Annotated in this window: 392 protein-coding genes, 5 tRNA genes and 3 riboswitches (1 of these 400 cut by a window edge); of the genes, 212 read left to right on the forward strand and 185 right to left on the reverse strand. The window is 34.6% G+C overall.

The annotated features are described in order from the left end of the window. Positions 1 to 767: the 5' portion of a methionine adenosyltransferase gene (gene metK / locus GXM17_RS03790; protein ID WP_163397965.1), read on the reverse strand. 484 nt of this gene lie to the left of the window's left edge; the window shows 767 of its 1,251 coding nt (coding positions 1-767); it begins with the start codon at positions 765 to 767; its stop codon lies off the left edge, out of view. Positions 768 to 1,525: 758 nt separating this feature from the next. On the opposite strand from metK, the gene GXM17_RS03795 reads away from it, so the two are divergent. The 10 genes from GXM17_RS03795 (at position 1,526) to GXM17_RS03840 (ending at position 10,764) form a co-directional block, all read left to right on the forward strand. Continuing rightward, a complete protein-coding gene (locus GXM17_RS03795) occupies positions 1,526 to 1,696 on the forward strand; it encodes a hypothetical protein (RefSeq protein ID WP_163397966.1) in 171 nt (56 codons plus the stop codon). A 79-nt stretch (positions 1,697 to 1,775) separates the two neighbouring features. Then, entirely contained in the window at positions 1,776 to 3,083 is a 1,308-nt protein-coding gene (locus GXM17_RS03800; RefSeq protein WP_163397967.1) for an O-acetylhomoserine aminocarboxypropyltransferase/cysteine synthase family protein, read from the forward strand. 687 nt (positions 3,084 to 3,770) lie between these two features. After that, positions 3,771 to 3,971, forward strand: a complete 201-nt coding sequence (locus GXM17_RS03805; protein ID WP_163397968.1) for a hypothetical protein — start codon at positions 3,771 to 3,773, stop codon at positions 3,969 to 3,971. Between the two features lie 186 nt (positions 3,972 to 4,157). Then, positions 4,158 to 4,265, forward strand: a riboswitch (SAM riboswitch). A 75-nt stretch (positions 4,266 to 4,340) separates the two neighbouring features. Beyond that, positions 4,341 to 5,303 (forward strand): alpha/beta fold hydrolase, encoded by a 963-nt coding sequence (locus GXM17_RS03810; RefSeq protein ID WP_244307335.1) that lies wholly within the window; start codon positions 4,341 to 4,343, stop codon positions 5,301 to 5,303. A gap of 20 nt (positions 5,304 to 5,323) precedes the next feature. Beyond that, on the forward strand, positions 5,324 to 7,738 hold the full coding sequence (thrA, locus tag GXM17_RS03815) for a bifunctional aspartate kinase/homoserine dehydrogenase I (RefSeq protein WP_163397970.1): 2,415 nt from the start codon (positions 5,324 to 5,326) through the stop codon (positions 7,736 to 7,738). 124 nt (positions 7,739 to 7,862) lie between these two features. Then, positions 7,863 to 8,303: an OsmC family protein gene (locus GXM17_RS03820; protein ID WP_163397971.1), complete on the forward strand. Its 441-nt coding sequence runs from the start codon at positions 7,863 to 7,865 to the stop codon at positions 8,301 to 8,303. Positions 8,304 to 8,419: 116 nt separating this feature from the next. Beyond that, positions 8,420 to 9,592: a trans-sulfuration enzyme family protein gene (locus GXM17_RS03825; protein ID WP_163397972.1), complete on the forward strand. Its 1,173-nt coding sequence runs from the start codon at positions 8,420 to 8,422 to the stop codon at positions 9,590 to 9,592. Between the two features lie 134 nt (positions 9,593 to 9,726). Beyond that, the gene (locus GXM17_RS03830) at positions 9,727 to 9,999 is read left to right on the forward strand and encodes a hypothetical protein (RefSeq protein ID WP_163397973.1); all 273 of its coding nucleotides are present in this window, start codon (positions 9,727 to 9,729) and stop codon (positions 9,997 to 9,999) included. Continuing rightward, positions 9,972 to 10,229, forward strand: coding sequence for an RDD family protein (locus tag GXM17_RS03835; protein ID WP_163397974.1), 258 nt, complete (start codon positions 9,972 to 9,974; stop codon positions 10,227 to 10,229). Before GXM17_RS03830 ends, GXM17_RS03835 begins: the two co-directional genes overlap by 28 nt. Before the next feature lie 124 nt (positions 10,230 to 10,353). After that, positions 10,354 to 10,764, forward strand: a complete 411-nt coding sequence (locus GXM17_RS03840) for an RrF2 family transcriptional regulator (RefSeq protein WP_163397975.1) — start codon at positions 10,354 to 10,356, stop codon at positions 10,762 to 10,764. A gap of 72 nt (positions 10,765 to 10,836) precedes the next feature. On the opposite strand, the gene GXM17_RS03845 is transcribed toward GXM17_RS03840, so the two are convergent. Continuing rightward, entirely contained in the window at positions 10,837 to 11,619 is a 783-nt protein-coding gene (locus tag GXM17_RS03845; RefSeq protein ID WP_163397976.1) for a sulfite exporter TauE/SafE family protein, read from the reverse strand. 307 nt (positions 11,620 to 11,926) lie between these two features. On the opposite strand from GXM17_RS03845, the gene GXM17_RS03850 reads away from it, so the two are divergent. The 17 genes from GXM17_RS03850 (at position 11,927) to GXM17_RS03925 (ending at position 32,644) form a co-directional block, all read left to right on the forward strand. Then, positions 11,927 to 12,817, forward strand: a complete 891-nt coding sequence (locus GXM17_RS03850) for a sulfite exporter TauE/SafE family protein (RefSeq protein WP_163397977.1) — start codon at positions 11,927 to 11,929, stop codon at positions 12,815 to 12,817. A 25-nt stretch (positions 12,818 to 12,842) separates the two neighbouring features. Next, positions 12,843 to 13,553 carry a phosphoadenylyl-sulfate reductase gene (locus GXM17_RS03855; protein WP_163397978.1) on the forward strand — a complete coding sequence of 237 codons (711 nt, stop codon included), beginning with the start codon at positions 12,843 to 12,845 and terminating at the stop codon, positions 13,551 to 13,553. A 111-nt stretch (positions 13,554 to 13,664) separates the two neighbouring features. Next, positions 13,665 to 14,564: a sulfate adenylyltransferase subunit CysD gene (gene cysD, locus GXM17_RS03860; RefSeq protein WP_163397979.1), complete on the forward strand. Its 900-nt coding sequence runs from the start codon at positions 13,665 to 13,667 to the stop codon at positions 14,562 to 14,564. A 133-nt stretch (positions 14,565 to 14,697) separates the two neighbouring features. Beyond that, positions 14,698 to 15,942, forward strand: coding sequence for a sulfate adenylyltransferase subunit 1 (locus tag GXM17_RS03865; protein ID WP_163397980.1), 1,245 nt, complete (start codon positions 14,698 to 14,700; stop codon positions 15,940 to 15,942). Between the two features lie 79 nt (positions 15,943 to 16,021). Beyond that, complete coding sequence (locus GXM17_RS03870) at positions 16,022 to 18,112, forward strand: HEPN domain-containing protein (protein ID WP_163397981.1); 2,091 nt, start codon at positions 16,022 to 16,024, stop codon at positions 18,110 to 18,112. Then, complete coding sequence (gene cobA / locus GXM17_RS03875) at positions 18,105 to 18,869, forward strand: uroporphyrinogen-III C-methyltransferase (protein ID WP_163397982.1); 765 nt, start codon at positions 18,105 to 18,107, stop codon at positions 18,867 to 18,869. Before GXM17_RS03870 ends, cobA begins: the two co-directional genes overlap by 8 nt. A 157-nt stretch (positions 18,870 to 19,026) precedes the next feature. After that, positions 19,027 to 19,608, forward strand: coding sequence for a precorrin-2 dehydrogenase/sirohydrochlorin ferrochelatase family protein (locus GXM17_RS03880; RefSeq protein ID WP_163397983.1), 582 nt, complete (start codon positions 19,027 to 19,029; stop codon positions 19,606 to 19,608). 193 nt (positions 19,609 to 19,801) lie between these two features. Next, entirely contained in the window at positions 19,802 to 20,854 is a 1,053-nt protein-coding gene (locus GXM17_RS03885) for an NAD(P)/FAD-dependent oxidoreductase (protein WP_163397984.1), read from the forward strand. Positions 20,855 to 20,977: 123 nt separating this feature from the next. Continuing rightward, positions 20,978 to 21,205 (forward strand): hypothetical protein, encoded by a 228-nt coding sequence (locus tag GXM17_RS03890; protein WP_163397985.1) that lies wholly within the window; start codon positions 20,978 to 20,980, stop codon positions 21,203 to 21,205. 467 nt (positions 21,206 to 21,672) lie between these two features. Beyond that, a complete protein-coding gene (locus GXM17_RS21885; protein ID WP_280115293.1) occupies positions 21,673 to 21,801 on the forward strand; it encodes a hypothetical protein in 129 nt (42 codons plus the stop codon). A 211-nt stretch (positions 21,802 to 22,012) separates the two neighbouring features. Continuing rightward, positions 22,013 to 22,121: riboswitch (SAM riboswitch) on the forward strand. Positions 22,122 to 22,455: 334 nt separating this feature from the next. After that, positions 22,456 to 23,460 (forward strand): homocysteine S-methyltransferase family protein, encoded by a 1,005-nt coding sequence (locus GXM17_RS03895; RefSeq protein ID WP_163397986.1) that lies wholly within the window; start codon positions 22,456 to 22,458, stop codon positions 23,458 to 23,460. Positions 23,461 to 24,166: 706 nt separating this feature from the next. After that, complete coding sequence (locus tag GXM17_RS03900; protein ID WP_163397987.1) at positions 24,167 to 25,165, forward strand: PDDEXK nuclease domain-containing protein; 999 nt, start codon at positions 24,167 to 24,169, stop codon at positions 25,163 to 25,165. Between the two features lie 241 nt (positions 25,166 to 25,406). Beyond that, positions 25,407 to 28,082, forward strand: a complete 2,676-nt coding sequence (metH, locus tag GXM17_RS03905; RefSeq protein WP_163397988.1) for a methionine synthase — start codon at positions 25,407 to 25,409, stop codon at positions 28,080 to 28,082. Positions 28,083 to 28,201: 119 nt separating this feature from the next. Then, positions 28,202 to 29,158, forward strand: a complete 957-nt coding sequence (gene metF, locus GXM17_RS03910; RefSeq protein ID WP_163397989.1) for a methylenetetrahydrofolate reductase [NAD(P)H] — start codon at positions 28,202 to 28,204, stop codon at positions 29,156 to 29,158. A gap of 184 nt (positions 29,159 to 29,342) precedes the next feature. After that, a complete protein-coding gene (locus GXM17_RS03915) occupies positions 29,343 to 29,996 on the forward strand; it encodes a class I SAM-dependent methyltransferase (RefSeq protein WP_163397990.1) in 654 nt (217 codons plus the stop codon). 75 nt (positions 29,997 to 30,071) lie between these two features. After that, positions 30,072 to 31,475, forward strand: a complete 1,404-nt coding sequence (locus GXM17_RS03920) for a pyridoxal phosphate-dependent decarboxylase family protein (protein WP_163397991.1) — start codon at positions 30,072 to 30,074, stop codon at positions 31,473 to 31,475. A gap of 317 nt (positions 31,476 to 31,792) precedes the next feature. Continuing rightward, on the forward strand, positions 31,793 to 32,644 hold the full coding sequence (locus tag GXM17_RS03925; protein WP_163397992.1) for an alpha/beta hydrolase: 852 nt from the start codon (positions 31,793 to 31,795) through the stop codon (positions 32,642 to 32,644). A 65-nt stretch (positions 32,645 to 32,709) separates the two neighbouring features. Here the strand turns inward: GXM17_RS03925 and gldA are convergent, their stop codons facing one another. After that, positions 32,710 to 33,606, reverse strand: a complete 897-nt coding sequence (gene gldA, locus GXM17_RS03930; protein WP_163397993.1) for a gliding motility-associated ABC transporter ATP-binding subunit GldA — start codon at positions 33,604 to 33,606, stop codon at positions 32,710 to 32,712. A 136-nt stretch (positions 33,607 to 33,742) separates the two neighbouring features. Here gldA and GXM17_RS03935 point away from each other — a divergent pair, with 136 nt between their 5' ends. Both GXM17_RS03935 and GXM17_RS03940 read left to right on the forward strand, forming a co-directional pair. Beyond that, positions 33,743 to 34,327, forward strand: coding sequence for an outer membrane beta-barrel protein (locus tag GXM17_RS03935; protein ID WP_163397994.1), 585 nt, complete (start codon positions 33,743 to 33,745; stop codon positions 34,325 to 34,327). A 346-nt stretch (positions 34,328 to 34,673) separates the two neighbouring features. Continuing rightward, positions 34,674 to 36,020 carry a deoxyguanosinetriphosphate triphosphohydrolase gene (locus tag GXM17_RS03940; protein WP_163397995.1) on the forward strand — a complete coding sequence of 449 codons (1,347 nt, stop codon included), beginning with the start codon at positions 34,674 to 34,676 and terminating at the stop codon, positions 36,018 to 36,020. Between the two features lie 4 nt (positions 36,021 to 36,024). Here the strand turns inward: GXM17_RS03940 and GXM17_RS03945 are convergent, their stop codons facing one another. From GXM17_RS03945 to GXM17_RS21640, 3 genes are read right to left on the reverse strand one after another with little or no spacing between them, the layout of a single operon-like run. After that, positions 36,025 to 37,023, reverse strand: coding sequence for a DUF3078 domain-containing protein (locus GXM17_RS03945; protein WP_163397996.1), 999 nt, complete (start codon positions 37,021 to 37,023; stop codon positions 36,025 to 36,027). 37 nt (positions 37,024 to 37,060) lie between these two features. Then, complete coding sequence (locus tag GXM17_RS03950; protein WP_163397997.1) at positions 37,061 to 38,851, reverse strand: 1-deoxy-D-xylulose-5-phosphate synthase; 1,791 nt, start codon at positions 38,849 to 38,851, stop codon at positions 37,061 to 37,063. Between the two features lie 54 nt (positions 38,852 to 38,905). Continuing rightward, positions 38,906 to 39,508, reverse strand: coding sequence for a hypothetical protein (locus GXM17_RS21640; RefSeq protein ID WP_208796411.1), 603 nt, complete (start codon positions 39,506 to 39,508; stop codon positions 38,906 to 38,908). Between the two features lie 219 nt (positions 39,509 to 39,727). On the opposite strand from GXM17_RS21640, the gene GXM17_RS03960 reads away from it, so the two are divergent. From GXM17_RS03960 to pbpC, 4 genes are all read left to right on the forward strand, one after another. Continuing rightward, positions 39,728 to 40,867, forward strand: coding sequence for a Fic family protein (locus GXM17_RS03960; RefSeq protein ID WP_244307336.1), 1,140 nt, complete (start codon positions 39,728 to 39,730; stop codon positions 40,865 to 40,867). A gap of 70 nt (positions 40,868 to 40,937) precedes the next feature. Next, positions 40,938 to 41,381 carry a nucleoside deaminase gene (locus GXM17_RS03965; protein WP_163397998.1) on the forward strand — a complete coding sequence of 148 codons (444 nt, stop codon included), beginning with the start codon at positions 40,938 to 40,940 and terminating at the stop codon, positions 41,379 to 41,381. A 279-nt stretch (positions 41,382 to 41,660) separates the two neighbouring features. Further along, positions 41,661 to 47,348, forward strand: a complete 5,688-nt coding sequence (locus GXM17_RS03970) for an alpha-2-macroglobulin family protein (protein ID WP_163397999.1) — start codon at positions 41,661 to 41,663, stop codon at positions 47,346 to 47,348. A gap of 234 nt (positions 47,349 to 47,582) precedes the next feature. After that, a complete protein-coding gene (gene pbpC / locus GXM17_RS03975; RefSeq protein WP_163398000.1) occupies positions 47,583 to 49,958 on the forward strand; it encodes a penicillin-binding protein 1C in 2,376 nt (791 codons plus the stop codon). Between the two features lie 352 nt (positions 49,959 to 50,310). Here pbpC and GXM17_RS03980 read toward each other — a convergent pair whose 3' ends face one another. Together GXM17_RS03980 and GXM17_RS03985 are read right to left on the reverse strand one after the other, a co-directional pair. After that, complete coding sequence (locus GXM17_RS03980; protein WP_163398001.1) at positions 50,311 to 51,855, reverse strand: Rne/Rng family ribonuclease; 1,545 nt, start codon at positions 51,853 to 51,855, stop codon at positions 50,311 to 50,313. Between the two features lie 385 nt (positions 51,856 to 52,240). Beyond that, the gene (locus GXM17_RS03985; protein ID WP_269237889.1) at positions 52,241 to 52,549 is read right to left on the reverse strand and encodes an HU family DNA-binding protein; all 309 of its coding nucleotides are present in this window, start codon (positions 52,547 to 52,549) and stop codon (positions 52,241 to 52,243) included. A 123-nt stretch (positions 52,550 to 52,672) separates the two neighbouring features. Between GXM17_RS03985 and mutY the strand changes: the two genes are divergently transcribed. From mutY to gldD, 4 genes are read left to right on the forward strand one after another with little or no spacing between them, the layout of a single operon-like run. Then, on the forward strand, positions 52,673 to 53,719 hold the full coding sequence (gene mutY, locus GXM17_RS03990; RefSeq protein ID WP_163398002.1) for an A/G-specific adenine glycosylase: 1,047 nt from the start codon (positions 52,673 to 52,675) through the stop codon (positions 53,717 to 53,719). Between the two features lie 38 nt (positions 53,720 to 53,757). After that, positions 53,758 to 54,195 carry a single-stranded DNA-binding protein gene (locus GXM17_RS03995; RefSeq protein ID WP_163398003.1) on the forward strand — a complete coding sequence of 146 codons (438 nt, stop codon included), beginning with the start codon at positions 53,758 to 53,760 and terminating at the stop codon, positions 54,193 to 54,195. 23 nt (positions 54,196 to 54,218) lie between these two features. Continuing rightward, positions 54,219 to 55,511, forward strand: a complete 1,293-nt coding sequence (locus GXM17_RS04000; protein ID WP_163398004.1) for a gliding motility-associated protein GldE — start codon at positions 54,219 to 54,221, stop codon at positions 55,509 to 55,511. A 1-nt stretch (position 55,512) separates the two neighbouring features. Further along, positions 55,513 to 56,073 carry a gliding motility lipoprotein GldD gene (gene gldD / locus GXM17_RS04005; protein WP_163398005.1) on the forward strand — a complete coding sequence of 187 codons (561 nt, stop codon included), beginning with the start codon at positions 55,513 to 55,515 and terminating at the stop codon, positions 56,071 to 56,073. A gap of 61 nt (positions 56,074 to 56,134) precedes the next feature. Here the strand turns inward: gldD and GXM17_RS04010 are convergent, their stop codons facing one another. Next, positions 56,135 to 56,515 (reverse strand): heavy-metal-associated domain-containing protein, encoded by a 381-nt coding sequence (locus tag GXM17_RS04010; RefSeq protein ID WP_163398006.1) that lies wholly within the window; start codon positions 56,513 to 56,515, stop codon positions 56,135 to 56,137. Positions 56,516 to 56,615: 100 nt separating this feature from the next. On the opposite strand from GXM17_RS04010, the gene GXM17_RS04015 reads away from it, so the two are divergent. Continuing rightward, positions 56,616 to 57,482 (forward strand): DMT family transporter, encoded by an 867-nt coding sequence (locus GXM17_RS04015; RefSeq protein WP_163398007.1) that lies wholly within the window; start codon positions 56,616 to 56,618, stop codon positions 57,480 to 57,482. Positions 57,483 to 57,693: 211 nt separating this feature from the next. Here GXM17_RS04015 and GXM17_RS04020 read toward each other — a convergent pair whose 3' ends face one another. Further along, positions 57,694 to 59,742, reverse strand: a complete 2,049-nt coding sequence (locus GXM17_RS04020; protein WP_208796412.1) for an insulinase family protein — start codon at positions 59,740 to 59,742, stop codon at positions 57,694 to 57,696. A 10-nt stretch (positions 59,743 to 59,752) separates the two neighbouring features. After that, positions 59,753 to 61,075, reverse strand: a complete 1,323-nt coding sequence (locus GXM17_RS04025) for a M16 family metallopeptidase (RefSeq protein ID WP_163398008.1) — start codon at positions 61,073 to 61,075, stop codon at positions 59,753 to 59,755. 278 nt (positions 61,076 to 61,353) lie between these two features. On the opposite strand from GXM17_RS04025, the gene rplU reads away from it, so the two are divergent. Further along, on the forward strand, positions 61,354 to 61,797 hold the full coding sequence (gene rplU, locus GXM17_RS04030; RefSeq protein WP_025539466.1) for a 50S ribosomal protein L21: 444 nt from the start codon (positions 61,354 to 61,356) through the stop codon (positions 61,795 to 61,797). Positions 61,798 to 61,821: 24 nt separating this feature from the next. After that, positions 61,822 to 62,082: a 50S ribosomal protein L27 gene (gene rpmA, locus GXM17_RS04035; RefSeq protein WP_025539465.1), complete on the forward strand. Its 261-nt coding sequence runs from the start codon at positions 61,822 to 61,824 to the stop codon at positions 62,080 to 62,082. Positions 62,083 to 62,374: 292 nt separating this feature from the next. Here the strand turns inward: rpmA and GXM17_RS04040 are convergent, their stop codons facing one another. Beyond that, a complete protein-coding gene (locus tag GXM17_RS04040) occupies positions 62,375 to 65,134 on the reverse strand; it encodes an AsmA-like C-terminal region-containing protein (protein WP_163398009.1) in 2,760 nt (919 codons plus the stop codon). Between the two features lie 45 nt (positions 65,135 to 65,179). Then, the gene (locus GXM17_RS04045; protein WP_163398010.1) at positions 65,180 to 65,761 is read right to left on the reverse strand and encodes a MiaE family protein; all 582 of its coding nucleotides are present in this window, start codon (positions 65,759 to 65,761) and stop codon (positions 65,180 to 65,182) included. Between the two features lie 112 nt (positions 65,762 to 65,873). Here GXM17_RS04045 and GXM17_RS04050 point away from each other — a divergent pair, with 112 nt between their 5' ends. Next, a complete protein-coding gene (locus GXM17_RS04050) occupies positions 65,874 to 67,118 on the forward strand; it encodes a glycosyltransferase family 4 protein (protein WP_163398332.1) in 1,245 nt (414 codons plus the stop codon). Positions 67,119 to 67,888: 770 nt separating this feature from the next. Here the strand turns inward: GXM17_RS04050 and GXM17_RS04055 are convergent. From GXM17_RS04055 to porU, 5 genes are all read right to left on the reverse strand, one after another. Further along, the gene (locus tag GXM17_RS04055) at positions 67,889 to 69,532 is read right to left on the reverse strand and encodes a pyruvate dehydrogenase complex dihydrolipoamide acetyltransferase (protein WP_163398011.1); all 1,644 of its coding nucleotides are present in this window, start codon (positions 69,530 to 69,532) and stop codon (positions 67,889 to 67,891) included. 6 nt (positions 69,533 to 69,538) lie between these two features. Then, the gene (gene pdhA / locus GXM17_RS04060) at positions 69,539 to 70,537 is read right to left on the reverse strand and encodes a pyruvate dehydrogenase (acetyl-transferring) E1 component subunit alpha (protein WP_163398012.1); all 999 of its coding nucleotides are present in this window, start codon (positions 70,535 to 70,537) and stop codon (positions 69,539 to 69,541) included. A gap of 161 nt (positions 70,538 to 70,698) precedes the next feature. Next, positions 70,699 to 71,181 carry a cytidine deaminase gene (gene cdd, locus GXM17_RS04065; RefSeq protein ID WP_163398013.1) on the reverse strand — a complete coding sequence of 161 codons (483 nt, stop codon included), beginning with the start codon at positions 71,179 to 71,181 and terminating at the stop codon, positions 70,699 to 70,701. A gap of 76 nt (positions 71,182 to 71,257) precedes the next feature. Further along, positions 71,258 to 72,448: a type IX secretion system outer membrane channel protein PorV gene (gene porV / locus GXM17_RS04070; RefSeq protein WP_163398014.1), complete on the reverse strand. Its 1,191-nt coding sequence runs from the start codon at positions 72,446 to 72,448 to the stop codon at positions 71,258 to 71,260. A 45-nt stretch (positions 72,449 to 72,493) separates the two neighbouring features. Next, entirely contained in the window at positions 72,494 to 76,330 is a 3,837-nt protein-coding gene (porU, locus tag GXM17_RS04075) for a type IX secretion system sortase PorU (protein ID WP_163398015.1), read from the reverse strand. A 212-nt stretch (positions 76,331 to 76,542) separates the two neighbouring features. Between porU and gldJ the strand changes: the two genes are divergently transcribed. The 3 genes from gldJ (at position 76,543) to GXM17_RS04090 (ending at position 79,968) form a co-directional block, all read left to right on the forward strand. Then, positions 76,543 to 78,228: a gliding motility lipoprotein GldJ gene (gene gldJ / locus GXM17_RS04080; RefSeq protein WP_163398333.1), complete on the forward strand. Its 1,686-nt coding sequence runs from the start codon at positions 76,543 to 76,545 to the stop codon at positions 78,226 to 78,228. Between the two features lie 113 nt (positions 78,229 to 78,341). Continuing rightward, positions 78,342 to 79,628 carry a UDP-N-acetylmuramoyl-tripeptide--D-alanyl-D-alanine ligase gene (locus GXM17_RS04085; RefSeq protein ID WP_163398016.1) on the forward strand — a complete coding sequence of 429 codons (1,287 nt, stop codon included), beginning with the start codon at positions 78,342 to 78,344 and terminating at the stop codon, positions 79,626 to 79,628. A gap of 58 nt (positions 79,629 to 79,686) precedes the next feature. Further along, a complete protein-coding gene (locus GXM17_RS04090) occupies positions 79,687 to 79,968 on the forward strand; it encodes an MmcQ/YjbR family DNA-binding protein (RefSeq protein ID WP_244307337.1) in 282 nt (93 codons plus the stop codon). Between the two features lie 45 nt (positions 79,969 to 80,013). On the opposite strand, the gene GXM17_RS04095 is transcribed toward GXM17_RS04090, so the two are convergent. The 7 genes from GXM17_RS04095 to ahcY form a co-directional block, all read right to left on the reverse strand. Beyond that, on the reverse strand, positions 80,014 to 80,853 hold the full coding sequence (locus GXM17_RS04095) for an alpha-ketoglutarate-dependent dioxygenase AlkB (protein ID WP_167522107.1): 840 nt from the start codon (positions 80,851 to 80,853) through the stop codon (positions 80,014 to 80,016). Between the two features lie 236 nt (positions 80,854 to 81,089). Beyond that, positions 81,090 to 81,794, reverse strand: a complete 705-nt coding sequence (locus tag GXM17_RS04100; RefSeq protein ID WP_163398018.1) for a 2OG-Fe(II) oxygenase — start codon at positions 81,792 to 81,794, stop codon at positions 81,090 to 81,092. Further along, positions 81,791 to 82,546 carry an SDR family oxidoreductase gene (locus tag GXM17_RS04105; RefSeq protein ID WP_163398019.1) on the reverse strand — a complete coding sequence of 252 codons (756 nt, stop codon included), beginning with the start codon at positions 82,544 to 82,546 and terminating at the stop codon, positions 81,791 to 81,793. The genes GXM17_RS04100 and GXM17_RS04105 overlap by 4 nt, the downstream gene beginning before the upstream one ends. 73 nt (positions 82,547 to 82,619) lie before the next feature. Next, positions 82,620 to 83,471, reverse strand: a complete 852-nt coding sequence (locus tag GXM17_RS04110) for a bifunctional helix-turn-helix domain-containing protein/methylated-DNA--[protein]-cysteine S-methyltransferase (protein ID WP_163398020.1) — start codon at positions 83,469 to 83,471, stop codon at positions 82,620 to 82,622. 130 nt (positions 83,472 to 83,601) lie between these two features. Continuing rightward, positions 83,602 to 84,072, reverse strand: a complete 471-nt coding sequence (locus tag GXM17_RS04115) for a GNAT family N-acetyltransferase (RefSeq protein WP_163398021.1) — start codon at positions 84,070 to 84,072, stop codon at positions 83,602 to 83,604. Between the two features lie 37 nt (positions 84,073 to 84,109). Next, the gene (locus GXM17_RS04120) at positions 84,110 to 85,186 is read right to left on the reverse strand and encodes a WG repeat-containing protein (RefSeq protein ID WP_208796413.1); all 1,077 of its coding nucleotides are present in this window, start codon (positions 85,184 to 85,186) and stop codon (positions 84,110 to 84,112) included. Positions 85,187 to 85,448: 262 nt separating this feature from the next. Beyond that, positions 85,449 to 86,765, reverse strand: coding sequence for an adenosylhomocysteinase (gene ahcY, locus GXM17_RS04125; protein ID WP_163398022.1), 1,317 nt, complete (start codon positions 86,763 to 86,765; stop codon positions 85,449 to 85,451). A gap of 314 nt (positions 86,766 to 87,079) precedes the next feature. Here ahcY and GXM17_RS04130 point away from each other — a divergent pair, with 314 nt between their 5' ends. Next, entirely contained in the window at positions 87,080 to 87,730 is a 651-nt protein-coding gene (locus GXM17_RS04130; RefSeq protein WP_163398023.1) for a 4'-phosphopantetheinyl transferase family protein, read from the forward strand. 84 nt (positions 87,731 to 87,814) lie between these two features. Here the strand turns inward: GXM17_RS04130 and GXM17_RS04135 are convergent, their stop codons facing one another. The 3 genes from GXM17_RS04135 to GXM17_RS04145 form a co-directional block, all read right to left on the reverse strand. Then, positions 87,815 to 88,213, reverse strand: a complete 399-nt coding sequence (locus GXM17_RS04135) for a group III truncated hemoglobin (protein WP_163398024.1) — start codon at positions 88,211 to 88,213, stop codon at positions 87,815 to 87,817. After that, positions 88,210 to 88,497, reverse strand: coding sequence for a hypothetical protein (locus tag GXM17_RS04140; protein WP_163398025.1), 288 nt, complete (start codon positions 88,495 to 88,497; stop codon positions 88,210 to 88,212). The genes GXM17_RS04135 and GXM17_RS04140 overlap by 4 nt, the downstream gene beginning before the upstream one ends. Before the next feature lie 82 nt (positions 88,498 to 88,579). Next, positions 88,580 to 89,176 (reverse strand): Crp/Fnr family transcriptional regulator, encoded by a 597-nt coding sequence (locus GXM17_RS04145; protein WP_163398026.1) that lies wholly within the window; start codon positions 89,174 to 89,176, stop codon positions 88,580 to 88,582. Between the two features lie 66 nt (positions 89,177 to 89,242). Here GXM17_RS04145 and GXM17_RS04150 point away from each other — a divergent pair, with 66 nt between their 5' ends. The 5 genes from GXM17_RS04150 (at position 89,243) to GXM17_RS04170 (ending at position 95,640) form a co-directional block, all read left to right on the forward strand. Continuing rightward, positions 89,243 to 90,025: a phosphoglycerol geranylgeranyltransferase gene (locus GXM17_RS04150; RefSeq protein ID WP_425280018.1), complete on the forward strand. Its 783-nt coding sequence runs from the start codon at positions 89,243 to 89,245 to the stop codon at positions 90,023 to 90,025. Beyond that, positions 90,018 to 90,641, forward strand: coding sequence for a nicotinamide riboside transporter PnuC (gene pnuC / locus GXM17_RS04155; RefSeq protein ID WP_163398027.1), 624 nt, complete (start codon positions 90,018 to 90,020; stop codon positions 90,639 to 90,641). The genes GXM17_RS04150 and pnuC overlap by 8 nt, the downstream gene beginning before the upstream one ends. Next, on the forward strand, positions 90,602 to 92,719 hold the full coding sequence (locus GXM17_RS04160; RefSeq protein WP_163398028.1) for a DUF4301 family protein: 2,118 nt from the start codon (positions 90,602 to 90,604) through the stop codon (positions 92,717 to 92,719). The genes pnuC and GXM17_RS04160 overlap by 40 nt, the downstream gene beginning before the upstream one ends. Then, on the forward strand, positions 92,719 to 93,123 hold the full coding sequence (arfB, locus tag GXM17_RS04165) for an alternative ribosome rescue aminoacyl-tRNA hydrolase ArfB (protein ID WP_163398029.1): 405 nt from the start codon (positions 92,719 to 92,721) through the stop codon (positions 93,121 to 93,123). Before GXM17_RS04160 ends, arfB begins: the two co-directional genes overlap by 1 nt. A gap of 363 nt (positions 93,124 to 93,486) precedes the next feature. Continuing rightward, positions 93,487 to 95,640, forward strand: a complete 2,154-nt coding sequence (locus GXM17_RS04170) for a TonB-dependent receptor (protein ID WP_163398030.1) — start codon at positions 93,487 to 93,489, stop codon at positions 95,638 to 95,640. Between the two features lie 38 nt (positions 95,641 to 95,678). On the opposite strand, the gene GXM17_RS04175 is transcribed toward GXM17_RS04170, so the two are convergent. Beyond that, positions 95,679 to 96,101 carry a Rieske (2Fe-2S) protein gene (locus GXM17_RS04175; RefSeq protein WP_163398031.1) on the reverse strand — a complete coding sequence of 141 codons (423 nt, stop codon included), beginning with the start codon at positions 96,099 to 96,101 and terminating at the stop codon, positions 95,679 to 95,681. Between the two features lie 158 nt (positions 96,102 to 96,259). On the opposite strand from GXM17_RS04175, the gene greA reads away from it, so the two are divergent. Continuing rightward, positions 96,260 to 96,736 (forward strand): transcription elongation factor GreA, encoded by a 477-nt coding sequence (greA, locus tag GXM17_RS04180; protein ID WP_163398032.1) that lies wholly within the window; start codon positions 96,260 to 96,262, stop codon positions 96,734 to 96,736. 11 nt (positions 96,737 to 96,747) lie between these two features. Further along, entirely contained in the window at positions 96,748 to 97,137 is a 390-nt protein-coding gene (locus tag GXM17_RS04185; protein ID WP_163398033.1) for an HIT family protein, read from the forward strand. A gap of 102 nt (positions 97,138 to 97,239) precedes the next feature. Here GXM17_RS04185 and GXM17_RS04190 read toward each other — a convergent pair whose 3' ends face one another. Continuing rightward, complete coding sequence (locus GXM17_RS04190) at positions 97,240 to 98,391, reverse strand: sensor histidine kinase (protein ID WP_163398034.1); 1,152 nt, start codon at positions 98,389 to 98,391, stop codon at positions 97,240 to 97,242. A 159-nt stretch (positions 98,392 to 98,550) separates the two neighbouring features. Between GXM17_RS04190 and GXM17_RS04195 the strand changes: the two genes are divergently transcribed. The 4 genes from GXM17_RS04195 (at position 98,551) to GXM17_RS04210 (ending at position 101,431) form a co-directional block, all read left to right on the forward strand. Then, on the forward strand, positions 98,551 to 99,426 hold the full coding sequence (locus GXM17_RS04195; RefSeq protein WP_163398035.1) for a flavin reductase family protein: 876 nt from the start codon (positions 98,551 to 98,553) through the stop codon (positions 99,424 to 99,426). A 31-nt stretch (positions 99,427 to 99,457) separates the two neighbouring features. Then, on the forward strand, positions 99,458 to 99,829 hold the full coding sequence (locus tag GXM17_RS04200) for a DUF3127 domain-containing protein (RefSeq protein WP_163398036.1): 372 nt from the start codon (positions 99,458 to 99,460) through the stop codon (positions 99,827 to 99,829). 168 nt (positions 99,830 to 99,997) lie between these two features. After that, positions 99,998 to 100,636, forward strand: a complete 639-nt coding sequence (aat, locus tag GXM17_RS04205; RefSeq protein ID WP_163398037.1) for a leucyl/phenylalanyl-tRNA--protein transferase — start codon at positions 99,998 to 100,000, stop codon at positions 100,634 to 100,636. After that, positions 100,637 to 101,431 carry an MOSC domain-containing protein gene (locus tag GXM17_RS04210; RefSeq protein ID WP_163398038.1) on the forward strand — a complete coding sequence of 265 codons (795 nt, stop codon included), beginning with the start codon at positions 100,637 to 100,639 and terminating at the stop codon, positions 101,429 to 101,431. Here GXM17_RS04210 and GXM17_RS04215 read toward each other — a convergent pair. The 13 genes from GXM17_RS04215 to GXM17_RS04275 all read right to left on the reverse strand — a co-directional run bounded on the left by GXM17_RS04215 (position 101,428) and on the right by GXM17_RS04275 (position 111,727). Then, positions 101,428 to 102,138 carry a HesA/MoeB/ThiF family protein gene (locus tag GXM17_RS04215; RefSeq protein ID WP_163398039.1) on the reverse strand — a complete coding sequence of 237 codons (711 nt, stop codon included), beginning with the start codon at positions 102,136 to 102,138 and terminating at the stop codon, positions 101,428 to 101,430. The genes GXM17_RS04210 and GXM17_RS04215 overlap by 4 nt on opposite strands. A 21-nt stretch (positions 102,139 to 102,159) precedes the next feature. Next, complete coding sequence (gene thiH, locus GXM17_RS04220) at positions 102,160 to 103,281, reverse strand: 2-iminoacetate synthase ThiH (RefSeq protein ID WP_163398040.1); 1,122 nt, start codon at positions 103,279 to 103,281, stop codon at positions 102,160 to 102,162. Positions 103,282 to 103,323: 42 nt separating this feature from the next. Further along, positions 103,324 to 103,701, reverse strand: a complete 378-nt coding sequence (locus tag GXM17_RS04225) for a GxxExxY protein (protein WP_163398041.1) — start codon at positions 103,699 to 103,701, stop codon at positions 103,324 to 103,326. A gap of 108 nt (positions 103,702 to 103,809) precedes the next feature. Further along, the gene (locus tag GXM17_RS04230) at positions 103,810 to 104,586 is read right to left on the reverse strand and encodes a thiazole synthase (protein ID WP_163398042.1); all 777 of its coding nucleotides are present in this window, start codon (positions 104,584 to 104,586) and stop codon (positions 103,810 to 103,812) included. Further along, positions 104,567 to 105,205, reverse strand: a complete 639-nt coding sequence (locus tag GXM17_RS04235) for a thiamine phosphate synthase (protein ID WP_163398043.1) — start codon at positions 105,203 to 105,205, stop codon at positions 104,567 to 104,569. Before GXM17_RS04235 ends, GXM17_RS04230 begins: the two co-directional genes overlap by 20 nt. After that, complete coding sequence (locus GXM17_RS04240; RefSeq protein WP_163398044.1) at positions 105,198 to 105,950, reverse strand: hydroxymethylpyrimidine/phosphomethylpyrimidine kinase; 753 nt, start codon at positions 105,948 to 105,950, stop codon at positions 105,198 to 105,200. Before GXM17_RS04240 ends, GXM17_RS04235 begins: the two co-directional genes overlap by 8 nt. Continuing rightward, entirely contained in the window at positions 105,917 to 106,510 is a 594-nt protein-coding gene (locus GXM17_RS04245; protein WP_163398045.1) for a thiamine phosphate synthase, read from the reverse strand. The genes GXM17_RS04240 and GXM17_RS04245 overlap by 34 nt, the downstream gene beginning before the upstream one ends. Before the next feature lie 76 nt (positions 106,511 to 106,586). Next, positions 106,587 to 108,410 carry a phosphomethylpyrimidine synthase ThiC gene (gene thiC / locus GXM17_RS04250; RefSeq protein ID WP_163398046.1) on the reverse strand — a complete coding sequence of 608 codons (1,824 nt, stop codon included), beginning with the start codon at positions 108,408 to 108,410 and terminating at the stop codon, positions 106,587 to 106,589. Between the two features lie 212 nt (positions 108,411 to 108,622). Then, complete coding sequence (thiS, locus tag GXM17_RS04255; protein WP_163398047.1) at positions 108,623 to 108,829, reverse strand: sulfur carrier protein ThiS; 207 nt, start codon at positions 108,827 to 108,829, stop codon at positions 108,623 to 108,625. Between the two features lie 87 nt (positions 108,830 to 108,916). Then, positions 108,917 to 109,013: riboswitch (TPP riboswitch) on the reverse strand. Positions 109,014 to 109,150: 137 nt separating this feature from the next. Next, positions 109,151 to 109,711: a DNA-3-methyladenine glycosylase I gene (locus tag GXM17_RS04260; protein ID WP_163398048.1), complete on the reverse strand. Its 561-nt coding sequence runs from the start codon at positions 109,709 to 109,711 to the stop codon at positions 109,151 to 109,153. A gap of 72 nt (positions 109,712 to 109,783) precedes the next feature. After that, the gene (locus tag GXM17_RS04265; RefSeq protein WP_163398049.1) at positions 109,784 to 110,206 is read right to left on the reverse strand and encodes a lipocalin-like domain-containing protein; all 423 of its coding nucleotides are present in this window, start codon (positions 110,204 to 110,206) and stop codon (positions 109,784 to 109,786) included. Between the two features lie 156 nt (positions 110,207 to 110,362). After that, entirely contained in the window at positions 110,363 to 111,052 is a 690-nt protein-coding gene (locus GXM17_RS04270) for a hypothetical protein (protein ID WP_163398050.1), read from the reverse strand. A gap of 12 nt (positions 111,053 to 111,064) precedes the next feature. Further along, complete coding sequence (locus GXM17_RS04275; protein ID WP_163398336.1) at positions 111,065 to 111,727, reverse strand: queuosine precursor transporter; 663 nt, start codon at positions 111,725 to 111,727, stop codon at positions 111,065 to 111,067. A 158-nt stretch (positions 111,728 to 111,885) separates the two neighbouring features. Between GXM17_RS04275 and GXM17_RS04280 the strand changes: the two genes are divergently transcribed. Next, positions 111,886 to 114,003 carry a M3 family metallopeptidase gene (locus GXM17_RS04280; protein ID WP_163398051.1) on the forward strand — a complete coding sequence of 706 codons (2,118 nt, stop codon included), beginning with the start codon at positions 111,886 to 111,888 and terminating at the stop codon, positions 114,001 to 114,003. A gap of 67 nt (positions 114,004 to 114,070) precedes the next feature. Here the strand turns inward: GXM17_RS04280 and tsf are convergent, their stop codons facing one another. From tsf to rplM, 4 genes are all read right to left on the reverse strand, one after another. After that, a complete protein-coding gene (tsf, locus tag GXM17_RS04285; RefSeq protein WP_163398052.1) occupies positions 114,071 to 115,033 on the reverse strand; it encodes a translation elongation factor Ts in 963 nt (320 codons plus the stop codon). Between the two features lie 139 nt (positions 115,034 to 115,172). After that, a complete protein-coding gene (gene rpsB, locus GXM17_RS04290; protein WP_163392394.1) occupies positions 115,173 to 115,946 on the reverse strand; it encodes a 30S ribosomal protein S2 in 774 nt (257 codons plus the stop codon). A 175-nt stretch (positions 115,947 to 116,121) separates the two neighbouring features. Next, on the reverse strand, positions 116,122 to 116,508 hold the full coding sequence (gene rpsI / locus GXM17_RS04295; protein ID WP_163398053.1) for a 30S ribosomal protein S9: 387 nt from the start codon (positions 116,506 to 116,508) through the stop codon (positions 116,122 to 116,124). Further along, complete coding sequence (gene rplM / locus GXM17_RS04300) at positions 116,508 to 116,963, reverse strand: 50S ribosomal protein L13 (RefSeq protein WP_163392396.1); 456 nt, start codon at positions 116,961 to 116,963, stop codon at positions 116,508 to 116,510. The genes rpsI and rplM overlap by 1 nt, the downstream gene beginning before the upstream one ends. 365 nt (positions 116,964 to 117,328) lie before the next feature. On the opposite strand from rplM, the gene GXM17_RS04305 reads away from it, so the two are divergent. Continuing rightward, positions 117,329 to 118,357 carry a LacI family DNA-binding transcriptional regulator gene (locus GXM17_RS04305; protein ID WP_163398054.1) on the forward strand — a complete coding sequence of 343 codons (1,029 nt, stop codon included), beginning with the start codon at positions 117,329 to 117,331 and terminating at the stop codon, positions 118,355 to 118,357. 24 nt (positions 118,358 to 118,381) lie between these two features. Here GXM17_RS04305 and GXM17_RS04310 read toward each other — a convergent pair whose 3' ends face one another. Continuing rightward, positions 118,382 to 118,711, reverse strand: a complete 330-nt coding sequence (locus tag GXM17_RS04310) for a hypothetical protein (protein WP_163398055.1) — start codon at positions 118,709 to 118,711, stop codon at positions 118,382 to 118,384. Positions 118,712 to 119,309: 598 nt separating this feature from the next. Here GXM17_RS04310 and rimP point away from each other — a divergent pair. The 3 genes from rimP to infB are packed head-to-tail and all read left to right on the forward strand — an operon-like array spanning position 119,310 to position 123,957. Further along, positions 119,310 to 119,774: a ribosome assembly cofactor RimP gene (gene rimP, locus GXM17_RS04315; protein WP_167522108.1), complete on the forward strand. Its 465-nt coding sequence runs from the start codon at positions 119,310 to 119,312 to the stop codon at positions 119,772 to 119,774. A gap of 14 nt (positions 119,775 to 119,788) precedes the next feature. Next, positions 119,789 to 121,042, forward strand: coding sequence for a transcription termination factor NusA (nusA, locus tag GXM17_RS04320; protein WP_163398057.1), 1,254 nt, complete (start codon positions 119,789 to 119,791; stop codon positions 121,040 to 121,042). 56 nt (positions 121,043 to 121,098) lie between these two features. Next, the gene (gene infB, locus GXM17_RS04325; RefSeq protein WP_163398058.1) at positions 121,099 to 123,957 is read left to right on the forward strand and encodes a translation initiation factor IF-2; all 2,859 of its coding nucleotides are present in this window, start codon (positions 121,099 to 121,101) and stop codon (positions 123,955 to 123,957) included. Between the two features lie 212 nt (positions 123,958 to 124,169). Here the strand turns inward: infB and GXM17_RS04330 are convergent, their stop codons facing one another. Then, positions 124,170 to 124,559: an SPOR domain-containing protein gene (locus GXM17_RS04330; protein WP_163398059.1), complete on the reverse strand. Its 390-nt coding sequence runs from the start codon at positions 124,557 to 124,559 to the stop codon at positions 124,170 to 124,172. A gap of 220 nt (positions 124,560 to 124,779) precedes the next feature. Between GXM17_RS04330 and GXM17_RS04335 the strand changes: the two genes are divergently transcribed. From GXM17_RS04335 to GXM17_RS04465, 27 genes are all read left to right on the forward strand, one after another. Continuing rightward, positions 124,780 to 126,120 (forward strand): c-type cytochrome, encoded by a 1,341-nt coding sequence (locus GXM17_RS04335; protein ID WP_163398060.1) that lies wholly within the window; start codon positions 124,780 to 124,782, stop codon positions 126,118 to 126,120. A gap of 32 nt (positions 126,121 to 126,152) precedes the next feature. Beyond that, positions 126,153 to 129,212 carry a TAT-variant-translocated molybdopterin oxidoreductase gene (locus GXM17_RS04340; protein WP_163398061.1) on the forward strand — a complete coding sequence of 1,020 codons (3,060 nt, stop codon included), beginning with the start codon at positions 126,153 to 126,155 and terminating at the stop codon, positions 129,210 to 129,212. Between the two features lie 37 nt (positions 129,213 to 129,249). Beyond that, positions 129,250 to 130,653: an NrfD/PsrC family molybdoenzyme membrane anchor subunit gene (nrfD, locus tag GXM17_RS04345; RefSeq protein ID WP_025572652.1), complete on the forward strand. Its 1,404-nt coding sequence runs from the start codon at positions 129,250 to 129,252 to the stop codon at positions 130,651 to 130,653. Beyond that, positions 130,646 to 131,170, forward strand: a complete 525-nt coding sequence (locus GXM17_RS04350) for a DUF3341 domain-containing protein (protein WP_163398062.1) — start codon at positions 130,646 to 130,648, stop codon at positions 131,168 to 131,170. The genes nrfD and GXM17_RS04350 overlap by 8 nt, the downstream gene beginning before the upstream one ends. Positions 131,171 to 131,178: 8 nt before the next feature. Continuing rightward, a complete protein-coding gene (locus GXM17_RS04355; protein WP_163398063.1) occupies positions 131,179 to 131,724 on the forward strand; it encodes a cytochrome c in 546 nt (181 codons plus the stop codon). 27 nt (positions 131,725 to 131,751) lie between these two features. Continuing rightward, a complete protein-coding gene (locus tag GXM17_RS04360) occupies positions 131,752 to 133,275 on the forward strand; it encodes a quinol:cytochrome C oxidoreductase (protein WP_163398064.1) in 1,524 nt (507 codons plus the stop codon). Positions 133,276 to 133,294: 19 nt separating this feature from the next. Further along, complete coding sequence (locus GXM17_RS04365; RefSeq protein ID WP_163398065.1) at positions 133,295 to 134,485, forward strand: cytochrome c oxidase subunit II; 1,191 nt, start codon at positions 133,295 to 133,297, stop codon at positions 134,483 to 134,485. A 30-nt stretch (positions 134,486 to 134,515) separates the two neighbouring features. Beyond that, positions 134,516 to 136,318 carry a cytochrome c oxidase subunit I gene (locus GXM17_RS04370; RefSeq protein ID WP_163398066.1) on the forward strand — a complete coding sequence of 601 codons (1,803 nt, stop codon included), beginning with the start codon at positions 134,516 to 134,518 and terminating at the stop codon, positions 136,316 to 136,318. Between the two features lie 106 nt (positions 136,319 to 136,424). Next, positions 136,425 to 137,447 carry a Holliday junction branch migration DNA helicase RuvB gene (ruvB, locus tag GXM17_RS04375; RefSeq protein WP_163398067.1) on the forward strand — a complete coding sequence of 341 codons (1,023 nt, stop codon included), beginning with the start codon at positions 136,425 to 136,427 and terminating at the stop codon, positions 137,445 to 137,447. 12 nt (positions 137,448 to 137,459) lie between these two features. Next, positions 137,460 to 138,806, forward strand: a complete 1,347-nt coding sequence (locus GXM17_RS04380; protein WP_163398068.1) for a cytochrome P450 — start codon at positions 137,460 to 137,462, stop codon at positions 138,804 to 138,806. Next, positions 138,803 to 139,729, forward strand: coding sequence for a tRNA epoxyqueuosine(34) reductase QueG (queG, locus tag GXM17_RS04385; protein ID WP_163398069.1), 927 nt, complete (start codon positions 138,803 to 138,805; stop codon positions 139,727 to 139,729). The genes GXM17_RS04380 and queG overlap by 4 nt, the downstream gene beginning before the upstream one ends. 259 nt (positions 139,730 to 139,988) lie before the next feature. Then, on the forward strand, positions 139,989 to 140,414 hold the full coding sequence (locus GXM17_RS04390; RefSeq protein WP_163398070.1) for a CBS domain-containing protein: 426 nt from the start codon (positions 139,989 to 139,991) through the stop codon (positions 140,412 to 140,414). A gap of 151 nt (positions 140,415 to 140,565) precedes the next feature. Next, positions 140,566 to 142,857 carry an NADP-dependent malic enzyme gene (locus GXM17_RS04395; RefSeq protein WP_163398071.1) on the forward strand — a complete coding sequence of 764 codons (2,292 nt, stop codon included), beginning with the start codon at positions 140,566 to 140,568 and terminating at the stop codon, positions 142,855 to 142,857. Between the two features lie 62 nt (positions 142,858 to 142,919). After that, on the forward strand, positions 142,920 to 143,501 hold the full coding sequence (ruvA, locus tag GXM17_RS04400) for a Holliday junction branch migration protein RuvA (protein WP_163398072.1): 582 nt from the start codon (positions 142,920 to 142,922) through the stop codon (positions 143,499 to 143,501). 22 nt (positions 143,502 to 143,523) lie between these two features. After that, on the forward strand, positions 143,524 to 150,804 hold the full coding sequence (gene sov / locus GXM17_RS04405) for a T9SS outer membrane translocon Sov/SprA (protein WP_163398073.1): 7,281 nt from the start codon (positions 143,524 to 143,526) through the stop codon (positions 150,802 to 150,804). A gap of 83 nt (positions 150,805 to 150,887) precedes the next feature. Next, on the forward strand, positions 150,888 to 151,268 hold the full coding sequence (gene gcvH / locus GXM17_RS04410) for a glycine cleavage system protein GcvH (RefSeq protein WP_163398074.1): 381 nt from the start codon (positions 150,888 to 150,890) through the stop codon (positions 151,266 to 151,268). Next, positions 151,261 to 151,644, forward strand: coding sequence for a VanZ family protein (locus GXM17_RS04415; RefSeq protein ID WP_163398075.1), 384 nt, complete (start codon positions 151,261 to 151,263; stop codon positions 151,642 to 151,644). The genes gcvH and GXM17_RS04415 overlap by 8 nt, the downstream gene beginning before the upstream one ends. Before the next feature lie 82 nt (positions 151,645 to 151,726). Beyond that, positions 151,727 to 152,470, forward strand: a complete 744-nt coding sequence (deoC, locus tag GXM17_RS04420; protein ID WP_163398076.1) for a deoxyribose-phosphate aldolase — start codon at positions 151,727 to 151,729, stop codon at positions 152,468 to 152,470. Then, positions 152,470 to 154,611, forward strand: coding sequence for an energy transducer TonB (locus GXM17_RS04425; protein WP_163398077.1), 2,142 nt, complete (start codon positions 152,470 to 152,472; stop codon positions 154,609 to 154,611). Before deoC ends, GXM17_RS04425 begins: the two co-directional genes overlap by 1 nt. A 156-nt stretch (positions 154,612 to 154,767) precedes the next feature. After that, the gene (cyoE, locus tag GXM17_RS04430; RefSeq protein WP_208796414.1) at positions 154,768 to 155,670 is read left to right on the forward strand and encodes a heme o synthase; all 903 of its coding nucleotides are present in this window, start codon (positions 154,768 to 154,770) and stop codon (positions 155,668 to 155,670) included. 2 nt (positions 155,671 to 155,672) lie between these two features. Next, complete coding sequence (locus GXM17_RS04435) at positions 155,673 to 156,260, forward strand: cytochrome c oxidase subunit 3 (RefSeq protein ID WP_163398078.1); 588 nt, start codon at positions 155,673 to 155,675, stop codon at positions 156,258 to 156,260. A 42-nt stretch (positions 156,261 to 156,302) separates the two neighbouring features. Next, positions 156,303 to 157,289, forward strand: coding sequence for a cytochrome c oxidase subunit 3 (locus tag GXM17_RS04440; protein WP_163398079.1), 987 nt, complete (start codon positions 156,303 to 156,305; stop codon positions 157,287 to 157,289). An 18-nt stretch (positions 157,290 to 157,307) separates the two neighbouring features. After that, positions 157,308 to 157,658 (forward strand): cytochrome C oxidase subunit IV family protein, encoded by a 351-nt coding sequence (locus GXM17_RS04445; protein WP_163398080.1) that lies wholly within the window; start codon positions 157,308 to 157,310, stop codon positions 157,656 to 157,658. A 78-nt stretch (positions 157,659 to 157,736) separates the two neighbouring features. After that, a complete protein-coding gene (locus GXM17_RS04450) occupies positions 157,737 to 158,378 on the forward strand; it encodes a hypothetical protein (protein WP_163398081.1) in 642 nt (213 codons plus the stop codon). A 12-nt stretch (positions 158,379 to 158,390) separates the two neighbouring features. Next, positions 158,391 to 159,080 carry an SCO family protein gene (locus GXM17_RS04455; RefSeq protein WP_163398082.1) on the forward strand — a complete coding sequence of 230 codons (690 nt, stop codon included), beginning with the start codon at positions 158,391 to 158,393 and terminating at the stop codon, positions 159,078 to 159,080. 2 nt (positions 159,081 to 159,082) lie between these two features. Then, complete coding sequence (locus tag GXM17_RS04460) at positions 159,083 to 159,625, forward strand: DUF420 domain-containing protein (RefSeq protein WP_163398083.1); 543 nt, start codon at positions 159,083 to 159,085, stop codon at positions 159,623 to 159,625. Next, complete coding sequence (locus tag GXM17_RS04465) at positions 159,615 to 159,881, forward strand: hypothetical protein (RefSeq protein ID WP_163398084.1); 267 nt, start codon at positions 159,615 to 159,617, stop codon at positions 159,879 to 159,881. The genes GXM17_RS04460 and GXM17_RS04465 overlap by 11 nt, the downstream gene beginning before the upstream one ends. Positions 159,882 to 159,895: 14 nt before the next feature. Here the strand turns inward: GXM17_RS04465 and GXM17_RS04470 are convergent, their stop codons facing one another. Next, complete coding sequence (locus tag GXM17_RS04470) at positions 159,896 to 161,305, reverse strand: DUF4403 family protein (protein WP_163398085.1); 1,410 nt, start codon at positions 161,303 to 161,305, stop codon at positions 159,896 to 159,898. 174 nt (positions 161,306 to 161,479) lie between these two features. On the opposite strand from GXM17_RS04470, the gene GXM17_RS04475 reads away from it, so the two are divergent. From GXM17_RS04475 to tsaB, 7 genes are all read left to right on the forward strand, one after another. After that, complete coding sequence (locus tag GXM17_RS04475; protein ID WP_163398086.1) at positions 161,480 to 162,181, forward strand: ABC transporter ATP-binding protein; 702 nt, start codon at positions 161,480 to 161,482, stop codon at positions 162,179 to 162,181. Next, on the forward strand, positions 162,174 to 163,418 hold the full coding sequence (locus GXM17_RS04480) for an ABC transporter permease (protein WP_163398087.1): 1,245 nt from the start codon (positions 162,174 to 162,176) through the stop codon (positions 163,416 to 163,418). The genes GXM17_RS04475 and GXM17_RS04480 overlap by 8 nt, the downstream gene beginning before the upstream one ends. 2 nt (positions 163,419 to 163,420) lie before the next feature. Beyond that, complete coding sequence (locus GXM17_RS04485; RefSeq protein ID WP_163398088.1) at positions 163,421 to 164,686, forward strand: ABC transporter permease; 1,266 nt, start codon at positions 163,421 to 163,423, stop codon at positions 164,684 to 164,686. Between the two features lie 42 nt (positions 164,687 to 164,728). Then, positions 164,729 to 165,850: an efflux RND transporter periplasmic adaptor subunit gene (locus GXM17_RS04490; RefSeq protein ID WP_163398089.1), complete on the forward strand. Its 1,122-nt coding sequence runs from the start codon at positions 164,729 to 164,731 to the stop codon at positions 165,848 to 165,850. 79 nt (positions 165,851 to 165,929) lie between these two features. Beyond that, on the forward strand, positions 165,930 to 167,318 hold the full coding sequence (locus GXM17_RS04495; protein ID WP_163398090.1) for a TolC family protein: 1,389 nt from the start codon (positions 165,930 to 165,932) through the stop codon (positions 167,316 to 167,318). 6 nt (positions 167,319 to 167,324) lie between these two features. Further along, entirely contained in the window at positions 167,325 to 168,617 is a 1,293-nt protein-coding gene (locus tag GXM17_RS04500; protein WP_163398091.1) for an efflux RND transporter periplasmic adaptor subunit, read from the forward strand. Positions 168,618 to 168,649: 32 nt separating this feature from the next. Continuing rightward, positions 168,650 to 169,321, forward strand: a complete 672-nt coding sequence (gene tsaB / locus GXM17_RS04505) for a tRNA (adenosine(37)-N6)-threonylcarbamoyltransferase complex dimerization subunit type 1 TsaB (RefSeq protein ID WP_163398092.1) — start codon at positions 168,650 to 168,652, stop codon at positions 169,319 to 169,321. Positions 169,322 to 169,329: 8 nt separating this feature from the next. On the opposite strand, the gene GXM17_RS04510 is transcribed toward tsaB, so the two are convergent. The 3 genes from GXM17_RS04510 to GXM17_RS04520 all read right to left on the reverse strand — a co-directional run bounded on the left by GXM17_RS04510 (position 169,330) and on the right by GXM17_RS04520 (position 171,601). Continuing rightward, on the reverse strand, positions 169,330 to 170,142 hold the full coding sequence (locus GXM17_RS04510) for a mechanosensitive ion channel family protein (protein ID WP_163398093.1): 813 nt from the start codon (positions 170,140 to 170,142) through the stop codon (positions 169,330 to 169,332). An 83-nt stretch (positions 170,143 to 170,225) separates the two neighbouring features. Further along, positions 170,226 to 170,555 carry a YtxH domain-containing protein gene (locus tag GXM17_RS04515; RefSeq protein WP_163398094.1) on the reverse strand — a complete coding sequence of 110 codons (330 nt, stop codon included), beginning with the start codon at positions 170,553 to 170,555 and terminating at the stop codon, positions 170,226 to 170,228. A 146-nt stretch (positions 170,556 to 170,701) separates the two neighbouring features. Beyond that, on the reverse strand, positions 170,702 to 171,601 hold the full coding sequence (locus GXM17_RS04520; protein ID WP_163398095.1) for a NifU family protein: 900 nt from the start codon (positions 171,599 to 171,601) through the stop codon (positions 170,702 to 170,704). 135 nt (positions 171,602 to 171,736) lie between these two features. On the opposite strand from GXM17_RS04520, the gene GXM17_RS04525 reads away from it, so the two are divergent. Together GXM17_RS04525 and GXM17_RS04530 are read left to right on the forward strand one after the other, a co-directional pair. Continuing rightward, entirely contained in the window at positions 171,737 to 172,726 is a 990-nt protein-coding gene (locus GXM17_RS04525; protein ID WP_163398096.1) for a PorP/SprF family type IX secretion system membrane protein, read from the forward strand. An 18-nt stretch (positions 172,727 to 172,744) separates the two neighbouring features. Continuing rightward, on the forward strand, positions 172,745 to 173,257 hold the full coding sequence (locus tag GXM17_RS04530) for a gamma carbonic anhydrase family protein (protein WP_163398097.1): 513 nt from the start codon (positions 172,745 to 172,747) through the stop codon (positions 173,255 to 173,257). An 89-nt stretch (positions 173,258 to 173,346) separates the two neighbouring features. Here the strand turns inward: GXM17_RS04530 and GXM17_RS04535 are convergent, their stop codons facing one another. From GXM17_RS04535 to GXM17_RS04555, 5 genes are all read right to left on the reverse strand, one after another. Further along, on the reverse strand, positions 173,347 to 174,066 hold the full coding sequence (locus tag GXM17_RS04535) for a LytR/AlgR family response regulator transcription factor (protein WP_163398098.1): 720 nt from the start codon (positions 174,064 to 174,066) through the stop codon (positions 173,347 to 173,349). A gap of 115 nt (positions 174,067 to 174,181) precedes the next feature. After that, complete coding sequence (locus GXM17_RS04540) at positions 174,182 to 175,294, reverse strand: sensor histidine kinase (RefSeq protein ID WP_163398099.1); 1,113 nt, start codon at positions 175,292 to 175,294, stop codon at positions 174,182 to 174,184. Next, entirely contained in the window at positions 175,295 to 175,636 is a 342-nt protein-coding gene (locus GXM17_RS04545) for a DUF4907 domain-containing protein (protein WP_244307338.1), read from the reverse strand. Continuing rightward, positions 175,620 to 176,627 carry a Kelch repeat-containing protein gene (locus tag GXM17_RS04550; protein WP_163398100.1) on the reverse strand — a complete coding sequence of 336 codons (1,008 nt, stop codon included), beginning with the start codon at positions 176,625 to 176,627 and terminating at the stop codon, positions 175,620 to 175,622. Before GXM17_RS04550 ends, GXM17_RS04545 begins: the two co-directional genes overlap by 17 nt. Before the next feature lie 14 nt (positions 176,628 to 176,641). Next, on the reverse strand, positions 176,642 to 177,430 hold the full coding sequence (locus GXM17_RS04555) for a DUF6268 family outer membrane beta-barrel protein (protein ID WP_244307339.1): 789 nt from the start codon (positions 177,428 to 177,430) through the stop codon (positions 176,642 to 176,644). Positions 177,431 to 177,713: 283 nt separating this feature from the next. On the opposite strand from GXM17_RS04555, the gene GXM17_RS04560 reads away from it, so the two are divergent. Together GXM17_RS04560 and bamG are read left to right on the forward strand one after the other, a co-directional pair. Further along, the gene (locus GXM17_RS04560) at positions 177,714 to 179,033 is read left to right on the forward strand and encodes a DUF4270 family protein (protein ID WP_167522109.1); all 1,320 of its coding nucleotides are present in this window, start codon (positions 177,714 to 177,716) and stop codon (positions 179,031 to 179,033) included. Beyond that, positions 179,034 to 180,269 (forward strand): BamG family beta-barrel-assembly machinery protein, encoded by a 1,236-nt coding sequence (gene bamG, locus GXM17_RS04565; protein ID WP_163398102.1) that lies wholly within the window; start codon positions 179,034 to 179,036, stop codon positions 180,267 to 180,269. Between the two features lie 3 nt (positions 180,270 to 180,272). Here bamG and murI read toward each other — a convergent pair whose 3' ends face one another. Beyond that, positions 180,273 to 181,049, reverse strand: coding sequence for a glutamate racemase (murI, locus tag GXM17_RS04570; RefSeq protein WP_163398103.1), 777 nt, complete (start codon positions 181,047 to 181,049; stop codon positions 180,273 to 180,275). 135 nt (positions 181,050 to 181,184) lie between these two features. Between murI and GXM17_RS04575 the strand changes: the two genes are divergently transcribed. Both GXM17_RS04575 and GXM17_RS04580 read left to right on the forward strand, forming a co-directional pair. Then, the gene (locus GXM17_RS04575; protein ID WP_163398104.1) at positions 181,185 to 181,514 is read left to right on the forward strand and encodes a DUF6660 family protein; all 330 of its coding nucleotides are present in this window, start codon (positions 181,185 to 181,187) and stop codon (positions 181,512 to 181,514) included. Positions 181,515 to 181,580: 66 nt separating this feature from the next. Further along, positions 181,581 to 183,761 (forward strand): TonB-dependent receptor, encoded by a 2,181-nt coding sequence (locus GXM17_RS04580; RefSeq protein WP_163398105.1) that lies wholly within the window; start codon positions 181,581 to 181,583, stop codon positions 183,759 to 183,761. A gap of 58 nt (positions 183,762 to 183,819) precedes the next feature. On the opposite strand, the gene GXM17_RS04585 is transcribed toward GXM17_RS04580, so the two are convergent. The 7 genes from GXM17_RS04585 to GXM17_RS04615 form a co-directional block, all read right to left on the reverse strand. After that, positions 183,820 to 184,323, reverse strand: coding sequence for an OmpH/Skp family outer membrane protein (locus GXM17_RS04585; protein WP_208796415.1), 504 nt, complete (start codon positions 184,321 to 184,323; stop codon positions 183,820 to 183,822). Between the two features lie 13 nt (positions 184,324 to 184,336). Then, a complete protein-coding gene (locus GXM17_RS04590) occupies positions 184,337 to 185,350 on the reverse strand; it encodes an OmpH/Skp family outer membrane protein (protein ID WP_163398106.1) in 1,014 nt (337 codons plus the stop codon). A gap of 41 nt (positions 185,351 to 185,391) precedes the next feature. Beyond that, positions 185,392 to 188,142, reverse strand: coding sequence for a BamA/OMP85 family outer membrane protein (locus tag GXM17_RS04595; protein WP_163398107.1), 2,751 nt, complete (start codon positions 188,140 to 188,142; stop codon positions 185,392 to 185,394). Further along, a complete protein-coding gene (locus GXM17_RS04600) occupies positions 188,075 to 188,815 on the reverse strand; it encodes an isoprenyl transferase (RefSeq protein WP_163398108.1) in 741 nt (246 codons plus the stop codon). Before GXM17_RS04600 ends, GXM17_RS04595 begins: the two co-directional genes overlap by 68 nt. A 1-nt stretch (position 188,816) precedes the next feature. Continuing rightward, on the reverse strand, positions 188,817 to 189,500 hold the full coding sequence (porG, locus tag GXM17_RS04605; RefSeq protein ID WP_163398109.1) for a type IX secretion system protein PorG: 684 nt from the start codon (positions 189,498 to 189,500) through the stop codon (positions 188,817 to 188,819). Positions 189,501 to 189,672: 172 nt separating this feature from the next. After that, complete coding sequence (locus GXM17_RS04610; protein ID WP_163398110.1) at positions 189,673 to 190,560, reverse strand: NAD kinase; 888 nt, start codon at positions 190,558 to 190,560, stop codon at positions 189,673 to 189,675. Between the two features lie 88 nt (positions 190,561 to 190,648). Beyond that, positions 190,649 to 191,308, reverse strand: coding sequence for a CBS domain-containing protein (locus GXM17_RS04615; RefSeq protein ID WP_163398111.1), 660 nt, complete (start codon positions 191,306 to 191,308; stop codon positions 190,649 to 190,651). Positions 191,309 to 191,424: 116 nt separating this feature from the next. On the opposite strand from GXM17_RS04615, the gene GXM17_RS04620 reads away from it, so the two are divergent. The 6 genes from GXM17_RS04620 (at position 191,425) to clpX (ending at position 197,310) form a co-directional block, all read left to right on the forward strand. Beyond that, on the forward strand, positions 191,425 to 192,138 hold the full coding sequence (locus GXM17_RS04620; RefSeq protein ID WP_163398112.1) for a pyridoxine 5'-phosphate synthase: 714 nt from the start codon (positions 191,425 to 191,427) through the stop codon (positions 192,136 to 192,138). Between the two features lie 132 nt (positions 192,139 to 192,270). Beyond that, positions 192,271 to 193,035, forward strand: a complete 765-nt coding sequence (locus GXM17_RS04625) for an alpha/beta fold hydrolase (RefSeq protein ID WP_163398113.1) — start codon at positions 192,271 to 192,273, stop codon at positions 193,033 to 193,035. A 45-nt stretch (positions 193,036 to 193,080) separates the two neighbouring features. Beyond that, complete coding sequence (locus GXM17_RS04630) at positions 193,081 to 193,428, forward strand: phage holin family protein (RefSeq protein WP_163398114.1); 348 nt, start codon at positions 193,081 to 193,083, stop codon at positions 193,426 to 193,428. A gap of 110 nt (positions 193,429 to 193,538) precedes the next feature. Next, complete coding sequence (locus GXM17_RS04635; RefSeq protein ID WP_163398115.1) at positions 193,539 to 194,864, forward strand: trigger factor; 1,326 nt, start codon at positions 193,539 to 193,541, stop codon at positions 194,862 to 194,864. 360 nt (positions 194,865 to 195,224) lie between these two features. Continuing rightward, positions 195,225 to 195,899 (forward strand): ATP-dependent Clp endopeptidase proteolytic subunit ClpP, encoded by a 675-nt coding sequence (clpP, locus tag GXM17_RS04640; protein WP_163398116.1) that lies wholly within the window; start codon positions 195,225 to 195,227, stop codon positions 195,897 to 195,899. Between the two features lie 178 nt (positions 195,900 to 196,077). Then, positions 196,078 to 197,310 (forward strand): ATP-dependent Clp protease ATP-binding subunit ClpX, encoded by a 1,233-nt coding sequence (gene clpX, locus GXM17_RS04645; RefSeq protein WP_163398117.1) that lies wholly within the window; start codon positions 196,078 to 196,080, stop codon positions 197,308 to 197,310. Between the two features lie 380 nt (positions 197,311 to 197,690). Here the strand turns inward: clpX and GXM17_RS04650 are convergent, their stop codons facing one another. After that, on the reverse strand, positions 197,691 to 198,656 hold the full coding sequence (locus tag GXM17_RS04650; protein WP_163398118.1) for a GlxA family transcriptional regulator: 966 nt from the start codon (positions 198,654 to 198,656) through the stop codon (positions 197,691 to 197,693). 129 nt (positions 198,657 to 198,785) lie between these two features. On the opposite strand from GXM17_RS04650, the gene GXM17_RS04655 reads away from it, so the two are divergent. From GXM17_RS04655 to serB, 9 genes are all read left to right on the forward strand, one after another. Further along, positions 198,786 to 199,196 (forward strand): VOC family protein, encoded by a 411-nt coding sequence (locus GXM17_RS04655; protein ID WP_163398119.1) that lies wholly within the window; start codon positions 198,786 to 198,788, stop codon positions 199,194 to 199,196. Positions 199,197 to 199,252: 56 nt separating this feature from the next. Continuing rightward, the gene (locus GXM17_RS04660; RefSeq protein ID WP_163398120.1) at positions 199,253 to 199,399 is read left to right on the forward strand and encodes an SRPBCC family protein; all 147 of its coding nucleotides are present in this window, start codon (positions 199,253 to 199,255) and stop codon (positions 199,397 to 199,399) included. Continuing rightward, entirely contained in the window at positions 199,380 to 199,544 is a 165-nt protein-coding gene (locus GXM17_RS04665) for an SRPBCC family protein (RefSeq protein ID WP_163398121.1), read from the forward strand. The genes GXM17_RS04660 and GXM17_RS04665 overlap by 20 nt, the downstream gene beginning before the upstream one ends. Positions 199,545 to 199,611: 67 nt before the next feature. Next, positions 199,612 to 200,019 (forward strand): DUF1801 domain-containing protein, encoded by a 408-nt coding sequence (locus GXM17_RS04670; RefSeq protein WP_163398122.1) that lies wholly within the window; start codon positions 199,612 to 199,614, stop codon positions 200,017 to 200,019. A 21-nt stretch (positions 200,020 to 200,040) separates the two neighbouring features. After that, positions 200,041 to 200,445 (forward strand): SRPBCC family protein, encoded by a 405-nt coding sequence (locus GXM17_RS04675; protein ID WP_163398123.1) that lies wholly within the window; start codon positions 200,041 to 200,043, stop codon positions 200,443 to 200,445. 89 nt (positions 200,446 to 200,534) lie between these two features. Further along, positions 200,535 to 200,942, forward strand: a complete 408-nt coding sequence (locus GXM17_RS04680) for a VOC family protein (protein WP_163398124.1) — start codon at positions 200,535 to 200,537, stop codon at positions 200,940 to 200,942. Between the two features lie 2 nt (positions 200,943 to 200,944). Next, a complete protein-coding gene (locus GXM17_RS04685) occupies positions 200,945 to 201,382 on the forward strand; it encodes an SRPBCC domain-containing protein (protein ID WP_163398125.1) in 438 nt (145 codons plus the stop codon). Positions 201,383 to 201,462: 80 nt separating this feature from the next. Further along, positions 201,463 to 201,909, forward strand: a complete 447-nt coding sequence (locus tag GXM17_RS04690; protein ID WP_163398126.1) for a VOC family protein — start codon at positions 201,463 to 201,465, stop codon at positions 201,907 to 201,909. A gap of 148 nt (positions 201,910 to 202,057) precedes the next feature. Beyond that, complete coding sequence (gene serB / locus GXM17_RS04695; RefSeq protein WP_163398127.1) at positions 202,058 to 203,287, forward strand: phosphoserine phosphatase SerB; 1,230 nt, start codon at positions 202,058 to 202,060, stop codon at positions 203,285 to 203,287. 487 nt (positions 203,288 to 203,774) lie between these two features. Here the strand turns inward: serB and GXM17_RS04700 are convergent, their stop codons facing one another. Then, positions 203,775 to 204,671, reverse strand: coding sequence for a restriction endonuclease (locus tag GXM17_RS04700; RefSeq protein ID WP_163398128.1), 897 nt, complete (start codon positions 204,669 to 204,671; stop codon positions 203,775 to 203,777). Between the two features lie 61 nt (positions 204,672 to 204,732). Continuing rightward, entirely contained in the window at positions 204,733 to 206,241 is a 1,509-nt protein-coding gene (locus GXM17_RS04705; RefSeq protein WP_163398129.1) for a GH3 auxin-responsive promoter family protein, read from the reverse strand. 217 nt (positions 206,242 to 206,458) lie between these two features. Here GXM17_RS04705 and GXM17_RS04710 point away from each other — a divergent pair, with 217 nt between their 5' ends. Both GXM17_RS04710 and GXM17_RS04715 read left to right on the forward strand, forming a co-directional pair. Further along, complete coding sequence (locus GXM17_RS04710; protein WP_163398130.1) at positions 206,459 to 207,253, forward strand: DUF2797 domain-containing protein; 795 nt, start codon at positions 206,459 to 206,461, stop codon at positions 207,251 to 207,253. 167 nt (positions 207,254 to 207,420) lie between these two features. Continuing rightward, entirely contained in the window at positions 207,421 to 208,545 is a 1,125-nt protein-coding gene (locus GXM17_RS04715; RefSeq protein ID WP_341872900.1) for a glycosyltransferase family 9 protein, read from the forward strand. A gap of 50 nt (positions 208,546 to 208,595) precedes the next feature. On the opposite strand, the gene GXM17_RS04720 is transcribed toward GXM17_RS04715, so the two are convergent. The 3 genes from GXM17_RS04720 to sppA all read right to left on the reverse strand — a co-directional run bounded on the left by GXM17_RS04720 (position 208,596) and on the right by sppA (position 214,098). After that, positions 208,596 to 211,223 carry an AsmA-like C-terminal region-containing protein gene (locus GXM17_RS04720; RefSeq protein ID WP_163398131.1) on the reverse strand — a complete coding sequence of 876 codons (2,628 nt, stop codon included), beginning with the start codon at positions 211,221 to 211,223 and terminating at the stop codon, positions 208,596 to 208,598. A gap of 160 nt (positions 211,224 to 211,383) precedes the next feature. Continuing rightward, positions 211,384 to 212,331, reverse strand: a complete 948-nt coding sequence (locus tag GXM17_RS04725; RefSeq protein ID WP_163398132.1) for an alpha/beta hydrolase family protein — start codon at positions 212,329 to 212,331, stop codon at positions 211,384 to 211,386. A gap of 9 nt (positions 212,332 to 212,340) precedes the next feature. Next, positions 212,341 to 214,098, reverse strand: coding sequence for a signal peptide peptidase SppA (gene sppA, locus GXM17_RS04730; RefSeq protein ID WP_163398133.1), 1,758 nt, complete (start codon positions 214,096 to 214,098; stop codon positions 212,341 to 212,343). Between the two features lie 135 nt (positions 214,099 to 214,233). Here sppA and folK point away from each other — a divergent pair, with 135 nt between their 5' ends. After that, on the forward strand, positions 214,234 to 215,367 hold the full coding sequence (folK, locus tag GXM17_RS04735; protein ID WP_163398134.1) for a 2-amino-4-hydroxy-6-hydroxymethyldihydropteridine diphosphokinase: 1,134 nt from the start codon (positions 214,234 to 214,236) through the stop codon (positions 215,365 to 215,367). Positions 215,368 to 215,395: 28 nt separating this feature from the next. Here folK and GXM17_RS04740 read toward each other — a convergent pair whose 3' ends face one another. Further along, complete coding sequence (locus GXM17_RS04740) at positions 215,396 to 215,926, reverse strand: RNA methyltransferase (protein WP_163398135.1); 531 nt, start codon at positions 215,924 to 215,926, stop codon at positions 215,396 to 215,398. 73 nt (positions 215,927 to 215,999) lie between these two features. Continuing rightward, positions 216,000 to 216,425: a DUF1573 domain-containing protein gene (locus GXM17_RS04745; RefSeq protein ID WP_163398136.1), complete on the reverse strand. Its 426-nt coding sequence runs from the start codon at positions 216,423 to 216,425 to the stop codon at positions 216,000 to 216,002. Positions 216,426 to 216,610: 185 nt separating this feature from the next. Between GXM17_RS04745 and mutS the strand changes: the two genes are divergently transcribed. The 4 genes from mutS to GXM17_RS04765 all read left to right on the forward strand — a co-directional run bounded on the left by mutS (position 216,611) and on the right by GXM17_RS04765 (position 220,994). Next, positions 216,611 to 219,217 carry a DNA mismatch repair protein MutS gene (gene mutS / locus GXM17_RS04750; protein ID WP_163398137.1) on the forward strand — a complete coding sequence of 869 codons (2,607 nt, stop codon included), beginning with the start codon at positions 216,611 to 216,613 and terminating at the stop codon, positions 219,215 to 219,217. 144 nt (positions 219,218 to 219,361) lie between these two features. Next, a tRNA-Gly gene (locus GXM17_RS04755) sits at positions 219,362 to 219,434 on the forward strand. 83 nt (positions 219,435 to 219,517) lie between these two features. Continuing rightward, a tRNA-Leu gene (locus tag GXM17_RS04760) sits at positions 219,518 to 219,603 on the forward strand. Between the two features lie 53 nt (positions 219,604 to 219,656). After that, positions 219,657 to 220,994, forward strand: coding sequence for a tyrosine-type recombinase/integrase (locus GXM17_RS04765; RefSeq protein ID WP_163398138.1), 1,338 nt, complete (start codon positions 219,657 to 219,659; stop codon positions 220,992 to 220,994). A gap of 100 nt (positions 220,995 to 221,094) precedes the next feature. On the opposite strand, the gene GXM17_RS04770 is transcribed toward GXM17_RS04765, so the two are convergent. From GXM17_RS04770 to GXM17_RS04890, 25 genes are all read right to left on the reverse strand, one after another. Further along, complete coding sequence (locus GXM17_RS04770; RefSeq protein ID WP_163398139.1) at positions 221,095 to 221,403, reverse strand: hypothetical protein; 309 nt, start codon at positions 221,401 to 221,403, stop codon at positions 221,095 to 221,097. A 55-nt stretch (positions 221,404 to 221,458) separates the two neighbouring features. Further along, the gene (locus GXM17_RS04775) at positions 221,459 to 221,674 is read right to left on the reverse strand and encodes a hypothetical protein (protein ID WP_163398140.1); all 216 of its coding nucleotides are present in this window, start codon (positions 221,672 to 221,674) and stop codon (positions 221,459 to 221,461) included. A gap of 2 nt (positions 221,675 to 221,676) precedes the next feature. Then, a complete protein-coding gene (locus tag GXM17_RS04780) occupies positions 221,677 to 221,865 on the reverse strand; it encodes a hypothetical protein (protein ID WP_163397877.1) in 189 nt (62 codons plus the stop codon). Between the two features lie 32 nt (positions 221,866 to 221,897). Continuing rightward, on the reverse strand, positions 221,898 to 224,516 hold the full coding sequence (locus GXM17_RS04785) for a zincin-like metallopeptidase domain-containing protein (RefSeq protein ID WP_163398141.1): 2,619 nt from the start codon (positions 224,514 to 224,516) through the stop codon (positions 221,898 to 221,900). A gap of 34 nt (positions 224,517 to 224,550) precedes the next feature. Beyond that, on the reverse strand, positions 224,551 to 225,024 hold the full coding sequence (locus GXM17_RS04790) for a hypothetical protein (RefSeq protein ID WP_163398142.1): 474 nt from the start codon (positions 225,022 to 225,024) through the stop codon (positions 224,551 to 224,553). A 30-nt stretch (positions 225,025 to 225,054) separates the two neighbouring features. Further along, a complete protein-coding gene (locus GXM17_RS04795; RefSeq protein ID WP_163398143.1) occupies positions 225,055 to 225,588 on the reverse strand; it encodes a hypothetical protein in 534 nt (177 codons plus the stop codon). Beyond that, entirely contained in the window at positions 225,585 to 225,773 is a 189-nt protein-coding gene (locus GXM17_RS04800; protein ID WP_163398144.1) for a hypothetical protein, read from the reverse strand. The genes GXM17_RS04795 and GXM17_RS04800 overlap by 4 nt, the downstream gene beginning before the upstream one ends. 2 nt (positions 225,774 to 225,775) lie before the next feature. After that, positions 225,776 to 226,003: a hypothetical protein gene (locus tag GXM17_RS04805; protein ID WP_163398145.1), complete on the reverse strand. Its 228-nt coding sequence runs from the start codon at positions 226,001 to 226,003 to the stop codon at positions 225,776 to 225,778. 4 nt (positions 226,004 to 226,007) lie between these two features. Continuing rightward, a complete protein-coding gene (locus tag GXM17_RS04810) occupies positions 226,008 to 226,604 on the reverse strand; it encodes a hypothetical protein (protein WP_163398146.1) in 597 nt (198 codons plus the stop codon). Continuing rightward, on the reverse strand, positions 226,591 to 227,193 hold the full coding sequence (locus GXM17_RS04815) for a hypothetical protein (RefSeq protein WP_163398147.1): 603 nt from the start codon (positions 227,191 to 227,193) through the stop codon (positions 226,591 to 226,593). Before GXM17_RS04815 ends, GXM17_RS04810 begins: the two co-directional genes overlap by 14 nt. Further along, entirely contained in the window at positions 227,193 to 227,501 is a 309-nt protein-coding gene (locus GXM17_RS04820) for a hypothetical protein (RefSeq protein ID WP_163398148.1), read from the reverse strand. The genes GXM17_RS04815 and GXM17_RS04820 overlap by 1 nt, the downstream gene beginning before the upstream one ends. 10 nt (positions 227,502 to 227,511) lie before the next feature. Next, positions 227,512 to 228,378, reverse strand: coding sequence for a hypothetical protein (locus GXM17_RS04825; protein ID WP_163398149.1), 867 nt, complete (start codon positions 228,376 to 228,378; stop codon positions 227,512 to 227,514). Positions 228,379 to 228,394: 16 nt separating this feature from the next. Then, positions 228,395 to 230,344 carry a hypothetical protein gene (locus GXM17_RS04830; RefSeq protein ID WP_163398150.1) on the reverse strand — a complete coding sequence of 650 codons (1,950 nt, stop codon included), beginning with the start codon at positions 230,342 to 230,344 and terminating at the stop codon, positions 228,395 to 228,397. A 67-nt stretch (positions 230,345 to 230,411) separates the two neighbouring features. Then, positions 230,412 to 230,951 carry a glycoside hydrolase family 108 protein gene (locus tag GXM17_RS04835; RefSeq protein ID WP_163398151.1) on the reverse strand — a complete coding sequence of 180 codons (540 nt, stop codon included), beginning with the start codon at positions 230,949 to 230,951 and terminating at the stop codon, positions 230,412 to 230,414. An 83-nt stretch (positions 230,952 to 231,034) separates the two neighbouring features. Next, positions 231,035 to 231,406 carry an LPXTG cell wall anchor domain-containing protein gene (locus GXM17_RS04840; RefSeq protein ID WP_163398152.1) on the reverse strand — a complete coding sequence of 124 codons (372 nt, stop codon included), beginning with the start codon at positions 231,404 to 231,406 and terminating at the stop codon, positions 231,035 to 231,037. Between the two features lie 4 nt (positions 231,407 to 231,410). Beyond that, a complete protein-coding gene (locus tag GXM17_RS04845) occupies positions 231,411 to 231,761 on the reverse strand; it encodes a hypothetical protein (RefSeq protein WP_163398153.1) in 351 nt (116 codons plus the stop codon). Positions 231,762 to 231,763: 2 nt separating this feature from the next. Next, complete coding sequence (locus tag GXM17_RS04850) at positions 231,764 to 232,180, reverse strand: annexin (RefSeq protein WP_163398154.1); 417 nt, start codon at positions 232,178 to 232,180, stop codon at positions 231,764 to 231,766. A gap of 13 nt (positions 232,181 to 232,193) precedes the next feature. Then, positions 232,194 to 232,649, reverse strand: a complete 456-nt coding sequence (locus GXM17_RS04855) for a hypothetical protein (protein ID WP_163398155.1) — start codon at positions 232,647 to 232,649, stop codon at positions 232,194 to 232,196. Then, the gene (locus GXM17_RS04860; RefSeq protein WP_163398156.1) at positions 232,650 to 232,841 is read right to left on the reverse strand and encodes a hypothetical protein; all 192 of its coding nucleotides are present in this window, start codon (positions 232,839 to 232,841) and stop codon (positions 232,650 to 232,652) included. After that, positions 232,828 to 233,688: a hypothetical protein gene (locus GXM17_RS04865; protein WP_163398157.1), complete on the reverse strand. Its 861-nt coding sequence runs from the start codon at positions 233,686 to 233,688 to the stop codon at positions 232,828 to 232,830. The genes GXM17_RS04860 and GXM17_RS04865 overlap by 14 nt, the downstream gene beginning before the upstream one ends. 20 nt (positions 233,689 to 233,708) lie before the next feature. Beyond that, positions 233,709 to 233,972: a hypothetical protein gene (locus GXM17_RS04870; protein WP_163398158.1), complete on the reverse strand. Its 264-nt coding sequence runs from the start codon at positions 233,970 to 233,972 to the stop codon at positions 233,709 to 233,711. 4 nt (positions 233,973 to 233,976) lie between these two features. Then, positions 233,977 to 234,345, reverse strand: coding sequence for a hypothetical protein (locus GXM17_RS04875; RefSeq protein WP_163398159.1), 369 nt, complete (start codon positions 234,343 to 234,345; stop codon positions 233,977 to 233,979). Between the two features lie 78 nt (positions 234,346 to 234,423). Continuing rightward, on the reverse strand, positions 234,424 to 235,011 hold the full coding sequence (locus GXM17_RS04880; protein WP_163398160.1) for a hypothetical protein: 588 nt from the start codon (positions 235,009 to 235,011) through the stop codon (positions 234,424 to 234,426). Between the two features lie 61 nt (positions 235,012 to 235,072). Beyond that, entirely contained in the window at positions 235,073 to 235,537 is a 465-nt protein-coding gene (locus tag GXM17_RS04885) for a hypothetical protein (RefSeq protein ID WP_163398161.1), read from the reverse strand. 50 nt (positions 235,538 to 235,587) lie between these two features. Further along, positions 235,588 to 237,297, reverse strand: coding sequence for a transglutaminase domain-containing protein (locus tag GXM17_RS04890; protein ID WP_163398162.1), 1,710 nt, complete (start codon positions 237,295 to 237,297; stop codon positions 235,588 to 235,590). 331 nt (positions 237,298 to 237,628) lie between these two features. Here GXM17_RS04890 and GXM17_RS04895 point away from each other — a divergent pair, with 331 nt between their 5' ends. Further along, entirely contained in the window at positions 237,629 to 237,838 is a 210-nt protein-coding gene (locus GXM17_RS04895) for a hypothetical protein (protein WP_163398163.1), read from the forward strand. Positions 237,839 to 237,886: 48 nt separating this feature from the next. Here GXM17_RS04895 and GXM17_RS04900 read toward each other — a convergent pair whose 3' ends face one another. The 20 genes from GXM17_RS04900 to GXM17_RS04990 all read right to left on the reverse strand — a co-directional run bounded on the left by GXM17_RS04900 (position 237,887) and on the right by GXM17_RS04990 (position 246,864). Continuing rightward, entirely contained in the window at positions 237,887 to 238,366 is a 480-nt protein-coding gene (locus tag GXM17_RS04900) for a hypothetical protein (protein ID WP_163398164.1), read from the reverse strand. A 19-nt stretch (positions 238,367 to 238,385) separates the two neighbouring features. Next, on the reverse strand, positions 238,386 to 238,640 hold the full coding sequence (locus GXM17_RS04905) for a hypothetical protein (protein ID WP_163398165.1): 255 nt from the start codon (positions 238,638 to 238,640) through the stop codon (positions 238,386 to 238,388). A gap of 27 nt (positions 238,641 to 238,667) precedes the next feature. Further along, the gene (locus tag GXM17_RS04910; RefSeq protein ID WP_163398166.1) at positions 238,668 to 238,907 is read right to left on the reverse strand and encodes a hypothetical protein; all 240 of its coding nucleotides are present in this window, start codon (positions 238,905 to 238,907) and stop codon (positions 238,668 to 238,670) included. Continuing rightward, the gene (locus tag GXM17_RS04915; protein ID WP_163398167.1) at positions 238,891 to 239,178 is read right to left on the reverse strand and encodes a hypothetical protein; all 288 of its coding nucleotides are present in this window, start codon (positions 239,176 to 239,178) and stop codon (positions 238,891 to 238,893) included. The genes GXM17_RS04910 and GXM17_RS04915 overlap by 17 nt, the downstream gene beginning before the upstream one ends. A 10-nt stretch (positions 239,179 to 239,188) precedes the next feature. After that, positions 239,189 to 239,701 (reverse strand): hypothetical protein, encoded by a 513-nt coding sequence (locus tag GXM17_RS04920; protein ID WP_163398168.1) that lies wholly within the window; start codon positions 239,699 to 239,701, stop codon positions 239,189 to 239,191. Between the two features lie 373 nt (positions 239,702 to 240,074). After that, positions 240,075 to 240,263, reverse strand: a complete 189-nt coding sequence (locus GXM17_RS04925) for a hypothetical protein (RefSeq protein WP_163398169.1) — start codon at positions 240,261 to 240,263, stop codon at positions 240,075 to 240,077. A gap of 45 nt (positions 240,264 to 240,308) precedes the next feature. Next, the gene (locus tag GXM17_RS04930; RefSeq protein ID WP_163398170.1) at positions 240,309 to 240,542 is read right to left on the reverse strand and encodes a hypothetical protein; all 234 of its coding nucleotides are present in this window, start codon (positions 240,540 to 240,542) and stop codon (positions 240,309 to 240,311) included. Positions 240,543 to 240,651: 109 nt separating this feature from the next. Then, complete coding sequence (locus GXM17_RS04935) at positions 240,652 to 241,074, reverse strand: hypothetical protein (RefSeq protein ID WP_163398171.1); 423 nt, start codon at positions 241,072 to 241,074, stop codon at positions 240,652 to 240,654. Positions 241,075 to 241,156: 82 nt separating this feature from the next. Then, positions 241,157 to 241,456, reverse strand: a complete 300-nt coding sequence (locus GXM17_RS04940; protein ID WP_163398172.1) for a hypothetical protein — start codon at positions 241,454 to 241,456, stop codon at positions 241,157 to 241,159. Positions 241,457 to 241,551: 95 nt separating this feature from the next. Then, positions 241,552 to 242,271, reverse strand: coding sequence for a DUF2786 domain-containing protein (locus GXM17_RS04945; protein ID WP_163398173.1), 720 nt, complete (start codon positions 242,269 to 242,271; stop codon positions 241,552 to 241,554). A 54-nt stretch (positions 242,272 to 242,325) separates the two neighbouring features. Further along, the gene (locus GXM17_RS04950) at positions 242,326 to 242,661 is read right to left on the reverse strand and encodes a hypothetical protein (RefSeq protein ID WP_163398174.1); all 336 of its coding nucleotides are present in this window, start codon (positions 242,659 to 242,661) and stop codon (positions 242,326 to 242,328) included. Then, positions 242,658 to 242,885, reverse strand: coding sequence for a hypothetical protein (locus tag GXM17_RS04955; protein WP_163398175.1), 228 nt, complete (start codon positions 242,883 to 242,885; stop codon positions 242,658 to 242,660). The genes GXM17_RS04950 and GXM17_RS04955 overlap by 4 nt, the downstream gene beginning before the upstream one ends. A gap of 2 nt (positions 242,886 to 242,887) precedes the next feature. Further along, the gene (locus GXM17_RS04960) at positions 242,888 to 243,187 is read right to left on the reverse strand and encodes a hypothetical protein (RefSeq protein ID WP_163398176.1); all 300 of its coding nucleotides are present in this window, start codon (positions 243,185 to 243,187) and stop codon (positions 242,888 to 242,890) included. 33 nt (positions 243,188 to 243,220) lie between these two features. Continuing rightward, entirely contained in the window at positions 243,221 to 244,999 is a 1,779-nt protein-coding gene (locus GXM17_RS04965; protein WP_163398177.1) for a hypothetical protein, read from the reverse strand. A 23-nt stretch (positions 245,000 to 245,022) separates the two neighbouring features. Next, positions 245,023 to 245,412: a hypothetical protein gene (locus tag GXM17_RS04970; protein ID WP_163398178.1), complete on the reverse strand. Its 390-nt coding sequence runs from the start codon at positions 245,410 to 245,412 to the stop codon at positions 245,023 to 245,025. Then, on the reverse strand, positions 245,412 to 245,666 hold the full coding sequence (locus GXM17_RS04975; RefSeq protein ID WP_163398179.1) for a hypothetical protein: 255 nt from the start codon (positions 245,664 to 245,666) through the stop codon (positions 245,412 to 245,414). Before GXM17_RS04975 ends, GXM17_RS04970 begins: the two co-directional genes overlap by 1 nt. 26 nt (positions 245,667 to 245,692) lie before the next feature. Further along, positions 245,693 to 245,890 (reverse strand): hypothetical protein, encoded by a 198-nt coding sequence (locus GXM17_RS04980; protein WP_163398180.1) that lies wholly within the window; start codon positions 245,888 to 245,890, stop codon positions 245,693 to 245,695. 104 nt (positions 245,891 to 245,994) lie between these two features. Further along, complete coding sequence (locus tag GXM17_RS04985; RefSeq protein WP_163398181.1) at positions 245,995 to 246,267, reverse strand: hypothetical protein; 273 nt, start codon at positions 246,265 to 246,267, stop codon at positions 245,995 to 245,997. A 147-nt stretch (positions 246,268 to 246,414) separates the two neighbouring features. Continuing rightward, positions 246,415 to 246,663 (reverse strand): hypothetical protein, encoded by a 249-nt coding sequence (locus GXM17_RS21650; protein ID WP_208796416.1) that lies wholly within the window; start codon positions 246,661 to 246,663, stop codon positions 246,415 to 246,417. 12 nt (positions 246,664 to 246,675) lie between these two features. Further along, positions 246,676 to 246,864: a hypothetical protein gene (locus GXM17_RS04990; protein ID WP_163398182.1), complete on the reverse strand. Its 189-nt coding sequence runs from the start codon at positions 246,862 to 246,864 to the stop codon at positions 246,676 to 246,678. Between the two features lie 105 nt (positions 246,865 to 246,969). Between GXM17_RS04990 and GXM17_RS04995 the strand changes: the two genes are divergently transcribed. From GXM17_RS04995 to GXM17_RS05005, 3 genes are all read left to right on the forward strand, one after another. After that, the gene (locus tag GXM17_RS04995; protein WP_163398183.1) at positions 246,970 to 247,365 is read left to right on the forward strand and encodes a helix-turn-helix domain-containing protein; all 396 of its coding nucleotides are present in this window, start codon (positions 246,970 to 246,972) and stop codon (positions 247,363 to 247,365) included. Between the two features lie 60 nt (positions 247,366 to 247,425). Next, a complete protein-coding gene (locus GXM17_RS05000; protein WP_163398184.1) occupies positions 247,426 to 247,917 on the forward strand; it encodes a hypothetical protein in 492 nt (163 codons plus the stop codon). Positions 247,918 to 248,215: 298 nt separating this feature from the next. Then, the gene (locus GXM17_RS05005; protein WP_163398185.1) at positions 248,216 to 248,590 is read left to right on the forward strand and encodes a DUF1508 domain-containing protein; all 375 of its coding nucleotides are present in this window, start codon (positions 248,216 to 248,218) and stop codon (positions 248,588 to 248,590) included. 140 nt (positions 248,591 to 248,730) lie between these two features. Here the strand turns inward: GXM17_RS05005 and GXM17_RS05010 are convergent, their stop codons facing one another. Next, positions 248,731 to 248,943, reverse strand: coding sequence for a PG1828 family lipoprotein (locus tag GXM17_RS05010; protein ID WP_163398186.1), 213 nt, complete (start codon positions 248,941 to 248,943; stop codon positions 248,731 to 248,733). Between the two features lie 350 nt (positions 248,944 to 249,293). After that, the gene (locus GXM17_RS05015) at positions 249,294 to 250,523 is read right to left on the reverse strand and encodes a 3-deoxy-D-manno-octulosonic acid transferase (protein WP_163398187.1); all 1,230 of its coding nucleotides are present in this window, start codon (positions 250,521 to 250,523) and stop codon (positions 249,294 to 249,296) included. A gap of 132 nt (positions 250,524 to 250,655) precedes the next feature. Here GXM17_RS05015 and GXM17_RS05020 point away from each other — a divergent pair, with 132 nt between their 5' ends. Then, positions 250,656 to 251,789, forward strand: a complete 1,134-nt coding sequence (locus GXM17_RS05020; RefSeq protein WP_163398188.1) for a DegT/DnrJ/EryC1/StrS family aminotransferase — start codon at positions 250,656 to 250,658, stop codon at positions 251,787 to 251,789. Between the two features lie 65 nt (positions 251,790 to 251,854). On the opposite strand, the gene GXM17_RS05025 is transcribed toward GXM17_RS05020, so the two are convergent. Further along, positions 251,855 to 252,628 (reverse strand): META domain-containing protein, encoded by a 774-nt coding sequence (locus GXM17_RS05025; protein ID WP_163398189.1) that lies wholly within the window; start codon positions 252,626 to 252,628, stop codon positions 251,855 to 251,857. 256 nt (positions 252,629 to 252,884) lie between these two features. On the opposite strand from GXM17_RS05025, the gene nirB reads away from it, so the two are divergent. The 9 genes from nirB (at position 252,885) to GXM17_RS05070 (ending at position 263,831) form a co-directional block, all read left to right on the forward strand. Then, positions 252,885 to 255,395 carry a nitrite reductase large subunit NirB gene (gene nirB / locus GXM17_RS05030; RefSeq protein ID WP_163398190.1) on the forward strand — a complete coding sequence of 837 codons (2,511 nt, stop codon included), beginning with the start codon at positions 252,885 to 252,887 and terminating at the stop codon, positions 255,393 to 255,395. A gap of 259 nt (positions 255,396 to 255,654) precedes the next feature. Next, positions 255,655 to 256,032: a nitrite reductase small subunit NirD gene (nirD, locus tag GXM17_RS05035; protein ID WP_163398191.1), complete on the forward strand. Its 378-nt coding sequence runs from the start codon at positions 255,655 to 255,657 to the stop codon at positions 256,030 to 256,032. 33 nt (positions 256,033 to 256,065) lie between these two features. Continuing rightward, positions 256,066 to 256,650 (forward strand): DUF4202 domain-containing protein, encoded by a 585-nt coding sequence (locus GXM17_RS05040; protein WP_163398192.1) that lies wholly within the window; start codon positions 256,066 to 256,068, stop codon positions 256,648 to 256,650. Between the two features lie 59 nt (positions 256,651 to 256,709). After that, positions 256,710 to 258,530 carry a sensor histidine kinase gene (locus tag GXM17_RS05045; RefSeq protein WP_163398193.1) on the forward strand — a complete coding sequence of 607 codons (1,821 nt, stop codon included), beginning with the start codon at positions 256,710 to 256,712 and terminating at the stop codon, positions 258,528 to 258,530. A gap of 646 nt (positions 258,531 to 259,176) precedes the next feature. Next, positions 259,177 to 260,337: a formate-dependent phosphoribosylglycinamide formyltransferase gene (purT, locus tag GXM17_RS05050; protein WP_163398194.1), complete on the forward strand. Its 1,161-nt coding sequence runs from the start codon at positions 259,177 to 259,179 to the stop codon at positions 260,335 to 260,337. A gap of 3 nt (positions 260,338 to 260,340) precedes the next feature. After that, entirely contained in the window at positions 260,341 to 260,916 is a 576-nt protein-coding gene (locus tag GXM17_RS05055; RefSeq protein ID WP_163398195.1) for a Crp/Fnr family transcriptional regulator, read from the forward strand. A 119-nt stretch (positions 260,917 to 261,035) separates the two neighbouring features. After that, positions 261,036 to 261,926 (forward strand): hypothetical protein, encoded by an 891-nt coding sequence (locus GXM17_RS05060; RefSeq protein WP_163398196.1) that lies wholly within the window; start codon positions 261,036 to 261,038, stop codon positions 261,924 to 261,926. A 427-nt stretch (positions 261,927 to 262,353) separates the two neighbouring features. Next, a complete protein-coding gene (locus tag GXM17_RS05065) occupies positions 262,354 to 263,070 on the forward strand; it encodes a pirin family protein (protein WP_163398197.1) in 717 nt (238 codons plus the stop codon). 227 nt (positions 263,071 to 263,297) lie between these two features. Next, the gene (locus GXM17_RS05070) at positions 263,298 to 263,831 is read left to right on the forward strand and encodes a YceI family protein (protein ID WP_163398198.1); all 534 of its coding nucleotides are present in this window, start codon (positions 263,298 to 263,300) and stop codon (positions 263,829 to 263,831) included. A 304-nt stretch (positions 263,832 to 264,135) separates the two neighbouring features. Here GXM17_RS05070 and fabD read toward each other — a convergent pair whose 3' ends face one another. Further along, positions 264,136 to 265,011 (reverse strand): ACP S-malonyltransferase, encoded by an 876-nt coding sequence (fabD, locus tag GXM17_RS05075; RefSeq protein ID WP_163398199.1) that lies wholly within the window; start codon positions 265,009 to 265,011, stop codon positions 264,136 to 264,138. Between the two features lie 72 nt (positions 265,012 to 265,083). Next, entirely contained in the window at positions 265,084 to 265,446 is a 363-nt protein-coding gene (locus tag GXM17_RS05080; RefSeq protein WP_163398200.1) for a DUF983 domain-containing protein, read from the reverse strand. Between the two features lie 221 nt (positions 265,447 to 265,667). On the opposite strand from GXM17_RS05080, the gene GXM17_RS05085 reads away from it, so the two are divergent. Beyond that, complete coding sequence (locus GXM17_RS05085) at positions 265,668 to 266,531, forward strand: AraC family transcriptional regulator (RefSeq protein ID WP_163398201.1); 864 nt, start codon at positions 265,668 to 265,670, stop codon at positions 266,529 to 266,531. A 229-nt stretch (positions 266,532 to 266,760) separates the two neighbouring features. On the opposite strand, the gene GXM17_RS05090 is transcribed toward GXM17_RS05085, so the two are convergent. Further along, entirely contained in the window at positions 266,761 to 268,194 is a 1,434-nt protein-coding gene (locus GXM17_RS05090; protein WP_163398202.1) for a rubredoxin, read from the reverse strand. Positions 268,195 to 268,280: 86 nt separating this feature from the next. Further along, entirely contained in the window at positions 268,281 to 271,799 is a 3,519-nt protein-coding gene (locus GXM17_RS05095; RefSeq protein WP_163398203.1) for a nitrate reductase, read from the reverse strand. Positions 271,800 to 272,058: 259 nt separating this feature from the next. Between GXM17_RS05095 and GXM17_RS05100 the strand changes: the two genes are divergently transcribed. The 5 genes from GXM17_RS05100 (at position 272,059) to GXM17_RS05120 (ending at position 277,796) form a co-directional block, all read left to right on the forward strand. Beyond that, a complete protein-coding gene (locus GXM17_RS05100) occupies positions 272,059 to 272,763 on the forward strand; it encodes a Crp/Fnr family transcriptional regulator (protein WP_163398204.1) in 705 nt (234 codons plus the stop codon). A gap of 379 nt (positions 272,764 to 273,142) precedes the next feature. Further along, entirely contained in the window at positions 273,143 to 274,594 is a 1,452-nt protein-coding gene (locus tag GXM17_RS05105; RefSeq protein ID WP_163398205.1) for an alginate export family protein, read from the forward strand. A 27-nt stretch (positions 274,595 to 274,621) separates the two neighbouring features. Continuing rightward, positions 274,622 to 275,836, forward strand: coding sequence for a CmpA/NrtA family ABC transporter substrate-binding protein (locus GXM17_RS05110; RefSeq protein ID WP_163398206.1), 1,215 nt, complete (start codon positions 274,622 to 274,624; stop codon positions 275,834 to 275,836). A gap of 167 nt (positions 275,837 to 276,003) precedes the next feature. Then, positions 276,004 to 276,891, forward strand: coding sequence for a nitrate ABC transporter permease (gene ntrB / locus GXM17_RS05115; protein ID WP_163398207.1), 888 nt, complete (start codon positions 276,004 to 276,006; stop codon positions 276,889 to 276,891). Positions 276,892 to 276,989: 98 nt separating this feature from the next. Further along, positions 276,990 to 277,796 (forward strand): ABC transporter ATP-binding protein, encoded by an 807-nt coding sequence (locus GXM17_RS05120; RefSeq protein WP_163398208.1) that lies wholly within the window; start codon positions 276,990 to 276,992, stop codon positions 277,794 to 277,796. 57 nt (positions 277,797 to 277,853) lie between these two features. On the opposite strand, the gene GXM17_RS05125 is transcribed toward GXM17_RS05120, so the two are convergent. The 12 genes from GXM17_RS05125 to GXM17_RS05180 form a co-directional block, all read right to left on the reverse strand. Then, complete coding sequence (locus tag GXM17_RS05125; RefSeq protein WP_163398209.1) at positions 277,854 to 278,624, reverse strand: alpha/beta hydrolase; 771 nt, start codon at positions 278,622 to 278,624, stop codon at positions 277,854 to 277,856. Positions 278,625 to 278,762: 138 nt separating this feature from the next. Next, entirely contained in the window at positions 278,763 to 279,392 is a 630-nt protein-coding gene (locus GXM17_RS05130; protein ID WP_163398210.1) for a class I SAM-dependent methyltransferase, read from the reverse strand. Positions 279,393 to 279,688: 296 nt separating this feature from the next. After that, positions 279,689 to 280,054, reverse strand: a complete 366-nt coding sequence (locus GXM17_RS05135) for a hypothetical protein (protein WP_163398211.1) — start codon at positions 280,052 to 280,054, stop codon at positions 279,689 to 279,691. A 185-nt stretch (positions 280,055 to 280,239) separates the two neighbouring features. Further along, on the reverse strand, positions 280,240 to 281,628 hold the full coding sequence (locus GXM17_RS05140; RefSeq protein ID WP_163398212.1) for a CmpA/NrtA family ABC transporter substrate-binding protein: 1,389 nt from the start codon (positions 281,626 to 281,628) through the stop codon (positions 280,240 to 280,242). Positions 281,629 to 281,894: 266 nt separating this feature from the next. Next, positions 281,895 to 283,373: an MFS transporter gene (locus tag GXM17_RS05145; protein WP_163398213.1), complete on the reverse strand. Its 1,479-nt coding sequence runs from the start codon at positions 283,371 to 283,373 to the stop codon at positions 281,895 to 281,897. Positions 283,374 to 283,474: 101 nt separating this feature from the next. Next, complete coding sequence (locus GXM17_RS05150) at positions 283,475 to 284,134, reverse strand: response regulator transcription factor (RefSeq protein ID WP_163398214.1); 660 nt, start codon at positions 284,132 to 284,134, stop codon at positions 283,475 to 283,477. 146 nt (positions 284,135 to 284,280) lie between these two features. Then, positions 284,281 to 286,149, reverse strand: a complete 1,869-nt coding sequence (locus GXM17_RS05155) for a peptidase U32 family protein (protein WP_163398215.1) — start codon at positions 286,147 to 286,149, stop codon at positions 284,281 to 284,283. 127 nt (positions 286,150 to 286,276) lie between these two features. Beyond that, entirely contained in the window at positions 286,277 to 287,539 is a 1,263-nt protein-coding gene (locus tag GXM17_RS05160) for a hypothetical protein (protein ID WP_163398216.1), read from the reverse strand. Positions 287,540 to 287,545: 6 nt separating this feature from the next. Next, positions 287,546 to 287,803: a hypothetical protein gene (locus GXM17_RS05165; RefSeq protein ID WP_163398217.1), complete on the reverse strand. Its 258-nt coding sequence runs from the start codon at positions 287,801 to 287,803 to the stop codon at positions 287,546 to 287,548. Positions 287,804 to 288,009: 206 nt separating this feature from the next. Continuing rightward, positions 288,010 to 288,465 carry a ferritin-like domain-containing protein gene (locus GXM17_RS05170; RefSeq protein ID WP_163398218.1) on the reverse strand — a complete coding sequence of 152 codons (456 nt, stop codon included), beginning with the start codon at positions 288,463 to 288,465 and terminating at the stop codon, positions 288,010 to 288,012. 362 nt (positions 288,466 to 288,827) lie between these two features. Beyond that, complete coding sequence (locus GXM17_RS05175; RefSeq protein ID WP_163398219.1) at positions 288,828 to 290,018, reverse strand: pyridoxal phosphate-dependent aminotransferase; 1,191 nt, start codon at positions 290,016 to 290,018, stop codon at positions 288,828 to 288,830. A gap of 70 nt (positions 290,019 to 290,088) precedes the next feature. Continuing rightward, positions 290,089 to 291,186, reverse strand: coding sequence for a fatty acid desaturase family protein (locus tag GXM17_RS05180; RefSeq protein WP_163398220.1), 1,098 nt, complete (start codon positions 291,184 to 291,186; stop codon positions 290,089 to 290,091). Positions 291,187 to 291,293: 107 nt separating this feature from the next. On the opposite strand from GXM17_RS05180, the gene rsmG reads away from it, so the two are divergent. Beyond that, positions 291,294 to 291,929 (forward strand): 16S rRNA (guanine(527)-N(7))-methyltransferase RsmG, encoded by a 636-nt coding sequence (gene rsmG / locus GXM17_RS05185; protein ID WP_163398221.1) that lies wholly within the window; start codon positions 291,294 to 291,296, stop codon positions 291,927 to 291,929. Between the two features lie 153 nt (positions 291,930 to 292,082). On the opposite strand, the gene pruA is transcribed toward rsmG, so the two are convergent. Beyond that, positions 292,083 to 293,708, reverse strand: coding sequence for an L-glutamate gamma-semialdehyde dehydrogenase (gene pruA, locus GXM17_RS05190; RefSeq protein ID WP_163398222.1), 1,626 nt, complete (start codon positions 293,706 to 293,708; stop codon positions 292,083 to 292,085). 187 nt (positions 293,709 to 293,895) lie between these two features. Here pruA and GXM17_RS05195 point away from each other — a divergent pair, with 187 nt between their 5' ends. From GXM17_RS05195 to pdeM, 4 genes are all read left to right on the forward strand, one after another. Next, on the forward strand, positions 293,896 to 294,951 hold the full coding sequence (locus GXM17_RS05195) for a ligase-associated DNA damage response exonuclease (protein WP_163398223.1): 1,056 nt from the start codon (positions 293,896 to 293,898) through the stop codon (positions 294,949 to 294,951). A 183-nt stretch (positions 294,952 to 295,134) separates the two neighbouring features. Then, complete coding sequence (locus tag GXM17_RS05200) at positions 295,135 to 296,736, forward strand: ATP-dependent DNA ligase (RefSeq protein WP_163398224.1); 1,602 nt, start codon at positions 295,135 to 295,137, stop codon at positions 296,734 to 296,736. 174 nt (positions 296,737 to 296,910) lie between these two features. After that, on the forward strand, positions 296,911 to 299,370 hold the full coding sequence (locus GXM17_RS05205) for a ligase-associated DNA damage response DEXH box helicase (RefSeq protein ID WP_163398225.1): 2,460 nt from the start codon (positions 296,911 to 296,913) through the stop codon (positions 299,368 to 299,370). Positions 299,371 to 299,376: 6 nt separating this feature from the next. Continuing rightward, the gene (gene pdeM / locus GXM17_RS05210; RefSeq protein WP_163398226.1) at positions 299,377 to 300,009 is read left to right on the forward strand and encodes a ligase-associated DNA damage response endonuclease PdeM; all 633 of its coding nucleotides are present in this window, start codon (positions 299,377 to 299,379) and stop codon (positions 300,007 to 300,009) included. Here pdeM and apaG read toward each other — a convergent pair whose 3' ends face one another. The 5 genes from apaG to map form a co-directional block, all read right to left on the reverse strand. After that, positions 300,010 to 300,396 (reverse strand): Co2+/Mg2+ efflux protein ApaG, encoded by a 387-nt coding sequence (gene apaG, locus GXM17_RS05215; RefSeq protein WP_163398227.1) that lies wholly within the window; start codon positions 300,394 to 300,396, stop codon positions 300,010 to 300,012. An 81-nt stretch (positions 300,397 to 300,477) separates the two neighbouring features. After that, positions 300,478 to 301,731 (reverse strand): type IX secretion system plug protein, encoded by a 1,254-nt coding sequence (locus tag GXM17_RS05220; RefSeq protein WP_163398228.1) that lies wholly within the window; start codon positions 301,729 to 301,731, stop codon positions 300,478 to 300,480. 74 nt (positions 301,732 to 301,805) lie between these two features. Further along, the gene (locus tag GXM17_RS05225) at positions 301,806 to 304,706 is read right to left on the reverse strand and encodes a DEAD/DEAH box helicase (RefSeq protein ID WP_163398229.1); all 2,901 of its coding nucleotides are present in this window, start codon (positions 304,704 to 304,706) and stop codon (positions 301,806 to 301,808) included. A 117-nt stretch (positions 304,707 to 304,823) separates the two neighbouring features. Beyond that, positions 304,824 to 305,597 (reverse strand): class I SAM-dependent methyltransferase, encoded by a 774-nt coding sequence (locus GXM17_RS05230; protein WP_163398230.1) that lies wholly within the window; start codon positions 305,595 to 305,597, stop codon positions 304,824 to 304,826. A 142-nt stretch (positions 305,598 to 305,739) separates the two neighbouring features. Further along, positions 305,740 to 306,558: a type I methionyl aminopeptidase gene (map, locus tag GXM17_RS05235; protein ID WP_163398231.1), complete on the reverse strand. Its 819-nt coding sequence runs from the start codon at positions 306,556 to 306,558 to the stop codon at positions 305,740 to 305,742. 187 nt (positions 306,559 to 306,745) lie between these two features. Between map and GXM17_RS05240 the strand changes: the two genes are divergently transcribed. Beyond that, the gene (locus GXM17_RS05240; protein WP_163398232.1) at positions 306,746 to 307,999 is read left to right on the forward strand and encodes a DUF445 domain-containing protein; all 1,254 of its coding nucleotides are present in this window, start codon (positions 306,746 to 306,748) and stop codon (positions 307,997 to 307,999) included. Between the two features lie 86 nt (positions 308,000 to 308,085). Here the strand turns inward: GXM17_RS05240 and gpmI are convergent, their stop codons facing one another. Then, complete coding sequence (gene gpmI, locus GXM17_RS05245) at positions 308,086 to 309,603, reverse strand: 2,3-bisphosphoglycerate-independent phosphoglycerate mutase (RefSeq protein ID WP_163398233.1); 1,518 nt, start codon at positions 309,601 to 309,603, stop codon at positions 308,086 to 308,088. A gap of 453 nt (positions 309,604 to 310,056) precedes the next feature. Between gpmI and GXM17_RS05250 the strand changes: the two genes are divergently transcribed. Continuing rightward, positions 310,057 to 310,779: a murein L,D-transpeptidase catalytic domain family protein gene (locus GXM17_RS05250; protein ID WP_163398234.1), complete on the forward strand. Its 723-nt coding sequence runs from the start codon at positions 310,057 to 310,059 to the stop codon at positions 310,777 to 310,779. On the opposite strand, the gene GXM17_RS05255 is transcribed toward GXM17_RS05250, so the two are convergent. Beyond that, positions 310,768 to 312,348 (reverse strand): L,D-transpeptidase family protein, encoded by a 1,581-nt coding sequence (locus GXM17_RS05255; RefSeq protein WP_163398235.1) that lies wholly within the window; start codon positions 312,346 to 312,348, stop codon positions 310,768 to 310,770. The two genes, GXM17_RS05250 and GXM17_RS05255, sit on opposite strands and share 12 nt — an antisense overlap. Beyond that, the gene (locus tag GXM17_RS05260; RefSeq protein ID WP_163398236.1) at positions 312,341 to 312,787 is read right to left on the reverse strand and encodes a GNAT family N-acetyltransferase; all 447 of its coding nucleotides are present in this window, start codon (positions 312,785 to 312,787) and stop codon (positions 312,341 to 312,343) included. Before GXM17_RS05260 ends, GXM17_RS05255 begins: the two co-directional genes overlap by 8 nt. A gap of 136 nt (positions 312,788 to 312,923) precedes the next feature. Here GXM17_RS05260 and GXM17_RS05265 point away from each other — a divergent pair. Then, positions 312,924 to 312,996 (forward strand) — tRNA-Gly (locus GXM17_RS05265). Between the two features lie 93 nt (positions 312,997 to 313,089). Further along, positions 313,090 to 313,162: transfer RNA gene (locus tag GXM17_RS05270), tRNA-Gly, on the forward strand. Positions 313,163 to 313,209: 47 nt separating this feature from the next. On the opposite strand, the gene pepE is transcribed toward GXM17_RS05270, so the two are convergent. Beyond that, positions 313,210 to 313,917 (reverse strand): dipeptidase PepE, encoded by a 708-nt coding sequence (gene pepE / locus GXM17_RS05275; RefSeq protein ID WP_163398237.1) that lies wholly within the window; start codon positions 313,915 to 313,917, stop codon positions 313,210 to 313,212. A 162-nt stretch (positions 313,918 to 314,079) separates the two neighbouring features. Between pepE and GXM17_RS05280 the strand changes: the two genes are divergently transcribed. The 8 genes from GXM17_RS05280 (at position 314,080) to GXM17_RS05315 (ending at position 320,982) form a co-directional block, all read left to right on the forward strand. Then, positions 314,080 to 314,850, forward strand: a complete 771-nt coding sequence (locus GXM17_RS05280; RefSeq protein ID WP_163398238.1) for a carboxypeptidase-like regulatory domain-containing protein — start codon at positions 314,080 to 314,082, stop codon at positions 314,848 to 314,850. Next, positions 314,837 to 315,604, forward strand: coding sequence for a carboxypeptidase-like regulatory domain-containing protein (locus GXM17_RS05285; RefSeq protein WP_244307340.1), 768 nt, complete (start codon positions 314,837 to 314,839; stop codon positions 315,602 to 315,604). The genes GXM17_RS05280 and GXM17_RS05285 overlap by 14 nt, the downstream gene beginning before the upstream one ends. After that, positions 315,591 to 316,316 carry a carboxypeptidase-like regulatory domain-containing protein gene (locus GXM17_RS05290; RefSeq protein WP_163398239.1) on the forward strand — a complete coding sequence of 242 codons (726 nt, stop codon included), beginning with the start codon at positions 315,591 to 315,593 and terminating at the stop codon, positions 316,314 to 316,316. The genes GXM17_RS05285 and GXM17_RS05290 overlap by 14 nt, the downstream gene beginning before the upstream one ends. Continuing rightward, a complete protein-coding gene (gene bamP / locus GXM17_RS05295; protein ID WP_163398240.1) occupies positions 316,306 to 317,061 on the forward strand; it encodes a BamP family beta-barrel-assembly machinery protein in 756 nt (251 codons plus the stop codon). Before GXM17_RS05290 ends, bamP begins: the two co-directional genes overlap by 11 nt. Beyond that, the gene (locus GXM17_RS05300) at positions 317,058 to 317,564 is read left to right on the forward strand and encodes a DUF6702 family protein (protein ID WP_163398241.1); all 507 of its coding nucleotides are present in this window, start codon (positions 317,058 to 317,060) and stop codon (positions 317,562 to 317,564) included. Before bamP ends, GXM17_RS05300 begins: the two co-directional genes overlap by 4 nt. 156 nt (positions 317,565 to 317,720) lie before the next feature. Continuing rightward, a complete protein-coding gene (locus GXM17_RS05305; protein WP_163398242.1) occupies positions 317,721 to 319,964 on the forward strand; it encodes a M1 family metallopeptidase in 2,244 nt (747 codons plus the stop codon). Between the two features lie 105 nt (positions 319,965 to 320,069). Continuing rightward, the gene (locus tag GXM17_RS05310; RefSeq protein WP_163398243.1) at positions 320,070 to 320,417 is read left to right on the forward strand and encodes a Sec-independent protein translocase subunit TatA/TatB; all 348 of its coding nucleotides are present in this window, start codon (positions 320,070 to 320,072) and stop codon (positions 320,415 to 320,417) included. A gap of 1 nt (position 320,418) precedes the next feature. Then, positions 320,419 to 320,982 (forward strand): phosphatase PAP2 family protein, encoded by a 564-nt coding sequence (locus GXM17_RS05315; RefSeq protein ID WP_163398244.1) that lies wholly within the window; start codon positions 320,419 to 320,421, stop codon positions 320,980 to 320,982. A gap of 133 nt (positions 320,983 to 321,115) precedes the next feature. Here GXM17_RS05315 and GXM17_RS05320 read toward each other — a convergent pair whose 3' ends face one another. The 3 genes from GXM17_RS05320 to GXM17_RS05330 form a co-directional block, all read right to left on the reverse strand. Then, on the reverse strand, positions 321,116 to 321,838 hold the full coding sequence (locus tag GXM17_RS05320) for a phytanoyl-CoA dioxygenase family protein (RefSeq protein WP_163398245.1): 723 nt from the start codon (positions 321,836 to 321,838) through the stop codon (positions 321,116 to 321,118). Between the two features lie 163 nt (positions 321,839 to 322,001). Beyond that, entirely contained in the window at positions 322,002 to 322,643 is a 642-nt protein-coding gene (locus GXM17_RS05325) for an O-methyltransferase (RefSeq protein ID WP_163398246.1), read from the reverse strand. 112 nt (positions 322,644 to 322,755) lie between these two features. Continuing rightward, positions 322,756 to 323,109, reverse strand: a complete 354-nt coding sequence (locus tag GXM17_RS05330; RefSeq protein WP_163398247.1) for a hypothetical protein — start codon at positions 323,107 to 323,109, stop codon at positions 322,756 to 322,758. Between the two features lie 206 nt (positions 323,110 to 323,315). Here GXM17_RS05330 and rlmN point away from each other — a divergent pair, with 206 nt between their 5' ends. After that, the gene (gene rlmN / locus GXM17_RS05335) at positions 323,316 to 324,359 is read left to right on the forward strand and encodes a dual-specificity RNA methyltransferase RlmN (RefSeq protein WP_163398248.1); all 1,044 of its coding nucleotides are present in this window, start codon (positions 323,316 to 323,318) and stop codon (positions 324,357 to 324,359) included. Positions 324,360 to 324,435: 76 nt separating this feature from the next. Here the strand turns inward: rlmN and GXM17_RS05340 are convergent, their stop codons facing one another. Beyond that, positions 324,436 to 325,296, reverse strand: coding sequence for a hypothetical protein (locus tag GXM17_RS05340; RefSeq protein ID WP_163398249.1), 861 nt, complete (start codon positions 325,294 to 325,296; stop codon positions 324,436 to 324,438). A 161-nt stretch (positions 325,297 to 325,457) separates the two neighbouring features. Here GXM17_RS05340 and GXM17_RS05345 point away from each other — a divergent pair, with 161 nt between their 5' ends. The 5 genes from GXM17_RS05345 to dnaG all read left to right on the forward strand — a co-directional run bounded on the left by GXM17_RS05345 (position 325,458) and on the right by dnaG (position 331,216). After that, entirely contained in the window at positions 325,458 to 326,435 is a 978-nt protein-coding gene (locus tag GXM17_RS05345; RefSeq protein ID WP_163398250.1) for a polyprenyl synthetase family protein, read from the forward strand. 190 nt (positions 326,436 to 326,625) lie between these two features. Beyond that, positions 326,626 to 327,186, forward strand: coding sequence for an RNA polymerase sigma factor (locus GXM17_RS05350; RefSeq protein WP_163398251.1), 561 nt, complete (start codon positions 326,626 to 326,628; stop codon positions 327,184 to 327,186). Further along, a complete protein-coding gene (locus tag GXM17_RS05355; RefSeq protein ID WP_163398252.1) occupies positions 327,173 to 327,886 on the forward strand; it encodes a hypothetical protein in 714 nt (237 codons plus the stop codon). The genes GXM17_RS05350 and GXM17_RS05355 overlap by 14 nt, the downstream gene beginning before the upstream one ends. Positions 327,887 to 327,975: 89 nt before the next feature. Continuing rightward, positions 327,976 to 329,031, forward strand: coding sequence for a hypothetical protein (locus GXM17_RS05360; RefSeq protein ID WP_163398253.1), 1,056 nt, complete (start codon positions 327,976 to 327,978; stop codon positions 329,029 to 329,031). Between the two features lie 127 nt (positions 329,032 to 329,158). Further along, positions 329,159 to 331,216 (forward strand): DNA primase, encoded by a 2,058-nt coding sequence (gene dnaG / locus GXM17_RS05365; protein ID WP_163398254.1) that lies wholly within the window; start codon positions 329,159 to 329,161, stop codon positions 331,214 to 331,216. Here the strand turns inward: dnaG and GXM17_RS05370 are convergent. Both GXM17_RS05370 and nadE read right to left on the reverse strand, forming a co-directional pair. Next, on the reverse strand, positions 331,213 to 331,842 hold the full coding sequence (locus GXM17_RS05370; RefSeq protein WP_163398255.1) for a response regulator transcription factor: 630 nt from the start codon (positions 331,840 to 331,842) through the stop codon (positions 331,213 to 331,215). The genes dnaG and GXM17_RS05370 overlap by 4 nt on opposite strands. Before the next feature lie 82 nt (positions 331,843 to 331,924). Beyond that, positions 331,925 to 332,740: an NAD(+) synthase gene (gene nadE / locus GXM17_RS05375; RefSeq protein ID WP_163398256.1), complete on the reverse strand. Its 816-nt coding sequence runs from the start codon at positions 332,738 to 332,740 to the stop codon at positions 331,925 to 331,927. 98 nt (positions 332,741 to 332,838) lie between these two features. Between nadE and gldB the strand changes: the two genes are divergently transcribed. Continuing rightward, positions 332,839 to 333,795 carry a gliding motility lipoprotein GldB gene (gene gldB / locus GXM17_RS05380; RefSeq protein ID WP_163398257.1) on the forward strand — a complete coding sequence of 319 codons (957 nt, stop codon included), beginning with the start codon at positions 332,839 to 332,841 and terminating at the stop codon, positions 333,793 to 333,795. Then, complete coding sequence (gldC, locus tag GXM17_RS05385) at positions 333,795 to 334,130, forward strand: gliding motility protein GldC (RefSeq protein WP_163398258.1); 336 nt, start codon at positions 333,795 to 333,797, stop codon at positions 334,128 to 334,130. The genes gldB and gldC overlap by 1 nt, the downstream gene beginning before the upstream one ends. Before the next feature lie 49 nt (positions 334,131 to 334,179). Here gldC and GXM17_RS05390 read toward each other — a convergent pair whose 3' ends face one another. The 3 genes from GXM17_RS05390 to GXM17_RS05400 all read right to left on the reverse strand — a co-directional run bounded on the left by GXM17_RS05390 (position 334,180) and on the right by GXM17_RS05400 (position 336,411). After that, complete coding sequence (locus tag GXM17_RS05390) at positions 334,180 to 334,806, reverse strand: hypothetical protein (RefSeq protein WP_163398259.1); 627 nt, start codon at positions 334,804 to 334,806, stop codon at positions 334,180 to 334,182. 176 nt (positions 334,807 to 334,982) lie between these two features. Further along, the gene (gene yihA, locus GXM17_RS05395; RefSeq protein WP_163398260.1) at positions 334,983 to 335,603 is read right to left on the reverse strand and encodes a ribosome biogenesis GTP-binding protein YihA/YsxC; all 621 of its coding nucleotides are present in this window, start codon (positions 335,601 to 335,603) and stop codon (positions 334,983 to 334,985) included. 43 nt (positions 335,604 to 335,646) lie between these two features. Next, a complete protein-coding gene (locus GXM17_RS05400; protein WP_163398261.1) occupies positions 335,647 to 336,411 on the reverse strand; it encodes an alpha/beta fold hydrolase in 765 nt (254 codons plus the stop codon). A gap of 376 nt (positions 336,412 to 336,787) precedes the next feature. On the opposite strand from GXM17_RS05400, the gene mraZ reads away from it, so the two are divergent. From mraZ to GXM17_RS05480, 16 genes are all read left to right on the forward strand, one after another. Further along, positions 336,788 to 337,261, forward strand: a complete 474-nt coding sequence (mraZ, locus tag GXM17_RS05405; protein WP_163398262.1) for a division/cell wall cluster transcriptional repressor MraZ — start codon at positions 336,788 to 336,790, stop codon at positions 337,259 to 337,261. Further along, positions 337,236 to 338,144 carry a 16S rRNA (cytosine(1402)-N(4))-methyltransferase RsmH gene (rsmH, locus tag GXM17_RS05410; RefSeq protein ID WP_208796417.1) on the forward strand — a complete coding sequence of 303 codons (909 nt, stop codon included), beginning with the start codon at positions 337,236 to 337,238 and terminating at the stop codon, positions 338,142 to 338,144. Before mraZ ends, rsmH begins: the two co-directional genes overlap by 26 nt. Before the next feature lie 12 nt (positions 338,145 to 338,156). Then, positions 338,157 to 338,504 carry an FtsL-like putative cell division protein gene (locus GXM17_RS05415; RefSeq protein WP_163398264.1) on the forward strand — a complete coding sequence of 116 codons (348 nt, stop codon included), beginning with the start codon at positions 338,157 to 338,159 and terminating at the stop codon, positions 338,502 to 338,504. Beyond that, entirely contained in the window at positions 338,495 to 340,504 is a 2,010-nt protein-coding gene (locus GXM17_RS05420) for a penicillin-binding protein (RefSeq protein ID WP_163398265.1), read from the forward strand. The genes GXM17_RS05415 and GXM17_RS05420 overlap by 10 nt, the downstream gene beginning before the upstream one ends. Further along, positions 340,501 to 341,964 (forward strand): UDP-N-acetylmuramoyl-L-alanyl-D-glutamate--2,6-diaminopimelate ligase, encoded by a 1,464-nt coding sequence (locus tag GXM17_RS05425; RefSeq protein WP_163398266.1) that lies wholly within the window; start codon positions 340,501 to 340,503, stop codon positions 341,962 to 341,964. Before GXM17_RS05420 ends, GXM17_RS05425 begins: the two co-directional genes overlap by 4 nt. A 69-nt stretch (positions 341,965 to 342,033) precedes the next feature. Continuing rightward, positions 342,034 to 343,263, forward strand: a complete 1,230-nt coding sequence (gene mraY / locus GXM17_RS05430; RefSeq protein WP_163398267.1) for a phospho-N-acetylmuramoyl-pentapeptide-transferase — start codon at positions 342,034 to 342,036, stop codon at positions 343,261 to 343,263. Then, positions 343,264 to 344,595: a UDP-N-acetylmuramoyl-L-alanine--D-glutamate ligase gene (gene murD, locus GXM17_RS05435; protein ID WP_163398268.1), complete on the forward strand. Its 1,332-nt coding sequence runs from the start codon at positions 343,264 to 343,266 to the stop codon at positions 344,593 to 344,595. A gap of 77 nt (positions 344,596 to 344,672) precedes the next feature. Further along, positions 344,673 to 345,983 (forward strand): FtsW/RodA/SpoVE family cell cycle protein, encoded by a 1,311-nt coding sequence (locus GXM17_RS05440; RefSeq protein WP_163398269.1) that lies wholly within the window; start codon positions 344,673 to 344,675, stop codon positions 345,981 to 345,983. A 40-nt stretch (positions 345,984 to 346,023) separates the two neighbouring features. Next, a complete protein-coding gene (gene murG, locus GXM17_RS05445; protein ID WP_163398270.1) occupies positions 346,024 to 347,109 on the forward strand; it encodes an undecaprenyldiphospho-muramoylpentapeptide beta-N-acetylglucosaminyltransferase in 1,086 nt (361 codons plus the stop codon). Positions 347,110 to 347,252: 143 nt separating this feature from the next. Further along, the gene (gene murC / locus GXM17_RS05450; RefSeq protein WP_163398271.1) at positions 347,253 to 348,602 is read left to right on the forward strand and encodes a UDP-N-acetylmuramate--L-alanine ligase; all 1,350 of its coding nucleotides are present in this window, start codon (positions 347,253 to 347,255) and stop codon (positions 348,600 to 348,602) included. After that, on the forward strand, positions 348,589 to 349,311 hold the full coding sequence (locus tag GXM17_RS05455) for a cell division protein FtsQ/DivIB (RefSeq protein WP_163398272.1): 723 nt from the start codon (positions 348,589 to 348,591) through the stop codon (positions 349,309 to 349,311). Before murC ends, GXM17_RS05455 begins: the two co-directional genes overlap by 14 nt. Positions 349,312 to 349,317: 6 nt before the next feature. Next, the gene (ftsA, locus tag GXM17_RS05460) at positions 349,318 to 350,727 is read left to right on the forward strand and encodes a cell division protein FtsA (RefSeq protein WP_163398273.1); all 1,410 of its coding nucleotides are present in this window, start codon (positions 349,318 to 349,320) and stop codon (positions 350,725 to 350,727) included. 74 nt (positions 350,728 to 350,801) lie between these two features. Further along, positions 350,802 to 352,778 (forward strand): cell division protein FtsZ, encoded by a 1,977-nt coding sequence (gene ftsZ / locus GXM17_RS05465; protein WP_163398274.1) that lies wholly within the window; start codon positions 350,802 to 350,804, stop codon positions 352,776 to 352,778. A 199-nt stretch (positions 352,779 to 352,977) separates the two neighbouring features. Further along, complete coding sequence (locus GXM17_RS05470) at positions 352,978 to 353,427, forward strand: GatB/YqeY domain-containing protein (protein ID WP_163398275.1); 450 nt, start codon at positions 352,978 to 352,980, stop codon at positions 353,425 to 353,427. Positions 353,428 to 353,475: 48 nt separating this feature from the next. Further along, positions 353,476 to 353,549, forward strand: a tRNA-Arg gene (locus GXM17_RS05475). A gap of 723 nt (positions 353,550 to 354,272) precedes the next feature. After that, positions 354,273 to 355,112 (forward strand): alpha/beta fold hydrolase, encoded by an 840-nt coding sequence (locus GXM17_RS05480; RefSeq protein WP_163398276.1) that lies wholly within the window; start codon positions 354,273 to 354,275, stop codon positions 355,110 to 355,112. Between the two features lie 52 nt (positions 355,113 to 355,164). Here GXM17_RS05480 and GXM17_RS05485 read toward each other — a convergent pair whose 3' ends face one another. After that, the gene (locus GXM17_RS05485) at positions 355,165 to 355,629 is read right to left on the reverse strand and encodes an Mpo1 family 2-hydroxy fatty acid dioxygenase (RefSeq protein WP_163398277.1); all 465 of its coding nucleotides are present in this window, start codon (positions 355,627 to 355,629) and stop codon (positions 355,165 to 355,167) included. Positions 355,630 to 355,793: 164 nt separating this feature from the next. On the opposite strand from GXM17_RS05485, the gene GXM17_RS05490 reads away from it, so the two are divergent. After that, positions 355,794 to 356,339, forward strand: coding sequence for a DUF4494 domain-containing protein (locus GXM17_RS05490; RefSeq protein ID WP_163398278.1), 546 nt, complete (start codon positions 355,794 to 355,796; stop codon positions 356,337 to 356,339). A gap of 526 nt (positions 356,340 to 356,865) precedes the next feature. On the opposite strand, the gene GXM17_RS05495 is transcribed toward GXM17_RS05490, so the two are convergent. From GXM17_RS05495 to GXM17_RS05510, 4 genes are all read right to left on the reverse strand, one after another. Then, complete coding sequence (locus tag GXM17_RS05495; protein ID WP_163398279.1) at positions 356,866 to 358,098, reverse strand: TMEM143 family protein; 1,233 nt, start codon at positions 358,096 to 358,098, stop codon at positions 356,866 to 356,868. A 91-nt stretch (positions 358,099 to 358,189) separates the two neighbouring features. Beyond that, a complete protein-coding gene (locus tag GXM17_RS05500; RefSeq protein ID WP_163398280.1) occupies positions 358,190 to 358,825 on the reverse strand; it encodes a hypothetical protein in 636 nt (211 codons plus the stop codon). A gap of 691 nt (positions 358,826 to 359,516) precedes the next feature. Further along, complete coding sequence (locus GXM17_RS05505; RefSeq protein ID WP_163398281.1) at positions 359,517 to 360,773, reverse strand: hypothetical protein; 1,257 nt, start codon at positions 360,771 to 360,773, stop codon at positions 359,517 to 359,519. A gap of 32 nt (positions 360,774 to 360,805) precedes the next feature. Continuing rightward, on the reverse strand, positions 360,806 to 361,213 hold the full coding sequence (locus GXM17_RS05510) for a hypothetical protein (protein ID WP_163398282.1): 408 nt from the start codon (positions 361,211 to 361,213) through the stop codon (positions 360,806 to 360,808). Between the two features lie 275 nt (positions 361,214 to 361,488). Between GXM17_RS05510 and GXM17_RS05515 the strand changes: the two genes are divergently transcribed. Continuing rightward, entirely contained in the window at positions 361,489 to 361,908 is a 420-nt protein-coding gene (locus GXM17_RS05515) for a DoxX family protein (protein WP_163398283.1), read from the forward strand. Positions 361,909 to 362,002: 94 nt separating this feature from the next. Further along, entirely contained in the window at positions 362,003 to 363,532 is a 1,530-nt protein-coding gene (locus tag GXM17_RS05520) for a SulP family inorganic anion transporter (RefSeq protein ID WP_163398284.1), read from the forward strand. A 130-nt stretch (positions 363,533 to 363,662) separates the two neighbouring features. Here GXM17_RS05520 and groL read toward each other — a convergent pair whose 3' ends face one another. The 8 genes from groL to miaB form a co-directional block, all read right to left on the reverse strand. After that, on the reverse strand, positions 363,663 to 365,294 hold the full coding sequence (gene groL / locus GXM17_RS05525) for a chaperonin GroEL (RefSeq protein WP_163398285.1): 1,632 nt from the start codon (positions 365,292 to 365,294) through the stop codon (positions 363,663 to 363,665). Positions 365,295 to 365,379: 85 nt separating this feature from the next. After that, a complete protein-coding gene (locus GXM17_RS05530) occupies positions 365,380 to 365,655 on the reverse strand; it encodes a co-chaperone GroES (RefSeq protein WP_012023920.1) in 276 nt (91 codons plus the stop codon). 143 nt (positions 365,656 to 365,798) lie between these two features. Next, positions 365,799 to 366,128, reverse strand: coding sequence for a preprotein translocase subunit SecG (secG, locus tag GXM17_RS05535; RefSeq protein WP_163398286.1), 330 nt, complete (start codon positions 366,126 to 366,128; stop codon positions 365,799 to 365,801). Positions 366,129 to 366,132: 4 nt separating this feature from the next. Next, complete coding sequence (locus tag GXM17_RS05540; protein ID WP_163398287.1) at positions 366,133 to 367,515, reverse strand: tetratricopeptide repeat protein; 1,383 nt, start codon at positions 367,513 to 367,515, stop codon at positions 366,133 to 366,135. A gap of 52 nt (positions 367,516 to 367,567) precedes the next feature. Beyond that, positions 367,568 to 368,086, reverse strand: a complete 519-nt coding sequence (locus tag GXM17_RS05545) for an LptE family protein (RefSeq protein ID WP_163398288.1) — start codon at positions 368,084 to 368,086, stop codon at positions 367,568 to 367,570. 92 nt (positions 368,087 to 368,178) lie between these two features. After that, positions 368,179 to 369,438, reverse strand: coding sequence for a sigma-54 interaction domain-containing protein (locus GXM17_RS05550; protein WP_163398289.1), 1,260 nt, complete (start codon positions 369,436 to 369,438; stop codon positions 368,179 to 368,181). Between the two features lie 59 nt (positions 369,439 to 369,497). Beyond that, the gene (locus tag GXM17_RS05555) at positions 369,498 to 369,869 is read right to left on the reverse strand and encodes a GxxExxY protein (protein WP_163398290.1); all 372 of its coding nucleotides are present in this window, start codon (positions 369,867 to 369,869) and stop codon (positions 369,498 to 369,500) included. A gap of 81 nt (positions 369,870 to 369,950) precedes the next feature. Continuing rightward, complete coding sequence (gene miaB, locus GXM17_RS05560) at positions 369,951 to 371,396, reverse strand: tRNA (N6-isopentenyl adenosine(37)-C2)-methylthiotransferase MiaB (RefSeq protein WP_163398291.1); 1,446 nt, start codon at positions 371,394 to 371,396, stop codon at positions 369,951 to 369,953. Between the two features lie 389 nt (positions 371,397 to 371,785). Here miaB and GXM17_RS05565 point away from each other — a divergent pair, with 389 nt between their 5' ends. The 8 genes from GXM17_RS05565 (at position 371,786) to GXM17_RS05600 (ending at position 382,572) form a co-directional block, all read left to right on the forward strand. Next, on the forward strand, positions 371,786 to 372,580 hold the full coding sequence (locus tag GXM17_RS05565) for a hypothetical protein (RefSeq protein ID WP_163398292.1): 795 nt from the start codon (positions 371,786 to 371,788) through the stop codon (positions 372,578 to 372,580). 171 nt (positions 372,581 to 372,751) lie between these two features. Beyond that, positions 372,752 to 375,268, forward strand: a complete 2,517-nt coding sequence (gene topA / locus GXM17_RS05570; RefSeq protein WP_163398293.1) for a type I DNA topoisomerase — start codon at positions 372,752 to 372,754, stop codon at positions 375,266 to 375,268. 3 nt (positions 375,269 to 375,271) lie between these two features. Next, positions 375,272 to 376,423, forward strand: a complete 1,152-nt coding sequence (locus GXM17_RS05575; RefSeq protein ID WP_163398294.1) for a formimidoylglutamase — start codon at positions 375,272 to 375,274, stop codon at positions 376,421 to 376,423. 262 nt (positions 376,424 to 376,685) lie between these two features. Continuing rightward, on the forward strand, positions 376,686 to 378,083 hold the full coding sequence (porK, locus tag GXM17_RS05580; RefSeq protein ID WP_163398295.1) for a T9SS ring complex lipoprotein PorK/GldK: 1,398 nt from the start codon (positions 376,686 to 376,688) through the stop codon (positions 378,081 to 378,083). A gap of 63 nt (positions 378,084 to 378,146) precedes the next feature. Next, on the forward strand, positions 378,147 to 378,794 hold the full coding sequence (gene porL / locus GXM17_RS05585; protein WP_163398296.1) for a type IX secretion system motor protein PorL/GldL: 648 nt from the start codon (positions 378,147 to 378,149) through the stop codon (positions 378,792 to 378,794). Positions 378,795 to 378,844: 50 nt separating this feature from the next. Further along, positions 378,845 to 380,386 (forward strand): type IX secretion system motor protein PorM/GldM, encoded by a 1,542-nt coding sequence (porM, locus tag GXM17_RS05590; RefSeq protein ID WP_163398297.1) that lies wholly within the window; start codon positions 378,845 to 378,847, stop codon positions 380,384 to 380,386. Positions 380,387 to 380,431: 45 nt separating this feature from the next. Then, entirely contained in the window at positions 380,432 to 381,421 is a 990-nt protein-coding gene (gene porN, locus GXM17_RS05595; protein WP_163398343.1) for a type IX secretion system ring subunit PorN/GldN, read from the forward strand. Between the two features lie 77 nt (positions 381,422 to 381,498). Next, positions 381,499 to 382,572 carry an NAD(P)/FAD-dependent oxidoreductase gene (locus GXM17_RS05600; RefSeq protein ID WP_163398298.1) on the forward strand — a complete coding sequence of 358 codons (1,074 nt, stop codon included), beginning with the start codon at positions 381,499 to 381,501 and terminating at the stop codon, positions 382,570 to 382,572. Here the strand turns inward: GXM17_RS05600 and GXM17_RS05605 are convergent. After that, positions 382,553 to 382,936, reverse strand: a complete 384-nt coding sequence (locus GXM17_RS05605) for a DUF983 domain-containing protein (protein ID WP_163398299.1) — start codon at positions 382,934 to 382,936, stop codon at positions 382,553 to 382,555. The two genes, GXM17_RS05600 and GXM17_RS05605, sit on opposite strands and share 20 nt — an antisense overlap. A 65-nt stretch (positions 382,937 to 383,001) precedes the next feature. Between GXM17_RS05605 and GXM17_RS05610 the strand changes: the two genes are divergently transcribed. After that, entirely contained in the window at positions 383,002 to 384,918 is a 1,917-nt protein-coding gene (locus tag GXM17_RS05610; RefSeq protein ID WP_163398300.1) for an ABC-F family ATP-binding cassette domain-containing protein, read from the forward strand. 239 nt (positions 384,919 to 385,157) lie between these two features. Here the strand turns inward: GXM17_RS05610 and GXM17_RS05615 are convergent, their stop codons facing one another. Then, on the reverse strand, positions 385,158 to 386,120 hold the full coding sequence (locus tag GXM17_RS05615; RefSeq protein WP_163398301.1) for an App1 family protein: 963 nt from the start codon (positions 386,118 to 386,120) through the stop codon (positions 385,158 to 385,160). A 62-nt stretch (positions 386,121 to 386,182) separates the two neighbouring features. On the opposite strand from GXM17_RS05615, the gene GXM17_RS05620 reads away from it, so the two are divergent. Further along, positions 386,183 to 387,052 (forward strand): diacylglycerol/lipid kinase family protein, encoded by an 870-nt coding sequence (locus GXM17_RS05620; protein ID WP_163398302.1) that lies wholly within the window; start codon positions 386,183 to 386,185, stop codon positions 387,050 to 387,052. Positions 387,053 to 387,060: 8 nt separating this feature from the next. Here the strand turns inward: GXM17_RS05620 and GXM17_RS05625 are convergent, their stop codons facing one another. Together GXM17_RS05625 and GXM17_RS05630 are read right to left on the reverse strand one after the other, a co-directional pair. Continuing rightward, the gene (locus tag GXM17_RS05625; RefSeq protein WP_163398303.1) at positions 387,061 to 388,206 is read right to left on the reverse strand and encodes a GNAT family N-acetyltransferase; all 1,146 of its coding nucleotides are present in this window, start codon (positions 388,204 to 388,206) and stop codon (positions 387,061 to 387,063) included. 120 nt (positions 388,207 to 388,326) lie between these two features. Then, on the reverse strand, positions 388,327 to 388,815 hold the full coding sequence (locus GXM17_RS05630) for a DUF1761 domain-containing protein (protein ID WP_163398304.1): 489 nt from the start codon (positions 388,813 to 388,815) through the stop codon (positions 388,327 to 388,329). 200 nt (positions 388,816 to 389,015) lie between these two features. Here GXM17_RS05630 and GXM17_RS05635 point away from each other — a divergent pair, with 200 nt between their 5' ends. Together GXM17_RS05635 and GXM17_RS05640 are read left to right on the forward strand one after the other, a co-directional pair. Then, on the forward strand, positions 389,016 to 389,627 hold the full coding sequence (locus GXM17_RS05635) for a leucine-rich repeat domain-containing protein (RefSeq protein WP_244307341.1): 612 nt from the start codon (positions 389,016 to 389,018) through the stop codon (positions 389,625 to 389,627). Positions 389,628 to 389,846: 219 nt separating this feature from the next. Continuing rightward, complete coding sequence (locus GXM17_RS05640) at positions 389,847 to 390,152, forward strand: hypothetical protein (RefSeq protein WP_163398306.1); 306 nt, start codon at positions 389,847 to 389,849, stop codon at positions 390,150 to 390,152. A gap of 69 nt (positions 390,153 to 390,221) precedes the next feature. Here the strand turns inward: GXM17_RS05640 and GXM17_RS05645 are convergent, their stop codons facing one another. After that, positions 390,222 to 390,413: a hypothetical protein gene (locus GXM17_RS05645; RefSeq protein ID WP_163398307.1), complete on the reverse strand. Its 192-nt coding sequence runs from the start codon at positions 390,411 to 390,413 to the stop codon at positions 390,222 to 390,224. A gap of 74 nt (positions 390,414 to 390,487) precedes the next feature. After that, the gene (locus tag GXM17_RS05650; protein ID WP_163398308.1) at positions 390,488 to 391,096 is read right to left on the reverse strand and encodes an RNA polymerase sigma factor; all 609 of its coding nucleotides are present in this window, start codon (positions 391,094 to 391,096) and stop codon (positions 390,488 to 390,490) included. Positions 391,097 to 391,375: 279 nt separating this feature from the next. On the opposite strand from GXM17_RS05650, the gene GXM17_RS05655 reads away from it, so the two are divergent. The 9 genes from GXM17_RS05655 to GXM17_RS05695 all read left to right on the forward strand — a co-directional run bounded on the left by GXM17_RS05655 (position 391,376) and on the right by GXM17_RS05695 (position 408,064). Beyond that, on the forward strand, positions 391,376 to 392,527 hold the full coding sequence (locus GXM17_RS05655) for a FecR family protein (protein WP_163398309.1): 1,152 nt from the start codon (positions 391,376 to 391,378) through the stop codon (positions 392,525 to 392,527). Positions 392,528 to 392,754: 227 nt separating this feature from the next. Next, positions 392,755 to 396,339, forward strand: a complete 3,585-nt coding sequence (locus GXM17_RS05660; RefSeq protein ID WP_163398310.1) for a SusC/RagA family TonB-linked outer membrane protein — start codon at positions 392,755 to 392,757, stop codon at positions 396,337 to 396,339. Between the two features lie 17 nt (positions 396,340 to 396,356). After that, positions 396,357 to 397,763 (forward strand): RagB/SusD family nutrient uptake outer membrane protein, encoded by a 1,407-nt coding sequence (locus tag GXM17_RS05665; RefSeq protein ID WP_163398311.1) that lies wholly within the window; start codon positions 396,357 to 396,359, stop codon positions 397,761 to 397,763. Between the two features lie 76 nt (positions 397,764 to 397,839). Further along, on the forward strand, positions 397,840 to 399,039 hold the full coding sequence (locus GXM17_RS05670; RefSeq protein ID WP_163398312.1) for a TlpA disulfide reductase family protein: 1,200 nt from the start codon (positions 397,840 to 397,842) through the stop codon (positions 399,037 to 399,039). Positions 399,040 to 399,070: 31 nt separating this feature from the next. Continuing rightward, on the forward strand, positions 399,071 to 400,201 hold the full coding sequence (locus GXM17_RS05675) for a TlpA disulfide reductase family protein (RefSeq protein WP_163398313.1): 1,131 nt from the start codon (positions 399,071 to 399,073) through the stop codon (positions 400,199 to 400,201). A 210-nt stretch (positions 400,202 to 400,411) separates the two neighbouring features. Continuing rightward, positions 400,412 to 403,204: a M16 family metallopeptidase gene (locus tag GXM17_RS05680; RefSeq protein ID WP_163398314.1), complete on the forward strand. Its 2,793-nt coding sequence runs from the start codon at positions 400,412 to 400,414 to the stop codon at positions 403,202 to 403,204. 280 nt (positions 403,205 to 403,484) lie between these two features. Next, positions 403,485 to 405,485: a protein-disulfide reductase DsbD family protein gene (locus tag GXM17_RS05685; RefSeq protein WP_163398315.1), complete on the forward strand. Its 2,001-nt coding sequence runs from the start codon at positions 403,485 to 403,487 to the stop codon at positions 405,483 to 405,485. Between the two features lie 239 nt (positions 405,486 to 405,724). Then, positions 405,725 to 407,215, forward strand: coding sequence for an aminotransferase class V-fold PLP-dependent enzyme (locus GXM17_RS05690; RefSeq protein ID WP_163398316.1), 1,491 nt, complete (start codon positions 405,725 to 405,727; stop codon positions 407,213 to 407,215). Between the two features lie 207 nt (positions 407,216 to 407,422). Next, entirely contained in the window at positions 407,423 to 408,064 is a 642-nt protein-coding gene (locus GXM17_RS05695) for an NrtR DNA-binding winged helix domain-containing protein (RefSeq protein ID WP_244307342.1), read from the forward strand. A gap of 219 nt (positions 408,065 to 408,283) precedes the next feature. On the opposite strand, the gene GXM17_RS05700 is transcribed toward GXM17_RS05695, so the two are convergent. The 7 genes from GXM17_RS05700 to GXM17_RS05730 are packed head-to-tail and all read right to left on the reverse strand — an operon-like array spanning position 408,284 to position 423,491. Then, entirely contained in the window at positions 408,284 to 410,026 is a 1,743-nt protein-coding gene (locus GXM17_RS05700) for a RagB/SusD family nutrient uptake outer membrane protein (RefSeq protein WP_208796418.1), read from the reverse strand. Between the two features lie 29 nt (positions 410,027 to 410,055). Then, on the reverse strand, positions 410,056 to 413,238 hold the full coding sequence (locus tag GXM17_RS05705) for a SusC/RagA family TonB-linked outer membrane protein (protein ID WP_163398317.1): 3,183 nt from the start codon (positions 413,236 to 413,238) through the stop codon (positions 410,056 to 410,058). Between the two features lie 20 nt (positions 413,239 to 413,258). Continuing rightward, a complete protein-coding gene (locus GXM17_RS05710) occupies positions 413,259 to 414,719 on the reverse strand; it encodes a fasciclin domain-containing protein (protein WP_163398318.1) in 1,461 nt (486 codons plus the stop codon). Between the two features lie 47 nt (positions 414,720 to 414,766). Further along, the gene (locus GXM17_RS05715; RefSeq protein ID WP_163398319.1) at positions 414,767 to 416,467 is read right to left on the reverse strand and encodes a fasciclin domain-containing protein; all 1,701 of its coding nucleotides are present in this window, start codon (positions 416,465 to 416,467) and stop codon (positions 414,767 to 414,769) included. 11 nt (positions 416,468 to 416,478) lie between these two features. Next, entirely contained in the window at positions 416,479 to 417,978 is a 1,500-nt protein-coding gene (locus GXM17_RS05720; RefSeq protein ID WP_163398320.1) for a RagB/SusD family nutrient uptake outer membrane protein, read from the reverse strand. 16 nt (positions 417,979 to 417,994) lie between these two features. Then, complete coding sequence (locus tag GXM17_RS05725) at positions 417,995 to 421,282, reverse strand: SusC/RagA family TonB-linked outer membrane protein (protein WP_163398321.1); 3,288 nt, start codon at positions 421,280 to 421,282, stop codon at positions 417,995 to 417,997. A gap of 1 nt (position 421,283) precedes the next feature. Continuing rightward, the gene (locus GXM17_RS05730) at positions 421,284 to 423,491 is read right to left on the reverse strand and encodes a fasciclin domain-containing protein (protein ID WP_163398322.1); all 2,208 of its coding nucleotides are present in this window, start codon (positions 423,489 to 423,491) and stop codon (positions 421,284 to 421,286) included. A 480-nt stretch (positions 423,492 to 423,971) separates the two neighbouring features. On the opposite strand from GXM17_RS05730, the gene GXM17_RS05735 reads away from it, so the two are divergent. Further along, the gene (locus tag GXM17_RS05735; RefSeq protein WP_163398323.1) at positions 423,972 to 424,727 is read left to right on the forward strand and encodes a LuxR C-terminal-related transcriptional regulator; all 756 of its coding nucleotides are present in this window, start codon (positions 423,972 to 423,974) and stop codon (positions 424,725 to 424,727) included. 483 nt (positions 424,728 to 425,210) lie between these two features. Here GXM17_RS05735 and GXM17_RS05740 read toward each other — a convergent pair whose 3' ends face one another. Continuing rightward, positions 425,211 to 425,579 (reverse strand): hypothetical protein, encoded by a 369-nt coding sequence (locus GXM17_RS05740; RefSeq protein ID WP_163398324.1) that lies wholly within the window; start codon positions 425,577 to 425,579, stop codon positions 425,211 to 425,213. 547 nt (positions 425,580 to 426,126) lie between these two features. On the opposite strand from GXM17_RS05740, the gene GXM17_RS05745 reads away from it, so the two are divergent. After that, the gene (locus tag GXM17_RS05745) at positions 426,127 to 426,375 is read left to right on the forward strand and encodes a hypothetical protein (protein WP_163398325.1); all 249 of its coding nucleotides are present in this window, start codon (positions 426,127 to 426,129) and stop codon (positions 426,373 to 426,375) included. 64 nt (positions 426,376 to 426,439) lie between these two features. On the opposite strand, the gene GXM17_RS05750 is transcribed toward GXM17_RS05745, so the two are convergent. Further along, positions 426,440 to 431,305, reverse strand: a complete 4,866-nt coding sequence (locus tag GXM17_RS05750) for a RecQ family ATP-dependent DNA helicase (protein WP_163398346.1) — start codon at positions 431,303 to 431,305, stop codon at positions 426,440 to 426,442. 793 nt (positions 431,306 to 432,098) lie between these two features. On the opposite strand from GXM17_RS05750, the gene GXM17_RS05755 reads away from it, so the two are divergent. Continuing rightward, complete coding sequence (locus GXM17_RS05755; RefSeq protein ID WP_163398326.1) at positions 432,099 to 432,701, forward strand: bacteriocin fulvocin C-related protein; 603 nt, start codon at positions 432,099 to 432,101, stop codon at positions 432,699 to 432,701. Positions 432,702 to 432,757: 56 nt separating this feature from the next. After that, positions 432,758 to 433,153 (forward strand): DUF1573 domain-containing protein, encoded by a 396-nt coding sequence (locus GXM17_RS05760; RefSeq protein ID WP_163398327.1) that lies wholly within the window; start codon positions 432,758 to 432,760, stop codon positions 433,151 to 433,153. The last annotated feature ends 184 nt before the right edge of the window (positions 433,154 to 433,337 follow it).

The following is a 433,337-nucleotide window of genomic DNA, read 5'->3' on the forward strand; positions in this document are numbered from 1 at the left end:
TTTCTTCCTGTCAGACCGGTATCTCCATGAGGTCCTCCTATAACGAATTTCCCTGTTGGGTTAATATGGTAGTTGATTTTATCATTGAATAAGTGAGCGTGTTCCGGATTTTTAGCGATAATTCTCGGAATCAAAATTTCGATAATATCCTTTTTGATTTTAGCCAACATAGCAGCTTCTTCATCAAAATCATCGTGCTGCGTTGAGATAACAATTGCATCAATACGGGTTGGTTTGTTATCATCACTGTATTCTAAAGTTACCTGAGATTTAGCGTCCGGACGTAAATAATTGATTGCTGCATTTTCACGTCTTAAGATAGCTAATTCCTGCAATAATTTATGAGATAAATCAAGTGCCAATGGCATGAAGTTTTCAGTTTCGTTAGTTGCATAACCAAACATCATTCCCTGGTCACCTGCACCTTGTTCTTCTGGCTTAGCTCGGTCAACACCCTGATTGATATCAGCAGATTGTTCGTGAATAGCAGATAAAATTCCACAGGAATTCGCCTCAAACATATATTCACTTTTAGTATATCCAATTTTACGGATTACTTCACGGGCAATTTGCTGTACATCAAGATAAGTATTCGATTTTACCTCACCGGCCAAAATTACCTGCCCGGTTGTAACTAAAGTTTCGCATGCAACTTTTGAATCAGCATCAAATGCTAAGAAGTTATCAATTAATGCATCCGAAATTTGATCTGCAACTTTGTCCGGATGCCCTTCACTAACAGATTCTGACGTAAATAAATAAGCCATAATAATGTATTAAATTAAAATTAAGCGAGGAAATAATTGCTGAAAATGGCTAAAGGAGAGTTCCTGCTTTAGCATTTTTTACTACTGAAATCGTGTTTCTCAGTATTCATAACGAACCGTTTCATTATGAAGAGGTTGCAATCAGTTCAAATTTTTCCTCTGTATTCGGGTGCAAAAGTACAAAACCATTTTGATTTGCAAATTAAAGTTAAACTTTATTTTATTTTTTGACGAGAAATTTAACATTAGTATATTAAATTGATAGGGTAATTGAAATTAATTCGTTTTTTCTTTGGTAGTTTGAAAAAAACTTCTCAAATTTGCCTTACAAAAGAAAAGTAAAATGAATTTAATTGCTAAAAATATGTGCTGTATCATGTCGGAAACTTCCGCAGAGTTCACTATTGTTTAGAATTAAAACTAAATATAAATGAAACCTCTGCAATCGCGGAGGTTTTTTTTTGATTTAAATTGAATTGAAAAAAAATCATACATAGAGATACATAGCCAGTAAAGATACATAGTGGTAGAGATGCACAGCAGTGCATCTAAAACTACAGAAAGTGAAAAACAAAATAAATAAAATGAGTAATACAGCAGTAAATAAAATGATGATGTGTTGTAAGATGCCAATTTGTATCCCGTCTTGCTGTTGCCAAAAGTGAAAGATAAAATCTTTGTTATAGTTTCTTACTATTAGCCCTTTTGGTAGCCATCCGAAAGGGCTTTTTTTATTTCATTACTTAAAATTAAAAATCATGAAAATCATATATAGAATATTAAGATCAATTAACCGTAAAAATATTTTCGGTAGAGTACAAAATCAAAAATCAAATTTAAGTCTGCAAAAAGGCAAGTTGTATTCTAACGAAGCTAATTCGCTGCTTGCACACATGTATTCTGCAGAAAATGAGAATCTTTTTATTTAAAGATTAGTCTTAAAAAATCGATTGCAATAGAATAATAATAAAAATACGAATAGTAAAAATCAAAAAAAATTAAGAAATCATGAGCACACAAAAATTTTCAACAAATGCATTACACGCAGGACATGACGTAACTAAAAACGGCGGAACCAGAGCAGTACCAATTTATCACTCATCATCGTATGTCTTTAATAATTCTGATCATGCTGCTAATTTATTTGGTTTGGTAGAGGCAGGATTTATTTACACCCGGCTAAATAACCCGACAAATGATGTTTTAGAACAACGACTGGCATCACTTGAAGGTGGAATTGGAGCAGTTGTAACAGCTTCCGGCGCTGCGGCCATCTCTACAACATTGCTGACTTTGCTGAAGTCGGGAGATCATATTGTAGCGTCAAATAGTTTGTATGGAGGTACTTATAATCTTTTAAAAGTCACTTTGCCGCGTTTAGGAATTACAACCACTTTTGTAGATCCTTCAAATGCAGAAAACTTTACAAAAGCAGCAAAAGAAAATACAAGAGCCTTTTTTGTGGAATCTCTAGGGAATCCAAAATTAGATGTTTTGGATTTAAAAGCAATCTCGGCAGAAGCTAAAAACTTCAAAGTACCGTTCATTGTAGATAATACAGTTGCCACTCCTTATTTGTTAAACCCAATTGAGCATGGAGCTAATATCGTAATTCATTCTCTCACCAAATATCTTTCAGGTAATGGTACTTCATTAGGAGGTGTTATTATCGACGCCGGAAATTTTGACTGGTCTAACGGAAAATTTCCTGAATTTACAGAACCTTCAGCAGGATATCATGGCTTGGTTTACCACGAAGCTTTCGGAAATGCAGCCTTTCTCGCTAAAGCAAGAATTGAAGGATTGCGTGATTTTGGTTCAGCTTTGAGTCCGTTTAATGCTTTTCAGATTATTCAGGGACTCGAAACTTTGCCAATCCGTATCAAAAAGCACAGCGAGAATGCTTTGGCTTTAGCAGAATGGTTAGAGGAACAAGATCAGGTGGTCTGGGTAAACTATCCGGGACTAAAATCGAGTAAATATTATGACTTAGCTCAGGAATATTTGCCAGAAGGTCAAAGTGGAATTATAACTTTTGGTCTGCAGGGTGGTTACGAAGCAGCGAAACAAGTGGTTGATGAAACAAAGTTGTTCTCGCTTCTGGCAAATATTGGTGATACCAAATCGCTTATTATTCATCCGGCCAGTACTACTCATCAGCAATTAACAGATCAAGAGCAGCTTGAAACAGGAGTTTCAAAAGATTTAATTCGCCTTTCAGTAGGTATTGAAGATATAGAAGACTTAATTGGGGATTTGAAAGCCGTTTTTGAAAGTGTTGCCAAATCGCACAATACAGTCTTTAATAAAAATTAAAGTTTTTTTGTTTTTTGTTTGAAAAATTGCCTCTGGTATTCATTTACCAAAGGTGATTTTTTTTTGAATTTACTTTTTAAGCATAATTTAAAAAGACATTCATTTAAAAAATGTTCTTTGAATGACTGATTTATGGAGAAGAGACGATCAGTCATCAATAATTTGTAAGTTTTAACGTGGATTTCAAACGATGTAATTTTTGTAAGATGTTTTTAACGTTAAAAAATTGTTTTTCTATGGAATTTGTGCGTAAATATTTGGTAAATAAAAAAAACTTTCGCATATTTGTTAAACCCAAAAACTACTAAAAATATGTTTAATTCCTATAAAATGTTTTGCGCCATTTCGAAAGAAACCGTTGGGGTGTCTATTGCTTAAATTGTAAGAACAATATCATTATAGCAAAAGCCTCCCAAAATATTTTGAGAGGCTTTTTTAATTACACGACAAAATGCTAGAATTTTTTAAAATAACAAATAAATCACAGATGAATAAGTCCCAACAGATGAACAAGATGTTCAATGTCGCAGCTATTTGCGTATGCGTCTGTTGATTCCAAAAGTATAGTAAGTTAAACAACTTAACCCTTTTGGCATCTGAATCCAAAAGGGTTTTTTGTTTTAAAGGACTTAATAAAAAGAGAAAATAATTCGATATAAATAAACAAACAAACTAAACACTAATATCATGAGCACTTTGAACTACTTAACAAAAACGTTTTCTACATTAAGAAACATAAGGACAAAAAGAAACAGCACTCCGCCAAAAAATGAATTGATTCATCCAAGATTCGGAATTACTGAAACTGATCCTAAAGCACAGAAGAAAAATCCTGACTCTTTATTGTTTTTAATGTATTCAAAAGAAAATGAGACGCTTTTTATCTAAACTAAAAAGTTTTTCAAATAGGTAAGTACCTGCTTAATTTTACTGGGCATTTTGTTCGGTAATTTTTTGCGTACAATAGTTTTTGTTTGTGAATTATTAAGGAAGAAAAAGAATATGCTCAGATAAATTTGTTTGTTAAAAAAATTAGTAGTTAATTTGCACCGTTAAGTTCAGAAACGTATTGAAATGTTATAAAGAAAGGACGAGGGATTAGACCCGATGAATCCTTAGCAACCCTTCGGTAAAGCGAAGAAGGTGCTGCATTCTACCACGCCCAACGTGGAAAGATAACAAAAAAAAGTTTTACAGTCGTTCCAGACTTTCTTTCTAATATTTCCATATACAAATCAAAAAATAAAAGATTTGAAATTGGAAAATATACCAAGCCCTATCATATTACAGAATTTCACTACCGAAAGTGGTGCCACATATAATTCATTGCCTTTAAGTTTTGCGCTTTTTGGTTTGCCATTGCACAGTGCTCCTGTTGTTCTGGTAAATCATGCTTTAACCGGAAATGCGCAGGTAACCGGTGAAAACGGCTGGTGGAGTGATTTGATTGGAGAAGGAAAAACAATCGACACAAATAAATATTCAGTTTTGGCTTTTAATGTTCCGGGTAACGGAAACGATTCTTTTAGTATTGAAAATTATCAGGATTTTACGGCGAGAGATGTTGCCCGAATTTTTTTGAAAGGAATCGAAGCTTTAAAAATTGAACAGCTTTATGCCATTATCGGAGGTTCGGTAGGCGGAGGAATTGCCTGGGAAATGCTGGCATTGGCTCCAGACATCACTAAACATTTAATTCCGATTGCAACCGACTGGAAATCGACCGACTGGATGATTGCGAATTGTTTTTTACAGGAACAAATCCTCAACAATTCGTCAAAACCAATTGAAGATGCCCGAATTCATGCTATGCTGTGCTATCGTTCTCCGGAATCATTCAAAGAAAAATTTCAGCGAACGATCAATCAGGATCTTTTGATTTTTAACATAGAAAGCTGGCTGGCACATCATGGGAAGAAACTGCAGCAGCGCTATCAGCTGTCATCTTATAAATTAATGAATCAATTACTTAAAACTATAGATATTACAAGAAACAGTGAAGATTTCGAAACGTTGCTTTCTAAAACAGCAGCAGCGATTCACATCATTGCAATCGATTCGGATTTGTTTTTTACACCAAAAGAAAATCTGGAAACCTATAATGAATTAAAAAAGTTCAGGGACAATGTTTCTTACAGCGAAATAAATTCGGTACACGGACATGATGCTTTTTTAATCGAGTACAAACAATTAGATAATTTACTGGCTGCTATTTTCTAGCAGAAATAATAAAAAATACAATGAAAATATTAAAATTTGGAGGTAAATCATTATCAAACGGAGAAGGACTGAATAAAGTGGTCTCTATCATTGCTGAGAAAGTTAGCCAGGGTGAAAAAATTGCTGTAGTAGTTTCTGCAAGAGGAAATGCTACAGATGAATTAGAATATATTTTAAAAATTGCTGCTAAAAACGGCGATTACAAACGATTATTGGAAAATTTCAAAACCTACCAGATTTCGGATTATCCTCAGGTTGATTTGTCTGAAGAGTTTGCTATTCTGGATAAACTTTTCGAAGGCGTAAGCCTGATCGGGGATTACAGCAATAAAATCAAAGATCAGATTCTATCTAAAGGTGAATTGCTTTCGGCGAAATTATTAACGGCAATTTTGATCGAAAAAGGAATTCCTGCAAATTTTACTGATACAAGAGATTTGCTGAAAACAGATTCTAAATTTGGTGATGCGCAGCCTTTGGAACAGCTTTCCAAAAAAAATGTTGTCAATTATTTTAAAGAGCATAATGGTTCAACGGTTAATATCATAACTGGTTTTATCGGTTCTAACAATAACAATGACACTACAACTTTAGGAAGAAACGGCAGTAATTATACTGCTTCGTTAATTGCAAATTATTTAAATGCGGAAGAATTACAGAACTTTACACATGTTGACGGAATTTATACTGCAAATCCTGATTTGGTAGAAGATGCTAAAAAAATCGAATTTTTATCATTCAATGAGGCCAATGAATTAGCCAATTTTGGAGCTACAATCCTGCATGCCAAAACGATTATTCCTTTACTGGAAAAAAATATTCCGCTTCGAATTCTAAATACATTCAATCATGAAAATCGCGGAACGTTAATCACTTCTGATTCGGCTAAAGAAGGAATAAAAACGCTTTCTGTTCTTGAAAATGTTTCTCTTTTGAATCTTGAAGGACGCGGGTTACTTGGAAAAGCCGGAGTTGATGCCCGAATTTTCAAGGTAATGGGCGATAACAATATTAGTGTAAGTATTATTTCACAGGGTTCTTCAGAAAGAGGAATTGGATTGGTTGTGGCAACAGATAAAGCGACAACAGCAATGGTAGAACTGGAGAAAGAATTCGAAAACGACTTTTATTCTAAAGATGTAAACCAGATTACAGTAACAGATAATGTTTCGGTTATTTCCATCATTGGCCAAGATTTGAGTACGTTTCATAAACCATATACAGCATTAATCAAAAATAAAATAGTTCCGATATTGTTCAACAACACGGTTACGGGTAAAAACGTGAGTTTAGTGGTTAAAAAATCAGAACTGAATAAAGCGTTAAACGTAATTCACGGGGAGATTTTCGGAGTTTCCAAGAAAATCAATATCGCTGTATTTGGGCACGGATTAGTGGGCGGAACTTTGATCAACCAAATTTTGGAATCGGCTTCGGCTATTGAAAAACGTAAAGATATTAAACTGAATGTTTTTGCGATTGCAAATTCTAAAAAACTGATTTTAAATAAAAACGGTGTCACTGCTGACTGGAAAAATGAAATTCAGAGCAAAGGACTTGATTATACGATTCAGGATATTATTGATTACGCAGACAAATACCATTTAGAGAATTTAATCGCAATTGATAATACGGCAAGTGCTGCTTTCGTTGAGAATTATATTAAACTTGCAGAAAGCAGTTTCGATTTGATTTCTTCGAATAAAGTGGCCAATACACTGAGTTATGGTTTTTATAAAGAGTTAAGAAAAGTTCTGGCCGAAAATCAAAAGAATTACTTGTATGAAACCAATGTTGGTGCAGGTTTGCCCTTAATTGATACGATAAAATTACTGCATCTTTCAGGCGAGAATATCACTAAAATAAAAGGGGTTTTCTCTGGAACGTTGAGTTATTTATTCAATAATTTCTCTGCGAAAGATGTTCCGTTTAGCGAAATTTTACAAGAGGCAATTGATAACGGATATACAGAACCGGACCCACGCGAAGATCTATGCGGAAATGATGTGGGAAGAAAATTATTGATTTTGGCAAGAGAATTAGATTTGCAAAATGAATTTGAAGAAATCTCCATTCAGAATTTAATTCCGGAACATTTACGCGAAGGAAATGTTGCTGATTTCTTAACCAAATTAAAAGAATTCGACCCAATTTACGACAAAATAAAAGCCGATCAAAAGCCAAATCACGTTTTACGATACATCGGTGAATTGTCAGGTGATTTGCAGAATGACAAAGGAAATCTTGAAGTAAAATTAGTTTCAGTACCATCAGACACAGCCCTTGGCGGATTAAAAGGTTCAGATTCTTTCTTCGAAATATACACAGAATCTTATGGTGACAGGCCAATTGTAATTCAGGGAGCCGGAGCAGGTTCAGCGGTTACGGCAAGAGGAGTTTTTGGAGATATTTTGAGGTTGTCTGATAAAGGGTAGTTTAGTTTGTCATTGCGAGGAACGAAGCAATCACATTTGCAAAATCAAGCTTTGTGTAATTGTTAGAGGGATTGCTTCGTTCCTCGCAATAACAAGAATAAAAAAAATAAAAAACAACAACACAATGAAAATAACATTAGACAGAGTAAACGAAAACTTCCACTTTCAATTAAAAAATGAACGTGGACATATAGTAAATGTTGATGCCAGACCAGATTTTGGTGGAAACGATATGGGACCAAGCCCAATGGAGCTTGTTTTGATGGGAGTAGCAGGCTGTAGCGGAATCGATATGATTTCGATTCTAAAAAAACAGCGTCAGGAAATCACTTCTTTCAAAGCTGAGGTGGAGGGAGAAAGAGTTCAGGTGGGAGAAGCAAAACCATTCAAAAATATTTACGTGGTTTTTTCTTTAGAAGGAAATATCAAAGAAGACAAAGCTGCAAAAGCTGCACAATTGTCTTTTGATAAATATTGCTCGGTTTCTAAAACTGTAGAGCCTACAGCAACCATTCATTACAAAGTGATTTTGAACGGGGTAGAATTAAATAAATTAGAAAATTAATCAATTAGAAAATCAGATAATTTTTAATTGGCTATTAATAATTAAAGGTGTTTTGCGAAACTCTGTGTTCACTTTTGTGAATCTCTGCGAAATATCTTTTTTTAAACAAAAACAAAATGAACGAACAAGAATTAGGGTTTGAAACCCAGGCAATACGAAATCATTTAGAAAAAACACAATTTCAGGAACATTCAACTCCTTTGTACTTATCATCAAGTTTTGTATTTGAAGATGCCGAGGATATGAGAGCTTCTTTTACAGAAGAAAAAGTACGTAATATTTATTCCCGTTTTAGCAATCCAAATACAACCGAGTTTGTCGATAAAGTTTGTGCAATGGAAGGAGCTGAGGCCGGATATGCTTTTGCAACCGGAATGGCAGCTATTTATTCTAGTTTTGCAGCATTGTTGCACTCAGGTGATCACATTGTTTCTGCCGGAAGTGTTTTCGGGTCAACACATGCGTTGTTTATGACTTATTTCCCAAAATGGAATATTGAAACAACCTATTTCGATATCAATAAGCCTGAAACTATTGAAAGCGTAATTAAATCGAATACCAAAATTTTATATGTTGAAACCCCTACAAATCCGGGTGTTGATGTGATTGATTTGGAGTTGTTAGGACAAATTGCCAAAAAACACAATCTGATTTTTATTGTAGATAATTGCTTTGCTACGCCATATATTCAGCAGCCTATAAAATACGGGGCGCATATCGTAGTGCATTCGGCTACTAAATTGATGGATGGACAAGGACGAGTTTTAGGAGGAATTGCAGTAGGTAATGCCGATTTGATTCGACAAATTTATTTGTTCTCCAGAAATACCGGACCGGCAATGTCGCCTTTTAATGCCTGGGTATTGTCAAAAAGTTTAGAGACTTTGGCAGTTCGTGTGGACAGACATTGCGAAAATGCTTTGAAGGTGGCTGAGTTTTTAGAAAGTCACCCAAATGTAAACAGTGTGAAATATCCTTTCTTAAAATCGCATCCAAAGTATGAAATAGCTAAAAAGCAAATGCTTTTAGGAGGTAACATTATTGCGTTTGAAATTAAAGGCGGAATCGAAGCAGGACGTAAATTTTTGGATAAAATTAAATTATGCTCACTTTCAGCTAATATTGGCGACGTAAAAACAATTGTAACACATCCTGCGTCAACAACACACAGTAAATTAACCGTAGAAGAAAAATTAGCAGTTGGAATAACAGAAGGTCTGGTACGTGTTTCTGTAGGACTGGAAACGGTAAAAGATGTAATTGCCGACTTAGAGCAGGCGCTTTCTTAATTAGAGATTTCTAAATTATCTATAATGGCGATTTCTGACAGTAATTACTTTTACTGTTAAAAATCGTCATTCTTTTTACTGGTGTTTCAGTAAAAATCTATTTTTGTTAAAATCCTAATTAAACTAAGTCAATAATGAGCAATACAGTTTACATTCTTAATGAAAAATTGCTTTCTTCAGAAAGAAAACGATTCATTGGTATTATTGTTGACTTTTTCTTTGTTTATGTCACAGTGTTTCTTTCTGGTTTAATAATGGTAATAATTGGAAATGTTTTTAATTTGGATATATTTTCAGTTTGGGAAGAATTTGTCATAGGTTATACTTTTTTGGCATTCTTTACATTTTTAATCATTAATTATTTCATTATGGAGTTTTTTTGGGAAGAACTGCAGGCAAATTCGTAACAGGTACAATTGTAGTTAATCAAAACGGTAAAAAGCCAAATTTAATTGCTATTATTATACGAACTTTATCTCGTTTAATCCCTTTTGATGCATTTTCTTTTTTAGGGAAATCTGGAAAAATCTGGCATGATTCTATTTCGAAAAACTACGTAGTAGATAAACAAAACTTGATAAAGGATATGGAGATTTTTTATTCTCCCGAATTAATTGGAGTAAATAATGAAACTTAACAACCAACAATATCTAAACATATTTTTCATATAAAAAGCTTATTTTTGCTGCGGAATAAAAAAGGAGCTGTATGTTGATTAGTTTGATAGCTTCAGAACTAAATTTACAACCTAAACCATAAAAATGCTTTCAAAGAAAACAAAATACGGAATTAAAGCTTTGACTTACTTGGCCAGACGTGAAAACAATGAGCCTGTTCAAATTGCTGAGATAGCCAAAAATGAACATATTTCGATTAAATTTCTGGAAAGTATTTTATTACTACTGAGAAACTCTGGTTTTCTGGGTGCCAAAAAAGGAAAAGGAGGCGGATATTATCTGATAAAAGAACCAAAAGATATCAGTATGGCCAAAGTCTATCGGATACTCGAAGGACCTATTGCATTGTTACCTTGTGCCTCGCATAATTTCTATGAAAAATGCGATGATTGTGATGATGAAGCTACCTGTGCGGCAAGACGTTTAATGACAGAGGTTAGGGATAATACACTTAAAATACTGGAAAGTAATTCTTTGGCTGACATTGCTTTTTAATTAAATTCTTTTGAATAAAAAATGACCATTTCTGATTTTGAAATGGTCATTTTTTTAGGGTTATATTTTTATCTAAAAAATTAATTTATACCCTGCCAGAAAAAGCATAACAGCAATAGCATTTCGAAGAAACTGGTCCGGAACTTTTCCGCTCAGCATACTCCCTATAAAAATTCCCGGAAGTGACCCTAATAATAATTGCCCTAATAATATAAAATCCAGATTTCCCATTGAAGCATGTCCAACACCGGCAACCAATGTTAACGGAACAGCATGGGCAATTTCAGTTCCCACTAAACGGGGTGTTGGCAACAAAGGATAGAGAAAGAATAACGTAACGGTTCCCAATGCACCGGCACCAATAGAAGTCAAAGTTACGGTTGCACCTAATAAAACACCAATAGCTATAGTTAGCATATTTTGAGTGGTGCTTTCGCTGTGAAATTTATCCCCGGCGTGTTTCTGTGAAAATCTTAATATGTTTTGTTTAAATATGATTGCTACAGAAGTAAAAAGTAATGCCCATCCTAAACTTTTCTTAATAACCTGATTTACAGTGTCTATGTCGGTTTTGATATTGTTTAGAATCCATAAAGTCAGTAAAGCTGCTGGAACACTTCCTAAGGTGAGCCATCCTGTAATTGACCAGTTTATATTGCTTTTTTTATGATGAACAAATACGCCTCCCATTTTGGTAAAAGCAGCATATAACAGGTCTGTACCAACTGCCTTTGCGGGAGGAATGCCAAAATATAATAAAATGGGAGTCATTAAAGAACCGCCTCCGACACCTGTCAGACCAACTACAAAACCAACTGCTAAACCAGCAATAACAAGACCTATCTGAAAATCCATTACCTAAAATTTTGCCAAAAATAGCAACTTATTTACAATAATCCTATCGACTTGATAGACTATGTTGAAATAATTTATAAGGCCAGCTTTTAAGTATTTGTTTATTAGTGTTTTAACGTTGTTGATATTTTTCCGGCAGCTAAATCTGTATTAATTTGTAAGTTTTATTTTAAAGGTTTGGGATTCAGTAGTTTTTTGATATAAAAAATCGGAATATTGTTTTGTAATTTATAAATAAATATTACTTTTGCACAGTAATCTACTAAGCCGATAGGGTAATAGATTAAAAGAGAATATTTCAGAAAATATGGCAAAAGAAATAGAAGTAAATTCGGCTGAAGTGTCTTTGAAAGAAAGATTGTGGGTTATAATTCCTGTGGTGTTATTGTCAGGTTTATTAGCGACACTTGTTTATAACCATTATTCAGAGTTTTCCTGGAGTGGATTTGTAGGAGGTTTTAATGGTGAGTTTTTAGTTTTTTTTGCTATTGGTGTTTTTGCGCAATTAGTAGATGGTACTTTAGGAATGGGTTATGGAGCAACTTCAACTTCGTTTTTGCTGGCTTATGGTGTTCCGCCTGTAGTGAGTAGTACGGGTGTTCACGTAGCAGAGATGTTTACTACCGGTGCTTCTGCAATATCACATCATAAATTTGGAAATATCAATAAAAAACTGGTTAAGACCTTAGTGATTCCGGGTGTTTTAGGATCGATAACCGGAGCTTATTTACTTTCTGATGTGATTGATGGAGATGTTATTAAACCTTTTATCGCTGTTTATATGATTGTTTTGGCTTTAATTATCATCAAAAAAGCCTTAAGAAAAAGCATTGTTAAAAAGAAAACAAAAAAATTAGGAGTTCTTGCCGCTTTTGGAGGTTTTATGGATTCTGTTGGAGGAGGAGGCTGGGGGCCAATTGTAACGTCAACATTATTAGGAAGAGGAAGAAATCCGAGATATACGATTGGTTCTGTAAATGCAGCTGAGTTTGCGATTTCATTTGCAAGTGGAATCACTTTCATGCTTTTTGGAGGAATCCACGGCTGGCAGGTAATCATAGGGCTGATTTTAGGAGGTGTTCTTTCAGCGCCATTAGCAGCTTATCTGGTAAATAAAATCAAAAGAAAGCCAATGATGGTTGCAGTTGGGCTTCTGATTATAGTATTGAGTTTAAAAACATTATCTAAATTATTGTAAAAGATAATTTTAGGAGGAAGAAATTATGAGTGCGAGTATTGTACAAGAATTATTAGAAAAAACTGCAGCTTTTTCGCTTGAAGAAACGCTGGTTTTTTTAGCAGGCGAGTTTCCGGGAAAAGTAATTTTTTCTACTTCTTTTGGTCAGGAAGATCAGGTAATTACTGATTTTATTGCAAAAAGTAATACAGATATTACGATTTTTACTTTAGATACCGGAAGATTATTTCAGGAAACTTACGATGTTTTTCATAAAACATTAAAAAAATACAAAAGGCCGATTGAAGTGTTTTTTCCAGAGGCTGCATCTGTAGAAAATCTTTTGAAAACAAAAGGTCCAAACAGCTTTTACGATTCGGTTGAAAACAGAAAAGAATGCTGTTTTATACGAAAAGTAGTTCCCTTGCGAAAAGCTTTGACTGGAAACGCAGTCTGGATTACGGGTTTAAGAGCAGAACAATCTGAGAACAGACAAGATTTAAGTTTGTTCGAATATGATGGAGGTTTTGATATCATCAAATTCAATCCATTATTAAAATGGACGTTGCAGGAAGTTGAGGATTATTTGAAGGAAAACAATGTACCTCAAAATGCATTGCACAAGAAAGGCTTTGTGAGTATCGGGTGTGCACCTTGTACAAGAGCCATTTTTCCTGGAGAAGACATCAGGGCAGGCAGATGGTATTGGGAGTCAAGCCATAAAGAATGTGGTTTGCATAGCGCGAAAAAAGAGTAGCAGAAAAACAAGCAAGAGAATAGAATAAAGAGAATAGAATAAAAGTTGAAAGTATTAGGTTAAAAAACTTGAAACCTAAAACGACAATAAAATATCAAATAAATATCAAAAATGAGTTCAGTATTAAAAACAAATGCTTTAGAAAGTGAAGCGATATACATTTTTAGAGAAGTTGTTTCTCAGTTTGACAAACCGGTTTTACTTTTCTCAGGTGGAAAAGATTCAATTACATTAGTGCGTTTGGCGCAAAAAGCATTTTTCCCTGCTAAGATTCCGTTTCCTTTATTACACGTTGATACGGGACACAATTTCCCTGAAACTATTGCTTTCAGAGATAAATTGGTTGAGGAGTTAGGTTTAGAGTTGATCGTTCGTAATGTTCAGGATGCCATTGATGAAGGAAAAGTAGTTGAAGAAACCGGAAAATATTCAAGCCGCAACAGCCTGCAGACGACAACACTTTTAGATGCAATTGAAGAATTCAAATTTGATGCTTGTATTGGTGGTGCGCGTCGTGACGAAGAAAAAGCGAGAGCTAAAGAACGTATTTTCTCAGTTCGTGATGATTTCGGACAATGGGACGAGAAAAATCAAAGACCTGAATTGTTTGATATTTTGAATGGTAAAATCGAAAATGGACAAAATGTTCGTGTTTTCCCAATTTCAAACTGGACAGAATTGGACGTTTGGAGTTATATCGAAAAAGAAAATATCGAAATTCCGTCCATCTATTTTTCACATAAAAGAAAAGTTTTTTTGAGAGACGGTTTAATCTGGTCGCATTCTCCTTTTGTGTATCAGGAAGAAGACGAGCAAATCGAAGAGCGAATTGTTCGTTTCAGAACCGTTGGGGATATGAGCTGTACAGCTGCTGTTGAATCTTATGCAGCAACAATAGCAGAAGTAGTGGGTGAAATCAGAGAATCCACTATTTCTGAAAGAGGAGCCAGAATTGATGACAAACGTTCTGAAGCTGCAATGGAGAAAAGAAAACAACAAGGATATTTTTAATTGGATAATTAATAATTGACAATTTATAATTAAAAAACAGAATCAAAAAAACATAAAGATTTAGATTTTAAATATAGTTTCTCAAAACTTGAAACCTGAAACAAAATTTAAACCTGAAACAAAATATTACACAATGGACGTTTTAAAAATAGCAACAGCAGGAAGTGTAGATGACGGGAAAAGTACTTTGATCGGAAGGTTATTGTACGATACAAAATCATTGACAACGGATAAAATAGAAGCAATCGAAAAAAGCAGTAAACAAAAAGGATACGATTACCTTGATTTTTCGTTAGCAACAGACGGTTTGGTGGCAGAAAGAGAGCAGGGAATCACAATTGACGTTGCCCATATTTATTTTTCAACTGCAAAAAAAAGTTACATCATTGCCGATACTCCGGGTCACGTAGAATATACAAGAAACATGGTTACAGGAGCTTCAACTTCTCAGCTTTCGATTATTTTGATTGATGCCAGAAAAGGAGTTATCGAGCAAACTTACCGTCACTTTTTCATCAATAATTTATTGAGGGTAAAAGAGGTAATCGTTGCCATAAACAAAATGGATTTAGTGGATTATTCAGAAGAAGTTTTCAATAAAATCAAAGCCGATTTTGAGGCATTAAACGCAAAAAGTACTTTCAAAGAGCAAAACGTAAGCTATATTCCGTTAAGTGCTTTGACAGGAGATAATGTTGTAGATAAATTAGATGGAATGCCCTGGTACAAAGGACAGACTATTTTAGAACATTTGGAAGGTTTACATTCTTCGGATGTTTTTGAAAGCGGAAAAGCGCGTTTCCCGGTTCAGACTGTAATTCGTCCAAAGACGGAAGAATACCATGATTTTAGAGGTTACGCCGGAAAATTATACGGAAATTCAATTAAAGTAGGGGATGCTGTAACGGTTCTTCCTTCTTTAACAGAATCAAAAGTGACTAATATTCACTTTTTCGATAAACAATTTGATGAGGCAGTTGCTGGTTCTTCAATTACAATCGAATTAGAAAATGATATCAATGTAACAAGAGGCGATATGATCGTAAAATCGTCAGAGCTTCCAAAAATTGAAAAAGATATTGAAACGACTATCTGCTGGATGGACAGCAAAAAATTGGTTCCGGGAACTAAATATTTTGTTCAGCACAATACAAACAGGGTTTTAGCGAAAATAGAAAGCGTTAAAAATACTATTGCGACTGATTATTCAGGCACTACACCTGCTTCACAATTAGCAATTAACGAAATAGGAGAAGTAAATATCAAATTAAGCAAAGCATTGTATTTTGATTCTTATAACGAGAATAAATCAAACGGAGCTTTTATTTTAATTGATTCCGTAACCAATACAACAGCAGGAGTAGGATTTATAAAATAGTTGATAGTTGATGGTTTTTGGTTGATAGTTATCTGCCAACAACCATAAACAACCAACCATAAACTATAAACTAAAAAGAATGGAAAGTTTTAGAACAGAAATAGAAAACCCGATAGTTCAGAAAGAGATTATCGATTTAGAAAAAAAGATTCACTTATTCCGTGGAGGAAAAATTGATGATGAGCGTTTTCGCAGTCTTCGTTTAGCGCGAGGAATCTACGGACAGCGTCAGGAAGGTGTACAAATGATTCGTATCAAATTGCCTTACGGTAAAGTGACCAGCGAGCAATTAGTACGTATCACAAAAGTTTCTGATGAATATTCTACAGGACGTCTGCATATTACTACACGTCAGGATATTCAGATTCATTATGTGAGTTTAGACAGAACTCCTGAACTGTGGGCAAACCTTGCCAAAGACGATATTACATTAAGAGAAGCTTGTGGTAACACAGTTAGAAATATTACAGGAAGTGAACTGGCTGGGGTTGACGTAAACGAGCCTTTTGACGTTACGCCTTATGCACACGCAATGTTCCAATATTTATTAAGAAACCCAATCTGTCAGGAAATGGGGCGTAAATTCAAAATTTCGTTCTCTTCTTCAGATGAAGATACAGCGTTGAGTTATCTACACGATTTAGGATTTATTCCGAAAATTAAAGACGGACAAAAAGGATTTAAAGTTGTTTTTGGAGGAGGTTTAGGATCTCAGCCGGCACACGCCGAATTGCTTTCAGAGTTTATTCCGGTTAACCAAATCATTCCAACAGCAGAAGGAATCATCCGTATTTTCGACAGATATGGTGAGCGTGCTAAAAGAATGAAAGCTCGTATGAAATTCTTAATCAAAGAAATCGGAAAAGATGTTTTCCTTGATTTGGTTGAAAAAGAGAAAAAAGCAATCGCTTTTGAAACATACGAAATAGATACAACTGCCTTTGAAGGACCAATTACGGAACCTTTATTGGAAGTTCCGCAGGTAACTATTGATGATACAGCTGCTTATGAAGCATGGAAAGCATCAAATGTAATTGCTCAGAAACAAGCGGGTTATTTCGCTATCGGAATCAAAGTTTTATTGGGTGATTTTTATACGGATAAAGCAAGATTATTAGCCGATTTGATTAAAAATTACGGAGCCAATGAATTGCGTTTTTCATTAAGACAAAATATTGTTATCCGTAATATCAAAGAAGAAAATTTACCTTTCTTCTATCAGGAATTAGCCAAACTAGACATGGTGGCTTTAGGGTACAATACTATTGGTGATATCACTGCCTGCCCGGGTACGGATACTTGTAATTTGGGGATTGCGAGCAGTACGGGAATTGCAGAAGAATTAGAAAAAGTAATCAAAGCGGAATATCCACAATACAGCAATAACAGCGAAATTGAAATCAAAATTTCCGGCTGTATGAATGCCTGCGGACAGCATAATATGTCTGCAATAGGATTTCAGGGAATGTCTATCAACTCAGGAAAACTGGTAGCTCCGGCTTTACAGGTTTTATTAGGAGGAGGACGTTTAGGAAACGGTGAAGGTCGTTTTGCTGATAAAGTAATCAAAATTCCAAGCCGTAGAGGTCCGGATGCATTGCGTACCATCTTAAATGATTTTGATGCTAACGGAAACGGAGAAAAATTCTTAAGTTATTATGATTCAAAAGGAGAAAAATATTTCTACGAAATCTTAAAACCTTTCGCAGACGTAACCAATTTAACCGAAGCTGACTTTATTGACTGGGGTAATGCAGACAACTATGTAAAAGCAGTTGGGGTTGGAGAATGTGCCGGAGTAGTGATTGATTTAGTGGCAACTTTATTATTAGAGGCCAAAGACAAGTTGACTTTTGCACAGGAATCTTTTGATGAAGGAAAATGGGCTGATGCAATTTATCACGCGTATTCAGCATTTGTAAACGGAGCAAAAGCGTTGTTGCTTTCAGAAAACCAAAAAACTAACAATCACGCCGGAATCGTAGATTTATTTGATACTGTTTTTGTTGAAAGCACTAAAATTGTATTGCCTGCAACATTCAAAGAACTGGTTTATCAAATCAATAAAAATGAACCAACGGAAGCATTCGCAAAGCAATATATCGAAGAAGGAATTGCATTTTTTGCAATTATTGAAAAATACAGGGCACAGGAATTAGCAAATGCATAATACTAAAAAACCAAAAGTAACTTTAGTCGGCGCAGGTCCCGGCGATCCGGATTTGCTTACGCTGAAAGCCGTAAAAGCACTTGCTGAAGCGAATGTGGTTTTGTACGATGCATTGGCAAATGATGAAATTTTAGGTCATGCTCCTAAAAATGCCATCAGGATTTTTGTTGGAAAAAAAATAGGAAATCATGCTTACACGCAGGATCAGATCAATCAATTGATTGTGGATAATGCGCTCACGTATGGAAATGTAGTTCGGCTTAAAGGCGGTGATCCGTTTATTTTTGGAAGAGGAAGTGAGGAAATTGAATTTGCAGAAAGTTTCGGAATTCAGACAATTGTTATTCCGGGTATTTCTTCTGTAGTAGCTGTTCCGGCAAGTCAGGGGATATCTGTTACTAAAAGAAGAGTTTCTGAAAGCTTTTGGGCAATTACAGGAACAACATCCAACAGGGAATTATCGGCAGATGTAGCTTTAGCAGCGCAATCTTCGGCAACTGTTGTGATTTTGATGGGAATGCACAAATTACCTCAAATTGTTGAACTTTTTCAGAAAGAAAGCAAAGGAGATCTGCCGGTTGCAATTATTCAGAATGGGACAACTCCTAACGAAAAGACAGGAATAGGAACAATAGATACAATTGAAGAAGTGGTTGCTGAAAACAAACTAACATCGCCTGCTTTAATTGTAATTGGCGAGGTAGTTAAAGAAAGCAATAAATTAAAATGTTTATACGAGGAATTTTTGGTTTCGTAGAGACGGGTTTTAAACCCATCTGTACAGGCGCAAGAAAGAAATAGTTGGTATAAAAGTTCCTTAGGAACGGCAAATATTATAGCGTCGGGTTTTGCCTGATAATAAATAAAAATTGTAACGTCAGATTTTAGTAATTTCGACGAAACAAAAAATAAAAATGGAACAAAACGAATTATATCCGATTTTTTTAAAGCTTCACAACCTGAATGTACTGATTGTGGGCGGAGGAAATGTAGGTCTGGAAAAGCTTTCTTTTTTACTGAAATCGAGTCCGAATGCCAACGTTGAGGTGGTAGCAAAAGATTTTCATCTTGAAATAAAACTTCTGGCAGAAAATCATCCTTCAATAAAATTGACGGAAGCGAAGTTCAAAAAGAAAATGCTCAAAAAGCGTCACATGGTAATTGCGTGTACAGATGATTTAGAAGTAAATAAAAGAGTGTATGATCTGGCCAGAAAGCGTTATCTGATTTGCAATATTGCCGATACGCCTGATTTGTGCGATTATTATCTGGGCGGAATCGTAACCAAAGGAAATGTAAAAATTGCCATATCCACCAATGGAAAATCGCCAACAACAGCCAAAAGGCTAAGAGAGTTTTTTGAAGAAGTGATTCCTGAGGACATCAACAAAATGGTTGAAAACCTCAATGAATACCGAAAAACTTTGAAAGGAGATTTTGAAGATAAGGTAAAGAAGATGAATGAAATCACCGCTTCTTTGAAAAATAAAGAATAAAAAAAGTTCCGGAGCACGACCAATTTTGTAGTGTCGTGTTAACCCGATGGAAAAGAATGAACGAAATTACGGCTTCGTTAAAAAAAATAAAGAGTAAAAAGTTTAGCAAAGAAATGAATGGTAAAAACCATTGAAATTAGAATAAATTATTCGTTTCTTTGTATTATTAAGAATGATTATAAACAACACCATAATGATTAAAACAGATATACTTATAATTGGAGCAGGACCAACAGGTTTATTTGCCGTTTTCGAGGCAGGATTATTAAAATTAAAATGCCATATTTTGGATGCTTTGCCACAACCGGGTGGACAGCTTTCTGAGTTGTATCCAAAAAAGCCTATTTATGATATTCCAGGTTTTCCGGAAGTTTTGGCAGGAGATTTAGTTGATGGTTTAATGGAACAGATTAAGCAGTTTGAACCAGGTTTTACCTTAGGTGAGCGTGCTGAAACTATCGAAAAACAAGAAGACGGAAGTTTTATTGTTACTTCAAGTAAAGGAAAAAAATTCCATGCGCCAGTAATCGCAATTGCAGGAGGTTTAGGAAGTTTTGAACCACGCAAGCCTCTTATTGAAGATATCGAGTTTTATGAAGATAAAGGAGTAAAATACTTCATTAAGAATCCTGAAAAATTCAGAGATAAAAGAGTAGTTATTGCCGGAGGAGGAGATTCAGCGTTAGACTGGAGTATCTTCTTGGCAAATGTAGCTTCAGAAGTAACTTTGATTCACCGTAGAAACGAATTTAGAGGTGCTTTAGACTCTGTAGAAAAAGTACAGGAATTAAAATCTGCGGGGAAAATCAAATTAATTACTCCTGCAGAAGTAGTTGGAATCAACGGTGCTGAGCATGTAGAATCTTTGGATATCGAAGAAAACGGAGCACACCGTAAAATCGAAACCGATTATTTCATTCCGCTTTTCGGACTGACTCCAAAATTAGGACCAATCGCTGACTGGGGGTTAGAAATTGAAAAAAATGCGATCAAAGTAAACAATGCATTAGATTACCAGACAAATATTCCCGGAATCTTCGCTATTGGAGATGTGAATACATACCCTGGAAAATTAAAATTAATTCTTTGTGGTTTCCATGAAGCAACTTTAATGTGTCAGGCAGCTTACCAAATCGTTAACCCTGGTAAAAAATATGTTTTAAAATACACTACGGTTTCAGGTGTAGACGGTTTTGACGGAACTCGTAAAGAAGCTCCAAAAGCAGTTGTTAAAGCCATAGTATAAACTGGCATAAAATCTGGAATTTAATAATAATCGAAAGCTCAAACTTTTTTAGTTTGGGCTTTTTTCAGTTTAGTCGCTTAAACCTAAAAAAACGTATCTTTGTTTATATAAATTTGGAGTGTCATGAATTTAGAGGCTAGAAAATATCAGTTTATCCAAGAGTTAGTTAAGGTGGATGATGAGCGTGTTTTAGAAAAACTCGAATTGGTTTTAAAAGCAAATCAAAACGATTGGTATGATGATTTATCTGAGTCTGAAATAGAAGAAATCCAAAGTGGATTAGACCAAGCTGAAAAAGGTGAATTTTCAAGCCATGAAGAAGTTATGAAAAGATTTTTGAAATGGCATTAAAATTCATCTGGACAGCACAAGCCGTAAAAGGTTTAATAAAGTTGTTGATTACCTTGAAGAGAAATGGACAAAGAAAGAAATCTTAAACTCGGAAAAATAAGCAAGTAATAAATCAAATAAAAATTAACCCAGGCCAATTTCCTAAATCAACCCGAAATTCTAATTTGCATAAAGCTGTTGTAGATAAAAACAATTATTTAGTTTATAGAATAAATAAAGAAGCTAATAGTATTGAAATTATTAATTTCCGGGGAACTAAACAGAATCCTAAACATTAAAACTAAAAATAAAAGTAAATCCCAAGCTATAAAGTTTGGGATTTTTATTGAAGCAAGGTTTTAAGTTGTTTATTAATGTTAGCTTAATCTTAGTCCCTTGCAAGCTTAGTAACTTTGTGTCTTAAAATAAATTTTGAATTACCAATAAAAAATGCTAACTTTAAGAAAGCATTAAAAAAATTATCTATTATGAACAATGATGAACAACTACTAGAAGAAAATTCCAAAGTCGGAAGTGAAATGAGAATGACAGATAATGAATTAACAGATCATCAGGAAGTCATGGATACATTTCTAAAATGGGACAGAAGTTTTTAAAGAAGTCCTTTTTGACATTAAATAAGTCCGTACTTTGGACTTATAGACTAAGATTTTAAAATCGAAAGCCCAAACAGTTTCTGTAGTTTGGGCTTTTTTATTTATAAATTTTACACTTAGAGCCTCAAAATCGTAGCGTTTTAGAATCGTAAAAAAAACTTGCAAGTCGAAAGGCTATTTTGTACCTTTGCGCCGTTCCTAATTTTATTGAAAGTTATCACGAAAGGCGGAGGGAAAGACCCAATGAAACCTTAGCAACCCTTTGCCATAAAGAAGGTGCTACATTCTACTTAATACTTCGGTATTGAGATAGATAACGCAAAATACATCACGTATTTCTCAAAACTTTTCCTGACAACATTACAACATAATTTTACTGAATTAATTTTTAGTGAGATGAGCGAATAACTGGTGCATTTATGCGGTCATGGATTCCCGCTGTACGCAATGTCTTTTATTCTCAACCCCAGAATAAAAGGATATTTGCTCCCATCGGGGCTAAACAGCCATCATTAGTGAACTTTTGGAAATAAACAGAATCAGAAAATATCTGAACCAAACCTAAGAAGTTTTAAAAATCTGTCAGGTTTAGTTTCGAATTATAATAATTAAAAAAGCTTGACGCCTTTGCGTCTTTGCGAGAAAAGGAAAAACATGTCGATAACAATTCAGGAAGCAATCAAAAAAAAGATCCTAATCCTTGACGGGGCAATGGGAACCATGTTACAGCGCTACAATTTCTCAGAAGAAGATTTTCGTGGCGAACGTTTCAAAGATTTTCCGCATCCGTTAAAAGGAAACAACGATTTATTATCCCTGACACAGCCACAGGCCATTCGTGATGTTCATGCTGCGTATTATGAGGCAGGTGCTGATATCGTAGAAACGAATACGTTTTCCGGAACTACAATCGGTATGGCCGATTATCACATGGAAGATCTGGTTTACGAGTTAAACTACGAATCGGCTAAACTTGCACGCCAGGTTGCCGATGAGTTTACCGCAAAAAATCCCGAAAAACCACGTTTCGTAGCCGGTTCAATCGGACCGACAAACCGTACCGCAAGCATGTCACCGGATGTAAACGATCCGGGTTACAGAGCCGTTACGTTTGACGATTTAAGAATTGCGTACAAAGAACAGGTAGAAGCATTAATGGACGGTGGTTGTGATTTGCTTTTAGTAGAAACGATTTTCGACACACTAAACGCAAAAGCAGCACTTTTTGCGATTGAAGAAGTAAAAGAAGAACGCAATATAGATATTCCGATTATGGTTTCAGGAACGATTACAGACGCATCAGGAAGAACACTTTCCGGGCAGACAGTTGAAGCGTTTTTGATATCCGTTTCGCATATTCCGTTATTAAGTGTAGGTTTCAATTGCGCTTTAGGAGCCGATTTGCTAAAACCGTATTTAAAAACATTAGCAAACAACACTAGCTTTAATGTTTCAGCGCATCCAAACGCAGGATTGCCAAACGCTTTCGGACAATACGATGAAACACCAGAACAGACTCAGGCTTTCATCAAAGAATATTTAGAAGACAATTTAATTAATATCATTGGAGGTTGTTGCGGAACAACGCCAGATCATATCCGATTAATGGCTGAGGTGGCTAAGGATTATAAGCCTAGAGTGGCGCCGGTTATTGCGTGAGAATTTCCGTTTCCTGCAAGGTTTTCAAAACCTTGTAGGTATAAATATACTTCGTTGTGTGGACGGATTAAAATCCATCCCTACAAAATAGTTCGAGCCGATGGCTCTTTAAAATGTTGAAAACAAATATATTTAGTTCTATCAGAATCAAATTTAAAAGGTAATAATTATGATAAATACAAGTATTGAAAAGCTCCCTCTGCTAGCGCGAGCTTCGAGCTCGTGCCTACAAAGAAAATTATTATAAGATTTTAAAATTTAAAATTGGAGTTTGCATAAGTGTGACGCTCGCGCCCAATGTCATTAAGTTAAAGGATATTGACGTCAGTTCGAGTGTTTTCTTTAAAAATGCGATAGCTTTTTTTAAAGAAAATGTATCGAGAACCTTAGTATTAGAAAGCTTCTCGATACAATTTTTAATAATAAAGCTATCGCATTATGATTAAAAATCACTCGAAGTGACGTTAACTTAATGGCATTGCGCTCGCGCCAGCAAAAGAAAAAATACAATTAAAATCCCATAGGATCATAAATTTTTTATGAAACCGAGTTTGTGTGAGGGATAGAAGTGAAAAGCCCGCAGACCAATGCAGTGATAACGAAATTGGTCGAGGACTTGTAACTGATAGCCCGGCCGAGGGACACGCCAAAAATAAAATTGTAAAAGTCAAAAAAGTAAAACTTTGCAAAATAAAGAATAGCAAATATGAACTTGGAAAAGAAAACATATAGCGAACTTATCGATAAAATTGGCACCTTGTTGCAAAATGGCAGACAGCAAGCTGTGCAATCGGTTAATACTATTATGGTGCAGACTTATTGGTACGTAGGTCAGCACATTGTAGAGTTTGAGCAAAAAGGAAATGAAAAAGCTGAATATGGAAGTCAATTATTTGAAAGGCTTTCAAAGGATTTGGTACTAGCCTATGGTAAAGGGTTTAGTAGATCTAATCTTTTATACATGCGTAAGTTATATCTATCGTTTCCAATAAGTGAGACACTGTCTCACGTATTGACTTGGAGTCATTATTTTGAAATTTTAAAAGCTAACTCGGACTTAGAAATTAGTTTTTATGTTAAACAATGCCAGAATGAACGTTGGAGTGTAAGAGAATTAAAACGTCAAATGAAGAGTTCATTGTTTGAAAGGTTAGCTTTGAGCAAAGACAAAGAAGGCGTTTTGAGATTGGCTAAAGAAGGTCATATTGTAGAAAATGCAGAAGATTTGATTAAAGACCCATTTGTGCTGGACTTTTTAAATATTCCGGAACAATATCAATATTTAGAAAATGAACTGGAAGAGAAAATTATTTCAAATTTACAGCAGTTCATTATGGAAATGGGAAAAGGTTTTGCTTTTATAGGCAGACAATATCGAATGAGTATTGGAGGAAAACATTTTTATCTGGATTTGCTTTTTTATCACCGAATATTAAAATGTTTTGTTTTGGTTGATTTGAAAAGAGGCGAAATTGATCACCAGGATATTGGTCAGATGAATTTGTATTTGAATTATTTTAAAAAAGAAGAAGCAACAGAAGGAGATAATGAACCGATTGGAATTGTTTTAGGTGCTCATAAAAATCATATTTTGGTTGAATATGCAACAGATAGTATTACAAATAAAGTTTTGCTGAGTAAATATCAATTGTATTTGCCGGATAAAAAAACGCTTCAAAATCAATTGGATAAATTGTTAGAATAAGAAAAAGTAATTTTATTTTGAAACCAAGTTTGCGTGAGGGATAGAAGTGAAAAGCCCACAGACCAATGCAGTGATAACGAAATTGGTCGAGGACTTGTAACGGATAGCCCGACCCGGAGGGACACGCCCAAAATATTAAACATAAATAACTACAAGGTTTTTAAAATCTTGCAGGAAAGAAATAAGAATAAAAAAAACTCAGAATCTAAGCATCTTAGAATCTCAGTAACTTTAAAAAGAAATGACAGAAAAAAGAAGAGACCTTGTATTATCAGGATTAGAACCTTTGATTATTACGCCGGAAAGTGTTTTTGTAAACGTTGGTGAGCGTACGAATGTAACGGGTTCGCGAAAATTCCTTCGATTAATCAAGGAAGAGAAATATGATGAGGCACTTGATATTGCAAGACAGCAGGTAGAAGGAGGAGCGCAAATCATCGATATCAATATGGATGAAGGAATGTTGGATGGCGTAAATGCCATGACCAAATTCTTAAACTTGATTGCTGCAGAACCGGATATTTCGAGAGTGCCAATTATGATCGACAGTTCGAAATGGGAAATCATCGAAGCAGGTCTTAAAGTAGTACAAGGAAAAAGCGTTGTAAACTCGATTTCGTTAAAAGAAGGAGAAGAAGCTTTTATTCAACATGCTAAACTTATCAAGCGTTACGGAGCGGCGGCAATTGTAATGGCTTTTGACGAAGTGGGTCAGGCGGATAATTACGATCGTCGTGTGGAAATTTGTGCGCGTTCGTACGATATTTTGGTAAACAAAGTAGGTTTTCCTCCGCAGGATATTATCTTCGATTTGAATATTTTCCCGGTTGCAACAGGAATGGAGGAACACCGTCTGAATGCATTGGACTTTTTTAGAGGAACAAGATGGGTTCGTGAGAACTTGCCACACGCACATATTAGCGGTGGTGTAAGTAACGTTTCGTTTTCTTTTAGAGGAAATGACGTTGTTCGTGAAGCGATGCACTCGGTATTTTTATACCATGCCATTAAAGAAGGAATGACGATGGGAATCGTGAATCCGGAGATGCTGACGATTTATGATGATATCCCGAAAGATTTATTAGAACACGTTGAAGACGTAATTTTAGATAGAAGAGACGACGCAACAGAAAGACTTTTAGATTTTGCCGAAAGTGTAAAAGGCGAAGCAAAAAGCGATGAAAAAGCCGTTCAGGAATGGCGTTTAGGATCGGTTCAGGATCGTATTACACATTCGTTGGTAAAAGGAATAGATGCTTTTATCGAAGAAGATGTTGAAGAAGCACGTTTGGCGGCAACAAAACCAATTGAAGTTATCGAAATCAATTTGATGGCCGGAATGAATGTGGTTGGAGATTTGTTCGGAAGCGGAAAAATGTTCCTGCCGCAGGTTGTAAAATCGGCTCGTGTAATGAAAAAAGCGGTTGCGTATTTATTGCCTTTTATCGAAGCAAGTAAACAAGCCGGAGATAAACAAGGTAACGGAAAAATCCTGATGGCGACTGTAAAAGGCGACGTTCACGATATTGGAAAAAATATCGTTTCGGTAGTTTTGGCCTGTAATAATTATGAGATTGTAGATTTAGGAGTAATGGTTCCTCCGGAAAAAATTATTGCGGCGGCTATCGAACATAATGTCGACATTATTGGTTTAAGCGGACTGATCACGCCTTCGCTTGACGAAATGGTATATTTGGCCAAGGAATTAGACAAACAAGATATTAAAATCCCGATTATGATTGGTGGAGCAACAACTTCGCGTGCGCATACTGCCGTGAAAATTGCACCTCAGTACAGAGAAACTGTAATTCACGTAAACGATGCTTCGAGAGCCGTTACCGTTGCCGGAAATCTGTTAGATCATAATAGAAAAATATATGCTGCCGATATTCGTGCAGAATATGATTCGTTTAGAGAAACGTTCTTGAACCGTTCAAGAGATAAAAATTTCTTAACGATTGAAGATGCCCGTAAAAACAAATTACCATTGGATTGGAGCGAATACACTCCGGTAAAACCAAAGGTAATTGGCGCACAAACCATCGAAGTAGAACTGGATGTTTTGGTTCCGTATATCGACTGGACACCATTCTTCCAAACTTGGGAATTGTATGGAAAATACCCGAAAATTTTAACGGATGAGGTTGTGGGTGAACAGGCAACTTCTGTATTTAATGATGCTCAGGCAATGCTGAAAGTAATTTTGGAAGAGAAAAAACTTCAGGCTAAAGGTATTTACGGAATTTTCCCTGCGAATCAGGTAAATGACGATGATATCGAATTGCGCGATGAAAACGGAAAAGTTTTAGAGAAATTCTTAACGCTTCGTCAGCAGTCACAAAAAACGAAAGGTGCGCCAAATATCGCTTTAGCCGATTTCATTCTGCCAAAAGACAGCGGAATCGACGATTATATGGGAGCTTTCTGCGTAACAACCGGTTTTGGTGTTGACGAATGGGCAGCGCAATACGAAAAGGATTTAGACGATTATAATTCGATTATGGTAAAAGCGCTTGCGGATCGTTTTGCAGAAGCTTTTGCCGAATATCTTCACGAAAGAGTGCGTAAAGATTTCTGGGGCTACGATTCGGAAGAATCTTTAACAAACGAAGAATTAATTAAAGAAAATTATAAAGGAATCCGTCCAGCGCCGGGATATCCTGCCTGTCCGGATCACTTGGAAAAACCAACAATCTGGAAACTTTTAGATGTTGAAAAACAAATAGGGGTAACACTGACAGAAAGTATGGCGATGTGGCCGGCTTCATCAGTTTCAGGATATTATTTCGGGAATCCAAAAAGTAGATATTTCGGACTCGGAAAAATAAAAGAAGATCAGGTAACAGATTACGCCAAACGCCGAAATGTACCGCTTGATTACGCAATGAAATGGTTAAACCCTAATATAGCAGACTAACAAAAGTTATTTTAGTTTCATGTTTAAAGTTTCAAGTTGCTGTAGACAACCTGAAACCTGAAACCTGACACGAGGCTTTAGCCGAATCGGCGAAGCAAACTTGAAACAAAAAACAAATAATGAAAGTAACAGAACATATAGAAAACGCCAAAGGAAAAACATTATTCTCATTTGAAATTATTCCTCCTCAAAAAGGGAAAAGCATTCAGGAATTATACGACAATATTGATCCGTTGATGGAATTTAAACCGCCATTTATTGATGTAACAACCTCTCGTGAAGAGTACATTTACATTGATAGAGGTAACGGACTTTTAGACAAAAAAATGACCCGTATGCGTCCGGGAACGCTTGGAATCTGCGCTTCTATAAAGCATAAATACAATGTAGATACTGTGCCGCATTTACTTTGCGGAGGATTTACTAAGGAAGAAACGGAATATGTGTTAGTGGATTGTCACTATCTGGGAATTAATAATGTGATGGCGCTTCGTGGAGATGCTATGAAACACGAACAGTCCTTCGTCCCTAAAGAAGGCGGTAATCATTATGCTGTTGATCTGGTTAGACAAATAAATGATCTGAACTGCGGAAAATATCTTCATGAAGTAATGGATGTCGACAACAGAGCTGATTTTTGTATTGGTGTTGCAGGTTATCCGGAGAAACATCTGGAGTCTCCTTCTTTGCAGTCTGATTTGCGACGACTAAAAGAAAAAGTAGATGCCGGGGCTGATTACGTAGTTACACAAATGTTTTTTGACAATGCTAAATATTTTGCTTTTGTAGAAAAAGCAAGGGAAATGGGCATTACAGTACCAATTATTCCAGGAATTAAACCCATTGCTGTTCAAAAACACATGCAGATTCTGCCTCAGATTTTCCGTATCGATTTACCGGAAGACTTGATTCACGAAGTAGATAAATGCAAAAATAATGCTGAAATCAAACAGGTAGGAGTCGAATGGGCAATCCAGCAGTCAAAAGAATTAAAAGCCGCAGGAGTTCCTTTTTTACACTATTATTCAATGGGTAAATCTGAAAATATTCGTCAGATTGCCAGCCAGGTTTTTTAATTTCAACCATTAGGTATTAAGTAAATAAAGTTACTTTTTCTGGTAAAGAATAAAAAGCTTCAGGAGCTATTTCCAGCTGTTCCTTCCAATCTTTTGTGCCGAACCCCGGCACAAAAGGATTTTCCCTCCCATCTGGGCTAGGGCATTTGGCATTTTAATTTCAATTTGTAATAATTAAAAAATTATGGAAAAAGAAGAACTACAGGCAATAGCATCCCAATTAAAACATCCATCCGGAGAAAAAGGAATCGAAATGGCAAATATGATGAACGAAACGAACATCAATATGACCAGACATTCCATTCAAAATCTAAATATTTTAAAAGAAAATAAAATTCTGGAATTAGGTCACGGAAATGCTGGCCATATTGAATTCCTTTTTGAACAGGGAGAAAACCTGAACTATTACGGACTTGAAATGTCGGAACTGATGTTTCAGGAAGCACGCAAGATCAACCGAAATTTTGTCTCTCAAAAACAAGCTTTCTTTTCGGTTTATGATGGAAATATGATTCCGTTTGAAAATGATTTTTTTGATAAAATATTTACTGTAAATACTATTTATTTTTGGCAGAAGCCTGAAGAATTGCTTTCAGAAATTTACAGGGTTTTAAAACCAAATGGAAATTTCTGTCTGACATTTGCTGAGGAAAGTTTTATGAAAACGCTTCCGTTTACACAATTTGAATTTGAGCTTTACAGTACAGAAAAAGCACTAAAACTAATTGAAAAAACTGTTTTTAAAATTGTTTATACTGAAAGCCAGACTGAAAAGGTAAAAAGCAAAACAGGCGAATTGGTTGACCGGGCTTTTACTACAATTGTTTTAGAGAAGTAAAATTTTTATCAGTTTTAATCATTCTGTTTTATTGCTTACTATTTTATACGTCAAATTTTTTAAAATTACTTAATAATGAATTCAGTACTTCAACACGATTTAAATAATTTTGAAAATATTTTAGAAAAAACAAAACAGCAGGGAATCGACTTTTTGAATAATCTCGAAAATATTCCGACTTCTAACAAAAATTCAATCGATCACAGCAGAGAATTAAACGAATTAGGTTTAGGTTCTCTTGCGGCTTTAGAAGAGTTTAATGAAAGACTTGCACCGTTAATGGTTGCTTCTTCGGGACCAAGATATTGGGGTTTTGTAACCGGTGGTTCAACACCGGCATCTATTGTTGGCGACTGGCTGACTTCAATTTACGACCAAAACACACAAGCTGTAAAAGCGCAGGGAGGCGTATCGGCATTAATCGAATTTGAAACAATTAATCTGCTTTTGCAATTATTAGAGCTGCCAAAATCATTTTTAGGAGGATTTGTAACCGGCGCAACAATGTCAAATTTTACTTGTTTAGGAGTTGCGAGACAATGGTTTGGAAAACAATCGGGTAAAGATTTTGCTAAAAACGGAATAACAGAAACCATAAATATTTTTTCTGCTACACCACATTCTTCTTCCATAAAAACATTATCGATGTTGGGAATTGGAAGCCAGAATTATACCGTGATTCAAACCATGGCAGGAAATCGTGAAGCAATTAATGTAACTGATTTAGAGGAAAATATAAAAAACCTGAGCGGGAAACCTTTTATTTTAATTTCGAGTGCTGCAACAGTAAATACAGCCGATTTTGATGATTTTGTGGCTATTTCAAAACTAAGAGAAAAGTACAAATTCTGGTGGCATATTGATGCTGCTTTTGGAGGTTTTGCAGCAGTTTCAGATAAATATAAACATCTGGTAAAAGGCTGGGAAGGCGCAGACAGTATTACAATTGATTGTCATAAATGGCTGAATGTACCTTATGAAAGTGCTTTTTATTTGATAAAAGAGCAGCATACAGCTTTGCAGATTGAAACTTTTCAAAACTCAAATGCACCATATTTAGGAAACCCATTAGAGAATTTTAATTATCTGAATGTACTTCCTGAAAATTCAAGGCGTTTAAGGGCTCTGCCTGTTTGGTTTTCACTATTGGCATACGGAAAAGAAGGTTTCCGGGATATAGTTGAAAATAACATTACATTGGCTCTGCACTTCGGAAATGCTCTTATTGAGGATGAATCTTTTGAGCTTCTGGCGCCAATTCGCTTGAACAATGTATGTTTTACATTAAAAGGCGACTATAATCAGGAAAAAGTAGCTCAGTTTTTGTCTGAACTTAATGACACCGGAAAAGTATTCATGACACCAACTGTTTATCAAAATAAAAAAGGAATCCGGGCTTCATTTGTAAATTGGAGAACAACGGAAGAAGACATAATCATTGTTATAAAAGAAATGAAAGAAGTTTTTTCTAATGTTTAATCATCTTAAACCAATTATAATAAAAGAAAGATCTGCAAAAAAACAGATCCTTTTCTATTCAAAAAAAAAATAAAAAACAAAAAAAGTAACTAAAGACATCGGTTTCAAAGAATGTCAAAACCATTTATAATTACAAATATAAAACTATTTATAATAAATCTAAATAAAAATAGAAAAATATTTAATTTTTATAGTATATGTTACAAACTAGAAGGATAAAAAGGATAATGCATTTTAAATCAGTAAATGACAAATTTGTATGGGGCGAATTGTTTTGATTGCCTTATATTTAGCATTTATTTGTAAATGAATCGAGAATGAAAATTGTAAAAAAGAATTTCTGTTTGTGTCTTCTGATTTTTTCAAATGTTATTTTATCACAAAACAAAGATCTTCAGATTCCATTATGGGAAAATGGTGCTCCGGGTTTTGAAAATCTTAAGAATGAACCGGAGCAGGCTCAGGACTGGTGGGTCAGAAACATTCATAATCCATCAATAACGGCATATTTCCCAGAGAAACCAAATGGTATGGCTGTGCTTATTTGTCCGGGAGGTGGACATGAAAACCTCGTTTTTAATTCGGAAGGAAAAGATGCGGCTGTGTTTTTAAACAGTATAGGAATAACGGCCTTTGTTTTAAAATATCGTTTAGCCAGAACAAAAGATTCGCCATATAAATTAGAAACACATGTCAAGCAGGACGCCGAAAGAGCGATGAGAGTCATAAGAAGCAAAGCAGCCGAATTCAAAATTGATGCTAACCGGATTGGTGCGATGGGATTTTCAGCAGGCGGTGAAGTTGTCGCAATGATTGCTTATAATTCTAATAATGTTTTAAAAAACACTTCGGATGCAATAGACAAATTAGACGCACAGCCCAATTTTCAAATATTAGTTTATCCCGGACCCTTGTTTATTCCGAAAGAGATTAAGGCAGATGCTCCGCCCGCTTTTTTAGTAGCGGCAAATGATGATTCCTGCTGTTCGGCACCGATAGTTGAGCTGCTTAATGGATACCGAAAAGCAGATGTGCCTGTAGAAATGCATTTGTACTCAAAAGGTGGTCATGCTTTTAATATGGGAAAAAGATCCAAAACAAATTCCTTAAAAACCTGGTCCCAACGATTAGCGGACTGGTTTGAAGATAATAATTATTTTGTGAAGTGATTTTATAAAAGAAAGCCCGTTTAAAATTTTAAAACGGGCTTTTTTTTATCTTAAATCGAAAAATCTTATTTAGTAATTTCCCTAAATACAGCTTCCAGATTTTTATTTTTCTGGTTGAGCTGTAATGTTTTTAAACCATTATCGTGTGCAAAATCAAAAACTGCGGGACGCATGTCCTTGTCAGACAAGAAAGTCAGTTCCCATAAACAATCGTGGATGTTTTTGTATGATTTTAAATGCGGAATAGCAGCAATTGCCTGTTCTTCAATTTTATAATCAAATTCAACTTCAATTACCTGTTCTTTGTCTGCTGAAATTAAGTTGTCCAGCTTTTTGTCTGCCACAATTTTCCCTTTGTCAATGATTATGACACGATCGCAAATGGCTTCGACTTCCTGCATGATGTGTGTTGATAAAAAAACAGTTTTATCTTTACCCACATTTTTAATTACATTACGGATTTCGATTAACTGATTCGGATCCAGTCCGGTAGTTGGTTCATCCAGAATTAATACATCAGGATTGTGTAATAAGGCGTTGGCAAGTCCTACACGCTGACGGTATCCTTTAGATAACTGATTTATTTTTTTATGGCTTTCCGCTGTCAGTCCTGTCAGTTGAATTACTTCTTCGATTCTGGATTTATTCACTTTATAGACATCAGCGTTAAAAGCCAAATATTCACGAACATACAAATCCAAATATAACGGATTGTGTTCAGGCAGATAGCCAATGGAACGCTGCACCTCTTTGGTGTTTGTCATGACATCATGACTATTTACAAGGGCTGATCCACTATCTGCAAGTAAATATGTCGTCAAAATTTTCATTAAAGTAGATTTTCCGGCACCGTTTGGTCCCAGAAATCCTACGATTTCCCCTTTCTCAATTTTAAAAGAAATTTCATCTAAAGCTTTTTGCTCTCCGTAACTTTTTGATATGCTGTTTACTTCTATCGACATGACTTTTTATTTGTTACAAAAGTAAACAGAAATAGTCTTGTTTGCTACATTTTGTCTTTTAAAAGAAATTAAAAGTGATGCTTACAACGGCATTGTTTTTGTCTAAAGGATTGAAAATTTAAATAAAACCCAAATCATGAAAAAAATTTTAGTGATGGCAGCTTTGGCTATCTGCAGTTTTGCAAACGCTCAAAAAGGAACAATTTTAGTAGGTGGAAACATCTCTTACGAGTCTGAGAAATATGAATATCAGTTTGGCGAAGAGAAAACGAATGAATTTAGTTTTTCTCCTAGAGTTGGTTACCAGTTTAATGACAACTGGACTGTTGGAGGTGAGTTTACTGTTGGTTCTTCAAAAGAGGATTTTGGCGGTGGAGATGAAACTAAATTCAACAATTTTAAATTAGGGGCATTTTTACGTTACACAGTGCCTTTGAATCAGACATTCTCTGCTTTTGCTGATTTCGGTCTTGGTTTCCAGAACCAAAAAGAAAAAGAGTACAATAATGGAAATCTTACTTCAAAGTATAAAGCAGACGGTATGTACGTAGGTGTAACTCCTGCTCTTTTCATCAACATGAAAAAAGGTTTCGGCTTAAACTTTAATATTGGAGGTTTAGGGTACGAAACATTAAGTTACGATAATAATGGTCCTGATTACAGTAGATTTTACTTCAATTTTGGACAAACAATTAATATTGGAGTTTCTAAAAACTTCTAATCGTAGTTTTATATATTCAATTTCAGAAAGCACTCCGGTTGGGGTGCTTTTTTTTTGTCCGAAACCTTATGAAATCTACTATTTCATGTTAGCCCCGATAGAAATGGCATCCTGTTGTGGCGGGGTTCGCCACAAGAGATAGAATGGATAGCGGGACAAAAGGCTGTTTTGAAAACAATCGTTTCTGCTTCTAAGAAAAATAATGCCAGATAAGCGAAACAGGCAATCACAACTATAGAATTTTATATTTCGTCAGCTGATATAAGGTGAAAAAATGTAAAATAACGTATTTTTGAATTTTAGATCTTCAGTCTAAAATCAATAACCTACAATCTAAAATAGAAAAATGAACTGGGAACAACTTTTATCTCTTAAGAAACAAGGCGACACAAACAAAAGATTACGTATAGAACAAGATGACACACGTTTAGGTTTTGAGGTCGATTATGACCGAATCATCTTTTCGTCGGCATTTCGGTCTTTGCAGGATAAAACCCAGGTGATTCCGCTTTCTAAAACAGATTTTGTGCACACACGTTTAACACACAGTCTGGAAGTTTCCGTCGTAGGAAGATCTTTAGGGCGTTTAGTTGGGAAAAAAATCATTGAAAAATACCCTTATCTAAAAGAGGTTCACGGTTATCACATGAATGATTTCGGCGCTATTGTGGCTGCGGCTTCATTGGCGCATGATATCGGAAATCCGCCTTTTGGGCACTCTGGTGAAAAAGCCATTGGTGAATATTTTTCGAGCGGAAAAGGATTAAAATACAAAGACAAACTTACGGCTAAACAATGGCAGGATCTGATTGATTTTGAGGGAAATGCCAATGGTTTTTCTGTTTTAACAGGAAGCCGTCCCGGAATCGACGGAGGATTAAGAATATCTTACGCAACTTTGGGCGCTTTTATGAAATACCCGAAAGAAAGCCTTCCTAAAAAGCCAACAAACAATATTGCGGATAAAAAATACGGTTTCTTTCAGTCGGATAAGTTATTTTTTCAGGAAATTGCTCACGATATGGGTATGATTCCTAATAAAGAAAATGGCGATATTGGTTTTGAAAGACATCCTTTAGCTTATCTGGTTGAAGCTGCAGATGATATTTGCTATACCATAATCGACTTTGAAGACGGTATTAATTTAGGTTTGGTTTCTGAAGATTACGCTTTAGAATATCTGATCAAACTGGTAAAAGATAATATTGGTGTAGCGAAATACAAATTACTGGAAACAAAAGAAGACCGAATCAGTTATCTGCGTGCTCTCGCGATTGGCGCTTTGATCAATGACGCTGTAGATGTTTTTATAGAAAATGAAGAAGCAATTCTGGCAGGGAATTTCCCTTTTGCCTTAACAGATAAAAGCAAATACAAGGCACAGATGGATGATATTATCAAACTGAGTGTTGAAAAAATCTATCAGAGCCGTGAAGTTATCGAAAAAGAAATTGTAGGATATCAAATAATCCAGACGTTACTGGATAAATTTATAACCGCTTTTAACAACAAATACGAAGGTACTGCTTCAAATTACGATAAACTGATTCTGAAAATGCTTCCTGAAAAACACCATTTGGAAAAAGGCAATTTATACGAGCGTCTGCTTCATATTTGTCACTACGTTTCTCTTTTAACAGATGGCAATGCGTTAGAATTATATGAAATGATTAATGGCAGAAAAAACAATTAATGAGTTAAAAAGCATACACAAGACCAACGCCCAGAACTTGTCTTAGCTGGGTTCTTGGTCCGTCATCTACCTGTGATTTTGAACCTGAAACAGGATCAACAACTTCTTTTTTTGTTTTGATATCATCATCATAAATAATGTGAACACCAATGTTTGCTTTTACATAAGCGTTCACTACAAGATCCAGACGGGTATCGTAATCCACATCTACATTTCCAAACCTATTTAAATAATCTGTATATAAAGTTAGTCGGTTTTCATAAAAAATGTTTTTGTAAATCTCATTTTTCATGTATCCGGTAAAAAGGATACCAAATTCAGCCTTTACTTTTTGACCGTCTTCAATTAAAATTTCGTTCTCAGGATCAAGAGGGTCAGTAGCATAAACTGCTTTTTTAACACCAAAAGCTCCCTGATTCGCTAAATCCTGATCTAATACCAAAGTCGTTTTTAAGGTGATTGGAGAGAAATAAAAAGTTCTGTTTTTTTTCTTGTCTGAATTCTCAGCTCCGGCTCCCAGGAAGATATAAGCGGGAGCAAAAGGTTTAGAGATAGCAACATCCCTGTTTGGATATTTATAACCGTTGGTAAATTGGGTATTGAAATTGAATTTTGCAGAGTAGAACCAATTAGAAAGCGTATCTCTTCTATAACCATAAGTGGAGTTAAACTGAATAGCATCATCTGTTTTTCTCAATTCGGTACCGTCCTGTTTATTCATACCGTATTTTACAATCAGTTCATTAAACCATTTATGATTGTTTTTATTATATGTTCTGGTAAATTCACCCTTAAAAAGTCCTGAAATTGAACTGGTTCCCCCTGCACTCCAATTGACAAAAGCTATTTCTGAAATATCAAAACCAAGTTTGTTTTTTTTAGCCCAGTTTGAAGGAACAGGCGGCGCTTGTTTAGGGTCTAAGGTTGTCTGGATAATCTGGGCAAAACTGTTTGTTGCAAATATAAAAAGGAATAAAAACAGGGTCGGTCGTAATAATTTCATCAGATAAACTTTTGATTTTTTTCGGCGCTGCAAAATACTATTTTTCAATGTTTGAAAAAAGATTTACTAAGCTTTTAACGTCAATTTTGGAAAATTGTTGTTGCTCAATTACTGTGCCATGTTCAATAAAAGTATCCTGAACACCTAAAATTTCTATTTTTGCTGAAAAATTATTTGCTGTTGCATATTCTAAAACAGCACTTCCAAAACCACCAATTTTTGAGGCGTCTTCGATGGTGATGATATGGCCGAAAGAGGTTAAGATTTTGTTTAACAAATCATTGTCTAAAGGTTTTATGAAAGGGAAATCGTAATGAGCAATGGTTTTAGGATTTTTTAATTCATTTAAAGCAGCAATTACATTATTTCCAATCGAGCCGGTAGATAAAACTGCTGTTTTTGTCCCGGGTTTTAAGCAATTTCCCTTTCCGAACATTATCTTTTCATAATTCCGGTAATTTTCTGATTGCCATTTTGGTAAAACGCCACGGCCACGAGGGTATCGAATGGCAATGGGATGTTTCAGAGAACCTAATTGCACAGTATATAAAATATTCTGAAGCGCAATTTCATTGATTGGTGCATAAAGAATCATATTTGGAACAGTGCGCAGGTATGCAATATCAAAGACACCATGATGCGTTGCACCATCTTCACCAACCAGACCGGCTCTGTCCAGACAAAAAATAACCGGTAAATTTTGCAAAGCCACGTCATGAATTACCTGGTCATAAGCGCGCTGCAAAAAAGTCGAATAAATATTGCAATAGACAATCATGCCCTGAGTTGCCATTCCTGCTGCGAGCGTAACGGCATGCTGTTCTGCAATTCCAACGTCAAAGGCACGTTCCGGAATTTCATCCATCATAAACTTTAAAGAACTTCCGGATGGCATTGCCGGAGTTATTCCAATGATTTTTTCGTTGTTTCTGGCTAAATCTAAAATAGTCAATCCAAAAACATCCTGATATTTTGGAGGCAGATTTTCTTCCGACTTTAAATGAATTTCACCGGTTGAAGGATCAAATTTTCCGGGAGCATGGTATTTTACCTGATTTTGTTCAGCCTGCTGCAGCCCTTTTCCTTTTGTGGTAACAATATGAAGAAACTTTGGCCCTTTTATCTTTTTCAGGCGATTTAATTCTTTGATTAATAATTGGATATCATGCCCGTCGATTGGACCTGAGTAGTCAAAATTTAAAGATTTAATGATATTATTCTGCTTCGGATTTTTCCCGTTTTTAACCGCTGTCAAATATTTTTTTAAAGCGCCTACGCTTGGGTCGATTCCGATGGCATTATCGTTAAGGATTACCAGAATATTAGCATCGGTAACGCCGGCATGGTTTAAGCCTTCAAACGCCATTCCGCTTGCTATGGAAGCATCTCCAATAACGGCAATGTGTTCTTTGTCAAAATCACCTTTTAGTTTAGAAGCAATCGCCATTCCAAGCACCGCTGAGATTGAAGTTGAGGAGTGCCCAACACCAAACGCATCATAAATACTCTCGTCTCTTTTTGGAAAACCTGAAACGCCTCCAAGTTGTCTGTTGGTGTGAAAGTTTTCTCTTCTTTCGGTCAAAATCTTATGTCCGTAGGCCTGATGGCCCACATCCCAAACTAATAAATCTTCGGGGGTATTAAAAACATAATGCAATGCAATCGTTAATTCGACCACGCCCAGACTGGCACCAAGATGTCCTTCTTTTACAGAAACCACATCTATAATAAACTGACGTAATTCATGAGCGACCTGAGCAAGCTGTTCTTCTTTTAAAAGACGTAAATCGGAGGGATTGTATATGTTCGAAAGTAAATCGCTTTTCATTGTAAAGGTAAAAAGCAAATTTACGGTTTTAAATTTAATTTTTTTGGGAGAGTCTTATTTCAATAAAACAGGAACCGAATATTGCATTCTGATTTTTTTGCCGTTCGATTCGCCGGGCTGCCATTTCGGACACAAATTCAAAACCCTGATGATTTCCTTTTCAAGAGGCTCTTCAACTGCCGGCGAACATTCAAGAAATGAAACTGTGCCGTTTTTTTCTACAGCAAATGCAAGTGTGAAATTAAGTTTCCAGTAACTTACACCTTCCGGTTTTTTATATTCTTTCATAAAAAAGCTATGAAACTGATCAATACCGCCTGGGAATTCTGCATTTTTGTTGAGAGGAACTTCGGGTTTGACTACATTCTCCTTTTTTGAAGCACTGCTTTTTATGTCTTTTTCAGGATTAGTAATGTTTTCTTCTTGTTTTACAGATTCTATCTGAATTGCTTTTTTTGGTGATGAAATAACTTTTTCATTAGTGATTTCGATATTTTTTTCAGTATGTTCCTGGTTATCTTCTTCTGATAATTGAGAAGAGTGAGGAGTCTGTTCTGATGTGTTGATTTTATCTTTTTCTGTATCAGCAATTTCAATTTCGTTATTTTGTTTTTTATTAGTCTCTTTATCTGTACAACTAAATAAAGTTCTTCCCATGAAAAGAAATAAAACGAATAAACATACTTTACATTTATGTAAATACTTGTACAAAATGCGATTTGGGAATTGAATAGTAATCGTCAAGGTTTTAATATTAATGTTATTTCCTGCCTGAATTTCAGGATTTAAAAATAGTAAAAAATAATTAGTAAAACTTTTTCTAAAAAATGAGGTAAATATTTTCATTAATTGCCTCAGAAAATCAGTATATTTGAGTTGATTAATTTTATTAATTGCCTCATGAAATATAATTGGCAACTAAAAGACTGGCAAAATTTTGTATATGATGATTCAGTTATAGATTCATTGTGTATTGATTTTGCATTTGAAACAGGAGAGGTAAAAGGTCTTGTTGATTCCTTACCCAATATAATTAAACAAGAAGCTATTTTACAATTTATGATTTCAGAAGCTATCAAAACTTCTGAAATTGAAGGGGAATATTATAGTCGGCAAGATATAATGTCATCTATTAAGAAAAACTTAGGTATTGGTAACAATTTTGACTATATAAGAGATAAAAATGCTCAAAGTGTTGGAAAGTTGATGGTAACAGTTCGTAACTCTTATTCAGAACAATTGACTGAAATAATGATAAAGCAATGGCACGATATTCTTATGGAATATTCAAAAAGGGTTAATTCAGGCCAATATAGAGTGGGAGATGAACCAATGCAAATTGTTTCAGGTTCCTATGGTAAAGAAATTATTCATTTTGAAGCACCGCCATCAAATCAGGTTTCAGTTGAAATGAAAAAATTTATTAAATGGTACCATGATTTCGAGGTACAAACAAACGATGTAAAAAAAGCACTTATTAAAACTTCTATTTCTCATTTGTATTTTGAGAGTATTCATCCTTTTGAAGATGGGAATGGAAGAATTGGAAGAGCAATTGCAGAGAAATGTCTTGCTGAATCTTTAAATCGACCAGTTTTAATGAGTATTTCAAGTACTATAGAACAGAACAAAAAAAAATACTATCAATCTTTAAAACAAGCCCAGAAAACCCTTGAAATTACAGATTGGATTTTTTACTTCTCTACTTTGATTTTAGAATCTCAAAGAAAAGCTAAACAAACTGTCCTTTTTACATTAAACAAAACTAGATTTATTGATCGGTTTAAGAACCAAATGAATCAAAGACAAATAAAGGCGGTTTTGAAAATGTTCGAAAATGGTGTTTCGGGTTTTGAAGGAGGAATGACTGCCATAAAATATGTTTCAATTACTAAAACATCAAGAGCAACCGCTACAAGAGATTTGCAGGATTTGACAGGAAAGAAGATTTTAAAACCTAAAGGAGAGGGCAGAAACAGATCTTATGAACTGAACTTAGTTGAAGAAACTATGTAAAGTTGAGGGTTTGTTATCCTTCGCACCATTAACTAATAAAATATTATTTCAAAAATGTATTTTTGTAGTTATGATAAATCCCTTCACCGACGAATATTTTATGAAGAAAGCTTTACAGGAAGCTGAAATAGCTTATAATAAAGGCGAAATTCCTGTTGGTGCTGTTATTGTCGTGGCTGATAAAGTCATCGCAAGCAGTCATAATTTAACCGAATTGTTAAATGATGTCACAGCTCATGCCGAAATGCAGTCGATAACCGCAGCTGCAAATTTTCTGGGTGGAAAATATTTAAAAGACTGCACGCTGTATGTTACTTTAGAACCGTGTCAGATGTGTGCCGGTGCTTTGTACTGGAGCCAGATTTCGAAAATTGTTTTTGGCGCCCGTGACGAACAACGCGGATTTATGAATATGGGAACCAAACTGCATCCCAAAACTACAGTTGTTTCCGGAGTTATGGCCCATGAAGCGGCTGATTTAATGAAGCGTTTTTTTCTGGAGAGGCGTAAATAGCTTATGAAAACCGGAGCACTAGCCCAGATGGAAGCGGCATCCTTTTTCTTGCTTCTTTAGCAGGAAAAAGATATAGCGGACAGCTGGAAACAGCTCCTGATGCCTCTACAGAAGCTTATAAGCCTCTAAAATTTAAATAATTATATTAGAGAATTTTCTTCTTAAACAATTCAAAAAATATTTTACTTTTAACATAATTAAAATTACTTTTTACTGTTATGCATTTTAATAGTGAAATCTGTTAATTTTAGTTGCCTAACCCATTAACTCCAAATAAAAGTGAAAACAAAAGGATTAGTTCTCGTGCTTTGTGTGTTTTATATTTTTCAATCCTGCGGGCGAAAATCAGCTGCAGATTTTAATTCTGATTTTTCATTATTTAAAGAGTATATCACCAGTTTTACGGGCGGAATTGTTTCTTCGGATTCTGATATCCGAGTGGTTTTGGCTTTTGATAAAAACGACTGGAAACCGAATCAGGAATTAGATGACGACTTATTTGATATTTCGCCAGGTGTAAGCGGAAAAGTCGTAGCGCTTTCTACAAATACCTTAGCTTTTATTCCGGAGAAAAAACTCAAACCGGGAACAGAATACCAGGTTACTTTAAACTTAGATAAATTAACTGCCATTCCGAAAGAGAAAGAAAAGGAACTTTCAAAATTCAATTTTACAGTTAAGACTATTAAACAGGATTTTACCATAAATACGGGAGATATTCAATCGTACAGTAAAGAGTATCAGTATCTAAACTGCACTTTAAAAACAGCAGATAATATTGATCTGGAAACGGCTAAAAAATTAGTTGAAGCCAAACAAAAAGGTAATAATCTTAAAATTAAGTTTGAGAAAAATCCGGCTTCGGGTAAAGAATTTCATTTTATAATAGACAGTATTCAGCGTTATTCTGAAGCTACAAATCTGGAAATTATTTATGACGGAGATGATTTTGATATCGATCAGAAAGGACAAATCGATTTTCCGATTACAGGTATTAACGAATTTAAAGTTATAAAAGTTGAGGTTCCGGACGGAAACAATCAGCAGGTGTTAATCAATTTTTCTGAACCTCTTGAAAAAGGGCAGGATTTTGCGGGACTGGTTTCAATTCAGAATACTAATAATCTGAAGTTTTCAGCACAGGGAAATTTACTGAAAGTTTATTTTACCAATCAAAATACTCCTAAAAAAGATGAACCTGCCGCGGTCGTTATAGAAGAGGAGCCTGTTGAAGTAACTGTAGATTCAGCTGCTGTTGTAGTTGATTCGGCCGCTACTGTAGTTGATTCAGCCGCTGCTGTTGTAGAGGAAGCCGTTGAATATGTTCCGGATGAGGAGCCTGAACAAGTAATTACTGGCGAGTTATTACTGGAAGTGTTTCAGGGAATAGAAAGCCAATATGGCAAAAAACTGGAAAATAATTATAGCGAAAAAATCTCTTTTGACCAGATAAAACCAAATGTCCGTTTTATTAAAAACGGAACGATTTTGCCTAGTTCGAATAATTTAAAATTAAATTTTGAAGCTGTAAATTTAAGTGCTGTTGATGTAAAAGTGTATAAAATTTACAAGAATAATATTCTGCAGTTTCTTCAGTATAATGAGTTAAACGGAGCGCAAAATCTCAAGAAAGTGGCTCAGCCAATTGCCAGGACCACACTTAACTTAAAAGAAAGTACCCTTGTAAATTTAACCAAATGGAATACTTATGCTTTAGATTTATCTAAAATTATCAAGCCTGAACCAGGGGCGATATACAGAGTGGAGTTTGAATACAAAAGAAAATATTCGTTATACAAATGTGAAACTTCAGACGAAGATTCATACCAGGAAGAGGAAGAAGAGGTTGATGAAAATGATGTGAATTATAGCGGAAACTCGTATGATGATTACTATTATGATGATTATGACTGGCGAGAAAGTCAGGATCCTTGCTCGGGTTCGTATTATTATAATGCTAAAATAGCAACTAATATTCTGGCGACTGATTTGGGCGTAATCGCTAAAAGAGGAGAAAACAAATCCTATTTATTTGCTGTAAATAATATTGTAACAACTGAGCCGGTTTCGAATGCGAGAGTAGATTTGTATAATTTTCAACAGCAGAAAATTGCAACACAAGCAACAAGCAGTGAAGGTTTAGCAACTTTTCAACTGGATAAATTTGCCTATTTTGCTATTGTTACTTTAGGAGACCAATCGACTTATGTGAAACTGGATGACGGGCTTTCGCTGTCAGTCAGTAATTTTGATGTTGCGGGAGAAACACTTCAAAAAGGATTAAAAGGGTTTATTTACGGAGAGCGCGGAGTCTGGCGTCCGGGAGATAATTTGTATCTGTCCTTTATTTTGAATGATGCTTCGAATAAATTGCCAAAATCACATCCAATAAAATTCAGACTGAATGATCCGAATGGGAAAACTGTTTATCAAACGGTTCAAAAAACGAATGAACTAAATCATTATGCGTTTACGGTTCCTACAAATGCAGATGTTCCAACAGGAAACTGGGAAGCGATGGTGAGTGTGGGTGGTGCTAAATTTTACAAAAGCATCAAAATTGAAACGATCAAACCGAATCGTTTAAAAATCAAAAATACGTTTAGCAGAAAAACACTTTCAGCATCCTATCCAAATACAGATAATCTGGAAGTGACATGGCTGCACGGTGCAATTGCTAAAAATCTGAATGTAGAAATGCAGGCAAAATTTTCGCAGCAAACCACGACTTTTAAAGGATATGAAAAATATACTTTTGATGATTTAGTGCGCCAGTTCAGTACAGAAGAAATCAATGTCTTCTCCGGAAAAATAAACGAGAGCGGAAAAGCATCAGTTAACATTCAGCCAAGATTGCAAGGTCAGGCACCGGGAATGTTACGTGCTTCGTTCATTACAAAAGTATATGAAGAAGGCGGGGATTTTAGTACTGATGTGATGTCGACAACTTATTCGCCTTATAAAACCTATGTCGGAATTAAATCGCCGGAACCTAATAAATATGGTATGCTGGAAACCAGAACCAATAATCGTTTTGAAGTTGTTACGGTTGATGAAAACGGAAGGCCAAAACCGGTTCGAAATCTTGAAGTGAGAATCTATAAAGTTGAATGGAGATGGTGGTGGGATTCTTCGAGTGATAATTTATCGAATTATAATGCTGCGAATGCTACAACATCTTATAAATCAACTATAATAAATACTGATTCCAGCGGAAGAGGAAGTTTTCAGTTTGCTTTGACAGATGAAGAATGGGGGCGTTATTTGATTCGTGTGGAAGATCCTCAAGAAGGTCACGCTACTTCTTTAACCGTAAATATTGACTGGCCGATCTGGTCCGGGAAAACGCGAAACAGAGACGCTTCTAATGCAAATATGTTAGTGTTTTCTACCGATAAAAAGAACTATGCAGTTGGAGAAAAAGCACAGCTTTCTTTTCCTTCAAGTGAAGGCGGAAGAGCTTTAATTTCAATCGAAAACGGATCGAAAGTAGTGCAGACTATTTGGGCTGAAACCAAAAAAGGAGAAACTAAAGTTGAGGTTCCAATTACAGGTGCAATGGCGCCAAATGTGTATTTTAACATCACCTTATTACAGCCTCACGCTTCTACCAAAAATGATTCGCCTATTCGTATGTACGGAATTGTTCCAATTGAAGTCGTAGATAAAAATACCATTCTGGCTCCAACACTTTCAATGCCTGATGTTCTGAAACCAGAGCAAAATTTTATGGTAAAAGTGGGTGAAAAAACCGGAAAAGAAATGACCTATACAATTGCAGTTGTTGATGAAGGACTTTTAGATTTAACCCGTTTTAAAACACCGAATGCCTGGGATAGTTTCTACGTTCGTGAAGCTTTAGGAGTAAAAACCTGGGATATTTATGATGATGTAATTGGGGCTTATGGCGGAAAAATAAACCAGATTTTCAGTATTGGTGGTGACCAGGACTTGGGAGGCGGAAAAGCGAAGAAAGCAAACCGTTTTAAACCTGTTGTCTTGTATTACGGACCATTTAAATTAGGAAAAGGAGAAACTAAATCACATCAATTAAAATTACCAAAATACATTGGCTCAGTGCGAACAATGGTTGTGGCAGGAGATGCCAATACAAGTGTTTACGGAAGTGTAGAAAAAGCAACTCCGGTGAAGAGTCCGCTGATGGTTTTGGCTTCATTGCCAAGAAAGATTTCGCCATCAGAGAAAGTAACTCTTCCTGTAACTGTTTTTGCAACTGAAAACAAAATCAAAAATGTCTCAGTTCAGGTAAAAACAAGCAACGGATTGAAAGTTGTCGGAAGTGCGGTTCAGAGGTTAAACTTCAAACAACCGGATGAAAAAATGGCTTACTTTAATTTAGTTGTCGGTTCTGCAACCGGAATTGCGAAAGTTCAGGTTATTGCAACTTCAGGAAGTGAAAAATCAGTTTATGATGTCGAAATTGATATGACAAATCCTAATCCGGTTACGAGTACTTTTACCGATGTTGTTTTGTCGCCCAACAGTTCTAAAACAATTTCATGGAAAACCTTTGGAATTGCCGGAAGTAATAAAGCAAGACTGGAAGTTTCATCAATGCCGTCGATGAATTTGAACGGAAGATTACAATTTTTAATTCAGTATCCGCATGGATGTGTAGAGCAAACGACTTCATCTGTTTTTCCTCAATTGTATTTAGGAGATATGGCGGATGTTGATACGAAACGCAAAGATCTGATTCAGAAAAATATTGCAGCCGGAATTGCGAGATTGGGCAATTTCCAATTGTCAAACGGAGGAATGCCGTATTGGCAAGGAAATGCAATTGCAGATGACTGGGGAACTTCTTACGCCGGACATTTCTTAATTGAAGCAGAGAAAAAAGGATATGTTTTGCCGATTAATTTCAAATCAAAATGGCTGGGATATCAGCAACGCGAAGCAAAACAATGGCGTTTTGAGCCTAAATACGGAAATGATTTAGCTCAGGCATATCGTTTATATACTTTGGCTTTAGCCGGAAATGCCGATTTATCAGCGATGAACCGATTGAGAGAGACAAAAGGCATTTCGAATGAAAGTATGCTTCGTCTGGCAGCAGCTTATGTTTTAGCAGGGCAAAAATCTGCCGGACAAAGTTTGTTTTTACGCACAAGTATCGACGGAAGTTCAGACGGCTACAGCTATTACTATTATGGTTCAAATGAAAGAAACAGAGCAATGGCGCTGGAAACAATGCTTCTTTTAGGACAGAAGCAAAAAGCTTTTACAACAGCCGTAAAACTAGCCAAAGAAATGTCGGCTAATCAATGGATGAGTACGCAGACAACGGCTTATTGCCTGTATGCAATGTCGAAATTTGCGATAAGCAATGGTCCGAAAGGAATCAATGTTCAGTTTAGTAAAAACGGAAAGGTGCAGACAATAAACACAAGTAAATCAGTTGCAGATCGCAGTTTGTCTGTTGCTTCAGGAGCAAATAGTATTACGATTAAAAATAATAAAGCGAATACAGTTTATGTTCGTATACTGAACACAGGAATTCTGCCAATCGGAAAAGAAAATGCGGTTCAAAGTGATGTTACGGCTTCTATTGTTTTCAAAAACAGAAAAGGAAGTCTAATCAATGTTTCCAGAATTAGTCAGGGAACCGAATTTGTTGCTGAGGTTACGATTAAAAATCAAAGAGGAGAAAGTGTTCAAAATGTTGCATTGTCGCAGATTTTGCCTTCAGGATTCGAAATTGTAAATACGCGTTTTACAGATTATGGAGATGCTGTAAACAATATCGCAGATTATATTGATATCCGCGACGACAGAACGAATTTCTATTTCGGAATGAAATCCAGAGAAACTAAAGTTTTCCGTATTCTGTTAAACGCATCATATCTAGGGAATTATTATCTGCCGGGATTACAATGCGAAGCGATGTACGATAATACATTCTTAGCAAGAACAAAAGGATTCTGGGTTGAGGTGGTGAAATAGAATTATTAGCCACAGATTATAAAGATTAATCTCTCGCAGATTTTGCAGATCAAGCAGATAAAATAAATCTTTAAAATCTGCGTAATCTGCGAGAGAAAAAATATAGGGCACTTTAATATAGCCAAAGATTAATTGATTAAAATAATTTTTAGAAATCTGTGCTAATCTGCGAGCAAAAAAACTTTGCGAACTTTGCGAATAACTTTGCGCCTTTGCGGTTAAATAATTACTACGTTGGAAAATAAACTAATAGCGTTCTCAAAACGCATTATAACCTGGAGCAAAAAAAACAAAATCAAATCAGCAATTGTATTTCTGCTCTTGCTGATTTACTATTTTTCGATACCCCGAACTTTATTCAAAGAACCGTATTCAACAGTTATAGAAAGCAAAGAAGGAGAATTGCTCGGCGCTAAAATTGCCAGAGACGGACAATGGCGTTTTCCAGCGCAGGACAGCGTGCCGGATAAGTTCAAGAAATGCATTGTGTATTTTGAAGATGAATATTTTTATAAACATCCGGGATTTAATCCCGCAGCGATGATAAATGCTTTTAAGCAAAATAGAAAAGCAGGAAAAGTGGTTCGAGGCGGAAGTACATTAACACAACAGGTTATTCGCTTATCCCGAAAAGGAAAAAACAGAACTTATTTAGAAAAAATAATAGAAATTATTCTCGCTACCATATTACAACTAGGCTATTCTAAAAATGAAATTCTCGAAATGTACGCAGCGCACGCACCGTTTGGTGGAAATGTTGTGGGACTGGAAATGGCTTCATGGCGTTATTTTGGTGTTCAGTCAAATCAATTGTCATGGGCAGAAAATGCAGTTTTAGCCGTTTTACCAAATGCGCCAAGTTTAATTTATCCGGGAAAAAATCAAATAAAGTTATTAAATAAAAGAAACCGACTTTTGTTAAAACTGCATCAGGAAGGCATAATTGACAAGCAGACTTACGAACTTTCAATACAAGAACCTTTGCCTCAAAAACCTTATGATCTTCCGCAAATTGCACCTCATTTATTACAGAGAGTTGCTAAAAACGAAGAAGGAATGCGAGTACAAACTACTATTGATTATGCTTTGCAAAACAGGGTCAATCAAATTGCGAGATATTATTACAATCAGTACAAACAGAATGAAGTTCATAATCTGGCGATTTTGGTAATTGATGTTCAAAGCAGAAATGTAATGAGTTATGTTGGAAATGCTCCAACAGATAAAGATCATCAAAAAGATGTGGATATTATTGATGCGCCAAGAAGTACAGGAAGTATCCTGAAACCGCTTTTGTATGCCGCAATGCTTGATGATGGTGAATTATTGCCTAATACTTTAATTGCTGATATTCCAACGCAGATTTCCGGTTATACACCTCAAAATTTCAATTTAACTTTTGACGGAGCTGTTCCGGCACATCGGGCATTGTCACGATCTTTGAATATTCCGTCGGTTTTAATGTTGCAGGATTTTGGTGTTAACAAGTTTTACGAAGAACTGCAGAAATTCAAATTAAGGAACATCAATAAAACGCCGGATCATTACGGTTTATCCCTTATTCTTGGTGGTGCGGAAAGTAATTTGTGGGATTTATGCCGAACGTATGTTAATCTTTCATCTACAGTCAATTATTATACAAAAAATAAAGGGCAATATAGAACTAATGAATTTACTGAACTCAATTATAAAAACGATTTTAAACCTGATTTTGGCTCAGATACCAATCAGAAAAATATTTTGGGTGCAGGGTCAATTTGGCTGACTTACAACGCAATGGAAGAAGTAAACAGGCCGGAAGGAGATGAAGCCTGGAAGTTTTATGACAGTTCGCTTAAAATTGCATGGAAAACAGGAACCAGCTTCGGAAATCGTGATGCCTGGGCTATTGGAACAAATTCCAGATATGTTGTTGGAGTTTGGGTTGGAAATGCAACAGGTGAGGGAAGACCAACTTTGACGGGCGTTACAAGCGCAGCACCAATTTTATTCGATGTGTTTAATTTACTGCCAAGACAAAAATGGTTTGATACGCCGTATAATGATTTGGCTGAAGTTGAGGTTTGTCGTCTGAGCGGTTATCTGGCAAAAGATAATTGCCCTAAAATCAGACAATGGGTTGCTAAAAAAGGAAAATCGACTAAAGTTTGTCCGTATCATAAAACGGTACATTTAGATAAAACAGAACAATTTCAGGTAAACAGCAGTTGTGAAAGCGTAGATAATATAGTGACAAAAAACTGGTTTGTATTGCCTCCGGTTATGGCGTGGTATTACAAAAGCCAGCATATTGAATATCTGCCATTGCCTCCATTTAAAGAAGGTTGCGAAGGAACGCAAAACAGAACTATGGATTTTATTTATCCGAAAGCAAACAGTAAAATTTATTTGACGAAAGATTTTAACAGTAATGTACAGCCTGTAATTTTGAAAGTAGCTTATTCTGAAAGAGATAAAGAATTATTCTGGTATGTTGATGATGTATATAAAGCCACAACAAAAACCTTTCATGAATTGCCAATCACGCCAACAACAGGAATACATTACATTACAGTTGTGGATGCTTCGGGGAATGAAATCAGAAGAAAAATTGAGATTGTGAGGGAATAAAGAAGAAATCCCAATTTTTTTAAAATCCCAAATTCTAATACTGTAAATAAAAATTATAAGGATTTTCCTGAGTGGAGTCGAAGTCCTATTGGATAAAAAGTCTTCGACTCGGGCCAGGGTGACATTATGGCCGTGATGCTTTTTAATATAAATGTATTATGAAAATGAGTGCCTAGCCCAGATAGGAGCGGTATCCTTTTTCTGGCTTCTTTAGCCGGGAAAAGATACAAGCGGATAGCGGGAAATTGCTTCTAATAAAATAAATTCCAAATCGAAAATACAAGTTTGATTGCCTTTGTCCCTCGCAATGACGCATAAAAAAACCGCCAGTCTTTCGAGAGGCGGTTTTGTTTTATTCTGAAATAACATTTCCTTTACTGTCGTAGAAATGGTATTCTAAGTACGTGTAAGCGTCACGAGGTATGATTTTCACCCATTTCTTATGTTCAAAAAACCATTTCGAACGTAAGGATGGAAAACCTTTACTGAGGTAAGCAGCCACAAACGGATGTACGTTCAGTACAACTTTTTTGTGGGTTTTTAGAAGTCGGTCTAAATCAGAAGAGATTTTATCGATAATTAAGATAGGGGCTTCAATTTCACCATTTACTTTATTAGGATCTTCTTCTCTGGTTTTTATGTTAACTTCGGGTCTTACGCGCTGTCTTGTAATCTGGACCAGACCAAATTTACTCGGCGGTAATATTTTATGTTTTGCTTTATCGTCGCTCATTTCTTCTCGCAAGAAGTCGAACAGGACTTTCCTGTTTTCAGGATTAGACATATCGATAAAATCAACAACTATGATACCGCCCATATCACGCAGACGAAGTTGTCTTGCGATTTCTGCGGCAGCAATCATATTAACTTCCATGGCAGTGTCTTCCTGATTGGTTGACTTATTAGAACGGTTTCCGCTGTTTACGTCTATAACGTGCAGTGCTTCAGTGTGTTCAATGATGAGATAAGCGCCTTTGCTCATCGAAACCGTTCTTCCGAAAGAAGTTTTGATTTGTCTCTCTATATTGTATTTCTCAAAAATCGGAGTATCGTTTGATTGATAAAACTTGACGATTGATTGTTTTGAAGGTGCAATTTCCTGCAGATAATCCTTCGTTTGATGATACAACTCTTCATCATCTATCTGAATACCGCTAAAGGTATCATTGAATACATCCCTCAGTATGGAAGAAGCTCTGTTTAGCTCTCCTAATACTTTGGATGGATGATGAGCAGTTGGTAATTTTTTACACATTGCAGTCCATCTGCCAAGCAGGTTCTGCAAATCTTTTTCTAATTCGGCTGTATTTTTGCCTTCGGCTACTGTTCGAACAATAACACCAAATCCTTTAGGTTTGATCGATAGAACAAGTTTTTTTAGACGGTCCTTTTCTTTTTTGTCCTCTATTTTTTGCGAAATAGAAACACGGTCAGAAAACGGAACCAGAACAATAAATCTTCCTGCCAGTGACAGCTCAGCGCTTATCCTTGGGCCTTTGGTCGATATAGGTTCTTTTACAACTTGGACTAAGACAGATTGATTGGCACTTAAAATATCAGTAATGATGCCATCTTTGTCAATCTCTTTTTCAAACTGAAAGGTTTTTAGGGAGAAATCTTTTAATTTACCTGCGCTTACAAGTTTTATGAATTTCAGTTGGGAAGCTAAGTTTGGACCCAGATCGTGATAATGTAAAAAAGCATCTTTTTCGAAGCCTACATTTACAAAAGCTGCATTGAGTCCTGCAACCGGTTTTCGTATTTTAGCAATAAAAATATCGCCAACCTGAAAGTTGCTTGTCTCTTGTTCTTTATGTAATTCAATTAGTTTTCCATCTTTTAATAAGGCAAAATCTACGGCTTCAGAACTAGATCTAATGATCAATTCTTTATTCACTTTGTAAATTTTTATCCAGACTTTTAGTTTCAGGTTTTTGGTTTCAAATTTTAAGTTTTACAACTCATCACTCGTAACTTATAACTCATAACTGAATTGTAAGGATGGATTAAACAATATTTTTTAACAGGTATTAACCCGGAGAAAATTAGCTGACAGTTTGCAGTTGCAAGTAATCAGTAGACTGAATACTAAATACTGATGACTGAATACTAATTTTCAATTTCAATGAACGTTTAAAAAGAAAAAAGTAGTTTAAAACTACTTTTTCTTTTTGTGACGGTTAGCTCTCGCTCTTTTCTTTCTTTTGTGAGTAGCTACCTTATGTCTCTTTCTTTTTTTACCACTTGGCATATCGTATCGATTTTATGATTAATTAATAGTATTATTTTGCTTCGTTGTTTGTTTTAACTCCCTCTACAAAAACTTTTGCAGGTTTAAAAGCAGGAATATTGTGTGCAGGAATTTTGATTGTGGTATTTTTAGAAATATTTCTTCCTGTCTTTTCAGCTCTTGTTTTTACGATGAAACTTCCAAAACCTCTTAGGTAAACGTTATCACCAGTTTCTAATGAAGTTTTCACTTCTTCCATAAAAGTCTCAACTGTTGCCTGAACGTCTCCTTTTTCAAGACCTAGTTTCTCTGAAATCTTTGCTACGATATCTGCTTTCGTCATTTTCTTTCCTGTTTTTATTTTATAAATGATGTACTATTTTTTTGAGGTTGCAAATATAGGAATTAAAAAAATAATTAATCAAGCTAATTCGTTAAATTTTAATTACATAAACATTTACTTTTGCAATCTAAGTATTTCCTAATGAAATTTCATAACCTGCTGATAAAATGGTATTTACAAAACAAACGTGATTTGCCGTGGCGAAATACTGTGAATCCGTACCACATTTGGCTCTCAGAAATTATGCTTCAGCAAACAAGAGTCGCGCAGGGAATGCCTTATTTTTTTTCTTTTACCGAGGAATTTCCTACTGTTTTTGATTTGGCTAATGCTGATGAAGAAAAAGTTCTAAAACTCTGGCAGGGATTAGGATATTATTCGAGAGCCAGAAATCTGCATAAGACAGCTCAGCATATTGCAAATGATTTAAATGGCGCTTTTCCGGCTTCTTATAACGATTTATTGAAATTAAAAGGTGTTGGCGAATATACTGCTGCTGCAATTGCCTCTTTTTCTTATAATGAAGCCGTTCCGGTTGTCGATGGCAATGTGTTCAGGGTTCTTTCGCGCTATTTTGATATCGAATCAGATATAGCCTTGCCTGCGACTAAAAAAGAGTTTACTGAGCTTGCGTATGAACTGATGCAAAAAAAAAGTCCTGCTATATTCAATCAGGCCATAATGGAATTTGGCGCTTTGCAGTGTGTGCCTAAAAGTCCAAATTGTTCTGTTTGTGTGTTTAATGAGAGCTGCCTGGCTCTGCAAAAAAATAAGGTTGATGTTTTGCCTGTAAAATCAAAAAAACTGAAAATTACAAACCGCTTTTTTAATTATCTGGTATTAGAAGATATTGAGGGAAAAACTTTAATCCAAAAAAGAACTGCAAAAGGAATTTGGCATAATCTCTATGAATTTCCATTAATAGAAACTGAAGAAATTATAGGTTTTGATTTTATTTCAAAAGCTGTTCAGCAGGACATTTTGCAATCTTATTCTATTACTGCCATAGAGGAATGCTCGCACGCCACTGTTATCCATAAACTTTCGCATCAGCATTTGCATATACAGTTCTGGAAAATTAAAATAAATAATATTTTGGTTAAAGGATTGAATTTTAGTGATTTAAAATTATATCCTTTCCCTATTGCTATCTATAATTTTATTGAAAAGGAAGAAATAAGTCGTTAAAAAAAATTACCTTTGATACAAAACACAAATGCTATATCATGAACGGAACATTAAACAAAGTGATGTTGATAGGCCATTTGGGCGACGATGTTAAAATGCATTATTTTGAAGGAGGTAACTGCATCGGCCGCTTTCAGCTGGCAACAAATGAAGTATATATCAATAAAACGACAAATGAAAAAATTACCTCGACAGAATGGCATAATTTAGTTGTGCGCAATAAAGCCGCTGAAATCTGTGAAAAATACTTGTCTAAAGGTGATAAAATTTACGTTGAAGGGCGCATCAAGTCAAGGCAATGGCAGGCTGAAGACGGAACTACAAAATATACAACCGAAATTCAGGTAACCGAATTTACTTTTTTGACAACCAAAAAAGAAGCAGAGCATAAACATCATCAGGCTGCTGAATTGCCAAAAAATACTAACTTTGAAAATCCTAATGAAGGCTTGCCGGTCAACGATTTGCCTTTTTAATTGTTTAACTAATCTTTTTTAATTTGGACCCGGAGCCCAGTTTATTTTTTGTATCGGCAAACTCGAATTTAATTATTGGTTTTGTCGGAATATTTATTTTGCTTTTTTTATCAGCGATTGTTTCTGGTGCGGAAGTTGCCTTTTTTTCCTTGTCTCAAAAAGAAATTGAAGACGTACTGCAGGAAAATAATCCTAAAGGAAAAATAATTTCCAACCTTTTGGACAGACCCAAAAAACTCTTAGCCACATTATTAGTTGCCAATAATTTTTTGAACATTGGGGTTGTTATTTTGTTTTCATTTATAGGAAGGGATATTTTTGCAGCTATTAATTCGGCTGTATTAAAATTTATATTAGAAGTAAGTGTGGTTACTTTTTTAATTTTGCTTTTTGCCGAAGTCCTTCCTAAAGTTTACGCCAGCCGAAACAATATAAAATTTGCAAAACGGGTAGCTTATCCAATTGCTTTTTTAGATAAATTACTTTCACCTGTAAGCTTGCCCATGCGCGCACTTAGTTTATATTTGCATCAAAAATTAGGAAAACAAAAAACTAATTTCTCAGTAGATCAGCTTTCGCAGGCATTAGAGCTTACTGATTCTGAAGGAACATCAAGTGAAGAACAGAAAATTTTAGAAGGAATTGTTTCTTTCGGAAATACAGATACTAAACAGGTAATGAGTCCCAGGATTGATGTTTTTGCACTGGAAATATCAGAAACATTTGAGGAGATTTATCCTAAAATAATTGAAACCGGTTTTTCAAGAATTCCGGTTTATCGGGATAATATTGACCAGATCGAAGGCGTTTTATTTGTTAAGGATTTATTGCCGCATATTGATAATGCCGGATTCGACTGGACCACTTTAATCAGGGAAGCTTTTTTTGTTCCTGAAAATAAAAAGCTGGATGATCTGCTTAAGGATTTTCAGAGCCTGAAAAGCCATTTAGCCATTGTTGTCGATGAGTACGGAGGAACTTCAGGTTTGGTATCTTTAGAAGATGTAATTGAAGAAATAGTAGGAGATATAAGTGATGAGTTCGATGATGAACATTTGAATTTCTCCCAAATTGATGAAAAGAATTTTCTTTTCGAAGGAAAAATCAACCTGAAGGATTTTTACAGGATTATCGACGTTAATGAAGATATTTTTGAGTCTCACAAAGGAGAGGCAGAAACATTAGCTGGTTTTATACTTGAAATACTGGGCAATTTTCCTAAAAAAAATCAAAAAATAGCGTTTGAGAACTGTGTTTTTGTTATAGAAGCGGTTGATAATAAACGTATTAAGCAAATAAAAGTAACAATAGAATAAGATGTTAAAAAAAACAATTTGGATAATAGTAATTTTACTGAGCCTGACTGTTATAAGCTGTAAAGATGATGTTTTGCCAAAACCAGCGGCTTTTTTGCGTCTGGATTATCCAATGGCCAAATATGTAAACTTTGAAAACACATGTCCTTTTTCGTTTCAAATGAATGAAGATGCTGTAATTAAGGGTGAAAAGGAATGTGGATTTGCAATTACATATCCAAAAATGAAAGCGACTATTTATCTGACTTATAAACCTGTAAACAATAATATCGACAAACTGTTGAGAGATGCTCAAAAATTAACTTATGAGCATGTAATCAAAGCTGATGATATATTAGAGCAGCCTTATTTAAATCCAGAGAAAAAAGTTTACGGGATGTTCTATCAGGTGAATGGAAATGCGGCAACAAACTCACAATTTTACGTGACAGACAGTACAAAGCATTTCATTACGGGATCAGTTTATTTTTACAGCAAACCCAATTTTGATTCGGTTATGCCGGCAGCAAGTTATATCAAAAATGATATGCAGCGGCTGATGGAAACTTTGAAGTGGCAGTGAAAATATAATAAAAAAATGGCGCTCAGTATGAACGCCATTTTTGTTTTGACAAAGTCTGAATTTACGATTTCATATTAGAAACCTTATATGTTTTTCCGTCTCCTGTTTCCTGAACTACTTTCGTTAAAGATTCAGGATTTTGAACTGTTTTGTCAAAAGTTACGGTTGCAGTTTTTTTGTCGAAATCAACAGTTGCTTTTTCAACACCGTCAAGATTTGCTAATTCTTCTTCAATAGTCTTTGCACATCCAACAGCGCAGGTCATTCCGTCGATTGTGAAACTTGCCGTCTGTACATTTTCTGCAGCGATTGGTTTGTGTTCTTTCGGAGCTTCTGTTTTTTCGCCTTTTACGACGGCTAAACTTTTGTCTTCTTCTTTTTTACAGCTTACCAGTACCAAACCAGCAATGGCTAACGATGCTATTATTTTTGTAAATTTCATTATATATAATTTTAGTTTGTCAATATGTTTGTTGCAAAATTAATAAAAAAGCAAAGGTCAGTTCCTAAAATTATTACAAATTTGTAGTAAAATACGATTTATGGATGCAAAACAATTAAAGTGGTTTTATTTATTGCTGCTTTCACTAGTTTGGGGAAGTTCTTTTATTCTAATCAAAAGGGGATTAGTGGGGTTAACGGCTATTCAGGTAGGTTCGCTCCGAATCATTTTTGCAGGTTTGTTTTTGCTTGTAGTCGGATTTTCGAGTTTGAAGAAAATTTCGGTACGCCAATGGAAATTTGTTGCCCTGACTTCGTTCTTCGGAACATTCATTCCGGCTTTCTTTTTTGCTATTGCAGAAACTCAGGTGGATAGCTCGATTGTGGCAATTTTGAATTCATTGACACCTTTAAATACATTGGTTTTAGGAATTATATTTTTTGGAATTCAGTTTCAAAAACGTCAGGTTTTAGGTGTTTTTATTGGGCTTATTGGCTGTTTGTTGTTGGTTTTGAATGGCGCTTCGGGTCATTCAGGTCAAAACTATTATTATCTGATTTTAGTCGTAATCGCAACGCTGTGTTATGCTATTAACGTCAATCTGATTAAGAAATATTTGTCTGATTTGAATTCACTGAGTATTACAACAGGGAATTTTGCAGTTTTGTTTTTACCCGCTTTACTTATTTTGAGCACTACAGATTTTACACAAAAAATACATCTGGAAACAACACAACATTCTGTTTTGTTTGTAATGATTTTGGGTGTTTTGGGAACCGGAATTGCAAATGTATTATTCTTTAAACTGATACAAATGTCTTCGCCGGTATTTGCAACTTCAGTAACGTATTTGATTCCGATTGTTGCTTTTTTCTGGGGTTTGCTGGATAACGAGATGCTGACTCCAATTCAGTTTTTTGGTGCATTTGTTATTTTGATTGGGGTTTATTTGTCGGCGAAGAAGTAAATTTTGGTTGTGAAATGGTTTTTGTGAGTTGTGAAATGTTGATGTTGTGTCACCCTGAGCGGAGTCGAAGGGCGTACCAATTGGAACATGGCTTCGACTCCGCTCAGCAAAAGAATATCAATAAAACAGAAAGGCTGTCAATTACGACAGCCTTTCTGTTTTTTAAAAATCTTAGAATCTTAGAATCTCAGCATCTTAGAAACTTAGGGTCTTAAAGAAAATCTTTCTCAGAAACTCCTTCGTTGATTTTGATATCAGACATTTTAATATCTAATTCAAAACCTGCATTTTGGATTAAGTTAAAAGGGACTTTTACACCTTTTACTTCTTTGTAATCATTAAAGTAAGTTGTTTGTGTTGTTGATTGCCCGCTTTGTTCTTTTACTTTGGTTTCGGCTACCTTTAAACCTGATTTTACATCATAAAAGTAAATTGTTTTGCCGTCTTTTATAGAGTATGCTTCATTTCCATTGATAGATTCTATTCCGTCAACTTTCAGGTCGGTTCTCTTGCTTAATTGCAATTCTTCAAAAGGAGCTGCATTGGCTTTCATTTCTTCTAAATCTGCACCTTCCAGGTTTTTGCGCTGTCCCTGCTGCTCCACATAAGCGCCTTTTTCGTTTACAACCTGTTTCATCAAAGCCATACTTCCCATAGACAGAGAAACCATCATTTTTCCTTTCGAATCTAATTTTGAAACGAAAGTTAGCGGAGAAGGAGCTTGCGGAATTGTTGTGGTTCCGTGCATGTATAATGTTTTTACAGAAGAAACACCTTTCTCTCCTCCAATTGCTTTGATGTAATTGTCAAAAATACTTTTTGCCGTAATTCCTGCCGGAGCTTCTTTTTTGGTTACAGGCTTGTCAACAGGATTTCCGTATTTATCAAAATAGGAAATCGGAATCTGGAGTTTTTCTAATCCCGGAAGTACTTCTGATCCTTTACCGACAATTACAATCCTCATATTATCGATTTGAAAATATTTGTTCGATACACGATTAATATCATCAATAGTAACATTATTGATGGTCTGAATGTATTTTTCGTAGAAATCTGCAGGAAGTTTTTCTGTTTCAATGTTTAAAGCATAACGAGCAACAGTCTGAGGCTTTTCAACCTGCATTACAAATCTTCCGATGTAACCTGCTTTTACGTTTTTTAATACGTCTTCAGAAACTTTTTCAGTTCTGATTCGTTTAATTTCCTTTACAAATTGTACAACTGCACTATCGGTAACAGCATTTCGAACAGCAGATGACGCTTTGAATTTGGTTACATATTTCCCGCTTCCAATATTTGAACTCGCCCCGTATGTCCAGGCATGCTGTTCGCGTAAATTCATATTCAGATAACTGTTGAAATCACCTCCTAAAATTTGATTTGCAATTACAGCTGGAAAAAAATCAGGATCACTCATTTTTAAATTTACTGTATTTACCAACGAAATCTCCGACTGTACCGCATTTGCAACATCTACAAAATTGATTTGAAGCTTCGATACGTTTTCCGGATTTGGATAGCTATTTTTTGGTGCAGTCTGTTTTTTCCATCCTCCAAACAGTTTCTCTACGGCTGCTTTTGTTTCTTTAAATTTAATGTCTCCAATTACAACTAAATAAGCGTTTTCAGGTACAAAATAAGTGTTATAGTTTGCCTGAACATCTGACAGAGTAACATTTTTCACCGTTTCTTCTGATAAATATTCGCCTGAGGGATGGTTCTTTCCAAAAGCCAAAACATCAACAACTCGGTTAGAAATGGCCGGAACACTTTTTTCATCAGCTTTGAGACCTTCCAGTAATTTTGCTTTTTCCTTATCAAATTCTGTTTGAGTGAAATTAGGTTGTAAAGCACCTTCAGCCAGTAATTCTAAAATACGTCCTGAATATTTTGAAAGAGCATTTGCGTAAGCACCAGATGATGTGAAATTTATACTGGCTCCGTAAAAGTCAATTTCTTCATTAAACGCTTCTTTTGTTGTTTTTTTGGTTCCGTTTCCAATTAAACTGCTTGTTAATTCATCAACGCCTTTTTTGTTTCCTTCGGTAAAAGGTGCATTGTCCAGTGTAAGATTAAAGCTTACGCGTGGTAATTTATGATTTTCAACTACTAAAACTTTCATGCCGTTTGCCAAAACAAAAGTCTGCGGTTTTTTGATGTTGACTACTGGTGAGTTTCCTGGTTTGGGTTGTGGACGATCTTGTGCTTGCATAATTCCGGTAAGGAATAAAAGGATTAAAACTGTATGTATTTTTTTCATGATTCGGGGCTTAGTTTTGAACTTTTTTTGAAGGAACATAATCTAAAATTAAACGCTGATTAGGGTTTAAATACTTCTTGGCGACTTCCCTGATTTCTTCTCTGGTAATTGAGTGGTAGATATCTATCTCAGTATTAATAAGATTGACGTCTCCGTAAAGTAAATAGTAGGAAGCTAAATTTTCTGCAATTCCTTCGACGCTTGCATTAGCATTGACAAAATTATTGTCGAATTTATTTTGTAATTTTTGATAGTCTTTCTCAGAAATCAAATCGGTTTGGATTTTTACAATTTCTTCATCCATTTCTTTTAAGATGTCAGCTGTAGTGTAAGCTCCCATCGGTAAACCATACAAAATATACATTCCGTAATCTTCCTGACTAAAACCAACAGCTCCAATTTGAAGGGCCATTTTTTTGTCATCTACTATTTTTTTATACAATTTGGAGCTTTTTCCGTCACTCAAATAAGAAGAAATCAAATCTAAAACCCTTGCATCTCTGGTTTTCATTGACGGGGTTCGGTATGAAGCAACTACCATCGGAATCTGAATATTCGGATCTTCATAAGAAGCTTTTATGGTTTGTGTGATCGGTTCTTCTGTGTAAGTTTGTTTTTTCAAAACTTCTCCTTTCGGAATTGGTCCAAAATATTTCTGAATCCATTCTTTGGTTTTGGTTTTGTCAAAATCCCCGGCCACAACCAAAACCGCATTATTCGGTGTGTAGAATTTTTTGTTGAAAGCCTGAAATTCTTCCAGAGTAGCGGCGTCAAGATCTTGCATGGAGCCAATGGTTGTCCATCGGTACGGATGATTCTTGAACATGTGTTTTTTAACCTCAGGCAAAATATTTCCGTAAGGCTGATTGTCGTAACGCATTCTTTTTTCCTCTTTTACAACTTCATTTTGAGTGTCAACGCCAATCTTATTGATAATAGGATGCATCAAACGTTCTGACTCCATCCATAAGCCAAGTTCAAGGCTGTTAGAAGGAAAAACCTCATAATAATAGGTTCTGTCGTCAGAAGTATTGGCATTGTTTACACCGCCATTTGCGGTAACGATTTTCATCCACTCACCGCGTTTTATATTTTGGGTTCCTTCAAATAATAAATGTTCAAAGAAATGTGCAAAACCCGTACGGTCAGGGCGTTCGTCTTTTGATCCTACGTGATACATTACAGAAGTAATAACAACAGGAGCAGAGGGATCGTTGTGCAAAATAACATGCATGCCATTGTCTAAATTGTATTCTTCGAAAGCTACTTTTTGGGCATGAGCTACTCCGCCGAGCATTATTGCAGCACTTAACATCATTATTGAATTTTTCATAAAGATTAATAATTTTATATACCTATTTTTATATATAGTAGGTAGCCAGGGATTTATTTTAGTTACATCAAAAATAAGTTTTTTTAGTTACTATTTAGTAAGGGGTATTTATTTTGGTGTTATTTAACAACATTTTACATCTGAATCCTTTTGGAAATATGTTGGAAAGCCTTGAAAAGCAGACTTTAAAGCCTGAAAAATATTTTTGAAATAAGGGATTGCATAGTAAAATATTAATTGTATATTTGCAACCTTAAAAATCAATAAATCAATTTGGTATGTATGCAATCGTAGAGATAGCAGGGCAACAATTTAAAGTAAGCAAAGACTTAAAGGTTTATGTTCACCGTTTAGCTAATGAAGAAGGTTCAAAAGTTTCTTTTGACAAAGTTCTTTTATTAGACGATAACGGAAGCGTAACTTTAGGCGCCCCAGCTATAGAAGGTGCTTCAGTAGAAGCTAAAGTGTTACAACACTTAAAAGGTGATAAAGTTATCGTTTTCAAAAAGAAAAGAAGAAAAGGATACAAAAAGAGAAATGGTCACAGACAATATCTTACACAAATTGTAATTGAAGGTATTACTGCAGCGGGCGGAACTAAAAAAGCAGCAGCTAAAAAAGCAGTTGTAGCAGAAGAAGCTCCGGCTACTGAAGCTGAAGCAGCTCCAAAAGCAAAAAAGGCAGCAGCTCCAAAAGCAAAAAAAGAAGCTAAAGAAGAATAATAACAATATTTAAACTCATACGTCATGGCTCACAAGAAAGGTGTCGGTAGTTCGAAGAATGGTAGAGAATCAGAATCAAAACGTCTAGGCGTTAAGATTTTTGGTGGACAGGCTGCTATTGCTGGGAACATCATCGTTAGACAAAGAGGTTCAAAACATAATCCAGGTGAAAACGTTTACATCAGTAAAGATCACACTTTACATGCTAAAGTTGATGGAGTTGTTAAGTTCCAAAAGAAAAGAGATAACAAATCTTATGTATCTATCCTTCCATTCGAAGCATAATCATTAGATAAATTATTATAGAAAACCCGTTCTGAAGAGAGCGGGTTTTTTGTTTTTTAATAAAACAGCAAAGTTTGTTTTTTTAAACCATGTAAATAATATAAGTTCATTTAAATAAGATGTGTCCGTTTTTTCTACGTTTGTAATCTATGATAAACAACATGCATGTCGATAAAAGGATTACGCTTTGTGAAAGAAAAAACCTTTGTCTAAGTTTTAAACTTACACACTTTTTTGGGATAGTGTCATTTCCAAAATTGAAATTTGATATTACTACTGAATTTTGATATTGTTATTCCTCAGTATCTTGTGTTTCTTCCAGATCTTCAGTATTTCGCCCTAATTTTACTTTTGGGTTATCCTGTGTTCCGGTAACGGTCAGCGGAATTCCAAATATTCCCAACGGAGGCAGTCCTAAACGCATTTTTAAATTCAGTTTTCCGTCCAGACTTGTTGTTCCTTCAATTCTTGGTCTGAATCCGGCAAATTTAAATTTAAAACGTTCAACAGTCATGATATTGTTTTTGACTGTAGTTTTAATATCTACTTGAGAAACATCAGGGTTTTTCATAGATTCGGAGTTTGTTTTCTTGCTCACGGCATTAAACATTTTTAATCCCCTTACTTTTACATCTTTTACAGAAAGTGTTCCGCCACCTGCTAAAGAAGGATAAACCGGCTCCATATTACCATTTAAACGGCCTTTTAATTTGTAGTCTAAAGAAACAATTCCCTGCGCTTTTTCAGCGGCACTGGCCATTTTTCTAAACACTTCAATTTCATTGTATGCTCTTTTAATATCAAAATCCGAAGCTTTGATGTCATAATCGAAACTGGCTTTTTGTGGTGTACTTGCCTGATAATTACCATCCATGCTTACATTACAGCCAATTAAATTAAATCCTGTATTTCGCATGGTAAGCTTGCCATTTTTCATGCTTAAATTTCCTTTTGCATTTTGAAGGTTAAGCTTGTCAAAATACACTTTTTGAGCATTGGTCATTAACTTTAGATTCAGATTCGCCGGAATTATGATAACTCCGGTCTGGTGTGTTGTACCGGATTTAGTTTCTGATTGTGGAGCAGGATTTTTTGCTGCAGATGTGTTGGCATCTGTAGTTGACATAAACTCATCTACATTAATATATCTGGACGAAACGGCAAAAGAACCTTTTAGAATTCCGGTATTAGTGGCGTAATTAAAAACATTTTGCAGGTAACCATTCATTTTAAAATCAGATTGGCCATATGCCGCCAAAAAGTTATTAAAAGACATTTTGTCCTGATTGATTTTAAATATTCCTTCTTTAATAATGAATTTTTTAGGAAGATATTCTGATGCAATTCCGATATTTCGTAATTCAAGCGTTCCCTTATTGTTAAGTTTGCTGTAATTTCCTTTTGTGGCATCGCTTTGTTTTCCTTTTAAAGACAGGTCGGCTTTTATGAAACCATCCAGATCAAGTCCTTTTTGAGAGAAAACTTTATAGATTTTGTTAACATCAAGTTCGCCTTTCGCCTTTACATCATAATTTAAATCGTCAAAATTGCTCAGGTCAGCTGTTACAAAAACAGGTTTACCTTCAAAAGTAAATTGAGCAGGTTTTAAGACTACTTTTAAATCACCGAAAGTTCCTTTTTGGTTGTCAATTCTGGAGTTAATTGTAATGTTAGTAATCGGATTTGGGTAATATTTAGTTTTGATATATCCGTTATTCAGGTCAATAAAGCCTTTTGTAGTTGGAAAAAGCCTGTTTTTTTGATCAAACTTTCCATTAGTTTTAATGTCTCCCGTTAATGATCCTTTTAAAGTAATATCCGGAAGTCCCAGGGCTTTACTTAATTTACCAAGATCAATTTTGGCTTTAAGATCCCCTTTTATATCAGGACTGTTTTTTCCTTTCAAGTAGAATTTTGATTTTAGATAATCCTTATTAATGGTTAAAGATAAATTTCTGGCATCAACAATTAAAAAATCCGGATTAAGAGACGGAACTTTTGTTGTGATTTCCAAATTCAAATTAGAAACCGGAAATGCACTTTTGTCATAATTTACAAATCCGTTATCTATTTTTACATCTAAATTCAAATCCGGGGCGATGTTTTGAGAAGCAATGTAATTTCCTTTTAGAGTAAAAAGCAAATTGGTATTTCCTTTCAATTCGGTTTTAGAAAGCCATGTGATGTACTTTGGGGGAAAAGCCGTAAACACATCATGTAGGTCGCTATTGTTAGATTTTATAATAAAATCCATTTTATACCCATCTTTCAAAATATCAAATTTCCCTTTGAAGTCAACCAATAGCTGATTGATTTTTAAGTTATTTTGCTGAAAATAAAAAGACAAAGAGTTTACATTAACTTTTGTGATTAGATCAGCATCTATTTTTTTGTTCATTAAATACGGTTCATCTTCATAAACTATATTTAATTTTTCAATTTTAGCTTTTGAATATAAATCGAAAACGGCTTTGTTTAAATCCCCTTTTCCTAAGTAGTTAAAACCCAAAGCATCAAAATGGATATTAGTTGACTGGTCGTTGTAAATGATTTTACTGTTTAAAATTTCAATTCTCTCCAGTTTTAAAGCAGTATCTGTGGTGTCTTTTGATTTTTGCTTTTGTGACGAAGATTTGTAAATATTATAGTTAGCCTCTCCTTTTGGATTGACTTTGACATTAATAAATGAATCAGACAAATAAATCTGATCGATTTTTACAGTTTCGCTAAATACTAGGCTTGCAACATTAATTCCAAAAGATACCTCTTTGGCTGTAATAAATTTTTCATTTGTGTAGGGAGCGGAACCATTCAGGTGTAAATCATTTAAAGTCAGCGTCAGTGAAGGGAAATGATGAAAAAATGATAAGGAAACATCTGAGTAATTCAATTCTGCACTTAATTTTTCATTTGCGGTTTTTTTAATCTGTTCCTTGATTTTGTCTGCAAATACAACAGGTGTCAAAAAAAGTAGCCCCAAAACAACGACCAACGTTATTCCGGAATATTTGGCAATTTTTAATAAGATAGATTTAGATTTGTTTTTTGACATAAATAATATTGAGTAGTTGTTTGAGCATAATGATTAAAACGATGATTATCCGTGAACAGTTTCGTTTTTTCCGTAATTGGTAATAATAGAACCTTCGTATTCAATCCATTCTTTCCATCGTTTGTCAACATCTACATTGTCAGCATATTTTCTGGCAAATCCCAAAAATGTAGTGTAATGTCCTGCCTCCGAAATCATCAGATCACGGTAAAATTTGGCTAATTCCTCATCTTTTATATTTTCAGAAAGCACTTTAAAACGCTCGCAGCTTCTGGCTTCGATCATTGCAGAGAATAATAAGCGATCGCAAAGGGCATCTTTACGGCTGCCATCTTTTTTCATAAATTTAAAAAGCTCATTTACATAATGGTCTTTTCTTTCACGTCCTAAAGTCAGTCCTCTTTTTTTGATTACATTGTGAACCATTTGCAGATGTTCCAGTTCCTCTCGGGCTATTATGAGCATTTCGGTTACTAATTCTTCTAATTCAGAATTGTAAGTAACCAGACTAATTGCATTTGAAGCAGCTTTTTGCTCGCACCAGGCATGATCCGTTAAAATTTCTTCAATATTTGATTCGACTATGTTTACCCAGCGAGGGTCTGTGGCTAATTTTAATCCTAACATGACAGCGTAATTTAGATGATGCAAAATTAGTCTTTTTTTAAAACCAAAAGTTGGTAAAAATGGTGCAAAAACGTTCAAAAAACCATTATTTTGTAAAATGAAACCAATTAAAATGGAACAGCTGAAAAAACTTTTAATCATTGGCTTTGTATGGCCTGAACCAAATTCGTCTGCGGCTGGCGGAAGAATGATGCAGTTGATTTCGAATTTTCGTGAAAACGGATTCGCAATTACATTTGCCAGCGCTGCACAGGATAGTGATTTTATGGTTGATTTGTCTGAATCTGGTGTTGAAAAAAAGCCGATTGAACTGAATAATTCCAGTTTTGATGATTTTGTTTTGAAATTGAATCCGGATGTGGTTTTGTTTGATCGTTTTATGATTGAAGAACAATTTGGCTGGCGTGTTGCGGAAAACTGCCCAAAAGCTCTTAGATTATTAGATACTGAAGATTTGCATTGTTTAAGGACAGCTAGGCAAAAAGCCTTCAAAGAAAATAGAATCTTCGAACTGCACGATTTGTTATCTGAAGAAGTGGCAAAACGCGAAATTGCGAGTATTCTGAGATGCGATTTATCGTATATTATTTCTCAATTTGAAATGAAGGTTTTGAAGGAGGTTTTTAAAATTGATTCTGATTTAGTGCAATATCTGCCTTTTTTAGTTGAAGAAATGTCAGAGAAAGATTTGTTGAAATTGCCTTCTTTTGAAGATCGCAAGAATTTTGTTTTCATCGGAAATTTTCTTCATGAACCTAATTGGAATACAATTCAATATGTAAAAGAAGCGATTTGGCCTTGTATCAAAAAAGATTTTCCGGAAGCTGTTTTGGAAGTTTACGGAGCATACCCTTCTCAAAAAGTATTGCAATTGCATCAGCCTAAAAATGGATTTTTTATCATGGGGAGAGCAGAAGATGCTAATGAAGTAGTGAAAAAATCGAGAGTTGTTCTGGCACCAATCCGTTTTGGAGCAGGTTTAAAAGGGAAATTATTGGAGGCGATGCAATGCGGAACGCCAAGCGTAACGTCAACCATTGGCTCAGAAGGGATGCATGCAAATTTACCGTGGAATGGTTTCATTGAAGATAATCCGCAAGAGTTTGCTAAAAAAGCAATTTCGCTTTATCAGGATGAAAATCTTTGGATGCAATCTCAAAAAAACGGAATTGCTATTGTGAATGAATGTTATTTAAAAGATAAATATTCAGAAAAATTGATTAATAGAGTTAATGCATTATTGAATGATGCTGAATCCCATCGTCTTCATAATTTTATGGGAAGCCTGCTGCAGCATCATACCTTAAAAAGCACTAAATATATGGCAAAATGGATTGAGGCTAAAAATAAAAATTAAGCCTGCATTTTTCCAAATCCAACTCTCTCCCGATAAATCTGTGGAGAAACATCAGCATTGGTTTTAAAGAAACGACTGAAATAATGCTCATTATCATACCTAACTCATAGGCAATTTCTTTGGCTGTTTTATTGGTCATATAATTCTCTCTTAGCTTCAATAATAATTCTTTCACGCTATATATATGATGGACAATTTTCCCTGTCTTTATTTTCAGGAGCTGATCCAGTTTTCCGCTACAAGTCCTCACTCAAAAACCTGATTTTTCTAAACCATAAAACGGGCTTCCGCTGGTCGCTGTTTTCTGGCAAGAAAATCAGGTTTTTGAGCTCCGGGCTTTCCACTTCAATCTGGGCTAGGGCACACGTTTTCATAAGAGTGTTTTTGTTCAGTTTGTCATCCTGACGGAGAAAGGATCTCCGCAAGCAGCTCTGCAAAGATTGTCGATTTTGATTACGGAGTTTCTTGCGGAGATTCCTCGTTCCTCGGAATGACAAATATTGCGCATAAAAAAGAGGTTGCTTTTTAGACAACCTCTTTTGGATTATTTTATGAAATTTATTTCAGAATCCTTTCAACAGCCTGAATAGTTGTAGCATAATAACCTGATTTAGCCTTTTTAAAAATTTGTTTTGTTTAAATGTTAGAAGTAAAGTTAAAAGTAGAGGCTTTTTAAAATGGTGGGAAGTAGTTCTGAGGATAAAAATTAAACAAAAATCCCGTCCCGAAAAACTTCGGGGCGGGATTTTAAATATAAAATTGACAAAGAATTACGCCAGCATGGTAACCGGGCTTTCAATGTATTGTTTTAATGTTTGTAAGAACTGAGCTCCGGTAGCACCATCAATTGTTCTGTGGTCACAAGCCAATGATAGCATCATGGTGTTCCCAACTACAATCTGACCGTTTTTAACTACTGGTTTCTCAACAATTGCACCTACAGAAAGGATTGCAGAGTTTGGTTGATTAATGATTGAATTAAATTCAGTAATACCAAACATTCCCAGATTAGAAACGGTAAAAGTACTTCCTTCCATTTCCTGAGGTCCCAATTTTTTGTTTTTTGCTCTTCCGGCAAGATCTCTAACTGAACCACCAATTTGAGACAAACTCATAGCGTCTGTAAATTTCAACACAGGAACTACTAATCCGTCTTCAACAGCTACGGCAACACCAATATTTACGTGGTGGTTGATGATGATAGCGTCTTCTTTCCAGGTAGAGTTAATTTTTGGGTGTTTTTTCAATGCTAACGCACAAGCTTTGATTACCATATCGTTGAAAGACACTTTTGTATCCGGAACGCTGTTGATAGCAGCTCTTGCCTGCATAGCTTCGTCCATACTAACCTCGATTACTAAGTTGTAGTGAGGAGCAGTGAATAATGACTCAGATAAACGTTTTGCAATGATTTTACGCATTTGAGAGTTTTTGATCTCTTCTGTGTAAACTTCTCCGGCAGGAACAAATACTTTTGGAGCGGCAGGAGCAGACGCTTCTTGTTTTGCAGCTGGTGAAGAGGCAGCAGTTTGCGCTTGAGCAGATGGAGTGAAGTTTTCGATATCGCTTTTTACGATACGTCCGTTTTCTCCGGAACCTTTAACCTGAGATAATTGGATTCCTTTGTCAGAAGCAATTTTCTTGGCTAATGGTGAAGCTAAAACTCTTCCGTTTGAATTGTCAGTTACAGCTTCCGGTGCTTTTTCAGCAGCAGGAGCAGCTTTTGTTTCTTCAGCAGCAGGAGCACTTGCAGCAGGTGCAGCGCCTCCGGCAGTATAATTTTCAGCAATTCCGGAAATATCAGTTCCTGCAGGTCCGATGATAGCTAATAAGCTGTCAACAGGCGCAGTACTTCCTTCCTGAATTCCGATGTATAATAATGTTCCGGCATTGAAAGACTCAAATTCCATAGTAGCTTTGTCTGTTTCAATTTCTGCCAAAATATCACCTTCAGATACTGAGTCACCCACTTTTTTCAACCAGGTTGCAACTGTACCTTCAGTCATGGTGTCGCTCAAACGTGGCATAGTTACCACTAAAACACCTTTTGGTAATTCAGTTGCAGCTTTTGCAGGAGCAGCAGTTTCGGTTTTTGCTTCGGCAGCAGGAGCATCCGCTTTTGGAGCTTCGGCAGCAGGAGCGTCACCACCAGCTAAAAGAGCAGAAATATCTTCTCCTTCTTTACCAATGATTGCTAATAATGAATCAACCGGAGCAGTTTCTCCGGCCTGAATTCCAATATGTAAAAGAGTTCCTTCATTGAAAGATTCGAACTCCATTGTTGCTTTATCTGTTTCAATTTCAGCAAGGATATCTCCTTCGCTAATTTTGTCGCCTACTTTTTTTAACCAAGTCGCTACCGTTCCTTCCGTCATAGTATCGCTTAAACGAGGCATTGTTACTTTAATAGCCATGATATGTTATAGTTTATGAGGTGTAAATGGATAGTCTTCTTGTGCGTATACTACATCGTATAATTGTTGCAAGTCCGGATATGGAGATTCTTCAGCGAATTTCACACATTCGTCAACCAGATCTTTAACTCTTTGGTCGATTACATCAATTTCTTCCTGAGTAGCATATTTTTGATCCATAATTACATCAAGCACCTGGGTAATCGGATCGATTTTTTTGTATTCTTCAACCTCGTCTTTAGAACGGTATAATTGTGCATCAGACATTGAGTGTCCTCTGTAACGGTACGTTTTCATTTCAAGGAAAGTTGGTCCGTCTCCTCGACGTGCTCTTTCGATAGCTTCGTGCATTGCTTCGGCAACTTTTACCGGATTCATTCCGTCAACTGGTCCGCAAGGCATTTCGTAACCTAAACCTAATTTCCAGATGTCAGTGTGGTTAGCAGTTCTTTCTACAGAAGTTCCCATTGCGTAACCATTGTTTTCAACGATAAACACAACTGGTAATTTCCACAACATAGCCATGTTGAAGGCTTCGTGTAAAGAACCTTGTCTGGCAGCACCATCACCAAAATAAGTCATAGTTACTCCACCTGTTTCAAAATATTTATCAGCGAAAGCCAAACCAGCTCCTACCGGTATTTGTCCGCCTACGATTCCGTGACCTCCGTAAAAGCGGTGTTCTTTTGAGAAAATATGCATAGAACCTCCCATACCTTTAGAAGTTCCTGTTGCTTTCCCTAAAAGTTCAGCCATAACACGTCTTGGGTCAACTCCCATACCAATTGGCTGAACGTGATTTCTGTATGCAGTAATCATTTTGTCTTTAGTCAGGTCCATAGCATGTAAAGCTCCTGCTAATACTGCTTCCTGACCATTGTAGAGGTGAAGAAATCCTCTGACTTTTTGTTGGATGTATAATGCTGCAAGTTTGTCTTCAAACTTTCTCCAAAGCAGCATGTCTTCATACCACTTTAAGTAAACCTCTTTTGTAACTTCTTTCATCTGAATTCTTTCTTTTGCTAAAGTTGTTTTTTTGTGTTATCAATTATCACCTATAACGCAAAAATAGTTTCCTCCCACAAATTTGCGCCCGAAGGGTCGGGATGCAAAAATAAGACATTACATTTAAGAACTAAAATTTAAAAGCTGTTTTTTGGCTTTTTTTACAAGAACTTTTTATCAAACATCAAAGGGAGCAGGTTTTTGAGGGATGCAGATTGATAAATTGCACCAATTTCTCCCATAAAATAGATTTCTATAGGGGTGTCTTGCTTTATTTCGTATTCTGCAATTGATTGCCGGCATGCCCCGCAGGGTGGAATGGGTACTTGTGTTTGGTTGGTGTCAGAAGCGGCAGTAATTGCCATTTTTAAAATTTTAGCTTCCGGATAAATGCTTCCTGCCTGGAAAATACCCACGCGTTCTGCGCATAATCCTGAAGGGTAAGCTGCATTTTCCTGATTTGATCCTAAAATAATTTTTCCGTTATCCAGTAATAATGCTGCACCAACTTTAAATTGAGAATAAGGTGCATACGCTTTTTTACGGATCTCAACAGCCTGGCTCATTAAATTCTGAATTTCATTTGGCAATTCTTCTAAGGTATCGAAAATCGAAAATGATGATGTTATGGTTATTTTTTTCATTGTTTTTAAGGGAAAAAAAATCCAAATTCCTTTTATAGAAATTTGGATTTGATATTGCTTTTTATTTCTGATCAGATTAATACTCTTCGTATTTCTCTCCAAAATTAAATGTTAATGAGAAGCGAAGTGTATTTTCTAACGGATTTTTAACTTTTGAAGCGGAGAATAAGTACGAAACATCCACTTTTACAATGTTGTATTTGAATCCTGCTCCTAATGAGAAAAATTGTACGGCACCTTTTTCAGGACTTTGGTGGTAATATCCTGCACGCATCGAAAAGGAATCCTGATAGGTATATTCTCCTGATAAACTATAGGTAATTTCTTTTAATTCTTCACTAAAACCATCCGGTGCATCACCAAAAGATTTAAAAATGCCCGGTACCCAGCCGATAGAATTATATTCGTTATTAGCTTCCTGAACGCCATCGCTTTCTCCTGCATCTTCAGTATCTCCATCATTATTTAAATCAATAGGTACAGGAATTTGGGGAGTAGGGACAAGTAGTTTGGTGAATTCCAGACCAACTGCTACCTTGTTATAATCATCTAATATAAAATCAAAACCTCCACCTATTCTTAAATTAGCAGGAAGGAAATTTGAGCCATTATCAGAATCACTTAAATCATAATTAATTTTTGGTCCAAGATTCTGAAAGTTAAAACCGGCTCTCCATCTACCGTTAAAATCTCTATAGGCAACTTCTTCAGACTGGTAAAATCCGGCAACATCAAACGCAAAAGATCTTGCCGCAGATAAACTTTGCCCTTCAGTTGTGATTCCTAAATTTGAACTAATGAACCTTGCCCCTACCGCCATAGAGAACATTTCACTTAATTTCAATGAATAGGATCCGTCAATAGCATATTCTGAAGGCTTGACAGTATTGATATTTGTTCCGTCAGTTGTTAAATCGATATCTCCAATACTAAAATAACGGACACTTCCGGCAAAAGCACTTCGTTCGTTAATTTTATTGTAATAGGTTACCTGACTTAGTGAAATGTCATTAACTAAATCAGTTAAATAAGGAGTGTAGCTGACAGAAAATCCTTGCTTGTCAATTGAAAATGCATATTTCGCAGGATTCCATTGTTGGGAGAATACATCTGCAGATGTTGCAACTCCCTGATCGCCAAGACCGGCAGCTCTTGCATCAGCTGCAACTTGTAAAAATGGAACTCCTGTGGTAATTGGTCTGTCTTGTGCTTTAGCAAACGATATAATAATAAAATAAAATAATAATAAAGGGGATATTTTTTTCATTATATTAAGTAAGGTGTTAGTTATGTTGTTAGTTGTGCAAATATATTATAGAATAACAAGTTTTTCATACTTTTCTGCTTTTTTGTTTGTTAAATTAGATTTAACAGTGAGTTTGTAAATGTAAACACCTTTTCCAATTCTGTCTCCGAAATCATCCTTGCCATCCCATGAAATATCCCTTGATAAAAAACCTTCTGTAGTAACAATCTGGTTTTTTGTCCAGACTACCTTTCCTGTTATTGTCATAACCTGCACCTGAACATCTAAAGGTTCGTAAGGTTTGTTATGAGAAAACCAAAACTGTGTATAGGTAGAAAACGGATTTGGATAGTTAAGAACGTGAGTCAATGTGAGAGAATCGTCACCAACTACCATAAATTGTATTTCACTTGTTACCGGATTGTTGTAAACATCCCAGGCAGTAAAACTTATAGTATGCATTCCTGCGCTTAAATTACGTAATGGGAAACGTAAATTACCATTTGTATAATCATCTAATTTTGTTTGATAATAATCGTTTAAAATATAAGGATTGCTTACATCTCCATCTAAGACAGCGATTATATCATGACCAATTCCACTTGCTGTGTTAATTCCGTTTTCGTCTTCCAGAAGCGCTAAAAGGAAAGGAGAATCATTTGTAATTCCTCCTGATACAAACGTTTCATCGTTCATATATAACTGTACTTTTGGACTAATATTGTCCTGAGGCGCATTTTCATTAATTCCGCCAATTTTTATGATGTCGTTAAATCCTGATTGATTTTCTAAAATTTCATTCTTTTTAGAATAAAAGCTGATTCTCCCGTTGTTTACAGGAATTCGGATATCTCTTGGAACTACAAAACTAAATTCAAACTGACCATTTGTTACTGAAGCATTTCCTCTAAAAATAGTTTCGCCTAGTGTTTTAAATTGCATTGGAGGACTATTACCGTCATTGTTTAATGTAGTAGTGGTGATTGATTTGTCAAAAATAGCAGTAGATAGTTCTCCATTATAATTACTCAGCACATTGTTATTTTCATCGGTAACTTCTCCTGATATTTTGATTTTTGCCAAAGATTTAAAATCTTCTATTGTTCCTGAGACAGGTATGTCATTTACTTTTGTTAAGTTAATTCTGGGTTTAGGAATTGCGAGCATTATCGCCGGGTCGCCTAAATAAAAAATAACATTACTGGACGAGCTTGGATTTTCATTTTTTGAAATTCGGAGTGCTTCCGCAATAGTTGTGTATTGATAAGATCCGAAAGACAGCAGGTTTTTAGTTAAGATATCATTAAAGTTTTCGGCATTATATTGTCCGATGGAACGAATAGTACTCAGCATTGCTATAGCTCCTCCTTTTGGATTCCAAAAAGTATATTCTCCGGCGGTTGGATGTGTTGGGTCGTCAAAACGGGAAAATTCGCAGGTTATGGTTATAAATAATGGGTATCTGTATTGATTATTTAAGTTTTGTCCATCTGATTTTTCCCAAAGCCTCTCGCCTGACAGGCCGTCTTCACCTCCATGACCTAAGTAGTTAAAGACTAAGGCGCCTTTTTCAAAAGCCTCAAAAAGGTCTGTTCTTGCTTTTGGATATCTTGCACCTCCTGCTGATGCTTCTTGTGTGTAAGAGTCCATAAGAACTTTTTCAACATTTAAGAATGGTTTTTCAGCAGCAATTTTATCGGCTAAAGTATTTTGACGAGATTGTAGAGTGGCATCTGAAGCTTTATCAGAATCATCGCTAATTAAAACAACATTGTTTCGCCAGTTCCCGTAAGATTTGATGTTATGGTATTCTAAAACTTTATTGACCATTTCTTCTGCTTGTGCATTGTCAGAAACTAACATTCTGCCTGTTGCAATGTCAATTCCTCCAAAAAAAGATATTACATTTCCTTCATTGTCATCCATTAATCCGTAGAAATCATCAGATGAGTAACAAGATTCTCCAATAGTGTTGCTGTTTAAAGAATGGTAGATAGGTACAATATTTGTGTTGTTGGAAATTCGGTTTTTGTAGTCGAATGAGGCGTCGCCAAAGAGATTCAGGTATTTTATTCTTTTTTCCGGAGAAGAAGCATTTTTATATACATATTTTACACAGTTTCTGATTGCTGCAATATCCTGTTTTCCTGAAGAAAACTCCTGATAGATATTTTCAAGAGCAACAACTTTTACACTTAAATTGGAATAAGTCTTGTGAAAGTTAGCCAGTTTTTCTGCCTGTGAGAGTAAAATCTTCGGAGTAATGATCAGGTAATCGATGTCCTGAAAGTTATTTTGAGCATTTTTAAAAAGTGTTCCTTTTAAGTTTTGATTAGCAATTTTGGATTGATTGTCTTTTAAAGGCGTGTAATAATCTGCCGGGTCAATGGCTACATATTTTCGAATTTCACCTAAAGTGGACTTGAAGCTTAAATTATCCAAATTACTATTATCAATTTTTGATACATTATATAGATCTGTAATATCCCATATTTGCGAAATCCCGGAAGCATTAGAGATAGTGTAATTGACTATTCCGGTAGTTGAACCGGCAAGGTCATACTGGAAATGAAATTGTTTTCCTGTGCCTTTTAACTTTCTTTTTGCTGTTAAATTAATGTAATCCAGATATCCTTTTGAACCTGGTACTCCATTATTATTATAGGTAAGTTTTATTTTTAGGTTTTCTGTGCCTGTGAAGCTGGTGTTGCCGGGTAAGTTTCCTGTGTAAAATTTTGCGTCGGAACTAGTGCTGATTTGGCTAAAAAAAATATTTCCGATAAGCTGTCCGTTAGAAGAAACACCAAAAGAAGTGTTGGTGAATGCTGCTGAAGCTGCAACAACTTCTATTTTTATCGGAACCGCAACTTCTAAGTTAGGGAAATTAAAGTCGAATTCCTGCTCCTGATTAATCTCAAAAGATTCTCCAAACCATTGACGACCCGTATGTGCAATATTGATTAGGTCAGTTTCATGAAATTGATGGTCGTCAAAAGTTGTTAGTTCTAATGTGCTGTTTCCTGTAGGTTGGTTTAAGTTAGAAATCCTTTTCCCGTCGATCCCCTGAGCGGTAATGTAATAATATGATTTTGTAGCATACAAGTTAATATTGGTTTTGCTTTCAGTATTCCAGTTGTTAATTCCTTCTGCGTAGAACAGGATGTAGTCTTCATTATTGAAACTGCCGTCATTTTCGCCAATAACCTGAATTGCATTTTCAGTTAAATCTTCCGGATAGTAAGTGCTATTGGCTAAGGGAAGCATTCTTCCGCCATTACCGTAAATTTTAATTTTTCTGGGATCGCTTTTAGTGACATCAAAGCCCAGACTTTGTAAAAAAGACTTTGAGATTTTATAAACACCGGATTTTTCCACATAAAAACGATACCAGTCTCCAGAAGATAAAACCGAATTTGAAATACTATTTGATTTTGAAGTCGAAGCAGAGCTGTTGTTTCTTGAACGGGTGTTGTTTATTGAATAAGAAAAAGATTTGATTTTTTTGAAGCTGCTTCCTTCAGATACGATTGGCGATAAAGAGACAAAACCTTGTTTTTGATCTCTTGAAACAGCTATCTGAAGTGTTTCATTTGGTTGTTTAGGTATGTTTGTTAAGGATAAATCTCCCAAATCTTCTGCTGAAACAGTTTCGTAAATAATATTGGTAATTTGTACTTCAGAGCCGGTAAAATTACCCGGATAATTAGCCTTAAATAACAGGGTTATGGTTTTTTTAGCAGTGTCAAATCGAAAATTATCACCTGTAAAGTATGGAATACGCAGTTTTAATTCGCCAAAATTCATTTCTTTTTTGTTTTGCCAGTTTATTGTGAAGTGCCCATTTTCCTGGGAATACAAAAGAAAAGGTGTTAAAAAAAAATATAAAAGTATGGCTTGTTTCATAGTTAAAGAAAACGAAATTAATTTCAAAATATTTTAGTAAGTAAAAATATAGTATTTAATGTAATAGTAATAATAAAAAGTATATTTTTGCGTTCGAAACTATAGGTTATTTTCTGGTAAAAAACAGCTTAATAAAATTATGAGAACAGATGTTGCTAATTAAATGTTAATTGTTATATTGCAGCACCTAAATTTATCACCTAAGAATGAGTATGAAAGTAAACAAAATTGTAGCCTTGCAAGTAATGATGTCAATAGTATTGATGTTGGGCACGGCTAGTTGTAGCAAAAAATCAAGTTCTAGCCGCGGCTCAAGAGCAACAGGTTGGGATGTTGATAGTCAGAACGGAACAGCTGCTAGAAATGCAGGAAAAAAACAACAGGCCGGCCCTGGTTTAGTTTTTGTTGAAGGAGGTACATTTACTATGGGTAAAGTACAGGATGATGTTATGCATGATTGGAATAACACACCAACTCAACAACATGTTCAGTCGTTTTATATGGATGAAACGGAAGTTACTAATGGTATGTATTTGGAATACCTGGAATGGTTGAAAAAAGTTTTCCCACCTACAGAAGAAAGTTATAAAAACATCTATGCAGGGGCTTCCCCTGATACCTTAGTATGGAGAAATCGTTTAGGATACAACGAAACGATGACAAATAATTATTTAAGACATCCCGCATATGCTGAATATCCGGTAGTTGGTGTTAACTGGATTCAGGCCGTTGAATTTAGCAAATGGAGAACAGACCGTGTTAATGAAGCAGTTTTAGAAAAAGAAAGATATATTAAAAGAGGTGCTAAGACACAGGATGTTAGTGCTGAAAGCTTGTTTAATACTGAAGCGTATCTGGCATCTCCATCTACTTCTTATGGAGGTAATGAAGAGATTGTTCTAAAAAAGAGTCCTGATGGCAGACGTCCTAAAAAAGGTAAAGACGGTACTGTAGAAGAACAGAAAAATGTTTATGCTCAACGTTCTTCAGGTATTATTTTACCAGAATACAGGCTGCCTACAGAAGCTGAGTGGGAGTACGCTGCAGCAGCTGATGTTGGACAAAGAGAATATAATATCTACAAAGGACAAAAGAAATACCCTTGGTCGGGAGATTATACTCGTTCAGCAAAACGTAAAAACAGAGGTGATCAATTGGCTAACTTTAAACAAGGAAATGGAGATTACGGTGGAATCGCTGGTTGGTCAGATGATGGTGCCGATATTACAAATAAGATAAAAAGTTATCCTGCTAACGATTTTGGATTATATGATATGGCAGGTAACGTAGCAGAATGGGTTGCTGATGTTTACAGACCAATAATAGATAACGAAGCAAATGATTTTAACTATTACAGAGGAAATCAATATGCTAAAAATAAAATTGGTAAAGATGGTAAGCTGGAAATTATCACAAAAGATAATATTAAATATACCACTTTAAGTAACGGTAAAGTAGTTGCTACAAATTTACCTGGAGAAATAGCTCGTGTTCCTGTAGATGAGAATGAAACATATTTGAGACAAAATTTCAGCAAAAGCGACAATATCAATTACAGAGATGGTGATAAACAATCTTCAAGATATTATGACTTTGGAGATTCTGAATCAGGTGACAGCACTAAAGTAGCCATGTATAATTCTCCGGTACATAATGTTACTACTGATAGTTTGGGTAATATGGTGAGAAAATATGACAGCTCAAGCAAAAGAACAACTTTAATAAACGACAATGCAAGAGTTTATAAAGGAGGTTCCTGGAGAGACAGAGCTTATTGGTTAGATCCTGCACAAAGAAGATACTTCCCTCAGGATATGGCTACTGACTACATCGGATTTAGATGTGCAATGTCCAGAGTAGGTGCTAAAACTGAAAGAAGAAAATCACCAAGGAATTAAATTTTAGAAATTCCAAAGTAAAAAATTCCAAATTCCAAAACTGAGTTCAGTAAGGGATTTGGAATTTTTTTATTGTTTTTCCTATTTTTATAATCTAAATAAATGCTTATAAAATGAATATTAAAGAAATTCATGACTTGTTTTTAAAATGTAAATCGCTTTCAATTGATACACGTAAAATTGAAAATGATTCTATGTTTTTTGCTATTAAGGGTGAAAATTTTGATGCTAATACTTTTGCTCAGGAAGCCTTGGAACTTGGGGCTTTATTTGTAGTAATTGATAATCCGTCTTATCTGATTGATGAAAGGACGATTTTGGTACAAAACAGCTTAGAAACATTACAGGAGTTAGCAAAGTTTCATAGGCAATATTTGGGAATACCAATTGTTGCTCTGACAGGAAGTAATGGAAAAACAACAACAAAAGAACTTATAAATGTTGTTTTAGCGCAAAAATATAACACTAAAGCAACTGTCGGGAACTTAAATAACCATATTGGAGTCCCGTTGACCTTATTATCTTTTAGCAATGAAACCGAGATTGGAATTGTAGAAATGGGGGCTAATCATAAAAAAGAAATTGAGTTTTTATGTTCAATAGCGCAGCCTGATTATGGATATATTACTAATTTCGGGAAAGCACATTTAGAAGGTTTTGGAGGTGTTGAAGGTGTGATTGAAGGAAAAAGTGAGATGTACAAATACTTACTTGAAAACGATAAATTGGCTTTTGTTAATTTAGATGATACTATTCAGGTTGAAAAATCAAAAAAAATAAAATCATATACCTTTGGATTGCACAATAGCCTTGCAGATATTAACGTTCAGAAGATAGAAGCAAATCCGTTTGTTGTGATTAACTATGATGATTTTTTTGTAAAATCTAATTTAATCGGACTTTATAATGCCAACAATATTAATGCTGCAATTGCTATTGGAAGCCATTTTAAAGTTGCTAATAATGATATTAAAAACGCAATAGAAAATTATATTCCAACCAATAATCGATCTCAGTTATTAAAAAAAGATTCTTTTGAAATTATTCTGGATGCCTATAATGCTAACCCAAGCAGCATGGCAGTGGCAATAACTAATTTTTTACAATTAGACAATCAAAATAAAGTAATGATTTTAGGCGATATGTTTGAGCTTGGAAACGAAAGCCGGGAGGAACATAAAATTATTGTTGATTCTTTAAAAAATCAGGATAAATCTGTTTGTTATTTAATTGGAAAAGCGTTTTATGAAAATCGTATTTCTAATCAAAATCTTCATTTTTTTGAAACTTTCGATGATTTTTCGGAATATTTAAAAAATAATAAATTCCAGGCAAAAAGCACTATATTGATTAAGGGATCACGTGGTATGGCGCTAGAAAGAACTTTGGATTTTCTGTAATAGAGGCTTTTAAATGATTAGATTAAGGCCTTAGATTAGAATTTAAAATTAAAGTATTATGGTCTTAATCGAAACATTTAGAAAATTAGCTTTGTCTTTTCCTAATGCTGTTGAAGAACCTCATTTTGAAAAAATCTCTTTTCGTATAAATAAAAAAATATTCGCCACTTTTGATGAAAAGAATACTCGGGCTGTATTAAAATTAAGCGAAATTGATCAATCCGTTTTTTGTGCTTCGAGTGAAATGATTTTTTATCCAGTTCCGAATAAATGGGGAATACAAGGCTGGACAATTGTAGAACTTTCAAAAGTAAGACCCGAATGTTTGAAGATGCTTTAATACGGTCGTATGAAAATGTTATAACCAAAAAGAAATAAATTATACTTAACCAACAATCGTTCGAAAAGTCAGATTCACCCTTGGTTTTGAAGTAGTTTTTGTTGGAGGCAGACGATGCAGCCAATGTGTTTGAGTTTCATCTTTCATAACCAATAAACTGCCGTGTTCTAAAATTAAAGATACGGTTTCTTTAGTTTGTTTATGTTTAAAAGCAAACTTACGCTCTGCCCCAAAACTTACTGAGCCAATCGCGCCATTTTTTTTTAAGTCTTTTTCAGCATCACTGTGCCACGCCATTCCTTCCTCGCCTGAATGATATAAATTTAACAGGCAGGAGTTGAAAGTTTCGCCTGTTTTTTCTTCAATGATTTTCTTTAGTTCCAAAAGTTCCTTTGTCCACGGAAGTGCTTTTTTTGTTGTATTTGAATAGGTATATTCAAAACCCGAATCTCCGTACCAGGCTACTTTTCGCTTAGTCAGAATTAATTTTCCAAAGATAATGGCTTCATCATTTTTCCATTCAATAGTATTTAAAAGTATATCCAGATACTGATTGGAATCTTCTCTTGAAAACAATTTTCCGTAATAATTGACTGTTCCTTCTTTTGGAAGCAGGTTTGTATTTTCGTCTGTATGCGGATTAAATAAGTCCATTTTCCAGTTTTGATATTCGGTTTTTATGCAATGTCCGCAAGGTCTGAAGCCATTTTGCTTTGCTTCCTTTTCAGATAAAAAGAAAACTCTATTTTGACGTTTCATTCTTTTTCCTGAAGAACATTTTAACATTCCGTAGATTTTTAGTTTCCTGTTCCCCCCGAAACAAATTTCCGCATTTTTAATTTTATTTCGTAAATCTGAGTCTGTTATTTTAGAATGGTCAATCATTATTTTTATCACATTTTTGTTGAATTTTTATCCGTAGAGCGCACGCAGCGCGTATATAATGATTAGATTTTGACAAGGATTTAAATTGATTTTTACACGCAGATTTTGCAGATTAAAGCAGATTTTAATTGAATATATAGTTTAAAATAAATCATCAGCACACATCTGCTTAAATCTTTTTAAAAATCTGCGTGAAATTAAGTCGTCTGTACCTTGAAGCCCTGCAACTTTGTACCTTAAGAAAGCGCATCATGAAAAATAATTCCCAATGTATGTCTTTCACCGGAATGAATTTCACTGACGCCATGTTTCATGTTCACTCTATAATAACCTTTAATTCCTTTTACAGGTCTGAAATTAGTTGTGAAAATTAAAACATCACCTTTCTTAGGTTTCAAAACAATGACTTTAGATTGTGCTCTGGGCGTTTGTTGTGTTAATATAAATTCGCCACCAGTAAAATCTTTATCAGGTTCGTTTAGAAAAAGTACTATTTGGATAGGGAAATAGACATCTCCATATAAATCCTGATGTAAAGTATTAAAACCACCTTTACCATATTTCAAGATTAAAACCGTTGCATTAACTTGATAGTTTGAATGGCATTGTTCCAATAATTTTTCGTGCGTTTCAGGAAAAACAGAATTGATGTTCAGTGCTTTCATCCAGGTATTTGCAATTGGTGCCAGTTTTGGATAAATCGAAGAACGAATGTCCTGAATTAAATTCGGAAGTGGATAATTAAAGTATTTATATTCTCCCAGACCAAACCGATATCGTTCCATTACAATTGTTTTTCGATATAGAGTAGGATTATCATATTCGAATTTTAAATCTTCGCATTCTTCATCATTTAGCACATTTGGAATAATGGCGAATCCATTTTCGTGCATACACTCCGTAATGTTTTCCCAATTTTGGGCCGTAATTCTTTGTTTCATGATTTTGTTTTTGATAATCCGCCATCAACCGTTATTTCGATACCATGAATATAAGAAGCATCATCTGAAGCCAGAAAAAGTACTGTTTTGGCAATTTCGGAAGGTCTACCAAATCGTTTAAAGGGAAGCGTTGGAATAATCGACTCAATTGTACCTTTAATTTGTTCAGCTGTAAGTCCCGTATTGTTAAAAATATTTGTGTTTATATGTCCTGGGCTGACTCCATTTACACGTATTCCTTTAGTAGTACATTCAGCCGCAAAAGTTTTAATAAAGGATTGAACAGCAGCTTTTGCTGCACTGTAAATTGACGTATTTGCATGACCGATTTCAGTAAGAAAGGTCGTGTTTAAGATAATAGAACTTTCTTCACGCATTAAAGGCAATATTTGCTGTACTGTAAAAAAAGTTCCTTTAACCAGCATGTTGAATATTTCATCGAATTCATGGATGGCGACATTTTCGATAGAATTGAATTTACCATATCCAGCATTGACGAATAAAATATCTATTTTGTCAGTATAAGATTTTAGTTGGTTTTGTAATTCGAAAATATCTGATAATTTCCCTGCATTTGATACAATTCCAATTGTATTTTGACCTAAATCATTAACCGCTTTATCTACCGTTTCCTGACTGCGTCCTGTTATAATAACTTTTGCACCAGTTTTAATGAATTCCTTGGCTGTAGCAAATCCCATTCCGTTTGTCCCTCCAGTAATCAGTACTATTTTGTTTTTAAATTTTTGCATTTGAATATTTATTTTATTTACAATGCAAAGGTTTCAAAAACAGGTAAAAATAAAAATCCGAAACTTGCTGTATTTATTCAATATCCAAATCAATTTGTGCACGTTCCCAGCCAATAATGGCTGTTTTTCTTGTGTTTCCCCACATATAACCACCAAAAGTTCCTGATGACTGAATCACGCGATGACATGGAATAAGAAAAGCTACAGGATTGCTCCCGATTGCAGTTCCGACTGCTCTTGAGGCATTTGGTTTTTCGATTTGCTGTGCAATTGAACCGTAAGTAGAAAGTTGCCCCATTGGGATTTTTAGCAAGGTTTCCCAAACTTTCAGTTGAAAATCGGTTCCTTTTAAATGCAGTTTAATTTCAGATAATTTGCTCCAGTCATTTTGGAAAATGAATAAAGCATTTTGTTGGGGCAAATCTAGTTTTTTAGAAAATTGAGCATTCGGGAATTTATCTTTCAACGCAATAAATCCTGTTATTTCATCTTCGGCGAAAGCCATAAAACAAACGCCTTTTGAAGTTGATGCGACAATAATATTCCCAAAAGGACTTTCGGCAAAACTGTAATGTATTTCAAGATTTTTTCCTCCGTTTTTATATTCGGCAGGTGTCATTCCTTCGATATTTACAAATAAATCATGCAGCCGGCTTGTGCCTGAAAGTCCTGTCTCAAAAGCAGTTTCAGAGATTGTTGCCTGATTTTCTTTGAGTAGTTTTTTGGCGTGCTGAATGCTGGTATATTGCAAAAACTTCTTCGGACTCGTTCCAGCCCATTCACTAAAAAGTCGCTGAAAGTGAAACGGACTCAAATGTACTTTTTCTGCCACTTCATCCAGATTGGGCTGATCTTTAAAATTAGCTTTGATATAATCTATAGCTTCGGCGATACGATTATAATTGATATTTTCCTGCGTGTTCATCTTTTATCCATTTTTATAAATACAAATATCGATTGGTTTTAGAAGGTGCAAAATCCGAAACTTGCTGAAATGTTTTTTTGTTGGTTTCGTTTCAGGTTTCAAGTTTTCAGTAGCCTGAAACTTGAAACAGCTAAAAGAGTTTCTTTTCCATTTTGTAGTTAATCAGTTCAACATTTAAACGGATATTTCTTTGTTCTGCTTTTACAATAAATCCTTTCTTTTCGAAAAAAGGTTTTGCCGTAATGCTGATATCTGCGGTTATTACTTGTGAATGATATTTAGCAGCCTCGATTTCTAATTTATCCAGGATTTTGTCTGCAATTCCCTGTCTTTGAAAATCCTTATGGACGTAGAATAAATCAATATAATTACCATCTTTCAAAGTTCCAAATCCGGTGATTTGGTTTTCAATTTGGGCTAATAAAACAAATTGTGTATTGATAACGTCAAGCCACCTTTCAGTATTTTCTACACCTGAACTCCAAACTTGAATCTGTTCCTTATTATAATCGTTTTTGCAAACCTCTTGAATGGTTTCGAAATATAATTTTTGCATTTCTGGCAAATCTGAATTTGTAGCTACTCTGAAAATAGTTGACATGTTAGTTGTAAATTTTATAATACGGATTCGAATTGAATTAATTAAGATTGTTTTTTGCATCAGAGACCCCAATTAATTTATAGCCATTTTCAGTCCGTAAAAATTCAAAATGGTCTTGTCCTGAATCTGCTTTATTTCTGGAAGAAATTATAATGCTTTTGACCGGATAAAGCCAGTCTATAGCTTCCCTGCAATTATTAAAGTACTTTTCATACTCCGCTGTTTCGTATATAAACGGGTTTAAACCATTTGACGAAACAAAATATTCGGAATTGTCAGTAGTAAGCTCTTTAAGTTTCAGTTTTATAAATTGATAATTCTGATGGATAAACTTCGATTTAGGTTCACTTGTCCAGCCCATCGGTTCTTTCCAGTACGTGATTTTATCAAACGAATGTTTTTCTAAATTGGCTTTGGATAAATCAGAAAGTAAAGCTTTTTTCAGCCAGTGTTTAAATTCTTTGTCAAAATTGATAAAGGAATAATAATGGCCATCAGTACCTAAGAAATATTCTCTTATTTCATCTTTACCTTTTTCTTTTGATTTTTCTAAAGAATAAAAATTCAGTTCATCATTATAAGGAAAATTTTCAATCAGAATTTTGTTGTTGATATCAATTAGAAATTCTTTTCCTCCGGTCCAGAAAAAAAGCTCGCCAGCGATTTCTTTTTTAGCATCTTTTAGAGCGATGACCATTCCGTTCCTGACTTTGGTTATATTGCTATAATCAGCGGGAATTACAATTTTTCCATCACTGTTGAAAATTCCCATTTTATCTGATTTTGGATCCCTAAAACGGATAAAACCTTCATTTTCGCAATCCGGGGTATTGTCAAAAACATATAAACTGTCACGGCCTACTATTTTTCCTTTTTTGGTTAGATAGTAGCTTTTCCAGCTGTCCTTACATTCTTCTGATACGGAGATAATATTTTCAAATTTACTGGCTGTGGTAAGTCCCATAAATTTGGGCTCGATTTTAATAACGCCGTTTTTGTCTTTAAAGCCGATAAGCGTTGTGTCTTTGTTTGGAAAAGAAAACCAGATGTCTTTTTCCTGTGCAAAAATGGCAAAGCTTATAAAGAAGAAAATTAATCCGGTGTATTGTTTCATGAACAAGGTTTTATGGTAAAAATAATTATAAAAATTTTAAAAGGGAAGTCGTATAAGTAAATGTTTTTATTATTGTTACATCGCGTGAGGGATAGGAGGAAAGCTACCGAAGTAGCCCGGATAGCCCGACAGCATCCCGATAAAAAGGGGAATGATCGCAAAGAGAAGCGCCCTTTTTATCGGGATGGTGACACGCCCAAAAACAAAAACCCTCACATTACTGCAAGGGTTTGTATTATAACTAATAACTAAGGACTATAAATTAGTATCTGTAGTACTCAGGTTTGAATGGACCCTGAACGTCAACACCAATATAAGCAGCCTGATCTTCTCTAAGAACTTCTAGTTCAACGCCTAATTTAGCTAAGTGCAAAGCAGCCACTTTTTCATCCAAATGTTTTGGCAACATGTAAACTTCATTTTTGTAAGCAGCACTGTTATTCCACAATTCGATTTGAGCCAAAGTTTGGTTGGTGAATGAGTTACTCATTACAAAACTTGGGTGACCTGTAGCACAGCCAAGGTTTACCAAACGACCTTCAGCCAAAATGATGATATCGTTTCCGTTGATGTTGTATTTGTCAACCTGAGGCTTGATTTCGATTTTAGAGGCACCATGATTTTTGTTTAACCATGCCATATCGATTTCGTTATCAAAATGACCAATGTTACAAACAACAGTTTTGTCTTTCATTTGCTCGAAATGTTTCCCAACAACGATATCTTTATTTCCTGTAGTTGTAATGATGATGTCAGCATTCGCAATTACAGTATCTAATTTTTTAACTTCATAACCGTCCATTGCAGCCTGTAAAGCACAAATTGGATCGATTTCAGTAACTGTCACAATAGATCCCGCACCTCTGAAAGAAGCTGCAGTTCCTTTTCCTACATCACCGTATCCGCAAACAACAACTCTTTTTCCGGCTAACATTAAGTCAGTTGCACGACGAACAGCGTCAACAGCAGATTCTTTACAACCGTATTTGTTATCAAATTTAGATTTAGTAACAGAATCGTTAATGTTGATTGCAGGCATTGGCAATGTTCCCGCTTTTACTCTTTCGTAAAGTCTGTGAACACCAGTTGTAGTTTCTTCAGAAAGACCTTTGATTCCAGGAACCAATTCCGGGAAACGATCAATAACCATGTTTGTTAAATCTCCACCGTCATCAAGGATCATGTTCAATGGTTTTCTGTCTTCGCCAAAAAATAAAGTCTGCTCAATACACCAGTCAAATTCTTCTTCATTTAAACCTTTCCATGCGTAAACTGAGATTCCGGCAGCAGCGATAGCAGCAGCAGCCTGATCCTGAGTAGAGAAAATGTTACAGGAAGACCAGGTAACTTCTGCACCAAGGGCAATTAAAGTTTCGATCAAAACAGCAGTCTGGATTGTCATGTGCAAACATCCTGCGATACGAGCTCCTTTTAGTGGTTGTTCGTCTTTATATTCAGCGCGAAGTGCCATTAAACCTGGCATTTCAGCTTCAGCTAGTTCAATTTCTTTTCTTCCCCAGGCAGCAAGAGAAATGTCTTTTACTTTGAAAGCCACATATGGCGTAGTTGTAGTACTCATTTATATTATATTTGTATATGTATAATTTTTTGCAAATTTACATAATAGCTTTTGAATTTTACTACTTTCTGAAAGATTTATGAAATGTTTAATTTATTAATCTTTAGAATGTTAGTTGCATTCTGTATTTGTCATACTGAGCGTAGTCGAAGTAAGAAGCTAATCCTGCTGTCCGCTGTATCTTTTATGGTGAACCCCACCATAAAAGGATGCCGCTTCCATCAGGGCTAAGAGACCAGACATTTATAAGTTAAGTTATTTTTAAAAGAGAAATAACTTATAATTTAAAACTCATAATTCATAATTAAAAAGTAATGCCTTTATTTCAGACCATACAATGCAATGAGAATACCCGAATTTTAATTTGGGAAATAACCGAATCTTTTGACGATCTGCTAAGCAAAGTTGTCTTAAAAGAAAAAACGCAGAAGCGACTGGATGGAATGAAATCTGAAATGCATCAGCGTGCCTTTCTAAGTGTTCGTATGCTGATTCAGGAAATGGGTTTTACAGATAAAGATTTGCATTATGACGAATTTGGTAAGCCTTATTTTGATTGTCATAATTATATTTCAATAACCCATTCTTATCATTTTGCAGCCATAATTATAAGCCACGAAAAGGTTGGAATCGACATGGAATTGCAGCGCGAAAAAATTCAGAGAATCGCAGATAAATTTACAGACTTTGAATGCAATTATCTGGAACCAGAATTTACAAAAGAATACATAAAAAAACTTACCGTAATCTGGGGAGCAAAAGAAGCCATCTTTAAAATCAGAAACGAAAAAGGAATCAGTTTTAAAGATCATATTATGGTTGAAGATTTTTCTTTAGAGAAATCTCAAACTCAGGCAAGTCTTCATTTTGATAATCTTGTTAAGGATTTTGAAGTGCATTACAAGGAAATTCAATCCGATAATTTTGAAGGGAAATTTACTTTGGTTTTTGCTTTTGAGAAGTAACCACAAGCTTGGTCATGCGAGGAACAAAGCAACCTCACTATTATTGACTTAGCAAATGTGATTGCTTCGTTCCTCGCAATGACATTAAACTTCATTTCCTCTTTTTCGGTTTTCAAACATACTCATATACAAGAAAGTACTCATTTTTCTGGCACGTCTTTTCAGTGTATCAGCATTTTCGCCTTCAAAATGTTCGTCAATGGTCTGAAACCAGTGATTCAGCCAGATTCCGAATTCATTTGAAGTAATTTTGCTGTCAAAATGCGTGTCAACTTCATTGTGAATCGCCAAAGGATTGCCATTGTATTTTTTTACGCCAAATAAATTCATCTCCCAAAAACCGGTCAGCTTTTCGAGATGCTTATCCCAGTCAGAGATCATTTGATTAAAATAAAAGCCGATTTCCTTGTCGGCTCTTATTTTAGCATAGAAATGATGAACTAAAAAGCTAACGTCTTCTCTGTTTTCTATTTGTTTTTTCACAGAAAAATGGTGTTTAAAAGAATAAATACTACACTTAAAACTGAACTCAGAATTAAAAGGTTAAATACCACTTTGTGTTTCATTTGTGCCAAAATTGAAGTATTGACAAAGATACAGGCTAAAACAATAACAGCCAATTGAATCATTTGAAGAATTGAAGTTCCGTTTGATAAAACGTACATTGCGGCAGCACCGCCTAAACAGCTTTGCCCAATTACAGCCATAGCAGCTGATCCCATATAATTTTTATTGAAAATGTCGAATGTTGTTTGATATAGTGTCATGATATTGAGATTTTTATATCAACAAAGGTACATGCACAATGCAGCTGCATTTTATGACTTAAATCATAAAACGGGAACTTTTTTATCTGTATACTTTCCGGTTTATAATCTTCAATTCGCCTTTTTTTTCTAAAGTTTTTATAGTTCTGATCACAGTTTCAACTCGTAATCCCGTTAAATCGCCAATTTGCTGTCTGGTAAAATTGATGAGATAGCCATTTTTGTCTTTTTGAAAATCAAAGTAGGCGATTCCGTGATCGATTAATTTTAAAACTCTGTGTTCGGGTTCCTGTGTCGAAATTTCGGCTGCCATTACTGATTTATAATAAAGCCGCTGTGCCAGATTTTCAATTATTTTGATGCTGATTGCTGGGTTATCTTCCAGAAGTTTCATAAAGTTGGATTTTGGAAGAAAAAAAATTTCACTGTCTTCAACTGCAATTGCATTGGCAGGATATTTTTGATTCAGAAACAGCGGCGGTTCTCCAAAGGATTGCCCATTGTAAAATATTCCCTGAATAAATTCACGTCCGTCATCATTATAATTGCTCATTTTTACTTCTCCTGAAAGAATCTGAAAGTAGTTTGAAGGAAAAATCCCTTCCTCAAAAATTACCTCTTTTTTGTTGTAAGACTTCTTTACAGCACTATATTTTTCTAATAATTCAGGTGAAATCATACGTTTTATTCTTTGTTTGGAAAAGGGTATTGTACAAATATAATGCATTCAAAATAGTTCATCTTCATGAAAACTTTTACTTTTACGACCGTTATGCGGCAAAGAATATTCAATATACATCAACAGATTTTAGAGGCTAAAAGCAAAGGGCAGAAACTGCTGGCCATACTTTTGGATCCTGATAAAATCGTGCTGGAAAATCTGAACCAGCTGATCCTAAAGATTAATCAGTCTCCCGCTACCCATATTTTTGTGGGCGGAAGCATTGTTCAGGCAACTATTTTAGAAGAATTAATTACCAGACTAAAACAAAATACAAACTTGCCCGTTGTTATATTTCCGGGAGATCCTTCGCAGATTTCACCACAGGCTGATGCTATTTTATTTCTATCCTTATTGTCAGGAAGAAATCCGGATTATTTGATTGAATATCAGGTTCAGGCGGCACCAATCTTAAAAAAAACAAATTTAGAAGTCATTTCAACAGGTTATATTTTGATCGAAAGTGGGAACGAAACGGCTGTTGCGCGCGTGAGTAAAACAAAACCGCTTAATCGTGAAAATTTTGATTTGGTTCTGGCTACCGCTCAGGCAGGGGAAATGTTAGGGAACAAATTAATGTATTTAGAGGCCGGGAGCGGCGCTAAAAATGCAGTTCCCCTGAAAATGATTGAGTTGATTGCCCAAAATATTGAAATTCCGATCATTGTTGGAGGCGGAATTACAGATTTAGAGGGAATTCAAAAGGCCTGTAAAGCCGGAGCCGATTTAGTAGTAATTGGAACAGCTTTTGAAAATGACAGTCATTTTTTTGAGCATAAACAAATATCACAACAGTACAATGATTGAATTTTTTCTGGATAGTTACAAAAATGCTCCATTATGGCACATCGCTTTAGAATTTCTTGTCTTTGTTTGTGGAATATTAAGTGTCTGGTTTGCAAAAAAAGAAAATATTTGGGTATATCCAACAGGTCTAATAGCTACTGTAATCTCAGTTTATCTTTTGTATGTTGCCGGATACATAGGAGATATGATTATTAACGGCTATTTCTCGGTTATGAGTATTTATGGGTGGTATGTCTGGGCAAAAGGCGGAACTATTGAGGATAACCTGCCTATTACGAGAACAAATTTAAATGAAAAAATAACAGGAATTTTATTGTTTATTGTTACTATTTTTGTAGTTTTCGGTATTTATAAATATTTCGATTATGAGATCAATCCTGACAATTATATTGACATGATTTCATCAGGAATATTTTTTACCGGAATGTGGTATATGGCCAGAAAAAAGATAGAAAACTGGACGCTTTGGATTATTGGTGATATTATAGTGGTGCCTCTTTATGCCTATCGAGGTTTAGGGATGTTGTCGCTGCAATATTTAATTTTTACAATTTTGGCTATTTCAGCTTATTTAGAATGGAGAAAAATCTTAGACAACAAAAAAGAAACGTTATAAAAATTGCCTTATTTGGACCAGAAAGTACAGGCAAAACTACATTGGCAAAGCAACTTGCAGAACATTATGAAACCGATTGGGTTCCGGAGTTTGCACGTGATTATCTGCAGCAAAAATGGAAGGAAAAGCAGCAGGTTTGTACTGTAGAGGATATGATGCCTATTGCATACGGACAGGTTGCATTAGAAAATGAAAAATTATACAGTGCTCAAAAATATTTGTTTTGTGACACCAATTTAATGGTGACCAAGGCTTTTTCTGAAATGTATTATGGTACTTGTAATCCGCTTTTAAATGAAGCAGCTTTACAGCATGAATACGATTTGTTTTTCCTAACCGATATTGATGTGCCATGGGAAAAAGATGACATACGAGACAAGCCTAATAAAAGAGAAACTGTTTTTTCGGGCTTTAAACAAACTTTAATCGATAATAAAAAACCATTTATTACAATTTCAGGAGATAAAGAAAGCCGGTTGGAAAAAGCTATTGCTGTTATTGATAACCTGACGATTGCCAAAAAGAAAGGATTTTCATCTGAGGATTTTGTGGAAATTTACAATCATGGAATTCCTTTCGAAAATATACTGAAACAGCTCAAAATCTTTAAAAAAGGAATTGCAAAATGTAATTTGATAAGTCCGGCAACTATTAACAACGGAATTATAAGTCTTTCAGATGAAGAATTTAAGGAAAAGGCCGATTTCTTTCAAAAAAACAAAGAGCGTTTTAAGATATGTAAATTTATTCCTGCTTCTGGTGCAGCGACCAGAATGTTTAAGTTTTTAATTGCCTTTCTGAATAATTACGATATCCAGAAGGAAACGATTAATTCCTATATTAATAGAAATAAAGATAATGATTTGTCTATTTTTATTGTCGGGATGGATAAATTCCCCTTTTTTAAAACAGTGTATAAAAAACTGAAAGAGATTTATCCTGATTTTGATACTCTGCCAAGGGATTACAAAAATTATTATTTTATTAAACTATTGCTGTCTCCTGATTATTTTGATTTTGCTAATAAGCCAAAAGCTGTTATACCTTTTCATAAATATAAAACCCATATAGCAAACCCGATTGAAGAGCATCTGAATGAATGTGTGCATTATGCCGAAACTAATAAAACTTCAAATCTGCATTTTACTGTTTCAGAAGTACATAGGCAATTATTTGAAAATGCTATTGCAGAAGTCAAAGAGAAAGTAGAATCAGAATCGGGAACAAAGATTAATATTAGTTTTTCTTGCCAGAACAAGCAAACAGATTCTATTGCTGTCGATGTTAAAGATAATGTTTTCAGAAGTCAGAAAGGATCTTTTATTTTCAGGCCTGGAGGGCACGGTGCATTAATTGAAAATTTGAATAATATTGATGCCGACATTATTTTTATAAAGAATATTGATAATGTGATTCAAAATAATATTAATAAGACTACTTTATATAAAAAAGCATTAGCCGGAATTTTAATAGAGGCGCAACAAAAAGTTTTTGGCTATCTGGAAGCTATAGAAAAACAGAAAATAAAAGAAGAGGATGTTGAGGAAATCGTTAAGTTTTTGATGCAAAAACTGAATATCGAAATGACTGGTGACTTTAACAAGTTTACTTTTGAAAATAAAATCAATAAGATAAAAGAGTTGCTTGACAGACCAATTCGTGTTTGCGGAATGGTAAAAAATGAAGGAGAAGCAGGTGGAGGTCCTTTTTGGATCAGAAATGAAAAAGGTGAAATTTCATTGCAGATTGTAGAAAGTTCCCAAGTTGATTTAAACAATAAAAAACAAAAGTCAATTTTAGAAAGCTCGACCCATTTTAATCCGGTTGATCTGGTTTGCGGAACCAAAAATTACAAAGGAGAATCGTTTAATCTGGAAGAATTTGTTGATCATAAAACAGGATTTATTGTTGAAAAAAGCGCCGAAGGTAAAATAGTCAAAAACTATGAACTACCTGGATTATGGAATGGAGGAATGTCTAATTGGCTTACTATATTTGTTGCAGTTCCGTTAATAACATTTAATCCGGTAAAAACGGTAAACGATTTATTAAAAACGCCGCATCAGCCCCACAAATAATGGATATTGAAAAAATTATATCAGAATTAAATTTCAAAGCCGTACGAAGCAGCGGGGCAGGAGGACAAAACGTGAATAAAGTCTCCTCAAAAGTAGTACTTACTTTCGATCTGAATGCATCTCAGGCCTTGTCTGAAGAAGAAAAATTAATTTTGCAGGCCAATATTGCATCAAGATTAACGTCTGAAAACATACTGATTTTAAACTCTGATGAAGACCGAAGTCAGCTTAAAAACAAAGAAATTGTTGTTAAAAGATTTTTGGAAATCATTAAAAAAGGATTGTATGTTCCGAAAGTCAGAAAGGCTACAAAAGTTCCAAAATCCATAATTAAAAAGCGAATTAAAGACAAGAAGAATATTTCTGAATTGAAACAATCCCGTAGAAAACCCAATATAGAATAATTTTTATTTTTTTAAATTCCAAATTCCAAATTGATCGCAATAAGCCTGATTTGGAATTTTTTTTTAGGAGTATGTATGAAACATTTTTTTGAATTTGGAATTTCACAAATTGGAATTTCACAAATTGGAATTTTAAAAGGAATTTCTTTTTTGGACTTTTAATTATTTTAATATTACCTTTGCCCTGTCTCAAAGGGGTGCTCTAAATAACGAGCTGAGATCATACCCAAAGAACCTGAGCGAGTAATGTTGCTAAGGGAATAAAACGACAAACATTTCAGTATAAACTATATTTTTGTCGGGAACTCATTTACTAATTTAAACAAAAGAATAATTCCCCCTTTTATTCGTAATTCTTTACGAATGAAAACTTTTTTCAAAGGTACTAAGGTACTAAGTTACAAAGGTTCTAAGAGGAGCCAAAAGTCTATTTTCTTCACTCTTTTTTCTGTTTTCCTTACTCTTTTTTCTTTTTCGCAAGAACAGGATTCAACAAAAGTCAATCAGTTGGATAATGTACTGGTTTCTGCAGTTCGTGTTACTGCAAAAACACCGGTGAGCTTTAGCAATATGGATAAAAAAGAAATTAAATACAGGAATTTAGGTCAGGATATTCCGGTTTTAATGAATTATCTGCCATCGGTTGTAACCACTTCTGATGCCGGAAACGGAATGGGATATACAGGAATCCGTGTACGTGGAAGTGATGCTACAAGGGTAAATGTTACCATAAACGGAATTCCGTATAACGATGCCGAAAGCCAGGGGACTTTTTGGGTAAACATGCCGGATTTTGCTTCTTCTGTAGAAAGTCTGCAATTGCAGCGCGGTGTAGGGACATCAACTAATGGGTCAGGTGCTTTTGGTGCCAGTTTAAATATGCTGACAGATAATTACGCCACAAAAGCAAGTGGGGAGATTTCAAGTTCTTACGGAAGTTTCAATTCGAATAAAAATACGGTAAAATTCAGTACAGGATTGTTAAACGATCATTTCGAAATTGCAGGACGTTTATCGACAATTAAATCCGATGGTTACATAGATCGTGCGAGCTCTGATTTAAAATCCTATTTCTTACAGGGGACGTATGTTGGCAGAACAACTTTGATTAAAGCACTGGTTTTTGGCGGTACTCAAAAAACGTATCAATCCTGGAATGGAATTGATGAATATACTTTAGAAGAAAAAGGCAGAAGATACAATTCGGCTGGATTTTTTACAGATGAAAATGGAAATGAACGTTTTTATGACAATGAAACTGATAATTATAATCAGGATCATTATCAATTGCATTGGAGCGAAAGTTGGTCAGATAAATGGAGTTCTAATTTTGCTTTGCATTATACAAAAGGAAAAGGATATTACGAAAATTATAAAGAAGATGCCGATATGGCTGACTATGGTTTGAATGATGTTGGTGCAATAACTACAACCGATTTAGTACGTCAAAAATGGCTGGATAATGATTTTTACGGAACTACTTTTTCTGTGAAATACAAAGAAGAAAAACTGGATGTTATACTTGGCGGAGGCTGGAATAAATATGAAGGGGATCATTTCGGAAAAGTAATCTGGGCAAGATATGCATCACAATCGGAGTTAGGGGATCATTACTACGATGATTTTTCAACAAAAAGGGACGGAAATATTTTTGCAAAAGTCAATTATCAGATAGTTGATAAATTGAGTTTTTACGGTGATCTGCAATACCGAAATGTTAATTATACAGCGAATAGCTGGGAAACTGGTCTTGTAGATGATACTTTTGATTTCTTTAATCCAAAAGCAGGTTTGAACTTTGAAATCAATCAGAAAAACACACTTTATTTTTCGTACGCACGTGCAAATCGTGAACCCAACAGGACTGATTATGAAGGGGGAAATGTAAAACCTGAAAAATTAAATGATTTTGAATTGGGATGGAGATTTAATTCAGAGAACTTTCAGTTAAATTCGAATCTTTATTACATGGGATATAAGAACCAGTTGATTTTAACCGGAACATTAGATGATGTTGGAAATCCAATTCGCTCCAACACAGATAAAAGTTATCGTATGGGACTTGAAGTTGATGCAACTCTTAAGCTGTCAGACAAATTTATTCTTAGACCAAACTTCACTTTAAGCAGCAATAAAAATGTTGATTTGGATGTAGAAGGTCAGAACTATGGAACAACAGATATTGCTTACTCACCTTCAGTTATTGCAGGAAATATAATTGTATATAGCCCGATTCAGGATTTGCATATTTCGTTATTGCAGAAATATGTTGGAGAGCAATACATGAATAATGTCGAATTGCCATCTGCAAAACTGGCCGATTATTTTGTAAACGATTTGAATGTTTCTTTTGAAATTAAACCAAAATCTATTTTCAAATCGATTATGATTACTGGTTTGGTAAATAATATTCTGGATAAAAAGTATGTTTCGAATGGATACATGTGGGATGTTTATCCTTATTATTATCCACAGGCAGGAATTAATTTCTTAGCCGGACTGACATTGAAGTTCTAAGGAAAAAAGCCTGAAAATTTAAAACTTTCAGGCTTTTTTTAATTATATACGTGAATAAAGTTTCCATTTGTTTCAACCCGATATTGTTTCATAGGATACTCCTCTTTTGCATATCCAACTCCTGAAAATAAACTATAAGAACTTTTATCACAGGAACATACTGCATTAATTCCGTCAATTGTCATTGCAGTACAGGAGTTTAACGCCTGATTTGGGCAGGCAGCATCAAAAGCAATGTATGTTCCGGGACTGGTCATCATTACTATTACTCCTTTTGCACCATGATTTGGCACGAAAACAGGATTACTTGGATAAAGAAGTTTGTTATAAGAAGGTAAATTTGTATTTATCTGTAAATCGACATTATAATTAGGAATATAAGGATTTTTATTATTTATATCATTATCACCACACGAAAAAAGTAAAGAAACGAGCAGTATTAAAAGCCAGATTTTTTTCATTGTTTCAAAAGGGAATTAGTATAACAAAAATAATTTATTTGCCTTTGAATCCTATATGATTAACATATAATTATGTACTATAAAAAATAATGCTATATTTGTAATAAGAAAAATCCCGTCGCGATGGGATTTTTTGTATTTATATAAACGATGAAGTTATGAGTAAAGTATCTTATTATACCGCAGATGGTTTAAAAAAATTAAAAGATGAATTGGAGCATTTAAAGAGTGTAATGCGTCCCAAAGCATCTCAGGATATAGCAGAGGCAAGAGACAAGGGAGATTTATCTGAAAACGCTGAATATGATGCTGCAAAAGAAGCGCAGGGTTTATTAGAGATGAGAATTGCTAAACTTGAAGAGGTTTATTCAAATGCAAGATTAATTGACGAGTCTCAATTGGACGTTTCTAAAGTTTTGGTTCTTTCGAATGTGAAAATCAAAAACCAAAGCAACGGCATGGAAATGAAATATACGCTTGTTGCTGAAAGTGAAGCCGATTTAAAAACAGGAAAAATTTCGGTTACTTCTCCTATTGGAAAAGGTTTGTTAGGAAAATCAGTTGGTGAAGTAGCCGAAATTACAGTACCAAACGGTGTTTTGAAATTTGAAATTCTTGAAATTTCAAGAGACTAAATACTTTAAAGATGAGTTCAATATTTACCAAAATAGTAAACGGAGAAATTCCGGCATATAAAATTGCAGAAGACGATAATTTTTTAGCTTTTTTAGATGTAAATCCAAATGCTAAGGGACACACCCTATGTATTCCTAAACAGGAAATTGATAAGATTTTTGATATAGAGGATGAGTTGTATTTGGGACTGATGAAATTTTCTAGGAAGATTGCCATTGCTTTAGAAAAAACAGTTCCCTGCAAAAGAGTAGGCATGGCAGTTGTAGGTTTAGAGGTTCCTCATGCACACGTACATCTGATTCCGTTGAACGAAATGGATGAAATGCGTTTCCATAATAAAGTATCACTTTCGAAAGAAGAATTTGAAGCCTTAGCGAAAAGTATTCAGTCAAATTTGTAACATACTGTCAGACTGAGCGGAGTCGAAGTCAATTCGAACATACGAGAATCTCGATTCCGCTCGATTTGACAAAATAAAAATAGATAAAGTGTCGTAATAATTTTACAGCACTTTTTTATTTAGTGAAATCTGAAATGTAGTTCCTTTTCCAATTTCAGAATGTAAAACTTTTATTTTTCCGCTGTGGTATTCTTCAACAATTCTTTTCGTTAAAGAAAGTCCCAGACCCCAGCCGCGTTTTTTAGTGGTATAACCCGGCTCGAAAATTGTTTTAAACTGTTTTTTCGAAATTCCGGTACCTGAATCCTTAATGTTTATTTTTACATGATGATGATCATGTTCTATTTGCAGTTCTAAAGTACCTTTTCCTTTCATGGCATCAATTGCATTTTTAACTAAATTTTCAATAGTCCAGCTGTGGAGTATTGGGTTAATCAAAGAATAAACAGGTTCCTGCGGTGCTTTATAGGAAAAAGCAACCTGTTTAGAAAAACGCGATTGCAGGTATTCATAACTGTTTAAAGTTTCAGCTACAACATCATGAACTTCTAAAACAGGCACAGAGCCGATTTTAGAGAAACGGTCGGTAATGGTCTGCAGTCTTTCAATGTCTTTCTCGATTTCTGCAGTAATGGACCTGTCAATTTCTTCTGTTTTTAAAATTTCAACCCAGCCAATTAAGGAAGACAAAGGTGTTCCAATCTGATGTGCGGTTTCTTTTGCCATACCTGCCCAAAGTTTGTTTTGGGTTGCCATTTTAGTGCTTTTATAAAAATTATAAATAAGGGCAATGCATAAAAATACAATTAAAAGCAGTGCAATAGGATAATATTTGAGTTTGTTGAGTAATGCAGAATTTCCGTAATATAAAGTTTGGTATTTTCCTGATGCATATTCAAAAGTTATAGGCTCATTTTCGCTTTTCAAAGTTTTTAAAAGAGCATCTCTTTTTTTCTTGTCATTAAGGATTTCATCGGGAACATTTTTCGAACTCACTACTTTGTCATACAATATTACAACTGCCGGAATAGAAGTATTGTTATTAATAATCTGAAGAGGCAATTCTACGTCTGTATTTTCGTCTGCATTTACTATTGTGATTTGCGCGTTTACAAAAAGATTCATTTTCAAACGTTCCTCATTTTTAAAGATTTGGAAAAAAGTATAAGTATTCCAGAGAATCAGTGAAATGATTAAAAAGCAGAGTGAAATAATTATCCAGCGTGCGGTATTTGTTCTTTCAGAAAAAGACATATCTATTGTTTTGAGGTATAAATATAACGAAATAAACACATTTAATATTTCGTGAATATTTAAAGATTTTTGCTTTTAAGCCTGAACTATTTCTTTTGGATAAACCATTTCTATACTTTTGTAGTTGCTTAAATGAGATTCTGTTAAAAAAGTAAATATATGATTAGCATTGATCCAAAAGAGGTAACAACTGCAAAATTACAAGGCTATCTGCAAAGTGCTGTCGGTCCAAGACCGATTGCTTTTGCAAGTACAATCAGCGCAAAGGGAATTCCCAATTTGTCGCCTTTCAGTTTCTTTAATGTGTTTAGTGCCAATCCGCCAGTTTTAGTTTTTTCGCCCTCAAGGCGTGTACGTGATAATACCGTAAAGCACACCTTGATTAATGCTGAAGCAACACGTGAAGTTGTGATTAATGTGGTTAATTATGATTTGGTTCAGCAGACTTCACTGGCAAGCACGGAGTATGGAGACGGAGTCAACGAATTTATAAAAGCCGGATTAACACAAATTCCGTCAGATCTGGTGAAGCCTTATCGTGTAAAAGAGTCTCCGGTACAATTTGAATGTAAAGTTACTCAGATTATTCCTTTAGGAACAGAAGGAGGTGCCGGAAACCTGATTCTTTGTGAAGTGGTGAAAATCCATATCCATGAATCAATTCTGGATGAAAACGGAGCAATTGACCAGCATAAAATTGATTTGGTTTCAAGACTGGGAAATAACTGGTATTCGAGATCAAACCAGGGACTTTTTGAAGTAGAAAAGCCATTGGCAACTTTAGGAGTAGGAGTAGATGCAATTCCGGGTTTTATCAAAGAAAGTCCCGTGTTTAATGGGAATGATTTGGGAAAATTAGGCAATATAGAAGCCTTGCCCACTACAGAAGAAGTTAGTATATTTGTGAAAGAAAATTTTTCGGTTAAAGGGGTTTTGAGTTCTGATGATCAGCAAAAAATACATTTAGAAGCCAAAAAATACCTCGATAAAGGTTATGTTTTATCAGCGTGGAAAGTACTTTTGGCAAAAAAATAAGAAAAGAAACAATAATTAATACAGACAGAAGATGGAAGTTACAGGAAAAGTAAAAGTGGTTAATCCGGAGCAGCAGGTTAGTGCCTCATTCAAAAAAAGAGAATTAGTTGTTACTACTGATGAGCAGTATCCACAGCATATTTTAATTGAATTTACACAAGATAAATGCGATTTATTAAGCAGCTACAAGCAAGGTGAGGCTGTAAAAGTTTCTATCAATTTAAGAGGAAGAGAATGGGTTAACCCACAAGGCGAAACCAGATATTTCAATAGTATTCAGGGATGGAGAATTGAAAGATTAGCTCCTGAAGGACCGGTGCAGACTCCACCTATGCCTGCAGCACAAGCTTTTGCTCCTGCAACTAATTTAAACGAAGAAGAACCGGACGATTTGCCATTCTAAAAGCTTAAATTCCAAAAATTAGAAATTCCAAATTCCAAACACTCTGATGATGTGGGATTTGGAATTTTTTATATAAAATTTTGGCCGTAAAATCTTTTCATTTATACAAGATCGCAAAAGTTTGGAATTTATTTATTGGGATTTTATTAATGTTTTGAAATTTAAAAAATGTATTATTTATTCAAAGATTTATTTTTTCCTCCGGTAACAGAAGCTGATGAAGAAGGTGTTCTGGCAATTGGGGGGGATTTGAGTTCAGAGCGTCTGCAATTGGCTTATAAAAGCGGGATTTTTCCATGGTTCAATGACGGAGATCCAATTCTTTGGTGGGCACCGGATCCGAGGATGGTATTGTTTTTTGATGATTTGGTCATATCCAAAAGCATGCGAAAAATCCTGAATAAAAAAATGTTTAAAGTGACGTATAACAAAAATTTCAGGGAGGTAATTTCTAATTGTCAGCAGATCAAGCGTGATGGACAAAGCGGAACCTGGATATCTGATGAAATGATTGAAGCATATTGTAAATTAAACCAGGATGGTTTTGCGAAATCAGTTGAGGTCTGGCAGGAAGATACTTTGGTTGGTGGTTTGTACGGAATCGATTTAGGACATGTTTTTTGTGGTGAAAGTATGTTTTCCAAAGTTTCAAATGCTTCAAAAACAGCCTTTATTGCATTAGCATTATATTTGAAAAAAGAAAATTACAAACTATTAGACTGTCAGGTTTATAACCCGCACTTGGAGAGTTTGGGCTGCCGCGAAATTAATCGTGACGATTTTATGTGTATTTTAAAAAGCAAATAAATGAATACTGCTTACATTGTAAAAGAAATTTATATTTATCCCATAAAAAGTCTTGCCGGAATTAGTTGTCTAAAGGCTTTTGCTGAAGAAATGGGTTTTGAAAATGACCGCCGATGGATGTTGCTGGATTCTGACAATCAGCATATTACACAGCGTGAATATCCAATAATGAGTCAGTTTTACCCGCAAATCTCAGATGGAAAAATCACAGTGACTTTTCAGTATCAGAAACATGAGTTTTCGATCAGTGAACACTTAAATGATCAGATTTACACAAAAGTGTGGGATGATAAAAGTTTTGTTTTCGAAGTAAGTAAAGCGACTTCAAAATGGTTTAGCGATTGTTTAGGATTTGAATGTAAACTGGTTAAAATTATTAAAACCGGAGATCGAAAACACGAAAGTTCAAAATCAAAAGAAATCTATAATGTGAGTTTCGCCGATGCGTATCCCTATTTACTAACCGGAACAAAAAGTCTTGATTTTCTGAATGAAAAGCTGAAAGAAAAAATTACAATAAAAAGATTTCGGCCAAACATTGTTATAAGTACGGTAAATCCCCATGAAGAAGATAATTTTAAAACTTTTAAAATCGGAGAAGTTAAGTTTAAAAACGTAAAACCCTGCGGAAGATGTATTATGGTTAACAATGATCCGCAGAATGGAATAGTAAAAAAAGAGCCTCTCAAGACGTTGAGTAAATACAGGAATTTCAACAATTCTGTTTTATTCGGAACCAATATAGTGGGTCTGAATGCGGGAATAATTAAGGTGGGTGATGTCGTTGAATTTTAAAAATTCAATTTTGTAAAACTCCAGTCAAGGGTATTAAAAAGTACCAGCTCATTTTTTAAAGAGGGCAATTCCAAAATTAATTTAAGCGTTTCATGTGCCATCATTGTACCTATAATTCCCGGTAAGGTGCCCAGAACTCCATTTAAATTACAATTAGGAACATGCCTCGGATCTGGCATTTCAGGAAACAAATCACGCAAATTTTTACTTCCGTTATGATTAAAAACAGCTACCTGACCTTCGAATTTTAAAATGCTTCCATAAACTAAAGCTTTGTTTAATTGAACACAAGTATCATTTACAAGATAACGGGTTGCAAAATTATCTGAGCCGTCCACTATAACATCATATTGCTGAATTATGTGTGCTGCATTTTCGATCGTTAATTTTTCAGAAATAGCTTCAGCCTGAATTAAAGGATTTAGTTTCGAAACAACATTTTGGGCAACAATGGCTTTCTGCTGGTCAATTTCGCTTTCGGTATATAAAATCTGCCTGTGAAGATTGTGCATTTCGATGGTGTCAAAATCCATTATTCCAATAAAACCTACTCCGGCTGTAGCAATATATTGTAAAACAGGGCATCCTAAACCTCCGGCTCCAATAACCAGAACTCTGGCTTTTTTAAGTTTTTCCTGACCTTCGTCGCCAATTTCAGGTATGATGGTTTGCCTGCTGTAACGCAAAAATTCTTTAATAACGCTCATTATTTGTGAAGTGTAAAAATGTTAAATCTGATGACTAAAACTTCTGTCCCAGTCTTTCGAAACAGGTTCGTAACCTGAGTTTTTTATAATTTGTCTGATCTCTTCTGCAGAGCGTTCGTCGCTGATTTCGAATTGTTCCAGAGACTGCGGATCAACCACATAACCACCCGGATTCGTTTTAGAGCCTGCACTCATGCTGGTAACACCAATCGGGATAATATTATTTCGAAATTTTTCACTTTCACGGGTTGAAATAGAGATTTCCAAGTCTTCATTCCATATCCGATAAGCACAAATTAGCTGTGTCAGGTCTTTATCATCCATTATAAAATTGGGTTCGATAATGCCTTCTGCAGGACGTAATCTCGGAAAAGAAACAGAATATTTGGTTTGCCAGTATTTCTTTTGAAGATAATCGAGATGCAGAGCATTAAAAAAGCTATCGGTGCGCCAGTCTTCCAAACCCAATAAAACCCCCAGGCCTATTTTATGGATTCCGGCAGTTCCAATCCGGTCAGGAGTTTCCAGTCTGAAATCAAAGTTTGATTTTTTACCTTTCGTATGATATTTTTTGTACACCTCCTGATGATATGTCTCCTGATAAACCAAAACCGAATATACGCCTGCTTCATGCAAACGTTGGTATTCATCGGTTGAAAGTGGCTGAACTTCAACAGAAATAATTGAAAATTGTTCTCTGATTAAATCAATTGCATTCAGAAAATAATTAATATTTACCGTATAATTAGCCTCGCCGGTTACTAATAAAACATGATCAAATCCCGTATTTTTTAGTGCTTCAACTTCCAGTTTTATTTCTGAGTCCGAAAGTGTTTTTCGTTTGATTTTATTGTCCAGACTAAAACCGCAATAGGTACAGATATTTTGACATTCGTTGCTTAAATAAAGCGGTGCATACATTTGAATGGTTTTGCCAAAACGCTTTTTGGTGATTTCATGGCATTCCTGTGCCATTTGCTCTAAAAAAGGCTGGGCTGCCGGTGAAATCAAAACCAGAAAATCATCGAGATTTCGTTTGGTTTTGGACAAAGAATTTGCAACATCTTTTGATGTGGTCTGGTATATTTTTGATTGAATGGAATCCCAATCGTATTGTTCAAAAATCGATTTGAATGTTTTCATTTTTATTTTGGTTTCTCTCGCAGATTTTGCAGATCGCGCAGATTATATTTTATTTACTACTCGATGAATATTATCGAGAATATTTCCACAATTAAAATTGACTAACAGCCCTAATTTTTTATTTGTCAATTTTAAATAAGTATTTAATTGTTTAAAATGGATAGATTTAATTTCGTCAATAGATTTTAATTCTACAATTACTTTGTTTTCTACTAATAAGTCTAATCGAAAATTAATATCTAAGTATACATCGCCGTACTTAACAGGTACATCAATCTGTTTAATAACATTTAGCCCGTCTTTTTTTAATTGATAAAATAAAGCACATTCATAAATTGATTCCAATAAGCCAGGACCAAGTGTATTGTAAACATTAAAAATGGATCCTCTTATTTGATATGAAATTTCATTTTCAGTCATAAAATTATTTTTGATGCAAATAACAAAAATAACGAAAAATCTTACTTTTTAATTTAAATATTCCGAAAAATAATAAGCTCAATCTCCAAAATCTGCGAGAGTAAAAACTTATTCATAAAGAAAAGAGGTCAAGGGGCTAGAAGCCACAGCATGATTTTGCTGATTAGCGACTTTGGCTTCAAATGCTTTTCTTCCGGCGATTACGGCTTCTTTAAAAGCTTCTGCCATTAATTTTGGATTTCCAGCAACTGCAATGGCGGTATTGACTAAAACGGCATCAGCGCCAATTTCCATTGCTTTTGCGGCATCAGACGGTGCGCCAATTCCGGCATCTACAATTACGGGTACAGTACTTTGTTCAATAATAATTTCTAAAAAATCAATTGTTTTTAAGCCTTTATTGCTTCCAATTGGTGAACCCAAAGGCATGACTGCGGTTGTTCCTGCATTCTCCAGATGTTTGCATAAAACTGGATCAGCATGAATATACGGCAGTACAAAAAAGCCAAGTTTGGCCAGTTCTTCTGTAGCTTTTAAAGTCTCAATGGGATCCGGCATGAGATATTTTGGATCCGGATGAATCTCCAATTTCACCCAATTGGTTTCGAGGGCTTCACGTGCTAATTGCGAAGCAAAAACAGCCTCCTTTGCATTTCTGGCTCCAGATGTATTAGGCAATAAATGAATGTTTGGATGCTGTAAATGTGATAAAATGGCATCTGTATCTGTTTCGAGATCAATGCGTTTTAAGGCGACTGTTACCAATTCGCTTTCTGAAGCTAAAATGGCTTCTTCCATTTGCAGGTTAGAACCAAATTTACCCGTTCCCAAAAATAATCGGGAATTGAAGGTTTTGTCTCCTATATTAAATAATGACGTTTGCATATAATTTGTCGTTAAGTTGTTGAACCAGTTTTTGTTTTTGGAGGCTTTTTGTAATTATTCCGGAAACGGCAATACCATGAACGTCTGTTTTCATCAGATTTTCTATATTTTCTAAAGTGATTCCGCCAATGGCATAAACCGGTGTTGTAATGTTTTCTGATTTCATTTTATTCAGGATAGCAACATAACCTTCTGCTCCTAAAATGGGACTTAGTTTTTCTTTTGTTTCAGTAAACTGAAAAGGACCCAAACCAATATAATCGCAGCCATTTTTTGTCTGAAGAAGAACATCTTCAAAAGTATTTGCAGTTGCACCAATGATTTTTGTATTTCCTAGAATAACCCGGGCTTCAGAAACACTCATGTCGGTTAAACCTAAATGGACGCCATCTGAAGCAACTTTCTGAGCCAAAAGAACGTCATCATTTACAATAAAATTTGCCAGATATTCTTCGCATAAAGTCTTTACGGCTTCCGCCAATACAAATCTTTTTTCAGAGGTTTGATTTTTGAATCGCATTTGTATCCAGTCACAACCGGCATCCAGCGCCTGATGAATATTGTATAATTGTTTTTCGACTGTTTCCCCTTGTGAGATATATTGTAATTTGTTATACATAATGATGACCAATTAGTGTTGATGTGGAGTTTAAATACTTTTCTATATATAATTTAGCTTCTAAACAAGCGGTTTTTAAGTCATAGCCTAAAGCTAGATTCGCCGCAATGGCTGACGATAAAACACAGCCTGATCCATGTTTTGGGTGAAAATTAATTTTAGTGGGCGAGAGTTCTGTGACATTACTTTTTAAAAATAAATAATCAGTACCCAACGCGGTATGATTATGACCGCCTTTCATTAAAATAGCAGTTGGGAGTTTATTTTTAACCCAAAGTTTTTCAGAAATAAAATTGGGATAAAGCTTTAGCATTTCCTCATAATTGGGCGTTATCAAATCGATTTTGGGTAATGTTTTTTGTAAATCGGTTTGGTTTTCTATTGTTAAAAATTCAAATTCACTAGAGGACTTCAATACAGTATCCCACACAATAATGGTGTTTGGGCTTAGTTTTTTAATTAATGAAACAATTTCATTTAAGTAAAAAAACGAGGGTACAATGCCAATTTTAACCGATTTTATCAGATAGTTTTTGAATAGCTTTTTGATGGAGCGTAACACAAAATCTAGCGATGTCCATTCAATTTCGTAGAATTTACAATCGGTTTGAATGGTGTTTGCAGTACTTATAGCCAATCCCTGCACCTGATGCTGTTCAAAAGTTTTGGTGTCTGCTAAAATCCCGGCACCTCCAGAAGGGTCTAAACCTGCTATGCTGAGAGCGAAAGGACGATTTTTTGACATAGTTTAAAGTTTTTAATTGAATTTGGACTATTCCAGATTGTACCTAAAAGAGCGACATCATCAAAACCATTTTGAAGTGATTTTTCAATATTGTCTGAATGAATTCCGCCTAAAGCAACCAGATTAGTGTTAAAATTTTCTCTCTTTGCTAAATTTTCAAAAAGTTCAGTTTTTGGAGCATAATTTTCTTTTGAAATACTGGTAAAGACCGGGCTTAGAAAAGCATATTCAAAAATATTTTCCAAAGCATTGAAATCCTGAATCGAATGTGTCGAAGTTGATAAAACAAAACCCGATAATCCTGAAAAGTCAATTCTTTTTTTTCTTTCTGTTTCAGAAAAATGAATTCTGTTGATCCCAAAGTCAGCTGCAATCTCATGATGGTTATGCAGAACCAGATTCCTTCTGTATTTCTGTTTTATCTGATGAATGAATTTTGCGGTTTGTACTTCTGAAAAATCCGGTTTCCGAATGTGTAGCAAAGACAATCCTTCTTCAAATAAAGAATCAATAATGCTGATTTCATTTTTGACTGACGAAGGATTTGTAATTACAATCATATTTCGTAAAATGCTTTCTGTGAGATGTAAAATGTGAAAATCAAGACCTTTCACATTTTACAAATATCATCTCACATTATATATAAATTTCTTTACCCTGTTCAATAAATTCCTCTGATTTCTCCTGCATGCCTTTTTCAGCAGCAGCGACATCCCTGATTTCCTGGGATATCTTCATAGAACAGAATTTGGGTCCGCACATCGAACAGAAATGCGCCACTTTTGCACCGTCTGCCGGAAGCGTTTCATCGTGGAATTCTCTTGCGGTATCCGGATCTAATGCCAAATTAAACTGGTCTTCCCAACGGAATTCGAAACGGGCTTTACTCAAAGCATTGTCACGATACTGTGCTCCCGGATGACCTTTTGCTAAATCGGCAGCGTGAGCTGAGATTTTATAGGTAATCACACCGTCTTTTACATCTTTTTTATTCGGTAAACCAAGATGTTCTTTTGGTGTTACATAACACAACATCGCACAACCGTACCAGCCAATCATCGCAGCGCCAATTGCTGAGGTGATATGATCGTAACCCGGTGCAATATCTGTCGTTAACGGGCCTAAAGTATAAAATGGAGCTTCATGGCAATGTTCTAATTGTTTGTCCATGTTTTCTTTAATCATGTGCATCGGAACGTGTCCGGGGCCTTCAATAAAAACCTGTACATCGTGTTTCCAGGCAATTTTTGTTAATTCTCCTAAAGTTTCCAGTTCAGCAAACTGAGCAGCATCATTAGCATCTGCAATTGATCCCGGGCGTAAACCATCACCAAGAGAAAAGGCAACATCATATTGTTTCATGATTTCGCATATTTCTTCAAAATGGGTGTATAAGAAATTTTCTTTATGATGAAATAAACACCATTTTGCCATAATTGATCCGCCTCTCGAAACGATTCCGGTAACGCGGTTAGCTGTTAAATGAATATAGCGAAGTAAAACTCCGGCGTGAATCGTGAAATAAGAAACTCCTTGCTCTGCCTGTTCAATCAAGGTATCACGGAAAATTTCCCAGGTTAAATCTTCAGCAATTCCCTTTACTTTTTCCAAAGCCTGATAAATCGGAACAGTACCAATTGGAACTGGAGAATTTCTTATAATCCATTCTCTGGTTTCGTGAATGTTTTTTCCCGTAGATAAATCCATAATCGTATCAGCTCCCCAGCGACAAGCCCAGACGGCTTTTTCGACTTCTTCTTCAATACTGGAAGTCACGGCGCTGTTTCCGATATTGGCATTGATTTTTACTAAAAAGTTACGGCCAACGATCATCGGTTCACTTTCGGGATGATTGATATTGTTTGGAATTATGGCTCTTCCGCAGGCAACTTCGCTACGAACAAATTCGGGTGTAATTTTGCTTTTTGGGGTATTTGCACCAAAACTTTGTCCGTCGTGCTGGCATTGCATGGCTTTGGTTTGTTCGTTTAAAAGTTCGATGCGCTGATTTTCACGAATCGCAATATATTCCATTTCGGGAGTGATGATTCCTTGTTTGGCGTAATACAATTGGGTTACGTTTGCGCCTTTTTTTGCACGTTTTGGCTGATGTAAATATTCAAAACGAAGATGGTTTAAACTTTCATCTTTCAATCTTGTTTGTCCGTAATCAGAAGTTATTTCGCTTAAGATTTCAACATCATTTCGGTCTAAAATCCATTGCTCTCTTAAACGTGGCAAACCTTTTCGGATATTGATTTCGATGTCCGGATCAGTATAAGCTCCTGATGTGTCATAAACGGTTACGGGAGGATTTTTCTCAATTCCGCCATTCGAAAGTTTGGTATCGCTTAACTGAATTTCGCGCATGGCCACTTTTATGGTATGAATTTCGCCATCAATATATACTTTTCTGGAATTTGGAAATGGGGTTCTGGATATTTGTTCTTCCTGATTCATTCTTCTTAGATTTGAATTACTATTGTTATTTGATTGAAATTTTAAATTTCTCGTAACCGATTTTCTGCCAGGGATAGCAGTGTAAAGCCCGTAAAGGAGAAAACCGTAAAAAATAAGGAATAAGAAAGCGACCAGCGGAAGCTTTGTTATGACTGTATTTTTGTGGTTGACGACTGCGGACTTGTAACGGATAGCCCGTTCGTGCAGCCAAATTATCCTCCCTGAGTGGCAGAAATAATTAGGATTTCGTCAGTTTCGGACACAAAGTGGCTGCTCCAGTTTATTTTTGGAACGACAGTATTGTTAATGGCAACGGCGATTCCGTTCTGTTTATTCGGAATTTCGAGATCGAGCAATGACTGAACGCTAAGCGATTCGGCATTGAATTGTTTGATTTGTTGGTTGATTTTTAGTTCCATTCCTTTTGAATTTTAGTTATAGAGATGCACAGCAGTACATCTAAAAACCTTAGGAATGGCTACAATTACGCACAAAAAAATGCGTGAAGAAGTCATCTTACTTTTCCCTACGCTAGTATGAACTAGATCAGGTTCAGAGGGTAAAATCTCAGCCTGCACGATGCAGACACCCCTAAAGTGTGAAGCAAATGTAATGAAAAATTTGTTTGGGAGTTTAAAAAAGTTTCAGGTTTCAGGTTTCAAGTTGCATCTGGGATGATTTTTTACCGTTTCTATTCCGACATAGACGTAACCTGAAACCTGAAACTTGAAACAAAACTTTTACTTTGTTCTTGTCCAGCAATCTTCGGCATGATCATTGACCATTCCGGTGGCCTGCATGTGTGCATAAACAACTGTTGAGCCTACAAATTTAAATCCTCTTTTTTTTAAATCTTTGCTGATTTCGTCAGAAAGTGGAGTGGTGGCGGGAACGTCTTTTGAGGTTTTGGGATGGTTGATGATGGGTTTTCCGTTAGTGAATTTCCAGATATAATCTGAGAAACTTCCAAATTCTTCCTGAACTTTCATGAAGGCCTGAGCATTTGAAACAGCTGCTTTAATTTTGAGTTTATTGCGTATGATTCCGGTATTTTGCATTAATTCTTCGATTTTGTCTTCAGAATAATGAGCTACTTTTTTATAATCGAAATAATCAAAAGCATTTCTGAAATTCTCTCTTTTGTTTAAAATCGTAATCCAGCTTAATCCTGCCTGAAAGGTTTCCAGAATTAAAAATTCGAATAGCGTAGGATCATCATAAACCGGAATCCCCCATTCTTCATCATGGTATTTTTTATATAAATCACCGGAATTGCACCAGCTACATCGAATTAGTTCCAAAATTTTTATTTTAAAGGTATAAAAAAACCTCAAACTAATAAGTTTGAGGTTTAAAAAACTGTTTTTTTAAAATTATTTTTTTACAAAAACATTTACTTCAGAATATGTTTGACCTTCTTCAGTATAAGTTTGTTTAATTTTTAATTTACTACCTGTAAGTTCAACGATTTCATAAGTGTCAACAGAAGTTTCTCCTTCATATTTTACTGTAAAAGTATTATCTTTTTTAGTCCAAGTACCAGTTTCAGTATATGTTTCGCATTTACCACCATAAGATTCTGAATAAGTATCTTTAAATGTACCGTTTGATAATATCTCTAAAATTGGTTTTGAACAACTTCCTGAAGATACTGCCTCAAGAGACTCTTTTCCATTTACAATAACTCCATAGTGAGTAGGTTCCCATTTTCCTTCGATAGAACCTGATGTACCTCCATCATTATCGTCATCACTACTACAAGATGCTACTGATAAACCTAATGTCAATACTGACAAAAAAAGAATTGTAATTTTTTTCATTTTTTACTTGATTTTATTTGTTAAATTATGTTAACAAAATTAGATGTTTTTTTAATAAAAGCAAGTGATAATGAGCTTTTATTATGTTTTATTTTATTAAAACTAATTAAATAACTCACTATTAGTAGCTTATTACTTGCCAATTTGCCAACTATATCCTTTGACATTAGGTATATAAGCTGAATGACCAATTATAACCAGATTATTGTAGATTTTTTTATTGTATTTAATGCCAATAGCTTTGCCAGAAGTGTACATTTTGTTGGCCTTGAATATTACTTTCATTCGACCGTCTTCAAGTTCGGCATCAGATACTTTTTCGACAAACCAGGTGGAATGCCATTTTACGGCGAGTTCATTTTCGGCTGTTTTGGTTACACTTTTTACCAATTTTACAGCGTCTTCGGGAATTTTAAAATTTTGGGTTAATTGATCTTGAGTTAACGTTTGGCCAATTTTAGTAAGAGAAAATATTTTTCGCAAATTGACAAAGGTCATTAAATTCTCATTTGCTTTTTTTCTTACATCTAAAGTGTTTTTTTCTGAAGCACTTTGTGAGTTGTTAGCTTGAGAAATAACGGAAATATTCTCTTTCTCTGAAAAAGCGGTCTTTTTAGAAGTATTTGAATTTTTTTTCAAATCATTTGCAATGGCAATTGTATCTAAGGTTTTATTTCTGGTGCTTTTTTTGGAAACAGAAACAGACTTCAGGTTATTTACCGGGTGGACTATTTCTTTTTTGGGCTGTTTTTTTTCGTCATTACCGCAGCTTATAAAAAAATAGGGAATTGAAAATAATATAACGATACTGTTTCTTTTCATGGTTACGAAGTTTTAATCTTTGGGAGGATGATCTTCTTCTAAATATTTTTTAATCAAATGATGTCCGGCATAAATTAACGGAGTTAGTAAAATTGCAACCGACAGTTTGAATATATAACCTGTTAATCCTGATGTAATATAGGTGTCAAAATCAATTTTTCCGGGAAGCCAAAAAGCAATTCCAAGAACTATGAAAGAGTCAAATAATTGAGAAATTACCGTTGACCCTGTAGCTCTTAACCATATTTTCTTTTCCCCGGTCCTGTTTTTAAAAAACCAAAAAATCCAAACGTCAATAAGCTGAGATGCCATAAAAGCTATTATGCTTCCGACGATAATCCACATACTTTGTCCAAAAACAGCCTGAAATTGTTCATCATTTACGGGGCTTATTCCTTTTGCGGCCGGAATTACTATTGCCATAAATAATATTAAAAATGCATAAGCAATTAAGCAAGCTGTAATTAAGGATAATTTTTTAACGCCTTTTTCGCCAAAATATTCATTAATCAAATCTGTTGTAAGAAAAACTATCGGCCAAGGTAAAATTCCGATACTCATTACGAATGGTCCTATCTGAATCAATTTTCCTCCAATAAGTTCTGCTACAACAGCATTGGTTATAAAAATTCCTGCCAGAACTACAAAAATAATTTCCTTTTTGGTTTTAAACATATAAGTTTGTAAATAATCTTTCAAATTTAAGCTATTTCATTATAACTAAAAATGGTTTGTTTTTGTTTTAAAAGTTAAATTTTTATTCATATAGTTTGTTTTAGTTATTTTTGAAACAATAATCGTTTTTTAATATTTAAAACAAATTCTTTAATGTAATGAAAAAAATAATCACAATTTTTCTCATGGGTACAATCTTTTTTGCGTCAAACGCACAAACTAATACTGAGAATCCATTGCTAAAAAAGTGGACAGGTCCGTATGGCGGAGTCCCTGCCTTTGATGTATATAAGGTATCAGATTTTAAACCTGCAATTCAGTTTGCAATTCAGGAAAAACTAAATGAAATTGATGCGATTGCTAATAATTCTAAAGCACCAACTTTTGATAATACCATTGCTGCTTTAGAACGTTCAGGTGAAACAATTTCAAGGATTTCTACTGTTTACGGAATTTACAGGTCAAATTTAAGCAGTCCTGAATTTAACGCTGTTGATACAGAAATGTCTCCAAAATTTTCAGAGCTTAAAGATAAAATAAATCAGAATAAAAAATTATTCACAAGAATAGAAACACTTTACAATTCAAAAGAAAGCAAAAAACTAAGGAGTGAACAACAGCGCCTGATTTGGTTGTATTACACTAATTTTGTACGTGAAGGTGCCAAACTGAATGATCAGGATAAAGAAAAAGTTGCAAAAATTAATAAAGAATTAGCCGGTCTTTTTACAAAATTCAGTCAAAATTTATTGGCTGAAGAGCATAATCAATATGTTGCTTTAACTACAGAAAGTGATTTTGATGGCTTACCGGAGGAAGTTAAAAAAGCAGCTATGGCTGATGCGAAAGAACGAAAACTAAATGTTTTAGGAACTATTGCAAATACACGTTCTTCAATTGAGCCTTTTTTGACTTTTTCAACTCGCAGGGATTTGAGGGAAAAAGCCTTTGATATCTTTGTAAAACGAGGAGATAATGGGAACGCAAATGACAATAATGCAACATTAGTTTCAATTTTAGAATTACGGACAAAAAAAGCAAAATTACTTGGCTATCCAACTTTTGCCGATTGGAGTTTATCTAATAAAATGGCGAAAGACCCACAGAAAACTTTAGATTTGATGCTTTCGGTATGGGAACCAGCAGTTAAAAAAGTGCATGAAGATGTAGCAGAAATGCAAAAAATCGTAGATACAGAGGGAGGTAAATTTAAAATTCAGCCTTGGGATTATCGTTTTTATGCTGAAAAAGTTAGAAAAGCTAAATATGACTTAGATCAAAATGAGGTTAAGCCATATCTTCAGTTGGAGAAGTTACGTGAAGGAATGTTCTGGGTTGCGGGTGAGCTGTTCAATTTAAGTTTTAGACAAATTACAAATGTTCCGGTTTATCATCCTGATGTACGTGTTTGGGAAGTGAGTAATAAAGTAACCGGTAAAGTTGTTGGATTATGGTATTTTGATCCTTATGCTCGTGCAGGAAAACGTTCAGGAGCATGGATGAATGCTTATCGAGATCAACAAAAACTGGATGGGGAAGTGCTTACTATCGTTTCCAATAATTGTAATTTTATAAAAGGTGCAGATAATGAGCCAATTTTGATTTCCTGGGATGATGCTTCGACTTTATTTCATGAGTTTGGGCATGCACTTCACGGATTATGTTCAAATGTTACTTATCCAAGTTTAGCAGGAACTTCCGTCGCAAGAGATTATGTTGAGTTTCCTTCGCAGTTATTAGAACATTGGCTTGCAACTCCTGAAGTATTGAATAAATTTGCGTTGCATTACAAAACAAATCAACCATTGCCTCAGTCATTGGTAGACAGAATTGAAAAAGCTGCTAATTTTGGTGAGGGTTTCGCTACTGTCGAAACAATTTCAAGTTCTTTAGTAGATATGAAACTGCATTTAACTACAACAACTATTGACCCTCATAAATTTGAAATAGAAACTCTGGATGCGCTTCATATGCCGTCTGAAATTGTAATGCGACACCGTATTCCACAATTTGGGCATATTTTTTCAAGCGACGGATATGCTGCTGGATATTATAGTTATTTATGGGCAGATGTTATCAATGCTGATGCCTGGGAAGCTTTTACCGAAGGAAATGGACCTTATGATAAGGCAGTTGCCAAAAGGCTTTATGATACGGTTTTTAGTGTTGGAAACACAATCGATAATGAAAGAAGTTATGAAAATTTCAGAGGGAGAGCACCAAAAACAGATGCATTAATGCGGGCAAGGAATTTTCCAATTGCAAAGAAAGATTAAGACATAGGAACTATAAAAAAAGCCCGAATAAATTAATATTCGGGCTTTTGTATTGAAAAATAATATATTAACCTAAAGTAACTCTTTTGAAACCTGTAATTTCAACATTGAATCCTTTTACGTAATCACCAACTTTTTTACTGTCATCTTTGATGAAGTTTTGATCTAATAATGCTTTCTCCTGATCTAAAGTAGTGTTGTCAGAAATGAAACGCTGAACTTTACCTGGAAGAATTTTGTCCCAGATTTGCTCTGGTTTTCCTTCAGCTTTTAATTCAGCTTTAGCATCTTCTTCTGCTTGTTTGATAACTTCAGGAGTTAATTGAGAGAAAGAGATGTATTTAGGAACATTTTTTAAAGTTTTTCCTAAACGTTTAGCTTCTTCATTGTCTTTTTCGATTACAGCAATACGGGCAGCAAGTTCAGACTCAACGAAAGCAGGATCAAAATCTTTGTAAGATAAAGTATCAGCTCCCATTGAAGCAACTTGCATAGAGATGTCTTTTGTTAAAGCTTCAGCGTTAGCAACTGGAGCAGAAATTGCAGTTAAAGCAGCAATTTTATTAACGTGAACATAAGAACCAACGTAAGCACCTTCTAAAATTTCAAATCCACCGATTTCGATTTTTTCACCAATAACTCCCGTTTGCTCAATTAATTTCTCAGCTACAGTGATTCCGTTAAAATCAGAAGCTAATAACTCTTCTTTAGAAGAGAAGTTGATAGCTCTTTCTACTAAATCTTTAGCTAAAGCAACGAAAGCTTCATTTTTACCTACGAAGTCAGTTTCGCAGTTTAAAGTAAGGATAGCTCCTTTAGTGTTGTCAGCATTGATAAAAGAAACAGCAGCTCCTTCAGCAGACTCACGGTCAGAACGGTTAGCAGCAACTTTTTGTCCTTTTTCTCTAAGGATTTGTATAGCTTTATCGAAATCTCCTTCAGCTTCAACTAAAGCTTTTTTACAGTCCATCATCCCGGCACCTGTAGATTGTCTTAATTTATTTACGTCTGCAGCAGTAATTGTTGCCATAATATTTTAAGTTTTAATGTTTTTAAAAGTAAAAATTCCAGCTTTTAAATCCCAAATTCCAATTTTAATAAATTATCAACATAACGTTTTTAATTCTGTCTTGGATTTTGGAATTTAAAATTTGGAATTTAAAGTTGATTTATTCTTCAGTTGCAGGAGCAGCCTCAGCTTCTACAGCAGGAGCAGCTTCTTCTTCAGCAGCAACTTCAGTTTCTTTTTCAGCACCTCTGTCAGAAAGACCTTCGATTACAGCAGTAGTTACTAAAGATAAAATTTTGTCAATTGATTTAGAAGCATCATCATTTGCAGGAATCACGTAATCAACCTCTCTTGGGTCAGAATTCGTATCAACCATTGCGAAAACTGGAATGTTTAATTTTTGAGCTTCTTTTATTGCAATGTGTTCAGCTTTGATATCTACTACGAACAATGCTGCAGGCAGTCTGGACATATCAGCGATTGAACCTAAGTTTTTCTCTAATTTAGCACGTAGACGATCAACTTGCAAACGCTCTTTTTTAGATAGCGTGTTGAAAGTGCCATCTTTCTTCATTTTATCGATAGAAGACATTTTTTTAACTGCCTTTCTGATAGTTACGAAGTTAGTCAGCATTCCACCTGGCCATCTTTCAGTGATGTAAGGCATGTTTGCAGCTTTTGCTTTATCAGCAACGATGTCTTTTGCTTGTTTTTTGGTAGCTACGAATAAAATTTTTCTACCTGATGCAGCGATTTTTTTCAAAGCTTCGTTAGCTTCTTCAATTTTAGCTGCAGTTTTATATAGATTGATAATGTGAATACCATTACGCTCCATATAAATGTAAGGAGCCATGTTTGGATCCCATTTTCTAGTCATGTGTCCGAAATGAACACCTGCTTCTAGTAATTCTTTTACTTCTATTTTGTTTGCCATTTTTGTACTAGTTTACGTTCTGTTGATTAGCAATGTGTGAATGGCGGTTTCCCAGGCTTCATACATTTAGATGCTAAACTATATCCTACCTCGATAGGAGAGCAACAATAACTGTGTTTTTAATTTCAATAAATAATTGATAAGGTCTTGTCCCATCTGAACAAGACAGGTAATATTAACGTTTAGAGAACTGGAATCTCTTACGAGCTTTCTTCTGACCGAATTTCTTACGTTCAACCATTCTTGGGTCTCTTGTTAATAAACCTTCTGGTTTAAGTATCCCTCTGTTTTCAGCGTTAACTTCACACATTACGCGTGCTAATGCCATTCTTACAGCTTCTGCCTGACCAGTTGTACCACCTCCGTAAACGTTTACTTTTATGTCAAAGTTACCAGCGTTTTCTGTCATAGAAAGCGGTTGTAAAACTTTGTATTGTAAAGTTGCAGTTGGAAAGTAAGTTGCGAATTCTTTTTTGTTTACAGTGATGTTTCCAGTTCCTTCAGAAACGTATACACGTGCAACAGCGGTTTTTCTTCTGCCGATTTTGTGAATAACTCCCATTACTTAAGATCATTTAGGTTAACAGTTCTAGGTTTTTGAGCTCCGTGGGTATGCTCTGCGCCTACAACAACATTTAGATTTCTAAAAAGTTCAGCTCCTAATTTGTTTTTAGGCAACATACCTTTTACCGCTTTTTCTACTAATAATGCAGGATTTTTAGCTTGCAATACTTTAGCAGTTAAAGTTCTTTGTCCTCCTGGGTAACCTGTATGACGCATGTAAATTTTGTCATTCATTTTTGTACCTGTAAGGTTAATTTTTTCTGAGTTGATAACAATTACGTTATCCCCACAGTCAACGTGCGGTGTATAACTTGGCTTGTACTTACCTCTTAAGATCATTGCAACCTTTGAAGCAAGACGTCCTAAGTTATGACCTTCAGCGTCAACAACAATCCACTCTTTAGTTACAGTGGCTTTGTTTGCTGAAACTGTTTTGTAGCTTAATGCGTCCATAATATTATTTTAATTAAACATTCCATCCCCAATAAAGGGGATGCAAAAGTACAATTAATTATTTTAAATCCAAATACCTGAAAAGATTATTTTATATCCTGAAAATCAGCCTGTCAGTTTTGAAATTAAAACGACAAAAAGTATGGTTTGTAATATTTAATGTCAGATAAGCTAAAAGTTTTAGTTTTTTAATGTATAATGTTTTAAAAACCTGACATAGTTTTGTCAAGTGAAGTTTGTTTTAGTCTGATGTTTTTTTGGTTTGTTTTAGGAAAGACGTTGGTGATTTTAATAAGTGGCAGGGTTTTTTGTTTTGTTTTAAGCAATTCTACTATATTTGTATTAATTACATAAAATTCAATTGGATGAAAGCTAAAGCAACTCTAAAACAAATTGCGAAGGAACTTGGAGTTTCTGTTTCGACTGTATCTAAGGCGTTGAATGACAGTCCTGAAATTAGTGAGCAAACAAAAGTAAAGATTAAAGAGTATGCCAAACTCAAAAACTATAAGCCGAATGTTATTGGTTTGAATCTGAAAAACCGCAAAACCAAAACAATAGGGGTAATTATACCTAATATATTAAACTCTTTTTTTGCAAAAGTTTTTAGCGGTATTGAGAAAGTAGCTGACAAAAAAGGATATAATGTAATTACATGTATTTCGAACGAGTCTTTAGAAAAAGAAATTCATACGCTTGAAATGTTAAGTAATGGTACAATTGACGGTTTTATTCTTTCGGTTTCACAAGAAGCTCAAAATTTAGAAGAATACAGTCATTTTTCTGAAATCATCAATGACGGTACTCCAATAGTAATGTTTGACAGGATTGCTGATGGGGTTGAATGTGATAAAGTTGTAGTGGATGATTATGATTCGGCTTTAAATTCAACCCAACATCTAATTAATTTAGGATGTAAAAACATTGCCCTAATTTCTTCAGTAGATAATTTGAGTGTTGGGAAACTAAGAGCTGATGGATATTTGAAAGCTTTAAAAGACAATAATATCCCGATAAACGAAAAAATAATTCTTCGAACTAATTCAGAGGAAGATATGAAAAGCAAAATTGAAGCAATTTTCGATAATAAAGTTGATGGAATTTTTGCTCTGGATGAAAATGATTCGGTTGCAGCTTTAAGGGTTAGTTTGAAAAAAGGATTCAGAGTTCCGGAAGATATTTCCATAATAGGTTTTGCGGACGGAATCTTGGCATCAAGACGTTTGTCTCCAAGTTTAACAACAATAAGCCAGCATGGTATTGAAATAGGCGAGGTTGCTGCAAAGCGATTAATTTCAAGGCTGGAAGAGGAAGAAGAGGAGAGTACTGCTTACGAGACAATTGTCATTAAAACAAAATTAAAAGAGAGGGAATCAACCAGAAAATCTAAATAAAAAAATGATTGAACAGGTCTTCGCTTATGCTGCTGTTAAAAAGTACGCAAAACCTGTTCTTCCGTATGTACACATTCCGATTATATCAGTACTAAAAGTATTGGAGAAATTAATAATTACTTTTTCTGTATTAGTATCGTATGTATTATCTGTTGAATAAGTTGTCAGACTAAATTCAGTTACAAACTCTTTCATTGCTTTTGTGATAACGTGGGGTGGTTTAAAGCTGTTGGGTGCGTAAAATTTTATCCAGATGAATTTTTGAGTTAAGGTAATTCGGTGAAACTTAATAATTTTGCAAATGGTTATTAGATTCTCCTGTAAAATCTGAAAATGACTATTTTGTAGATACATTAAAATTTGAAGCTTCTTTTTTTTAGATTAAAACCGGAATTTAGGAATTTCTGACCACTTTTCAGTCTTACATCAAATTTATATTCCTAATACCTAAAAAAATATGAGTCACATTATATTTAAGTCAATATTATTTACTTTGCGGACTTGTTAAATTTTATGAGTTGTTTCTTTTAAGAACTCAGTTACGGAGATGTACTGAAGATAAGTTTTTTAATTAGGTTATCCAGCATTTTTATTGGCATTTTCAAACAGTATTGTTTAGGAAATGCTTGCTCCGTCACTAATTGCATCCTTCATTTCGCTTGGTAATCAGGTATTTGGGGTAGTACGGGCTCTGAATTGTTTCTTCGGGCTATTTGTGGTGCAACTTTAAAGCGTCTTCTTGGTGTTCTGAAGTTAGTCTAAATTGAAATCCTTTCATAATTTTGAGGTTAAATTATTGAATAATCTGTTATTTTATTGCTCTTATTTGAGATAAGAAATATTATTAGAGCAATCTAATTATTTGATTTATAAAAAAAACACTATATTTGCACCGTTATTTATTAAAATCTAAATAATGAGGGGACTAAGTGTCCCCTCTTTTTATAAAATTATGACATTTAAAGAAAAAGTAAACGCATTGATTACAGAAGCTCTTTTAGAAAGACCTTCGATCTTTTTGATTGATTTGAGTATTTCAGATTCTTTTAAAATTAGTGTGGGTTTAGATGGTGATAATGGAGTAGCACTTCAGGATTGTATTGATATCAGTCGTGCAATTGAGAATAATCTGGATCGTGAAGAACAGGATTTCTCTCTTGAGGTAGCATCTGTTGGAGTAGGTTCCCCGTTAAAATTTACAAGACAATACAAGAAAAATATTGGTAGAACATTGATTGTGACTACAAATACTGAAAAAATTGAAGCAGAATTGTTAGAAGCTAACGATGTTTTTATAATTTTGTCTTGGGAAGCAAGAGAACCGAAGAAAATAGGAAAAGGAAAGGAAACAGTTCAAAAAGAGCAACAAATACCTTATACAGAAATTAAAGAGGCAATTGTTACAGTAACATTTTAATTTAAAGAATTCGCATGGAAAATTTAGCATTAATCGATTCATTCTCAGAGTTTAAAGATAATAAACTTATTGATCGTGTAACGCTTATGGCAATTTTAGAGGACGTGTTTAGAAATGCATTGAAGAAAAAATACGGTTCTGATGATAACTTCGATATTATTATAAATCCTGATAAAGGAGATATGGAAATTTGGAGAAGAAGAGTAATCGTTGCTGACGAAGATCTTGATTTTGAAAATGAAGAAATTACCCTGACTGAAGCCAGAATGATTGAAGCGGATTTTGAAATTGGTGAAGAAGTTTCTGAAGAAGTTAAATTGATTGATTTAGGAAGAAGAGCTATTTTGGCCTTGCGTCAAAACTTAATATCAAAAATTCACGAACACGATAATACAAATCTTTATAAGCAATTTAAAGATATTATCGGTGATATTTATACTGCAGAGGTACACCATGTAAGACCAAGAGTTGTAATTTTGGTAGATGATGAAGGGAATGAGATTGTACTTCCAAAAGAAAAACAAATTCCGTCTGACTTTTTCCGTAAAGGAGATAATGTACGAGGAATCATTGAAAGTGTTGAATTAAAAGGAAATAAACCTCAAATCATTATGTCCAGAACTTCTGAGAAGTTTTTAGAGAAATTATTTGAGCAGGAAATTCCTGAAGTATTTGATGGTTTGATCACCGTTAAAAATGTAGTACGTATCCCTGGTGAAAAAGCAAAAGTGGCTGTGGATTCTTATGATGACAGAATAGACCCTGTTGGTGCTTGTGTTGGTATGAAAGGGTCTCGAATTCATGGAATTGTTCGGGAGTTAGGGAATGAAAATATTGACGTAATCAATTACACAAACAATATTCAATTGTTTATTACAAGAGCATTAAGTCCTGCTAAAGTTTCTTCAGTGAAAATTGATGAAGAAAATAAAAGAGCTGAAGTTTTCCTGAAATTAGAAGAGGTTTCTAAAGCAATTGGTAGAGGAGGACACAATATTAAATTAGCGGGTCAGTTAACAGGCTATGAATTAGATGTTATTCGTGAAGGTGATGTTGCCGGAGCGATTGCAGATGAAGATGATGTTGAATTAACAGAATTTTCAGATGAAATAGAAGACTGGGTAATTGAAGAGTTTGCTAAAATAGGTTTGGATACTGCAAAAAGTATCCTAAGTCAGGAAGTAGAAGATTTAGTAAGAAGAACTGATCTGGAAGAGGAAACAATTCTGGATGTTATGAAAATACTAAAAGAAGAGTTTGATAGTTAGATATTTGACTATCTGCCCTAACAACACAACGAAAAAGGTAATAATAAAAAGGTTATATGTCTGAAGAGAGAGTAATAAGAATAAACAAGGTTTTAAGGGAATTAAATATTTCGTTAGAAAGAGCTGTAGATTATCTAAAAGATAAGGGAATTGCTATTGATGCAAATCCAAATGCGAAAATTTCTGACAGCGAATTTAATATCCTGCAAAACCAATTTGCGGGCGATAAGGGGAATAAGGAAGCTTCTAAAGAAGTAGGGGAAGAGAAGAGAAAAGAAAAAGAAGCATTGCGTGTTGAACGTGAGAAAGAAATTGAGGACAAACGCAGGCAAGATGAAGAGCGTCAAAAACAGCAGGAGATTATAAAAGCAAAAGCTGTTGTATCCGGGCCTGTTCAGGTAGGTAAAATCGATTTAAATCCGAAAAAAACTGTTGTTTCTACACCTTCAGAGGAGTCGGTTAAAGCTAAAGTTGAGGAACCTAAAGTTGCTCAGAAAGAAGTTGAAAAGCCAATTCAAAAAGAAGAGGTTAAAACCGAAGCTCCGATAGCTCAAGACAAGGCAGAACCTATTATTACTGAGAAAAAAGATGTAAAAACTGACTCTTCTAAAACGGCGCATGAGCCAGTTGTTTCAACTGATCCTGAAACTGCAGAAGAAACTATAACTACACAATATCAAAAATTATCGGGAACTACTCTTACAGGTCAGACAATTGATTTGTCTCAATTTAATAAGCCTAAGAAAAAGAAAGAAGATCCAAAGATAACACCAAATAAACCAGGTACTCCGGGTGCAAATAACAATGCTAACAAAAATAAGCGTAAGAGAATTGCTCCAAAGCCTGGTACGGCCGGAATAACAAAACCTGCAACAGGTAATGCGCCTGGAACACCAAATCCTAATAAAATTACACCAAATACAGGTAATGGAGGTTTTAATGCTAACAGAAGTGCGAGACCTGGCTTTGTAAAAGGAAATCGCCCGGCTATAGTAGCTAAAGTTGAGCCTACTGAGGAGGAAGTAAAAAACCAAATCAGAGAAACCCTGGAAAAACTACAAGGTAAAGGGGGAAAATCAAAAGCGGCAAAGTATAGAAGAGATAAAAGAGATACACACCGCCAGAAGTCTGATGAGGAGCAAAGAGCACTAGATGAAGGAAGTAAAACTATTAAAGTTACTGAATTTGTTACGGTAGGCGAAATTGCGATTATGATGGATGTTCCGATCACTAAAGTTATAGGAACTTGTATGTCTCTTGGTATCATGGTTACTATGAACCAGCGTTTGGATGCAGAAACTTTGACTATTGTGGCTGATGAGTTTGGTTATGAAGTAGAGTTTATTACAGTTGATATCGAAGAAGCTATTGAGGTTGTTGAAGATAAAGAAGAAGATTTAGTTGTTAGGGCACCAATTGTTACTGTAATGGGACATGTTGACCATGGTAAAACATCTTTACTGGATTATATTCGTAAAGAAAATGTTATTGCTGGTGAATCTGGAGGTATTACTCAGCATATTGGGGCTTATGGAGTAACTTTGGATAATGGTCAAAAAATTGCATTTTTAGATACTCCGGGTCACGAAGCCTTTACCGCTATGCGTGCACGTGGAGCTCAGGTTACCGACATTGCTATTATAGTTGTAGCTGCGGATGATGATATCATGCCGCAGACAAAAGAAGCAATATCACATGCACAAGCTGCAGGAGTTCCAATTATATTTGCAATAAATAAAATTGATAAACCAAATGCGAATGTTGAGAAAATCAAAGAGCGTTTAGCAGGTATGAATTTGCTTGTTGAGGATTGGGGTGGAAAAATTCAATCACATGATATTTCTGCAAAAGTAGGAACAGGAGTAAAGGAATTGCTGGAAAAAGTGTTATTAGAAGCTGAAATCCTTGATTTAAAAGCTAATCCAAATAAGGCCGCTCAGGGAACTGTTGTAGAGGCTTTCTTAGATAAAGGAAAAGGATATGTTTCTACTATATTAGTTCAACAGGGAACTCTTAGAATTGGTGATTATATGTTGGCAGGGAAACATCATGGTAAAATTAAAGCCATGCATGATGAACGAGGTCACAATGTAAAAGAGGCTGGTCCATCGACACCGGTATCTGTTTTGGGTCTTGACGGAGCTGCTACTGCTGGAGATAAATTCAATGTGTTTGAAGACGAAAAAGAAGCAAAACAAATTGCGTCAAAACGTTCTCAGTTGATGCGTGAACAATCTGTACGCACACAAAGACATATTACACTTGATGAGATTGGACGTCGTATTGCCCTTGGTCAGTTTAAGGAATTAAATGTCATTCTTAAGGGAGATGTTGATGGCTCTGTTGAGGCACTATCTGACTCTTTCTCTAAGCTTTCTACAGAGGAAGTTCAGATTAATATTATTCATAAAGGAGTTGGAGCTATTACAGAAACTGACGTTAATTTAGCTTCTGCTTCAGATGCAATTATTATAGGATTTAACGTTCGTCCTGCTGGAAATGCCAGACAACTTGCTGATAAAGAAGAAATTGATATCCGTTACTACTCTATTATTTATGCTGCTATCGATGACTTGAAAGATGCAATGGAAGGAATGTTGGCTCCTGAAATGAAAGAAGAGATTCTGGGTACTGCAGAAATTCGCGAGATTTTCAAAATCTCTAAAGTAGGTTCAATTGCAGGATGTATGGTAACAGATGGTAAAATTCTGAGGGCTTCTAAAATTAGGGTTATCAGAGAAGGGGTTGTTGTTCACACTGGTGAATTGGTGGCATTAAAACGCTTTAAAGATGATGTTAAAGAAGTGACCAAAGGATACGATTGCGGTATTCAGATTAAAGGTTTTAATGATATCGAAGAAAGAGATGTTATTGAAGCATATCATGAAGTTGCAATTAAGAAGAAATTGAAATAATTGTACATAATTAGATAAGAAAAGCCCCGATGAAAATTGGGGCTTTTTTATTTCTAATTATCCATTCTTTTATTTGATGTTTTGATGTCTTAAATGGATTAAAACTGATGTTAAAGAAAGTTTTGTCCTGCTCTTATTAAACACATTTCTTTTGTAAATAAAAATAAAAAAAAAGACCACTTTTAATGGTCTTTGAATTAGTGTCTCGAAATTTATCTGCTTGGTTTTACAAGGAAAACGGTCTTGTATCTTTTTTTGATTTCTTCAAGGTTTCTTTCTGCTTCAATTCTTGTTTTGAAATTTCCAACAATTACTTTGTAATTAGGAGTGTTAAAAATTATGGTGCCGTCTATATTGTAAAACTCTCTTTTAAAATTTGATAAAGTCTTCTTTGCTTCATCGCTCTTACCGCTAAAGATTTGAATTTTGTAAGTCTCGTTGGTACTAATTGACGTGTTAATTTTACGTTTATCATTCAATAATTGCTCAAATTTAGGGTCTTGATTTAAAGTAATGTTTTGGTCTTGAGCATTAGTATAATGTGTTAAAGTAAGCATTGGTAATAGAAGTAAAATGTTTTTTGAAGGGGTTAAAATTCTCATAATGTGATGGTTTTTATACAAAAGTACTATTTAAAGTTTATATGTGAAAAGTTCTTATTATTTAGAATTGATATAAATTGATATTTAAGACTATTTTAAGGTTTTGAGAATAGTACTTAAATTGTATTTTTGTGCAAGTTTTTAAAAGAGGGTATTAGGTTTTTGCTAGTTATTACAGAAAAAATCATACCAAAAAATTAGTAGATAATTATTATACTATATGAAAAAGGTGGGTAACCATAATTCGATCTCAAGGAAATTATTGCTTAGCTTGTCGCTATCGCTGATTTTCTCCCTAACTTCATTTGCTCAAGATCCTGCTGCAGCTCCTGCGGCGACTGAAGCTGCTGCTGCTCCGGCTGCGGCAACTGGAGGTGGTGATCCGGTAAAAGGGAAAGAACTTTTTAATGCAAATTGCGCTGCATGTCACAAATTAGATGCTAAATCAACTGGTCCTGCTTTAAGAGGGGTAGCTGATAAGCATGATAAAGCCTGGCTTTATAAATGGATACACAACAGTTCTGATATGATTAAATCAGGCGATCCTGTTGCTGTTAAACTTTTCGAGGAAAATAATAAGTCGGTAATGACTTCTTTTCCTCAGTTATCTGAGGGTGATATTGATAATATTATAGCTTATACTTCTGAAGTAAAGGCTGAGCCTGCTGCTGGTGCTGGTGGTGCAGCAACTCCTCCGGGTACTAATGTTCAGGCTGGAGGAATTTCTAATAATATTATTTTAGGAGCTCTTGCTCTTGTAATGGGTATTTTGGTTGTAATGTTGTTCATGGTGAACAAAGTTTTAACTAAAGTTGCAAATAAAAATGGTATTGAGGTTGCTCCAAAAGTAGCGACTACTCCAATTTGGAAAGCTTTTGTTAGGAATCAATTTTTAGTGTTGGTTACTGCTATATTTTTACTTTTGGCAAGTGGTTATTTTGTTTATGGTTATTTAATGCAGGTAGGAGTTGATCAAAATTATGAGCCAATTCAGCCAATTCACTATTCTCACAAGATTCATGCTGGTGATAATGAAATCAACTGTAAATATTGTCACTCTGCTGCACGTGTAAGTAAAACAGCTGGAATTCCTTCTTTAAATGTCTGTATGAACTGTCATAAAAATATTTCTGAAGTTGCTGAAACTACTGCTACTGCTGAATATAGCAAAGCGTTTTATGATGGTGAGATTCAAAAATTGTATGATGCTGTTGGTTGGGATAAAACTAAGCAGGTCTATACTGGCAAAACCAAACCGGTTAAATGGGTTCGTATTCATAATTTGCCTGATTTTGTGTATTTCAATCACTCACAACACGTTTCAGTTGCAGGACTTGAATGCCAAACTTGCCACGGTCCTGTACAGGAGTTTGAAATCATGAAGCAGTACTCTAAATTAACAATGGGATGGTGTGTTGATTGCCATAGAAAAACTGATGTTAAGATGGAAGGAAATGCATATTATGATAAAATTCATGCTGAACTTTCTAAAAAATACGGTGTAGAGAAATTAACTGCAGCGCAAATGGGAGGTTTAGAATGCGGTAAATGCCACTATTAATCGAATTATTAAGATTTTAATATTTATATACAATGTCATCAAACAAAAAATACTGGAAAAGTGTTGAGGAACTAGAAAATAGTTCTATTGTTGAGGCGCTTAGAAATAACGAATTTGTTGAAGAAATTCCTACGGATGAATTCTTAGGAAATGCAGATGCTCTTGCATCTTCAGGAACTTCACGTCGTGACTTTTTAAAGTACGTAGGATTTAGTACTGCAGCTGTTACTTTAGCTGCTTGCGAAGGTCCTGTTCACAAATCGATACCTTATGTGTTACAACCAGAACAAATCATTCCTGGTGTTGCAGATTATTATGCAACTACAGTTTTTGATGGTTTTGATTTTGCTAATCTTTTGGTAAAAACTCGTGAGGGTCGTCCAATTAAAATTGAAAACAATACAATTGCTGGTGCTAAATTTGCCGCGAACGCAAGAATTCATGCTTCTATTTTAGGATTATATGATAGCGGTCGTTTAAAAGAGCCAAAAATAGATGGTAAGGATTCTACCTGGCCTGCAGTTGATTTAAAGATTAAATCAAGTTTAGCTGATGCGAAAGCTAAAGGTGGGCAAGTAGTCTTATTGACGAATACTTTAGCGAGTCCGTCTACAGAAAAACTAATCGCTGAGTTTATTGCAAAAAACCCTAATGCTAAGCATGTAGTTTATGATGCAGTTTCTTCATCTGAGGCTTTAGATGCTTTTGAATCTGTATACGGTCAAAGAGCTTTAGTTGATTATGATTTTTCAAGAGCTAATTTAATTGTATCAGTTGGTGCTGATTTCTTAGGAGACTGGCAAGGAGGAGGATACGATTCTGGATATGCAAAAGGACGTATTCCTCAAAATGGAAAAATGTCTCGTCATTTCCAGTTTGAATCAAATATGACATTATCAGGAGCTGCTGCTGATAAGCGTATTCCAATGACTATAGCTGCTCAAAAACAAGCTTTGGTCCAAATTTATAATATTGTTATAGGTGCTTCTATCCCTGTTGCTTTAGACGGAAGCGTTAAAGCTGAAGTAGTTAAAGCTGCCCAGCAACTTAAGGCTGCTGGATCAAAAGGAGTTTTAGTATCTGGAATTGAAGATAAAAATGCTCAATTATTAGTTTTAGCTATCAATCAGGTATTGGCTAGTGAAGCTTTTAGTACTGCAGGAGCAAGACAAATTAGAAAAGGTTCTAATGCTGTCGTAACGCAGTTTATTAAAGATTTGAATGCAGGAAATGTTCATACTTTAATTATGAGTGGTGTTAATCCTGTTTACACATTAGCTGACTCAGCTTCTTTTGTTTCTGGATTGAAAAAAGTTAAAACTTCTGTTGCTTTTGCATTAAAAGAAGATGAGACTGCATCTGTTGTTACTGTTGCTGCTCCAGCTCCCCATTATTTGGAATCTTGGGGAGATGTTGAAATTACAAGCGGAACTTATAGCTTAACTCAACCTACAATCCGTCCAATCTTTAATACAAAACAATTTCAGGATGTTTTATTGTCATTAAACGGTACAGCGGGTACTTTTTATGATTACTTAAAAGCTAATTCTGGTGGGTTTACTGCCGGATCTTCTTGGAATAAAGTATTGCATGATGGTGTAGCGATTGTTGGTTCTACAGCCTTATCTGGCGGAGCTATAGATGCTGCGTCTGCTGCTAATGCAGTTGCAAAATCTAAATCTGCTGGAGATTTCGAATTGGTATTATATACTAAAACGGGACTAGGTGATGGACAACATGCAAATAATCCATGGCTTCAAGAGTTTCCTGATCCAATTACAAGAGTTTCCTGGGATAATTATGTTACAGTTTCGAAAGCTGATGCGGTAAAAATTGGATTGTCTAATGAAATTGTTGCAAATGGTGGTTTAAATGGTAGTTATGCTACTATCACTACTGCTGAAGGTGTTAAATTGGAAAATGTACCTGTTATAGTTCAGCCAGGCCAGGCAGTTGGAACATTAGGTCTCGCTCTTGGTTACGGTCGCAAAGCTGCTTTGAAAGAAGAAATGCAAGTAGGTTTAAATGCTTACGCTTTATATAAAGGATTTAATGGTGTTCAATCAGTATCTATCGTTAAAGCTGCTGGAGAACATGAATTTGCTTGTGTTCAGGGTCAGAAAACTTTAATGGGTAGAGGAGACATCATTAAAGAGACTACTTTAGATGTATTTAATAAAGAAACTGCTGAGCATTGGAATGAAAAACCAATGGTATCTTTAGATCATCAGGAAGTTGAAGCTACAACTGTAGACTTGTGGGAATCATTTGATCGTACAACTGGTCACCACTTTAATCTTTCTATTGATTTAAATGCTTGTACTGGTTGTGGAGCATGTGTTATTGCTTGTCACGCAGAAAACAACGTGCCTGTTGTTGGTAAAGCAGAGGTGAGAAGAAGCCGTGATATGCACTGGTTACGTATCGATAGATATTATTCTTCTGAAAGTACTTTTGAAGGTGATAATGAAAGAAAAGAAGGAATTGCCGGGTTGTCTAGTTCATTGTCTACATTTAATGAAATGGAAAACCCAGGGGAAAACCCACAAGTAGCGTTCCAGCCTGTAATGTGTCAACACTGTAACCACGCACCTTGTGAGACAGTTTGTCCAGTTGCTGCAACTTCTCATGGTCGCCAGGGTCAAAATCACATGGCTTATAACAGATGTGTTGGTACTCGTTATTGTGCAAACAACTGTCCGTATAAAGTGCGTCGTTTTAACTGGTTCCTGTACAATAAAAACAGTGAATTTGATTATCACATGAATGATGATTTAGGGCGTATGGTTTTAAATCCAGATGTTAATGTTCGTTCTCGTGGTGTTATGGAAAAATGTTCTTTCTGTATTCAAAGTACTCAGGCTGTTATTCTTGAGGCTAAGCGTCAAGGAAGAGTTGTTGGTAAAGACGAATTCAACAATGCTTGTGCATGTTCTGCAGCTTGTTCTTCCGGAGCAATGGTGTTTGGGGATGTAAATGACAAAGAAAGCGAAGTTGCAAAACTTGCCGAAAGTGAAAGATCTTATCACTTATTAGAACATGTTGGTACAAAACCAAACGTTTTTTATCATGTTAAAGTTAGAAACGTTTAGTAAAAATAATTATTAATTAGAAACAATATAAAGGATTATGTCGTCTCACTACGAAGCACCCATTAGAAAACCTTTAGTTATAGGTGATAAATCATATCACGATGTAACTGTAGATGTAGCTGCTCCTGTTGAAGGACCAGCAAATAAGCAATGGTGGATTGTATTTTCAATCGCATTAATAGCCTTCCTTTGGGGATTAGGTTGTATTATTTACACTGTATCTACCGGTATCGGAACATGGGGATTAAATAAAACAGTTGGCTGGGCTTGGGATATCACCAATTTCGTTTGGTGGGTAGGTATCGGTCACGCAGGAACATTAATTTCTGCGGTATTATTACTTTTCCGTCAGCGGTGGAGAATGGCGATTAACCGTTCTGCAGAAGCTATGACAATCTTCTCTGTGGTCCAGGCAGGTTTATTCCCAATTATTCACATGGGACGTCCATGGTTAGCGTACTGGGTATTACCTATTCCAAATCAATTCGGATCACTATGGGTAAACTTTAATTCACCATTGCTTTGGGACGTATTTGCGATTTCAACGTATCTTTCAGTATCATTGGTTTTCTGGTGGACTGGTTTATTGCCTGACTTTGCTATGCTTCGTGATAGAGCAATAACTCCATTTAATAAAAGAGTTTATTCTATCCTTAGTTTCGGTTGGAGCGGTAGAGCAAAAGACTGGCAGCGTTTTGAAGAAGTATCTTTAGTATTAGCTGGTTTAGCTACTCCTCTTGTACTGTCTGTACATACGATTGTATCCATGGACTTTGCTACTTCTGTAATTCCAGGATGGCATACAACAATTTTTCCTCCATACTTCGTTGCAGGAGCAGTTTTCTCTGGATTCGCAATGGTAAATACATTGTTGATTGTTATGAGAAAAGTTTCTAACCTTGAGGCATACATCACATTACAACATATCGAGTTAATGAACATCATTATCATGATTACTGGATCTATTGTTGGTGTGGCTTATATTACTGAGTTATTTGTGGCTTGGTATTCAGGTGTAGAATATGAGCAGTATGCATTCTTAAACAGAGCTACAGGTCCTTACTGGTGGGCATATTGGGCGATGATGACTTGTAACGTTTTCTCCCCTCAGTTTATGTGGTTCAAAAAACTAAGAACAAGTATTATGTTCTCATTTGTAATTTCGATTGTAGTAAACATCGGAATGTGGTTTGAAAGATTTGTAATTATTGTTACTTCTTTACATAGAGATTACCTTCCATCTTCTTGGACAATGTTCTCACCAACGTTTGTCGATATTGGAATTTTCATTGGAACAATTGGTTTCTTCTTTGTATTGTTTTTATTGTACTCTAGAACATTCCCTGTAATTGCTCAGGCAGAGGTTAAAACAATTTTGAAAGGAACAGGAGATAATTACATTAGAGAAAGAGCAAATAGTAAAGATTCACATCATGAGTAATAAAGTAATATATGCCATTTATAATGACGATGATATTTTGATGGATGCAGTAAAGAAAACAAGAGCTGCTCATCACCATATTGAAGAGGTTTTTACTCCATTTCCGGTTCACGGATTGGATAAAGCCATGGGCTTAGCGCCAACTAGATTAGCAATTTGTGCTTTCCTGTATGGATGTGTTGGTATTTCTGTTGCTACTTTTATGATGAGTTATATCATGATTCATGACTGGCCTCAGGATATTGGTGGAAAGCCAAGTTTTAGTTTCATTCAAAATATGCCTTCATTTGTGCCGATTATGTTTGAAATGACTGTATTTTTTGCTGCTCACTTAATGGTTATTACTTTTTACATGAGAAGTAGATTATGGCCTTTTAAGCAAGCTGAAAATCCTGATGTAAGGACGACAGATGACCATTTCTTAATGGAAGTTTCTGTAAATGATAACGAAGCAGAGCTTGTTTCTTTCTTCGAGGGTACAGGAGCTGTAGAAGTTAAAGTAATTGAAAAGAATTAATTGTAGCTATGAAAAGGATATATAAAATAACACTTTTAGTTGGTATAACTATTTTGGTTTCATCTTGCCACAATAATTCGGCACCAAACTATCAGTATTTCCCAAATATGTATGAGTCGGTAGCATATGAGCCTTATGCAGAGTCAAAAGTATTTAAAGGCGGAAAGGAAGGACAGCTTCCTGTAGAAGGAACTATTAACAGAGGTTTTGAACCCTGTGAATATGAAAATTCAACAGCAGGATATGAATTGGCCAAAGCTAATTTAAAATCACCTTTAACTGAAGAAGAAAAAAATTCTGAAAAAGGAAAAGAACTTTTCGAAATTTATTGTATCAGCTGCCATGGTGCAACTGGAAACGGTAAAGGAAAATTGGTTGAAAGAGAAAAATTTCTTGGAGTACCTAGCTATAAAGACAGAGAGATCACTGAAGGAAGTATTTTTCACGTTGAAACTTATGGTTTAAATGCAATGGGTTCACATGCAAATCAATTAAGTGCCCACGAACGTTGGTTAGTTGCTGACTATGTTCTAAAACTGAAAAGCCAATTATAATTGTTGAACAAACTGATCGTAATAGATATGTACACATTTTCAAGTAAATTAAAAACTTTTTCTATCATTCTAATGACCGTTGGTATATTAGGGATTGGATATGGTTTTTTAAACGCTCCTAAAAATATTGAAGAGGTTGAAACTCTTCTTAAAAAAGAAGCATCAGAGCATGGTGGAGGTCATCATGAAGCTGCTGCAGCTCATCATGAAGAAAAAACTGAAACTATTCACGAAGAAAAAGCTGAAGAGGTTGCTCATCATGAAGTGGTTGAAGAAACACACGCAGCTGTTGCAGTTAATAAAGATTCAGTTGTTGCAAATGAAGATACAGTTCATGAAGTAAAAACTGAAATAGCACACGAAACAGCTGTTGCAAGTCATGAAGTAAAAGCAGAAAAGCACGAAGATGTTTCTCATGGACATGATCCTAAAGCTCATGCTGAACATGTCCTACATCAATTACAAAACAAGCCTTGGTCTGCTTTGTATGTTGCCTGTATTTTCTTCTTACTGCTTTCTATGGGTGTTTTAGCGTTTTATGCTATCCAACAAGTCGCTCAGGCAGGATGGTCTCCGGTATTGTTTAGAGTTATGCAGGGAATTACAGCTTATTTACCAGCTGGTTCTATTATTTTCTTTATTATTTTGGTTCTTTGCGGTTTACATTTTAATCATATTTTTGTTTGGTTAGGAGAAGGGGTTACAGATCCGAAAAGCCCAAATTATGATGCCATTATTGCAGGAAAATCTGGTTATTTGAACTTTCCTTTTTGGATTGCTAGAGCTTTTATATTTTTATTAGGATGGAATATTTACCGTCATTTTTCAAGAAAAAACTGTTTAGCACAAGACGAAGCTAATGACGATCTTTACTACAAAAAGAATTTCAAAGCCTCTGCTGGATTTTTAGTATTCTTTATTGTTTCTGAGTCTATTATGGCCTGGGACTGGATTATGTCTTTTGACCCGCACTGGTTCAGTACTTTATTTGCTTGGTATGTTTTCGCTTCATTTTTTGTAAGTGGTATCACAGCAATAGCATTGGTAACTATTTACTTAAAATCTAAAGGATATTTAGAGCATGTAAATACAAGTCATATTCATGATTTAGCAAAATTCATGTTTGGTATTAGTGTATTCTGGACTTATTTATGGTTCTCTCAATTTATGTTGATTTGGTATGCAAATATTCCTGAGGAGGTAACTTATTTTGTTACAAGAATTCAATTATATAATTTGCCTTTCTTTGGTGCTGTAGTTATGAATTTTGTTTTCCCATTATTGATATTGATCAACACAGATTTTAAACGACTTAACTGGGTTATTGTAATGGCGGGTATTGTGATCTTATTAGGACACTATATTGATTTCTTTAATATGATTATGCCTGGTACAGTTGGTGACAGATGGTTTATTGGTGTTCCTGAAATTGCATCTATTCTTTTCTTCTTAGGTTTATTTATTTTCGTAGTGTTTACTGCTTTGAGTAAATCTCCTTTGTTAGCAAAAAGAAATCCTTTTATAGAAGAGAGTAAACATTTTCATTATTAATATTTAAAGAAATAAACAGATGACAAGTTTGTTGGTAATTATAGTTTTAGTTTTATTAGCAGTTGCATTATGGCAATTGACCAAGATTTTCGATCTTACTCAGGTTGGGGCTTCTTCGGACGATTCTCAGGTTGCATCTGATAATGATAACAATGTTCAGGGATATATTATGTTTGGCTTTCTGGCTTTCATTTATATCTTTACAATTTATGGTTTACTGAAATGGGGTAATTTAGCACTCCATACGCCTGCATCGGCGCATGGTCTTTTAGTAGATAATTTAATGAATATTACTTGGGTATTAATTTTTACTGTTCAGGTCATTACTCAGGGTTTACTATATTGGTTTTCTTTTAAATACAAAGGGAACAAAGATAAAAAAGCATTATTTTTTGCAGATAGTAATAAATTAGAAGCAATTTGGAGTATTATTCCATCGGTTGTTTTAGCAATCTTAATTCTTTACGGATTGTATGCATGGAATAACATTATGTTTGTTGACAAAGATGAAGATGTAATAGAAATCGAATTATATGCTCAACAATTTAAGTGGACAGCAAGATATGCCGGAGCTGATAACACTTTAGGTAAAGCAAATGTTCGTTTGATTGAAGGTATAAATACTTTAGGTGTTGATATGTCTGATCCAAATTCTCAGGATGATATCGTAGTTACTGAATTACACCTGCCTAAAGGTAAAAAAGTACATTTCAAAATGCGCTCTCAGGATGTTTTACACTCAGCTTATTTTCCTCACTTCAGAGCTCAAATGAACTGTGTTCCTGGTATGGTCACTGAGTTTGCCTTTGTTCCAACTTATACAACTGCTGAGTACAGGGAGCTGCCTTTTATGATTAAAAAAGTAGCAAATATCAATAAACTTAGAAATGAAAAAAGTGCTGAGTTAGTAGCTAAAGGAGGTACAGCATTAGATCCTTATACATTTGATTACTTATTGTTGTGCAATAAAATTTGTGGAGCATCTCATTACAATATGCAAATGAAAGTTGTTGTAGATTCTCCTGAAGACTATAAGAAGTGGTTAAGTGAGAAAACAACTTTGGCTCAGGATATCAAAGCTGCGTCTGCAGCTGAAAAACCAGCTGAGGGAGCTGAAGCAACTACAGATACAGCTTCAAAAGTAAAAGATACTGTAAAAGCGGTTATTGATACTGTTAAGGCAGCTGTAGCAAAAGTTGCTGTTAAATAATATTATTAAGAAAATTTAAAGTACACATATATGTCAGCAGAAGCGCACGGTCACGATCACGGACACGATCACGAGCACGAACATCATCATAAGGACACGTTCATTACTAAATATATATTTAGTATTGATCACAAAATGATCGCTAAGCAATACTTGATTACAGGTATTATTATGGGGATTATTGGTATAGTAATGTCTTTGCTTTTCAGAATGCAATTGGCTTGGCCTGAAGAGTCTTTTAAAATATTTAATGTTTTATTAGGAGATAAATTTGCACCTGATGGTGTGATGGCTAATGATATTTATCTAGCTTTAGTTACGATACATGGTACCATTATGGTATTCTTTGTACTAACGGCTGGTTTGAGTGGAACTTTTAGTAATTTACTTATTCCGCTTCAGATTGGTGCAAGAGATATGGCATCTGGATTTATGAATATGATTTCATACTGGTTGTTTTTCTTATCTGCTGTAGTAATGTTATGTTCATTATTTGTTGAAGCCGGACCAGCCTCTGCAGGTTGGACAATTTATCCACCATTAAGTGCTTTGCCACAGGCAATTCCAGGATCTGGAACAGGTATGACTTTATGGTTAGTTTCAATGGCTATCTTTATTGCATCCTCTTTAATGGGATCTTTAAATTACATTGTTACTGTAATCAATTTAAGAACTAAAGGAATGTCTATGACCAGACTTCCTCTTACAATCTGGACATTCTTCGTAACAGCTATTATTGGTGTTATTTCGTTTCCTGTATTATTATCTGCAGCTTTATTATTGATTTTTGATAGAAGTTTTGGTACTTCATTCTTCTTATCTGATATTTATATTGCTGGAGAAGTTTTACATTACCAAGGAGGATCTCCGGTATTATTTGAACACTTATTCTGGTTCTTAGGTCACCCTGAGGTTTACATCGTAATTTTACCGGCAATGGGTCTTGTTTCTGAAATTATGGCTACGAATTCCCGTAAACCAATTTTTGGATACAGAGCAATGATTATGTCAGTTCTTGCAATTGCATTTTTATCTACAATTGTTTGGGGACACCATATGTTCCTTTCGGGTATGAATCCTTTCTTAGGATCTGTATTTACTTTTACGACTTTATTGATCGCAATTCCATCTGCTGTAAAAGCATTTAACTGGATTACGACTTTATGGAAAGGTAACTTACAGTTCAATCCTGCGATGTTATTCTCTATAGGAATGGTTTCTACTTTCATTACTGGAGGTTTAACAGGAATCATTTTAGGGGATAGTACTTTAGATATTAATGTTCACGATACTTACTTCGTAATTGCTCACTTTCACTTAGTAATGGGTATCTCTGCACTTTACGGAATGTTTGCTGGTATCTACCACTGGTTTCCTAAAATGTACGGAAGAATGTTGAATAAAAACTTAGGTTATATCCACTTCTGGGTAACTGCTGTTTGTGCTTACGGAGTTTTCTTTCCAATGCACTTTATTGGATTAGCAGGACTTCCAAGACGTTATTACACTAACACAAACTTCCCGTTATTTGATGATTTACAAAATGTAAATGTTTTAATTACAACATTTGCTCTTGTAGGAGGTGCGTTCCAATTAGTATTCTTATACAACTTCTTTAGCAGTATTTTCTACGGTAAGAAGGCGGTTCAGAATCCATGGAGATCTACAACTTTAGAGTGGACAACGCCAGTAGAGCATATACACGGAAACTGGCCAGGTGAAATTCCTCATGTATATCGTTGGCCGTATGACTACAGTAACCCAAATCATGATGTAGATTTTGTTCCTCAAAATGTACCCATGAAAGAAGGGGAAGAAGTTTTACACCACTAAAATATTTTAAAAAACCATCAGAAATGATGGTTTTTTTGTTTTGCAAAAGTTTTATCTGTAAACTTTTACTGTTTTACAAACTGATTACTTTGACTATCTTTGTCAAATGAATGAAAATCTAGATCCTACCACAAAAGGATACAACCCAGAAGAGTTAGATCTTGAAAAAAGATTGCGTCCGCTGTCATTTGATGATTTTGCCGGACAAGACCAGGTTTTAGAAAATTTAAAGGTTTTTGTTGCAGCAGCTAATCAGCGTGGTGAGGCACTGGATCATGCTCTTTTTCATGGACCTCCCGGGCTTGGAAAAACTACTCTGGCTAATATTTTGGCAAATGAACTTGAAGTTGGAATCAAAATTACTTCTGGTCCTGTGTTGGATAAACCAGGGGATTTAGCAGGCTTACTGACTAATCTCGATGAAAGAGATGTTTTGTTTATTGATGAAATTCATCGTTTGAGTCCTATTGTGGAAGAATATCTGTATTCGGCTATGGAGGATTTCAAGATTGATATCATGATAGAATCTGGTCCTAATGCAAGAACTGTTCAGATTAATTTGAATCCATTTACTTTAATAGGTGCTACTACCAGATCAGGATTATTAACAGCTCCAATGCGTGCCCGTTTCGGAATATCTTCCCGTTTACAATATTATACTACCGAACTTTTGACAACCATAGTTGAAAGAAGTGCTTCTATTTTGAAAATGCCTATCGACCTTGAGGCAGCCATAGAAATTGCAGGCCGCAGCCGAGGTACTCCTCGTATTGCAAATGCTTTATTACGTCGTGTACGTGATTTTGCACAGATAAAAGGTAATGGTACAATTGATTTGGAAATTTCAAGATATGCTTTGAAAGCACTGAATGTTGATGCTCACGGACTTGATGAGATGGATAACAAGATATTGTTGACGATTATCAATAAGTTTAAAGGAGGTCCGGTGGGGCTTTCTACTTTAGCAACTGCTGTTTCCGAAAGCAGCGAAACAATTGAAGAAGTTTATGAACCATTTTTAATTCAGGAGGGATTTATTATGAGAACGCCTCGTGGTAGAGAAGTAACGGATAAAGCATATAAACATCTGGGAAAAATAAACACGAATATTCAAGGTGGTTTATTCTAAATTCAGATAATTATGTCTGTAAGTACAAAATATAACTATCCGCCCAAAATTTCTATTCTTAGATTTTTTCTGGATGTGGAGGGGGTTCGTAGAGATCCAATTCCTTATCATAGAAGGTATTTTGATAAGTTAGGTGACTCTTTTTCTATTCAGATAGGTGTTTCACGTCATATCATTTTATCCCGAAATAATGATGTTGCTGAATATATTTTGCAGAAAAATCAAAAGAATTATTACAAGTCAAAGTTTCAGTCTGTATATCTTTCTAAGTATTTAGGAAATGGACTTTTAACTGTGGATGGTGAGTTTTGGTTAAAACAAAGAAGACTCATCCAGCCTGCTTTTCATAAACAAAAAATGAATCAGCTAGTTGAAAATATGGAGCAAATCATTGTTTCAGAACTTAATAATTTAATTGAAGAAAAAAGTATAGATCTTTTTCCTGTAATGAGTGAATTGGCTTTCAATGTTGTAGCAAAGTCGCTATTTCAATTTTCTATTTCTGATGAAAAATTAAATCGCATAAAATTTATTATAGAAGAAGTTCAGAATTTCTTGATCAAGGAGATTAGGCTTCCCCATAAAGCGTGGTGGTTTTCAATTAGCGGTCAGGTTAAAAAGCACCTTAAATTGGCTGATGAGAATAATAAAATTATTCAGGAGATTATAGAAGAAAGAATTGCTTCAAAATCAGAAGTGAATGATTTGCTTAATATGCTTCTTGAAACACGTTATGAAGATAGTGGGGAAGGAATGCCAGTAGTGCAATTAATAGATGAAATAAAAATTCTTTTTACAGCCGGCCATGAAACTACTGCAAATGCTTTGACCTTCACATTGCATCTTTTAGGTAATCATCCTGATGCGCAGCTGAAGATATTTGATGAAATTGTGAAAATTGAATCTGAAACGGATAATGTAATTGAACAACTTCAAAAAATGACTTTCATAAACGCAGTTTTAAATGAGTCAATGAGATTGTATCCGCCTGCATGGATTACAGATAGGGAAAATGTAGAAGATGATAATTTAGCAGGATTCAATATTAGAAAAGGTACGCTGATTGGAGTTTCTTTTTATGAGTTGCACCGAAATCCTAAATATTGGGAAAATCCGAATGAGTTTATTCCTGAACGTTTTCTTGGTGAACAAAAAAAGAAGTCGCTGCAATATTTTTATCCTTTTGGAGCCGGACCGAGAATGTGTATTGGAGCCGGATTTGCCATTTATGAAATGTGCCTGACACTTTCTTATATTGTAAAAAGATACGTGATTAAATCAACTAAAAATGAAATTCAGTTTAATCCGTTAATCACTTTAAAACCAGTTGGAGCTGAAGTTATATTCTCTAAAAGATGACCCTTAATTCTAAAGAGACATATTCAAAATTTATTAAATCTGAAGCAAAACGGCTTGGTTTCATTTCTTGTGGAATATCTAAAGCAGGTTTTCTTGAAGAAGAAGCTCCCCGTTTGGAAAATTGGTTGAAAAATAATCAGAATGGCCAAATGACCTATATGGAAAACCATTTTGATAAGCGTTTAGATCCAACATTATTGGTTGATGATGCTAAGAGCGTGGTTTCACTTTTGTTAAATTATTATCCTGCTGAAGTTCAAAATAACGAGAGTTTCAAGATTTCAAAATATGCGTATGGTCAGGATTATCATTTTGTTATTAAAGAAAAACTAAAAGAATTTCTTCATTCTATCCAAGAGAATATAGGCGATGTTTCGGGTCGTGCTTTTGTAGATTCTGCACCTGTTTTAGACAGGGCTTGGGCAGCAAAAAGCGGTTTGGGCTGGATTGGCAAAAGCAGTAATTTATTAACTCAGAAAGTAGGCTCATTTTATTTTATTGCAGAACTTATCCTGGACTTAGATCTCGAATACGATCATGCAGTAACTGATCATTGCGGCTCTTGTACGGCCTGTATCGATGCCTGTCCAACTCAGGCAATAGTCGCTCCTTATGTCGTAGATGGCAGCAAATGCATTTCTTATTATACAATAGAACTTAAAGAGAACATTCCATACGAAATGAAAGGTAAATTTGATGATTGGATGTTTGGTTGTGATACCTGTCAGGATGTTTGTCCCTGGAATCGCTTTTCGAAACCACATTCGGAACCCTTATTTAATCCAAATCCTGAATTGCTTTCTTTTTCTAAAAAAGACTGGACTGAAATTACAGAGGAAACTTTTCGGCTGGTTTTTAAAAATTCCCCTGTCAAGAGAACTAAATTTGATGGTCTGAGGAGAAATATTAAGTTTTTAGAATAATCTTACAGAGGCATATTGTCAATACTGCAGCAACTTTTTCAGTTTTAGAAAATGTATTTTTATTTCTGCTTAAATAGAAAAATGTTGAGATTTTCATAAAAAAGTGGACGTGAATTATTCTTTTCTTTTGCAGAATATTTAGAAATAGTTAAATAAGTTGTAAAGATTTAAAAATGAATCTACTAGGTGTAAAAAAATGTAGAGACTAATCTTTTATGTTCAAATTTTTCTAACTTTATATTCCTAAAATTTTTCGGATATGACTGTAAATCAAATACTAAACACAAAAGGGAAAAATGTTTATTCCGTACGTACAACAACCACTGTCTATGAAGCACTGAAAGTGATGGGCGAAAAAAATATAGGCGCTATCCTTATTATCGATGGTTCTGAGTTGAAAGGAATATTGTCTGAAAGGGATTATGCACGAAAAATTGTTTTAAAGGATAAATCATCAAAAGAAACATTTGTTGACGAAATCATGGAAAGTACTGTTTTTACAGTAAAACTTTCAGATAATTTAGAAGATTGCATGGAGCTGATGAGTACAAAAAGAATAAGGCACCTGCCGGTTTTAGAAGACGGAATTGTTGTAGGCATTATTTCGATTAGTGATGTCGTAAAAGCTATTATCGAATTGCAAAAAGATACGATAAATTATCTTAACTCTTATATTTCTCAATAAGATTAAACAATAAAAAAACTTACAAATAGTCCGAAATTAAATCGGACTATTTTTTTTGCAATATTTGACTTTTTTCCGGAAAAGAATGCTGAAAAACAGATAGTTTTAAAGCAAGACTTATATCTTTGTGAGGAAACTAAAGCGAAAACGAATGAATAAAGACACTAAAAGAAGAGAGGCGTTATTGTATCATGCAGAACCGACTCCAGGGAAAATTCAGGTAGTTCCGACTAAAAAATACGCAACCCAAAGAGATTTATCTCTGGCGTATTCACCGGGAGTTGCAGAGCCGTGTTTAGAAATCGCAGCAAACGTTGAAGATGTTTATAAATATACAGCAAAAGGGAATTTAGTAGCCGTTATTTCAAATGGCACAGCTGTTTTAGGTCTTGGTGACATAGGTCCGGAAGCCGGGAAACCTGTCATGGAGGGAAAAGGTTTACTGTTTAAAATTTTCTCGGATATTGATGTTTTCGATATTGAAATCGGGACAAAAGATGTTGAAGAATTTATTCAGACGGTAAAAAATATTGCTCCAACTTTTGGAGGGATTAATCTTGAAGATATTAAAGCGCCCGAATCTTTTGAAATAGAAAGAAGACTGATAGAAGAGTTAGATATTCCGGTAATGCATGATGATCAGCATGGAACCGCTATTATTTCTTCGGCGGCATTAATTAATGCTTTAGAATTGGCAGGTAAAAAAGCCGAAGACGTAAAAGTTGTCGTTTCCGGAGCCGGATCTGCTGCGATAGCCTGTACAGATTTATATGTTTTACTGGGCGTTAAAGTTGAAAATGTTTTGATGTTCAATAGTAAAGGACTTTTAACAAAAGATAATCTTTCGCTTTCAGAATTACAATTGAAATATGCTGTGGATGGAGCTAAAATTGATTTGGCAGAAGCTGTAAAAGGTGCTGATGTTTTTATTGGATTGTCTTCTGGAAATATTTTGTCTCCTGAAATGCTGTTATCAATGGCTGATAATCCTATCGTTTTTGCAATGGCAAATCCAAATCCTGAAATAGATTATAATTTAGCAACAGAAACCCGTAAGGATGTTATTATGGCTACAGGCCGTTCAGATTTTCCAAATCAGGTCAATAATGTTTTAGGGTTTCCTTATATTTTCAGGGGAGCTTTAGATGTAAGGGCTACAAAAATTAATGAAGCTATGAAAATGGCAGCTGTAAAAGCACTGGCATCATTAGCGAAACAATCTGTTCCGGAACAGGTTAACGTAGCTTATGGCGCAACAAAATTAGGCTTTGGCCGAGAGTATATTATACCGAAACCATTTGATCCAAGGCTTATTGCTGTGGTTGCACCAGCTGTTGCAAAAGCAGCTATAGAATCAGGGGTTGCCAAAAATCCAATTGCAGACTGGTCTGCCTATGAAGAAAAACTCTTAGAACGTTTGGGCAACGATAATAAGATGGTTCGGTTAATTACAAACCGTGCAAAGATAGAACCAAAACGAGTTGTTTTTCCTGAAGCTGAACATCTGAATGTTTTAAAAGCAGCTCAAATTGTGTATGAAGAGGGGATAGCTTTTCCAATTCTATTAGGGAATAAAGAAATTATTTTAGAACTTAAAGAAGAATTAGGTTTTGATGCAGACGTCGAAATTATTGATCCGAAAGTAAAAGATGAAGAGCAAAGAAGGGATAAATTTGCAAAATCATACTGGTCAGCCAGAGAAAGACGTGGTATATCGTTGCTAGATGCCCAAAAATTAATGCGTGAAAGAAATTATTTTGCAGCAATGATGGTTAACGAAGGTGAAGCGGATGGTTTGGTTACGGGTCATTCCCGAAGTTATCCTTCGGTTTTAAAGCCAATGCTGCAATTAATAGGCAAAGCAAACGGGGCTTCTCTTGTAGCAACAGCAAACATGATGCTTACAGCAAGGGGACCAATGTTTTTATCGGATACGGCGATTAATATTAGTCCGTCAGCTGAAGATTTAGTAAATATTGCATTAATGACGGCCAAGACCGCTAAAATGTTTGGGGTTGAACCTGTAATTGCAATGGTTTCATATTCAAACTTTGGATCATCAACCCATCAAAATGCTTCAAAAGTCAGAGATGCAGTTGCCTTTTTACATAAAAATTATCCTGACATGATTGTAGATGGGGAAATTCAGGCAGATTTTGCACTAAACCCTGAGATGCTTGAGGAAAAATTTCCTTTTTCTAAATTAGCCGGTAAAAAAGTAAATACACTGGTTTTTCCTAATTTGGAATCCGCAAACATAACCTACAAGTTGCTAAAAGAATTGTATCAGGTAAATTCTATTGGTCCAATTATGATGGGGATGGGAAAACCTGTTCACATTTTTCAGTTAGGAGCAAGTGTGGAAGAGATGGTAAATATGGCGGCAATTGCAGTTATTGATGCCCAGGAAAAACAATTAAAGAAAATTAAACTGGGCAAATAACGGGTTTATACAGTTGTTAACATTGTCCTAATTTTATTATATTTGGCACCACAAATAATATTATGATAGCACATTTGCAGGGAAAATTAGTGGAGAAAAATCCAACAGAGGTAATTATTGATTGTGCAGGAGTTGGATATCAGGTCAATATCTCCTTGCATACTTTTTCACTAATTCCAAATACTGATTTTATAAAATTATATACGCATCTTTTAATCAAAGAAGATGCACATACTTTATATGGTTTTGTTGAAAAATCCGAAAGGGAAATATTTAGAATGCTAATATCTGTTTCTGGAATAGGAGCTAATATTGCCAGAACTATGCTTTCCTCTATAGATCCAAAACAAATTATAAATGCTATTGCTTCAGGAGATGTTGGTGTTATTCAGTCCATTAAGGGAATTGGTAATAAAACTGCGCAAAGAGTTATATTGGATTTGAAAGAAAAAGTCTTAAAATTGTATGATCTGGATGAAGTTTCTGTTGTTCAAAACAATACAAACCGGGATGAAGCGTTATCTGCTTTAGAAGTTTTAGGTTTTGTAAGAAAAACATCGGAAAAGGTTGTTGAGAAAATTGTAAAAGAAGATCCGGAAGCTACTGCTGAAACTATTATCAAAAAAGCATTAAAGGCTTTATAATTATTATATGAGACTGAATTGTATGCGTAAAATTTTACTTTTTTTACTGGTTTTATTTTGTGGCTATGCTTTGCAGGCACAGGTAAATCCAACAATTCAGGATACTGCTAAAACCGGATTTTCTGTTGGAAAATTAGAATTAGAAAATCCGCCAAGCGTACTTTCGGGATACAAATATGATCCTATCTCAGACCGATATATTTATACCAATTCGGTTGATGGTTTTTCTATCGATTATCCTCTGGTTTTGACCCCAAAACAATACGAGGATTTACTGCTTAAAGAATCCAGAAGAAATTATTTTAGGCAAAAAATGATTGCTATTGATGGAAAAAAAGCAGGCAGTGAAGACGCAAAAAAAGATTTATTGCCAAGATATTACATTAATTCCAGTCTTTTTGAATCTATTTTCGGAAGTAACACAATTGATGTAAAACCTACAGGCTCTGTTGAAATGGATTTGGGATTGCGATATAACAAACAGGATAACCCATCATTTTCACCCAGAAACAGATCAAGCCTTACTTTTGATTTTGATCAGCGAATCAGCATGAGTTTAATGGGAAAGGTAGGTACCAGATTAGAAGTGAATGCCAATTATGACACCCAGTCTACATTTGCTTTTCAAAATTTATTTAAACTTGCATACACTCCTACAGAAGATGATATTGTTCAGAAAATAGAAGTAGGTAACGTGAGTATGCCTTTGAATAGTACTTTAATTCGTGGAGCACAGAGTTTGTTTGGTGTTAAAACACAGTTGCAATTCGGAAAAACAACTGTTACCGGAGTTTTCTCTGAACAGAAATCACAAACAAAAAGTATAGTTGCCGAAGGTGGCGGAACAATTCAGAATTTTGATTTGTTTGCACTGGATTATGATAGCGATAGGCACTTCTTTTTATCACAATATTTTAGAAATAAATACGATGCTTCTCTTAGAAATTATCCGTTAATTGATAGCCGTGTACAGATTACAAGGCTGGAAATTTGGGTAACAAATAAGCAAAACCGTGTAAGTACCACCAGTAATAACCTGAGGAATGTTATTGCGCTTCAGGATTTGGGGGAAAGTCAGCTTACAGGATTATCTGATTCACAGGTTGTAGTTATAAATCCTTCTACAGGTTTTTTCAGTAAACCTGTTGACTCACCAACTGATAATGAAAATAACAAATACAATCCTGAATTAATTGGTCAGCCGGGATCGTATTTAAATTCAAATATTAGAGAAATTGTAACAGCCAATGCTGGTTTTAATAATGCTAATGTTCCAAATGTAAGTGAAGGAACTGATTATTCAGTACTTGAAAATGCGAGAAAATTAACTGCTGCTGAATACACATTTAATCCTCAATTAGGTTATATTTCCTTACAACAACGTTTGGCTAACGATGAAATATTAGCAGTAGCTTACGAATATACAGTCGGAGGAGAAGTTTATCAGGTAGGGGAGTTTGGTAGTGACGGTGTTGACGGTACAGTAGTGACAGGGAATGCTCAAAATAATAATCAGGCCGTTATTACGCAAAGTTTGATTTTGAAAATGCTGAAAAGTAGTTTAACGAATGTTAAAAACCCGGTTTGGAATCTGATGATGAAAAATATTTATCAGATACCAGGAGCTTATCAGGTTAAGCAGGACGATTTTAGGTTCAATATCCTTTATACAGATCCTTCACCGATAAATTATATAAAACCAGTTGATGAAGCAAATCCTTTTCCTGACAACATACCGCCTAATACAGATCCAAACGACTATTACATAACTAATACACCTCTGCTTAAAGTTTTTGATTTAGATAAGTTAAATTACAATAATGATCCGCAAACAGGTGGAGATGGTTTCTTCGATTATCTTCAGGGTATTACTTTTGATGCACAAAACGGAAGAATTATTTTTACTACTAAGGAGCCATTTGGTGAACTTCTTTTTAAAAAAATGCAAATTTCAGGAAACGGAGAAAACTATAACGATACGGGAACATATAACGCAAATCAAAGAAAATACGTATTCAAAACGCTCTACACAGAAACTCAGACAAAAGCACTTCAGGACAGTGATAAAAATAAATTCTTACTAAGAGGAAAATATAAATCATCAGGAAGTGACGGTATTCCGATTGGTGCTTTTAACGTTCCGCAAGGTTCTGTTGTGGTTACAGCGGCAGGGAGGGTTCTCGTAGAAGGGATTGATTATAGTGTGGATTACCAGCTAGGACGTGTGCAGATTTTGGATGCCTCTTTACAGGCTTCAAATACACCAATAGAAGTTTCCTTAGAGAACAATTCGGTTTTTGGCCAACAGACCAGAAGGTTTATGGGACTTAATGTTGAGCATAAAATCTCAGATAAATTTATTGTTGGCGGGACTTATCTTAAGATGACTGAAAGGCCTTTTACTCAAAAGTCAAGTTACGGTCAGGAATCTGTAAATAATACTATTTTCGGATTTAATGGTAACTATTCAACTGAAATTCCATTTTTTACCAGACTGGTAAATAAGCTGCCAAACATTGATACAGATGTGCCTTCTAATCTTTCGATAAGGGGAGAAGTTGCCTTTTTAAAACCGGATGCGCCAAAAGCAAGTGATTTTGAAGGAGAAGCGACTATATATGTTGATGATTTTGAAGGTTCTCAATCTACTATAGATATGCGGTCTGCTTATGCATGGAGCCTGGCTTCAACGCCATTTATTAATAGTGCGGGTGATAATACTTTTGGAGCAGCATCTAATAGTTTAGATTATGGCTATAAAAGAGCAAAACTCGCCTGGTATTCTATAGATCCTATTTTTTATACCCAAAAACCAGACGGAATATCAAATGACGATTTGTCTTTAAATACTACAAGAAGAATTTACAGTAAAGAATTATATCCAAATACAGATATTGCCCAGGGACAGCTGCAGGTAATCAATACCCTTGATTTGACTTATTTTCCATCTGAAAGAGGGCCTTATAACAATAATCCTGATTTTGCTACAAATCCGGCAAATGCTAATTTTGGAGGAATTATGCGATCTCTGAATTCAACCAATTTTGAACAAAGCAATGTAGAATATATTCAATTTTGGGTACTTGATCCTTATGTAGGAAATGCGTCGACTCCACCTTCAAATGTTGGAAAAATATACTTTAATTTAGGTGAAGTTTCTGAAGATATTTTAAAAGACGGAAGAAAGCAATATGAAAACGGGCTTGGACCGGATCAGATTATTGCTCAGCCAATTACTGGTCAGGCACATTGGGGTGACGTACCTGCTTCGCAATCCTTAATTTATGCTTTCGATAACAACGCAGGAAACAGGTCTAATCAGGATGTTGGTTTGGATGGGTTGCCAAATTCAAGAGAAGCGTCTATTTATACCAATTATGCTGGAGAGCCGGATCCTGCGGCAGATGATTATACTTATTTTCTTAATACAGAAGGAGGCGTTCTGGATCGTTACAAAAAATATAATGGTGTCGAAGGAAACTCAGCTGTTGATATAAATGATGCCAACAGAGGTTCAACAACACTTCCGGATGTAGAAGATATAAATCGTGATAATACGATGAACACTATTAATGCTTATTACGAATACAGTATTGATATGAAAGAGGGAATGGAAATTGGACAAAATTATATTACTGATATTAAAACAATAAATAATGTAGAATTGCCAAACGGAGGCAACACAACAGCCAGATGGATTCAGTTTAAAATACCGGTGAGACAGCCGCAAAAAAAAATTGGGACTATTGATGATTACAGGTCTATTCGATTTATGCGAATGTTTATGACTGGTTTTAATGATCAGATCACAGTTCGTTTTGGAGCATTGGATTTAGTTAGGGGAGAATGGAGAAAGTACGAAAATTCTCTTCAGGCAAATAAAGCCCCTGATCCCGGAACTATTTTTGATGTTCAGGCAGTAAACATACAGGAAAACAGTACAAAATGCCCGGTAAATTATGTAATGCCTCCAAATGTTCAGAGAGAGCAATTGTATAATAATAATACCGTAATAAATCAAAATGAACAATCTTTAGCGTTACGTGTTTCAGGAAATGGACTGGAAGTAAATGATGCGAGGGCAGCTTTTAAGAACGTAAGTCTTGATATGCGCCAGTACAAAAAACTGAAAATGTTTCTTCATGCTGAATCATTAGAAAAAGAAGTGTCAATAGGAGATGATGAAATGGTTGCGTTTATTCGTTTTGGAAATGACTTTACAGAAAATTTCTATCAGGTTGAAATACCATTGAAAGTTACCGTTACAGGAGGAGGCTGTAATATAAATCCTGATTTGGTCTGGCCCGAACAAAATGCAATGGATTTAGCTCTTTCTTTGTTAACAAAAATGAAAATTAAGGGTATGAGTATAGATCCTTCTAAACGAGATGTTAATGGAATTTATTACCCTGATGAAGATGCAGATATTGTAGGAGATGTTGATTTAAGGGATGGTGATAGCAGATTAAAATTAGGTATTAAAGGGAATCCTAATTTTGGTTTGGTTCGAAATTTAATGGTAGGTTTAAAAAACAGTAATACTACTGATAAAAATATAAAAGGAGAAGTTTGGTTTAACGAACTCAGATTGTCTGATATGGATAATAAAGGAGGTATGGCTGCCATATTAAACGTTGATACAAACATGGCAGATTTTGCTACTGTTTCTGCAACAGGCCGAAAAAGCACTATTGGTTTTGGGTCTATTGAAGAAGGTGCAAACGAAAGAGATCGTGAAGATATTCAGCAATACAACATTGTTACGAATCTGAATTTAGGAAAGTTATTGCCGCCTAAATGGGGGATAAACCTGCCATTTAATTATGCAATTGGAGAAGAAGTGATCACGCCTGAATATGATCCGTTCAATCAGGATATTAAGTTGAAACAATTGCTCGATGAGACCACAGATCAGGCTCAAAAAGACAATATTAAAAACAGGGCAATCGATTATACCAAGCGTAAAAGTATAAACTTTATAGGTGTTAGAAAAGACAGGGCGCCTGAGCAAAAGCCACATGTTTACGATGTAGAGAATTTTACATTTTCTCAATCCTACAATCAGGTACAGCGTCATGATTATGAGATTGAAGATTATGAAGATGAAATGTCGAATTCTGCAGTTAATTATGCCTATTCATTCCAGCCAAAAGAAGTGATGCCTTTCAAACAGACTAAATTCATGAAAAAAAGTGAATACTGGAAACTGCTCAGCGATTTCAATTTCAATTATTTGCCATCAAATATTTCGTTCAACAGTAATATTATCAGACAAAGTAACCGCCAGCAATTCAGACAGGTTGAAGATGTTCAGGGAATTGGTTTGGATCCTCTTTACAGAAGAAACTTTGCGCACAATTACCAATATGGATTTGGTTTCAATCTGACTAAATCTTTAAAGTTGAATTATACAGCATCTTCAAACAACATCGTTAAAAACTTTCTGAATGACGATAATACTCCTAAAGAAGATTTCAGCATTTGGGACGATTATTTTGATCTCGGAACACCTAATCAGCATACACAGCAGTTTGTTTTAAATTATGATATTCCAATTAATAAAATACCTGTTTTTAGTTTTGTAAAAGCAAATTACTCTTATACGGCAGATTATAACTGGCAACGTTCTTCAACAGCATTGTCTCAATATGAAGAAGAAAATCCGGATGGAACTTTTACAACCTATGATTTAGGTAATACGATTCAGAATGCAAATTCAAATACGTTAAGTACAACTTTTAACATGACAACATTGTACAAGTATTTAGGGTTGACACCAGGAGCCAAAAAAGCTGCAAAACCAAAGCCGGCAGGACCTCCAAAACCGGGAGAAAAAATAGTCAATACCAATAAAGCTCCAACAGCCAGAAGTCCTTTTTATGATGGTTTGATTGGGATTTTGACAAGCGTAAAAAACATTCAGGTAAATTATACTGAAAACAGTGGGACAGTACTGCCCGGTTATACTCCTGGGATCGGATTTTTAGGAACCTCTAAGCCAACTTTAGGATTTATTTTTGGTAGTCAGGATGATATACGATATGAAGCTGCCAGAAATGGCTGGCTGACAAATTATGATAATTTCAATCAAAATTATACTCAGGTTAATACTAAACTTTTGAAAGTAACAGCAAATGTTGATTTGTTTCCTGACCTTAAAATAGATTTAACTATGGATAGGTCGTACTCTGAAAATTCTTCAGAGCAGTACAGTGCTGTTAATGGTATATATGAGCCTCTGTCTCCTTATACGTATGGAATGTTCTCCATTTCAACAGTATTAATTAAAACCGCATTTTCTGCAAGCGATGAAAATGTATCTGCTGCTTTTGATGATTTTAGGGAAAATCGTCTGACGATAGCAAATCGTTTGGCCGAGGAACATTACGGGGCAGGTAATGCAATTCCGAGGTATAATCCTAATGATCTTCCGCCACCGCCAACAGATCCTACAGTAGAAGATCCATTTAAAAAACAAAGAGAAATTTATGCATCAAATGAAGGATATCCAATAGGATATGGAAAAAGTAATCAGGCAGTTTTGCTTCCGGCATTTCTAGCTGCTTATTCGGGGGCTGACGCATCAAGTTCCTCGACTGGGATTTTTAGAAATTTTCCTATTCCAAACTGGAGTGTGAAATACAACGGACTAATGCGTTATAAATATTTTAAAGACAGGTTTAAACGTTTTTCTTTGCAGCATAATTACAGGGCTTCTTATACAATTAATCAGTTTAGATCTAATTTCGATTATAACGAAAATCCGGATGGTTCGGATGTAAATGGGAATTTCTTCAATAAAACGATTATGTCAAATGTCAATTTGGTAGAACAGTTTAGTCCGTTGCTTCGTGTTGATTTTGAATTAAAAGGATCATTGCGAGTACTTACAGAAGTGAAGAAAGACAGGGCTTTGTCAATGAGTTTTGATAATAATTTACTGACCGAAGTAAAAGGCCTTGAGTATGTTGTTGGTTTAGGGTATCGTTTCAAGGATGTAATTTTTTCATCGACTTTGGCGGATAATCCAACCGGAATTATAAAAAGCGATATTAATATCAAAGCCGATTTCTCCTATAGAAATAATCAGACTTTAGTTCGTTATCTGGATTATGATAATAATCAATTGGCAGCCGGGCAAAATATATGGGCAATAAAACTTACGGCCGATTATGCTTTTAGTAAAAACTTAACGGCTATTTTCTATTACGATCATTCGTTTTCGAAAGCAGTAATTTCAACATCATTTCCTCTTACCAATATTCGATCAGGGTTTACACTCCGATATAATTTCGGAAATTAATTTTGTGATTATAAACTAATTTTATTAGAAGATTGTTACATTTGTTGCTTTAAAATTAAATTATCAATTTCAATAAAAGTATTATGAGCATACCGGCAAATTTAAAATACACAAAAGATCACGAATGGGTTAGCATCGACGGAGATGTTGCAACAGTAGGAATTACTCATTTTGCTCAAAAAGAATTAGGGGATATTGTGTACGTTGAAGTAGAAACTTTAGACCAGACATTAGATAAAGATGAAGTTTTTGGAACAGTAGAAGCTGTAAAAACGGTTTCTGATTTGTTTTTGCCTTTATCTGGAGAAATTATTGCTTTCAATGAAGATCTGGAAAGTACTCCTGAAGCGGTAAACTCTGATCCATACGGAGCCGGATGGATGATTAAAATTAAAATTGCCAACGCTTCAGAAATTGATTCATTGTTATCAGACGAAGCATACAAAAAATTGATAGGTGCCTAAACAACTGCTTTTATTGTGGGCTATAATTTGCACAGGGATAATAACGTATCTTTGTCTGACAGACTCGGGTAATATTCCAGCAGTTAGTTTTCCCAGTATTGATAAAATAGTACATTTCTGTTTTCATTTTGGTTTTACAATTTCATGGATTGTGTTTTTCAAAAAGGAACTCAAAGGAAAGACAACTGATGATTTTAAAGCTTATTTGATTTCGTTTATATTTTCAGTTTTTTTTGGAATAACGATTGAAATACTGCAAGGTGTTTTTACCAAAACCAGGGCAGCAGATGTTGCAGATATTTTAGGTAATGCAATTGGCGCTACTGCGGCTGTTTTTACGGCAATAGCTTTTAAAAAGCAAATAGATAAAATATAAAAATATGAATTCCCACTTCGGTGGGTTTTTTTATTTTCTGAATTTTAAATGTATTTTTGCAGCATTCTGTAATTTTCCAAGCATGAATATTAAACAATATTTAGATTCTACTTACTTAAAAACTGCTTCTCAGGCTGGTCTATCGGAATCGGAAAATGATATTGTGGTTAAACATGCCATCACAGAAGCTGTTAATGAGGGTTTTAAGCTGATTATGATTCGGCCGGAGTATGTAGCTTTAGCCAAAGAAATGATATTAAACGCTAATTCAAATTTGAATGTTGGAACAGTGATTGATTTTCCGGAAGGCAAATCAGATTTGGAAACAAAGATCAGACAAGCAAATGAAGCAATAGTAAATGGTGCAGATGATCTGGATTTCGTCTGTAACTATGAAGCTTTCAAAGATGGGAATGCTGAATTAGTAAAGCAAGAAGTTTTAATAGCCACGCAAATAGGACTGGCAAACAATAAAACAGTAAAATGGATTATTGAAACAGCAGCTTTAACCGAAAAAGAAATTATCCAGCTTTCGTCTTTGATAAAAAATGTTGTTATTTCGAATTTTAAAGAAGAAGATTATACTTCTGTTTTTGTGAAATCCTCAACCGGATTTTATAAAACTCCGGACGGTTCTCCAAATGGCGCTACAATTCCTGCAATAATTATGATGTTGGAAAATGCATCCCCGTTGCCGGTAAAAGCGGCCGGAGGAGTTAAATCGTACGAAGAAGCACTTGAAATGATTCGTTTAGGAGTTAAACGAATCGGAACTTCATCAGCAAAAGCAATTGCTAATGGAGAAAATACCTCAAATCAATACTAATGAAAATCAAAAATATTTTGAATAAAAGTTTTTTAACTTTCTGTCTGGCATTATTATCTTTATCTGTTTTTTCTCAGGAAACTAACAAATCTTCTGTTAAGTCCGGTTTTACTGCTGAACGCTTTCCTGTATTTCCTAATTGTGAAAATTTGGAGTCTGTAAATCTGGAAAATTGCTTTTATAAAGAGGTTCATGATTTTGTTTATAACAATTTTGAAGTTCCTGAAAATTTGAAACAAGCAAATTATAAAGGTGAAGTTAAGGTGCTTTTTGAAGTAGATGCAAACGGAGTCTTTAAGGTAATTTATGTTAATGCTACAAATGACGATCTCGGTAAAGAAGCTAAACGTGTTTTTGAAAAATTTCCAAATATAAAACCTTCGACTTATAATGGTGTCGCAACGTATTCTAAATATACCATTTCAATTGATGTTCCCTTAAAAAGCTCTGAGCAGATTGCCGCTGAAACACTGGCTGCTGCCGAAATTATAAAACCTATTGAAAAGCCAATGACTGAACTGGATAGTATTGTGTATAGAAAATACAATAATCCTGAATTCGAAAGTCATTTAAATATTCCTTTTTCTCATAGTTATTATGCACAGTTTGACGGTGCTATGAATCAGGTTGGGAGTAATAATCACACTGCTTCAAAACCTTATACTTATGCAGAAGTTTCAAAATACTATAATCTTAAAGTAGTAAATGAATCACTTCAGAAAAATGTCTCAACCTGGTTGGGAAGAAAATGGTGGAATGAAAATATGGTTCAGATTCAGGGCGAAGATTATTGGCTGTCTTTTAATCCAATAGTAGATTTGCAAATGGGTAAAGCATCAGATCTTGATGCCTCCTATACTTATGTTAACACACGTGCTATAAATTTTAGGGGAGGCCTGGGAAAGCAAATTAATTTCACAACTACAATTTTTGAAAGTCAGGGAAGGTTTGCAGGCTATTTTAATGATTATGCCAATTCTTTAAAGCCTTCAGGGGGAAATCCGGCAATCATTCCAGGCATGGGAATAGCAAAGCAGTTTAAAACTGATTCGTATGATTTTCCCTTAGCAGAGGCTAATATTTCCTATTCGCCAAGTAAATTTTTCGATTTTCATTTAGGTTATGGAAGAAATTTTATCGGTGACGGATACCGCTCATTACTGGAAAGTGACGGGGCTAGTCCGTATCCATATTTTAAAATTAACACCACTTTCTGGAAAATAAAATATACAAATACTTATATGTGGCTTAAGGATGTTCGTCCGGATGTTACAGTTGATAAAACGTATGCATCAAAGTATATGGCAAACCATTATCTGAGCTGGAATGTTTCAAATAAGCTCAATTTAGGTTTTTTTGAATCAGTAGTCTGGACAGATACCAATAACAGAGGCTTTGATGTGAATTTTGTTAATCCTGTCATATTTTATCGTTCTGTAGAATTTGCGTCTTCTTCCAGGAGTGGAAATGCGCTTTTAGGGATGTCTGCTAAATATAAATGGAATAATAATGTTAATTTGTATGGGCAATTATTGATAGATGAGTTTTCATTTGGTGATATTAAGGCAGGAGATAACAGCTGGAAGAATAAAATAGGTTATCAGTTAGGAGCTAAATATTTTAATGCTTTTAAAGTTAAAGATTTGCTTCTTCAGTTAGAATACAATCATGTTCGTCCGTATGTTTATTCGCATAGTGCGGTAATAACGAATTACGGGCATAATAATCAAAGTCTGGGTCATCAGTGGGGAGGGAATTTTGAAGAATTCGTTGCTATTGCACGTTATCATAAAGGACGTCTTTTTGCTGATGCAAAACTTACTGCCGGAAAAAGAGGTTTTGATTTTGATACCGCAGAAGATTCATTTAATTATGGAGGAAATATTTATAAAAGTTATGATGATAATCGTCCTTATGATTCTGGTGTAAAAGTAGGACAGGGAAATAAAACCAATATTTTTATTGCAGACATTCAGGGAGGGTATCTGATAAATCCAATGACGAATCTAAAGCTTTTCGGAAGTTTTATCTATAGGAATTTTGATCCAACACAAAATACGACAACTACTTTTAAGCAAAGTACAACCTGGTTTACAATAGGATTACGTTCTGATCTCTTTAACTGGTATTTTGATTATTAGTATTTAATAAGATTTTTTCGAGACAATTATGTTAAAGATTGGTAAGGGCTTATTTTGCAAAGGTTTTTATTGAAAAAATCTTATTTTATAGTTCAGAATTCTATAATCTAATTGTACATTTGCACCACTCAAAAAAACAGACAAATAATTACAGTATTGAACGCTACTAAAAATACAATTTCACTTAAATCAATATTTCTGGATTTCAAAGAGATTACCAAGGCTGGTTTGGCAATCAGTGTTTTGTTTTCTTCGATTGCCGGATATTTATTAGGTGTAAATAGTGATAATCCTTTTCAATGGAGTGTTTTGGCTGTTTTGATGGTTGGAGGTTATTGTATGATTGGAGCTTCCAATGCTTTTAATCAGGTAATCGAAAAAGAAATTGATTCGTTAATGGATCGTACCAAAAACCGACCTGTCCCTTCAGGCCGAATGTCTCCAAAAACAGCTTTGCTGGTTGCAAGTTTGCTTACAATTACAGGAATTGTCTTGTTGTATACCATAAATGCAAAGTCGGCAATGTTTGCTGCAATTTCAATATTTTTATATACAAGTATTTATACGCCTTTAAAAACCGTAACTTCTTTATCTGTTTTTGTTGGCGCTTTTCCCGGTGCGATTCCGTTTATGTTAGGATGGGTTGCTGCAACGGGAGAATTTGGAATAGAAGCCGGAACATTATTTTTGATTCAGTTTTTCTGGCAATTTCCTCATTTTTGGGCGATTGGCTGGTTTTTGTATGAAGATTATGAAAAGGCAGGAATCTTTATGCTGCCAACTGGGAAAAAAGATAAAGGAACGGCTTTGCAGGTTATTTTATATACAGTCTGGTTGATAATTGCCTCGTTATTACCAATGTTAGGATATACTGGACAATTGTTTTTAACACCAATCGCCGCAATATTAGTTTTTTTATTAGGACTCTGGATGTTGTTTTATGCAGTACGTTTATATCAGTCAAGAACTGCAAAATCGGCCAGAACTTTAATGCTGGTAAGCGTTTCGTATATTTCTTTATTGCAGATTGTATATATAGCAGATAAATTTTTAAGATAGTTATGGAAATGACAATGGAAATAAGTGAAGAACAAGCAAGAAAATCAAAATCGGCAAAACTGATTTTGTTATTTGCAATGGTAAGCATGACGATGATGTTTGCTGGCCTTACTAGTGCATTTGTAGTAAGTAAATCAAGAGCAGACTGGTTGAAGGATTTTCAGCTGCCATCTGCGTTTTATTACAGTACAGCTGTAATTATTGGATGTAGTATTGCTTTTCATTTGGCTAAAAAAGCTATTCAAAGAAACAAAAGAAGCGCTACTACAGGGTTTCTGCTTGCTACATTACTATTAGGTGTTTTATTCGTGGTTTTACAGTTTGAAGGATTTGGTCAGATTGTAAAAAGCGGATATTATTTTACAGGTAAAGGAAGTTCTATAACGACTACTTTTCTATATGTGGTAACGGTTACGCATTTATTGCACCTTGCAGGGGGATTAATTTCTCTTTTAATTGTAATTTATAATCATTTTAAACAAAAATACAATTCAACTCAAACTCTTGGTATAGAACTAGGTGCGATGTATTGGCACTTTCTGGACTTATTGTGGGTTTATTTATTTTTATTTTTATATTTCTTTAAATAAGAAAAAAACGTAAATTTGGGAACTTTTTAACGAATATCTTTTATGGAAGCGACAGTTAGTACTGCAAACAACAACGAAAAAACTTGGGGAGGCGGAGATGATATCCAGCCATTAGGAGCAAGTTACGGAAAAATGATGATGTGGTTTTTTATCGTATCAGATGCCTTAACATTCTCTGGATTTCTTGCTGCTTATGGTTTTTCGAGATTTAAATTTATAGAAACCTGGCCTTTGGCTGATGAAGTGTTTACTCACTTCCCATTTATGCATGGTGTTTCGGCTCCAATGTATTATGTGGCCTTAATGACTTTTATTTTGATTTTCTCATCTGTAACTATGGTTTTGGCTGTTGACGCTGGTCATCAGTTGAAAAAAACTAAGGTTGCAGTTTATATGTTCCTGACTATTATTGGAGGTTTAATTTTCGTGGGTTCTCAGGCCTGGGAATGGAAAAACTTCATTAAAGGAGAATACGGCGCTATTGAAACAGCAGGCGGAAGTTTGTTGCAGTTTGTTGATAAAGAGGGTAAAAGAGTTGCTCTTGCAGATTTTGCGGTAAAATTACCAGAACAAAGAGAAGCTTTGACAAGAAGTCATTCTTCATGGTTCATGGAAGATGCTGAAACACAGCCAACATTCACAGTTGCTGAAGTTCAGGCGGGGTTTGAAGCTCATCCTGAATTGTTGATAAGAACAGAACAGCTTACTGATAAAAAGAAAAAAACAGTTTTGTCAAGAACAGAATCTGAATCTCGTTTAAGTTCAGCGAAATATGTGGTAGAAGGAGCAAATTTAACAAGAAACGAATACGGAAGTAAATTATTTGCTGATTTCTTCTTCTTCATCACAGGATTCCACGGATTCCACGTATTTTCCGGAGTTATCATTAATATCATTATTTTCTTTAATGTATTGTTAGGAACTTACGAAAAGAGAAGAAGCTACGAAATGGTAGAGAAAGTTGGATTATACTGGCACTTTGTAGATTTAGTTTGGGTATTTGTATTTACAGTTTTCTACTTAGTTTAATTTTAGATTTTAATTATTATGTCACACGAGCACGTATCAAATACAAAAAGAATCTGGTTTGTTTTTGGATTATTATCAGCAGTAACTATAGTAGAAGTTATTCTTGGTATTTATAAACCAGCTTCATTAGAGTTTAATCATTTTATTGGTTTGAACTTATTAAACTGGATATTCTATATCTTGACAATATTCAAAGCTTATTATATTGTATGGGCATTTATGCACATGGAAGGTGAAAAAAGCAGTCTTAGATGGTCTGTTGTATCATCTGTTGTTTTCCTTGTTCTGTATTTATTGTTTATTCTCTTAACTGAAGGACATTATATTTATGGGGTTTTTAAAAATTCTATTATCAAATGGAATTTTTAACATGATATTAATTCGAAAAGAGTCCCGATAACATCGGGATTTTTTTATTTTTGTACCTCAATAATTTTCGCACTTACAATGAAAAAAAATATAGTTCTCTTTGTGCTTTTTGTTTTGCCAATTGTTGCCTATTTGTTTTTCGCTTCAGGCGTAAATAGTTTTACGACACTTCCTGTAATTACACCAAAAATCAGTGATTTTAGAAATTGGGAATCCCTAAATGGCAAAAAAATATCACTCGATAAAAAGATAACTATTCTGGGTTTTTCTGGGTCAGATATTTTAAGCAATCGAGGTAATTATTTTAATTTAAACGAAAAAATTTACAAGCGCTATAATGGTTTCGAAGACCTTCAGTTCGTAGTCTTATGTCCGCTTGGAACTGAAAAAGAAGCTCAGAAAATTGTAGATGCTTTGTCTCCTTTTACAGATGTAAAAAACTGGAATTTTGTTTTTGCATCAAACGAAGAAATCCGGAAATTTTATGATCAGTTACATTTAAAAGAAAAGCTGGATGAAAATCTGGGAACTTCAAATGTATTTATTGTTGATAAAGAAAGAAATTTAAGAGGAAGAAAAGATGATAAAGAGTATAAAGAAGGTTATAATACCTTTCATCCTTCTGAATTGAGCAATGAGATGCTGGATGACTTTAAGATTATTTTGTACGAATACCGTGCGGCTCTTAAAAAGAATCATAATGCCACTAAACAACTCTAAATTTCAATTATAATGTTTAAAAATAAATCATATATAGGAATTTCGTTTATCATTTTAATCTTCGGAATTTATGCTGTCCCTAAAATTGTTGACAGAATTAAAAATGGTGATGTAGTAAAAGGCAATCGTTTAGACAATGTAGAAGCAAAAGCTTCTAATTCTGACGCAAAGTTAGTGACCATTGGAAAAGCTCCAAAATTTGAGTTGACTAATCAGGATAACGTTAAGATTTCGAATGAAACCTACAAAGGAAAAGTATATGTTTTGGAATTTTTCTTTACAACCTGCCCTTCAATTTGCCCTAAAATGAACATGAGTATGCTGGAGATTGAAAAAACATTTTTTGGAAACCCTAATTTCGGAATTGTTTCTATTACGATTGATCCAGCTCATGATACGCCACAGGTTTTAAAAGATCATAGAAAATTGTTAGGTGTAAAATCTTCAAACTGGAATTTTTTAACCGGAGATAAAGCAACTATTATGGATTTATCAAATAAAGGGTTTAACCTTTATGCCGGTGAAAATGCCAAAGTAAATGGTGGTTTCGAACATTCAGGTTTATTTGCTCTTATTGATAAAGATGGAAATATTCGTTGTAGAAAGGATGAATTTGGAAACCCAATTTTGTATTATGACGGGTTAGATAAAAAAGGAGTAAGAGATATTCAGGAGGATATTAAAATATTATTAGAAGAATAAAAATGGAAGATCAGTCATTAGAAAAAAAATACAATAAATTTATTATTGCTGTTTCAATTGTAATTCCGGTTGTAGTTGCCATTTTATTTGGTGTTAAGCTTAAAGATTTTGGATATAATGTAGAGCCGCTTTCATTTTTGCCTCCAATATATGCAACCATAAACGGTTTTACAGCTATTGTTTTAGTTTTGGCTGTCATTGCAATTAAGAAAGGAAATCAGAAAGTACATGAACGTTTAATGACAACTGCGATTGCATTGTCAGTTGCATTTTTAGTAATGTATGTAGCCTATCATATGACGGCTGATTCGACAAAATTTGGTGGCGAAGGGATTGTCAGATATGTGTACTTGTTTATTTTGTTAACCCATATTTTATTGTCTATTGCCATTATTCCTTTAGTTTTAATTACTTATGTAAGGGCTTTGGCACAACGATTTGACAGACATAGAAAGATTGCTAAAATTACATTTCCGCTGTGGTTATATGTAGCCGTAACAGGTGTTGTGGTTTATTTAATGATTTCTCCTTATTATGCACACTAAAAAGAAAGATATTCAAACCTTAAATTCCAAATTTAAAACTTTTGTTTTTGGAATTTTCTTTTTCCTTATTGGAATTTCTTCAAACGCTCAGTGTGCGATGTGCCGTGCTGCGCTTTCAGGTGAATCAAATATTAAAAAAGCTGAAGCTGTAAATGACGGAATTGTTTATTTAATGGTGATTCCGTATTTGCTTGTGGCTATAATTGGAGTTTTGATCTATAAGATGTACCAATCAAAGAGTAAAAAGACCGAATAATTCCGGTCTTTTTTTTATTTTAAACCATCAACAGAAACATTTACTGTTCCGTTTATCTTGATAAATGCTATAATAGCCTGATTGGTTAATTGTATTTTATCGAACTGAATGTCTTCCATTTTGCCGTTAATAAAAACGCCTGGCATTGGGGAGTAATTTTTAAGATATGCAGCCATGGTTTTTTTACCTTCTTCTAAATTTGGCTGTATGGAATATCGGCAGCTTTCTTCCATTTTTTTCAGAATATAACCCTGAGCAAGCCAGTTTGCAGTTCGCATCAATTTACTTTTCGTATCTAAAACATAATCCAGTTTGTCAAAATAAATTTCCTTGGTCTTTGAATTGTATTGAGGGAATCCGTTTAAATAAATGGTTCCGTTTACAGACCCTAAAACATCAAGGGCAATCACCATTTTTCCGTCCTTATGCCAAATTTCAACGTTTTTTACGTTAACTTTTTTATTTCCGGATCCAAATTCCTGACCTGCAAAATTTTTAGTCATGATTTTTGAAGCGTCAACATAACTTGATATGGCAGCAATATTAGTTGTAATTTGATTTGGAATTTTGGTAACTGGTTTCAGAACAATTTTTGAAGCATTAAATTTAGATTCAGGTTGTTTTCCAATCACGGTTTCCATATTGCATTTCATTCCCATGTCTAGTAAAAAAGAATCGTTTTTAAGTTTTGCGTTTGTTGAATATACTTCAATAGGAGCAATTCTTAGCCAGCTCTCATATGTTTCATCCATTTGAAAAGGGGTACAGATTTTTTCTAAAGCAGATAAAACATTCGGTTTAAAATCCATTGCTTTTTCGATTGCCTCGTCTATACTTTTTTCAATTTTTGATTTGAACATTGAGATAGCCGGATTTGCCAAATAAGTGATGGGTATATTTTTCCCAAAAACAGTCATCGTTGGACTTTCCTTCCAGTCAAGAGATTTGAATTCTGTTTTAGTATTGAGTTTCCAGTTTGTCAAAGTGACTTCGCTTGATAAAGTGACGATGCCATTTAAATTGAATTCACGTGTATCATAAAGTTCTACACCCATTTTTTTAGTGCCAATCCTGTATTTGATGTTTGCTTTCAAAGGCAAAACAGTTTTTATCCTTTTATCTGCGTTTGCCGGATCATTTTGAATTTTTATTGGAGCCTGTTTCCAGATTTTTATTTCGATGTCGTCATCTTCAATATTGTTATCTTCGTAAATTAATCCGTTTAAAAAAACAGCGTTGGTTTGATTTTCAATATCTTTTAATTTTACTGTGACAGGTAAATTAATAAAAGACGGATTACTGTCATAAATTAGCGGACTTGCATCATCTGGTTCAGGTTTTAATGTGGCTAGTTTTTGAGAAGTAGAACAACTAATTAATAATGTTAAAGTTATGAAAGCAATCGAGAAAGGAATAAATTTCATTTGAAATATTTTTAGTGATGTAAAATTAAAAAAACAATTATATTCTTTGATAAATGTGTAACAATTAGTTAAGAATGTAGTCTTATTCTAAAAGTCAGGCAAAATTTATTAACTTTTTCTTACCATGAAATACGTAATTTAAATGTTATTATTGTCTTAAAATTCAGTGGTATTATGATTGAAATCAAAGATTTGCATAAATCCTATAAAATGGGAAATTCAGAATTGCATGTACTAAAAGGAATAAATTTTAATATAGAAGAAGGTGAGCTTGTTGCTATAATGGGGTCTTCGGGTTCAGGAAAATCTACGCTTCTGAATATTTTAGGTATTCTGGACGAAGCAGATTCTGGCAGCTATATCCTGGATAAAACCCCGATAAAAAAACTTAACGAAACAATTGCTTCAAGATATCGAAATAAATTTTTGGGATTTGTTTTTCAGTCTTTCAATTTAATAAATTATAAAACCGCTCTGGATAATGTGGCAATGCCATTGTACTATCAGGGTGTTAAAAGAAAAGAACGTTATGATATTGCGATGAAATATCTGGAGAAAGTCGGCCTCGGATCTCATTCCCACCACTTGCCAAATGAGCTTTCAGGAGGTCAGAAACAACGTGTTGCTATTGCAAGAGCCCTGGCATCAAACCCAAAAGTTTTATTGGCAGATGAGCCAACTGGTGCTTTAGATACAAAAACCTCATATGAAGTTATGGAACTTATTCAGGGAATTAATGACGAAGGGAAAACTATTTTGATTGTTACCCATGAACCTGATATTGCCGCAATGTGCAAAAGAAACGTAGTCCTGAAAGACGGATTAATCATTGATGATAAAAAAGTAGAACAAGTAAGGGCTTCAGCTTATGTTTAATATTGAGCGCTGGCAGGAAATATTCGAAGCAATCTCCAAAAACAAGTTAAGAACCTTCTTGACAGGGATTTCAGTAGCATCCGGAATTTTTATTTTAGTGATTTTACTTGGTGCGGGTAAAGGGCTTCAGAACGGAATTGAAAAGCAGTTTGAGAATGATGCAGAAGGGATAATTGAGGTCTGGTCTAATGTAACCACTAAAGAATACAAAGGATTAAATCCCGGCAGACAGATTCAGTTGAGAAATAGTGATTTCGAACTTCCTGTAAAAAAATATAATGACGAAATCAGTAAAAAATCATCCACCAGAAATACCTGGGGAGGAACGATAACTTACGGTAAAGAGTCTGGAAATTATCAGTTTAGAGGTGTTACGCCGGATTATTTGGACATTGAAAATGCTACTATTATCAAGGGGCGATTCTTAAACGATAATGATTTAAAAAATAATGAAAAAGTTGTTGCTATTGGTTTAAAAGTAAAGCAGGATTTGTTTAAAGAAGCTGACCCGATTGGCAAACAAATTTTAGTAAATGATGTGAATTTTAAAGTAATAGGTGTTTTTACTGATCCTTCAGGTGAAAGGGAAGAATCAAGGGTTTATATGCCAATGACTACCAATCAGCGCGCTTACGGGGCGGGGGATAAAATTAGCGGAATGATGTTCGTTTTAAATAAAAAAGCAAATTACGACGAAGCCTTAGCACAATCCAAAAAATTTACAGAAGGTGTAAAGGAGCTGTTGAAAAGTAAAAATATTATTGCCCCTAATGATGACAGCGCGATAGGAGTTTATAATTCGGTAGAAGAAGCAAAACAGTTTTATGATTTGAATCTTTTTATCAGACTGTTTTTTTGGTGGGTAGGAATCTGTACCATTATTGCCGGAGTAGTGGGAGTAAGTAATATTATGCTTATTGTTGTAAAAGAAAGAACAAAAGAAATTGGAATCAGAAAAGCGTTGGGAGCTTCTCCTTTTTCTATTATTTCAATGATTCTTCATGAATCTATTTTTATAACCACTATTGCAGGTTTTACAGGTTTATTGGCAAGTCTTCTATTATTGGAATTTGTTGGACCAATGGTTCAGAGTGAATATTTCAGAAATCCCGAAGTAGATTTTGGTGTCGCTTTAACAACACTTGTTTTGCTGGTATTTGCAGGGGCAATGGCTGGTTTTTTTCCGGCATACAGAGCTGCTAAAATAAAACCTATTGTAGCACTTAGAGACGAATAAATATGTTTAGTAAAGATAATTGGGATGAGATTTTGCAGGCTTTAACAGCCAATGTTTTCAGAACGGTACTAACGGCATTTGGGGTATTTTGGGGTATATTTATTTTGGTGATACTACTTGCTGCAGGAAATGGACTGGAAAACGGGGTAAAAAAAGGATTCGACGGAATAGCCACAAATACCATGTTTATGTGGAGCCAGACCACATCAAAAGCCTACAAAGGTCTGCCGAAAGTGCGTCGTTATGATTTTAGAAATAGTGATGTGGCTTCTTTAAGAGAAGCTTTTCCGGATTTATTATATGTTTCTCCACGAAATCAGTTAGGTGATTTTAACGGAACCAATAATGTAGTCAGAGGAACAAAAACTTCCGCATTTACCATTTATGGAGACTATCCTGAACTGATTAAGCAGCAGCCTATGGATATCATAAAAGGGCGTTTTATCAATCAGCAGGATATTCTTGAAAGAAGAAAAATAGCTGTCATTGGGAAGGGTGTTATTGCGGAGCTTTATGGAAAAGAAGAAGAAGCTGTAGGGACTTATGTAAAAATCAACGGAATTAATTTTATGGTCGTTGGAGTTTATAAATCAAAACAACAGGGCGGAAATGCAGAGCAGGAACAGAAAAATATTTTTATTCCTTTTACCACTTTTCAGCAGGCTTTTAATTATGGGGATAAGGTAGGCTGGATGGCGCTTACTGCAAAAGACGAAACCTCTATTACAGAGTTAAAACCAAAGATTTTAGAAAAAATAAAAGCACTTCATTCTGTAAATCCGGAAGATGATCGTGCCGTAGGGAACTTCGATTTGTATGAACAGTTTAATAAAGTGCAAAGTCTTTTTAATATATTAAAAATCATTGCCTATTTTGTAGGGACTTTGGTTTTAATTTCAGGTGTAATCGGGATATCCAATATTATGCTTATTGTGGTTAAGGAAAGAACAAAAGAAATTGGAATTCGAAGGGCTTTAGGGGCAACTCCCGGTGCTATAAGAGGACAGATTTTGTCAGAATCTATATTTTTGACAATCATTTCAGGAATGCTGGGAATTGCTGTAGCAACAGGGCTTATTGCTCTTTTAAATATGTTTTTGGATTCAATGCCTCCAAACAGCAATACCATGTTTGCAAATCCAAGTGTAGATTTGAGCGTAGTATTTGTGGCTTTATTGATACTTGTTGGCTCTGGATTACTGGCAGGATTTATACCTGCTCAGACTGCAATCAATGTAAAACCGGTGGATGCTTTACGGACAGAATAAAAATTATCAATCAAAAATATAATCGAATTAACAACAAACAAAATGAAAAAAGGAGTAACCGTAACCATTTTAATTTTTATTGCTATAGTTTTCTTTGGCGCACTTTACTATCTGTATGCTAAGAATCAGGAGTCGCCGGTTGTTTTTAAAACTGAAAAAGCTGAAATTAAAACGATTGTAAAAAATACGATTGCAACAGGAAATATCCAGCCGGATGAAGAGGTTCTGATCAAACCAAATATCTCGGGAATTATTGAATCTGTTTACATTAAAGCGGGTGAAAAAATCAAAGCAGGCGATATGATTGCGAAAATCAGGGTTGTTGCCAATGTATCTAACGTAAGCAGTACTCAAAATCAGGTTCAGACAGCTAAAATTGCTTTAGATAACCAGGAAAAATTATATCAGAGACAAAAAACATTATTTGAAAAAGATGTAATTTCTGCAAATGATTTTGATGCAGCGCAACTAGCTTATAAACAGGCAAAACAAAATTATCTGTCAGCAAAACAGAGTCTGGATATCGTAAAAACAGGAACTACATCATCATTAGGAAGTTATGCCAATACGCTGATTCGTTCTACCGTTAACGGGATGGTTTTAGATGTGCCTGTAAAGGTTGGGAATCAGGTTATTGAAAGTAATAATTTTAATGAAGGAACTACCATAGCAAGTGTTGCAGATGTTGGCAGAATGATTTTTGTTGGAAAGATTGATGAATCTGAAGTAGGTAAAATAAAAGAAAAAATGCCTATTGAAATTACAGTTGGAGCCATTGAAAACAAAAAATTTAATGCAGTTCTAACCTATATAGCGCCAAAGGGAGTAGTTGAAAATGGCGCTATTCAGTTTGAGATAAAAGCTTCTTTAGAAAACAGCGATGCAACTTTCATCAGAGCCGGTTTAAGTGCAAATGCTTCTATTATTTTAGAGAAAGCAGACAAAGTTTTGGCAATTAAAGAATCATTGGTTCAGTTTGATAAAAAAACTCAAAAGCCTTATGTTGAAATTGAAACAGCTCCTCAAAAGTTTCAAAGGAGAGATATAGTTCTGGGAGTAAGTGACGGAATTTACGTTCAGGTTAAAAGCGGTGTTAAATCTTCTGATAAAATTAAAATCTGGAATCAGGGATTAATCAATGAAGGAGAAGGCGAAAAAAAATAATTTGATTGCTTAAAAGTTTTTGGGTTTATAAAATGTTAAATTTGCATGGCTTTTTTGCTGTGCTTTCATTTCAAAATATATGAGAATAAATAAATATAATAGTTTTGTTTTTGCTCTACTGTCGGGATTAGGATTGTCTGCTCATGCACAAACAAAACAATGGACACTGGAAGAAGCTGTACGATACGCATTAGATCACAATATCACAATAAAACTATCAGAGTTAGATGTGAAAAATGCAGATATTGATAAATTAGGAGCTTTAGGAAGTTATCTTCCAACAGCAAACGGAAGTGCTTCACACTCCTGGAACATTGGTAGGAATGTGAATCCAGTTACAAATATTGCGAGTACACAAACAACACAATATACGTCGTTAGGAGTTAGTTCAAGTGTAGATATTTACAAAGGTCTGCAAAATCAAAATGCGTACAGAAGAGCGAAATTATCAATTATTGCCTCTAAGTATCAGTTATTAAAAATGCAGGAAGATATTTCGCTGAATGTAGCTAATGCATTTTTAGAGATTCTTGCTTTTAAAGAGAATGTTAAAGTAAGAAAAGAACAGCTTTTAATAGATGAAAAAAGATTAGCACGTTCTGAGGAGATGGTAAAAGCTGGGACAATTCCAAGAGGTGATTTGTTTGATCTTAAGGCTACAGTTGCAACGGATCAGCAGGCTATTGTTGTTGCTGAAAATAATTTACTGATTTCTAAATTGAGCTTAGCACAACTTTTGCAACTTAAAGAATTTGCTGATTTTGATGTAATTGATGATACTAATGTAAAAGATGAAAATAATATCATGGCACAAAGTCCAGCAGATATTTACGATAAAGCAAAAGAAACAAGAACAGAATTAAAATTGGCTCAAACCAACCTTGAGATTGCTGAAAAAGATGTAGCCATAGCAAAAGGGGCTTACCAACCGAGGCTTAGTGGTTTCTATTCTTTTCGTACAAGTGCCAGCTACAGTGATATTGTTACCGGAATTGATCCAATAACTAATGAACCAATTTACGGCGCTCCAGCTCCTGTTTTGGATCAGTTTAAAGACAATAGAGGACATAACTTTGGATTTGATTTGCAAATACCTATTTTCAACGGATTTTCAGTTAAAAATAATGTAGAACGAAATAAAGTCAGTTTAGAGAGATCTAAAATAGATCTTGAACAAAAAAGTTTAGATTTACAACGTAATGTTTACACTGCTTTTACAGACGCTAAAGGTGCGCTAAATACTTACGAATCATCAACCGTAACTTTGGAGGCCAGACAACAGGCCTATAATTTTGCTAAAGAAAAGTATGATGTAGGGTTAATGAATTCCTTTGATTTTACTCAGGCGCAGACATTGCTAACCAATGCGCAGTCAGATGTTATCAGGGCGAAATACGATTATATGTTCAAAATAAAGATACTTGAATTCTATTTCGGAATTCCAATTGTACCAATTATCAAAAATTAATTTATTATGTCAAAAAAAACAATTTATTTCTTAATTGGGGGTATGGTAATCATAATTGCAGCCTTAGTTGGACTATCGAAATCGGGAGTGATAGGAAATAAGGACGAAGGCAAAGAAGTAGAGATATCAAAAGTAATAGCTTCCACCATTGTCGAAACAGTTTCGGCTACAGGTAAAATCCAGCCGGAAATAGAAGTTAAAATAGCGCCGGAAGTTTCGGGTGAAATTATTTTATTGAATGTAAAAGAAGGTCAGGTTGTTAAAAAAGGAGATTTATTGGTAAAAATAAATCCGGATCTATATACTTCAAGTTATAATCGTTCAGTTTCAAATTTATCCGGAACTAAAGCAGGATTAACGCAGTCAGAAGCTAGTTTTAAAGAAGCAAAAGCGAATTACGACCGTAATAAAACCTTGTATGATAAAGGAGTTATTTCAAAATCGGACTGGGATAAAGCGATCGCTTCTTTTGAAGTGGCTAAAGCTACAAGACAAAGTTCTTATTATAATGTTCAGAGTGCTTCTGCATCTGTAAATGAAGCAAAAGATAACTTAGGACGTACTACGATTTATTCTCCTGCAGATGGAACTATTTCGGTATTAAATGTTGAGTTGGGAGAGCGTGTTTTAGGAACGCAGCAAATGGCCGGAACCGAACTTTTAAGAGTAGCAAACCTTAATAATATGGAGGTTGAAGTTGATGTTAATGAAAATGATATAGTAAAAATAAAGATTGGCGACCAAGCGAATGTTGAAGTTGACGCTTATTTAAAAAAGAAGTTTAAAGGAATTGTGACGAGTATTTCGAACTCTGCCAGCAATACTTTAACATCAGATCAGGTGACTAATTTTAAGGTGAAAGTTCGTATTTTGAAAGAATCGTATCAGGATTTATTAGAAGGAAAACCAGCTTCATATTCGCCATTTAGACCAGGAATGACCGCAACGGTTGATATTATTACGACAACAAAAACCAATGTGTTGGCAGTGCCTATTAGTTCTGTTGTTGTAAAATCGGATACTGCAGAAGTGAAAGATTTTAAAGTTGAAGATCCAAACCAGGATAAAAAAACAGTACCGAAAAGCGATAAAAAATTCGAGTGCGTTTTTGTAAAAGTGGGAGATAAGGCAAAAATCAGAATTATCAAAACCGGAATTCAGGATGATACTAACATCGAAGTAATGTCTGGATTAAAACCTGGAGATGTTGTTATTACGGGACCTTACACTACTGTCTCAAAAGAGTTAAATTCAGGAGATAAAGTAAAGCTTAAAAAAGGGGAAACTCAAAAGAAATAATTCGTCATAAATTAACTTTTAAATAAAACATTTTGTCTTTTATTCTCAATATCGAAACCGCTACCAAAAATTGTTCAGTAGCAATTGCTAAAAACGGCAAAACCATTGTATGCAGGGAAATTGCGGAAGAAGGTTATTCACATGCCGAAAAACTGCATGTTTTTATTGAAGAAATAATTGCTGAATCAGGAATTTCTGTTCATGATTTAGCAGCTGTAGCCGTAAGTCAGGGACCAGGTTCTTATACAGGGCTCCGGATTGGAGTTTCAGCAGCAAAGGGATTGTGTTTTGCATTGAATATTCCATTGATTGCAGTTGATACTTTACAGACTCTGGCATCTCAGGCTAAAGTTTCTGATGGAAAAATAATTCCAATGCTGGATGCCCGAAGAATGGAAGTTTACAGTGCAATTTTTAGTGCTGACTTAAAAACTGAAAGATCAATTCTGGCAGAGGTAATTGATGAAAATTCATTCAATGATTTTACAGAAACTTTATATTTTGTTGGTGACTGTGCAGAAAAATGCAAGACAGTTCTAACTAAAGAGAATTTTGTGTTTTTAGAAAATGTCAAATATCCTTCAGCTGGTGCAATGAGTAAAATCAGTTACGATAAATATCAAAAAAGCGACACAGTAGATGTCGCTTATTTTGAACCTTATTATTTAAAAGATTTTATGATTGCTCCTCCAAAAAAGCAATAAATTTATTTCTATTTCTGAAGTGTATATGGCTGAATGGCAATCCCGGCTTCATCTAATGCTGTTTTGCAGTTCTCTAATGTTTCAGAAAAAACGGCACCATAGTTTTCGTTTTTTGCCCAAGGGCGTACCGCAAATTCTACAGAACTTGCGGTTAAATTTTTCACAAACACTTCAGGTGCCGGGGTTTTAAGGACTTTTGGGTTCTTAATTAAAGCATCCAATAATATGTCTTTTGTTTTTTTGATATCTGAATCATAAGAAACTGCAAAAGTCAAATCGGCTTTTCGTTCCCCCTGCATTGAATAATTAATAATATTTCCATTCGATAAGGCTCCATTAGGTACAAAAACCGTTTGATTATTGCCTGTGACTAATTTGGTAACGAAAATCTGAATTTCGACAACTGTTGCAATGACACCCTGTGCTTCGATTGTGTCACCTACTTTAAAAGGCTTAAAAAGTATAATCAGCATGCCACCGGCAAAGTTTGAAAGTGAACCCTGCAATGATAAACCCACAGCCAAACCCATTGCTCCCAAAATAGCAACAAATGACGAGGTAGGTACTCCTAGATTTGAAATCACTGTTACAAATAATAAAATACGTAGAGCCCAAAGTAATATATCAGCGAGAAATTTAGATAAAGTTGGGTCTAAATTTCTTTTGACCATTACTTTTCTGATAATCCTGTTTGTTAATCTGATAGCATAAAGACCGATAAATAAAATTAAAAAAGCAGAGATTAATTTAGGGGAATAATCAAGTAATAAGTCAATAAACCGGTTAGCGTAATTACTGAGTTGTTCTGGGTTAACGTTCATGATTTTAAAATAAAAAACCTTCTCATTGAGAAGGTGTATTAGTTTTGCAAATATAAAGATTTGCTATAAAAATAAATAAGTTTTTAATCGTTATCAGTTGACGTTACTGCTTTTTCACTTATATCCACTACAGTATCATAAACTAGTGGTTTTGTATCGTCCGTTTCAGAATTTATTTCTTTTACAGAATCGATAATGTCATTTATAATATCTTTGGCATGGTTTGTAAACTCAACAGCATCTTCCAATATCGGTTCAGAGACTTCTTTGACCTTATTTAAAGTTTCTTCTACAAAGTTTTCTGTTTTCTCAATATGTTTATTTTCCGAAGTATGCTGATCGGCGTTAGCTTTTGCAGCTGGCGTTTCCTGAGTTTTGCCGAATAAATTTTTAAAAAACGATGATAATCCCATACGCAAAGTTTATGAAGTTAAAATACAATATTAAGTATTTTGACTTTAGCTTTTATTATATTTTGATAAAATGTTGAGAGTGAGTATGAAGCAGGAATAAAAAAAACGCCTCATGGGCGTTTTTAATTGTATCGATATTTGTTTTTTTATGCATTTAATGCATCAACAGTAATCTGCTCATCATTCAGCATACTTTTCAGCATGTTTTCAATGCCGCTTTTTAAAGTAAATGTTGAAGATGGACAGCCGCTGCAGGCTCCCTGTAAAATTACCTTTACTACTTTATTGTCTTCATTATAAGAATCAAAAGCAATGTTTCCGCCATCAGCAGCAACAGCAGGTTTTACATATTCCTCCAGTATATTAATGATTTGTTGCGAAGTTACATCTAACTTGTCAAAAGCCTCATCTTTGGTTATGTCATTTTTAGCGGTAGCTTCAATTAAACTTTCATCTAAAACTGTTCCGCCATTTTCAATGAATTGTTTGATGAAAGTTCTTAATTCTAATGTGATTTCAGACCAGTCGTTAATTTCATACTTGGTTACCGAGATGTAATTTTCATCAATAAATATCTCTTTTACATAAGGGAATTTAAATAATTCCTGAGCTAATGGAGAAGAAGCTGTCTGGTCGATATTTTTATATTCAACAGCATTTTTAGTCAGCATTCTGCTTACAACAAATTTTAAGGCAGCCGGATTAGGAGTTGTTTCTCCGTACACGGTTATTGGCTGTTTTTTGGGCTTGTTTTCATCTATGTTAATGATGGTACCACCTTTATTTACAAAAGCTTCAATTTGTTCGGCAACTGCATCCTGGACATCTTCCCATTCTACGATGCTGAATCTTTCAACAGCAATAAAATTTCCTGAAATGTAAACTGTTTTTACAAAAGGAAGATAAAAAAGCTGCTGGGCTAATGGTGATGATTTTGCTTCATCTATGTTTTTAAATTCAAAATTTTGATTCTGAGTAATGAAATCATCAAACTCAAACTTTATGATGGTAGGATTTTGTGTTTCTTTTATAGTGATTTTTGCCATGTCTTTATATTTTTTGTAAATTTAATAAAGTTATCTTCTACTAAAAGCTATATTTGATTTTTTAATAAAATAATTAGGTTTCTTTTTGTAATCAATCTTGTTAAAATTGAAAAAGCATCTAAATAAGTTACTTTCATGGAATTGAAAATCAGAATCTTGTTTATTTTTACAATTGTTTCATTCTATTCTTATTCACAAGAAGGAATTCCGGTTTATTCTGACTATTTATCAGATAACTATTACTTGATTCATCCCTCTATGGCAGGCGCAGCAAATTGTGCCAAAATAAGACTGACAGCCAGAAAACAATGGTTTGGTCAGGATGATGCTCCTTCTTTACAGACATTAAGTTTCAACGGTAGGATTGGCGAAAGATCAGGTGGAGGAATTATTGTTTTTAATGATAAAAACGGTTATCATTCACAAAAGGGAGTGAAACTTACTTACGCTCATCATATTATGTTTTCAAGGAGCGAACTGGATTTGAATCAGCTTTCTTTTGGTATAAGCGGAGGTTTTATTCAGAGTCAGCTGGATGAAACTTCATTTGGCGGAACTTTTGATCCTATTGTTTTTGGATCAATACAAAACGATTCTTATTTCAATGTTGATGTTGGAGCTTCGTATAATTTTTTGGATTTTTATGCTCATTTAACTGTTCAGGGACTTATAGAAACCAGAAGGCAGCTATATACGGATTATGAGAGTGATAATTTGAGAAAGTTTCTTTTGAGTGCAGGATATGTTTTTGGAAAAAGAGAAAATATTACCTGGGAGCCATCAATTTTATTTCAGTATTTTGATCAGACGAAAGAAAAATCGATTGACCTGAATTTAAAAGCCTACAAAAATATGGACTTCGGAAGTATATGGGCAGCATTGTCTTACAGAAGAAGTTTTGATGGCGCGCGTTATAGCGAAGAAACCGGAGTGGGAGACCAAAAATTACAGTATATAACCCCGATCATTGGTCTTAACTACAAAAAATTTATGTTTGCTTATACGTATTCAAATGTTACAGGAGATGTGAAATTTGATACAGGAGGTTATCACCAGATAACTTTAGGAATAAACTTATTTTGTAAGAGGGAGCGTTACGACTGTAGTTGCCCTGCTGTTAATTAAATATAGAAATAGAATATCATGTTGATAAAATCCGTAAACGGGAAATTTCCTGAAATTCCCGATGATTGTTATGTGGCTGAAAATGCTACTATTGTTGGAGATGTATCTTTTGGCGATTCATGCAGTGTATGGTTTAATGCTGTGATTCGCGGGGATGTCAATTTTATCAAAATTGGCAATAAAGTGAATATTCAGGACGGAGCGATTATTCATTGCACGTATCAAAAGCATCCTACAATTATTGGCAATAACGTATCGATAGGACATAATGCTATTGTTCATGGCTGCACCATTCAGGATAACGTTTTAATCGGAATGGGCGCTATCGTAATGGACAATTGTGTGGTAGAAAGCAATTCGATTATTGCAGCCGGAGCGGTTGTAACACAAAATACAGTTGTAGCTTCAGGAAGTATTTATGCAGGTGTTCCTGCCAAAAAAGTGAAAGATATTGATCAGTCGGATTTTGCGGGAGAAATCGAGCGTATCTCTAATAATTACGTGATGTATTCAGGCTGGTTTAAAGAATAATGTAGAATATAAAAAGGCAATATTTTAAGTTCCAAATTCCAATTTAGTTCGAATACTATTAGAATTTGGATTTTTTATTTGAAAGCAAATTATATATTGATTCTTTCGAAAAAAGCATTTTTATAGCTTTCACTAATCGGAATTCGTTTATCATTAATCAGCACCTTATTTTTTTGTATCGATTTTACATGCTTGATGTTGATGATATATGATCTGTGAATTCTTGAGAATCCTTTGCTGAAAAGTAAATTTTCTAATTTGATCAGACTAATCAGGGTCAGGGTAAATTTATTGTCTGTTGTGTAAATTTTTACGTAATCTTTTAACCCTTCAATAAATAAAATATCTGAGAAATTCATTTTCACATTTTCATATTCTGCTCTTACAAACATAAAATCCTGTTCTAATTCAGGAATTGTTGTACTTTCTGAAATTGTATTAACAGTACCCGCTACGGGAATTAAAATCTGTTGTGCCCTGAGTACAGCTTTTAGAAATCGGTGAAACGGAATTGGCTTTACCAGATAATCTACTGCTCCAAGATTAAAACCTTCGACTGCATAATCAGAATAGGCTGTTGTGAAAATAATCAAAGGTTTTTTTTCGATAGTATTCAAAAATTCAATTCCGGAGAAATGAGGCATCTGAATATCAAGGAAAATTAAATCTACATTGTTTTGGTTAATAAAAGCAACCGCATCAATAGCATTGTTGAAAGTGCTTATTAATTCTAATGAATCAATTTTGCTGACAAAATCTTTTAGCAAATCTACCGCTAAAGGTTCATCGTCTATAATTACACATTTCATGTCTTGTAGATTTAAGTTTTAATAATTGATTGTGTCAAAAGTAGCTTTAAACGAAAGACTTACATTTTAAAAATTAGTTAAAATATGAGTAAGCTTATTTGTTTAAAACTTGTTTTTAATGAATCTCAGTTTGAATTTTATCTAATTTTAAATTTAAGTGCACACGATAATATTGATTGTCTTGTTTAATTGTCAATTCATGTGCGTTCGGGTATAATAAATCCAGTCTGTTTTGAATGTTTGCTAATCCAATACCTGAGTTTTCCGGATCTTTTACATAGTTTTCGATGGTGTTTTCAATCCAGAAATCGAGACTGTTTTCCAGTATAAAAACCTTAATTTTTACGTACGCAGCACCCTTGTAATCAGTTCCGTATTTGAATGCATTTTCAACAAATGAAATTAATAATAAAGGCTCTATAAATTTATTTCGGGTATCACCATGAACATTAATGACAATGTTTTCAATATTATTTAGCCTCAGTTTTTGTAATTCTATATAATTCTGAATATAGTCAATTTCTTTTTCTAAAGCCACCGTTTTATTGTCCGTTTCATACAGCATATACCGCATTAATTCTGATAATGTAACGATGGCATCAGGAACCAAATCAGATTTTTTATGAGCTAGGGAATAAATACTGTTAAGTGAATTAAACAGGAAATGTGGATTTGTCTGTTTTCTTAAGTAATTCAATTCTGTATTTGTTCTGTGTGTTTCGGCTATTAACTTGTTTTGCTGATTTTGATAGAATTCAGTTAATGTTCTGACAATGGCACTAATGGCTGTAATCAAAAGATAGAAAAAGGAAGGGCCTATTTTAAAAAAAAGAGGCTGTTTGAGTATACGCACTTTCATTCTTTCCTCCTTTATAAACATTTTGGCTTCTTCAGGCAGCATTTTTGGAGGCATCATGTTTGGTGTCCGCAAATGATTAAATTCCGGAATAAAATAATTTATTCGGATTATCATAAAAAGTAAAATCAAAGCAAGTACAAAAACAAAATAGAGCCAGTATTTTTTTTCTAAAAGTAAAGCAGGTACCAGATAAAAATAGTTGAGGTAGAATAAAACAATTCCGGTTCCCCATTGTACATAAAAATCATTGTTGATTCTAAAAGGACTTTCATAAAACTGAATCAATGATGTCAATATAAAGAAAGTCCATATAGTAACATGGAATAAAATTTTATTTGAATTTGTATTTTTAAGGGCACCGATGTTCATTTACATTTTTATTTTTAATAAAATTAAATCATTTTTGGTTACCGATGGTGATATGCTTTGATTCAGTTTTTTTACCACTAAACCGGCTACTTTTAATGCATCATCCTCAGAGCTGAAACTTTTAGTTTCACTAATAACCGGAATAATGGTCTGCTTAATTAGAATTTTATCTTTATAAGAAATTGTATATCCCCAGCCGGATGTAGTTTTAATTGATTCTGCCTGAAGTATTTCTTTTTTTGAACAAGTTGTAAACGGCAGGAAAAGTAGAATAAAAAGTAAATTCTTCCGGAAAGCTTTCCGGAAGAATTTAGTTATAGTACTGTTAATTATCATCGTCATTTTGTGCTTCAAATGGTTTAAATTCCCATGAGTCATCAAAATAAGTAGAGCCTATTCTGCCCAGCATTAAAAAACCTCTGTTATTGATTGCAAAACCTACAGCATCTGTTCTTGCCGCTCCTTCAAGAGCCGTTCTTTCTACCCATAAGTCAGTTGAAGGATTGTATTCCCAAACAGTTTTGATCCCTTCGCCGCCTACAACATAACCCAGTCCGTTTAAGCTGAAACTGGATGCATTTGTACGTGTAATTGCATAGTCATCGTTCCAGCTATAATCATCATCATCATCCTGATCAATATCCCGTAGTCTTGTCCACACTTCAGTTTCAGGATTAAATTCCCAAAAATCTTCCTGGTTTACCCCATTATTTACCCCGGTTCCAAGATAAGCTCTATCATTGATTACAAAAACGGTAGCATTACGTCTTTTGTTTCCACTAAACCCGCTGACCAATGTCCAGGTATTAACTGTGTCATCATATTGATAAAAATCTTTTAGATAATTTCCATCATAACCTGTTCCAAAATACGCTTTGCCGCCTACCTGAAAACCTAATGCACCGTAACGTGCCGTTCCTCCAAAATCAGTTTTTTTCGTCCATGAATTACTGACCGGATCGTACTGATAGAAATCTTTCAGTTTATTGGTGCCGTCATATCCAAGACCAATGTAACCTTTGCCGTTGAGTTCAAAACTTGAAGCAGAACTTCTGCCGGTTCCTGTAAAATCAGCTTTTTGTTCCCAGTAATCACCATTTGAATTATAAGCCCATAAGTCTTTTAAATATTCATCTCCTGTATAACCTGTCGTAACATAAGCATAATCCCCGATTACAAAACTGGCTGCACTGGATCTGGCCGGACCATCAAATGCAGATTTTTTAATCCAGTTACCTATTAATTCATCATCTTCATCATCGTTGCTGCAGCCTGTAAAAAAAAGGCCTGATAACAGAGTCGCGAATAATATCCCTTTTTTTAAATTATTCATAGTTTTAAATTTATTTATTGTTTGTATTTGATCCCTACGCTTAAAATATATCCGTTACCGGTATTAAAATCATATAATTTGTGATTGTTTTTATCCAGAAGATTATACTTTTTGTCAAAGTTATAACCTGCTTTAAAATTGATAAACCAGTTATTATCCATATTCCTTTCATATTCAAGAGCAGTTGTCATTTGCGATGTGCTAATTTTTGCTGCCTCGCTGTATAAATCAACAGGTTTATCCAAATTGTAAAAACTGCCGTTGAAACTATTACTAAGACTAAAGTTGTTTCGCTCATTATTGGAATAAGATATTTTTGAATTCGGGAAACCAACTAAAATATCCATTTGATTTATTGTACCGAAAAATGATACTTTAGGAATGAATTTAGACAGACCAAATACTGTAGATCTTTCGAATCCAATGCTTACAGCTGTTTTTGAAGACAATTCCTGTAAAAGCTGAAAACCGCCTAAGATACTCATATCTGAAATACCCAAATTTTGTTGAAAATTGGCTGTTGGTGTAAGTACAAAAATCAATTTTGTTTTATTTGAAATGGTATGTAAAAGCTCAAATTTGTTTTGAATTCGATTAAACTGATTCAAACCTTCGAAACCTTCATAAGCCCCCGCTTCGTACTTTATTTTGAGATTGGTGTATGACGTTGTATTTGTAATTTCATTTTTATCGTTTATTTTTTTTGAAAAAAATATCCCCGCACTCGATTCATTAAATTTAATTTCTTCTGTTGGTTCAGTCTTTAAATTAAAATCTGCAGAAAACTTTTCTTGTGATTTCATACTAAAAGTATAAACCAATAGCATCACCCAAACTAAAATCTTTATTCTCATTACTCATTTAATTGATTCAAAAGTAGGCGGGAGGTTGTTTTAAAAAAAAGAAGATATATGTATGGCTGGTTTTAGTAGACTAAATGGCAGTTTTACAGGCCTAATCCATTATTTGTCTCTGAATATTAATTGTAGATGGTTTCATGCTTTCTATAGGTTAAAAACCAGGGATTGTATATGTTATAGTGCTGTCAAGAAATGTGCCTTTTATATTTGTCCAAAAAAATGGATTATGCATAAGTTTATTTTGATGTTGTTTTTTGTCTTCGCAATAGTTTCCTGCGGTACCGATACAGATGGCGGAGAGTTTGTAGTAGGATCAGATTATTTGGCAGTAAACAATAAGGTGATTTTAATTGATACTGTTACGGTAGAAATGGCTACTATAAATTTTGATTCTCTTATCACCTCTAATCAAAGCAAAATTTTAATCGGGAGTTATGATGATCCATTGTTTGGCAAGGTAAAATCAAACAGTTATTTTCAATTAGCATCAGACTCGTATTCATTAATCAGCACTACTGATACGGAATCAGCAAACTATGTTTTCGATTCAATTTCTATGATTTTAAAATATGATAATTATTATTACGGGGACACAACTAAAGTGCAGACATTTAGTATTCATCGGTTACTTCAAAAAGTAAAACCAAATACTGATGATGATTACTTTTATAATAATTCGGCTTTGAATTACAGTTCTGAAAGTTTAGGAAGCATTTCTTATAAACCCAGACCATTAGAAAAAGATTCTATCAATATTAAAATGGATGCTGCTTTTGGCGAAGCTCTTTTTCAAAAGTTTAAACAAAGGGATATTACAGATTTTGATAATTTCACTGAATATCTAAAAGGATTAGTGCTTGTTCCGTCAACTGAAAATTCATCAAGCATTATTGGTTTTGGCTTAACAAGTAAAGTACGGCTTTATTATTCAAAATATCTGGGAGATGACATTGATTCTTTTGTAAAAGATTTTTCTATTATAGATGCAACTAAGCAATTTAATGCTATTTCATTGGATAAAACGGGTACACTGATTCAGAATTTGCCTGCTTCAAACAGTAAATTATCCAGTTTAATGACTAATAATCAGAGTTATATTCAATCCGGAACCGGAGTGGCCTGCCGAATCGATTTCCCAAACATAAAACAGCTTAAATACATATCGGATAAAGGAGCAATTGTTGATGCTGAATTGATTCTGAAACCTGTCAACAATACTTATTCTGAGAAATTCCCTTTGTCTGATTCCTTACGTGTTTATGTTGCTGATAAACTCAACAGGATTAGCGGGACATTGAATACAACATCTGGTACTGCTTTATATGCTATGTTAAATAAACAAAGTGATGAATTCAATGAAAATGTGGGCTATTCCTTGTCAGTTGGTGGATTTCTGCAGAAAGAAATGCTTAAACAATCAGATTCCAGATCTTCACTGGTTTTTGTTTTACCAAATATTTATAAAGCAGTCAACAGGCTCGTTTTAGGTGATCAGAAGCATCTGAATAATAAAATTCAATTGAAAATTTATTACCTCTCTTATTAAATGAAAAATAAAATCACCTTTTTAAGTTGCTTCATTTTAATGTATGTAACCTCTTTTTCACAAAGCATTTCCAGTTCTCCTTATTCATTGTATGGTATAGGTAGTTTATATGATGCCGATTATGGTTCAATTCCGTCTATTGGTTCTTCCGGCATTGCATTACCATCAGATACTTTTATTAATAACCTGAATCCCGCTTCATTAGCTTATTTGCCATTGAATCATTTTATGTTTGAAGTAGGAGGCAAGGCGATTGGTACCACTTTTAAGAGTAGTTTTAAAACTGAAAAACGCAATAATTTTCAATTTTCACATATTGCTTTTGCATTTCCGGTGACTAAAAAATCTGCTTTTAGTGTTGCTTTGCGGCCGTATTCAAGTGCCTCGTTCAAAATTTCAGATTTACAATTACCTATTTCGAATACTTCGGAATATTATACTTTAAATGCAGAGGGATCGGGTGGATTGAATAATTTTGATCTTTCTTATGGTTATCGTTTAGGTAAAAAATTAGCAATGGGTATTTCAGCTACTGTACTGTTTGGAAATACTACTGATGAAAGAAGTTATGTAATTTCAAATTCACTTACCACTATTAACAAAAAAACAGATTATAGTGGCTTACGGGCAACTTTGGGCGTTCAGTATAAAATTGATTCGACCCTAACTATTGCTTCGACTTTCAAAGCGCCTACTCAGATTAAGGCTTCTAAAGTTCAGTCTGTAGAAAACGTAAACAATTCAAATGAAAGCATTATAGAATCAGATGTTGCTTCTGATCCCGATGATTATTATATGCCGGCAGAAATTGGTTTTGGGATAAATAAACGTTTCAAAAACAATCTGAGAATGACTTTTGATTATGAAAAAAGTTTCTGGAACGATACAAATCAGTCAGAATTATATGGTGATTTTGTTAATCAGGATCGTTTTGCTTTGGGATTTAGTTTTAGGAATAATAAAAATATCCGGAGTTATTGGGATAACGTTCAATACGGAACAGGGGTGAATTTTGATACCGGTTACCTGGAAGTCGATGGGAAAAGAGTTAATAATGCAGCAATTTCTATTGGAGTTTCCTTGCCGGTTGATAATACTTTTTCGGTTCTTAATATTTCATATTCTTACGGTCAAAAAGGCAAAATAGGAGATGGATTAATAAAAGAAAATTATCATAAACTCTCACTGAATTTATCTTTGGACGGCATCTGGTTCGTTAAGCGAAAGATAGAATAGTGCTTAAAAATCCTTTTGAACCACATGGTATTTGTAATTCAAAATTGATTTTAAAACGGCAGGATTCGAATTAATGTAAAATACAGGTTCGCTTTTTTCACTATCAGAAAAGCCTGCTTTTTCACGCAAAATGTTTTTTGTTTGCCTGGCTACTGCTTCTCCCGAATCAATAATCTGAATATGTTCTGGAAGAATTTTTTTAATCTGTGGAATAAGATAAGGATAATGACTGCATCCCAAAACCAGATAATCAATATCTGCATCAATCATGGGCTGCAAGTAAGATTCTAATAATTGTGTCATTTCCGGAGAATTCAGATTCCCTTCTTCAATGAGCTGTACCAATCCGTAACCCACCTGTTCTATGATTTTTGTATCCTGAAACATTTCGGCAGTTTTGTTAAAAAGCTCACTGTTCAAAGTACCTTTTGTGGCCAAAATTCCAATAACCTGTGTTTTCGAATTATGAGCTGCAGGTTTTATGGCAGGCTCTATTCCGATAAAAGGAATATCATAATTGGCACGAAGTTCCTGAATAGCATTTGTAGTGGCAGTATTGCAGGCAACAACAATCAACTTGCAGTTATTTTCGATTAAAAAATCAACGTTTTTTTTACTTAAAGCAACAATTTCTTCTTTGGATTTTTGACCATACGGAGCATTTTTACTGTCTGCCAGATAAATGGTTTTTTCATTCGGAAGCAGTTCATGAATGGCACTCCATATTGAAGTCCCTCCAATTCCGGAATCAAAAACGCCTATAGGATTGTTGTTTGTCATAAAACAAAATTACATTTTTTTCAAAATCTAAATTCGTACTTTTTATTGAATTTTAGGTTAAATAAATCAGAAAATTAATAAGAGTAAGCTTCATTTGTTTGAAACGAATCTAAAAGATTTCTTTATATTTACAGCATGAAATTAACATGGTTTTTATTTTCAATTTATCTTGTTTCCCTGTCATTGCTTCCTTGTAATGACATAGATGATTGTGCTGACTTTGCAAAAACCGAACTTCATAAAAACCATTCCCATAATCAAAAATCAGATACTCAAAACGATCAGTGTACACCTTTTTGTTCCTGTGCCTGTTGTGGGGTTCATGGTTTTCAATTTCAAAATCACAGTTTTAAAGAAGAAAAAAAGTCCAGTTTTGCTGACACTAAAAAGCAATCCGTTTTTTATGTCTTTAATAACTACAAAACAGTTTACTTAGGAATCTGGCAGCCGCCGAAATTAAGTTAGATAGTATTGAATTTTACCCTTAGTTTTTACTTTGGGGAATCTATTATTTATTTAATTTAATATCAAATGACAAAATATGCAATTATTTTGGCTATGCTTGTGTGTTCATTCGCATATAGTCAAAACACTTTAAAAATTATAGTTAAAGACAATGAAACCCGGCAAAATTTAACAGGCGTTTCAGTTCAGGTTCATAACACCACTATTTCGGGAACAACCGATAATAATGGTTTTTTAGAATTGAATGCTATTGAAAACGGTATTCAAAAAATTAATTTTAAATTTTTAGGTTATGAAGAGTTTATCCTCGATGTTATTTTTCCCAGGCAGGAGGATGAGGTTTTAGAGGTCAATTTGATCGCCAGGGAAGAAGAAGAACTGGACGAAGTAATTGTTCAGTCAACCAGAACCAGCAGAACGATCAGAAACACACCAACAAGAATCGAATCTATTGATGCCGAAGAACTCGACGAAAAGGCAAATATGAAACCAGCCAATGTAAGTATGGTTTTGCATGAAAGTACTGGTTTACAGGTACAGCAGACATCTGCTACAAGCGGTAATGCAAGTATCAGGGTTCAGGGATTAGACGGGCGCTATACACAGTTATTGAAAGATGGCTATGCTAATTTCGGAAATTTTGCAAGCGGTCTGAGTATTCTTGAAATCCCACCTCTGGATTTACAACAGGTAGAAGTTGTTAAGGGACCATCTTCAACATTATACGGAGGAGGAGCAATTGCAGGTGTTATTAATTTTATTTCGAAAACACCTAAAGAAAAAGGAGAGTACAATTTTATTTTCAATCAGTCGAACATAGGGCAGACCAATATTGGAGCGTATGCATCACAGCGAAAAGGTAAATTTGGATATTCTATACTTGGACTCGTTAACTTTCAAAAAGCTTTTGATGTTGATCATGACGATTTTTCTGAAACTCCCAAATCTCACAACTTCACCATAAATCCTCGTTTGTTTTATTATCCTTCTGAAAGCCTAAGTTTAATGCTGGGCAATAGCTTTACTAAAACAAATATGGAAGGAGGTGATATGCATGTTATTGATGGCAAAGCTGATGCGTATCATGTGTATTTTGAAAAAAATAAAACCATTCGAAACACAACTGTTTTTGAACTGGATAAGAAATTTGAAAATCAGAACAGCTTTAAATTAAAACAAAGTCTTAGTTTTTTTGACAGGATAATCAATGTTCCTGATTATGAGTTTTCCGGTATAAATTTGAATTCTTTTACAGACGCATCATATGTAATAAACAAAGAAAAACATACGATAATTAGTGGTGCAAATTTGGTTTATGATAATTTCGAACAAAGAAATTCAGGCATTTTAGACGCTAAATCTTTTACTGCCGGTATGTATGTTCAACACACCTGGGATGTTTCTGAAAATGTAAAATTAGAAAATGGCTTGCGACTGGATAATGTGTCGTATTCGAATATAAATTTTTCAAAAAACCGTACTTTCTTCTTGCCAAAAATTTCTGCATTGTTCAAAATAAATTCGCAATGGAGCAGTAGGGTTGGTGGCGGTTTTGGATATAAAATTCCAACTGTTTTTACAGAGCAGACAGAATCAGTTCAATATCAAAATGTAATGCCGTTACAAAATGTAGAGGCAGAAAAAAGTATTGGAGGAACTGCAGATGTAAATTATAAAGCGAGTATTTTCTCTGATTTAAAAATTTCTGTTAACCAGATGTTTTTTATAACAAAAATCAGCAAACCATTGGTATTAGAAAATGATACAGATTATGCATTCTTTGTAAATGCATCAGATCCAGTTGTAAGCAGGGGTTTTGAAACCAACGTTAAGTTTATTTACAAAGAAGATTTTAAACTTTTTGCAAGATATACCTTCACAGATGCTCAGGCAAAATATTTAACAGGAAATCAATTTTTGCCATTGCTTCCAAAAAACAAAGTAAATCTGGCCTTGATTTATGAAAAAGAAAACAATTTTAAAATAGGATTAGAAGGCTATTTCACCGATGAGCAGTTTTTGTATGATGGCACTAAAACCCCAGCATTTTGGGAGTTAGGTTTCATGGTTGAAAAAACATTATGGAAAAATTTTGCTTTTTTTATCAATTTTGAAAATTTTACCGATACACGACAAAGTAATTACAAAAGGGTTGTAAATGATCCTCACAACAACCCTACCTTTGATGATATCTGGACACATACAGAAGGGTTTACGATTAATGGAGGTTTGAAAATAAAATTATAAAACAAAAAAATGGCTCAACTTATAAGTGAGCCATTTTTGTAATATGAAATGTTGTTTCTTAGAATCCTAAATCTTTTTTAACATCAGCAGTAATGTTTGGACCGTCTGCTAATAAAAGAGTTGAACCGTCTAATACATATTGATAACCTTTCGCTTTTCCAATTTTTTGGATAGAAGCTCTTACTTTTTCCATTAGAGGTTTTACTAAATCAGTCTCTTTTTGTTGTAGTTCTTTTTGAGCATTATCTCTGTAATCCCCAATTCTCTTTTGCATATCCTGAACTTCTTTAGCACGCTCAGTGTTTACTGCTTCAGTTGCTGTTGCAGATTCAGTATCATACTTTTTGATTTTTGTTTGATATTCCTCAATCATTTTTTTGTATTCCGCATCGTATGTTCCGCTTAATTTTTGTAATTGAGTTTGAGCATCAAGCATAGCAGGCATCTTCGACATAATCTCGCTAACATCAACATGAGCTGTTTTAGCCTGCGCATTCATTGTATTGTTTGCAGCTAAAATAAGCACTGCAGCAATTACTAAAGTTTTGATTTGTTTCATCATTTTAAAATATTAATTAATTATTGGTCGTATTTGTTTTTTGTGTTTCGGCCTCTTTAGCTTTTTTGGCCGCTTCTCTTTCTTCTAAAATTTTCTTCTTTCTTTCTTCTAACTCTTTTTTGCGCTGTTCATAAAGTTTCTGTCTTTCTTCGGCTTTATTAACTGCAGGCTGAGATGTTGTTGCTGGTTCTGTTGTCGTTGGAGCTGATACAGGTATGCCTGTAGTCTCAGTCTTTATTGCCTCTGTTGATTTTGCACTTTCAGAAACCGTGCCATTTTTTCTAGCGGCTTTTTCAGCTGCTATAGCGTTTCTCTTTTCTTCGTATTCTTTTCTTTTAGCCTCTTGTTCTAATTTTCTGTCTGCAACTAATTTTTCTCTTGCAGCTTTTCTCGCGTCCAAAGCTTTTTGCCTTTCTGCCATGGCCGGATTTTCGTCAATCTCATTTTCAAGATTTTCTTTGGCTTCCTGCTCTTTTAATTGTTTTTTAGAGAGCTGCTCCCTTTTCTCTGTTCTGTTGAGAATACGGATAACCTGGTCACTTATATCAAATCTTTTTGCTGAAAAAAGCATGGTCAAATCAGATGATTTGTCAAAAATAAAATCATAATTTTTAGCTTCTGCAATATCCTGAACAGCAGTGAAAACCTGATCTTGTATTGGTTTTGCCAAAGCTGCTTTCTGATGCATTAAATTTCCGTCAACCCCAAATTGTTTTTGCTGATAGTCCAGCATCTCATTTTCCAGAAATTTAATTTCTGTTTCTCTTTCCTCGATCAGCTCTTTGGTAAGCAGTGCTTTTTCTGTTTTAAGATTTTCCTTTAATTTATTTATTTCTAATTTTTTGGTTTCAATTTCCTGCTTCCATTTAGTAGCTTTTAAGTCTAACTGCGATTTAGCTTCTTTGTAATCAGAAACATTTTCTAAAATATATTCCATGTCGATGTAGCCAATTCTGGTCGACCTTGTCTGCGCCTTACTTGTATTTGCTACAATCAAGGCTAAAAATATAAATAAAAATTGTTTTCTCATACAGTACTTTATTTCAAAATTTTTAACCAAATATCATCTTTTTAAAATTGTTGTCCAATAATAAAATGTATTTCCTGCCCATGGGCTTTAGTTTCTCCTGGCTGAGCATCAAACCCATAACCAAAATCAATACCCAGTAATCCAAATGCAGGCATAAATACACGCAAACCAAAACCGGCAGAACGATACAAATCAAATGGATTATAATTCTTAAATCCGTCATAAGACGCTCCTGCTTCTAAAAACGTAAGGGCATAAATAGAAGCTGATGGTTTGAGCGTGATTGGGTAACGTAATTCCATAGAGAATTTATTATAAATCGTTGCTCCAACTTGTTGCCCTAAACTATTAACAGGAGTCAAAGAGTTGTTTTCGTACCCTCTTAATCCAATTGTTTCCCTACCATCCATAGAATAGTTGGCCATACCATCACCACCTAAATAAAAACGTTCAAAAGGAACAATACCTCTGGCCTGATTGTAAGCGCCCATGAAACCAAATTCGGTTAATGTTCTTAAAACTAATTTACCATAGACTTTATTATACCAGTCTGCCCTAAATTTAATTTTATAGTATTCCAGCCAGTTGTATTTTTGCTGATCGACTTTTGCCTGATCGGTATCTGCGCTAGCGAAATCAGATCCAACGCTATTATAAAGTATCTGGCCTGTTGAGTCTGTGCCAAGTATATTTACATAGTCCCCATTGGTTAATGGTTTCCCATTTGCATCACTTCGATCTTCCCCAGTATATTGTGTTTTGTATTCTTTCTGATTTCCTAAGTCAGAATAATCAATACCATTAAACAATGAATAAGGAGGTGTTATTTTGGCAGAAACACTAAATTCGGAACCGTAAGTAGGGAATATAGGGTTGACACCTTTGTTGCTTCTTGTTAATCCAATGGTATAAGCTAAGTTTCTGGATGACCCGTTACCAAAAGTAAATAATCCGGTAAAATAATTGTTCAGATCATAATGCTGGTAACTTACAGACTGAGATAGTACGAAATAATCATCAGGAACCGTTAATCTTTTTGCAAGTCCAACTTGTACCGTAAAAATATTGAAACTCTGATCTTTATTTACATTTCGGCCATAACTGTAATTGAATTGCTTACTGTAAGAGATAGAGGAGCTAAATTGTACCGGTTTTTTTCCACCAAACCAAGGCTCAGAGAACGACACGCTATAGGTCTGAAAATAAGTACTTCCTTGTAAACGCAGGGATACTTTTTGACCATCTCCCATTGGCAATGGCTTGTAAGCCTCTTTCTTAAACATATTTCTTGCCGAAAAGTTGTTGAAAGATAATCCCAACGTACCTATGAAACCGCCGCCGCCATAACCACCCTGCAACTCGACCTGGCTGGAACCTTTTTCGACCAAATTGTATTCGATATCTACTGTTCCGGCTGCGGCATCTACATTTTTAAATTTAGGATCAATTGCTTCCGGATCAAAAAATCCTAATTGTCCAATTTCACGAATGGTTCTAACTAATAATTCTTTACTGTATTTTTCGCCCGGCTTGGTTCTTAGTTCACGATAGATAACATGATCATTCGTTTTATCATTTCCAACTACTGATATTTTATTGAAATAAGCAATCGGTCCTTCTGTAATTCTAATTTCAAAATCTATGGTGTCATTTGCAGTTCTTGTTTCTACGGCATTAATGTTAGAAAACAAGTAACCATTATTTTGATAAAGGTTGGTGATGTCTTCACCGTCAGGTTTGGTTTTGTCTGCAATACGTTTTTCAAGCAAAACACCATTATAGGTTTCACCTTTTTTGATTCCTAAATAGCGATTAAGCTGTTGATCAGAGTAAACGGTATTTCCTAAAAATTTTATATTTCCGAAGTAATATTTGTTTCCTTCCTCCAGATTAATTTTAATAGCGAGCATGTTATTTTCCTTATTATAAGTGACAGAGTCATATATAATACGGGCATCACGATATCCTTTTTCTTTATAGGATGCAATAACTTTTTCTAAATCGGTTTTGTATTTCTCCGGAATAAATTTTGAAGCTTTCAGTACACGAAATACATTTTTTTGTTTCGTGTCTTTCATAGCACTTCTTAACTGACTGTCAGTAAGTTGTTTATTTCCTGTAAAGTCAATACTGCTGATTTTTACCTTGTCTCCTTTATCTACACGGACAAGCATATTTACATTGTTTCCTGCAGTAGTGTCAGGAGTAGTCGTAATGGTAACTTTGGTGTTATAAAAACCTTCTTTTTTATATTTGTTTTCGATGTAATTTTTTGTCGTAGTGATTAGATTTTCGTTTACAATCTTGCTTTTTGTCAGATTGTTGTCTTTTATTAATCCTTCTACTTTACTCTTTTTAATACCAACAAATTTCACTTCGTTTAATTTAGGAAGTTCCACTATGTTTAAGTCTAAATAAATGCTGTCATTTTCGACTTTATTAACGTAAAAAGCAATTTCGTCAAAAAGACCAAGCTTTCCTAATTTCTTAATGGCACCACTAATTTCTTCTCCCGGAACAGTAATTTCCTGCCCTTTTTGAAGGCCTGAAAATGTGACAACGGTTTGTTCATTGAAGCTTATTTTACCAACAACAGAAACTTTTGCAAGTATATATTTTTTTCCCTGGTCAAAAGGGATTCTTTCCTGAGCTTTTATTTGAGAAAAACTACCCAGAATAAACAGGGCAATCATTATTTGTATTTTTTTTTGCAACACTAAAGTATTATTTAATTTGTTCACTGGTTTTTCCAAATCTGCGTTCTCTTTTTTGATAACTAATGATAGCCTCATATAAATGTTCTGCTTTAAAGTCCGGCCAGAGTATATCAGTAAAATATAATTCTGAATAGGCTATCTGCCATAGCAGGAAATTACTTATTCTGTGCTCTCCGCTTGTTCGTATTACTAAATCTACGTCAGGTAAATTTTGCGTGTAAAGATGCTCATTTATAATTGAATCGTCAATAGTGTCTATTGAAATTATATTATTTTTAACTTTATCACTAATGACTTTGACGGCATTTACTAATTCCTCTCTCGAGCCGTAACTTAAGGCCAGTGTAAGGGTCAGGCCAGTATTATTTTTTGTCTGTTCAATTGTTTCTCTTAGCTGTTTTTGAGCAGATTCAGGCAGCTTTTCAAGATTACCGATAGCATTAAGTCTGATGTTGTTTTTCTGCATAGTAGGTAATTCCTGTTTTAAGGAACTGCTCAATATTTTCATTAAAGCTTTTACTTCTAATTTGGGGCGGTTCCAGTTTTCTGAAGAAAAAGTATAAAGTGTAAGAAATTCAATCCCAAGTTCGGTGCAAGCTTTGATAATTCCTTTTACTGAATTAGAGCCATTTTCATGTCCAAATACACGAATTAATCCTTGTTGTTTTGCCCAACGACCATTTCCGTCCATAATAATGGCAAGATGCCTTGGTAAATTTGTCTTATCTATAGATTCTAGTAAATTCATTTTATTCTGCGCAATAGCAAGGTTTTTGTCCAAAGGTATATGTTAATGTAACTCCGGTAAAAACATACCAGTCATTATTGTTTAAATTCCCAAAACGATTATCTGAAAAAGATTCATTTTTAGGATTGCTTCCGTCTATGTTGTCTGTAAAGGTATAACGTGCCCCGATTTCAGCTGCTAAAACAAAATCACGGCTGATGTTTGATTTTATTCCTAATATAATAGGTATAGCAAATGAGCCGGATGAATCATATTTTTCAGTTATTCCGTTTTCTATATATAATTCATCATATCGGAAATAATTTAAGCCTGAAAATATATAGGGTGTGATTTTTAGATCTTCATCATGTAAATTAAAGTCGAAGAAATTAAATTCAAGTCCTGCAGAAAGTTCCCTTACATTGTTTTTAAAACTAAAACCTCTTTTGTTTCGTGACGATTCCTCTGATTTTGAGTCCTTCCCTGCGATTGTGGAGTTAGTAAATGAAAAACGATAAGAATGGCGAGGGCTTTTATTCCATTTATATAAAACACCAACGGCAAGCTTATCAGGAGCTATATAAGTTGTGCTCCCAACATCTCCGATAAAGTTGCTTCCGCCAAGAAAAACGCCAATCTCATGTATTTGAGCGTTGAGTGTAATAAAGGGGAAAAAACATAACAATAAATTAAAAATTTTCTTCATTTAATTCAGAATTGCGTGCAAATATAATAATTATCAATACGAATCAACGTTCCTTTAGATAAATGTGTCTTTTTTTAAATTTACTGTATGGTTTTGAGACATTTGATGAAGATTCGATATATGCAAAACGAGAAAAAGTACTATTATCGTATAGTTGAAATCTGTAAAAAAATTAATTCCTTTTATCTTCTCCCCAAAGCAATTTTTTTCTGAGTGTTTTAAGGAAAGTTTCGCCTGGAATTTCAACCATTTTAATTTTAAAATCTGTTTTTTTTATAGTTAAAATGGATTCATTTTTAATAGATGCTATTCGCGAATCCAGTGATACTAAATATTGGTCCTCTCTTCCGGAAACACGAAGTTTTATTTCTGTATCATCAGGTATAACTAAAGGTCTTGCGTTTAAATTATGAGGAGCAATAGGAGTAATGACCAGACTTTTTACGTCAGGAGTTAGTATTGGTCCGCCACAGCTTAACGAATATCCTGTAGAACCTGTAGGAGTTGATAAAATAAGCCCGTCTGCCCAGTATGAATTTAAATATTCGTTATTTAGGTAAGTTTCAACCGTAATCATGGAAGTTGTATCTTTTCGGCTAACAGTAACTTCATTCATTGCAAAATTTAAATCATCTTCGATAGCGTCGTTTTTTGGGTCGCAGGTAAGGCTTAACAAGGTTCTTTCAGAGATAGTATAATTTTTATCAATCACAAACTGCAAAAAGTCATCAATACTGTCTTTTGGAACTGTTGCGAGAAAGCCTAATCTTCCTGCATTAATCCCTAATATTGGTACACCTGAATTACGAACTAAACTGGCGGCCCTTAAAATAGTTCCGTCGCCTCCAATGCTAAGCAGCATTTCGAAACTATTGTCAAGTTTTGTTTTTCCTGAGAAAGTTTTATATTCTTTTTTGATTAATTGTTTCTCGTAAAGTATGCTCAGAAAGTTTTCTTCAATAACCATTTCGACATTATTATTGTTGAAAAACACAAAAATATCTTTGATGATGGGTTCGGTACTGTTTTGATAATACTGTCCGTAAATGGCTACTTTCATTTTGTTAAGTTAGATAATGAGAAAAATTTAGTAATGTGCCAATGTAAAAATTATCTAATTGACTGATTTTCTAATTGTCACATTATAATTATATATTAAGGTATTTGTCTAAATAATCAGAACGCTCTTTCAGACTATTGATATAGGTGTCTTCCTGGTGCTCTGAGATAATCTCGTAATTGTATCTTCTGAAAGTCTGAATGATTTCATTCATTGGGCCTACACCAATTTTTACTGTAATGTTAACATTTTCTAAGTCGGCTTCAGATATAAAACAGCCGAGGATTTTACCATTATTGCTTTCTACGATTTGGGCTACCTGTGCCATTGAATAATCCAAAAGCCCTTTTTGAACAATAATAATGCCTCCCTGTTCTTTTAAAAATGGAGTTTCCTGAAAAAATTTCATTATATCTTCTATTTCATAATAGCCAACATATATGTTATTTTCGTCAAGTATCGGAATTATATTTGTATGATTTTTGGCAAAAATCTCTAATACGTCCAGCCAAATCATTGATTTTCTTGCAAAAAAACGTTCTAAAGTATATTTGTAATCAATTACTTTTTTGTCAGTGTCAAAGGTTTCGACATCGTCTGCGGCAATACTTCCTATGAAAATTCCTTCTTCCACAACAGGAAAATGAGAAAAATTTAAATCAGCAAAAAAGTCCTGAACAGATGCTATTGTTTCCTGACTGTCGATGGCTCTAAAATCGTTGGTGATATAGTTGGTAATTTCTGTCATAAGTAGTTAGAGGAATTTTGATGCAAAATAATCAAAAAATAGCAAAAAACGCTACGTTTTACTTTGTATTTTTGCCATTACAAATATAATGTTACCAGAATTAATAATCTATTTATATGACAAAATTAAGTGTAAATATCAATAAAATAGCAACTTTGCGTAATGCACGCGGAGGCAATGTCCCTGATTTGTTAAAAGTAGCCGCCGATATTCAAAAATTTGGCGGACAGGGAATCACAATTCATCCGCGACCGGATGAGCGCCATATTCGTTATCAGGATGCCCGTGATTTAAAAGCAATTGTCACTACTGAATACAATATTGAAGGAAATCCGCAGCATAATTTTATTGATTTGGTTCTAGAATGCAAACCGGATCAGGTTACGCTGGTTCCGGATGCAATTGGCGCCATTACCTCTTCTGCCGGCTGGGACACTATAAATAATCAGGCTTATTTAACCGAGGTCATTCAGGAGTTTCAAAGAAACGGAATCAGGACTTCGATTTTTGTTGATCCGGTTTTGGAAATGATTGAGGGTGCTAAAAAAACAGGGACAGACAGAATTGAATTGTACACGGAAGCTTTTGCTCATCAATACGATTTAGGGAATAAAAACGGAATCGATCCTTATATAAAAGCTGCAGAATTAGCAAATGATTTAGGTTTGGGAATCAACGCAGGACACGATTTAAGTCTGGATAATATTCAGTTTTTTAAACAAAACATTCCGGGATTATTGGAAGTTTCTATTGGTCACGCCTTAATTTCAGAAGCACTTTATCTTGGCCTGGATAACGTGGTTAATATGTATTTGAATAAATTAAAGTAAGATTTTGAAGAAGAGCTATTTCTCAGAGATACACAAAAAAAACACAGAGGTTCTCAAAGAAAATTTTGTGCTTCTCTGTGTGAAAACTTTGTAATCTTTGCGGAATGAATTTTTTAATAAAAAATAATTAAGATGTTATACTCAAAAATAGAAGGTGAAGGAAAACCTTTCGTTATTATGCATGGTTTTCTGGGAAAGTCTGATAACTGGAAGACACTGGCAGGGCAATATGTAGAAGCCGGATTTCAGGTTCATATTTTAGACTTAAGAAATCACGGACGCAGTTTTCATTCTGACGAATGGAGTTACGAGGCCATGTCTCAGGATATCTTTGAATATTGTCAGGCAAATAATTTAGATAAAATTGATTTGCTTGGGCATTCCATGGGCGGAAAAGTAGCGATGCTTTTCGCAGCAACACATCCCGAAATTGTAGATAAATTAATTGTGGCAGATATTGGTCCAAAATTCTACAAACAGCATCATCAGGATATTCTGGCGGGATTAAATGCAGTTGATTTTTCAGTAAAACCTGGCCGTGCCGATGTTGAAGAAATAGTCTCTCAATATGTTTCTGATTTAGGAACACGCCAGTTTTTGCTTAAAAATTTGTATTGGAAGGAGCCCGGACAACTGGCTTTTCGTTTTAATCTTGAAGTTTTTAATAATAATCCCGATGCAATAGGGAAGCCGCTGGCTGAAGGTTTGGTTTTCGATAAGCCAACTTTGTTTATTCGTGGCGGGGAATCCAGGTATATTTTAGATTCGGATGTTGATGCAATTAGAGGTTATTTTCCAAATTTACAATTAGAAACCATTCCAAATGCAGGACACTGGCTTCATGCTGAAAATCCGAAAATGTTTTTTGACTTTACAACTGCTTTTTTGAAATCATAATTAAAAAAAACAGTATTTTTAACTGAAATTTAAATCAGAAAAACTATGAAAATATTACTTAGACTTCTTGTTACTGCTGCTTTGGTTTTGTTGTTATCTAACGTATTGTCCGGCGTTCACGTTGCCAGTTTTGGAACAGCAGTTATTGTTGCAATAGTTTTAGGTTTATTAAATCTGTTTATTAAACCTATTTTAGTAGTACTCACATTGCCGGTTACGGTGATTACACTGGGGTTGTTTTTGCTTGTTATAAATGCCATAATTATTTTGTTGTGTACAAAGATTGTCGGTGGTTTTGCTGTTGATTCCTTCTGGACAGCATTAGTATTCAGTGTTATTTTGTCTATACTGCAATCAATCACCTATAAAATAGTAGGGGACGATAAAAAATAAAATACAAAGCGTTCAAAAGCGCTTCAAATACAATACATTAAAAACTTGGCTGGGTTGCAAAAATTTTATAATTTTGCAACCCAATTTTATTATGTAAATTAAAGAAGAAGATGGATATTAAAAGAGTAGCAATAGACGCTGTAAACGAGACCATTGTGATGAATGTTGTTCACATGGATTATAAAGGTCAGGTAGCAAAAAGAATTAACGAAAAAATGCCTTTAGCGCAAGTAAAAGGTTTTAGAAAAGGACAAGTTCCTAAAGATCTTGTTGAAAAACAATACGGAAAAGCTATTAAGCAGGAAGAGATCAAAAAAGTAGTTGATTTGGCTTTGGAGCGTTATATTCAGTCTGAAAGATTAAACCTTTTAGGTACTCCGCTTCCAAAAGTAAATGAAGATTTTAACTGGGATGCAGAAGAATTGACATTCGAATACGAAATTGGGTTAGTGCCAAACTTCGAAATCGACTTAGAAGCTAAAAACAATATTGTAAAATACGTTGTTACTGCTGATGATAAATTAATCGACGGACAGGTTGAGCGTATCCAGAAACAATTCGGAAAAGCAAATCCTGTTGAAAAAGTGACTGCAGATGCTGATGTTACAGGAACTTTCGCAAATGCTGAAAACGGAATCGAAAACAAAACAACTCTTTCATTGTCAGTTTTCAAAGACAAGAAAACAGCCGATTTGTTTATTGGTAAAGAAGTTGGCGATGTAGTTACTGTAAACACAAAAGGTCTATTTATAGACGATCACCAATTAATGGATTATTTAAAAGTACCTCACGATAATGTACATGATTTGGCTGTTGACGTGACTTTTACAATCGAAGCAATCAATGTTTCTGAACCGGCTGAATTGAACCAGGAATTATTTGATAAACTTTTTGGAGAAGGAAAAGTAGCTTCTCTTGAAGATCTGAAAGCTAAAATTAAAGAAGATGCTGAAGCTCAGTTCGCTCAACAGGCTGACCAAAAATTATTATTGGATGTGCAGGATTTCTTAATCGAAAACACAAAATTCGATTTACCTTCTGAATTCCTTAAAAAATGGTTACAGACTGTTGGAGAGAAAAAACTTTCTGCAGAAGAAGCTGAAGTAGAATATGCAAGATCTGAAAAAGGTTTACGTTTCCAGTTAATCGAAGGAAAAGCAATGGCTCAAAGCAACATCCAGATTACTTTTGAAGACTTGAAAGAGTTTACTTCAAACGCAATCAGACAGCAGATGGCTCAGTTTGGGCAAACAAATCCAACTAATGAAGAAGTAGAAGGAATCGTTGCGAGAGTTCTGTCTAATCAGGATGAAGTGAAAAGACTATCTGAGCAGGTTGTAGCAGCTAAATTGTTAGAATTGTTTAAAGAAAAAGCAAATCCAACTACAAAAGAAGTTACTTACGACGAATTTATTGCTGCGTCTTACGGAGAATAATTTCTGAAAATTAAGTATATATAGAGCGTCACGGATATTTTTCCCTGACGCTCTTTTATTTTTTTATTTCATCTGAAGAAAAGTTTTTTTTGATGTGGGTTTCAATTTATTTTTTATTACTTTTCAGAAGCTAATCCAGCTATCCGTTACAAGTTTTTTCATTGCTGCCTTTTTTTGTAAGGCAAAAAAAGAGCTTCCGCCGGTCGCTTTTTTTTACCAAACAAAAAATAGTTGCTATTTCAAAAAGCTTTTCACTGCTATCTGGGCTAAAAACAAGACATATTGACATCATGTGAAATTAAGGTATGACCTTTGATGAAATAAAATAAATTGTTACGTAAAACTTAGAACACTTAAAATATGAACTACGGTAAAGAATTCAAAAATTTTGCTACAAAGCACCACGGAGTAAATGCCATGTATTATGACAAAATCATCAGCGCTATGACGCCGACGAATTTAACTCCAAATATTATTGAAGAACGTCAATTAAATGTTTCAATTCTTGATGTATTTTCAAGATTAATGATGGACAGAATTATCTTTTTAGGAACTGGTATAGACGACCAGATTGCAAATGTTGTACAAGCGCAATTGTTATTCTTAGAAAGTGCTGATGCATCAAAAGATATTCAGATTTATTTAAATTCCCCGGGAGGAAGTGTTTACGCAGGTCTTGGAATTTATGATACAATGCAGTACATCAAACCTGATGTTGCTACAATCTGTACGGGAATGGCCGCTTCTATGGGAGCAGTATTATTATGTGCAGGAGCAGCAGGAAAACGCTCGGCACTGCCGCATTCAAGGGTAATGATTCACCAGCCATCAGGAGGAGCTCAGGGAGTTGCCACAGATATGGAAATCAATTTACGTGAAATGCTGAAACTGAAAGATGAATTATATCATATTATTTCACAGCATTCAGGACAGTCTTTCGAAAGAGTCCATAAAGACAGTGAGCGTGATTACTGGATGAAAGCTGACGAAGCAAAAGAATATGGAATGATTGACGAAGTATTAAGAAGAGGATAATTCTTAAAAGTTGTCTCAAGTTTCAGGTTTCAAGTACATAGATAACCTGAAACCTGAAACTTGAAACCTGAAACAAAAAATAACAAAATATTAAACTGTAAGGAGTTAAGTTTTAAAGTTTTAATTTAAAAAAGCTTAGAAACTTAGTATCTTTGCAGCTTAGTAACTTAAATAAAGAATGGCAAAAGTAGTATTAGAATGTTCGTTTTGTGGAAGAAAAAAGCCAGAAACTAATTTATTAATTGCCGGTATCAATGCACATATCTGCGATAAATGTATTGAACAGGCGCACGGAATTGTACTTGAAGAATTAAAATCAAGCGGGAGCTCTAAATTAGTTGGTGATTTAATTTTAAAGAAACCAAAAGAAATCAGAGCTTTCTTGGATCAATATGTTATAGGTCAGGATCAGACGAAAAAAGTAATGTCGGTTGCGGTTTACAATCACTACAAACGTTTAATGCAACAGCAATTGGACGATGAGGTAGAGATTGAAAAAAGTAACATCATCATGGTGGGTCAGACCGGAACAGGAAAAACATTAGTTGCAAAAACTATCGCAAAAATGCTGGATGTCCCTTTAGCAATTGTTGATGCAACTGTGCTTACAGAAGCCGGTTATGTAGGAGAAGATGTTGAAAGTATTCTGACTCGATTATTACAAGCCGCAGATTATGATGTAACCAAAGCTGAGAGAGGAATCGTATTCATTGACGAAATTGATAAAATTGCCCGTAAGAGTGATAATCCTTCCATAACACGTGACGTTTCCGGAGAAGGGGTTCAGCAGGCTTTGCTAAAATTATTAGAAGGAACAGTTGTAAACGTGCCGCCAAAAGGAGGGCGCAAACACCCGGATCAGAAATTTGTTGAGGTAAATACACAAAATATCCTTTTTATTGCCGGAGGAGCTTTTGATGGTGTTGAACGTATTATATCAAAACGTCTTAACCGTCAGGCAGTTGGATACTCAACTTCTAAGAATACAGACAATATCGACAAAGACAATTTATTGCAGTATATTATTCCAAAAGATATTAAAGACTTTGGTCTAATTCCGGAAATCATTGGTCGTCTTCCGGTTTTAACCCACATGGACCCTTTGGATAAAGAAACGCTTCGTGCTATTTTAACTCAGCCTAAAAATGCATTAGTAAAACAATATCAGAAATTGTTCCTGATGGATGAAGTAGAATTCAATATTACGGATGAAGCTTTAGATTTTATTGTTGACAAAGCTTTAGAATACAAACTGGGAGCCCGTGGATTGCGTTCATTATGCGAAGCAATTCTAACAGATGCTATGTACGAATTGCCAAGTTCTGATGATAAAGTTCTGTCAATCGATAAAGATTACGCAGAGCATACATTGAGTAAAAATTTATTGAAGCGCATGGAAATTGCTTCTTAAATTTAAAAACAATATTTTTTTCTAAAACCTGTTCATTTATTTGGGCAGGTTTTTTTTATAGAATTTTTCAAAAAAAGTCACCGACTAAGTAGCAAATTCATTTCCATTTTTAAGCTAATCAATTCCTGATGTGAATTATAAAATCCAGGCAATTTTAATTATAACTTTTGGCATTGAAGTTTTTGTATCTTTCAATTTAACCTCTTAAATGTAGCATTATGAATGAAGTTATTGAAGAATCTGACGGCCATATACTTCTTTGGCAAATTATAAACATTATCGGATTAATAATCGTTGTGTATGTATTGTATTTGCTAATTAAATTTTTACGGAAAAAGTTTAATAAATGAGAGAATAAAATCCTCAATTAATCTTAGGCTCTACTTAACCCTAAATTTCTCCCGATATTCAATTGGTTTCATTCCCACCATTTTATAAAATACTTTTCTGAATGCTTTTGGGTCATTGTAACCGGTTTTTTCTACAATTTCTGAAATCGAAAGCTGGGTTTGCTCCAGATATTTTTTTGAACTCTCCACTCTTATATTTTGCAGGTATTCAATAGGCGGAATTCCGGTAACCTGTTTGAAACGGCGTGTCATGTTGCGCGTGCTGGTTGGAATATCTTTAGTGATTTCTTCCAGTTTTTCAATGGAATGGTATTGGGATTCGATTTTTTGCTGCAGCATCGCAACCAAACTATCATTGTGTAAATGATTTGGCCTGAAAGTACTGAAATGACTTTGCTTGTATCTGTTTAAATCGATAGAAAAAATCTTTGCAATTTGTACGGCGATTTCGTTTCCGCAATATTTTTGAACCAAAAGGATCAATAAATGGAAGGTTGAGGTTGAGCCGCCGCTGGTATACAAACTTCCGTCTGCTGTGAGAGTTTCTTCAGATTTTAATTTTACTAAAGGAAAAGCTTTTGTAAATGCACTGCAGGCATCGACATGTGTAGTAGCCAGCTTTTCGTTGAGCAGACCTGAAGCTGCAAACAAAAATGCCCCGGTACAAAAGCTTGCCATTTCGGCTCCCGATTGATGCTGTTTTTGCAGCCACGGAATAAATTTCCGGTTTTTTGCAATCATTTCGCTCATGTTATCTGTTGTAAAAGCCGGTATCAAAATAAGTTCTAAATTTTTATCCGAATCCTCAATTGAATTTACTTCGTATCCAAATATTTTTTTTTCGTTGATTTGCTCAGCCGATTGAAAAACCATCATTTCAAAAGGTTTTTCAGTTTCATTGTGTAATTTGTTGGCTGTTTCAAATACTTCTAAAATGGCTGCCACACTTAGTAATTTGTAGTCATGTCCTAAAATTAAACCTACTTTCTTGCTCATGATTTTTTATTTTCAATTCTACGAAGATATATATTTTGTCTCAAATGACCCTAAAGTTGACTTTTAATGTCGTTTAAAGCTGGTTTTGAAATTTTAAATTTGTCTTAGATAATTTGTAATTTTATAAATATGGAAACAAAAATTTTCTTAAATGTTCCTGTAAAAGATTTAAATAAGTCAATAGCGTTTTTTACGCAGCTGGGTTTTTCGTTTGACTCAAAATTCACAAATGAAAAAGGAGCCTGCCTGATTATTGGTAAAAATATATTTGCAATGCTTTTATTAGAAGATTTTTTTAAAACATTTTCTCAAAAAGAAATTTGCAACACAACAACACATACACAAATGATTGCTGCTGTCTCTGTGGAAAGCAGGGATAAGGTGGATGAAATTATTAAAGGAGTTGTTCAGGCTGGCGGTGAACTACACAATGAAGCTAAAGATTTTGGCTGGATGTATCAAAGAGATTTTTTTGATTTAGACGGACATCACTGGGAGATTTTCTTTATGGATGAAAGTCAGATTCCGCAAGAAAATTAATCTTTTAATTTATTCATGACGTTACAAACTAATGTTAATACAACAATTGGGAAAGTTTGGGAATTCCGGACGACTCCAAAACATATTCAGAAAGGAACAATCCCACTGATAACTGGCTTACGCCGAATGTAGAAAATGATGTAAAGGCCGGAAGTAAATTCAAATATGCGATGGCAACAGAAGATGGGAATAATTTCTTTTGATTATGAAGGAATTTATACTAAAGTGGACAGATTTTTAGTTATTGAATATTACCTTTCTAATAACAGAACAGGAAGCGTTCAGTTTGAAAGCCAAGGTGATAAAGTGAAAACAAAAGAAGTTTTTGAACCAAACAGCAAATTCTGAAAGTGAGCAATAGCAATTTGTACGGATGTTATTGATAATTTCAAAAGTTACACTAAAAGCCGGTTAAATGATAAATCAAGCAATTAAAAGCAGCGAAGTAACTGACTTTTTAAATCAGTTAAACCATCCGCTCAGGAATGAGATCGAGGAATTGAGAGATTACATTTTAGGATCAAATAAAAACCTGACTGAAAACATAAAATGGAATGCTCCGAGCTATTGCTTTCAGGATGAAGACAGAATTACCATGAGAATTCAGCCCATGACAACAAAAGTTCAGCTGATTTTTCACAGAGGTGCAAAAAAACAGGAACAACCTGCGGACAAATTAATTGAAAATAGAAGTAAAATGTTAGTCTGGAAAGAAAACGACAGGGCCATCATAACTTTTAAAAGTCTCCAGGAGATTAAAAATGGAAAAGAGCAGTTGCAAATAATTATAAACGAATGGATAACAGCAGCTAAAAATCAATAAAACATTTAAATAAAAACGAAAATGATTACTGTAAAAGCAACAATCAAAGCGTCAATAGAAAAAGTTTGGAATTTCTGGAATTCTCCCGAACACATTACAAAATGGAGCTTTGCTTCGCCGGACTGGCACACTCCTTACGCAGAAACTGATTTAAGAGAAGGCGGAAAATTCAAATCGACTATGGCGGCAAAAGACGGCAGTATGAGTTTTGATTTTGAAGGCGAATTTACTTTGGTAAAACCAAACGAAGCACTTGAATATGTAATGGCTGACGGAAGAAAGGTTGAAATTACTTTTGCTGAAACTGCAGACGGAGTTGAAATAACTGAAAGTTTTGATCCGGAAACTCAAAACCCTGAAGAAATGCAGCGTGCAGGCTGGCAGTCGATTCTGGATAATTTTAAAAATTACACTGAAAACAATTAGCTTTTAGGTTCGGAGTGACAGCGATTCAAAGTTAATTCATATCGAATATTAAGATTTAAAATAATTGTTTAACAAATAAAATATCAAAAATGACAAAACAAATATGGTTGAATCTTCCTGTAAAGGATGTAGCAAAAGCGAAAGATTTTTTCTGGAAAATAGGTTTTTCGTTCAATGAACAGCATGATACACCAACTTCAACCTGTATGGTCGTAGGTGAAAGACATTTTGTAGTGATGCTTTTCGAAGAATCAATGTTTGCAGGTTTTTCACAAAATGGTATTACAGATACTAATTCGGGCTCTGAAGTTTTGATTTCGATTGATGCTGAGAGCAGGGAAGAAGTAGATGAAATGGCTAAAAAAGTACAGGATGCCGGCGGAACTGTTTTTGCCCCTCCGGCAGAAAGTCAGGACTGGATGTACGGTTGTGGTTTTGCAGATTTAGACGGCCATCGTTGGAATGTCTTATTTATGGATTTTAGTAAACTATCGTAATTATGGAAACATTAGAATTTAAAATCAGAATCAAAGCTACGCCGGAAAAAATCTGGTCAGTTTTATGGGATGATGAAACCTACAGAATATGGACAGGTGCTTTTTGCGAAGGTTCATACGCAGTAAGCGACTGGAATGAAGGTGATAAAATACATTTCATGTCTCCAAACGGAGAAGGAATGAATAGTATTATCGAAAAAAAAGTTCCAAATGAATATATGGCTTTTAAGCATATTGGAGAAATAAAAGACTTTAAGGAACAGCCTCTTAATGAAGAAACCGAAAAATGGAGCGGTTACATGGAAACCTATCGATTAATTCCCGATGGAGAATTTACAGATCTGGTTTCGTATGTTGATGTAATCGAAAAGCATATCGATTATTTTAAAGAAGCTTTTCCAAAAGGCCTGGAGGCGGTTAAGGAACTTTCTGAGAAGTAAAATCAAATGTCAGTTGCAAAAATCAATTTCAATAAAAAAACAATTGCAAGGACAATAAATATTAATAAAAATATCAAATCATGGCAAAAGCAGTAAATACCTATTTAATATTTAACGGAAATTGCGAAGAGGCATTTCAGTTTTACAAATCCGTTTTTGGAGGTGAATTTCAATATATTGGAAAATTTAAAGACGCACCTCCGGAAGACGGTGGTGAAGCACTTTCAGAAGAAGATTCAAACCGGATTATGCATGTTTCGCTTCCAATTGGAAGTACAGTTTTAATGGGAAGTGACAGCCATCCAAAATTTGGAGATGTAGGTTTTGGGGATAATTTTTCAATTTCTATCAGTGCAGAAAGTACCGAAGAAGCAGATAAAATATTTGGCGGACTTACAGCTGACGGAAGAGTAGATATGCCAATGCAGAAAACTTTTTGGAGTCCTTACTTCGGAATGCTTAAAGATAAATTTGGCGTCAACTGGATGATAGATCTTGCCGAATGTGATGAAGACAATAAAAGTTAGGTTATTTCAATATCGAAACATAATTGTTAAAATAACTAAAAAAGCACATTCAGAATGTGCTTTTTGTATTCAAAAAAACAATCAATATTCTTTTATATCAACAATAGATTGCCGATTTTTGTCGCTTCTTAAAATCAATAAGGATAAAATGGCAAAAGACGATAAGGAAATTATTTTATTAAAAGTTTCAGGACACGACAAACCGGGTGTTACAGCAGGTTTAACCACAGTATTAGCAGCTTATGATGCTGTTATTTTAGATATAGGGCAGGCCGATATTCACGATACATTATCTTTAGGAATTTTATTCGAAATCGAAGCCGGCTCCAGTTCCGGACCTGTTTTAAAAGACCTTTTGTTTAAAGCTTACGAACTCGAAGTAAAGGTTAAATTCATTCCTATTTCTGTCGAAGATTACGAAACCTGGGTAAAATCACAATCGAATCAGCGCTACATCATCAATATTTTAGGAGAAAAATTAACGGCTGTACAATTGGCTGCCGTAACTAAAATAATGACAGACCAAAACCTGAACATTAATTCTATTATCAGATTGACAGGAAGAACCTCAGTTGTTGAAAAAGAAGAATATCCACGTTCCTGTATTCAACTTTCCGTAACGGGTGAAATTGTAAACAAGATCGAAATGACAGCCAGTTTTATGGCAATTTCAAGAACTTTAGATGTTGACATTTCGTTCCAGGAAGACAATATCTACAGAAGAAACAGGCGTTTGGTTTGCTTCGACATGGATTCAACTTTAATTCAGACAGAGGTAATCGATGAATTGGCAGAACTAAACGGAGTAGGGGATCAGGTAAGAGCCATTACCGAATCTGCTATGAACGGCGAAATTGATTTCAACGAAAGTTTCAAAAAGCGTATGGCTTTGCTGGAAGGTTTAAGCGAAGATGTTTTACAAAAAGTGGCTGAAAACCTGCCTATTACAAAAGGAGCACACCGTTTAATGAAAGCGTTAAAATATTACGGCTATAAAACTGCTATTTTATCCGGAGGATTTACCTATTTTGGCGAATACCTGCAAAAAGAACTGGGAATCGATTATGTACACGCCAATCAGCTGGAAATTAAAGACGGAAAATTAACCGGTAAATATATTGGTGATATTGTAGATGGTTTAAAGAAGGCAGAATACCTGACAGCCATTGCTGAAAAAGAAGGAATCCACATCAACCAAACCATTGCGGTTGGAGACGGAGCAAACGATTTGCCAATGATCAACCTTGCAGGTCTCGGAATTGCTTTTCACGCCAAACCAAAAGTAAAAGAAAGCGCCTCAAATTCGATTTCAAGTTTAGGTCTCGATGGTGTGTTGTACCTGTTAGGCTATCACGACCGATATATTGATATGATGTAAACATAAAGGAAAGTGTCATCCTGAGCGGAGTCGAAGGCTTTCCAGGATAAAAGGGCTTCGACTCCGCTCAGCCTGACAAAGTAAAATAAAAACCTTAGTTCATAAATTTGACCTAAGGTTTTTTTATGGGCATGTCCCGCAGAAAAAGCGGGTCGGGCTATTCGTTCTAATCTTTTGTGCCGAACCCCGGCACAAAAGGATTTCCACTACTATCCCTCATGCGGGTTTAGTGGAATTAGCATTTATAAAAAATATAAATCGAAAGAAGCTTGTGCTAGTGCGAGCGTCTCGCTCGTACCCACAAAGAAAATAATTTGAATTTTTGTGCTCACGAGCGGAACGCTCGCGCTAGCATTGGGAAATCACACAAGTAAATCACATGCAGTATTTCAATAACAATCTGCTGCTCAACTTGTGTGATTTCTCCCGAAAAGGTCGAAATGACAAATTGAATTTAAATTATAAAGTAAGTATCTAATTTATGAAATTAATATTGTTCTTCAAAGAAATCTTGATCTAATTGTTTGACTTCATAAGTTGCTTTTATTTGAATTCCAACATTAAATTCGTGCATTAAATCCACTAATTTATTTCCATCTAATAAAATTATTTTGTGATGAGCATTTTTAGCTTTTTCAATAGCTCCAATATCAAATAGTGATGTTGTAACAAAAACACCTTTATTTGTATCTCCACTCATTGCACCGATAAAATTTCGAATATCTTTTTCTCGAACTTTATTTTCATTAAATCTTTTTGCTTGTATGTAAATTTTATCTAAGCCAAGTTTATCTTCGTTTATGATTCCATCAATTCCACCATCACCAGATTTTGAAGTCTCAATAAATTCTCCGTAGCCCATCTTCTTTAGTAATATTAAAATTACTTTTTCAAAATAATATGGGTCTATAGTTTTTAGCTTTTCTAAAAGATCATTTTTTACTTCTTTTTCTATTTGAGAAAATCCAGTATCAATTAAATCTTGAGGCGAAGAATTTATTATTTCCTTTAATTCATTTTTTTTAGTGTTATTTTTTAGATTTTCTTCGGCATAGAAATTTACAATTCCCGAATCATCCACAACATTTTTCAAAGACAATTCGGATTTTTGTTTTAGACCTTTGTCTGTAATTTTGACATTTCCTCTTTCAGGATAAAATATATAACCACCTTTTTTTAAATATGATTTTCCCCAAGCAATTCGATTATTTACTAAATTTTCTCCTGATTTTGTCTTCTCTGCTAACTGTTCTTCGTTTAGCTGATAAAAGTACTTTTCAATTACCAATTTTTGTAATTCTCTGGTATGAATTGTTTTTCCATCACTAAGTACTTTCAAAATAGGATTAAAAGTTTCGTGAAATTTAGGTATTTCGATAATCATTATTTTTATAAATAATTTTTTATTATTAAAAGTCTTATCATTTAGGTACGTCTACTCTGAATTACATCCCCTTCAACTGCTCTAAATAATCCCTCTGATTAGAAAGCCTCGGAATCTTATGCTGCCCGCCTAATTTGTCACGTTCTTTCAGCCAATCATAAAACAAATTCTCACGGGCAACATTAATCACTAAAGGGTTTAAGGTCATGTTGTTGTAACGTTTTGCTTCGTAATCAGAATTTAAAGTCTGTAACGTTTCATCCAGCACTTTCTGGAAGAGCCCCACATCGGCAGGCTTTTGTTTGAATTCGATCATCCATTCGTGGGCGCCTTTCTCTTTGTCCTGCATAAAAATAGGGGCAACAGTATAATCAATAACTTCTGTCTGGGTGATCTCGCAGGCTTTGGCAATCGCCTGGTCAGTATTTTCAACCATTAATTCTTCGCCAAAAACATTGATGTGATGTTTGGTTCTTCCTGTAACCCTGATTCTGTATGGGTTTAATGAGGTAAACCGAACGGTGTCACCAATTAAATAACGCCACAATCCTGAATTAGTAGTAATAACAATAGCGTAGTTTTTATTCAGCTCCACATCAGCCAGACGAATTACTTTTTGGTTTGGCGTTCCGTAAGTGTCCATCGGAATAAATTCGTAGAAGATTCCGTAATCCAGCATCAACAATAAATCACTGGAATTGTTCAAATCCTGAATCGCAAAAAAGCCTTCGGAGGCGTTGTAAATTTCGTAGTACTTAAAATCCTTGCTTGGCAGGATTTTCTTGTATTGTTCTTTATAAGGAGAAAAACTCACCCCTCCGTGAAAATACACTTCAAGATTCGGCCAAAGCTCTAATAAGTTTCCTTTTCCTGTATCTTCCAGAACCCTGTTCATCAAAACCAGCATCCAGGACGGAACTCCGGCAAAACTGGTTACATTTTCGTTCTTGGTTTCGTTGATGATGGCGGCAATTTTAGTTTCCCATTCACTCATCAGCGAAGTCCTGCTGCTTGGCGTACTGCTGAATTCGGCCCAGATTGGCATATTTTCAATCAAAATCGCTGATAGATCTCCAAAAAAAGTATTGTTGTTTTCATAAATTTGAGAACTTCCACCCAAACGAAGACTTTTCCCTACAAACAATTCCGAATCCTCATTATTATTTAAATACATACAAAGTAAATCCTTACTGCCTTTGTAATGGCAGTCTTCAAGAGCTTCGTTGCTTACGGGTATAAATTTACTTTTGGCATTAGTGGTTCCGCTGGATTTTGCAAACCATTTTATAGGACTTTCCCAAAAAACACCCTGTTCTCCCTGGCGTGTACGTTCAATCAGAGGCTGTAATTCTTCGTAACCTGAAACCGGAACTCTTTCTGCAAAAGTTTTATAAGAACTGATAGAGGCAAAATCGTATTGTTTTCCAATAATTGTATTTTCTGAAGCCGTCAATAAATTATGCAGCAGTTCTTCCTGAACTTCATTGGGATATTTTAAAAAAAGTTCAATTTGATGTATTCTTTGTTTGAGAACCCAGGATGCAAAAGAATTTATTATAGATAGAGGCATGAAGAATGTATTTAGGTTTAAGATTTTAAGTTACTACTATTTACTATAAATGCAAATACCGGAAATTTAAAATTTGAATATCGGCGGACAAAATGTAACTTTGTTGCCACTCAAAAATAGTGTTTTTTTATAAAAAACAATTTATTTAGAATAAAGATTCCATTTCAAAAATCCCATTTTTAACAAGATAAAATCTAAAATCAGCAATCTAAATCTTATGACCTACGAAGGAGTACTTACAAAAATGCAGACGGAAATTGGTGACCCAATTCAGTATTATCTGGTTTTCGAAGATAGTTTTCTAAACATGAATCAGTTACTGAATAAGGAAATCGAAATTAATTTTGCAGGCTACCAATGTTTGAATTGCTGTAAAAAGAAAAAAATATTCCGTCAGGGATTTTGTTACGACTGCTTTTATTCAAGTCCGGCTGTAGGAGACTGGATTATGAGACCGGAGCTGAGTACGGCACATTTAGGAATCGCAGACCGGGATTTGGAGTACGAACAAAAAGTTCAGTTGCAGCCACATATTGTTTATCTGGCTGTGGCAAGTGAAATAAAAGTAGGCGTTACCCGCAAAACACAGGTCCCGACCAGATGGATAGATCAGGGCGCGAGCCAGGCAATTGCAATTGTTGAGGTTCCGAATCGATATTTGGCAGGAATAACTGAGGTTGCCTTAAAAAATCATTATACGGATAAAACCAACTGGAGGAAGATGCTTCAGAATCCATTGGAAACTTTCAACCTGATCGCTGAAAAAGAAAAATTAGAAATCTTGATTCCGGAAGTCGCCAGAGCATATTTTTACAGTCAAAAAGATGATGTTTACGACTTAATTTATCCGGTTTTGTATTATCCGGCAAAAGTGGCAAGTCTGAATTTAGACAAGACACCATCATTTCATGGAAAACTGGTTGGAATCAAAGGTCAGTATTTGATTTTTGAAAATGGAACTGTTTTCAATGTCCGCGGATCGGAAGGTTATTTGGTTACAATTTCAGTTTAATTAATAAAACTGTATGTTTTTTTTATAAAGTAACTTTTATTTAAGTATCAGATTACGAGTTGTTTGGAGTAGTAATTTTGAAACATTTTGTAATAATTTTATAATAGTTAATTGTTGATTGATCTGTATTTTTAAAAATTTAGGAAGCTATTTTGTATTTGCTGCAAATGAATTTCTTTTTTTTAATTGTAAATCAGATTAATTACTATAAAATGGGAGTTCTGAGTAAAATCAATGTTGCGAGACGTAAATTAACGCAAACTCTGACAAAGAATATCGGCAAAGTAAATGCTGATCACAGTTTTACTTTGGTTGACAGGAATGAAATTAAAAGAATTTTAATTTGCAGACCTAATGCACGATTAGGCAACCTTTTGTTGATTACGCCTTTTGTTCAGGAATTAGAAGAAATATTTCCAAACAGTAAAATTGATTTATTTGTAAAAGGTTTTTTAGCTCCGGTGATTTTTGAAAATTACGATTCTGTTGACAGGATAATTCAACTACCTATAAAGCCCTTCAGTAGTTTACTAAAGTATTTTGCTGTATGGATTTCTTTAAAAAAATATAAATATGATATTGCCATAAATGTAGATCAGGGTTCTTCGTCCGGCCGACTGGCAACAAAATTTTCAAATTCTAAGTTTAAGTTTTTTGGCGACCTGCCTTTTTCTGCCAATTTATATTATGGAGACTATGCCCACATAGCCAAATACCCAATTTATCATTTCAGGGATTATGCAACCAAATTAGGTTTTGAAAGAAGAGAACAGAGCATTGCTCCGTTAAATCTTAAACTCACTTCAGTTGAGATCATAAAAGGCAGGCAAACATTACAAAAATTGGTCAATAACTATAAAAAAACAATTTGTGTGTTTACTTATGCAACAGGAGCAAAATGCTTGTCACAAGACTGGTGGGAAGACTTTTATGCCGGTTTAAAATCTGGATATGAAAATTTTAATATTATCGAAATTCTGCCTATAGAAAACGTTTCTCAGATTGGTTTCAAAGCACCAACATTTTACAGCAAAAATATTCGGGAAATTGGTGCTGTAATTGCGAATACAGATTTGTTTATCGGAGCTGACAGCGGAATCATGCATTTGGCCAGTGCAGTTCATACCCCAACTGTAGGATTGTTTTCAGTTTCCAGCCTGAAAAAATATGAACCTTACGACAATAACAGTATTGGAGTAGATGTCACTAGTCTTTCTGAAAAAGAGTATTTCAAAATTTTTAATACCATTTTAGATAATGGAAAATCAGGACTCTATTCTAAAGCAATTTAAAAAATATAAAAAAGGCCAATCTGATAGAGACTGACCTTTTATTTTTTAATTTATTTTTTCTTTTTAAACAAACCATTTAGTAAATCGCTGGCTTTAGCTTTGACTTCTTCATTGGTTTTTGCTTTATTCTCTGTTGCTGTTTTTGTGGTATCTTTTGATTTGGTGTTTTTATTTAGCAAATCATTAAGAGCTGCAGCACCTTGTTTGCTTAATTTATCCTTTTGTTGACTAACGATCTGATTGGTAAGGTTGTTAACTGCTGTTTTAGTATCAATAGCCACTTTCGGATTTGAAAAATTACCGGTTATCATTCCCGAAATTGGAATGTTTTCCAGTTTAGCCGCGTCAGCAGGAGATAATTTTGAAAGAAAAGCATTTGCTTCTTTCCCCAGATATTTAGCCGGGACATCTAATTTTAAATTATAATTCATGGTCTGGTCAAAACCATGTGTTCCGCCAATAGTGGCTTTGATATCCTGATATTTAATGTCAAAAGGTTTGATGTTTACCTTTCCATTATCAAATGTTAAAGCCATTTTCAGGTCATTCAGATTCAGTTTATTTACATCTATGAAATTTACTTTTGAACTTAAAGAATTCAATAAAGTCGAATTTTTGGCATTTACGGTTGTTGAAAGCAATTGCCCTAATAAGTCACCTGAAATTGAAGCCAAGTCGGGAGTGAGTTCCCTGGCATCTAAATTTCCGTTTAATTTGATTGTTGAATTCAGTTTACCATTAATAATTCCTGCAATTGGAGCAATTTTTTTCATCATATCCAATTGTGTAAAAGTCTGCGCAATATCAACCTGATTAAAACCTAAATTCATGTCAAAGGCAGGAACCTTTGTTTTTGTCGAAACGGCGCCGCTTAAACCGATTGTTCCTCCAAAAATAGAAGTTTTGAAGTTTTCTAAAGTGGCTTTTTCGTCCTTGATGATTAATTTTCCTGAAACCGCAGTCAGTTTTAAATTATCATATAAAACAGTATTTGCTTTAGCATTTAAAGTACAATTTAAAAATGCCGGAATCTTCATTGCTTCTGCCGGTTTTGCAGCCGTTGTTGTTTCAGCTTTTGCTTCCCCACCTGCAGTTGTCGTTTTTGCAGGCTCGCCCGAAGTCATAAAATCATCAACAGCTAATTGGTTTGAACTCATATTGAAGTTTCCTTTCAGCTCTTGTTTTTTAAACATAAAACCATAGAAATTCTCCAAAACTCCGTTAATGGCAATATCGCTTCTTCCTGTAGTGGCATTAAACTGTTTTAAATTGATTGTACTTGGATTAAACTCTACCAGGGCAGTACTGATGTTCATCGATTTATTATTCTCATCAGTATATTTGAAACCGGACAAACTCATCGTACCTGCGTTTTTTATGTTTTGATACTGACTTTTTTCTACAGAAGCCATATCAAACTTCGTTGTTACATCGGCTTTTAAGATACCTGCCAAAGGTTTGTCCAGTTTAATTGGGTATGCTTTTGAAAGATTGGCCAGATTGATAGTTCCTTTTAAAGCAGCATCAACAATAGGATTTACGGTTACGTTTTTAATATTCGCTTTAGCACTAAAAACATCCTGATCGATTCTAAAAGAAAGTTTGTCCAGATTTACATAAGTATCATTTAAAATACCGGTTTCATTGATTATTTTGGTGTCAATCACGATATTCTGAACTGATTTTGGTAAGTTCGGATATTGAAATGAAGCGTTGTGAGATGCAATTGCAATATTGAATTTCGGAACCGTTGTGTCTGTTAATTCCCCTTTTGCAAAACCAACAACGGTAAAATCCCCGGTTGTTTTTACACCATCAAGACTTGCAGCATAGGCGGATGGAATCAATCCTAAGAAATTGGTAAACGATGAGGTTGGAGTTTTAAATTTCAAATCATAAATCTGCGCTTTTTCAGCCATTTGAATAAATCCGTCAAATTCTAAAGGCAACTGATTGATTAAGGCTTTGTTCTCTTTAAAAGTATATTTGCTTTGCTCTAAATCAATTCCTAAAACGGCATCCAGCGTGAGTTTTACCTTTTTAAGGTAATTCATTTTATCCATGTCCAAAGAAACGTTAGCTGTCGTTTTTGTATTTAAATCCAGTTTAGAATTGGTAAAATCTCCGGTTCCTTCATGGTTCAGGCTGTCTATTACCATTTTTATTTTAGACCCCTCATCAATATATCTGAAAGTGAAATTTTCGATTTTGTAGCTTTGGATTTTTAAGGAAAGGGGATCGCTTTTGCCATCTGATTTGGTTTCTTTTTCATCTTTCAAAGCAATATCAAAGTTTCCAATGCCGTCCTTGTTGAAAATAATATTAATTATACCATTTTCAGAACTGATTCCTTCAATATTTAAAGGTTCTTCTTTTCCTTTAAAAAGTTCTTTGATGCTCATTTTTAAATCCAGTTGTCCTAACGAAACCAAAGTATCCCCTTCAAAAGGGGCTTTGTTGATAATCAACAGCTTTTCAATGGAAACATTGGCATTTGGAAAGTTTTTAAACAGACTTAAATCTGCTTCAGCAAAACTAACTTTTGCATCGACACTTTTGTTGATCGCCTCGGCAATTTTAGCTTTGATCTGATCTTTGAAGAGGTAAGGAACAGCAAATAAGGCAGCAACCAGAACTACGAGTACAATCGCTGTGATTTTTAAAATTTTCTTTAACATAATTATTAATATTTGGGGTTTGAAAGAAACAAAAAATAATCAATGATGCTGGCAAAAATAGCTTTTTATGCGGGAGATTTTTGGTAATTTTTTGATAAAATTCAATAAAAAAATCCGTTTGAGTTTACTATTTCAAACGGATTCGATTTAATTTTTATTGTCATTTCCGGATAAAAGAAACTATTTTGGAAGTCAGCGTTTCAGAAATGGGCATGGTTTCATTGCTGTAGCTTTCTATATTTGCCTGTTGGTCGCCCCCGATGACTTTCATGATATGGTTCATATTGTCAATAATCAGCAATTCAGAATTGGTATTGGCTTTGGATAAATTGTCGGCATCTTTTACTGTTACCTGCAAGTCTTTGGTTCCCTGAATAATCAGAATAGGGACATTTAATTTTTTAATTTCTTCCTGTGGGTTATATTTGAACCACGAAATTAAATAAGGCTGGACGCTTTGTCGAAAAAGAGAATTAAGCATTGGGTCAACATTCTTTACGGTTTTACCACTTTTCAGACTGTCAATAATAGGAAAGGTCATGTCTTCGATCTGCTTCATTCCTTTTGAAGAAATCTGCGCTTTTAAAATTTTATCCGCAGCATCTCCGGCTCCGGCAATTGAAACAAATTTGTCCGCTTTTGCTCCTGCAATCATTCCGATTAAAGAGCCTTCGCTATGCCCAATTACAATTACTTTAGAAAAACGTTTGTCTTGTTTTAATAAATTGATCCAGCTTTTTGCATCTTCGCTGTAATTTTCAAAAACCAGTTCTGCTTCCGAAGGGGCAGCAGCTTTGCTTTCGCCAATTCCTCTTTTATCGAAGCGTAATGATGCGATTTCGTTTTTTGCTAAAGCCTCTGCTAGCATTTTCAACGAATTGTTTTTCATCATCGGATTATTTCCGTTTCTGTCTGTTGGTCCCGAACCCGCAATAATTAAGGCAACCGGACATTTTTTGGATACTTCCGGAATTGTAAGCGTACCATACAACTGATCCATATTTATTTTTAATACTACCGGAGATTCCTTAAATGTGATTTCTTTTTTATCCTGAGCACTAACAAAACTTAGAATGAAAACGGTTAGAAGAAGAATTATTTTATTCATATTCCGGAATTATTTGATGTTGATGGTGTAAGGCATTATTGCCTGAGCGCCTTTTAATTTCTGAAGTCTTTTGATGTGCTCAATAAGTAAATAATTTTCTTCCCCAATTTCTTCTTTTATAAAAGATTCTTTTGATTTTGCAAAAGGAAATCCGGACAAAAGATCATTTAGATCCTTATCATATTCAGGATAATTTCGAGTATTGTATGATTTTATTTTAGAAATTTTGGCTGCTTCGGCAATAGCATCATTCAGTCCGCCAATTTCGTCAACCAAACCAATTTTTAAAGCTTCCGATCCTGACCACACTCTTCCCTGGGCAATAGCATCTACCTGAGCGAAAGTCATCTTTCGGCCTTCGGCAACATGGGTTACAAAAGTCTTGTAGATTTGCTCAACGCTCTCTAATGTAAAAGCTTTGAACTTTTCGTCAACAGGCACAAATGGACTGTAGTTCGCTGAGTTATCGTGCGTTTTTACCTGTTCAGTATTAATTCCTAATTTATTAGCTAACGGACTGAAATTCGGTAAAATACCAAAAACACCAATTGAACCGGTAATTGTATTTTTTTCAGCAAAAATTTTATTGGCGTTGCAGGCAATGTAATACCCTCCTGATGCAGCATAATTTCCCATAGAAACTACGACAGGCTTGATTTTTTTAGTAATTTCAATCTCTCTCCAGATCAGATCAGAGGTCAGTGCGCTTCCGCCCGGGCTGTCGATCCTTAAAACAATGGCTTTTACATCTTCATTTTCTCTGGCTTCTTTTAATGAACGTCGCATGGAGCCTTCACCAATTTGATTAACGTCGCCTTCACCGCTTCCAATTTCGCCCTGAGCGTAGATAATCGCAATTTCATCAGTTGCCGTGTTGGTTAGAGCAGTAGTGATATTGTTTTGAGTATAATCTGAAATCGAAATTTTGTTATAATCTTCATCTCTTTCTACTTTTAATGCTTTTTTGATGGCATTGTGATATTCGTCTTCATAGGCTACAATGTCAACCAGATGCTGAGCCTTAGCCATTTCAGGTGTTCTCGCCAGTAATCCGTTTGCAATTTCGTTTAGTTTGGTCACAGGTATATTACGGCTCTTTGAAACATCAGCAACTATAGTTGACCAGATCGAATTTAAAAGGGCTGTTATCTGCTCTCTGTTGGCCTCACTCATTTTGTTTTCCAGGAAAGGCTCTACAGCGCTTTTGTATTTTCCATGACGGATAACTTCCATGTGAATACCTGATTTTTCCTGAAAATCTTTAAAAAACATTACTTCGGATGAAAGTCCTTTAAAATCAAAATCACCGGCAGGGTTCAAATAGATCGTATTGGCTACAGAATTCAGATAATATTCTTTTTGCGAGTACATATTGGCATAAGCCCAGACAAATTTTCCTGATTTTTTAAAGCTTTCCAGTGCATTTCTCAAGTCTTTATATTGTGCAAGACCTAAGGAAGATTCGTCGTTTAATATGGAGATACCTTTAATTTTATCATCGGTCTTTGCCGCTTCAATAGCGTTAATTACATCTGACAGGCCAACTTTCCCATCCTTCGAGAATTGTGTCACCCATGGATCTGTAAATTTTCCTGCGTAGTCATTATTGATTCCTTTTAAATCTAATTCAATAACCGAATCGGCTTTTACCGTTACGCTGTCGTCACCTCCAAAAATAGTTCCGATAAGTATTACTCCAAAGAAGAATAACATGATAAAAACAAAAATACCAATCACAGTGGCAGCTACATTTCCTAAGAATTTCATAAGTATATTTTTTTAATAAGTAGCAAAAACAAATGTTTCGTTACAGATTTTGATGAGCGATTACAAATTCGGTTCAGAACCTGCAGCACAAATATATTGTTAATTCTAAAATAGTTTTAGTTAATTTGCATAATTATGAAATCACAGCATCAGGTCGTTTTATCTATAGGAAGCAATCAGGGAAACCGGTTAGAAAACATTGAAAGTTGTATTAATTTGATACATCAGGAAATAGGTACCGTAATCCGGGTTTCAAAATTGTATGAAACGCCCGCCTGGGGATTCGAAAGTGATGCTTTTTACAATTGTGCTTTGCTTTTACACAGTTATTCTTCAGCACAAAAAATACTTAGTCAGATTTTAAAAGTTGAAAAACGTCTGGGAAGAATTCGTTCTGGTCAGCAAGGATATCAATCCCGGATTATTGATGTTGATCTGATTGTTTTTGATGATGAAATTATTGAATCAGATAAACTTCAGGTTCCGCACCCGTTAATGCAAAACCGGAAATTTGTCCTGCTCCCCATGCAGGATTTGAAATTGACATGGAAACATCCGCTTCTTCAAAAAACTGTTTCAGAATTAATTGCAATTACTCCAGATGACAGTGTTTGTACTGTTGTTCAGAATTTAAAAAATCCATTGAAGGGAATTCCGGCTGAAAAGTTTAATTATATTGCTTTTGAAGGAAATATCGGTGCGGGAAAAACAACTCTGGTACAAAAGATTGCAGAAGATTTTAATGCAAAAACCGTTTTGGAACGCTTCGCAGACAATCCGTTTTTGCCTAAGTTTTATAAAGATCAGAACAGATATGCATTTCCACTTGAGATGTCTTTTCTCGCAGATCGTTACCAGCAATTATCTGATGATTTAGCGCAGTTTGATTTGTTTAAAGATTTTGTAATTGCCGATTATCATATTTTTAAATCCCTGATTTTTGCAAAAATTACACTTGCAGAAGACGAATATCGCTTGTATAGAAACTTGTTTGATATTATTTATAAAGAAATGCCAAAGCCCGATTTGTATGTTTATTTGTATCAGAACACAGAGAGGCTGCTTCAGAACATTAGAAAGCGAGGACGAAATTACGAACAAAATATTTCTGCTGCATATTTAGATAAAATTAATATCGGTTACATGGAATATATTAAATCCCAAACCGATCTGAATGTTTTGATAATTGATGTTTCGGATCGGGATTTTGTCAGGAATCACGAAGATTATCTTTTTATATTGGATGAGATTACGAGGGTAGTTAATTAATATAATTATTTTAATATCTCTAATCGGCTTATTTCTTAATTTGCTTAAACAAATCCCAAACAACAATACCGGCACTTACCGCAATGTTCAAAGAATGTTTGGTTCCCAGCTGCGGAATTTCTATGCATCCATCACAAATTGCTACAGCTTCCTGGGCAACTCCATATACTTCATTTCCGAAAACCAGGGCGTATTTCTGATCTTTTTCCACTTTAAAGTCCTGAAGAAAAATGGCGCTTTCAACCTGCTCGATGGCAAGGGTTAATACGTTTTCTTTTTTTAAGTTTTGAATAACTTCCAAAACATTTTCATGATGTTCCCAGGCAACAGTTTCAGTAGCGCCAAGAGCTGTTTTATGTATTTCTTTATTGGGCGGAGTAGCTGTAATACCACATAAAATGATTTTTTCTACTAAAAAAGCATCGGCGGTTCTAAATACTGATCCTATATTATGTAAGCTGCGAATATCATCTAACACTAAAATCAGCGGTGTTTTCTCTGATTTTTTAAAATCATCAATTGATTTTCTGTCCAGTTCACTATTTTCAAGTTTTCTCATTGGGTTCAATTAGGGTCATAAAAAAAGCTTCCAAAGATAAGGAAGCTTTTTCGATTATTTTATTGTTTTCAGATTAGCTTTTCGCAGGATCTGGTAAAACTGTACCTTTAATAGTTAATGTTTTTGTTGGCTGCCCTTCAGCATTAGAAGTTACAGTTACCGTTTTTGTAAAAGCACCCACTCTGTCTGTAGCATATTTTACTCCAATAACACCTTTAGCTCCCGGAGCAATTGGCTCTTTTGGTGTAGTTGGTACAGTACACCCGCAAGATCCCTGAGTGTTAGTGATAATTAATGGCTTTGTCCCGTTGTTTGTAAAAACAAACTGACGATTACCATCTGAGTTATGAGCGATAGTTCCGTAATCGATAGTTTCATTTTCGAAAACCATACCTGCTCCCTGAACTTTCGCAACTTTAGTTGTTGCTTTTTTACTTTGTGCATTAGAAGCTGTAATTCCTGCTACAGCCAACATAACGAATAAGATTATTTTTTTCATCTTTTAAGAGTCTTTGTTTTAATGATGAACAAAACTATATAAAATTCTTAAATCTCAACTTAAAAAATACTTAAAATATTTTATTTTTTTGGAACTTTTCGATATTCTTTTAAGTGAAGCTCTTCGGTATTCCTTCAAAAAACCATAAATTCGCTGTCTTAATTTTCATTTTAAAACATACTAATTTGGCAGCTAAAGAAAAAGTGGTGAAAGAGACACCTTTAATGAAACAGTACAATGAAATCAAGAGAAAATATCCTGATGCCTGTCTGCTTTTCAGAGTAGGGGATTTTTATGAAACCTTTGGAGAAGACGCCATTAGAGCTTCCAAAATTCTGGGAATAACTTTGACTAAAAGAGGTGCAGGTTCTGAAACTGAAACAGCTTTGGCAGGTTTTCCGCATCATTCTATAAATACATATCTGCCTAAATTAGTAAAAGCCGGACTTCGTGTTGCAATCTGCGATCAGCTTGAAGATCCAAAAATGACAAAAACTATTGTAAAACGAGGTGTAACGGAACTTGTCACTCCTGGTGTTTCTTTAAACGATGAGGTTTTACAGTCTAAAACAAACAACTTTTTAGCATCTGTTTATTTTGCCAATAAAAATATCGGGGTTTCATTTCTGGATGTTTCAACCGGAGAGTTTTTAACCGCACAGGGGAATGCCGAATATATTGATAAATTATTGCAGAACTTCAATCCAAGTGAAATACTCGTTCCTAAAACCTGCAAAACCGAATTTAGGGATGCTTTTGGGGATGATTTTCACAGCTTTTATCTGGAAGACTGGATTTACAAAGAAGATTATGCTCTCGAAACTCTTACAAAACATTTTCAGACTGTTTCTCTAAAAGGTTTTGGAGTTGAAGAATTGAAAGAAGGAATTATCGCTTCAGGAGCTATTTTGTATTACCTTTCGGAAACGCAACACAAAAGGGTACAGCATATTACGTCAATTCAGCGTATTGCAGAGGACGCTTACGTTTGGATGGATCGTTTTACAATCAGAAACTTAGAACTGTATCATAGTTATAATCCAAATGCAGTAACGCTTTTAGATGTGATTGATCGTACGCTTTCACCGATGGGTGGGCGTTTGTTAAAACGATGGCTGGCACTTCCTCTGAAAGACAGTAATAAAATAAAAGGGCGTCATGATGTAGTGTCCTATTTGAAATCAAATCCTGAAATTTTACATAATATTCAGTATCAGACAAAGCAAATTTCAGACTTAGAAAGGTTGATTTCTAAAATAGCCGCAGGAAAAGTTTCTCCTCGTGAAATTGTGTATTTAAAAGAGTCTCTGGATGCTGTTATTCCAATAAAAACTTTAGCATTAGAAAGTTCTCAGGAGGCAATGAAGATTATTGGTGACAGCCTGCATGCCTGTGATTTGTTAAGGGAGAAAATCAAAGTTACCTTAAATCAGGATGCGCCTGTTGCGATTGCGAAAGGAAATGCCATTGCACCAGGAATCAGCGAAGAGCTGGACGAGTTACGTGGGATATCAACTTCAGGAAAAGAATTTTTGGAAGGAATTGAGAGAAGAGAATCGGAACGAACCGGAATTTCATCTTTGAAAATCTCTTTTAATAATGTTTTCGGCTATTATATCGAAGTCAGAAATACACATAAAGATAAAGTCCCGGAAGAATGGATTCGTAAGCAGACTTTGGTAAATGCTGAACGTTACATTACTGAAGAGCTAAAGGAATATGAAACTAAAATTTTAGGTGCCGAAGAAAGAATTCATAAAATTGAAACCGATATTTTCGAACAATTAGTGGCCTGGATTGCAACATATATCAAGCCAGTTCAGATGAACGCATATTTGGTGGCGCAATTAGACTGCTTGTGTTCTTTTACCCAATTAGCTATAGAGAATAAATATGTATGTCCTGAAATTGATGACACTTTCGAATTGGATATCAGAAACGGAAGGCATCCGGTGATTGAAAAGCAATTGCCTGTTGGTACGCCTTATATTGCAAATGATGTATATTTAGACAGGGAGACGCAGCAAATCATCATGATTACCGGACCGAATATGTCAGGTAAGTCGGCAATTTTAAGGCAAACGGCTTTGATAGTGCTTTTGGCTCAAATGGGAAGTTTTGTTCCGGCTGATAGTGTGAGAATGGGAATTATAGATAAAATTTTTACCAGAGTAGGGGCTTCAGATAATATTTCGATGGGAGAGTCTACTTTTATGGTAGAGATGAACGAAACTGCTTCGATTCTGAATAATATCTCTGACCGAAGTTTGGTTTTGTTGGATGAAATCGGACGTGGGACGAGTACTTATGACGGAATTTCTATTGCATGGGCTATTGCTGAATTTTTACACGAGCATCCGGGCAGGGCAAAAACCTTGTTTGCCACACATTACCACGAGTTAAATGAAATGACGGAATCGCTGCCAAGGATCCAGAATTATAATGTAGCGGTAAAAGAATTAAAAGATACAGTTCTTTTTATCCGTAAACTTGTAAAGGGAGGAAGCGCTCATAGTTTTGGTATTCATGTAGCAAAAATGGCCGGAATGCCGCAGCTTGTTATTTCAAAGGCACAAAAGCTTCTAAAGAAACTGGAGAAAAATCATTCGAGCGACGCGTTAAATGGAATCAAATCTGCAAATGATGAAATGCAGATGAGTTTCTTTAATCTGGACGACCCTTTGCTGGAAGAAATAAAAGAAGAGATCATGAGTCTTGATATAAACGCAATTACACCAGTTGAAGCATTAATGAAGCTGAATGAGATCAAGAGAATGCTGGTTAAGAAATAATTTCAGATTTAAAGATTAGGTTATCAGAAAGTTATAAAATAAGTATAATTTTTTTTCAAAAAAGGCTTGTTTAATTGAATAAATGTCCTAAATTTGCACTCGCAATACAGAACAAGTGTTGTTGTTCTTAATAAAATTTGAAACGCGAAAATAGCTCAGTTGGTAGAGCGCGACCTTGCCAAGGTCGAGGTCGCGGGTTCGAGCCCCGTTTTTCGCTCAAAACCAAAACACTCAGATAGTTTTTGATTTAATTAATTTTTTTTAAAAAAATTAGCTAAAAAAAATCCTGAAAGATATAATGCTCGGATGGTGAAATTGGTAGACACGCTGGACTTAAAATCCAGTGAACAGCAATGTTCGTGCGGGTTCAAGTCCCGCTCTGAGTACGAGAAAACCCCTTATTTATAAGGGGTTTTTTTATTTTGGCTCGGTTTTAATTATGAGAAAATTAGAGTTCACTTTTTCAAACGAGCCTACAAACGAGCCTGTAACTATTCGAATAAATGTAGGTATGCGTAACTATTCCGATGTGAAATTATTTATTCCTAAAGTGGACGGAAAACCGTCTGTACTTCCTAATAAACGGTGGTATGTATATTATTATTTCAGAAATCCTGAAACCGGATTGATGGAAAAATTTAAAGATTATTGCAAAATTAATACTTACAAAACCGTTAACGAGAGAAAAGAGATTGGTAAGGTGTGGGTAGATGCTTACACTCTTTTACTTTCTCAGGGACTAAATCCATTTGCTGATAATCCTATATCCGAAAAAATATTGGCTGAGCCTTTGAAAAAATCAGTTAAACCAAAAGCAGCAGAAACAGAATCATTTGAAAACATAAAATATACTGTTCGTACTGCATTAAATTATGCTTATGATAATAAATTAGGAACTTGGAAAGAATCTACTGCAAGTGATTATATTACAAGGTTAAATGTTTTTCTACAATGGACAAAAGCGAACAAATTAGACAAAATAGATATTGCAGAACTTAAAGACGTTCATGTAATTGCGTTTATGAACTGGTTAACAATGCCTAAACCAAAAGGCAGGGGAGTTGGCGGAACTTCGCAGGATAATTACAAAAGATGTTTATCCGGATTGTTTGAAAAATTAGTTAAAGATAAAATTATCGATCACAATTTTCTTGCTGATGTTGATACAAAAAAGAATGACCCGATCAAGAACACTCCTTTTACCGGATATCAGGTAAAAGAAATCAGGGAATATTTATTACAGCATGATAAGCAACTGTATCACTTCATACAGTTCGTTATTTTTACATTTTTGCGCAATAGGGAAATTATAAGGCTAACAGCTGGTGATATAAATTTAAAAGAAAAGTATTTAAAAATAGAAACTAAAACACAAGCCAGACAAACCAAACGATTAGTCGGGCCCGTTTTAACTTACCTAAACGAAATCAATGTTTCAAGCTTACCCAAAAAAGCACACCTTTTTACTAACACCGGTGCTTTTGAGATTTGGGATGCCAGCGAAAAAACAAAAGTAGATCACTTTGGGAATAGATTTAAAAAAGTTAAAAATCATTTTGGGTATGGGGATGAATACGGAATATACAGCTTTAGACATACCGCAGCATTAGATTTGTTTTTTTCTCACATAAAAAAAGGGCTTACAGAACGCGAAGCCATTCTAAAATTAATGCCAGCTACCGGACATGCGAGCGAAGATGCTTTAAGAAATTATTTGCGTGATATTGGCGGAATGCTTCCAAAAGATTACGGTGCGGATTATACTTTGGAATTTTAAATATTCGGTGTGATTACATAAAAAATAGAGCCCTAATTAAAGTACTCTAAAATCTGTAAGTCAGATTATAGAGCTTTTTTAATTAAAAAATGGCTTAATCTTATATTTCGTTTGAATCTTCCCAAATTAGATAATTTTCAAGATAACGCCACGCATTTTTTAAAACTTCTTTGTCGTTATTATCTGTAGCTTCGCAATTATTTTGTACATAAAACCCGAACCAGTTTTCGTCTAAATGTTCAAATCTATCCTGTATTCCTTTAAATTGAAAATCTTTGAATTCATCTACGTTTATGAATTCAATTAGCGATAAACTCAAACGATGGTAAATCCATATACGCTGATCGTTTTGAGTTCCATCTTTAATTGGAATTTCACAAAAAAGAAATTCGGGGGGGGGTAAATTCAAATTTTTCCATACCCAAATATAAAAAAACCTCCCAAATTGAGAGGTTTTTTTATATTTATTTTTTTTCTACTTTTATTCCTATCTTCTTACCAAATGAAGATAGTAAATAACCTTTTTGTGTTCCAGTCCCCCACACCATGTAGCTTGGTGCGCCTATATCTGATTCAATTTTCTTTTTTATTTCTGATGCTTTTGATTCAGAAATTTTTAAAATTTTAGCCACTTCTTTTAGTGTTTTTACTTTTGTACGAGTAACTTTAATTGTTTTCATAACTATTTCTTTTTGGTTGCAGTTCTTTTTTTGGATGCTACTTTTTTCTTTGCTACAACTTTCTTTTTTACTGGTTTTTTAGCTGCTGATACTTTGACTACGCCTCCGCCTTTTACGTATTTATAACCCTTTTTTAAATGCGTTCCGCATGCTGTTGTAGCTTCTTTTTTTGATACTCTTTTGGCTGCCATAATGGTTTTTGGTTTAATGGTGTTTATAATTATTAAATTCTTTCTATTTCTGTAAATTCTAACGGTTTTTCTTCTTCGTCTAACTGTTCAAGCTTTGCGCTTGCAATATTGTAACGGAGTTCATCGAGTGAACGGTCTTGGTATCTGTTTTTATCTGCGTAAACATAGTTTTCGCTGAAATTTGGAAACTTTTCTACAAATAAAATTACATCGCCATCAAATTGTGATGCTGAACCGCCACGCATCGAATTACCTGTTGTTAACTGGTAAATAATGATAAAAAGTTTTCCATCATATTTTTTTCTGAAGGTTTCATCTAAAGTAATTCTTTTGTCCATTGACAGTAATTTGCTAAAACTATCAATTACAATTACATCGTTACGCATAATTAAATCGTGGATATCCTGCATTGTATTTATTTCAGGAGAATCCACAACGTTTTTTGCATTGTCATTCCAAAATCTTTCTGCTTTATTCTCATATAAAGCACTATCCGGATGCTCTTCTATTGATGCATGACCAACTTTATAGTTTTTAGCAAATTCATTGATTAGCTGAAAAACAAAACTTGTTTTTCCTGAACCTTGACCGCCTGCAATAGTAATTGCAACACTTTCTCTTTTCTTTTTTTCAATTTCTCCTAAAAATTCAGAAATATCATTATTATCGATGATGTAATATTCATGATCGCTATTTGAACGGTTTTGCCTTCTGTAGGCTAAAGAATTTTTATTCGTAAGGGTAATTACCTTTTTTTCGGTTTCTACCTCGGTATTAGTGTTAATTTCTAAAGGTAAATTTACCTTTTCAACCATGACTGGAGGCGGTGTAACGATTTGCGGTTGTGCCGGGACCTGTGTGTAAATGGTTTCAATATTTTCGACAATTGGAGAATTTAAAGAACCAAACAAAGCCGTTTGTCCTTTTGAATCAACTTTTGTTTTGTGCCAGGTTACATTGATCTGATCGGCTAAAATGTTTTTGCCTGATTTCTCTATGATTTCATAAACCAATACCGGAATATCTTCAATAAAAACATCTAATTTTTGATAGACCGCTTCGAGTTCAGGAAGTGTTTTCTTGCTTGCCACAATCGAACCATCAATATTATCAACAATAGCATATCCGATTACGTTAATTGTTTTTGTTGTGGATTTAGCATTTTTTTTGATTGGCCTCGCAACCTTTTTTGTGGTTTTTGTATTTTTTTTAGCAATTTTTGTGGTTATTGGTTTCGGGATCTCATTTTTGTTTTCTGCATTCAAAATAAAATCAGCTGCTTTTTGTGCTGCAGAACTTGCACGCATCAAAAAGCGATTGTCTTCTTTCATTTGTGGCACTAAAACTTCATTCCAGCTTTTTAAATATGAAGCGTGATTTTTATTGGTATAAAACATAATTCCCGCTTGTGCTGATAAAAACACCGCTCCAAATTCTGCTGTTAATTCTTCGAAGGCATATTCTTTACTTCCAAAACTTCCCGAAAAATCACGCTTTAATCTGTTTTTATGTCCGGTACTATGGCTTAATTCGTGAAAAAAGGTTCTGTAAAAATCGTTTGAACTTTTGAATTTATCAATAGGTGGCATGCTTACCAAATCTTTAGAGGGAGCAAAGAAAGCTTTGTTTCCTTTAAATTCAATTGTAGGGCTTGGTTTAGGATAGTTTTTTACTATTTCTTCAGCAAGTGCAATCTTTTCATTTTGCCCGGCTTCTACATCATTAGAAACTTTTCCAAGTAAATCGAAATTATCTAAATCAAAGTCGATTCCCTCTATGTCAGAACCGCTAAAAACATTGTAATATTTTAAAAATAGAAACTCTTTTTTATCTCCTTTTTTCGCTAATTCGCTCCCTGCTGATTTATTAATTCTTTCAATTTCCGCATCGGAATACTCACGTTCAGTTTTTGAAAAATAAACAACTTGGTGTCCGTGACTTCCTTTTTTAAGTTTACCTCCTTTTTCCTGTATTTGTGCAAATGTCAAATAATACGGATTGTCCAACGTTCCGAAAATTGGAGTTAGCATTAAATTGTTTATCCCACGATAAGGCTTTTTAGAAACGAAATTGTACGGAATCAAATAACCCTCATCATTCCATGCTCTTTTGTAGTCGCCTTTATTAGCTGCTTTAATAAGTTCAAGCATACGGTTAGTAATCATGCTATAAATATCATCAGGAGAAACCGCTTTACCTAAACCGTAAATTTCTATCTGATCGGGTGTTTCTTCTTCAATACCGTTCAGCATTTCAACCGGAACAGATTCTTCTTTTGCGGCGTTCAATCCAACCTTATTTGCATCTTTACGGATTTTGTTACGGTGTCGTTGTTCGATACCTTTTTTATGCCAGGTTATCACACCCGAAATATTTACGGATGCAACTTTAGTTTCGTTAAGTAAATAATGAAGTTCTTCGCCTTTTTTTTCTGTTTTCAAAGTTAGTCGAACTGTCTTTTTTTCTTCAATAAGTGTTTCGACTTCTAACTCAAAAACAGTTGCTTTTGGATATGATTTCAGAAGTTTTGAAACTCTTGCATAAACTTCTTTATTGCTTTCGGCTTTGGCTAGTATTTGCAATTTTACGAGACTTTCTCGTGTTGCAATAGTACCGCCCAAACCGTTAAAGGTTTTGGTAGATGATAACATTTGATTGGTGGTTTAATGGTGTTTTACTTCTTTTTTACTGTTCAATTACCCAGCTTTTACCAAGGGCTTCAACTGTAATATGAGCGGTGTAATTGTTCATGTTCGCATCCATTCCATTGTTAATCCATTGGTCAGCAATACTAAAAAGTTTTAATTCCATTGTAATATCTGTAATTAAATAGTTGCTTTTTGCCGGAAGTTCAAAAGTATCTAATCCATTCAAAGATAACGCAGAACCAATTTGTACTCTTTTGTAAAACAATTTAATTTGCTTTAATTTAATAAGTCCAGCTGTCAAAATCGTCATATCATATTTAGTCGGATTATGAAAACCTAAATCTACATCCGCTAATAGTTTTGCTCCGTTCATTCGTAAGTTTCGAATATTACGGACATCTAAGGTCATTTCTTCTAAGACTTTTGAAAAGTCATTTTTCTTTTTGAAAGCAAATAGGGTAAGAAGTACAGCAGTACCGCCCAATACTTTGAAGATGGTTTTTCCTTCCATTGGTTTGTGGTTTGGTTTAATGGTGTTTTGTTAAATGGTTTTTAACCGTATAAAATTAACGATTTTTATTAGAATATAACCAATTGATGCTGCACCTATTAACATTAATGTTATTTGCCATTTTTTCAATGGTATTTCTACCGGAATATCTCTATGAGAATAAATAGTTTTGATCGTTCCCACGTTTCGATATTCAATTTTCGATTTGTTTGCGGTTGCTCCAATCTTGTTATTTATGTAAAGCGTATTTGTTGCAGCATCATAACGAATATCATAAGAGTTGTCTCCGGATTGCTTTTTAATATTTAACCTGGCTAAAACATTGTCAAGTGCAATTTGGCAAACGCTGTCACAATCTTTTCTGCCAGTTTGCACTTTTCCTAAAGCAATCGTTAAGCTGTCGATTATTGCTTTATTAATTTCGGTGTTTTTCGCATGAAAAATACTATCGTAATTGATTTCTTTTTCTTTATAAACCTCTTTAATAGGTTGTTTTGATTTGCAGCTTACCAATAAGATAAGTACAATTATTAAGATCAGATTAAGTGCTATATACTTTTTCATTTTTTGTTTCGTTTTTTAAATTCTACACGCATAATATGCCAGCGGTTTAAATTATATCCAATAAATATGATTCCGCAAATTACCTTATAAAATAGTTCAAGGCTTTGTTCGTTTAATAGGTACAGCATAAAAGAGTATAAGGCGGTTAATTTTAAATCGATCAGGTCGTAAAAGGGGAATCTCATAGCTAAGGCTTTTTAGGTTTTTGTATTTGGTTAAAATTGAAATAGGTAAAGAGAAAATACAATATAATCCCTGCTATTTTTATTCTACTTTCTGTTTCGTAGGTTAATCCTAACTCTGAAATCGTGCCTCTGTTTTCATTTATAAAAATAGACAAAGCATAAAAAAAAGAGCCTAAATACCATAAAATTACATTTAGCTTTGGTGTGGCTTGGGTTAATTTTGTTTTCATATAATTATGTTACGGTTACTATTGCATATTGAATCCACCCGGCAGCTGATTTCTCATAAATTAAGCCTCCAGCCGAAATGCTTTTACATTGTACTTTAAATCCTGTGGTTGCAGTTGGGTAGGCTGTGTTTAAATCTGATGCCGTTAAAGCAGTTGTAGTTTCATTAATTACGGTTCTGCTATCAACATATATTTTACTTACTAAACTTAGTTCAGTAAAATTTTCTTTAAAATCCGCATCATATTCTAAGCCTTTTTCTCTGATGGTATCTACAAAAACTACTCTGTCAGATAAGAATTTCAATCCAATTCCGTTTGTTGGCTCGTTTCCTCTAATTCCTATATAAAGATTTGGTTCGCTTGCAGTGGCTGGATTATTCTCAAAATAGATTAAACCATATCCGGTATGCAAAAGCAAGGAATTTAATATTCTAATGAATTTTGTTCCTGTGAGATCTGAATTTTGTCCGGAAACTTTATCTAAGTTTAATGATTCATAAATCAATAAAATATTATCATCCGTTAATGCTGGAATTACACCGATACCAATATCAATTATTTCATAAACTTTTTCTATTATTGCTCCGTTAGGTAGTGCCATACTTTTGGTTTATTTTGTGAAACGCTTCTTTTTTTTTCTTTTTCCGGTCATTTTCATCTTTGAACATAACCGAGTTTTCTTTGTCGTTGTACACGTCCTTTGTGTACACTTCTTTAATTTTTACACCATTAAAAAAACAGTTGTATCCAAAGTCTAAATCTTGGTTTGCTTCTAAACTTTCATCAAAATAGATTTCTTTATGTTGTTGAATTTTAAAAAGCGTACTGGCAAAAAAATAATACCTGTGAGGCCTGTGACTTATGTTGCTTAAAAATGTAATAACATCGTAATTGTCGAAAGGCTCGTTTAAAATATTCACATTTAAAATCTGTACATCATCATCGCTAAATATCGCTTCATGCTGATCTGAGGAATAGAAAAGTTTTAAAAGCTTGTTTCTTGCTACAGATGCGTTTGTTTTTTCTGAATTTATATAGCTAATATCCGGGTGTAAAATTTTTTGATGTTCGTGATTCATCCAAAGCACTACGATTTTTACATTAAGTTTTAAAAATGTTTCAATTAACTTTCTAAAACTATCATATCGGCTTTGCTTGTTGTCAAAAAAACTAATTACATAAACCGTCATCACGATGTTTCGACAATTGAGTAAAAAACAAGATTTGTTTTGCGATCTGTTTTTTGAATTGTCTTTTGTGCAGCTGGTAAAGTGGCTAAATAAATATTGATTTTTTCAGCACTAATTTCTTCTCCTTCAGAAAGATTGAGATCATCAATGTTGATGTAAATATTACGTGTAAAATTTTCCTGTCCTAAGCCTAAAGCATCATCAATGCCTTTTAAATGTCCAGCGAGATCATGAGTTGCAGAGTTATAATTTACAGTAGTTCTTTTGACGCCCTGACTGCCTTTGCTGTTTTTTATGAGTTTTGCCATTGGGTTTGATTTAAGGTAAAGTTGCAGGGTCAGTAAATGTATCGTTGTAATATTTTCCTCCTGTGCCAAAAGCTTCATCATATAAAGCTTTATCAAGTGCGTCAACTTCAGAATAAGTTCTTCCTGATATGTCTAAATCTTCAACATAGACTCTATATATAATTCTAGAATCACATTTGTTTGCTTCAAAAAAACCGAATGCATTTCCTGCGCCCAATTTTATCTGTGCAATTGTACTTGCAAGATTCGTAGGAGTTGTTCCTGTAGATCCTGCTTGTGCAATGTTTCTAAAATACTTTCCAACGGTATTAGGTATCGAAGGAAGTTCTCTTCTTCCTAAATTTGTATTCGGAAGCGTCGAATCTCTTGAAAAATATGTTTTGTAGTTCGATGGAAAAGTGGAAGAATTGCCAATGAGAATAAAGGCACTTGTATTGGTATCTCCGATTCTTGTTACTTGACCCCAAACGCTAACGTAAAGTTTTTTGGTGGTCCACGAATTAAGCAAATGTGTTTTTATACCGTCTGGAAATATGCAATTCCATTGTGTATTAGATGTTCCATTAATTTTAGAATATATGAAGTGAACTCCTTTTTTATTAGTCATTTCTAGTATTCCAGTAGAAGATGTAATTCCTGAAGTGCTAATTTTAGCCGCAAGAGTTAATGCGTTACCACTCCCTATAATTTCCGCAGCCGATTTCCATGCTAAATTAGGAACTGTTCCGCCATTGGTCAGAATTGTGGGACTTCCCCCCACACTATTTGACGGGTCAAATAAGAATAACGAACCTTTAGACATAATTGGGTCAGGATACAAAATAGGCATATTAGTATCTGTGACGGCATCCGGTAATTTTAATTTAAATCCTGACATTTTTTTTATTTTAAAGTTAAATGTATCCTAATTCAATTGCTGTTTTATACGTAAGATTTGCAAGAACTGTGTGCCCCGCAGTCGAAAGATGTACGGAATCGATTAACAATTGAGGAGGACAACTACCTACAGCCATTGCAGCATTATCAGCAGTTGTTGGCGTTAATCCCGCGTCACGTAATCCATAATTTGATACGTATTGACGCCAATTTATATAACGGTGTCCAAATTCGTTAAACATTAAAAGCTCTAAAGATGCTCTAGAAGCAGCCGTCCCAGAGTGCATCCCAATGATTAAATAATTTGGGCATCCCGAAAATTCAGCCATTTTTTTAATATAATCAACCAATTCATTATCTGTGGAGTTATATCCTCCATTTTGCCCTACGAAAATTATATCTATAAAAGGATTTCTATGAATTTTCGAACTTGTAAAATTTAATGATGAATTGGCAGGTATATAAGTTGTAGAAACATCAGCTACATTTCTTTTCAAAGTATAAATCCCACCAGCACTGTTATATGCAATAGTACATTCTATTCCTTGAATGTAACAAGGGTTCACCATTGCAGGACTTCCTTGTAATAGAATTTTAACTGGTGCCCCATACAAACTATTTTTCAATAGCACATTAGCATCACTTGAAATTTCAACAGTATTTGTCGTATCTGCTGGTAATGTAAACGATGAAGTAACTATTGCTGGTACCGCTCCTGTTCTTGCGGCAATTGTAGGTACATTTTCGCCACCCACTCCTAAATTATAAACAGGATGTCCTGCTCCAACAAGCGTTTGTAAAATAGTTGGAAAAGGGACAACACCACCTCCTGTTCCTCCTGTAAGGCTATCCCCTTTACAAGTTATGTAAGAATTACCTGCGCTGTTTAATTTAGCCTGAACGGCTAACGACAATTTATTTTCGGTAACTGATAGATCATTTAAATTATAACTGAATTTTGGTGCGTAAAATGTACCGTCATTTCTAACTCCAAACAATATTCTGTCCTGAGAATCTGTAACTATATAAATATAACCTTGCTCAAGCAAAATTGTTTCCGGTATTCTAATCTTAAAATCTGAATCGATTTTTGTAAATGAAATAGAAGAATCTTTTAATGCATTTCCTAAAATGTAATTTGAGGCAAACTTTGCCACATAAAAAGAACCGTCTTTTCTAACTCCAAAAAGAAGCCTGTCGCTTGAATCTGTAACGGTATATAAATAATCGTCACTTCCTGAATAATAAAGTAAATTTTCATCAAGTGGTTTGTAAAGAACTAGATCTTGATCAAGTACACCATTTTTCCATGAATAATCAGTTATTTTTCCATCATTATTAATCCCTATCACTTTGCCTAAACGATCACCGCTGATAGTATTATTGTTTGCTAAAGCAATTGATGAATAGATGGGTTTTATTTGTGATTTTAGAGTGTAATCGGTGAAATCCAATGCCGTTTGCGAAATCGCAAAAACACCCGCTGCATTTCTTGAAATAGTCGCCAAACTATTAGCATTTACAACAACACCGCCAAAATTAGTATAAGTACCCGCTTGTGTAGCTGACCATGTCGCAACGCCTGTACCACCCGGAGCCGGAGAAGTTGGCACGATTGCGCCTTTGTAGATTGAATCAAATGTAGGTATGGCAATAGGACCAGGTGTATCTTCGTTAATTTCTCCGTAGTTATAGGTAACACTAACCCAATTGTCCTCTCCAACGATCATTTCGTCTAAGATTTCTAATTGAAAAGGAGAATTTAAACGGTATTGTATTGGCGCACCTGCATCACCGTTTAATGGGATATTGTCAACCTTAACCAAAATGATTTTTGTTACAGCTTGTGAGAAGTTAAATAGCTTAGAACCTGTAAATTCAAAGTTAACAGTAGTCCATGGTAAGCCGTTACCGTTTCCGTTATTCTTATTTTTTTTATGAATACCTATGGGGATTAATTCACTCATTTTTTATGCGTTTTATTATAGTAGTAGATTAAACCTGCAATTACCAATATGCCACCGATTCCGATGGCTAATCGTTTTTTGAGTACGAAAAGTTTTTTAGTCTGTTAAGCCAGCTGTTTAAAAATTCCCCACCAAGATTTACATAATAGTCATAGCGGGCTGTTTTAATTTTATCAAACAAAACTAGCTGATTTACAGAGTTTATTGCTTGTGCGGTTTTTACACCTATGTCACCATCAATGGTTAATGTTTTACCAAAATCATTCACAAGGATTCTTTGAACAATTTTTCCTATTGGACTTTCTCCGGAGTTTACAGCATGATCTGCAATTAAGTTTGCAATAGACTGATTTTTTAAAATATCACCTTGAATGTCATCCCAGAAATATTTTTTATAAAGTTTCTTGGCCAAATCTTTAGTGATTGCTTTCATGTCTGCAACTGTAGGCGGTCTTTTTATAATCGTTTCGTAAAACGCTGCTGAAATTCCGTAATTCGTTCCTACATTTTGACCTAATGAATTATAGTTTCCCTGATCTTTTTTTAATTGTTGGAAACCTCCCTCAATTCTTTGAAGGATTGGTATAAATAAATTGAAATTTGCCATAGTTTAGTGTTATTAAAATTGCCTTTTGCCGTTCTAAATGGCTATTGAACGGCAAGGGCAATTTCACGCAATGAATATTGAGTTTAAATTTTTGCTTTGATCGGGGTTTTTGTTTTTTGGTTTTTTTTGTAAGCGTATATTGAAATACCGCCAACAGCCAAACCTAAACCAAGCCACAAAAGCCACGGTGTTTTTTTGAATCCGTATTTTATAGTTAGTCCGTCTAATTGAACCGCGCCCTGAGCTAACTGTATTTTCGCAGGAAGCTTTGAAGCTGTAGTGATATAGTCAGAATAGCCTTGATAAGTCAATTTAATCTGATCATTAGCGTTAACGTTAGGAATTGTGAACTTTCCATCTACATCTGTTTGTGCAATGGGATTCCCATTAACCCAAACATTAACACTCGGAAAACCTCCGTTATATTCGTCTAAGACTATTGCTGAAATATTCATATTACTAAGGTGTTACGTTTGTATTGCTTTTGTCAATGTAATTCGGGTTTTCGCTTGGAGCATATAAAATCGATGCTAAATAAGCTGCTCCCCAAATCCAAAGTGTTGATTTCTTTTTAACGGCTGTTTTTGTTTCCGGTTCCGGTTCGCTTACAGTTTCTGCCGTTGCAGGAATAGTTGTTAAAACAGGTGTTTCTTCAAGCGACAAATTTCCTTTGTGCGTTAAATTATTGCTTAGAACAGGTGTTAGAATTACCTCATTTGTTCCTGTGTTAAAGGTCGTAATGCTTTTTGGCTGTACACTTGCTGTTGGTTCGTCTTTTTCATAAAAACTATTGCATGTCCATTTTTCCATAATTATAAGCTGTAAGGGTATTTCATTTTCAAAATTGCATAATCCTTAACGGACAATTCTTCTTTTAACCAAACCTTCAAAGGCTCTTTTGTTAATCCAAAACCAACCTGATTTCCAGTCCATGAATTGTATTCTTTTTTTCCAAATGCCTCAACTACTTGTGCAAACTGGCTTTGAGTTACTGTTTTTAAAGTTTCTAAAATTGCATCTTCTTCAGTACCTATATCTTTCATAGCTTCATAAAGATTTTCTGCAATGTTTTTAGCATTAAAAACCGGTTGAGCAGGAATATAATCCGGATTTCCTGTTGGATCGTATTTTTCAGTCTTATTTCTAAAAATGAAATAAAGCAATAAGCCTCCAGCAACTACGCCTAAACCTATTTTGATGTTTTTTTTATCAGAATCAGATATTTTCATTTTTATAGTTTTTTTATTGAAAAAATGCACCGCCTAATAAAAACGATAACTGTTGTACTTGCTCTTTTGAGAATTGGTTATAAATCCATTCTTCGAGTGTAAGATCACCTGCCAATAAAGTTCCTCTTTTGTGCCCGAAAGCATTATAAACACGAACAAAACCATTATAGTTCAGTCCGGTTAACTGACTTGCTACGTTTTCAAAATCGTTGCTAACCCATCCTATTGAACTGTAAATAGCATCTGCACGAGATTTTGCTTGTGCGATACTTACGTTTGCAGCAGGATAAGAACTGTTTTCTTTCCTTTTTACAAATCGGTTAGTAAATTTGTAATAGGCAAACCATCCAAGACCAAGTATTACAGTTGTTTTAATCAAAAAAGGAATTACGTCAAATGTTTTTTCGGCTGCCTTTTCTATTAGTGCTACTTGAACTGGATTTCCTAATTTTGATTTTTTTTGCTTCATTTATAAAAATTTTTGCAGCATTGCGAATTTTATATCATTCGATAAATAACTGATTGCTTTTGGCGATTCTACCAGTTTTAAAATTCGTTTTAACTGATCTGTTGGCAGATTGTTTACTTTTTCGACTGCGTTTTTTCTTGTAAGCAATTCCATTTCGGTACTTGCTTTAACGGTTATGTTAGTTTCCGGCATATTTCTGTATTAGTGTGGTTAGTTCTTTTTGAAATTCTTGGTTACTCATTTGAACACAAATTTTGCCTAAAAAGTTGATTTGGTTTTCGTTCAAATTATCATTGATAAATTCAATAAACTGATCGTGAGTTTCTGAAACACCGGGCGCACCTAAACCAATTGGGGCTTGTGGTACTGCCCCTGTTTTCATTGCCACAATTCCGGCAAGTACTTCAGGTGCTTTTTCCATCATCATTGCAAAAGCAGGGCTATCCGTAAAAGATTTATTTTCGTTTTTAGCAATCATCACAGCCATTTCCTTTTGAGATTCAGCAACTGCAAGTTTACTTAACGCTTCTCTGTGGCTAACTTCGAGTAAATTAAAGTTGTGTTTTAACTCTTTGTATTCTTCCTTTAATTCTGAAAGCTGTTCTTTTTTGTCCTCCAGTTGATTTGCTTTTTGCTGCATACTCATTATTTCAGGAAAACCAAGCCCAAAAATATTATTACCTAAGGATGGTGCAGCCAAAAATGCAGGGTGTGCTTGTGGCTGTGGCTCTGATACAACTGGCAAGTTTTGAACTGCTGGCATAGTTTGGCTGTAATTATCCGGCATAACCTCTATTTTGCATGAATTTTTCTTTATGCTTGTTACCCCTTGTTTCGCTCGCATTTCTATCCAAACCAATGTAGGTTCTGAAATCTGACCAAGATTAAACTTTATGTAACTGGTTAAATCTTCGTTAGGGATATCGCTTATATAAATATCTTTTTTACCAACCATATTGCCATTATTTTGATTGGTAATACTTATAAAATGCTCCGGTTTTCCCTTTAGAAATTGTATAATACTTTGAATATTACTCATAATTATTGCGTGATTTGAGTTTAAATAACAGATACGTAAGACAGGTAAAGCTTTCTTGTTTTAGTCTTATCGGCTTCAAAAACTATCGGTATTGCATTTTGCAGTACAATTGGTGCGAAAACTGTAAAAGTTTCGTCTGGCATTAAAATCCTGCCATCAATTGTTACCGAAGCAGTGCCTTGATTTTGGAAAGTCGGGTTAATCATTCCGCTAAGTGGTAAAGCAGAATGATTGTCCTTAATTAAATCATTTACAAGATTGCCACAATGTAATAACTGGCTCATAGTCTTAGTATTGAGTTGGTACTTTTTTAGAAATCATAAACATGACTTGAATCGATACCTTTTCAGTTGTAGAAGCAGATAGCGCAACAATTCTTGTTTCGTAGTTTCTTCCGCCTGGCAAGTTAACCGGGCGCATACTTTCCTTGAAGGAGCCTCCGCTTGTTCTTTCGCTAAAACGAACATCTGCTGCTCTTACCACTTCAAAATTGTTTTGAAGCATAGAAAGGTTTATGATTCTTGATTCGGTATTTCCTGAAATAACAGCGGCTATACCTACAATTGTTCCATCAGGAACTAAAACATTATCAGTATCTTGGGTTTCGGTTTCGTTAAGCGTTACCGTACTTGTTATGTATTCGAAAATTTCTTCCATTGCAGTAAAAATTAAAAAAGCCTTGCCTAATAAGACAAGGCTTTTTTGGGTTATGGTTTGGTTTAATGGTGTGTTTTATTATGCTTTTACAGCTGTCTGAAGCCCATTCAAACGAACATATACATAATGTTTCAATGAGGTGTCATCCATTGCAACACCGGTAGGAAATTTTAATTTGATTTCAATTGTTTTGTTATCAACCAACAAACGCAATGATTTCATTAATGTGTATTGATCGTTTACGCTATTTCCTGCTGCTAAGTTGTGTAAGTCTGCCACTGGTTTACGCAGAATTTCTTTTCCGTTTTGGATAATTAAAAATTCTGCATTATAAAGTGGAGCAGGCACAGCCGAATTATATTTTAAAACTCCTTCTTTTCCTACGGCTGCATCACTCGCATATCCTATCGAAACCTGATCGAATATAAATGCTCGTCCTGTTTGTAAAATGTTCTTGTCAAAAGAACAAATACCATCTACACGATTTGTGGTTGCATCAATCAAATCGATTGTACCGCCCCCGGAAATTTGTTTTTTTATATAAAGTGTCTGATCGTCTAACGCTACTCTTGAATTGTTTAAATCCGATTGTAATTGCTCAGTCAAAGAGCCTATTACCATTCCTAAGAAAGCTAAAACTGTGTGAAAAATTGCTGTGTTATACATAATGAATTTGTTAATAATTAAATTTGTTTTGAAAATTGTATTTGTTTTGAAATTGTATTGATTAAACCCCTGTGAATACTGATGTTTGGTGGTATTCTTCCTCTGGTCTGTCCCATAAATCACCTGGCTGTCCTAACCATGCAGCACCCACACCCGGAGTTACAACGGCTGGATCTATTCCTGCTGGTCTTGTAGTACTCACTAATGCGTTGACAAATTTATTTGTCGTGCTTGTGGCTGGTTTAGCAGGTACTGCACCTTCTAATGCGCCTGTAAATTCATCGTAAAGTTGTTTTGCGCCCAAGCCAACTAAGGCACTTTGTGCAGCTTGTTCCATTGTTGATTTTGGAGAAATACAAGCGGCTGCAAGAATACTTGCGCCTGCAAGAATGAATCCTTTGTAAGATGCCATTGAATCAGGGAATACGGTTGCAATACCGTCACCAAGTTTTGCACCTACTACAAATGAACCAGCGCTTACAGCTACTGATGCAATCGATTTTCCGTTTGGTTTTGATAAGCTCATTTTTAAAATTGGATTAGTGTTTTTTTAAATTTTTTATACTCTTTTTTGTTTTACAACAACAATTTTGCTGCTAAGGCCACCGCTGAACCAATAGTCAAAATAGTTCCTATGTTTGATGATTTAGCTGGTGCAGTTGTTGCAGCGGTTACGTTACCGTTAACATCTGTTTTAGTAACAACCTGACTGCCATCGGGACTTGTTACAGTTGTTATTTTCGCTCCGGTTTGGTCAACTGTTGTAGAAACTGCTGCGGGCTTTACTGTTGTTGGTGCATATTGTTGTACTGGCTGTTCTTGCGCTTGTTGAATTGTAGCAATCGAAAAGCGTTCTGACGAGTATGGTTTGTCGTACACATTAAAATTTTTATGTGAGAATGTGAAAGGCAATTTAGTGTTGACAGTTACAGAACCAATTGGAGTTAAATTAAGAACTTCTTTAGCTTTGGTTATTACTTCAAGCTTAGCGGCTATTGCAGCGTCACCATAATTTTTTAGAGCATCTTTTGAACAGCTTTTCATGTCTTTTGCCCAGCTTTCAGATTGCGTTTTTACCCAGTTCATTGCATCAATAAATGCGTGTAGATTTGCTTCTGTTACTCCTCTGCCTAATGTCTCTGCATATACTTTTGGAATATCATTCTGAGCCCACCCCTTAGTTTGTGAAGGTGTTAAAGTTGAACCCCAGCAATCGACTTTAAAACCGTTTTTGAATACTGCGCCGAAAGTTTTGTCAATAGGAATTACTGTTTTCAAAACTCCGATTGCAGCACCTACATAATTTCCGGTTGCGAGTTGGGCTGCCGTTGCTCCAACGTCAATACCTCCTACTTTTAATCCTCCACCTCCGGAACCCCCGACAGTCGATAATGATATCCCGTCTAATAGAGAAGCACCTAATCCGTTAGGTTTAGATCGGTAAGAAGCCGGAGAATTTAACGAACCAGCACCAGTCATTTGAAAAGCTTTTGCCGTTATTTCTGTCATGTTAGGATCAATACCCATATTGACATTCATTTTTACCAACTCGACCATTTTGTCGGTTACAGTTCTGGATATTCCTTGTTTTTCAAGAACGTTCAAAAAACTATGAAAGTTTTTGATCGTGTTTGACAATACATCAGGAGAACCTAAGCCAGCATGTGAAAGCGGTTTGCCACTACAAGCGCAGCCTAAACCGTTAAATTGTACGTGGGGTGATGCTAATCCTCTGTGTTTCATAATATAATCGTATTTTTTAGTAAATGATACTTCTTTGTTACTGTGTGTTGTCGCATCAATTACATAATGATTATTTCCTGAAGGAACAATTACGTAAACGTGTGACCAGCGATCCGGTGCCATTCCTGCTTGCTGTACCATTCTAAAAGCGTGCGGTATCTGCAAGTTTTGTAAAATCGTACTCGCTAAAATTGAATAGGTTTTACAGTCAAATCCTTTTTCTCTAAAATGCCATGCTGCACTTGGCGAATAAAGGTTTTGCAATTCCTCATCAATTCTATATTGAAAGTGATGGTACAGAAAATCGTAAATTTTTTTTGCCGTTTCCTGTAAGTTTCTGCCGTTCAATTTGGGAGCAACCTTACTCATTTGATTAGCGTACTTTTGTGCCCATTCCGCCATAAAACGTAAAGAATCAAATGTGTCGCTGTTATCTCCTTTTTTATCAAAACTATGGTCGATTCCTTTGTAATGTGGAATAAGTTTTTCAAACTCTTTTCCTGCTTTTAATGGTCGATATAGTTGAAAATCAATTTCGTTCATGCTTCATGCTTTTTACTTTTGATTTAGGATTTTTTGAGCAGAAAGAATTTTTTTTGATTTTGTATTTTTGATTTACTACATCGAAAAAAAATTGCTTTCTGCTGTTAACTAACTAATTAACTAACTCAAAAAATTACCATGAATAGAGGACAAAGATGTGAAGGATTATTTTTTTGCTTGTCGGATTCCGTCGGATTCCGTCGCTTTCTGTCGGATTCCGTCGGATTTTGTAACATTCTGTAGCTTTCTGTCGGATTCTGTCGGATTTTTTTATAAAAAATGATTGAAATTTTTATATTTTTGAAGCACCATTAAACCAAACCTCGTTCTTATGCACAAAACTACCATTCAACCAAAAAGAAAAGCAGAACTACAAGATTTACTAAAAGGTTTCGGACGTGAAGTTGTTCGAAAAGAAGTAATTAACGTGATAATGGAAGTACGACAAGTGCCATTAAAAGAAGCGCAAAATATTAAAACTATTAAGCCAGGCGAAGTAGTGTTGATTCTGAAACGATTTGATTATGAATTAAGCGAATAAAAAACACTCCGGATTGGAGTGTTTAAAAAATGGAACTTCGAACATAAATTATTCGTTAATTAAAATTTCTAAATACCTATCGCCAACTTTAGTAGCGACTAAGTTTCTTTTTGTTGTTTCGTAAATCAATCCCAATTCTACAAGACAACATTTTGCAGTATGCCCGATTGCCCAACCTTGTTTTACTTTTAGTAAATTTTCTTCTACAACTTCTCTTGCTGTAATTTTTCCAAAATTTGTATTTTCAAATACAATATTTATAGCGTTGTCCGTTATTAGTTCCTTCGGGTTCTTTTTGTTTTGTATTAAATCCTCAATTATATAAAAATAAGATTGCCCAAGATTGTTAAAAATAGGATGTGTAATATTATTATTTGAGTGGAAAATATCTTCTAAATATTCCCTTTCTGTTATTGGAATTTTTAAACATAAAGGTGTTAGATGGTGTTTTTTATCTAAACCAAATTCAATTTTATTTGGATTTTCTGTGTCAAAAACTAGACTGTCAGGATTTTTTAAAATTTTCATATTTTGAGTATTAAAAAAGTTATTTTGAATAAAAATCGATTTTAAGGCGATTTCTTACCGAGACAGTGTATTTATCCTTCCCACTCTCTAATGCTTTGTTAAAAAGCTTTATTTTAAGTTTCTCGTCATTAATTAACTCTGAAACTTTGTTTGCGCTCGATATTTTTGACTTTTTGGTGTTTTTTGGGTTGTCATTTACTAAAATTATGAAGTTTTTATTTATTTCAACATTCAGCCTGTTTTCCGATTTCACACCTCTTTTTAGATGTTTCATACTGCCTTTTTTTGAGTTAGTTTTGAGTTAAAAAAACGAAAGTTGTTCCGGTTCCGGATTGTCATTTTCGTGATCGGGATGCGGGTTTAAAATATCAATTGTGCCATTAGTTAAGTTGGCTTTTATATATCGATTTGTGTATTCGATTGTTTCCACACCTAAAATTTTAACGTCTGGAAATATTCTGTCGAATCTCACTAACGGCAAATCCCCTAAATAGGTAACACCGTTTTTTCGTGAATAAATTAGTTTAGTATTCAGCTGCATGATTTTCGCTATTAATGTCTAATACAATAAATTCAGAATCAAAAAAATCATTGTCAACTAATAATCTGCTATCTCCGTATTTATCCGGCTTAGAAATTATGTTATTCTTTTCTAAGCAGTCTAAAACTCTAAATGTCCAGCAGTAGCCTTTTTTAAATTCAATTTGAAGCTTTGCTCCTCTGATCGTTTCTTTGCCTCTCAATGAAAGAATTACGTTTATTAATTCCTGATCGTCTATTGTAGATGCGGGTTTTATTTCTTTTGTTTTCATGGTGTAGGTTTTAATAGTTATAGTTAATATTGGGGTTCCAACAAATAATCTGTCCTTTGAATGGTAAATCATTAAACCAATTATAAAAATCGTCAAATCTTAATCCATCATTATTTGCAAGTTTTTCAATTTGTCTTGCATGTTCAAGTAATTTGCCATTAATGAAAATTGCTTGTTCCTTGTCAATCTCTAAATCAATCGTCTGTAATATTTCAGTATCCGGGGCAATTATTATTTGCTTTGAATGGTATGCTCCGATTTTTCCGCTTTTTGGATTTACATCAGTTCCCCAAACTCTTGGACTAAAAAAATCGCCTTTCTTAAAACGGTTTCCGGATCTGATTGTATGATGTTTTGTAAAGCCGTTTATAAAAGCTTCATGATTGTAACTTTCTTCCAGTTCTTTAGGAATCACTTTCATTAGGTATAATGATTTGTAGATTGCTTCTACAAAATTTGTAGGTTGACCTGCTTTAGGGTGGTAAGCGGGAAAAACTCTACTAAACGTAATTACTTTTGCCATAAGTCTAAAATTTAAGAGTTACAAATCATTGCTCCGGCTATCGAAGCAATCAGGATTATTACTAAAAATACTTTGTCTTTTGTTTTCATAATGTTGATGTTAAGCGTTCGATTTTCTTTTGTTTGTATTCGATAATTCTGTTAAGGCGTTCAATCTCTTTTTTCTGATCTAAATAGTTATCAAGCGTGAAAAAAAGAATTTCGGGGACGGTTTTAATTTTTTGCTCCTGCTGAACCTGTTCTAATTGTTGACGTTGCTTTGACGTGAAAGAACGTATGTAAGTGCTTTTTTTTATCATGTGATGTCAAAATGTAGATTTTTTAAGTGTAAAACATGTGTTTAACGTTAGCGTTGCACATTGACGTTCTTCTAATTAAAAAGGACAATCCGGTTTTGTTTTAGGGATTAAATCCTTATACTCGCTTTTTATTTTTTCCTGTATGGCTTGACGGATAAATTCAGCTACATTAATTTTATAACTGTCTAACTTTTTCAAAGTATTATACTGAGTTTCTGTAATTTTTATAACTTTTACTTTTGTATATTTTACAGGCTTTCCCATTAATAAGTAATACTTTTATAGCTGTTAGCGAATAGTTATGTGCAATTAAATTTTAAAAAATAAATATGAAGACGTTCTTCGTATCAATTTGGCTTTTACATTCATTCCTTTAGTCAAATAGTCTTTATATTCAGACCATTTACCAATTAACATTCCGTTTTTTGAAATATAAATTGAACTATAATATTGAAAAGATTGACCTTTAAATTGTGGAACAACTATAATAAAGCCAAATCGTTCAATTATTTTTACGCCATCTACGTGATTTCCTCGTGCCATATTTATTTTTTAAAATTTAACTGTTCGCTTCGCCACATAACAAGTGTTTTGCTCTATTGTGCCGAAAGTACATACCGCATAGGCACAACAGAAGCAAAGCACTCGGACGTTAGTGTTCAGTTAAAGAAACTATCTGCAAATTAGAACTATTTAAAAGTGAAAATATATTTTGAAGTTGATGAACATAATCAAATATCAATATTGTTCCACTTTTATTTCCGTACTTTATACAAATTGGATTATTCATATCAACCCATACGAATTCGTATTCTTTATGATAAAATTTAGATTCTTTTGTGTTGTAAACAAATCCAAAATTTTTTAAAATATTCCAAGTCGGAACACAATATTCGAAATCATTTGGATTTTGTTCTATAACCATTAAATCCTGGACACATTCTATAATTACAGGTATTTTTACACCTCCAAAATTTCGGGTTATCATATTGCCGATATGTAAATCAGTAACCGAAACACTAACACTTGCTACAAGCGATTTGGGTTTGGTTTTTGAATTTATAGATTGTTTCATTTTTGTATTTATTTGTGATTATTATTTGATTGTTTTGTACTTTTCCCAAACTTCTTGTAGCAAGGGAACGTTAGCAAACAGTTTAAAAAGAAACCGTTGCTAAATCATCTTTTGTTAATTTTCCATTTTTAAAAATTATTTCAAAACAAGATTCTACACTTGCAACTTTACTATTGTCATAATCTAAAATAGTAAAACCATCTCCCGCCATATCTTGAACGCAAAAATCAAAATCTATATAATCTGATAAAAACGCTTCTAGAGTCCCTTTTGCAGAATTATAATTTTTAAATTGTTTTTCCATTTGCTTATTCAATTTCACAAAAACCGATTTGCTAACAATCGCTTGTGGTAATTGGGTATTAGTCTTTAATTTATTCATTTTTTTGTATTTTTATGATTAGTAATTATTCGAGGTTTTAGGCTTTCTTTTCCCAACTACCACAAGCGAGGTAACGTTAGCGTTGCACGTTGACGTTACATACTTAAAGAAAGATGATTCGCTTCTTCACATTCGTCCAGTCCTTGTATTAAATCTAATTTTCTTCCAGATTCTACACCGCATTCAAATGCTTGATTTTGGGAATCGATTAATGTTTTTCTTCCTTTTTTTAATTTAAGATTCATTTCATCGAAGCTGATTTGCACCTTTTCTTTTTTCTCTATAACCATAAGTCCGTAAGCTTCTGGAATATTTGATTCTCGTTCTTTATACATTTCTTCCATCTTTATAGATATTTCATATAAAAAACCTTTTATGAAATGGGCCGAAAGTGTTTTACCGTGGTTATATCGTTTTAAATATTTATATTCTTCACTTTTTACGTATCTGTCTTTTTCGGCTAAACAAGATCTTGTTATTAATGAATAGAAGTAACCGCATAATTCTACATCCTGTTCGTGTCCAAAAAATGTTATGTAGTCATCGTTGTAATAGCATTTGCAATCAAAAAGAATTGCGAGATCATGATAAAACAAAGTCATTCTATAACCGCTTTTTGTTACTTTGAACTGCTTTGCAAGACATTTTTGAATAATTTCACTATCACTCAAATCATGCTCTGATATGAAATATTCTGCCATTAGTTTGTTGGCTTTTTTCAAAGCAGATTCCATTTCTTCTTTGGTAGCTCCGTTTTCAATTGTTTTGGCCAGTAGTGCTTTTATTTTGTCTTTTATTTTTTCGGAATTTGTCATGGTAAATGTTTCGTTAGTTATTATTCTCGTTAGCGTTTCACGTCAACGTATAAATCAAATACTCTTTAATTTCTGATCTAAATCAAGATTAAATTTTGTCATTACGTTCCGTGTGTAAACCGATCTATCCGGATTGGCGTAATTGCAGCATTTCAAAATTGTTGCAGCTTCAGACATTGAAAAACTGATCGTGTAGAACTCCTTTTGATATTCAAGCTTATTACGAAACTTGTAAAACAATTTTCCGGATAAATCAATCGAAATCATTGCGTTTAAGAAGTCAGTTTTTAGTTGGAAATTCAAGTGAATTATAAATTCTTTCAGTTCCTCCTGTAACGTTTCAAGTTCTTTGTGCCTGATTTTTTTTACTGATATAGTAATATTTCTCATGTTCTTTTAATTTCATGGATTTTTTCACCATTTTCATAAAATTGAATTACTACAACATTTTGTGCTTCAGCTTTCTTTTGGAATCGGGTTAGCATTCCGTTTATGATCGTATCAGCTGGTTTTTTGTTCTGAACTATGGGTGAGTACCAAGTGATATTTTTTACATTAGGTGGCATCAATGCAACCATTTTGATTTTGGACTTTTCCTGTGCGTAAAATGGCATGGCTACACTTTTTTAAGTTTGCGAAGATTCCTTTTAGCATCGTCATTCATTTTTTTGTAATCAGCAATAGCGAGATTGCCGTTTTTGGCGTAAATAGTGGTTTTTCCTCCATCAAAAATGAAAGGTTTTAGTCCTTTTGCTTCCTGTTCTTTGATAAAATCAATTTTTTGTTTTTTGTTGTTTCCCTTTATTTTGGCAATTTTCCAACAGTGAGCGAAAAAAGCACGTTTGCGGATGCAGAAAACGACAAACGTCAAGAAAATAAAGAAATAAGCGAGGTAAAATAAAAAATCTAAATACATGGTTTAATGGTGTTTAAGGTTTGTAAATATATTTTAGCAATTGTATTTCGTTGAAACTTTTAAAAGCCTGTCTGACAACATTTGCAGGTAATTTTCAGGTAAATTGTTGTTTACGTAGTCGATCAATTCCGGTAATTCAATTCGGTTTTTGAAAAATGCATTGACTTTGGCATCGAATTTTTTAGAATGATTGATCTGTGATTTGCGGATTTGAGATTTTTTAGCTATCGATTTGGCTAATTTTGGTTTGTTTTCGAGGTGTTTTAAATGATTTTTCCAAGATTTTTGCGTGTATTCAAAACCAATTTCCTGTTTTTCGGTACGGCTAAAATCAAAGTAATCAGAAGGGAAAAGCGGATTAATTTTGGTTTTTAAGAACCATTTTTGGGCTGCATTAATTCGCCAGATCATTTCGTCAAGCTTGTCAACCATCAATTGTTTATTGAAAAGAAATTCTGATCCGTTATTTTTTACTACAAAAAGCTTTTCTTCATAAGCGTTTATTGCTTTTTTCCACGAACCTATAAAAGGCGTTTTCGTTTTACCTCGGTACAATTTGGCTGCGTTCTTAAAAAACTCCTGAATAGCAATTGTTTTAAATTCTTCGCGAGACAAAGTTCCATACATGGCTTCTTCGTATAAAATTCGTTTGTCCAGGCGGGAGTAATTATTATACTGGCCATTCGCAAGATTTTCGGCAAACTCCTGATTATTTAAAATTGATTGCTCCAATTTTTCGCTTAAAGTTTTTGAAACTTTAACATTTTCGGCGCGCCCCCCAAGTTTGCTTTTCTCATCTTGCTTTGGTGTGTTCTTGTAAAAAACAAATGAAAAACCAGCCGTAGGCGTTCCTTTTACAAGAAAATCGGCTTGACCGTTTTCACTATTCTTAATATTACTTTTAAAAGTTCCAGTAACTTCATCATTATAAGGTAAACTTTTCCTTTTTTGAGAGGTAAACGTTTGATTTTCAGCGGTGGTCAATTTTTGGGTTTTGAGGTCTAAAACAACCAGAATCGCCGGATTTATATGCATTTCTACGCCTTTTAAGCGACCTTTTAAATTATAATGTGTCAGTACTCCAAAACTCTCTAAACGATCTCTATGGTTGCGGAATGACTTAGTACAGATGTCTGTCGAAAAGTTTCCTTCTCGTGTCATTTGTGATAAATGAAACGCATTTATCAAAAATGGTTTAACGGTGCTTGGTTCTGAAATTCCTAATTTTATGTATTCGTGCGTGTATTTTTCAAGCTGCTTGCCGTATAAAAACAGCATTTGTCGAAAGACGACTTCTGTTAACGGTTTTACGGTTAGAAGTCGTTTTTGTTTTACAATCATTCCGTACTGTTGATTGAACTCTAATACAAGTTTATTGAATACTGTTACTTCCTTTTTACTGTTGTGAAACTTGAATAATTTTGAAAATTCTTTTTGAATATCGGTTAACTCATTTTTTTCAATGTATTTAGAAACAGTTTCGTTGTATTGATCTATTACAAGATTAGCGGTTTTTATTTTTTCATTTTCAGTGGCGATATATTCTCTATAATTTGCCATTGATGCAGCTGTAGCCTCATTATCAATAACTGGATAAACAGCTTTAACCGGTGCTAACGTTTCTGAAGGAAGAAAAAGCCTCGAACTACGTGATTTCGGCTGATTTTTTAGTAAACCGATTTTTCTGCGGTTATCCGCATTAATCTGTGCTGCTGATCGTGAAACTTCTGTTTTTACGTTAACGTCGGTTCCAAATATTGTATTCGAAAATAGATTCCCTATACTTTGGGGTTCTTGGTTGGTTCTTTGCATGCGTGGTGGTTTAATGGTGTGGTCTAATAATTTAAATGAACGGTGGTTTCGTCCAGTGCGAGTGCTTTATAAATTTTATCCGGAATTTTTATTTTAGTTCCGTTATCAAAACAAATTTCTTTACGAACTTCTGAACGTGCTTTTACGATTCGTTTAGCGATTGGCTTCGAATTTTTAATAAGTTCAGCGATATGTTTTTCGTTTATTTGTAAATCCAGTAGCCATCTTGGATAAACAAAAGGCATTAGCAAAATTTGCCTTTCTTTTTCTGATAGCCTTTTGTGGTCAAAACATAACTTTTCAATAGTTTCATCTGTAACTAAATCTTTAAAATCTTTAGATACAGTTTTTACGTGTTGACCGTCCACGATCAACCGCAAACCTCTTTTCAGAGACAGCCAGGTAAAAAGCATTAGTTGTAAACTAAATTGTTGATAGATTGGGTTATGATTTTATCTTCATAAATGCTTCTTTGTATATCGTAATGGATTTTTCCACAGATATCGGCTACCTTTTCAGGCGAAGTTTGAAATGCATCGATTTTAGAATTGATAATTACAATAGCTTTAGGATTCGCAATAAGTTTGAACGCTATTTTAATTCTTTGTAGAAGTTGAGAGAAACGAGATATTTCGTTTTCTTCAATACAGGTAGTTAAATTTTGCATAATTCGGTGGTTTAATGGTGATGTTTTTAAATTGCCGAAAGGTGGTTTATTTCTTCCGGTTGGTTCAATTTTGCAATTTCTTTGGCGACCTTTCGTTTTTCTTCTTTTAGATACGTCAAAGTTGGTTTTAAAAACTCCTGATCGGGAAATTTTAAAACTTCCTCCAGACTTTCAATTGCAGTTTTAAGGGTGTCGCTTTTTTGTATAAGAGAGTTTAAAATCATAGCTTCTGGTTTTTAATTAAAAAATGCAAAGGACTTTTTGTATTTTTAATAGTCATCAAACAACTTACTAAAAAGGGAAGAACGTATTTTGCCTTTGCATTGTGTTATGACCTTTCCGAACCGCTAACGCTATTAACTGTTAGCGGAACATCAAGGGAATTATGCAAGTTTACTTGCTTCGGTGTACTGTATTTTGCTTTAATAATTTCTATACAATCCTGTACAGTTGGCTTAATAAAAACAGGTTTCATATTTTTTGGCTTCGTTTTTGCTTTAGGCTTTCGCATCTTGTCAAATGCGTCACAAAATACCTGCATATCCTCGTCAGAGAATGTGGCAATGATATTAAGTACCGAGTTTGCAATTATGGAAGACATATCTTATATTTGTTTTAGCTAATCGTGGTTGATTGGCGATTTTACTGCACTTTGGTGCGGTTTAATGGTGTAGGGGGGGCGTGGTTGCTCCCCCTTTTTTTTGGGTTAATAGTATTGGTGGTTTAATGGTGTAAAAGGGGGCTTTATTTAACTTTTTTTTCGACTTTGCCATTTATACACTACTACATCAAAAAAACAGTAAACCTCAGTTATTAGCCATGCTACTCCTGTAACTACGTAAGTAATTGTGTTCAAGAAATGAAATACAAAACCAATTTTAATATCTGAGTTTATGTTTTCTTTAAACATCTGTGTTATAATTAAGTAGCCTTTTATAAAAGCAGCTAATAATAAAAACCCCATTATTTCGTAGTAATTTCTTGTTATAAATTCCATAATTGGCATGATTTAGGCATTTGCTTTTTCGCTGACTGGTTTTCGATACACAGCATCGTGAACGGTACTGGGCGAAACTCTAAATTCTTTTGCGATCTTTTCTAATCGTGATTTTCTGTTCAATGTTTTATCTGCACGCAGCACTTCAAACATTGCTTTTATCTCAGAATTTCTATTTAGAATAAATTCATGTGTATTCATATTTGTACGCTTTAGAAATTTATTTTTTGTACTTTTCTACAGCAAACTAACTAAATAATATTTATATAACCTAATAATATTTAGATAAAAACTAATAAAATTTAGATGAATAATTTTATAAGCTTGAATATCAAGTATTTATGTGATTTAAAAAATTTAAAGCAAGATGAATTTGGTTTGCTTTTTAATTTAAACAAGGGAGTGATCGGTACTTATGTTCGAGATGCAGCAACTCCGAAGATTGAAATTATTCAGAAGATATGTGCTCAATATAACATTAGTATTGATGAATTTGTAAATAGTGATTTGTCAAAAGGTAAAAGTCAAAATAATTCAGTAAACGAACCTGGTCCCGTTTATCAAAAAGAAGTTCCTTCAGGATTTGTCTTAATTAGTGAAAAGCATTTGAAGTTGCTGGAAAGCACTATCGAAGATAAAAACAAAATCATAAAGGCATTAGAGCTGCGATTGGGCGAATCCGATAAAAGTGAAACTGCATAATCCTATAATGCGGATTGTGCGTGATTGAAACAAATATTATAAACCATAAAAAAAACCAAAATGAAAAAATTATTACTATTAGGAATGTTGTTTATTGGATTAAATTGTTTTGCGCAGGGAACGCATGTATGGAAAGGACAACCTGGAGATGGAAATTCTGATCCAAATTATCCGGCTACAACTGCAAAAGAGTATAATTACTTAACGAAGGGCTTGAAGATTCAACTTGAAAGTGGATTGGATGTCATTGACGGTTATGAGCTTAAAGATGATGGTAAAATAATAGTGCAAAATAAATATGTTTTTACTTTTTCGAACTTGATAGAAAAATCAACCGGAGATTTAAAAGGGGTTTCTGTTATAATGAAATCAGGAGGTAATACACTAACTTATTATCTGTGTATTCCTGTTAATCATCTTACATATTCAAATTATTATGCGCAAACTATTTCTGGTTTTTCTACAGACCAAGCAAGGGCTTATTCAATAGCCTTGTCGGAAAAATATTGGAAGATGGATCGTGCAATTATCAACAAAAACAAGAAAGGTTAATGCCTTTTTTTTTGTAAATATACCAGCCTACAAACGAGCCTGTAACTGGTAGATATAGAGAAATCATAAAAAAATAGGGGATTGAAAAACAGGTAGTTATGTTTTTCAAAAGTACAAAAAAAGGGGTTTGCAAAACTTAAAATCCAGTGAACAGCAATGTTCGTGCGGGTTCAAGTCCCGCTCTGAGTACTAAAGCCTCTTCTTTTGAAGAGGCTTTTTTTATGTTGTACACTTAAAAATGGGAAATTTAAGAAGTAAATTTTAATGTGTTTAATGCAATCAATAATCAACAATCAAAATGGGGGCTTTTGTAATCAGCAGGAGATTTAATGATGAGTATAAATTCGTATTTACTTCCAGGAAAGGAAAAGTTATATTTACTAGTTTAAGTTATGAGTTGAAATTTGAGTGTGAAGAGGATATTGAGAAATTTAAAGTGAATATTGAGCAGGCTAAATTTTTAAAGTTTAAGGGTTCTGGTGGGAAGTATTTCTTTAAGTTGATACTGGGTGAGGTACATTTTGCAACAAGTCGAAAATACACAACAGAATTGCTTTTGCAGAAAGGGATACAAGAGATCGTGTCGTATGCGTCAAAAGCAGAAATTTTAGATTTCTCGTCAAATGATTTGATTTTTGAAGATGAAGTAGTGGCCGAAGATGAGGTGGAATAAAATTTAAAAATTTTTATTATGAAGACTTCGAATTCCAACATTGTATTAAGTGTTGTGTCAGAATTTGGAATTTGTTAAATTTTGAGCATAAAAAAAACCATCTTATTTGATGGTTTTAAAATTTTTAGAACTGTGTCTAATTATTTTTTTTCTTCAACTTCTTTAGCAGTAGAGTCAACTACAGCAGCAGCAGAATCAACTACAGCAGCAGCAGAATCAACAGTTGCAGCAGCAGAATCAACAACTACAGCTGAAGAATCAGCAGCAGTAGTGTCAGCAGCAGCGTCTGCTTTTTTACAAGATACAACAGTTAAAACAGCAACAACAGCTAAACTTAAAAATACTTTTTTCATCTTACTTTATTATAAAAGGTTAATTATTAATTCGAGGCAAAGATATAAATTTTTTAATATGTAAAATATTTTTTTATTTTTTTTTTAAAATATTTTCCTTCGTCTCCTGATGTCTTCTCTTATCAATTAATATGCCAAAATAGTTAAAATGAGACGTATTATTGTATTTTTTGTAAATTTTACTTTTTATTGAATATTCACAAAACGTTTTACTTTTTTTGATGGTCTGATTGTACTTTATTTTGTGTTTCGTTGATTATTCAGTTATCTAAAATGAGAGTTTTTATGGATGTTTTTTATTTACTATGGGAAAATTCCAATCAAAAAAATAAAATTCTAAAGCTGTTGTTTTATGGAATGGTATTTAAAATAGTATCTGTTGCTCCTTTATTGTTCTGAATGTAGGAGCTGCAAATTTCTCTTTTTTCCTGGAGAAAATTAACATCTGAAAGTAAACGGCCAAGAGTTTGTTTTAATTCTTCCTGATTGTTAATAACCATACAGCCTCCAAGCTTTACCAATTCAACAGCTTCGGCAAATCTCGAATAATGAGGTCCAATTACAATTGGAAGTCCAAATGTTGCCGGTTCTAAAATATTGTGAATGCCGGGATTCCCAAAACCGCCGCCAACATATGCGATGGTTCCGTAGCTGTAAATTTTGGTCAGTAAACCAACCGTGTCAATAATAAAAACAGTATAATCAGCTAAATTTTTGTTCTCTTTTTCTGAAAATAAAACTGTTTTTTTTGAAATTGAGTTTTTCAGATTTTCAATTTGCTCTTTCTTTATATTGTGGGGTGCTATGATGAATTTTACATTTTTGGGAGCCTGATTGATATATTCACTTAGCAATACTTCATCTTTAGGCCAGGAACTTCCGATAACTATTGTGGGCTGGTTGTTTTTGAAAACATCAATAAATTCCAGTGAATTGTCTCTTTCTAAGATGGCATTTACCCGATCAAAACGAGTATCGCCCGAAACAATAACGTTGTGAAATCCTATTGATTCGATTTTGGCTTTTGAATTTTCGTTCTGAACAAAAAAATACGTAAAAGTTTTTAATGCTTTTCTGTAAAACCCTCCATACCATTTAAAAAACATCTGATTGTCTCTGAAGATTCCTGAAATTAAGTAAGTAGGTGTATTTAATTTTTTTAGTTCGTTTAAGTAATTGAGCCAGAATTCATATTTTATAAAAAAGACTAATTCAGGATGAACTAATTTTAAAAACTGTTTTGCATTAGTCTTAGTATCCAGTGGAAGATAGAGAGTTATGTCAGCGACATTGTTGTTTTTGCGGACTTCGTAGCCCGAAGGCGAAAAAAAGGTAACAATAATCTTATGTTCAGGATATTTTTCTTTAATTTTTTCAATGACCGGAAGACCTTGTTCGTATTCACCTAAGGATGCTGAGTGAAACCAGATTGTTTTGTCCTCATATTTTATTTTTTCCTTTAATATCACAAAAACATTTTTTCTTCCATTTACAAAAAGTTTCATTTTGGGGCTAAAAAGTGCTGCTGTTTTAAGGAAAAAACCAGCAATTAGAACGAGTAAATTGTATAGAAAAAGCATCTGTTTATTTTTGTGGCTAAAATACGTTTCTTTCGATTATTTTTCATTGTTTGAAGGTATTAAATAACTATTTTTGCTTTCGTTTTAAAGATTTTGGTGAATCCGGATCTTCAGATTTAAATAAGAAGATAAATGAAAAAAATTCAAATGGTTGACTTAAAAAGTCAGTATGAAAAGATAAAAACTGCTGTAGATACCTCTATTCAGGAGGTTTTAGATACAAATACTTATATAAATGGACCTTTAGTTCATCAGTTTCAGAAAAATCTTGAAGAGTATCTGGGTGCAAAACATGTAATTCCATGCGCAAACGGTACCGATGCTTTACAGATTGCCATGATGGGACTGGATTTGAAGCCAGGAGACGAAGTTATTACGGCAGATTTTACTTTTGCGGCAACAGTTGAGGTCATTGCTTTGCTGCAGTTGACTCCGGTTTTGGTGGATGTTGATTTGCAAAATATGAATATCGATATTGATGCTGTCAAAAAAGCCATTACACCAAAAACAAAAGCAATTGTTCCGGTGCATTTATTCGGACGTGCTGCCAATATGGATGCGATTATGGAAATTGCGGCTGAACACAATTTATACGTGATTGAAGATAATGCACAGGCAATTGGAGCTGACTATATTTCGAAATCAGGCGAAAAAAGTAAAGTTGGAGTTATTGGCCACGTTGCAGCAACATCGTTTTTTCCGTCTAAAAACTTAGGCTGTTACGGAGACGGCGGTGCGATTTTTACAAATGACGATAATCTGGCGCATATTATTCGTGGAATCGTAAATCACGGAATGTATGAACGCTACCATCATGATGTTGTGGGGGTTAATTCACGTTTGGATAGCATCCAGGCTGGCGTTTTAAACGCAAAGTTACCGCTTTTAGATCAATATAATCAAGCGCGACGTTTAGCGGCAACGAAATACAATGCGGCTTTAGCAGGAAATGCAAAAATTATAACACCTCAATTTGATGCAAACCAAAATGATCACGTTTTTCATCAATATGTATTAAGAATTTTGAATGCAGACAGAAATGCACTGATGCAGCATTTATTGGACAAAGGAATACCATGCGCGATTTATTATCCGATTCCGTTACATTCTCAGAAAGCTTATGCTGATTCACGTTATAAAGAAGAACAGTTTCCTGTAACGAATCAATTAGTGAAAGAAGTAATTGCATTGCCAATGCATACGGAACTTGATGATGAACAAATTAAGTTTATTACAGATTCTGTTTTAGAATTTCTGGCTAAATAATTCAATTTATCAAAATAATAAAAACCCAAATTATCAGTTTAGATGATTTGGGTTTTTATTTGAAATTAATCTACTTTCTTAAAAACCAAAAGCTTTCCTGAAGGGTTGGAAAGAGTTAGTCTATTGTTCTTAATGGAATAAGTAGTGGTGTTTTGAAGCGCTTTTACAAACTTGTCTTCCTTATTATTTTCGTCACAGGCCATTAAAGTAGAAGTTATATTGTTGAATCTGAGTAAATCATTTTCGAAAAATAAACTTCCGCTAATCGAATTGCAGCCTCCAAATCCTATGAATCTGTTTTCTTCTGCGTGGATTTCGATTCGGGGTAATTCTTTTTGAAAATCTGCCACAAAGACTTTGCGTTCGTTTAATTCTTCTAAAACCCAAATGTCATGCAAACGGTAGTCAGTAATGTATTTTCCGCACCCTTCTGTCTTTTGATAGTTTTTTTCTGTATTGTTCCTGATTTCAATAGAGACTTTATAAGGAGAAATTGCTCCGGACATAGAATTTTGACATTCAATTTGCTGGACAGAAATTTTAATACTTGATTCTGCATTGCCGGCTTTATATGTTTTAATATTGGCATCCATTGCCCTGACGGGTTTAACGGATGAAAAACTTAGATTTTCTTTTCCTTGTATTAATGAAGTAAATACAATTTTTTCTCTTCCAATTTTTAATTCCCAGAAAGGTTCGTTTCCGGTTGCTTTAAAATAAGTTTTAATATTCTCTTCAGATGCAATTTCTGAAGGAGTATTTAAGTCAGGGTCTTTTGGGTTTGTGGACTTGCAGCTATATAGTAATAATGTGATGTATATAATTAAGTACTTTTTCATAGAAATGATTAAGATTATAAAAAAATTAATGCCATGTCCTGATGACAATATGATATTGTCTATTCAAATTTAAGGAAAATAGTACATATAAAATAGTTTGCAAAAATACCTCTAAGCCTGAATACCTCGTACTTGCACGCAATACGGAAAAATACGTATTTAGAAGAATTCTAATTAATAAAAAAAATACGTAGATAAGTATTTTGTATAAGTATTTATACTTATATTTGCGTAGTAATACTTAATTAAAGAAATCATGATTAAAGTAATAGTAGTTGGAAACGGAATGGTGGGTTATAAATTCTGCGAAAAATTTATAGCAAAATCGGGACAGGAGAATTATCAAATTACCGTATTTGGGGAAGAGCCCAGACGTGCTTATGATCGTGTTCACTTAAGTGAATACTTTGGAGGGAAAACGGCTGATGACTTATCATTATCAACAAGTGAATGGTATGCGGAGAATAATATTACTTTAAATACTTCTGAATTAGTTACTGATATTAACAGAGAAGAAAAAACAATCCATACGCACTTAGAAAAAACACATAAGTATGATTACTTAGTTCTGGCAACAGGTTCGTCTGCTTTCGTACCGCCAATTGACGGAGTAGAAAAAGAAGGTGTTTTTGTTTACAGAACCATCGAGGATCTTGATGCAATTATGGCGTATGCCAAAAAAATAAAACAAAAAGGAGCTACTGAAGCTGCTGTTTTAGGTGGAGGTTTGTTAGGCCTTGAAGCAGCAAAAGCAGTTCGCGATTTGGGACTTAATCCACATGTTGTGGAATTTGCACCCCGTCTGATGCCAAGGCAATTGGACAAAGGAGCAAGTGATATGCTGCAGTCAAAAATTGAGGAATTGAATATTGGAATTCATCTTAATAAGGCAACGCAATATATCGACGGAAAAGAATGTATAACAGGAATGATGTTTGCTGAGAATGAGTTGTTAAAAGTAGACATGTTGGTTATATCTGCCGGAATTAAACCGCGTGATGAGCTGGCCAGAGTTTCGGGACTTGAAGTTGGTTTGCGTGGCGGGGTTGTGGTAAACAATCAAATGCAAACATCAGATCCTTCTATTTTTGCTATTGGAGAGGTGGCTCTTTATAATCAAAATATTTATGGTCTTGTAGCTCCGGGTTATGAAATGGCCGACGTTGCTGCAGAGCAAATCTTAAATGGTTCCAAAACCATGAGAGAAACCATCGATATGTCGACACAATTGAAATTGATTGGTGTTGAAGTTGCGAGTTTTGGTGATCCTTTTATCGAAAATGATGAGGTAACCGCTATCATTTATGAAAATAAATTATCAGGAGTTTATAAAAGAATTAATGTAACTAAAGATTCTAAAACCTTATTAGGCGGAATTTTAGTGGGTGATTCAAGTGATTACAATTCACTCTTTCAGATTTACATCAACGGAATGGCTTTGCCTAAAAATCCGGAAGATTTGATTTTAGGTTCAAGAGACGGTTCTGAAAGTTCAGCTGTAGGTGTAATGGATTTACCGGATACTGCTGTAATCTGTTCTTGCGAAAATGTAACAAAAGGAGCTATCTGTTGTTCTGTTTTAGATGAGACCTGCTCCAATCTTTCAGATGTTGTGAAACTTACCAAAGCAACTTCAGGCTGTGGAGGATGTAAGCCAATGGTTTCTGATTTGGTAAAAGCAGCTCAGAAATCTATGGGTAAAGAAGTAAAGGATGTTATCTGTGAACACTTTAATTATACACGTCAGGAGTTGTTTGATTTAGTTAAAATCAATAAATACACTAATTTTTATGATGTAATTGATCATCATGGAAAAGGTGATGGCTGTGAGGTTTGTAAACCTGTACTTGCTTCAATTTTTTCAAGTATTTACAACGATACGGCTAACAAACATATTACAACCCAGGATACAAACGACAGATTTTTGGCTAACATTCAAAGAAACGGAACCTATTCTGTAGTGCCAAGGGTTGCCGGAGGAGAAATTACTGCTGAGAAATTAATTGTAATAGGAGAGGTTGCTAGACAATTCGATTTATATACAAAAATTACCGGAGCACAACGTGTTGATTTGTTCGGGGCACATTTGGATGATCTTCCTAAAATCTGGAAAGTATTAATCGATAATGGATTTGAAAGCGGGCACGCTTACGGAAAATCTCTTAGAGCTGTAAAAAGCTGTGTTGGAAATGCATGGTGTCGTTACGGAATGGATGACAGTGCCGGTTTTGCAATCGAACTGGAAAACAGATACAAAGGAATTCGCTCTCCGCATAAATTAAAAGGTGGTGTTTCAGCTTGTATCCGTGAATGTGCCGAAGCTCGTGGAAAAGATTTTGGTTTAATTGCTGTAGAAGGCGGCTGGAACTTATACATCTGCGGTAACGGTGGGGCGAATCCAAAACATGCTGTTTTGCTTGCTGAACAAATTGACAAAGAAACTGTAATTAAATATATGGACCGCTTTTTAATGTATTATATCAGAACGGCTGGTCCACTAATCAGAACATCAACCTGGCTTGAAAAACTGGAAGGTGGTTTGGATTACTTAAAAGAAGTGATTATCGAAGACAGCTTGGGTATCTGCGAAACTTTAGAAGCTGAAATGCTGACTTTGGTGAACACATTTGAATGTGAATGGAAACAGGCTATTGAGAATCCAAGATTATTAAAACGTTTTAGTCATTTTGTGAACTCTGAAGAAAAAGATGATAATGTGACTTTTGTTCCGATGAGAGATCAAAAAATGCCAAAAGCCTGGTCATAAATTAATATTTAAAACACACAGGAACATAGATTTTATAAACTCAAAAGATATTATTTCATGCAGTTATAGCTATGTGTGAGAAACGAGTTTCTTTAAGAGTTCCTTTTCCGACAATTAAAATCTATGTTCCTGTGTGGTTAAAAAGTTTAAAAAACAGAATTAACGATTGCTGTCCTCTTACCCTCTTTTTTACTGCGCCATCAAACTCTCTTGATTGTAAAAAGAGGGATAAGAATACAGAACTATAAATACAACCAAAATGGAAGAAATTTTAAACCAATACGAAACTGTGCACCCAAGCGATGCCAAAATATGGTTCAAAGCCGGGAATGTGAGTGATTTTCCAACTAACCGTGGCGGTTGCATCAAATACAAAAATAAACAAATTGCGGTTTTTAACTTTGCGCGCCGTAACGAATGGTATGCCTGCCAAAATGCCTGTCCGCACAAAATGGAAATGGTATTGTCAAGAGGAATGACGGGTTCTACTGAAGATATTCCTAAAATTGCCTGCCCACTTCACAAAAAAACGTTTTCATTAGTTGATGGTTCTAACCTGAATGGCGACGATTTAAAAATTGCAACATATCCGGTTAAAATTGTTGAAGACGAAGTGTTCGTTGGCTTTTTAGATTAATTGCGTATATTTGAAAATATATTTTCAATAAAAATGAGTACACCTTTCCAGAAAGCAAGCGAATGGATTGATGCTGAAAATGCGCAGGATCCAAACATAGAAATTGATCAGAATATTGAATATCCAAAAGAGCTTTTGTACTCAAACAGGATGTATGAAAAACTGATGCAGTTTTGTCCTGAAGCTTCAGAAGAAGTTCAGATTGCATCAAAAGCACAGCATATCTGCCGTTGGAAAGTGGCCCGCGAATCGTATCCAATGGATCGCGTAGGATATTTAAGATGGCGGGAGGATTTAAAAAAGTTTCACGCCAAAACTACTGCTGAAATTCTCGAAAGAGCAGGATACGAGCAAACTTTTATTGATCGTGTTTCTTTTTTAATTGAAAAAAAATTACTTAAAAAAGATGCCGAAACCCAATTGCTGGAAGATGTAATTTGTCTGGTATTCTTAGATTATTACCTAGAACCGTTTGTTGAAAAGCACGATGATGAAAAACTAAAAAATATCATCAAAAAAACCTGGGATAAAATGTCTGAAAAAGGACATCAGGAAGCCTTGAAAATCAATTATTCTGAAGAAAACTTAAATCTGATAAAAGCATCTTTGGGATTATAATCTGATTTTATAAAAGAGCGGAAGCGAATTCATTTCCGCTATAACAAATAGTATCTTCGATGAAAAAAGGCAATCAGGAAGTTGCAGAGAAAATTACATTCAAAAATTTACGACGTTTGTATTTTTTTGCACTCTGGACTATTGCCGTAACTATTATATTAAGTCAGCTTTTAATTCAGTACAACTTAAAACAGCAGCTTAGCGATTCTAAAATTATCAATATTTCAGGAAAGCAAAGGATGCTGAGCCAAAGAATTACCAAAGAAATTTTAATTTTAAATTTTGTTTCTGATACTTCTCCAAAAAGTGAAATTGCACATGTGAGAAATGTTTTGTCACTCTGGAAAACCAACCAGCATGCTTTAGAAAATGGCAGTGACAGTCTTGCTTTTCCAACAGAAAAGAGTGAAGAATTATCTAAATTATATGAAGAAATTAAACCAAGTTTTAACAACATTGTTGAATCTGTCAATTTGTTTCTTTTAAATTTAGAGCAAAAAAATAATGCTTCCGATAATCAAAAGCTCGTTCAGAAAATCCTGAGAAATGAAGGAATCTTTCTTTCGAAAATGAATGAAATCGTAACCCAATACGATAAAGAAGCACATGAAAAAGTAACGGAGCAGCGTACAACCGAATATTGGATTTTCGGATTTACTTTACTGGTTCTGGTTTTAGAATTCTTTTTCATCTTCAAGCCTACAAATAAGAAAATTGAAAAGCTTATTGCCAGACTTTTGTCATCTCAAAAGAAAGCCTTAAAGTTGGCCTACGATACTGAAATCATTAGTGAGATAAAGGAAAACTCTGTAAAAGAGCTGAAATCGCTGAATTATGCGATGGAAAATACTTTACTCTATTGCCGAATAGCTCCCGATGGCTCTATTATTCACGTAGGTGAAAAATTTGCAAAGCTTTTGAATTATACCAAATTTTCTTCAAATAAAACCTTTTCACAGATTTTGACTACTGATGAAAAAGAACAGCGTAATATAGACCGTATTATTTTTGAGAAGCAAAGAAGCGGCTGGCAGGGCGAAATTAAAATCCACAACAGGGAAGATCAGACAATCTGGCTTGATTTATCCATGGTTCCGGTAATGATTAAAAAGGATGAACTGGAACTTTTAATCGTTTGTTTCAATATTACTGAACGAAAAAAGGCACAACGTGAAGTAGAGCGCCTGAATATCGAAAACAGTACCGAAAAAATCAATCAGCAAAAGATTATTTCGAGCAAAATTGTTGAAAATCAGGAAAACGAGCAAAATCGTATTGCCAAGGAAATTCATGATGGAATAGGGCAGATGCTGACGGGATTAAAATTTAGTCTTGAAAGTATCAATCTGGACGACAAAGAAAAGTCGGCACAAAAAATAGAATATCTGAAAAAATTATCACTCGATATTATAAAAGGGGTCCGAACGGCAACTTTTAACCTGATGCCACCCGAATTAAGTGACCACGGAATAGTTTCATCAATCTCAAAACTGACTCAGGAACTTTCGAAACTGACAGGAAAGGAAATTTTGTTCTACAACAAAACCGATTTTGATCAGCGTTTAGACTCTCTGATCGAAATAAATATTTACCGTCTTACTCAGGAAGCGATTAATAACGCGATAAAATACGCAGAATCAACCCACATAATTGTCCAGCTTTCTCATAGTGAAACTTTATTAAGTATTATTATCGATGACAACGGAAAAGGGTTTGACAAAACAGCTGTTGATAAAAAGCGAAACAGCGAATCCGGAATGGGATTATTATTTATGAACGAAAGGATTCAGTATATCAACGGGCGTGTATTTATAAACTCCATTCCCGGAGAAGGAACCAGGATTACATTTAATATTCCGATTTCGAAAATTGATGTTTAGTAATTAGAAAATGTTAATATACAAACTGATGCTTTTTAGAAGTATCGGTTTTTTTATTTTGGCGTGACCACAAGGGTCGGGCTATCCGTTGCAAGTCCTCGCACTTCCTTCGTCAGGCTCCGGGCTTTCCTCTTCTATCCCTCACGCGAACGGGTTATCCGGAAGCTTTTGTTATTAACAGCCATATTCTCAATACAATTACCCGCAATCTTGTCATTTCGACGAATGGAGAAATCGCACGCGGGATTCCGCAAAGTAAAGCGCCAATCTTTGTAGAATTTCTAGTGTGATTTCTCCTTGCGTCGAAATGACAAACTGTATGGTTACTTATTCTAAAAACAACTAAAATAAAATCTGCTGAATCTGCAAAATCTGCGGGAGAACCCTTTGCGATCTTTCTTCTAACTTAAAACAAAGCTTTGCGTTTCTTTGCAAACTTTGCTGTAAAACACACATTGCGTAGACGCACTGCAGTGCGCCTCTACTTTTGCGCTCTTGGCGTAAATCCTTGTGAACTTGCTTTTAAATATAGATTGTGCCAGAGACGCACTGCAGTGCGCCTCTACATTAAGACATGTGAATTGAACTTTGCGGTTAAAATCATTTTTCGCTACTTTTACTACTCAAACATTTACATCACTCCAAAATGAAAATACTACTCCTGGGTTCAGGCGAGTTAGGCAAAGAATTTGTCATTGCCGCACAACGCATAGGACAAAATATAATTGCAGTTGACAGTTACGAAAACGCTCCGGCGATGCAGGTAGCACATGGCTTTGAAGTCATAAATATGCTGGACGGCGAAGCTCTTGACCGAATCGTAGCCAAACACCAACCGGATTTTATCGTTCCAGAAATAGAAGCCATTCGAACCGAACGTTTTTACGATTACGAAAAACAAGGTATTACCGTTGTGCCTTCTGCTAAAGCGGCCAACTTTACGATGAACCGTAAAGCCATTCGTGATTTAGCCTCAAAAGAATTAGGTTTAAAAACTGCAAAATACCAATATGCAACGTCAGCATCTGAACTTCAAAAAGCGGTTCAGGAAGTCGGAATTCCGTGTGTGGTTAAACCATTGATGTCTTCTTCCGGAAAAGGGCAGTCGACAATAAAAACACAGGATGATATTTTAAAAGCCTGGGAATATGCCGTAGCGGGTTCGCGTGGTGATGTAATTGAAGTGATCGTAGAAGCTTTTGTCGATTTCCATTCTGAAATTACACTTTTAACAATTACTCAAAATAACAATCCAACTTTATTCTGCGCGCCAATTGGACATAGACAGGAAAGAGGAGATTATCAGGAAAGCTGGCAGCCGGCTCAGGTTTCAGAAAAAGACTTGTACGAAGCGCAGGATATGGCCGAAAAAATCACCGAAGCACTTGGCGGTGCAGGACTTTTTGGTGTTGAATTTTTCTTAACAAACGAAGGCGTTTATTTCTCTGAACTTTCTCCGCGTCCGCATGATACAGGAATGGTAACTTTGGCTGGAACGCAAAATTTCAACGAATTCGAATTGCATTTAAGAGCGATCTTAAGTCTGCCAATTTTCGAAATCACTTTAGAAAAAGCCGGTGCAAGTGCCGTAGTTTTAGCTTCAGAAAATTCTGAAAATCCAACTTTTAGCGGAATAGAAAAAGTAGCCGCTTTGCCTAAAACTGATTTCAGGATTTTTGGCAAACCAACTTCAAGACTTTACCGCAGAATGGGAGTTGTTTTAAGTCACGATTCCCTTTCTACTCCAATTAACGAAGTAACTGAACGCGCCAAAGAAACAGCAAAATTAATAACTGTAAATGCTTAAAAAATGGCGTTAATTCTTGAAAATATTGCCAAACACGTTTCGCTGACACCAGAAGAACAAGAGCTTTTTTTATCCAAATTAGAAACGAACACTTACAAAGCTAAAACCATTTTACTAAATGCCGGCGAAGTATGCAAACATTCCTATTTTGTGAATTCCGGTATTTTAAGAAGTTTCAATATCAACGATAATATTGTAGAACATGTTCTTGCATTTGCCTGCGAAGGCTGGTGGATGAGCGATATGTACAGTTATTTTTCGCAAAAACCGGGACAGCTTTTTATTGAAGTTCTGGAAGAAGCTGATGTCGTTTCCTTATCCAAAGAAAATCAGGAACAGTTGTATCGTGAAATTCCGAAACTGGAACGTTTTTTCAGGATTTTGATAGAGAATTCATTAGTTGCCAATCAACAGCGATTAATGGACAATTTAAGCTTGCCAGCTGAAGAACGCTTCGAGAAATTCTGCGCCAAATACGGAACACTGGTTCATAAAGTGCCTCAAAAACAAATCGCCTCTTTTATTGGTGTGACGCCTGAGTTTTTTAGTAAGATGAAAAGCAAAATGCTTCGAAAGTAATCAGGACTAGATAGATATGTTTTTTTTGAATTATATTTATACTAAAATTTTCAAGAAAACTAATTATGAAAAAAGTTTACCTTAAAATAAACAAGCCCTGTACAGAAAATTGGGACAATATGAAGTCAACAACAAATGGCAGCTATTGCGAACTTTGTTCTAAAACAGTAATTGATTTTAGTAAACTAAATCAAAATGAAATTGCACATATAATGAAAAAAGCAGATAATAATATCTGTGCAAGAGTAACACAAAATCAGCTTTTTACTCCTTTATTGCTTTTGGAGCCTCCAAAAAAACACTCCTTACGCGTTTCAAATATAGCGGCTGGTTTAATGATTGCTACAACTTTAGCAACATCTGTTCAATTACAGGCTCATAATAATCCTAAGTTAAAGACTGAAGTTACACCAACTGCGATTTCTTCTTTAAAATCCAATAACAATAAAAAAGAGAACCCTCCGAATGAAACGGAGCCTGATAAAATAACTGTTTTTAAAGGTGTCATCACTTCTGAAGATAAAAATGAACCTGTCGAAAATGCTAAAGTTACGTTTGTGACGCTTAAAAAAGTTTTTACCGCCTTTACTTTAAAAGACGGTACATTTTCTATCGTTATTCCGACAAACTTAATTGATTCTGATAATGTGGTACGAGTGAATTATGAAGCGGTAAAAAGTCCTGCTAAAGCAGATAATTTCTTAGGATTTGAATCAAAGGATCTGATTTTAAACAAAAAAGAGATGAATTCCATTTATCAAATAAAAGCCGGGCCTGTGGTGTTTTATCTGGGAGGAGCCAGTCTGTCACTTTCAGAACGAAGGCCGAATGTGGTTTTCTATAACGGAAAAGAAATTTTGGATTATGATTACAGTCGTATCTATACGAAATACATTAAAGACCGTAAAGAAAATCTAAACATTTATTCTTTTAATTCAGAAACAGCAAAAGCACTTTATCATAAAGAAGACATCGAAAGTCTTTATATAATAATTGATTCTGTAGAATGATGTTATTTACTACACAATAAATTAAAGCTTCAAAAATATAATGGTTTTGATATTTTTTGAGGAAGTTTCATAACTTAAAAGATTACGGTTTTACAAATCTGCAGAGAATTATGAAAATGAAATATCTAATCCAGCCCTGATAGCAGCGGCATCCTGTTGCTGCGGGGTTCGCAGCAATAGATACAGCGGATAGCAGGACTAAAGGTCTTTTGAAAACTAAGTTATTGCTCCTGAAAATCCATCGTCAAATATTTGCTAAATTGTAGAGTTACTTGCGGGATCCTTCTTTTGTCAGGATGACAAGATTGGAAAAAACTTAGAATCTTAGCGACTCAGAACCTCAGCACCTTTTCTTAATCTACATTAAGCGCTTTTCATCTATGACGGTGGTATCTTTGTACTATAAAAATAACAAATACACGAAATCATGGAAAATATAGTATTGCACAAAGCAGAATCAAGAGGAAATGCAAATCACGGATGGCTTAATGCTTATCACAGCTTTAGTTTTGCAAGCTGGTACAATCCTGACAGAATTCAGTTTGGGGCACTTCGTGTTTTAAACGATGATACAGTCGCTGGTGGAATGGGGTTTGGCACGCATCCACACGATAATATGGAGATCATTACTATTCCGTTGGAAGGTGATTTGGCTCACAAAGACAGTATGGGAAATGCCGCTACCATAAAAACCGGCGATGTACAGGTAATGAGTGCCGGAACCGGGATTCAGCATAGTGAGTTTAATCCGAATGCCGATCAGCGCACCAAACTTTTTCAGATCTGGTTATTTCCAAAAAAGAGAAATGTAGAACCTCGTTATCAACAAATTACGTTAGATAAATCGTTAGAGAAAAATAATTTTGCTCAAATATTATCACCAAACGAAGACGACGAAGGCGTTTGGATTCATCAGGACGCCTGGTTTTATCTGAGTGATTTTGACGCAGCTTTCTCTAAAAAATTAGCTCTGAAAAAAGAAGGAAATGGTTTTTATATCATGAACATCGAAGGTGAAATTGAGGTTAACGGACAAAAACTGGAAACCAGAGATGCATTAGGGATTTGGGACACCGCCGAAATCGAAATTAAAGCCAATACTGCCGCTAAATTTTTAGTTATGGAAGTTCCGATGAATTACTAATTCTGGGAAATGGCTCAAATTTAATTGTCAAAATGATGGCAGCTTTCAATACACCAAACAGGTTTTGATACAACTTGTTTGGTGTATTCTTTTTTAGAACAAACAATTAAATATCAATCTATTACGTTTTAATTATTTCTTAATCTAGGTTAAGTGCTTCAGAACAACTGTCGCCGTAACTTTGTCTTATCAAAATGAAACAAGTTAATTATTAAAAAAATAAAATTATGGCAATTACAAAATGGTCAATAGACCCAACTCACTCAGAAATTGGTTTTAAAGTAAAACATATGATGTTTACTAATGTTTCAGGAAAATTTTTAACTTATGATGCAACTATCACCACAGATGGAGATGATTTCGAAAATGCAGCCATCGAATTTTCTGCAGACATCGCTTCTATCGATACTGCAAACGCAGACCGTGACAATCACTTAAAAAGCGGTGATTTTTTTGATGCAGAAAATCATCCTAAACTGACTTTTAAAGCCTCATCTTTCAAAAAAATTAATGATGAAAAATATGAAATCACAGGAGATTTAAACATCAGAGGTATTGCAAAAACAGTTGTTTTCCCGGTAGAATATAGCGGAATACTGACTGATCCATGGGGAAATACAAAAGTAGGTTTGAGTATCGAAGGAAAAATTAACCGTAAAGACTGGGGTTTAAACTGGAACTCAGCTCTTGAAACGGGTGGTGTTTTGGTTGGAGAAGAAGTAAAATTAAACATCGAATTGCAGTTTGCTAAACAGGCTTAAGCAATTCATTCTGGTTTCTTTCATATAAGAAAACCCTTCTTAGACAAAAGTTTAAGAAGGGTTTGGTATTTTATAATCTTAAATTGAACCCGTTGGGTGAAATTATTTTTTTTCAATTCTATCGCATCAGCTTAGAAATAAATCTGTGTAAATCTGCTTTAATCTGTGTAAATCTGCGTGAAAAATTAATACGCAAAAGTATTTCACGCAGATTTTAAAGGATTTTCGCAGATCAAATTAGATTTAATCCTTGAATGGAGCTATTTTATTCTATTTCGCCCAACGAGTTAAATTGAATAAAAAATTAAGTATTTGCCGTAGCAGCTTCCTTGTCAATTTTATTGATTAAACCTGCTAATACTTTTCCGGGCCCGACTTCTGTAAATAATGTAGCACCATCGGCGATCATCTGCTGTACAGACTGTGTCCATTTTACAGGGGCTGTTAACTGAATAATTAGGTTCTTTTTAATTTCGGCAGCATCAGAAACTGCATTTGCCGTTACATTTTGGTACACCGGACAAATTGGAGTAGAGAAAGTAGTCGCTTCAATAGCTGCTGCCAGTTCTTCTCTTGCCGGCTCCATCATTGGCGAATGAAAAGCACCTCCAACAGGTAAAATCAAAGCACGTTTTGCTCCCGCAGCTTTCATCGCATCGCACGCTTTTTCAACCGCTGAGGTTTCTCCTGAAATTACCAATTGTCCAGGGCAGTTGTAATTTGCCGCAACCACAACTCCGTCGATAGAAGCACAAACTTCTTCAACAATGTTGTCAGCAAGCCCTAAAACAGCCGCCATCGTAGAAGGAGTGATTTCACAGGCTTTTTGCATCGCCAAAGCACGCTGCGAAACTAATTTTAATCCGTCTTCAAATGATAATGCTCCGTTGGCAACCAATGCAGAAAATTCTCCTAAAGAATGTCCCGCTACCATTTCAGGCTTAAAATCATCTCCTAAAGTTTTTGCCAGAATAACGGAGTGTAAAAAAACGGCTGGCTGTGTTACTTTCGTTTCTTTTAGTTCTTCGGCAGTGCCTTCAAACATGATATCTGTAATTCTGAAACCTAAAATTTCATTCGCTTTTTCGAATAATTCTTTTGCTAATGGGGATGTTTCATATAAGTCTTTGCCCATTCCTGTAAACTGTGCGCCCTGACCCGGAAATACGTATGCTTTCATTTGTCTAATTTATTTTTTTATTTTTTTGAAATTGAAAATTAGTTTCAATTGAAAGGCAAAAATAGCATTTTTTTAGCTCGTATAATCCTTAAAAATGTAAATCCACGCTAATCTTGAGAATCGGAGATTAAAAGAAGTCAGCAGGATAATGACAAAGGCAATAATCGGAATGATTCTTAAATCGAATGTGTTTTCAAAGAAAAACTGGGCGATACAATATGTAGTAATTCCCTGAGCTACTGTGAGACCATAATTTACATACATGGCGCCAAAGAAAAATCCGGGTTCTTTTTGAAATTTATAGTGACAATGACTGCAGGTTTCATTCATTTTCGGGAAACCAAAATTCAGGTAAATATTCTTGTCTTTAAAAACTTTCCCTTTATGACAATGCGGACATTCGTTTTTTAAAATATGGATTAATGAATTTGACATGACTTTTGTTGTTTTTATTTAAACAAAGGTAAATCAGATTCTTTCAAAACCTTTTTTATATCTTCGCTAGTTGTAGCACAATAAAGACATTTCTAAATTTAATTCTCAAAAAAATTAAATCCCAAATGCCAAAAAAAAATGCTTCTCCTATTTGGTATCGCTTAGGTCCAAATTCCAAATTTTGAAGGTAATTTTATATCCGTAATAGAAATTCTCTGCGTATGAAAAAATATCCGGTTTATAGTGTAGAAAATTTTAGCTGTAATGATATTCATCGTGAATTTTATGTGAATACATTTAAGGAGCATTTAAAAAGCCATAGTTTTATTGAGGAACCCCATCGGCATGATTCGTATCTGATGGTCTTTTTTACGGATGGTTGCGGAATCCATGAAATCGATTTTGACCGTTTTGAAATTAAGAAAGGGAGTTTGTTTGTGCTTCAGCCCGGACAGATGCATCATTGGAGTTTATCTGAAGATATTGAAGGCTTTGTGATTATATTTTCGCAGGAACTTTATAATTTGTATTTCGGTCAGAAAAATATTAATGACTACAACTTTTATCATTCGATTCACAATCGTCCCGAAATGTTTTTTGAAATAGCTGAAATGCCTAAGATTTTACCTTATTTCAATCTTTTGATTGAAGAAAACAGCCCGCAGAATAATTTTCAACTGGACAAAATGCTGAATTTACTGGATTGTATTCATATCGAAATTTCACGTAAATACAGTGAAACCTATTCACACAAAACGCATTCGTACAATATTAAAATAAATGCCTTTGAAAAGCTTTTGGAAGAGCATTTTAAAAAAGAAAAACTACCGTCTTTTTATGCCGAAAAACTAAGCATCACTCTGAAACACCTCAACCGGATTTGTAATGAAATTTTACAAAAAACAGCCACAGAAGTTATTATGGATAGGGTAATTCTTGAAATCAAACGAATGTTAACCGATAAACAACTGGCTGTAAACGAAGTCGCATCGGCTATTGGATATGAAGATTACTCTTATTTTTCAAGGGTTTTCAAAAAACAGACAGGGGTTTCTCCGACAGCTTTTCGGGAATCGAAAAAATAAAAAAAATTAAACCATATAAGTTATATAAGTTCATTTAAAGTTGACTTATCTCTGTTGTAAAGCATTTCAACTTCGCTCAATATATGTTATATCGCTTATCAATGTCAGGCTGAGCGGAGTCGAAGCCCTCGTTTTCATAAGCCTTCGACTCCGCTCAGGGTGACAATTGTAAAACTAAACCACAAAGTAAAATGAACTTATATACTTATATGGTTTGAAAACACAACAGTTACGCAGTAACAGTTTCTAAAATTTTAAAGTTGCTTTTAGGTGCATCGCACAGTGAACAGCAATAGGTTTCTGCTAAATCTGTGAATAAAATACCGTTTGGAATGTTCTGACTCTCGTCGCCGTATTCCGGATTGTATAGTGAAAGGCATTCCTGACATTGGTAAATATCCAGTATAGGTTTTTCTTTTTTCTGATTATTTTCGACTGTTTCGGGAACTAAATTTCCTAATTCCTCAAAGTATTTTCGGCTCAGTTCAATTAAAATGGTTGGCAGCTCCAGCTTGTCAATATCCTGAGAGTGTACAATGTATTCTCTTGTATTTGGGTCGAAATTCTTCGCAAACAAAACATTGTAAGTGTCACGGATTTTAATCGATTCCAGATCTTTAGGCAATTCATTTTTTTCGATTACAATAGAAGTAAAATAATGCCCGTCACGATTGTATTCAGAGATACCGAAATTTAAACCGTAGGTACTGATGTCAAACTGATCCAGCGTTCGTACCAGAAAGGTTTTAAGGTTCAGCGCCCATTCCATCGCTACAGGCAAATGCCAGTTCAGTTCTAAAAGGGAATGACGTACATTGATTCCTTTTTTTCCTAAAAATTTCTCCCATTCCAGTTTTCGGTTTTTCGGTATTCCTTTTACAATAAAGGATTTCCATGGTGTGATACATATTTTACCGATTTTACAGTCGAAACACAAATCGCACATTTCTCTCAGAAATTCCAAATCATAAAGATTATTTCTCCAGTACAAACCAAGCCAGTACTGATCGATTCCCATCCTGTTCATCCCTTCGTAATACGGAAAAGGATAAAAAGGAACATTGAGGGGTTTATCAATCGTTCTGTTGTTAGTATCCAGCGCTTCGGTAACCAGGCTAAAAATCAGGTCAATTCCGCAGGATTCTTCAGTAGTGACAATGCGCTCTATTTCGTAATAAAACGTCGCAATATCCCAGCTGTAAATCAATACAGGATAGACTTCCATACGCTGCCATTTCGGCAAACGAATATATAGATACCAGTAATCTTCATGCTCGGAAGCAATAAAATTGAGGTGTCCTGTAAACAATGGAACCAGCTGCTGCTTAGGATCGTTGATATTTACTTTAAGCTTTGGCTGATCTTTGAATTGTTCTAATATATATAAAAATTTATTTCCGGTAAGCCAGTTTGTGTTTCTGAAAATATCGGTAGAAACATAAGACGAAACAATATTATTGCCACTCTTTTGATCGGGAAAAACAAAATGATGTTTCCCCATTTTCTCTTTCTCTAAAGCCTTAAAGCCTTTTGGAAAAATAATATCCTGTCTTGAACCAAATGAAATCGAATCCAAACCCTGATCCATTGCCATGTTGACAACTTCTCTGAGTTCTCCCGGCGAAATAACGCCTCCTTTTACTATTAATCTCGTTAATTCCATTTTCTTAATTTTGTTTGACGTTTCAGGTTTTTTTAGTTTCAGGTTCTGTACACGTTCCAATAACCTGAAACGTGAAACAAAAGAAACTAAACCTTACATTTTGCTAAAATCTCTTTAACCTCTGTTTTGCAGCTTCCGCAGCCTAATCCGGCTCCGGTATTTTTACATAAATCAGTAAAATTATTTACACCGCTTTTAATGGTTTCTTCAATATTTCCTGCTCCTACCTGGCTGCAGGAACATACTAATTTTCCGAGAACAGGTTTTGCATTCGAACTTCCTCTAAGCAATAAATTTCGTTTTTCAGATAATTCGATTTTGCTTTCAATCATGGTTTTGAATTCGGCAAATTCGTTTTTGTCTCCCATTAAAATAGCACCGACTAATAAATCATTCTTGACGATACACTTTTTGTAATAACGCTGTTTCAGATCAGAGAAAACAATTTCTTCATAGGAATCATCATTTTCAGGAATTTCTACTTCACCGATGCTGCACAAATTGATATCTTCCAGTTTAAGGATGTTCATTAAAACAGAACCTTTGTAGTAACTGCTGATATCTCCTGCAAGAAAGTTGGCCAGAATGTCGGCCTGTTCTTCTGCTGCAGATGTGATTCCGAATAGTCTGTTATTAAATTCGGCTATTTCACCAATGGCATAAATATCCGGATTTGAAGATTGTAAATACTGATTTACTTTTACTCCGCGTCCGCAGGAAAGTCCTGTTTCACGTGCAATTTCAATATTTGGAATCGTTCCAATGGTGTACACTATTGCATTTGCAGTAATAATTTTTCCACTTTTTAAAGCGATTTCAAGTTCATTTTCGTTGTCGGTTTCAAAAACGGTGCTCACTTCGTTATCAAAATAAATCTGGATATCACGAAGCTGTACTTCTTCTGCCAGTAATTTGCTTGAAATTCGGTCCAGCTGTCGTTCCATCAATCGGGAAGCCCTTTGAATTATAGTTGTTTTTACTTTTTTATGTTTAAGCGCCGCTGCCAGTTCCAGTCCCAATAAACCTCCGCCTACGATTACAACGTGCTGTTCTTCAGGAGGTAAATTAGTATTATCAAGGTGTGCTTTTAAACGATCTGCATCTTCTTTTCGTCTTACAGTAAAGCGTCCCGGTAAATGTAATTGCGCGTTTTCCGGTACAAAAGGACGGCTTCCTGTAGCCAGAATCAATGAATCGTAAGAGTGTCTGTCGCCATTACTATCTATTATGTTTTTTTCGGCAGCATTAATTTTACCAACAGCCACACCGGCATTCATGGTAATTTTCAGTTTATTTAGTGCCTCTCCATCCTTTACCTTTAATAATTGTTCCCAGCTGAATTCGCCCGTCATATACTCAGGGAGCAATACGCGATTGTAAAACGGATTTATTTCATTAGAAAAAACAATAATTTCATCAGTCGAATTAAATTCACGGTAATTCTGAATGAAACGGAAGGCAGCTGCTCCCGCACCAACAATGGCAATTTTCCGGAAAGGTTTTACATATTTGTTAATAGCTACTGTAGTATATTTAAAATCCGGCTCTTTTGAAATTGGATCAACTAAAGTATTGGTTAGATTATTAGTTCTGTTTAAGTCGTTTTCAAGCTGTTTTCCCCAGTGCATTGGCAGAAAAACTACTTTTTCCCTAATCGAATCGGTTACTTTTGCTTTTACGCGAACCTCTCCGTTTTTACTGGTTACAGTTACAATGTCCCCATCTTTGATATCGTTTTTAAAAGCATCAATCGGATTTATTTCAAGTACCGGACTTGGGGTATGTGTCATTAAACGGGAAACTTTTCCGGTTTTGGTCATCGTATGCCATTGGTCACGCACCCTTCCTGTGGTGAGGATAAACGGAAATTGAGGTGTTGGCTGCTCAGATGTATTTTCAATAGACGTTGGTAAATTAAAAATCGCTTTTTGAGAAGGAGTATAGAATTTTTTATCCGTAAAAAGACGAGGAGTTCCCGGGTGTCCATAATCAGGGACAGGCCATTGAAAAGTTCCCTCGGTTTTTAAACGGTTATAATTTAAGAATGAGATATCAATATTGGTGTTTTTGGTCAGGGCACAATGTTCTTTGTAGATTTCTTCGGCATTATTAAAATTGAAACCGTTAAAATTCATTTTTTTAGCAAAACGAATTAAAATTTCGATGTCCGGAAGTGCTTCTCCCGGTGGATTTACTCCTTTTGGCAAGTACGCAATACGGCGCTCAGAGTTGGTCATAGTGCCTTCTTTTTCCAGCCATCCGGCAGCAGGCAATAATAAATCGGCATATTTGGCTGTATCGGCATTATGCGAAATATCCTGAACCACAACAAATTTGGCATTTTGCAGTGCTTTTTCGGCACGACGGGAATCAGGCAAACTTACTAACGGATTGGTGCAGATAATCCAAACTGCTTTCATTTTACCTGATTCCAGTGCTTCGAACATTTCGGTTGCGGTTAAACCCGGTTTTTCCGATATTGAATCAACACCCCAAAAATCAGCCACTTCTTTCCTGTGTTCCGGATTCGCCAAATCTTTATGCGCAGCCAGCAAACTGGCCATTCCGCCAACTTCTCTTCCTCCCATTGCATTAGGCTGACCTGTCAAAGAAAAAGGCCCTGAACCTGGTTTTCCCACGTGACCTGTCAAAAGTGATAAATTCAGTAAAGCGGTATTTTTATCTACCCCTACCACGCTCTGATTCAGACCCATTGCCCATAACGAAATAAATCCTTTTGCTTTTCCGATAGTATCTGCAGCAAGTTTGATGTCGTTTACTGAGATTCCACATAATTTTGAGGCTTTCTCCAGTGAAGTTCCTAAAACTAAATCTTTGTATTGTTTAAAATTTTCAGCATGATTTTTTACGAAGTCGTGATCTACATATCCTTTTTCGATGATGCGTTTTGCCATCGCATGATATAAAATAATATCAGAACCAGGAATAATCTGCAAATGCAAATCGGCGAATGCGGCAGTATCCGTTCTTCTTGGATCTACTACAATGATTTTGACTTTTGGATTATTTTCTTTGTGTTTTTCCAGTCTTCTGAATAAAATAGGATGGCACCAGGCAGGATTTGCACCCGTAATTAAAAATGTATCAGCCAACTCGATATCATCATACGAAATTGGCACAGAATCTTCTCCAAATGTTTTTTTGTAACCCACTACTGCAGAACTCATACACAGCCTGGAATTGGTATCTATATTATTTGTCTTTAAAAAACCTTTTACTAATTTATTGACCAGATAATATTCTTCGGTTAAACACTGTCCCGAAATATAGAAGCCAACACTATCTGCGCCATGTTTTTTTATAATAGAAGAAAAAACAGCCGCAGCACGATCAATTGCAGTATCCCAGCTTACACGCTCTAAAGGATAGGATTTGCTTCCTCTCATTTCCGGATACAAAATCCTGTCAGAAGTATCGTTAACTACATAATGTAGGTTTCTTCCTTTAGAACACAACATGCCTTTGTTTACAGGATGGTCTTTGTCTCCTTCAACCATTACACCATTTTTCGGATCGTTTGTAACGATAATTCCGCAGCCAACGCCACAGTAGGAACAGGTAGTTTTGATTTTTGTGTTTTGCATCCTGGTAATTTTTAAATATTAAAATTGCTCTCTTTTAACAAAGTTTCAGATAAAGCACTTATTTAATCACATACAAAAATAAGTATTTTTACGTATAAATACGTATTTTATTAATTTATTTTTCTATTTTTGATTCAAAATAAATAAGGAACGGAAAATTCGTTTGTATATAAGGAATTAGTGATTAGTCCTTAATAATTAGATCTGAAAAGATCTACCAAATCAAAGCTAATCACTAAGTACTAAAAAAAGCTATCCCATGAAAGAAGAACTGGCCATTTGTGATACGTGCTCAAACGAAAACTGTTTCATAAAAAAACACCTCCATCTGGAGCAAATGAAGCAGTATGTTTCAAAAAAACACAGCTTTGTCTGCAAAAAATCGCATCAGTTTATTATTGAAGGCGCTCCTCTGCAGGGACTTTATTTTATTTGTAAAGGAAAAGTAAAAACTGTAAAAACAGGTATTAACGGCCGTGAACAGATTGTCCGCTTAACCAAAAACGGAGATACCATCGGATTTCGTGGTTTTGGAACCAGTAAACGTTACCTCATTGGCGCTTATGCTCTGGAAGATACTGTTTTATGTAATTTCAGTAACGAAACAATGATGGAAATACTTCGAAATGTTCCTGAATTTACCTATGACTTAATGTTGTTTTATGCCGATGAATTAAACAAAAGCGAAAACAACATTCGAAAAATTGCACACATGAATGTACGTGAACGTGTAATTGATCTACTGCTGTACATTCACAAAAAGTTTGGCCAAACCAATGGACTGATTGAAATTGAACTTTCCAGAAAAGAAATTGCTGACTTTGCCGGTACTACTGAAGAGCAGGCTATTAGAGTGATTTCAAGTCTTAAAAAAGAATCCCTTATAAAAACGGTTGGCAAAAGAATTGGCTTGTTGTCTCCTTCCAAACTTCAATCTGAAATAATGGAACATAAGTATTTTTAAAAGAATACTGAGCTCTGTCTATCGGAGTGTTTCTTAATTTATTGATTATTTAAGTATTCTTCACTGAACACTTAGATATTTTTCTACGTATATATTAAGTTTCTTAGCCCCGCATGCTAAAAAAAACACCTTAAAAACCATTGTTTCTTTCTGTTTTAAAACTATTTTTTTCTAAAAATACGATTATGAGTTAGAATTCATAATCTAAAAAGCCTTATTATTCCTGAGAAATTTTGAATTTCATGCGATAACGCAGTATATTAATTGATATTGTAACGTTTTTTTTAGCTGAAAAAAGAGGTTTGTATATGGTAAAAACATACTACTTAAGTATTAATACGTATGTAAGTTTGCTTCATACTAATCAAAACAAATTATTATGTTTCAATTAACCAATACTAAACCAACCACTCAGATTTCAAAAAAAGAGCGTTTTTTTAATACAAAACTTTCTAAATCAATTTTATTAGGATTTGCTTTTACCTGCCTTTCTCAATATGAAGCAAAAGCGCAGTTTACACTTACAGGTCAGGTGAGACCTCGTGTAGAAGTCCGTGCAGGACAGGGAACTTTACAGCAGGATGGCGACAAAGCAGCGATTTTTACAAGCCAGAGAACAAGATTATCTGCAGGATATGCAGGATATCGTTTTAAGATTTTTACTTCTTTGCAGGATGTTCGCGTATGGGGACAGGATGCTTCCTCTATCAACAGAACAACTACTGAGGCGAATAACGGAATCTTACTGCATGAAGCCTGGGCTGAAATTTTTTTAGTAGATACATTAAGTACGATTCAGAATTTATCTGTAAAAGCCGGACGTCAGGAAATTTCATACGATGACCAAAAAGTTTTAGGAGGTTTAGACTGGTTACAGCAGGCGAGACGTCACGATGCGATTATCCTGAAATATGCCAACAAAGGATGGATTGCGGATATCGGAGCTGCATTCAATCAAAACAAAGAACTGAATACGGGAACGATTTACAATGGAACAAATCCGGCGTATGGCGCAGGAACAAACGGAATCGGAACCATGTACAAGTCCTTTCAGTATGCTTATATCGGCAAAAAGTTCTTCTTTGGGGATTTGTCTTTTCTCTTCTTTAAAGATGATTTCAACAAATATACTAACGTAACATCAGGTACGCCTCCAGTAACTGTAAAAGTAAATGGCGAAGGGGTTTGGAGCAGAAATACTACCGGAATTTACTATAACGTAAACGCAACCCGAAAATTAAATTTCATGGGAAGCTACTACTACCAGGGAGGTCGCGATAAAGACGGAAGATCTTTAAATGCTAATTTGTTTTCTATTACTTCAACGTATCAAGTTGGAAGAAAATTATTTATAGGTCCCGGAGTTGATTATTTATCAGGTGATGACGGAACCACAGCCGTAACTGCTGATTCTAAAAACAACCGCTTTGACCCATTGTACGGGACACCACATAAATTCTGGGGAAGTATGGATTATTTTTATGCTGCCAACGGATTCGGAAAGCAGGGTTTACTGAATTATTTCTTTAAAATAAAATACAATGCCAAAGAGAATCTGACTTTCGCTTTAGATCTTCACGGATTCGAATCGGCAAATAAATTATCTAATGGTGCAGGCGGGGAACTAAACTCCTATTTGGGTACCGAATTAGATTTAACAATAAAATACAACCTGACAAAAATTATTAACCTTGAAGCAGGCTACTCCTTCATGAAGGCTACAAATTCTATGGCTTCTGCAGCAGTCAAAAACGTGGCAAACGCCGATTTAACCCCACAATTTGCTTACATCATGCTAAACATCAAACCAAATTTCCTTGCAAAAAAATAATTAGAATAACTTTTAAATCTATTCAAAATGAAAAAAATAAGCACATACACCAAAACGGTACTGACTTTATTAGTAGTTATTATAGCTTCCTTTACGGAAATAACAGCACAAAACGATCCGGTAAAGCTTGGTTTTATTCCGCTAACAGACTGCTCCCCGATTGTAATGGCAAAAGAATTGGGATTGTTTAAAAAATACGGAGTTGAAGTCGTAGTAACCAAAGAATCTTCATGGGCTAACGTTCGTGATAAAATTTTAACCGGAGAATTAGACGGAGCGCACTGTCTGTATTCAATGCCATTTTCGGTTTATACAGGGGTAGGAGGAAAAGCAGGTTCTGAAATGAAAATTGCCATGATGCTAAACGTAAATGGCCAGGCTATCTCACTTTCGAAAGATTTTTGTGGAAAAGTAGGTTTTAAACAAATGAATAAAGTGGCACCGGTTGTAGCTGCAAAATTAAAAGCCGAAAAAGAAGTGACATTTGCCATGACTTTCCCGGGAGGAACACACGATTTGTGGTTGCGTAACTGGATGGCGATTGCGGGGATTAATCAAAAAACTTCAAAAATCATTACAATTCCGCCTCCGCAGATGGTAGCCAATATGAAAGTTGGAAATATGGACGGATTTTGTGTTGGAGAGCCTTGGGGCGGAGTTGCCGTAAAACAGGGAGTTGGTTTTACACAGGTAGCCTCTCAGGATATTTGGAAAGACCATCCTGAAAAAGCTTTGGTTGTTAACAAAGGATTCAGTGAAAAACGCAGAACCGATCTTGTAAAAGTGATGAAAGCTGTTTTGGAAGCCTGCAAATGGCTAGATAATCCGGCCAACCGTAAAAAAGCAGCTGGCATAATAGGAAAAGCTCCTTATGTAAACGCCCCTGCTGATGTTATTGAAGCTCGTCTAATGGGTGATTATAACCTGGGCTGCAACCTTGGTACAGAAGTATATGATAATGATTATATGCTGTTCCATAAAGGCGGAATGGTAAATTATCCTCGCAAATCTCACGCTATCTGGGCAATGGCGCAATTTGTAAGATTCGGATATTTGAAAGAAGCTCCTAACTACAAAGCCATTGCAGACAAACTGATCTTACAGGATTTATACGAAGAAGTGGCAAAAAGCATGAAAGTAAAAGTGCCAAATGATGATATGAAGCCTTTCTCATTAACCATTGACAAAACGGTTTTCGACCCTTCAAACCCTTCAGCTTATTTAAAAGTAGTTAAAAAATAAAGTGCTTACTAATCACTACGTTTAATTTTTCAGCCACAGATTGAATCATTTTAAAAGATTATTTCTTTAAACCTGCTTAAAGCTCTTTTGATCGGTAAGAATCTTTTACTCTGTGGCAGGATTAACGTTCCGTTTTATAAATTAATTTCAACTTTAAATTAAAGATCATGTCAGATAAAGATACATTAACATTAAGTGATATAAACGGTCAGGCCGAAGTTCTCACTTCGAATATTGCACCTGACGGAGTAAAAAACGACAAGTTTAAACTGCTGATCAGTCAATTGGCAGGAAAATTAAAATCGACCGCATTAGCCGGTATTGGAGTCTTGGTTTTTATAGGCTTCTGGAGTCTGCTAAGCATTTATACCAAAGACGCTCTTCCGGGACCTTTGGCTACTTTTACTGTTTTAAAGGAAATGCTGAGCGATCCGTTTTATGATTATGGTCCGAATGACAAAGGAATCGGATTGCAGTTGTTCAATTCGATAAAAACGGTTTTGTCCGGATTTTTATTAGGCTCTTTAATAGCGATTCCAATCGGAATTTTGATGGGAGCAAGTACTATTTGCAAACAAATTTTCTATCCGATTGTACAGCTTTTAAAACCAGTTTCGCCTTTAGCATGGTTCCCAATTGGACTGGTGGTTTTTAAAGATACCGGAATGGCTACTATTTTTATCGTTTTCATCACCTCATTGTGGTCAACTTTAATCAATACTTCTTTCGGGATAGCATCAATTCCACAGGATCATAAGAATGTAGCAAAAGCTTTCGGATTCTCAAAAATGCGTTATTTAACCAAAATTTTGATTCCGTACAGTTTGCCACACATCATTACAGGATTGCGTTTGAGTATTAGTGTTGCATGGCTGGTAATTGTTGCAGGAGAAATGCTTTCGGGAGGTGCAGGAATCGGGTTCTTTGTATGGGACAGCTGGAATGCACTGAGTCTGGAAAAAGTAATTTCTGCCATCATCATTATCGGAATTGTGGGACTTCTTTTCGATAAATTATTCACTTTTATTGAAGGTAAAGTGGCATATAAAGCGTAAAAAAAAGTTACTGAGGTTCTAAGAGGCTAAGATTCTAAGTTTTTCTTGAAACCTGAAACTTCAAACAATCTAAAACAAACAATCTAAAATCAAAAGTCATGAGTTACTTAGAAATAAAAAATTTAGAAATATCGTTCCCAACCCCAAAAGGTAAATATATAGCCGTTCGAGATATTAATTTATCTATTCAAAAAGGAGAAATCATCTCTATTATAGGGCATTCAGGCTGTGGAAAATCAACAATTATGAATGCAATTGGCGGAATGCTGAACCCAACCGGTGGCTCTGTTGAACTGGCTAATCAAAAAATAAAAGGACCGGGACCGGATCGCGGAATTGTTTTTCAAAATTACTCGCTTTTGCCCTGGCTGACGGTGGAGGAAAATATTTTTCAGGCTGTTGATTCAGTAATGAATGTTTCTAAAAAGGAAAAACATGAAATCGTAATTCAGAACCTGAAAATGGTAAATTTATATAGTCACAAAGACAAGTTACCGGGACAGCTTTCGGGCGGAATGAAACAGCGTGTTGCTATTGCGAGAGCTTTCGCCATTAATCCGGGCGTATTGCTTCTGGACGAGCCGTTTGGTGCCTTAGATGCTTTGACGAAAGGTTCTATGCAACTGGAAGTTTTAAAATTATGGAACCTAAACAACCGCGAAAAAACGATTGTAATGATTACCCATGATATAGAAGAAGCTTTGTTTTTATCAGACCGGATTGTGGTTCTCAATGATGGACCGGCTTCTACGATCCGCGAAATTGTTGAGGTACATTTACCGAGACCAAGAAACAAAATTGAAATTGTAAAAATGCCGGAATATATTGCCCTTAGGGATCGATTACTGCATTTACTGACCGATAAATTCTCAATTGAAGATATGGGGATGAAATATCAGAATTAATTTTAGTTATTTAATTTGTATGGTAGAGACACACCGCTGTGCGTCTCTACTTTTTTTTTATAGGTTTTCGTACCAGTTCAAAATATAATCAGCGACTTCTTCCCAGCCTTTTTCACCACAAATATAATGGCTTTTATCGTCAAATATTTTTACATCAACTTTGCTGTCGTGACTGGTGTATTTACCGGCGATTTTTTTAGTTAATTCAGGGGGAAATATTGCATCATTGCCTCCTCCTATAAATAAAATTGGCTGATGAGGCTTTTTGAAATCTACTTTCGAAAATGATCTTAAGAGTGTTTCCCTGCCAATTTTTTTACTCTCAGTAACAGCAACCAAATCATAGGCCTTGTCTTGTTCTTCTTTTTGGAGTGTATTAAAAAATGCACGGTTATACCACTCTCTTGAACCTAAATAGTATCTTTTTCGGGAAAAAATAGTGACAGCTGGCCAAACCATTTTTACTGTTGAAAAGGGAGGTAAAACATTTTTTGGTGGTGCGCCACTAATACTTACTGCAGCAGAGACTTTATTAAGATTCATCAGTTTTTGTACTGCAAGTCCGGCCATTGAATGGCCTATTACAAGTGGCTTTTCGGGCAATCTGTCAATGAATATTGCCATTTTGGTTACGACATCAACGAAACCTGTTCCTACAAGTTCCGGATGCAGCGTTTTGCGCAATCTATAAGGATCTCCTCCGTGTCCGGGACTGGGTGGTGCGTAAACTTTGAATCCTTTTTTTAGAAAATAGGCTTCCCATTCAGACCATGTATTATTATTGACAAACATGCCATGTAACAATACAATTGTTTTTGATTTTACCATTTTTTTTAATAATTTATTTATGAATAGATTTGGGTTCGTCTAGACATTAGTAAAGTATAGGGTGTGAATTTGTTTTCCTATATTTAAACAGTATGCTCAGGAAACTGTTTCAGGGTTCTTTAAATTTAGTTATACCTGTCAGTCCTTTAATTTTCGACCTGTAAACCGAATTACAGAACCACTGCCTTTATGAAAAATTCCTTCATTTAATTGTATTTCTTTTTCTTCCAGTTCGATAATTTCATAATCTGGGAAATCAGCCTGGATTTCTTCAATTGAAAAAAGTGATCCAATATCTTTTGGCCCTCCCATTTTATCATTCTTAGCTATGTGTTCCAGATGTTTTTTACTGAAAGCTTCAAAAATTATGATGCCGCCTTTTCTCAAATAAGTACTCAGGGATTTATGTATAACCGATTTAATTTCAGCGGGAAAATGTGCATAAATTAACGCTATTGCATCAAATTGGCCAGTGTGGTAATTAAGAGAGTCTAATTCTCCTACCTGATAATCAATCGTTTCATTATTAGCTTCAGCAAGTTTTATCGCTTTGTTTTTTCCTTCGGCACTAATATCAAAAGCAGAAACCTTCCAGCCCAGACCTGCTGCAAAAACAGCATTTCTTCCTTCTCCTTCTGCCGGGAAAAGAATAGTTGCAGGGTTTAATTTTTCCAGTTGGTCTTTTAGGTAATTATTTGGTGCTTTGCCATAAGCAAATTCTTCATTGCTGTAACGATCATCCCATCTTTGAGTCCAGGAGTTGTTCATTATTTTTAGAAGTTGAAATTAATTATTAAATAGTGTTGACATTTTTTCTGAAATTTTCCGGACAAAATTCATTTTAGCAAAAAAAGTATCTCCTCGCATGTGTGCCATTTCAGGAGAATATTTATTGGTTGCTTTTGCCGGCAAATTTGACTAAGGTGATTTTGTTATTAATTACTTTAATTGCGCCAGAAAAAAGAGATAAAAACATTTAGTTTTTTCCTGAATACAATTTTGTAATTAAAGCTTTGATTTTTACAATTTGCGATTTAGTCTGAATATCGCTTTGTGTTTTAGTCTTAACCAACAAGTGTTGTTGTACCACTATTGATATCAATTTCTGCAAAATTATGTTTTCCAATAACAATAAGCAGTTTGTTTGTATTATAACCTATATATCTTATTTGAGGTTCTCCCACTTTTGGTTTTCCACAAGCAGAAATTACATTGGTTTGCCATTTCAGTTTGCTTCTTTTGTAGGCAGATATTGTTTGTAGGTCATTTTCAACATAATAGACAATGTTGTTTTTTTTAATTCCTCTTTTTTGTGTTTTTGCAAAATTTATTTCTGAGTTTTTTGAAATTAAATCATCATTAAATTTTTCAGCAATACCGGTTTGAGTTACAAAAAAGGTTAACATAGATAACTTGAAGAAATGTTTCATTAGGATAGAATTTGGGGTTCTTAATCGCTTCAAATATAAATAATTAAAGTATATAAAGAATTTTTAATGAAAAAAAAATAACACCCTCTTCCGAAATAGGAAAAGGGTGAAATATATATGGAATTTTTGAATAAAACTTATTTTTTCCTGGGAATAATTTTCAATTAAAAAATAAATCTATTTAGCTACTCTTTAATCCCAATTTTAAAACCTTTAATATATTCCAGCGGTTTTTTTCCGTCGTACATCATATTATCAATAAATTCTGTGGTTGCCGGTTTATACCCATCGGTTTCCGGAATTTCTGCTTTTGTCAAAAATCCTTCTTCTACTAATAATTTGGCAGCAGTCATCCAGATTTCGGGTTTGTAAACTTCTTTGATTTTTGAATGGTACCAGTCGTTTGTTTTAGGTTCTGCAATTTGTCCCCAGCGTTTCATCTGTGTCATAAACCAGATTCCGTCGGAATAATAAGGATAGGTTGCATTATATCTGAAAAAAACATTGAAATCGGGAACAGACCGGATATCTCCTTTTTCAAATTCAAATGTTCCCAGCATGGAGTTGTCTATGACTTTTTTTTCACCATCAACATAAGCCGATTTTGATAAAATGCGGGTAGCTTCTTTTCTGTTTTCAGGATTATCCAGCCATTTTCCTGCTTTAATCAAAGCTTTTGTAATAGCAATGGTAGTATTTGGGTACTTTTCTACAAATTCCCTGGTCATCACAAATACTTTTTCAGGATGATTTTTCCAGATTTCCCTGCTTGTTACAACCGGCACACCAATTCCCTTATCAACCGCCTGCTGATTCCAGGGCTCTCCAACGCAGTAAGCATTTATGGTGCCTGCAAGCAAAGTTTCGGGCATTTGTGGAGGTGCTGTAACATTCAGTAACACATCAGCGCCGGTTATTCCTTTACTTCCCTGTATATTTTTGTTGTTGTAAAATCCCGGATTGATTCCGCCAGCTGCAAGCCAGTAGCGTAATTGATAATTATGATTCGAATAAGCAGATACAACACCAATTACAAAAGGTTTGTGGAGTTTTTTATACATATTTAAAGCCGGCATTAGGGCAGTTGCCGGTATTGGATGAACAGGTCTTCCGTATTCTTGCGGAATGCTATCTACAATTTTTGACCAGATGTCATTAGAAACCGTAATCGCATTCCCATTCAGGTCCATAGAAAATGTGGTAACAAGGGCGCCTTGTCTTCCGCAGCCTACAGCGGCAGCTATGGGCTGACCGGCAAGCATCTGAGCACCGTCTATTTGCTGATCGATCACTTTATCTAAAATATCCCTCCAGTTAGCCTGTACTTCCAGTTTTACATTTAAACCTTCTGCTTCAAAAAAGCCCAGATGTTTTGCAATTGCCAAAGGGGCCATGTCGGTTAGTTTAATGAATCCAATTGTTATGTCTGGTTTCTCCAGAGCTAATTTTTTTGTTGTTGGAGGATCTATTATTCGGGTTTTAAAAAGAGTTTCATTTGTGCTTTTTTCCTTAAAACTGAAAACAATAAAGGACGCCATAGCAAGCACAGACAATCTGAGTAATGTTGATTTCATACTGACTGAGTTTAGGTTAAAAAAAATAAAATTTGGTATTTGAACTCTAACAATTAAAGAGTTGTGAATTATTCTTTATAATAATTCGTTTGGAAAATGATACTAATCCTTTGGAAGAAAATCTATAAAAAAGAGTTTCCGGAATAAATCAGAAACTCTTTTTTGAAATCCTTTTTTAGCGATAAAAAAAAGGGATAAAAAACAGAACAGTTTGGCTAAAGCCTAATTCAAATAACTAAATAACTAAGAATTAAAAAAATATAAAATTATTGTCTGTCAATTACTTTTGATAAAACGGGTTGTTTTTCGTTCATGATTTTGGTTATGGTATAATGCATCCAGACCAAACAAATAATAGAAAAAATCAGAATAAAAATCCATGAACTTGACCAGATTCCTGTCGCAGTTAATAAGTATCCGAAGATGATTGGTCCAAAGAAACCGCCCAAACCGCCAATCATGCCTACCATTCCGCCAACTACGCCAATTTCTGTCGGGAAATATTCCGGAATATGCTTGTAAACAGCTGCTTTTCCTATTCCCCATGAAATTCCAATTAAAATTACCAATATTAAGAAAACCCATATGTTTGCATCAAACTTGATTAAGGTAATTCCTTTTGCAATCAATTCTTTTTTCTTTACAGTTTGGTTTTGCTGCACTACTACCTGCTGCCATGAAGTACTGGTTGGAAAAATAGTATTTTCAGAATTGTTTTCCTTTTTCTGTGCTATAAAGTAATCAGTTTCTCCAATTTTAATATTTTTGTCTGAAACTGAAGTTACGATTCCCTTTTTAGTTGACATAACTCCGGGACCTGCTGTAGTAATTTCCATTTTTGGAATCATTAATAAAGCACTCAGAACAACAGAAGAACTCAATACCCAGTACATTACTTTTCTGGCTCCGTATTTATCTGATAAATAGCCTCCAAAAGCCCTGATCACACCTGATGGCAAACTAAACATAGTAGCAAACAGTCCTCCCATTACAAGGCTTGTCTGATAGACGTTCATAAAGTTTGGAAGCAGCCATTGTGAGTATGCTACAAAACATCCAAAAACTAAAAAATAGTATGCTCCAAAACGCCATACACGAGCTGATTTTAAAGAACCCAACATTTGTGAAACTGATCTTGTATTGTTTTCTACTTTTTTGTTTTCAGTAAATATTAAAAAAGCAATACCTATTATTAGTAATGCTACTCCATAAATAACAGGAAGGATTTTCCAGCCATTTTGAGGGTCTTCTATAGAAAAATGATTTAATAATGAAGGAGCCAAAAAGGTAGTAATGGCAGCGCCTGCGTTCCCCATTCCGAAGATTCCTAACGCGCGTCCCTGCCATTCTTTCGGATACCATACTGATGTAAATCCAATTCCAACGGCGAAACCTGTCCCTACCATTCCGAATAAAAAACTTAATACAGCAAACATCAAAAAGCTATCAGCAAAAGGTAGTAAGAATAATGGAATCGAACAAAGCAGCAGTAATAATGCAAATACATATTTACCTCCAAATTTATCCGTCATGATACCTATTGGCAGACGCATCACAGAACCGGTAAGAATAGGTATCCCAAGTAGCCATCCTACCTGAACAACGCTCCAGTTAAAGATGCCGTTATCGACTAAAAAGGTTACTAAAACTCCATTTAGGGTCCAGCATGCAAAGCACACTGTAAATGCCAATGTGTTTAAAAATAATATTTTGTGCGATTGCGATAGTGAATGTGTATTTGTCATTGTACTTATATTTTTTTTGGTAAAAATAAGTACTATAACGTAGTTAAAAGCTGCGTTTTCGCAGTTTTTTAAATATATTTACGTAATTATACGTAGATTTATTAAAGTAAAGAATATTCAGCGGCTTTGTTGGATAGTTCCATTAAGTTTTTGACTTTCAATTTTTTCATTAAATTAAAACGATGTACCTCTGCAGTACGTTTACTTATATCTAAAGCTTCTGCAATTTCTTTATTACCTTTTCCGGATAATAATAGGGTTAAAATTTCTTTCTCTCTTTTGGTGATCATCATTTCGTCGCCCAAATTTTGTTTCGGTTCTGCTGAAAGTGACGAACTTGTTAACTGACCTATCAAAATTGAAGAAATGTCACCGCTGAAATATTTTCCTCCATTGGCGACAGTATGCAAGGCTTTCAGGAATTCATCTTTGCTGGATCCTTTCAGTAAATACCCGTCTGCGCCAGCTTTTATGGATTTTAACACATACTCTTCCGATTCATGCATCGAAAGCATAATAATTTTTACAGCATTATTATCACTTCTAAGTTTTTCTACTACTTCGATACCGGTTAAGTTGGGCATGCGAATATCTACTATAAGTAAATCCGGTTTATTTGCGGCGACAACTTCAAGTGCATCGGCACCATCAATTGCTTCTCCAACAACCTCTATGTTTGCTTCATTTTCAAGTAAAGATTTGATTCCATCTCTTACAAAAACATGGTCGTCTGCTAGTACAACCCGAATAATATCCGCCATATTCTACTTAATTTTATTCTAAACTTTTACGTATATTCATCTAAAACGAATCGCTAAGATACGTAATTTTTAAATTAAGAAACTAGTTAATTGTAAAAAAGGATATGAATGAAAAAGCCAATACTTCAAAAGCATCGGCTTATATTTTAATGAAAATGATCTTCTTCAATTTCAAATTCGGCATCTTTTTCCCAGATTTCCATTTCGCAGGGCTTGCAGTTGAATTTTAATTTGTATTCTAACTCTCCCTGTTTCAGTACTAAAGGTTCTTTGATTTTAACACCAACAATGTCTTTTTGATGAATCGGGCATTTTTTTAATTCGTATTTAATGCAATATTTCGTTGTCATTACACGGGATTTTCCAGGATCCCATTGCAGTTCGAATGCTTTTTCGATTTCGGTAACACCATGTCGTTCGTAGAATTTACGGGCGGTTTTGTTTGAAACGTTGTACATGAAATCCAGTTTAGTTTCCGGATAAGGGTGTGACGTTTTTACCAATTGGTGCTCTTCGCGTTTGTAGTTTGCCAGACGAATTTCTGATAATTGCTCGAAAACATTTCTTCGCATTTCATTGATTTTTGAAATAGGAAGGAACCAGTTTTGAGAGAACATCACATTAATTACATCAGCGCTGTAAGGTGTGAAACCAGTTTTTGCCAATTGAACTTTAATGTTTTCTTCGATCGATTCACCGGTTTTAGTAGGCTCTTTTGCGTGCTCTAATTTTACGGTGCTTACGTTTCCGTCTTCGTCAGTTGCGATTAACTCAAAACCATTTTCGTTTTCGGTAAGTAATAAATTAGTTCCAATTTTACGGATCGCACTATCTTCTCTTTCAACAATTTTGATGAAAGCAGTATCGTTATTACGGTAAATGAAAGTTCCGTCTTTGATTTCTTTTAAAACGTTTGGATATACTTTTCCGTTCTCGGCTTTGTTTACATAAATTCCGTCAGCTTCGTTGTTTTCGTTGATGAAACAAAGTCCGTCACCGTTGTTTAATAATTCGCCGTTTTCGATTTCGTAAGCATCTCCGATGGTACGGATTAATTTACCAATATATTGTCCTTTTGATTTTGGACTTTCCCAGGAACCAATACTAGCATGTCTGTCGTTTACAAAATAGTCGGTATAACCGCGGTTGAACGTTCTGTTTAAAGTAGAATCGAAAGTATAGGTGCATTTTCCGGAAGAAGCTTTGATGTATTTATCGCTTCCTTCTAAATAACTGTCTAATTTTTGACGTAAATAAGAAACATTATTTTTAACGTAAGCCACATCTTTTAAACGTCCTTCGATTTTGAAAGAAACGATTCCCGCTTCAATCAAATTCGGAATCTGATCTGAAACATCCAAATCTTTAATCGAAAGCAAGTGACTGTTTCGGATTAAAGTATCTCCGTTTCCGTCAATCAGGTTGTATGGTAAACGGCAGTTTTGAGCACAGGAACCACGATTGGCGCTGCGTTCTCCGTTTGCCACACTCATATAACAGTTTCCGCTGAAGGATACACATAATGCTCCGGTTACAAAAAACTCCAGTTCAACATCAGCATGATCGTAGATTTCTTTAATTTGATGCAGGTTCAGTTCACGTGCTAAAACCACCCGTTTGATTCCGGCATCTTTAAGGAATTTTATTTTGTCTTTGTCACGATTATTGGCCTGAGTACTCGCGTGAAGTACGATAGGAGGCAAGTCCATTTCCATAATCGCCATATCCTGAATGATCAATGCATCGACACCAATATCATATAATTCCCAAATCATGGCGCGGCACGTTTCTAATTCGTTATCGTATAAAATGGTATTGATAACGACAAAAACCTGAGCGTTAAATAAGTGCGCATATTTTACTAAAGCAGCAACATCTTCGATCGAGTTGTTGGCATTAGATCGGGCACCAAATTGCGGAGCACCAATATATACAGCATCAGCACCGCTGTTAATAGCTGCCATTCCGCCGATTAAATCTCTTGCTGGAGCTAATATCTCTATTTTCTTCTTCATTTCTAAAACTTTAGCTTTTGTGGTATTCACGAAAAAAAGTGTGCAAAGGTCTTATAAAATATTTGAGTTTGCTAAAGATGAAGCGATTTTTTTGAAATTGTTAACTTAATAGGTGTTGTGAATCATATTAATTTTCTTCTTCTGGCGAAATTTCTTCTTCATCTATAGTATTAGATGTTGTAGTATTATTTTTTTTGTTTGATAAAAGTTGTCCGCAAAATAAAAAGTAAATAGAGAAAAGACTTATAACATATTTCGATTGTAAAATATTGAATACATACAAATAAGGTATTGAAAATAAAATCAAAATAATAAATGCATTTTTAATTTCATTCAAATAGCTCTTAAAATCTTCTTTTAAATCTTTAATATTAAATAGTGAGATTAAGAAAAGGATTGATATTCCGAACGCTAATGGAGAAATTAAACAAAACGTTAATCGACGTGTGTAATTTTGAAATTCAATAATTTGGAAATCCCAAATACTATACGAAATAGCCAAGATAGTGACGATTAAAAAAGAAATTGAAAACACCTTTTTTAGACTGTTTTGGAATTTTTCATAAAAATTAGAAATTTTTATATAAGTAATAGAAATATTTTCTATTTCATTATTAAAAATTGTAAATAAATCTCCTTTTATTCTTTTTCTATAAATGAAGTTATTTTTTGATGATGAATGCAATATTATATGAGGATCATTATCTGAAATAGCTTTTCGAATCTCTTTTATTTTTCTTGAATCCTCTTTCGTTGTTAACTTGTAAAATTTGTAAGTTTCTTGAAGAGTTATTGCTTCAATTTTACTTTCTTTATCATAAGATATTACATGTAATTTACCTGTAAAAAGTTCCTCCGTTTTAGTTTTAATATCAACTTTGGTATAATAAATATCTTTAAAGGAATGAGAAATGTTATTTTGTTTATTTGATTTGGTTAAATAATTCCAACCGTTTTGAAATTTTAAAATTGAAAAACGTTTCTCTAGACCTAGATAAAAAATTATCCTGTTGATAAAATACCCTAAACCAATAGAAAAAGAATAAATAGCTATTAAAATATTGATTGTGTAGATTATGCGTGATTCAGAAACAAATATTGTAGGTAGTTTGTTTTCATAAATACATATAAATGTATCAGTTATATCCTCTATTTTTAATCCAAATTCAATTTTAATTGATAAAGAATTGTTTAAAGAATGTATAGAAAAACAGAAAAGAACAAGCATTAATATACTCGTTAACATATTCCATAATAAACGTTCGAAAGCATTCCCTGATTCAAAATGGTTATTAAATTCTCCTGAAAAGAAAGCTCTTCTGAATAAAATTCCAGGAAATAAAAATACCATTATGTAAATAATGGTACTGAAAGCGATATTTATGTTCACTAATTATTAAATTGAGATAGTAATGTTTTTACCATTTAATGTAACGTCTTTGGAAATTGAATCTTTCATTACTTCATCTATTGCCTTTTGGAATTTAACTTTATCTTCAGGACGTTCAAGTAATTTTTCTAGATTTTCGTCATCACTTTTGATTATTAATTCATTGATAGTTTTAACTTGATTAAAAATCAACTTCAAAACGAAAAACATTTTAGTTGGTAAATCAAATATATTAGTCATAGCAATATCAATTATTTTTGTCAAATATATAATATCTAATTCATAAACAAATAAAAATATAAGTTAAATCTTTATTCATTATAAATAAATTAGTTTTAAATATTTTTATTCTTAAAATATTATTTAGGGTAAAGTATTCGTTAATATTTATATTTTTAGATTGCAGAAAAAAAACCACCCAATCCTAAGACCAGGCAGTTCTCAAAAAAAAGCATGAATCGATCGATCGATTAATTGGCTTTCATTTTAATTTGTGATAGGGTATTTTGAATACTGTTCAATTGTTTTGAAACAACCGAAATTTGATTGTATTCTAAATGATTGTCTTCCAGAGCCATTTTGTATTTTTCGATAGCCGCTTCTTCTCCTGTTACACAAGCGTTGATTATTGCTTCGGTATCACCACCTGTAAAAGATGATTTGATATCAATCCATGTTCTGTGTAAGGCTCCTAGTGGACCTCCGCCTGAAGTGTCTGTTGATTTTCCGAGTTTGTTGATTTCATCCTGCAGTTCTACAATAAATAAAGCTCTTTCACGGGCATATTCAAGAAAATCTGTTTTCATTGCAGGATTTTCTACATGCTCGGCTGCATTGGTGTAACCTAGTTTTCCATCTTCCAGAATCGAAATTAATCCTTCTAAAGTTTTAACTGCTTCTTTTGTGGTTTCATCTGTATGTATCATGATGTATAATTTTTAAAATTTATATATTACAAAGATGAAACTAATTAACGTGCTCTTTTTTACAGGATTATATTCTGATTTTTATAATATTATGGAATGGGAATTTTGAAACTGTTTTTTTTGCTCTCGCAGATTTAATGGATTTTTTTCTTTTGAAAATGAATCTTCTCGTATACCGTTTGCGTGAGGGATTGAGGCGGTATCCTTTTATGGAGCGAAGCTGAATAAAAGATATAGCCGAAAGCCCGACCCGCCTTTTTTCGGCGGGACACGCCCAAAATACTCACATAAAAAAACAGCTTAAAGTATAAAAGTGATGAAACTTTTGAACCTTAAGCCGTTTTATAAAACTTAGAATAGCGTTATGCTGTCAAAGCTTCTTTGATTCTGCGTAAAGCTTCTGTTAAAATATCATTGCTGGTTGCATAAGAGAAACGGATACAGTTTGGATTTCCGAAAGCGTCTCCCGTTACTGTTGCTACGTTTGCTTCTGCTAAAAGATACATAGAAACGTCGTTTGCATCTTTAATTTCATGTCCTTTTAATGTTTTTCCGAAGAAAGAAGAAACGTCCGGGAATACGTAGAATGCACCTTCCGGAACGTTGATTTTTACACCTGGAATCTCTTTTAATAATCCAACCACTAAATCTCTGCGTCCGTGGAAAGCCTGAACCATTTCGTTTAATACGCTTGGATCTGCATCTACAGCTGTAATTGTAGCTCTTTGTGCCACAGAATTTGCTCCGGATGTTACTTGTCCCTGAATTTTTGTACACGCTTTTGCGATGAATTCCGGCGCTCCGATGTAACCGATTCTGTATCCTGTCATGGCAAATGCTTTTGCAACTCCGTTTACAGTAATTGTTTTTTCTAACATTCCCGGAATAGAACCGATACTGCAGAAAGTTCCAGAGAAATTGATGTGCTCATAGATTTCGTCAGCAACTACGTAAATATTTGGGTGTTTTTCCAACACTTTTGCTAAAGCTGTTAATTCTTCTCTGCTGTAAACAGATCCTGAAGGATTACATGGAGAAGAGAACCACATCATTTTTGTCTTTGGTGTAATTGCGGCTTCTAGTTGCTCAGGAGTAATTTTGAAATCTGTTTCTACAGAAGTCGGAACTTCAACAGGTACTCCGCCAGAAAGTTTTACGATTTCGAAATAAGAAACCCAGTAAGGCGCAGGAAGGATAACTTCGTCACCGTCGTTTAACATTACCTGAGCAATGTTGTATAAAGATTGTTTTGCTCCTGTAGAAACTACGATTTGAGAAGGTTTGTAGTCTAAACCATTGTCTCTTTTGAATTTTCTGCAGATAGATTCTTTTAGATCCTGGTATCCGTCAACAGGAGAATATGTGCTGTAGTTGTCGTCAATTGCTTTTTTGGCAGCTTCTTTGATAAAGTCAGGCGTATTAAAATCAGGCTCGCCTAAACTTAAACTGATAATGTCTTTTCCTTGTGCTTTTAGTTCACGGGCTAATGCAGCCATTGCTAAAGTCTGCGAAGTAGCTAAATTGTTAATTCTGTCTGAAAGAATATGGTTCATTATAAAAAAATTTAATTACTCTTAATTTGCTGTTTTATTAAGAGAGGTTATTATTAATAGATTTTTAATTTTATACTGATAATTCAGGTTTCATTCCTAAGTCACGTAAATGTTTAAAGTGAGCAACAATTGCGCTTCTCATTGTTTTGTATTCGTAATAAGGCAAGTTGCACTCTTTAGCAGTTTCTTTTACAATTTTTGCAATTTTACCATAATGAATGTGACTGATATGTGGAAAAATATGATGTTCTATTTGGTGGTTTAAACCGCCGGTGTACCAGTTTACAAGCGCATTTTTTGGTGCGAAATTAGTGGTAGTATACAATTGGTGGATGGCCCAGGTGTTGTCCATTTCGCCTAATTCATTCGGTTCAGGATTGGTAGTATGATCTACAACATGTGCTAATTGAAATACAATACTTAAGATCAATCCTGTTGTATAATGCATTACAAAAAATCCAAGAACGACTTTCCACCATGTAATTCCAATTACGATTGGCAATACAATCCAGATTGAAGCATAAATGATTTTTGTAATGATTAAAGTAGTCCAGAGAATTTTAGGGCTTTTTGGTTCTCCATACGATAATTTTCTTTTCAGATAATTACGCATTTGCTTAAAATCAGTTGTAATAGCCCAGTTAAAAGTCAGCAAACCGTATAAGAAAACAGAATAATAATGCTGAAAACGGTGAAAACTATGCCATTCTGCATGTTTTGTAAAACGGATAATTCTTCCGGCATCCAGGTCTTCATCGTGTCCCGGAATATTGGTATAAGTGTGGTGCAAAACATTATGCTGAACCTGCCAGTTGTAAACGTTTCCGGCCAAAACATAAATCGTGCCGCCCATTAATTTGTTGATCCAGCCTTTGTCAGAGTAAGAACCGTGATTTCCATCGTGCATTACGTTCATTCCAACACCGGCCATTCCGATGCCCATTACTACAGATAAAAGCAGCATGACCCAAAATGGCATGTTAAGAGTAAGGATCAAAAAGTAAGGAGTTAAAAAAACAGCAAATAGAATAACAGCTTTTAAATGCAGTTTCCAGTTTCCCGTTTTTTGAATATTATTTTCTTTGAAATAATTGTTTACCCGAGAGTTAAGTGTCCTGAAAAACTTCAGATTGTCTTGTCTTGCAAAAGTCGGAGCGGTATTATTCATATTAATTTTAAATAGTTTCCAAAGGTAATTATTATAAATTCTCAATTTGCAAAATTGAGTTAAATATTTCAATCGTAAAGTAGTACTTTTGTTAAAAAATTAGAGCAATGGATGAGATATTGAAATATTTTCCTGATTTGACGGATCTTCAAATCGAACAATTTCAAAAATTAGACTTTTTATACCACGACTGGAATGAAAAAATCAATGTTATTTCAAGAAAAGATATTGATTCATTATATACAAAACACATTTTGCATTCTCTTGGAATTGCAAAAATCATGAAATTTGAACCCGGAGCAACAGTTTTGGACGTTGGAACAGGAGGAGGTTTTCCCGGAATTCCGTTGGCGATTCTTTTTCCCGAAACCCGTTTTTATTTAATTGATGTGATTGCCAAAAAAATAAAGGTAGTTCAGGGCGTTGTTGATGCTTTGGAATTAAAAAATGTAAAAGCAGAACAAAAACGTGCTGAACTGGTAAAAGGTGATTTCGATTTCATAGTAAGCCGTGCTGTGACCAATATGCCTGATTTTGTGTCATGGATTCATGACAAAATCAAAAAGCAGCATAAACACACTTTAAAAAATGGAATACTATATTTAAAAGGTGGTGATTTGACAGAAGAGTTAAAAGACTTTCCCAAAGCTACCTTGTATGACTTATCTACAATTTTTGAAGATGAGTTTTTTGAAACGAAGAAGGTAGTGCATTTGCCATTGAAGTTTCAGGCTAACAAATAGTCTAAAGATGAAAGTCATAAAAAGTCAAAAGTAAAAGCCGAATCTTAATGAAAAGATTCGGCTTTTTATATGGATAAGTTCAAACTTGAAACTTGAAACTTGAAACTTGAAACTTGAAACTTGAAACTTGAAACTTGAAACCTGAAACAAAAATTAACCCAAAAACGGATACCTGTAATCCTCAGGAGTTACAAAAGTTTCTTTAATAGTTCTTGGCGAAGCCCAACGCAATAAGTTCAATGCAGAACCTGCTTTATCGTTGGTTCCTGAAGCTCTTGCTCCGCCAAAAGGCTGCATTCCTACTACTGCTCCTGTTGGTTTGTCGTTGATATAGAAGTTACCTGCAGAATTTTGCAATTTTACAGTAGCCGTTTCAATGGCATAACGATCCTGGCTGAAAACAGCTCCGGTCAAAGCATATTCAGAAGTAGTATCAACCAATTCTAAAGTTTCTTCCCACTTAGCATCTTCGTAAATGTAAATTGTCACAACCGGTCCGAATAATTCGGTTTCCATAGTTGTGTATTTTGGATTTGTAGTAACAATAACCGTTGGTTCTACAAAGTACCCAACAGATTTATCATAATTTCCTCCGATGATAATTTCTGCATCAGCGTCTTTTTTAGCCTGATCGATATAACTCGCTAATTTGTCAAAAGAACCTTCGTGGATAACTGCTGTGATAAAGTTTCCGAAATCTTCCGGAGAACCCATTTTCATTGATTTTACATCGGTAATCAATTGTTCTTTTACAGCTGGCCATAAACTTTGCGGAATATAAACTCTTGAAGCTGCAGAACATTTTTGCCCCTGAAATTCAAAAGCACCACGAGTGATTCCAGTAACAACTTGTTTTACATTAGCGCTTGGGTGTGCAATGATAAAATCTTTACCACCCGTTTCTCCCACAATTCTTGGATATGTTTTGTAGTTGTGAATGTTGGCTCCAATTTTAGCCCAGATATCTTTAAAAACGTGAGTCGATCCTGTAAAGTGAACTCCGGCAAAATCACGGCTTGCCAAAACAGTATCGGTAATCATTAAAGCATCTCCAAAAACAACATTGATAACACCATCAGGAACTCCCGCTTCTTTGAAAACATCAAGGATGATTTTTGTAGAAAATACCTGGCTGTCACTTGGTTTCCAAACCACAACGTTGCCCATCATTGCAGCACTTGCAGGAAGATTGGCAGCAATTGCCGTAAAGTTAAAAGGAGTAATAGCGTAAACAAAACCTTCAAGAGGGCGGTATTCTAAACGGTTCCATGTAGTAGAATCCGATTTTGGCTGGTCTCCATAAATCTGAGTCATAAATTCTACATTGTAACGTAAAAAGTCAATCAGCTCACATGAAGCATCAATTTCTGCCTGATGAATATTTTTTGACTGACCAATCATAGTGGCAGCGTTGATGCGTGCTCTGTATGGACCAGCAATAAGTTCAGCTGCTTTTAAGAAAATAGCAGCACGCTGTTCCCATGCCATGTTTGCCCAGGCGCTTCTTGATTCAAGTGCGTTCGCGATTGCTTTTTCGATATGATGTTTTTCAGCCAGATGATATTTTCCAACCACGTGCTGGTGATCATGCGGTGCTGTAATATTTCTAGTATTTCCGGTTCTGATTTCTTCGCTTCCGATATGCAAAGGAACATCAATTTGAGAATTCCACATTGTAGTGTAAGCTTCCTGCACATCGGCTCTTTCCGGTGAGTTTGGTGCGTATCCTTTTACCGGTTCATTAACCGCTTTAGGTACATTAAAAAATCCTTTTAACATGGATAAGATATTTTAAAATTACGAATTGTTTAATTTTAGGCAAAAGTACAAAGGATATTTTGATTATATCACAATACAATATTAAAATGTTGTAATTTAATAAACTAATCGCATGAAGCTGTAAATTATCACTCTTTATAAAGTTTTAAATTTGAGACTCTTGTGAAAAAAGATATAATTTATAATTATGAAAATTCCACTCTTAGCTTTTAACGACAAAGGGATTTACTGCCAGCAGGCTGATGTGTATCTCGATCCGTGGAGACCTGTAAAAAATGCCATAATTACTCACGGACATTCAGATCATGCTCGCTGGGGACATCAAAATTATATTACACATCACACCAATATTCCGATTATTCGTCATCGATTGGGCGAAATAAATGTAACCGGAAAAGAGTGGGGAGAGACCTTTGTCATTAATAATGTAAAATTCTCCTTGCATCCCGCCGGACATATTATAGGAAGCTCTCAAATAAGAGTTGAACACAAAGGCGAAGTCTGGGTTTTTACAGGAGATTACAAAATCGAAGATGACGGAATCTCCACTCCTTATGAAACTGTAAAATGCCATACTTTTATCACCGAATGTACTTTTGGACTGCCGGCTTTTAACTGGACGCCACAGGCAGAAGTAATCACAGATATCAATAATTGGTGGGCAGAGAATAAGGCAGAAGGAAAAACGTCTATTCTTTTTGGATATTCTTTAGGAAAAGCACAAAGGCTTTTAAAATATTTAGATACCGATATCGGTAAAATCTACACACATGGTGCCATTGAAAATATGACGAATGTTTTACGTCCTTTGGTTGATTTTCCGAAAACCGAATTGATAACCAGAGAAACCAAAAAAGAAGAACTTTTAGGCAATATCGTCCTTGCTCCCCCAAGTGCACACGGAAGTGTCTGGATCAGGAAAATGACACCATTTGTAACCGGAGCCGCAAGTGGATGGATGGCTTTTCGAGGAGCCAGAAGAAGACGTGCCATTGACAAAGGTTTTGTGCTAAGTGACCATTGTGATTGGTACTCCTTACTCGACAGTATCAAAGCAACTGGTGCAGAAAAAGTAATCTGTACACACGGTTACACCGATATTTTTTCTAAATATTTAAGGGAATTGGGTTATGATGCCAGAACTGAAAAAACGCAATACGAAGGTGAAGCGGCTGAAATGGAAAAAGAAGAAAAAGATGTAGAGATAGATCAAAATCAAACTTCTATTATTTCTGAAAATTAACAATGAAAAAAATTAACACATAGAAACATAGGTTTAAAATTTAAAGAAAAAGGTAAAAGAAAAACCAGTTTTCACACATAGCTATGTTTGTTTAAATAAATGAAATGCCTTTGAACGCAAAGAAAATCTATGATTCTATGTGTTTTAATAAATATTATACGCAAAGAGTCAAATAGCATAAGAATGAAAAATTTTGCCCAACTTATAAAAGCTCTCGACAGTTCGAATAAAACGAATGTAAAAGTTGATGCGCTGACGACCTATTTTAAAAATGCGTCGCCGGAAGATAAGGTGTGGACCATTGCAATTCTTTCGCATCGTCGTCCGCCAAGACCTGTTAATACTACCTTACTTCGAATTTGGGCAAATGAACTGGCGAATATTCCGTTATGGCTTTTTGAAGAAAGTTATCATATAGTAGGCGATTTAGCCGAAACCATTGCTTTGATCATTCCAGCCACAAAAGAACATTCGGATAAAAGTTTAACAGAATACCTCCAGGAGATTATTGCGTTAAAAAAGAAATCAGATGCTGAGAAAAAAGAATATTTACACGAGAACTGGCTGGCTTTAAATTATTATGAACGCTTTGTTTTTACTAAATTAATTACCGGAAGTTTAAGAATCGGCGTAAGTCAAAAACTAATGACCAGGGCCTTATCAAAAGCAGAAGAAGTTGATGAAGATGCACTGGCTTATAAACTTATGGGAAACTGGGATCCGAATACCATTACGTTCCAGGAATTAATTTTAGATGAAAAAAGCAGTGATTATTTATCAAAACCGTATCCTTTTTATCTGGCGTACCCAATTGAAGGTGAAGTCTATAATTTAGGAAATCCCGAAGACTGGTCGATTGAACACAAATGGGACGGTATTCGCTCGCAGACCATTATTCGGGAGAATGAACTTTATGTATGGTCAAGAGGAGAGGAACTGGTTACCGATAAATATCCGGAGTTTCAGTCATTTGTTGGTTTGATTCCAAACGGAACAGTCATTGACGCAGAAATCCTGGCTTTTCCGGAGGGGGAAATCGGAACTTTTAATGATCTGCAAACGAGAATCGGAAGGAAAACCATCTCGGCAAGTCTGCTGGAAAAGGTGCCTGTAATTTTGAAAGCCTACGATATTTTGGAATGGGAGGGACAGGATATTCGAAATTTGCCTTATTCAGAAAGAAGATTATTACTGGAACAATTATATGATTCGCTTAAAGATAAGACTTCTCATTTTCAGCTATCAGAAAGGGTTTTACTCCATTCCTGGGAAGATGTAACAGCTGAAAGAATGCGTGCGCGCGAAATGAAAAGTGAAGGTCTGATGTTAAAGCGCAATAATTCTCCTTATTTGGTGGGAAGAAAAAAAGGCGACTGGTGGAAATGGAAAATAGAACCTTTGGTAATCGATGCTGTTCTGACCTACGCTATGCGCGGACACGGAAGAAGATCTAATCTTTTTACGGATTACACCTTTGCACTTTGGCAGACCAATGATAATGGAGAAAGAGAATTAGTAACTTTTGCCAAAGCGTATTCAGGTTTAACAGATGCCGAGTTTCGAAGAGTGGATGATTTTATCAAAAAGAATACTTTAGAGCGTTTTGGTCCCGTGCGAAGTGTGACACCACAATTGGTTTTCGAAATTGGTTTCGAAGGAATTGCCTTATCCAAAAGACACAAAAGCGGAGTGGCAACAAGGTTTCCAAGAATTTTGAGATGGAGGCACGACAAAAAAATTGAGGAAGCCAATTCAATTGAAGATTTAAAAAATATGATTTCATAACAACCTCTGACTTGATTATTAAAAGTTGATTTATGAAGATATTTCCGCTCCTGCAAGGTTTTGTAAACCTTGTAGGTTTGTTTATAATAGCTAATACCTACAAGGTCAAAAAAAGACCTTGCAGGTAAAAGCAATATCATTAGCAATAAAGACAGTTTAACATGTAGGTTAGAAATGAAAAGAGAAGAACTATACACAATTGCCGAAAACTGGTTTCACGATCAGGGATGGAAAGCTTTCCCTTTTCAGACCCAGACCTGGACTGCTTTTCTGCAAGGAAAAAATGGCTTACTGAACGCACCAACCGGAAGCGGGAAAACTTATGCATTGTGGTTTCCGATAGTTCTTGATTACATGAAGAAAAATCCGGATTATAAAACTAAGTATAAACCCGGATTAAAAGCGATCTGGATTACGCCTTTACGGGCACTTTCTGTTGAAATTAAACAGGCTGCGGATAGAATTGTTGACGATTTGAATACACAAATGACGGTCGGAATCCGATCAGGAGACACTTCTCAGAGCGAAAGGACAAAGCAAAGCAAAAAAATGCCTGACCTTCTCGTTACTACACCAGAAAGCCTTCAATTGCTACTGGCTTCCAAAGAATTTGCTAAAACTTTTGCCAGTTGTTCTGCGATTGTGGTTGACGAATGGCATGAATTATTAGGCACAAAAAGAGGAGTTCAGATGGAACTGGCTTTATCCCGATTAAAAACGGTCGCTCCCAAAATGCGAATTTGGGGAATTTCAGCCACAATAGGAAATCTGGAATTGGCACAACAGGTATTGTTAGGGGTAAATTCAGATGCTTACAATAATTCGGTTTTGATTAAAGCCCACATCAATAAAAAAATAAATGTACTTTCGATACTACCTGAAAAAATGGACAGTTATCCCTGGCGCGGTCACATGGGATTACATCTAATCGATGAGGTTGCTAAAATAGTCCGTAAAAGCAAAACGACTTTAATATTTACCAACGTTCGTTCTGCGTGCGAAATGTGGTTTCAGGCGATATTAGAGAAATATCCGGAGTTTGCAGGAGATATGGCGATGCATCACGGAAGCATTAGCAGGGAAACACGTCTGTGGGTAGAAAATGCTATTAGAAATGAAGATTTAAAAGTAGTGGTCTGTACATCGAGTCTCGATTTAGGAGTGGATTTTGCTCCGGTTGAAACCATTATTCAGGTGGGAGGACCAAAAGGCGTTGCACGTTTTTTGCAAAGGGCAGGACGAAGCGGGCATCAACCCGGAAAAGAAAGTGTTATCTATTTCCTTGCCACTCACGCTATCGAACTGATTGAAGCTTCGGCACTTAAAAAAGCAGTTGCCAAAACAATTGTCGAAGACCGCATTCCATATCTGAACAGCTGGGATGTTTTGGTACAATATTTAAATACTTTAGCGGTTTCAGATGGGTTCTTTCCCGATGCTATTTTTGAAGAAGTAAAAACAACTTTCTGTTATCAAAATATAACGAAAGAAAACTGGAACTGGATTTTGAACTTCATTACCAACGGAAGCCAGAGTTTACAAGCCTATGACGAATTTAAAAAAGTAGAAATTGAAGAAGACGGGCGCTATAAAATCAACAGCAGGCTGATTGCGATGCATCACAGAATGCAGATAGGAACAATTGTTGGCGACGCTTCATTAAATGTGAAATTTTTAAGCGGAGGTTATATTGGAAATATCGAAGAATGGTTTGCCTCCAAGTTGCAGCCAGGAGACGTTTTTACATTTGCCGGAAAACGACTCGAATTATTTCGTGTGAAAAACATGCAGGTTTTGGTTCGAAAGGCAGATCCTAAAAAAGAATCCAGAACAGTAAGCTGGATGGGAGGACGAATGGCGTTATCGGTACAGATGAGTGAATTGCTCCGGGAAGAATTATACGCTGCCAATAGCGAAAATCTGACACCCGAATTAAAAGCGTTACAGCCTATCTTTGCAAGGCAGCGAAAAGAAAGTATTGTTCCGGATGCTGACGAATTTCTCATAGAAACCTTTAAAACCAGAGAGGGTTTTCATGCGGTATTTTATCTTTTTGAAGGCAGGTTTGTGCATGAAGCATTAGCCAGTATTTTGTCATATCGAATTAGTTTGTTGTCTCCAATTACTTTTTCTTTAGCTTATAATGATTACGGTTTTGAATTGCTATCTGATCAGGAAATTGACATGCAGTCTGTTTTTGATAATAATCTGTTTTCTACAGAATATGTTCATCATGATTTGCAAAAAAGTCTTAATCTAACTGAAATGGCCAGAAGAAAATTCAGGGATATTGCCGTAATTGCAGGACTGGTTTTTACCGGAATGCCTGGAAGACCTGTCAAAACAAAACATTTGCAAAGTGGTTCACAATTGCTTTTTGAAGTTTTCAGGGATTATGAACCGGATAATTTATTGCTTCAGCAGGCTTATACCGAAACATTTGAACATCAGCTGGAAGAAGGACGTCTGATTCAGGCTTTAGAAAGGGTGAATAAGCAAACTATTATCTGGAAACAATGCAAAAAACCAACGCCATTTAGTTTTCCGATCATCACAGACCGCCTTCGGGAAAAATTGTCGAGTGAGACTTTAGCAGAAAGAATCAAAAAAATGACGGCAAGTTACATGAAATAACCAGATATGAAAATTACAATCCAGAATCAAAACTTTGTATTGCATCCGTGTGGTGCAGCTTTTTGGGAAGAAAAGAAAATACTTTTAATCTCGGATCTCCATCTGGGGAAAATTGCGCATTTCAGAAAACACGGAATGGCGATTCCGGAGCGGGCGGTACAGGAAAATTTTAACCGGCTAAACAATATTTTGGAATTATTTGATGCTGAAACGATTATTTTTCTTGGCGATTTATTTCACAGTAAAATGAATAACGAATGGGATTTATTTTCGGACTGGACCAAAACGATTACCCAGCATCTTATTTTGGTAGAAGGAAATCATGATATTATTTCAAAGCAACATTATATTGATTTGAATGTAGAAATTCATTCAGAAATTATAATTGATGATTTTCTGCTGACACATCATCCCTCAACAAGAGAAAGCTTTTTTAATTTATGCGGACACATTCATCCCGGCATTAAACTAAAAGGGTTAGGAAAACAATTTCTGGGCTTGTCGTGTTTTTTTAGAAAACCGTATCAATTAATTTTTCCCGCTTTTGGAGAATTTACAGGCAACTTTTATCTGATTCCCGAAGAAAATGACAAAGTGTATGCAATTGCAAAAGATGAGGTAATCGAAATAAAAAACTGATTAGTTCAGTGCAAAAGGAGCACACATTCTGAAAGTAGGAACTATAACCTTAAATGTTTTGGTTGTAGTAAAATTAATCATATTAAAATGACCTTTCATCGCACCATAAGGAGATGACAACAAACAACCTGAACTGTAAGTATGGTTTTCACCTGGTTTTAAAACCGGCTTTTTTCCTATAACGCCTTCTCCATCAACCACTTCAAGGTTGTTTAGTGAGTCGAAAATTTCCCAGTGGCGGGATGTTAACTGTACCGAATCTTTACTGTGGTTTTCAATAGTAACAATATAACTAAAGGCAAAATGAATCTTGTAGTTCTTGAAGTAAGTACCTTCAAAACTAGTCAAAACAGATATTTTTATGCCTCTTGTTATTTGAGAAACCATACTAAAGCAGTATATATGTGTGTGTTATATTTGCAAATTTACAAAAAAAAATGATTCGATTTTAATCCTTTTTCAGAATGTTTAATTGATAATGTTCAATGAATTCGCATTCCCCTTACCAATAACTCTTTCGTAGCGGTCCGTACTTTCACGGTAATAAACCAAAACAGTGTATTCATTTTCGGTTTGATAAAAATTTCCGTCAATAGCATTTTCAAAATCAATTACACCTTTATTATCGGCGATTCTGTATTGATAGTTGGTAAAACCCTGTTTGATCATAACGGCTTTTTCGTATATACCTTTTTCAGCATTGTAATCCATTTTGTATTCTGGAGAGAGGCTGTAATTATTAAACATTCCCACGATATAAATATCTTTGTTTAAACGGAATGTCGGAGCGGATAACGTAAAATAAACCCAGGCATAATCAGCTTCAATAGCATTGTTGGAAGCATTAATATTGTTAACCACAAAATTTCCGTCTATATCTTCATAAACAGTATATATCTGATTGGCCCTTGCCTGATTGGTATATAAAAAGGAACTGTAAACATCATTATTGCCCCCCACTTTTGCAACATAATTATTGGCTGCCCTAATATCTTTGTTTTCAAAATATAAAAACTCATTGCCTCCCCAAAACTGTGTCTCTTTATCATATTTGTAAACCAGCTGGTTTCCGATGGTGTATTGTGGTTTAATATTTTTAATAGCGGTATTAAAATCACCATTTTGCAGCAAAACCACTTTTACATTTTGCAAAGGTGTCTGAAAAACAATGTCGTTAGAAAGTATGGCAATGTCAAGATTGTGCTTGTAATCAATATTCTTGAGATCACGGCTTCGTTTTACCTGAACACCAACCGTTGAATGATTTTCGTATAAAATAAATTTCCTTGAAAAGACCACCTCACGGTCTTCATTAAGGATTTTCAGCATATAATTTCCCGAAATCCGTAGTTGAGTAGCGAACTGATTTGGAAAAGAAAGCCGGTAATGAGAAAAGTTCTGAAGCGTATTGAATGAATTTGAATAATCCATTATTCTTTGATTGTCAAAACCCCGAATATAATCGGTTTTCGGAATCTCAGAAGGTTTCCAGTTATAATCGCAATGCACCAATTCAAAATAATAATTGGCTTCATTGCCAAACAAATCATCAAACTGCAATTGAAATGTCGATCCCAGTTCAAATATTGGAAAAACATTGCTACCGTTCTGAACAAAAGAAACAGTTTTAATATTATAAGGAGGATCGATTTCTTTTTCCTGCGCTTTCGCTAAAGTGAAAATGAAAAGAAAAATAAAGCTTGTATAGAGAAATTTCGGCATCTTATTTCATTGTAAGTTTGTAAATATAACAATTTTATATAACGAAAAAGATGCCATTCTATTGGATTTAACTACTAAGAACCCAAAATGTAAGCCAAGTTGCCTTCCAGTTCGTCATTAATATAGCTTTCTTCTAAAAGGGAATCAGACAGCAGTTTTTTGTTCTCCTGAAGCTTTATGATTTTTTCTTCAACCGTATTCTTCGAAATAAATCGAATTACATTAACTTTATTCAATTGCCCAATTCGATGTGCTCGTCCAACGCCTTGTTTTTCTGCAAAAGGATTCCACCACGGATCTAAGAACAATACATAAGAAGCTTTGGTAATATTCAAACCAACACCACCGGCTTTTAGTGAAATGAAAAATAATAGTGGTTCTTCGTTTTCCTGAAAAAGTTTTACCTGCTGTTCTCTTTTATTTGCGGGAGTTTCGCCTGTTATTTCGCAAAATCGTATTTTATTTTCTTTGCACCAATCGGTGTAGAAATTCAGATTCGTAACAAACGAACTGAAAATAATCGCCTTCTGTTTGGCTTTGACTAAATTTTCAAGATAATTAGTGACTGCAATAAATTTTCCGGAATCGATTTCTGACTCAGTATCTACCATTTTCGGGTGATTGCTGAGCTGTCTCAATTTCATCAAAGTATTGATAATGCTGATTTTATCCGGACTTGATCCATCTGTTTTAAGGAGGAAATTACGTGCTTTGGATTTTTCTTTTTCATATAATTTTTCCTGTTCAGGGTCCATATCGCAGTAATAAATCTGCTCGGTTAATTCCGGTAAATCTTTTAAAACCTGTTCTTTCGTACGTCGTAAAATATAAGGCTGAATAAGATTTTTTAATTCTGTCAGAACTTCTTCATTCTGCTTTTTCTCAATCGGATTTTTGAAATTTTCCGTAAAGAACGCATAACTGCCCAGAATGTCCGGATTTATAAACTGCATCTGCGACCATAAATCGTCAAGGGAATTTTCGATAGGCGTACCACTCAACGCAATTTTATGGTTGGTACGGATTTTATTGATGGCTTTAAAAATCTTAGAATTTTTGTTTTTGATGTACTGACTTTCGTCTAAAATCAGATAACGGAAATCGTATTTTTCTAAGATTGAAATATCACGATGAACGATACTGTAACTTGTAAAAATCAAGTCAGTAGAATTTATTCTGGCCGCTAATAATTTCCTGTCATTACCCACATATTGCATTCTGGAAAAGTGAGGAGTAAACTTCCTGGCTTCATTAAACCAGTTGAAAACCAAGGAAGAGGGTAGTACTATCAAAGCTTTTAGGGACTCTCTTTCGACAGTCGTTTCGTTTGCAAACAAATCAAAATTGGTGGTTTTGGTAGTAAAGCCTAATTGTTCCTGTACTGAAACAAGAACCGCTAAAGTCTGTAATGTCTTTCCAAGTCCCATATCGTCAGCAAGACAGGCACCCAGATTTGAGTTATAATGTCCCAAAAGCCATTTTACACCATCAATTTGATAGGGTCTTAAAGTTGCTTTTAATAAATCGGAACCCGTAAACTCAGCCTGATGAATTTGTTCTAAATCATTATCAATTTCTGAAATTCCGTCCAAAGCTGTAAAATTGCTTTTGCGTAAAAATAAAGTACCATTTTCAGTTTTAGCCAGTTTTGCCAGAGAACCATATTTGCTGAACCATTCCAGCGGAATCAAAAAGTAATTTCCGTCAGGAAGCATGAAAAGTCTTTCCTTGCTCTTAATGTTCGGAATTATTTCACTGAAATTAATTTTATAATTGCCAATCGTAATGATAATTTTAATATCAAACCAATCAGCTTTCGTTTCTTTTGCAATCGAAATCGTATTGCTTTCTGTGATGATCTCTTTGCTTTCGAGTATTAGATTTTGAATCGTGAAGCCCAGACTTTCAAGTTTTTCCTTGTTGTCAATAATCAATTGGATATTGATATAAGGATCATTGGATTCTGTATCCAGTCCAAACAGTTCGTTTTTGATTTTTATTAAACCAATTTCCAGTAATTTTTTGGTGTATAAAATTTCGACGGCACTTCTTTTAAACTGAATTATTTTGGGTTCGTTGGCAATACTGAAATCAACAAAAGAATGTGTTTTTTTTGTTTTGCCCGAATCAAAAACATAACCGTTATAGTCAAAATAAAGGTTGAGGTAATAACAATTTTTAAAGAAATCATAAACAGGCTGAATTGTACTCGAAATTATTTTATCTCGAATTTCCATTTCAAATCCTGTTGCTTCGATGTCGATTTTTTTAGCTATTTCAGGAATAAAACCTTTGAAATAATCATCAACTAATTTTGAAGGAATTTCAATTGATTTTTTCTTTAAAAATGGAGTCAGTTTTTTAGCATTCAGTTCTTTTAACTTCCCTAATTTTTTATCAATAATTAACCAGCCCGGCTCATCCAAAAGAATGTCTACACTTTTATTCATTGGTAAAAAAGCAGCTTCGTTTTCTTTTAAAGACAGTGTATAAGTAATGCCTTCTGAATGTTTGTCAAATTGAATCTGAGGTTCAAAATCGAGCGGATCGATATTGACTCTGGATCGATAAAAATCTTTTTCAGGACCTAAATTGATTGAAAGTGGAAATTGCTCTTTTACAATCAAATCGTAAAACGGACTTAAATTCAATTTTAAATGCTGACGAATAGCAAAATCAATTTTAGAATCTTTCTGCAAATCAGCAATTGTTTTGGCTGATTTTACTTTAGCGCTGAATTTTTTGAATATAAATTCAGGTTTTAAGGATTCGCAGATGGTGAGAATTTTTTTTGAATTTGGATCTAAATTCTCATAATCAATTCCGAAACTTTCAATTATTGCTCTGGTTGCTTTTTTGTCTAAATATTTGATTTCATTTGTACTCTCAACAATATAGGCTGTTGGAATATAGGCATTCAGATTTTTTTCAAAACTGATGTCAAAACAGAACTGAAATGATTTTGTAGGTTCCAAGGTTTAGGGATTTGGTTGGCTTGTAATTTGGCTAAAAAAAAAGCGTTTTCAAATTATCTCTATTTTGAAAACGCTTTTTTAAATGAACTTATATCACTTATTTGGTGAAAGAAAAAATTAGTTTTCCTGTTTAAAGCAAAGCGGAATAATTTCGCCTTTTGCTAAACAGTATTTTTCAACCAATTCGGATGCAATTTTATTCGTGTAATCTTCTTCGATAACAATAAAACCAATACTTCTTAATTTATCGAAATAATCGCGCCCATAAACACGAACGTGATCGTATTGCCCGAAGATTTTTGCACGTTCCTTTTGATCTGTAATAGAATCATCTGCAAACGTAACTTCGCGTGATAAGTCTTGTGGAATTTGAAGAACCGCCATTCCTCCCGGTTTTAAAACACGATATAATTCCTGCATCGCTTTAGTATCGTCCGGAATGTGTTCTAAAACGTGATTACACAAAATAACGTCATATTCGTTGTCCTTAAAAGGCAAATTACAGATATCTGCTTTTACATCTGCCAGAGGCGAAAGTAAATCGGTTGTGGTGTAATCCAGGTTTTTCTGCTTGCGGAATCTTTTGTAAAAGGCCTGTTCCGGAGCAAAATGCAATACTTTTTTAGGCGCTGTAAAAAAATCAGTCTGATCGTTTAAATACAGCCAGAGCAAACGGTGTCTCTCTAACGAAAGTGTACTTGGAGAAAGCACATTGTTACGTTGTTTTCCGTATCCGTAAGGCAAAAATGATTTAAAGCTTTTTCCATCAATAGGATCGGTAAATTTGCTTCCTCTTAATGATAAAGCTAAAATTGGGCGTACCACATAACTCAAACGAATTAGTAATGGGCGTGGGATTGTATTTAAAACTAATTTGAAAAGTTTTTTCATGGGGCTATTCCAAAATATTTTTTGTTTTCCTGCAAGGTTTTCAAAACCTTGTAGGTATTTTAGGTTTGAAAAGACACCTACAAGGTTTTGAAAACCTTGCAGGAGTTCGATTTTTTTAATTTTTAAAATCTCGGCGTAATAACTACAATACTAAAGGCACTTTTCTAAATTCATCTTCTTCATTACTTTCTATGCCTAATGCTTTGTAGATATAATAGAAAGTAGATAAAATTTCCGGTTTTCCATCAATTAAAGCAACATCGTGTTCAAAATGAGCACTTGGTTTTCCGTCAGCGGTCAGGATGGTCCAGCCGTCTTTAAGCTGTTTGATGTTTTTAGTTCCCATGTTGATCATAGGTTCAATAGCAACCACCATTCCTTCAACAAAAAGTTTTCCTCTTCCTTTTTTACCATAATTTGGCATTTCAGGAGCTTCGTGCATTTTTTGTCCTAATCCGTGTCCAACTAATTCACGAACAACTCCATATCCGTGTGCTTCAGTGTATTTTTGAATGGCATTTCCAACATCCTCAACGCGGTTTCCGGCTTTAAATTCCCTGATTCCTACATAAAGGGATTCTTTGGTTACCTGCAAAAGCTTTTTAGTTTCCGGAGCAACTTCCCCAATTTCAAAGCTATAAGCGTGATCACCGTGATATCCGTTTTTGAAAGCACCGCAATCTACAGAAATAACATCACCATTCTGCAATGGCGTATTGTTCGGAATTCCGTGTACAACCTGAGCATTTGGACTCATACAAAGTGAATTTGGGAAATCATACAAACCAAGAAAACTTGGAACTGCACCGTGATCACGAATAAATTCTTCTGCTAATTTGTCAAGATATAAGGTAGTCACCCCTTCCTTAATTTCAGAAGCAATCATTCCTAATGTTTTTGATACGATTAAGGCACTTTCGCGCATTAATTCTATTTCTTCACGGGTTTTTTGGATAATCATATTTTTCAGATTTTCAGTTCGCAAAAGTACAATTTTAATCTTATTTTTTTAAAGTTGGTTTTGAAATTAATTAAGGTAAAAATTTCGAATAATTCATCTGAAAATCAGATAGACCGTTGATTCTAACATTTTTTTAGAAGAGCATTTCAGAAAAAAGCCATAAATTAGTAATAAAACGTCAATAATTATGAAAACTATTATAGATCAGGATATGGCTAAAGTGCAGGCTCTTAAGAAAATGAAGAGCAACGCTTTGGCACTTTTAGGTGTTGCTGTACTTCTTTTTATAATTGCCATTTATTTTGAAATACCGATGCTGCAGGCTTTTAGTGAGGCAGCCATGGTGGGCGGAATTGCGGACTGGTTTGCAGTAGTTGCTTTATTTCGTCATCCACTTGGAATCCCAATCTGGCATACGGCCATTATTCCGACCAAGAAAAATGAAATAGGGGAGAATCTTGGAAATTTTGTTTCTGAAGAGTTTCTGAATCGTGAAAAATTAGAAGTTAAACTTGATGAATTCAATTTTGCTTCGAAAGCTTCTGATTGGCTTTCGCAGAAAGAAAATGCAGACAATATTGCAAATGCGGTTGCTGTAAATATAATTCCGGGAATTTTGAAAACCATTAAAGATGAAGATATCAAGAGATTCATTCAGGTTCAGTTTAAGGAAAAACTGGAAGGAGTCAATTTGGGCAATTGGGTTGCAGTGGCATTAGAACCCCTGCAAAAAGGAGATTTGAAAAATCAGATGCTGACGAATCTTCTCGAAGTAATGAGCAGTGAGCTGACTAACAATAAAGATCTGATTCGGCAAAAAGTTAAAGCATCAACCCCATTTTTAAGTTTCGGTCTCGCGGACAAAAGTATCACGGAAGGTGTTTTCAACGGTTTGCAGGATTTTTTAAATGAAGCTAAAAACCCGGATAGCGAAGTGCGCCTCAAAATTGATGAATATATTTTTAATTTCCTGGAAAAAGTAAAAAACTCAGAAGAAATGAGAATTAAAATCAACGACATGATTTTAAATTTTGCAGGCAAAAAAGAGGTACAGGATTATATCAATGGAATTTGGGACGAAATAAAATTGTCAATCTCAACTGATTTAGAAAAAGGGGATAATTCTTCGATAAAAAAAAGTGTATCAGGATTTATCCGGATTTTTGGAAACGGACTGAAAGAAGATCATGTTATGACTGATAAAATCAATAATTTCATTAAAAACGATTTACTTTCTGTCCTGCTGAATAATAAAAAAGTCATAGGGGATTTAATTTCTTCAACCGTAAAAAGCTGGGATGGAAAAGAGGTTTCTGAAAAATTAGAATTAGAAATCGGAAAAGACCTTCAGTACATCAGAATCAACGGGACTTTAGTTGGCGGATTTATCGGTCTTATAATTTATGGTGTTGAATGGTTATATCATTATTTTATGATTTAGACGTCACATTTAGGCTTATGGCTATAAAAAGCAAAAAGAGACAAATCCTAAAACTTGCCTCTTTTCTATTAAAAAAAAGTGGTTTTCTATAATAATGAATGACAAGTCATCGCTTCAGGCTGTGGAACGCCCATCAATTCTAAAATAGTAGGGGCAATATCGCCTAAAACACCATTTTGGATATTTTTTAATTCCTTGTCCACTAAAATAATAGGCACCGGATTTGTTGTGTGCGCCGTATTTGGACTACCGTCAGGGTTAATCATCGTTTCGCAATTACCGTGATCAGCAATAACGATTGTTGTATAATTATTTGCAAGAGCAGCTTCAATAACTTGTTTTGCACAGGCATCTACAGCCTCGCAAGCCTTTATTGCAGCTTCCATAATTCCGGTGTGGCCAACCATGTCGCCATTTGCAAAGTTTAAACAAACAAAATCTACTTCACCCTTTTCCAATTCCGGAACAAGCGCACTTGTAAGTTCGTAAGCACTCATTTCAGGCTGTAAATCGTAAGTGGCAACTTTTGGGGAATTTCTTAAAATACGGGACTCGCCTTCAAAAGGTACTTCTCTTCCTCCAGAGAAGAAAAAGGTTACGTGAGGATATTTTTCAGTTTCAGCAATACGAATTTGTTTTTTGCCGGCCTTTTCTAAAACTTCGCCAAGGGTTTCCGTGATATTATCTTTATTATAAACCACTTTTACATTTAGATAAGTTTCATCGTAATTGGTAAGCGTTACATAATACAAGTTTAATTTGTGCATGTTTTGCTCATGGAAATCATGCTGCGAAAGTGCTTCAGTAAGTTCACGGCCTCTGTCAGTCCTGAAATTGAAGAATATGACAACATCACCTTCTACAATTGTAGCTAATGGTTTTGCGTTTTCATCAACCATTACAATTGGCTCAATAAATTCGTCTGTAACCTCTTTTGAATAACTTTCAAGAATACTGGCTACGGCGTTTCCTGAAGGAGTTCCAACTGCATTTACAACCAGATCATAAGCCAGTTTTACACGTTCCCAGCGTTTGTCACGGTCCATTGCATAATAACGACCTATAATTGATGCAATTTTTACCGGGGTATCTTTAATATAATTTTCTAAATCCTGAATGTATTTAGCTCCTGATTTTGGATCAACATCACGTCCATCTGTAAAAGCATGAACGAATACGTTTTCTAAACCATATTCCTGAGAAGCATCGATAAGTCCTCGTAAATGTGATGTGTGCGAGTGAACACCTCCATCAGAAACTAATCCTAAAAAATGTACTTTTTTATTGTTTTCTTTAGCGTAGGTAAAAGCGTCAACAAGAACTTGTTCTTTGGCAAGTGTCTGGTGTGCTACTGCTAAGTTTATTTTGGCTAAATCCTGGTAAACGATTCTTCCTGCACCAAGGTTCATGTGGCCCACTTCACTGTTTCCCATCTGGCCTTCTGGTAAACCAACGTTTAATCCGTCAGTACGAAGCTGGGCATTTGGGTAATTATGGTAAAGGCTGTTTATAAAAGGAACATTTGCGTTGTCTATTGCAGATACTTTAGGGTCTGGAGATTTTCCCCAACCGTCTAAAATCATAAGTATTACTTTCTTGTTCATTGGTTTTTAGTTTTTGGCAAAGATAAACCATTTATAAAACACGCAAGTAGTGATAGCTACAATTATGCTTTATAAAATGAACACTATAAAAAAATAATAATTTAATTGAAGAATGCTTTATTTTTTAAAATTAATGCATACTCAATCTGATTTTGAATTTAACTTTTGAAAAATAGGTTGACAATTGACTATTGAAACTTCTTTATTATATAATGTTACTGCTTCAAAAAAAAATTTTATGTATTGTGGATCTTAATACCAATACATAATTTATAAAAAAGAGGATAAATTCCTGCAAAAATCAGTAAAATGTTTAACTTTTCTTAACTTCTTTTGTGATTAATTGTTAAATTTTGAATAAATATCACCTAATTTAGTGATATTAAGTTACATAATTACAAATAAGTTTTACATTTGTTCTACCTCAAATGAAGTATAACCTAAACGAAATCAATGATATATAAGATTTATCCCGCAATTTTATTTTTGTTTTTGTCATTTGGTACAGATTCTAAAAATATCGCTGATACTAAGATCGTAACAGCCAATAGCATTGCTAAAGTTGAAAAAAATACTGTTGATGCTAAAATTGAAAATATTTATAACACATTAAACACAAATAATTTTGTTCTTCCTGAACTGAGAACTTTTTCTGAGGCTTTAAAAGGATTTTATTTGTTGAAAGAAAAAGGAGTCATTCAAAAAGACATTCTGACTTTAATTGATTTTAGTTTGTCATCAAATCTAAAACGCCTTTGGGTCATCGATTTGGCATCTAATACTATTCTGTTCCAGTCCCTTGTTGCGCATGGGAGAAATACCGGAGAAGAATTCGCTTCTGCCTTTTCTAATATAAATTCCTCTTTTAAAAGCAGTTTAGGCTTTTATGCTACCGGAGAGATTTATCAGGGCAAGCATGGGGCTTCTTTACGTCTGGACGGTTTAGAAAAAGGTGTTAATGACAATGCCCGCCAAAGAGCTGTAGTAATGCATGGTGCCGATTATGTTTCTGAGTCATTTATCAGAAATCACAAAAGACTAGGAAGAAGCCAGGGTTGTCCTGCAATTCCGGTTGAATTGACAGATGATATCATTCAGACTATAAAAAATAGATCTTGCTTGTATATTTATCATCCGTCAAGGAGTTTTGATATGGAGAAAGAACTAATTTCTTAATCTGGAATATAAATCTTCGTCCAGATCATAGACATCGTATCTGAAAATCAATTGATTTTTTTCGCTCCAAGCTGTCCAGTACCATTGGTATAATTTGTATTTTTTGGTGATTTTAGTGGTGATAGTTTTTTTATGGGCAATAATAGTATCTATTTTATCTTTCGACCAGTTTTCAGAATCATCTAAAATATGCCGGGCCAGCTCCAGCGGATTCTCTACGCGGACACAGCCGGAACTTAAAGAGCGATTGCTTCTTTCAAAATAGTTTCGGTGATTGGTGTCGTGCAGATACACACTATAATTATTAGGAAACATAATTTTAATTAATCCAAGGGAGTTATAATAACCCGGTTTTTGGATATACCTGTAACTGCGTGGTTTGTTGATGTTCCAGTTTGCCGGGTCGACTTCGTGTCCGGCACTATCATAAATGGTGATATTTTTGTTTTTTAAATAATTTCGATTATGTTTCATAGCAGGAACGACGTCTTCTTTTAAGATAGTAGGAGGAACGGTCCAGGTAGGGTTGAAAACAATACTTTTAAGGGTAGATGTTAAAACCGGTGTTCTTCTTTTGCTGGTTCCAACAACGACATTTCTGACAGCTGTAGTATCATTATTTTCTACAACGTGTAATTTAAAATCAGGTATATTTATTATGAAATAATTCTCTGCGAATTCATTTGGGTACCATCTCCAGCGTTCTAAGTTTACAATAATTTGATGCTTTCTTTTTTCTTTTGAAAAGTTTAAGGCATGAATTGTACTAGCTCCAATCACACCATCAGCGGGTAATCCGTGACGGGACTGGAATTTTTTGATTGATTCAAATGTTTTTTGGTCATAAATCTTTGTAAGATCGTCGCTTCCGGACATGTCGTTCCAGTACAAAAGCCTTTTTTTGATATTTATTAAAGACGGATTCGTGTCGTTTAGTTTTATTTTTTCAGTAAATGCAATAGTTTGTATATTGTCTTCAGGAAAATTGTTGATGAGTTTTAAAGCTTTTAATAATTGTTTATAGGTTTGTGTTTTCGGCTGGATATTCTCAACCAGACTATCTAATGTGTTACGGATAAAACTCTTTACCAAATGGCTGTTTACATCAAGGGATTTTTCCTCAAGCGCCCAGTTTCTGTATAAAAATTTAGGATTTAATTTCCCTTCATACAAATGAATAATGTACTTTTCAAAATTATGTGTCAGCAACAAATCGTACTCGGCAAGCTCCCGGTCGCTCAGGATATTGAATCGGGCTTCAAAACTTTCCATTTTTTTAACACGGTAATCATTTGGATTTAATCCTAATTCCTCTGCATTTTTTAGCTGAGTTAAAACGTAAGACCTTTTAGCAGTGTTTCCCCAGATTGTTTTATTGTCGGATGAAAGGTAAAATTGTTTAAGCGTTTTGCTTTTGATACTATTTATTAAAACAGTATCAATAGAAACAGACTTCGCATCGGTAATCACAATAGCAGGTAAAGGTTTTTGGATTTGAGGGGTATCCTGATTTTCTTTTTTGCAGCTTACGAAAATACAAAGCAGCAGGAGAAAGTAAAGTTTATTCATTTTTTAGTTTTTTGTACATTAAATAATGTTCCCCGATTTCAGGAATGTTAAAAGAATCTCCTATAGTTTCATATCCTGTTTTTTTATAAAACCCAACAGCAGATACTCTTGCATTAAACCAGATCAGCTCAAATTGATTTGCAAGACAATATTCTTCGCAGTATTTTACCAATGCTTCACCAAAACCTTTCTTCTGGTGTGATTCTAAAATCGCCATGCCGCGAATCTGTGCCTGTAAATTTTGTGCAAATATAGGATTGGTTTTTATAAATAACGAAATTATTCCTATTAAATCAGAATTGTCAAATAATCCGAAATGATGTGTCGTTTCTAAATCATCTCCCTCAAAAACGCATGTTTCCACTGGTTTTCCTTTTCGAAGTACAGGATGTCTAACAATAAAAGTTTCTTTAGCGGATATTTCTTTAATTAATGTCATGTTCTGAATAAAAAAAACAAAACTATAACATTTTAATTTTAAATAGATTACTAAAAATAGTGATTTTTAATTTATTTTTTTTCAGAAAAAGCTTGTTTTAAACCTTACTTATTTTTTATATTTGCATCACAGTAATGCGAAAGTAGCTCAGTTGGTAGAGCTCCAGCCTTCCAAGCTGGTTGTCGCGAGTTCGAGCCTCGTCTTTCGCTCTAATCGAAACTTAGGTTTAGATTTTAAATTTAAATAATTTATTTTTTTATTTTGTAAAACAATTTAATTATTTATATTTGCACCCTGTTAATGCGAAAGTAGCTCAGTTGGTAGAGCTCCAGCCTTCCAAGCTGGTTGTCGCGAGTTCGAGCCTCGTCTTTCGCTCTTCAAAATCCTCAAACATCTTGTTTGAGGATTTTTTGTTTTTATGACTACTTTAAATGACTCAAATCACTTTCAGGATCTAATTCTGCCGGAATCTGATTTTGTCGAAATAATCGTGCTGATAAATTTCCTTTCAAAGTAATTTTTTCTCCTTTTACTTCAAGCCAGCTTCCTTCTCTTAATCCCAAAACCGGAATCGTATTAAAGGCATGAAATTCCTGTATGCGCTGTTCGCGTGTTTCTCCCATGTGGGTGGACTCAGAATCGGCATCCAGATAGTGAGGATTCAGATTAAAAGAAATCAGCCCTAAAGTCTGAAAGCTTGGAGGATAAACGATAGGCATGTCGTTTGTTGTCTGCATTGAAAGTCCGCAAATGTTACTTCCGGCACTGGTTCCTAAGTATGGAGTTCCGTTTTTTACTGTTTCAGAAAGAAGTTGCATGAGGTTGTTTCTGTATAATTGAGTAACGAGTAAGAAAGTGTTTCCTCCGCCGGTAAATATTCCTTCGGCATTTTTTATGGCTGTTTCAGGGTTTTCAAATTCATGAATTCCTTTTACTGAAATATTGATGGTTTCAAATGCCAAAGCAACTTTTTGAGTGTATTCGTCATGGGATATTCCGCCCGGACGTGCATAAGGTATGAATAAAATGCTTTTGCAGTTTTTAAAATGCGATTGCAGGGCGGGTAACAGATATTCTAAATAACTGCTGCCATGCAATGTAGAAGTGCTTGCAATAATAATGTTTTTCATAAAATTCTAAATGTTTTTTTCAGCTTTAAAGGTATTAAAAATGACTATTTCGGCTGTTAAAAAGCTGATTTTAATTAACATATTTTTACCAAGCCATTAGTACTAAATTTAGAACACATTAGGATATTTTTACATTTTAAGAATAATTCTAATTTTAATATTTTGATTAACAAAATTATCTGTTTTTTAACATTGCTTCTGTCTCAGGCTAGCTGGTCTCAAGACTTAGAACGCACTGTTTTAAAAGGAAGAATTATTTCAAACACAAATGATTTGGAGGGGGTGTATGTTGTTAATTCAAAAACTGAAGCAATGACAACTACTACATCTGAAGGATATTTTTCTATCAATGCCAAAAGCGGTGATACACTTGTTTTTTCATCCATTCAGTTTAAGGAAAATAGAGTTTTGTTAACACCGGAAAATTTTTCAAATATCGATTTTACTGTAAAATTAAACCTTCTGATGCATCAATTACAAGAAGTGATCATTAAGCGTTACGATAATATTAATGCTGTGGCTTTGGGTATTGTTCCTTCCGGGCAAAAAAGCTATACACCCGCTGAGAGAAAATTGCATACAGCTTCAGCTTTAGACCCCACTGCAAATACTGAAAATATGATGGCTGGAGGTTCTATTTCTGCAGATCCGATATTTAATTTTTTTTCAGGACGTACTGCAATGCTGAAAAAGGAACTTGCTGTAGAGAAAAAAGAGTTTTTTATGAAGCTTTTGGATAAAATGTTTACGCTGGAACATTTTGTAGACAGGCTTAAGATTCCTGTTGAATATGTAAAAGGATTTGAATATTATGCTGTAGAAAATGATAAGTTTACAGCAATTTTAAATTCTAAGAATAAAACTGCGACGGAATTTTTGCTAGGCGAGCTGGCAGTTAAATACAAAGAAATAATTGCAGGTGAAAACAAATAAAGCCTTTCTGTCTCTCTTTTTGTTTATTCAGATTTCTTTTGGACAGACATCATTCGGCAGTAAGGAAATTCATGGGCAGATTGTTGCAGAAGACAATTTAATTGAAGAAGTAAATATTATCAATAACACAACTCAAATTGCAACAATTTCTGACGCTGACGGAAAGTTTTCTATTACGGTCAAAGAAGGGGATGTTTTGGTTTTTTCGTCAATGAATCTGGAAGCTGTAAAACATCGAATTACAGCAGAAGATTTGGTTTCAAATTTACTTCAGATAAAAATGAATGCGGAAAACAATGAATTAAAAGAGGTAATTGTAAATGAAAATTCGAATATTACAGCTGAAAATCTAGGAATTATTCCGAAAGGGCAAAAAAAATATACACCCGCAGAACGAAAATTAGCAACTGCTGGAGATTTCAAACCTGTTGATCTTTTGGGTATTTTAGGAGGTTCGTTAGATGTGGACCCTATTATCAATAAAATTAACGGCAGAACTAAGAAATTAAAAAAAAATGTTGAGGTAGAAAAAAAAGAGAGGAATGTTGAGAAATTGGGTTATCTTTTTGAAGACACATATTTTATAGATTATTTGAAAATTCCATCAGAATATGTTCGAGGATTTAAATTTTATATAGTTGAAAGCCAATATGCAGGAATGCTTTTGGAGGAAAAGGATAAATCAAAACTAACTCTTTTGATAAGTGAGTTAGCGTTGAAATACAAAGAAATAATAGCAGGTGAAACTAAATAATACTTTATATTGCATTGTACTTTTTGTCGTTCAGATTTCTTTTGGGCAGGTTTCAGGCAGTAAAGAAATCTTAGGGCAGATTTTGGAGCAGTCTACTCCTGTGAATGGAGTAAATATCATAAATAATAATACCCAGGTTACAGCTGTTTCAGATGAAAATGGAATGTTTTCAATTGTAGCAAAAGAAGGCGATGTTTTGGTTTTTTCTTCAGTGAATCTGGAATCCCTGAAACGGAGAATCAGTATTGAAGATTTGGAAACAAATTCACTTCGGATAAAAATGTCCGCAAAAGAAATTGAGCTTAAAGAAGTAATTGTAAATGAGAATGCTCATATTACCGCAGAAAACCTTGGGATTATTCCACAAGGACAAAAAAAGTATACTCCGGCTGAACGAAAGGTTTACACGGCAACATCAACTTCTGTAGATAAAATACTAAATTCAATTTCGGGAAGAACTTCGATGCTGAAAAAGGAGGTCAAAATTGAGAAGAAAGAAGCTCTTTTTAGAAAGTTAGAATATCTTTTCGAGGAAAACTATTATACAGATCGTCTTAAAATTCCCTCAGAACATATCAAAGGATTTCAGCTTTATTGCGTGGATAATCCTGAATTTGCTGTATCTTTGAATACAAAGAACAAAACCATGAGTATGTTTTTGATAACTGGTCTGGCACAGGAATATCTAACAATTATAGAACATGAAAAATAAATTCGGAATATTAGTAGTGTGTATGTTTTGTCAATTGATGATTGGACAAACTAATTCGAGAAAGTCTTTACACGGTCAGGTAACTAATAGTTCTATACCTATCGAAACGGGTAATGTGATGAACATAAATGCCAATACCAGAACATTTGTTGGAGCAAATGGATTGTTTGATATTATGGCAAGGCCTAAAGATACTTTGTTGTTTACAGGGATGGCATTTCAGTCCAAAAAAATTGTACTGACAGAAAAAGATTGTGCAGAACCACTTTTTATAGTGCGTTTAGATTTAGTGAATGTTGAATTGAAAGAGGTTTTGGTTCATAAAGAATTGAAAGTAAAATCATTGCAGGGCGGTTCTCAGGGTATTGTTGATATGCAGTTTGAAGATGATAAACTTTCGTCTCCAGAAAATAAGGTCATGTATTCTGATCAGACTATCAAATACGGAACTGATTTTGTCCGAATTTTTAAAGATGTGAAAAAACTGCTTCGTAAAGATAAAGAGATTGAAGAAGAAGTAATCAGTGATATCGCTTTTGTTGAATATGCAAAAGATAATTTTACGAAGGATTTTTACACCAAAACATTAGGGCTGAGAGAAGATGAAATTGATTTGTTTTTAATGTACTGCTCTAATGATGCTGAATCAAAAAAACATTTAAAAGAGGATCAAAAATTTGAACTTATAGATTTTATGATCAATAAAAACAAAGATTTTAAGAATGCTGAAGTAAGCCAAAAATGAAAAAAAATGTAATATATGCTTTAATCGGTATATTATTTTTATCCTTATCGTCTTTTGCGTTCCATAAATTCTACGTAGGGATTTTTCAGGTGAATTATGCTGCTGAAAAGAAAATGATCCAGATAACTTCAAGGATCTTTGTTGATGACCTGAATAACGGAATCGAAAAAAAATACCATAAAAAAACATTTATCGGAACTGAAAAAGAAACCCGTACTGATATTGATTTGCTGAAAAAATACCTTTCAGAAAATTTCAGTATTAAAATAAACGGTAAGCCAAAAAACATTACTTTTTTATCCAAAGAACTCGAAGCAGGTGATGTTTTAGTTTGTTACTCCAGAATTACAACTGTTGAAAAATTCAAAACTTTAGAAATTACGAACACTATCTTGACAGACTGGAATGCAGAGCAGCAAAATATTACACATATTTCAGCATATGACACTAAAAGGACCGTTCTTTTTACAGAATCTTCAAGTAAAGAAGTGTTAAAGTATTAATGAACCTGATAAGATTGTTATTTTTATTGCTATTTTCACAGCTTCAAAAAATTCCAAAAAATATTTATGAAATGAGCATCATTCAGGAATTGGTAGCAGCTACCAATTTTGATATGCGAATTACATATGATCAAAAAAAAACAATAAATTCTGTATATGAAAAGAATTTCATTACTATTGCTTTTTCCTGCTCTGCTGTTTGCTCAGGAGAAAAATACGGATGTTGCTCCTAAGCAACAAGGAAAATATGATACAAACAAGTTTAGCCAGATGTATGATCTGATGGCTACTCCAAATATGTTCCGCACAGCATCGGGAGCGCCCGGTCCTGCTTATTATCAGCAGCAGGCAGATTACAAGATTGATGTAGAATTAGATGATAAAAACTCAAAATTAAGCGGATCTGAAACGATAACGTATTCCAACAACTCGCCTGACAGTTTAGACTATTTATGGATTCAGCTGGATCAGAATCAGGCCAAAGCGAATACACAGTCCACTTTGGCAGAAGGAGAAAAAATTAATCAGGTATTTCCATTAGGAACTTTTTCTGATAAATATCTGAAAAAAAACCTGGAGCGTGGTTTTAATATAGAATATGTAAAAGATTCGAAAGGAAATCCTATGTCTTATACAATCAATGAAACCATGATGCGCATCAATCTGGACAAACCTTTAAAATCCGGAGAGAAAATTTCGGTGGCTATAAAATGGTGGTACAACATCAATAATTATCAAAAAGAAGGCGGACGTTCCGGTTATGAATTGTTTGAAAAAGACGGTAATAAATTGTATGTAATTGCGCAGTTTTATCCTAGAATGGCAGTTTACAATGACGTGGAAGGCTGGCAGAATATGCAGTTCTGGGGAAGCGGAGAATTTGCTTTACCGTTTGGAAATTTTGATGTAAACATTACAGTTCCTGCAGATCACGTTATAAATGCAACAGGAGAATTAATAAACAGAAGTGAAGTTTTTACACCTGAACAGGTAAAACGTTACGAACAGGCCCAAAAATCATTTGATAAACCGGTTGTAATTGTTACTCAGGCGGAAGCAGAAGCAGCTGAAAAAGGTTTTTCTGAAAAGAAAAAAACATGGAAGTTCAGTGCGAAAAACGTACGTGATTTCGGAATTGCGTCTTCGAGGAAATTCATTTACGATGCAATGGCCGTAAAAATTGGTAACAAAACCGTAATGGCAGAATCGGTCTATCCGAAAGAAGCAAATCCGCTTTGGGGAGAAACTTCTACAATGGTTGTTGCACATACTTTAAAAAGTTATTCTTCCCATACTTTTGATTATCCTTATCCAAAAGCAGTTTCGGTTTCGGCTGAAGATCAGGGAATGGAATATCCGATGATTTGCTGGAATTACGGGCGTCCGGACGAAAATGGTGTAACTAGCAGAGAAGTTAAAAACGGAATGATTGGCGTGATAATACACGAAGTAGGTCACACTTTCTTTCCGATGATTGTAAATTCTGATGAGCGTCAATGGACCTGGATGGACGAAGGTTTAAATTCATTTTTAGAATATCTGGCAGAACAGGAACTGGATCCAAAATTCCCTTCCAGACGCGGACCTGCAAAAAATATTGTGCCGTACATGAGCGGAGACCAGAAATTTTTGGAACCCATTATGTCGAATTCTGAAACCATTCATCAATTCGGGAATAATGCATACGGAAAACCCGCAACAGGACTTAATATCCTGAGAGAAGTAGTAATGGGAAGAGAGCTGTTTGATTATGCTTTTAAAACCTATGCCAACAGATGGAAGTTCAAACATCCAACGCCCGAAGATTTCTTCAGGACTATGGAAGATGCTTCTGCCGTTGATTTGGACTGGTTTTGGAGAGGTTGGTTTTATTCAACAGATTTCGTAGATATCGGAATCAAGGATGTAAAGCAATTTTACGTTTCTGAAACTCCTACAACAGATATCAAAAACGTCAAAGTTAGGAAAGGACGATTCGGTTACGAAAAAGGACCATTTGTTTATTTAGTGTCAGGTGATAATACTGAAGTAGATACTGCTAAGAAAAAAGCTCTAAAAGTTGATGATTTTAAGACTTTAGCTGATTATGTAAATCAGACTTTTACCGCTGAAGAAAAAGCGAGCATCAAATCACCTAAATATTTCTACGAAGTAGAATTCAATAAACCAGGCGGGATGATTATGCCAATTTTGGTTGAAATCACTTATGAAGACGGTACAAAAGATAATTATCACTATCCTGCGCAAATCTGGCGAAAAGGTAATGAGTCAGCAAAAAAAGTGTATGCAACTGAAAAGAGAATTAAAAGTATCCAGATAGATCCAAAATTACTCACTGCAGACATCGACGTAACCAATAATTCATGGCCAAAAGCCGAAGAAAAGTCCAAGTTTGATTAAATAAAAAATTAGAAAGGCTCTGAAAAAGAGTCTTTTTTTTAAGTTATTTTTTAGAACACACCGCTTTAAAATTTAATATATTTGTCGCACACAAAAATATAAGTTATGTTTGGTATAGGAGGAGGAGAATTAGTTTTTATACTATTTATAGTACTAATGCTTTTTGGCTCAGATAAAGTGCCAGAAATTGCCCGTACAATGGGTAAAGCGATGGCGCAGTTAAAAAATGCAACGAATGACATTAAAAACGAAATTCAAAAAGGGGCAGAGGAAAATGGTTTTGATACAAAATCCCTGACCAACATAACGGGCGATATTAACGCTCAGATTAATGATGCAAAAACCAATCTTCTGGGAGATTCGGGAAGCTTTTTAGGAGATACAGCAAAAGAAATTGACAAAGTAAAAGAAGATATTGACTCCATCTCAGGACCTATAAAACGCCAAAGATAATATGCTGGAAAAAATACAGGAAATAGATACCCGTTTATTTGTGTATCTTAACAGTTTAGGTTCTGAAACATTCGATCCGCTTTGGCTAATAATCACAAAGCAATTATACTGGACTCCTGTTTTTTTATTAATGTTCTATCTTATTTACAGAAAAATTGGAGGAAAACAAACCTTATACTTATTGCTTTTTATAGCAGTTTTGATCGCTTTTACAGATCAGACAACCAATCTTTTCAAGAATACTTTTCAGCGCTTACGACCTTGTAACAATCCCGAAATCAATACGATAATCAGAGTAGTACAATCCCGTAAATCCTATAGCTTTTTCTCTGGCCATGCTGCTAATACAATGGCTGTGGCAACATTTTTATTTTTCGTCCTAAAGCGCCATTTCAAATACCTTGGATTTCTGTTTTTATGGCCGTTAATCTTCGCTTATAGCCGAATTTATTTAGGTTTGCATTATCCGGGAGATATTCTTACAGGTTATTTCTTCGGAGCTCTTTTCGGATTTTTGATGTTCAGAGTATATCAAAATTTAAAGCCAAAATATTTTCCGGGATAATACTTTTTGTCATCCTGAGCGTAGTCGAAGGGAGGAGCTATTCCGGCTGTTCGCTATATTTTTTGTGCCGAAGCCCGGCACAAAAAGATGCCGCTTCCATCCGGGCTAGGGCACTCGTTTTCAAAAGAAATTATTAGTTAAAAAGAACAGTTTTCTCACTCCACTCTAATCCCTCCGGAAGTTCCTCTTTGCTGAATTCGATATGAATTACCCGACGTCTTTCGTTGTTTGTAGTTTTGTTTGAAGCATGAAACAACAAAGGTTTCATAATCATAATACCGCCTTTTTCAACTTCGCAGATGGTTTCCTTTTCATTTTCGAAATCAAGTTTCTCGATTCTCAGAATTCCTTTTGAGTGTGAGTTATTGATTACTTTCAAAGCGCCATTATCTTTTGTAGTTTTATCAATATGAATTCTGATGGTGAAATTGTTTTCCAGAATTGTTACAGGTGGCTGAACCGCAAACTGATTTTGCTTAACAGTCCAGTTTTCGAAATTCTCAACCTCAATTTTCTTATCGACAGAAATAGTCAAATCCTGATGATAGGCTACAAACCAATTTGACTTTTCTGGTTTATCAAAATATATGGATTTGGTTATAAAAAAGCCTTTTCCAAAAGCAGTTTCTATAATTTCCTGTAATTTATGGTTGAATATAAAAGGTAAAATTTCAGGAATTTCTTTGTGAAATTGTCTGATGGCAAACAAGCCCTGAGATTTTCTAAAAGTAGTGTTTTCAGGATTATTTTCAGTTGTCTTTTCAATTAAAGAAATTAATTTTTGAATCTCATCTTCATTATAAATATTATCAATAATCGTAAAACCTTGAGAATTTATTTCGTCTTTCTGTGTCATTTTTATTCATTTTGAATTGCCTCCTGCTTTAGCTGGAGGTAACCAGATTTGAAAAGCAATAGGCTTTAGCCAAAAATAATGTATAATATTGGCTTTAAAGTAAAATAAAAGAAGCAGGAAAAACCTTAGCAACTTAGCAGCTCAGAACCTTAGCAACTTAAATTTATAAAACCCTGCTCACTGTTAATCCATCACGAATTGGTAATAAAACCGTTTCCACTCTTGGATCATTTTTCAAAAGCAAATTGTATTCTAAAAGTATCTTGGTACTTACGTCATTAGGGTGAACCGGTTCCAGGATTTTTCCACTCCACAAAACATTATCAGACAAAATGATTCCGCCTTTATTCATTTTAGGAACAATCATTTCCCAGTAATTGATGTAGTTTTCTTTGTCAGCATCAATAAAAACCAAATCAAATTTTATATCCAGATTCGGTATAATATCAACTGCTTCACCTAAATGCTGAAAAATCTGTGCTCCCCATGGCGATGCGTCAAAATATTTACGCTGAAAATCAACAAGCTCCTCTTTGATGTCAATAGTATGAAGCTGTCCGTTTTCCTGCATTCCTTCGCATAAGCACAAAGCAGCATAACCCGTATAAGTCCCTATTTCCAAAATATTCACCGGTCGGATCAATTTAGAGAGCATACTCAAGACACGTCCCTGAAAATGTCCGCTTAACATTCTTGGTAAAAGAATTTTCTGGTAGGTTTCTTTGTTTAGCTTAGCTAACAATTCCGGTTCTTTTTCAGAATGCTGTTCGATATAATCTTCAAGTTCCTGTGAAATAAAATGCATGTTGTAGTGTATTCAGATTTGGCTGTAAAAATACAAAATATAAGCTCACTTTTTGGCATAAAAAAACCATCCGAAAGAGGGATAGTTTCAATTTTTTGAATTCTGAATGAAATTATTTTTTCAGCGCTTCATTTACGTCTTTTGCAGTTTTTACTGTTCCGTCTTTAGCAGCTTTAGCGGCAGCTTCTACTTTTTCAGCGCCTTTTTTAGTAGCATCTTTTACATCTTCTATAGTTTCTTTGGTTTTTTCTTTTGCTTCCTCACTCGCCGCTTTTGCTTTCTCAGCTGCATTTTCTGCTTTCACAACAGCGCTGTCTTTTGCTTCTTCAATATCTGTAGTCAGTGAATCAACCCTGTTTCCAAGTGTTAATTCATCTTCAGGTTTTGTTTCTTTTTTGTCTCCGCAAGACTGAACTCCGAATGCTAACAAAGCGATAACTGCTAAGCTCAAAATTTGTTTTTTCATGATTAATTAATTTTTTAAAATTGATAAATATAAAGGTTTAAAGCTGAAAAAATAAAAGTACAAATTTTAAAATTAAGCGCTCATTGTAAGATTATTTTCCGTTTGAGTGCAAGACAATTCCTGTGCCAAAAATACAATTTTAAAAGATTAGGCGTAATTTTTTTTAGAATGAAAAGGTTTCCATAAATACTTAGTAACTTTGCACCATGCAAATCGAGAAAAAAGACATAAGGGCCTTATCAAAAGATCAGTTACGTGAGTTTTTTGTCGCAAATAATGACAAAGCTTTTCGCGGAAACCAGGTTTATGAGTGGTTGTGGAGCAAGGGTGCACATAGTTTTGATGACATGACGAATGTAGCAAAGGCTACAAGGGCTATGCTTGAAAATAATTTTGTAATCAATCATATTAAGGTTGATACTATGCAGCGAAGTTGTGACGGAACCGTAAAAAATGCCGTTCGTCTGCATGATGGTTTGGTGGTAGAATCAGTTTTGATTCCTACTGAAACCAGAACGACAGCCTGTGTTTCAAGTCAGGTAGGCTGCAGTCTGGATTGCAACTTTTGCGCAACAGCCAGATTAAAACGTATGCGAAATCTGGAGCCAGGTGAAATTTACGATCAGGTTGTCGCAATTGATAAAGAAAGTCGTCTGTATCATAATCATCCACTTTCGAATATTGTTTTTATGGGAATGGGTGAACCTCTGATGAACTATAACAATGTCATTAAAGCAATTGACATGATTACTTCTCCAGAAGGTTTGGGAATGTCGCCAAAGCGTATCATGGTTTCTACTTCAGGAATTCCGAAAATGATTAAAAAAATGGCAGATGACGATGTGAAATTTAAATTAGCGGTTTCCCTGCATTCCGCAATTGATGAAGTCCGTGCGCGAATTATGCCTTTCAGTAAAAATTTCCCGTTAAAAGATTTACGCGAAGCTCTGGAATACTGGTATAGAAAAACTAAGAGTAAAGTTTCGTACGAATATGTGGTCTGGAAAGGGATCAACGATAATAAAGCTTCAGTTGATGCCCTGGTTAAGTTTTGTAAATATGTGCCTTGCAAAGTAAATTTAATAGAGTACAACCCAATCGATGACGGTGAGTTTCAACAGGCTTCAGAAGAGTCAATTATGGCTTACATAAAAGCACTGGATAACATTGGAGTAGTAGTAAAAGTACGCCGCAGCCGTGGAAAAGATATCGATGCTGCCTGCGGACAATTAGCGAATAAAGAGGGCTAACTTTATGAAAATAAAAAAGCATTAAGAACAAGATTAGTACTTGTTTTTAATGCTTTTTCTTTTTGGGCAAAAAAGGTTATTTTTTCAAATCTATCTCGACTGTAACTCCGTCTTTCGTAACATTTACAAGCGTGTTGCAATCGCCATTTCCATAATCAACAAGAGCAATTGTTTCATTTTTTGTTATCGAAAGAGTTCCTTTTAAAGCAAATGGTTGTTTGCAGGTAGCATTAAACTCTAAAGGAGTTGTAATCTCTGTTGAAAAAGTAGCACCATTTGGGAACGTTGTTGTTCCGCTTCCGGTTACAACAGTAACATTATCTTCCCAGTTAAACCAGGTGTCATAACCTGCAATGGTTTCTTTTACCAGAGTTCCTTTTCTGGTATAAACTTTTCCGTCTTCAAAAGTAATAGTCATATCAATAGCTGCAGTTAAAACCGGATGTATTTCCGATTGTAAATTGGTAGCTTTTCTGGTTCTCACAATGCTCTTGCTCCCCTGAAGTTTTCTTCCATTATGATAAAATCCCTCAAAAGTATAGCTGATTGTTTGTGTAGAAGATGAAAAATCATTAGAAAAAGAAATAACCATTTTTCCTCTTACTGAATTTCCGTTTTCAAGAGTACAGCCTTCCGTTCCAAAATCAACTGTACTTGTCCATGTATTGTTGGTCAAAACAGTAGTGACCGCAGCACAGCCTGGCAGGAAATTTTTAATAGTTCCGTCAGGTTTGTTATTTATGTTTTGTTGTGCTGTAAATTGATATTCGGCAATATTGGTAACGTCTTCTATTGAGGCGTCAATTTTTGAATTGGTGATAATCTCATCATTAGAGATAGCTGTAGGAGTTGTGTTATTTGTGTTTTCATCAGAATTACAACCTGCGAAAAAAGTCAGTGCAATGCATGCTCCTATTGATAAAAATTTTGTTTTCATAATAAATAATTTAAGTTCTGCTTTTTAATTAATGAATTTAAATTAGGTATTAGATTTTAGATGTTTTTTTGGTGTTTTTTGGAATCAGTACATAAAATGTTCATATACTAACTTAAAATAAACAACGTTTTTTTATTTAAAATAGTATATTTGAAAACGAAATGAATATTACTTCTCAAATAAAACAGCCTATTTTTAATGAAATGGAACTTTTTGAAAAAAAGTTTCATGAATCCATGACTTCGAAGGTTGCGCTACTAAACAGAATTACCTATTATATCGTAAATCGTAAGGGAAAACAAATGCGACCGATGTTTGTTTTTCTTACGGCTAAAATGGTTTCAGGAGGATTCGTAAACGAAAGAACCTATCGTGGTGCTTCGGTTATCGAATTGATTCATACGGCAACTTTAGTTCATGACGATGTCGTTGACGACAGTAACCGACGCCGTGGATTTTTCTCCATAAACGCACTTTGGAAAAATAAAATAGCCGTTTTAGTTGGTGATTATTTACTTTCAAAAGGATTATTGCTTTCCATCGACAATGGTGATTTTGATCTTTTGAAAATTATTTCGGTCGCTGTACGCGAAATGAGCGAAGGAGAATTACTTCAGATCGAAAAAGCAAGAAGACTTGATATCACCGAAGAGGTTTACTACGAAATCATCCGAAAGAAAACCGCAACCCTTATTGCTGCCTGTTGTGCGCTTGGTGCAAGATCGGTAATCGAAGATGATCTTCAGGTTGAAAACATGCGCAAATTCGGAGAGTTGATCGGAATGGCTTTTCAGATCAAAGACGACTTATTCGATTACAGCGAAGAAGCTATCGGAAAACCAACCGGAATCGATATTAAAGAGCAAAAAATGACCCTGCCTTTAATTTACGTTTTAAATACTTGTACTCCACAAGAAAAAAAGTGGTTAATAAACTCCATCAAAAACCACAACAAAGACAAAAAACGTGTAAAAGAAGTGATTGCTTTTGTGAAAAATAATAATGGTCTGGCTTACGCCGAAAACAAAATGGTCGAATTCCAGCAGGAAGCACTTTCTCTTTTAAAAAATTACCCGGATTCTGAATTCAAGGATGCACTTACTTTGATGGTGAATTACGTTATTGAGAGGAAGAAATAATTAGATAATTTGTCAATTAGAAAATTAGATAATTGATTTACTTTGTTGTAAATCAGTTTAATATTCTATTGGTTGGAATTTGGAATTTAAATTTTTGGATTTTTTTTCACCCCTCATGCAACCATTTCAAAACTTATCTCGTCTATGCTAATAGAAGTCTGTTAGTAAAACAAAATCGGAACGCTTATTAATGAAAATTATTCAGTTACATCAGGAAGAAACCAAAATCATAAAACTGGCGGTCGAAAATAATCGGCAGGCACAGCAGCAGATTTACGGTAAGTATTCTTCGAAAATGTTAAGTGTTTGCCGACAGTATATAAAAGACATTCAGTTGGCAGAAGATGTAATGATAACCGCTTTTATGAAGGTTTTTACAAATCTGAATAACTTTGAACACAAAGGAAGTTTTGAAGGCTGGATTCGCAGGATTATGGTTAACGAATGTATTTCGTATTTAAGAGTCCAAAAAAAAGTAAAATTTGCAGAAGATGAATTTTTTACAGAAGAGAGTTTTAATGAAATCGACAGTCAGTTTACCGTAGAGCAGATTCAGTATTTAATTGATGCTTTGCCCGATGGATACAAAATGGTCTTCAATTTATATGCGATCGAAGGTTACAAACACAATGAAATTGCAAAGATGTTAGGAATAAATGAAGGAACATCAAAATCGCAATTATCGCACGCCAGAAAAATGCTGCAAACACAAATTACTATTTTAAAAAAACAAGAAAATGGAACCGAATAATTTTGAAAAGGATTTCCGTGAAAAACTAAACCAGCGTACCATTGAACCAGACAATAAATCCTGGGATCGATTAGATGCGATGTTGAGTGCAGCAGAAGAAAGACCAAAGAAAAAGTCAAAAAGAAAATGGCTTTATATAGCAGCGAGTGTCGTTGGATTTTTATTGGTTGGAACTTTCTTTTTTAATCAAAATAAAAGTACAACTCAAAGACAAGAGAAAGTTGTTTTTGAAGAAAATACTAAAAAAGATTCGGTTGAAAAGCCGGTTTTGAATAATGGAAATTCAGTAAAAACTGAAATAGCTGTCACAGAAAATCCTTCGAAGGAAAATTTACTTATGGAAGAAAAGAATCATAATCAAATCTCAAATAAAACCATTAAAAATGAATCAAATCAAATAATGGAGTCTTCAGTCATCATCAAAAACAATCAGGAAAAACAATCAATCAACAATCAAACTGTAATTGCCGAAAACACTAAAAAACTAACTGTCGATCAGTTGTTAGAAACGGCAGAAAATAAAGTTATTGCAGAAAATTCGGCTAAGCCAAAATCAAAAATAAAAGTCAATGCCAATGATTTACTCAATCAGGTCGATGGCGAATTAGAACTTTCGTTTAGGGAAAAAGTAATTTCAAAAGTCAATAAAAATTACCAGACAGTAAAAAATGCTGTGGCCAGCAGAAATCAGCAGGAATAAATTTCAATGTCAAGTTCAATAACAATATCAAAAGCAATAAATAATAACTATCAATAATCATCATCAATCAAATTTTAAAAAAATCAATCATGAAAAATTTTACCATTTACCTCGTTATCCTAATTTTTTTATTTGTCAGTAAGGTACTCGGACAGGAAACATTTGAATCGCAAGCAAAAAAAATCGCTAATAAAATCGAGAAAATAACAAAAGAAGAAAAAGCAGCTTTAAAAGAAGAAGTTGAAGCAGTTAACGTGCAATTATCTGAAGGTAAAATTACCAAGGAACAAGCAGATAGACGCAAAAAAGAATTAGCAGAAGCGCGGGCAGTAATTATGGAAGAGAAAATTACTGTGGCTCAAAATGAATTGAACAACTTAGTGCAGCAAAAAGTAGATGGGAAAATCAAAGAAAAAGATTCGATAAAAAAACATACTTTGATTATTCATTGGAATGATAAAAACTGGAACGACTCTAACAGAAAAAGAAGAGATTCGATTCGTGGAGAAAAAAGAACCACTTCACAATTTGTTTTTGCAATGGGGCTTAATAATATGATGGCAGATGGTAAACTCCAGGATTCAAACTATAAATTCATGGGGTCACATTTTTACGAATGGGGTTTTACCTATAATTCCAGATTAATGAAAAACGATAATTTATTGCATGCCAAATACGGATTATCTTTAATGTACAATAATATTCGTCCAACAGATAACCGTAGTTTTGTCGTAAATGGTGATCAGACTGATTTAATTACCAATCCTGTTAATTTAAAAGAGTCTCGTTTTAGAAATGTATATTTGGTGTTGCCGGTTCATTTAGAATTTGATTTTACCAAGCCTAAAGAGAACAATGGAAATACCTATTTCAGAACGCATAAAAGTTTCCGTTTTGGTGTTGGGGGTTATGCCGGAATCAATGTAAAATCGAAACAAATTTTAAAATTTGAAGAAGATGATTTAAAATATAAATCAACGATAAAAGGCGAATACAATGTCAATAATTTTATTTACGGATTGAGTTCTTACATAGGTTACAGAGAATTGAGTTTGTATATGAAGTACGATTTAAACCCGTTATTTCAGGACAATCTAATTAAAGAGAATAATATTTCGTTAGGATTAAGGTTTGATTTTAATTAAAAAAATGCATTTTGTTAATTAGTAAAAAAGCGCGTCGAAAGACGTGCTTTTTTAGGTGAAATCTGTGAATTTCAACATGGATTTCTGTACTTTTACAGGCTGTCAACTTTAAAATAATATTTACGTTTTGATTTCACAAAGTACAATTGATGCTGTTTTTGAAACTGCCCGAGTTGAGGAGGTTATTGGTGATTTTGTGAATTTAAAAAGGGCAGGAAGCAATTTCAAAGGTTTGAGTCCTTTCTCAGATGAGCGCTCTCCGTCGTTCATGGTTTCGCCTGCAAAAGGAATCTGGAAGGATTTCAGTTCCGGAAAAGGGGGGAATTCTGTTGCCTTTTTGATGGAACACTCGCATTTTACTTATCCGGAAGCCATTCGATACCTGGCCAGAAAGTATAATATTGAGATTGAAGAAACGGAGCAGTCTGAAGCAGAAAAAGCGATAACCGATGTTCGCGAAAGTATGTATCTGGTTTCTGAATTTGCAGCCAAATATTTTCATGATACGCTTTTAAATTCCGAAGAAGGGAAAGCAATCGGTTTAACTTATTTTAAGGAAAGAGGTTTTAGCAATGAAACTATCAAAAAGTTCAATTTAGGTTATTCGCCTGAAACCTGGGATGCTTTTACAAAAGAGGCACTCGGAAAAGGTTATAAATTAGAGTTTCTGGAAAGTACAGGTTTAACGATTGCCAGAGAAGATCGCCCTTTTGATCGTTTTAAAGGCCGTGTGATGTTCCCGATTCAAAGCATGTCAGGTCGTGTGTTAGGTTTTGGAGGACGTATCTTAACAAATGATAAAAAAGCCGCCAAATACCTGAATTCGCCGGAAAGTGATATTTACCATAAAAGTAAAGTACTTTACGGAATTTTTCAGGCCAAACAGTCAATTGCAAAACAAAATAATTGTTATCTGGTTGAAGGTTATACAGATGTGATTCAGTTTAACCAGGCCGGAATAGAGAATGTTGTGGCTTCATCCGGAACAGCTCTGACACCAGATCAGATCCGTCTTATTAATCGTTTGACAAGAAACATCACGGTACTTTTTGATGGCGACGCTGCAGGACTTCGTGCTTCTATTCGGGGAATCGATTTAATACTTGAAGAAGGTATGAATGTAAGGGTTTGTGCTTTTCCGGACGGTGAAGATCCTGATAGTTTTGCAAGAAAAAATTCTCATGATGATTTAGTTGCTTATTTAGAAAACAACAGCAAAGATTTTATACAGTTTAAGGCTTCGATTTTGATTGGCGAAGCAAAAAACGACCCGATAAAAAAAGCCGATCTGATTCGTGATATGGTCGCTAGTATTTCTAAAATACCGGACCGTATCCAGCGTGAAGTGTATATTCAGGAATGTGCCCGAATAATGGATATTTCTGAACAGGTTTTGACAAGTACCCTTGCACAGCTGATTCAGAAAGATATTGCAGAAGCCAACAAAAGGCACAAACAGGAACAAAAGCCATTTGAAGTTTTTAGAAATCAAAATCCAAAAACTGCTCAATTTTCCGGCGGAGACCCGGAAGATCCCAGAGTTGGGCCACCGGAGGATTATCCAGGAGACTTTGGATATCCGAAACAAACTGAAAAAGTAGATATCTTATATCGCTTAGAAAGAAAAGTAATTGAAATTTTATTGCTTTATGGCGATAAGACAGAAGAATTTGAGGATGTCCTTCTAAAAAACAATGATGAAGGACAAGTTGTAATGGTAACAGAAAAGAAAGAATACAAAGTTTTCCAGCGGATTTATTTGAGTTTGCAGGAGGATGAAGTAGAGCTGTCAAATAATTTGTTTCGTGATATTTTTACAGACTTAATTGGTTTTTATCTTCAAAATGAAAAATTCAGCCTGGAACAATATTTAATGCGTCTGCGGCCTGAATTTGCTCAGGAAGTTACAGATATTTTAATGGAAGATGAAAGGTTAACACTGCACAATTGGGAGGGGCAGAATATTTTTACGAAAGGTAAACACGAAACTATAGCACAATATGTTACCGAGACAGTGATGTCTATGCGTTGGTTTTTGGTTGGGAAAATTATTGAAGAATTAAAAAGCTCTATACAACCTGATAATTCAGATAATACAGAGCTTTTGTCTTTGGTGATGGATTACTCCGGTTTAGTTAATTCGTTTTCAAAAAAACTGGGAAGAGTAATGTCAAGATACCATTAAATAATTTCTAAAGTCTTAGCTTTATTAACCAAGTCAACTAAATTGGTTACATTCAATTTAGTCAATAGTCTTAGTTTATAAGTACTAATTGTTTTTTCGTTCAGGTTTAAAATTTTAGAAATTTCATTGTTTTTCTTTCCGTCACTTAAATAACGCAGAACTTCGATTTCACGGTTAGAAAGCTTTCTGTACAAACGTTCACTTTTGCTTTGTTTAGCAATTAATGCCATGTTTTTACGTACAGTCTCATTAATGATAACTTTCCCTTCCTGTACCTTAATAATTGAAATACCTAATGTTTCAAGTTTTTCAGTTTTGTGCACATACCCGGAAACACCTGCTTTGATTGCGTTAGGTGCATACATTTGCTCAGCAAGATCGCTGAAAATTACAATTTTCGTTTTTGGAAAATTTTTCAGAATTGACTTTACTTCAAAGATACTTGAAAGACCTTCTAATTCCAGATCCAGAATTAAGATGTCGATCTCCTTCGTCTGAAGAATGTCTCTTACCATTGAAAAATTACCTACGTTGGCGACAATTGAAATTTGGTCATGGTCTTTAAAATACGACTTAACGCCAAAGTGAGTCACAGGGTGGTTGTCTGCTAGACATACTTTAATCATAATTTTACCTTTTTAGAATTGTTCATTGTTTTTGGAGCTGTAAAATTAATAAATAAATTCTGTAGTTTATTGCAGGTAAATGTTAAAAATGCGATTTTAACGTTTTTGGTATTGCACAAACAGGTATTGCTTCCATTTTATGTTTATTGTTGGTGTTTAAACGTTTATAAATTTCAAAGACAGTTTTTTCGCGCCCGGTTAAGTCAGCTCCCGTATTTCCTGCTTCTTCGGCAAGCATTGCCCATTCGAGTTCGTCATAACTTGCACCCAGCTGATCTTCATCAGTTCTGTTATCACCAAATAAACCATCGGTTGGGGCTGCTGTTAAAATTGAATTTGGAATTGTTAAAAATTCCCCCAAGGCATACACATCAGATTTCATCAAATCGGCGATTGGACTCAAATCAACTCCTCCATCTCCATATTTGGTATAAAAACCAACACCAAAATCTTCTACTTTGTTACCGGTTCCGGCAACTAAAAGCCCGTGAATTCCAGCGAGATAATATAAGGAAGTCATTCGTAAACGGGCACGCGTATTTGCGAGAGAGAGATTTACTTTTGCTTCGTCGTCTGATCTTGGTACAGCCGTTTTAAATGATTCAAATGTAGCTGTTAAATCAGTAATAGTGCTGGAAACATTTGGAAAACGTTTTTTTAATTGTTCAATGTGTTCTCTTGCTCTTGAAACCTGGCTTTCGGCCTGATGAATAGGCATTTCAACACATAAAACTTTTAAGCCGGTTTGTGCACACAGAGTAGAAGTAACAGCAGAATCAACTCCTCCGGAAATTCCAATTACAAAACCATTTACTTTAGCGTTATCGGCGTAATTTTTCAGCCACTCTACAATGTGGGCATTTACTTTTTCTGTCTGAATATTGCTTTTTTTAGCCATAATAATTCAAGTTTTAAGATGTAGGGATGTATATTTGCACAAATATTTTTAACTATATGTTTACTTAAGATAAGTAACACAAATCTAATTAAAATAAAATGAAAACATATCGCTTTGTAGTGGTTGTATCCTTGTTTTTTTTATCATGTAATCAAAAAAGCAAAGTAGAAAAAGCTGTTGAAGAAATTCCGGTTGATATTAAAGTAGAACGTTTTGATAAAGCTTTTTTTGAAACGAAACCAGAGGACTTAGCTAAAGTAAAAAAACAATATCCGTTTTTTTTTCCGGCAGGGAATGATGATTCAGTCTGGCTTCAGAAAATGCAGGAACCAATCTGGAGAGAAGTTTATACAGAGGTTCAGAAAAAATATTCCAATTTTGAACCTGTTCGTCAGGAGTTTAATACGCTTTTTCAACATTTGAAATATTATTTTCCTAAAATAAAAACGCCAAAAGTAATTACTGTAATTGGTGAGATGGATTATAATGCGAAAGCTATTTATGCAGACAGCCTGGTTATTGTTGCTTTAGAATTGTATTTGGGGAAAGATCATAAATTCTATCAGTTTCCAAACTATCTGAAACAAAATTTTGAAGAAAAACAAATCATGCCGGATGTAGTCTCAAGTTTTGCCTATAGAAATATTCCTCCTTATGAAGATAAAAATCTGGTCTCTCAAATGATTTTTGAAGGAAAGCAATTGTATGCTAAAGATTTACTTTTACCGGAATATACCGATGCTGAAAAAATAGGTTATACAGCTGAACAGATAAAATGGTGTGAAGAAAATGAGGCATATATGTGGCGCTATTTTATGGAAAAAGAAATGTTGTATAGCGCAGATCCTAAGCTTACAACCCGCTTTATTGCTCCGGCTCCGTTTTCTAAATTTTATCTGGAAATAGATAATGAATCGCCAGGAAGAGTGGGTGCCTGGATTGGATGGCAGATCGTACGTTCATACATGAAGAATAATAGTGTAACTTTGCCTGAGTTACTAAAAATTAATGCAAAAGAAATTTTCGAGAATTCAAAATACAAACCTAAGAAATAATGTCAGATATAATAAAATCAGAAATTAAATTCAATATAGAATTAGATGAGAACCGTGTTCCTGAAAAATTATCATGGACCGCAAAAGATGGAGGGGTAGAAGGTGAAGAAGCAAAAGCAATTATGCTTTCTATCTGGGATAGCAAGGCCAAAGAAAGCATGCGAATTGACTTATGGACAAAAGATATGCCGGTTGATGAAATGAAAATTTTCTTTCATCAGACATTAGTTGCAATGTCAGATACTTTTAAACGAGCTACTGATGACGAAAAAATGGCTGATACGATGAAAGATTTCTGTGATTATTTTGCAGAAAAGCTAGAATTGACCAGATAGTCAGTTAAGATTCTAACAAATAAAAAAATCTCAAATCATATTGTAAAATTTATGATTTGAGATTTTTTTTCTCCTGGTAGGTGGGTAAGCGTTTTACGGGTTTGATTGAAATTTTTTTAATGTCATTTATAATTTTTCTGTAACAGCCCATTATTACTACTGATGTGGGGTAATTTGTAATACTAAGCTCTTCTTCCAGGCATCCTCCTGCTGCACGGGAGTAAATTATTTCGCCTCGATTCAGATCGTATACTTCTAAAATGACTTCTGCGTATGTCATTTGTTTCTTATAGTAAAAATGATTTTGAAATTCAAAACTACTAAAGTCGTTTTTTGCATTTTTACACTTTATGTTTACATAATAATCAGCATCAGCTGCTTTTTTTAGTTCCAAAATTGCTGATTTATCTAATTTCAAAGGGACTGGTTTTGTTCCTAAATCTTTTCTTTCCGACATAGAATATTTTACTCTTCTTCCTAAGTATTTCGAAAAATCATCCATTACAGAACGGGTTAATTTTGTTTTGGTATTTTGATCAACTTCAATATCGCCGATAAGCCAGGTACCTTTAGAAAAATCCAGACTGTTCACTTTATCTGTACTATGTAAAAAGTAGTGAGTGACATTGCAGGAAGATAAAAACAATAAAAGTAAATAGTAAAGAGTTTTCTTCATAAAAGAATGAAATTAATTTAGGTCAAATATAATTTAAAAAAAGATATAGCCTTAAGGTGTTCCTTAAAATTAATTAAGATTCAACAATTTTGAGCGATAAAAATCCCAAGCTCCATGTTTGAATGGAATTTGGGATTTTTTATTTATTATTATTTTTGAATTTGGAGGATTGAAGTCTAAAACCCTGAGTTGTTTTTAAAAACTTCCTGATTCACTTCATCTATATAGGATAAAAGTTCTTCTTTTCCAATTGATTCTGTAGATGATGTTACAAAATATTTGGGCATTTCGGACCAGTTGTTAGCGTACATTTGTTTTTTGTATGCTGCAATATGAGAATCAATTTTTACTTTACTGATTTTATCTGCTTTTGTAAAAATAATACAAAAGGGAATTTCGCTTTCGCCCATGTAAGACATGAATTCAATGTCTATTTTTTGGGCTTCATGACGAATGTCGATTAATACAAAAGCACATACCAGCTGTTCTCTGTTTTCGAAATAATCCGTTATAAATTGCTGAAAAACAGATTTGGTTTTTTTGGATACTTTCGCATAGCCGTAACCTGGTAAATCGACCAAAAACCAGTTGCTGTTGATTTTAAAATGATTTATTAATTGCGTTTTTCCCGGTTTTCCAGATGTCTTTGCTAAATTTTTATGATTGGTAATCATATTGATCAGTGATGATTTACCAACATTAGATCGGCCTATAAATGCATACTCCGGCAAAAACTCAGCAGGGCATTTTGAAGCATCAGAATTACTGATAATAAATTCGGCGGTATTAATTTTCATATCCTTTTATTTTTAAAACCTCCTTAAAAGCGAAAGTTATAAGCTATAATTGCTGCTCAGTAAGCCATTTTTCAAGAATTTCATTGAATTCATCAGGATGCTCCATCATAGCAGCGTGTCCGCATTTGTCTATCCAGTATAAAGTTGAGTTAGGTAATAATTTATGGAATTCTTCAGCCACATTTGGAGGAGTAACAGTATCGTTTTTTCCCCAGATGATACACGTTTCAATCGTCATTTTGGGTAAATCTTTTGCCATATTATGACGAATGGCGCTTTTTGCAATTGTTAAAGTTTTAATCAGTTTGATACGGTCATTAGCTGTAGCATACACTTCATCAATAAGATCAGGAGTTGCGATTTTAGGGTCATAAAATACTTCTTCAGCTTTCTTTTTTATGTATTCGTAATCGCCTCTTCTCGGGTAGCTGTCTCCCATTGCGCTCTCGTAAAGGCCTGAACTTCCTGTTATTACAAGTCCAGATACTTTTTCAGGATATAATTTTGTGTGATAAAGAGCAATATGTCCCCCTAATGAATTCCCTAACAAAATGACTTTGTCGAAACCTTTAAAAGTGATAAAATCTTTAACGTATTTCGCAAAGCTCTTTACATTGGTTTTTAAAATGCTTTGCGTATATATTGGCAAATCAGGAATTACAACTTTGTATCCTTTCGATGGGAAATATTGTGCTACACCATCAAAGTTACTAAGACCTCCCATTAATCCGTGTAAAATTACGATAGGGGTTCCTTCTCCAGCTTCAAAATAGCTGTATTTGCCTTCTTTTTTGTAGTGTTTGTCCATTTAATCTAATGCCAATTTCAATTTGGACAAATATAGGGTTTAATAAATAAAAATGAATTTTTGCTGCTGTTTTTTAACTGCATAATTTTTGTCAAACTTATAATTGTTTAAATCACAGGTTTTATATTTCTTTTAATGTTAGTATGAAGTGTTAAGAAATTTGTATATAAAGCATTTTTTTAAGAAAAATGAGACTTAATTCTTTATATTAATTAAGGATATGCTTGATTCGTTAATGATTGATTAAGATGTTGATAATCTATTCATTAGGGTGACTGGACATGAAGTGGTTAAACTTATTAACAAAGTGGTATATTGTGGTAAAATGTGGTAATATTTTTTATATTTTTGCTGTATAACATGTTAATGAGTTTTTTTGAACACAATTATAGGGACATATGAGTGTAAAGTTGATGCTAAAGGAAGGTTAATGATACCTGCACCTTTAAAGAAACAATTGGCCTCGTCTCTTCAGGAAGGTTTCGTTTTGAAGCGTTCCGTTTTTCAGCAGTGTCTGGAATTGTATCCAATGGATGAGTGGAATCTGATGATGCAAAAAATTAATAAGCTGAATCGCTTTGTGAAAAAAAATAATGATTTTATTCGAAGATTTACTGCCGGAGTTAAGATAGTAGAAATTGACGCATTAGGGAGATTGTTGGTTCCAAAGGATTTGGTTTCTTTTTCAAATATTTCAAAAGATGTGGTTTTTTCATCAGCAGTTAATATTGTAGAGATTTGGGATAAGGATTTATATGAAAAATCAATAAGCGGCGAAGATATGGATTTTGCAGATTTAGCCGAAGAAGTAATGGGAAATATTAATGACGACGACAATGGAATATCATAACCCGGTTTTGCTTCATCCTACGGTTGATGGTTTAAATATTAAACCTGACGGCATCTATGTTGATGTTACATTTGGAGGTGGAGGCCATTCTAAAGAAATTTTGAAAAGATTAGGCCCAAACGGAAAACTGTTTGCTTTTGATCAGGATGAAGATGCTCTTGCGAATGCATTACCGGATGAAAGATTTACTTTGATTAATGAGAATTTCCGGTTTATAAAAAGATTTTTGCGTTTTTACGGAGTGAAAAGCGTAGATGGAATCCTGGCTGATTTAGGGGTGTCATCACATCAGTTTGATGTTCCGGAACGAGGTTTTTCGACAAGATTTGATGCAGGGCTTGATATGAGAATGAGTCAGAAAAATGATTTAAACGCTTATAAAGTGGTTAATGAATATGATGATGCAAATTTAAGAAGAGTGTTTTTTGATTACGGAGAGTTGAAAAATGCTCCTGCTTTGTCAAGAACTATTATCGAAGCGAGAGAACATTATCCAATTAAAACAACTGACGAATTAAAAGATGTTCTGGCGAAATATTTACCTGAAAGACTTCGAAACAAAATATTGGCTCAAATTTATCAGGCTATCCGTATTGAAGTAAATCAGGAAATGGACGTTTTGAAAGAATTTATCGAGCAGTCATTAGAAATTCTAAATACGGGAGGAAGATTATCTGTGATTTCATATCACTCCCTGGAAGACAGACTGGTAAAAAGATTTATCAAAAACGGAATGTTTGAAGGAGAGCCTGAACGTGATTTTTATGGGAATTTTTCAGTTCCGTTTAAAACAATAGGAAAACTGATTGTTCCTGACGATGATGAAATTAAAGCTAACAACAGGGCGAGAAGTGCGAAATTAAGAATTGCTGAAAAAATATAATATACAGGTAAAATGAAAAGTGGTGTATTTAGCATATTAAAAGCAAGATTTCTGATACATGATGATGCCGTAAAAAACTGGCGATTCATAGTTTTTATTATTCTCCTTGCCATAATAATGATAGCGAATACGCAGCGGTACGAACAAAAGGTATTTGAAATTGCAAAACTGAGCAACGAAGTAAAAGAATTGCGTTCTGAATTTGTAGATCGTCGATCAGAATTGATGAAGTTAAAAATGGAGTCAACAATATCGAATAAAATGCTCGAAAAGCAAATTTATCCATCCACGGTTCCACCAATAAAAATAGAAGTTAAAAAAGAAGAAGAAAAAAGTTTTTTTCAAAGAATATGGCAGTAGACGATAGACATATATCCTACAGAATTTACCTCGTAGCAGTTTTCATCTTTTTGATGGCAATTGCTATTGTTGTTAAATTGACCAATATTCAGTGGGTTGAGGGAGATTATTACAGAAAACTGGCAAAACAGCGTACGGTTAGAAATTTTGTAATTCCGGCAAATAAAGGAAATATTTACTCGGCTGACGGAAGTTTACTTGCAACATCAATACCTAATTATGAAATCAGGTTCGATTCGAAAGCGCCAAAAGAAGAAAATTTCGAGAAGTATATAAAACCTCTTTCAGACTCTTTGTCTTCGATTCTCGGACGTCCAAGCGGCTATTATCAGAATGAACTAAGAAAAGCAAGGGCAAATAAAAACCGTTATTATTTAATTGCCAGAAACCTCAGTTATACTGAATATGTGAAAATCAAAGGTTTTCCTTTATTTAATTTAGGAGCTTTCAAAGGAGGAATTATTGTTGAACAGGAAACTGTCAGAAAGCATCCGATTGGGAAAATTGCTGAAAGAACAATAGGTTATGACCGAATTGATCCGGCTACAGGTGTTGAGGTTGGAAAAGGAATAGAATGGGCATTTAAAAGTTATCTGAACGGAAAAGACGGCAAGATTTTAAAACAGAAAATCGCTAAAGGACAATGGAAACCTATTCGTGATTTAAACGAAGTTGATCCTATAGACGGTTATGATGTAATTTCGACTATTGATGTTTTTATTCAGGACATTGCGCATCATGCTTTGTTGAAACAGTTAGAAGATTATGAAGCTGATCACGGTTGTGTGGTTGTAATGGAAACAGAAACCGGTTACGTAAAAGCAATCTCAAATTTAGGAAGAGGAGAAGACGGATCGTATTACGAAACTACAAATTATGCAGTTGCTGAATCTCACGAACCAGGTTCGACTTTTAAATTAGTTGATCTAATGGCAATTTTAGAAGATAAGGTTGCAGATACAAGTACAGTTTTTGACAGTCATAACGGAGTCGTAAAATATTATGGTCGCAGCGTTCGTGATTCGCACAATGGAGGCTATGGGAAAGTGTCTTTAGCACGCGGATTCGAACTTTCTTCGAATACAGTTATGGTTCAGGCGGTTTATGATAATTATAAAAGCAATCCGTCAAAATTTGTAAATCATATTAGAAATTGGGGATTGGATAAAACTTTAGGCTTGCACTTTAAAGGTGAAGGAAGACCAATTATTCCGCATCCCGGAGATAAAAGCTGGTCGGGGACTACACTTCCGTGGATGGCTTTTGGTTACAATGTTTCGGTTACGCCAATGCAAACATTGACTTTTTATAATTCGGTAGCTAATAATGGTGTAATGGTAAGACCACAATTCGTTTCTGAAATTAAAGAATGGAATAAAACAATCAGGAGATTTGATACAGAAGTAATAAATCCAAAAGTGTGTTCGGAAGAAACTCTTAAAAAAGTAAAAGCGGTATTGCAGAATGTGGTTAAAAAAGGAACAGGGTCTAAGTTGTATTCGAAAGATTTTTCGATGGCAGGAAAAACAGGAACGGCTCAGATGAATTATGGTGGAAAAGAAGGAAAATCAGCGCTGTATTATGCGTCTTCCTTCGTTGGGTATTTTCCGGCAGATCACCCAAAATACTCATGTATTGTAGTAGTTCATAAGCCCAATACATCAAAAAATAATTATTTCGGAGCTGATGTTGCAGGACCGGTTTTTAAAAGAATAGCCCAAAAAATATTTACAGATGCTCCTTCAACAAATAAAATCAGGCGTTTAGATTCCAGAATCCCAAAACAGGAATACAGTTATGATAAATTTAATACTGTATCCAATAAAAAGACAAAACTGATTCCTAATTTAAAAGGTATGCCAGGTATGGACGCAGTTGCTTTATTGGAGAATTTAGGTCTAAAAGTGAGAATAAACGGAGTGGGGAAAGTGAAGAATCAATCCATTCAGGCAGGTCAGAATATTAATAAAAACACAATCATAGTATTAGAATTATCGTGAAAATACTAAAAGACATATTATATAAAGTAGGTATTGAATCTGTAACGGGTTCAACTGACATTGCAATTCATAAAATAGATTTTGATTCAAGAAAAATTGAAGAAAATGATGTTTTTGTTGCTATTCGCGGAACACTTTCTGATGGTCATGATTATATAGAGAAAGCCATTCAGTTAGGTGCAGCAGCAATTATTTGCGATACATTGCCGGAAAAAATTGAAAAAGGAATTACATACATACAAGTAACAGACACCAATACGGCTTTGGCTTTTATGGCTGCTAATTATTTTGACAACCCTTCCGTAAAATTAAAACTGGTAGGTGTGACCGGAACAAACGGAAAAACAACTATTGCATCTTTATTGTTTCAATTGTTTCAAAAGGCGGGTTTTAAAGTCGGGTTGCTGTCAACAGTAAAAATTATGGTGGATGAAACGGAATATAAAGCAACACACACCACTCCTGATTCTATTACAATTAATCATTATCTGAATGAAATGATTTCGGCTGGCGTAACACATTGTTTTATGGAAGTGAGTTCACACGGAATTCATCAGAAAAGAACAGAGGCTTTACATTTTGTAGGCGGAATTTTTACCAATCTTTCACATGATCATTTAGATTATCATCCCACTTTTGCGGAATACAGAGATGTTAAAAAATCATTTTTTGATTCATTGCCAAAAACAGCCTTTGCTTTATCAAATATTGATGATAAAAACGGAACTGTGATGCTGCAAAATACTGTTGCCAGAAAATTAACGTATGCCTTAAAAACCTACGCAGATTTCAAAGCACAGATTTTAGAGAGTCAATTGTCAGGATTATTATTGAAAATAAATGATAACGAAGTCTGGGTAAAGCTAATCGGGACATTTAATGCTTACAATGTATTGGCGATTTACGGGACGGCAGTTGAGTTAGGAATGGATAGTCTGGAAGCATTGCGTTTGTTGTCTGATTTGGAGAGTGTTTCAGGTCGTTTTCAGTATATTGTTTCAGAAGGAAATGTTACTGCAATAGTCGATTATGCCCACACGCCTGATGCTTTGGAAAATGTTTTAAAAACTATTGATGATATCCGTACTAAAAATGAACAATTGATTACAGTTGTAGGCTGTGGCGGAAACAGGGATAAGGCAAAAAGGCCAATCATGGCACAAATTGCTGCAAATTTAAGTGATAAAGCCATTTTAACTTCAGACAATCCAAGAAATGAAGATCCTGAAGTGATTTTGAATGAAATGGAAGAAGGTGTGGAGCCTCATAATTATAAAAAAATCCTGAGAATTACAGACAGAAAACAGGCTATAAAAACAGCTTGTCAATTAGCTCTGTCAAATGATATTATTTTAATTGCAGGTAAAGGACATGAAACGTATCAGGAAATAAACGGTGTTCGGCATCATTTTGATGATATGGAAACGGTAAAAGAAATTTTGGAACAACTAGGAAAATAACAAAAATGCAAATTTCAAATTCCAATCGGAAAGTTGGAATTTAGAATTTGGAATTTAAAATAAAGATATATGTTATACTATTTATTTGAATATTTAAACAAAACATTGGATGTTCCAGGAACAGGAGTTTTTCAATACATTACCTTCAGATCAGGTTTAGCTTTAATGCTTTCGTTGCTTTTATCAACAATTTATGGTAAAAGGGTAATTAATTTTCTGCGTCGCCAGCAGGTTGGAGAAACAGTACGTGAACTTGGTCTTGCAGGTCAAAATGAAAAAGCAGGAACTCCAACAATGGGAGGTCTGATTATCATTTTTGCTACCTTAATACCTGTTTTGTTATTTGCGCGTTTGCATAATATTTATATAGTATTGCTTATTGTTACCACACTTTGGATGGGTACAATTGGTTTTGTGGATGATTATATTAAAATATTCAAAAAAGACAAAGAAGGGCTTAAGGGAAAATTCAAAGTTATTGGTCAGGTTGGTCTTGGAGTTATTGTGGGAGCTGTGCTTTATTTTAATCCTGCTGTTACTGTCAGAACAGATACAGGTTATACCGAAAGTTTCAAAACAACGAATACTACTGTGGTAATTCCTGCTCCTATTGAAGAAAAATCTACAGCAACTACAATTCCCTTTATAAAAAATAATGAATTTGATTATGCTGAAGTATTATCATTTATGGGAGACGGGTATGAAAAATGGGCATGGCTGATATTTATTCCGGTAGTGATTTTTATTATTACAGCCGTTTCAAATGGAGCGAATTTAACTGATGGTATTGATGGTCTCGCCGCAGGGATATCGGCAATTTCCGTCTTAGCTCTCGGAATTTTTACGTTTGTTTCCGGTAATGTTATTTTTTCGAATTATCTCAATATTATGTATATCCCCAATTCGGGAGAAATGACGGTCTTTATTTCGGCTTTTGTTGGTGCTTTGATTGGTTTTCTCTGGTACAATTCTTACCCGGCATCGGTTTTTATGGGAGATACGGGAAGTTTGACTATCGGAGGAATTATTGCTGTTTTGGCAATTGCAGTTCGTAAAGAGATATTGATAGTTTTGTTCTGTGGAATTTTCCTTGCAGAAAGTGCTTCAGTAATAATTCAGGTAAGTTATTTTAAATATACAAAAAGGCGTTTTGGAGAAGGCAGAAGAATCTTTCTGATGTCGCCTTTGCATCATCATTATCAGAAAAAAGGATATCACGAGAGTAAAATAGTAACCCGATTCTGGATTGTAGCCATAATGTTAGCCATATTATCAATCGTTACTTTAAAGTTGAGATAGATGAGGCTGGTCATTTTAGGAGGAGGAGAAAGTGGTGTAGGTACTGCTATCCTCGGTAAGAAAAAAGGATATGATGTTTTTGTATCTGATTTTGGAAAGATAAAAGAGAGTTACAAAGAAGTTCTTATAATTAATAAAATTGCCTGGGAAGAGGAACAGCATACTGAAGATTTGATTCTGAATGCTGATGTGGTTATGAAAAGCCCCGGAATACCGGAAAAATCTCCGATAGTAAAAAAGCTTATTGCTGCAGGTGTCAAGGTGATTTCTGAAATTGAGTTTGCCAAACCTTTTACCGAAGCACTCACAATTGGAATTACCGGAAGCAATGGCAAAACAACAACAACCATGCTCACCTATCATTTATTAAAATCAGCAGGTTTGAATGTAGGATTAGGAGGAAACATCGGAAAGAGTTTTGCCTGGCAGGTAGCCGAAAATAAATTTGATGCATACGTTCTTGAATTAAGCAGTTTTCAGTTGGACGGAATTATAGATTACAAACCGGATATTGCCATCATAACAAATATCAGTCCGGATCACTTAGACCGATATGATTATAAATATGAAAATTATATCGATTCAAAGTTTCGAATAACGATGAACCAGACTGAAAGCGATTATCTTATTTATGATGCAGATGATGAAGCAAGTACAGAATGGCTAAAGAACAATAAAACAAAAGCAAAATTAATTCCTTTTTCATTGACTAAATCATTTGACGAAGGAGCTTCTATAAATAACAACAAAATGGAAATAAAGATCAACCAGGAAGAGTTTACAATGGAAACAGAATACATTGCGTTAGAAGGAAAACATAATATGAAAAATGCAATGGCAGCAAGCTCTGTAGCAAAATTGATGCAAATCAGAAATGCAACAATTCGTGAAAGTTTATCAAATTTTCAAGGTGTTGAACATCGTTTAGAAAAAGTATTAAAAATTCAAAACGTACAATACATCAATGATTCAAAAGCAACAAATGTAAATGCTACTTTTTTCGCTTTAGACAGTATGAATGTTCCAACTGTATGGATTGTAGGAGGTGTGGATAAAGGAAACGATTACAACGAATTAATGTCATTGGTTCGTGAAAAAGTAAAAGCAATTATCTGTTTAGGAATCGATAATCGTAAAATTATTGAAGCTTTTGGAAATGTTGTGGATATAATGGTGGAAGTGAATAACATGAACGATGCTGTTAAAACAGCGCAAAGATTAACAGAAAAAGGTGATGCTGTTTTATTGTCTCCGGCCTGTGCCAGTTTTGATTTATTTGAAAACTATGAAGACCGGGGAAAACAGTTTAAACAAGCGGTGCATAACTTGTAAAAAATATTGTTTCAGGTTTCATGTTAGCAAGAACCTGAAACCTGAAACCAGAAAAACTTGAATCTAAAAGAATGGTAATGAAGGAGTTGGTTAACAAATTAAAAGGAGACAGGGTAATATGGTCATTCGTGGCTTTATTGGCACTGTTTTCGTTTATGCCTGTTTTTAGTGCAAGTAGTAATCTGGCTTACATTGGACATGGTACAGGAAATACACTGGGTTATCTTATTAAACATCTGGCTCACATCTGCATTGGTTTTATGATTATTTATTGGGTTCATAAAATCCCGTATCATTATTTTAGGGCTATTTCAAAAATTGCGCTGCCTGTAGTCTGGATTCTTTTGGTTTTTACATTAGTTAAAGGGACTGTAATTTCCGGAGCAAATGCCAGTCGGTGGATTCAGCTTCCGTTTATCGGAATAACGTTTCAGCCATCTACAATTGCTTCAATTGTGCTTTTTATATTTGTAGCCAGATATCTGTCTAAAACGAAGCAGGAGAATGAGTCTTTTCAAACTTCATTAATTCAGCTCTGGATTCCGGTTTTTATCACTTTGGCACTTATTTTGCCAGCCAATTTTTCGACTACAGCCTTGATTTTTTCAATGGTAATTATGTTGACATTTATTGGTAAATATCCACTGAAATATATTGGTTTTATTATTGGTTCAGGGGTAGCGATGCTGGCTTTTTTCCTTTTGGTAGCTAAAGCTTTTCCGGATTCCAAATTTTTTAGCAGGGTATCAACCTGGGAAAGCCGTATCATGAACTTTACCACTGATAAACCTGATGAAGATGATTATCAGATTGAAAAAGCCAAAACTGCAATTGCTTCAGGGAAATTGGGAGGATTAGGACCAGGAAAAAGTGTTCAGAAAAACTTTCTGCCACAATCATCTTCCGATTTTATTTACGCCATAATTGTTGAGGAATATGGTTTGGTTGGCGGAGTAGCAATATTAATTTTGTATTTACTGCTGTTGTTCCGATTTGTTGTGGCGTCTCATAAGGCAAACACGCTGTTTGGAAAATTAGTCGTCGTCGGGCTTGGGTTTCCTATGATATTTCAGGCAATGATCAATATGGCGGTTGCCGTTGAATTATTACCTGTAACAGGTCAGACGCTTCCGTTGATAAGCAGTGGTGGAAGTTCGATCTGGATGACTTGTTTTGGTCTTGGAATTATTATCAGTGTAACGAAAAAAGAAGAAGAAATCGCTGAAGAAAAAGAAGAGAAAGAAAGACGAAAAGAAGCGCTTCAAAGGTTAATTGATAAAGAACTTTCAGAAGGAGATTTGCCTGCTGATGAAATATATGAAGAGGAAGAAATGTATTCGATTCAGGACAATTCCAAAAATCCGATGAATGCAGTATTAAATAAATAAAATTAAAAAGAAAATAGTTTTAAACTATAACTTTTAAAATATGACAAAGTATAAATTCATACTAAGTGGTGGTGGAACAGGAGGGCATATTTATCCTGCAATTGCGATTGCAAACGAATTAAAATTACAATTTCCTGATGCTGAATTTCTTTTTGTTGGAGCTAAAGACAAAATGGAAATGCAAAAAGTGCCTCAGGCGGGTTACGAGATAAAAGGACTTTGGATTGCCGGATTGCAAAGAAAGTTAACGTTACAAAATATGATGTTTCCTTTAAAATTAGCATCTAGTTTATTAGAATCAAAGAGAATTATCAAACAATTTAAGCCAAATGTAGTAATCGGAACTGGTGGTTTTGCAAGCGGTCCTCTTTTACAGGCAGCAGGATCAGCAGGAATCCCAACAGTAATTCAGGAACAGAATTCTTTTCCCGGAATTACAAATAAGCTGCTGAGCAAAAAAGCAAATGCGATTTGTGTTGCTTATGAGAATTTAGAACGTTTTTTTCCGAAAGAAAAAATTGTTTTGACAGGAAATCCGGTACGTCAGGATCTGATTGATATTGATACAAAGCGCAATGAAGCTATTGCTTTTTACGGTTTGGATCCCAATAAAAAAACTTTGTTGGTTTTAGGAGGCAGTTTAGGAGCCAGAAGAGTTAATCAGTTAATCGAAAAAGAATTAGATAGTTTTCTTTCTCAGGACGTACAGGTAATCTGGCAATGCGGAAAATTATATTTTGAAGATTATAAAAAATACAATCAGCCGAATGTAAAAGTGGTTGATTTTATTGAAAGAATGGATTTTGTTTACGCCGCAGCAAATGTAATTATTTCAAGAGCAGGAGCGTCATCTGTTTCAGAGTTATGTATTGTCGGGAAACCGGTAATTTTTATACCATCGCCAAACGTAGCAGAAGATCATCAGACCAAAAACGCTCAGGCAATTGTAGATGCAAAAGGTGCAATTTTATTGAGAGAGTCAGAATTAGACAGTCAGTTTAGTATTGTTTTTGAAGCACTTTTAAAAGATGACGGAAAGCAAAAACAATTAAGTGATAATATTAAAAAGCTGGCCAGGCCAAATGCTACAAAAGTTATTGTAGATGAAATTAAAAAGTTGTTATAATGTAACTTTTAAGAATAATTATAAAACAGTTTACAATATTTAGAATGCTATTTTTAAGCGTTTTGAGTTGTTAAATAATAAAAAATACAAAAGCTTTATTACTAGTTTTTTATAAAAGTAAAATAGCTCAAAATAATAATCAAATGAATTTAAATCAAATACAGAACGTTTATTTTATAGGTATCGGAGGAATCGGAATGAGCGCCCTGGCCCGTTATTTCAAATATATAGGAAAAAAGGTTTCGGGTTATGATAAAACTCCTTCAATGCTTACAAATGAATTGATTGAAAGTGGTATTGATATTCATTTTGAAGATAATATCGGTTTAATTCCATCAGATTATTACGTAGAAAATACGCTCGTAATATTTACACCCGCAGTTCCTATTACTCATTCAGAATGGAATTATTTTATTGAAAGACAGTATCACGTTAAAAAACGTGCGGAAGTTCTGGGTATTATTACAAAAGATACATTTAGTTTTGCAGTGGCCGGAACCCACGGAAAAACAACAACTTCCAGTATTTTGGGACATATATTGCATGAAAGCGGGGCAGATGTTACGGCATTTGTAGGCGGAATTGTTGAGAATTATAATTCAAATCTAATTGGAAACGGAAAAACCGTGACAGTAGTCGAAGCAGATGAATTTGACAGATCGTTTTTGCATTTGCATCCCAATATTGCATGTGTAACATCAATGGATGCAGATCACCTGGATATTTACGGAACGAGTGAAGCTATTGAAGCTTCTTTTGTAGAATTTGCATCCAGAGTTGAAGATAATAATAATCTCTTTATAACTAAAGAATTGCCTCTGGATGGAGTGCAATGTGCTATTAATGAAGATGCTGCTTATAAGGCTTTTAATGTCAGAATAGAAAATGGAAGCTATGTTTTTGATGTGCAGACCCCATCAGAAGTTATAAAAGATCTGCATTTTGGATTGCCGGGGAAGCATAATTTAATGAATGCATTAATGGCTATTGCAATGTCAAAAACTTTTGGGACATCAACAGCTGCTATTGCAAAAGCACTGGCTTCTTTTAACGGAATCAGAAGGCGTTTTTCATATCAGATTAAATCTGAAAATTTAGTTTATATAGATGATTATGCACATCATCCAACAGAAATAAATGCTGTTCATCAAGCTGTTAGGGAATTGTATCCCACTAAAAAAGTTCTTGCCATTTTTCAGCCGCATTTGTTCAGCAGAACAAAAGATTTTGTTGACGGATTTGCAGAAAGTTTGTCTCAGTTTGACGAAGTTTTTTTAATGGATATTTACCCGGCAAGAGAGCTTCCTATGGAAGGAGTGACTTCTGAATGGCTGTTGGGAAAAATGACTAATCCCAATAAAAAAATTGTTGCAAAAGAAGATTTGCTGACAGAAATTAAAGCTAATGATGCGCCAATAATTGTAACAATCGGAGCGGGTGATATTGGAGAAATGGTACCATCAATAAAAAAAATGCTAAATGAGAATATTTAACTGGACAAATATTAGATTAGTACTTATTTTCGGACTTGTTTTGTTTCTCTATTCGTTTGCTCAGCATCGAAATGGAGAAAGAAAACTGAAGAAATCAGAGGTTGTTTTTGTAGGGGAAAATAAGCTTTTCGTGAAGCCTGAAACGGTTAATAAATTGTTGATAGAAAATAAAAGAGACCCTTCCAGTATCCGAAAAGATGAAGTAGATTTGAATAAAATAGAAAAAAGCCTTGATACGCAGGACATGATTGAAAAGTCGGATGTTTTTGTAAGTATCGATGGAGTTCTCAAAGCGCGTGTAAAACAGAGAACACCAATAGTAAGAGTTTATGATGGTGGGAGCTCTTTCTATATTGACTATGAGGGTGATAAAATGCCTTTGTCAGACAATTTTACGGCGCGTGTTCCTCTTGTTTCGGGGACAATAAATAAAAAAAATAACGAAGATTTAGCTGCTTTATTTCGCAAAATTTATGACGATGCGTTTTTGAAAAAAAACATCATTGCAATTGAAATTATGCCTAATGGTAGCTTAAAAATGTTTAATAGAAATTATAATTACTTCATTGATTTTGGAAGGACAATGAATGTTGATCAAAAATTCAGGAATTATAAAGCCTTCTTTCAAAAGGCAGTTTTAGATAGTTCGTTATACAAATACAAAAAAATTGACCTTAGATTTACGGAACAAGTAGTTTGCACAAAATAATAGAAAATGGAAAAAGATAACATTGCAGTAGGTCTAGATATTGGAACAACCAAGATAGTTGCCATGATAGGCAAGAAGAATGAATATGGAAAATTAGAAATTCTTGGTATTGGTAAATCCAAAAGTTTGGGTGTGGCAAGAGGTGTAGTAAATAATATTACACAAACTATTCAGTCAATTCAGCAAGCTATTCTTGAAGCCGAAACTAATTCAGGTTACAAAATTAAAGATGTGGTTGTCGGGATTGCAGGACAGCATATCAGAAGTATTCAGCATACAGATTACATCAGCCGTAATAATCCGGAAGAAGTAATTGGGGAAAATGATATTCAGCTTTTGATTGATCAGGTAAATAAACTGGCCATGTTACCGGGAGAAGAAATTATTCATGTTTTGCCACAGGAATTCAAAATAGACGGACAATCTGAAATAAAAGAACCAATCGGAATGTACGGCGGGAGACTGGAATCTAGTTTTCACGTGGTAGTTGGGCAGGCATCGTCAATCAGAAACGTTGGCAGATGTATCCAGAGTTCTGGAATCGAATTATCAGGATTGACATTAGAACCTTTAGCTTCTGCAGATGCTGTTTTAAGTCAGGAAGAAAAAGAAGCTGGTGTTGCACTAATTGATATTGGTGGCGGGACAACAGATTTAGCCATTTTTAAGGATGGGATTATACGTCATACTGCTGTCATACCTTTTGGAGGAAATGTAATTACGGAAGATATCAAGGAAGGATGTTCTATTATTGAAAAGCAGGCTGAACTTTTAAAAATAAAATTCGGATCGGCGTGGCCGGGAGAAAACAAAGACAACGAAATTGTTTCTATTCCGGGTTTAAGAGGAAGGGAACCAAAAGAGATTTCGCTTAAAAACCTTTCCAAAATTATTCACGCACGTGTGGTAGAAATAATTGAACAGGTTTTTGCAGAAATTAAAGCTTACGGACATGAAGATCCACGTAAAAAATTAATTGCCGGTATTGTTCTTACAGGTGGAGGTGCGCAGTTAAAACACATCAAGCAGTTAGTTGAATATATTACCGGGATGGATACCAGAATAGGATATCCAAACGAACATTTAGCAGGTAATTCTAGCGAAGAAATTTCAAGCCCATTGTTTGCAACTGCTGTTGGATTGGTAATGAATAGTATTGAGAATAGTACACAAAGTGCTGTAAGAATGGAAGTTGTAAATGAGCAGCCAAGAGTTGTTTACAGAAATGTTCCTCCTGTAACACAACAACGATACGAAGTGGAAGAAAGTTACATTGAAAGGGAAGAAGCTGTTGAGCAATCAAGAGAAGTTAGAAGCAATGCTGCTGTTGAGGAATCTACAGAAACTAAAATTAGAAGATCATTTTTTGACCGATATGTCGATAAAATCAAAGATTTTTTAGACAACGCAGAATAAAGAAAAGGAATTACTTTTTGCCCCAAGTCAGGAAGTAAAAAATGTATTAAATAAGAATTTCAAAAACCAAAAAGATGATGAGCAACTCAGAATTTGGAAGCATTTCATTTGATTTACCAAAAAACCAATCAAATGTAATCAAAGTAATAGGCGTAGGCGGGGGCGGAAGTAACGCAATTAATCACATGTTCCAGCAAGGAATAAAAGGTGTGGATTTTATCGTTTGTAATACTGATTCACAGGCATTACAAAACAGTGCTGTTCCAAACAAAATTCAATTAGGGGTGAATTTGACAGAAGGCCTTGGAGCAGGAGCTAATCCAGATGTAGGGCAACAATCTGCTATTGAAAGTATTGCTGATATCGAAAAGATGTTAGACCGCAATACCAAGATGGTATTTATCACCGCTGGTATGGGGGGTGGAACAGGTACAGGAGCTGCTCCGGTAATTGCACAATTGGCAAAAGAGAGAGAAATTCTGACAGTTGGTATTGTGACAATTCCTTTTCAGTTTGAAGGGAAAGTTCGTCAGGAACAAGCACTTTTAGGAATCGAAAAGCTCCGCAAGCAAGTAGATTCTTTAATAGTAATCAATAATAATAAATTAAGAGAAGTATACGGAAATCTAGGTTTCAAAGCAGGATTTTCTAAGGCGGATGAAGTTTTGGCAACAGCCTCAAGAGGTATTGCTGAAGTTATCACGCACCACTATACTCAAAATATCGATTTGCGTGATGCCAAAACTGTTTTGTCAAACAGTGGAACAGCGATCATGGGGTCTTCTGTTGCTGCCGGCGAAAACAGGGCTAAAGAAGCTATCGTTTCAGCATTGGATTCTCCATTATTAAATGACAACAAAATTACAGGAGCCAAAAACGTATTGTTGCTTATCGTTTCTGGATCAGACGAAATTACGCTGGATGAAATTGGAGAAATCAATGACCATATTCAGGCAGAAGCAGGTTATAATGCTAATATTATCATGGGAGTCGGTGAAGACGAATCTCTGGGGGAAGCTATCGCTGTAACTATTATTGCAACTGGTTTTGATGTTGAACAACAAAACGAAATCGTAAATACAGAGCCTAAAAAAATTATTCATACGTTAGAAGATGAGCAAAGAAGTGTTCATAATCTAACAAACAGACCGCTTACTTCTTTTGATTTAAATGCTGAAACGCCTACTGTAAAGTCAGAAGAAAAAGTTGTTTTTGATTTAATGGAAGATACAATTGCTCCGGTAATGCAAACCCCGATAGCTCCGGTTGCTCCAGCTATGAATCAGGAAGAGTTAGTGGTAATGTCAGAGTTTATCAAAAATCTTGATGTGACTTTTGAAATCGTTTCGCCAATTACGGATATTGATTTTACAATTTCAACTCCGGAAGTCCAGTCTTTTCAGGAAACACAACAAGCTCCGCAAAGAACTTTTGAGAAACAGGAACAAACTACTTTTTCATTTGATTTGCCTCTTTTTAGAGCCGAGCCTGAAGTAAAGAAAGAAACAGTTGTTGAGGACAATAAAATTTTATTCGAATTAACAAACGAGACCCGTAACATAAAAGTTAATGATCCAGTTTCGTTTGTTCCGGTTACAGAACTTTCTGAAAATGGAATCATAAAATATTCGTTAGAAGAATATATGGAGGTTGAGAATGATTTAATGGCATCAAAACCGGTTGAAAAAGTGATAGAAGATGTAGTTCCTGAAGAATTAAATATCACATTGAAACCAAGAGTTGAGTTTGCAAGCGAGCCTGATTTTTCAACCACTTCAAATGTTTCTCCAATGGAATTGACAATTGAAGAAACATTGCGTTTAAGAGCGGAAGAAAGAAGAAAGAAACTAAAAGAGTTTAATTATAAATTCCATAACAATGTTTCGAGAATCGATGAGCTTGAAAAAGAACCGGCTTATAAACGATTAGGAATCGATTTGTCGAATTCGCAATCAAATAATACCAATTCAAGAATTTCAGTTGGAACAGACAGTAATAATGATTTGCAATTGCGTTCAAATAATTCATTCTTGCACGACAATGTAGATTAGTCTTAAAAAATCATAATATTTGGATAGCCCGAAAATTGGATTTAATTTTCGGGTTATTTTTTTTATCTTCGCACAGAATTTAAAATTTGACTTTTTTATATAGATATTTTAAGGATTTGTTATTTTTACAAACGAAGTCATAATAATCAAAATTAATATAGCAATGATAAGCAGCTTGCTTATCTAAATAAAATAAAAGATGAGTTTACAGGTACAAATCATGGAAGAGATTAAAACAGCCATGAAAGCGAAAGATACAGTAGCCTTAGAAGCTTTAAGGGCTGTTAAATCTGAATTATTATTGGCATCAACATCATCAGGATCTAAGGAAGAATTAACTGAAGATGAAGAAATAAAACTACTTCAGAGATTAGTAAAAACACGTAAAGAAAGTGCCAGAATCTTTACAGAGCAAAACCGTCCGGACTTAGCTGAACCGGAATTAGCACAAGTAGCTGTAATCGAAAAATTTTTGCCAGCTCAATTAACTGAAGAAGAAGTAGAAGCTGTAGTGGCTAAAATTATTGCAGAAACAGGTGCTTCAGGAATTGCTTCTATGGGGAAAGTTATGGGGTTAGCTTCTGCGCAATTAGGGGGAACTGCTGAAGGAAAGACAATTTCGACAATTGTGAAAAAGTTGCTTTCATAATAAATTCCATATTCCAACTCTAATATTGATTTGGAGTTTTAAATATTTGACCGCGTAGTTCAACTGGATAGAATATCAGATTTCGGCTCTGAGGGTTGGGGGTTCGAACCCCTCCGCGGTCACTGGATAGGACAAAAAAGATTTTTCTTTTTTGTCCTTTTTTTATAGTTAATTTAGTCGTTTGCTTTATCTTTTAAGGCGAACGCCGCCATAAAAAGGATACTCGTTGCTGTCTGGGCTAAGGTCAATGATTTAAAAAAGAATTTTATATGATAGAATTGATTATTCTTTCTTATAAACCTTAAAGTGACAAATCCATTTTATGAAAATTTTCCAGATTGAGCATTTCACTCAAACTTGTGTGATAGATTTGCCATTCTTTAATTTGCCAGTTTTACTATTTCGGATAAAGCCTTTTCACCATAAACGAAAATCATTATTTGCTCAAGGGTTCTTCGTTGGCGGTCTATCGGGAAATTATTTCCCTTGATTTCCTCTTAGTTCTTTTGCTTCAAAAAATGTTTTAAAATAATGTTATTGAAATCTACAGAATAAAGGCTTTTTTCAATAGAATTAAATTTTAGTGCAGAACTAAATAATATCACGTCCCAATTCATTATTATAGCCTTCATGGTTGTATGCTGCTTGTAAAAGTTAGGGCTTTAGAATGTTTTGGTTATAACTGCTTATTGTTAATTGTATTTTAATATATTGAATTACAATTAATTAATATTAAGGTTAAATATGTTTGCTATATTTAACAGATTGAATTTTAACTCTGCAAATACCTGATGAGTATGATTTTATTTATAGTGAGTGGAATGCATAATCCTTAAATTATATTTATGAAAAAAATTTATGATACAGAAACAAGTTTTGCTGATTTAGGAGACAGGAAAATTGCTTACCGCTCTTATGGTAAAGGAACCGCAATAATTTTTATAAACCGTTTTAGAGGTACGCTTGATACGTGGGATCCCTTATTTATCAAGGCGATGGCTAAAAAATTCAATGTCATTACATTTGATTATAGCGGAATTGGTTCTTCAACCGGAAATTTGGCTCCGGATATTGTATTGGTAGCTAAAGATGTAAAAGATCTTGCTGATGCGTTAAAATTAGACACAGCTATCGTTTTGGGCTGGTCATATGGCGGATTAGTAGCACAGGCAGCGACATTGTTGTATCCGAATTTGGTAACACATGCCGTATTGGTAGGAACAAATCCTCCAGGTAAAAATGAGTTTCCTTTAGAGCAGGTTTTTTTAGACCATGCCCTTAAACCTATAAATGATTTTGAGGATGAAGTGCTTCTGTTTTTTGAACCAAAATCGGCTTTTAGTCTTGCAGCTGCAAAGGCATCACATGATAGGATTTATAAAAACATAGATATTCAGAAAATTCCATCCACGATGGAAGTCTTTCAGGGTTATTTTAATGGAGGGGAAAGTTTTAGAGAAGATATATTGAATTTTAGAGAGCAGCTGAAAAAAACAAAAACACCAATTCTAATTATCTGCGGAGATCACGATATAAGCTTCGCAGTAGAAAACTGGTATGCGGTTTTCAGTCAAATGACCAATGCGCAAATGATTGTTTATAGTGGAACGGGCCATGCGCCACATCATCAATATCCGGAACTTACTTCGAAATCCATTATCAATTTTGTAAAGCACACGTATTAAGTAGGCAAGTTTCTAACTGAATCAGGTTTGGAAGGAAGAATGATCTTAATTTTTATTTTTTAGAAAATATATTCTCTACAACCCATGCCGGACCAATTAATAAAAACTGAAGGTCTTTTAAGAAAGAAGGTTTTTTGCCCTCAATATTATGACCATAAAATTGTCCGATCCAGGCAATAATAAACAAGCCAATTGAAAATATCCACAAAGGAACAAATTGTGAGATGTAATAATTGGCAATCAGGCAAATTGCTGAAAAAAGCGCAATTTTAATTGCCATCGAAACAGATAGTCTGATATAAAAAATAAGTACAAAAATCAACACAACAGCTGCCCAGTTTTCTATAATCGGAGCATTTAGTGATAATGTGTTCGAAATAAAATTACTGGGAATACTCATTAATAAACCAACAATTGAGAAAAAAATCGCTGGAACGCATATATAATGGATCGCCTTATTTTTTGGATTTTGATGGCTAACTGCATATTCTTTAAACCATTGCTCTAATGTTTTCATTTTTTTTGATTCAGAATTCTACCAAAGCTATTAAATATTTTCGGGTTTTGAGTTAATTCTAAAATCCGTTTCCTTATCCTAAAATTGTGAATATCTATTTTTTCGAATAGTCGTTTTTTTTTAAGCGAAAATCTATCTTTGGTTTCCTTAAAAAAACAAAAGAAATGAGTGCAATTTGGTATGAATGCAAAGTAAAATACAGAAAAACGGATGATATTGGATCGCAAAAGGTTACAACAGAACCTTATTTGGTAGATGCAATATCTTATACAGAAGCAGAAAGCAGAATTAATGAAGAAATGAAGGCATATGTGAGTGAAGAATTTAAAATTACCAATATAAAAGTGGCAAATTATGCAGAAATTCATCCCTTTGAAAATGCAGACCGTTGGTTTAAATCAAAAGTTTCTTTAGTTGCTTTTGATGAGGAAAGCGGAAAAGAACGCAAAACGAACATGTATATACTTGTACAGGCAAATGATGTTAAGGAAGCTTATGAAAACACAGTTTCTGTAATGAAAAACACGATGGGAGATTATACCATTCCGGCTATTTCAGAATCACCAATCATGGATGTGTTTCCTTATTTTAGTGGTGAAGAAGAAGAGTTAGAGCAATTAGAAAGATTCAATGCACTTAAAGCTTCTAAGCCTGAATTGGTAACTGTGGGAGAAACAGCGGAGAATTTTATTGAATTAGAGACAGAATAAGATTAAAAAAGAAAAAGAGGACCTTATGGTTCTCTTTTTTTTATTGGCTTAGTAAGCACTTGTTTGAGTTTGACATGAAAATCAATAGACTGATTGAAGCCATTTTTCCAAAATTAACACGATAATTGTTATTATAAGAAACGAAATCCACAGGCTAAGAAGCATTTTTTTTGTCATAATCTTTTTTATAGCAATAATTTGTTAATTTTTTAAATAAAGTTATTTTTTTAACTTTATGTAGTATTTTTTTAAATGTATTATCTATAAAATATAAAGATTATTGTATTAATTTATCTTTTTTATAGCAATTCAAATCTTTTAACTGGCTCAATATTACTAAATAAATCGACAAAATGCAAAATAAAACGACAAAATACTTGTTTTTATTTTTTTATTTTTTAAAATTTTAATTTTGGATTCTAATTGTTAAAATATTTAGATATTGCCTTATAAAATAATTTGTTTTCAAAATGTTCGATCATAGAATTCTACAATCCAAGACATTGTTTTTTAAGTTAAAATAAATTTATCTCTGATTATTATAGTTAAAAGCCTCATCCCATAATTTATCAATCCTTATCAGGGCTTTCTCAACTGGTATGACTTCCCATTTGCTGTTAGTTTCTATTGCAAGTCCGAGGTTTTTTAATTTTGATAGTGCATCTTTTACATCAAAATCCAGCTCGGTGTTGAGTTTAGTTTTAAACCAGGATTCTATTTGATTGTCAAGTTCTTCAGCGCTTAAAGGAATTTTACTTTTGTATAAAAAAGAGTATCCCAGAATAGTTTCCTTAAATATTTCTTCTTCAGATGAATTTAAAAGCGAATAAAAGGCACCGCTATTATTCCCCAGATTTTTAAAATACAAACTGTCAGCAAGCATTTTAGCATATCTTATCTTCTTGTTTACAAAATTATTGTATTGGCGAAAACAATAAGCAGATAAAATTCCCAATGCAATTAATCCCTGATTTAAGGAAGTTTTACTGTTCAGCAAATCAATAGCTTCGCCTGTTTGATATGCTTCATACATATTAATCAAAGCAGGAATTACTTTGGCGCTCAATAATGAAATACCACCCAAAATTCCGGGAACCCAAAGCAAAAGTTTGTCTGTAGCAGACATTTTGGGAATCGCATTTGGAAAAATCGTTTCAAGGTCGTTTTTAGGAACACGCTTAAAGATTTTTAATACGATTGATCCGGGATCAGCAGGCATTTTTCCCAGCCTTACTTTTTGCTTCGTTAAATAATCGGCTTCGTTATAATTCAGGTAAATCATAACACGATCATAATATTCAATATCTATTTCTTTCTTCCAGAAAATATATTTCTTAATTATTTCTTTCGTTTTATGATGACCGCGAACATACAGTTCGTATTCTTTAAAAGCATTTAAATCTATTGAAAGCTTTAAACCAATTAAATCTGAATCCTTAAAGGCTTTGTCCAATATTTCCTGCTCTACACGTCTATAGTTGCCATGTTCTAAAACTTTTAAGAGTGTTTTTTTAAAAGTCAAAAAGTCACTTTTGCCTGCATATTTTTTGCGTTCATCCTCGCTTAAATCCGGATCGAATAAGGCGTAGTTTTGTTTGAGGTTTCGATTAAGATTAAAAGCTTCAAAATGATAATAATGCTCGATGATGTCAAATAGTTTTTTAAATTCCTCTGCTTTTTTTTGATTTTCAGAGAAACAAGCTATTTGTTGATCGAGTAAGAATTCCTTGTTGAAAGGAATATAATGTTCTCGTGTCATATGAATTTTGAAACTTAATTTTAAAGGTATTAATAAACACAAAAAATACCACCCGTATTTGATTTTGAGTGGTATTTTGTATAAGTTTTATTTATGATTTTAATATTCTGAAACGCCCCGGATACTTATCCCACAAACTTTTTTTGTTACCATAATAATCCATAAAATCTTCACAAACAAAAACAGCATGGGCATTTGACCATGCCACAACTCCACAAAATTCGCTGCCTGAAAGGCGTTTTAGTTCTTCAACGTGCTTCCCTTTTTGGAATCCTAAGTATTTATAGATAGTCGGAGTGTGTATTTCCCCATCTTCTAAATCTTCCAGAGCCTTATCAAAAGTTTTTTCTTTGTCTAAAATTTGCTTGTATTTTGCCATCACCGCATAAGTCAATACGGCATATTCTGTGATTTTTTTACTGTCTTCATTCGTTTTGATAAATACAAATCCGGCAGAAAATTCAGCTTTATTTAATTCATCAGTTTTCAGTTTAAACGTAGCATTATTTTTTAACGTTATCTGATATAAACTGTCGTTTAATTTTTCAGTAATAAAAAGATTGTCCAAACCATATATATTTAAGGAAGCTTTGATAAAAGCAATTGACGAACAATTTGTGCGCTCTCCCTGTTTAAAACTTTCAAATATTTTGTCAGAACTAAGCTGAGCGTGAGAATTTGAACAGGCAAATATCAAAAATAAAAATGTCGAAATAATAGATCGCATTGGCATGAGGATTATAATTTGTCTTTTAAGGTATCTGGAAAATGTGGATTTTTGCAAAGCTATAAAAATCAACTAATAATTGATGTTTTTAGCACTTAATTTTCTTTCTGTAATAACCTTTTTAAGCTTCTGTTTTTGTGTCTTATGATTTTGAATTAAATTCATATTTCTAAATGAGGCTTTTAAAAATGAATATGCCTTAAAATATAGAAGAATCTGAAGATTTCAGTTTTGTAATTTATGGTTTTGATACCTGAAAATACCAAACTCGATAATGTGTGTATTGGAAAAGAGAAAAATAACTGGATTATTTGGATGTTAAAACAAGCAGCCCGGATTCCACATCAAAGTCAATCGTGGCCAGGCATTGGACATAGTCATTATCGTTTTCTATAGATTGTAAAAAATCAATGATTTAGATAAGGGCTAAAATAAAAAATGAGATTCTAATCTTTTTACGGATTTAAATCTCACTAATTATTCCAAAAAAGTTCTTCATTTACAATTCCTTGCGGATAACTAAAAATGATGGTTAAAATTATTCTGTGCAAGAATAAAACTAATTTTGATTCTGGCTATACGTATAAATACCTGTTTTTTGTGAAATACTAAAATTATTAATCCACCCAACTGGATAATAGTGATAACTTTTTCATTTAATTCCGTTTAAAATATTGAAATCAGCATTTATTTAATTCTGTGAGTTTAATGACGATTTTCCGAATCCATAATTTATTCCAAATAGGGTAAAAAGGTTTTTGTCAATTCCGAAATTAGTTCCATAAGCAACTGTTACATATAATCCGTCACTTATTTTATATTGTACTGTTCCCACTTTTCGTTCACTATTTAAATTACTTCTGTCTGAGTAATCTCTTTTTATATATTCAAACGAAATTGATAAATCCTTGATAGAATATTCTAATTTAAAACCTAAATCAAATGCATTTTCACGTTTAAATACATCTGAGAAACCCTCTTCCAATACATTGTCACTTATAAATCTCGTGCATAATATAAATGCTAGATTGTCATTTAGTTCAGCTTTGTCAATGCTAAAGGCGTTCAGTGCAGCATTCATCCACAAACCACTTCTGTTGAAACGTTTGTTTTTTGTTGTATTATCCGGAAATGCTTCTGAATAAGCAAATGCTAAATCAACCTGGAGTAAAGGAAGATCATCTAATTCTTTTAAATAATTTTGAATTAGAGTATCCTTTTTAATGCTTTCTTCTAATAAATCAGGAGCCTGATTTTCAAAATCATCTATCCTTTTTTGAATAATTGCTCTGTTTGTGATTGCGTTTTGATATTCCAGATTAATGCTGTCTTTTGCAATATCATCATTTTCATTTTTTAGTTTTTTATACAATTCTCTAATTTTGTTGTCTGTACTGTTTAATTCTATGTCGAGAGCATCAACCTCTTTTTGATTAGGACGTAAGTTTACTATTCTCTCAGAAAAGTTTGCCAGGGCAGTTTTTAATTTCTGATTTTGTTTTTCGTTTCTGTAAGTAATGAGATTTGTTTTTAAACCAAAAGCGATATAGTTTGTATTTTTAATTAAACTGCCAGAAGTAGAATCACTGAAGACGGAAGCTAAGGAAATACTCATTTTATTAAATATACCTGTAAATGTATTTGATTTGCCTGCTTCATCTTTTATATTTAAATATTGGAAAACACTTGCGTTTTTAGGTTTAAAATACCAATAAGGGTTTACTTCTAATGCGAAATTCTTAGGTATTGCCGTGCCATTATTAGTTAAGCTCATTATACTTGCAGCAAATGCTTTAGGATTAGCGGGTCTGTCTATGGTACTTGGTGCTATGTCGAGTATTTGAAATCCCGGAGAGTTTAGGTTTTTCAAATCTTTAATTTCAACATTTTGTGCTTGATGTGAAAATGTACCCAGCAGCAATACTATTAAAATGAGAATATATTTCATATAAGTTAACATTTGTCTTTGAATATAATCTCTTATCTGCTTAATAAGTTGATTTTTTTTGTTCCGATTATAGTTTCACCACTAGTGCTTTTCTTTTTTTCAGTAGGTAATAATTCAAATGGACTTTTTTGATTTGCTTCTCCACCTTCTAAATAATAATGAATCTGTAAATTCTTAAAACAACTTTCCCAGGCAGCTTTAGGAATTTTAGTGAGTACGATATCAGTTTCAATTTTTATACTGCCTCCATCTAATTGCGAAGCGAAGCCCAAACTAGTTTTACTCACTAATCCGGCCCCATTTGATGAGGCTCCTTTGTTAAATATATTACCATTAATAATCAATTTTATTTCGGTCACAGCAATACCATGTGTAGAAACCGTAACAGTTATAAAAATTTCCTTTTTATCTTTTCCAATAAAGTAATTTTCTATTGCCATAAATTCTAACATTAATATATTTTACATTTTCTCAACAAGATTACTGATTTTAAAAAAAATAAGAATAAGTATTTGTACGGTATTTTAGTATAGAATGTAAATTAATTTGTTTTTAATGAGCGTTTTAAGTTGTAGAGTAATGTGAAAATCTTGCTTTGAATGTTTAACGATTATATGGATATAAAATAATAAGTCTCAGTAAGCTTGTAAACATTTCAGTCAGCTAATGCTTTAAATTTGTTTATAATTTTTTTACTTATAAAATAATCTTAATCATGGAAAATACAAATACATCAAAATTTCAGGATTTCATTAGAATAGTTTTAGGGATATTTATGATAACAGCCGCGTTAGGTCATTTTACTTTTCAGAGAGAAGATTTTCAGGCACAGGTTCCTGATTGGGTTCCTCTTAGTAAGGATTTAGTTGTGATACTTTCAGGAATCGTTGAAATCATATTAGGGCTGGCAATGCTGTTTCTGACGAAGTATAAAGTCAAAGTCGGAATTGCACTTGCTATATTTTACATCTTAATTTTTCCGGGGAATATCGCACAATATGTAAACGGGACTTCTGCATTTGGACTTGACACAGATCAGGCCCGTTTGATACGGTTGTTTTTTCAGCCTGTTTTGATTTTTTTGGCGCTGTGGTCAACTGGTGCACTTGCAGTTTTATTTAAAAAGAAACAGTAATTTAATATGGACTGAAATAGTTCCTTTTATTGTGAATTTATAGTTTTAAATTTAAAGATTCTTCTTAAGGCATATTTTTTTACATTTGTGCATTATGAAAAAAACTTTCCAACTCTTCGATTTTACCCAAAAGGTCAATTATAAAAATGAAATTTTAGCAGGTTTAACTGTAGCAATGACAATGATTCCGGAATCATTGTCGTTCGCTATTTTAGCAGGATTCCCGCCTTTGGTTGGTTTGTACGCTGCTTTTATTTCAGGCTTGGTTACGGCAATATTCGGTGGGAGGCCAGGAATGATTTCAGGAGGTGCAGGAGCTACTGTTATTGTTTTAATCGCTTTAATGAAATCCCACGGAATAGAATATGTTTTTGCAGCTGTTGCATTAGGGGGTGTAGTTCAAATTTGCATAGGACTTTTTAAATTCGGAAAGTTTATTAGACTGGTTCCGCAGCCTGTTATGTTTGGTTTCGTAAATGGCCTGGCAGTTGTGATTTTTATGTCGCAGCTGGAACAGTTTAAAACAGTTGTAAATGGTCAGGTTTTCTGGCTTCAGGGAACTTCTTTATATGTTATGCTGAGTTTAGTTGCTTTGACAATTGCTATTGTTTTAATTTTTCCGAAGATTACAAAAACAGTTCCGGCTTCTTTAGTGGCCATTATGGTCGTTTTTGCTTTGGTAATTGTTTTTAATATCGAAACCAAAACTGTAGAAGACATTGCTTCTGTCCAAGGCGGATTCCCTCCGTTTCATATTCCGGAGATTCCATTTTCTTTTGAAACTTTTAAAATTATATTTCCATATTCGGTGATTGTTGCCGCAGTTGGTTTGACCGAAGGTTTGCTGACGCTGAATTTGGTCGATGAAATTACAGGAACAAGAGGAAATAGTAACCGTGAATGTATAGCACAGGGAAGTTCGAATATTTTAAATGGTTTTTTCTACGGAATGGGAGGCTGTCCGATGATTGCTCAGACTCTGGTAAATCTTGGAGCGGGTTCAAGAGCCAGACTTTCGGGAATTATTGGCGCTTTGACTATTTTAATGATTATACTTTTTGGAGCTCTTGTAATTGGTAAATTGCCAATGGCTGCGTTGGTTGGCGTAATGATGATGGTGGCAATTACTACTTTTGAATGGTCAAGTTTCAAAATTATCAATAAAATGCCCAAACACGATATTTTTGTGGGAATTCTGGTTGCTATAATTACAATTCTATTGCATAATCTGGCTTTGGCGGTTTTAATTGGCGTAATTATTTCGGCTTTGGTTTTTGCCTGGGAAAGCGCTAAAAGAATCCGTGCAAGACATTATATTGATGAAAACGGCTTAAAACATTATCAGATATATGGACCTCTGTTCTTTGGTTCAGTAACTGCTTTTATGGAGAAGTTTGATATACAAAATGATCCTAATCATATCATAATTGATTTTAAAGAAAGCCGCGTTTCGGACATGTCAGCGATTGAAGCTTTAAATAATCTGACTAAAAAATACAATCAGTCAAATAAAGTTGTTGAACTGAAACATTTAAGCGAAGACTGCAGGCAATTGTTGAAAAACGCAGATGCCGTTATTAATGTGAATGTGATTGAAGATCCTACTTACAAAGTGGTATCTTAAGAATGAGATAATGTGTCAATTAGATAATTAGATAATTTCTGAATTTCTTCTGTTAAATCTTTTAATCCTTTAATATAAAAAAAACGCCAGATTTTTGTCTGGCGTTTTAAAGTTTTAAGAAGAGAAGGGATTACATCATTCCCGGCATTCCGCCTCCCATTGGCATTCCGCCTCCGGCATTTTCTTCTTTAATATCAATTAATGCACATTCTGTAGTTAAGATCATTCCTGAAACAGATGCAGCGTTTTCAAGAGCTACACGAGTTACTTTTTTAGGATCGATAATTCCCGCAGTAAGCATATCTACATATTCATCAGTTTTTGCATTATATCCAAAATCACCTGAACCTTCAGAAACTTTAGCCACAACTACAGAACCTTCAAGACCTGCATTTTCAACTATAGTTCTTAATGGAGATTCAATAGCTCGGGAAACAATCTGAATTCCGGTTGCTTCGTCAGCATTGTCTGCTTTCAAGTCGGCTAAAGCAATTTTTGCTCTTAACAAAGCAACACCACCACCAGCAACAATTCCTTCTTCTACAGCAGCACGAGTAGCGTGCAAAGCGTCGTCAACTCTGTCTTTCTTCTCTTTCATTTCAACTTCAGAAGCAGCACCAACGTAAAGAACTGCAACACCTCCGGCTAACTTAGCCAAACGCTCTTGTAATTTTTCTTTATCGTAATCAGATGTAGTCGTTTCCATCTGACCTTTAATTTGGTTCACACGGTTTTTGATGATGTCAGCTTCACCGGCGCCGCTTACAATCGTTGTGTTGTCCTTATCAATTGAAACTCTTTTGGCAGTTCCTAACATTTCGATAGTAGTATTTTCCAGTGTATAACCTCTCTCTTCAGAAATTACAGTTCCTCCTGTTAAGATTGCGATATCTTCTAACATTGCTTTTCTTCTGTCTCCAAAACCAGGAGCTTTAACAGCAGCAATTTTAAGAGCACCTCTTAATTTGTTTACTACTAATGTAGAAAGTGCTTCACCGTCAACATCTTCAGCAATAATCAATAATGGTTTTCCTGATTGGGCAACTGGCTCTAAAACCGGAAGTAATTCTTTTAAAGAAGATACTTTTTTGTCATATAATAAGATGTATGGAGAGTCTAATTCAACTTCCATTTTCTCAGGATTTGTTACGAAGTAAGGAGAAAGATATCCTCTGTCAAACTGCATTCCTTCAACAACGTCAACGAAAGTGTCAGTTCCTTTCGCTTCTTCAACAGTGATAACACCTTCTTTTCCAACTTTAGCAAAAGCGGTAGCGATTAGTTCACCAATAACTTCGTCATTGTTTGCAGAGATAGCAGCGATTTGTTTGATTTTATCAGAATCACTTCCAACTACTTTTGCTTGTTTAGCTAAATCAGCAACAATAGCTTCAACAGCTTTGTCAATCCCGCGTTTCAAATCCATCGGATTTGCACCTGCAGCAACGTTTTTCAAACCTTCTTTTACGATAGCCTGAGCTAAAACAGTAGCGGTTGTAGTTCCGTCGCCCGCTAAATCATTAGTTTTAGAAGCAACTTCCTTAACCATTTGCGCACCCATATTTTCTAATGCGTCTTTTAATTCGATTTCTTTTGCAACAGAAACCCCATCTTTGGTAACTGTTGGTCCACCAAATGATTTTCCGATAATTACGTTACGACCTTTTGGTCCAAGAGTTACTTTTACAGCATTTGCTAATGCATCAACACCGCGTTTTAAACCGTCACGTGCTTCAATATCAAATTTTATATCTTTTGCCATTTTTAATTTTTCTTTAAAGTTTTATTTGTTTCAAGTTACATTAGTCTTAATTTTTAATACTGAGAACTTAATCGTAATTTTTTTTTTAGATTATCGCTAAAATATCATCTTCACGCATGATCAAATAATCAGTTCCTTCCAGTTTTAATTCTGTTCCTGCATATTTACCATACAGGACAGTATCACCAACTTTAACGGTCATAGTGTGATCTTTAGATCCGTTTCCAACTGCAACTACAGTTCCTTTTTGTGGTTTTTCTTTCGCAGTATCCGGAATAAAAATACCTGAGGCAGTTTTGGTTTCGGCTGCTACTGGCTCGATAAGTACGCGATCTGAAAGCGGTTTAATGTTTAAGGCCATGATTTTTATATTATTTTAGTTATACGTTTTTTAATGTTCTGTTTAGTTTCAGAAATTGTGCCATGCTTATAAAACTGACATTTTTTCCTAAAAAAAATGCCAGCTTTGACAGGCTGGCATTTTTGTCTTTATTTCAAAAAATATTATTTAGCTGCAGGAGCTGCAGGTGTAGCCGGAGCTGCAGGTGTAGTTGCAGCAGGCGCTTCAGTTTTTTCAATAATTTTGGAGTCAGTATCACTTAATGATCCTGTAAAACTTAAACTTGAAAGTAATATTAGAGCAATTAAGATAGTAGCTAATGTCCAGGTACTTTTATCTAAAAAGTCTGTTGTTTTTTGTACTCCGCCTAACATTTGAGTTCCGCTGATTGTAGATGACAATCCTCCTCCTTTAGGGTTCTGAACCATGATTACTACGATCAATAGAAAACAAACTATTGTGATTAAAACTAAAAAAATTGAAAATGTGCTCATTACCTTAATTATTGTTATTGTTATTTTGTTGTAAAATCTTTATGTCCGATATGCGGTCTGCAAAGAAAGTAATTTTTTCCGGATATTTCAAAATTAATATTTCATATGCTTGTATTGCCTTTGTATATTTTTTTTGCTCTAAATACACTCTGGCTAATGTTTCTGTCATTAAGTAGGAATTATCTTCTTTAGAAGAATCAATTTGTACAGACTGGTTAATTGCAGTTTGTTTTATGGGAGATATTTTTGGATTTGTTTCGATAAATTTATCAATTATTTCTGCTTTTTTCTTTTTTTCTTCGTCAATCATTTCGTTTTCGACTATATTTTCAACTTTTTTTTCTCTTATCAAAACTTCTTTTTGATCTTTATTTTTCCGGTCTATCGGCTCTGGTCTTGCTAATTGCAGCCATTCCTGAAAAGAATGTTTTTCATTACCGGAAAAATCCAATGGTTTTCCTATTTCAAGATTTTCTTCTGCTGTTTTTACTGTTTCCGGAACTTCAGCTTCTTTTAGTTCTTCAACTGCACAAACTTCTTCAAAAACAGCCGTTGCATTTTCTACTAATGAATTATATATTGATCCATCAATTGGTTCAAGACTTACTTCAGGAATTTCATCTTCTACAACTTCATCAAAAAAAGTTCTTGTTGGTTCCTTAACAAGCACTGGTTCACTAACTGTTTCAACTGCAGGTTTTTCTTCAATAGCTGGAGTTAGTTCCTGAAAAGAATCTAATGTTGGTTGCTCAGTAATCGAATCAATTGGATTTTCTTCAATTTTTTCAGATTTTTCAAAAGTATTTGTTACTTCTTTAAAAGAATCTAAAATTGATTGTTCGGAAACGGAATCAATTGGTTTTACTTCTAAATTTACCGGTTCTTTAAAAGAAACTTTTTTGACTTCTTCAAAAGAGTCTAAAATCGATTGTTCAGAAACTGACTCATTTGTTTTTTCTTCAATTTTTGCAGGTTCTTCTGTAGCAGTTGTTGCCTCCTTAATTGAATCTAAAATAGACTTTTCAATAGGATCAATCCGAACTTCTGTCAGTTTCTTCTTTTCTTCTGCTAATACAATTTCGCTGTCAAAAACAGAAATGTTTAAAAGATCTCTAAGTTTGCGGTCATAATATTCGCCCTGAATAGAAGTGAAAGTCTCAGAAGTAATAAAGTCAAACAAAACCGAACGATCTGATGTATGTGCAGCTGTAACTTTTAAGGCATAATTATACTTAAAACTGTTTTGATTATAAAGCCCTTTTAATCGCAATGCACGTGCACTTTGAAAATAGGGAAATTCAATCAAAACACCTCCTAATTCTTCTGTCTGCTTTTCTGTTATTGCATCAGGTTTATTGATTAGGTAAGTATAATTAGTTACGTTCATTATTTTATTTTTATATGTTGTTTATCATCCTTATTCAACAATTTGACCTAAATTACCATTTCGCTAATGACTCATTAAAGATATCCTGCGTAATTCTTTCGAAAATATCTTTGATGGCTTCATTTAAGACTGTTCCTACAAGCTGCGATTGGGCTGGATAATCATGATAAAATTCGAATGTTTTTTCAAAATCGTCAGTTTCTTTCTTTCTGTTTGAAAAACGAACATTTACACGGATTGTTAAACGGTTTTGCGAAGCTGCCGCATCACCATTTGTTGTCACAGCTGTTGCTGTCATTGGTGTAACTCTATAATCGGTAATTTCACCTTCATAAAGCAAATCGCCATTCGAACTAACCAGGTTTAAATTCGTTTGATTCATAATCAAATCCTGTAAAGTCAATGTGAATTCCCTGTCGATTCCCGGTTCAATCAAATCTGCGTTATTCTGAAAAAAGTTCACCTGAAATGTTTTGCCGTCAATTGCAGAAGCTCCAGTAAAATTATAGACCGAGCAACCGCTAAAGGTTGTGGCAATTACCAGAATTAAAATGTATTTTAAGTTTTTCATTTTGTGTTTTGGAATTTCTTCGTCAGTTCGCTGACGCCCGGGTCAAAGATATTTATTTTCGTTTAAAACACTTTGTGTCTTTGCGCTTAAAATTACAAATCGAACTGTTTAATTTTTCGATACAATGTTCTTTCAGAAATACCTAATTCATCAGCAGCGGCTTTTCGTTTACCTTTGTTTTTCTCTAATGATTTTTTAATCATTTCGATTTCTTTTTGTTCCAGACGCAAAATTTCTTCTTCCTCAATTGTTTCGGCATCTAAATAATTATTGTGGTTCTGTATGTGGTAATTGTCTTCATGTGTTGCCGGTGCCATAACAGCTGTTCCTGGTTCTTCTTCAAAATCAATTTCACTGTCATTTTCCTGTGAACCATATATTTTCTGAATTAAATTTGGATTAATATCCTGCACTTTTGATGAGCCATTTTTCATCAGTTCCAAAGTGAGTTTTTTCAAATCATTCAGGTCGCTTTTCATATCAAAAAGCACCTTATACAGTATATCTCTTTCAGTACTGAAATCACTTTCTTTTTTGTTGTCGCTGATAACAGAAGGCAAATTGCTTCCTTCAGCTGGTAAATAAGACTGCAAAGTCGCAAGATTAATATCACGATTGGTTTCTAAAACAGAAATCTGTTCGGCTACATTTCGAAGCTGACGAATATTTCCGCTCCATCTGAATTTCTGTAAAAGCTGAATTGCGCCATCATCCAGTCTCAAAGGAGGCATTTTATATTTATGAGCAAAATCGGCAACAAATTTTCTGAACAATAAATGGATGTCATCATTTCTTTCGCGTAAAGGAGGTAATGTAATCTCGACAGTACTTAGACGATAATACAAATCCTCACGAAATTTTCCTTTTTCGATGGCATTAAATAAATTTACGTTGGTTGCTGCTACAATACGAACATTGGTTTTTTGAACCTGAGATGAACCTACTTTTATAAATTCACCATTTTCCAGAACACGAAGTAGTCTAACCTGAGTGGTTAATGGCAGTTCGCCAACTTCGTCCAGGAATATTGTTCCGCCATCTGCTACTTCAAAATAACCTTCACGGGTACTTGTAGCGCCTGTAAAAGCTCCTTTTTCGTGCCCAAAAAGCTCACTGTCAATTGTTCCCTCCGGAATAGCTCCGCAGTTGACAGCAATATATTTACCGTGCTTTCTGTGCGAAAGCGAATGAATGATTCTTGGAATATTTTCTTTACCAACACCACTTTCCCCGGTTACCATTACTGAAATATCAGTTGGAGCAACCTGAATGGCTTTTTCGATAGCGCGATTTAATTTCGGATCATTTCCAATAATTTCAAATCGTTGTTTTATTGCCTGAACTGTTTCCATATTAGATTTTATCTTTTGCCACGAATTTCTCGAATTTCACTAATTTTTAAAAAAAGTGGTCAATGAATAACTCTTTTGTGTTGTAATGTCTTTTTATTAAAATTAACGATAATTCCTAAATCACTATCGGCTAATTTTAAATAATTTATTGTTTGAGCGATATATTCATCAATTATTTCTTTTGATGCTTTTACTTCTAAAATGATTTCGTCATAAACTACAAAATCGGCATAAAATTTATGTGCTAAAACAATTTCTTTATATTGAATATCGTATTCTTTTTCACGTTCATAGGGAATATTATGTTTTCTAAATTCATACTCTAATGCATCCTTGTAAACAATTTCTAAAAGACCACCGCCTAATATTCTATGAACTTCCATGCAAATCCCAACAATTTTATAGTATTCATCTTTTCTGTACAATTCCATATTTGTTTTTTAAAAACAAAACTACAGAAATTATTGAAAGAAAATTCGTGTAAATTTGTGAAATTCGCGGCAGAAAAAAAATTAATTCATGCTACTCAATCCTACAGCTTCACCTTTTAAAGTTCCACTGGTACAGCTTGTAATTTTTACGTTTACAAAATCCCCAATTTTGTAATTATCTTTTGGAAAAACAACCGTAATACTCTGAGAGTTTCTTCCAGAGAATTCTTCTTTAGATTTTTTAGAAACCTTCTCAACCAAAACTTCAACTGTTTTCCCAACAAATTCCTCGCTCCTGAACCAGGCATGTTTTTGTTGTAAATCAACAATTTCCTGTAATCTTCTTGCTTTGGTTTCTTCCTCTACATCATCTTTCATTTTTCTTCCGGCAAGCGTTCCGGGACGTTCCGAATACGAATACATATAACCGAAATTATATTTTACATATTCCATGAGGCTCAAAGTATCCTGATGATCCTCTTCTGTTTCAGTTGGAAAACCGGCAATCATGTCCTGAGAAATCGAAGCCTCCGGAACAATTGCCCTGATTTTATCAATCAAAGCCATGTATTCTTCACGGGAATGTAGGCGGTTCATTTCTTTTAAAATTCGGTTGCTTCCCGACTGAACCGGCAGGTGAATGTGTTTACAGATATTTGGATATTTCGCAATAACATGCAAAATACTTTCATGCATATCCTGCGGATTAGAAGTCGAAAATCGAATACGCATTTTAGGGAAACCAACGGCAACCATTTCAAGTAACTGATCAAAATCAACTGCAGTTGCTTTTTGCATTTCAGAGGCGTTGACGAAATCTTTTTTCAAACCACCGCCGTACCAAAGGTAACTGTCAACATTTTGCCCTAAAAGTGTAATTTCCTTAAAACCTTTATTCCATAAATCCTGAATTTCTGCCATGATACTTTGCGGTTCACGGCTTCTTTCGCGACCACGTGTAAAAGGTACAACACAAAAGGTACACATATTATCGCATCCCCGGGTAATTGAAACCAAAGCTGTGATTCCGTTGCTCATCAAACGAACAGGCGAAATATCTCCGTAAGTTTCTTCTTTTGATAAAATTACATTAATGGCGTCACGTCCTTCTTCAACTTCTGCTAATAGATTTGGAAGATCTTTATAAGCATCAGGACCCACAACAAGATCGACTATTTTTTCTTCTTCCAGAAACTGACTTTTCAAACGTTCTGCCATACAGCCCAAAACGCCCACTTTCATTTTCGGATTTGTACGTTTTACAGCATTGTATTTTTCAAGGCGTTTACGAATCGTTTGTTCTGCTTTGTCCCGAATCGAACAGGTGTTTACCAAAACCAAATCGGCTTCTTCTAAAACTGAAGTCGTATTATAGCCTCCATCAGACAAAATGGAAGCTACGACTTCACTGTCCGAAAAATTCATCGCACAACCGTAACTTTCTATAAATAGTTTTTTAGTATTCTCAGGCTTATTTTTCAAAACAAGACTTTCGCCCTGTTTGCTTTCTTCAATAATCTTTTCCATTATAAAATTTCAAAGTGCAAAGATAGCGTAAATACGATCAATATGACAAGATGTCAGATAAAGAATTAACAATGTTTTCAGAATCGTTTTTCAAAATTGTTTTATAGTCCATTTGCATTTTACAAACTCCATTTTACTTATTTAGGAGCTGTTTCCGGCTTTCCGTTTCAAGTCCTCATTAAAAAAGCAAAGTTTCTAATGTTTTAAAAAGAGCTTCCGCTGGTCGCTTTTTTAAAACAGGAACTTTTGCTTTTTTAAACTCCGGGCTTTACACTTCAATCCGGGCTATGGCATTCGGTTTCAAAAATAAAATGACGTGTAAAATTAAGTAATTTGTGAAAACTAACATTTAGATTTATCTTTGTGAATTAACATAAAATCACGTACAAATGAATGAAAATGTATTAAGAAAAGAGAGAGAAAATGTGTTTAAAATTAATCACTATTATTATTTAGTAGAATCTTGTTTAAAAGGATTTTTTGACAATTATGTTCCAGTTAGGGTTCTTGAAATGAATCAGAAATTTATAAAATTTCTTGATTTATTAGAAAATAAAGAATATAATAAGGTGTTAAATCATAGTTGCTTAACTCAATTTTGGAGTTTTTACCCTTTTAGCTATTTATTTGAAAAAATAGGTTTCTCAAAGTTAGAATCAAATCCTTTTAATATAAATGAAATTTATGTGGTTAGTTGTTATGAAAATGATAACAATTATATAATTCATTTAATTGAGAGAGGAAATAAAGGTTTTTTCATAAAAAAGAAAGAAGAGTTTTATGATTTAAATTTAGAAGAATTGAAAAGGGTAGGAGAAGCTTTTACTGATATAAAATTAGAATATAATAAATATCATTTTTTTGAAAATCCGACTTTAGATTTTCATAATTTACCATTTAAAGAATTGCGTTGTGATAAAAGAGTAAAAGTACTTATGAATACGCTGAATACTAATGAATATGTAGTTTTTTTTAACGAAGAAAGTCTAATTCATAAAAAGTATCTTTTGGATAAAACAAGTCAGCCAAGTGAAATTACGAGATTGGAAGATTTAAAAAAAATGAAAGGTGAAGAAATAGTGAGTGTAGGGTGTTTATTGAAAAAAATATTGAATATAAAAGATTTTAAAATTATAGATAAATACGTTTTACAAACTTTTGAAACTTCTCTGATCAGAAAATAAAAAGTACATTTCTCGTTCATGAACTCTTAAAAATTATACCTATATATATAATCAATCTGTTTACAGATAAATCCTCAATTTTAAGTTTCATAATATCAAAATACTTCAAAAATGCATTCGCAAGGTTAATATTTAAAAAAAACTTCTACTTTTGTTGCAGAAAAACAGACTATGGCAAAGAATTTAGTAATAGTGGAGTCACCTGCAAAGGCAAAAACGATCGAGAAATTTCTTGGTAGTGACTTTCAGGTGGAGTCGAGTTATGGACACATAGCCGACTTGCCTTCCAAGGAAATAGGAGTGGATGTCGAAAATGGTTTTAAACCAAAATATGAAGTTTCTCCGGATAAAAAATCTTTGGTAAGCAAACTTAAAACACTATCTAAAAATGCCGAAACGGTTTGGTTAGCATCCGATGAGGACCGCGAGGGAGAAGCTATTTCATGGCACCTGGCGGAAGAATTAAAATTGGATACCAAAAAAACCAAACGAATCGTTTTTCACGAGATTACCAAAAGTGCGATTCTTAAAGCAATCGATAATCCAAGAGAAATAGATTATAATTTAGTTAATGCGCAACAGGCTCGACGTGTTCTGGATCGTTTAGTAGGTTACGAATTGTCTCCTGTTTTATGGAGAAAAATCAAAGGTGGACTTTCTGCAGGTCGTGTACAATCCGTTTCTGTACGTTTGATTGTAGAGAGAGAACGCGAAATTCAGAGCTTTAATGCAGTTGCAACCTATTCGGTTGTTGCAGAGTTTGTTAACGAAGCTGGAAAAGCTTTCAAAGCAAAACTCCCAAAGAACTTCAATACTAAAAAAGAAGCCGAAGATTTTTTAAATAAAAACATCGGATCACAATATAAGGTAGCGGATTTAGAAACTAAACCTACCAAAAAATCTCCAACAGCACCTTTTACAACTTCAACTTTGCAGCAGGAAGCAGCAAGAAAATTGTATTTGCCGGTTGGTATCACCATGCAGCTGGCACAGCGTTTATACGAAGCCGGACTTATTACTTATATGAGAACGGATTCTGTAAATCTTTCCAAAGAAGCAATGGATGCGGCTGAAGCAGAAATCATCAAATCTTACGGAAAAGAATTCTCAAAACCGAGAGTTTTTGCCAATAAAAATAAGGGAGCACAAGAAGCACACGAAGCAATTCGTCCTACTGATATGTCTCGTCACACCGTAAATATCGATCGTGATCAGGCTCGGTTATACGATCTGATCTGGAAAAGAACTTTGGCTTCGCAAATGAGTGATGCTCACTTAGAAAGAACCAACGTAAAAATCGAAGCGAACAATCACAGCGAAATCTTTACAGCTTCGGGAGAAGTATTGCTTTTTGAGGGTTTCCTAAAAGTTTATCTTGAAGGTCATGATGATGATGAAGAAGAACAGGAAGGAATGCTGCCTGCTTTGAAAGTAAATGAGAAGTTAGCTAATAATTACATTACTGCAACCGAAAGATATTCAAGACCGCCGGCACGTTATACAGAAGCATCTTTGGTGAAAAAGTTAGAGGAACTGGGAATTGGCCGTCCTTCCACTTATGCTCCGACTATTTCAACTATTATCAACAGAAATTATGTTGAAAAAGGTACTCTTGAAGGTGTTGAGCGTAATTACACGCAGCTTACTTTACAAAATAGTAAAGTAGGTGAAAAGCTGCTTAAAGAAAATACAGGTTCAGACAAAGGGAAATTAGTTCCAACAGATATAGGAACTATTGTTACTGATTTCTTAGTGAAAAATTTCGGGAATATTCTTGACTATAATTTTACAGCAAAAGTAGAGCAGGATTTCGATGAAATTGCTGAAGGAAATATTGACTGGGCAACTATGATGCAGGAATTTTACGATAAGTTTCATCCAAATGTGAAGGACGTAGAAGCAAATGCGGAAAGAGAAAGTGGTGAAAGAATTCTCGGTAAAGATGCAGACGGGAGGCAGGTGTCAGTTCGTTTAGGGAAATTTGGACCTATGGCTCAAATTGGTGAAGCGGATGATGAAGAGAAAAAGTTTGCCAGTCTGATGGCAGATCAAAATATAGGAAATATTACTTTAGAAGAAGCTCTGAATTTATTTTTGCTGCCTAAAAATCTGGGAGAATATAAAGGTGAAGAAGTGGAAGTAAGTAATGGACGTTATGGACCTTATGTTCGTCATGGAAGTGTTTTTATTTCTCTTCCAAGAGGTGAAGACCCACTTGCAGTTACAAAAGAAAGGGCTCAGGAGCTAATTGATGAAAAAGCGCTTGCTGATGCGCCAATTGCAGTTTACAAAGGCGAACCTGTTCAAAAAGGAGTGGGGCGTTTTGGGCCATTCATTAAATGGAACGGTCTTTTTGTTAATGTCAGCAAGAAATACAATTTTGATAATTTATCTCAGGCTGATGTTGAAGAGCTAATCGAAGATAAATTGCAAAAAAATATTGATAAGGTTCTTCATAATTGGGAAGAAGAAGGAATTGTGGTTGAAAAAGCACGATGGGGACGCTCGGTAATTTTAAAAGGTAAAATCAAAATTGAATTGAGTAAAGATGTTGATGCAACAAAATTGACGTTGGCTCAGGTTCAGGAGATGATTGCGGCTAAAACGCCGGCAAAGAAAACACCTGAAAAAAAAGCAACAACCGCAAAAAAAGCACCGGCAAAAAAAACAGCTGCTAAAAAGAAATAAGAGATGGAATTTGATTTTCTGGAACCGGTCAGTGAAGGAGTTTTAAAATATATTCATTCCTTATCTTCTCAAGAATTGGGTAGTAAAATTGTTTTACATACGCAGGACGAGTTTCCCGATATAAGTAAAATAAATATCGCTATTATTGGTGTTTTAGAAGATCGTAGAAATATTGATATTGTTAATGAAGTTAACCTGACAGCAGTTCGTAAAAAACTGTATGGGATGTTTCCTGGCAACTGGGATGCGTCCATTGCTGATTTGGGCGATATTTTAGCAGGGGAGTCGGTAGAAGATACTTATTTTGCACTAAAAAAAGTAGCTTCATTATTGATAAAAAATAAAGTGATTCCGATAGTTGTTGGAGGTTCACAGGATTTGACATATGCTTTGTATCGTGGCTATGATGATTTGGAGCAAATGGTTAATTTGGTTTCTGTAGATAACAGATTCGATTTTGGTAAAGAAAATGAACTAGTTTCGTCCAATTCCTATTTGACAAAGATCATTATTGACCAGCCAAATAACCTTTTCAATTATTGTAATATAGGTTATCAAACTTACTATAATTCCCAGGAGGAAATTGATTTGATTGAAAAGTTGTTTTTTGATGCTTACCGTTTAGGTGAAATTTCAAACAATATAGCTTTAGCAGAACCTGTTTTTAGGGATGCTGATCTGGTTAGTATCGACTTAAATTCTGTAAAGTCATCGGATTCAGGAAATATGGTTTCTTTTGAACCGAACGGATTTAACGGCAAAGAGATTTGCTCTTTAGCTCGATATGCGGGTATTAGTGATAAAGTTTCATCATTTGGAATTTTTAATCATAATAGCACTGTACATGAATCAGCTATAATTGCACAAATAATTTGGTATTTTATCGAGGGATATCATTATCGTTCTAAAGAGTATCCTTTTGGCAGCAGGACAAATTATTTAAAATATATTGTTCCGCTTGAAGAGGAAGAATTGATTTTCTACAAAAGTGATAAAACGGATCGTTGGTGGATTGAGATTCCCTTTTTGTCAAACGGAAACAATAAATTGAAAAGAAATACGTTGTTACCTTGTTCTTACGATGAATATTTGTCTGCTTGTAATCAGGAATTGCCTGAAAGATGGTGGAAAGCGCAGCGAAAAAACGCTCTGTAATTAGTGTATTTAGTTGAAAATCTTAATTTTTTAATTTTTTAAGAAAAATATTTATTTTGAATTACGAGAATAAAATCATTAATCATAAAATTTCACGTTTTTATTCTTATTATTTTTAATTCTTTCTCTGTAAAATATTTTTTTTTTATTTTTTTTAACATTAATTTTGACCGCTGAAATAAATATAGATATAGTGTTGTTTTTTTAAAAAATAATAAATACGTTTACGACTTATAATAATGAATAGAAATCCCAAATTTATATGAAGAAGTTTATTGCATTTGCGACAATGTTAACACTAGTAATTAGCTGCGGTAAATCCGGTGATAAAGGCGAGTTAGTTGGTGTGCAAGGAGGAAAATGGCATCCTGAAAAGCCTTATGGAATGACTTTGATTCCTGGCGGATCTTTTATCATGGGTAAATCCGATAGTGATCTTGCTGCAGTAGAAGATGCTCCTACTAAAACAGTAACTGTTCGTTCTTTTTATATGGATGAAACAGAAATTACAAACTCTGAATATCGTCAATTTGTAGAGTGGGTAAAAGATTCTACAATGAGAGTTCGACTGGCTATTTTAGCAGATGAAACTGGTCAAAAATCAGCAGATGGAACTGGGAAAGGAAAAAAAGCCGGTAGTATTGCTGATTATGCATTTAATGATTCAGAGCCTGAAAAAATGACTGCATACGACAAATATATGTATGATAATTATTATAGTGTAGGAACGAAAGATGATCCTTATGCAGGTAGAAAATTAAATAAAAAAGTTAAATTAATAAAAGATACAAAAGCTTATCCGGATGAGTATTATGCTGAGGTAATGGATTCAATGTATTTGCCAATTGAAGAATCATATAATGGTTTGAGAACAATTGATGTAAATAAGTTGAAATTCAGATATTCATGGATGGATATACAGGCTGCGGCAAAAGCTAAGGTTGGTAAGAGAAAAGATTTTGTTAAAACTGAAGAAGTGCCAATTTATCCTGATACTGCTGTTTGGATTAAAGATTTTGCTTACTCCTATAATGAGCCTATGCATAATGATTATTTTTGGCACAAAGCATACGGAGATTATCCTGTAGTAGGTGTTACCTGGAAACAAGCTAAAGCTTTCTGTGCTTGGAGAACTCTAAATAAAAATAGTTATATAAAATCAAAGAAAAAAGGGCGTGACCTGGTGAATGCTTTCAGATTGCCAACAGAGGCAGAATGGGAGTATGCTGCAAGAGGAGGTCTTGAATCTGCAACGTATCCTTGGGGAGGTCCATATACCAAAAGTGACAGAGGTTGCTTCTTAGCAAACTTCAAGCCAAGCAGGGGAGATTATGCAGCAGATGAAGCTTTGTATACTGTTGAAGCAAAATCATATGAAATGAATGGTTATGGATTGTATAATATGGCAGGAAATGTTTCTGAGTGGACAGATTCAGCTTATAATCCAAATGCATACGAATATGTTTCTACAATGAATCCAAACGTGATTGATGGAAACAATCAAAGAAAAGTTGTTCGTGGTGGCTCCTGGAAAGATGTAGCTTACTTTTTACAAGTAGGAACACGTGACCATGAATATGCAGATTCTGCAAGAAGTTATATAGGATTCAGAACTGTACAGGATTATATGGGAACTCAGGCGACCGGAAGCAAAAAATAATAAAAAATAATTAAATTCAATTCAATAACCAAATCTATTTAAAACCTAAAAAAGAGTATTATTATGGCATTATTAAGTAAAAAAGCAATGAATTTCGCTTATGGTATGGGAGCGGCAGTGGTAATTATTGGAGCATTATTCAAAATTACTCACTTTGAGATTGGACCTTTAACAGGTACATTAATGCTTTCAATCGGACTAGTTACTGAGGCGTTGATTTTTGCATTATCGGCTTTCGAACCTGTAGAGGATGAATTAGACTGGACACTGGTGTATCCTGAACTGGCGAATGGTCAGGCAAGAAAGAAAGTTGAGAAAGTTGAAACTCCAACTGATGCTCAGGGATTGTTGTCTCAAAAATTAGATGCAATGCTTAAAGAAGCAAAAATTGATGGAGAATTAATGTCAAGCTTAGGAAACAGTATTAAAAATTTTGAGGGAGCTGCTAAAGCAATTTCTCCAACAGTAGATTCTATTGCGGGACAAAAGAAATATGCTGAAGAATTATCTATGGCTGCTGCACAAATGGAATCATTAAACAGTTTATATAAAGTACAATTAGAAAGTGCTTCAAGAAACGCACAGGCAAACACTGAAATCGCCGAAAACGCATCTAAATTAAAAGAGCAAATGCAATCTATGACTGCTAATATTGCTTCTTTAAACAATGTTTATGGTGGTATGCTTTCTGCAATGAGTAACAAAGGATAATTAGTTTTTAACTATTATATTAAATTTTTAATAAAAACTAATTAGAAAAAATGGCAGGAGGAAAATTAACCCCTAGACAGAAGATGATTAACCTGATGTATCTGGTTTTCATCGCAATGTTAGCAATGAACGTATCTAAAGAAGTAATTTCAGGTTTCGGATTGTTTAACGAGAAATTTGAAGCTTCTAACGAAACATCAATAACAAATAATGCCTCTTTATTAACGGCTTTAGATCAAAAAGCGGCAGAAGCAAAAGGAGAATTTGCTATTGCAGCTCAAACTGCTCATAAAGTTGAGGCAATTTCTAATGACTTTTACGCTTACATAGGAACTTTAAAAGCTCAGGCTGTAGAAGGATTTGAAGTAGATAAAGCAACAGGAAAATTACCTTATGAGTCTATGGACAAGGGTGATAACATCGATAACTGGTTTACAGGTGACGGTTACACTAAAAAGGGTAATGAAATTATCGCTAAGATTGAAAAATATAAAGCCGATATCAAAGCTGCTTTAGGTACTGACAAAAAGTATGCTGGTATTATTGCTGAGGTAGAGAAAAAATTTGATCTTTCTGAAGTTAAAAATAAGGACGGTATTAAAGAGAAATATTTAGCTTATCATTTCAAAGGCTTTCCTGCAATTGCATCTGCTGCTAAACTTTCTGCATGGCAAAATGATGTTAAAAAAGTTGAAGCTGATGTTTATAATAGTGCATTAGGAAAAGCCGCTGTTGCCGCTGCTTCTTACAGCAATTATCAGGCAATTGTCGTTTTAGATAAAAATGCATATTTTCAGGGAGAAAAAGTTACTGGTAAAGTGGTTCTAGGTCGTTATGACGAAAATACGAAACCAACTTCATTCCAGGGGCCTGGGCAAATTGTTAACGGGCAAGCTGTTATCTCATTAACTGCCGGAGGTGTTGGAGAGCAGGATATTAATGGTCAGTTTACATTCTTAGAGGATGGAAAAAACATTCCGCTTAAATTTTCAGGAAAGTATGTAGTAGTTCCAAGACCAAACTCTGCTACTATCTCTGCTGATAAAATGAATGTAGTTTATAGAGGAGTTGTTAATCCAATCTCAGTTTCATTTGCTGGTGTAGATGCTAACAAAATTGTTGCTAGTGCTCCAGGTTTAAATTCAGCTGGCAAGCCAGGTAAGTATAACATGAGTCCTGGTTCTGGTACAGAAACGACCATTTCTGTTACAGGTACTTTACCAAACGGAGATAAAGTTACGGATAAGAAAACATTCAGAATTAAAGGAATTCCTGGGCCAACAGGTACAATTAGAGGCGAGATGGGGGTAGTTAAAGGACCGAAATCTAACTTAGAGATTGCTACGATTGGTGCTAAATTATTAGATTTTGATTTCGAAGTTGGTTTAGATGTTGTTGGATTTAATTTAAAAATTGCCGGACAGCCTACAGTTGTTGTTAGTGGAAACAGATTAAATGCACAATGTAAATCAGTACTTTCTAAAGCAGGAAGAGGAGATCAGGTTACTATTTCTGAAATTAAAACTAAACTTGTTGGGGCTGGTAGTTACTTATTACCAAGAACTGCTCCGGTAATTTACGAAATACAATAATAAAAGTAGGTAAAACTACGTTCAATATCTTATAATGATATCATGATGAAAGTAAGAAATTTTTTAATAGCTGTTATTTCTATCGCTGGAAGTTATACTTCTAATGCGCAATCTAACTTGCTTAATGCGAAGACACCTGATCAGATAGGACTTAAAACTCCTGCACAGCTTATTTCAGATAATGATAAGCCTTTGGCTTATGGCTATGTAGATGATAGAGATGTACTAATGGGAAAGACTACTTGGGAAATTATTGATTTAAATGAAAAAATCAATTTTCCATTATATTTTCCAGTAGACACAGCTAATATTGGTGCTGACAGACGTTCTCTTTATGACGTTTTAACGAAAGCTATGAAAAATGGCAAAATAACTGAAGTTTATGCTGATAGTTATTTTAATACTAAAAAATCTCTGAAAGACATCGAAGGGTCATTGTCACGTATTGATACCACAGATGCTGGTAGAGAACTGATAAACCAATATCCTGATGATTACAAATCACGTGTTGTTAAGAAAAAGGTAGTTACCGGAACTGGTAAAAAGAAAGTAGTTACTTATGTTGATGAAGTAGTAGGGCCTACGAGAACAGTTCCTGCAGAGTATATTCTAAAACAGGATCTTACTGCAGCTGATGTTTCTCAGTACAAAATAAAAGGTTATTGGTATTTCGATAAGCGTCAAAGTGAACTAAAATATCGTTTGCTTGGAATTTGTCCGGTAACTCCCGATGTTTATACGATGAATAGTGATGAGAAGGATTATATTGAATTGTTTTGGATTTTTTATCCAAATTCAAGAGAAGTTCTGCATGAAGCAAAAGCTTTCAATGACAACAATTCAGCACTTCCAATCTCATTTGACCAAATTCTTAATTCTAGAAGATTTAATGCTGTTGTATATAAAGAAGAAAACATGTATGGAGATCGTGAGATCAAAGAATACATGAAAGACAATGCGCAAAATCAATTGTTAGAGTCTGAAAGAGTAAAAGAAAAGATTCGTAATTTCGAACAAGATATGTGGAATTACTAAATTTGAAATTACATTATAATAAAAAACTCTTACTACTTTTGTAGTAAGAGTTTTTTTATTTTACCATTAAACAAAATATGCTTGACTATTTAATTATCGGATCTGGATTGGCAGGGATTTCCTTTTCTGAAATTGCCCTTAAGAACAATAAAACTATTTTGGTGATTGATGATCAATCTCAGAATTCGTCTAATGTTGCCGCAGGATTATATAATCCCGTAATTTTAAAACGTTTCAGCGAAGTTTGGGACGCCAAACGACAGTTAGTTTTAATGAATGATTTTTATAATCAGGTAGAAGATAAGCTGAATCATAAATTTATTTTTAAAATGCCTGTCTTAAGAAAGTTTTTCTCTATTGAAGAACAGAATAACTGGTTTGCTGCATCAGATAAAATAAATCTGGAACCTTTTTTATCTACTAAATTAATTTCTAAAAAGTTTAATGGTATTGATTCTCCATACAACTATGGTGAAGTTTTACATACTGGATATGTTAATACCTCCTTACTATTAGAAAAATACAAAGAATATTTGATTGAAAATAATTTATTGATTGAAGAAACGTTTGACAGTAATTGTATTAAGTTTTTAGATTTAGGAATTCAATATAAAGATGTCCGGGCTAAACATATTATTTTTGCGGAAGGTTTTGGGTTACATAAAAATCCATTTTTTAATTATCTTCCACTTGATGGTACAAAAGGAGAATTATTTATAATAAAAGCCCCAAATTTAAACCTTGATGTTATTGTAAATACAAGCGTTTTCATTCTCCCATTAGGAGAAAATCTTTTTAAGGTTGGTGCTACTTATAATTGGCATGATAAGACACCAGGACCAACAGAAGAAGGAAAAAAAGAGCTCTTAGAACGTATTAAAGAAATTATTACGTGCGATTTTGAAATTTTAAAACATTTTGCGGGTATTCGGCCAACAGTTGCTGATAGAAGGCCTCTTGTAGGAACTCATGAAGCACATAAAAATCTTCACATTTTAAATGGATTGGGAACCCGTGGAGTAATGCTTGGTCCTTCTTTAGCAAAGATATTATTTAATCATATCGAACACGGAGACCCGATTGATCTTGAAGCAGATATTAAACGATTCCATAAAAGATACTTAAAGTCTCTTATTTCTCACCAACCTTAGGATCATAAGAAACAAACATATTGATATATAAATTTCTGGCTAATCTTAAAACAAAAGGGAATAAAACGATTAAAGTAATAACAATTGCTAAAAATGATTGCTCGATTGTAGCCCCAAAAAATATAAATGACACTATAAATGCAGCTATTCCAACAGCTACATTCAGTCCGTAACTTACATACATTGCGCCATAAAAAAATGAGGGTTCTAATTGGTATTTTAATCCACAATGACTGCAATTTTCATTCATTTTGAGAACTTTAGTCAAATGGAGCAGATTTTTGTCTAAATACATACTTTCATTTTGGCATTTTGGACAACTTCCTGTTAAAATGCTATTTAGTTTGGATCCTTTTTTTAACATTTGCAAAAATTTTAAACAAAGGTACATTTTTGAACCTTTACTGATTGCAACTATAGTCACAAATTATGCTTAATATACACAATCTTTCGGTTTCTTTTGGAGGAACTTATTTATTTGAAGAAGTTACTTTTCGTTTGGGTGCAGGAGACCGCGTAGGTCTTGTTGGGAAAAACGGAGCGGGTAAATCCACGATGTTAAAAATGCTTGCAGGAGATTTTAAACCTGATTCGGGAGTTATTTCGCAGGAGAAAGATATCCGAATGGGGTTTTTACGCCAGGATATTGATTTTGAACAGGGAAGAACAGTTTTGGAGGAAGCTTATGAAGCTTTTACCGAAATTAAGATTGTAGAAAAAAAACTGGAAGAAATCAATCATCAACTTGTTACCAGAACCGATTATGAAAGTGAAGAATACAGCCAGATCATAGAAGATCTTTCCGATTATACCCATCGTTTTGAACTTCTTGGAGGTTATAACTATGTAGGAGACACAGAAAAAATCCTTTTGGGCTTAGGTTTTAAAAGAGAAGTTTTCAATAACCAGACTGAAACCTTTTCCGGAGGCTGGAGAATGCGTATTGAGCTGGCTAAATTATTATTGCAATCCAATGATGTTTTGTTGCTGGATGAACCCACGAACCACTTAGATATCGAAAGTATCATTTGGCTCGAGAATTTCCTTCGCAATTACCCCGGAGTTGTGGTGATTGTATCACACGATAAGATGTTTCTTGATAATGTGACAAATCGTACCATCGAAATTTCATTAGGAAAAGCATACGATTTCAATAAGCCGTATTCGCAATATTTAGAATTACGTCACGAAATTCGCGAAAAACAATTGGCAACTCAAAAGAATCAACAGAAAAAAATTGAGGAAACCGAAAAATTAATTGAGAAGTTCCGTGCCAAAGCTTCAAAAGCTTCCATGGCGCAATCGCTGATTAAAAAACTGGATAAAGTAGAACGAATTGAAGTTGATGAAGATGACAACTCAGTAATGAATATTTCGTTTCCGGTTTCAAAAGAGCCGGGAAAAGTAGTTATAGAAGCTGAACATGTAACGAAAGCTTACGGAGATAAAACGATTTTGAAAGATATTAGTCTTTTGGTTGAAAGGGGAAGCAAAATTGCTTTCGTCGGTCAAAACGGACAAGGAAAATCAACTTTCATCAAAGCACTGGTGAATGAATTTGAATATGAAGGAAATATCAAATTAGGTCATAACGTCCAGTTAGGATATTTTGCCCAAAATCAGGCCGAATATTTAGACGGAGAAATCACTTTACTGCAGACTATGGAAGATGCTGCTACTGATACTAACCGTATGAAAGTCCGCGATATGCTCGGTTCTTTCCTGTTTCGCGGAGATGATGTTGAGAAGAAGGTAAAAGTACTCTCAGGAGGAGAGCGTAACCGTCTGGCGCTTTGTAAACTGCTTCTTCAGCCAATCAATGTATTGCTGATGGATGAGCCTACCAACCACTTAGACATCAAATCTAAGAATGTTTTAAAAGCCGCTTTGCAAAAATTTGGAGGAACCCTTTTACTTGTTTCTCACGACAGGGATTTTCTTCAGGGAATGTCGAACATTGTGTATGAATTCAAAGACCAGAAAATTAAGGAATACCTGGGTGATATCAACTTTTTCTTAGAACAGCGCAATCTTGAAAATATGCGTGAGGTAGAGAAAAAAGATGTTGTTAAGGCAACAGCTCCCGTAAAAGAAGCGCCTAAAGCTTCCTACGAAGACCAAAAGAAAGGCAAAGCACTTCAGAACCGTTTAAGTAAAATAGAAAGTCAGATTCAGCAGCTGGAAAAAGATATCCAGCACGATGACAAAATGCTGGCTTCAAATTATGACAAGCATATAGAAGATGCCTCATTTTTTACTGCTTACAACAAAAAGAAACAAGATCTGGATCAATTACTGACTGACTGGGAAACCGTGCAGGAAGAAATTGACAATTTTAATTTATAATGTGATTTTCGGGAGCTAATCCGGCTTTCCGTTTCAAGTCCTCACTAAAAACCCTGATTTTTCTAAGCCATAAAACGAGCTTCCCCTGGTCGCTGTTTTCCGGCAGGAAAAATCAGGGTTTTTAGCTCCGGGCTTTCCACTACAATCCGGGCTAAAAGAGCTCCGGTTTTAAGTTTATCGTTTGGGATTTCAGTTTTCAGGTTGCTAACTCGTAATCCGTAACTTTTTATTGATACTCCTTATTTGATAATTCCAATAGACTTCGAATGCGCAATTGCCTCGCTGCTTTCTCTAAAATAGCACGCCGCTACATCAAGCGATTCTAAATTTTTCATGATTTTTCTGACTTCCGACTTTTGAGTTTTTCCGGTTTGCCTGATATAAACCGCAATCACGGTAACCGGGAATATTTTGCATATTTGCTCATACAAAAAGGGATCATGCTGTGAGTCATCTCCCAATAAAACATATTTAAGATTCGGATAGAACTCCAAAACATGCTTAATTTTGTCGAATTTATGATTGTGATTGCCTCTTCCGCTCAGAAAAAAATCAGTTATACCTCTTTTGATATCCTTCAGTAAAATAACTGCTCTTGGGAGTTGATGTATTTTGGTAAATTTTACAATAAAACGATACAGATTCCATTCGCTGCTGGAAATATAAAAAAAGGCATTTTGTTCTTGTTTGTTATTTCTTCCTGCTGAACTTAAGGCCTGGTAATGCGGAACGACACCTTTAAAAACTTTTCTGTCGTTTACGTTTTTAAATAAAAGAATGTATATTTTCCTAAATATATTTCGTGTGTGCGAAATTAAAAAAGTATCATCAATATCAGATATGATTCCAAGATTTCCTTCATGAGGTCTGATAAAACTGCCTTTGCAGGAGATAATTTCTGTTTTGTATCTGATGCTGACTTCATATTCCATCCATCCAAAATGAAACTCCTTTTCAAGCGGGATACAAAATTTGAAATAACCATCATCCAAAGTTTTGGTATGTATTTCTTTTTCACCAAATTTCAGGTAAATATCAAAATTTTGAATCGTCTTTATCCTAAACTGATTAATAATCGAACGGGCATTTTTTAAGTTTTTCTTCTGAAAATCATACTCATACGTTCTTTTAAATACATGCCCCATTACAATTAATTCCTGTTTATTGGCATAACCGCGATATAATTGTAAAATTGGTTTCATTAATTGTGTATATTTATGTAACTGTAATTTAATTAATTTAATTGGTTTTTAAATAGAAAATTTTGAAAAAGAACATCATATTCATCGTAAATCCTATTTCAGGAGATCTTGATAAATCTGATCTGCTTGGGGCAGTCAGGGAGTTTGCATCCACAAATAATTTTGATTTAGAGGTATATGAAACTACCGGAAAAAATGATGAAAAACATATCCATGACTTATACAAAAAATATAGTCCGGAAAGAATTGTAGTAGCCGGAGGTGACGGAACCATAAAAATGGTTGCTGAAGCAATGGAACAGGATGATGTAATTATTGGAATTTTGCCAGCCGGTTCAGCAAACGGACTTTCTGTTGATTTAAACCTGCCATCAACAATTGAGGAAAATCTTAAAATTGCTTTTCTGAATCATTATATCGAAATGGATATGATTTGCATTAACGGAAAAAAAAGTATTCATTTAAGCGATTTAGGTTTAAATGCTGACCTTGTTAAAAATTACGAAGAAAGTGACATACGCGGTTTTTGGGGTTATGCTTTGCAGGCATTTACAACTCTTACAGAGGCGAACGAACCGTTTGTTGCCACAATTACGGCAAACAAAAAAAAGGTTCAACACGTTGCAAGAATGATCGTAATTGCCAATTCTCAAAAATATGGAACTGGGGTAACAATCAATCCCAATGGCGCAATGAACGATGGTAAATTTGAATTAGTGATCCTGAAAAATCTTGATTTATTCCTTATTGGAAAAATAATTACCGGTAACATGCCGATTGATTCTGAAGATGTGGTTATTATTTCTACCGATCAGGCCACTATTGAAACGGATTATCCTGTGAGTTTTCAGATCGATGGTGAATATTGCGGCGCGCAGAAGTCATTGGAAATTCATATCCTGCACAAACAAATGAAAATTGCGATTCCTTAAAAAAGTAATTATTTATAAGGGTTTCGTTCCTGCCAGTCGGTTTTTGGTTCCAGATAGTTAAAAAATCGGGCAATATTGTGATTGATTAAGGCATTACTATGTGTAATGAGCCCATACATTTTTACAGGTTTTGCCCCTACAGAACTTTTGATTTCCAGGGCAGTCCTGGCAAAAACAATTTCCTTAAACCCTTTCTTGATGGAGTAGGCAATCATGTCGTAAAGCATATTGAGATATAGCATTTTTTCGCGCTGTATACTTTCGTCATAGCCTAAAAAATAGGTGTCCATTGTCTCACCATTTTTTATAAGCGTATTAAAACCGATTAGTTTTTCGTCTAAAAAATAGCCATACAGCAAAAAATCATCTTTCATGATTTCTTTAAAAAAGCTAAAATGGTTTCTGGCAAGGAAAAAAGTATTAAAAGGAGCATTTTTAGCAACATGAAAGTAGAGTTCGTAAATAACGTCTTCATATTTTCGAATGTCAGATAAGCTCATTTTTTGTTTTACGATTCCGTCTGCTTTTTTTCTGGCACGTTTGTATTGGTCACGGTATTTTTTTGATAAAGCATTAATGTAATCCTGTTCTGTTTTCCAGTTTTTATTGATTTCAAAAACCATATTAGGCTGGGTAGAAAACGTATAATTTTTCTTGAATTCGGCCTGCAGCGGTTCAATTTCTTTAGCGGTAAAATCTTTTATGCTAATAATATGAACTTTTTTACCACTTGCTTTTAAATCTTTTTTAAGCTGAGTAACAGATTTATGAAGTGTTTTAATGGCTTTTGCTTGTTTAATGTTTTTATCAAAAGCAAAAGCATTTTGCCCGGTCAGCATATTGTTGCCTACGAAGAGTACGTGCGAAGCGAAATTCTTAAGGGCAAAATTGCGAACAGACGTTTTTAAACACTTATCACGCTCTCCAAATGATTCCAGTTTTTCTGCAAATAAAAATTGGGTAAGGACAATCCCGATAAGTTTTTCTTCTTCAAAGATTCCGATGTAATGACAGGTCATATTTACCGGACAGGAATTTTCCAGTACTTCGAGATATTCCCGTGCCAAAAAAATGTTTTCTGAAGCCAGTGAGTTCCATTCTAAAGGAAGTAGGGATGTATTTTTGTATATTTGGAAAGAATAGTTTGTATCCAAGTTTTGAGCTAATTTCTTCAAAATTAGATAATATTTGCAATAACCAATTTGCTTTAAGTTATTATTAAGAAAAAATCCGTTTGAATTTAGATTTCAAACGGATTCAATTTCTTCGATTTATTAGGCATAAGCGCAAACAATTCCTCCAATAATGGTAAGGTTGACGATCCAGTATCCTGCGTGAATAAAAATATATTTCCAGGATTTTCTTTCGAATAAACCATTAATTCCAATTACAGGAAAAGCAAAAAATAAACCGGCCATAAAGCCATGAAGTGCCCCATGCTTAAAAGTACGGAAAGCTGTTCCGTAATCAGCCATAAAAGCATGAAAAGAGGGTTTAGCACTTTCTATCATGGGTGGTCCGCCGATCATTCCCAGTGCGCCCGACTGATGAATTGTAAACGACATTAAAGCCATAGAAATCAGCACAGAGAAAATGTATGTAAATCCAAAAATTTTGAGCATGTTTCCGGATCTAAGCTCTTCATGTGTGAAATTATTTTCTCTCATCCAGATGGTTCCAAATACTTTTGGATTGTACCAGATAAATCCAACTACCAGCGTAACCAATGCAGCTGCCAGAAATGTAATAAAGTTAATTTCCATAGTTAAAGGTTTTTTTAATTAGTTGTTCAAATTTAATTAAAAATTCAGCGTAAAATGTATTTATTTTCAGTATAAAAAAGTGCCGTCTTTACTTATTAACAGTTTATTGACATTGCTTGCCATAAAGTTTTAAAACATATAATTTTGCAGAAACTTCCATGCCCCGACATATGCGAAAATTTTATTTTTTGTTTTTAATAATGGCCCTGTCAAATTCAGTTTTTGCAGATACGATTTCTGATAAAGAAAAGGATGCATTATTAAAATTATACCATACAACGAAAGGAGAAGAGTGGACAATAAAATGGGATCTTGCTTTATCAGTATCAACCTGGCATGGAGTAGAAATCAGTAATGGTAAAGTTGTGGGACTAAATCTGGCGGGTAATAATTTAAAAGGACAACTGCCTTCTTCTATTGGCAATTTACAAAATCTGGAAACGCTTTCCCTTTTTAATAATCAGTTAGAAGGAGTTCTGCCGGATTCAGTTTATGATATTTCGACTTTGAAAATTCTGCTTTTGAATAACAATAAACTTTCAGGCCACCTGAGTCCTAAAATTGGAAATTTTAATTCTTTGGAAAATCTTAGCTTGTTTTATAACAATTTTGAGGGTAAAATTCCGGATGAACTGGAAAACCTCAATCATTTGTCTGAAATGAACCTTTCATACAACAAATTCAAAGGTTCTGTTTCAAAAAAGCTTACTTTGCTCGATTCATTGAATATGACAATGTTTGATGAAAATGGAAATCCTTTTTTACTCGATGTAAAAGAACAAAAAGATAATACTAGTATAATCGTAAATTAATCATGCTTATGAATGAATTTTACTCGTGAAAAAAGTTGATTAAATATTTTTAGTTAATTGTGAAAAAACCGTAATTCGTTGCGGTTTTTTTATGCTAAAAAAAGTATAATTTAGTATGAAGGAATATAACGTTTTGCTTTTTTTTCATAATTTTAATTAATTAAATAACAATTTAAGCTTACTATAAAATAAATTCTAACCTTTAATAATAATAATATCATGGTAATACATTATCAGGGAAAACAACACGGAAAAAGCACTAAGTTCACCATTAGAATAATTGGTAACAACCTATCAAAAAGCAGTTCAAACTACCAGATAGATTTATTAGTAGGCGATAAACAATTGCCATTGTTTACTTCTGAAATTCATCAGAGTTTGTCTAATTGCCTGAAAGAGATTTATTTGTTTAGAAAACATAACGGAATCACTTTTGAGGAATCTTCAGAAAAAATAGAAACATTATTAGTGTCTTACGATAAAGTTTTATACGATTACAACAAATATGCATTGTTTAGAGCGTAATCGAGTAAGATATTAAGAACAAAAGACTGCCATTCACAGCAGTCTTTTTCTATTTTAAGTGAGATAAATTTATACGATTTGTTTTTCTTTCCTGAAATTCCTCCATCCAAAACCAACTAATAACAAATTGAATAAGACCAAAGGTAAAAAGGTTTTTACAAAATCGGTTTTTGAGACATCTTCAAAAGTTTCAACCTTAAATTTAGACCAGTTTTCTTTTTTTGCATCTGCATTGTCAAAAATTTTCGGATATAAATACAAGCGCAGTTAAGTTGCAAATATAACATTCTTATTTGCAAAAGAAAAAATAAAATCGTTTTATCCTTATGAATTTATTAAAATCGATTTAAATCAATTTTTTTCTTTTTTCCGAAGAACATAAACAAAACACTTTTTACCTTTTCTTCGAGTGAAGAGCGTAAAATTGAAAACGCTTTGGTAATCTGTGCTTCAACAGTTTTGATGGAAACATCAAGGTGTTCCGCAATTTCTATATTGGTCAAACCTTCTTTTTTACTTAGAATGAAAACTTCCCTGCATTTTGGAGGCAAACTTTCAATCTCTTTATTTACTACCTTTAATATGCGTTGAAAAGATTCAGAATCATCTTCAAGAACAACTGAGTTTAAGGCATCATGATAGGTTTTTTCCAGAGAAAACAAGGATTGATTTTTTCTGTATAAATCGATAAACTCGTTATACACAGATTTATAAAGAAAACTTTTGATAGAGTGATCCGATTTTAATCGTGTTCTTTGCTCCCAAATTTTAATAAAAACATTCTGAACGATGTCTTCGGCACTGTAAATGTTTTTGGCAAGACTGTTGGCATAAACACAAAGTTTATGATGGTAGATGTCGATGAGGTACGTATAGGCGCTTTCATCTCCATTTCGAAGAGATTCGATCAGTACATTATTATCGTTGTAATCATCAGATTTCATAGTAACAAATATATAAATTTAAAATTTTTTGGACTTAAAATCTGAATGGGTATTTCCCGAAAAAGCTTGTATTAAGATTTTCTATTTGAATTTTATTACAAATAAATTCGCAAAAAGATGTAATGATGTGGCATTTTATTTTTAAGTTCTATCAATATAATAGAATTTATTGAAAGAAAAGACTTGTAAAAAACAAAAAAATCAGTAAAAACAAAAAATCTTTGTCAAATTGTTAGGGTTTTGCTTTTTGGCTTCGTAATAATATTAAAAAAAGAAAAAATGACAGTAAAAAAGTCAGAGCGATTAATGGTGAAATTTATCACAAATCAGGCCAGTCAGGATGAAATTGAACAGCTGACGGAGTGGTTAAAAGATGAAAAAAACCAAATTGAGTTCAGGGAATTTGTAAAAACAAATTACGCCATTGATACGACTATGAACAATTTCGATTCTGCTGAAGTAAGAAAGCAACTAACCCAAAGAATTCAGAAAGAAAACAGTGTTTTTTATAAAAGAAGATTTTCTTCTTATTATAAATATGCAGCGATTCTGGTTGTCGCTTTGGGGGGATTTTATTTTTATAAAAATTCCAATGTATCGATAGAAAAACAAAATGTAGTTATTCCGAGACAGGATGAAATTGTTTTACAATTAGATAATAATTCGGAACAAGAAATTGATACAGCTGATACCCGAAATCTGACCGATAAAGATGGAAACATTATTGGGAGACAGGAAAAAAACAGACTGGTGTATAACAAAAAGTATGCAGAAGGAAAACTGGTTTACAATACGATTAAAATTCCGTACGGTAAAAAATTTGAAATACAATTATCAGACGGGACTATTGTGCATCTGAATGCAGGAACTCAATTGACATATCCGGTACAGTTCTTAAAAAAAGGGGGACGAAAAGTGGATTTGACCGGAGAAGCCTATTTTGAAGTTGCCAAAGACAAGGCGCATCCGTTTACCGTAAATACACATGAAATGAGCGTTGAGGTTTTGGGAACCAGGTTTAATGCAGATGCGTATATGGATAATGCAAGTACTGATATTGTTTTGGTTGAAGGTAAAGTTTCGCTTTATAAAGGTTTGAAAACAAATGAAAATCAGGTGTATTTAAAACCGGGTTTCAAGGGATCGAATATAAAAGGGAAATCGACAATTGCAACAGAGGAAGTCAATACAGATTATTATACTGCCTGGGTAAAAGGAGGATTGGTGTTCAAAAATGCTCCGTTTAGCGATATTATCAAAAAGCTGGAACGCCGCTATAATGTGACTTTCATTAACAGAAATAAAATGCTCGGAAAAGAAATTTTTAATGCCCGTTTTGATAATGAGCCGATTGAAGTTGTCCTGAAATATTTTAGTGACAGTTATGCTATTGATTACATAATTGATAGAGATAAGATTACTATTAAATAACAATGTCAATGTCAAAAATCAATATCAAAAGGGAATGCTAAAAATTGCTAATAGTGATAATTTCAAAAATTAATGACAATAACATAAAATTTAAAATCTAAAGAAGCCTATGTAACAAAAGTCCAAAAAGGAACCGTAAAAAAAACCGGAAAATGCGCCAACATTTCCCGGTATAAAGAATGCGGTCAGTTAATTAACCAACCAACATTAAAAAACATTTTAAAAGTATGAAAAAACTATTGAACAAAATCAGGTTCGACAAGCCTTTTTTGAAATTTGATTTGAAGATGAAATTGACTACACTATTATTATTAACCACTCTATCAGTTATGCAGGCGGGTGTGACCTATTCTCAAAAGGCCAGACTTTCTTTCAATGCCAGCAACATGACTGTTGGAAAAGCAATTGAGAAGCTTGAATATACCAGCGATTACAGATTTGTTTACAACGTAAGATCGGTTGATTTAGATCGTAAAATAGATGTTAACATAACCAATGCTTCTATTGAGACGATTCTGAATACAATCTTTAAAGATTCAGGTACCGATTTTAAAGTGAGCGGTTCTCATATTGTTCTAACCCCTAAAAAAGCACCGGCTGAAAAACCTGTTGCAAAAGAAGTGCAGGATTTTATAGTAAAAGGTAGAGTTACAGATGAAAAAGGAATGCCTTTAGTGGGTGCTGCAATTTCTGATAACGGTTCAGGTCGTGGTGTTCAGACAGATTTTAACGGTGAATATCAGATTATTGCAGTGAGTGATAAAACCACTTTAGCTTTTGCCTATTTGGGATATATTAGGCAGGAAATAAAAGTTGAAGGAAGAAGCATTATTAATGTTGTGTTGAAGGAAGATGTTCAGGAATTAGAAGGGATAGTATTAACTACAGGATATCAAAATATTACTGCAGAGAAAGCTACAGGTGCTTATTCAAATTTAAAGGCAAAAGATTTTCAGGAGCAGCGTTTAAGCAGTTTAAACTCGATTTTAGAAGGACGTATTGTAGGGTATCAGGATGGTAAAATTCGTGGAACGACTACTATGACCGGAACAACAACTCCCTTATATGTTATTGACGGATTTCCTGTTGAGAATACAAAATTAACCCCGTATTCTGCTCTTGATGAAAATGTGCCCAACCTGAATTTAGAGGATATTGAAACCATTACTATTTTAAAAGATGCAGCAGCTTCTTCTATTTACGGAGCACGTGCGGCAAATGGAGTTGTAGTGATTACAACTAAAAAAGCAAAAGCAGGAAAAACAAATATTTCGTTTTCAAGTAACTTAACCGTTACACCTTACAGAAACTACACAGGAAACCTTACTGATTCTGCCGATATTATTGGTTTAGAAAGAGGATGGGCAGCAGGAAACCCTAATTTGCAGGGAGCGAATGCAGGTACTTATGCAAAATCTTTATTAAGTAATGCTGTATTTACGAGTTTAGGAATGCAGACAATTTTAAACGGTTATGCCGGAAATATTTCTCAGACAGAAGCAAATAATCGCTTAAACTCCTTAGCTGGTCAAGGTTCTAAATATTTTGATGATATTGCAAGATATGCCAAACGTGATCAGTATTTTATGCAGCATAACATTAGTTTGGGTAAGGCAACTGACAGCAATACTTTTAATGCTTCGTTGACTTATAAAGACAATCAGCTTGAAGATGTTTATTCAGAAAATGAGTCAGTTGGTATCAATTTAAAAAACACAACCCAGATTAACAACTGGCTTTCTTTGGACTTAGGAACTTATATTAATTATGGTAAAGGAGATACGCAGAGTTATTTTGCTTCCCAGCCTAATTTTACTTCAGGACCAGGATTCAAATATCAGCCATACAACCAATTGGTTAATAACGACGGAACTAATTTTGTTTCTACTGCAGCATCCCGTTACAATGCTTTTACGCTTCAGTCTTTACAGAATTATGGACTTTACAATATGGACATTACACCAATGGATGAGTTTGGAAGAAATCTGATCGAAAGCAAAAATTTCTTAAACAGAACATTTGCTAAATTTAATGCAAAAATCAGTAAAGCATTCAATTACAATGCAATGTTTCAATACGAATACGCAGCGGATCGTACAAGTCAGTTATTTGAAAAAGAATCATACTATGTTAGAAATAAAGTAAATGGTATGGTTACTATTGTGAATAACAAACCGGTTTATAATTTGCCTTACGGAGATATTATAAAAGAAGCAAATCAATATAATAATGCTTATAATTTCCGTCAACAGCTAAATTTTAATCAGACTTTCCATGAAAAGCATGATGTGTCTGCCATTGCAGGTATGGAAATTCGTCATACAAAACTAGAATATACAGACAATACACGTTATGGTTATGATGATCAGACTTTAGGTTTTGCCCCAATAAATCAGGCTGATTTGCTAAAAGTGTATGGAAGTGTTTTTAGCGGATATATGACACAAAATGAATTTTCGTTAGAAAGAGAATTGATAAACCGTTATGTTTCGGTATATGGGACAGGTGGTTATACATATGACGGAAAGTATGCTGCAACAGGAAGTTTACGTTGGGATCGTTCCAATCTCTGGGGAACAGACAGTAAATATCAGAATAAACCAACCTGGTCAACCGGTGTTGCATGGAATATTGATAAAGAATCATTTTTTAAAGTTTCGTGGGTAGATGCGCTTAAAGTTCGTGCTTCTTATGGTATTGGCGGAAATATTGCCAAAAATTCAGCACCATATTTAACAGCTTATTACAACTCTAATTCAAATGTTGGAGGCAATCAGGGAACTGTTAGTTCGAGACCAAATCCTGAATTATCCTGGGAAAAAACAACTACAATCAATATCGGTTTAGATTTCGCATTATTCAAAAACAGATTAAGCGGTACTGTGGATTTATACAACAAAAAAGGAGAAGATTTATTAGCGAGCAGTCAGGGAATTCCAACAGAAGGATGGGGCTATTCTACTTATAAAACGAATAATGGAGAAATGACCAATAAGGGTATCGAAGTTAGTATAAGAGGTACTATTGTAAAAACACCATCATTTTCATGGGATGCAGCAGTTTTGTATGCTTATAACAAAAATAATGTCGATTACGTAGATGTAGAAGCTCCTGCTTATTATTTACAATTAGATCAGGCTCAGGCTTTTCCAAGAGTAGGAACAAGTTATAATTCTATTTATGGTTACAAATGGGCTGGCTTAAGCAACACAGGAGTGCCTCAGGTCTACGATGCTTCAGGAACAGCAGTAAAATATAATCCGGCTCAGTTAGAAGCGATTAAAGATTATGGTTCAACAGTACCTACGCACAGTGGGTCTTTCCATACTTCCGCTAATTATAAAAACTTCTCACTTTCTGCACTTTTTATCTACGAATTAGGACATAAAGTAAGAAATACATTCCTGCCAATGTTGAGTAATAGCTACAATGGTGCTGCAGGTGGATATGTAACTGACATTACCGTGGTTAACAATCATATTGCAAACCGTTGGATGCAGCCTGGTGATGAGGCTTTTACAGATGTGCCGAGAGCAGTATACGAGTATGAATCAGACTTTAGTTCAGATTCACGTACTATTTATTCGTATGCAGACATCAACATTCTTGATGCATCAAATGTGAGATTAAGCAACATTTCATTGGCCTATAAAATGCCAAGTGCGCTTATTAAGAGAGTAAAATTAGACGGTGTACGTTTCAATCTAAATGCAGAAAACGTATACACTTTTGCCCAAAGCAGAGATGCTAAATATCTTTTAGGCGGCTTCCAGTCTCCAAGTTTTGTTTTGGGAGTAAATGTTAATTTCTAATTTAAAAAGTCGAGAAGATGAAAAATATATATAAAAAAATAGCGTGCTTGTTAGCTTTAGGAGTAACTTTTGCATCATGCGAAAATTATCTGGATGATGCTCCAAAAGGATCTAAAATACCAACAACCTTAGCAGATTACGAAGCCTTTTTACGTGACGAATACACCAATCACAGAGTTGATATAACTGGAGCTTCACAACTATTAAATGATCAATATGTAACTGTTGCTTCTTTAGCGAGTAATAGATTATATAATGCAAATTATATGTGGGACGAAAATGCTGACCGTATTGCATTGAAAGTTTCAGATGAAACGATGTATTATTCGAGTTATGCCGGAATTTCGACTTTTAACTTAATAATCGAAAATGCATTGAGTACAACAAATGCTACAGAAGCAGAACAAAGAGTAGTGTGGGCAGAAGCAAAAGTATTGCGTGCTATGAATTACTTTAATCTGGTTAATTTTTATGCCGATACGTATGATGCTTCTACGGCTTCTACAAAATTATCTGTACCATTAATTACAAGTGCCAATATTAATGCGCCGAATAAACAGGTAACGATTCAGGAGATGTATGATTTCATTTTGAATGATGTTAAAGAAGCTTTGCCATATTTACCAAAAGTTTCACAAACGGCGCTGCATCCAAACTTAGGAGCTGGTTATGCTTTTTATTCACGAGTTTATCTGCAAATGAATAATTATACAGAAGCTTTAAAATATGCAGATCTGGCATTGGCAGAAAACAATAAACTGTACGACTGGATCGCATTTTATAATGCAAATAAAACACTTATTGAAACTCCTGCTAATTACACCACATTTACATCTCCTATGGGATTTAATTATGTGGAGAATTATACCTATCGTCATGGCACTTACAATAGTTTAACGACAGAAAACAGTATTCCTGTAGAACGGGCAGCTCGTTTTGAAAGCGGAGATGCACGTTTCTTGTCACGTTGGAAAATTTACACTGTTGGTGCTGAAACCTATTACAGAAGAACCTTATCTGGTGCTTTTAATTTTGGGGGAATCACCACTGTCGAAGTATATTTGATTAAAGCAGAATGTCTGGCACGAGCTAACCAAATTAGTGATGCATTGGCTGTTTTGAATACCGTTCGTAAGACCCGTATTCTTCCCGCATCTTATCAGGATATTTCGACTACAGACAAAGCAATAGCTTTGAAAGCTATTTTCAGAACAAAAAACAATGAACTTACGAACACGTTGATTCCTTTTGCAGATGCACGCCGCTTAAATGCTGAAGGTGTTTATCCGGTTAGTTTTTCGAAAGTAGCTAACGGAACAACTTATACGTTATCATCAACTTCTCATATGTGGACAATGCCTTTTCCACAGGGAGCTGTAAAAAATCCAGGTAACGGAACGCTTACTCAAAATGTAGAAAAATAAAAATCCCAAAGCTTCCTGAGTAGGATTTTCGAAAGGGGAGTTTTTTTCTAAAGTATCAACAAAATATCAATCAAAAATGAACACAATTAAATATAAAATTTTAGGACTGAGTATCTGTATGTTTGTGTTTACGAACATTCACGCTCAAAAGAAAAAAACAGAACCAGCAGCAACGTCTTATACTATTGATGGTACTATAACTGGTCTTGAAGACGGAACAGTTGTAAAATTAATTCCGGGAGCAACGTATTCTTCAGAATCTGCAGTTGCAGAAACCATCCTTAAAGTCGGAAAATTTACGTTTACAGGAAAATTAAACGAGCCTCGTTTTTTTTACCTGATTTTTGGTAAAAACAAAGGGAGTATTCCTGTGATGGCTGAAAATGCTAAAATAAAAGTAACAGCTAAGGGAAGTGTTTCAACTCAGGAGGGAGAATACATAAGCTTTAAAGACGTTTCTGTTACAGGTTCAAAATCACATGATTATTATAAAAAGGAAACTGCTTATCGAGCAGATTTAGACAAAGCTTATGCGGCTTATCACACACCTGAATCAGACGAATTAAGTAAATTGATTCACAAAGCACGTCAAGATAAAGAAACTAAAAAAATAGATTCACTTCAAAATCTTCCGGTTTGGAAAAAATTTGAGGCTGATGAAAAAGCATTTTTTAGGGATGTAGAAAAAAAGATGACCGATTTAATTGTACGAAATAAGGATTCCTGGTGGGGACCGCTTTTTATGATGACGCAATTCTCTTATTTGACTCCAGAACAGAAACCTCTTTTTGAACAATTTTCAGAAACAGCCAAAAACAGTTACTACGGAAAACAGGTAGATGCCGAAGTGAATCCAAAATCATTTGTTGGAACTGGTGTAGAGGCTTTTAGCTTAAATGATAAAGACGGAAAATCAATTGCGATAAAAGATATTGCTAAAGGGAAAAAGTATATTTTGATTGATTTTTGGGCTTCCTGGTGTGCGCCTTGCCGTAAAGAAATTCCAAATTTGAAAAAAGCCTATGAAGAATTTGCGACCAGGGGTTTTGAGATCGTGAGTATTTCTACTGATGACAATCAAAAAGCCTGGAATACGGCTATGACTAAAGAAAATATGCCCTGGCCTAATTTGTTAGACAATGATGTAGTGAGCAAATCATTTAATGTAAAAACCATTCCAGCTACTTTTTTAATGGATGAAAAAGGTGTAATTGTCGCGACAGATTTGAGAGGCGAAGCATTAGATGCTAAGTTAAAAGAATTATTGAAATCGTAATTTGATTTTTCAAAAATATAAAAATAGCAACATGAAGAATACAATCTTAAAATCAGGTTTGGCAGTTTTAACGCTTGCGGCCGCAATTACCTCCTGCTCGAAAAAGGAAGGTTTTACGGTTAACGGAAACATTCCGGGACAAAAAGACGGAACTGTTTATTTAGAATTTCTGGATGGTGGCCAAACCGTTGTTAAGGATTCTGCAAAAATCGTTGACGGTAAATTTAGCTTTGCAGGAAAAGTAGAAGAGCCTTTGCGATACAGCATTAAGTTAAAAGGTCAGGAATACGGAAAAGTGTTTATTTTATCTAACGAAACTATTGGATTTACAGCGCACAAAGATTCAGTTTATATGGCGAAATTGTCCGGAGCAACGCAGGATTCTATTTATTCTTCGTATTATAAAAATGAGTTTAAAAAGATCCAGAATGTTGCCGGACCAATTTATAAATTGTCAGATTCATTATCGCAAAACGGAAAAGTAAAACTTACCGCTGAGCAACAAGGCATGATGGATAAAAAATGGAAAGATTTGCAGACTCAGGCAGATGATCTGACTTTCAAATTTATCAAATCACATAAAGATCAGGTTGCAGGTGTATTGGTTTTGGATGACCGTTTGGTGACTTACGGAACACCGGAGCAGGTAAACGAATATTTTGCAATTTTAAGTCCGGAAATACAAAACTCTTATTTTGGTAAAAAAATAAAAGAAGGAATAGAACTTAACAATAAAACGGCTGTCGGTGTAGTAGCTCCACAATTTTCTCAAACTGACGTAAACGGAAAAGTGGTAAAATTATCTGATTACAAAGGCAAATATGTATTGGTTGATTTTTGGGCAAGCTGGTGCGGACCATGCCGTAAAGAAAATCCAAATGTAGTTTTGGCTTACAAAACCTATCATGACAAAGGATTTGATGTTCTTGGAGTTTCTCTGGATGATAAAAAGAATCTTTGGGAAAAAGCAATCGAAAAAGACGGTTTAACCTGGACACATGTTTCGGATTTAAAAGGATGGAAAAACGAAGCAGCTGTTTTGTACGGTGTAAAATTAGTACCAACAAACTATTTAATAGGCCCTGACGGAAAAATCGTGGCTAAAAATCTGAGAGAAGCCGAGCTTCAGTCAAAACTGAAAGAAATTTTCAGTAAATCATAATTAGTAAATTGACTTTTAATTCAAAAAAAATTAAACACATAGAAACATAGATTTTATTTTAAAAAAAAGGTGAAGAAAGAGAAATTCATTTCTCAAACATAGTAAGACTATGTTTCTTTTAAATAATTAAAAAGCCTTTTACAGGTTCCAAATAACTATGTGTTTAAACAAAATAACGAATTATAATTTCTTCATAAAATATCAAAACAAATGAAAAAATACATCTTTCTGGGCTATTGCTCACTGGCTTTCTGCACGCTTGTTTCTGCGCAGGGAAAATCAGATAATTTTAAGAAAATAAAAGAGTTAGGCGGAATCGAAGAATATTTGTACCAGCCAAACGGAATGAATATTTTGCTTTTGCAGGACAATGCTTCGCCAGTAGCAACTGTACAAATTGTATATCGTGTTGGTTCTAAACATGAAGTATTGGGAAATACAGGTTCCACGCATCTTTTGGAGCATTTAATGTTCAAAGGAACCCCGACTTTCAACAAAAAAAGCGGTACAACTATTACAGATGTGCTTCAAAATACAGGAGCACAGTTAAACGCCACAACCTGGTACGACCGGACCAATTATTTTGAAACACTGCCAAGTGATAAAATCGGATTGGCTCTGCAGATTGAAGCCGACAGGATGCGTAATTCTTTATTGACTAAAGAAGATAAAGAAGCTGAAATGACGGTTGTGCGCAATGAATTCGAACGTGGAGAAAATGATCCAAACAGTTTATTAGATAAAGAAATCTGGGCTTCGGCTTATATTGCACATCCGTATCATCATTCTACAATCGGTTGGAAATCGGATATTGAAAAGGCGCCAATCGAGGTTCTGCGTAATTTCTATAATACTTATTACTGGCCGGATAATGCGACTTTAACCATTATCGGCGATTTTAAAAAAGAGAATGTTTTTGAATTGATCGAGAAATATTTCGGCAAAATTACAAAAGCACCTCATGTAATGCCTCAGCCTTACACAGAAGAGCCTGAGCAATACGGGGCACGTAAAGTTGTGGTTAAAAAACCGGGTGAATTGGGTGTTGTAAGCAAGGCTTATAAAATTCCGGGTGCTATGCACGAAGATTTGCCTGCGTTGAATATTTTAGGCGAAATCATTGGGGCTGGTCCTTCGGCGATTTTAAACAAAACTTTTGTGGACAGCCGTATGGGAATTTACGCTTATTCCAGTGCCACAAATTTTAAAGAAGTGGGTCTTTTTACAATCGGGGTTGGTTTTCCAACATCATCAAAACATGAAGATATCGATGCCAAAATCAATGAAGTTGTAGCCAAAATCCAGAAGGAAGGTGTGACTCAGGATGAGGTAAACCGTGTGGTGGCCAAAATCAGTGCACAAACCATTTTAGGAAGAGACGGTTCGGGTGTTATTGCATCTGAATTAAATGAAGCCATTGCTTCAGGCGACTGGACAGACTTTGTAACCGGAGTGGACAGATTGAAAAAAGTAACTCCGGCTGATGTGTTGCGGGTAGCTCAGAAATATTTGGTCGAGGACCAAAGTACAACAGGATATTTTATTCCGAAACAATCGGGAGCTCAAAATCAGGATACGGCTCAGGCGAATAATTTCATGCCGGAAAATGGTCCTTTTTATTACAGACATGAGGATGACGGACATTCACATGAAGAGCATTCTTCTGAAAATACATCTTTGCAAAATAATAATACAGCAGAAATTGCTTTTGATGAAACGGTAATCGAAAAAACAGCTTCGGCTTTCAAAAGAGAAAAAGTAGCCGGAATCGACGTGGTTTCGGTAAAAACATCTGCAAAAGATTTTGTGACTGTTGCAGCCAGTATTTCATTAGGGAATTTTATTAATAAAACTAAGAATCCGATGGTTTCGTCATTAACGGCATCCATGTTATCAAAAGGAACTAAGCTGAATGATAAATTTAAATTCTCAGAGAAACTGCAAAAGCTAGGGGTGAACTTAAATGTAAATGCTTCAACTACCAAAATAAATATTGGTTTTAAATGTCTTAAAAAAGATTTAGATCAGGTGATTGCTTTATTGGCAGAAGAGTTACGCATGCCTTTATTTGATCAGAAAGAATTCGAAAAACTGCAACAACAATTCACTGGTAACCTGCAGCAAAACTTAAATGATCCGGGTAAAAGAGGCGGTATCGCTTTGTCTCAGGCTATTTATCCAAAAGGAAATCCAAATTACAGTTTAAGTGTCGAAGAAGATTTAGCAAACATCAAAAATGCAACTTTGGATGAGGTAAAAGCATTTCATAAAAAATATTTTGGCCCCGCATCGATGCACTTGGTTATTGTAGGAGATACTGATGAAGCTAATTTGAATGCTTCATTAAAAAAATCATTTAAAAACTGGAATGGCGGTGTTTCAGAATCTTTAAAATTTGAAGAGGCTTCAAAAGCTGCTTCAAAAACCGAAGTGATTACCATTGCAGAAAAACCAAGTGCCGAATTGTACATCGGTCAGTACACAGGTTTAAAAAGAGCCGATGCAGATTATATTCCGTTTTACATTGCCAATTATACTTTAGGAGCCGGTTTTGCTGGTCGTTTGATGCAGACAGTTCGTGATAATGATGGTTTGACATACAGTATTTCATCAGGTATGGGTGGAAATATTACAACCGGAGGATACTGGATGGTGAATGCATCTTTTAATCCGTCTTTATTTCAAAAAGGACTGGATGCAACGATGATTCAGGTAAATAAATGGGTGAAAGAAGGAATTACAGCAACCGAATTAGAGAACAAAAAAACGAATCTGATTGGAAGTTTTAAAGTAGGAATGTCCACTACAAGCGGAATGGCAAGAACAATTTTGAGTTTTGTAGAAAGAGGTCTGGAGCCAAACTACATTGACCAATACCCAAAAGATATTGAAAAAGTGACTTTACAACAGGTGAATGATGCCATTAAAAAATACATACAGTTAGACAAAATGATCATCATTAAATCAGGTTCACTTGATCAAGAAGGTAATCCGTTGAAGTAAATATTATAATTCTTTAACCAAATTTTTGTCATTCCGAGGAACGAGGAATCTCCCTTAGCAGCTCGACAAAGATTGGCGATTTTGATTACGGAGTTTCTTGCGGAGATTCCTCGTTCCTCGGAATGACAAACTGCTCACAACCTGAAGCCTGAAAGAAAAATTTCAAGATTCGTCTTTCATTATTTCATTTTAGAATCTGAATTAGTAAGCCATTTTCTATGAGAGACTTTTAAGGGCTGTCGGCAAGCAGCTCTTTTTTTAAAATATCCAAATCAAACAAATGAAAAATATCCTAATTGCATTATTATTACTTCTTTCGGGGAGTATGTTTGCCCAAATGTACAATCCGGTAAAATGGAATACATCTGTGGAGAAAATCTCAGACAAAGAATATGTTTTAAAAGCTCAGGCCGTAATACAATCCGGCTGGCATTTATATGGACAATATATCGAAGAAGGAGGTCCCTCAAGAACTGCTTTTACTTATAAAAACCCAAAGAAAAGTTTTGATTTAATTGGGAAAACGACTGAAGAAAAAGGGCATGAGGTTCAGGACAAAATTTTCGACATGAAAATTAAATATTTTGAAGATAAAGCGCTTTTTACACAGAAGATAAAATTTACTTCAGATGCGGTTTCGAATATCGATGCTGAAGTTGAATTTATGGTCTGCGATGACAGCAACTGCCTGCCTCCGTCTTCAGAAGAATTAACGTTCAAGATTCCGAATGTAAAAAAAGTTGCTGCAGCTGAAGAAACGATTATTGCTGAAAAAGATAGTGCAGTTACAGAAGATAAAATAATTGCCGAAGCAGAAAAAACAATTTCAAAGCCAGTTGTTGGTCTGGTTAAAAAGGAGGAATCAAAAGGATTTTTGAGTATTTTCATCATTGCATTTTTATCCGGTTTTGCAGCTTTGCTGACACCTTGCGTTTTCCCAATGATTCCAATGACGGTAAGTTATTTTACCAAGCAGAGCAAAACCAAAGCTGCCGGAATCAGAAATGCTTTGATTTACGGATTCTCTATCGTAGTTATTTACGTTTTATTAGGTTCAATTGTAACCGCAGTTTTTGGTGCTGATTCGCTTAATGCACTTTCAACAAACGTTTGGTTCAATCTGATATTCTTTATTTTATTAGTTGTTTTTGCAGTTTCATTTTTGGGTGCTTTCGAAATTATGCTTCCAAATGCATTGGCAAACAAGGTCGATTCGCAGGCAGACAGGGGAGGATTAATCGGGATTTTCTTTATGGCTCTGGCATTAGCGATTGTGTCATTTTCGTGTACAGGACCAATTGTAGGGACGCTCTTGGTTGAAGCGGCTTCAAAAGGAGGAATCGCTCCGATTGTTGGGATGTTAGGATTCTCGATTGCTATTGCGCTTCCGTTTTCATTATTTGCAGCTTTTCCGGGCTGGCTGAATGCTTTGCCAAAATCAGGCGGATGGCTCAATACCGTAAAAGTAGTTTTAGGATTTTTAGAACTGGCTTTAGCTTTCAAATTTTTATCCAATGCCGATTTGGTTTTGCAATTGCACTGGCTGGAAAGAGAAGTTTTCCTTGCGATCTGGATTGCCGTTTTTGGAGCTTTGGCTTTTTATTTATTCGGAAAAATTACGTTGCCGCACGATTCTCCATTAAATCATATTTCAGTTGGGAGATTGAGTTTGGGATTAGTCGTTTTAGCCTTTACCGTTTATTTGATTCCGGGACTTTGGGGAGCGCCTTTAAAAGTGATCAGCGGATTTCCGCCGGCCATGCACTACAGCGAATCTCCTAACGGAATTGGTGGAAAATCAGAAACAACGAGTAAAGAAACCCTGCCTGAAGGCGCGGAATATGGTCCGCACAATATCATTACGTTTCATGATTATAATAAAGGAATGGAATTCGCCAAAAAAGCAGGAAAACCGGTTTTATTAGACTTTACAGGATATGCCTGCGTGAACTGTCGAAAAATGGAAGAACTGGTTTGGTCAGATCCTAAAGTTTTAGGTGTTTTAAATAATGATGTGGTTTTGATTTCGCTTTATGTTGATGATAAAAAAGAACTGCCGGAAAGCGAACAATATGTTTCTGAAACTACCGGTAAAAAAATCAAAACGATTGGGAATAAATGGAGCGATCTTCAGATTAAGACTTATAAAGCTAATGCACAGCCTTTTTATGTAATTGTAGATCATAACAGTGCTAATCTGATCGAGCCGTCTGCTTATAATCCGGATATTGAAAATTATTTTAACTGGCTGAATACCGGAGTCAAAAACTTTAAAGATTAAATGGTTTAAAATACCCGTTGTCGATACTTATAGAATTCGTCAGTTCGAGTGTTTTTTGTGCAGAGAAAAGGAACAAAACTTCTCGATACACTCCGCACTCGAAGTGACGTGTATCGAGAACCTTATGATGATAATTTTCTGTTCTCTATACAATCCCGATGAAAAATCGGAATCACTCGAACTGACGAAAATTATCATCAAAAACGAATTGGAACTAATAGGTTAAAAAAATAAACGAAATGGAAGTTACTTTGAAAACAACCGAATTAGAACAACATTTTTCTGCATTTAGAGGAAATATAATAGGAGTGAACCATACTTTTGAGTCGGTTTACGGGGAACAAAAACTGTATTATGCGGACTGGATTGCCAGCGGAAGATTGTATATCCCAATTGAGGATATTATGCTCAATAAAATAGGTCCGATGATTGCCAATACCCACTCGTTTTCCAGTGAAACGGGGAAAGCATCAACTTATGCCTATCAGCACGCAAGGCAATTGATAAAAAAACATGTAAACGCCAAACAATCCGATGTTTTGGTTACCACTGGAACCGGGATGACAGCTGCCCTGAACAAGTTACAACGGATTATGGGATTGCGGTCTGCGGATAATATTTACAATGTGAAACTGAATTTTGACGATGAAAGACCAGTGGTTTTTATCACGCATATGGAGCATCATTCGAATCAGGTTCCGTGGTATGAAACCATTGCCGATGTGGTGGTTTTGCCTGCTGGTGAAAACAATTTGGTTGATCCGAAAATATTAGCATCAGAACTTAAAAAATATGAAAAACGAACGTTGAAAATTGGTTCTTTTACAGCCTGTTCCAACGTTACCGGCATTATTACACCATATTATGAACTGGCAAAAATTATGCATCAGCATGGTGGTTTGTGTTTTGTAGATTTTGCGGCTTCGGCACCGTATGTCAAAATCGATATGCATCCTAAAAATCCTGAAGAGCAATTGGATGCTATTTTCTTTTCGCCACACAAATTCTTAGGCGGACCGGGAACCTGTGGGGTTTTGGTTTTTAATGAAAAATTATACAAATCTAACTTTCCGGATAATCCGGGCGGAGGAAATGTAAAATGTACAAATCCTTGGGGAGAATATCATTACAGCGACGCGATTGAGGTAAAAGAAGACGGCGGTACACCAGGGTTTCTTCAGGTGATGCGAACGGCTTTGTGTCTGGAACTGAAGGAGCAAATGGGAGTAGAAAATATTCATAACAGGGAAAAAGAGTTGTTGAAGCTTTGTTATTCAGAACTTCAAAAAGTAAATGGATTATCTATTCTGGGTGATGTGAAAAGTGATCGAATTGGCTGTGTATCATTTACGATTGAGAATATCCATTATAATTTAATTGTCAGACTCTTAAATGACCGTTTCGGAATCCAGGTTCGTGGAGGCTGGTCCTGTGCGAGTACTTATGCGCATTATTTGTTTGGTTTGGATGAGGAAAAATCTAAAATAATGACCAATGAACTTCTTCAGAAAAACCTAAGTAATAAGCCGGGCTGGGTAAGACTCTCACTCCATCCGACATTGAAAGATGAAGAACTCCTGTTTATTTGTAATGCGATACAAAAAGTGGCTCTTCATTATGAGGAATGGAAAAGACCATATCAATATAATCCTGTGACAAATGAATTTGATAATCTTTTAGCAAAAGAAACAATTGCCCAGGATGTGAAGAAATGGTTTTGCTTAGAGTAAAGGTAATTTTTTAGGATATAAATAAAGCACTTCTTATGGAGTGCTTTTTTTTGTAATAAGTCAAATGTGATTTTGAATTTTATTAAAACGTAAATAATGACAGGACAGGACAGGACGGTTTTGTTTCCCTGATAAAATATGTTTGTAAGAGGATAGTGAAATTTAGTTGGGATATTATCTATTTTATTAACACAAAGGCGATTAGTTATGAATGAGGTCACAATTGATTGTGTAGTTTTCGGTTATGATAACGGAAACTTGAAAGTACTCTTGTCAAGAGAAAATAAAGGAGTAGGAACAAAATGGGGGCTTATATCCGGCACTGTAAAGGATGTAAAAAATGCAGATGCAGCTGTTCTGAATTTACTGAATGAATTTGGCAATTTTGAAAATGCATCCTTAAAACAGTTAACCGGACCCGCTGGAAATTCTCAAACGTTACGATATTATACTGTCATTAATATTGAAGAACACAGAGTAAAATTCGGGAGAGTCGATTTATACCAAAGATGGTTTATGATTACAGAAGTTCCTGATTTAATTCAGGATCATAATTTAATTTTAGATTACAGTTTGTATCAGTTAGAGTCATTTGTGCGAGAGTCTCCTGCTGGTTTTAATCTTCTTCCGGAGAAATTTACTATGACAGAATTAATGAATCTTTATAAGGGGATTTTAGGTATAGAAGCGGATAAAGAAAGTTTTAGCAGAAAATTTTTAAAGAAAAAAGTATTGGTTCCTTTGAAAGAGAAAAAGGAATATGTATCTAAAGAGGCAGATAAACTGTATAAATTTAATGCTGCTTTTTATGAAAAAACGACTTTCAGCGATTTTGTTTTAGACTTTTAATAGTCTAAATATAATTTTTTAAAATAAATATCTTGTGGAAATAGCTGTCCTAGCCCAGACAGGAACGGCATCCTTTGACTGCTTTCTTTAAGCAGGCAAAGATATAGTGGATGGCTGGAATTAGCTCCTAAAAAAACGAAAAACCTTAGTCGTAATTCTTTACTACTAAGGTTTTTTTTATTAGAGGTTGCGGAACTGTTACCTTTTATTTCTAAAGTTTTACCAATTGAAAGGCAAATACCAATTGTTGACATTCATTAGTTTAGAACGTACTTCGTCTGCTTTGCTATTTCCTTCTCCGTGCAGTTTTTGATAAACCTTTTCGGCGAGGAAAGATGGATCATTTCGACGTAAAGAAATACGTACCAGGTCTTCCCAGCGGTTTCCTTCATACGCTAATTCTAAAGCCGCTTCGTCAATGATATTATTTTCGATAGAAGTTAAACTGTCTCCAACAACCTGAGCTCTTTGAAGTCGGGCACGGCCACGAATACCTCCTCCACGATGCCAGATTGCTCTAAAACTTGGGAAATCACCCTGACGGGCATCAAAATCATAAGGGAACGGTTTTTTGGTTTGCTTAATATTTGTTGCATCTCCTGTAGAATTATTGTATCCTGCGGGAGTATAGGCCTCTTGTATCCCAAAATTTAAAAGGGCATCAGCAATTCTGTGTTGATTGTCTCTGTTGGCGGCTTCTGCATAACGCAAATGCAATTTGGCAGCACGGTATAAAAACCAGTCACCGTCAGTCTTGAATGTATTAGCGGCATTTTCATATTTATAAATATATTTCATAATTACGGGTTCTCCACCAACTTCTTTATATGTAAATTTTTGTCCACGAGCATCATAAGGGAAACCATTGCTTTGCGTGTTGCTTTTCCAAAGTGCAATTGCCCGTTGTGAAGGTTTCGCTAAATATTTTCCGCCTGTTTTTGAAAAAATTTCAATGAATGGATTTTTTGGTGCGAAGTCACTGTCAAAAGGCAATGACCAGATCCATTCTGTGTTCCATAATACATCTCTGTCTCTTCCAAAGATTGATCTCCATCCCTGAGTGTTATTATCTACTAATGTTGTAGCATCCTGTTCATAATATCTTAAATAACCGACTGCCAGGTCATTATTTGTTATTACTTCAGCAAATTTTATTCTGTACATGTCAACATCATTTGCCGGGGTTCCGGTTTCCATTACATTTTTATAATGTGAAGCTGCCTGCAGATAATTTCCTTTCCATAGCTGTAAATCACCTAATAAACATTCTTTATTGATAAAAAACTTCTCTGTATTATAACCATCGACAGTTACTAATAAACTGCTGCCTGAGGCATATATTTTTTTATATGTTAATCCTTCAGTAAATGTAACCAGTTCATCAATAAGCTGATTAAAAGAAAGTCTTGGAAACTTATTAATATTCTTAACATCTTCTATGTTTGCAATAGGTTCGGTGATGTAAGGAACAGTACCGTATTGAATTCCTAATTGTAAATAAATCCAGGAGCGGATACAGGCAACATCTGCATAACGCTGTTCATATTGTGATTGCGTAAATTTCTTTTCTGCAACCATAATATCGAAGTTTTTAAGTGCATCATTACAGTTTTGAATAACCAGATAGAAGTCTTTAGGATTTACATATGGATTTTGTGCAGATACATTTTGTTCTGAAAGTTCTTTTAAATAAGGGTCAGAATTGTTTGTTGTTGTCATCAAATCTGCACGCATTTCATTTAGGATAACATATTTCTTTGCAAGGCTCATAAATTTCCCGTAGATCCCTATAACTGCGGCATCGGCATCATATACATTACGATACATTTGTTCTTCAGCAACTTTATCCTGTGGTTCTACATCAAGGTATTCCTCACAAGAGCTTAGGCTAAGCAATAGCACTGACATCCATAACAAGGCTTTGGCAGATTTCTTTGTTTTTGTTCTTATTGTTGTTGTCATTGGTCTGTTCTCTATGTTGTAAAATAATTTTAAAAGCCTAAGCGTAATCCAAGTTGATAGTTTGTAAACTGAGGAGTCAAACCAATATCTGCTCCCTGACCAAAAATAGATGAAGTAGCACTAAATTCAGGATCGTATCCAAGATATTTGGTGAAAGTCAACAGATTGTTTGCTGTAGCATACAGTTTAATATATTTGATAGCCTTACTGTCATTCATCGGAATATTATATCCTAATACCAGGGTTTTTAATCTTAAGTAAGAACCATCTTCAATCCATCTGTCTGAAAATTCTGCGTTGCCCATTGGGTCTCCCCAGGTTGCTTTTGGCATGTCAGTTTGCTGTCCTTCGGCTCTCCATCGGTTTGCAACAGCTATGCTTTGATTTTCGTATCCGCTCATTTTTTCAAGATTGTAACGCACACCATTGTAAAGATCATTACCTACTGAGAAATTAAACAAAGTTTGCAGGCTGAATCTTTTGTAAGTGAAATTTGTACTAAAACTACCCATTACATCCGGATTTGGATTACCAATCACTACACGGTCATTATCATCAATAACTTCATCTCCATTGGTGTCTGTAAAACGCATGTCTCCACCGCTAAAAGGAACTAAGCTGCCATTTGTTAAACGTCTTGATAATCCATCTGCATTGGCTTCTGCAGTTGTACTGTATACGCCGTTACTGTTTAACCCGTAGAATAAGTTGGCATCCTGGCCTACAGAAGTTAAGTATGTTGCTCCTCCAAATTGGGTTAGGATATCACCACTTGGCAGGCTTTGTACTTTATTTTGATATTGGCTTACATTAAATCCAAAGTCAAAAATAAAATCCGGAGTATTGATAACACGGGCATTCAAAGAAAGTTCTGTTCCAATGGTACGCATTGCACCACCATTGGATACTACATAATCAAATCCGGTTTCAGCACTGATTGTTTCGTAGGTAATCATGTTAGATGTTTTATTCATGTAGTAATCGACAGAAATATTAACACGTTCTTTAAACAAACCTAAATCCATTCCCAAATTCTTTTTTGAAACCGTTTCCCATTGTAAATCAGGATTTCCAATATTGCCGCGGACCAAGCCCTGCATTCCAAGTAAATTTTGAGAAACATAATACGTTTGAGCGGTATAATTTCCAATGTCATCGTTTCCGCTAGTACCGAAACCAACTCTAAGTTTAAGGTAATCGATGTCTTTTATATCCTTCATGAAATTTTCAGAAGAAACTAACCAGCCACCTGATATTGAGGTCATCAGGGCATATTTACTTTTTCCGGTTGAAGCATCGTCTCCAAAACGGCTTGATCCGTCTACAGAATAACCTGCCGTCAGAAAATATTTATTTCGGAAGTTATAGTTTCCATTAGCATATATATTCATCCAGTTCCATTCTCCTAATGCACCTCCTACCTGACGCAACAAATTAGAACCTGCTCCAACACTTGTAAAATCGTCAGTTGAAGAATTATATCCTAAACCTAAATCACTTTCTGTTTTATTGCTTTGAGACCTGAATCCGAAACGAACATCCAGATTGTGGTCATTATAAAAGTTTTTCATATAACTGGCAAAAGTATCCGTGTAAAGACCATTATAAATCTGAACTTCACTTCCTGACTGATTTTTACCAATAGCGGTAGGCAAAATAAGATCTGCAACTCCATAATCCGGAAGGAAAAATGATTCTCTTTCTTTATTGAAACTTAAACCAACTATTGAGGTAATGTTCCAGGCTTTGTTTAAAGCATAGTTGAATTTCAAATTACCAAAAAAGCGGTAATTGTTATTCCTGGCAAATCCATTTGAAAAAATTGCATTTGGATTACTTACATCAAAGTAGTCTGTATCTGCAAAATTAGGAGAGGTTTCTCCGGCATCACTAACATCGTAATACGTTAAGAAAGGAGATTTTGTCAGGGCTAAATATAATGGACTTGTTTTATAAGCAAATCCTTGGTTCCATTGATTTTGCTGGTTGTCAATAAAAGAAAGATTGGCATCTACAGTTAATTTTTCGGTTAACTTCAGAGCTGCATTTAAACGGACACTATAACGTTTTGAATCGGTACCCTTAATAATTCCCTGGCTGTCCAGATAACCAACAGACAAACCAAATTTTGCAATATCATCACCTCCACGTACTTTAAGGAAATAATTTTGATTATAACTGGTATTAAAAACCTGATCCTGCCAATTGGTCTGATTGTGATATTTGTAATATCCCGGAGAACCAACCATGTCATTCATGTAGGGCAAATCGGCAACTTGCTGTTGTGTTAAACCACGGCTAGATTCTAACTGAGAAATATGAGTACGGTATGCATCTGCAACCAGCAGTGGCAATTGATCCGGAGTTTGATTAACCCCTCCGTACATGGTGAAATCAATTTTGGTTGATAACTCGGTGGCTCTGGTGGTTGTAATGTTTATTACTCCATTCGCTCCTTTTGTACCGTATAGTGAAGTACCATCTTTAATAACAGTTACATCTTCAATATCTTTAACATCAATATTCGTTAGAGGAGAAGAGTGGTTGTTTTGTATGATTCCGGAACCGTAGTCTTCATCATCATAAATCATTCCGTCTACAACAATTAGAGGTCTGTTGCTTGCATATAAAGAATTAAAACCTCTTAAGGTCAGATAACTTCCGGCGTTGGGGGCGCCGGAATTTCTGACACTGGTTAATCCAGCTGCTCTGCCCTGAAGAAATCCGGCAACAGATTCGGTTACAGAACTGGACCATTGGTCTTTTTCGAAATCAACTACATTAGCTGCATTCGTATTATTATACTGCATCACATTTCCGGATGGCAGATTCGCAATTTGATAAGCAGGAGAGTAGTTGGTTTCATTTAAGAATATCTCTAAACCTGATTTTCTGTTTTTAACAGCATACACTTTGGTTTGGAAGTCCTGTCCACTAACAGTAAGAAGTGCCTCCAGGTTAGGTACACCAATTTCAAAAGTACCGTCATCTTCAGTAATGGCTGCCGAAAATCCTTCTACAGTGATATTAATTCCTGATAGAGGCGCCTTTGTTTTTGCGTTTTTAACGACACCCTGCACTAAAATACCCTGTACTTTTTTCTGAGGAGCTGTTGCAGTTGAGTCCTGAGTTTCCTGGGCGTATAATTGTGCTTCAAGACTCCCGGCAAAAAAGAGGCTTACAAGGCAGGTTAGTTTTATAATTTTTAACATAATTAATTTTGTATAAAATATTAATTTTTAGGGACAGGAACAAATTTTAGATAATCAAGAGTAAGGGCACTGGTAGCTTTAGTGCCTCCTATCAGCGAAATCAAACCACTATAGCCTGCATTGGTATATTCAAATTCTCCTATTTCTACTTCTTCATAGTTATTAAGAGGCACTACAACTATAGGGAAAGTTTTTGTTATATTTTCAACAGGAAATCCGGTAGCATTGGGGTTGACTAATCCTCCAATAGCCAATTGTTGTTCAAAGATATTCGCTGTTTTGTCGTTTATTGCTCTCCAGTATATTTTGTATTTGGTACTGAAGATATCATTCACACCATAAAATATAGTAAACTTAGCCAGATTAGGAAGTTCTACCATAAGGTCGTTGTAAAGACCATCTGGGTAAAGTGTACTAATTGGTCCTTTTTTATCACGATAAAGCATTCTGCTTCTGACTCCCCAATATCCGCTGTTGTTTTCACCCTGAATTATGGTAGCAACCAAACGTTTTTCTATTTTAACTTCTACTTTTTTCATGATATAAACAATCCCGTTGCTCAATACAATTGGCTCGCCAACAATTTGTGTCTTGTCAACATCGAATTCAACACCAAATCTTGAAGTTAATTTTTCAGGCAGTTCATCTTTTGTATAAGCTTTTGGAAAAGCCATGTCCCTTACTGTGAAATATTTCGAATAAATAGCAGTCGAATCTACAGATGGCTTATTCAGATAAGGTATCATCTTGGTTACTTCAGCATCAAAACCATCATTCTCCATTAAGAAAAGGGTGTAAGAATTTTTCTCGTTGTTAAGATTGTAAACATTTTTTAGAAATGAATTTGATAAGGAATCTGCGAGAAATCCAGGAGTAGCCTCAAGTTTTGCAATAGCATCACTATTGTAAATACTAAATTCTTTTAAACTCAGTAAATAATTACTCATCTCCGAAATACCTGCCTGTGAATTAACATATTCCCAAATATTCTGTTTTGGAGCTAATGCCTTATTCACAATATGAAAAACGCCATTGGCTGCATAGCGATCTGCTGTAACTATAGTAGCATCACCGATTATTGTACTTCCTTTAAAGGTTAGATATTTTTCACTCATCATTTTGATTCTTTCCTCATCAGTATTTCTCACAGATGAATAAGAAGTCAGTGCAATATGGTTTTCAACAAATTTTTTAAGTGCTTCAGGGTTATTTAATATAGTGGTACTAACTGCCTTTATAGCCTCGTTTGTTGGGGCAAAAACAGTATAGGTTTTAGAGGCTGCCAATATTTTGTCATATCCGGTCTGGGTTAATAATTTACCAAATTCAGTTGTTTGAGAAGTACTGCTGATAGCTTCATTTAGTGTTTTATTTAAATTTGCATCACCATTATCCTCTTTATCATCCCACGGACTGGAACAAGAAGCCAGCCCTATGGTGAGAAGGACAAAAAGAAGTTTTTTATATTTTGATAAAGTCATTTTTACTTAGTTAAGTTTGAAATTAGATTTTTGATTTAACTCTTGAATTATGGTGTAGGCGGAGTGTAAAAGCCAGGTCCTCCTGATTCAAATTGCGGATACAACTGATCCATATCTATAGGACGAAACTCAGCCACGTCAAACCAGGCCTGAGCAGAGAATGAGGATTGAGATTGTAAGGTTAACTTATGCCTTCCCGTAGTTGTAATATCTACAGTACCCACTAATCTGCAATTCATTTTGGTGGTATGCGGGTAAACATGTCGCTTGTATCCCTGTGATTCCAATACTCTTGCTTCTATACTGGAGAATTTATTTCCGTTTTCCAGCATATTTATTTGTCTTGACATTTCTACTCCATCGACAAACACTTTTACAAGTCCAACTTTTGAATCCTGACCTCTGTAAGAAATCCATAATTTGTATTTTCCCTTAATAATTACCGGGGTGTTGAAAGTAATATTTTGACAATTTCCATTTCTGAAGCGATTAATTTCAAGACAGTCTCCATGCCAGCCAAAACCTACTGTACCACCTTTAGCCACATCTTTGAAATACGTAATAGGGTCATTGTCTTCCCAGGTAACATCTTTAAATAAAGCTTTTGCTAAAGATGTTTTAGGAGCTGCACCGGGTATTCTAAAGACAGAAGTTAACTGTCGGAATTCATTTTGATCACAAAAATCAAAATATACAGGAGCCGGTAAACGTTTTTTGATTGCAAAATTAGCAGCTGCAAAATGGAGTACACCATTTGAAGCGGTTACGTCACTTTTATCTCTAACAATAGCCACCCCTTTTTCTAATACGCCATTAAAAACTTCTTCGTTTAATAGAATAACATCCTTATCCAGTTTTGCACTGATAACCTCAAGAGGGGCCTTAGTAACCAAAGCTGGTGTTATTGCGACATCTGCCAGATATTGCAATTTTGGTAAAATACGGTAACTCACAAATAAATTAAGACTGTCTTTCGGATTTAACGGATCATGCAAATGACTGTATTTTGCTTTTAATTCGTCAATAGTATTAATGCCTGCTGCCTTAAATGCATTGTTATCCTGAGCCAAAACAGTCAGATAGCTTTCTATATCATTTATTGTATAATCGATAGGTTTATTAAGTACATCATACCAGCCTGTTATTTTTAAAGCTTCAGTAAACAAAGAAAGATTTGCGTCCTGCTCAATTGTCTGTGCCAGCGTTTTATCAGCAACACGCAATACTTTATCAATAACATGTATTACACCATTACCTACCTCAACATTCGACTTAAGGATGCTGGCTGTTTTATTAACTGTTGTACTGGATGCTCCGTTTTTATTTGTTGCTCCTGTTACTAAAAACTGACCATACAGGGTCGGTGTAGCTATCTTTCCATCGGTAAAAGCAGTGGTGTTTATTTTTTGGTTTAAGATGTGAAGCTTAACAATATTCTGTAAATCTGCTAGCGGAACATCTTTTAATGAATTGGCTCCTACATCTTTCAAATATTCTTTCACTGCATCATTAGTAGGAACAAATAAGGTATAAGTTCCATAAGTATTCATAAATGAAGCATAATTTGTAAGCTCAAGAACTTCTAAAAACATAGAATATTCTTCAGTATCTCTTAAATAATCGGTAATGTTAAGAGTTTCATCTGTACTTTCCTTAATTTTTTGCTCAGTGCAATTTTGAAACACTAAAGCGATCAAAAACACTAAAGTAAATCTCAAGAGGTCAGGCAATCTTAATAGTCTTTTCATGTCTTGTTTTTTTATTTATAAAATGGATTTTGCACAAGTTTTTTATTGGTATAAAGCTCATAAGTATTAATAGGCAAATAATGGCTATTAGAGTCTTTTAGTTTTGCAATAATGGATTGCTGCTGATCTGCAGGGGCACTTAAAATAGCTCCGTCAATTAAAATATCCAGTCGTTCGTAATTATTTCTTCTGGCATTGCGAAGCATATCGAACCAGCGTTTTCCTTCAAATGCTAATTCACGTGAACGCTCTGCTAATATATAGTCTATAATTTCTCTTTTTATGTTAGGATCAATAGACTCGGAAGTGATGTCGATGGCTTCACGTTGTAGTCTGATAAACTCAATAATTTCAAGAGCTTCAGGACCTCTGTTTAATTCAGCAAGAGCTTCAGCCTGCATTAATAGTACATCAGCATAGCGATATACAAACCAATGGGTATCAGCGCCCTGTAATTCTTTTCTGGTTTCGTTGTTTTCACCTGTATATTTGTAGATTTCATTGGTTCCGGCAACCAGAGATGTACGATCACCCCTTATATCTTTATTAGCAGGATTAGCAAAATCAACTCCATAAACATCTTCTAAAACTGTAGCTGAAGCCAAAAACTGCGGTCTTTGAAAGAAGATATTGTAAAATGGCCCTAAGTTGGTTGTAGTATATTGAAACTCAAAGATACTTTCTACCGAATTTCCTTTGGCATACACATTATTAAACCAGGTATTGTGTAAAACCGGAAGCAAACCAAATTTACCGGATTTAGTTACTTTTTCAGCTGCATCAAAAGCTTCCTGAAAATTATCATTCCACAGATAAACATCTGTCAGCATTGCATTGATTGCATAAGCAGTAATACGCCCTTTATTGGATGCATTGTCTCCATAATCAAGTACTGCGTACCCTTCTGCCAGTTTAAGATCTTTGATTACCTGGTCAAATACATCTTTTTGAGAAGATACAGGCAATTGAAAATCATCTTTATCAGTTAGCGTTGCAGTTAATTTTAAGGGTACATCTTTAAAAGTACGCGCCAGTGTAAAGTACAAATACGCTCTTATAGCCAAAGCTTCCGAAAGAAAATTATTTAGCTGCGTCTGAGTCAGAGTTGGATCTTTTTCTTTAACACCGGGTGCAAGATCAATAATGGTATTACAATAATTGATGGTTCTGTAAAATATAGCCCAGTTGGTCAAATCGTTAGAGGCCATGATATTCGAGTTCATAATATCTCTTTGATCCTCAGAAGCGTTTGGACCTGCGGCAATCATATCACCTCTTAATTCCCCATGCATAAATAAATATTGAGACATTGGTAAATCGCTGACTCCTGGAGGCGAATTTAACAAAGAAGAATACATACCGATAACAGCGGCCTGAATGTCTTCTTTAGTTTTCCAAAACTCTTCACGAATAATTCCGTCCTGAGGGCGTAAATCTAAGTAATCATCGCAAGAGGTTACTACGATAAACAGGGTGAAGATGGCCAGAATTGTTTTTATTTTAGTTTGCATAATTCAGATTTTAGTATTAGAAACGAACAGAAGCACCTATCGTAACACGTTTTGTTGGAGGAGTACTCGATTTATCAGCAGCGATAGCAAATGGATCTCCGGATTTCATATTTACCTCCGGATCCTGACCTCTATAGTTAGTAAATGTTATTAAGTTATCTGCCGTTATATAACAGCTTAAGTCGCCAAGTCTTAACTTTTTGATCAGATTTTTGCTGAAATTGTAACTGAAAGTAACAGAACGAAGACGGGCAAAAGAAGCATCTTCAACATAACGGTCAGAGCCCAGCCAGTTATAACCCGCTCCATACACTGCTCTTGGCATATCTGTTACATCACCCGGGTTGCGCCATCTGGATAAAACGGCGGTACTTTGGTTGCTAAATCCATACATGTTAGTCGCCTTCATATCGGCTTCGTTTACAACTTCATAACCTAGTCTGTATGTAAAATAAAGCAATAGCCTGAACTGATTGTTAAAAGTTACTGTAGGACCAAAACCTCCGGAAAATTTAGGATTACTGTTTCCTAAATAAACGACATCACGGCTGTCGATATTTCCGTCATGGTTAATGTCTTCATAAATAGCATCTCCTGGCTGGAATACATAATTGGTAATAGGGTAGTTGAAACGCATAAATACTTCCTGACCATTAGGTCCTATAATTGTGTTTCCGTTAGCATCTTTAGCTTTGGTAGCATTAAGATCTGTGTAAACCCCTTTAAAGCGGTATCCGTAAAAAGAACCAAAAGGATTATTAACCTGAAGGAAACGCTTATATTCTCCATTTCTGTCTGTATTTCCACTCTCACTTGGATAGTATTCAGAAATTTCTGTAACAGTATTCTCATTGCTTGCCACATTGAAATTGAAATCGATTTTCCACTTATTAGTTTTTAAAGGGGTAGTATTAAGTGCTATTTCAAATCCTTTATTTTGAAGGGTTCCTACGTTTTGATCCACGCTGTTGTATCCGGAAATACTGCTTAACTGAAGATTGTCGAAGATAAGATCTTTAGTAACATTTTTGTATAAATCGACATCTAAAGTAACACGGCTTTTAAACAATTGCAGGTTGAAACCCAGGTTTGTTCCCTGTAATGTTTCCCAGCGTAAATTACTCAATTCTATGTTAGAAGGAATTACTCCATTTAGACCTAAATACTGTGTACTAAAGTTAGAATAGGTATTAAAATAGGTATAGTCAGCTTTTGGAGCCCTTCCGGATTCTCCATAACTAGCCCTGATACTCAGATCATCAATGAATGTTACGTTTCTCATGAATTCCTCTCCTGAAACTCTCCAGCGAGTTGATATTGACGGAAAATAACCATATCTGTTTTCAGGTCCAAATTTCGAACTTCCATCTACACGGACACCTACATTAATAATGTAGCGGTCCAGCAAACCGTATTGGGTACTTATTAACGCTCCGACACTTCGGGCCTGACCATTACTGGTGTATAAAAATAAATCAGAATTTTGAGTTCTGGAAGGTACTGATGGATCTGTTAAAACAGATGAAGCAGTGTTGGAAGTCATTGCACGATGCGTAGTGTACATGAAATCATTTGTTTGCAATGATAGCAGAGTTTGCAAAGTTTGTTTCTCTCCAATATTTGGTGTCCAGATAAAGTTTGTTTTGGTTACGATATTAGACTCATCACTATCGGCATCAGATGCTCTGTTTACAACTGTTTCGGTGAAAGGGCGTCCTGTTGCATTTTGAGGCAAAAATGCTTTGGATTTTGTGCTTTTATAATCAAATTGTAAATCAAAAGTCGAAATAAATATTTTAGGTATGATATCTACATTTACATTAAAATGGGGAGTTATACGATCCTGTATCTGATCATTAGTAGCAAATTCAGCCATTGCTAACGGATTATAAGTTCCTGAATAAGTACCTTGTACATTAAAAGGCGGAGAAAAATAATTTGGCGTAAGATTTCCCATTTCATCATATTCATAAATGCTCATGTTTGGCATTTTAATGAAAGCAACACCGCGCAATTTATCACCGTCCTTATCATCAAAACTATTAACATAGTTACGTTTGGTATTTGTATGCGTATAAGCGATATCGGCTCTGAATTTAATACGGTCAGAAACGATATAATCTAAATTCAGTCTGGCATTTACTCTGTCCAGGCCAGTTCCAACAGTTACTCCTTTTTGTGTATAATAACCAACAGAGCTAAAATATCGTGCTTTTTCTCCACCTCCCTGCAAAGAAAGGTTGTGCTCATGTGTTATACCAGTTTGTGAAATAGCATCTACCCAGTTTGTGTTTTGGCCATAATTTTTGAAATTGTAAACATCAAGAGGATCATATTGAAATTCTTTAACATTCCAGGTATTCAACGGTACTCCGTTTCTATTCATAAATTCTTCAGGAATCAACTGAGAATACTGATCACCGTTTAGCATTGGAATAGTAGAAGGCAATTTAGCAATCGTTGATTTATACGTATAAGCAATTTTAGGCGAACTCACTCCACCACGTTTGGTAGTAATTAATAAAACTCCACTCGCGGCACGTGATCCCCACATTGCAGTAGCAGCAGCATCTTTCAAAACAGTGATGCTTTCAATATCTGTAGGGGCGATGTTTAATAAAGCAGAGTAACTTTCAGAATCTGCTGTCCCAAAGTTAAAATCATCAGGTACAGATGTTTCATATGGCATTCCGTCCACTACAATCAAAGGATCTGAAGACCCTGAAATAGAAGAAGTTCCTCTAATTCTGATTTGCATTCCTGCTCCCGGATCACCACTGGTAGAGGTAATATCAACCCCTGCAAGACGTCCCTGTAAGGCTTCATCAATAGTTGGGGCTTGTGTATATGCTAATTCAGCGGCATTTATAGAAACTGAACTCGTTGTTCTGTTTCTGTCATCAATTTTCATTAAACCGTTGTCAGATTTTTTTGTATTGGTAACAACTACTTCTGTAAGGGATTCTACAGTAGAAACGAGCAGGATTTTGATGGATTCCCTGCCTTTAATTTCAATGCGTTGAGACTTATATCCTATTGTGGAAATAAATAGTTTGTTGTTTGGATCTTTAACCCGAATAGCAAAATTTCCATCAATGTCTGTTATAGCACCGGAAACGGTACGATTTTCAGAGTCTTGTTCTGCAATAGTTGCTCCTGGAATACTTAGTTTGTCGCTTGCATCAAGAACCTGACCACGAACTAAAAAAGTTTTATTTCCTTGTTGTGCCAAAGCTGGAAAAGCAGCCAGTAGAAATAAGGCAAAAGTAAAACCGTAAAGTATATTTGTAATTTTGTGTCTCATTTTATGGTTGATATGTAAGATAGTTATCTACTAAATGAATTAAGGATCTGTCTGCTAGGTTGTTGCTTTGGGCCGGGATGTAATGAGCCCAGTTTAAATACGAATCCCTGAAAGACAAAGTCCCGGGAGTACTCTGAACCAGTATATATATTTTTTCATCAAAGCTGTCTTTTCTAAGCGTTTCAAACTCCCCGGTTGTTAATCCGTCATCTGAAACTGTTCTGTTTACTAAAATGTGTGCACGGATAAAGTCAACAACCTTCTCTTTCTCATTTTGAAGAGATGGTGTGATTGATGGAGGCAAAACCCCAGCGGTTTTTGCTTTTGCAATTGCAGCATTATTAGGAATTAAAAATGTGTATGATGTTCCTAAGTCAACTCCCTGGATTTTTCCTGTAGCAGGATCATATAAAGTAGAATTTTTAAGATAGTCAAAAAATGCAAGGTATTCAGAATTAGGAGCCTCAGCCAGGCGTTTTATTTTTAGTCCCTGCATCTCTTCACTGTATTGAAGTAAGTTATCAATATAATAAGTTCTTCCGTTTTGCTGGTCTTCATGGCCAATGATTCCAACAGGTGTACCGCCTGTTACTTCATTTCCGGCAGCATATAATTTATTATTGTTCCATTTGATGTATTCACCAGGAAGATCCAGGTCTCCTGAACGAATGATTCCTGAACCCGATAAATCATTTAATTCTCCGTTTGGAGTGAGTACTATTCCATTATACAAAATACGCAATAGACGCGCACGTGCTATAGCACTTGTGGCAGATGATCCTCCAATTGCGGGATTAACATATGTCCATTGCGACAGAGTAGCATTATATCCAAAGCCCATCTCCATAAGCTTAGCATCTGATGGCAAAAACAAGGTATATCTTGTATTGATATTACTAATCATTTCTTTTAGTCCGGATCCATCATTCATTATTCTTGTTGCCATAGTGAATTTTGGATCTAAATAAGCTGAGGTATAAACGCTGTAGAATAAATTCGATTTTTGAACTTTATTCGTACCATAAAAGAATCCGTTACTCAGAATTTTAGCATCTTTAATATCACTATTAAAGTCAAATCTTAAATTTTCATTTAGGCCATTACTGTTAGCAGTTCCTTTTGATGGCCAGACAGCATTCGGAACCATGTGTGCATTGATAAAATCGCGAAATATATAGAGCGGAAGCACATTAAGAGAAGGGTAATTTTTGAGTAAAATTTTAGAAATAAATTCTTCTAAAGGTTCGTTTTCCGGGACCATCATGGTGTATAAATCACTTTGTCCGTCATTATCAGCCTGTTTTAAAAAATTTTCATTATTTGGCGAAAAAGACAAAACCGGATCATAAAGCTTAACATCAACATTGTCCGATTTACCAGTATAATTACGATAGGTATTGGTGGCATCCTGACTGAAAACATACCTGACAAGACCATAATTTTCCAGTAATTCACGAAACTTACTGTATTGTGGTTTTTGTTCTAAGTATTGCTCCAAAGTAGGTGTTGGAAGAATTACTTTATCAATTTCGTGGATAATTCCGTTTTCAGCAACAATGTCTGCTTCGGTAACTTTAGAATCCAAAACATTAAATCCGGTAAATTCAGCATTGGGATAAAAATAATTAAAGTCAGCTGCGCTCAATCCCTTTGCAGCAAAATACTCATCGGTAAAATAACTGATGTATTTATTGTTATTATCCCCAATAGCATAAAAACCTCCATTTCGGTTAGAACTCACAAACACTTTTGGCTGCCCATTAATGGTTTTGTTTTGAAATCCGTCATAATATGCTGTTCTTCTTCTAAAAGCATTGTCAAGCACCCAGCCAGTCTGAGATTGATAGTCTGATAACTGCTCTGTTCGGAATGCATTATATATAAGCGCATATCTGACAATTTTTCCGGCAGTTTCAGCATCAATTTTATTTACATCAGTAATGCCTTGTTCCTGAAAATACTTAGTGAATGCGTCGTCATTAGGAGCCATCATAGTCCAATATCCTGCTTTCCCTAAGATATCCTTGTATCCTGCTTTTTCTATTAAAACCAGAAGATTTTTAAAATTACCACGAGCTTCCAGCTGCTGATAAACTGGAGGTTCTAAAGTATCTGGTCGGCCATAGTAATCATCATAAGCGTCCTTGCTGCAGCCTGACAGCAGGATTAAAAATGAAAAGACAAGTAGTTGGTGTATTTTTTTCTTCATTCTTGGTTAATTTATAGTATGGAAAGTCTGATTGGTTTTTAACTTTTTTTTAGTAAATACTGATATGTCAAACCTAATTGGTTCTGTTGCTAATTCTATCCTGCTCTATCCTGTTTTTTTTTATATGTGTTTTTTTATTACAGATTAAATACCAATATCATAATTAGTATGTTAATATTTTATAAATCCATAAAATATAATGTTTGTTGGGGTTTGAAGTAGCTTATTATGACTATCAGGAGAGGTTTTACTTGAAAAAAATCGTTATAACTTTAACAAAAAAACATCAAAATCATTAGGTAAATCAATGATTACAAAAAAAAGAATCATATTTTTTGAAGAAAATTCGGATTCATTTTGCTTAACATCAAAATGATATCCAGTTAAACTTTTAAGTTTTTCAAAAAAAACCAATTTTCAAAAACAAATTGGTTTAACATTTTTTATGTTAAATTTGTTAACACTTTAATTATTGCGCAAATGGTTTCAGAGATACAAAATCTCCATGATGTCTGGCTAAATAACAGAACAGCCAAAACTACATCCTCAAATAAAATATCGTTTGATGATCTTACTAATTCAATTATTAGCACTGGTCCATTCTCTTTTTACATTATTGATTTTTTCGATATGTCGCTGTCACATATAAGTCCTTCCATATTTGAAATGCATGGCTTCGATCCGGAGACTTTTACTTTTAATGATGTGTTAGGGGCGATTCATCCGGATGATCTGGATTTTGTAGTAAAGGCTGAGGCATTTCTTACCAGGTTTTTTTCTCAAAATATCGGTCGGGAAAAATTATTGAGCTATAAAATAAGTTACAGTCACAGATGCAGGATAAAAACCGGGGAATTTGTTTTATTCAATCATCAGGCACTAATGCTGACTATGGATGATAACGGGGGATACGGAAAATCATTAAATATTCATACCCGAATTGATCATTTAAGCAATTTTAATACCTATAAGATATCACTTATTGGTTTAAATGGAGAACCTTCTTTTATGAATATAAGTCTTGATGAAGTAAATAATAAAAATAAAGAATTTTCTAAAAGAGAAATTGATATAATCAAACTTATAGGGAAAGGTTTGAGCAATGCTGAAATTGCTGAAAAACTTTTCATCAGTCCCTTAACAGTAAAGAAGCATCGAAATAATATACTGTCCAAATCTGATTCAAAAAATACAGCAGAGCTTATAAAAAATTGTATTCTTCAGGGGATTATTTGATTGAAATTGTTTCTTTTTTAAGGATTTAAGAGAAGTGTTTCAGGATTTAATGAGGTTTTATTCCAACAATTTATAAACTATAATTCTGAAATATTGTTTCCGGACACTAAAGATAATAACCTGGCAGTGTTTGTGAGATTTTTTTTTTAACAATGATACATCTATAGAGGAATAGCTAAGGCAATGCCACAGATATTATTGCGATCCAATGTTATTGATTTGAAACCGCTGTATCACTTAAAATTGACCAAACAATCAGTGTCTGCAGAAATCCAAAAACTTTCTTGAGATCAAATTATCAGCATTACTTTTCAATACCTGAAGCTCTACATAACCAGAAATGTGCAGCTATGTCCTTGGTGATTAAAGAGCTATGAAAAGAAAAAATTTTGAGCAAATAAAACGTATGAATATGCCTAAAAGTAAATAGGGTAGTAGTATGTCTTTTTAGGCACATTCATTATCTTTTAAAGAAAGTAATTATTATTTTTCTGGCTCATGATCATTATCCTTTTCAGTATTGGATGCATCATCATTTTTGTCATGAACCGTTTCCTTGCTCTCAGATGTTGTTTTATTGGTTTCAAAATCGTTTTCAGGATGTTTGAGATCTTCAATAAATTCTTCCTGGTATTGATACGGATCTTCATCTCTTGCATAATTATCATTGTCAACAAGGGTATTTTGATCTATATAATCAGGATCACTTTCACCGAATTCTGTTTTATTTTCTTTATTCAGATCCTTGTGAAAAAGATTTTCATTTATAATCTCATTACCATCCACTGGTGTATTTTGATCAATATAATCCGGATCTGTTTGACCGTATTCGTTGTTATTTTGATTTTCCATGATATGTTAATTTAGAATTATTGTTTTCTAGTCTTTTTTGACTTTTGATATCTACAAATTTATTCTAAAGAATTCACAGGATTATTACAGAAAAATTACTGATAGTTCTATAATTTATAGCTACTTATGTACTATCTGGATAAAAATATAATTTATCCTGCCTCATTTATTTTTATCTGTTTTACTCTTAAAAAGAATATTTATAATATGGGTAAAGCGTTTTTTCTTTTCAAGAATGGAATGAATCACGAAAACAATTTTAAAAAAGTTTATAATTCGTGTTTTTCAACCTAATCACAGAAATATGAAGTAACAAAAAACTTACCAATCCTTAATATGAAAATTGTTCAAAAGTAAATGTGCTTATTTGATAAAAAATCTTTTTCAGGGCAATATTTTTGAGGATAAATGGGAAATACTGATTTTTTTTGTGGTTTTTAATATGTTGATAAATAATGTTTTATAGCCGTATTCGGTCATTGTTTTTAACTTAATAAATAATTATATTTGATTTAATCAAACCAGCTATTAATTTAAAATATTTACTATGGATAAAGCTATAAAACTTAAGGTTCGTAAGGAATTAAACGGTCAGCAGCAGTTGAATATCATTAGGTTAAAAGGCAGTTTAATTTCGAAAGGGTACACAGAAATAATACATATACTCGATCAGGATGATGAATTTCATATCAATTCATTTGCAACACCGGTTGAGACAACTAATGAAGTTCAGGAGTATATTACTGCATTTATAAGTAAAGAAAATTTAAGCGATACAATATCTCTGTATAAATAACTGATTTTGAATTTTGCCGATTTTACTCTGTAATAAAATAGTAGAGAAAGGCAATTTCTTCCTATTAATAAGTATCTAACTTTAACTTGTCATCAATAATTTCAAAATAAAGCTCAGGTAAAATTATTTTGATTTCCTGCGAAGTTTCTTCCTTAAACCAGTACAATATGAAATTTACTTTTACACTTTTTAATTCATAGTTTTTTAACTTCATTTCTTCCATCTTTTTAATGAAATGTTTTGAGAACTTTAATACAGATTGCCCATTTGAATTTAAGCATTCAACCCCATTAAAACGCAATTCTTCTCCACACATCAGTTGGGAAACTAAAATCTGTTTGTTGATAAAATAATCTAGCCAAATATCTTTGAATGAAGTATGTACAGCAATTTTATCTGGTGCAGGATAGATTTTGAAATCATTTATTTGCTGAAGATTTTCTGCTGTCAAATGATTTAAATAATCTGCATTCAGGTGAATATTCAAATTGCGTTTAGCCCTGGTCATTGCCACATATAATTGTCGTTTGGTTTCATTTGCGGTTTCATCAAAATTCTCCAGTAATAAGAAGATGTTATCAAATTCTTTTCCCTTAGCTTTATGAATGGTAGATACAAAAACTGTTTCACCATTTTCGTTATAAAAATCTTCCAGTTTGGATTCCCGAATTAATGTTTCTAAATCAGATTTGTACTTTTTGTAAGGATTTGTAGTTTCAAAATCCCTGATAATGTTTTGGCAAATCTCTAATTTATTACTTTTAGAGAAAGTGACGGTTAGTTGGCGTTTAGCATTGTCCCAAACTTCATCACTGATTGTATAAATATCAGCTCCCAAATCTACTTTATCCAGTAAAAACCGAACCTCAGCAAGATTATACAAACTGAAACTGTCATTAGATTGTATCAGTTTTGCTTTGATGCCGTTCTTTAAAAGAAGTCCGGCAACTTTGATAGCCTCATCGTTCGTTTTTGTGAGTACACACGTAGTTCCTGAAAGATCTGTGTTAGTTACATCATTTACAAGAGGCGTAATCAGATTATTGCTTTGATATCTGACAATCTTGATTTTTCCATTATCAGTTTGATTAGCAATAATCGGCGTTTCTTTTAACCGATGATGAATTTGCCGGACAAATTGATTTGAGAAAGTAACCAGATTGCTTTTACTACGGTAATTTTCAACCAATTCATGTTTTATGGCCTTGTTGTCATAAATGAACTGTTCCAGATATTTAGAACTCGCGCCTCTAAATTCATAAATATTTTGGTCATCATCTCCAACAGCAATAACCCTCATTTCTTCATTCTGCTCCATCAATGCATTAATAAGAGCGAACTCGTCTGAATTCATATCCTGTGCTTCGTCAATAACTAAAACGGTCTTTGTAATTTTACTAGTTTCAACATCACCATTTTTAATTCTCTCAACAGTCGTATTTAAAATATCAGTTGATTTTTCTAAACTGCCAACCTTGCCCAAAAGATCAAAACAATAAGAATGAAAGGTCTTGATCTCAATAAAGTTTGCGGCATTGCCAATCAGCTTTAGTAAACGCTTTTTAAATTCGGTAGCAGCAGCCCTTGAAAATGTCAGCATTAATAGCTGCTCATGTTTAACATCCTCCATCAACAGTAGGGAAGCCAGTTTATGGACCAAAACCTTTGTTTTACCGCTTCCCGGACCGGCAGCGACAACTATATGCTGTGTTTCGTTATCATTAATGATCTTCAGCTGTGTAGGCGAAAGTTCTCCAAACAGCTGTCTGAATTTTGCCGGGGTAATATTCCGCTTAATTTCATTTTGTCTGCTGCCTTTAAAATATTTGTTCAAAAATGAGCTATAATTCAGCTGGAAATAATCCTCAACAAACTGAAGCGCATTCCTGTAATCGGTAATCATTTTTTGGGCATATTCCCCTACAATATGTATTTGCTGGACTTTGCTTTCGTAAAACTGGCTGAGCTTTTGATAATCGTCTTTAGTGTACTGCTTTTTATTATTTTGTTCGGTACGCTCAATGGTTAAGCGGTTATATACGACAAGAAAGCCTCCTTCCATCTTTACAGCTTCAATTCGGGACAGGTAAAACAAAGTATCTTCAATATCATCAATGCTTATTTCTTTTTTGAAAAGGCTGAAGCTATTATCATAAGCATCCTTTAGTTCATGTACTGAAAACTCCACCAAAATCTCATCTTTATTCTCCCTATCTTTTATGGCTTCGGTGATGGTCTTGTCATAAAAGAATTCAACGATAAATTTTGCAAGTTCATGACGTTTTTCAAGTTTATCGTTCAATTGTTCTTTGCTTTGAAGGCATAGAACAGCAATGTAGTTTTTAGAATAATCTGTATTCTTCCTTTTAATCCAGTTTTTAATAGACCAAAAGTTAAGTATCGTTTTAAGTCTATTGGTGTTTACACCTTCACAGCCATTTTTTTCAGCTTCCTCATTTAATTCTTTCAGATGAAAAACACTTTCTTCTTCTTTGAAAACCGACAGTAAAAAGTTTTCAATTTTGCTGTATGCTTCAACTATGGCAAGTGAACGGTTTTTGTTGTCTGCTTTCTTTATAAATGCGGTCAGATCCTTGGCATCGGCTAGAATATTTTCTTCGCGTAACAGGTTTATTACATTGATTACCTCTTCTCTTACGATGCCCAGATGATCACTAATATAATCTACCCTTGATTCAGCAGTTTCATTGCTATTTTCCTTTCTGCTTTTACTTGAAAACAATTTTTTTATAATACGTACTCCTTGTTCTTTTTGCTTTTCTTCAAACTTTTCAGAAGAGCTTATCTTTTCAATAGCTTCCTGGGCATTTTTAGATAAAATACTGTTAGCAAATACCTTCGGCATATTCTGCCCTCGTTTAAGATATCCGGCATCTTCAAGAGCAGCAATAGCGGTAGTTACTCGTGTTTCTATTTCTGCTACATTATCATCCCAACCTGCTTTGCGAGCAATCTCTAATGCTGAATTGGATACTTTAGAACGGAATCTTGTAATATCCTTTATCGCTTTCCATACCTGCTGGATTTCCTTAATGGAAAGTTTAGTCTGGTTCAGCAGGATAAAGTGTTTACTAAGATCTTCTTCATTAAAAAGTACAAAGCAATCTGCTGAAATATTTTCATCCCTGCCTGCGCGTCCTGCTTCCTGAACATAGTTTTCCAGTGAATCTGAGATTTCGTAATGAATGACCAGGCCCACATCTTTCTTGTCAACCCCCATACCAAAGGCAGAGGTCGCTACCATAATTTGTGTTTCGCCATTTAAAAAAGAATTTTGATTCTCGGTCTTTTCCTGTTTATCCATTTTGCCATGGTAGGGCTTTGCACAAAAACCATCATTTGCTAACCTTTCAGCCAGCAGATAAGCTTTTCGGGTCCGGGATACGTAGATAATTGCCGGGCAGTTTTTTTCTTCAATTAAATCACGGGCGGTTGAATATTTTTCTTCCTCATTTTCCTTTTCAAATACCTTGTACTGAAGATTAGTCCTTGACGCTTTTGAAGTGAAAACTTCAAGATCCAGCGATAACTTTTCGCTAAAATAATCCTGTATATCCTCAATTACTTTTTGTTTGGCTGTTGCTGTAAAACAAGATACTGGTATGCTATCCTCAAGGTTTTTCTTTTCCTGAATTAATTTTATAAAATCGCCAATGTATAGATAGTCCACCCTGAAATCTTGCCCCCATGAGGAAAAGCAGTGCGCTTCATCAATTACAAAACGTGCAACTTTTCTACCTAAAATTAACTTTTCAATAGTTCTTGACCGTAGTGATTCAGGGGAAATGTATAAAATAGAAGCAGAACCATCTTCAATCCGTTCAAATGATTTGGCCCTTTCAATAGGATCTAATAGACCGTTGATGGTAACGGCTTCAGTTATGCCATTCTTTTCGAGATTATCAACCTGGTCTTTCATTAACGACTGAAGCGGAGAAATTACGATGGTCAATCCTTTTGAATTTTCAGCACTCATAAGGGCCGGAACCTGAAATGTAATTGATTTTCCTCCACCTGTTGGAAAAACTGCCAGTACCGACTTGTTATTCACAGCTGCCTTAACCGCTTTTTCCTGCAGCGGCTCCCCACCATAAGTCCGGTATGAATCGAAACCAAAAAATCGTTTTAATCCTTTGTAAATATCAAGCGCATTATTACAGTAATTACAACCGGTTATACAGGGTTTACTCCGTAATAATCGCATTATACGGTCCACCTCAGGATAGTTTTTAAGAACCCATGGAGGTGTAATGGAGTGAACTGTTTTATGGGTTGTAAATGAATTGATCAATGCCAGGCAATACGCCAGTTCGATAGGATGTTCAGCTATTATTTTGGTTAGGTCTGCATCTTCACAAATTTCGTTACGGAACTTTAATCTAACCAGAGTTTCGGTATCGGTATTGCTATTCCTGTAATTTATAAACTTAAAAAATCCACCAAACTCCTTTGTGGAATTTAAGAGAAGGCAGAAGATTTCTTTAAGCGTTTTATCAATTTGCGAAAATGCTGCAACTTCGCTATTAAATAAATCCCGCGCTTTTATGGAATCATTTAATGGGTTGCTTGTGTCTTCAGTCTGAAGTTTATCATCTTTTAGTAGAGCATGATAAGGCTTTGTAGGGAATAATAGTGGAGAGAGATATAAAGTATCAATTATATTTAAAGGGTTAATGCAGGCATCAAAAACTGCTTTTTCGATGTATTTTATATCATGATTTAAAATATTATGCCCACAAATATATTCGCTGCCTTTGAGAAACTCAATAAAATCTAATAATGAAGACTTGTGGAAATGATTGCCATCTTGCTTAATTGCCCCTATATCTAAAATTTTACCTTTTGTTGGTTCAATTTCGGTATCAATAAAAGTAATTAAATGTGGATTGTTTTGCTCATTTATTACCATTAAACTCAAAAAGATTATGTTTGTTTTCTATTAAGAAATAAATATACAAATATTTAAAGGCGAGGAAGATAGCTAAAGTAGTGATAAATTTCTAAATCCAATACACTTTTATTAAATAAGCTTTTTATGTTGAATTAAGACTAATTGATGAATGGGCTTTCGATAATAAGTTTAATAAATGAAAAAAGCTCCAGATTTCTCTGAAGCTTTTTTCTTAGTAGCGGGAAGCATTCAATTATCGAACCAGATTATTGAGGATTATTATTTGATTATTGCATTTGCATCGTAAAAAAATATATTTAAAAGATTTCAAAATGTTTCAAATCTTTTAAGAATCTTCTTCTAATTACTATTAATATGATATGTTAAATAAACAACTAATATAGAATTTTTCTATTGTTTTTCTCATAATAGAAAAATATTTATTATCAAACTTCGATCTCTTATTTTTCAGATAGTGTAATCTAATCTTATTTTTAAAAAGAATAATTCATAACAATTTACCAAGAAAAATATATTTTTATAAGATATTTCACTAATCGTTATCTAATAAAACTTAGAAATTCAATATTAAAAAAAGTGTTTAAAACAGATTTTTTAATTTAAAATTATAAATAGATGCTCTTTATATATAATTCTGTAATAATTAAAACTTAAGAAAAAACTTGGAAAATTTAATTTAGATTTATGTAGTAAAATTCTTTTAAATTTGTTTAAATAACCTTAAAAATCACTTTATTATGAAAAAAAAATAATAACAAAATTATTTGTTTTATGTATCACGTTCTTAACATTGAGTTGCTCACAAGATGTCGCAAATGAGGAATTAGCTAAAGATAGCAGAGCTGATTATAAAATAGACAAAGTTTTTGCATTGGAAAAAGAAGATGTTCAAAGGAATGCCTATACTCTTTTGACCCAAGAAGAAAAATATACATTATGGATAAAGAAATTAGAGTCTTTGATAGATAATGGTAGTTTTTATAAATCCGAAACAATAAGCTTAAATAGTAAGCAAAAAGCATTAATTCAAGAATTAAAAAATAAAGTCACAAAAAATGTTTTTGCTGATAAACCAAATGATGAAAAAGAATATTTTCTAAATATTTACGCTCCAAAGTTTTTAAAAAAAGCTCAAAAAGTTTTTACCTATGATCAAATGGGGTTGATTTTCTATAAAATTTCTAAAACTCAAGAAGACATTAACTTGAAAAAATTGTCTGTAACTTCTAAGGCAAATTCAGAAGGTGGCTGTAATTGTGCTGCTGGTGGTTATTTTACATGTCAATGGGGCGGAGATAAATGCGCAGCAAATACAGACTGTAGAGATCCTAGAGCTAATTGTGGTTTTATGTGGTCTTCACCTTGCGATGGAGATTGCAGAGTCTTTTCCTAAATTTATAAAATTAATCAACTTTACCTAATTGAAAGGGTAAAATTTAAAATTTGAATATGAAGTCTTACCTACTATTATTATTATGTTTATCATTGCTCAGCTGCAAAAATAAAACCGACGATTCTATAGAAAAATTGAAACTTTCTGAAGTTGAAATAAAAAAAAATATCTTTGATTTTGGAAGTATTAATATTGGCGATACAGTTAATCATTCATTTATCATTACTAATATTTCAGAAAGAAAATTTATTATTGATACAGTTGGCACTAGTTGTGGTTGTACAATGACAAGTTTTACAAAAGATTCTGTTGAAAGGTATCATAGTGCTAAAATTAATGTAACATTTATTGCTGAAAAAAATTCGTCAGGAAAAATTTCAAAGTCTATTGTTGTTTCGGACAACAGTTCCAAGGGATTTCATACTTTTTATTTAAAAGGTAAGGTAAAGTAAAAAAATAAATTCTGAATCAAAACACAAATTAATTAGATCTTTTACTATCCTATTCCTTAAATTGACACTATCCCAAAAAGTGTGTAAGTTGAAAAGTTTAGGCTTCGGTTTTTATAATCGGAGCCTTTTTTCAAATATAAGGGTAAATTGGTTTAAAACAATACCCCAGTTTTGAATAGGCATT

It is taken from the genome of Flavobacterium fluviatile (genome assembly GCF_010645065.1).
GTDB classification, from domain to species: domain Bacteria; phylum Bacteroidota; class Bacteroidia; order Flavobacteriales; family Flavobacteriaceae; genus Flavobacterium; species Flavobacterium fluviatile.

What these genes read in the sequence shown, in the direction of transcription:
- rpmA (WP_025539465.1), top strand. Translation starts at nt 61,822, where the DNA reads ATGGCTCACAAGAAAGGTGTCGGTAGTTCGAAGAATGGTAGAGAATCA.
- GXM17_RS04575 (WP_163398104.1), top strand. Translation starts at nt 181,185, where the DNA reads ATGAAATTAACATGGTTTTTATTTTCAATTTATCTTGTTTCCCTGTCA.
- GXM17_RS05330 (WP_163398247.1), bottom strand. Translation starts at nt 323,109, where the DNA reads ATGAAAAAACAAATTTTGAGCTTAGCAGTTATCGCTTTGTTAGCATTC.
- gldC (WP_163398258.1), top strand. Translation starts at nt 333,795, where the DNA reads ATGTCAGATATAATAAAATCAGAAATTAAATTCAATATAGAATTAGAT.
- murC (WP_163398271.1), top strand. Translation starts at nt 347,253, where the DNA reads ATGAATTTAAATCAAATACAGAACGTTTATTTTATAGGTATCGGAGGA.
- GXM17_RS05045 (WP_163398193.1), top strand. Translation starts at nt 256,710, where the DNA reads ATGAAAAAAGGCAATCAGGAAGTTGCAGAGAAAATTACATTCAAAAAT.
- GXM17_RS04650 (WP_163398118.1), bottom strand. Translation starts at nt 198,656, where the DNA reads ATGAGCAAGAAAGTAGGTTTAATTTTAGGACATGACTACAAATTACTA.
- cdd (WP_163398013.1), bottom strand. Translation starts at nt 71,181, where the DNA reads ATGAAAAAAATAACCATAACATCATCATTTTCGATTTTCGATACCTTA.
- metF (WP_163397989.1), top strand. Translation starts at nt 28,202, where the DNA reads ATGAAAGTAACAGAACATATAGAAAACGCCAAAGGAAAAACATTATTC.
- metH (WP_163397988.1), top strand. Translation starts at nt 25,407, where the DNA reads ATGACAGAAAAAAGAAGAGACCTTGTATTATCAGGATTAGAACCTTTG.
- rpsB (WP_163392394.1), bottom strand. Translation starts at nt 115,946, where the DNA reads ATGGCAAACAAAATAGAAGTAAAAGAATTACTAGAAGCAGGTGTTCAT.
- GXM17_RS04580 (WP_163398105.1), top strand. Translation starts at nt 181,581, where the DNA reads ATGACAAAATATGCAATTATTTTGGCTATGCTTGTGTGTTCATTCGCA.
- GXM17_RS04780 (WP_163397877.1), bottom strand. Translation starts at nt 221,865, where the DNA reads ATGGCAGCCAAAAGAGTATCAAAAAAAGAAGCTACAACAGCATGCGGA.
- GXM17_RS05055 (WP_163398195.1), top strand. Translation starts at nt 260,341, where the DNA reads ATGGCGTTAATTCTTGAAAATATTGCCAAACACGTTTCGCTGACACCA.
- mraY (WP_163398267.1), top strand. Translation starts at nt 342,034, where the DNA reads ATGTTATACTATTTATTTGAATATTTAAACAAAACATTGGATGTTCCA.
- GXM17_RS05635 (WP_244307341.1), top strand. Translation starts at nt 389,016, where the DNA reads ATGGCCCTGTCAAATTCAGTTTTTGCAGATACGATTTCTGATAAAGAA.
- secG (WP_163398286.1), bottom strand. Translation starts at nt 366,128, where the DNA reads ATGAGCACATTTTCAATTTTTTTAGTTTTAATCACAATAGTTTGTTTT.
- GXM17_RS05020 (WP_163398188.1), top strand. Translation starts at nt 250,656, where the DNA reads ATGAAAAAAATTCAAATGGTTGACTTAAAAAGTCAGTATGAAAAGATA.
- rsmH (WP_208796417.1), top strand. Translation starts at nt 337,236, where the DNA reads ATGACGACGACAATGGAATATCATAACCCGGTTTTGCTTCATCCTACG.
- GXM17_RS05505 (WP_163398281.1), bottom strand. Translation starts at nt 360,773, where the DNA reads ATGAAATATATTCTCATTTTAATAGTATTGCTGCTGGGTACATTTTCA.
- GXM17_RS04015 (WP_163398007.1), top strand. Translation starts at nt 56,616, where the DNA reads ATGGATGCAAAACAATTAAAGTGGTTTTATTTATTGCTGCTTTCACTA.
- GXM17_RS05710 (WP_163398318.1), bottom strand. Translation starts at nt 414,719, where the DNA reads ATGACTTTATCAAAATATAAAAAACTTCTTTTTGTCCTTCTCACCATA.
- GXM17_RS04965 (WP_163398177.1), bottom strand. Translation starts at nt 244,999, where the DNA reads ATGCAAAGAACCAACCAAGAACCCCAAAGTATAGGGAATCTATTTTCG.
- GXM17_RS04470 (WP_163398085.1), bottom strand. Translation starts at nt 161,305, where the DNA reads ATGAAATTTATTCCTTTCTCGATTGCTTTCATAACTTTAACATTATTA.
- gldA (WP_163397993.1), bottom strand. Translation starts at nt 33,606, where the DNA reads ATGTCGATAGAAGTAAACAGCATATCAAAAAGTTACGGAGAGCAAAAA.
- nusA (WP_163398057.1), top strand. Translation starts at nt 119,789, where the DNA reads ATGGAAAATTTAGCATTAATCGATTCATTCTCAGAGTTTAAAGATAAT.
- yihA (WP_163398260.1), bottom strand. Translation starts at nt 335,603, where the DNA reads ATGAAAATTAATACCGCCGAATTTATTATCAGTAATTCTGATGCTTCA.
- GXM17_RS04840 (WP_163398152.1), bottom strand. Translation starts at nt 231,406, where the DNA reads ATGAATATTTCAGCAATAGTCTTAGACGAATATAACGGAGGTTTTCCG.
- GXM17_RS04625 (WP_163398113.1), top strand. Translation starts at nt 192,271, where the DNA reads ATGTTATACTCAAAAATAGAAGGTGAAGGAAAACCTTTCGTTATTATG.
- gpmI (WP_163398233.1), bottom strand. Translation starts at nt 309,603, where the DNA reads ATGAACAAGAAAGTAATACTTATGATTTTAGACGGTTGGGGAAAATCT.
- GXM17_RS04960 (WP_163398176.1), bottom strand. Translation starts at nt 243,187, where the DNA reads ATGTATTTAGATTTTTTATTTTACCTCGCTTATTTCTTTATTTTCTTG.
- GXM17_RS05155 (WP_163398215.1), bottom strand. Translation starts at nt 286,149, where the DNA reads ATGAAGAAGAAAATAGAGATATTAGCTCCAGCAAGAGATTTAATCGGC.
- GXM17_RS05715 (WP_163398319.1), bottom strand. Translation starts at nt 416,467, where the DNA reads ATGAAAAGACTATTAAGATTGCCTGACCTCTTGAGATTTACTTTAGTG.
- GXM17_RS04200 (WP_163398036.1), top strand. Translation starts at nt 99,458, where the DNA reads ATGGAAGTTACAGGAAAAGTAAAAGTGGTTAATCCGGAGCAGCAGGTT.
- GXM17_RS03825 (WP_163397972.1), top strand. Translation starts at nt 8,420, where the DNA reads ATGAACGAACAAGAATTAGGGTTTGAAACCCAGGCAATACGAAATCAT.
- GXM17_RS04900 (WP_163398164.1), bottom strand. Translation starts at nt 238,366, where the DNA reads ATGAAAATTTTAAAAAATCCTGACAGTCTAGTTTTTGACACAGAAAAT.
- GXM17_RS05600 (WP_163398298.1), top strand. Translation starts at nt 381,499, where the DNA reads ATGCTTGACTATTTAATTATCGGATCTGGATTGGCAGGGATTTCCTTT.
- GXM17_RS04630 (WP_163398114.1), top strand. Translation starts at nt 193,081, where the DNA reads ATGAAAATATTACTTAGACTTCTTGTTACTGCTGCTTTGGTTTTGTTG.
- clpX (WP_163398117.1), top strand. Translation starts at nt 196,078, where the DNA reads ATGGCAAAAGTAGTATTAGAATGTTCGTTTTGTGGAAGAAAAAAGCCA.
- GXM17_RS04540 (WP_163398099.1), bottom strand. Translation starts at nt 175,294, where the DNA reads ATGAACATCGGTGCCCTTAAAAATACAAATTCAAATAAAATTTTATTC.
- gldD (WP_163398005.1), top strand. Translation starts at nt 55,513, where the DNA reads ATGTTAAAAAAAACAATTTGGATAATAGTAATTTTACTGAGCCTGACT.
- GXM17_RS04955 (WP_163398175.1), bottom strand. Translation starts at nt 242,885, where the DNA reads ATGCCATTTTACGCACAGGAAAAGTCCAAAATCAAAATGGTTGCATTG.
- GXM17_RS04440 (WP_163398079.1), top strand. Translation starts at nt 156,303, where the DNA reads ATGGAAGCGACAGTTAGTACTGCAAACAACAACGAAAAAACTTGGGGA.
- GXM17_RS05070 (WP_163398198.1), top strand. Translation starts at nt 263,298, where the DNA reads ATGGCAATTACAAAATGGTCAATAGACCCAACTCACTCAGAAATTGGT.
- gldB (WP_163398257.1), top strand. Translation starts at nt 332,839, where the DNA reads ATGAAAACATATCGCTTTGTAGTGGTTGTATCCTTGTTTTTTTTATCA.
- GXM17_RS03830 (WP_163397973.1), top strand. Translation starts at nt 9,727, where the DNA reads ATGAGCAATACAGTTTACATTCTTAATGAAAAATTGCTTTCTTCAGAA.
- GXM17_RS04705 (WP_163398129.1), bottom strand. Translation starts at nt 206,241, where the DNA reads ATGCCTCTATCTATAATAAATTCTTTTGCATCCTGGGTTCTCAAACAA.
- GXM17_RS05440 (WP_163398269.1), top strand. Translation starts at nt 344,673, where the DNA reads ATGAAGGAGTTGGTTAACAAATTAAAAGGAGACAGGGTAATATGGTCA.
- pruA (WP_163398222.1), bottom strand. Translation starts at nt 293,708, where the DNA reads ATGTTAAAAGGATTTTTTAATGTACCTAAAGCGGTTAATGAACCGGTA.
- pdeM (WP_163398226.1), top strand. Translation starts at nt 299,377, where the DNA reads ATGAAAATTACAATCCAGAATCAAAACTTTGTATTGCATCCGTGTGGT.
- GXM17_RS04025 (WP_163398008.1), bottom strand. Translation starts at nt 61,075, where the DNA reads ATGAAAAATTCAATAATGATGTTAAGTGCTGCAATAATGCTCGGCGGA.
- ntrB (WP_163398207.1), top strand. Translation starts at nt 276,004, where the DNA reads ATGTCAGATAAAGATACATTAACATTAAGTGATATAAACGGTCAGGCC.
- GXM17_RS04120 (WP_208796413.1), bottom strand. Translation starts at nt 85,186, where the DNA reads ATGAAACAATACACCGGATTAATTTTCTTCTTTATAAGCTTTGCCATT.
- GXM17_RS05305 (WP_163398242.1), top strand. Translation starts at nt 317,721, where the DNA reads ATGAAAAGAATTTCATTACTATTGCTTTTTCCTGCTCTGCTGTTTGCT.
- GXM17_RS03880 (WP_163397983.1), top strand. Translation starts at nt 19,027, where the DNA reads ATGGAACAAAACGAATTATATCCGATTTTTTTAAAGCTTCACAACCTG.
- GXM17_RS05005 (WP_163398185.1), top strand. Translation starts at nt 248,216, where the DNA reads ATGGGGGCTTTTGTAATCAGCAGGAGATTTAATGATGAGTATAAATTC.
- GXM17_RS05745 (WP_163398325.1), top strand. Translation starts at nt 426,127, where the DNA reads ATGGATAAAGCTATAAAACTTAAGGTTCGTAAGGAATTAAACGGTCAG.
- GXM17_RS03935 (WP_163397994.1), top strand. Translation starts at nt 33,743, where the DNA reads ATGAAAAAAATTTTAGTGATGGCAGCTTTGGCTATCTGCAGTTTTGCA.
- GXM17_RS04875 (WP_163398159.1), bottom strand. Translation starts at nt 234,345, where the DNA reads ATGGAAGAAATTTTCGAATACATAACAAGTACGGTAACGCTTAACGAA.
- GXM17_RS04850 (WP_163398154.1), bottom strand. Translation starts at nt 232,180, where the DNA reads ATGAAAATATCTGATTCTGATAAAAAAAACATCAAAATAGGTTTAGGC.
- GXM17_RS21650 (WP_208796416.1), bottom strand. Translation starts at nt 246,663, where the DNA reads ATGGAATTTATAACAAGAAATTACTACGAAATAATGGGGTTTTTATTA.
- aat (WP_163398037.1), top strand. Translation starts at nt 99,998, where the DNA reads ATGTATTATTTATTCAAAGATTTATTTTTTCCTCCGGTAACAGAAGCT.
- GXM17_RS05415 (WP_163398264.1), top strand. Translation starts at nt 338,157, where the DNA reads ATGAAAAGTGGTGTATTTAGCATATTAAAAGCAAGATTTCTGATACAT.
- GXM17_RS04860 (WP_163398156.1), bottom strand. Translation starts at nt 232,841, where the DNA reads ATGCCGGAAACTAACATAACCGTTAAAGCAAGTACCGAAATGGAATTG.
- GXM17_RS05100 (WP_163398204.1), top strand. Translation starts at nt 272,059, where the DNA reads ATGAAAGAAGAACTGGCCATTTGTGATACGTGCTCAAACGAAAACTGT.
- GXM17_RS04700 (WP_163398128.1), bottom strand. Translation starts at nt 204,671, where the DNA reads ATGATTATCGAAATACCTAAATTTCACGAAACTTTTAATCCTATTTTG.
- porL (WP_163398296.1), top strand. Translation starts at nt 378,147, where the DNA reads ATGGCATTATTAAGTAAAAAAGCAATGAATTTCGCTTATGGTATGGGA.
- GXM17_RS04195 (WP_163398035.1), top strand. Translation starts at nt 98,551, where the DNA reads ATGATTAGCATTGATCCAAAAGAGGTAACAACTGCAAAATTACAAGGC.
- GXM17_RS05515 (WP_163398283.1), top strand. Translation starts at nt 361,489, where the DNA reads ATGGAAAATACAAATACATCAAAATTTCAGGATTTCATTAGAATAGTT.
- GXM17_RS05670 (WP_163398312.1), top strand. Translation starts at nt 397,840, where the DNA reads ATGAACACAATTAAATATAAAATTTTAGGACTGAGTATCTGTATGTTT.
- GXM17_RS04925 (WP_163398169.1), bottom strand. Translation starts at nt 240,263, where the DNA reads ATGGGAAAGCCTGTAAAATATACAAAAGTAAAAGTTATAAAAATTACA.
- GXM17_RS04915 (WP_163398167.1), bottom strand. Translation starts at nt 239,178, where the DNA reads ATGAAAACAAAAGAAATAAAACCCGCATCTACAATAGACGATCAGGAA.
- GXM17_RS05355 (WP_163398252.1), top strand. Translation starts at nt 327,173, where the DNA reads ATGGAACCGAATAATTTTGAAAAGGATTTCCGTGAAAAACTAAACCAG.
- GXM17_RS03895 (WP_163397986.1), top strand. Translation starts at nt 22,456, where the DNA reads ATGTCGATAACAATTCAGGAAGCAATCAAAAAAAAGATCCTAATCCTT.
- nrfD (WP_025572652.1), top strand. Translation starts at nt 129,250, where the DNA reads ATGTCGTCTCACTACGAAGCACCCATTAGAAAACCTTTAGTTATAGGT.
- GXM17_RS04930 (WP_163398170.1), bottom strand. Translation starts at nt 240,542, where the DNA reads ATGGCACGAGGAAATCACGTAGATGGCGTAAAAATAATTGAACGATTT.
- GXM17_RS04275 (WP_163398336.1), bottom strand. Translation starts at nt 111,727, where the DNA reads ATGTTTAAAACCAAAAAGGAAATTATTTTTGTAGTTCTGGCAGGAATT.
- sov (WP_163398073.1), top strand. Translation starts at nt 143,524, where the DNA reads ATGCGTAAAATTTTACTTTTTTTACTGGTTTTATTTTGTGGCTATGCT.
- GXM17_RS03800 (WP_163397967.1), top strand. Translation starts at nt 1,776, where the DNA reads ATGAGCACACAAAAATTTTCAACAAATGCATTACACGCAGGACATGAC.
- GXM17_RS05360 (WP_163398253.1), top strand. Translation starts at nt 327,976, where the DNA reads ATGAAAAATTTTACCATTTACCTCGTTATCCTAATTTTTTTATTTGTC.
- GXM17_RS04105 (WP_163398019.1), bottom strand. Translation starts at nt 82,546, where the DNA reads ATGCAAAAATTTAAAAACAAAATAGTACTGATTACTGGAGGGACAAAC.
- GXM17_RS05520 (WP_163398284.1), top strand. Translation starts at nt 362,003, where the DNA reads ATGAAAAAAACTTTCCAACTCTTCGATTTTACCCAAAAGGTCAATTAT.
- GXM17_RS04365 (WP_163398065.1), top strand. Translation starts at nt 133,295, where the DNA reads ATGACAAGTTTGTTGGTAATTATAGTTTTAGTTTTATTAGCAGTTGCA.
- GXM17_RS05660 (WP_163398310.1), top strand. Translation starts at nt 392,755, where the DNA reads ATGAAAAAACTATTGAACAAAATCAGGTTCGACAAGCCTTTTTTGAAA.
- GXM17_RS03915 (WP_163397990.1), top strand. Translation starts at nt 29,343, where the DNA reads ATGGAAAAAGAAGAACTACAGGCAATAGCATCCCAATTAAAACATCCA.
- GXM17_RS04455 (WP_163398082.1), top strand. Translation starts at nt 158,391, where the DNA reads ATGTTTAAAAATAAATCATATATAGGAATTTCGTTTATCATTTTAATC.
- GXM17_RS05705 (WP_163398317.1), bottom strand. Translation starts at nt 413,238, where the DNA reads ATGTTAAAAATTATAAAACTAACCTGCCTTGTAAGCCTCTTTTTTGCC.
- sppA (WP_163398133.1), bottom strand. Translation starts at nt 214,098, where the DNA reads ATGAAATTCTTAGGAAATGTAGCTGCCACTGTGATTGGTATTTTTGTT.
- GXM17_RS05485 (WP_163398277.1), bottom strand. Translation starts at nt 355,629, where the DNA reads ATGAAAACATTAGAGCAATGGTTTAAAGAATATGCAGTTAGCCATCAA.
- GXM17_RS03805 (WP_163397968.1), top strand. Translation starts at nt 3,771, where the DNA reads ATGAGCACTTTGAACTACTTAACAAAAACGTTTTCTACATTAAGAAAC.
- GXM17_RS04740 (WP_163398135.1), bottom strand. Translation starts at nt 215,926, where the DNA reads ATGAGAAAACTTGAAAATAGTGAACTGGACAGAAAATCAATTGATGAT.
- GXM17_RS05610 (WP_163398300.1), top strand. Translation starts at nt 383,002, where the DNA reads ATGCTTAATATACACAATCTTTCGGTTTCTTTTGGAGGAACTTATTTA.
- serB (WP_163398127.1), top strand. Translation starts at nt 202,058, where the DNA reads ATGGCAAAAGACGATAAGGAAATTATTTTATTAAAAGTTTCAGGACAC.
- GXM17_RS03845 (WP_163397976.1), bottom strand. Translation starts at nt 11,619, where the DNA reads ATGGATTTTCAGATAGGTCTTGTTATTGCTGGTTTAGCAGTTGGTTTT.
- gldJ (WP_163398333.1), top strand. Translation starts at nt 76,543, where the DNA reads ATGAAAGTAAACAAAATTGTAGCCTTGCAAGTAATGATGTCAATAGTA.
- GXM17_RS04865 (WP_163398157.1), bottom strand. Translation starts at nt 233,688, where the DNA reads ATGAGTAATATTCAAAGTATTATACAATTTCTAAAGGGAAAACCGGAG.
- GXM17_RS04510 (WP_163398093.1), bottom strand. Translation starts at nt 170,142, where the DNA reads ATGAACGTTAACCCAGAACAACTCAGTAATTACGCTAACCGGTTTATT.
- GXM17_RS04525 (WP_163398096.1), top strand. Translation starts at nt 171,737, where the DNA reads ATGGAATTGAAAATCAGAATCTTGTTTATTTTTACAATTGTTTCATTC.
- GXM17_RS04390 (WP_163398070.1), top strand. Translation starts at nt 139,989, where the DNA reads ATGACTGTAAATCAAATACTAAACACAAAAGGGAAAAATGTTTATTCC.
- GXM17_RS04775 (WP_163398140.1), bottom strand. Translation starts at nt 221,674, where the DNA reads ATGAAAACAATTAAAGTTACTCGTACAAAAGTAAAAACACTAAAAGAA.
- GXM17_RS05750 (WP_163398346.1), bottom strand. Translation starts at nt 431,305, where the DNA reads ATGGTAATAAATGAGCAAAACAATCCACATTTAATTACTTTTATTGAT.
- GXM17_RS04515 (WP_163398094.1), bottom strand. Translation starts at nt 170,555, where the DNA reads ATGGGATTATCATCGTTTTTTAAAAATTTATTCGGCAAAACTCAGGAA.
- GXM17_RS04980 (WP_163398180.1), bottom strand. Translation starts at nt 245,890, where the DNA reads ATGATTTTAAACTCTCTTATACAAAAAAGCGACACCCTTAAAACTGCA.
- GXM17_RS05120 (WP_163398208.1), top strand. Translation starts at nt 276,990, where the DNA reads ATGAGTTACTTAGAAATAAAAAATTTAGAAATATCGTTCCCAACCCCA.
- thiC (WP_163398046.1), bottom strand. Translation starts at nt 108,410, where the DNA reads ATGAATCAGGAAGAACAAATATCCAGAACCCCATTTCCAAATTCCAGA.
- GXM17_RS04130 (WP_163398023.1), top strand. Translation starts at nt 87,080, where the DNA reads ATGCCTTTATTTCAGACCATACAATGCAATGAGAATACCCGAATTTTA.
- GXM17_RS04710 (WP_163398130.1), top strand. Translation starts at nt 206,459, where the DNA reads ATGACCTACGAAGGAGTACTTACAAAAATGCAGACGGAAATTGGTGAC.
- GXM17_RS04715 (WP_341872900.1), top strand. Translation starts at nt 207,421, where the DNA reads ATGAATTTCTTTTTTTTAATTGTAAATCAGATTAATTACTATAAAATG.
- GXM17_RS05740 (WP_163398324.1), bottom strand. Translation starts at nt 425,579, where the DNA reads ATGGAAAATCAAAATAACAACGAATACGGTCAAACAGATCCGGATTAT.
- GXM17_RS04990 (WP_163398182.1), bottom strand. Translation starts at nt 246,864, where the DNA reads ATGAATACACATGAATTTATTCTAAATAGAAATTCTGAGATAAAAGCA.
- GXM17_RS04585 (WP_208796415.1), bottom strand. Translation starts at nt 184,323, where the DNA reads ATGATGAAACAAATCAAAACTTTAGTAATTGCTGCAGTGCTTATTTTA.
- GXM17_RS05725 (WP_163398321.1), bottom strand. Translation starts at nt 421,282, where the DNA reads ATGAGACACAAAATTACAAATATACTTTACGGTTTTACTTTTGCCTTA.
- rpsI (WP_163398053.1), bottom strand. Translation starts at nt 116,508, where the DNA reads ATGGGAGTTATTCACAAAATCGGCAGAAGAAAAACCGCTGTTGCACGT.
- GXM17_RS04360 (WP_163398064.1), top strand. Translation starts at nt 131,752, where the DNA reads ATGTACACATTTTCAAGTAAATTAAAAACTTTTTCTATCATTCTAATG.
- GXM17_RS05125 (WP_163398209.1), bottom strand. Translation starts at nt 278,624, where the DNA reads ATGGTAAAATCAAAAACAATTGTATTGTTACATGGCATGTTTGTCAAT.
- murD (WP_163398268.1), top strand. Translation starts at nt 343,264, where the DNA reads ATGAGGCTGGTCATTTTAGGAGGAGGAGAAAGTGGTGTAGGTACTGCT.
- GXM17_RS05350 (WP_163398251.1), top strand. Translation starts at nt 326,626, where the DNA reads ATGAAAATTATTCAGTTACATCAGGAAGAAACCAAAATCATAAAACTG.
- GXM17_RS05720 (WP_163398320.1), bottom strand. Translation starts at nt 417,978, where the DNA reads ATGCAAACTAAAATAAAAACAATTCTGGCCATCTTCACCCTGTTTATC.
- GXM17_RS04445 (WP_163398080.1), top strand. Translation starts at nt 157,308, where the DNA reads ATGTCACACGAGCACGTATCAAATACAAAAAGAATCTGGTTTGTTTTT.
- GXM17_RS21640 (WP_208796411.1), bottom strand. Translation starts at nt 39,508, where the DNA reads ATGGGAAGAACTTTATTTAGTTGTACAGATAAAGAGACTAATAAAAAA.
- GXM17_RS05390 (WP_163398259.1), bottom strand. Translation starts at nt 334,806, where the DNA reads ATGAAGAAAACTCTTTACTATTTACTTTTATTGTTTTTATCTTCCTGC.
- cobA (WP_163397982.1), top strand. Translation starts at nt 18,105, where the DNA reads ATGCATAATACTAAAAAACCAAAAGTAACTTTAGTCGGCGCAGGTCCC.
- GXM17_RS04330 (WP_163398059.1), bottom strand. Translation starts at nt 124,559, where the DNA reads ATGAGAATTTTAACCCCTTCAAAAAACATTTTACTTCTATTACCAATG.
- GXM17_RS04745 (WP_163398136.1), bottom strand. Translation starts at nt 216,425, where the DNA reads ATGAAAAAAATAATCTTATTCGTTATGTTGGCTGTAGCAGGAATTACA.
- GXM17_RS05455 (WP_163398272.1), top strand. Translation starts at nt 348,589, where the DNA reads ATGAGAATATTTAACTGGACAAATATTAGATTAGTACTTATTTTCGGA.
- GXM17_RS03890 (WP_163397985.1), top strand. Translation starts at nt 20,978, where the DNA reads ATGAATTTAGAGGCTAGAAAATATCAGTTTATCCAAGAGTTAGTTAAG.
- GXM17_RS05040 (WP_163398192.1), top strand. Translation starts at nt 256,066, where the DNA reads ATGAGTACACCTTTCCAGAAAGCAAGCGAATGGATTGATGCTGAAAAT.
- GXM17_RS05470 (WP_163398275.1), top strand. Translation starts at nt 352,978, where the DNA reads ATGAGTTTACAGGTACAAATCATGGAAGAGATTAAAACAGCCATGAAA.
- rsmG (WP_163398221.1), top strand. Translation starts at nt 291,294, where the DNA reads ATGGATGAGATATTGAAATATTTTCCTGATTTGACGGATCTTCAAATC.
- GXM17_RS04090 (WP_244307337.1), top strand. Translation starts at nt 79,687, where the DNA reads ATGGTCTTAATCGAAACATTTAGAAAATTAGCTTTGTCTTTTCCTAAT.
- GXM17_RS05220 (WP_163398228.1), bottom strand. Translation starts at nt 301,731, where the DNA reads ATGCCGAAATTTCTCTATACAAGCTTTATTTTTCTTTTCATTTTCACT.
- GXM17_RS05550 (WP_163398289.1), bottom strand. Translation starts at nt 369,438, where the DNA reads ATGGAAACAGTTCAGGCAATAAAACAACGATTTGAAATTATTGGAAAT.
- GXM17_RS05175 (WP_163398219.1), bottom strand. Translation starts at nt 290,018, where the DNA reads ATGAACCATATTCTTTCAGACAGAATTAACAATTTAGCTACTTCGCAG.
- GXM17_RS05130 (WP_163398210.1), bottom strand. Translation starts at nt 279,392, where the DNA reads ATGAACAACTCCTGGACTCAAAGATGGGATGATCGTTACAGCAATGAA.
- GXM17_RS05310 (WP_163398243.1), top strand. Translation starts at nt 320,070, where the DNA reads ATGTTTGGTATAGGAGGAGGAGAATTAGTTTTTATACTATTTATAGTA.
- GXM17_RS04395 (WP_163398071.1), top strand. Translation starts at nt 140,566, where the DNA reads ATGAATAAAGACACTAAAAGAAGAGAGGCGTTATTGTATCATGCAGAA.
- rplM (WP_163392396.1), bottom strand. Translation starts at nt 116,963, where the DNA reads ATGGACGCATTAAGCTACAAAACAGTTTCAGCAAACAAAGCCACTGTA.
- GXM17_RS03820 (WP_163397971.1), top strand. Translation starts at nt 7,863, where the DNA reads ATGAAAATAACATTAGACAGAGTAAACGAAAACTTCCACTTTCAATTA.
- GXM17_RS05555 (WP_163398290.1), bottom strand. Translation starts at nt 369,869, where the DNA reads ATGGAATTGTACAGAAAAGATGAATACTATAAAATTGTTGGGATTTGC.
- pnuC (WP_163398027.1), top strand. Translation starts at nt 90,018, where the DNA reads ATGATTGAATTTTTTCTGGATAGTTACAAAAATGCTCCATTATGGCAC.
- GXM17_RS05675 (WP_163398313.1), top strand. Translation starts at nt 399,071, where the DNA reads ATGAAGAATACAATCTTAAAATCAGGTTTGGCAGTTTTAACGCTTGCG.
- GXM17_RS05255 (WP_163398235.1), bottom strand. Translation starts at nt 312,348, where the DNA reads ATGAATAAACTTTACTTTCTCCTGCTGCTTTGTATTTTCGTAAGCTGC.
- GXM17_RS05340 (WP_163398249.1), bottom strand. Translation starts at nt 325,296, where the DNA reads ATGAAAACAAAATTTTTATCAATAGGAGCATGCATTGCACTGACTTTT.
- ahcY (WP_163398022.1), bottom strand. Translation starts at nt 86,765, where the DNA reads ATGAGTACTACAACTACGCCATATGTGGCTTTCAAAGTAAAAGACATT.
- GXM17_RS04150 (WP_425280018.1), top strand. Translation starts at nt 89,243, where the DNA reads ATGAAAACTTTTACTTTTACGACCGTTATGCGGCAAAGAATATTCAAT.
- GXM17_RS04435 (WP_163398078.1), top strand. Translation starts at nt 155,673, where the DNA reads ATGGAAATGACAATGGAAATAAGTGAAGAACAAGCAAGAAAATCAAAA.
- GXM17_RS04020 (WP_208796412.1), bottom strand. Translation starts at nt 59,742, where the DNA reads ATGAAAAAAATACATACAGTTTTAATCCTTTTATTCCTTACCGGAATT.
- GXM17_RS04110 (WP_163398020.1), bottom strand. Translation starts at nt 83,471, where the DNA reads ATGAACACGCAGGAAAATATCAATTATAATCGTATCGCCGAAGCTATA.
- GXM17_RS05025 (WP_163398189.1), bottom strand. Translation starts at nt 252,628, where the DNA reads ATGAAAAAGTACTTAATTATATACATCACATTATTACTATATAGCTGC.
- GXM17_RS04995 (WP_163398183.1), top strand. Translation starts at nt 246,970, where the DNA reads ATGAATAATTTTATAAGCTTGAATATCAAGTATTTATGTGATTTAAAA.
- GXM17_RS04340 (WP_163398061.1), top strand. Translation starts at nt 126,153, where the DNA reads ATGTCATCAAACAAAAAATACTGGAAAAGTGTTGAGGAACTAGAAAAT.
- ruvA (WP_163398072.1), top strand. Translation starts at nt 142,920, where the DNA reads ATGATAGCACATTTGCAGGGAAAATTAGTGGAGAAAAATCCAACAGAG.
- GXM17_RS05500 (WP_163398280.1), bottom strand. Translation starts at nt 358,825, where the DNA reads ATGCGATCTATTATTTCGACATTTTTATTTTTGATATTTGCCTGTTCA.
- GXM17_RS04680 (WP_163398124.1), top strand. Translation starts at nt 200,535, where the DNA reads ATGACAAAACAAATATGGTTGAATCTTCCTGTAAAGGATGTAGCAAAA.
- arfB (WP_163398029.1), top strand. Translation starts at nt 92,719, where the DNA reads ATGGATATTGAAAAAATTATATCAGAATTAAATTTCAAAGCCGTACGA.
- nirB (WP_163398190.1), top strand. Translation starts at nt 252,885, where the DNA reads ATGATTAAAGTAATAGTAGTTGGAAACGGAATGGTGGGTTATAAATTC.
- GXM17_RS21885 (WP_280115293.1), top strand. Translation starts at nt 21,673, where the DNA reads ATGAACAATGATGAACAACTACTAGAAGAAAATTCCAAAGTCGGAAGT.
- GXM17_RS05420 (WP_163398265.1), top strand. Translation starts at nt 338,495, where the DNA reads ATGGCAGTAGACGATAGACATATATCCTACAGAATTTACCTCGTAGCA.
- GXM17_RS04145 (WP_163398026.1), bottom strand. Translation starts at nt 89,176, where the DNA reads ATGATTTCACCTGAATTATTAGAAAAATATAGTGCTGTAAAGAAGTCT.
- porU (WP_163398015.1), bottom strand. Translation starts at nt 76,330, where the DNA reads ATGAAACAAGCCATACTTTTATATTTTTTTTTAACACCTTTTCTTTTG.
- GXM17_RS03870 (WP_163397981.1), top strand. Translation starts at nt 16,022, where the DNA reads ATGGAAAGTTTTAGAACAGAAATAGAAAACCCGATAGTTCAGAAAGAG.
- GXM17_RS04425 (WP_163398077.1), top strand. Translation starts at nt 152,470, where the DNA reads ATGAAAATCAAAAATATTTTGAATAAAAGTTTTTTAACTTTCTGTCTG.
- miaB (WP_163398291.1), bottom strand. Translation starts at nt 371,396, where the DNA reads ATGGAAAAGATTATTGAAGAAAGCAAACAGGGCGAAAGTCTTGTTTTG.
- queG (WP_163398069.1), top strand. Translation starts at nt 138,803, where the DNA reads ATGACCCTTAATTCTAAAGAGACATATTCAAAATTTATTAAATCTGAA.
- GXM17_RS04545 (WP_244307338.1), bottom strand. Translation starts at nt 175,636, where the DNA reads ATGACGATGATAATTAACAGTACTATAACTAAATTCTTCCGGAAAGCT.
- thrA (WP_163397970.1), top strand. Translation starts at nt 5,324, where the DNA reads ATGAAAATATTAAAATTTGGAGGTAAATCATTATCAAACGGAGAAGGA.
- GXM17_RS04040 (WP_163398009.1), bottom strand. Translation starts at nt 65,134, where the DNA reads ATGTCAAAAAACAAATCTAAATCTATCTTATTAAAAATTGCCAAATAT.
- GXM17_RS04335 (WP_163398060.1), top strand. Translation starts at nt 124,780, where the DNA reads ATGAAAAAGGTGGGTAACCATAATTCGATCTCAAGGAAATTATTGCTT.
- GXM17_RS04765 (WP_163398138.1), top strand. Translation starts at nt 219,657, where the DNA reads ATGAGAAAATTAGAGTTCACTTTTTCAAACGAGCCTACAAACGAGCCT.
- GXM17_RS04550 (WP_163398100.1), bottom strand. Translation starts at nt 176,627, where the DNA reads ATGAATAATTTAAAAAAAGGGATATTATTCGCGACTCTGTTATCAGGC.
- GXM17_RS04235 (WP_163398043.1), bottom strand. Translation starts at nt 105,205, where the DNA reads ATGTATAACAAATTACAATATATCTCACAAGGGGAAACAGTCGAAAAA.
- thiS (WP_163398047.1), bottom strand. Translation starts at nt 108,829, where the DNA reads ATGGAACTAAAAATCAACCAACAAATCAAACAATTCAATGCCGAATCG.
- apaG (WP_163398227.1), bottom strand. Translation starts at nt 300,396, where the DNA reads ATGGTTTCTCAAATAACAAGAGGCATAAAAATATCTGTTTTGACTAGT.
- GXM17_RS05140 (WP_163398212.1), bottom strand. Translation starts at nt 281,628, where the DNA reads ATGAAATCAACATTACTCAGATTGTCTGTGCTTGCTATGGCGTCCTTT.
- GXM17_RS04870 (WP_163398158.1), bottom strand. Translation starts at nt 233,972, where the DNA reads ATGAGCCAGTTATTACATTGTGGCAATCTTGTAAATGATTTAATTAAG.
- pdhA (WP_163398012.1), bottom strand. Translation starts at nt 70,537, where the DNA reads ATGAAAGAAGTTACAAAAGAGGTTTACTTAAAGTGGTATGAAGACATG.
- GXM17_RS05205 (WP_163398225.1), top strand. Translation starts at nt 296,911, where the DNA reads ATGAAAAGAGAAGAACTATACACAATTGCCGAAAACTGGTTTCACGAT.
- porV (WP_163398014.1), bottom strand. Translation starts at nt 72,448, where the DNA reads ATGAAAAAAATATCCCCTTTATTATTATTTTATTTTATTATTATATCG.
- GXM17_RS05690 (WP_163398316.1), top strand. Translation starts at nt 405,725, where the DNA reads ATGGAAGTTACTTTGAAAACAACCGAATTAGAACAACATTTTTCTGCA.
- deoC (WP_163398076.1), top strand. Translation starts at nt 151,727, where the DNA reads ATGAATATTAAACAATATTTAGATTCTACTTACTTAAAAACTGCTTCT.
- GXM17_RS05230 (WP_163398230.1), bottom strand. Translation starts at nt 305,597, where the DNA reads ATGAAAAAACTTTTCAAATTAGTTTTAAATACAATCCCACGCCCATTA.
- GXM17_RS05145 (WP_163398213.1), bottom strand. Translation starts at nt 283,373, where the DNA reads ATGACAAATACACATTCACTATCGCAATCGCACAAAATATTATTTTTA.
- GXM17_RS04670 (WP_163398122.1), top strand. Translation starts at nt 199,612, where the DNA reads ATGATAAATCAAGCAATTAAAAGCAGCGAAGTAACTGACTTTTTAAAT.
- GXM17_RS04835 (WP_163398151.1), bottom strand. Translation starts at nt 230,951, where the DNA reads ATGGCAAATTTCAATTTATTTATACCAATCCTTCAAAGAATTGAGGGA.
- GXM17_RS04815 (WP_163398147.1), bottom strand. Translation starts at nt 227,193, where the DNA reads ATGACGGTTTATGTAATTAGTTTTTTTGACAACAAGCAAAGCCGATAT.
- GXM17_RS04885 (WP_163398161.1), bottom strand. Translation starts at nt 235,537, where the DNA reads ATGAGCTTATCAAAACCAAACGGAAAATCGATTGCATCAGTAGCTGTA.
- GXM17_RS05685 (WP_163398315.1), top strand. Translation starts at nt 403,485, where the DNA reads ATGAAAAATATCCTAATTGCATTATTATTACTTCTTTCGGGGAGTATG.
- GXM17_RS05735 (WP_163398323.1), top strand. Translation starts at nt 423,972, where the DNA reads ATGGTTTCAGAGATACAAAATCTCCATGATGTCTGGCTAAATAACAGA.
- GXM17_RS04160 (WP_163398028.1), top strand. Translation starts at nt 90,602, where the DNA reads ATGGAGAAAAATCTTAGACAACAAAAAAGAAACGTTATAAAAATTGCC.
- GXM17_RS04975 (WP_163398179.1), bottom strand. Translation starts at nt 245,666, where the DNA reads ATGCAAAATTTAACTACCTGTATTGAAGAAAACGAAATATCTCGTTTC.
- GXM17_RS05565 (WP_163398292.1), top strand. Translation starts at nt 371,786, where the DNA reads ATGAATGAAAATGTATTAAGAAAAGAGAGAGAAAATGTGTTTAAAATT.
- GXM17_RS04530 (WP_163398097.1), top strand. Translation starts at nt 172,745, where the DNA reads ATGTTGATAAAATCCGTAAACGGGAAATTTCCTGAAATTCCCGATGAT.
- GXM17_RS04600 (WP_163398108.1), bottom strand. Translation starts at nt 188,815, where the DNA reads ATGAATTTACTAGAATCTATAGATAAGACAAATTTACCAAGGCATCTT.
- purT (WP_163398194.1), top strand. Translation starts at nt 259,177, where the DNA reads ATGAAAATACTACTCCTGGGTTCAGGCGAGTTAGGCAAAGAATTTGTC.
- GXM17_RS05170 (WP_163398218.1), bottom strand. Translation starts at nt 288,465, where the DNA reads ATGATACATACAGATGAAACCACAAAAGAAGCAGTTAAAACTTTAGAA.
- GXM17_RS03850 (WP_163397977.1), top strand. Translation starts at nt 11,927, where the DNA reads ATGGCAAAAGAAATAGAAGTAAATTCGGCTGAAGTGTCTTTGAAAGAA.
- GXM17_RS05655 (WP_163398309.1), top strand. Translation starts at nt 391,376, where the DNA reads ATGACAGTAAAAAAGTCAGAGCGATTAATGGTGAAATTTATCACAAAT.
- GXM17_RS05545 (WP_163398288.1), bottom strand. Translation starts at nt 368,086, where the DNA reads ATGAAAAACTTAAAATACATTTTAATTCTGGTAATTGCCACAACCTTT.
- GXM17_RS05010 (WP_163398186.1), bottom strand. Translation starts at nt 248,943, where the DNA reads ATGAAAAAAGTATTTTTAAGTTTAGCTGTTGTTGCTGTTTTAACTGTT.
- infB (WP_163398058.1), top strand. Translation starts at nt 121,099, where the DNA reads ATGTCTGAAGAGAGAGTAATAAGAATAAACAAGGTTTTAAGGGAATTA.
- GXM17_RS05080 (WP_163398200.1), bottom strand. Translation starts at nt 265,446, where the DNA reads ATGTCAAATTCATTAATCCATATTTTAAAAAACGAATGTCCGCATTGT.
- GXM17_RS04620 (WP_163398112.1), top strand. Translation starts at nt 191,425, where the DNA reads ATGACAAAATTAAGTGTAAATATCAATAAAATAGCAACTTTGCGTAAT.
- GXM17_RS03865 (WP_163397980.1), top strand. Translation starts at nt 14,698, where the DNA reads ATGGACGTTTTAAAAATAGCAACAGCAGGAAGTGTAGATGACGGGAAA.
- GXM17_RS05110 (WP_163398206.1), top strand. Translation starts at nt 274,622, where the DNA reads ATGAAAAAAATAAGCACATACACCAAAACGGTACTGACTTTATTAGTA.
- GXM17_RS05150 (WP_163398214.1), bottom strand. Translation starts at nt 284,134, where the DNA reads ATGGCGGATATTATTCGGGTTGTACTAGCAGACGACCATGTTTTTGTA.
- GXM17_RS04985 (WP_163398181.1), bottom strand. Translation starts at nt 246,267, where the DNA reads ATGTCTTCCATAATTGCAAACTCGGTACTTAATATCATTGCCACATTC.
- nadE (WP_163398256.1), bottom strand. Translation starts at nt 332,740, where the DNA reads ATGGCTAAAAAAAGCAATATTCAGACAGAAAAAGTAAATGCCCACATT.
- GXM17_RS05065 (WP_163398197.1), top strand. Translation starts at nt 262,354, where the DNA reads ATGGAAAATATAGTATTGCACAAAGCAGAATCAAGAGGAAATGCAAAT.
- porG (WP_163398109.1), bottom strand. Translation starts at nt 189,500, where the DNA reads ATGAAGAAAATTTTTAATTTATTGTTATGTTTTTTCCCCTTTATTACA.
- GXM17_RS04045 (WP_163398010.1), bottom strand. Translation starts at nt 65,761, where the DNA reads ATGTTAGGATTAAAATTAGCCACAGACCCTCGCTGGGTAAACATAGTC.
- GXM17_RS04560 (WP_167522109.1), top strand. Translation starts at nt 177,714, where the DNA reads ATGCATAAGTTTATTTTGATGTTGTTTTTTGTCTTCGCAATAGTTTCC.
- GXM17_RS04490 (WP_163398089.1), top strand. Translation starts at nt 164,729, where the DNA reads ATGAAAAAAGGAGTAACCGTAACCATTTTAATTTTTATTGCTATAGTT.
- GXM17_RS03885 (WP_163397984.1), top strand. Translation starts at nt 19,802, where the DNA reads ATGATTAAAACAGATATACTTATAATTGGAGCAGGACCAACAGGTTTA.
- GXM17_RS04170 (WP_163398030.1), top strand. Translation starts at nt 93,487, where the DNA reads ATGAAAACTTTTTTCAAAGGTACTAAGGTACTAAGTTACAAAGGTTCT.
- GXM17_RS04675 (WP_163398123.1), top strand. Translation starts at nt 200,041, where the DNA reads ATGATTACTGTAAAAGCAACAATCAAAGCGTCAATAGAAAAAGTTTGG.
- GXM17_RS04450 (WP_163398081.1), top strand. Translation starts at nt 157,737, where the DNA reads ATGAAAAAAAATATAGTTCTCTTTGTGCTTTTTGTTTTGCCAATTGTT.
- GXM17_RS04225 (WP_163398041.1), bottom strand. Translation starts at nt 103,701, where the DNA reads ATGACTGAAAATGAAATTTCATATCAAATAAGAGGATCCATTTTTAAT.
- GXM17_RS04310 (WP_163398055.1), bottom strand. Translation starts at nt 118,711, where the DNA reads ATGTATCTACAAAATAGTCATTTTCAGATTTTACAGGAGAATCTAATA.
- GXM17_RS04810 (WP_163398146.1), bottom strand. Translation starts at nt 226,604, where the DNA reads ATGGCACTACCTAACGGAGCAATAATAGAAAAAGTTTATGAAATAATT.
- GXM17_RS04610 (WP_163398110.1), bottom strand. Translation starts at nt 190,560, where the DNA reads ATGAAAGTAGCCATTTACGGACAGTATTATCAAAACAGTACCGAACCC.
- GXM17_RS04800 (WP_163398144.1), bottom strand. Translation starts at nt 225,773, where the DNA reads ATGAGATTCCCCTTTTACGACCTGATCGATTTAAAATTAACCGCCTTA.
- GXM17_RS04635 (WP_163398115.1), top strand. Translation starts at nt 193,539, where the DNA reads ATGGATATTAAAAGAGTAGCAATAGACGCTGTAAACGAGACCATTGTG.
- gcvH (WP_163398074.1), top strand. Translation starts at nt 150,888, where the DNA reads ATGAGCATACCGGCAAATTTAAAATACACAAAAGATCACGAATGGGTT.
- GXM17_RS04085 (WP_163398016.1), top strand. Translation starts at nt 78,342, where the DNA reads ATGAATATTAAAGAAATTCATGACTTGTTTTTAAAATGTAAATCGCTT.
- GXM17_RS04190 (WP_163398034.1), bottom strand. Translation starts at nt 98,391, where the DNA reads ATGTCTTTTTCTGAAAGAACAAATACCGCACGCTGGATAATTATTTCA.
- GXM17_RS04820 (WP_163398148.1), bottom strand. Translation starts at nt 227,501, where the DNA reads ATGGCAAAACTCATAAAAAACAGCAAAGGCAGTCAGGGCGTCAAAAGA.
- GXM17_RS05195 (WP_163398223.1), top strand. Translation starts at nt 293,896, where the DNA reads ATGAAAATTCCACTCTTAGCTTTTAACGACAAAGGGATTTACTGCCAG.
- GXM17_RS04790 (WP_163398142.1), bottom strand. Translation starts at nt 225,024, where the DNA reads ATGGAAGGAAAAACCATCTTCAAAGTATTGGGCGGTACTGCTGTACTT.
- GXM17_RS04950 (WP_163398174.1), bottom strand. Translation starts at nt 242,661, where the DNA reads ATGAGAAATATTACTATATCAGTAAAAAAAATCAGGCACAAAGAACTT.
- GXM17_RS05530 (WP_012023920.1), bottom strand. Translation starts at nt 365,655, where the DNA reads ATGGCCTTAAACATTAAACCGCTTTCAGATCGCGTACTTATCGAGCCA.
- GXM17_RS04855 (WP_163398155.1), bottom strand. Translation starts at nt 232,649, where the DNA reads ATGAAGCAAAAAAAATCAAAATTAGGAAATCCAGTTCAAGTAGCACTA.
- GXM17_RS04795 (WP_163398143.1), bottom strand. Translation starts at nt 225,588, where the DNA reads ATGAAAAAGTATATAGCACTTAATCTGATCTTAATAATTGTACTTATC.
- GXM17_RS04970 (WP_163398178.1), bottom strand. Translation starts at nt 245,412, where the DNA reads ATGCTTTTTACCTGGCTGTCTCTGAAAAGAGGTTTGCGGTTGATCGTG.
- GXM17_RS04050 (WP_163398332.1), top strand. Translation starts at nt 65,874, where the DNA reads ATGGAACAGCTGAAAAAACTTTTAATCATTGGCTTTGTATGGCCTGAA.
- ftsZ (WP_163398274.1), top strand. Translation starts at nt 350,802, where the DNA reads ATGATGAGCAACTCAGAATTTGGAAGCATTTCATTTGATTTACCAAAA.
- GXM17_RS03925 (WP_163397992.1), top strand. Translation starts at nt 31,793, where the DNA reads ATGAAAATTGTAAAAAAGAATTTCTGTTTGTGTCTTCTGATTTTTTCA.
- GXM17_RS05200 (WP_163398224.1), top strand. Translation starts at nt 295,135, where the DNA reads ATGAAAAATTTTGCCCAACTTATAAAAGCTCTCGACAGTTCGAATAAA.
- GXM17_RS04890 (WP_163398162.1), bottom strand. Translation starts at nt 237,297, where the DNA reads ATGAACGAAATTGATTTTCAACTATATCGACCATTAAAAGCAGGAAAA.
- GXM17_RS05400 (WP_163398261.1), bottom strand. Translation starts at nt 336,411, where the DNA reads ATGGACAAACACTACAAAAAAGAAGGCAAATACAGCTATTTTGAAGCT.
- GXM17_RS04905 (WP_163398165.1), bottom strand. Translation starts at nt 238,640, where the DNA reads ATGAAACATCTAAAAAGAGGTGTGAAATCGGAAAACAGGCTGAATGTT.
- GXM17_RS03900 (WP_163397987.1), top strand. Translation starts at nt 24,167, where the DNA reads ATGAACTTGGAAAAGAAAACATATAGCGAACTTATCGATAAAATTGGC.
- GXM17_RS04725 (WP_163398132.1), bottom strand. Translation starts at nt 212,331, where the DNA reads ATGAATAAAATAATTCTTCTTCTAACCGTTTTCATTCTAAGTTTTGTT.
- GXM17_RS04520 (WP_163398095.1), bottom strand. Translation starts at nt 171,601, where the DNA reads ATGGCAAAAATCACTATAAAAGAAACACAAAATCCTACCATCATAAAG.
- GXM17_RS05015 (WP_163398187.1), bottom strand. Translation starts at nt 250,523, where the DNA reads ATGCTTTTTCTATACAATTTACTCGTTCTAATTGCTGGTTTTTTCCTT.
- GXM17_RS05495 (WP_163398279.1), bottom strand. Translation starts at nt 358,098, where the DNA reads ATGACACGAGAACATTATATTCCTTTCAACAAGGAATTCTTACTCGAT.
- porN (WP_163398343.1), top strand. Translation starts at nt 380,432, where the DNA reads ATGAAAGTAAGAAATTTTTTAATAGCTGTTATTTCTATCGCTGGAAGT.
- GXM17_RS04380 (WP_163398068.1), top strand. Translation starts at nt 137,460, where the DNA reads ATGTCTGTAAGTACAAAATATAACTATCCGCCCAAAATTTCTATTCTT.
- GXM17_RS05315 (WP_163398244.1), top strand. Translation starts at nt 320,419, where the DNA reads ATGCTGGAAAAAATACAGGAAATAGATACCCGTTTATTTGTGTATCTT.
- GXM17_RS04910 (WP_163398166.1), bottom strand. Translation starts at nt 238,907, where the DNA reads ATGCAGCTGAATACTAAACTAATTTATTCACGAAAAAACGGTGTTACC.
- GXM17_RS04940 (WP_163398172.1), bottom strand. Translation starts at nt 241,456, where the DNA reads ATGAATAAATTAAAGACTAATACCCAATTACCACAAGCGATTGTTAGC.
- GXM17_RS04785 (WP_163398141.1), bottom strand. Translation starts at nt 224,516, where the DNA reads ATGTTATCATCTACCAAAACCTTTAACGGTTTGGGCGGTACTATTGCA.
- GXM17_RS04665 (WP_163398121.1), top strand. Translation starts at nt 199,380, where the DNA reads ATGGGAATAATTTCTTTTGATTATGAAGGAATTTATACTAAAGTGGAC.
- GXM17_RS05630 (WP_163398304.1), bottom strand. Translation starts at nt 388,815, where the DNA reads ATGGAAATTAACTTTATTACATTTCTGGCAGCTGCATTGGTTACGCTG.
- GXM17_RS05605 (WP_163398299.1), bottom strand. Translation starts at nt 382,936, where the DNA reads ATGTTAAAAAAAGGATCCAAACTAAATAGCATTTTAACAGGAAGTTGT.
- GXM17_RS04465 (WP_163398084.1), top strand. Translation starts at nt 159,615, where the DNA reads ATGCACACTAAAAAGAAAGATATTCAAACCTTAAATTCCAAATTTAAA.
- GXM17_RS04655 (WP_163398119.1), top strand. Translation starts at nt 198,786, where the DNA reads ATGGAAACAAAAATTTTCTTAAATGTTCCTGTAAAAGATTTAAATAAG.
- GXM17_RS03940 (WP_163397995.1), top strand. Translation starts at nt 34,674, where the DNA reads ATGAACTGGGAACAACTTTTATCTCTTAAGAAACAAGGCGACACAAAC.
- GXM17_RS04935 (WP_163398171.1), bottom strand. Translation starts at nt 241,074, where the DNA reads ATGAAACAATCTATAAATTCAAAAACCAAACCCAAATCGCTTGTAGCA.
- GXM17_RS05730 (WP_163398322.1), bottom strand. Translation starts at nt 423,491, where the DNA reads ATGAAGAAAAAAATACACCAACTACTTGTCTTTTCATTTTTAATCCTG.
- GXM17_RS04055 (WP_163398011.1), bottom strand. Translation starts at nt 69,532, where the DNA reads ATGGCTATTAAAGTAACAATGCCTCGTTTAAGCGATACTATGACGGAA.
- GXM17_RS05320 (WP_163398245.1), bottom strand. Translation starts at nt 321,838, where the DNA reads ATGACACAGAAAGACGAAATAAATTCTCAAGGTTTTACGATTATTGAT.
- bamG (WP_163398102.1), top strand. Translation starts at nt 179,034, where the DNA reads ATGAAAAATAAAATCACCTTTTTAAGTTGCTTCATTTTAATGTATGTA.
- GXM17_RS04115 (WP_163398021.1), bottom strand. Translation starts at nt 84,072, where the DNA reads ATGTCAACTATTTTCAGAGTAGCTACAAATTCAGATTTGCCAGAAATG.
- GXM17_RS04690 (WP_163398126.1), top strand. Translation starts at nt 201,463, where the DNA reads ATGGCAAAAGCAGTAAATACCTATTTAATATTTAACGGAAATTGCGAA.
- GXM17_RS05615 (WP_163398301.1), bottom strand. Translation starts at nt 386,120, where the DNA reads ATGAAACCAATTTTACAATTATATCGCGGTTATGCCAATAAACAGGAA.
- groL (WP_163398285.1), bottom strand. Translation starts at nt 365,294, where the DNA reads ATGGCAAAAGATATAAAATTTGATATTGAAGCACGTGACGGTTTAAAA.
- topA (WP_163398293.1), top strand. Translation starts at nt 372,752, where the DNA reads ATGGCAAAGAATTTAGTAATAGTGGAGTCACCTGCAAAGGCAAAAACG.
- ruvB (WP_163398067.1), top strand. Translation starts at nt 136,425, where the DNA reads ATGAATGAAAATCTAGATCCTACCACAAAAGGATACAACCCAGAAGAG.
- GXM17_RS05260 (WP_163398236.1), bottom strand. Translation starts at nt 312,787, where the DNA reads ATGACATTAATTAAAGAAATATCCGCTAAAGAAACTTTTATTGTTAGA.
- GXM17_RS04845 (WP_163398153.1), bottom strand. Translation starts at nt 231,761, where the DNA reads ATGGAAAAATGGACATGCAATAGTTTTTATGAAAAAGACGAACCAACA.
- GXM17_RS04350 (WP_163398062.1), top strand. Translation starts at nt 130,646, where the DNA reads ATGAGTAATAAAGTAATATATGCCATTTATAATGACGATGATATTTTG.
- rimP (WP_167522108.1), top strand. Translation starts at nt 119,310, where the DNA reads ATGACATTTAAAGAAAAAGTAAACGCATTGATTACAGAAGCTCTTTTA.
- GXM17_RS03950 (WP_163397997.1), bottom strand. Translation starts at nt 38,851, where the DNA reads ATGAAAAGCGATTTACTTTCGAACATATACAATCCCTCCGATTTACGT.
- GXM17_RS04140 (WP_163398025.1), bottom strand. Translation starts at nt 88,497, where the DNA reads ATGACACTATATCAAACAACATTCGACATTTTCAATAAAAATTATATG.
- nirD (WP_163398191.1), top strand. Translation starts at nt 255,655, where the DNA reads ATGGAAGAAATTTTAAACCAATACGAAACTGTGCACCCAAGCGATGCC.
- GXM17_RS04010 (WP_163398006.1), bottom strand. Translation starts at nt 56,515, where the DNA reads ATGAAATTTACAAAAATAATAGCATCGTTAGCCATTGCTGGTTTGGTA.
- GXM17_RS04590 (WP_163398106.1), bottom strand. Translation starts at nt 185,350, where the DNA reads ATGAGAAAACAATTTTTATTTATATTTTTAGCCTTGATTGTAGCAAAT.
- GXM17_RS05060 (WP_163398196.1), top strand. Translation starts at nt 261,036, where the DNA reads ATGAAGTCAACAACAAATGGCAGCTATTGCGAACTTTGTTCTAAAACA.
- GXM17_RS04555 (WP_244307339.1), bottom strand. Translation starts at nt 177,430, where the DNA reads ATGAAATCACAAGAAAAGTTTTCTGCAGATTTTAATTTAAAGACTGAA.
- GXM17_RS05700 (WP_208796418.1), bottom strand. Translation starts at nt 410,026, where the DNA reads ATGACAACAACAATAAGAACAAAAACAAAGAAATCTGCCAAAGCCTTG.
- GXM17_RS05540 (WP_163398287.1), bottom strand. Translation starts at nt 367,515, where the DNA reads ATGAACGTAACTAATTATACTTACCTAATCAATAAACCTGATGCAATA.
- cysD (WP_163397979.1), top strand. Translation starts at nt 13,665, where the DNA reads ATGAGTTCAGTATTAAAAACAAATGCTTTAGAAAGTGAAGCGATATAC.
- clpP (WP_163398116.1), top strand. Translation starts at nt 195,225, where the DNA reads ATGAACTACGGTAAAGAATTCAAAAATTTTGCTACAAAGCACCACGGA.
- GXM17_RS04185 (WP_163398033.1), top strand. Translation starts at nt 96,748, where the DNA reads ATGAGTTCAATATTTACCAAAATAGTAAACGGAGAAATTCCGGCATAT.
- GXM17_RS04210 (WP_163398038.1), top strand. Translation starts at nt 100,637, where the DNA reads ATGAATACTGCTTACATTGTAAAAGAAATTTATATTTATCCCATAAAA.
- GXM17_RS04245 (WP_163398045.1), bottom strand. Translation starts at nt 106,510, where the DNA reads ATGATTGTAATTACAAATCCTTCGTCAGTCAAAAATGAAATCAGCATT.
- GXM17_RS04240 (WP_163398044.1), bottom strand. Translation starts at nt 105,950, where the DNA reads ATGTCAAAAAATCGTCCTTTCGCTCTCAGCATAGCAGGTTTAGACCCT.
- GXM17_RS05325 (WP_163398246.1), bottom strand. Translation starts at nt 322,643, where the DNA reads ATGCATTTTATTTCACAGGAACTTGAAGATTATATCGAACAGCATTCT.
- GXM17_RS04475 (WP_163398086.1), top strand. Translation starts at nt 161,480, where the DNA reads ATGATTGAAATCAAAGATTTGCATAAATCCTATAAAATGGGAAATTCA.
- GXM17_RS03855 (WP_163397978.1), top strand. Translation starts at nt 12,843, where the DNA reads ATGAGTGCGAGTATTGTACAAGAATTATTAGAAAAAACTGCAGCTTTT.
- GXM17_RS04175 (WP_163398031.1), bottom strand. Translation starts at nt 96,101, where the DNA reads ATGAAAAAAATCTGGCTTTTAATACTGCTCGTTTCTTTACTTTTTTCG.
- GXM17_RS05695 (WP_244307342.1), top strand. Translation starts at nt 407,423, where the DNA reads ATGAATGAGGTCACAATTGATTGTGTAGTTTTCGGTTATGATAACGGA.
- pepE (WP_163398237.1), bottom strand. Translation starts at nt 313,917, where the DNA reads ATGAAAAACATTATTATTGCAAGCACTTCTACATTGCATGGCAGCAGT.
- GXM17_RS03920 (WP_163397991.1), top strand. Translation starts at nt 30,072, where the DNA reads ATGAATTCAGTACTTCAACACGATTTAAATAATTTTGAAAATATTTTA.
- GXM17_RS05760 (WP_163398327.1), top strand. Translation starts at nt 432,758, where the DNA reads ATGAAGTCTTACCTACTATTATTATTATGTTTATCATTGCTCAGCTGC.
- GXM17_RS03840 (WP_163397975.1), top strand. Translation starts at nt 10,354, where the DNA reads ATGCTTTCAAAGAAAACAAAATACGGAATTAAAGCTTTGACTTACTTG.
- GXM17_RS05345 (WP_163398250.1), top strand. Translation starts at nt 325,458, where the DNA reads ATGAATATTACTTCTCAAATAAAACAGCCTATTTTTAATGAAATGGAA.
- GXM17_RS04485 (WP_163398088.1), top strand. Translation starts at nt 163,421, where the DNA reads ATGTTTAGTAAAGATAATTGGGATGAGATTTTGCAGGCTTTAACAGCC.
- GXM17_RS05000 (WP_163398184.1), top strand. Translation starts at nt 247,426, where the DNA reads ATGAAAAAATTATTACTATTAGGAATGTTGTTTATTGGATTAAATTGT.
- GXM17_RS04805 (WP_163398145.1), bottom strand. Translation starts at nt 226,003, where the DNA reads ATGAAAACAAAATTAACCCAAGCCACACCAAAGCTAAATGTAATTTTA.
- GXM17_RS04895 (WP_163398163.1), top strand. Translation starts at nt 237,629, where the DNA reads ATGCACAAAACTACCATTCAACCAAAAAGAAAAGCAGAACTACAAGAT.
- GXM17_RS04305 (WP_163398054.1), top strand. Translation starts at nt 117,329, where the DNA reads ATGAAAGCTAAAGCAACTCTAAAACAAATTGCGAAGGAACTTGGAGTT.
- GXM17_RS04595 (WP_163398107.1), bottom strand. Translation starts at nt 188,142, where the DNA reads ATGAGGCTATCATTAGTTATCAAAAAAGAGAACGCAGATTTGGAAAAA.
- GXM17_RS05090 (WP_163398202.1), bottom strand. Translation starts at nt 268,194, where the DNA reads ATGGAATTAACGAGATTAATAGTAAAAGGAGGCGTTATTTCGCCGGGA.
- GXM17_RS05650 (WP_163398308.1), bottom strand. Translation starts at nt 391,096, where the DNA reads ATGAAATCTGATGATTACAACGATAATAATGTACTGATCGAATCTCTT.
- map (WP_163398231.1), bottom strand. Translation starts at nt 306,558, where the DNA reads ATGATTATCCAAAAAACCCGTGAAGAAATAGAATTAATGCGCGAAAGT.
- GXM17_RS04500 (WP_163398091.1), top strand. Translation starts at nt 167,325, where the DNA reads ATGTCAAAAAAAACAATTTATTTCTTAATTGGGGGTATGGTAATCATA.
- GXM17_RS04920 (WP_163398168.1), bottom strand. Translation starts at nt 239,701, where the DNA reads ATGGCAAAAGTAATTACGTTTAGTAGAGTTTTTCCCGCTTACCACCCT.
- rplU (WP_025539466.1), top strand. Translation starts at nt 61,354, where the DNA reads ATGTATGCAATCGTAGAGATAGCAGGGCAACAATTTAAAGTAAGCAAA.
- greA (WP_163398032.1), top strand. Translation starts at nt 96,260, where the DNA reads ATGAGTAAAGTATCTTATTATACCGCAGATGGTTTAAAAAAATTAAAA.
- GXM17_RS05105 (WP_163398205.1), top strand. Translation starts at nt 273,143, where the DNA reads ATGTTTCAATTAACCAATACTAAACCAACCACTCAGATTTCAAAAAAA.
- bamP (WP_163398240.1), top strand. Translation starts at nt 316,306, where the DNA reads ATGAAAAATAAATTCGGAATATTAGTAGTGTGTATGTTTTGTCAATTG.
- GXM17_RS03965 (WP_163397998.1), top strand. Translation starts at nt 40,938, where the DNA reads ATGATAAATCCCTTCACCGACGAATATTTTATGAAGAAAGCTTTACAG.
- GXM17_RS05085 (WP_163398201.1), top strand. Translation starts at nt 265,668, where the DNA reads ATGAAAAAATATCCGGTTTATAGTGTAGAAAATTTTAGCTGTAATGAT.
- tsf (WP_163398052.1), bottom strand. Translation starts at nt 115,033, where the DNA reads ATGGCAACAATTACTGCTGCAGACGTAAATAAATTAAGACAATCTACA.
- GXM17_RS03945 (WP_163397996.1), bottom strand. Translation starts at nt 37,023, where the DNA reads ATGAAATTATTACGACCGACCCTGTTTTTATTCCTTTTTATATTTGCA.
- GXM17_RS05640 (WP_163398306.1), top strand. Translation starts at nt 389,847, where the DNA reads ATGGTAATACATTATCAGGGAAAACAACACGGAAAAAGCACTAAGTTC.
- rlmN (WP_163398248.1), top strand. Translation starts at nt 323,316, where the DNA reads ATGCAAATCGAGAAAAAAGACATAAGGGCCTTATCAAAAGATCAGTTA.
- GXM17_RS04880 (WP_163398160.1), bottom strand. Translation starts at nt 235,011, where the DNA reads ATGTATAACACAGCAATTTTTCACACAGTTTTAGCTTTCTTAGGAATG.
- fabD (WP_163398199.1), bottom strand. Translation starts at nt 265,011, where the DNA reads ATGAAAGCATACGTATTTCCGGGTCAGGGCGCACAGTTTACAGGAATG.
- GXM17_RS04945 (WP_163398173.1), bottom strand. Translation starts at nt 242,271, where the DNA reads ATGACAAATTCCGAAAAAATAAAAGACAAAATAAAAGCACTACTGGCC.
- GXM17_RS04830 (WP_163398150.1), bottom strand. Translation starts at nt 230,344, where the DNA reads ATGAGTGAATTAATCCCCATAGGTATTCATAAAAAAAATAAGAATAAC.
- porM (WP_163398297.1), top strand. Translation starts at nt 378,845, where the DNA reads ATGGCAGGAGGAAAATTAACCCCTAGACAGAAGATGATTAACCTGATG.
- GXM17_RS05095 (WP_163398203.1), bottom strand. Translation starts at nt 271,799, where the DNA reads ATGCAAAACACAAAAATCAAAACTACCTGTTCCTACTGTGGCGTTGGC.
- GXM17_RS03995 (WP_163398003.1), top strand. Translation starts at nt 53,758, where the DNA reads ATGAACGGAACATTAAACAAAGTGATGTTGATAGGCCATTTGGGCGAC.
- GXM17_RS04095 (WP_167522107.1), bottom strand. Translation starts at nt 80,853, where the DNA reads ATGATTGACCATTCTAAAATAACAGACTCAGATTTACGAAATAAAATT.
- GXM17_RS04215 (WP_163398039.1), bottom strand. Translation starts at nt 102,138, where the DNA reads ATGAGCGTTATTAAAGAATTTTTGCGTTACAGCAGGCAAACCATCATA.
- folK (WP_163398134.1), top strand. Translation starts at nt 214,234, where the DNA reads ATGAAATCACAGCATCAGGTCGTTTTATCTATAGGAAGCAATCAGGGA.
- GXM17_RS05250 (WP_163398234.1), top strand. Translation starts at nt 310,057, where the DNA reads ATGATATATAAGATTTATCCCGCAATTTTATTTTTGTTTTTGTCATTT.
- GXM17_RS04370 (WP_163398066.1), top strand. Translation starts at nt 134,516, where the DNA reads ATGTCAGCAGAAGCGCACGGTCACGATCACGGACACGATCACGAGCAC.
- GXM17_RS04615 (WP_163398111.1), bottom strand. Translation starts at nt 191,308, where the DNA reads ATGACAGAAATTACCAACTATATCACCAACGATTTTAGAGCCATCGAC.
- GXM17_RS04280 (WP_163398051.1), top strand. Translation starts at nt 111,886, where the DNA reads ATGAAAAAAATAATCACAATTTTTCTCATGGGTACAATCTTTTTTGCG.
- GXM17_RS05300 (WP_163398241.1), top strand. Translation starts at nt 317,058, where the DNA reads ATGAAAAAAAATGTAATATATGCTTTAATCGGTATATTATTTTTATCC.
- GXM17_RS04355 (WP_163398063.1), top strand. Translation starts at nt 131,179, where the DNA reads ATGAAAAGGATATATAAAATAACACTTTTAGTTGGTATAACTATTTTG.
- GXM17_RS05575 (WP_163398294.1), top strand. Translation starts at nt 375,272, where the DNA reads ATGGAATTTGATTTTCTGGAACCGGTCAGTGAAGGAGTTTTAAAATAT.
- GXM17_RS05480 (WP_163398276.1), top strand. Translation starts at nt 354,273, where the DNA reads ATGAAAAAAATTTATGATACAGAAACAAGTTTTGCTGATTTAGGAGAC.
- GXM17_RS05370 (WP_163398255.1), bottom strand. Translation starts at nt 331,842, where the DNA reads ATGATTAAAGTATGTCTAGCAGACAACCACCCTGTGACTCACTTTGGC.
- ftsA (WP_163398273.1), top strand. Translation starts at nt 349,318, where the DNA reads ATGGAAAAAGATAACATTGCAGTAGGTCTAGATATTGGAACAACCAAG.
- GXM17_RS03795 (WP_163397966.1), top strand. Translation starts at nt 1,526, where the DNA reads ATGAAAATCATATATAGAATATTAAGATCAATTAACCGTAAAAATATT.
- GXM17_RS04230 (WP_163398042.1), bottom strand. Translation starts at nt 104,586, where the DNA reads ATGCAAACGTCATTATTTAATATAGGAGACAAAACCTTCAATTCCCGA.
- porK (WP_163398295.1), top strand. Translation starts at nt 376,686, where the DNA reads ATGAAGAAGTTTATTGCATTTGCGACAATGTTAACACTAGTAATTAGC.
- GXM17_RS04825 (WP_163398149.1), bottom strand. Translation starts at nt 228,378, where the DNA reads ATGTCAGGATTTAAATTAAAATTACCGGATGCCGTCACAGATACTAAT.
- mutY (WP_163398002.1), top strand. Translation starts at nt 52,673, where the DNA reads ATGAAATTTCATAACCTGCTGATAAAATGGTATTTACAAAACAAACGT.
- GXM17_RS04480 (WP_163398087.1), top strand. Translation starts at nt 162,174, where the DNA reads ATGTTTAATATTGAGCGCTGGCAGGAAATATTCGAAGCAATCTCCAAA.
- GXM17_RS04460 (WP_163398083.1), top strand. Translation starts at nt 159,083, where the DNA reads ATGGAAGATCAGTCATTAGAAAAAAAATACAATAAATTTATTATTGCT.
- GXM17_RS04495 (WP_163398090.1), top strand. Translation starts at nt 165,930, where the DNA reads ATGAGAATAAATAAATATAATAGTTTTGTTTTTGCTCTACTGTCGGGA.
- GXM17_RS05180 (WP_163398220.1), bottom strand. Translation starts at nt 291,186, where the DNA reads ATGAATAATACCGCTCCGACTTTTGCAAGACAAGACAATCTGAAGTTT.
- murI (WP_163398103.1), bottom strand. Translation starts at nt 181,049, where the DNA reads ATGACAAACAACAATCCTATAGGCGTTTTTGATTCCGGAATTGGAGGG.
- GXM17_RS04100 (WP_163398018.1), bottom strand. Translation starts at nt 81,794, where the DNA reads ATGAAACAAAGAATTACGGCCCAAAATTGGGAAAACATTACGGAGTGT.
- murG (WP_163398270.1), top strand. Translation starts at nt 346,024, where the DNA reads ATGACAAAGTATAAATTCATACTAAGTGGTGGTGGAACAGGAGGGCAT.
- GXM17_RS04535 (WP_163398098.1), bottom strand. Translation starts at nt 174,066, where the DNA reads ATGAAATGTGTAATTATAGACGATGAACCTTTAGCGGTAGATTTGCTA.
- GXM17_RS04685 (WP_163398125.1), top strand. Translation starts at nt 200,945, where the DNA reads ATGGAAACATTAGAATTTAAAATCAGAATCAAAGCTACGCCGGAAAAA.
- GXM17_RS05510 (WP_163398282.1), bottom strand. Translation starts at nt 361,213, where the DNA reads ATGGCAATAGAAAATTACTTTATTGGAAAAGATAAAAAGGAAATTTTT.
- GXM17_RS05665 (WP_163398311.1), top strand. Translation starts at nt 396,357, where the DNA reads ATGAAAAATATATATAAAAAAATAGCGTGCTTGTTAGCTTTAGGAGTA.
- GXM17_RS05680 (WP_163398314.1), top strand. Translation starts at nt 400,412, where the DNA reads ATGAAAAAATACATCTTTCTGGGCTATTGCTCACTGGCTTTCTGCACG.
- GXM17_RS04720 (WP_163398131.1), bottom strand. Translation starts at nt 211,223, where the DNA reads ATGTTAAAGAAAATTTTAAAAATCACAGCGATTGTACTCGTAGTTCTG.
- GXM17_RS05490 (WP_163398278.1), top strand. Translation starts at nt 355,794, where the DNA reads ATGAGTGCAATTTGGTATGAATGCAAAGTAAAATACAGAAAAACGGAT.
- GXM17_RS05240 (WP_163398232.1), top strand. Translation starts at nt 306,746, where the DNA reads ATGAAAACTATTATAGATCAGGATATGGCTAAAGTGCAGGCTCTTAAG.
- GXM17_RS05135 (WP_163398211.1), bottom strand. Translation starts at nt 280,054, where the DNA reads ATGAAACATTTCTTCAAGTTATCTATGTTAACCTTTTTTGTAACTCAA.
- GXM17_RS04270 (WP_163398050.1), bottom strand. Translation starts at nt 111,052, where the DNA reads ATGAAAAGAAACAGTATCGTTATATTATTTTCAATTCCCTATTTTTTT.
- thiH (WP_163398040.1), bottom strand. Translation starts at nt 103,281, where the DNA reads ATGAAAACATTCAAATCGATTTTTGAACAATACGATTGGGATTCCATT.